At 63.9% G+C, this 327518-nt stretch carries 319 protein-coding genes, 1 tRNA gene and 2 pseudogenes; 172 read left to right on the forward strand and 150 right to left on the reverse strand.

All coding sequences use genetic code 11. The annotated features are described in order from the left end of the window. Positions 1-193: 193 nt before the first annotated feature. Positions 194-892, forward strand: coding sequence for a hypothetical protein (locus tag AKG11_RS12035; RefSeq protein ID WP_050744054.1), 699 nt, complete (start codon positions 194-196; stop codon positions 890-892). A 176-nt stretch (positions 893-1068) separates the two neighbouring features. On the opposite strand, the gene AKG11_RS12040 is transcribed toward AKG11_RS12035, so the two are convergent. Beyond that, positions 1069-2790: a GIY-YIG nuclease family protein gene (locus tag AKG11_RS12040; RefSeq protein ID WP_082342412.1), complete on the reverse strand. Its 1722-nt coding sequence runs from the start codon at positions 2788-2790 to the stop codon at positions 1069-1071. A gap of 460 nt (positions 2791-3250) precedes the next feature. Between AKG11_RS12040 and AKG11_RS12045 the strand changes: the two genes are divergently transcribed. From AKG11_RS12045 to AKG11_RS35120, 3 genes are all read left to right on the forward strand, one after another. Then, complete coding sequence (locus AKG11_RS12045; protein WP_050744056.1) at positions 3251-4660, forward strand: adenylate/guanylate cyclase domain-containing protein; 1410 nt, start codon at positions 3251-3253, stop codon at positions 4658-4660. 148 nt (positions 4661-4808) lie between these two features. After that, positions 4809-5453, forward strand: a complete 645-nt coding sequence (locus AKG11_RS12050; protein WP_050744057.1) for a thermonuclease family protein — start codon at positions 4809-4811, stop codon at positions 5451-5453. Between the two features lie 109 nt (positions 5454-5562). Beyond that, complete coding sequence (locus AKG11_RS35120) at positions 5563-5724, forward strand: hypothetical protein (RefSeq protein WP_023514549.1); 162 nt, start codon at positions 5563-5565, stop codon at positions 5722-5724. A gap of 63 nt (positions 5725-5787) precedes the next feature. Here AKG11_RS35120 and AKG11_RS12055 read toward each other — a convergent pair whose 3' ends face one another. Next, positions 5788-6627: a fumarylacetoacetate hydrolase family protein gene (locus AKG11_RS12055; protein WP_050744058.1), complete on the reverse strand. Its 840-nt coding sequence runs from the start codon at positions 6625-6627 to the stop codon at positions 5788-5790. A gap of 113 nt (positions 6628-6740) precedes the next feature. On the opposite strand from AKG11_RS12055, the gene AKG11_RS12060 reads away from it, so the two are divergent. Further along, positions 6741-7415, forward strand: coding sequence for a GntR family transcriptional regulator (locus AKG11_RS12060; RefSeq protein ID WP_050744059.1), 675 nt, complete (start codon positions 6741-6743; stop codon positions 7413-7415). A gap of 106 nt (positions 7416-7521) precedes the next feature. Here the strand turns inward: AKG11_RS12060 and AKG11_RS12065 are convergent, their stop codons facing one another. Then, complete coding sequence (locus AKG11_RS12065) at positions 7522-8946, reverse strand: efflux transporter outer membrane subunit (protein ID WP_023514546.1); 1425 nt, start codon at positions 8944-8946, stop codon at positions 7522-7524. 659 nt (positions 8947-9605) lie between these two features. On the opposite strand from AKG11_RS12065, the gene AKG11_RS12070 reads away from it, so the two are divergent. After that, positions 9606-9824 (forward strand): hypothetical protein, encoded by a 219-nt coding sequence (locus tag AKG11_RS12070; protein ID WP_024270827.1) that lies wholly within the window; start codon positions 9606-9608, stop codon positions 9822-9824. A 155-nt stretch (positions 9825-9979) separates the two neighbouring features. Continuing rightward, positions 9980-11536: a VOC family protein gene (locus tag AKG11_RS12075; protein WP_050744060.1), complete on the forward strand. Its 1557-nt coding sequence runs from the start codon at positions 9980-9982 to the stop codon at positions 11534-11536. Positions 11537-11604: 68 nt separating this feature from the next. On the opposite strand, the gene AKG11_RS12080 is transcribed toward AKG11_RS12075, so the two are convergent. Together AKG11_RS12080 and AKG11_RS12085 are read right to left on the reverse strand one after the other, a co-directional pair. Then, positions 11605-12162: an NADPH-dependent FMN reductase gene (locus AKG11_RS12080; protein WP_023512655.1), complete on the reverse strand. Its 558-nt coding sequence runs from the start codon at positions 12160-12162 to the stop codon at positions 11605-11607. Positions 12163-12236: 74 nt separating this feature from the next. Continuing rightward, a complete protein-coding gene (locus AKG11_RS12085; protein WP_023512654.1) occupies positions 12237-13190 on the reverse strand; it encodes a ring-cleaving dioxygenase in 954 nt (317 codons plus the stop codon). Between the two features lie 364 nt (positions 13191-13554). Between AKG11_RS12085 and AKG11_RS12090 the strand changes: the two genes are divergently transcribed. From AKG11_RS12090 to AKG11_RS12120, 7 genes are all read left to right on the forward strand, one after another. Beyond that, positions 13555-15876 carry a methyl-accepting chemotaxis protein gene (locus AKG11_RS12090; RefSeq protein WP_050744061.1) on the forward strand — a complete coding sequence of 774 codons (2322 nt, stop codon included), beginning with the start codon at positions 13555-13557 and terminating at the stop codon, positions 15874-15876. Positions 15877-16414: 538 nt separating this feature from the next. Further along, positions 16415-17500 carry an efflux RND transporter periplasmic adaptor subunit gene (locus AKG11_RS12095; protein WP_156334092.1) on the forward strand — a complete coding sequence of 362 codons (1086 nt, stop codon included), beginning with the start codon at positions 16415-16417 and terminating at the stop codon, positions 17498-17500. Further along, the gene (locus AKG11_RS12100; RefSeq protein WP_050744063.1) at positions 17497-18570 is read left to right on the forward strand and encodes an efflux RND transporter periplasmic adaptor subunit; all 1074 of its coding nucleotides are present in this window, start codon (positions 17497-17499) and stop codon (positions 18568-18570) included. Before AKG11_RS12095 ends, AKG11_RS12100 begins: the two co-directional genes overlap by 4 nt. Then, positions 18567-21650 (forward strand): efflux RND transporter permease subunit, encoded by a 3084-nt coding sequence (locus AKG11_RS12105; protein WP_050744064.1) that lies wholly within the window; start codon positions 18567-18569, stop codon positions 21648-21650. The genes AKG11_RS12100 and AKG11_RS12105 overlap by 4 nt, the downstream gene beginning before the upstream one ends. Before the next feature lie 465 nt (positions 21651-22115). Next, positions 22116-23333, forward strand: a complete 1218-nt coding sequence (locus AKG11_RS12110) for a polysaccharide biosynthesis/export family protein (protein ID WP_024270828.1) — start codon at positions 22116-22118, stop codon at positions 23331-23333. A 113-nt stretch (positions 23334-23446) separates the two neighbouring features. Beyond that, a complete protein-coding gene (locus tag AKG11_RS12115) occupies positions 23447-25474 on the forward strand; it encodes a capsular polysaccharide biosynthesis protein (RefSeq protein ID WP_197283976.1) in 2028 nt (675 codons plus the stop codon). A gap of 176 nt (positions 25475-25650) precedes the next feature. After that, positions 25651-27063, forward strand: coding sequence for a capsule biosynthesis protein (locus tag AKG11_RS12120; protein ID WP_050744066.1), 1413 nt, complete (start codon positions 25651-25653; stop codon positions 27061-27063). Positions 27064-27148: 85 nt separating this feature from the next. Here AKG11_RS12120 and AKG11_RS12125 read toward each other — a convergent pair whose 3' ends face one another. From AKG11_RS12125 to cysQ, 4 genes are all read right to left on the reverse strand, one after another. Then, on the reverse strand, positions 27149-27832 hold the full coding sequence (locus AKG11_RS12125; protein WP_024270830.1) for an ABC transporter ATP-binding protein: 684 nt from the start codon (positions 27830-27832) through the stop codon (positions 27149-27151). Next, positions 27832-28623, reverse strand: coding sequence for an ABC transporter permease (locus AKG11_RS12130; protein ID WP_023517035.1), 792 nt, complete (start codon positions 28621-28623; stop codon positions 27832-27834). The genes AKG11_RS12125 and AKG11_RS12130 overlap by 1 nt, the downstream gene beginning before the upstream one ends. A 24-nt stretch (positions 28624-28647) precedes the next feature. Continuing rightward, a complete protein-coding gene (locus AKG11_RS12135) occupies positions 28648-30057 on the reverse strand; it encodes a KpsE/RkpR family capsule polysaccharide export protein (protein ID WP_023512205.1) in 1410 nt (469 codons plus the stop codon). A gap of 192 nt (positions 30058-30249) precedes the next feature. Beyond that, positions 30250-31056 (reverse strand): 3'(2'),5'-bisphosphate nucleotidase CysQ, encoded by an 807-nt coding sequence (gene cysQ / locus AKG11_RS12140; protein ID WP_050744221.1) that lies wholly within the window; start codon positions 31054-31056, stop codon positions 30250-30252. Between the two features lie 203 nt (positions 31057-31259). Here cysQ and AKG11_RS12145 point away from each other — a divergent pair, with 203 nt between their 5' ends. The 22 genes from AKG11_RS12145 (at position 31260) to ureG (ending at position 52565) form a co-directional block, all read left to right on the forward strand. Continuing rightward, on the forward strand, positions 31260-32510 hold the full coding sequence (locus AKG11_RS12145) for a sarcosine oxidase subunit beta family protein (RefSeq protein ID WP_050744067.1): 1251 nt from the start codon (positions 31260-31262) through the stop codon (positions 32508-32510). 7 nt (positions 32511-32517) lie between these two features. Next, positions 32518-32793, forward strand: coding sequence for a sarcosine oxidase subunit delta (locus AKG11_RS12150; RefSeq protein ID WP_050744068.1), 276 nt, complete (start codon positions 32518-32520; stop codon positions 32791-32793). Then, a complete protein-coding gene (locus tag AKG11_RS12155) occupies positions 32790-35747 on the forward strand; it encodes a sarcosine oxidase subunit alpha family protein (RefSeq protein WP_050744069.1) in 2958 nt (985 codons plus the stop codon). Before AKG11_RS12150 ends, AKG11_RS12155 begins: the two co-directional genes overlap by 4 nt. A gap of 9 nt (positions 35748-35756) precedes the next feature. After that, entirely contained in the window at positions 35757-36311 is a 555-nt protein-coding gene (locus AKG11_RS12160) for a sarcosine oxidase subunit gamma (protein ID WP_050744070.1), read from the forward strand. 120 nt (positions 36312-36431) lie between these two features. Beyond that, positions 36432-38858 carry a GcvT family protein gene (locus AKG11_RS12165; RefSeq protein ID WP_050744071.1) on the forward strand — a complete coding sequence of 809 codons (2427 nt, stop codon included), beginning with the start codon at positions 36432-36434 and terminating at the stop codon, positions 38856-38858. A gap of 285 nt (positions 38859-39143) precedes the next feature. Next, complete coding sequence (locus AKG11_RS12170) at positions 39144-40046, forward strand: branched-chain amino acid ABC transporter permease (RefSeq protein ID WP_024270832.1); 903 nt, start codon at positions 39144-39146, stop codon at positions 40044-40046. A gap of 3 nt (positions 40047-40049) precedes the next feature. Beyond that, positions 40050-41438: a high-affinity branched-chain amino acid ABC transporter permease LivM gene (gene livM, locus AKG11_RS12175; RefSeq protein WP_050744072.1), complete on the forward strand. Its 1389-nt coding sequence runs from the start codon at positions 40050-40052 to the stop codon at positions 41436-41438. Beyond that, a complete protein-coding gene (locus AKG11_RS12180) occupies positions 41438-42325 on the forward strand; it encodes an ABC transporter ATP-binding protein (protein WP_024270834.1) in 888 nt (295 codons plus the stop codon). The genes livM and AKG11_RS12180 overlap by 1 nt, the downstream gene beginning before the upstream one ends. Then, a complete protein-coding gene (locus AKG11_RS12185; protein ID WP_024270835.1) occupies positions 42322-43047 on the forward strand; it encodes an ABC transporter ATP-binding protein in 726 nt (241 codons plus the stop codon). The genes AKG11_RS12180 and AKG11_RS12185 overlap by 4 nt, the downstream gene beginning before the upstream one ends. 106 nt (positions 43048-43153) lie before the next feature. Then, on the forward strand, positions 43154-43498 hold the full coding sequence (locus AKG11_RS12190; RefSeq protein WP_024270836.1) for a DUF6867 family protein: 345 nt from the start codon (positions 43154-43156) through the stop codon (positions 43496-43498). A gap of 111 nt (positions 43499-43609) precedes the next feature. Then, positions 43610-44728: a branched-chain amino acid ABC transporter substrate-binding protein gene (locus tag AKG11_RS12195; protein ID WP_023514116.1), complete on the forward strand. Its 1119-nt coding sequence runs from the start codon at positions 43610-43612 to the stop codon at positions 44726-44728. Positions 44729-44917: 189 nt separating this feature from the next. Further along, complete coding sequence (locus AKG11_RS12200) at positions 44918-45769, forward strand: urease accessory protein UreD (RefSeq protein ID WP_050744073.1); 852 nt, start codon at positions 44918-44920, stop codon at positions 45767-45769. Between the two features lie 98 nt (positions 45770-45867). After that, positions 45868-46170 (forward strand): urease subunit gamma, encoded by a 303-nt coding sequence (locus AKG11_RS12205; RefSeq protein WP_023514118.1) that lies wholly within the window; start codon positions 45868-45870, stop codon positions 46168-46170. Between the two features lie 4 nt (positions 46171-46174). Continuing rightward, complete coding sequence (locus AKG11_RS12210; RefSeq protein ID WP_050744074.1) at positions 46175-46429, forward strand: DUF1272 domain-containing protein; 255 nt, start codon at positions 46175-46177, stop codon at positions 46427-46429. A gap of 10 nt (positions 46430-46439) precedes the next feature. Next, positions 46440-46745 carry an urease subunit beta gene (locus tag AKG11_RS12215; RefSeq protein WP_023514120.1) on the forward strand — a complete coding sequence of 102 codons (306 nt, stop codon included), beginning with the start codon at positions 46440-46442 and terminating at the stop codon, positions 46743-46745. A gap of 1 nt (position 46746) precedes the next feature. Then, positions 46747-47181 carry a lysozyme inhibitor LprI family protein gene (locus AKG11_RS12220; RefSeq protein ID WP_023514121.1) on the forward strand — a complete coding sequence of 145 codons (435 nt, stop codon included), beginning with the start codon at positions 46747-46749 and terminating at the stop codon, positions 47179-47181. Between the two features lie 11 nt (positions 47182-47192). Further along, entirely contained in the window at positions 47193-47810 is a 618-nt protein-coding gene (locus AKG11_RS12225) for a hypothetical protein (RefSeq protein WP_050744075.1), read from the forward strand. A gap of 127 nt (positions 47811-47937) precedes the next feature. Next, positions 47938-49644: an urease subunit alpha gene (gene ureC / locus AKG11_RS12230; protein ID WP_050744076.1), complete on the forward strand. Its 1707-nt coding sequence runs from the start codon at positions 47938-47940 to the stop codon at positions 49642-49644. A gap of 139 nt (positions 49645-49783) precedes the next feature. Continuing rightward, positions 49784-50617: a GGDEF domain-containing protein gene (locus AKG11_RS12235; RefSeq protein ID WP_050744077.1), complete on the forward strand. Its 834-nt coding sequence runs from the start codon at positions 49784-49786 to the stop codon at positions 50615-50617. A gap of 107 nt (positions 50618-50724) precedes the next feature. Beyond that, positions 50725-51195 (forward strand): urease accessory protein UreE, encoded by a 471-nt coding sequence (gene ureE / locus AKG11_RS12240; protein WP_082342414.1) that lies wholly within the window; start codon positions 50725-50727, stop codon positions 51193-51195. Further along, positions 51188-51859, forward strand: coding sequence for an urease accessory protein UreF (locus AKG11_RS12245; RefSeq protein ID WP_050744078.1), 672 nt, complete (start codon positions 51188-51190; stop codon positions 51857-51859). Before ureE ends, AKG11_RS12245 begins: the two co-directional genes overlap by 8 nt. A gap of 94 nt (positions 51860-51953) precedes the next feature. Further along, a complete protein-coding gene (ureG, locus tag AKG11_RS12250; protein ID WP_050744079.1) occupies positions 51954-52565 on the forward strand; it encodes an urease accessory protein UreG in 612 nt (203 codons plus the stop codon). 21 nt (positions 52566-52586) lie between these two features. Here the strand turns inward: ureG and AKG11_RS12255 are convergent, their stop codons facing one another. From AKG11_RS12255 to AKG11_RS12290, 8 genes are all read right to left on the reverse strand, one after another. Continuing rightward, positions 52587-53270: a Crp/Fnr family transcriptional regulator gene (locus tag AKG11_RS12255; RefSeq protein ID WP_023512057.1), complete on the reverse strand. Its 684-nt coding sequence runs from the start codon at positions 53268-53270 to the stop codon at positions 52587-52589. Positions 53271-53419: 149 nt separating this feature from the next. Beyond that, complete coding sequence (locus AKG11_RS12260) at positions 53420-56731, reverse strand: efflux RND transporter permease subunit (protein WP_050744081.1); 3312 nt, start codon at positions 56729-56731, stop codon at positions 53420-53422. Between the two features lie 199 nt (positions 56732-56930). Continuing rightward, positions 56931-58136: an efflux RND transporter periplasmic adaptor subunit gene (locus AKG11_RS12265; RefSeq protein ID WP_082342415.1), complete on the reverse strand. Its 1206-nt coding sequence runs from the start codon at positions 58134-58136 to the stop codon at positions 56931-56933. A gap of 324 nt (positions 58137-58460) precedes the next feature. Next, on the reverse strand, positions 58461-59453 hold the full coding sequence (locus tag AKG11_RS12270) for an ABC transporter substrate-binding protein (protein WP_024270838.1): 993 nt from the start codon (positions 59451-59453) through the stop codon (positions 58461-58463). Between the two features lie 23 nt (positions 59454-59476). Beyond that, positions 59477-60346, reverse strand: coding sequence for an ABC transporter permease (locus AKG11_RS12275; protein ID WP_023514110.1), 870 nt, complete (start codon positions 60344-60346; stop codon positions 59477-59479). Continuing rightward, positions 60343-61227: an ABC transporter permease gene (locus tag AKG11_RS12280; protein ID WP_050744083.1), complete on the reverse strand. Its 885-nt coding sequence runs from the start codon at positions 61225-61227 to the stop codon at positions 60343-60345. The genes AKG11_RS12275 and AKG11_RS12280 overlap by 4 nt, the downstream gene beginning before the upstream one ends. Positions 61228-61230: 3 nt before the next feature. Next, the gene (locus AKG11_RS12285) at positions 61231-61566 is read right to left on the reverse strand and encodes a transporter (protein WP_023514108.1); all 336 of its coding nucleotides are present in this window, start codon (positions 61564-61566) and stop codon (positions 61231-61233) included. After that, complete coding sequence (locus AKG11_RS12290; RefSeq protein ID WP_050744223.1) at positions 61566-62369, reverse strand: ABC transporter ATP-binding protein; 804 nt, start codon at positions 62367-62369, stop codon at positions 61566-61568. The genes AKG11_RS12285 and AKG11_RS12290 overlap by 1 nt, the downstream gene beginning before the upstream one ends. Positions 62370-62488: 119 nt before the next feature. Here AKG11_RS12290 and AKG11_RS12295 point away from each other — a divergent pair, with 119 nt between their 5' ends. Beyond that, positions 62489-62902, forward strand: coding sequence for a cupin domain-containing protein (locus tag AKG11_RS12295; protein WP_050744224.1), 414 nt, complete (start codon positions 62489-62491; stop codon positions 62900-62902). A 92-nt stretch (positions 62903-62994) separates the two neighbouring features. Here the strand turns inward: AKG11_RS12295 and AKG11_RS12300 are convergent, their stop codons facing one another. The 3 genes from AKG11_RS12300 to AKG11_RS12310 all read right to left on the reverse strand — a co-directional run bounded on the left by AKG11_RS12300 (position 62995) and on the right by AKG11_RS12310 (position 66146). After that, complete coding sequence (locus tag AKG11_RS12300; RefSeq protein WP_050744084.1) at positions 62995-63369, reverse strand: hypothetical protein; 375 nt, start codon at positions 63367-63369, stop codon at positions 62995-62997. Beyond that, entirely contained in the window at positions 63366-64820 is a 1455-nt protein-coding gene (gene hydA, locus AKG11_RS12305) for a dihydropyrimidinase (protein ID WP_050744085.1), read from the reverse strand. Before hydA ends, AKG11_RS12300 begins: the two co-directional genes overlap by 4 nt. Positions 64821-64895: 75 nt before the next feature. Then, a complete protein-coding gene (locus AKG11_RS12310) occupies positions 64896-66146 on the reverse strand; it encodes a Zn-dependent hydrolase (protein ID WP_050744086.1) in 1251 nt (416 codons plus the stop codon). Between the two features lie 271 nt (positions 66147-66417). On the opposite strand from AKG11_RS12310, the gene AKG11_RS12315 reads away from it, so the two are divergent. Beyond that, positions 66418-67068, forward strand: coding sequence for a TetR family transcriptional regulator C-terminal domain-containing protein (locus tag AKG11_RS12315; RefSeq protein ID WP_023515508.1), 651 nt, complete (start codon positions 66418-66420; stop codon positions 67066-67068). Positions 67069-67086: 18 nt separating this feature from the next. Here the strand turns inward: AKG11_RS12315 and AKG11_RS12320 are convergent, their stop codons facing one another. Next, positions 67087-68016 carry a DMT family transporter gene (locus tag AKG11_RS12320; protein ID WP_245290105.1) on the reverse strand — a complete coding sequence of 310 codons (930 nt, stop codon included), beginning with the start codon at positions 68014-68016 and terminating at the stop codon, positions 67087-67089. 162 nt (positions 68017-68178) lie between these two features. Here AKG11_RS12320 and AKG11_RS12325 point away from each other — a divergent pair, with 162 nt between their 5' ends. Both AKG11_RS12325 and AKG11_RS12330 read left to right on the forward strand, forming a co-directional pair. Further along, entirely contained in the window at positions 68179-68817 is a 639-nt protein-coding gene (locus AKG11_RS12325) for an exopolysaccharide biosynthesis protein (RefSeq protein ID WP_023515510.1), read from the forward strand. A 133-nt stretch (positions 68818-68950) separates the two neighbouring features. Next, positions 68951-69253 (forward strand): pentapeptide repeat-containing protein, encoded by a 303-nt coding sequence (locus tag AKG11_RS12330; RefSeq protein ID WP_050744087.1) that lies wholly within the window; start codon positions 68951-68953, stop codon positions 69251-69253. A gap of 22 nt (positions 69254-69275) precedes the next feature. On the opposite strand, the gene preA is transcribed toward AKG11_RS12330, so the two are convergent. Then, entirely contained in the window at positions 69276-70589 is a 1314-nt protein-coding gene (gene preA / locus AKG11_RS12335; RefSeq protein ID WP_050744088.1) for an NAD-dependent dihydropyrimidine dehydrogenase subunit PreA, read from the reverse strand. Between the two features lie 12 nt (positions 70590-70601). Further along, the gene (locus tag AKG11_RS12340) at positions 70602-71963 is read right to left on the reverse strand and encodes an NAD(P)-dependent oxidoreductase (RefSeq protein WP_023515010.1); all 1362 of its coding nucleotides are present in this window, start codon (positions 71961-71963) and stop codon (positions 70602-70604) included. 246 nt (positions 71964-72209) lie between these two features. Between AKG11_RS12340 and AKG11_RS12345 the strand changes: the two genes are divergently transcribed. The 9 genes from AKG11_RS12345 to AKG11_RS12385 all read left to right on the forward strand — a co-directional run bounded on the left by AKG11_RS12345 (position 72210) and on the right by AKG11_RS12385 (position 82295). After that, entirely contained in the window at positions 72210-73163 is a 954-nt protein-coding gene (locus tag AKG11_RS12345; protein ID WP_023514930.1) for a sugar-binding transcriptional regulator, read from the forward strand. 160 nt (positions 73164-73323) lie between these two features. After that, a complete protein-coding gene (locus AKG11_RS12350) occupies positions 73324-74637 on the forward strand; it encodes an ABC transporter substrate-binding protein (protein ID WP_023512975.1) in 1314 nt (437 codons plus the stop codon). Positions 74638-74893: 256 nt separating this feature from the next. Then, a complete protein-coding gene (locus AKG11_RS12355) occupies positions 74894-75766 on the forward strand; it encodes a carbohydrate ABC transporter permease (protein WP_023512974.1) in 873 nt (290 codons plus the stop codon). 15 nt (positions 75767-75781) lie between these two features. Continuing rightward, positions 75782-76606, forward strand: coding sequence for a carbohydrate ABC transporter permease (locus tag AKG11_RS12360; protein WP_024270841.1), 825 nt, complete (start codon positions 75782-75784; stop codon positions 76604-76606). A gap of 26 nt (positions 76607-76632) precedes the next feature. Beyond that, positions 76633-77634 (forward strand): ABC transporter ATP-binding protein, encoded by a 1002-nt coding sequence (locus AKG11_RS12365; protein ID WP_050744089.1) that lies wholly within the window; start codon positions 76633-76635, stop codon positions 77632-77634. Then, positions 77631-78404 (forward strand): L-iditol 2-dehydrogenase, encoded by a 774-nt coding sequence (locus AKG11_RS12370; protein ID WP_050744090.1) that lies wholly within the window; start codon positions 77631-77633, stop codon positions 78402-78404. Before AKG11_RS12365 ends, AKG11_RS12370 begins: the two co-directional genes overlap by 4 nt. A 51-nt stretch (positions 78405-78455) precedes the next feature. Then, positions 78456-79940: a mannitol dehydrogenase family protein gene (locus AKG11_RS12375; protein WP_050744091.1), complete on the forward strand. Its 1485-nt coding sequence runs from the start codon at positions 78456-78458 to the stop codon at positions 79938-79940. 79 nt (positions 79941-80019) lie between these two features. Then, the gene (locus tag AKG11_RS12380; RefSeq protein WP_050744226.1) at positions 80020-80712 is read left to right on the forward strand and encodes an HAD family hydrolase; all 693 of its coding nucleotides are present in this window, start codon (positions 80020-80022) and stop codon (positions 80710-80712) included. Beyond that, a complete protein-coding gene (locus tag AKG11_RS12385) occupies positions 80712-82295 on the forward strand; it encodes an FGGY-family carbohydrate kinase (RefSeq protein ID WP_050744092.1) in 1584 nt (527 codons plus the stop codon). Before AKG11_RS12380 ends, AKG11_RS12385 begins: the two co-directional genes overlap by 1 nt. A 322-nt stretch (positions 82296-82617) precedes the next feature. On the opposite strand, the gene AKG11_RS12390 is transcribed toward AKG11_RS12385, so the two are convergent. Further along, positions 82618-83412 carry a response regulator gene (locus tag AKG11_RS12390; RefSeq protein ID WP_023516523.1) on the reverse strand — a complete coding sequence of 265 codons (795 nt, stop codon included), beginning with the start codon at positions 83410-83412 and terminating at the stop codon, positions 82618-82620. A gap of 152 nt (positions 83413-83564) precedes the next feature. Here AKG11_RS12390 and AKG11_RS12395 point away from each other — a divergent pair, with 152 nt between their 5' ends. The 3 genes from AKG11_RS12395 to AKG11_RS12405 all read left to right on the forward strand — a co-directional run bounded on the left by AKG11_RS12395 (position 83565) and on the right by AKG11_RS12405 (position 85942). After that, positions 83565-83750, forward strand: a complete 186-nt coding sequence (locus tag AKG11_RS12395; protein WP_371260075.1) for a NepR family anti-sigma factor — start codon at positions 83565-83567, stop codon at positions 83748-83750. 7 nt (positions 83751-83757) lie between these two features. Further along, complete coding sequence (locus AKG11_RS12400) at positions 83758-84312, forward strand: RNA polymerase sigma factor (RefSeq protein WP_024270843.1); 555 nt, start codon at positions 83758-83760, stop codon at positions 84310-84312. A gap of 124 nt (positions 84313-84436) precedes the next feature. Then, positions 84437-85942 carry a sensor histidine kinase gene (locus tag AKG11_RS12405; protein ID WP_050744093.1) on the forward strand — a complete coding sequence of 502 codons (1506 nt, stop codon included), beginning with the start codon at positions 84437-84439 and terminating at the stop codon, positions 85940-85942. A gap of 29 nt (positions 85943-85971) precedes the next feature. On the opposite strand, the gene AKG11_RS12410 is transcribed toward AKG11_RS12405, so the two are convergent. From AKG11_RS12410 to AKG11_RS12435, 6 genes are all read right to left on the reverse strand, one after another. Then, positions 85972-86403, reverse strand: coding sequence for a hypothetical protein (locus AKG11_RS12410; protein WP_024270844.1), 432 nt, complete (start codon positions 86401-86403; stop codon positions 85972-85974). A 61-nt stretch (positions 86404-86464) separates the two neighbouring features. Then, positions 86465-86863 carry a glycine zipper domain-containing protein gene (locus AKG11_RS12415; RefSeq protein WP_050744094.1) on the reverse strand — a complete coding sequence of 133 codons (399 nt, stop codon included), beginning with the start codon at positions 86861-86863 and terminating at the stop codon, positions 86465-86467. 126 nt (positions 86864-86989) lie between these two features. Next, on the reverse strand, positions 86990-87778 hold the full coding sequence (locus AKG11_RS12420; protein ID WP_050744095.1) for a heme ABC transporter ATP-binding protein: 789 nt from the start codon (positions 87776-87778) through the stop codon (positions 86990-86992). A gap of 6 nt (positions 87779-87784) precedes the next feature. Next, a complete protein-coding gene (locus AKG11_RS12425; protein WP_050744096.1) occupies positions 87785-88906 on the reverse strand; it encodes a FecCD family ABC transporter permease in 1122 nt (373 codons plus the stop codon). Continuing rightward, complete coding sequence (locus AKG11_RS12430; RefSeq protein ID WP_050744097.1) at positions 88893-89834, reverse strand: heme/hemin ABC transporter substrate-binding protein; 942 nt, start codon at positions 89832-89834, stop codon at positions 88893-88895. The genes AKG11_RS12425 and AKG11_RS12430 overlap by 14 nt, the downstream gene beginning before the upstream one ends. A 75-nt stretch (positions 89835-89909) precedes the next feature. Beyond that, complete coding sequence (locus AKG11_RS12435; protein ID WP_050744098.1) at positions 89910-90956, reverse strand: hemin-degrading factor; 1047 nt, start codon at positions 90954-90956, stop codon at positions 89910-89912. Between the two features lie 234 nt (positions 90957-91190). Between AKG11_RS12435 and AKG11_RS12440 the strand changes: the two genes are divergently transcribed. The 6 genes from AKG11_RS12440 to AKG11_RS12465 all read left to right on the forward strand — a co-directional run bounded on the left by AKG11_RS12440 (position 91191) and on the right by AKG11_RS12465 (position 94350). Next, on the forward strand, positions 91191-91622 hold the full coding sequence (locus AKG11_RS12440) for a hypothetical protein (protein ID WP_050744099.1): 432 nt from the start codon (positions 91191-91193) through the stop codon (positions 91620-91622). Between the two features lie 60 nt (positions 91623-91682). Beyond that, a complete protein-coding gene (locus AKG11_RS12445) occupies positions 91683-92579 on the forward strand; it encodes an energy transducer TonB family protein (RefSeq protein WP_157255813.1) in 897 nt (298 codons plus the stop codon). Between the two features lie 408 nt (positions 92580-92987). Further along, positions 92988-93383 carry a DUF2325 domain-containing protein gene (locus AKG11_RS12450; protein WP_050744227.1) on the forward strand — a complete coding sequence of 132 codons (396 nt, stop codon included), beginning with the start codon at positions 92988-92990 and terminating at the stop codon, positions 93381-93383. A 23-nt stretch (positions 93384-93406) separates the two neighbouring features. Next, complete coding sequence (locus tag AKG11_RS12455) at positions 93407-93649, forward strand: hypothetical protein (RefSeq protein WP_088016414.1); 243 nt, start codon at positions 93407-93409, stop codon at positions 93647-93649. Between the two features lie 15 nt (positions 93650-93664). Beyond that, positions 93665-93979: an antibiotic biosynthesis monooxygenase family protein gene (locus AKG11_RS12460; RefSeq protein ID WP_050744102.1), complete on the forward strand. Its 315-nt coding sequence runs from the start codon at positions 93665-93667 to the stop codon at positions 93977-93979. Then, positions 93976-94350, forward strand: coding sequence for a glyoxalase superfamily protein (locus AKG11_RS12465; protein WP_023515056.1), 375 nt, complete (start codon positions 93976-93978; stop codon positions 94348-94350). The genes AKG11_RS12460 and AKG11_RS12465 overlap by 4 nt, the downstream gene beginning before the upstream one ends. A 2-nt stretch (positions 94351-94352) precedes the next feature. On the opposite strand, the gene AKG11_RS12470 is transcribed toward AKG11_RS12465, so the two are convergent. Both AKG11_RS12470 and AKG11_RS12475 read right to left on the reverse strand, forming a co-directional pair. Next, positions 94353-94718 carry a DUF423 domain-containing protein gene (locus AKG11_RS12470; protein WP_023515057.1) on the reverse strand — a complete coding sequence of 122 codons (366 nt, stop codon included), beginning with the start codon at positions 94716-94718 and terminating at the stop codon, positions 94353-94355. Between the two features lie 4 nt (positions 94719-94722). Beyond that, positions 94723-95139: a group II truncated hemoglobin gene (locus AKG11_RS12475; RefSeq protein WP_023515058.1), complete on the reverse strand. Its 417-nt coding sequence runs from the start codon at positions 95137-95139 to the stop codon at positions 94723-94725. A 138-nt stretch (positions 95140-95277) separates the two neighbouring features. Between AKG11_RS12475 and AKG11_RS12480 the strand changes: the two genes are divergently transcribed. From AKG11_RS12480 to AKG11_RS12495, 4 genes are all read left to right on the forward strand, one after another. Next, positions 95278-95838: a TetR/AcrR family transcriptional regulator gene (locus tag AKG11_RS12480; protein WP_023515059.1), complete on the forward strand. Its 561-nt coding sequence runs from the start codon at positions 95278-95280 to the stop codon at positions 95836-95838. Between the two features lie 42 nt (positions 95839-95880). Further along, positions 95881-96222: a DMT family transporter gene (locus tag AKG11_RS12485; RefSeq protein ID WP_024270847.1), complete on the forward strand. Its 342-nt coding sequence runs from the start codon at positions 95881-95883 to the stop codon at positions 96220-96222. Positions 96223-96330: 108 nt separating this feature from the next. Continuing rightward, positions 96331-97116, forward strand: coding sequence for a ThuA domain-containing protein (locus AKG11_RS12490; protein ID WP_050744103.1), 786 nt, complete (start codon positions 96331-96333; stop codon positions 97114-97116). A 7-nt stretch (positions 97117-97123) separates the two neighbouring features. After that, the gene (locus AKG11_RS12495) at positions 97124-98167 is read left to right on the forward strand and encodes a Gfo/Idh/MocA family protein (protein ID WP_023517335.1); all 1044 of its coding nucleotides are present in this window, start codon (positions 97124-97126) and stop codon (positions 98165-98167) included. 2 nt (positions 98168-98169) lie between these two features. Here AKG11_RS12495 and AKG11_RS12500 read toward each other — a convergent pair whose 3' ends face one another. Next, positions 98170-99186: a LacI family DNA-binding transcriptional regulator gene (locus tag AKG11_RS12500; RefSeq protein ID WP_024270849.1), complete on the reverse strand. Its 1017-nt coding sequence runs from the start codon at positions 99184-99186 to the stop codon at positions 98170-98172. 439 nt (positions 99187-99625) lie between these two features. Between AKG11_RS12500 and AKG11_RS12505 the strand changes: the two genes are divergently transcribed. From AKG11_RS12505 to AKG11_RS12550, 9 genes are all read left to right on the forward strand, one after another. Continuing rightward, complete coding sequence (locus tag AKG11_RS12505; RefSeq protein WP_023515280.1) at positions 99626-100642, forward strand: hypothetical protein; 1017 nt, start codon at positions 99626-99628, stop codon at positions 100640-100642. A gap of 584 nt (positions 100643-101226) precedes the next feature. Continuing rightward, a complete protein-coding gene (locus AKG11_RS12515; RefSeq protein ID WP_050744105.1) occupies positions 101227-101580 on the forward strand; it encodes an ArsR/SmtB family transcription factor in 354 nt (117 codons plus the stop codon). Next, positions 101577-102017 (forward strand): arsenic resistance N-acetyltransferase ArsN2, encoded by a 441-nt coding sequence (gene arsN2 / locus AKG11_RS12520; RefSeq protein ID WP_050744106.1) that lies wholly within the window; start codon positions 101577-101579, stop codon positions 102015-102017. The genes AKG11_RS12515 and arsN2 overlap by 4 nt, the downstream gene beginning before the upstream one ends. A gap of 15 nt (positions 102018-102032) precedes the next feature. After that, a complete protein-coding gene (locus AKG11_RS12525) occupies positions 102033-102560 on the forward strand; it encodes an arsenate reductase ArsC (RefSeq protein WP_050744107.1) in 528 nt (175 codons plus the stop codon). Further along, positions 102560-103618, forward strand: a complete 1059-nt coding sequence (gene arsB / locus AKG11_RS12530) for an ACR3 family arsenite efflux transporter (RefSeq protein ID WP_050744108.1) — start codon at positions 102560-102562, stop codon at positions 103616-103618. Before AKG11_RS12525 ends, arsB begins: the two co-directional genes overlap by 1 nt. A 2-nt stretch (positions 103619-103620) precedes the next feature. Further along, complete coding sequence (gene arsC / locus AKG11_RS12535) at positions 103621-104043, forward strand: arsenate reductase (glutaredoxin) (protein WP_050744109.1); 423 nt, start codon at positions 103621-103623, stop codon at positions 104041-104043. Then, complete coding sequence (arsH, locus tag AKG11_RS12540; RefSeq protein WP_050744110.1) at positions 104000-104746, forward strand: arsenical resistance protein ArsH; 747 nt, start codon at positions 104000-104002, stop codon at positions 104744-104746. Before arsC ends, arsH begins: the two co-directional genes overlap by 44 nt. 283 nt (positions 104747-105029) lie before the next feature. Further along, positions 105030-105380 (forward strand): EamA family transporter, encoded by a 351-nt coding sequence (locus AKG11_RS12545; RefSeq protein ID WP_050744111.1) that lies wholly within the window; start codon positions 105030-105032, stop codon positions 105378-105380. A gap of 24 nt (positions 105381-105404) precedes the next feature. Beyond that, positions 105405-106058 carry an EamA family transporter gene (locus AKG11_RS12550; RefSeq protein ID WP_050744112.1) on the forward strand — a complete coding sequence of 218 codons (654 nt, stop codon included), beginning with the start codon at positions 105405-105407 and terminating at the stop codon, positions 106056-106058. 35 nt (positions 106059-106093) lie between these two features. Here the strand turns inward: AKG11_RS12550 and arsK are convergent, their stop codons facing one another. Together arsK and AKG11_RS12560 are read right to left on the reverse strand one after the other, a co-directional pair. Beyond that, positions 106094-107311, reverse strand: a complete 1218-nt coding sequence (gene arsK, locus AKG11_RS12555) for an arsenite efflux MFS transporter ArsK (protein ID WP_050744113.1) — start codon at positions 107309-107311, stop codon at positions 106094-106096. After that, on the reverse strand, positions 107304-107672 hold the full coding sequence (locus AKG11_RS12560) for an ArsR/SmtB family transcription factor (protein ID WP_050744114.1): 369 nt from the start codon (positions 107670-107672) through the stop codon (positions 107304-107306). Before AKG11_RS12560 ends, arsK begins: the two co-directional genes overlap by 8 nt. 43 nt (positions 107673-107715) lie before the next feature. On the opposite strand from AKG11_RS12560, the gene AKG11_RS12565 reads away from it, so the two are divergent. Further along, positions 107716-108234, forward strand: coding sequence for a DUF6428 family protein (locus AKG11_RS12565; protein WP_050744115.1), 519 nt, complete (start codon positions 107716-107718; stop codon positions 108232-108234). 715 nt (positions 108235-108949) lie between these two features. Here AKG11_RS12565 and AKG11_RS12570 read toward each other — a convergent pair. The 3 genes from AKG11_RS12570 to AKG11_RS12580 form a co-directional block, all read right to left on the reverse strand. Further along, the gene (locus AKG11_RS12570; protein WP_371260066.1) at positions 108950-109741 is read right to left on the reverse strand and encodes an IS110 family RNA-guided transposase; all 792 of its coding nucleotides are present in this window, start codon (positions 109739-109741) and stop codon (positions 108950-108952) included. 499 nt (positions 109742-110240) lie between these two features. Beyond that, a complete protein-coding gene (locus AKG11_RS12575) occupies positions 110241-110996 on the reverse strand; it encodes a DsbA family protein (RefSeq protein ID WP_130514192.1) in 756 nt (251 codons plus the stop codon). 87 nt (positions 110997-111083) lie between these two features. Then, a complete protein-coding gene (locus AKG11_RS12580) occupies positions 111084-111782 on the reverse strand; it encodes a DJ-1/PfpI family protein (RefSeq protein ID WP_050744117.1) in 699 nt (232 codons plus the stop codon). A 112-nt stretch (positions 111783-111894) separates the two neighbouring features. Here AKG11_RS12580 and AKG11_RS12585 point away from each other — a divergent pair, with 112 nt between their 5' ends. Continuing rightward, positions 111895-112812 (forward strand): LysR family transcriptional regulator, encoded by a 918-nt coding sequence (locus AKG11_RS12585; RefSeq protein WP_050744118.1) that lies wholly within the window; start codon positions 111895-111897, stop codon positions 112810-112812. Positions 112813-112852: 40 nt separating this feature from the next. On the opposite strand, the pseudogene AKG11_RS12590 reads toward AKG11_RS12585, so the two are convergent. The 5 genes and pseudogenes from AKG11_RS12590 to xylF form a co-directional block, all read right to left on the reverse strand. Then, positions 112853-113152, reverse strand: a pseudogene (locus AKG11_RS12590) (Fic/DOC family N-terminal domain-containing protein); the annotation flags it as partial. Between the two features lie 369 nt (positions 113153-113521). Beyond that, positions 113522-113598, reverse strand: a tRNA-Arg gene (locus tag AKG11_RS12595). Between the two features lie 166 nt (positions 113599-113764). Then, positions 113765-114550 carry an ATP-binding cassette domain-containing protein gene (locus AKG11_RS12600; protein WP_023515279.1) on the reverse strand — a complete coding sequence of 262 codons (786 nt, stop codon included), beginning with the start codon at positions 114548-114550 and terminating at the stop codon, positions 113765-113767. Positions 114551-114564: 14 nt separating this feature from the next. Next, positions 114565-115878, reverse strand: coding sequence for a sugar ABC transporter permease (locus AKG11_RS12605; RefSeq protein WP_050744120.1), 1314 nt, complete (start codon positions 115876-115878; stop codon positions 114565-114567). A 213-nt stretch (positions 115879-116091) separates the two neighbouring features. Further along, on the reverse strand, positions 116092-117132 hold the full coding sequence (gene xylF / locus AKG11_RS12610) for a D-xylose ABC transporter substrate-binding protein (protein ID WP_024270851.1): 1041 nt from the start codon (positions 117130-117132) through the stop codon (positions 116092-116094). A 243-nt stretch (positions 117133-117375) separates the two neighbouring features. On the opposite strand from xylF, the gene AKG11_RS12615 reads away from it, so the two are divergent. Next, a complete protein-coding gene (locus AKG11_RS12615) occupies positions 117376-118596 on the forward strand; it encodes an ROK family transcriptional regulator (protein ID WP_050744121.1) in 1221 nt (406 codons plus the stop codon). An 80-nt stretch (positions 118597-118676) separates the two neighbouring features. Here the strand turns inward: AKG11_RS12615 and iolG are convergent, their stop codons facing one another. From iolG to AKG11_RS12645, 6 genes are all read right to left on the reverse strand, one after another. Then, positions 118677-119669 carry an inositol 2-dehydrogenase gene (iolG, locus tag AKG11_RS12620; RefSeq protein WP_050744228.1) on the reverse strand — a complete coding sequence of 331 codons (993 nt, stop codon included), beginning with the start codon at positions 119667-119669 and terminating at the stop codon, positions 118677-118679. 95 nt (positions 119670-119764) lie between these two features. Beyond that, positions 119765-120784 (reverse strand): ABC transporter permease, encoded by a 1020-nt coding sequence (locus AKG11_RS12625; protein ID WP_023513838.1) that lies wholly within the window; start codon positions 120782-120784, stop codon positions 119765-119767. Positions 120785-120821: 37 nt separating this feature from the next. Next, positions 120822-122360, reverse strand: coding sequence for a sugar ABC transporter ATP-binding protein (locus AKG11_RS12630; protein ID WP_050744122.1), 1539 nt, complete (start codon positions 122358-122360; stop codon positions 120822-120824). Positions 122361-122463: 103 nt separating this feature from the next. Next, positions 122464-123393, reverse strand: coding sequence for a sugar ABC transporter substrate-binding protein (locus tag AKG11_RS12635; RefSeq protein WP_023511953.1), 930 nt, complete (start codon positions 123391-123393; stop codon positions 122464-122466). Positions 123394-123649: 256 nt separating this feature from the next. After that, a complete protein-coding gene (locus AKG11_RS12640) occupies positions 123650-124462 on the reverse strand; it encodes a TIM barrel protein (RefSeq protein ID WP_050744123.1) in 813 nt (270 codons plus the stop codon). A gap of 164 nt (positions 124463-124626) precedes the next feature. Beyond that, positions 124627-125658, reverse strand: a complete 1032-nt coding sequence (locus AKG11_RS12645; RefSeq protein WP_024270177.1) for a LacI family DNA-binding transcriptional regulator — start codon at positions 125656-125658, stop codon at positions 124627-124629. 162 nt (positions 125659-125820) lie between these two features. On the opposite strand from AKG11_RS12645, the gene AKG11_RS12650 reads away from it, so the two are divergent. The 5 genes from AKG11_RS12650 (at position 125821) to AKG11_RS12670 (ending at position 129622) form a co-directional block, all read left to right on the forward strand. Beyond that, complete coding sequence (locus AKG11_RS12650) at positions 125821-126906, forward strand: fatty acid desaturase family protein (RefSeq protein WP_050744124.1); 1086 nt, start codon at positions 125821-125823, stop codon at positions 126904-126906. Between the two features lie 25 nt (positions 126907-126931). Beyond that, the gene (locus AKG11_RS12655) at positions 126932-127246 is read left to right on the forward strand and encodes a MocE family 2Fe-2S type ferredoxin (RefSeq protein ID WP_024270176.1); all 315 of its coding nucleotides are present in this window, start codon (positions 126932-126934) and stop codon (positions 127244-127246) included. A gap of 52 nt (positions 127247-127298) precedes the next feature. Further along, on the forward strand, positions 127299-128522 hold the full coding sequence (locus AKG11_RS12660) for an NAD(P)/FAD-dependent oxidoreductase (protein WP_050744125.1): 1224 nt from the start codon (positions 127299-127301) through the stop codon (positions 128520-128522). Positions 128523-128541: 19 nt separating this feature from the next. Further along, on the forward strand, positions 128542-129336 hold the full coding sequence (locus AKG11_RS12665; RefSeq protein WP_050744126.1) for a 3-methyl-2-oxobutanoate hydroxymethyltransferase: 795 nt from the start codon (positions 128542-128544) through the stop codon (positions 129334-129336). A gap of 61 nt (positions 129337-129397) precedes the next feature. Continuing rightward, positions 129398-129622, forward strand: a complete 225-nt coding sequence (locus tag AKG11_RS12670; RefSeq protein WP_023513188.1) for a hypothetical protein — start codon at positions 129398-129400, stop codon at positions 129620-129622. Positions 129623-129734: 112 nt separating this feature from the next. On the opposite strand, the gene AKG11_RS12675 is transcribed toward AKG11_RS12670, so the two are convergent. Beyond that, positions 129735-130238, reverse strand: coding sequence for a hypothetical protein (locus tag AKG11_RS12675; RefSeq protein WP_050744127.1), 504 nt, complete (start codon positions 130236-130238; stop codon positions 129735-129737). A gap of 11 nt (positions 130239-130249) precedes the next feature. Beyond that, entirely contained in the window at positions 130250-131257 is a 1008-nt protein-coding gene (locus AKG11_RS12680) for a LysR family transcriptional regulator (RefSeq protein ID WP_050744128.1), read from the reverse strand. Between the two features lie 256 nt (positions 131258-131513). Between AKG11_RS12680 and chvE the strand changes: the two genes are divergently transcribed. From chvE to araD, 6 genes are all read left to right on the forward strand, one after another. Continuing rightward, positions 131514-132587 carry a multiple monosaccharide ABC transporter substrate-binding protein gene (gene chvE / locus AKG11_RS12685; protein WP_050744129.1) on the forward strand — a complete coding sequence of 358 codons (1074 nt, stop codon included), beginning with the start codon at positions 131514-131516 and terminating at the stop codon, positions 132585-132587. Positions 132588-132708: 121 nt separating this feature from the next. After that, positions 132709-134244, forward strand: coding sequence for a multiple monosaccharide ABC transporter ATP-binding protein (gene mmsA / locus AKG11_RS12690; RefSeq protein WP_050744130.1), 1536 nt, complete (start codon positions 132709-132711; stop codon positions 134242-134244). Next, complete coding sequence (mmsB, locus tag AKG11_RS12695) at positions 134244-135452, forward strand: multiple monosaccharide ABC transporter permease (protein ID WP_024270172.1); 1209 nt, start codon at positions 134244-134246, stop codon at positions 135450-135452. The genes mmsA and mmsB overlap by 1 nt, the downstream gene beginning before the upstream one ends. Before the next feature lie 127 nt (positions 135453-135579). Beyond that, positions 135580-136575 (forward strand): AraD1 family protein, encoded by a 996-nt coding sequence (gene araD1 / locus AKG11_RS12700; RefSeq protein ID WP_050744131.1) that lies wholly within the window; start codon positions 135580-135582, stop codon positions 136573-136575. Between the two features lie 48 nt (positions 136576-136623). After that, positions 136624-138057: an aldehyde dehydrogenase family protein gene (locus AKG11_RS12705; RefSeq protein ID WP_050744229.1), complete on the forward strand. Its 1434-nt coding sequence runs from the start codon at positions 136624-136626 to the stop codon at positions 138055-138057. A 54-nt stretch (positions 138058-138111) separates the two neighbouring features. Further along, positions 138112-139851, forward strand: coding sequence for an L-arabinonate dehydratase (gene araD, locus AKG11_RS12710; protein WP_050744132.1), 1740 nt, complete (start codon positions 138112-138114; stop codon positions 139849-139851). A 168-nt stretch (positions 139852-140019) separates the two neighbouring features. Here araD and AKG11_RS12715 read toward each other — a convergent pair whose 3' ends face one another. The 3 genes from AKG11_RS12715 to AKG11_RS12725 are packed head-to-tail and all read right to left on the reverse strand — an operon-like array spanning position 140020 to position 143224. Next, positions 140020-140841 carry a transglutaminase family protein gene (locus AKG11_RS12715; RefSeq protein ID WP_050744133.1) on the reverse strand — a complete coding sequence of 274 codons (822 nt, stop codon included), beginning with the start codon at positions 140839-140841 and terminating at the stop codon, positions 140020-140022. A gap of 12 nt (positions 140842-140853) precedes the next feature. Next, positions 140854-141795 carry an alpha-E domain-containing protein gene (locus AKG11_RS12720; protein WP_023513794.1) on the reverse strand — a complete coding sequence of 314 codons (942 nt, stop codon included), beginning with the start codon at positions 141793-141795 and terminating at the stop codon, positions 140854-140856. Positions 141796-141799: 4 nt separating this feature from the next. Next, positions 141800-143224 (reverse strand): circularly permuted type 2 ATP-grasp protein, encoded by a 1425-nt coding sequence (locus tag AKG11_RS12725; RefSeq protein WP_082342417.1) that lies wholly within the window; start codon positions 143222-143224, stop codon positions 141800-141802. 316 nt (positions 143225-143540) lie between these two features. Between AKG11_RS12725 and AKG11_RS12730 the strand changes: the two genes are divergently transcribed. Next, positions 143541-144425 (forward strand): DMT family transporter, encoded by an 885-nt coding sequence (locus AKG11_RS12730; protein ID WP_050744135.1) that lies wholly within the window; start codon positions 143541-143543, stop codon positions 144423-144425. 55 nt (positions 144426-144480) lie between these two features. Here AKG11_RS12730 and AKG11_RS12735 read toward each other — a convergent pair whose 3' ends face one another. Both AKG11_RS12735 and AKG11_RS12740 read right to left on the reverse strand, forming a co-directional pair. Beyond that, a complete protein-coding gene (locus AKG11_RS12735; protein ID WP_050744136.1) occupies positions 144481-145902 on the reverse strand; it encodes a DEAD/DEAH box helicase in 1422 nt (473 codons plus the stop codon). Positions 145903-146256: 354 nt separating this feature from the next. Then, positions 146257-147357, reverse strand: coding sequence for a DNA alkylation repair protein (locus AKG11_RS12740; protein WP_050744137.1), 1101 nt, complete (start codon positions 147355-147357; stop codon positions 146257-146259). Positions 147358-147569: 212 nt separating this feature from the next. On the opposite strand from AKG11_RS12740, the gene AKG11_RS12745 reads away from it, so the two are divergent. After that, positions 147570-148022: a host attachment protein gene (locus tag AKG11_RS12745; protein ID WP_023512043.1), complete on the forward strand. Its 453-nt coding sequence runs from the start codon at positions 147570-147572 to the stop codon at positions 148020-148022. An 18-nt stretch (positions 148023-148040) separates the two neighbouring features. Here AKG11_RS12745 and AKG11_RS12750 read toward each other — a convergent pair whose 3' ends face one another. Beyond that, positions 148041-149636, reverse strand: coding sequence for a trimethylamine methyltransferase family protein (locus AKG11_RS12750; RefSeq protein WP_037405753.1), 1596 nt, complete (start codon positions 149634-149636; stop codon positions 148041-148043). Between the two features lie 247 nt (positions 149637-149883). Here AKG11_RS12750 and AKG11_RS12755 point away from each other — a divergent pair, with 247 nt between their 5' ends. After that, positions 149884-153543, forward strand: coding sequence for a PAS-domain containing protein (locus tag AKG11_RS12755; RefSeq protein ID WP_156334093.1), 3660 nt, complete (start codon positions 149884-149886; stop codon positions 153541-153543). Between the two features lie 4 nt (positions 153544-153547). Here the strand turns inward: AKG11_RS12755 and mnmD are convergent, their stop codons facing one another. After that, positions 153548-154270 carry a tRNA (5-methylaminomethyl-2-thiouridine)(34)-methyltransferase MnmC2 gene (gene mnmD, locus AKG11_RS12760; protein ID WP_050744139.1) on the reverse strand — a complete coding sequence of 241 codons (723 nt, stop codon included), beginning with the start codon at positions 154268-154270 and terminating at the stop codon, positions 153548-153550. Between mnmD and AKG11_RS12765 the strand changes: the two genes are divergently transcribed. Continuing rightward, a complete protein-coding gene (locus AKG11_RS12765) occupies positions 154269-155447 on the forward strand; it encodes an NAD(P)/FAD-dependent oxidoreductase (protein ID WP_050744140.1) in 1179 nt (392 codons plus the stop codon). The genes mnmD and AKG11_RS12765 overlap by 2 nt on opposite strands. Before the next feature lie 7 nt (positions 155448-155454). Here AKG11_RS12765 and AKG11_RS12770 read toward each other — a convergent pair whose 3' ends face one another. Continuing rightward, a complete protein-coding gene (locus AKG11_RS12770; protein WP_050744141.1) occupies positions 155455-155829 on the reverse strand; it encodes a PRC-barrel domain-containing protein in 375 nt (124 codons plus the stop codon). 134 nt (positions 155830-155963) lie between these two features. Here AKG11_RS12770 and puuE point away from each other — a divergent pair, with 134 nt between their 5' ends. From puuE to uraH, 4 genes are read left to right on the forward strand one after another with little or no spacing between them, the layout of a single operon-like run. After that, entirely contained in the window at positions 155964-156896 is a 933-nt protein-coding gene (puuE, locus tag AKG11_RS12775; RefSeq protein ID WP_050744142.1) for an allantoinase PuuE, read from the forward strand. Further along, a complete protein-coding gene (gene uraD, locus AKG11_RS12780) occupies positions 156893-157390 on the forward strand; it encodes a 2-oxo-4-hydroxy-4-carboxy-5-ureidoimidazoline decarboxylase (RefSeq protein ID WP_050744143.1) in 498 nt (165 codons plus the stop codon). The genes puuE and uraD overlap by 4 nt, the downstream gene beginning before the upstream one ends. 51 nt (positions 157391-157441) lie before the next feature. Continuing rightward, complete coding sequence (locus tag AKG11_RS12785) at positions 157442-157936, forward strand: ureidoglycolate lyase (RefSeq protein ID WP_050744144.1); 495 nt, start codon at positions 157442-157444, stop codon at positions 157934-157936. 7 nt (positions 157937-157943) lie between these two features. Then, complete coding sequence (gene uraH, locus AKG11_RS12790; RefSeq protein WP_050744145.1) at positions 157944-158306, forward strand: hydroxyisourate hydrolase; 363 nt, start codon at positions 157944-157946, stop codon at positions 158304-158306. A 46-nt stretch (positions 158307-158352) separates the two neighbouring features. Here uraH and guaD read toward each other — a convergent pair whose 3' ends face one another. The 3 genes from guaD to AKG11_RS12805 form a co-directional block, all read right to left on the reverse strand. Next, positions 158353-159660: a guanine deaminase gene (guaD, locus tag AKG11_RS12795; RefSeq protein ID WP_050744146.1), complete on the reverse strand. Its 1308-nt coding sequence runs from the start codon at positions 159658-159660 to the stop codon at positions 158353-158355. Positions 159661-159665: 5 nt separating this feature from the next. Next, positions 159666-160898: a urate hydroxylase PuuD gene (locus AKG11_RS12800; RefSeq protein ID WP_050744147.1), complete on the reverse strand. Its 1233-nt coding sequence runs from the start codon at positions 160896-160898 to the stop codon at positions 159666-159668. A 122-nt stretch (positions 160899-161020) separates the two neighbouring features. Next, the gene (locus AKG11_RS12805) at positions 161021-161914 is read right to left on the reverse strand and encodes a LysR substrate-binding domain-containing protein (RefSeq protein ID WP_050744148.1); all 894 of its coding nucleotides are present in this window, start codon (positions 161912-161914) and stop codon (positions 161021-161023) included. A gap of 101 nt (positions 161915-162015) precedes the next feature. Between AKG11_RS12805 and AKG11_RS12810 the strand changes: the two genes are divergently transcribed. Then, entirely contained in the window at positions 162016-162195 is a 180-nt protein-coding gene (locus tag AKG11_RS12810) for a hypothetical protein (RefSeq protein WP_023513852.1), read from the forward strand. Here the strand turns inward: AKG11_RS12810 and xdhC are convergent. After that, positions 162192-163028, reverse strand: a complete 837-nt coding sequence (xdhC, locus tag AKG11_RS12815; RefSeq protein ID WP_050744149.1) for a xanthine dehydrogenase accessory protein XdhC — start codon at positions 163026-163028, stop codon at positions 162192-162194. The genes AKG11_RS12810 and xdhC overlap by 4 nt on opposite strands. A 133-nt stretch (positions 163029-163161) precedes the next feature. Next, positions 163162-163935: a 3-hydroxybutyrate dehydrogenase gene (locus AKG11_RS12820; protein ID WP_023513854.1), complete on the reverse strand. Its 774-nt coding sequence runs from the start codon at positions 163933-163935 to the stop codon at positions 163162-163164. A 196-nt stretch (positions 163936-164131) separates the two neighbouring features. Between AKG11_RS12820 and glpK the strand changes: the two genes are divergently transcribed. Together glpK and AKG11_RS12830 are read left to right on the forward strand one after the other, a co-directional pair. Further along, positions 164132-165625 carry a glycerol kinase GlpK gene (gene glpK / locus AKG11_RS12825; RefSeq protein WP_050744150.1) on the forward strand — a complete coding sequence of 498 codons (1494 nt, stop codon included), beginning with the start codon at positions 164132-164134 and terminating at the stop codon, positions 165623-165625. Positions 165626-165765: 140 nt separating this feature from the next. Beyond that, positions 165766-166107, forward strand: a complete 342-nt coding sequence (locus tag AKG11_RS12830; protein WP_245290103.1) for a YkgJ family cysteine cluster protein — start codon at positions 165766-165768, stop codon at positions 166105-166107. A 41-nt stretch (positions 166108-166148) separates the two neighbouring features. On the opposite strand, the gene AKG11_RS12835 is transcribed toward AKG11_RS12830, so the two are convergent. Then, positions 166149-166997 carry a hypothetical protein gene (locus AKG11_RS12835; RefSeq protein ID WP_156334094.1) on the reverse strand — a complete coding sequence of 283 codons (849 nt, stop codon included), beginning with the start codon at positions 166995-166997 and terminating at the stop codon, positions 166149-166151. Between the two features lie 194 nt (positions 166998-167191). Here AKG11_RS12835 and AKG11_RS12840 point away from each other — a divergent pair, with 194 nt between their 5' ends. The 6 genes from AKG11_RS12840 (at position 167192) to sbmA (ending at position 172946) form a co-directional block, all read left to right on the forward strand. After that, a complete protein-coding gene (locus AKG11_RS12840) occupies positions 167192-167566 on the forward strand; it encodes a YciI family protein (protein ID WP_024270168.1) in 375 nt (124 codons plus the stop codon). Then, the gene (locus AKG11_RS12845) at positions 167563-168819 is read left to right on the forward strand and encodes an RNA polymerase sigma factor (protein WP_050744152.1); all 1257 of its coding nucleotides are present in this window, start codon (positions 167563-167565) and stop codon (positions 168817-168819) included. The genes AKG11_RS12840 and AKG11_RS12845 overlap by 4 nt, the downstream gene beginning before the upstream one ends. Positions 168820-168898: 79 nt before the next feature. After that, positions 168899-169381, forward strand: coding sequence for an SRPBCC family protein (locus AKG11_RS12850; protein WP_050744153.1), 483 nt, complete (start codon positions 168899-168901; stop codon positions 169379-169381). Positions 169382-169512: 131 nt separating this feature from the next. Further along, positions 169513-170574 (forward strand): LLM class flavin-dependent oxidoreductase, encoded by a 1062-nt coding sequence (locus tag AKG11_RS12855; RefSeq protein ID WP_023512073.1) that lies wholly within the window; start codon positions 169513-169515, stop codon positions 170572-170574. A 45-nt stretch (positions 170575-170619) separates the two neighbouring features. After that, on the forward strand, positions 170620-171372 hold the full coding sequence (map, locus tag AKG11_RS12860; RefSeq protein ID WP_023512074.1) for a type I methionyl aminopeptidase: 753 nt from the start codon (positions 170620-170622) through the stop codon (positions 171370-171372). A gap of 308 nt (positions 171373-171680) precedes the next feature. Beyond that, positions 171681-172946 (forward strand): peptide antibiotic transporter SbmA, encoded by a 1266-nt coding sequence (gene sbmA, locus AKG11_RS12865; RefSeq protein ID WP_024270167.1) that lies wholly within the window; start codon positions 171681-171683, stop codon positions 172944-172946. Positions 172947-172955: 9 nt separating this feature from the next. Here the strand turns inward: sbmA and AKG11_RS12870 are convergent, their stop codons facing one another. Next, positions 172956-173969, reverse strand: a complete 1014-nt coding sequence (locus tag AKG11_RS12870) for a polysaccharide deacetylase family protein (RefSeq protein WP_050744154.1) — start codon at positions 173967-173969, stop codon at positions 172956-172958. 139 nt (positions 173970-174108) lie between these two features. Here AKG11_RS12870 and AKG11_RS12875 point away from each other — a divergent pair, with 139 nt between their 5' ends. The 3 genes from AKG11_RS12875 to der all read left to right on the forward strand — a co-directional run bounded on the left by AKG11_RS12875 (position 174109) and on the right by der (position 176991). Beyond that, entirely contained in the window at positions 174109-174693 is a 585-nt protein-coding gene (locus AKG11_RS12875) for an NnrU family protein (RefSeq protein WP_023515063.1), read from the forward strand. 101 nt (positions 174694-174794) lie between these two features. After that, a complete protein-coding gene (locus AKG11_RS12880; RefSeq protein WP_023515064.1) occupies positions 174795-175466 on the forward strand; it encodes a tetratricopeptide repeat protein in 672 nt (223 codons plus the stop codon). Positions 175467-175557: 91 nt separating this feature from the next. Beyond that, a complete protein-coding gene (gene der / locus AKG11_RS12885; protein ID WP_023515065.1) occupies positions 175558-176991 on the forward strand; it encodes a ribosome biogenesis GTPase Der in 1434 nt (477 codons plus the stop codon). Here der and AKG11_RS12890 read toward each other — a convergent pair. The 4 genes from AKG11_RS12890 to AKG11_RS12905 form a co-directional block, all read right to left on the reverse strand. Further along, positions 176942-177808, reverse strand: coding sequence for an AraC family transcriptional regulator (locus tag AKG11_RS12890; protein WP_050744155.1), 867 nt, complete (start codon positions 177806-177808; stop codon positions 176942-176944). The two genes, der and AKG11_RS12890, sit on opposite strands and share 50 nt — an antisense overlap. A 56-nt stretch (positions 177809-177864) precedes the next feature. Next, entirely contained in the window at positions 177865-178416 is a 552-nt protein-coding gene (locus AKG11_RS12895; protein ID WP_050744156.1) for a YbhB/YbcL family Raf kinase inhibitor-like protein, read from the reverse strand. Positions 178417-178514: 98 nt separating this feature from the next. Next, positions 178515-179429: a sugar kinase gene (locus tag AKG11_RS12900; RefSeq protein WP_050744157.1), complete on the reverse strand. Its 915-nt coding sequence runs from the start codon at positions 179427-179429 to the stop codon at positions 178515-178517. A gap of 83 nt (positions 179430-179512) precedes the next feature. Then, a complete protein-coding gene (locus AKG11_RS12905; RefSeq protein WP_050744158.1) occupies positions 179513-180517 on the reverse strand; it encodes an Ldh family oxidoreductase in 1005 nt (334 codons plus the stop codon). A gap of 148 nt (positions 180518-180665) precedes the next feature. Between AKG11_RS12905 and AKG11_RS12910 the strand changes: the two genes are divergently transcribed. Beyond that, positions 180666-182309 carry a beta-galactosidase BglA gene (locus tag AKG11_RS12910; protein WP_050744159.1) on the forward strand — a complete coding sequence of 548 codons (1644 nt, stop codon included), beginning with the start codon at positions 180666-180668 and terminating at the stop codon, positions 182307-182309. A gap of 79 nt (positions 182310-182388) precedes the next feature. On the opposite strand, the gene AKG11_RS35410 is transcribed toward AKG11_RS12910, so the two are convergent. From AKG11_RS35410 to AKG11_RS12925, 4 genes are all read right to left on the reverse strand, one after another. Further along, on the reverse strand, positions 182389-182637 hold the full coding sequence (locus AKG11_RS35410; RefSeq protein WP_371260071.1) for a DUF2442 domain-containing protein: 249 nt from the start codon (positions 182635-182637) through the stop codon (positions 182389-182391). After that, positions 182540-182857 (reverse strand): DUF4160 domain-containing protein, encoded by a 318-nt coding sequence (locus AKG11_RS35840; RefSeq protein WP_371260076.1) that lies wholly within the window; start codon positions 182855-182857, stop codon positions 182540-182542. The genes AKG11_RS35410 and AKG11_RS35840 overlap by 98 nt, the downstream gene beginning before the upstream one ends. Before the next feature lie 69 nt (positions 182858-182926). Beyond that, positions 182927-184621, reverse strand: a complete 1695-nt coding sequence (ade, locus tag AKG11_RS12920; RefSeq protein WP_050744160.1) for an adenine deaminase — start codon at positions 184619-184621, stop codon at positions 182927-182929. A 90-nt stretch (positions 184622-184711) separates the two neighbouring features. After that, positions 184712-185581 carry an aldose 1-epimerase family protein gene (locus tag AKG11_RS12925; RefSeq protein ID WP_050744161.1) on the reverse strand — a complete coding sequence of 290 codons (870 nt, stop codon included), beginning with the start codon at positions 185579-185581 and terminating at the stop codon, positions 184712-184714. 181 nt (positions 185582-185762) lie between these two features. Here AKG11_RS12925 and AKG11_RS12930 point away from each other — a divergent pair, with 181 nt between their 5' ends. The 3 genes from AKG11_RS12930 to AKG11_RS12940 are packed head-to-tail and all read left to right on the forward strand — an operon-like array spanning position 185763 to position 188324. After that, on the forward strand, positions 185763-186263 hold the full coding sequence (locus AKG11_RS12930; RefSeq protein WP_050744162.1) for a GNAT family N-acetyltransferase: 501 nt from the start codon (positions 185763-185765) through the stop codon (positions 186261-186263). Between the two features lie 31 nt (positions 186264-186294). Continuing rightward, entirely contained in the window at positions 186295-186705 is a 411-nt protein-coding gene (locus AKG11_RS12935) for a thiol-disulfide oxidoreductase DCC family protein (protein WP_037405741.1), read from the forward strand. Further along, positions 186702-188324: an SDR family oxidoreductase gene (locus AKG11_RS12940; RefSeq protein WP_050744163.1), complete on the forward strand. Its 1623-nt coding sequence runs from the start codon at positions 186702-186704 to the stop codon at positions 188322-188324. Before AKG11_RS12935 ends, AKG11_RS12940 begins: the two co-directional genes overlap by 4 nt. 57 nt (positions 188325-188381) lie before the next feature. Here AKG11_RS12940 and AKG11_RS12945 read toward each other — a convergent pair whose 3' ends face one another. The 6 genes from AKG11_RS12945 to AKG11_RS12970 all read right to left on the reverse strand — a co-directional run bounded on the left by AKG11_RS12945 (position 188382) and on the right by AKG11_RS12970 (position 194280). Beyond that, on the reverse strand, positions 188382-189707 hold the full coding sequence (locus AKG11_RS12945; RefSeq protein ID WP_023515353.1) for an omega-aminotransferase AptA: 1326 nt from the start codon (positions 189705-189707) through the stop codon (positions 188382-188384). A gap of 187 nt (positions 189708-189894) precedes the next feature. After that, the gene (locus tag AKG11_RS12950) at positions 189895-190233 is read right to left on the reverse strand and encodes an ArsR/SmtB family transcription factor (protein ID WP_024270165.1); all 339 of its coding nucleotides are present in this window, start codon (positions 190231-190233) and stop codon (positions 189895-189897) included. Between the two features lie 183 nt (positions 190234-190416). Then, on the reverse strand, positions 190417-191181 hold the full coding sequence (locus tag AKG11_RS12955; protein WP_050744164.1) for a HugZ family pyridoxamine 5'-phosphate oxidase: 765 nt from the start codon (positions 191179-191181) through the stop codon (positions 190417-190419). Between the two features lie 79 nt (positions 191182-191260). Further along, positions 191261-192301: a choline ABC transporter ATP-binding protein gene (gene choV / locus AKG11_RS12960; protein ID WP_023515624.1), complete on the reverse strand. Its 1041-nt coding sequence runs from the start codon at positions 192299-192301 to the stop codon at positions 191261-191263. After that, positions 192298-193170 carry a choline ABC transporter permease subunit gene (gene choW / locus AKG11_RS12965; RefSeq protein WP_023515623.1) on the reverse strand — a complete coding sequence of 291 codons (873 nt, stop codon included), beginning with the start codon at positions 193168-193170 and terminating at the stop codon, positions 192298-192300. The genes choV and choW overlap by 4 nt, the downstream gene beginning before the upstream one ends. Before the next feature lie 150 nt (positions 193171-193320). After that, positions 193321-194280 (reverse strand): choline ABC transporter substrate-binding protein, encoded by a 960-nt coding sequence (locus AKG11_RS12970; RefSeq protein ID WP_023515622.1) that lies wholly within the window; start codon positions 194278-194280, stop codon positions 193321-193323. A 229-nt stretch (positions 194281-194509) separates the two neighbouring features. On the opposite strand from AKG11_RS12970, the gene AKG11_RS12975 reads away from it, so the two are divergent. The 9 genes from AKG11_RS12975 (at position 194510) to AKG11_RS13015 (ending at position 205030) form a co-directional block, all read left to right on the forward strand. Next, positions 194510-195097, forward strand: coding sequence for a thymidine kinase (locus AKG11_RS12975; RefSeq protein ID WP_023515621.1), 588 nt, complete (start codon positions 194510-194512; stop codon positions 195095-195097). Between the two features lie 29 nt (positions 195098-195126). Continuing rightward, positions 195127-195504, forward strand: a complete 378-nt coding sequence (locus AKG11_RS12980) for a c-type cytochrome (RefSeq protein ID WP_050744165.1) — start codon at positions 195127-195129, stop codon at positions 195502-195504. Between the two features lie 173 nt (positions 195505-195677). Then, complete coding sequence (locus tag AKG11_RS12985) at positions 195678-196766, forward strand: hypothetical protein (RefSeq protein WP_050744166.1); 1089 nt, start codon at positions 195678-195680, stop codon at positions 196764-196766. Positions 196767-196956: 190 nt separating this feature from the next. After that, the gene (locus tag AKG11_RS12990) at positions 196957-198105 is read left to right on the forward strand and encodes a hypothetical protein (RefSeq protein ID WP_023516034.1); all 1149 of its coding nucleotides are present in this window, start codon (positions 196957-196959) and stop codon (positions 198103-198105) included. 111 nt (positions 198106-198216) lie between these two features. Next, entirely contained in the window at positions 198217-200127 is a 1911-nt protein-coding gene (locus tag AKG11_RS12995; protein ID WP_050744167.1) for an AAA family ATPase, read from the forward strand. Between the two features lie 152 nt (positions 200128-200279). Then, positions 200280-200684: an endonuclease domain-containing protein gene (locus AKG11_RS13000; RefSeq protein WP_023516032.1), complete on the forward strand. Its 405-nt coding sequence runs from the start codon at positions 200280-200282 to the stop codon at positions 200682-200684. Then, positions 200681-201982, forward strand: coding sequence for a DUF6638 family protein (locus AKG11_RS13005; RefSeq protein ID WP_024270163.1), 1302 nt, complete (start codon positions 200681-200683; stop codon positions 201980-201982). The genes AKG11_RS13000 and AKG11_RS13005 overlap by 4 nt, the downstream gene beginning before the upstream one ends. Further along, the gene (locus tag AKG11_RS13010) at positions 201975-203126 is read left to right on the forward strand and encodes a DUF2333 family protein (RefSeq protein WP_050744168.1); all 1152 of its coding nucleotides are present in this window, start codon (positions 201975-201977) and stop codon (positions 203124-203126) included. The genes AKG11_RS13005 and AKG11_RS13010 overlap by 8 nt, the downstream gene beginning before the upstream one ends. A gap of 224 nt (positions 203127-203350) precedes the next feature. Then, positions 203351-205030: a formate--tetrahydrofolate ligase gene (locus tag AKG11_RS13015; RefSeq protein WP_050744169.1), complete on the forward strand. Its 1680-nt coding sequence runs from the start codon at positions 203351-203353 to the stop codon at positions 205028-205030. Positions 205031-205176: 146 nt separating this feature from the next. On the opposite strand, the gene AKG11_RS13020 is transcribed toward AKG11_RS13015, so the two are convergent. The 3 genes from AKG11_RS13020 to AKG11_RS13030 all read right to left on the reverse strand — a co-directional run bounded on the left by AKG11_RS13020 (position 205177) and on the right by AKG11_RS13030 (position 206917). Further along, positions 205177-205683 carry a DUF1993 domain-containing protein gene (locus AKG11_RS13020; RefSeq protein ID WP_050744231.1) on the reverse strand — a complete coding sequence of 169 codons (507 nt, stop codon included), beginning with the start codon at positions 205681-205683 and terminating at the stop codon, positions 205177-205179. A 102-nt stretch (positions 205684-205785) separates the two neighbouring features. Continuing rightward, on the reverse strand, positions 205786-206514 hold the full coding sequence (locus AKG11_RS13025; protein WP_050744170.1) for an extensin-like domain-containing protein: 729 nt from the start codon (positions 206512-206514) through the stop codon (positions 205786-205788). 94 nt (positions 206515-206608) lie between these two features. After that, a complete protein-coding gene (locus tag AKG11_RS13030; protein ID WP_024270162.1) occupies positions 206609-206917 on the reverse strand; it encodes a hypothetical protein in 309 nt (102 codons plus the stop codon). A gap of 393 nt (positions 206918-207310) precedes the next feature. Here AKG11_RS13030 and AKG11_RS13035 point away from each other — a divergent pair, with 393 nt between their 5' ends. From AKG11_RS13035 to queF, 3 genes are all read left to right on the forward strand, one after another. Then, a complete protein-coding gene (locus tag AKG11_RS13035; protein ID WP_050744171.1) occupies positions 207311-209500 on the forward strand; it encodes an anthranilate synthase in 2190 nt (729 codons plus the stop codon). A 131-nt stretch (positions 209501-209631) separates the two neighbouring features. Then, entirely contained in the window at positions 209632-210552 is a 921-nt protein-coding gene (locus AKG11_RS13040; protein WP_371260072.1) for a cation diffusion facilitator family transporter, read from the forward strand. Beyond that, positions 210539-211003 carry a preQ(1) synthase gene (gene queF, locus AKG11_RS13045; protein ID WP_050744173.1) on the forward strand — a complete coding sequence of 155 codons (465 nt, stop codon included), beginning with the start codon at positions 210539-210541 and terminating at the stop codon, positions 211001-211003. The genes AKG11_RS13040 and queF overlap by 14 nt, the downstream gene beginning before the upstream one ends. 35 nt (positions 211004-211038) lie before the next feature. Here the strand turns inward: queF and AKG11_RS13050 are convergent, their stop codons facing one another. Further along, the gene (locus tag AKG11_RS13050) at positions 211039-211617 is read right to left on the reverse strand and encodes a HupE/UreJ family protein (RefSeq protein ID WP_050744174.1); all 579 of its coding nucleotides are present in this window, start codon (positions 211615-211617) and stop codon (positions 211039-211041) included. Positions 211618-211862: 245 nt separating this feature from the next. Between AKG11_RS13050 and AKG11_RS13055 the strand changes: the two genes are divergently transcribed. Further along, positions 211863-212441, forward strand: a complete 579-nt coding sequence (locus AKG11_RS13055; protein ID WP_024270161.1) for an ATP-dependent Clp protease proteolytic subunit — start codon at positions 211863-211865, stop codon at positions 212439-212441. Positions 212442-212904: 463 nt separating this feature from the next. Next, entirely contained in the window at positions 212905-214614 is a 1710-nt protein-coding gene (leuA, locus tag AKG11_RS13060) for a 2-isopropylmalate synthase (protein WP_024270160.1), read from the forward strand. Positions 214615-214708: 94 nt separating this feature from the next. Here the strand turns inward: leuA and AKG11_RS13065 are convergent, their stop codons facing one another. The 4 genes from AKG11_RS13065 to AKG11_RS13080 all read right to left on the reverse strand — a co-directional run bounded on the left by AKG11_RS13065 (position 214709) and on the right by AKG11_RS13080 (position 217947). After that, positions 214709-215566: an anti-sigma factor family protein gene (locus AKG11_RS13065; protein WP_023517262.1), complete on the reverse strand. Its 858-nt coding sequence runs from the start codon at positions 215564-215566 to the stop codon at positions 214709-214711. Then, positions 215566-216084 (reverse strand): RNA polymerase sigma factor, encoded by a 519-nt coding sequence (locus AKG11_RS13070; RefSeq protein WP_024270476.1) that lies wholly within the window; start codon positions 216082-216084, stop codon positions 215566-215568. Before AKG11_RS13070 ends, AKG11_RS13065 begins: the two co-directional genes overlap by 1 nt. Positions 216085-216280: 196 nt before the next feature. Continuing rightward, on the reverse strand, positions 216281-216913 hold the full coding sequence (locus AKG11_RS13075; RefSeq protein ID WP_024270475.1) for a tetratricopeptide repeat protein: 633 nt from the start codon (positions 216911-216913) through the stop codon (positions 216281-216283). 131 nt (positions 216914-217044) lie between these two features. Beyond that, positions 217045-217947 carry a metallophosphoesterase family protein gene (locus AKG11_RS13080; RefSeq protein WP_024270474.1) on the reverse strand — a complete coding sequence of 301 codons (903 nt, stop codon included), beginning with the start codon at positions 217945-217947 and terminating at the stop codon, positions 217045-217047. A 110-nt stretch (positions 217948-218057) separates the two neighbouring features. Here AKG11_RS13080 and AKG11_RS13085 point away from each other — a divergent pair, with 110 nt between their 5' ends. Next, positions 218058-218558, forward strand: a complete 501-nt coding sequence (locus AKG11_RS13085; RefSeq protein WP_050744175.1) for an NUDIX domain-containing protein — start codon at positions 218058-218060, stop codon at positions 218556-218558. A 2-nt stretch (positions 218559-218560) separates the two neighbouring features. On the opposite strand, the gene AKG11_RS13090 is transcribed toward AKG11_RS13085, so the two are convergent. Then, entirely contained in the window at positions 218561-219547 is a 987-nt protein-coding gene (locus AKG11_RS13090; protein ID WP_050744176.1) for a glutathione S-transferase family protein, read from the reverse strand. Between the two features lie 286 nt (positions 219548-219833). Between AKG11_RS13090 and AKG11_RS13095 the strand changes: the two genes are divergently transcribed. Continuing rightward, the gene (locus AKG11_RS13095) at positions 219834-220364 is read left to right on the forward strand and encodes a GNAT family N-acetyltransferase (protein ID WP_082342420.1); all 531 of its coding nucleotides are present in this window, start codon (positions 219834-219836) and stop codon (positions 220362-220364) included. Between the two features lie 164 nt (positions 220365-220528). Here AKG11_RS13095 and AKG11_RS13100 read toward each other — a convergent pair whose 3' ends face one another. From AKG11_RS13100 to AKG11_RS13120, 5 genes are all read right to left on the reverse strand, one after another. Then, on the reverse strand, positions 220529-221062 hold the full coding sequence (locus tag AKG11_RS13100; RefSeq protein WP_023514213.1) for a glyoxalase superfamily protein: 534 nt from the start codon (positions 221060-221062) through the stop codon (positions 220529-220531). A 186-nt stretch (positions 221063-221248) separates the two neighbouring features. After that, entirely contained in the window at positions 221249-223321 is a 2073-nt protein-coding gene (locus AKG11_RS13105; protein ID WP_050744177.1) for a hypothetical protein, read from the reverse strand. A gap of 1 nt (position 223322) precedes the next feature. Next, positions 223323-226130: a DUF4159 domain-containing protein gene (locus tag AKG11_RS13110; RefSeq protein WP_050744178.1), complete on the reverse strand. Its 2808-nt coding sequence runs from the start codon at positions 226128-226130 to the stop codon at positions 223323-223325. Next, a complete protein-coding gene (locus AKG11_RS13115) occupies positions 226127-227047 on the reverse strand; it encodes a DUF58 domain-containing protein (protein ID WP_050744179.1) in 921 nt (306 codons plus the stop codon). Before AKG11_RS13115 ends, AKG11_RS13110 begins: the two co-directional genes overlap by 4 nt. 13 nt (positions 227048-227060) lie before the next feature. Next, a complete protein-coding gene (locus AKG11_RS13120; protein ID WP_050744180.1) occupies positions 227061-228074 on the reverse strand; it encodes an AAA family ATPase in 1014 nt (337 codons plus the stop codon). Positions 228075-228267: 193 nt separating this feature from the next. Between AKG11_RS13120 and AKG11_RS13125 the strand changes: the two genes are divergently transcribed. Genes AKG11_RS13125 through AKG11_RS13135 form a run of 3 tightly spaced genes read left to right on the forward strand, consistent with a single transcriptional unit; the run spans position 228268 to position 230788 of the window. Further along, positions 228268-228885 carry a DUF1285 domain-containing protein gene (locus tag AKG11_RS13125; RefSeq protein WP_050744181.1) on the forward strand — a complete coding sequence of 206 codons (618 nt, stop codon included), beginning with the start codon at positions 228268-228270 and terminating at the stop codon, positions 228883-228885. After that, entirely contained in the window at positions 228882-229514 is a 633-nt protein-coding gene (locus AKG11_RS13130) for a CoA pyrophosphatase (protein WP_050744182.1), read from the forward strand. Before AKG11_RS13125 ends, AKG11_RS13130 begins: the two co-directional genes overlap by 4 nt. Continuing rightward, positions 229511-230788 carry a CCA tRNA nucleotidyltransferase gene (locus AKG11_RS13135; RefSeq protein WP_023516290.1) on the forward strand — a complete coding sequence of 426 codons (1278 nt, stop codon included), beginning with the start codon at positions 229511-229513 and terminating at the stop codon, positions 230786-230788. The genes AKG11_RS13130 and AKG11_RS13135 overlap by 4 nt, the downstream gene beginning before the upstream one ends. A 152-nt stretch (positions 230789-230940) precedes the next feature. Here the strand turns inward: AKG11_RS13135 and AKG11_RS13140 are convergent, their stop codons facing one another. The 3 genes from AKG11_RS13140 to hemF form a co-directional block, all read right to left on the reverse strand. Continuing rightward, the gene (locus AKG11_RS13140) at positions 230941-231132 is read right to left on the reverse strand and encodes a DUF1059 domain-containing protein (RefSeq protein ID WP_023516291.1); all 192 of its coding nucleotides are present in this window, start codon (positions 231130-231132) and stop codon (positions 230941-230943) included. A gap of 166 nt (positions 231133-231298) precedes the next feature. Continuing rightward, on the reverse strand, positions 231299-231547 hold the full coding sequence (locus tag AKG11_RS13145) for a hypothetical protein (protein WP_024271235.1): 249 nt from the start codon (positions 231545-231547) through the stop codon (positions 231299-231301). Between the two features lie 85 nt (positions 231548-231632). After that, on the reverse strand, positions 231633-232544 hold the full coding sequence (gene hemF / locus AKG11_RS13150) for an oxygen-dependent coproporphyrinogen oxidase (RefSeq protein WP_050744183.1): 912 nt from the start codon (positions 232542-232544) through the stop codon (positions 231633-231635). Between the two features lie 171 nt (positions 232545-232715). Between hemF and AKG11_RS13155 the strand changes: the two genes are divergently transcribed. Further along, on the forward strand, positions 232716-232973 hold the full coding sequence (locus tag AKG11_RS13155) for a hypothetical protein (RefSeq protein ID WP_050744184.1): 258 nt from the start codon (positions 232716-232718) through the stop codon (positions 232971-232973). 4 nt (positions 232974-232977) lie between these two features. Here AKG11_RS13155 and AKG11_RS13160 read toward each other — a convergent pair whose 3' ends face one another. Continuing rightward, the gene (locus AKG11_RS13160) at positions 232978-233370 is read right to left on the reverse strand and encodes a tautomerase family protein (protein WP_050744185.1); all 393 of its coding nucleotides are present in this window, start codon (positions 233368-233370) and stop codon (positions 232978-232980) included. Between the two features lie 95 nt (positions 233371-233465). On the opposite strand from AKG11_RS13160, the gene AKG11_RS13165 reads away from it, so the two are divergent. Beyond that, the gene (locus AKG11_RS13165; protein WP_050744186.1) at positions 233466-234338 is read left to right on the forward strand and encodes a LysR substrate-binding domain-containing protein; all 873 of its coding nucleotides are present in this window, start codon (positions 233466-233468) and stop codon (positions 234336-234338) included. Positions 234339-234450: 112 nt separating this feature from the next. Further along, positions 234451-235731: a hemolysin family protein gene (locus AKG11_RS13170; protein ID WP_023516297.1), complete on the forward strand. Its 1281-nt coding sequence runs from the start codon at positions 234451-234453 to the stop codon at positions 235729-235731. Positions 235732-235767: 36 nt separating this feature from the next. Here AKG11_RS13170 and soxR read toward each other — a convergent pair whose 3' ends face one another. Next, entirely contained in the window at positions 235768-236202 is a 435-nt protein-coding gene (gene soxR, locus AKG11_RS13175; protein ID WP_272789817.1) for a redox-sensitive transcriptional activator SoxR, read from the reverse strand. 98 nt (positions 236203-236300) lie between these two features. On the opposite strand from soxR, the gene AKG11_RS13180 reads away from it, so the two are divergent. Together AKG11_RS13180 and AKG11_RS13185 are read left to right on the forward strand one after the other, a co-directional pair. Next, entirely contained in the window at positions 236301-236873 is a 573-nt protein-coding gene (locus AKG11_RS13180; RefSeq protein WP_023516299.1) for an NADPH-dependent FMN reductase, read from the forward strand. Next, positions 236870-238078 carry an MFS transporter gene (locus AKG11_RS13185; RefSeq protein WP_082342421.1) on the forward strand — a complete coding sequence of 403 codons (1209 nt, stop codon included), beginning with the start codon at positions 236870-236872 and terminating at the stop codon, positions 238076-238078. Before AKG11_RS13180 ends, AKG11_RS13185 begins: the two co-directional genes overlap by 4 nt. A gap of 37 nt (positions 238079-238115) precedes the next feature. Here the strand turns inward: AKG11_RS13185 and AKG11_RS13190 are convergent, their stop codons facing one another. Then, complete coding sequence (locus tag AKG11_RS13190; protein WP_024271237.1) at positions 238116-238577, reverse strand: tRNA (cytidine(34)-2'-O)-methyltransferase; 462 nt, start codon at positions 238575-238577, stop codon at positions 238116-238118. Between the two features lie 450 nt (positions 238578-239027). On the opposite strand from AKG11_RS13190, the gene AKG11_RS13195 reads away from it, so the two are divergent. The 6 genes from AKG11_RS13195 to AKG11_RS13220 all read left to right on the forward strand — a co-directional run bounded on the left by AKG11_RS13195 (position 239028) and on the right by AKG11_RS13220 (position 246568). Beyond that, positions 239028-240881: an ABC transporter ATP-binding protein gene (locus AKG11_RS13195; RefSeq protein ID WP_024271238.1), complete on the forward strand. Its 1854-nt coding sequence runs from the start codon at positions 239028-239030 to the stop codon at positions 240879-240881. Positions 240882-241009: 128 nt separating this feature from the next. Beyond that, positions 241010-242878: an ABC transporter ATP-binding protein gene (locus AKG11_RS13200; protein WP_082342422.1), complete on the forward strand. Its 1869-nt coding sequence runs from the start codon at positions 241010-241012 to the stop codon at positions 242876-242878. A 263-nt stretch (positions 242879-243141) separates the two neighbouring features. Then, entirely contained in the window at positions 243142-243720 is a 579-nt protein-coding gene (gene petA, locus AKG11_RS13205) for a ubiquinol-cytochrome c reductase iron-sulfur subunit (protein WP_023515767.1), read from the forward strand. 14 nt (positions 243721-243734) lie between these two features. After that, positions 243735-245003, forward strand: a complete 1269-nt coding sequence (locus AKG11_RS13210) for a cytochrome b (RefSeq protein WP_024271239.1) — start codon at positions 243735-243737, stop codon at positions 245001-245003. A gap of 27 nt (positions 245004-245030) precedes the next feature. Beyond that, positions 245031-245918 carry a cytochrome c1 gene (locus tag AKG11_RS13215; protein ID WP_050744235.1) on the forward strand — a complete coding sequence of 296 codons (888 nt, stop codon included), beginning with the start codon at positions 245031-245033 and terminating at the stop codon, positions 245916-245918. Positions 245919-246025: 107 nt separating this feature from the next. Beyond that, the gene (locus AKG11_RS13220) at positions 246026-246568 is read left to right on the forward strand and encodes an adenine phosphoribosyltransferase (RefSeq protein ID WP_023513604.1); all 543 of its coding nucleotides are present in this window, start codon (positions 246026-246028) and stop codon (positions 246566-246568) included. Positions 246569-246750: 182 nt separating this feature from the next. On the opposite strand, the gene AKG11_RS13225 is transcribed toward AKG11_RS13220, so the two are convergent. From AKG11_RS13225 to ychF, 3 genes are all read right to left on the reverse strand, one after another. Then, positions 246751-247218 carry a MaoC family dehydratase gene (locus AKG11_RS13225; RefSeq protein ID WP_023513605.1) on the reverse strand — a complete coding sequence of 156 codons (468 nt, stop codon included), beginning with the start codon at positions 247216-247218 and terminating at the stop codon, positions 246751-246753. After that, complete coding sequence (locus tag AKG11_RS13230) at positions 247205-247675, reverse strand: MaoC family dehydratase (RefSeq protein ID WP_050744236.1); 471 nt, start codon at positions 247673-247675, stop codon at positions 247205-247207. Before AKG11_RS13230 ends, AKG11_RS13225 begins: the two co-directional genes overlap by 14 nt. 155 nt (positions 247676-247830) lie before the next feature. Further along, positions 247831-248934 carry a redox-regulated ATPase YchF gene (gene ychF / locus AKG11_RS13235; protein WP_023513607.1) on the reverse strand — a complete coding sequence of 368 codons (1104 nt, stop codon included), beginning with the start codon at positions 248932-248934 and terminating at the stop codon, positions 247831-247833. A 158-nt stretch (positions 248935-249092) separates the two neighbouring features. On the opposite strand from ychF, the gene clpS reads away from it, so the two are divergent. After that, positions 249093-249404 (forward strand): ATP-dependent Clp protease adapter ClpS, encoded by a 312-nt coding sequence (clpS, locus tag AKG11_RS13240; protein ID WP_050744188.1) that lies wholly within the window; start codon positions 249093-249095, stop codon positions 249402-249404. Here the strand turns inward: clpS and AKG11_RS13245 are convergent, their stop codons facing one another. The 5 genes from AKG11_RS13245 to AKG11_RS13265 form a co-directional block, all read right to left on the reverse strand. Continuing rightward, positions 249405-249863, reverse strand: a complete 459-nt coding sequence (locus AKG11_RS13245; RefSeq protein ID WP_050744189.1) for a GNAT family N-acetyltransferase — start codon at positions 249861-249863, stop codon at positions 249405-249407. Between the two features lies 1 nt (position 249864). After that, the gene (gene pth / locus AKG11_RS13250; protein WP_050744237.1) at positions 249865-250581 is read right to left on the reverse strand and encodes an aminoacyl-tRNA hydrolase; all 717 of its coding nucleotides are present in this window, start codon (positions 250579-250581) and stop codon (positions 249865-249867) included. A 71-nt stretch (positions 250582-250652) separates the two neighbouring features. Further along, positions 250653-251402: a substrate-binding periplasmic protein gene (locus tag AKG11_RS13255; RefSeq protein ID WP_050744190.1), complete on the reverse strand. Its 750-nt coding sequence runs from the start codon at positions 251400-251402 to the stop codon at positions 250653-250655. A gap of 21 nt (positions 251403-251423) precedes the next feature. Next, positions 251424-253817, reverse strand: a complete 2394-nt coding sequence (locus AKG11_RS13260) for an EAL domain-containing protein (RefSeq protein ID WP_371260073.1) — start codon at positions 253815-253817, stop codon at positions 251424-251426. Positions 253818-254046: 229 nt separating this feature from the next. Continuing rightward, positions 254047-254655, reverse strand: coding sequence for a 50S ribosomal protein L25/general stress protein Ctc (locus AKG11_RS13265; RefSeq protein ID WP_023513613.1), 609 nt, complete (start codon positions 254653-254655; stop codon positions 254047-254049). Positions 254656-254889: 234 nt separating this feature from the next. Between AKG11_RS13265 and AKG11_RS13270 the strand changes: the two genes are divergently transcribed. After that, complete coding sequence (locus AKG11_RS13270) at positions 254890-256344, forward strand: hypothetical protein (RefSeq protein WP_156334095.1); 1455 nt, start codon at positions 254890-254892, stop codon at positions 256342-256344. Between the two features lie 3 nt (positions 256345-256347). On the opposite strand, the gene AKG11_RS13275 is transcribed toward AKG11_RS13270, so the two are convergent. Beyond that, positions 256348-257538, reverse strand: a complete 1191-nt coding sequence (locus tag AKG11_RS13275) for a benzoate/H(+) symporter BenE family transporter (protein WP_050744192.1) — start codon at positions 257536-257538, stop codon at positions 256348-256350. A 241-nt stretch (positions 257539-257779) separates the two neighbouring features. Here AKG11_RS13275 and AKG11_RS13280 point away from each other — a divergent pair, with 241 nt between their 5' ends. The 3 genes from AKG11_RS13280 (at position 257780) to AKG11_RS13290 (ending at position 260904) form a co-directional block, all read left to right on the forward strand. Next, positions 257780-258739 carry a helix-turn-helix domain-containing protein gene (locus AKG11_RS13280; protein ID WP_050744193.1) on the forward strand — a complete coding sequence of 320 codons (960 nt, stop codon included), beginning with the start codon at positions 257780-257782 and terminating at the stop codon, positions 258737-258739. Positions 258740-258889: 150 nt separating this feature from the next. Then, entirely contained in the window at positions 258890-260398 is a 1509-nt protein-coding gene (gene adh / locus AKG11_RS13285) for an aldehyde dehydrogenase (RefSeq protein WP_023514574.1), read from the forward strand. Between the two features lie 131 nt (positions 260399-260529). Further along, positions 260530-260904, forward strand: coding sequence for a DUF779 domain-containing protein (locus AKG11_RS13290; protein ID WP_050744194.1), 375 nt, complete (start codon positions 260530-260532; stop codon positions 260902-260904). A gap of 167 nt (positions 260905-261071) precedes the next feature. Here AKG11_RS13290 and AKG11_RS13295 read toward each other — a convergent pair whose 3' ends face one another. The 7 genes from AKG11_RS13295 to lgt all read right to left on the reverse strand — a co-directional run bounded on the left by AKG11_RS13295 (position 261072) and on the right by lgt (position 267628). Then, on the reverse strand, positions 261072-261614 hold the full coding sequence (locus AKG11_RS13295; RefSeq protein ID WP_050744195.1) for a Kazal-type serine protease inhibitor domain-containing protein: 543 nt from the start codon (positions 261612-261614) through the stop codon (positions 261072-261074). A gap of 75 nt (positions 261615-261689) precedes the next feature. Continuing rightward, positions 261690-262622, reverse strand: a complete 933-nt coding sequence (locus tag AKG11_RS13300; RefSeq protein ID WP_023514571.1) for a ribose-phosphate pyrophosphokinase — start codon at positions 262620-262622, stop codon at positions 261690-261692. Positions 262623-262747: 125 nt separating this feature from the next. After that, positions 262748-263503, reverse strand: coding sequence for a hypothetical protein (locus tag AKG11_RS13305; RefSeq protein WP_037408730.1), 756 nt, complete (start codon positions 263501-263503; stop codon positions 262748-262750). Between the two features lie 119 nt (positions 263504-263622). After that, positions 263623-264774: a M24 family metallopeptidase gene (locus AKG11_RS13310; RefSeq protein ID WP_050744196.1), complete on the reverse strand. Its 1152-nt coding sequence runs from the start codon at positions 264772-264774 to the stop codon at positions 263623-263625. 35 nt (positions 264775-264809) lie between these two features. Further along, positions 264810-265601, reverse strand: coding sequence for a peptidoglycan editing factor PgeF (gene pgeF / locus AKG11_RS13315; protein ID WP_023513266.1), 792 nt, complete (start codon positions 265599-265601; stop codon positions 264810-264812). 101 nt (positions 265602-265702) lie between these two features. Next, on the reverse strand, positions 265703-266803 hold the full coding sequence (locus tag AKG11_RS13320) for a class I SAM-dependent methyltransferase (protein WP_050744197.1): 1101 nt from the start codon (positions 266801-266803) through the stop codon (positions 265703-265705). 12 nt (positions 266804-266815) lie between these two features. After that, on the reverse strand, positions 266816-267628 hold the full coding sequence (gene lgt / locus AKG11_RS13325; protein WP_050744239.1) for a prolipoprotein diacylglyceryl transferase: 813 nt from the start codon (positions 267626-267628) through the stop codon (positions 266816-266818). 240 nt (positions 267629-267868) lie between these two features. Here lgt and AKG11_RS13330 point away from each other — a divergent pair, with 240 nt between their 5' ends. From AKG11_RS13330 to AKG11_RS13345, 4 genes are all read left to right on the forward strand, one after another. Further along, positions 267869-268129 (forward strand): accessory factor UbiK family protein, encoded by a 261-nt coding sequence (locus AKG11_RS13330; protein WP_023513263.1) that lies wholly within the window; start codon positions 267869-267871, stop codon positions 268127-268129. 392 nt (positions 268130-268521) lie between these two features. Then, a complete protein-coding gene (locus AKG11_RS13335) occupies positions 268522-269022 on the forward strand; it encodes a type III secretion system chaperone family protein (RefSeq protein ID WP_024271243.1) in 501 nt (166 codons plus the stop codon). 2 nt (positions 269023-269024) lie between these two features. After that, positions 269025-269843 carry a pyrroline-5-carboxylate reductase gene (proC, locus tag AKG11_RS13340; RefSeq protein WP_050744198.1) on the forward strand — a complete coding sequence of 273 codons (819 nt, stop codon included), beginning with the start codon at positions 269025-269027 and terminating at the stop codon, positions 269841-269843. A 191-nt stretch (positions 269844-270034) separates the two neighbouring features. Then, positions 270035-270376 (forward strand): tRNA-binding protein, encoded by a 342-nt coding sequence (locus tag AKG11_RS13345; RefSeq protein ID WP_050744199.1) that lies wholly within the window; start codon positions 270035-270037, stop codon positions 270374-270376. A gap of 61 nt (positions 270377-270437) precedes the next feature. Here the strand turns inward: AKG11_RS13345 and AKG11_RS13350 are convergent, their stop codons facing one another. The 4 genes from AKG11_RS13350 to AKG11_RS13365 form a co-directional block, all read right to left on the reverse strand. Next, complete coding sequence (locus AKG11_RS13350) at positions 270438-271022, reverse strand: DUF1349 domain-containing protein (protein ID WP_050744200.1); 585 nt, start codon at positions 271020-271022, stop codon at positions 270438-270440. Between the two features lie 16 nt (positions 271023-271038). Further along, entirely contained in the window at positions 271039-272421 is a 1383-nt protein-coding gene (locus tag AKG11_RS13355; protein ID WP_023515646.1) for an ATP-binding protein, read from the reverse strand. A 133-nt stretch (positions 272422-272554) separates the two neighbouring features. Then, complete coding sequence (locus AKG11_RS13360; RefSeq protein WP_024271244.1) at positions 272555-273262, reverse strand: response regulator; 708 nt, start codon at positions 273260-273262, stop codon at positions 272555-272557. 32 nt (positions 273263-273294) lie between these two features. Then, on the reverse strand, positions 273295-273771 hold the full coding sequence (locus AKG11_RS13365; protein ID WP_088016405.1) for a MarR family winged helix-turn-helix transcriptional regulator: 477 nt from the start codon (positions 273769-273771) through the stop codon (positions 273295-273297). A gap of 270 nt (positions 273772-274041) precedes the next feature. Between AKG11_RS13365 and AKG11_RS13370 the strand changes: the two genes are divergently transcribed. Then, positions 274042-274929, forward strand: coding sequence for a branched-chain amino acid aminotransferase (locus tag AKG11_RS13370; RefSeq protein WP_023515614.1), 888 nt, complete (start codon positions 274042-274044; stop codon positions 274927-274929). A 122-nt stretch (positions 274930-275051) separates the two neighbouring features. On the opposite strand, the gene AKG11_RS13375 is transcribed toward AKG11_RS13370, so the two are convergent. Further along, positions 275052-275321, reverse strand: coding sequence for a hypothetical protein (locus tag AKG11_RS13375; RefSeq protein ID WP_023515615.1), 270 nt, complete (start codon positions 275319-275321; stop codon positions 275052-275054). A 246-nt stretch (positions 275322-275567) separates the two neighbouring features. Continuing rightward, positions 275568-276671 (reverse strand): 4-hydroxyphenylpyruvate dioxygenase, encoded by a 1104-nt coding sequence (gene hppD, locus AKG11_RS13380; RefSeq protein WP_024271245.1) that lies wholly within the window; start codon positions 276669-276671, stop codon positions 275568-275570. 129 nt (positions 276672-276800) lie between these two features. On the opposite strand from hppD, the gene AKG11_RS13385 reads away from it, so the two are divergent. From AKG11_RS13385 to AKG11_RS13390, 3 genes are all read left to right on the forward strand, one after another. Further along, positions 276801-277259: an Lrp/AsnC family transcriptional regulator gene (locus AKG11_RS13385; RefSeq protein WP_024271246.1), complete on the forward strand. Its 459-nt coding sequence runs from the start codon at positions 276801-276803 to the stop codon at positions 277257-277259. A 137-nt stretch (positions 277260-277396) separates the two neighbouring features. Continuing rightward, positions 277397-277561: a hypothetical protein gene (locus tag AKG11_RS34555; RefSeq protein ID WP_156334096.1), complete on the forward strand. Its 165-nt coding sequence runs from the start codon at positions 277397-277399 to the stop codon at positions 277559-277561. A 153-nt stretch (positions 277562-277714) separates the two neighbouring features. Further along, positions 277715-278356 carry an MBL fold metallo-hydrolase gene (locus tag AKG11_RS13390; protein WP_023515604.1) on the forward strand — a complete coding sequence of 214 codons (642 nt, stop codon included), beginning with the start codon at positions 277715-277717 and terminating at the stop codon, positions 278354-278356. Positions 278357-278414: 58 nt separating this feature from the next. Here the strand turns inward: AKG11_RS13390 and AKG11_RS13395 are convergent, their stop codons facing one another. The 5 genes from AKG11_RS13395 to AKG11_RS13415 form a co-directional block, all read right to left on the reverse strand. Then, positions 278415-278876 carry a BA14K family protein gene (locus tag AKG11_RS13395; protein ID WP_023515605.1) on the reverse strand — a complete coding sequence of 154 codons (462 nt, stop codon included), beginning with the start codon at positions 278874-278876 and terminating at the stop codon, positions 278415-278417. A 134-nt stretch (positions 278877-279010) separates the two neighbouring features. Next, complete coding sequence (locus AKG11_RS13400) at positions 279011-279226, reverse strand: cold-shock protein (protein ID WP_023515606.1); 216 nt, start codon at positions 279224-279226, stop codon at positions 279011-279013. A gap of 452 nt (positions 279227-279678) precedes the next feature. Continuing rightward, positions 279679-280848: a PQQ-dependent sugar dehydrogenase gene (locus AKG11_RS13405; protein ID WP_024271247.1), complete on the reverse strand. Its 1170-nt coding sequence runs from the start codon at positions 280846-280848 to the stop codon at positions 279679-279681. A 74-nt stretch (positions 280849-280922) separates the two neighbouring features. Beyond that, positions 280923-281123, reverse strand: a complete 201-nt coding sequence (locus AKG11_RS13410; protein WP_023517239.1) for a hypothetical protein — start codon at positions 281121-281123, stop codon at positions 280923-280925. 173 nt (positions 281124-281296) lie between these two features. Next, entirely contained in the window at positions 281297-282205 is a 909-nt protein-coding gene (locus AKG11_RS13415) for an EAL domain-containing protein (protein ID WP_037408721.1), read from the reverse strand. 324 nt (positions 282206-282529) lie between these two features. On the opposite strand from AKG11_RS13415, the gene AKG11_RS13420 reads away from it, so the two are divergent. Together AKG11_RS13420 and AKG11_RS13425 are read left to right on the forward strand one after the other, a co-directional pair. After that, the gene (locus tag AKG11_RS13420; protein ID WP_024271248.1) at positions 282530-283732 is read left to right on the forward strand and encodes a pyridoxal phosphate-dependent aminotransferase; all 1203 of its coding nucleotides are present in this window, start codon (positions 282530-282532) and stop codon (positions 283730-283732) included. Between the two features lie 119 nt (positions 283733-283851). Further along, positions 283852-284097: a hypothetical protein gene (locus AKG11_RS13425; protein WP_050744201.1), complete on the forward strand. Its 246-nt coding sequence runs from the start codon at positions 283852-283854 to the stop codon at positions 284095-284097. A 202-nt stretch (positions 284098-284299) separates the two neighbouring features. On the opposite strand, the gene AKG11_RS13430 is transcribed toward AKG11_RS13425, so the two are convergent. The 6 genes from AKG11_RS13430 to trxB all read right to left on the reverse strand — a co-directional run bounded on the left by AKG11_RS13430 (position 284300) and on the right by trxB (position 290957). Then, on the reverse strand, positions 284300-285421 hold the full coding sequence (locus AKG11_RS13430) for an alkene reductase (RefSeq protein WP_050744202.1): 1122 nt from the start codon (positions 285419-285421) through the stop codon (positions 284300-284302). Between the two features lie 37 nt (positions 285422-285458). Beyond that, positions 285459-285764 carry an ArsR/SmtB family transcription factor gene (locus tag AKG11_RS13435; protein ID WP_050744203.1) on the reverse strand — a complete coding sequence of 102 codons (306 nt, stop codon included), beginning with the start codon at positions 285762-285764 and terminating at the stop codon, positions 285459-285461. Between the two features lie 596 nt (positions 285765-286360). Then, entirely contained in the window at positions 286361-286822 is a 462-nt protein-coding gene (locus AKG11_RS13440; RefSeq protein ID WP_023513587.1) for a nucleoside deaminase, read from the reverse strand. Continuing rightward, positions 286819-288378, reverse strand: a complete 1560-nt coding sequence (locus AKG11_RS13445; RefSeq protein WP_371260074.1) for an NCS1 family nucleobase:cation symporter-1 — start codon at positions 288376-288378, stop codon at positions 286819-286821. Before AKG11_RS13445 ends, AKG11_RS13440 begins: the two co-directional genes overlap by 4 nt. Before the next feature lie 595 nt (positions 288379-288973). Continuing rightward, positions 288974-289870, reverse strand: a complete 897-nt coding sequence (locus AKG11_RS13450) for a LysR family transcriptional regulator VtlR (RefSeq protein ID WP_023515043.1) — start codon at positions 289868-289870, stop codon at positions 288974-288976. Between the two features lie 112 nt (positions 289871-289982). Beyond that, positions 289983-290957, reverse strand: a complete 975-nt coding sequence (gene trxB / locus AKG11_RS13455) for a thioredoxin-disulfide reductase (protein WP_023515044.1) — start codon at positions 290955-290957, stop codon at positions 289983-289985. 253 nt (positions 290958-291210) lie between these two features. Between trxB and AKG11_RS13460 the strand changes: the two genes are divergently transcribed. Further along, positions 291211-291678 carry an Lrp/AsnC family transcriptional regulator gene (locus AKG11_RS13460; RefSeq protein WP_023516337.1) on the forward strand — a complete coding sequence of 156 codons (468 nt, stop codon included), beginning with the start codon at positions 291211-291213 and terminating at the stop codon, positions 291676-291678. Here AKG11_RS13460 and AKG11_RS13465 read toward each other — a convergent pair. Further along, entirely contained in the window at positions 291650-292633 is a 984-nt protein-coding gene (locus AKG11_RS13465; RefSeq protein WP_050744204.1) for a mitochondrial fission ELM1 family protein, read from the reverse strand. The two genes, AKG11_RS13460 and AKG11_RS13465, sit on opposite strands and share 29 nt — an antisense overlap. Before the next feature lies 1 nt (position 292634). Continuing rightward, on the reverse strand, positions 292635-294869 hold the full coding sequence (locus tag AKG11_RS33715; RefSeq protein ID WP_082342423.1) for a glycosyltransferase: 2235 nt from the start codon (positions 294867-294869) through the stop codon (positions 292635-292637). 114 nt (positions 294870-294983) lie between these two features. Between AKG11_RS33715 and AKG11_RS13475 the strand changes: the two genes are divergently transcribed. Then, positions 294984-295715, forward strand: coding sequence for a hypothetical protein (locus AKG11_RS13475; protein WP_050744241.1), 732 nt, complete (start codon positions 294984-294986; stop codon positions 295713-295715). A gap of 37 nt (positions 295716-295752) precedes the next feature. Here the strand turns inward: AKG11_RS13475 and AKG11_RS13480 are convergent, their stop codons facing one another. The 6 genes from AKG11_RS13480 to AKG11_RS13505 form a co-directional block, all read right to left on the reverse strand. Further along, positions 295753-296688 (reverse strand): GDP-L-fucose synthase, encoded by a 936-nt coding sequence (locus AKG11_RS13480; protein ID WP_050744205.1) that lies wholly within the window; start codon positions 296686-296688, stop codon positions 295753-295755. After that, positions 296689-297759 carry a GDP-mannose 4,6-dehydratase gene (gmd, locus tag AKG11_RS13485; protein ID WP_050744206.1) on the reverse strand — a complete coding sequence of 357 codons (1071 nt, stop codon included), beginning with the start codon at positions 297757-297759 and terminating at the stop codon, positions 296689-296691. A gap of 87 nt (positions 297760-297846) precedes the next feature. Further along, positions 297847-298923: a glycosyltransferase family 10 domain-containing protein gene (locus AKG11_RS13490; RefSeq protein ID WP_245290101.1), complete on the reverse strand. Its 1077-nt coding sequence runs from the start codon at positions 298921-298923 to the stop codon at positions 297847-297849. A gap of 16 nt (positions 298924-298939) precedes the next feature. After that, a complete protein-coding gene (gene greA / locus AKG11_RS13495; protein WP_024271251.1) occupies positions 298940-299416 on the reverse strand; it encodes a transcription elongation factor GreA in 477 nt (158 codons plus the stop codon). 313 nt (positions 299417-299729) lie between these two features. Further along, entirely contained in the window at positions 299730-303212 is a 3483-nt protein-coding gene (gene carB, locus AKG11_RS13500) for a carbamoyl-phosphate synthase large subunit (protein WP_050744207.1), read from the reverse strand. 188 nt (positions 303213-303400) lie between these two features. Beyond that, the gene (locus tag AKG11_RS13505) at positions 303401-303976 is read right to left on the reverse strand and encodes a TetR/AcrR family transcriptional regulator (RefSeq protein WP_023515100.1); all 576 of its coding nucleotides are present in this window, start codon (positions 303974-303976) and stop codon (positions 303401-303403) included. Positions 303977-304060: 84 nt separating this feature from the next. Between AKG11_RS13505 and AKG11_RS13510 the strand changes: the two genes are divergently transcribed. Further along, positions 304061-305242 carry an FAD-dependent oxidoreductase gene (locus AKG11_RS13510; RefSeq protein ID WP_050744208.1) on the forward strand — a complete coding sequence of 394 codons (1182 nt, stop codon included), beginning with the start codon at positions 304061-304063 and terminating at the stop codon, positions 305240-305242. Positions 305243-305268: 26 nt separating this feature from the next. Here AKG11_RS13510 and blaOXA read toward each other — a convergent pair whose 3' ends face one another. Then, the gene (gene blaOXA, locus AKG11_RS13515; protein WP_050744209.1) at positions 305269-306075 is read right to left on the reverse strand and encodes a class D beta-lactamase; all 807 of its coding nucleotides are present in this window, start codon (positions 306073-306075) and stop codon (positions 305269-305271) included. 110 nt (positions 306076-306185) lie between these two features. Between blaOXA and AKG11_RS13520 the strand changes: the two genes are divergently transcribed. Next, positions 306186-307073 (forward strand): LysR family transcriptional regulator, encoded by an 888-nt coding sequence (locus tag AKG11_RS13520; RefSeq protein WP_050744210.1) that lies wholly within the window; start codon positions 306186-306188, stop codon positions 307071-307073. Here AKG11_RS13520 and AKG11_RS13525 read toward each other — a convergent pair. The 3 genes from AKG11_RS13525 to AKG11_RS13535 form a co-directional block, all read right to left on the reverse strand. Next, complete coding sequence (locus AKG11_RS13525) at positions 307070-308101, reverse strand: zinc-dependent alcohol dehydrogenase family protein (RefSeq protein WP_023515104.1); 1032 nt, start codon at positions 308099-308101, stop codon at positions 307070-307072. The two genes, AKG11_RS13520 and AKG11_RS13525, sit on opposite strands and share 4 nt — an antisense overlap. A 68-nt stretch (positions 308102-308169) precedes the next feature. Next, positions 308170-308829 carry a dihydrofolate reductase family protein gene (locus AKG11_RS13530; protein WP_023515105.1) on the reverse strand — a complete coding sequence of 220 codons (660 nt, stop codon included), beginning with the start codon at positions 308827-308829 and terminating at the stop codon, positions 308170-308172. 78 nt (positions 308830-308907) lie between these two features. Then, positions 308908-309705 (reverse strand): LytTR family DNA-binding domain-containing protein, encoded by a 798-nt coding sequence (locus AKG11_RS13535; protein WP_050744211.1) that lies wholly within the window; start codon positions 309703-309705, stop codon positions 308908-308910. 90 nt (positions 309706-309795) lie between these two features. Between AKG11_RS13535 and AKG11_RS13540 the strand changes: the two genes are divergently transcribed. Both AKG11_RS13540 and AKG11_RS13545 read left to right on the forward strand, forming a co-directional pair. Continuing rightward, complete coding sequence (locus AKG11_RS13540) at positions 309796-310317, forward strand: DUF2306 domain-containing protein (protein ID WP_050744212.1); 522 nt, start codon at positions 309796-309798, stop codon at positions 310315-310317. A 108-nt stretch (positions 310318-310425) separates the two neighbouring features. Further along, entirely contained in the window at positions 310426-311364 is a 939-nt protein-coding gene (locus tag AKG11_RS13545) for a KPN_02809 family neutral zinc metallopeptidase (protein ID WP_023515722.1), read from the forward strand. Here the strand turns inward: AKG11_RS13545 and AKG11_RS13550 are convergent. Both AKG11_RS13550 and AKG11_RS13555 read right to left on the reverse strand, forming a co-directional pair. Next, the gene (locus tag AKG11_RS13550; RefSeq protein ID WP_050744213.1) at positions 311348-311920 is read right to left on the reverse strand and encodes a phosphoethanolamine transferase domain-containing protein; all 573 of its coding nucleotides are present in this window, start codon (positions 311918-311920) and stop codon (positions 311348-311350) included. The two genes, AKG11_RS13545 and AKG11_RS13550, sit on opposite strands and share 17 nt — an antisense overlap. A gap of 178 nt (positions 311921-312098) precedes the next feature. After that, positions 312099-313097 carry an aldo/keto reductase gene (locus AKG11_RS13555; RefSeq protein ID WP_050744214.1) on the reverse strand — a complete coding sequence of 333 codons (999 nt, stop codon included), beginning with the start codon at positions 313095-313097 and terminating at the stop codon, positions 312099-312101. Positions 313098-313200: 103 nt separating this feature from the next. Here AKG11_RS13555 and AKG11_RS13560 point away from each other — a divergent pair, with 103 nt between their 5' ends. From AKG11_RS13560 to AKG11_RS13575, 4 genes are all read left to right on the forward strand, one after another. After that, a complete protein-coding gene (locus AKG11_RS13560) occupies positions 313201-314103 on the forward strand; it encodes a LysR family transcriptional regulator (protein WP_023515719.1) in 903 nt (300 codons plus the stop codon). A gap of 143 nt (positions 314104-314246) precedes the next feature. Next, positions 314247-315500 (forward strand): TCR/Tet family MFS transporter, encoded by a 1254-nt coding sequence (locus tag AKG11_RS13565; protein ID WP_050744215.1) that lies wholly within the window; start codon positions 314247-314249, stop codon positions 315498-315500. A 150-nt stretch (positions 315501-315650) separates the two neighbouring features. Further along, positions 315651-317039, forward strand: a complete 1389-nt coding sequence (locus AKG11_RS13570) for an MATE family efflux transporter (protein WP_050744216.1) — start codon at positions 315651-315653, stop codon at positions 317037-317039. Positions 317040-317049: 10 nt separating this feature from the next. Then, positions 317050-317442: a nuclear transport factor 2 family protein gene (locus AKG11_RS13575; protein WP_050744217.1), complete on the forward strand. Its 393-nt coding sequence runs from the start codon at positions 317050-317052 to the stop codon at positions 317440-317442. 57 nt (positions 317443-317499) lie between these two features. On the opposite strand, the gene carA is transcribed toward AKG11_RS13575, so the two are convergent. Then, positions 317500-318708: a glutamine-hydrolyzing carbamoyl-phosphate synthase small subunit gene (gene carA, locus AKG11_RS13580; RefSeq protein ID WP_023515715.1), complete on the reverse strand. Its 1209-nt coding sequence runs from the start codon at positions 318706-318708 to the stop codon at positions 317500-317502. Positions 318709-319032: 324 nt separating this feature from the next. On the opposite strand from carA, the gene AKG11_RS13585 reads away from it, so the two are divergent. From AKG11_RS13585 to dnaG, 3 genes are all read left to right on the forward strand, one after another. Then, positions 319033-319482, forward strand: coding sequence for a GatB/YqeY domain-containing protein (locus tag AKG11_RS13585; RefSeq protein WP_023515714.1), 450 nt, complete (start codon positions 319033-319035; stop codon positions 319480-319482). Between the two features lie 238 nt (positions 319483-319720). Next, positions 319721-320050 carry a hypothetical protein gene (locus AKG11_RS13590; protein WP_082342425.1) on the forward strand — a complete coding sequence of 110 codons (330 nt, stop codon included), beginning with the start codon at positions 319721-319723 and terminating at the stop codon, positions 320048-320050. Between the two features lie 85 nt (positions 320051-320135). Then, positions 320136-322103, forward strand: coding sequence for a DNA primase (gene dnaG / locus AKG11_RS13595; protein WP_037408726.1), 1968 nt, complete (start codon positions 320136-320138; stop codon positions 322101-322103). A 14-nt stretch (positions 322104-322117) separates the two neighbouring features. Here the strand turns inward: dnaG and AKG11_RS13600 are convergent, their stop codons facing one another. Further along, entirely contained in the window at positions 322118-322501 is a 384-nt protein-coding gene (locus tag AKG11_RS13600) for a VOC family protein (RefSeq protein ID WP_050744218.1), read from the reverse strand. Positions 322502-322646: 145 nt separating this feature from the next. On the opposite strand from AKG11_RS13600, the gene recQ reads away from it, so the two are divergent. Both recQ and AKG11_RS13610 read left to right on the forward strand, forming a co-directional pair. Then, positions 322647-324512 (forward strand): DNA helicase RecQ, encoded by a 1866-nt coding sequence (gene recQ / locus AKG11_RS13605; protein WP_050744244.1) that lies wholly within the window; start codon positions 322647-322649, stop codon positions 324510-324512. 75 nt (positions 324513-324587) lie between these two features. After that, positions 324588-325058, forward strand: coding sequence for a VOC family protein (locus AKG11_RS13610; RefSeq protein ID WP_023514173.1), 471 nt, complete (start codon positions 324588-324590; stop codon positions 325056-325058). A 24-nt stretch (positions 325059-325082) separates the two neighbouring features. Here AKG11_RS13610 and AKG11_RS13615 read toward each other — a convergent pair whose 3' ends face one another. Next, complete coding sequence (locus tag AKG11_RS13615; RefSeq protein WP_050744219.1) at positions 325083-325853, reverse strand: SDR family oxidoreductase; 771 nt, start codon at positions 325851-325853, stop codon at positions 325083-325085. Between the two features lie 136 nt (positions 325854-325989). On the opposite strand from AKG11_RS13615, the gene AKG11_RS13620 reads away from it, so the two are divergent. From AKG11_RS13620 to AKG11_RS34560, 3 genes and pseudogenes are all read left to right on the forward strand, one after another. Then, entirely contained in the window at positions 325990-326718 is a 729-nt protein-coding gene (locus tag AKG11_RS13620; RefSeq protein WP_050744220.1) for a class I SAM-dependent methyltransferase, read from the forward strand. A gap of 129 nt (positions 326719-326847) precedes the next feature. Next, entirely contained in the window at positions 326848-327303 is a 456-nt protein-coding gene (locus AKG11_RS13625) for a GFA family protein (protein ID WP_023516539.1), read from the forward strand. Positions 327304-327349: 46 nt separating this feature from the next. Next, positions 327350-327518 (forward strand): annotated as a pseudogene (locus AKG11_RS34560) (glycine C-acetyltransferase); the annotation flags it as partial.

The raw sequence follows: 327518 nt of genomic DNA on the forward strand, positions 1-327518 counted from the left end.
GGCGTAAGCAACCAAATCCTACGTCATTTCAACGGCTTGAACCACATCCGCCAACCCCTCATGAATTATTCGGGCTAGGAGAACTCTCGATGAGATATTCTCTCACGAACTTCACATCCTCAACGGCCATTGGGCCGATCAAGTCATTTGGTTGGAGGCGCTTCGATCCGATGCGAAGCCGACACAAGATGATATGTATCAGACGTTAGGCGCTTTCTATGCTTCCGAGGATCAATTTGTAAAGCGCATCGCGCTTGAAACTCTATCTAAGTTGCTGGATCCGTCCCACATAATTACTTTGATTGAAGAGGAGGTAATTGAGACTGCAAACAGGGCGCTTATTGGTCCGTCACTGAAAGTGTTCAAAGCGTTGTCAGTTAAACATCGTCCTGCAGTTATTAAGTCGGCAGTTAAAATGCTGACAGGTGATTTGGCCGCTGAGGGAGCGGCTTTCTTGGTTGAAATAGGAATTGATAAGAAAACCCTCCGTTATCTCATTGAGCTAATATCGAGGAATGCGTCGTCAATTGTACGAAGGCGTTTTGTTGCTGCGTTGGCGGATCAGGAGGGGCCTGTCACTGCGGCTTTGGCGCGCGAACCTCTTACAAGGGATATTTATGACTTTGGTACGCACTTTGATCGTCATGAAATCGCTGCACTAGCGAATTTCGCGACTGTGCGACGGCGGATCTTCACTCAAAGAATGGCCTCCCGCAGTCTGTCTCATTATCCAGAGCTAGAGGCCGACGCCGCTATACGCGACGCGTTTATCGGAATGGATAAGGAGCAGACTGAGAACGAAATAGAGCGGAGCTTGCTCGATTTCTCAACTAGATACTCTTTGGGGTGGTCGTTCGCCAACCATGGTTCGGTTCCGATGAGGGAGACGTAGCCGAAGTCGTCGCGTCGCAAGTATGTGGCGGTGGTACACATTGGTACACTTGAGGTGACAGAGTGCGCATGATTATAAGTAATACATTGAGACTGAACCCAGGTGCAGCGCCGATTAACCCGCCTTGGCGTTTGGCAGCACTAACAGCAATTGTTGCTGGAAATCTCGGCCAACTCTCATTCTAAAATCGACAGCCTTTTAATCTCGCTCTCGATGATTCTGTTAAGCGCTGAATAGGGCACCTTGAAGAACTCTCTTCGAATATTAAGGCGATACTGATCTAGAAGCGCATGAATATTTTTTTCAAGGCCGCGAGGATCGGAATGTTTCCAGTATTTTACAACAATAAAGGCGCTGGGCACCCCGGTAGCCCTCGATAATTCATCGGCTCGCTGATTGGCGGTGCCAGAAGTCCAGCCGACCTTATAAATCTCGTCTGCCATAAGCGCACACCGCAAAACGTAAACCACCCCGCTATCACCGTCTGGTGTATCCGAACGATGTTCCACCTCTGATGCTCGACGCAGGTGATCGCTAATTTCGACCTTCGCTGCTGCGATTGTCGACTTTATGTAGATCGTTCTCTCGTCGCCTACGTCGCTCCTCCAATCGGCTTGACGCTTGACCCAAGTCCTGCCTTTCACTCGCTCTCCAGATGGACCCTTTCCTTCGCTGGCGTTGTCTAATCGGCGCCAAAATCCGGTGGTATCCATTTTGTAGTGGGGAGGCGTAAATGCTCTAACCGCTGTTTCCAAGTCATCGACAATTTCAAGACTTGCTATGTTTTTGAATTGGACTCCGATACCTTTGCCCCCTTTCTTTTGTGTGCGAAATGATACTCCGGCAGCGTGGGCAGTCTTGCGGTCCAAGTTAAGCTTAAATGCGAAGTACGAGGGCAACTGAAGCATCGCCTCGCTCAAGCTCCATAGTACTGCTGCCGCTTCTACTTTTTTCTGAAGAATGGAGAGCGTCTTTGCCGTCTCATCGGTGCTGTCCAGATAGTCAAAAAGATTGGGATCGTCCGACACGACTTCAAAGGCGTTTTCCGTCTCGGTCATGTATGCGCGAGCAACATGCTTGCCTGTTGTAAGGTCCATCTCACTCGCAACTACTGTCCGTTGGGTACGGTTCGTACCCTCAAGAGGGATTGGAGGGCCTGAGCGGTTTCCAGTTCTCGCTCTGACTTCAGATAGGAATAATTGTTTCCAAGGCGGTACGTCCACAAGCTCTAAGGAGTGATCGCTCTCTACCAGGGTCGCCCACTCCTCCTCATTATAGATCGCGCCGCCCAAGATGTATGAATGAACGAACGAGCCATGCCGGATCATGGAGAAGCCCGACATCACGAACTCTCTTCCCTGAGCGATTAGAAACGTGAAATCGGTAACGTCGCCGCTACATGTGAAGTGAAGCGCCTGTCCTTCAGGGATCTCAATCAGCTTTGAGATCGTGAAGTCGTCACTACACGAGCTTGTCAAGTAGTCGAAGAAGTCGGTCACGCTGAAGAGGTGGTCAATCTCCTTGGCGGGCCGTGCATAGGGAGCGATGCTGCCTCTGATGAAATCGATCTCGCAGAACGGCTCAAAATAGTTGAAACTTAAGGGTTGGTTGTGCAGCCCGGAAGCTGCATACCGGTTTGTGTATTCTATTGCCATTTGCCTCAGTATCTGATCGATGGGGTATCCAGCCCCAGACTTTGCGATAGCCTGCATGTGCCGGTGGTACTCATTCGAAAGCCAGCGCCCCTCCTTTGCCAGTTTACGGCGTTCGGCACGGTTTAGCGATTGAAGTCGACGGTCTTGACCTTCGTCGTTCAAATAGAGGCGATGATCTTGCGCAGCCATTTGCGGGATCTGTCTGAGCTTGCTCAGGCGATCGCTCATTCCATCATTTGACATGCTGTCCCCTCAAAGAGAATGCCTAGCGCGCAAGATAGCTGGTGAGAGATCGTACTGAGATTTGCGTGAGGCTCTGATCGCAAAATTATAGCCCTGCCGACTATTAAGGAAACGGAATTGTTTGAGAAGTAGCCGGGCGTTTGGCTATACGGAACAGACCCATCGAAACGGCAAACGCCTGTCAGCGCTAATGCTTGATTATTGCCGCCAACGCCTCTAGCCATATCTAGGTTTATCAAACTGCTCGTTAATGCGCAGGCAAATAGGTGGTACACAGCGGTACTCTTGCTAGGGATATGATCCAATGGTATTCAATGGTTTATGAGAAATTCTAGCTTCTCCCTCCTCCGCTACCAGCCGGTTTTCCAGAAAAACTCCTTGTAGTCCGCATGGCGACAAACGCTATGGCCTTTGCTTTGCGACACCTGTCTCTCGTCACGATATGGGTGTAGAATGGGGCATGAGTGAAGCCCGGACTTTATTCGAGGTTCTGCGCCAGTCGGTGACGCCTGGGGTTGTCGATGCACTCGAACGGCTCGTTCGGGATGCGCCGGATCGCAAGCTTTGCCGTGTCAATGCACTCGCCTTTGCCTCAGCCGAGGGGCTTGGCGAGGAAGATGTGATTGCGGGTTTCATGCAGGCCACCCGGCTCGGTATCTTCGATCTTTTCTGGAATGTCCTGTGCCCGGGATGCGGCGGGGTACTCGATGCCGGTACGTCGCTGAAGAGCGTGCAGAGCACGGAATACACCTGTGCGCTCTGCGCCGCCGGCTACGAACCGACGCTCGACGAGATGGTCGAGGTGACGTTCACGATCAGTCCTCGCGTGCGCCATATCGCCGCCCACAATCCGCATGAACTGCCACCGGGGGAATATTTTCGGCAGGTCTATTGGGGCTCGGGGCTCGACCTGCCGGACGAGGGCTACGAAGAGAAGGTCGATGAATTCGTACTCGAGGCGTTGGAATTGCCGCCCGGCGAGAAGGCGGTCATCTCGCTGCAGCTGCCGGCGGAGTTCGTCATCGTCTTCGAGCCCGTGACGCATGCGGCGCAATTCCTCGACGTCCGCGGGGAGCCGACGCGGGAGCGGCGCAACCTGACCCTGGTCTTCGATCGCACACATCGCCACAACGAGACACTGGTGCTGCAACCGGGGCCCTTGCGCATCCAGATGGAGAACCATGTCGATGTGCGCGCACTGCCATCTGTCTGCGTCGCCAATGAGGCGCTGCATACCTTGCTCGGCCAGCGCCGTCCCTTCCTCACAGCCAAGCGCTTGCTGTCCAACCAGACGTTTCGCGACCTCTACCGCACCGATACGCTGGACATCGACCAGCGGTTGAAGATCACCAGTCTCACCTTTCTGTTCACCGACCTGCGCGGCTCGACGGAACTCTATGAGCGGGTCGGCGATCTCGCGGCCTTTGATCTCGTGAGGACGCATTTCAAGGTTCTCAGCGAGATCGTCGCTGCCGAGGCCGGTGCGGTCGTCAAGACCATCGGCGATGCCGTCATGGCGACCTTTCCGACGCCGGACCGGGCGGTGGCGGCGGCCATGCGCATCCGCGATGCCATGCGTGCCCTGAACGATGCGCGCGGCAGCGAGGACCTGCTTCTGAAGATCGGCATTCACGAGGGGCCATGCATTGCGGTCAATCTCAACGAGCGGCAGGACTATTTCGGCCAGACGGTCAACATCGCCTCGCGTGTCCAGCATCTTGCTACTTCGCTGGAAATCTTCGCCACCGGCTCGGTGCTGCGGGACGCCCGCGCCTCCAGCCTGCTGTCGGATCGCGGCGTGAGCCCTGTCGCACACAACGTCACCCTGCGGGGCATTGCCAGCGAGATCAGCATCTTTGCCATTCCCTGATGTCGGCGCCTTGTTGCCAGCCGTTATTCCCGACCCCCGCGTCCAATACGACCCGGTAAGCTCCCACGAGCCGAAAGGCGTTGGCCGGTGCAGTCTGGTAACCATATCTTCAAGAGATCGTCGCACTGTCTCGCGCAGGAGACAGGTGATGGCGAAGACGGCGGGCAGGCGGAAGAAACGGGCGGGAACCAAGCGGGCGGCACCGGCGCGGCGCGGCGGCGGCATGGCACATTGGTACTTGCTGGGCGCGGCGGTGGTCGGCGGCATTCTCTATATGGACAACCGCCTGCCGGGCCCCGAAACGCTGGCGACAGGGATCAAGACAGCCTCTGTCGAGCGCAAGCAAAAGGTGGTCGAGCGCGAGGCTGTGCTGGCGCGCCCGAAGCAGCGGCCGGTCGAAAAGGCCGTGGAGCAGGCCCTGCCGATGCCGGAGAAACTGCCGGCCTTTTCGGGCAAATGGTTCATCTGCACGACGCAGACGGATTACTGCGTGCTCGATGGTAACACGATCCTCTATGCCGGCCGCAAGGTGCGGCTCGCTGATGTCGATACGCCGGCGATCGCTGGCGCGCGCTGCGATGCGGAGCGCCTGCGTGGGGGGGATGCGAAGCTTCGCTTGCGCGAAATCCTCAACGAGGGGGACGTCACGCTGGTGGCGAAAGGCGGGACGTCCGGAAAGGCCGGCGCAGCGCCACATCTCGTGCTGCGGGGCGGCCAGTCGGTCGGCCAGCGGCTGGTCGGGGAGGGGCTGGCGAGGCCATGGACGGGCAGGCACCAATCCTGGTGCGGTTGACGGATTCGTCCTTGCGCAACCTGTACCTTTCCGGCACAAGCCAGACGCAAGCCTGCGTCCCTATGCTTTCCGTTAACCGGGATGGTGCCGGCTGGAAAGGGACAATGACATGTCTAACGACCTTGAGCGCTACAGCGATCCGGACAATGCAACGGTCGCGCTCTTCCTCCTCGAAAATGATGTCGACGAGCTGACGGACATTCTTGTGGCCGCGCTGGATGAAGCTTTCCGCATTCTCGGGGATGAGGCCTCGCCTGCAACGGTGCACTGATCGCTGACACGAAAGAGGGGCCCTTGAGGCCCCTCTCGCTTTTTTAGCCATGCGATGAAGGGCTTATCCCGCAGCGACGACCTGACGCTGCACGCCGAGGCCGGCAATGGAGACTTCCATGCGGTCGCCGGGCTTCAGGTAACGCGGCGGCTTCATGCCCATGCCGACGCCGGGCGGTGTGCCCGTGGTGATGACGTCGCCGGGTTCCAGCGCCATGAACTGCGAGATGTAGTGCACCAGGAAGGGCACCTTGAAGACCATGGTGCTCGAGGATCCGTTCTGGACGCGTTCGCCGTTGACGCTGAGCATCATGGCGAGGTCGGCCGTATCCACTTCGTCCGTCGTGACCAGCCAGGGGCCGATCGGGCCGAAGGTCGGGCAACCCTTGCCCTTGGTCCACTGGCCGCCGCGCTCGAGCTGGTAGGCGCGCTCGGAAATGTCGTTGCAGACGCAATAGCCGGCGACATAGTTGAGGGCATCGGCCTCCGAGACGTAGGAGGCGCGCTCGCCGATGACGACGGCAAGCTCGACTTCCCAGTCGGTCTTTTCCGAACCGCGCGGGATGAGGATGGTGTCGTCAGGACCGACGACGCAGGAGGGGGCCTTGTTGAAGAGCACCGGCTCGCTCGGCACGGCCATGCCGCTCTCGGCTGCATGGTCCGCATAGTTGAGGCCGACGGCGATGAAGTTGCCGACGCGGCCCACGCAGGCGCCGAAGCGGCTGCCTTCCGGCGCGAGTGGCAGGCTCTTCGGATCAAGGGCGGCAAGGCGCTTCAGGCCTTCGCGACCAAGCACGTCGCCGGCAATATCCGGCACCACGCCGGAAAGGTCGCGGATCTTGCCGTCCGCGTCGATCAGTCCGGGCTTTTCCGCGCCCGCCGCGCCAAAGCGCACCAGTTTCATGAGAACCTCCGTTGGATGTCACCGATTTCGGTTGCGCGCAACATTCCCTTGGTTTTACATGAAGTCAACGATTTTCGAAAATCCTAAAGCTTTTATAAATTCGGCGGGATGAGATGGAGCAGAAGAAGGCAGGCGGGCGCACCCTGGCGGGCGATGCCTACGAGGCGATCCGGCAGGCGATCCGCACGGGCGCGTTCAAGCCCGGCGACCGGTTGCGCTTTGCCGATCTCCAGGCGCTGTGCGACATGAGCGTGACGCCGGTGCGTGAGGCCCTGGCCCGGCTGACGGCGGAAGGGTTCACCGTGCTGGATGATCATCGCGGCTACAGCGTTGCGAGCCTCTCGCTGGCGGAGCTGCGCGACATCACGGCGACGCGGCAGCTTTGCGAGGGCGAGGCGCTCCGGCTTTCGGTGCTGCGGGGAGATGCCGACTGGGAGGGAAGGGTGATCGCGGCACACCATCTGATGGCACGCATCCCGCAGGCGCGCGAGGATATCCCCTCGGCGATGCGCGAGGACTGGGAGGCGCGCCATGCGGTCTTTCATGCCGCGCTCGTCTCGGCTTGCGGCTCCCCGAGCCTGCTGGAGATCTGCGACAAGCTGTTTTCACGCGCCGACCGGTATCGGCGGCTTTCCGTCAGTCTCGCCGGAGCCACGCGGGATGTGGCCGGGGAGCACCGGCGGCTGATGGAGCTTGCCCTTGCGCGGGACGCGGAAGGCGCCGCTGCGGCGCTGCGCGACCACTACGGCAGGACGGCCGCGGCACTAGAGGGCTTTTTCACGCCCTAACGTTGCTTCTGCGCTTTCCCGAAAAAAGAACGGGAGCGGCAAGCCTTCGCCTGCCGCTCCCGTTTTGTCCGGCACCGGGTATGCTACCCGGAAGCGCTGTTTCCGCTTATTTGCTGGCGACGGTTGCCGAGCCGATTTCCGCACCGCCGCCGATTGCCACGTTGAGGGCGACGAAGTCGCGGGCGAGCTGGCGGATCGCGGAAGCGAGCTGCAGGCGGGCCGTTGCGACGTTGCGCTCGGCGTCGAGCACGTCGAGGATGGTGCTTGCGCCGCCGCGATAGCTTTCGCGGGCAAGATTCAGCGTCTGTTCGTAGGAGTTCACGACCTTGCGCTGGGCTGCGACGGTCTGGCCGTCGCGAATCAGCGCGGCCTGCGCGTTCTCGACCTCTTCCACGGCGTTCAGCACGGTGGATTTCCAGGTCAGATACTGCTGCTCGGCTTCCGAGCGGGCAATCTTGACACGCGCCTTCAGCGAGCCGCCGTTGAAGATCGGCAGCGTCAGCGTCGGGCCGAAGGACCAGCTCGTCAGGTTGCCGGTGGCGGCGCTGGTGAAGTTGCGCGTCGCGCCGATCGAGCCGCCGAGCTCGATGCTCGGATAGAGGTCGGCTTCGGCCACGCCGATCTGCGCTGTTGCCGCCTCCAGGCGACGCTCGGCCGCGCGGATATCCGGACGGTTGCGGATGAGGTCTGCCGGAATGCCTGTGCGCGTCGCATACCGCGGCATCGGCTGTGCCGAGCCCTTGATCAGGCTGGACGTAATCGTGCTGGCCGGCAGACCGAGCAGGGTCGCGATGTGGTTTGCCGACTGGTGGAAGCCGGTCTCAAGCCCGGGAAGCTCGGCCAGCGTCTGGTTGACGAGGCCTTCTGCCTGCAGCACGTCGAGGCTGGAGGCGGCACCCGCTTCCTTGATCTCGTTGGTCAGCTTCAGTGTCTCGCGACGCGATTCCAGGTTCTTGCGGCTGAGTGCCAGCGCTTCCTGGTAGTAACGCGCATTGACGTAGCTCGACACGAGATCCGAGAGGTAGGCGAGGCGCGCAACGTTGACGTCGTCATAGGCGGCGTCGAGCGAGGCGTTCGCGGCTTCCTTCGAACGGCGGTACTGGCCGAAGAAATCGAGCAGCCAGGAGGCGCTCGCCCCGGCGGTCAATGATTTCGAGGAGGATGAATAGCCGCCCGAGGTGCGGCGCAGGTAGTCGCCGTCCTGGCCGCTTGCCGATGCTTCCGCCGAAGCGCCGATGCTGGGAAGCGCGCCGGCACCGGCCACGACGACATTCGCCTCTGCCGCCGTGATGCGCTCGAGGGCCTGCAGCACGCTGAGGTTTTCGGCCATGCCCTGGTGGACGAGATCGTTGAGGCGCTTGTCGCGGAAGGATTCCCACCACGGATTGAGCGTCACGCTCTCGCCGCTCGTCGCCTTGCTTTCGGAAAACTTGGCCGGAAGGGCGGTCTCGGGCTTCTGGTAGTCGGGGCCGACGACGCAGCCTGACAGGAGAAGCATGCTCAACGGAAAAAGCGTTCTGGTGAAATTCATGGGCCTACCCTGCCAGCGGTCGTGGCGTACTTATTAACAGAACAAAATCGCGATTCATTCTTTATTCATGTTTGGCGGCAAGATCGAGCCTCCCCCTAAAAAAAGAATGGTCCCATAGCGTTTTTTCCCCGCTTCCTTCAAGGGGTGTGTCCGCAGGGCAACGGGAAGCTTTGCCCCCGGTTTTCGGTTTTGCCCGCCAGGCGCAAGCGCATGGTTGTGCCTGCGCGATCTGGTTGCGTCACGGCTTTTCCCCGGAATGTTCGTCTTCGCGACATATTTTCCTGAAAAATGCTGCGGACGCGAAGATTATTTTGCGATTCGAATTGTCACACAAATTCCGCAGTAATTTATTCCAAATTTCTGCGGATTCCATTGACAAGGAAAGGAGGGGCGCTTATGTGTTGGAGCATCGCATGAAGACCGCATGCGTTTTATTCCGGTCACCTCTGACGCGTCCATTTTAGAGCGTCAGCGCCAGCAAGAGGGAGTGTGTCATGTACGATATCAACTGCATCCCCTCCGTGCGTGTGGCGTACTCCTGTCGTGAAACGATTACAGGGAAAGCGCATACGGCACTCCGCCGAATGTGATCTGACTTCCCTCCTCGATTTTAGCGCAAGATTTGAATGAGCTGTGTCTTCGGCGCGGCAGGAGTTGTTATGCAAAAGCAGGTTATCGAAATCGGTGGTGAGGCCGTCGGTGTTGTCGTTCCCGATGAGGATCGGCTGAAATTCGTGGCCGTCAAATATTCCGTTTGGGATCTGGATTCCCAGCGTTTCTCCTCGGCTGACGAGGTGCGCGCGGCAATCCGTCGTCTTCTCAACGATCCGTCCGCTTCTACGCGGGCGATGTCGCCGGCCCGTATCGCGGCCGCCTGAACCCAATCCAGATGATCCGGTGTCCCTGGCACCGGGATCCACCGGCCCCGCCCGCCAGCGGGGCCGGTTTCGTTTTGTGGACAGTGCATTCACCGGGCAGCGGCTGGCGCGGGATGCCGAATGCTGATTGTGTAGCCTTCGAAAGGAGGTGCCCCATGGTCAGCGGCATCCATCACATCACGGCGATTACCCGGAAGATCCAGGCGAACGTCGATTTCTACGTGGGCTTCCTCGGCCTGCGCCTCGTCAAGCGTACGGCGGGTTACGAGGACGCCGATCAGCTTCATCTCATCTATGGCGACGCGGCGGCCAGCCCCGGCTCGCTGGTCACCTTTCTTGCCTGGGAGGATGGCTCGCCCGGTCGCGTCGGTCTCGGCCAGCCTGCGGAGATCGCCCTCTCCATCAAGCCGGAGGCGATCGGCTTCTGGCTGACGCGCGCGCTGACGCAGAACATCGCGATGAGTGGCCCGGCGCAGGAGTTCGGCGAGCCGGTGCTGCGGCTGAAGGACCCGGACGGAATCATCGTCAAGCTCGTCGGTGAAGCGGGTGTGGACGGCCCGGCGCCGCATGTCACGAAGGACATTGCGGCCGCCGATGCCATCCAGCGCATCCGCGGCGCGACAATCTTTTCCGAGAAGCCGACCGAGACCGCGGCCTTCATTGCCGGTCATTTCGGGTATCGGGAGGTGGCGGTAGCGAATGGCATCACCCGTCTCGCCGGCGATGTGGCCGACGTACTCGACATCCGCGACGCGAGCGGCTTCTGGACGTCCGCGCCCGGCACCGGGACGATCGACCATGTCGCACTGCGCGCGCCGGACCGCGCCGCGATAGAGGCCGTCGCTGCTCGACTCGCCACCGAAGAGGCGGATGAGACCAACATGCACGACCGGAAGTACTTCTACTCGCTTTATGTGCGTGAACCCGGTGGTGCACTGCTCGAATACGCGACCGATGGTCCCGGCATGACAGTGGATGAACCGCTGGAGGCGCTCGGGGAGAAACTGTTCGTGCCGAAGCATTTTCGCGCTGACCCGGAGGATGTGCGGGCGCGGCTTCCACAGTTCTCCCTGCCGGGAGAGGAACGCATGACCGAGCGGGACCTGCCCTTCATCCACCGGGTGCATCGGCCGGAAAACCCTGATGGCACCGCTGTCGTGCTCCTTCACGGCACCGGCGGCAACGAGGCGAGCCTTCTGCCTTTCGGAACCAAGCTCGCGCCCAATGCCGTGCTGCTCAGTCCGCGCGGCCGCAGTGTCGACGAAGGCTATCCGCGGTTCTTCCGCCGGCTGACCGCCGTCACCTTCGATCAGAAGGACATTGCAGGGGAGGCGGAAGCCTTCGCGGCCTTCATGGAAGGGGCGAATGCGGCCTATGGGCTCGATCCGGAGAGAACGCTGTTCGTCGGCTATTCGAACGGTGCGAACATGATCGGCGCGATCATGCTGCTGCATCCCGGCATCATCCGCAACGCGGTGTTGTTGCGGGGCATGAACGTGCTGGAGACTGTGCCGGAAGCGGACCTTTCGGGGGTGAACGTGCTGATGATCACCGGTCAATCGGATCCTTACGGGGTCTATGCCGGTGACCTGGAGGCACATCTGAGGGCGGCTGGCGCATCGGTCGAGAACCGGATGCTTGCCGCAGGCCACGATATCGGCACGGCGGATATGGAGCTCGCCCGGGCCTACAGGGAACGCATACTCGGTTGACGCCGGGGCGAACGGAAAGGGGGCGCTTCCTGCGAAGCGCCCCCTTTTTTTGCCGTGGATCGGGTCCGTTACCGCGTGTATTCCGTCACGAAGGCAGAGAAGCCGGCGATGAAGTCGCCGAGTTTCTTTTCGGTCGCCTCGTCGGCGATGCGGCCGTCCTGAATGACGCTGCCGGCGCGCGAGACCAAAAGCTTGGCGCCGAACCAGGGCACGGTGCCGAGCGTGCGCATGACGGGAAGCCAAGCCTCCTGCGACAAAAGCGTTCCGAAATTGCCCGGTGAGGCGCCGGTGATGGCGAAGGGCTTGCCGCCGAAGACGCGGGCGATGTCGGTGGAGGGCCGGCTCATCCAGTCGATGGCGTTCTTGAAGACGCCCGGAATGCCGTTGTTGTATTCCGGCGTGAAGAGTACGACGCCATCGGCTGCCGCCACAAGCTCCTTCAGGCGCGTCACCGCTTCGGGAATGCCCGCTTCGGCCTCAAGGTCGCCGTCATAGAGGGGAATGCCATGGATCGAGCCTTCGGTGATGGCCACCCCTTCGGGCGCCATGGCGAGGGCAGCGCGCAGCAGCGCCGTGTTGTAGGAACCCTTGCGAAGGCTTCCCGAGATTGCCACCAGTTTCGTCATCCCGACTCTCCTTTCAAAACAAGGGCATAAAAAACCCCGGCGGACCGTTTGTCACGCCGGGGTTTTGTTGAAGCCTAGACGAGTGGCTTCAGCCGTGCCTCGATCTGCGCACGGCGCGGTTCAAGGAAGGGCGGCAGGGACAGGCTTTCGCCGAGCGTTTCAAGCGGCTCGTCCACGGCGAAGCCGGGACCGTCCGTGGCGATTTCGAACAGGATGCCGTTCGGCTCGCGGAAATAGAGCGAGCGGAAGTAGAAGCGCTCGACCTCGCCGCTGGAAGGCAGGCGGAAGCCGCGCAGGCGCTCCGTCCAGGCATGCAGCGCTTCCTCGTCCGGTGCGCGGAAGGCGACGTGGTGCACCGCGCCGGCGCCCTGGTGGGCGACCGGGAGATCCGGCTCCACGGCGACATGCAGCTCGGCTGCGGGGCCACCTTCGCCCATCGAGAAGACGTGCACGTCACCCGCACCGTCCGGATTGGGATAGGTCGCGGTCTCCTGCATGTTCATCACCTGGATCAGCACCGCTTCCGTGTTGCGGATATCCGGCACGCTCAGCGTGATCGGCCCAAGACCCTTGATCTGGTGTTCGGCCGGAACCGGACTCCGTTCCCAGGGGTTGGCGGGCGTGCCGGCATCGTCCACGACAAGGCGGAAGCGCTGTCCTTCGCCATCCTCGAAATCGAGGCTTGCGCGGCCGCCGACATCGCGGATCTCGCCGGCCTTGACCTTCAGCTCGCCGAAGCGGGCCTTCCACCATTCCAGCGTCGCAAGACTGGCGACGCGCAGGCCGGTGCGCGAGACGCTGTGTGTGCCGCGCCGCTCGTGGCCGACCGGCCAGTCGAAGAAGGTAAGATCCGTGCCGGGCGAGGCGAGACCGTCGGCGTAGAAGAGGTGGTAAGCGCTGGTATCGTCTTGGTTGACCGTCTTCTTGACGAGGCGCAGGCCGAGGACCTGCGTGTAGAAGCGCAGGTTCTCCGGCGCGTTCGCGGTGATTGCCGTCAGGTGGTGGATGCCCGTGAGCTGCAGGGTCATGACGAAGCTCCTTTCCCCGGATGTCCGGGATGGCTGTGCTGCCCCGCTTCGGGGCCTTGCGTTGAGGCGAATATCGCCCTTCGCAGGCACGGCCGGAAGATCGGGGCGGACGAACGGATCGTTCACTTTTCTTGAACGGCAAGGGCCTCCGCCGCGTCCACCGGCTATGGCTGGGACGCGTTTTCCACCCATTCTGTTCCACAACCGGTTGGTTCAAATTTTATCCATTCATAAACCAGCATGCGCTTACGCTGCCGGCCTGCGAAATGACTTCGTCCCTGTTTCGCCGCGTCTGCCGGCATGTTCCGCCATTCTTGTGATGACTGCCGCTGCGGATTTTCCCGCGCGGATGGGAGGAGACGTTATGCTGCCGAAGACTGCGACTGCCCGAAACATGTTCGCCATCGTGGCGGCTGGTGTTGCCACCACCGTTGCGACGGCGGGCGTTCTGCTCTTTCTGTCCTACCGCGCCGTGGAAGAGCGCTCCATTTCGGAAATGGTCAACGCGGCAGAGGCGAGCGCGGGCGAAGTGGAGACCTACTTCGCGCAGGTCAAGGCGCTGAGCTGGAACATGCGCTCGGCGCTCTACGCGATGAAGGCGACGAATGCCCCGAGCCGCGAGACGATGAACGGCATATTCGACCGTCTGATGGCCGACAATCCCTTCGCGCTCGGCGTCAGCACCGGCTGGGAGCCGGATGCCTTCGACGGCAAGGATGCGCAATACGTGAACCAGCCGGGACACGACGCCACGGGTCGCTACATTCCCTATTTCGTACGCAACGCGGGCAAGGTCGACATGGTCGCGCTCGTCGACTACGACAAGCCCGGCCCCGGCGACTACTATCAGGTGCCGAAGGCCACGGGCAAAGATCTCCTCACGGAGCCTTACAGCTATGTCATCGGCGACAAGAACGTGCTGATGACGTCCTTCATGGTGCCGCTCAGCTTCGACGGCGCCTTCAAGGGCGTTACTGGTGTCGATATCGCGCTTGACGCGCTGGCTGCCGACATGGCGCAGTTGAAGCCGCTCGGCGAAGGTTATGTCGCATTGCTCAGCCAGGGCGGCAGCATCGTGAGCTATCCGGATGCGGCGGTTCTCGGCAAGACGCTCGGCGATTCCGGTCTCGACACCGCGGCCTGGCAGGCGCTGATCGCCAATCCGGAAAAGGCCATGGAAATCACCGATGCCAACGGCCTCACCTCCATGGCGGTGGCCGTGCCGGTGCCGCTGGTGCCGGGCACGACCTGGTATACGGTGGTCGCGGTGCCGAAGTCGGTGCTCTTTGCCAATCTCTCCGCGCTTGCCGTCACCTCGATCATCGTGATTGCCATCGCGACCGGCCTGATGATCGCCATCGGCTGGTTGCTCGCCGCCCGCTTCCGCAAGCGTCTCGAAACCGTCATCGTCGCGACGAGCGAGATCGCGCATGGCCGCACGGATGTCGATCTCAGCGAATCCGAGCGTAAGGACGAGATCGGCGAAATGGCCCGCTCGCTTGCCGTGCTGCGGGATGCGACGCTTGCCAAGGTGCGGCTCGAGGGGGAAGCGGAGCAGAACCGTGCGCTTTCGGAAGACGAGCGCCGTCAGCGTGCCGAGGAGGCTGCCGAACGCGAGCGCCAGACGCGCATTGCCGTCGGTGCGCTTGCCGAAGGTCTCCACAAACTGGCCGACGGGGACATGACGCATCGCATCGAGCAAACCTTTGCCGGTTCGCTCGACCAGGTCCGCCACGACTTCAACGCCTCGGTCGAAAAGCTGCAATCGGCGCTGCGCTCGGTCGGCAGCAACGCCAATGCCATCCAGGCCGGCTCGGCGGAAATCCGCTCGGCCTCCGACGATCTCGCCAAGCGGACCGAGCAGCAGGCTGCCTCCGTTGAGGAGACGGCTGCCGCGCTCGAAGAGATCACCACCTCGCTCAAGGACGCCACGAAGCGGGCCGAAGATGCCGGACAGCTCGTCGAGCGGACCCGCCTCGGTGCCGAGAAATCGGGTGAGGTGGTGCAGCGCGCTGTCAGCGCGATGAGCGGCATCGAGAATTCTTCGCGGGAGATTTCCAACATCATCGGCGTCATCGACGAGATCGCCTTCCAGACGAACCTCCTGGCGCTCAATGCCGGTGTCGAGGCGGCGCGGGCCGGGGAGGCGGGCAAGGGCTTTGCGGTCGTCGCACAGGAAGTGCGCGAACTGGCGCAGCGCTCGGCCAATGCCGCCAAGGAAATCAAGGCGCTGATCACCAAATCGGGCGAGCAGGTGAATCTCGGCGTGGCGTTGGTCGGCGAGACGGGATCGGCCCTGACGGAGATCGTCGATCAGGTGCAGGAGATCGACCAGAACGTCGCGGCCATCGTGCGGTCGGCGCGGGAGCAATCGACCGGCCTCAACGAGATCAGCGCCGCGGTGAACTCCATCGACCAGGGCACGCAGAAGAACGCGGCCATGGTGGAGGAGCAGACGGCGGCAAGCCATTCGCTTGCAACCGAGGCAGCCGCGCTCAACAGCCTGATCGCGCAGTTCCGCCTCGGCACCGGCGCGGCCGCTCGCCCGGTGATCGCTTCAGCTGCCGAGCATCGCCCGGCCGCTTCCGGCGCGCGGGCGCTTGGCAACACCCTGGCCCGCGCCTTTGGCGGCGGTGGACAGGCGGCTGCGGCCAGCGCGGCGGCGCAGGATTGGGAAGAGTTCTGAGCCTTCCAACAGATCAATCTGAAAAGCGGCCCGTTCACCGGGCCGTTTTTTTGGACGAAAAAGGCGCACAACGTTTGTGCGCTGCACACAAATTGGCCATGTCGATACGGTCGTTCGACCGATGTTTTTATTATAAATCGCTTTAGTAATATGAAATCATTTTTGTATTTTGCGCGTCATCGATCTGGCACACTTTCTGCTTTCTTCCTTGCAGGTCCAGAGGGGGCCGAAAGAGAAGCGTCCAACGAATGACGCTCCGATAAAGCCGTCGCGCAGCCCAGTGGGAACCGGAAAGGTTTCGCGGCTGCCGGCGGCTTTCTTGTCTGCACACGATGGCGAAGCTGCCGTTAGTGCACTGAGAAATATGGCTTATTATATTCCTCTACCAAAGAATCTTCCCGGTTGGCTTTTTTGCCGGACTCCGCCACACTCGCCTGCGGCAAGACAGCGCCTGTAGAGGGTGCGGCTTGTCAGTCTGATCTTCGCGATATAATGAGGACCCATATTAAATGGGTATTCTGCAACGGTGGAGACGGCGATGACCTCAGCGGGTAATAGGGCGGGCAGGATGCTGCTGGCGGTGCTGGCGCTTTCCGTCGCCGTCTGGCCGGCATGGGCCGACAGCGCGGCGCGGCCGGTCCACACCGCCGCCGTGCATTTCGAGGAGCGCGAACAGACGATCAGCATTACCGGGGAAGTGGTCGCACGGGTGGAGACGGATCTCTCCTTCCGCGTCGGAGGCCGTATCACCGGTTGGTTCGTTGATGTCGGCGGTGCGGTCAAGGAGGGGCAGGTCCTGGCGCGGCTCGATCCCGAGGAGCAGCGGGCCGATGTCGAGGCGGCGGAAGCCGGCGTGCGCGCTGCGGAAGCACAGCTCAAGCTCGCCCGGGCCAATTTCGACCGCCAGAAATCCCTGCTGAGCGACGGCATCAGCACCCGCCGGGATTTCGACGATGCCGAAACGGCCCTGCGCACGGCCGAAAGCGCCCGTGAGGCGGCGATCGCCCAGCGTGACACGGCAAAGGAGGTGCTGTCCTACACCGAACTGCGTGCGCCCGCCGACGGCATCGTCACCGCGCGCCTGGCCGAAACTGGGCAGGTGGCGCAGGCGGCGCAGACCATGTTCACGATTGCCGATACCGGTCCGCGCGACGCCGTCTTCAATGTCTATGAATCGCTGTTCTTCGCCCGGCCGGCGGAAAATGGGGTGACCGTTACCCTGCTCAGCGATGACAGCGTGCGCACGACCGGCAATGTGCGCGAGGTCTCGCCGACAATCGACGCTGAGACCGGCACGGTGCGCGTCAAGATCGCCATGGACCGCACGCCGCCGGAAATGACCCTCGGCTCCTCGGTCGTCGGCGTCGGCGCCCTGGCGCCGCGCCGGGTGGCGGTGGTGCCGTGGCAGGCGTTGTCGGCTGGGCTTGATGGCAAGCCGGCGCTGTGGATCGTCGACAAGGCGAACAGTACGGTGGATCTGCGCCCGGTGGAGGTCCTGTCCTTCGAGACCGATGTCGCGCTGCTTTCGGGCGGCATCGAGGAGGGGGAAACCTACGTTGCCAATGGCACGAAGCTGCTCCGCCCCGGCCAGACCGTCACCGCGATCGAAGGAGCCGCCCGATGAGGAAACATGTACCTCTCGCAACGGTCGTCATCGCTGCCATGGCGCTTGCCGGCTGCAAGAAGGAAGAAGAGGCGGCCGCACCGCCGCGTCCGGTTCTCTCCATGGTGGTCGTGCCCACCGCATTGCCCGGAACGCGCTTTGCCGGCACGGTGCAGGCCAAGGTGCAGGCTGCGCTCGGTTCGCGCGTTTCCGGCCGCCTCGTCTCGCGCACCGTTCATGTCGGCGATCTCGTGAAGAAGGGCGACGAGCTCGCCGTCCTCGATGCGACGGCCTATGAACTTGCCGTGCGCTCGGCCCGTGCCGAGCTTTCCAGCGCCGAGGCGACGCTTTCAAGCGCGATCGCGACCGAGGAGCGCCAGAAGACGCTGCTCCAGTCGAATGCTGCGGCCAAGGCCGCCGTCGAAAGCGCCGAACAATCCCGCGAGGCGGCCGATGCAGGCCTGACGCGAGCGAAGACGGCGCTGGTCAAGGCGGAAGAGCAGCTTTCCTACACCCGGATCCTTGCCGAATTCGATGGCGTCGTCGTGGCGACCGGTGCCGAGGTTGGGCAGACCGTCTCGCCCGGCGAAGCGATCGTCACGATGGCGCGGCCCGACGAGCGCGATGCAGTGGTCGATATTCCCGAGACGGCGGAGGCCATCGCCCTCGGCAGCCGCTTCACCGTCTCCCTGCAGATCAACCCCGACGTCACGGTGAAAGGTGTGGTGCGCGAGGTCGCGCCGTCCGCCGATGTTGTTACGCGCACGCGGCGGGTGAAGATCGCGCTGGAAAACCCGCCGAATACCGTTCGCCTCGGTACAACCATCACCGCCGAGCTCGAAGGGCCGGATCTCACTGCCATCGTGATCCCTGAAACCGCCGTGTTTCGGAAGGACGGCAAGCCGAATGTCTGGCTGGTCGATGGCGAGAAGGGCGAGGTGCATCTGGTGCCGATCGAGACAGGCCCCGTTGCCGGGCGCACGCTTCAGGTCACAGGTGGACTGAAAGCCGGCGACCGGGTCGTCACGGCTGGGGTGAATAGCCTCGAAGAGGGACAGAAAATCAAGGTTGAAGACGAGGCAGGCCTATGAAGAAGTTCAACCTTTCGGACTGGGCGCTCGATCATGCATCGCTCGTCTGGTACTTCATGATCGTCTTCGCGCTGCTCGGCTTCTTCGCCTACCAGAATCTCGGCCGCGAGGAGGATCCTTCCTTCACCATCAAGACGATGACGATCAGCGCCGCCTGGCCCGGGGCCTCCGTGGAAGAGACGACGCTGCAGGTGACCGAGCGCATCGAGCGCAAGCTGGAGGAGCTGGAATCGCTCGATTTCACCCGCAGCATCACGACACCCGGCCAGACGCTGATCTTCGTCAACCTCAAGCCGACGACCCGTGCACGCGACGTTGCTCCCACCTGGGTGACCGTCCGCAACATGATCAGCGACATCAGGGGTGAATTCCCCTCCGGCGTCGTCGGCCCGGCCTTCAACGATCGCTTCGGCGATGTCTTCGGCAATATCTATGCCTTCACCGCCGATGGCCTCTCGCCGCGCCAGCTGCGCGACTATGTCGAGGATGCCCGCCGGCGCATCCTCACCGTACCCAATATCGGCAAGGTCGATCTCGTCGGGGCTGAGGACGAGGTGATCTATCTCGAATTTTCGACGCGCCAGCTTGCCGCCCTCGGCATTTCCACCCAGCAGGTGGTGTCCACGCTGCAGGCCCAGAATGCCGTGGCCCCCTCCGGCGTCGTGCAGGCCGGCGGCGAGCGCGTCAGCGTGCGCGTCGGCGGGCAGTTCGCCTCGGAGGCGAGCCTTCGCGACGTCAATCTGCGCGTCAACAACCGCTTCTTCCGCCTCAGCGACATCGCAACGATTACCCGCAGCTACGAGGACCCGCCATCGGCGCTCTTCCGCTTCAACGGCGAGCCGGCCATCGGCCTTGCCATCGGCATGAAGCAGGGCTCGAACCTGCTCGAATTCGGCGCGGCGGTGGAAAAGGAGATCGAGCTGCTTTCCCATGAACTGCCGGTCGGCGTCGACGTGCACCTCGTCTCCGACCAGCCGAAGGTGGTCGAGGAGGCGGTGTCGGGTTTTACGCGGGCACTGTTCGAGGCTGTCATCATCGTGCTCGCGGTCAGCTTCGTCAGCCTGGGTATCCGCGCGGGTCTCGTCGTGGCGCTGTCGATCCCGCTGACGCTCGCGATCACCTTCGTCTTCATGTATTACGACGGCATCTCGCTGCAGCGCATCTCGCTCGGCGCGCTCATCATCGCGCTCGGCCTGCTCGTCGATGATGCGATGATTGCCGTCGAGATGATGGTGGCGCGGCTGGAAATGGGGGATTCGCTCCGCAAGGCGGCGACCTATGTCTATACGTCCACCGCCTTTCCCATGCTCACCGGCACGCTGGTGACGGTGGCGGGTTTCATTCCGATCGGCCTCAACAACAGCGCGGCCGGCGAATTCACCTTCAGCCTCTTCGTCGTCATCGCCATCTCGCTCGTCGTCTCCTGGGTGGTCGCGGTCATCTTCGCGCCGCTGCTCGGCGTGACGATCCTGCCGAAGACGATGAAGAAGCACCACGAGCAGAAGGGCTGGTTCGCCCGCACCTTCGCGCGCCTGCTCGATACCTGCATGCACTGGAAATGGACGACCATCGTCGCGACCGTGCTGGTCTTCGGCGTTTCCGTCTTCGCCATGCGCTTCGTGCAGGAACAGTTCTTCCCGTCCTCCGACCGGCCGGAGCTCATCATCGACTGGTCGCTGCCGCAGAATGCCTCGATTGCCGAGACCAATGCGCAGATCGCCAAACTGGAAGAGGAGAAGCTCAAGGGCAACCCGGACATCGAGCGCTGGTCTTCCTATATCGGGCAGGGCGCGGTGCGCTTCCTTCTGTCCTTCGACGTTCAGCCACCGTCGCCGGCCTTCGGCCAGACGGTCATCGTCACCAAGGACCTGGAGGCGCGTGACCGGCTGAGGGCCGATCTCCAGGCCTATCTGCGCGAGACCTTCGTCGGCACGGACGCGCTGGTGAAGCTGCTCGACATCGGTCCGCCGGTTGGCCGGCCGATTCAGTACCGCGTCAGCGGCCCGGATATCCAGGAGGTGCGCAAGCAGGCGCTCGCCTTCGGCGAAGTCATCGGCAAGGACACCCGGCTCGGGGACATCGTCTACGACTGGAACGAGCCCGCCCGCGTGGTGAAGGTCGATGTTTTGCAGGACAAGGCACGCCAGCTCGGCGTCACCTCGCAGGACATCGCCTCCGCTCTGAATGGCGTCGTCGGCGGCACGGCCGTCACCCAGATCCGCGACGACGTCTACCTGATCGACGTCATCGGCCGGGCGCGGGCCGCCGAGCGCCAGTCTATCGAGACGCTGCGTCAGCTCCAGCTGCCCACGGCCAACGGCACCTCCGTGCCGCTCGCCGCGGTGGCGAACTTTCGCTACGAAATGGAGCAGCCCGTCGTCTGGCGTCGCTCCCGCCAGCCGACCATCACGGTCAAGGCAAGCATCACTGGCGGCGTGCAGCCGGCGACGATCGTCTCGCGGCTGGAAAAGGACGTTTCTGCCTTCCAGGCGAAGATGCCCTCCGGCTATGCGGTCGAGGTTGGCGGTACGGTGGAGGAAAGCGCTGACAGCCAGGCGCCTATCGTCGCGGTCGTGCCGCTCATGCTGTTTGCCATGGCGACGATCCTGATGCTCCAGCTCCAGAGCTTCTCGCGGCTCTTCCTCGTCTTCGCCGTGGCGCCGCTGGCGCTCATCGGGGTCGTCATCGCGCTGCTCGGCAGCGGGGCGCCGCTCGGCTTCGTCGCGATTCTCGGCGTGCTGGCGCTGATCGGCATCCTCATCCGCAACTCGGTCATCCTCGTCGTGCAGATCGAGGACCTAAGACGGGAGGGCATGCATGCCTGGAGGGCCGTGCGCGAGGCGACCGAGCATCGCATGCGGCCGATCATGCTGACGGCGGCCGCCGCCAGCCTCGCGCTTATCCCCATTTCGCGCGAGGTGTTCTGGGGGCCGATGGCCTATGCCATGATGGGCGGAATCGTCGTCGGCACGGTGCTGACGCTGCTCTTCCTGCCGGCGCTCTATATCGCCTGGTTCCGTATCCAGCCGGAAGAGGCGGAGGCGCCTGTGCCCGAACCCGAACCTGTCGAGGCGGTTTAAGGCAGCCCTGCCGGTCCTGCGCGGCGAACCCGTTCCGCGCAGGCGCGATAACCGCCACCCATATTTTTGCCCATCTCCCCCGTCACTGCTTTCTGCGCCCGGTCGCCCCCGGAAGGTCAGAGCCGGGCAAGGCATGTGCATAAACTGTGGGTTGGGAGGCGCGTTCGCTGTCGGGCGGGTGGAGGAAAAGTTGCGTTCTTTTTGTCGCACTCCTTCTGAAAAAGCTGGTGGAAAAAGTTGATTTTCAACGCCAAACGGCCCGCCGTCTTTTCAGACCGTAACGAATGTGCAAGGGATTTGCTCCATGGTGTCGGCGGGGGCCGCATGGGCTTGCGTGGTGGGACAAGGTTTGGTCATGGGACTTGACGAGACATTGGAACTGCATGTCTATGGCGCCCTGTCGTGGCAAGCGGCTGGCTCTTGCCCCGTGCCTTGTGAGGTACGGTCGAAGGGAAATGCTAAGTGATGATCGCAATTGAAGACGTGGGCACGCCGCGCAGGCTTTTGGGCGCATTTGCGCGGATTCTTGCGGCGGGTGCCCTGTTGACGCTGGCGGGCTGCGTGGTTCCGAGCGATGGCCCGTTGACCCACGAGGTCCTTTCGGCCGGCGCGGACGGCAAGTCCTACGAAATTCCCCAGACCAAGCTGATCTTCGACGTCGTGAATGTCGATCAGCGCGTTGCCAACAGTGTCAGCGCGGCCAAGCGGTACGGCCTGTCCAGCACCTTCGGCTTCGGCGGTGGCGGCGGCACGCCGGTCATCGGCGTCGGTGATCGCCTGGAAGTCACGATCTTCGAAGCGGGCCCGGACGGCCTGTTCTCCACAAATGATCGCAAGTCCACGACGATCCCCGTCATCGTGCAGCCGGATGGCCATGGCCAGATTCCCTATGTCGGTTCCGTGCGCTTTGCCGGCATGACGATCGATTCGGCGCGTGCCACGATCGTCGATGCGCTGAAGGCGAAGGCCGTCGAGCCTGACGTCATCGTTTCCATGGCCGGCAATGCCTCGCGCACCGTTTCCATTCAGGGCGACGTCAACAAGTCGGGCATCGTGCCGCTCGGCCTCAGCGGCCAGCATATCAGCGAAGTGATCGCCATGGCCGGCGGCGCTGCCAAGCCGCCCTATGATACCTATGTCAGCCTCAAGCGCGGCGGCAAGACGCGCAGCGTGCTGCTGCAGTCGGTCATCGACAATCCGAAGGACGACATCTACGTCAAGCCGGATGACCAGATCTACCTGACCTATGACCCGCAGACCTTCGCTGCACTCGGCCAGACGAAGAAGTCCGGCAAGATTCCGTTTGACGCGGCCAAGCTGAGCCTTGTCGAAGCTGCGGCGCTGGCCGGCGGCGGCAATGTCGCGACGGCCGACCCGAAGGGCTATTTCGTCTTCCGTTACGAGGACGAGAACGTTTACCGCACCGTTGTCGGTGATGATCGCTTCCGCGACCTCATCGCCCGCGGCATGGTGGCGGATTCGGAAGGGCGTTATCCGATCGTCTATCGCCTCGATCTCGGGGCAACGCAGAGCTATATCGTCGCGCAGAACTTCCCCGTTCGGAACAAGGACGTCGTCTATCTGGCGCGCCACGTTGCGACGGACCTTGCGAAGTTCCTGACGATCGTTTCCAGCGGTTCGAGCGCGGCCTACAATATCCAGCGCACGGCGGACCTGCTCTGACGGGTGGGATGCGGCCCGCTTGATGCGGTGATGCCTGTGCGGCGCTCCGGCATTGCCGGGGTCGCCGGCCTCGCGCGCTCCGCAGATTAGCCGGAATGGCTTTCGAGGACTGCATGGCCGGCAAGGCACGCAAAACCTATGCGCTTCTTTCCTTCGGCCTCTGGCAGCAGCGGGCAGATATCGCACGCCTGCTCGATGCGGAGATCGTTGCATGGCCCTTTGCCTTGCCCGGGCGGATCGACGGGTTCGTCGGCTGGGGACGCCGATCGTCCGGCCGGCGCGCGGTGCGGCTTGCGGCACGTGCCGGCAAAGAGGCCATCACCCTTGAGGACGGCTTCCTGCGCGGCTTTGCAGCGGGGCGCGGGGAGCCCAGCCATTCCTATGTGGTCGACCGGGAGGGCATCTATTTCGATGTGCTCCATCCGAGTGGCCTCGAACGGTTGCTGTCGCAGCCGGTGACCGATGCCGCTGCGCTGGCGCGTGCGAGCCGGCTGATGGCGCAGCTGCGCGCTGCGCGCCTGTCGAAATACAACAACAGTCCAGTGCTGACGCCGGCAGCTGCCGGTGTGCCGCAAGGGCGTCCCTTTGTCCTGCTCGTCGATCAGGTGGCCGGCGATGCCTCCATTGCCGGGGCAGGGGCGAGTGCCGCGAGTTTCCGCGCCATGCTGGAGCATGCGGCGGCCCATCACCCGGGAAAGACCCTGGTCGTGCGTACCCATCCGGCGGCAGGCGACCGCAGCCTCTTGCGGCAGGCGGCAAGTGCGCTGGGTGTCGAGATCGTCGTGCCCCCGCGCATGAACCCCTGGCCCCTGCTGGAGGAAGCCGACAGCGTCTACACGGTGTCAAGCCAGCTCGGTTTCGAGGCGTTGGTGGCGGAGCGGCCTGTCCATTGTTTCGGCACCACCTACTATTCCGGTCGCGGCCTCACGGTCGATCATGGCCAGCTGTCGCCCGTCCGTCCGTCCGCCTCGCTCGAACAGGTCTTCCACGCAGCCTACATCGACTATTCGCATTATCTCGACCTGCACACGCGCCAGCCCTGTGCCCCGGAGCGGGCGGTCGAGCAGGCGATCACGGTGCGCGACCAGCGCGCGCGCATCGGGCGCAAGGTCTTTACGGCCGGCTTCTCGCCCTGGAAGCGCAGGGCCATGGCGCCTTTCCTGAAGGGCATGGCGGGTGACCCGGTCCATGCCCGCTCGATCGACGCGGCGGTTGCCGCAGCGAAGGCGGCAGACGGTGTCGTCGCGCTGTGGGGAAGCGATGTGGCGCTGCCGGCCGATGTACCGGCAATGCGGCTTGAGGATGGCTTCATCCGGTCCCGCGGGCTGGGGGTGAATCTCACCATGCCATCCTCCATCGCGATCGACGGAGAGCATGTCTACTATGATGCACGGGGAGAAAGTCGGCTGGAGGCGCTGATCGCGCATGGTACGGTCGACGAGGACCTTCGACGGCGGGCGAGCGACCTCATAGGCCTGCTGGTGCAGCGCGGTGTCTCCAAATACAATCTTGGCACGGCGGCCGACCTGCCGGCGGTTGCCGAAGGGCGGGTGAAAATCCTTGTGCCGGGGCAGGTGGAGAAGGATGCGTCCATCCGTTACGGCTCGCCCGTGGTGCGCTCCAATGCCGACCTCGTGCGCGCGGTTCGGGCCCTGTTTCCCGATGCCTTCATCGTCTACAAGGCGCATCCGGATGTGGTTTCTGGCGTGCGTGATGGTGGCGCCGAGCCGCAGGAGGCCGATCTCATCGCTCGCAGCGGCGATATCCTGCAATGGATCGGCTGGGCGGACCGGGTCGAGACGATGACCTCGCTGGCCGGCTTCGAGGCGCTCCTGCGCGGCAAGGCGGTCGGCGTCCATGGGGCACCGTTCTATGCAGGCTGGGGCCTGACCGACGATCGCTTGCCCATTCCCCGCCGCTTGCGCCGTATCGATCTCGAGGCCCTGGTGGCTGCAAGCCTTGTCCGATACCCGCTTTATATCCATCCTCTCAGTGGTTTGCCGTGCCGTCCGGAGGATTTGGTTGAAGAAATTTCGGGTGCCGCCATGAAATCGCCCGGAGTCGGGCGGAAGCTCTTTTTGTGTGCGGCGCAACAGATCAACCGCGTGGGGGTGTTGCTTCGCGACTCGCGGTTGCGGTAAAAGACGGTCAGAAACGTGGGAACACATCCGAGTCGCCGTCTTGTACGCAGCAGTTGTCTGTATGCCGGGGGATCGGCGAGAAAATCGGGGAGCATGGCAGATGCGGTTGCTAAAACGGCGCCTTTGTGCGAATACCATTCCATCCAGCAGCATAATTTGAGTTGAGCCGACCTGTCATGAGCGTACAGCATGATACCGATTTGAAGGCGGGTCGCTCCGACGCAGATGGCGTCGCTGGAGCGCGTGGATCGCGGCTGATCAATCTGGCGTTGCGCCGAAAGCTCTCCAAGCGGTTCCCTTCCAAGAGCGCACCGCGCGTTCTCTTCCTGCAGGGGCCGGTCGGTCCCTTCTTCCGCAAGGCTCAGGCGCTGCTCAATGACAGCGGTTTCGATGCCTGGCGTGTCTGTTTCAACGCCGGAGACCGGTTGTTCGCCCGCGGTGGCAAGAGCCTGCATTTCTCCGGAACGGCCGATGTCTGGCGGGACTGGTTTACCGAGATCGTCGGCGAGCATGGTTTCGATCATGTCGTGCTGTTCGGCTGCGAGCGCGAGATCCACAAGATCGCCATCGAGCAATGCGCCACGCTCAACATTCCCGTGCTCAGCCTTGAGGAAGGCTATATCCGCCCCGGCTTCGTCACGATGGAGGTTGGCGGCAACAACTGGCGCTCGCCAATCGCGGGTCTTCTACCTTCCGACAAGGATGACGAAAAGCGTCGCGAACGCACGCGCGGGACAAACTTCCCGTCGTCTTTCGGTGCCATGGCAACCTATGCCTTCACCTATTTTTCGGTGCGCGGCGTCTTTTCGACACTGAGCGAACGCAAGCTTTTCCACAAGCACAAGCGGTCTCTCGCGCCCGAGGCATTCTACTGGATCAAGAACTACTACCGGAAGTTCCGCAATCTCGGCAGCAATTACCGCACGATGGAGCGGCTGCTTGAGCACCACGACAAGAAATATTACATCGTGCCGCTGCAGGTGCATGACGACAGCCAGCTCGGCGCGGCGGCAAGCGGCTGGAACAACCAGAAGCTCATCCTGAAGAGCATCGTCTCCTTTGCGCGAAACGCGCCACCGACGCACCAGCTGGTGTTCAAGATCCATCCGATGGAGCGGGGACACAGCCAGGACAAGCAGTTTATCCGCCAGGTCGGCGTGCTCAACAACGTCTCGGATCGTATCCACATCCTCGACAGCGGTTCGCTGGGCCTGATGACGCGGCATGCGGCGGGCATGGTGACGATCAACAGCACGTCCGGCCTCTCGGCGCTGCAGCACGGCATTCCACTTGCCGTTCTCGGCCAGGCCTTTTACCGGCATCCCGCGCTCGCCTTCTGCGTCAACAAGGGTATCGAGCTGGACAGTTTCTGGTCATCCGGCCACGTGGCGCCGGTGGCGCAGCGGCGCGACTACCTGAACTGGATCGCGCAGGAATGCCTGCACCCCGGTGACTACTATGCCTATGAGGGCATCGAGGTTGCGGTGAATTCGCTGCTCGAGAAGCTGCGGGCGGTTGATGCGGCAGGCCGGGTGGTGGAACTGCCCGAGGCGTCCAACGTCATGCCCCTGCTGGCCCAATCGCAGTAGGCGGTGGCCGGGGCCTCCGCCCCGAGGTTTTCAGGAAAGCCGAGCGTCCCCAACATGGTTGCGGGGCGCTTTTTTGTTTCGGAAATCAGGCCGAACGGCGCTGGCTGGCGGAAGTGCGAAGGATCTCTTCATGCACCTCGATCGCTTCCTCGATGTCGTTGTAGAAGGTGAGCTGGCCATTGTTCATCACGCCGCCGATGTCGCAGAACGAGCGCAGGAGGCCGGAGGAGTGGGAGACGAGAAGCAGGGTGGCGTTCTCGCGACGCTCGTCGAAGACGTCCTTGCATTTCTTCTTGAAGGTGGAGTCGCCGACGGCGATCACCTCGTCGATCAGGTAATATTCGAAGCCGATCGCCATGCAGATGCCGAAGGAAAGGCGTGCCTTCATGCCGGCGGAATAGGTCTTCACCGGCATATCGAGATAGGGGCCGAGCTCGGAAAAGTCGGCGACGAAATCCAGAACCTTGGTGCGGTTCTTGCCGTAGATATCGGCGATGAAGCGGGTGTTCTGTGCGCCCGTCAGCTTGCTGTGCACGCCGCCGCGAAAACCCAGCGGCCAGGAAATCTTGCCTTCGCGCAGGATGCGCCCCGAATCGGGCATGTCCGCGCCGGAGATCAGGCTCATCAGCGTCGACTTGCCGGCGCCGTTGCGGCCGAGGATGCCGACATTGGTGCCGGGGCGGAAGGCCGCCGTGAACCGGTCGAGGATGACCTTTTTGCCGCCGCCCGGGCGAGGGAAGGCCTTGCTGACATTGTCGAAGATGATCATCAGTCTATGATCTTTCGGCGGAACAGGCGCTCCAGCACGAGCGCGGATGTGAGCAGCGCGGTCGAAAGCCCGAGCAGGTAGGGCTTGCTCAGCAGCGCGTGGTAATCGAGATAGGTCGACGTGCGGAACCATTCGACGCAGTGCAGGAACGGGTTCCACCACAGCACGGCCTGGAAGCCCGGCGGCATTTCCGCGGGCATGAAGAAGACACCGGACATCAGCATCAGCGGCATGCTCAGCATGCTGAGGAAGGTGTCGTAGCGCGGTACGAGCGCGCTCATCGTTGCGTTAAACGCTGCGAAGGAGAAGGCGAAGTAGAGGATCGCTGCCATACCCTCGGCAAATTCGCCGGGATAGACGATGACGTCCCGGTCGAGCGAAATGGCGAGCCCGCCCATGAACACGGCGCAGATGATCATCCAGATCGTCGTTTCCAGCAGGAAGGTCGCCACCAGCGTATCGAGCGGCCTGACCAGCGGGTAGGTCAGCATCGGCTGGTTGCTCATGATGGCGCGTTCCGTCTTGCGCGAGATGCCGCGCGTCATGCGGAAGCCGAAGACACCGGCCAGGATGAACAACAACGCATTGTCGCCGAAGGGCACATGTGCCTTCAGCTGTGTGTGGATGAGGAGGAAGATGCCGACATAGGCGGCGGGCTCGGCCAGGATCCAGATGAAACCCAGCCGGCTTTCCCCGAAGCGCGTCACGGCGCTGCGAACGACCAGCGCAGCAATCACCCGCGCGTTTTCGCGCAGGGCATAGCTTAGGGGTTTTTCAGCGAGCAGAGCCATTCCGCCACTCTCTCCTCATCGCGATCAGATCGCATGATCCTTCACGGACCGGAAGGCGAAGTAACCGATCAGCCAGAGGCATGACGCCGCGGCGAGCATGATGAGCGTGTTGATAGCACCCAGCGGATAGAGGGCAATTTCCGGCTCGCGCGGCTGCACGTAGACGGCGAAGTAACGCTCCTGCTTCTGCGCTTCCTGCATGGCTGCTTCCAGTGCGGCAAGCGAGGTCGTATAAGCCTTGACGGCGAACTCCTGCTCGACGCTGAGCTCGGTGAAGCGGTCGATCATTTCGGGCAGGGCCCGGCCGGCATCCAGGCCGCTGCGTGTCGTCTTGTTGCTGCTGTCGTCGTTGGCGCCATCGCCGCTGATGCGCTTCTTCTGCTCGATCAGCTGCTCTTCCAGGGCGACGATCTGCCGCTCGATGACGCGGGCGGACGGCGCATCCTTGCTGACCGAATCGACCAGCGCCTTGTAGCGTGTGCGCAAAGAAGCGAGTTCCTGTTCGAGCGAACTGATGATCGTGGCTTCCATCGTCGCAACCGCTGTCGGATCGACGGCCTGTTCGGAAATGCGCAGGTCTGTGATCTGCCCACGGATGTTGCGCAGCCGCTCTTCCGAGCGTGCGACCTGCTGGTTGGCGACCTCGACGAACTGCCGGCGCGACTTTTCCGAAAGCGTGTTGACCAGGTTTTCCGAGACGGTGAGGACCGCGTCGGCCACCTTCTTCGCGTCCGACGGCGAGAAGGCGAAGACGCGCATCGTCACGTTGCCGGTCGTGGAATTGTAGCTGACATTGACCATGTCGCGCCAATAATCGCGGAACTCGTCGAGCGGACGGCTCTCGTTCTCGCGATAGAGGAAGTCGATGCTCGGACGGGAGTAAACGGTGCGGATGTCGACGCCGGTCTGCTCGCGGATGTCAGGCAGGATCTGCGAGGACTGGATGTAGTCGGCAACCACGTAGGAATCGCCCGACTGCGCGCTGTTTCCGACAAGCGCGGTCAGGCCGAGGGCGTTGAGCGAGGACGAGTTCGAGCCGCGCACCGAAAATTGGGTCTCGACCACGTATTGCGGGCTGGCGAGGAAGAGATAGTAGAGGCCCGTCAGGATCGTCGGCAGGACCGCGGCCAGCAGGAAGGAAATGATCGGCCAGGGAAGCTGTCGCTTCTGCTTGGGGATTGCGGGCAGGGTCAGGACGGAACTGACGAGGTCGGCGGGCTTGCGCGCGCGTATTTCCGCCCGCGATCCAAGATTCTCGTCGTCATCGATGGCCGGATTGACCGGACGCTTTGCTGCGCCCTGCTTGATCTTCACGACCTTCTGTTCTGTTGCGCGCTGGCGGGCCCGCTGCTTGGCGATTTCAAGCAGGCTGCTCGTGTTGTCGGCGACGTGGGTCGGGGTTTCCGCCACGAGGGGCGCTTTCTCATCTTTCACGTCGGCTCACTCTTTCCAACAGCAAACGGGGGCGTCGCCTAAATGCTTGTCGCCGCAACTTATTCGAAATTGCCTTTACAGACAATAAAAATGCCGCGGCGGCCCGGTGGTCGCCAACGCCGCCCGCAAGACGAACGGGAGCGGAAAATCCACCCCCTCCGGTCGGCGCGCATTCCTCTTCGAGCAATCTGGTTATTTTGTGGTCGCCGCCGGCCCGCCGCTCCAGTCGGCACTTGCGGCGATGAAGTCCGGATTGGCAAAATCCGCGTCGTTCGCCTGCTGGATCTTGCCGTAGAGCAGGGGTGCGCCGTCAAGCGTGCGGGTGTGCCCGCCGGCTGCACGCAGCACCGCGTCACCCGCGGCCGTGTCCCATTCCATGGTGCGGCCGAAGCGGGGATAGACGTCGGCGAGCCCCTCGGCGACGAGGCAGAATTTCAGCGAGGAACCGATCGCCGTGCAGGCGTCGATACCGTGGTCGTCGAGAAAGCGGGCCGTTTCGGGCGTGGCATGCGACCGGCTGGCGACCGCGGTCAGCGCGTTGCCGCATTTGCGGCAGCCGATGGACTGGCGCCTGGAAATCGTGCCCTCGCCATCGACTTCGAAGCGTTCCGCCCGCTCGCCGTCGGCGATAAAGCCGGTCGAGAGCGCGGGCGCATAGACGATGCCGGCGACCGGCGCCCGATCGCGGATGAGCGCGATGTTAACGGTGAATTCACTGCGCCCGGCAATGAACTCCTTGGTGCCGTCCAGCGGATCGACCAGGAAGAAGACGCCGCCCGAAACATCCGGCACGCGGCCAGCGGCCACAGCCTCTTCGGCGACGACGGGAATCTCCGGAAAATGCTGTGCGAGTGCGGCGAGAATCAGCCGTTCGGCCTCCTCGTCGGCCATGGTCACCGGCGACTGGTCCGCCTTGTACTGGACATCGGCCCCGGCCTTGTGGATGGCCATGATGGCGCTGCCTGCGGCCAGTGCCGCGCTTTCCAAGACTTGCCTCAATTCCATCCTGTCTGCCTGCATGGTTCCGGTCCGGCTTTCCTGCTGATGCCATAGCTGCGGGACGGCCTGAAAGCAAATGCGCCGTCTTTCCGGCCTCGATAACGGCATGTGGACAGTCCCGGATCCCGGATGCGACAAGATGACGCCGGCCTTGCCGTTTGTGCTGCATATGCGAATGTGGGGCGACTGATGCAGGATTTCGCATGCGCTACTCCGCCCTTTCGATCTTCAAACAAGCCTTTGCCGGCAACCTCGGCTGGAAGCCCGCCTGGCGGGAGCCACAACCCAAGCCCCACTACGACGTGATTATCGTCGGTGGCGGCGGGCATGGTCTTGCGACGGCTTATTATCTTGCCCGCGAGTTCGGCATCCGCAACATCGCCGTGGTGGAGAAGGGCTATCTCGGCTCCGGCAATGTCGGACGCAACACGACCATCGTGCGCTCCAACTATATGCTGCCCGGCAACGAGCCGTTCTATGAGTTCTCGCTGAAACTGTGGGAGGGGCTGGAGCGGGAGCTGAACTACAATGTCATGCTGTCGCAGCGCGGCATCATCAGCCTTTACCACAATGACGGCCAGCGCGATCATTATGTCCGGCGCGGCAACGCCATGATGATGGAGGGCGTGGCGGCCGAGCAGCTCGATCGCGAGACGCTGAAGAAGATGCTGCCCTTCCTCAACTTCGACCACGCCCGCTTTCCGATCATCGGCGGCCTTCTGCAGCGGCGCGCCGGCACGGCCCGGCACGATGCTGTCGCCTGGGGTTTTGCACGCGGCGCGGACCGGCTCGGCGTCGATCTCATCCAGAACTGCGAGGTGACCGGCATCCGCAGGGAAAACGGTATCGTCACCGGCGTCGAGACGACGAAGGGCTTCATCGGCTGCAACAGGCTGGCGCTCGCCGCCGCCGGCAACACCTCGCGCGTCGGTGAAATGGCCGGGCTGAAGCTGCCGATCGAGAGTCACGTCCTGCAGGCCTTCGTCACCGAGGGGCTGAAGCCCTGCATCGACCACGTCATCACCTATGGCGCAGGGCACTTCTACATCTCGCAGTCCGACAAGGGCGGCCTCGTCTTCGGCGCGGAGATCGACGGTTATTCCTCCTATGCCCAGCGCGGCAACCTTGCGACCGCCGAACATGTCATGGAGGAGGGGGTGACGATGATCCCCGGCCTATCCCGCGTGCGGGTGCTGCGTGCCTGGGGCGGCGTCATGGACATGTCGATGGATGGCTCGCCGATCATCGATCGCACGCCGATCGACAATCTCTATCTCAACTGCGGCTGGTGCTACGGCGGTTTCAAGGCGACGCCGGCCTCCGGCTTCTGCTTTGCGCATCTCATCGCCAAGGGGGAGAGCCACCACGTAGCGCGCGCGCTCAGGCTCGATCGTTTCGAGCGCGGTTTCCCCATCGACGAGGCGGGTGCGGGCACCCAGCCGAACCTGCATTGAGGATGCCATGGCGAGCCTGATTTCCTGTCCTCATTGCGGGGTACGCCCCAAGGAAGAGTTTTCGATCCGCGGTGATGCGACCCCTGCCCGCCCGGCGCCGATGGCTTCGGACGAGGCGTGGCACGATTATGTTCATGTCCGCACCAATCCACGCGGGCGTATCCGCGAACATTGGCAGCATGCCGCCGGCTGCCGGCGCTGGCTGGTGGTGGAACGGGACAACTTTACCCACGAGGTGTTTTCCGTGACGGATGCCGCCACGGCGCAGGGAGGCGCGCAATGACCGCCTATCGCCTTGCCTCCGGCGGCCTCATCGACCGCAGCAACACCATCGGCTTCACCTTCGACGGGTCGAGCCTTTCGGGCCATGCCGGTGATACGCTCGCCTCGGCGCTTTTGGCCAACGACCGGCTGCTTGTCGGCCGCAGCTTCAAGTACCATCGCCCGCGCGGCATCGTGACGGCCGGGCCGTCGGAGCCGAATGCGCTGGTCACCATCGGTACGGGCGCGCGGCGCGATCCGAACACGAAGGCAACGGTCGCCGAGCTCTATGACGGCCTTGCGGCCACCAGCCAGAATCGCTGGCCGAGCCTCGTCTTCGATATCGGCGCGGTGAACGACCGCCTGTCGCGCTTCCTGTCCGCCGGCTTCTACTACAAGACCTTCATGTGGCCGGCCGTCTTCTGGGAAAAGGTTTACGAACCTCTGATCCGCCGCGCCGCCGGCCTCGGCCGCACGGACCTTCCGCGTGATCCCGATGCCTACGAGAAGAGCTGGGCGCATTGCGACCTTCTCGTCGTCGGCTCTGGCCCGGCGGGGCTCGCCGCGGCGCTGGTCGCCGCCCGCTCGGGGCTGCGTGTGATCCTTGCCGAGCAGGATTTCGCCCTCGGCGGGGCGCTGCTTTCGGAAACGACCAGGCTTGACGGTGAGGCGTCGTTCGTCTTTGCCCGGCACGCGATCGACGAATTGCAGGGGCATCCCGGCGTTACGCTGTTGTCCAGGACCACGGTCTTCGGCTGGTATGACGACAATGTTTTCGGTGCCGTCGAGCGGGTGCAGAAGCACAGCGCGACGATCGACGCGGCAAGGCCGGTCGAGCGCCTGTGGCGCATCGTGGCGAAGCATGCGATCCTCGCCACCGGTGCGGAGGAGCGGCCGCTGGTCTTCGGCGGCAATGACCGGCCGGGCATAATGATGGCGAGCGCCGCCAGCACCTATGCCAACCGGTTCGGCGTCGCCGCCGGCCGGTCGGTGGCGATCTTCACCAACGGTTCGTCCGGCTACCGTACGGCTGCAGACCTTTCCGCGCAGGGTGTGCCGGTTGAGGTGCTCATCGACAGCCGCACGGAGGCTGCGGACCGAGCGCCCGATGGTGTGCGGGTCATGCGTGGCGGCAGCATCGTCGATACGAAGGGGAGCAAGCGTCTCCGCGCCGTGGTTGCTGATCGCGGCGGCTTCGAGGAATTGATCCCCTGCGACGCCCTGGCCATGTCCGGAGGCTGGAGCCCGGTCATCCACCTTGCCTGCCAGCGCGGCGGCAAGCCGGTCTGGTCGCAGGCCCTGCAGGCGTTCCTGGCGCCGGATGCGGGCGACAGCCTCGTCATGGCCGGTGCCGCGGCGGGACACTATCGGTTGTCCGAATGTTTCGAGGACGGTGCGCGCAAGGCGGCCGCCGTCGTGGAAATGTTTGGCCGGCCTGTTGCCGGCTTCGAGCGTCCCGTCGTCGGCGAGGAGATCGATCCATCCTTCACGGCGCTCTGGCATGTGCCGGGCGCCAAGTCGAAGGCCTTCGTCGATTTCCAGAACGACGTGCACGGCAAGGATCTCGGTCTTGCCCTTCGCGAAGGCTTCGGCCATGTCGAGCATGCCAAGCGCTACACGACGAGCGGCATGGCGACGGACCAGGGCAAGCTCGGCAACATCAACGCCATCGGCATCCTGGCCACGATGCGCGGCGTCAGTCCCGCCGAGGTGGGCACCACCACCTTCCGGCCGTTCTATACGCCTGTCTCCTTCGGCGCGCTCGCCGGTCCCGCGCGTGATGAACATGCGATGCCCGCCCGCCGCTCGCCGCTGCATGGCTGGGCGGCCCGGCACGGTGCCGTCTTCATCGATGCCGGCCTCTGGTATCGCTCTTCCTGGTTCCCGAAGGCTGGGGAAAAGACCTGGCGGGAAAGCGTCGATCGCGAGGTCCGGACCGTGCGCGAGCATGCCGGCCTCTGCGATGTCTCGACGCTCGGCAAGATCGAGGTCTTCGGCCCGGATGCCGCCGAGTTCCTGAACCGGCTTTATTGCAATCCCGTGCTCAAGCTTCCCGTCGGCAAGGCTCGCTACGGGCTGATGCTGCGCGAGGACGGTATGGTCTATGACGATGGCACGGTGAGCCGGCTGGCCGAAGAGCATTTCCTGGTGACGACCACCACGGCCATGGCCGCGGGCGTGCTTTCGCATATGGAGTTTGCCGCACAGGCCCTCTGGCCGGAGCTTCGCGTTCGCTTCCTGTCGGTCTCCGACCAATGGGCGCAGATGTCGATTGCCGGGCCGAAGGCGCGTACGATCCTGCAGGCCGCCGTCGAGGACGATCTTTCCGATGCAGCCTTCCCGTTCCTCGCCGCGCGTGAGGTGCGGCTGAAGGGCAATCTGAAGGCACGGCTCTTCCGCATCTCCTTTTCCGGCGAGCTTGCCTATGAGCTGGCGGTGCCGGCAAGCTATGGCGAAGCGGTGGCCGACGCGCTGATGCGGGTGGGCGCGCCGCACGGCCTCTGCGCCTATGGTGTCGAGGCGCTGAACGTGCTGCGCATCGAGAAGGGCCATGTCACCCATGCCGAGCTCGACGGTCGCGTGACGCCCGACGATGCGGGCCTCGGCCGCATGATGGGCACCGGCAAGCCGGATTTCATCGGCAAGCGGCTCTCCACCCGCTTCGGCCTGACCGCCGCCGACCGCGCCCAGCTCGTTGGCTTGAAGGCACTGGAGGCGGACAAGGACATGCGCGCCGGCGCGCATCTTCTCAAGGACGGTGCCAAGCCTTCGACGATCAACGACCAGGGCTGGGTCAGCTCCGTCTGCTTCTCACCGACGCTCGGCACGCATATTGCGCTTGCCTTCCTGAAATCAGGGCGCGAGCGCTACGGCGAGAAGATCGTCGTCTGGGACCAGCTGCGCGGTGTGGAGACATTTGCCGAAGTCTGCGATCCGGTCTTCGTCGATCCGGAAAACCGAAAGCTGACGGCGTGAGGTAAGACCATGGCTTACGAGTATCAGGCAGTACACGCGCTGGACGGCACGATCGGCGCCGTCCCCGGCGAGCGGACCAACCATCTTGCCGTGCACCGTGCCACGGCCATCGCCGTGGTGCTGGCGGCACGCGGCCACGGTGCCGAAGCGGCCGGCATCCTCGTCGCCGACGGTGCGTTCGAGGCCCGCTTCTGCGGCCCGGGCGAATGGCTGGTGCTGTCGGAGGTGCATGCGCCGGAAACGCTGGCTGCCGAACTGTCCGTCCGGCTCGGTGCCTTCGCCTTCGTGGTCGACCAGAGCCATGGCCGCGTGGCGCTTACCCTGTCCGGCCCCGATGCGGCACGCATCCTTGCGAACGGTATCGCTGTCGACCTTCATCCGGAGGCCTTCGCCGTCGGGCGCGCTGCGAACGTGCTGTGCAACCATCTCTCGGTCAATCTTGCCTGCACCGGTGCCGATCGTTTTGATCTCGTGGTGATGCGCAGCTTTGCCGAGGCACTGGTCGCCGATCTCAAGGTCATGGCGCGCAGTCACGATCTCTCCGTCGATTTCGCCACGCGCTGACAAAAACATCCGGAGCGACATGGCGCTTCGCACCCCGGGCTTGCCGGGCGTCGGGGGAACCCAATAGGCTGCATTCGCGCCGCATTGAATTCCCTTCAACCCGGAAAAACCGGAGTTTTCATGAAGAGCCATGCAAGGGTCGTCGTTATCGGGGGCGGCGTTGTCGGCTGCTCCGTCCTGTATCACCTCACGAAATTCGGTTGGACCGATGTCGTGCTCGTCGAGCGTTCGGAGCTGACCTCCGGCTCGACCTGGCACGCAGCCGGCGGCATGCACACGATCAACGGTGATCCGAACGTCGCAAAGCTGCAGAAGTACACGGTGGAGCTCTACAAGGAGATCCAGGACTATTCCGGCCAGGACATCGGCCTGCACATGACCTCGGGCATGATGCTGGCATCGACCAAGGATCGCTTCGACTGGATGAAGTCGATCCTCGCCAAGGGCCGCTACATGGGCCTCGATGCGCATCTCCTCACGCCGAAGGAGGCGCATGAGCTGATGCCGCTGCTTGATCCGGACCAGTTCGTCGGTGCGGTCTTCGATCCCGTCGAGGGCCATCTCGATCCCTATGGCACGACACACGCCTATGCGAAGTCCGCAAAGAAGAACGGCGCCGAGATCTATCTGCATACCAAGGTGGAAGATCTCGTGCAGCGCGAGGACGGCAGCTGGCGCGTCATCACGGACAAGGGTGAGATCGTTGCCGAGCATGTAGTCAATTGCGGCGGGCTCTGGGCGCGCGAGATCGGCCGCATGGTCGGCCTCGAACTGCCCGTGCTTGCCATGGAGCACATGTATCTCATCACCGAGGACATGCCCGAGGTCATCGAGTTCAACCGGACCACAGGCAAAGAGCTGATGCATTGCGTCGACTTCGACGGAGAGATCTATCTCCGCCAGGAGCGCAACGGCATGCTGATGGGCACCTATGAAAAGGCCTGCCGGCCTTGGTCGCCGCTCACCACGCCGTGGGATTTCGGCCACGAGCTGCTGGAAGAGGACATTGCGCGAATCACCCCGGAGCTGGAGGTCGGCTTCCGGCACTTCCCGGCCTTCAACAAGGCCGGCATCAAGAAGATCATCAACGGACCCTTTACCTTCTCGCCCGATGGCAATCCGCTCGTCGGGCCCGTGCGCGGCATGACGAACTTCTGGTCGGCCTGCGCCGTCATGGCCGGCTTCAGCCAGGGCGGAGGCGTAGGGCTGGCGCTCGCCAACTGGATGATCAACGGCGATCCCGGCTTCGACGTCTTTGCCATGGATGTCGCGCGCTACGGTGACTATGCCACGCTGGCCTATACCAATGCCAAGGTACGGGAAAACTATTCGCGCCGCTTCTCGATCCGCTATCCGAACGAGGAGCTGCTGGCCGGCCGGCCGCTGCAGACGACGCCGATCTATGACAGGCTCAAGGCGGCCGGTGCCGTCTTCGGGGCATCCTATGGCCTGGAGCAGCCGCTGTGGTTCGCGCCTGCCGGCGTGGAGGACCGGTTCTCCTGGCGCCGTTCGACGGATTTCGAGACCGTCGGCGCGGAAGCCCGTGCCGTGCGCGAGAGCGTCGGCCTGATGGAGACCTCGGGCTTTGCGAAATATGCGGTGAAGGGGAGGGCGGCGGCGGCCTGGCTCGACCGGCTGCTCGCCTGCCGCCTGCCGGAAACCGGGCGCATGACGCTTGCGCCCATGCTGAAGGATGACGGGAAGCTGATCGGCGACTTCACGCTTGCCAAGCTCGGCGAGGGGGATTTTCTGCTGATCGGTTCGGGGATCGCCGAAGACTACCATATGCGCTGGTTCGAGACGCACCTGCCGCGGGATGGCTCCGTCACGCTGGAGGCGCTGAACCTCTCGCTTGTCGGCCTTGCCATTGCCGGACCACGGGCGCGCGATGTGCTGGCAAAGCTGACGCATCGGGATGTTTCAAACGCGGCGTTTCCCTTCATGGCGGTGCGCCGGATGGATCTCGGCATGGCGCCGGCCATCGTCGGGCGCGTCAGCTATACCGGCGATCTCGGCTACGAGATCTGGATGAAGCCGCAATACCAGCGCTATCTCTACGATCTCATCCTCGAAGCCGGGGCCGAGTTTGGCATCCGCCTGTTCGGCCTAAGGGCGCTGAACGCCCTGCGCCTCGAAAAATCCTACGGCAGCTGGTCGCGCGAGTATCGCCCGCTCTACGGCCCGGCGGAGGCCGGGCTGGAGCGATTCGTGGCCACGGGCAAGGCGGCGGAGTTCATCGGCAAGGACGCGGTGCGGGCTGAGCGGGAAGCGGGCGGTGCGCTCCGCTTGCGTACCTTCGTCCTTGCGGCGAAGGATGCCGATGTGATCGGCGACGAGCCCATCTATCTGGATGGTGCGGTGCGCGGCTGGGTCACTTCGGGGGGCTATGCGCATGCTGCCGGCCTCTCGGTCGCGGTCGGCTATGTGCCGAAGGAGATCGCCGATGTCGAATCCGGCTGGTCGATCGAGCTTCTGGGCGAGATGCTGCCGGCGCGCCTGCAGCCCGAACCGCTGTTCGACCCATCCGGCGCACGTATGCGCGGCTGATTTGCTCTCGCTTACATGGCGTCGTGCCAGATCGGCACAGCGCCGTTTGCGACTTTCGTGCATCTTTTTGGGCAAAAGCGCCGCGCTTCGTGCCGAAATTTTGGTTTTCCTGGCGTCAAACGCGCCATTTAACCGTTCTTGCTAAAGAAATTGTCGATCCGGGCTTTTTGGGCTTCCCTTTTGTATTGAAAGCGGTATGGAATCCGGACTGTCAAACAAGCTCGGAAAAAGAGCAGACAAGAACAAGAGATGCGGCCCTCAGGAACCGCATCCGGGGGATAGCAAATGGAATACTTTGTCCAGCAGCTCGTCAACGGGCTGACGCTTGGATCTATTTATGGTTTGATAGCCATCGGCTACACCATGGTTTACGGCATCATCGGCATGATCAACTTCGCCCATGGCGATATCTTCATGCTTGGCGGATTTGCCGCTCTCATCGTCTTTCTCGTCCTCACCAGCGTGTTTGTCGGCCTTCCGGTCGTCATACTTTTGCTGGTCATGATCGCTGCGGCCATGCTGACGGCATCGCTGTGGAACTGGACGATCGAAAAGGTGGCCTACCGGCCGTTGCGCGGCTCGTTTCGCCTGGCGCCGCTGATCACCGCAATCGGCATGTCGATCGCGCTGTCGAACTTCATCCAGGTCACGCAGGGTCCGCGCAACAAGCCGATCCCGCCGATGGTGTCGTCGGTCTACAACGTCTTCGGCATCTCGATCTCGCTGAAGCAGCTGATCATCATGGTGCTGACGGTCATCCTGCTGGCGACCTTCTGGTACATCGTCAACAAGACCTCGCTCGGTCGTGCCCAGCGCGCGACGGAACAGGATCGCAAGATGGCGGCCCTGCTCGGCATCGATGTCGACCGGACGATTTCCGTGACCTTCATCATGGGCGCCTCGCTCGCTGCCGTCGCCGGTACCATGTACCTGATGTATTACGGCGTGACCGTCTTCACCGACGGCTTCATTCCGGGCGTCAAGGCCTTCACGGCTGCGGTTCTCGGCGGTATCGGCTCGCTTCCGGGTGCCGTGCTCGGCGGTCTGCTCATCGGCCTCATCGAGAGCCTGTGGTCCGCCTACTTCACCATCGACTACAAGGACGTCGCGACGTTCTCCATCCTCGCCATCGTCCTGATCTTCAAGCCGTCCGGTATTCTCGGACGACCGGAAGTCGAGAAGGTTTGATCCATGTCCAACATTTCGAACACTCATGAGCGCGCCGGCGGGAACCTGACGGCGCAGGCTCTGCGCGAGGGCTTTTTTGCCGGTCTCGTCGCACTCGGTCTCTTCGTCCTCTTCGTCGGTCTCGAGACCACGCAGAACATACGCAACGAGCTTGTGCTGAACCAGCGCTGGGGGCTGCTTGCGATCTTCGTGGTCGTCGCTGCCGTCGGTCGCTTCCTCTCCGTCGCCTATCTGCGTCCCTGGGCTGCCGCCCGCAAGGCGGCCGCTTCGGCCAAGCCGGCGGAAGGCGAGGAGAGCTTCTTCAAGCGCAACTTCAGCAAGATCGCCATCGTTGCGCTGCTCATCTATCCGCCGCTGATGGTCATGCTCTTCGGCGTGCAGGGCTCGCTGAAGTGGGTCGACAATTTCGGTATCCAGATCCTCATCTACGTGATGCTCGCCTGGGGCCTGAACATCGTCGTCGGTCTCGCCGGCCTGCTCGACCTCGGTTATGTCGCCTTCTATGCGGTCGGTGCCTATTCCTACGCGCTGCTGTCGCAGCAGTTCGGCTTCTCTTTCTGGATCCTGCTGCCGCTCGCCGGCATCCTTGCGGCCTTCTGGGGCATGATCCTCGGCTTCCCGGTGCTGCGCCTGAAGGGTGACTACCTTGCCATCGTGACGCTGGCCTTCGGGGAAATCATCCGTCTCGTGCTCATCAACTGGACGGAAGTGACCCGCGGTACCTTCGGCGTGTCGGGCATTCCCAAGGCTTCGGTCTTCGGTATCTGGTCGTTCGACGTCAGCGCGCCGAACAACTTCGCCAAGGCCTTCGGTCTGCCGATGTCCTCGGCCTATTATAAGATCTTCCTCTTCTATCTCATCCTGGCGCTGGCCCTGCTCACCGCCTACGTGACGATCCGCCTGCGCCGCATGCCGATCGGCAGAGCCTGGGAAGCGTTGCGTGAAGACGAGATCGCCTGCCGTTCGCTCGGCATCAACACGGTGACGACCAAGCTGACGGCTTTCTCCATCGGCGCGATGTTTGGCGGTTTTGCCGGCTCCTTCTTCGCTGTGCGCCAGGGCTTCGTGTCGCCGGAAAGCTTCGTCTTCCTCGAATCGGCGATCATCCTTGCCATCGTCGTTCTCGGCGGCATGGGCTCGCTCGTCGGTATCGCCATTGCCGCGGCGGTCATGGTCGGCGGTACAGAGCTCCTGCGCGAGATGACGTTCCTGAAGTCCATTTTCGGACCTGACTTCACGCCGGAACTCTACCGCATGCTGATCTTCGGCCTCGCCATGGTCGTCGTCATGGTCTGGAAGCCGCGCGGCTTCGTGGGAAGCCGTGAGCCGACCGCGTTCCTCAAGGAGCGCAAGGCGGTCTCCGGCAGCTTTACCAAGGAAGGGCACGGCTGATGGCGCCCGGAACGAATACTATGACGAAAGATCCCATCCTGAAAGTAGAGCATCTGTCGATGCGCTTCGGTGGTCTCATGGCCATCAACGACCTCTCCTTCGAGGCTTACCGCGGCGACATCACGGCGCTCATCGGCCCCAACGGTGCCGGCAAGACCACGGTGTTCAACTGCGTGACGGGCTTCTACAAGCCGACCATGGGCATGATCACCATGTGCCAGAAGGGCGGCAAGCAGTTCCTGCTGGAGCGCATGACCGACTTCGAGGTCAACCGCGATGCCAAGGTGGCGCGCACCTTCCAGAACATCCGGCTGTTTTCCGGCCTGACGGTTCTGGAGAACCTGCTCGTCGCCCAGCACAACATGCTGATGAAGGCCTCCGGCTATACGATCCTCGGCCTGCTCGGCATGCCCGCCTACAAGAAGGCTGCCGGCGAATCGATCGATGTCGCAAAGTACTGGCTGGAGAAGGCGAATCTCATTGAGCGTGCCGACGACCCGGCGGGCGATCTGCCCTACGGCGCGCAGCGGCGTCTGGAAATCGCCCGCGCCATGTGCACGGGGCCGGAGTTCCTGTGCCTCGACGAGCCGGCCGCAGGCCTCAACCCGCGCGAATCGCTGGCGCTCAACGAACTCCTGCGCTCGATCCGCAACGACAGCGGCACGTCGATCCTGCTCATCGAGCACGACATGTCCGTTGTCATGGAGATTTCCGACCATGTGGTCGTGCTCGAATATGGGCAGAAGATCTCCGACGGCACGCCGGACCATGTGAAGAACGATCCGAAGGTTATCGCGGCCTATCTCGGTGTCGAAGATGATGAGGTCGAAGAGGTGATCGAGCAAATCGAGGTGATCGAGGGCACGCAGGGAGGATCGCAGGAATGAGCGATACGCTTCTCAGCGTCAAAGGCGTGGAAACCTACTACGGCAATATCCGCGCACTCGCCGGCGTCGATGTCGAGGTCAAGAAGGGCGAGATCGTCTCGCTCATCGGTGCGAATGGCGCCGGCAAGTCGACCCTGATGATGACGATCTGCGGCAGCCCGCAGGCCCGCGCCGGCACCGTCACGTTCGACGGCGAGGACATCACCCGTCTGCCGACGCATCTGATCGCCCGTCGTCGTATCGCCCAGTCGCCGGAAGGGCGCCGCATCTTCCCGCGCATGACGGTCTATGAAAATCTTCAGATGGGCGCGAGCCTCGACAATCTGAAGTATTTCAACGAGGACGTGGAAAAGATCTTCACGCTCTTCCCGCGGCTCAAGGAGCGTCAGGCCCAGCGCGGCGGCACGCTTTCGGGCGGCGAGCAGCAGATGCTCTCCATCGGTCGTGCGCTGATGGCGCGTCCGAAGCTCCTGCTTCTCGACGAGCCGTCGCTCGGTCTTGCCCCGCTGATCGTCAAGGGCATCTTCGACGCGATCAAGAAGCTCAACCAGAATGAGGGCCTCACGGTGTTCCTCGTCGAGCAGAACGCCTTCGCCGCTCTCAAACTCTCCGACCGGGCCTATGTGATGGTCAACGGTCAGGTGACGATGAGCGGTTCGGGCAAGGAACTTCTGGCCAATCCGGAAGTGCGTGCCGCCTATCTCGAAGGCGGCCGGCACTGAGGGTGGTCCCGCGCAGGACCCGCATGGATCCTGCGCCGATCCTAGGATTTACGGCGGCTGGCGCATATCCTGCGGGACGCGCGGCCCTGTAAGGGGAGTATGTATTATGCAGGGAATTCTCTACGAAGAACCGTCGATCTGGCAGTTCCTGTTCATCACCGTCATCATGGGCGGCTGGACGGCCTGGCGTACCGGCAAGAGCGTCGCCGAGAACTGGCAGAGCTACGCCACGCTGGTGATTTATGTGCTTCTGCTCGGTGCGGCGATCCGCTTCGTTCACCATGCGCTGTTCCACGGCACCATGCTCACGGTGCAATACTATGTCGTGGACACGGTCGTGCTTTTGTTGTTTGCTACGCTGGGTTACCGCTACTATCGCACGCGGCAGATGACCAATAACTATTACTGGCTCTATGAAAAGGCATCGCCCTTTTCCTGGAAAGCGAAATAACCAGAGGGAAGCCCGCGGCCGGTTTTCGGTCGCGGCATAACGATATCGGCGCAATGATGCGGGTGTTGCGACCGGTTGAAACAAGCCCGCTTTAAATTTGGGAGTAACAATATGAAGAAGTCTCTCATGTCGGCTGTTGCTTTGGCTGCAATGGTCGCCTTCAGCGGCAGCGCCTGGGCCGACATCCTGATCGGCGTCGGCGGCCCGCTGACCGGTCCGAACGCCGCCTTCGGCGCGCAGCTGCAGAAGGGTGCCGAGCAGGCCGCTGCCGACCTCAATGCAGCCGGTGGCATCAATGGCGAGCAGGTCAAGATCGTGCTTGGCGACGACGTTTCCGACCCGAAGCAGGGCGTTTCGGTCGCCAACAAGTTCGTCGCTGATGGCGTGAAGTTCGTGGTTGGTCACTTCAACTCGGGCGTTTCCATCCCGGCTTCGGAAATCTATGCGGAAAACGGCGTCCTGCAGATCTCGCCGGCATCCACCAACCCGACCTACACCGAGCGTGGCCTGTGGAACACCTTCCGTACCTGCGGCCGTGACGACCAGCAGGGTGCTGTTGCCGGTTCCTTCGTTGCTGCCAACTTCAAGGACGCCAAGGTCGCCGTCCTGCACGACAAGACGCCGTATGGCCAGGGTCTTGCCGACGAGACCAAGAAGTCGATGAACGAAGCCGGCGTCACCGAAGCCATCTATGAAGGCGTCAATGTCGGCGACAAGGACTTCTCCGCACTCATCGCCAAGATGAAGGAAGCCGGCGTTTCGGTCGTCTATTGGGGCGGCCTGCACACCGAGTTCGGCCTCATCGAGCGCCAGTCCGCAGACCAGGGCCTGAAGGCCACCTTCATCTCGGGCGACGGCATCGTGTCGAACGAACTGGCTTCCATCGCCGGCGACGCCGTCGACGGCACGCTGATGACCTTTGCGCCCGATCCGCGCAAGAACCCGGCCGCCAAGGACCTCGTCGAGAAGTTCCGCGCTGCCGGCTTCGAGCCGGAAGCCTACACGCTCTATGCCTATGCTGCCGTTCAGGTCATCGCTGAAGGCGCCAAGGCTGCCGGCGGTACCGACGCGCAGGCCGTTGCCGAAGCCATCAAGTCCAAGGGTCCGTTCCAGACCGCGATCGGCGAACTCGGCTTCGACGAAAAGGGCGACATCACCCGTCCGGACTACGTCATGTACACCTGGAAGAAGGGTGAAGACGGCAAGTACACCTACATTCAGAACGAGTAGTCGTTCTGACGGAACGGGCGGCGCATTGCACGTCGCCCGGCCGCTTGAGCTTGAGCCCGGCCTTCGTGCCGGGCTTTTTTGTCGCCGGCAGGGTTCTGCGATGATGGTGGGACACGGTTGGGGCTTGCGTGTCGAGGCGTCCTGGTGAAACCTGCACCAAAGAGTGTCCCAACTCCGGTATCGAAACCCATGAACATTTATGCGGAACCGCCATCTGGTCTTGAAGGGGAGGTTCCTTCCCAGCGCCTTCAACGGGCACGCGGGCACGGGCGCCTGGCTGCGAAGGCTTCTGCCGCCGGCACGCGGCTCGACGTGCTCTTCCAGGAGGGCTGTGCCAAGATCCGTCTGCCCAAGACCTTCGACGGAACGATGGAAGCGGTGTTGATCAACACGGCAGGTGGGCTCACCGGCGGGGACCGTGTCCTCTGGGAGCTGGAGGCTCGCGCCGGAACGCGCCTGACGGCGACCACGCAGGCCTGTGAACGGGCCTACAAGGCACATGCGTCCACTGCGACGGTGGAGACCTGCATTGCTGTCGGTGCCGGTGCGCGAGTCGACTGGCTGCCGCAGGAGACCATTCTTTTTGATCAGGCGGCACTCGGCCGCCGGCTGGAGGTGGATCTTGCCGAAGACGCCACGTTCCTTGCGGTCGAGGCCATTCTGCTCGGTCGCAAGGCGATGGGCGAGCGTATTGAGGCCGGGCTTTTCCGGGACCGCTGGCGCATCCGCCGTGCCGGCCGGCTGATCCATGCGGAGGAAACCGCGCTGGCCGGCGGGATTGCCGCGCTGGCGGACCAAAGGGCGACATTGGCCGGTGCTCGTGCCTTTGCCACCGTGCTCTTTTGTGGCCCTGCAGCAGAGGCGCATCTGGAGCCGCTGCGCCGGCTGCTGGTGGACGGGGAGGGCGGTGCCAGCCATTGGCAGGACAAGCTCGTTCTGCGCCTCGTTGCGTCCGATGGGTTCGCGCTTCGCAAAAAGCTGATCCCGATCATTTCGCACCTGCGTGGCGGCGCGGGCGTACCGAAAGTGTGGACCCTCTGACCCCCTGCGGTTTCGAGCCGGGTTCCTGTTTTACGTATGTCGTGCGCGCAATTCCCCTGTTTAATATCGCACGACGTGAATCAAGCGATGGACCATCCATGAACCTGACTCCCCGCGAAAAGGACAAACTGCTGATCGCCATGGCCGCGATCGTGGCGCGCAAGCGGCTGGAACGCGGCGTGAAGCTCAACCATCCCGAGGCGATCGCGTTGATTACCGATTTCGTCGTCGAGGGTGCGCGTGACGGCCGGGCGGTTGCCGAGCTGATGGAAGCAGGTGCCCACGTGCTGGCGCGCAACCAGGTGATGGAGGGCATTCCCGAGATGATCCACGACATTCAAGTCGAGGCGACCTTCCCCGACGGCACGAAGCTCGTGACCGTGCACGAACCGATCAGGTGAGATCATGCTGGACCTTCGACCGAACTGCGAATGCTGCGACCGCGACCTGCCGCCGGAAAGCCCGGAGGCGATGATCTGCACGTTCGAATGCACTTTCTGCATCGATTGCGTGACGGGTGTTCTTGACGGTGCCTGCCCGAACTGCGGCGGCGAGTTCGTGCGCCGCCCGGTCCGGCCTGCGGCACTGCTCGCAAAATATCCGGCCTCCACCAAGCGGGTCCTGAAGGCCGAAGGCTGCGGGCCGGCAGCCGCGGCGTGAGGAGGGTGTCATGATCCCCGGTGAAATCATTGCCGCTTCCGGCGATCTCGAACTCAATGCCGGCCTGCCGGTCACCACGCTCGATGTTTCCAACACCGGCGACCGGCCGATCCAGGTCGGCAGCCACTACCATTTTTACGAAACCAATGCGGGTCTCGCCTTCGATCGGGAGAAGGCACGGGGCCTGCGTCTCGACATTCCAGCAGGCACGGCGGTGCGTTTCGAGCCGGGGCAGACCCGTACGGTTCATCTCATTCCTTTTGCCGGCAAGCGCGAAATCTACGGTTTCCGCCAGGGCGTGATGGGGAAGCTTTGACATGGTGATACGTTCCTGCCTCCTGCTCGCCACCGCGCTCCTTCTTCTCTCTGCCCCTATGGCCGCCGCGCAGGACGGTGAGCCGGAGGTTGATTGCCAAAACGCCCAGGCACAGATCGAGATGAACATCTGCGCCGGCCGCGATTATGAGGCCGCCGACGAAGAACTGAATGCCGCCTACAAGGTGACCATGGCCGCGGCGCGCAAGATGGACGAACAGGCCCGCGAGATGGGCGAGCATTATGTCGGCGCCGTTGACGCGCTGAAACGTGCCCAGCGTGCCTGGATCGGCTACCGGGACGGGCAGTGCGAGCTGGCCGGCTTCGAGGCGCGCGGCGGCTCCATGGAGCCGATGCTGGTTTCCGGTTGCCTCGCCGACCTGACGCGCAAACGCACGGCCGAACTGAAGGCCGTCTCCGAATTTTCCGGAAATTGAGGAGGCGGGCGGTGTCGCGCAGGATCGCCATTGTCGGAAACGGGCCCGTGCCCGACGGGCTTGCTGGGGCGATCGATGCCGCCGATCTCGTGATCCGCTTCAACGACTGCCGCTCCCTGGGGCGCGGGGGTGACAGGACCGATATCGTGGCGGTCTGCAACACCGGCCGCCCGGCCCTGGCGATGCTGGGCGGCGGCCATTGGAAGGCTAGTGCCGCCGTGCGGCAGGCGCGCGAATTCTGGTGCGTGCGGGCATCGCAGATGTTTGCCGCCATGCGCCCGGCCCTTGCCGTGAGCCATCCCGATCTTGACGATTTCTGCGACGACTACACGCTCGGCTTCGAGACATTCGCGCACGCCACCGGCCGGCGGATCGACGTGATCCCGTCTGCGGTGCATCATGCGCTCGATGCTGCGCTGGCGGTCTTCGACCCGCCACCCTATGTGGTGCCGAGTTCCGGGCTGATCGTCATCGCCCATGTGCTCGACACCGTCGCCAAGGCGGGCGATCGTGTTTCCATCGCCGGGTTCGGTCACGAGGGGTGGCAATGGCACCCCTTTGTCGCCGAGCGGCGCTGGGTGGATGCCCAGATTGCTGCCGGCCGTCTCGACCGGCTGGAGCGCCTCTGATGGGCGCCGATCTACCGGAGCGGCTCCCGATCTTTTGCCGCCTTGCGCGACGCCAAAGCGATGCCGCTCCGGTTGGCAAAGTTTCCGACCATCCGAACAAGACACCTGCCTCCCGGGGAAGTTGACCATGTCCTATCGAATGTCCCGTGCCGCCTATGCCAACATGTTCGGCCCAACCATCGGCGACAGGGTACGGCTGGCCGATACCGAGCTCTTCGCCGAGGTGGAAAGGGATTTCACCAGCTATGGCGACGAGGTGAAGTTCGGTGGCGGCAAGGTCATCCGCGACGGCATGGGCCAGAGCCAGGCAACGCGAGCCGAGGGGGCCGTCGACACGGTCATCACCAATGCGCTGGTCATCGACCACACCGGTATCTTCAAGGCCGATGTGGGCCTCAAGAACGGTCGCATCGCTGCGGTCGGCAAGGCGGGCAATCCTGATACGCAGCCTAGCGTCACCATCATTGTCGGCCCCTCGACCGAGGTGATTGCAGGTGAGGGCAAGATCCTCACGGCGGGCGGCATGGACGCCCATATCCACTACATCTGCCCGCAGCAGATCGAGGAAGCGCTGGCGAGCGGCATCACCATGATGCTTGGCGGCGGCAGCGGCCCGGCGCACGGTACGCTTGCCACCACCTGCACGGGCGCCTGGCATATCGAGCGCATGATCGAGAGCTTTGACGCCTTTCCGATGAACCTGGCGCTCGCCGGCAAGGGCAATGCCTCACTGCCGGCGGCGATCGAGGAAATGGTGAAGGCCGGGGCCTGCGCGCTGAAGCTGCACGAGGATTGGGGGACGACGCCGGCGGCGATCGACTGCTGCCTTTCCGTCGCTGATGACTACGACGTGCAGGTTATGATCCATACGGACACGCTGAACGAAAGTGGCTTCGTCGAGGACACGATGGCCGCCATCAAAGGCCGCACCATCCATGCCTTCCACACCGAGGGGGCGGGCGGCGGCCATGCGCCGGACATCATCAAGGTGTGTGGCCATGCCAATGTCATTCCGTCCTCGACCAATCCGACACGACCCTACACGGTCAACACGATCTCCGAACATCTCGATATGCTGATGGTCTGCCATCACCTGTCGTCGTCGATTCCGGAGGACATCGCCTTTGCCGAGAGCCGTATCCGCAAGGAGACGATCGCGGCCGAGGACATCCTGCACGATATCGGCGCCTTCTCGATCATCTCCTCTGACAGCCAGGCCATGGGCCGCGTCGGGGAGGTGGCGATCCGCACCTGGCAGACCGCCGACAAGATGAAGCGCCAGCGCGGCCGCCTTGCCGGCGAGGCGGGCGAGAACGACAACCTGCGCATCCGTCGCTACATCGCGAAATACACGATCAATCCGGCGATCGCCCATGGCCTCAGCCACGAGATCGGCTCCGTCGAGGTCGGCAAGCGGGCCGACCTCGTCTTGTGGAACCCGGCTTTCTTCGGTGTGAAGCCGGACATGGTGTTGATCGGCGGGGGGATCGCTATGGCGCCGATGGGCGATCCGAACGCTTCCATCCCGACGCCGCAGCCGGTGCACTACCGCCCGATGTTCGGTGCCTTCGGCAAGATGCGCACCAATTCCTCCGTCACCTTCGTCTCGCAGGCGGCGATCGATCTCGGCCTGCGCGAGCGGCTCGGCGTCGCCAAGCAGCTGCTGCCGGTGCGCAACACGCGGGCCATCTCCAAGGCCTCGATGGTGCTGAACGACCTGACGCCGCATATCGAGGTGGATCCGGAGACCTACGAGGTGCGGGCGGACGGCGAATTGCTGACCTGCGAGCCCGCGACCGTGCTGCCGATGGCGCAGCGCTATTTCCTTTTCTAGGCGGCTGCCGGCCATGCGGACCTTTCCGCATATCCCTTAACGGAAGTTTCAAAACGGGACAGTTAAACTTCTAGCGAAGGCATTAGCTGAATCTGAAAGAAAGTGCCGTAGGGTCTCCTTGTTCATTATGGAGAGATGTATGCGTGGCAGGCTGGCCCTTTGGCTGAGGGCCCAGTGGGAGGCGGGTGTCTTCCAGACGCGGGCCGATATTTCGATGTTCGTGCTGAACACCGTCCTGGTGACCATCACGCTTGCCACTGCGGGCTATCTGATGGCTACGGCAATCCTCGCGAACTTCGGCCTGCTCCCCAACCCCTTTGCCGCCGCCCTCGGTTTCGATACTCCCACGACGGTGCTGGTCGCGGCAAGCGTTTCGGCCCTGATCGCCTGGCTTCTGGGCATGGCAGTGCATGAAATGGCGCTGTCACGCGCCGAATTGGAACGGCTCAGCCGGCTGGATTCACTGTCAGGCCTCCTGAACCGGCGGGCCTTCATCGCTGATATGGCGGAGAAGAAGGTTAACGGCTTTTTCGTGCTGTTCGATGTCGATCGGTTCAAGCTTGTCAACGACACGCATGGGCAAGCGGTGGGCGATGCGGTCATCGTTGCCGTTGCAGAGGAGCTGGAGCGGGTCTTTGCCGCTCCCCATCTCGTCGGGCGTGTCGGCGGCGAGGAGTTCGCCGTCTTCATCGAGAACGACGACCGCGGGGATTGCAGCCTGCTGGTGGAGGAAGCCCGTCGTTCCGTTGCTGCGCGCCGTGTCGCGGGTGCCAAGGGTCCGGTCACCGTCACCCTGTCGGCCGGCATCGCGGATCGAGCTCAAGGCCGGTCGTTCGAAGCGATCTTCGAGGCGGCGGACAGGGCGCTCTATCTTGCCAAGTCGCTCGGCCGCGACCGGACGATCCATGAGGACGAGGGTGAGGGACTGCTGGAGCCGAGCCGCCGCGTTGCCGCTGGCGGGCGCCGGCGCTGATGACGACCTACGCCAAATGACGTAGGTCGGCGCTTCGGCGGTTTCCTCGACAGGGCAAACGTGCTCTTGTCGGGGGGACTTGATCCATCGAGACCCGAGGTCGCCTCTTGCCCCATCGCTCCACGGAAATCCTGCCGTACGGAACCGGCGGATCCCGCACGCCCATCGACGCCGTCATTCTCGCCCATGATCAGCGCCATGTGCGTCGCAAGCTCCTGCACATGCGCAGCGACGATGTCGTGATGCTCGATCTCCGCGAACCCGTACAGCTTGCCCATGGCGATCTCCTGCTCACGGAAGCGGGCGAGGTGATCGAGGTGATCGCCGCTGCGGAGGAGCTCTACGAGGTGGTGCCGAAGGATCGCCTGCATCTTGTCGAGCTTGCCTGGCACCTCGGCAACCGTCACCTGCCGGCGCAGATTGAGGACATGCGTATCCTCATCCTGCGCGACCATGTGATCCGGGATATGCTGAAGGGGCTCGGTGCTGCGGTGCGGGATGTCGTGGAGCCCTTCCATCCGCTGCGCGGCGCCTATCACGGCGCGGGGCACGGCCGCCACCATCACAGCCATGGCTGACACGGCGTCGCCTGCGGCTCTGCTGCGCCTGATGACCTGGCTCTCGCCGGCCTTTCCAGTCGGTGCCTTCTCCTATTCCGGCGGTTTGGAGCAGGTGGTGAGCGATGGCGATGTGAGCGATGCGGAAACGCTCCGTACCTGGCTCGTGAGCATCCTTGCGCACGGCAATCTCTGGAACGATGCCGTGCTTTTCGCCGAGGCGCATCGGGCCTTCGGCGATGCCGGGCAGCTGACGGAGGTTGCCGAACTCGCGGCGGCATTGTCGGGCTCAGCGGAGCGGTATCGTGAGACGACGCTGCAGGGCGAGGCCTTTCTCGCCGCTGCGGCGAGCTGGCCGCATCCGGTGTTGGCGACGCTCGGTGCCGTCGCCGCCTATCCGGTGGCCGTCGGTGCCGTTTCGGGCGGGCATGGCGTTGCGGCCGAGGCGGCGCTTGTCGCCTATCTGCACGCGGTCGCCTCGAACCTTACCTCGGTCGCCATCCGCTGTGGCGTTATCGGCCAGCGGGGTGGCGTGGCGCTACTAGCGGAGCTGGAGGGGACGATCCTCACGCTTGCGGCGGCGGCAGCCCGTTCGACGCTCGATGATCTCGGTTCGGCGGCCATCCGGGCGGATATCGCCAGTCTGCGGCACGAGACGCTGGCGACACGGCTGTTTCGCTCATGACGGCGCGTGCGGCGATGCGCGGCACGGCGCGGAGTTTCAACGAAGGGGTTGCGGCGCTCCCGGCCGGCTATCCCGGATCTACCGGAGGTTTCCCATGACATCGAAGAATGGCCCCCTGCGCGTCGGTATCGGCGGCCCGGTCGGCTCGGGCAAGACGGCGCTCACCGAAAAGCTCTGCAAGGCGATGCGCGAGCACTTTTCCGTCGCGGTCGTTACCAACGACATCTATACGAAGGAGGATGCCGAGGCGCTGGTGCGCATGCAGGCGCTGTCGTCCGACCGCATCGTCGGCGTCGAGACGGGCGGCTGCCCGCACACGGCGATCCGCGAGGATGCTTCGATCAACCTCCAGGCCATTGCCGATCTCAACCGGCGGTTCCCCGATCTCGATGTGGTCTTTATCGAATCGGGCGGAGACAATCTGGCCGCCACCTTCTCGCCGGATCTCGCGGACCTGACGATCTATGTCATTTCGGTCTGCCAGGGAGAGGAGATCCCGCGCAAGGGCGGGCCGGGTATCACGCGTTCGGACCTGCTGGTCATCAACAAGAAGGATCTTGCCCCCCATGTCGGGGCAGATCTGGACGTCATGCAGCGCGACGCCGAGCGCATGCGCGCCGCCCGACCCTTCGTCTTCTCCGATATGAAGCGGGGAGAGGGGGTCGGCCGTATCGTTGATTTCCTGCGCGTTGAGGGCGGTCTCTGATCCCGCCCCGACAAACGTCTCTCAGATCCGTCGAAGGGCTTCGGGGTCGCTTACATGGACGAGCCGGCCGCGCACATTGACGCCGTGGCTGCGCAGCATCGAGAAGGCGCGCGACAGTGCCTCGGGTGCAAGGCCTAGCCTGCCGGCGAGCAGGCTCTTCTGGTAGGGCAGGCGGAAACTTGTCGCCTTGTCGTCTGCCGGGCACTGGGCGAGCAGGTAGCGCGCCACGCGCTGCGGTGCGGTGTGCAGCCGGTCGTCGGCAAGGCTGGCAAAGGCCCGTGACAGTTGGCCGGACAAGGCGTTGGCGAGCGCCATCGCCAGATCCGGCCGCCGCCCTGCAATGTCGCGCACGCGCTTCAGGTCGAAACGCGCGATGAGGGAAGGCTCGGCGGCCTGGGCAGTAGCACCGTAGCGGCTTCCGTCGAGCACGACGCTTGCGCCGATGAGGTCGCCGGGACCGTAGAGTTCGACATCCGCTTCCCGGCCGTCCGGGTCGAGCTTGTAGACGCGCACATAGCCGGAGAGAACGGAATGCAGCATGTCCGCCGGCTCACCCTCGCGAAACAGCATCTGGCGTGCCGGCAGGTTGCCGATCGCCGCTATCTCCATCATCGCCGCCACGCTCTCCACGCCAAGGGCGGACAAGAGGCCGGAATTCAGCAGGGTTTCCCGTTCCCGGGCACCGGGTTTCATCAGCCTGTTCATCGATCTCACTCCATGCTCCCGCAGGCATCATCGGTCTTCGATGGGAGAACGATAGTCGAGGAAGAGGAAGTCTTATTTGATTTCGATCAATGAATACGAAAACGGCCGGTTCGACGTCTGCCGAACCGGCCGTTTGTTTGGCTTTGCCGTTATTCCGCGGCGAGTGGCGAGTGATGCACCACGCTGAAGGGCTTCCGCCCGCCATTTCTCTTCTCGAGCGTCTCGATACGCTTTTCGAGGTCGGCGACGTCGCGGCTGGTCTGGTCCGCCAGGCGGGTCAGCGCCTCCGGCTCCATGGCCAGCAGCTCATCGTCCTTCTTGCCGACAAAGCGGCCAAAAATCCAGCCGAGCAGGCGGGACAGATCGTCCATGATGAGGAAGAAGGACGGAACGACGACGAGCGAGAGCACGGTCGACACGATGATGCCGCCGATAACGGCGATCGCCATGGGCGAACGGAAGGAGCCGCCTTCGCCGACACCAAGCGCCGAGGGCAGCATGCCGGCCGACATGGCGATCGAAGTCATGACGATGGGGCGGGCGCGCTTGCGACCGGCCTCGATCATGGCTTCCACCCGCTCCATGCCGTGATGCATCATCTCGATGGCGAAATCGACGAGCAGGATGGCGTTCTTCGTCACGATGCCCATCAGCATGAGGATGCCGATGAGGACGGGCATGGAAAGCGCGTTCTGCGTCAAGATGAGGCCGGCGGCCACGCCGCCGATGGCAAGCGGCAGCGACAGGAGGATCGTGAAGGGTTGGATGACGTCCTTGAAGAGCAGGATCAGCACCATCAGCACGAGCAGCAGGCCGAGCAACATCGCATTGGCGAAGGACTGCTGCATTTCCCCCTGGATCTCGGCGTCGCCGCTCTCGGCGAATTGCACGGTGGGCGGCATGTCGATGCTGTTCGCGATCTCCTTGAAGCGGGCGGTGGCCGTGTCCAGCGCAACGCCGGGCTTGAGGTCGGATCCGATGGAGACGACGCGGTTGCGGTTGTGCCGCTTCACCGAGCTCGGACCTTCCGAATATTCGATGTCGGCGACGCTCGACAGCGGTACCATCTGGCCGCTCGCCGTCTGGATCTTCAGGTCGCGGATGGCCGAGAGGTCGGCGCGGAAATCGCGGTCGACCTGCACGCGGATGGGGATCAGGCGATCGTCCAGCGAGACCTTGCTGAGCTGGGAATCGATGTCGCCGATGGTGGCGACGCGGACGATTTCCGAGATCTGCGCCGTCGTGATGCCGAGGCGGGCCATCTGGTCGTCGCGCGGACGGATCTGCAGTTCCGGCCGCGGCAGCGAGCCTTCGGAGCTGATATTGGCCAGGACCGGATCGGCGCGCAGTTTCGATTCCAGCACGGCGACGGTGTTGTTGAGGTCCGCCTCGTTGTTGGAGAGAAGGTTGAAGGCAAGGTCGCGTTCGCCGCGATCGTTGAGCTTGATGATGCGCACGTCCGGAATGTCGCGCAGGCCCGCGAAGATCTCCCGCTCGATATCCCATTGCGGACGCAGGCGGCCCTTCGCCTCCACCTTCGGCAGATAAGGTCCGATGACCGGAATCCCGCCGAGCACGTCGTTCACCAGCTTGTGGGTGAGTGAGTGCTCGAGCTTGTCGAGGATGACGGTTACCGAGGCGCGGCGCAGCTCGAGATCGCCCTTCGGCGAGGAACCGCCGAGCACGAAGACGCTTTCCACACCATCGATGTCCTTGACCTTCTCATAGATCTGCGTCGTCGTACGATCGGTATCGTCGAGCATCGCATCCGGCGGCAGTTCGACAGAGAGAACGACGCGGGAAGCGTCTTCCGGCGGCAGGAAGCTGCCGGGAACGGTGAAGAGCAGCATGACGGAGGCGATAAGGAAGGCGACGGCGGCAAGGAGCGTCGCATAGCGGGCATACCACTTGCGCGTCGTCGTGCTGACGACCCAAGTGTAGAAGCGCATGAAGACGCCTTCCTTCTCCTCGCCATGGCCGTCGGCATCGCCGGAGCGCATGAGATAGGCCGCCATGACGGGCGTTATGAGGCGCGCCACCGCAAGGGAGAAGAACACGGCCACCGCGACCGTCAGACCGAACTGGATGAAGTACTGGCCCGGAATGCCCGGCATGAAGGAGACCGGCACGAAGACTGCGATGATGGTGAAGGTCGTCGCGATGACGGCAAGGCCGATTTCGTCGGCGGCCTCGATCGCGGCCCGGTAGGGTGTCTTGCCCATGCGGATATGCCGGGCGATGTTCTCGATCTCCACGATCGCGTCGTCAACGAGGATGCCGGTCGCCAGCGTCAGCGCCAGGAAGGAGACGAGGTTCAGCGAGAAGCCGAGCATGTCCATGACGAAGAAGGTGGGGATCGCCGAAAGCGGTAGCGCCACGGCGGAGATCAGCGTCGCCCGCCAGTTGCGCAGGAAGAGCAGCACGACGGCGACGGCAAGCAGTGCGCCTTCCAGAAGCGTGTGCAGCGCCGCTTCATAATTGCCATAGGTGAAGTAGACGGCATCATCGACGAGGTCGATCGAGACGTCGGGATATTGCTTGCGCACCGTGTCGAGCGAGGTGGCGACGGATTCGGCGACCGTCACTTCGCTGGCGCCTTTCGAGCGGAACACGGCGAAGGTGACGACGGGATTGCCGTTGAAGCGCGAGAAGGAGCGCGGCTCCTCATAGGTGTCGGTGACCGTGCCGAGTTCGGAAAGCCGCACGAAACGGCCGTTCGGCAGCGCGATCATCGTGCCGTTGAGCTTTTCGACGGAGCGGGCGTCGCCGAGCGTACGGATCGCCTGCTCGGCGCCGGCGACCTGGCCGCGGCCCGAGCCGACATCGGCGTTCATGCTGCGGATCTGCCGGTTGACGTCGGCGGCCGAGATGCCGAAGGAATCGAGCTTGCCTGGATTGAGGTCGATGCGCACCTCGCGGTCGGCGCCGCCGAAGCGATCGATCTTGCCGATGCCCGGCCGGCCCTGCAGGGCACGCTTGACCTTGTCGTCGACGAACCAGGACAGCTCCTCGAGCGTCATATTGGGCGAGGAGACGGCAAAGCTCTGGATCGCCTGGCCTTCCACGTCGATCTTCGTGACGACGGGCTCTTCCACGGAGGCCGGCAGGTCGCTGCGGATACGGTCGATCGCGTCCTTGACGTCCTGAAGCGCCTGGTTGGTCGGCTTTTCGATCTCGAAGAGCACGGATGTGACGGAGCTGCCGTCGGTGACAGTCGACATGATGTCGTCGACGCCTTCGATGCCGGCGACCGCGTCCTCGATCTCCTTGGTGACCTGAACCTCCAGCTCGGCGGGGGCCGCGCCGCTCTGCTCGACGGTGATGGCGATCAGGGGAACGTCGATATTGGGAAAACGGGTGATCGGCAGGGCATAGAAGGATTGGATGCCGACATACATCAGCAGGAAAAACCCGAGCAGCGGCGCAATCGGATTGCGAATGGACCAAGCTGAAAAATTCATGTCCCCAAAGTCCTTGGTAAGAGACCAGACGTTTGCGTATGATTCCGTGCAGGTCCGGACGCAGAACAATGGTGCGCCGTTGCCGGACCTCGTCCAGGCATCCGGCCTCATTCCGGATCACCCGCCATGCAACCGGGCGCCCCAGCCCGGCATTCTCCGCCCTGGGCGGTAGTAGCCCCGCTGCGGCGGGGTCATTGCTTCACTTGGTGGCCGATGCCTGCTCGGCGTGGACCGGATTGACCCGGTCGCCGTCACGAACATAGGCGCCGGCCTTGGCGACGACCTCGTCGCCGGCCGTAAGGCCGCTGACGATCTCGATTCCCTGGCCATCCTGGATGCCGGTTTCGACCGGCACCAGCTTGACCACACCGTTCTCGACCTTGCGGGCGACCGTCTTGCCGCCTGCTGTGGTGATGGCGGAAAGCGGCAGCACGATGCCCTGCTTTTCCTCCACGATGATTTCCGCGCTTGCGAACATGCCGGCACGGGCCTTGCCCGGCTCGTCGAAGCGGATGAAGACGCGGCCGAGGCGGCTTGCCGGGTCGAGTGTCGGTTCGACGAGGCGGATCGTGCCGGTAAGCGTCGCGGCGCCGCCCGCGAGCGTGACGGTCGCTTTCTGGCCCGGCGCGAGCTTGAGGACGCCGTCCTCTGAAACGTCGGCCTTCAGCTCGATCTCGCCGTCGCGGATGACGGTGAAGAGCGGTGCGGCAGCGCCGCTGGCGATGGCGCCGATCTTGGCCGTTCGTGCCGAGACGATACCGGCGACCGGCGATTTCACCGCGGTGCGGGCAAGCCTCAGGTCGATATCGTCGATCTGCGACTGGGCGACCTTGATGTCCGCCTCGGAAACGGCGATCGCCTGCTTTGCGGAATTGACGCGGGCGAGCGCTGCATCCGCAGCGGCAACGGCCTGGTCGGCGGCTGCCTGTGACTGCGAGCCGGACTTGACGAGCCGCTGGGCCCGGTCGCGAACGCGCACGGCTTCGTCGGCATTGGCCTTGGCTTCGACGAGCTGGGCGTGGATCTGCGCGAGGGCGGCGTTGGCCTTGGCGAGCGACGCCTCGGTCTGGCTCTTCTCCAGCACCAGCGCATCGTCGTTCAGGGTGGCGAGCGTCCCGTCGGCCTCGACCCGATCGCCGACATCGGCGGCAAGGGTGCGGATGGAGAGGCCATCGACGAGCGGCGTGACATAGACATCCTCGACCGCCTGGACCGAGCCGGTGGCGAGCACGCGGTCGGTGAGGGGGCGCGTTTCGGCGGCGGTGACGACGATTGCCGGAAGGTTTTGCGCCTGCTGTTTGCCGGCTTCACCCTCGGCCGGATCGGCGGCGAAGGCGAAAAGCGGCGTTGCCGTCAAGAATGTCGCGACGGAAAAAGAGAGTACTTTCCTGCGTCCAGAAGCCATAGGCCGAACTTTCCCAAAAGCATGACTTTATGATCTCGGTCCGGACGTTGTTCTTGAGGTTCTTGCCGGACCCTATTCCCTAAAAATATGGCGGACACAGAGCGGCTCCCCAGCTCCTCCACACTCCGCTGTGCGGTCTATGTAATCGGCGCACCTTGTCCTTACAAGGGGTAACGAAATGGTGCCTCATTATTTTATGCGTTTGGCATTTCAATGGCAATCGCGGCGCGCTGTCGCAGGTGCTCCATATGTTTTTCTTGGTGCCAAAAACGAAACGTGCGGGGCTTGTGGCCCCGCACGTCGCGCATCCGGCAGAAAAATCGTTTACTTCAGCGCTTCGTCGGTCACTTCGTGCGTCCAGGCGCCTTCCGGTTCCTTGGAGATGACCGGGTCGGAGCCGCCGGCAAGCAGCGAGGCGACGGTGCGCTTGTAGTCCGCCTCGTCGAGCGCACCGTTGGAGCCGGCCGTCAGCTTGGCCACTTCGCCCATCATGCGCTTCTGGTGTGCCTCGGTCTGTGCGCCGGTCGAGTCGTTTTCAAGCACGATCTCGGCGGCTTCGTCCGGATGCTCCTCGGCATATTTCCAGCCCTTCATGGAGGCGCGCACGAACTTGACCATCTTTTCCTTGAAGGCCGGGTCCTTGAGCTTATCCTCCAGAACGTAGAGGCCGTCTTCCAGCGTTGCCACGCCCTGATCCTCATATTTGAAGGTGATGAGGTCCTCCGGCTTGATGCCGGCATCGAGCACCTGGCCATACTCGTTGTAGGTCATGGTGGAGATGCAGGCAGCCTGCTTTTGGATCAGCGGATCGACGTTGAAGCCCTGCTTCAGCACGGTAACGCCATCCGGCCCGCCGTCGGTCGGAATCTTCAGGTGGCTCATCCAGGAGAGGAACGGATATTCGTTGCCGAAGAACCAGACGCCGAGCGTCTTGCCCTTGAAGTTCTCCGGGCCGGTGACGCCGGATTCCTTCAGACAGGTGAGCATCATGCCCGAGGACTTGAAGGGCTGGGCGATGTTGACGAGTGCCACGCCCTTTTCGCGCGTGGCGAGAGCAGACGGCATCCAGTCGACGATGACATCCGCGCCGCCGCCGGCGATCACCTGGGCAGGCGCGATATCCGGGCCGCCCGGCTTGATCTCGACATCAAGGCCTTCCTCTTCGTAGAACCCCTTGTCTTTCGCGACGTAGTAGCCGCCGAACTGGGCCTGCGTCACCCACTTCAGCTGAAGGGTCACCTTGTCGGCGGCCTCGGACTGGAACGCGGCAAGCGAGAAGGCGCTTGCCAGCAGGAGCGATGCGATCTTCGTTTTCATGTCAGTTCCCTCTTTTCTTTATTTTACGCCTGTCCACCGCGGACAGACGGATGCCAGAACGTGACGGTCCGCTCGATAAGCGCGACGATCCCGTAGAAGACGGAGCCAGCCACCGCGGCGACCGCGATTTCGGCCCAGACCATGTCGACATTCATGCGGCCCACTTCCGTGGAGATCCGGAAGCCCATGCCGACGATGGGCGTTCCGAAGAATTCGGCGACGATCGCGCCGATCAGCGCGAGCGTCGAATTGATCTTGAGCGCATTGAAGATGAAAGGCCAGGCGGCGGGAAGGCGCAGCTTGACGAGGGTCTGGAACCAGTCGGCGGCATAGGTGCGCATCAGGTCCCGCTCCATGTGGCTCGTCGCGGCAAGGCCCGAGACGGTGTTCACCAGCATGGGGAAGAAGGTCATGATGACGACGACGGCGACCTTTGACTGCCAGTCGAAGCCGAACCACATGACCATGATGGGCGCGACGCCGATCACGGGCAGCGCCGAGACGAAGTTGCCGAGCGGCAGGAGCCCTTTCTGAAGGAAAGGCGAGCGGTCGATGAGGATCGCCACGAGGAAGCCGAGGCCACAGCCGAGTGCATAGCCGACAAGCACGGATTTGAGAAACGTCTGGCGGAAATCCGCCCACAGGGTCGGAACGGAACTGATGAGCCGCGCCCAGATCATGCTCGGCGGCGGCAACAGGACGGAGGGGACGTTGAAACCCCTGACGATGCCTTCCCACAGGACGAGGATGGTGATGCCGAAGACCAGCGGCACGGCGAGGCGCGCGGCCCGGTCCGTGGCCGGGCTCGTGAACTTCTGGCGCACGAGCCATTCGTTGAAGGCCCAGGCGGCAAGCCAGAAGACGATGGCGGCGATGAGGACGCTATAGTTCATGCCCGCGCCCCCATGCGCCTGAGGACAAGGCCATGGGCAAAGCCCACGACGATGACCAGCAGCGCCGCCACCGCCGCGGCCATGAACAGCGCCGCCCATATCTGTACCGTCTGGCCGTAATAAGAGCCGGCAAGCAAGCGCGCGCCGAGGCCGGCGACGGCGCCGGTCGGCAGTTCACCGACGATGGCGCCGACGAGCGAGATGGCGATCGCCACCTTCAGCGAGGTGAAGAGATAGGGCATCGAGGCGGGCCAGCGCAGCTTCCAGAAGGTTTGTGCGGAAGAGGCATTGTAGGTGTGCATCAGGTCGAGCTGGATCTGCTCGGGGCTGCGCAGGCCCTTCACCATACCGACGACGATGGGGAAGAAGGAAAGATAGGTCGAGATCAGCGCCTTCGGCATCAGGCCGGAAATGCCGACTGCGTTCAGGACAACGATGATCATCGGCGCGATGGCGAGAATGGGGATCGTCTGGCTGGCGATGACCCAGGGCATCAGCGAACGGTCCATCGCCCGGTTGTGCACGATGGCGATGGCAAGCAGGATGCCGAGCACGGCCCCCATGGCAAAGCCGAGCAGTGTCGCCGAAAGCGTTATCCAGGAATGATAGACGAGGCTTCGCTTGGAGGTGACGGCCTTGTTGACGGTCGTATCCCAGAGTTCGGCGAAGACCTGGTGCGGTGCCGGCAGCACGGGCCGCTCCTGCATCATGGTCTTGGGCAACAGCTCCATGAAACCGATGGTGGTTCCCGCCCGCGCCGCCGTATCCCGCTCGAAGGGGGCGTTCAACACGACGACGAAGACATACCAGAGCACAACGAGTGCCAGCACGACGGTGCTTATCGGCAGCAGGCGGTCGCGCAGGAAACCGGGTTCCGCCATGGCTCAGCTCCTTGCCGGGGAGGGCAGCAGCATCAGCCCCATGGCCAGAATACCGAGGCCGACGCCGGCGAGCTGCGTGCTGCTGAGCCGTTCGCCGAAGAACAGGAAGGCAATGACATTGATCAGCAGCAACTGGGTAATGGCGGAGAGCGAAATGGCAATGCCGAGCCCGCCTTCGCGCATCAGTTTCAGCATCATCAGGTTGCCGACGATGTAGAGCGCCAGGGAGAACAGCAGGTAGAGGATGTTCGTGGTGCCGATATAGGCGCGCGAAGCGGTCGCTGCGGTGATGAAGACGGCGGTCGCGCCGAACAGCCAGAGCACGAAGGAGAGCTTCATCAGGCATGCTCCTCGTAGCTGTGGCCGGCGCGCAACCCCTCGCGCACCCGGTGGGCGATTTCGAGGAATACCGGCGTTTCGCGGATGCCGAGCGGGCGCTCCTTCGGCAGGGGCGATTCGATCACGTCGGTGACGCGGCCGGGGCGGGGACTCATCACGACGATCTTCGTCGAGAGGTAGACGGCCTCGGGGATCGAGTGGGTGACGAAGCAGATCGTCTTTTCGGTGGCGGCCCACAGTTTCAGGAGCTGCTCGTTGAGGTGGTCGCGCACGATCTCGTCGAGCGCACCGAACGGTTCGTCCATCAGGAGAAGGTCGGCATCGAAGGCGAGCGCGCGGGCGATCGAGGCACGCTGCTGCATGCCGCCGGAGAGCTGCCAGGGATACTTCTTGCCGAAGCCCGACAGGTTGACGAGATCGAGCGTGCGCTCGATGCGGGCCTTCTGGTCGGCCCTGGAGTAGCCCATGATCTCCAGCGGCAGGGCGATGTTCTTCTCGATCGTGCGCCAGGGATAGAGCGCGGCGGCCTGGAAGACGTAGCCATAGGCGCGGCGCCCGCGGGCTTCTTCCGGCGTCATGCCGTTGACGGTGATCTTGCCTGACGTCGGCTTCTCGAGATCTGCGATGACGCGCAGGAAGGTCGTCTTGCCGCAGCCGGAAGGGCCGATGAAGGAGACGAAATCGCCCTTCTCGACGGCAAGGTTTACCCCGGTCAGCGCCGTCACGGGGCCGTCGGCGGTCTGGAAGGTCAGGCCGAGGTCCTTTGCTGAGACGACGGTGCTGGAAGGCGTGGCATGGGACATGACGGTCATCTTTCGGCGCGGGTTGCGGCAGACTGCATGTCCATTCTCAGCATTGCAATCGGCATTGTCTGCGGTATCACTTTGAGCACGGAATTCTCACGCTGGAGCCGGGGGAGATGATGGCGGTGGACGCGAAGGCCGAATGCCGGGTGGTGCGCCCGGGCGGCACGTATGACGGAAAACAGGGGTTCAGCTATTTCGAAGGGATTGCCCGGGAGACGGTCGGCGCCTCCGGCATCTGCATGCACCTCCTGACGATTCCGCCGGGCGGCAGGGCTAAGGCGCACAAACACGAGAGCCATGAGACGGCGATCTACATGCTCTCCGGCGAGGCGCACACCTGGTACGGCGAGCGGCTGGAGAACCATGTCGTCGTCAGGGCGGGCGAGATGTTCTACATCCCCGCCGGCGTGCCGCATCTGCCGGCAAACCTTTCCGACCAGCCGGCTTCGGCGGTCATCGCTCGGACAGATCCCCACGAGCAGGAGAGCGTGGTGCTCCTGCCGCATCTCGAGGCGCTGGTTGCGATTTAAAGGGCGGGGGATCAGGCCACGGGGCCGATCTCCCTCCTTGAGGGGGAGATGTCCGGCAGGACAGAGGGGGGTATATCGCCGCGGCCCAATCCTCACGTCTTGCACCGCATCAGCGGCCCCCAGCGCGTGCCGTCCGGAAAGCTCACGGTGTAGCCGCCGCTCTCGGGTGTCAGCGTCAGTTCGTGCGGCGTGGTCTCCTCGTATCCCTCCTCGTGGCACTCGGCGGCGATCTTCGTCGCGCCGTCAACCTGTTTCCCGTCGCCCTTGAATTCGCAAAAGGAGGCCGCGGTGGTGACGCCTTCCTTGTTCAGCAGGAAGAAGAAATCGGCACCGGAGGATTCTCCCGTCTCGGCATAGTGGCAGCCTTCCTGGTTGCCATAGCTGCCATCGACAAGATCGGCTGCCGCCCCCGCCGAACCGGTGAGTGCGATGCCGAGAAGAAGGGTGAGGCGGCCGCTGCGGATCATACGCCGCTCGCCGGAATGCCGCTGCGCTCGACCTTGCGTGGCGCGGTGATCTCCTTCCAGGTCGACAGCGCCTTGTTGACGGCGGCAAAGGGCTCGCGCTTGACGAACTGGCCGTGGCCCTCGCGCGTCTTGACGGTCGATTCCTCGATGGCGACCACGCCGCGCGTCAGGGTGAAGCGTGGCAGGCCGACGACATCCTTGCCTTCGAAGACGTTGTAGTCGATCGAGGACTGCTGGTTCTTCGACGAGATGGTCTTCGACCGCTTCGGATCCCAGACGACGATATCCGCGTCCGCACCGACGAGGATGGCGCCCTTGCGCGGATAGACGTTGAGGATCTTCGCGATGTTGGTGGAGGTGACGGCGACGAACTCGTTCATGGTGAGCCGGCCGGTGTTGACGCCATGCGTCCAGAGCATCGGCATGCGGTCCTCCAGCCCCCCGGTGCCGTTCGGGATCTTGCGGAAATCGCCGAAACCGGTGCGCTTCTGTTCGCTGGTAAAGGCACAGTGGTCGGTCGCCACCACCTGCAAGGAGCCGCTCGCAAGGCCGGCCCAGAGCGAATCCTGGTGCTGCTTGTTGCGGAAGGGCGGGCTCATGACGCGGCGTGCGGCGTGGTCCCAGTCCTTGTTGAAATATTCCGTTTCGTCGAGCGTCAGGTGCTGGATCAGCGGCTCGCCGTAGACGCGCATGCCGTTCTGCCGGGCGCGACGGATGGCTTCATGTGCCTGTTCGCAGGAGGTGTGCACCACATAGAGCGGCGCACCCGCCATATCGGCGATGATGATGGCGCGGTTCGTCGCCTCGCCCTCGACGGACGGCGGGCGCGAATAGGCGTGGCCTTCCGGCCCGTTGTTGCCCTCGTCCATCAGTTTCGCCTGCATCGCCGCGACGACATCGCCGTTCTCCGCGTGCACGAGCGGCAGGGCGCCGAGCGCGGCGCAGCGCTGGAACGAGGCGAACATCTCGTCGTCGTTCACCATAAGCGCGCCCTTGTAGGCCATGAAGTGCTTGAAGGTGTTGATGCCCTTCTCCTCGACCACGGCCTTCATCTCGTCAAAGACCTGTTCGCTCCACCAGGTCACCGACATATGGAAGGAATAGTCGCAATTGGCGCGGGTCGACTTGTTGTCCCAGCGCTTCAGCGCATCGAGCAGCGACTGGCCGGGATCAGGCAGGCAGAAATCGACCACCATGGTCGTACCGCCGGCAAGCCCGGCGCGCGTGCCGCTCTCGAAATCATCGGCCGAATAGGTGCCCATGAAGGGCATTTCGAGATGCACATGCGGATCGATGCCGCCCGGCATGACATAACAGCCCGCCGCATCCAGCACCTCGTCGCCGGAAAGATCAGGGCCGATCTCGACGATCTTCCCGCCCTCGATCTTGACGTCCGCCTTGAAGGTGAGGTCGGCGGTGACAATGGTTCCGCCCTTGATGACTGTGCTCATGTTGGTCCGCTCCCTGTCTCGATTTTTGGTGGCGCACAAAGCGCGAGACCGCCCGACAGACCGGGCGGCAAAAGATCACTCGGCGATGCCGGCAGTCTCGATCACCGCATGGAGCAGCACGTCGGCGCCTGCGGCGGCCCATTCCTTGGAAATGTCCTCCGCCTCGTTGTGCGAGAGGCCGCCGACGCAGGGACACATGATCATCGTGGCCGGCGCGACTTTTGCCGCCCAGCAGGCGTCATGGCCGGCGCCGGAGATGATGTTCATGTGGCTGTAGCCGAGGTCTTCGGCGGCCTTGCGTACGGTGGCGACGAGGGTTGGATCGAAGGTGACGGGGTCGAAATGGCCAACCGCCTCGACGGAGTAGCCGACGCCCAGCGCTGCGCAGATTTTCGGCGCCTCTGCCTCGATGCGGGCGCGCATGCCGTCGAGTTTCTTCTGGTCCGGCGAGCGGATGTCGACGGTGAAGACAACCTTGCCGGGCAGCACGTTGCGCGAATTGGGCGAGAAGAACACCTGGCCGACGCCGCCGACGGCGCCCGGCTGGTTCTCCATGGCGACGGTCTGCACCATTTCGAGGATGCGGGCCATGGCGAGGCCGGCATTGACGCGCATCGTCATCGGCGTCGAGCCGGTATGCGCCTCGCGGCCGGTCAGCGTGAATTCCAGCCACCACAGGCCCTGACAGTGGGTGACGACGCCGATGTCCTTGCCTTCCGCCTCCAGGATCGGGCCTTGCTCGATGTGATATTCGAAATAGGCGTGCATCTTGCGCGCGCCGACCGTTTCGTCGCCGATCCAGCCGATGCGCTGCAACTCCTCGCCGAAAACCTTGCCCTCGGGGTCCTTGCGACCATAGGCATAGTCCTGCGTATGCACGCCGGCAAAAACGCCTGACGCCAGCATGGCTGGTGCAAAGCGGGCGCCTTCCTCGTTCGTCCAGTTGGTGACGACGATCGGGTGTTTCGTGCGGATGCCGAGGTCGTTCAGCGAGCGTACGACCTCAAGGCCCGCCAGCACGCCGAGCACGCCGTCATATTTGCCGCCGGTCGGCTGCGTATCGAGATGCGAGCCGACATAGATCGGCAGCGCGTCGGGATCGGTGCCCGGGCGCGTCATGAACATGTTGCCCATCGTATCGACACCCATGGTGAGGCCCGCGCCGTCGCACCAGGCCTGGAACAGGCGGCGGCCTTCGGCGTCGGCGTCGGTCAGTGTCTGGCGATTGTTGCCACCGGCAATGCCGGGGCCGATCTTCGCCATGTCCATGAGGGAATCCCACAGGCGGTCCGCGTTGACACGCATGTTCTCGCCGGGTGCGGCCATGTCTATGCTCCCATATCGTCGGGCTTTTGCAGCCCTATTCTCGTTCCCACCGGCTGGCGGCGCCGTTGTTGTTTTGCGCCTTCCGATCAGCAGTTGCCTTTGTGTGATAACTGACTGATAATTTGACCGGTTGGTAAACATTACAGCTTCCGTTGCGGCACTCAAGCCGAAAAACCAAAAACTTGGGCTGCGCCGAAGAAAATGGCGGCTGGTTAAACTGGTGAATTTGGCGGCACTTTTCCGGTTCGACGGGCAAGGCCGAGGGGGCACGATGGCATTACCAAGGGCGGCGAGGACACAGCGGCGCACGCGCATCCAGGAGGCGAAGGAGGAGCAGATCCTCGAGGCGGCGCTGGAGGTTTTCTCGCTGCACGGCTTTCGCGGTGCCACCGTCGACCAGATCGCCGAGGTGGCCGGCATGTCGAAGCCGAACCTGCTCTATTATTTCCGTACCAAGGAGGCGATGCACCGGGCGCTGATCAACCGGGTGCTCGATACCTGGCTCGATCCGCTGCGCGAATTCGATGCGGAAGGCAATCCGGTGTCGGAAATCCGCAGCTACATCAGGCGCAAACTGGAGATGGCGCGCGATTTTCCGCGCGAAAGCCGGTTGTTCGCCAATGAAATCCTGCAGGGCGCGCCGAACATCGAGGACGAACTGAAGGGGCCGCTGAAGTCGCTCGTCGACGAGAAGGCGGAAGTCATCCGCACCTGGGCGAAGGCGGGCAAGATCGCCAAATGCGACCCGTATCACCTGATCTTCTCGATCTGGTCGACCACCCAGCACTATGCCGACTTCGACGTGCAGGTGCGCGCGGTGCTCGGGCAGGACCAGGCCGGCGAGGGCCGGTTCGAGGATGCGGCGCGCTTCCTCGAACAACTCTTCATCGGCGGTCTCAATGTCAGCGAAGAGCCGGTCTGACGCCTTTTCCGAGCCGGATCAGTCCGGCAGAAGCGCCATCAGCGCCAGGCCGCAGGCGGTGACGAGGGCGCCGGCCAGGACCGGCAGGCTCGCCCAGCCGTGACCCAGAATGCCTTCGAGCAGGATGATGAAGCTCGGCGTCAGATAGCCGTAGCCCAGCAGCTTGGAGGCCGGCAGGCGCATCGAGGCATATTGCAGGAGCAGGAACGTGCCGGCCGTGGTGACGACGGCCAGATAGGTGACGGCAGCGTAGACAGCGACGGGCAGGGCGGAGAAATCCGTTGCGATCAAGCTTCGGATACCCGGCGGGACCAACCAGAGCGTTGCGCCCACCGTTACCCAGAAGCCGAAGCCGACGGCCGATTCGCCCCGGTCGAAGCGGCGGATCAGTGGCACGTAGAGCGCATGGCAGACGACGCCGACGAAGAAGATCATCTCGCCGGTGCCGACATCGAAGGCGAGGATGGCATCGATATTGCCCCGGAAAATCACCCACACGGCGCCGGCCGCGGCGATGAGGAGACCGGCGAGTACGCCGGGCCGCGTCCTCTGGCCGAGCACCGGCAAAGCGAAGCCGGCACTCAGGAGCGGCATCAGCGTGAAAACCGCGCCGGTGGCGACGGGGCTGGTGAACTCCAGCGCCATGAACATGGTGAGCATGTAGATGGCGATCAGCCCGCCGAGCAGCAGGAAGCGCCAGGCCTGCTTCGGCAGCGTCAGCGGAACCCTGAAGGCGCCGAAGGCGAGCGCCGCCATGACGACGACGGTCAGGATGTAGCGCCAGAGCATCAGCGGCTCGGCCTCCATGTAGCGCGCCGCTAGGCCCCCGAAGGAGAAGGAGCCGGCGATCAGCACCGCAAAGAGCAGCATGGCGAGATGCCCCTTCAGCTTTTCGCGGCCTTTTGCATGGATGGAGAGGCCCGCCGGGGCCGGCATACGCTTCGTCAAGAAAATCACCCTATTGTCTGCGGTGCGGCATGCTCATAGAGCAAATCCGGCATGTGTGCGTAGCTGTTTTGCATCCGCAACAGCGAAAAGTCGGGGCGCGCCACTCCCACAGGAAAGCCGCAATCGCCGCCCATACGCCGGCGGCACGCGAGAGGACATTGCATGACGACGGCCATCGGCTTCAAGGACACGGACCGCAAGACGAGCGAACTGCTCGAGGACATCATCCACTCGATCAAGGGCGAGCACATCACGCTGCGCGATCTGCTCGCGATGATGGGCGAAAGTGGCCTGCTCCTGCTCTGCGCCTTTCTGTCGCTGCCCTTTCTGTTCCCGGTCTCGATCCCTGGCGTTTCCACTGTCTTTGGTGCCGGTATCGTCCTGATCAGCGCGGCGATCACGCTCAACCGGTTGCCCTGGCTGCCGCAAAAGGTCGCCGACCGGCGGCTGGAAAGCGGCAAGCTGCGGCCGGTGCTGGAGCGTGGCGTGAAATTCCTGCGCAAGTTCGACCGCTTCTTCAAGCCGCGCATGACGGGGCTGACGTCAGGTGCCGTGATGAACCGCGTCAACGGCCTGGTGCTGATGGGGGCGGGGGTTCTTCTCATGGCGCCGCTCGGGCTCATTCCCTTCTCCAACACGCTGCCGGGCGTCGCCATCCTGCTGCTGGCCGCAGGTATTTCGCAGCGCGACGGGCTGGTGGTGCTGGCCGGCTATGGCATGGTGGTGATGACGATCGTCTATTTTGCCGGGCTGGCGCTGCTGGCCTACAGCGCCGGGCAGAGCTTCAATTTCTTTGGGTGAGAGTGGCTTCGCATTTGATCCGAAGCCTCGCTGCAACGGGCGTGTCGCATAGCCCCGGCTTGAGTTTGCGCGCGTGACGTTTACGGTAGACTCCCAAGTCGACGATCACTAGGTTCTATCAAGGAAGCGGGGAATGAAGCTTCATCGCGTGACGCATGTCCTGGATGTCAACGATACCAATCTCTCGGGTTCGGTTTTCGATGACGCGAACTTGTCAGGTGTCACCTTCAACCAGATCAACTTCTCCGGCGCTCGCTTCAATGACAGCAACATGTCCGGGTGGCGTGTCAACGACGTGAACCTGTCGGGGTCCCAATTCCAAAACGTCAATCTTTCTGGGGTCGAGTTCACGAATTGCAGGCTCGCCGGTGCCACTCTGAACGGCATACCCCTTGATGATCTCGTTGCCCTCTACGAGGCGTCGCGGAAAGCCTGAACTTCCCGCGACGGGGCTTTTTCTACTCCGCAGCCTGCCTGGCCATCGGGTTGTTCGGATGCGTCGTCCAGTTGGCGTAGTTCGGATCCACCGTTTTTCCGGTGCGCTGGTCGAGCACGCCGGGTTCCAGTTCCACCATGGTGATGCAGTTCTCCACCGGGCAGACGTTGACGCAGAGATTGCAGCCGACGCACTCGTCCTCCATCACCTCGAAATGCCTGACGCCATCGACGAACTGGGTGATCGCCTGGTGCGAGGTGTCCTCGCAGGCGATGTGGCAGCGTCCGCACTTGATGCAGGCATCCTGGTCGATATGGGCCTTTGCGATGTAATTGAGGTTGAGGTATTGCCAGTCCGTGACGTTGGGCACCGCGCGGGCGATGACGTCGTCGAGGCTGCGGTGGCCCTTGGCGTCCATCCAGCTTGAAAGCCCGGTGATCATCTCCTGCACGATCTTGAAGCCGTAGGTCATCGCGGCTGTGCAGACCTGCACGTTGCCGGCGCCGAGCGCCAGGAACTCGGCCGCATCGCGCCAGGTGGTGATGCCGCCGATGCCTGAAATCGGCAGGCCGTAGGTTTCCGGATCGCGGGCGATCTCGGCCACCATGTTGAGCGCGATGGGTTTCACCGCCGGGCCGCAATAGCCGCCATGGGTGCCCTTGCCGCCGACAGTCGGGTTGGGCGCGAAGCTGTCGAGGTCGACGGACACGATCGAGTTGATCGTGTTGATCAGCGACACCGCATCGGTGCCGCCGGCCTTGGCCGCGCGCGCCGGCTTGCGGATATCGGTGATGTTGGGCGTCAGTTTGGTGATGACGGGCATGCGGGTGTACTGCTTGCACCAGCGCACCACCATTTCGATATATTCCGGCACCTGGCCGACCGCCGCGCCCATGCCGCGCTCGGACATGCCGTGCGGACAGCCGAAGTTAAGCTCGATACCGTCGGCGCCGGTCTCTTCCACCAGCGGCAGGATCGCCTTCCAGCTCTCCTCTTCGCAGGGCACCATGATCGAGGCGATCAGCGCCCGGTCCGGCCAGTTCATCTTCACCTGCTTCATCTCGCGCAGGTTCGTGTAGAGGTCGCGGTCGGTGATCAACTCGATATTGTTGAGGCCGAGCAGGCGGCGGTCGGCGCCCCAGATCGCGCCGTAGCGCGGGCCGTTAACGTTGACGACCGGCGGGCCTTCTTCGCCGAGCGTCTTCCAGACCACGCCGCCCCAGCCGGCCTTGAAGGCGCGCTCGACATTGTAGGCCTTGTCGGTCGGCGGCGCGGAGGCGAGCCAGAAGGGGTTGGGCGACTTGATGCCGACGAAGGTGTTGCGAAGATCAGCCATGTCTCATCTCCCTCAAGCGACGGCAACGGAAGGCTGCACACCGGCGGCCAGCATGCGGTTGATCGAATCGGCCGCATCGCGGCCCTGTGCGACGGATGTGACCGTCAGGTCTTCACCGGCCTTCACGCAGTCTCCCCCCGCCCAGACATTGGCGACGGACGTACGGCCTTCCGCATCGATGGCGATGCGGTTGCCGGCCATGGCGAGCGAACCGAGGCCGGCGGCCTCGAACGTCTGGCCGATGGCCTTGAAGATCTGGTCGGCGGCGAGCGCGCCGATTTCGCCGGTGCCTTCGAGCTTGCCGTCGCGCATCTCGGTATATTCCACCTCGATGCCGGCGACATGGCCGTCTCTTGCGATGACGCGTTTCGGCTGGAGCCAGTGGCGGATCATCACGCCCTTGGAGGCGGCAAGGTCCTGCTCGAATTCCGAGGCGTTCATCTGCTCCTTGCCGCGGCGGTAGCAGATCGTCACCTCCTCGGCGCCGAGGAGCTTTGCCTGCACGGCGGCGTCGATCGCCGTCATGCCGCCACCGATGACGACGACGCGCCGGCCAACGGGGATCGTCGCCTTGTCCGTCGCCTGGCGCAGTTCCGCGATGAAATCGACCGCATCGACGACGCCGGGCAGGTTTTCGCCCTCCGCGCCGAGCGCGTTGACACCGGAAAGGCCCATGCCGAGGAAGACGGCGTCGAAATTGCCGGTGAGATCGGCAAGTGTGAAGTCGCGGCCGAGTTTCAGGCCGTTCTTCACCTCGATGCCGCCGATCGCCAGCACATAGTCGACTTCGCGCTGGGCGAAATCGTCGACCGCCTTGTAGGTGGCGATGCCGTATTCGTTGAGGCCGCCGGCCTTTTCGCGTGCTTCGAAGATCACGACGTCATGGCCATCCATGGCGAGGCGGTGGGCGCAGGCAAGTCCCGCCGGGCCGGCCCCGACGACCGCCACAGCCTTGCCGGTGCGGGCGGCGCGTTCGTAAAAGTGTTTGTTCTCCGTCATCGCCACGTCGGTCGCGTAGCGCTGCAGGCGGCCGATTTCCACCGGGCGGTGCTCGGCGGTGTTGCGCACGCAGGCCTGTTCGCAGAGCGTCTCGGTGGGACAGACGCGGGCGCACATACCGCCCAGAATGTTCTGGTCGAAAATGGTGTTCGCCGAACCGATCGGGTTGCCCGTCGAGATCTGGCGGATGAACAGCGGAATGTCGATGGAGGTGGGACAGGCCGTCATGCACGGCGCGTCGTGACAGAAGTAACAGCGGTCGGCGGCGACCAGGGCCTCGTGATCGTCGAGGCGTGGATGCAGGTCGGAAAAGTTCGTGTCGTATTCGGCAGGCGCAAGACGCCCCCGATGGATCCCAGATTGCGTCGTTCCCATAGTTATCTCCCATTCGCGTGGGCTTTTTGAATGAGAGAACGGTAACTCAGGTTTATTTTTTTATCAAACGGTAAAATTTCAAAAGAAATGCTGGTTTTTCAGTGCTTGCAGCGGAAATAAACATGAGAAATCCGGTTATGTTTTTGTGTTGCATTGCGGGATGCTGTTCCAGCTGCGCCGTCACATGGCGTTTGACAGGCCGCCGGAAAAGATGCAGCAAATCCTTTGGAACATCTGGGGAAAACCATGGCGAAGCGGACGGAAACAGCCGGGCGGCTGGACGATGCGGCAAGGGCCGGTTGGCTCTACTATGTCGCGGGCCGCACGCAGGACGAAATCGCTTCCGCCATGGGCATCTCCCGTCAGTCGGCGCAGCGGCTTGTCTCGCTCGCCGTCGCCGAGCGGCTGATCAAGGTGCGGCTCGATCACCCGATCGCTGAATGTCTGGAACTCGGCGAGGAGCTGCGGAAGAAATTCGGGCTCGTGCATGTCGATATCGTTCCGAGCGATCCGGGCTCGACCTCGACGACGATCGGCATTGCGGAAGCCGGTGCGGCGGAAATCGAGCGCTGGCTGAAGAAGGCCGAGCCGATCGTGCTCGCCGTCGGCACGGGGCGCACGCTGAAGGCGGCGATCGACCAGCTTCCGGCGATGGAATGTCCGCAGCACCGCATCATGTCGCTGACCGGCAATATCGGGCCGGATGGTTCGGCGGCATACTACAACGTCATCTTCTCGATGGCCGACGCGGTGAAGGCGCGGCACTATCCGATGCCGTTGCCGGTTCTCGTCTCCTCCACGGAGGAGCGTGACCTCCTGCACAAGCAGAGCCTCGTGCAATCGACCCTCCAGCTCGGCCGACAGGCCGACGTCGCCTTCGTCGGGATCGGCGAGCTCGGCGCGGATGCACCGCTCTGCCTCGACGGCTTCCTCGACCCGGAGGAAATGGCGCGGCTGATGGAGGAGGGGGCCGCCGGCGAGATCTGCGGCTGGATGTTCGACCGCGACGGCAAACTGCTCGACGGCAGCATCAACGAACGCGTTGCCTCCGTGCCGCTGCCGCCGCGCGAGACGACCACCGTCATCGGCCTTGCCAAGGGCAAGCGCAAATATACGGCGCTTCTCGCGGCGCTGCGCGGGCGCATGATCAACGGCGTCATCACCGACGAGTCGACCGCCCGCCACCTGCTTTCGGCCTGATCGAGAGCCGTCTCCCACGCAGAAATTTCCCATGAGATTCAACGGGCGCTGCCCCGCCTTGTGCGGTGCAGCAACGATTGGTCGTTGACTTGTTGCGGCAATATGCGAGTAATTGCCCATGAGCAAAGCAAATGCTCAAAACCCTTCTGGGAGGAAGATGATGAATTTGAGAACCCTTCTGCTGGGCGTCAGCTCGGCCGCTCTCCTGTGCGGTTTCGCCAATGCCGAAACCCTGACCATCGCCACCGTCAACAATGGCGACATGATCCGCATGCAGGGGCTGACGGAAGATTTCACCACCAAGAACCCCGACATTGAACTGAACTGGGTTACGCTCGAAGAGAACGTGCTGCGCGAACGCGTCACGACCGACATCGCGACCAAGGGTGGCCAGTACGACATCATGACGATCGGCACCTATGAAGTGCCGATCTGGACCAAGCAGGGCTGGCTGGTGCCGCTCGACAATCTCGGTGCCGACTACGACGCCGACGACCTGCTTCCGGCCATCCGCTCGGGTCTGACGGGCGAGGACGGCAAGCTCTACGCCGCGCCGTTCTATGGCGAGAGCTCCTTCGTCATGTACCGCAAGGACCTGATGGAGAAGGCCGGGCTGACCATGCCCGACGCGCCGACCTGGGAGTTCATCGGTGAAGCCGCCCGCAAGATGACCGACCGCAATGCCGGCATCAACGGCATCTGCCTGCGCGGCAAGGCCGGCTGGGGCGAGAACATGGCGTTCCTGACCGCCACGTCCAACGCCTTCGGCGCCCGCTGGTTCGATGAAAACTGGAAGCCCCAGTTCGACCAGCCGGAATGGAAGAACACGCTCGACATGTACGTCAAGCTGATGGCCGATGCCGGCCCGCAGGGCGCATCGTCGAACGGCTTCAACGAGAACCTGGCGCTGTTCCAGCAGGGCAATTGCGGCATGTGGATCGACGCCACGGTTGCCGCCTCCTTCGTCTCTAACCCCAAGGAATCGACGGTCGCCGACAAGGTCGGTTATGCGCTCGCTCCTGATACGGGTCTCGGCAAGCGCGGCAACTGGCTCTGGGCCTGGAACCTCGCCATCCCGGCCGGCTCGCAGAAGACCGCGGCGGCGGAAAAGTTCATCGCCTGGGCGACCAGCAAGGACTACACCAAGCTCGTCGCCGAAAAGGAAGGCTGGGCGAACGTTCCTCCGGGCACGCGCTCCTCGCTCTATGCAAATGCCGAGTATGAGAAGGCCGCGCCCTTCGCCAAGATGACGCTCGACTCGATCAATGCTGCCGACCCGAAGAACCCGGCCGTCAAGCCGGTGCCCTATGTCGGCGTGCAGTTCGTCGCCATCCCGGAATTCCAGGGTCTCGGCACGACGGTCGGCCAGCTCTTCTCGGCCGCGCTCGCCGGCCAGATGTCGGTTGACGACGCGCTCGCCCAGGCCCAGCAGGTCACCACCCGCGAAATGACCCGCGCCGGCTACATCAAGTAATACCTCCTCCCCAAGGACAGGCTGCCCGGACGTGCTCCGGGCAGCCGATAGACGGGGTGTTGTTTCCGGCGCTTGCCCCTCACTTGCCTGCCGGCATCCACTCCCCGCAAGTGGGGAGAGGAACGATGGGCGCTCCTTTCTGCCCCTTCTCCGTGTTTGCGGGGAGAAGGTCCGGGTAGGGGGATGAGGGGCGGCTCCGCCCTGGAATGATGTCGTGACTGCACAGGCCGGCCGGACCGGCTCTCGGGAGGAAATCATGGCGACGGAGAACACGCGCGGGCTGGCGCGTCTGATGTTGGCGCCCTCTGTGGGGCTGCTTTTGGTCTGGATGATCGTGCCGCTGGCGATGACGCTGTGGTTCTCGTTCCAGAACTACAACCTCCTGAACCCGGCCAATGTCAGCTGGGCGGGGCTGTTCAACTATCAGTACTTCTACACCGACCCGGCCTTCTTCCAGTCGATCTGGAATACGCTCGTGATCGTCGTCGGCGTGCTCTTCATCACCGTCATCGGCGGCATTGCCATCGCGCTTCTGCTCGACCAGCCGATGTGGGGGCAGGGCATCGTGCGCATCATGATCATCTCGCCCTTCTTCGTCATGCCGCCGGTGGCAGCGCTCGTGTGGAAGAACATGATCATGCATCCGGGCTACGGGGTGCTGGCGGATATCAACCGCGCCGTCGGCCTGCAGCCTGTCGACTGGTTCGCGCAATATCCGCTGTTCTCGATCATCATCATTGTCGCCTGGCAGTGGCTGCCCTTTGCGACCCTCATCCTGCTCACCGCGCTGCAATCGCTCGACGGCGAGCAGAAGGAGGCGGCGGAAATGGACGGCGCGGGTTTCGTGTCGCGCTTCGTCTACCTGACGCTGCCGCATCTCGCCCGCTCGATCACCGTCGTCATCCTGATCCAGACGATCTTCCTGCTCGGCGTCTACGCGGAAATCCTCGTCACCACCAATGGCGGTCCGGGTTATGCCTCGACCAACCTGCCGTTCCTGATCTACCGCACCGCGCTCCTCGGCTACGACGTCGGCGGCGCCTCGGCCGGTGGCATCATCGCCGTCATCCTCGCCAACATCGTCGCCTTCTTCCTGATGCGCGCCGTCGGCAAGAACCTGGACAAGTGAGAGAGGGACAAGACCATGGCTAGAGCCGTCTCAACAAGAAGAACCGTCGTCTTCACCATCGCCGCCTGGATCATCGCGCTGATCATCTTCTTCCCGATCCTCTATACGATCATCACTTCCTTCAAGTCCGAGACCGAGGCAATCCAGGGCTTCAACCTTCTGCCTTCGGGCACGGTCGAGAGCTATGCGGCCGTGCAGGCGCAGAGCAACTATTTCAAGTTCTTCCTGAACTCGGTCATTTTGTCGCTCGGCTCGACGCTCCTGGCGCTGTTGATCGCCGTACCGGCCGCCTGGTCGATGGCTTTCTCGCCGACGGCGAAGACCAAGGACATCCTGATGTGGATGCTCTCGACCAAGATGATGCCTGCCGTTGCCGTGCTGGTCCCGATCTACCTGATCTTCCGCGACACGGGCCTGCTCGACAGCCGTATCGGCCTCACCGTGATGCTGACGATGATCAACCTGCCGATCGTCATCTGGATGCTCTACACCTATTTCCGGGAAATCCCCGGCGAGATCCTGGAGGCCGCGCGCATGGATGGGGCCTCGCTCTGGGGCGAGATCGTCTACGTGCTCACCCCGATGGCGGTGCCGGGCATAGCTTCGACCATGCTGCTCAACATCATCCTCGCCTGGAACGAAGCCTTTTGGACGATCCGGCTGACGACGACGAACGCCGCGCCGCTGACCGCCTTCATCGCTTCGTTCTCGAGCCCGCAGGGTCTTTTCTGGGCCAAGCTCTCGGCGGCCTCGACGCTCGCCATCGCCCCGATCCTGATCATGGGCTGGTTCAGCCAGAAACAGCTTGTCCGCGGCCTCACCTTCGGCGCCGTGAAGTAACGAACAGACCTCGGGGAGGGACCATCATGGGCAAGATCATCCTGAAGAAAGTCAACAAGTCCTTCGGCACGACGCAGGTCATCCCGGGCATCGACCTTGCCATCGAAGACGGCGAGTTCGTCGTCTTCGTCGGCCCGTCGGGCTGCGGCAAGTCCACGCTGCTGCGCCTCATCGCGGGCCTTGAGGATACCACCAGCGGCACCATCGAGATCGACGGCAAGGACGTGACGTCGGCGGCGCCGGCCAAGCGCGGGCTTGCCATGGTGTTCCAGTCCTATGCGCTCTATCCGCATATGACGGTGCGCAACAACATCGCCTTCCCCTTGAAGATGGCGAAGACCGATCCTGCCATCATCGACAAGAAGGTGACGGAAGCCGCACGCGTGCTCAACCTCACCAACTACCTGGAGCGGCGGCCCGGGCAACTGTCCGGCGGTCAGCGCCAGCGCGTGGCCATCGGCCGGGCGATCGTGCGCGAGCCGTCGGCCTTTCTCTTTGACGAGCCGCTGTCGAACCTCGATGCGGCGCTGCGCGGCACGATGCGGCTCGAAATCAGCGAACTGCATCATCAGCTGAAGACGACGATGATCTATGTCACGCACGACCAGGTGGAAGCCATGACCATGGCCGACAAGATCGTCGTGCTGAACGCCGGCAATATCGAGCAGGTCGGCTCGCCGCTCGATCTCTACAACAAGCCCGACAATCTCTTCGTTGCCGGCTTCATCGGTTCGCCGCGCATGAACTTCGTCAAGGGCGAGGCAGCCAAGCCGTACAATGCGCCCACCGTCGGCATCCGCCCCGAGCATATCCGCCTCTCCAAGGAGAGCGGGACGTGGAAAGGCGTGGTCGGCGTTGCCGAACATCTCGGCTCGGACACGTTCCTGCATGTCAATACCGACGGCATCGGCATGATGACCGTGCGCGCCGGCGGTGACTTCCCCGTCACCCACGGCGACAGCGTCTTCCTCACGCCCGACACAACGCGCCTCCATCGCTTTGACGACGCCGGGAAGGCGATCCGATGAAACGGCTGGAGGGCAAAAGCGCGCTGATCACGGGATCGGCGCGCGGCATCGGCCGCAGTTTCGCGGAAGCCTATGTGCGGGAGGGTGCGCGCGTCGCCATCGCCGACATCGCTATCGAGCGGGCGCGGGCGACGGCCAACGAAATCGGACCGGCGGCCTATGCCGTGGAGATGGACGTGACGCGGCAGGCTTCCATCGACGCCGCCATCGCTACCTGCGTGAAGGAGGCCGGCGGCCTCGACATCCTCGTCAACAATGCCGCGCTGTTCGATCTGGCGCCGATCGTCGAGATCACGCGTGAAAGCTACGAAAAGCTGTTCTCGATCAATGTCGCCGGCACGCTCTTCACCCTTCAGGCGACGGCAAAGCAGATGATCGCGCAGGGGCGCGGCGGCAAGATCATCAATATGGCAAGTCAGGCCGGGCGGCGCGGCGAAGCGCTGGTCGGTGTCTATTGCGCCACCAAGGCGGCGGTGATCAGCCTCACCCAGTCTGCGGGGCTGAACCTCATCAAACACGGCATCAACGTCAATGCCATCGCGCCCGGTGTGGTCGATGGCGAGCACTGGGACGGTGTCGATGCGCTCTTCGCCAAATACGAGAACCGGCCGCGCGGCGAGAAGAAGCGCCTGGTCGGTGCGGAAGTGCCCTTCGGCCGTATGGGCACCGCCGAGGATCTGACGGGCATGGCGGTCTTCCTGGCCTCCCAGGAGAGCAACTACATCGTCGCGCAAACCTACAATGTCGACGGCGGCAACTGGATGAGCTGAGGCCCGCACCGCGCGGACCTTGCCAGCAGACGAGACCGGAAGGAACGGACCATGACCACGAAACTGTCGCTCGCCACCCTCAACGAGGTTGCCAGGACGGCTGCCGTTCCGGCCTATGAGCGCTCGGCCCTCAAGGCGGGCATCGTGCATTTCGGCGTCGGCAATTTCCACCGGGCGCACCAGGCGATCTATCTCGACGACCTGTTCAACCTCGGCCATGACCATGACTGGGCGATCATCGGGGCCGGTGTGCTGCCGTCCGACGCCGCCATGCGCGAAAAACTCGCAGGGCAGGATTTTTTGACGACGGTCGTCGAGCAGGACAACAACCGTTCCGGCGCGCGTGTCACCGGCGCCATGATCGGCTATCTCGCGCCCGGCAATGCTGCGGCGACCATCGCACAGCTTGCCAATCCCGCCATCCGCATCGTCTCGCTGACCATCACCGAGGGCGGCTATTTCATCAATCCGGCCTCCGGCGTCTTCGATCCCGGCCATCCGGCGATCGCCGCCGACGCCGCCAACCCCGCTGATCCCAAAACCGTGTTCGGGCTCATCCTCGCCGGCCTCAAGGCGCGCAAGGATGCCGGCCTCGCGCCTTACACCGTCATGTCCTGCGACAACATTCCCGGCAACGGCGAAGTCACGCACGCCGCCATTTCCGGCCTCGCGCGCCTCTCCGATCCCGCGCTTGCCGACTGGATCGACACCAACGTCGCCTTCCCGAATGGCATGGTCGACCGCATCACGCCGGCGACGGGGCCACGCGAGATCGGTATCGTCGCCGACGAGTACGATATCGATGATGCCTGGCCGGTCTTCTGCGAAGAGTTCAAGCAATGGGTGCTGGAGGATCACTTCCCGGAGGGGCGCCCGGCGCTGGAGAAGGCCGGCGTGCAGTTCGTGCCTGATGTCGCGCCTTACGAGCACATGAAGATCCGCATCCTTAACGGCGGCCATGCGGCGATCGCCTATCCGGCCGCGCTGCTCGACATCCATTTCGTCCATGAGGCGATGGAGGATGCCGACATCCGCGCCTTTCTCGCCAAGCTGGAGCGGGAGGAAATCATCCCCGTCATCCCGCCCGTGCCGGATACCGACCTCAACGACTACTATGCGCTGATCGAGCGGCGCTTCTCCAATCCGAAGATCGCCGATACGATCCCGCGCCTTGCGCAGGACGGCTCCAACCGCCAGCCGAAATTCATCCTGCCGTCCACTGCCGACCGGCTGGCGCGCGGCGAGGACGTCATCGGTCTGTCGCTCGTTTCGGCGCTCTGGTGCCACTACCTTGCCGGTAAGACGGACAGCGGCAAGGACATCGCTTTCAACGACCCCAATATCGACCGCATCCGTGCCGCGGCGACGTCGGCCAAGAACGATCCGAACGCCTTCCTCGCCCTGAAGGATATCTTTGGCACGGTCGCTGTGTCCGACCGCTTCACCCGGCGGTTTGCCAATGCGCTTGCGTCCCTCCAGCGGAAGGGGACACGCGCAACGCTGAAGGACTATCTGGGCGACAGGCTCGTGAATTGAGGAAATCCTTACAAATCCGGGGCTTTCCAACGAGGGGAGCAGACAGTACCACGGGGGCCTGACAATGGAACGGGACGTCATGGCCGCCAAACAGACAGAACTGGTGATCTTCGATTGCGATGGTGTGCTCGTCGACAGCGAGCCGATCTCGCTTGCGGTTCTCGTCGAGGCCCTGGCGACGGCGGGTGTGGCCATGAGCGCGGAGGAGGCGCATGAGCGGTTTCTCGGCCGCAGCCTGAAAAGCATGTCGGAAATCCTGCATGCCGACTATGGGCTCGCAATCGACGCCGCCTTCCTGGAAGCGATGCGCAAGGTGCTCTATGAGCGCTTTCGTGCCGAGTTGCAGCCCATCAACGGTATTGCCGAAACGGTGGACCGGCTCGGCATCGCCCATTGCGTGGCTTCTTCCAGCCAGCTCGAACGCATCCGCCTGTCGCTTTCCGTCACGGGCCTCATCGACCGGTTCGAGCCGAACATCTTCAGTGCGAGCATGGTCGCGCGCGGCAAGCCGGCGCCCGATCTTTTCCTCCATGCCAGCGCCGTCATGGGTGTCGCGCCCGGGCATTGCGTGGTCGTGGAGGACAGCCCGGCCGGCATCACGGCGGCGAAATCCGCGGGCATGCGGGTGGTCGCCTTCACCGGTGGCTCTCATGCGCGCTCGCCGCGCCATCGCGAGGCGCTGCTCAGCCTCAACCCCGATGCCCTGTTTGACGACATGCGGGAATTGTTACAGTTTGTCCGCAAGGAAGAGGACGGCGGGAAAGAGCATTGATGCGCGATCTGATCGTTGCGGTGGACATCGGCACGGGCAGTGCCCGGGCCGGTGTATTCGACCGGAACGGCGCTCTGCTGGGACGCTCCGAGCACCCGATCGCCCTGCGCCGACCCAGCGTGAACCACGCCGAGCACGATTCGGAGAACATCTGGCAGGCGGCCTGTGTGGCCGTCAGGGCGGCGCGTGCGCTTGCGGGCGTCGCGGCGGACCGTATCGCCGCGCTCGGTATCGATGCGACCTGCTCGCTCGTGGTCCGGGACACGGAAGGACGACCGCTGGCGGTCTCCGGCGGCGCGGAGGCGCGCTGGGACACGATCGCCTGGTTCGATCACCGTGCCCTGGAGGAGGCCGACCTCTGCACGGCGACGGATCATCCGGTCCTCGCTCATTCCGGCCGGGTCATGTCGCCGGAAATGGAAATGCCCAAGCTGATGTGGCTGAAGCGCCACCATCCGGAACAGTGGGCGAAGACGGGTCATGTCTTCGACCTCGCCGATTTCATGACCTGGCGGGCGACGGGGACGAATGCCCGGTCGCGCTGCACGATGACGGCGAAATGGAACTACCTTTCCCATGAGAAACAGCCTTGGAATGCCGGCTTCCTGACGGCGATCGGCCTTGAGGATCTGCGTGAACGCGGTGCGCTGCCGCAGGAGACGCTGGCAGTCGGCACGGCTGTCGGCCCTCTTGCGCCGGAAGCGGCCACGGAGCTCGGCCTCGACACAGGCTGTGTCGCTGCGACCGGCCTCATCGATGCCTATGCCGGCGCGCTCGGCGTGCTCGGGCCTTTCGCGGGCACGCCGGAGATGCTGGAGCGGCAACTTGCCCTGATCGGCGGGACCTCGAGCTGTGTCGTCGCCTTTTCCCGCGACAAGCGGTTCGGTTTCGGGATGTGGGGTCCCTACTACGAGGTGGTGCTGCCGGGGTGGTGGCTGGTCGAGGGCGGCCAGTCGGCGACGGGCGCGCTGCTCGACCATATCGTGCGCGCGCACAGCGCCGGCGGCGAACCTTCGGCGGCGAACCATGCCCGCATCGCCGCGCGCATCCGCGAGATGCAGGCGGAGGAGGGCGAGGCTTTTGCCGCGCGGCTGCATGTGCTGCCGGATTTCCACGGCAATCGCTCGCCGCTGGCCGATCCTCACGCACTCGGCGTGATCAGCGGCCTCTCGCTGGATGCCTCCTTCGACGGGCTCTGCCGCCTCTATTGGCGGACCTCCGTCGCCATTGCGCTTGGCATTCGCCATATCCTCGAAAAGCTTGGCGCGGGCGGTTATCCGCTCGACACGCTGCATGTCGCCGGCGGCCATGTCCGCAACGCGCTGCTGATGGAGCTCTACCGGGACGTCACTGGTTGCCGCGTCGTCGTGCCGGAGACCAGCGATGCGGTGCTGCTCGGGACGGCGATGATGGCGGCGGTTGCCGGCGGGCTGCACGCGGATCTGGCGGCTGCAGGCCGTGAGATGTACCCGGGAAGCCGGGTTTTCCTTCCCGACCCCGCCCGCAAGGCCGCCTACGACCGGGACTACCGTCGCTTCCTCGCGCTTTACCGGCACCGGGCCGAGCTGGAAGCAATCGACTGACGGTTGAAAAAAATCTTCAGGGGGCTGGAACCAAATCCTGTGTCGGGGGTTTCTCTGGCGTCACTGGTCAGCGCATGTCCCCCAAATGCGAGGCCCTCGACCGGTGATCGACCACGATACCGTGTCCCCCTCCGGTCCGTGGATACTCAAGCAGCCAGTGTCTCCCAGACGCTGGCTGTTTTCCTTTGTGGCATTGCCGGAACATCGCGAGTGGCAGTGTATAGCCTCCTGCCACTCGGATTGCGGACAAAATAAAGACGGCGGTGGGCGTGCCTCCCACCGCCGCCAGCCGCGCCGCCGCTGCGGCCGTCCGGGAGCGAGATCAGGCCGCGGCGCGCGCTTGCGGGGTGAAGAGAAGGGCCTGGTTGATGAGCACCTTCACCTGTTCCGGATTGAACGGTTTGGACACGAGGAAGGCCGGCTCGGGACGCTCACCGGTAAGCAGCCGCTCCGGATAGGCGGTGATGAAGATCACGGGGATGTCCGTGCGGGCGAGAATGGAATTCACCGCATCGATGCCCGAGCTTCCATCGGCGAGCCGCACGTCGGCAAGGACGAGGCCGGGCCGGCTGTCGCTCCAGAGCATTTCGGCCTCGGCCTGCGTGCGGGCGATCCCGGTGACGCGATGGCCCATGCCGTTGACCATATGCGCAAGGTCGAGCGCGATCAGCGGCTCGTCCTCGATGATCATGATGCCCGTTTCGGCCTGCGCAGCGATCTCCGCGAAGGCGGCGTCCAGAAGGGTGCGGATGCTGCTGGTCTCGGCATCGAGGATGTCGGCCGTCTTCTCGACGGTAAATCCTTCGACCGTCGCCAGCAGCAGTGCCTGCCGGCCGAGCGGGGGAACGCCGGAAAGGTCGAACGGGGCCTCTGCGCCGGGCGAAATGGCGCCGGCGCCACGGCTCACGGATACGGGGAGGGAGGAGATGATACGGCTGAGCAGGCCGAAAAGCCTGGCTTTGTCGTCCTCGCCTTCGGGCATCACGGAGGGATCGATGAGGATGGTCTCAAGGGTCGCTGCCACATAGGCATCGCCCGAGGGCTGCGTTCCGGTGAGGGCGCGCGCGTAACGGCGGAGCGCGGGAAGGTGCGGCCCGATGCGGTCGGAAATCGGCATGATGGTCCCCTGTTCTCAAATTGCTGCAATCGCAGTTGACGGTTTGAACGCGGAAGCCAAATTAAGGTTCCGGCGAAGGGAACTTTTTTTGATGCCGGGCATTTCCACGCCGAATTCGTCACAAGGCGCAGATGAAAGATGAGAGTGGCACTGTGAAAAGCGTGGACAAGAAAAGAAGCGGGCAACGATCACCCGCGAGCGAAGACCCCAATGCGCAGATTGCGATGAAGCTTCGCGCCTTCTACCATCAGGTACAGGACGAGGCGCTTCCCCAAAGATTCCTGGATCTTCTCGAGAAACTGGATGCCGTGGAAAGCCGCATCCAACGGGCCGAGTGAGGGTAGGATGGATCAGGAACAGACGACGTTCAAGCGGGAACTGCTGGCCGTTCTTCCGAGCCTGCGCGCTTTCGCTATCTCGCTGATCGGCCGGCACGACCAGGCCGACGATCTCGTGCAGGACACGATTATGAAGGCCTGGGCCAAGCAGGAGCAGTTCGAGATGGGCACGAACATGAAGGCCTGGCTCTTCACGATCCTGCGCAACGAACTCTACAGTAAGATGCGCAAGCGCGGCCGCGAGGTGCAGGATTCCGACGGTCTCTTCACGGAGAACATGGCGCAGCACCCCTCGCAATACGGTTCGCTCGACATGCAGGACTTCAAGAAGGCGCTGGAAAAGCTGCCGGACGAGCAGCGCGAGGCGATCATCCTTGTCGGCGCCTCGGGCTTTTCCTATGAAGAGGCGGCCGAAATCTGCGGCTGCGCGCTCGGCACCATCAAGAGCCGCGTCAACCGCGCCCGCCAGCGCCTGCAGGAACTCTTGCAGGTCAGTGGCGAAAGCGACTATGGCCCGGATGCGGTTTCTGCGCCGATTACGTCGCGCGCCTTTGCATCGTAGGGAAAAGCAACATGCGCCGCCCGCGCGCTGCGGGCGGCGGATAATTTAGGGGGAGCGGGGCGAAGAGCGTCGTCAGGCGAAAGCCAAGGGTGAAACCGGGCGCGGAATCGCATACCAGAGGCGTATGAAGGACAATGTTCTGACAGTATCGTCCGATATTGCAGCGGTTCTGGATGCGCCAGACCGTCTGGCGGCGCTTGACGCCGCGATGCCGGTGTTTCTCGGTCCAGATCCTGATTTCGACGATATTGCGGGCCTTGCGGCTGGACTCTTCTCCGCGCCGATTGCCCTTGTGACCATTCTCGGCCGCACGGATCAATGGTTTCTTGCTCGGCAGGGGACGCCGGAAATCCGGGCGCCGTCGGCAGATTCCTTCTGCGCACGGATGATCGCCGAAAGCGGCGGTGAGCCGTTGATCATTCCTGATGCCTGCAAGGATGAGCGTTTTGCCGGCCTGCCAAGCGTCACCGCACAACCGCACCTTCGCTTCTATGCCGGGGCGCCGATCATGGTGGACGGTCAGCCGATCGGCACGGTCTGCGTCTTCGACGTCAAACCGCATGCGCGCACCGTGCCGGACCTTGTTCCGCGGCTGCGACAGCTTGCTTCGCTCGCCGCCTCGCTCATCAAGCTGAAGGACGAGGCCCGGCGGCGCATGCTGGCTGCCGAGGTACTTTCCCGCGACGAGAAGCGCCATGCCCTGGCGCTTGATGCCGCCAATGTCGCAAGCTGGTTGTGGGACCTGTCGACGGGCATGGTTTCCGGCAACGAGACCTTCTATCGCATGCTCGGCGTCAAGCCGGCCAAGCCCATGCGGGCGCGCAAGTTCTTCACTTCGGTCCATCCGGCGGACCGCAAGGTCACCATCGGGCGCCTGCGGGATGCGCTCGCCTCCGGCAAGGAATATGACGGCCTCTTCCGGGCGGCGAAATCCGGCCGCTGGTTGCTCGGGCGCGGGCGCGTGCACGAATGGGATGCGGAAGGGCGGCCGACGGTCTTCCTCGGTATCAATGTCGATGTCACCGACGGGCAACTCGCCTCCGAGCGCACGCGGCTCCTCCTGCGCGAGCTCAATCACCGCGTCAAGAACACGCTGGCCATGCTGCAGTCGCTTGCCCGGCAGACCCTTCGCCAGACGAGCGATCCAGTCGAGTTCATGGACGCGTTCGCCGGCCGCCTGCAATCGCTGTCCGAGGCGCATGGCCTGCTCAGCGATCACGAATGGGGTGTGATCCACCTGAAGATGCTGCTGCAGAAGCAGATCATGCCCTATGCGATCGACTTCGACAGCCAGATCGAGATCCACAAGGACGAGGTGGAGCTGGGGCCGGACCAGGCGGTCGGCCTCGGTCTCGTGCTGCACGAGCTTGCCACCAATGCCCGCAAATACGGAGCGCTGTCGGTGCGTTCGGGCAAGGTGGTGATCACCGCCCGCGTGGTGAAGGAAGACGATCAAAACGTGCTCAACATGACCTGGCACGAGGTCGGCGGGCCGCCGGTCAACCCGGACGGCCGGCGCGGTTTCGGCTCGGTGTTGATCGAGCGCAGTCTCGACAAGATCCTCGGCAGCAGCGTGCATGTCGAATATCTGCCCAAGGGCGTGACGGCGGTCATTCGCATGCCGCTCTGAGCGGCGTGCCGTCGGCGGACATCGGAAAATCAGTCGTCGTCGCGACGGGATTTCGGCGCGAGCAGGAAGCCGAGGGCGAGCGCGACAGCGGTTGCCGCGAACGGCTTTTTCACCGCGGCGGTGGCGGCTGCGGCCATCAGGTCACGGCGTGCGGCCAGTTGCCGGCGGCGGATGCGGCGCCGTTCCCGCTCTCGCCTGTTGCGCATGGCGACAACGGCCAGCACGATGAGAGCAAGCAGCAGGAACCCCCCGGCAAGGCCGAAGAGCGCCGGCACGGTGCCGTAGTGCTGCGACAGCAGCACGGCGGTCGCAATGATGCCGAGACCGTAGGCCGTGACCAGCAGAAGCCCGATCACGGCGCCGGCGATCGCATTGCGCTTGGCGACGTCCATCGTCTCGTCCACCCGGTCGCTGACGCGGGTCACGAGATTTTGCAGGAGAATGGCTCCCAGTGAAAGCATGCCTTTGACGCTCCGCATAGGAGGGACGCCGGTTGGCGTCCCGGATCGTGCGAGGAAGGGATTAGCGCCGCAGGAGGGCGGCGATCAGGAAGCCGGCGGCGGCGGCGACGCCGAGGGTCGCAAGCGGATGGTCCTTCACGGCCTTGCGGGCGCGGCGGCCGGAATCGCGGTAGCGCTCCTGGAAATCGGCAAGAATGTCCTCGCCTGCCGCAATCATGTCACGGATATCGCCTTCGGCGCGATCCTTCAGGTCATGCGCAGCTTCGCTTGCCTGCACCTTTGCTGCACGGGCCTTCTTGCGAATGCCACTCGCGCCGCTGGAGGCATCGTCCGCAAGCAGCTTGGCGAGGGAGGCGATCTCCGCGCGCAGGTCCGCGATTTGTTCTTCGACGGCCTGGGCTTCGTCGTGAATCCCGTTGCGAAGGCTCTTGCTGCGCGATGAAAACAGTCCGTTGGCCATGCCGTTTCTCCTTTTTCGGTCGCCCGCAAACCTGCGGGCCGAACAGCGCTCCACCTTCCTGGCAGAACGGTTTTTCCGGTCAGACAACGGGTATGGGGGCAAAAGGTTCCGTAAGGTGCTGGAAAATCAGGCCGAAGCGGTGTGCGGCAGCACGAAGGGAACGCCGGTTGCAGGCACACCATTGATGCGCATGCGGCAGCCGAATACCGCCTCCATCGCATCGTCGGTCATCACATCGGCAGGTGGACCGGCGCGCTCGATGCGGCCGCTCCGCATCATCACCATGTGGTCGGCGAACATGGCGGTGAGGTTGAGGTCGTGCATGACGGCGATCACGCCACCGCCGCTTTCACAGTAGCGGCGCGCCAGCGTCATGATGGTCAGCTGGTGGCGGATGTCGAGTGCGGAGACCGGCTCGTCCAGCATCAGGAAGCATGGTTCGCCGTCGAGCACCGGTTCCCAGATCTGCGAGAGCACGCGGGCAAGCTGCACGCGCTGTTGCTCGCCGCCGGAAAGCTCCTGGTAGAAACGGCCGGCAAAGCCCGCGAGGTCGACGGCGGCGAGCGCTTCCGCGGTGATTGCATCGATGCGCTCGGCGTGGCGGTTCGGGCCGACGGTGAGGCCGAGGCGGACGATCTCACGCACGGTGAAGGGGAAGGCGATGGTGGCGGCCTGCGGCAGCACGGCGCGCTTGACGGCAAGCTGCCAGGGTTCAAGTGCGGCAAGCGCATGGCCGTTGATGGTGATCTCGCCCTTGCTGGGCAGTTCGCCTGCGACCGCTTTCATCATGGTCGTCTTGCCGGAGCCGTTCGGGCCCACGATGGCGGTTAGCTGGCCGGCCTTGGCCTCCAGCGACACGCCGTGCACGATGGTCTTGCCGGAAAGGCTGACCGAGAGGTTTCTCGCGGTGATCATAGTCTCTTACCAGCCGTTGCGCGTGCGGTCGCGCAGCAGCACCCAGAGGAAGAACGGGGCGCCGGCGAGCGCCGTGATGATGCCGATGGGCAACTCCGCGGGCGCCACAATGGTACGGGCCAGCATGTCGGCGCCGAGCATCAGCACGCCGCCGAAGAGCGCCGAGGCCGGCAGCAGGTAGCGGTGGTCCGGGCCGATGACGATGCGCAGGAGGTGCGGCACGACGATGCCGACGAAGCCGATGCCGCCGCTGACGGCGACCGAGGCGCCGACTGCGCCGGCGACGGAAACGACAGCGATGTATTTCAGCCGCTGTACCTTTACGCCCATGTGGAAGGCTGCAGCCTCGCCGAGGGTGATCGCGTTGAGGCCGCGTGACAGGAAGGGAACGACGACAAGCGCGAGCAGGATGATCGGCCCGGCGGCGAAGAGCTTTGCCCAGGTCATGCCGGAGAGCGAGCCGAGGCTCCAGAAGGTGATGTCGCGCAGCTGCTTGTCGTCGGCCATGTAGATGAGGATGCCGGTGATGGCAGCGGCGAGCGCGGAAATCGCGATGCCGGCGAGCAGCATGGTGGCAACGGAGGTCTGCCCCCCGCGCGTGGCGATACGATAGAGCAACAGCGTCGTCAGGAGGCCGCCGATGAAGGCGGCGAGCGGCAGGGCGAAGGCGGCGAGCGCGATCATCACGCCTGCCGGGAGGCTTGCACCCAGCACGATCATCAGCACCGCGCCGAGGGCGGAGCCGGAGGAAATGCCGACGAGGGCGGGATCGGCGAGCGGATTGCGGAAGAGGCCCTGCATGACCGCACCGGACATGGCGAGCGCTGCGCCGATCAGAAAACCGAGCAGGGCGCGCGGCATGCGGATGTCGAAGACGATGATGCGATCGCGCATGCTGAGCGCGGTGTCCTCCGCGCCGCTGAAAAGCGCGCCGATGACATTGAGGGCGGAGGCGTCCGAGGCACCGGTCGCGATCGACAGGGAGAGTGCGACGGCCGAGATGGCGACGAGGGCAGCGAGCGTCAGGCGTGCGATCGCCGTCCGGTCGCCCGCCGCCCGGGACTGGGCGGAGCGCATCAAGAAGGAACCGCGTGCGCCATCGCCGCGCACGGCATCATTGAGAGACATTGCCGTAGAGTTCTTTGTTCAGGTCGCGGATGGCCGAGGCAGTGCGCGGGCCGAAGCCGAGCAGGTGCAGGCTGTTCATGCGCAGGATCGCCTTGCTGGCGGCAGCGGGTGTCACCGAGATCGCCGGATGGGCGAGGATTTCCGCGTCGCTGCTGCCGGCGCCGGGGCGGCTCATGACCATGATGACGTCCGGCTTGGCCTTGATGATCGCCTCGTCGGTGAGTGGCTTGTAGCCTGCGAAAGCCCCCTCCGTCGCGTTGACCGCGCCGGCAAGCCCGATAATGCCGTCGGCTGCGGTGTGGCCGCCGGCCGCCATGACCTTTCCGTTCTGGAAGGAGAGGATGAACAGCACGCGCTTGCGCTCGCTTTCCGGCCGCTTGGCGGCGTCGGCAATGGCCGCATCGAGATCGGCCGCGACCGTCGTCTCCAGCTCCTTTGCCTTGTCCGGCACGCCGAGGAACGTGCCGACGACATCGATCTTCTTGAGGATGGCGGCGCGATCAAAACCTTCCGGTACGGTCTCGAAGGGGATGCCGGCGCTTTTGAGAACCGCGAGCGCATCGGGCGGGCCGCTGCCCTCGACAGCGAGGATCGCGGTCGGGTTCACGGCGATCACGCCCTCTGGCGACAGCTGGCGCATATAGCCGACATCGGGAAGCTTCAGCGCCTCCTCGGGGAAGGTGCTGGTCGAATCGCGGGCGACCAGACGGCCGCCTTCGCCGAGCGCATAGACGATCTCCGTCACAGCGCCGCCGATCGCCACCAGCTTCGAGCTGTCGACCTGCTGCATCTCCTGTGCGACGGCCTTGCGGATGAAGCCGCCCTGGCCCGTGGCCGCAAGCGGCAGGAGCAGCGGGGCGGAGAGGGCGAAGACGGTGAGGGCCACTTCCCACGGGCGGGCGCGGCGGAAATCGAAGCTCTTGCTCATGATCGTGGTCCTTCGCAGGTAACCGGCGCGCTGCCTAAATGTGAAAACGCGCTATTCGTCTTTCGGTACGGCGGTTCAGGCCGCAACGCTGTCGGGGCGCGGCAGGCTGTCGAGGATCTCGCGCCAGTCGGTGCGCTCCGTCATGCCTTCCTTCCGCTTGCCGAAGAACTGGATGATCATCTCGCCGCTGCCGTCATAGGCTTCCAGCGAGGTGACATGGCCGTCGACGGTCGGCTTGCGCACCACCCAGCATTCGGCGATGTGGTCCATGCGCAGGTGCATGTGGAAGGTCGGGTCCATCACGTTGAGCCAGGGCCCCATCGGCTGGATGTTCTTCACTGGGCCGGTATGGATCTGGATTGTGCCGTGGTTGCCGACGAAGCACATGATGTCGCTCTCGCGCTCGGCGGCGGCCCGCATCAGGTGGCCGACGGCGTCGGCCGCAACCTGGTGGGCGAAGTCCTCGCCGACGCTGCGCACGGCGTCCTGGCGGCCGATCTTCAGCTTGCGCAGCAAACCGAAGAACTGGTGGGTGTCGGTCATCGCCGCCCAGTTTTCGCGCAGTGCAGCGACATCGACGGGACCGGTTTCCTCGACCTTTTCCGATACGACCTCGACGAAGTCCTGCGGCTGGTCGTCCAGGCGGAAGTCGGCGACGATGGCCTCGTAGGCTTCGAGATTGGACGCGGGGCGCAGGTGCACCTTGTGCACGGCAATACCTGCCTTGTCGAAGAACTGCAGGCTGCGGCGAACCTGCTCCCCATCCGTCTTGGTCACGGCGAAACCGTGCGCCCAGGTGCCGGGGAAGATCCGCAGGTCGATGTTCTCGCCGAGCACGATCGAGGCGTGCTTGCCGGTATTGATTTTCTCGAAGACGCCGATCTTCTCGTGGACCACGCTCTCGTTGCGGGTCAGCGCCATGACCTCGCCGAGGGCTTCCGAGCGCTCGAGGAAGCGATTGGCATCGCCGTCGATGCGCACCGCCGTCAAGCCCACCTCGGCCGCGACGAGCGCGGCTTCCGAAATGCCGAGCTGTGCGGCAATGTCGCGCTCGCGCATCTTCGGGTTCTCTGCGCGAAAGGCGCGGATTTCGGCGGGGGTCGGGCGGGTCGTGTTGCTCATGGGCGCGGCCTTGATCGAATTTCCTGTCGTCCAGTCCCGTCCCGGTAAATTTTGTTGGCGGAACAGGGGTTTGACGCGGATTTTGCGTTTACTATCTTGACTTCATTACTCATATTTATCTATGCACGCAATACCGGTGCGATAAAGTCATGTTAATTCTGGCGTTCACCGGATAGACTGACCGCGGCCGTCGCTCTCGGCCGACGGAAAACCGACAGCGAGACAGGTGAGCCCATGACCGTACGCACCCTTCTTCTTTCCGCGATGCTTTCTGCTGCCACCATCACCGGTGCCGCTGCCCAGGAGGCCGCAGCGCCCAAGGGGCTGGATGTGGAGCTGAATGCGCTTGCCGGCTCGCAGAAGGGCTGCGTCTTCACCTTCGTTGCGGCCAATGGTTTTGAGCAGAACGTCTCCAAGGTCTCTTTCGAATTTGTCATCTTCAACGACAAGGGAACGGTCGAGCGCCTGGCGCTGCTCGATTTCCGCGACCTGCCGGCGGGCAAGTCCAAGGTGCGCCAGTTCGACGTGCCGGGCATCAAGTGCGAGACGGTGAAGAACCTTCTGATCAACGACGCGCCGGTCTGCGAAGGCGAGGGCCTCGCCAAGGGCCGCTGCATGGACGGCATCGTGACGCGCAGCAAGGCGGCGGCAGGCCTGGAAGGCTGAGTATCGGGTGCGCGGCACATGAGGCGCCGCGATGCATGAAACGCAATGACGGGTGATATCATGTCTGGAAGCAAGTGGCTCTGGCTCGGCGCGGGCACCCTTTCCCTGCTGGCACATGCCACCGCAGCCGCCATTCTCACCATGGCGCCGGCGCCGGAAGAAGAGCAGGCGCTGGTTGCCGGCGGCGTCGTCGCCGAGGTGGCGATGCTTGGAAACGGTGCTTTCGAGGCCGTGGAGTCCGGCAATCCCGAAGACACGATCACGCCCGAAACCATCCAGCCTGACGTTACCGAACCGGTGCCGCAGGAAGTGGCGGAAATCCAGCCGACCGAAATCGAGCCCGAAGTGACCGAGGTGATGACACCGGCGGATCCGATCGTCTCCGAGCCGGTCGAGGAGCTCGTCGTGCCTTCCGCAGAGGTGGAGATCGCCGCGGTTCCGGTTCCCGAGATCAAGCCGGAGATCCGGCCGGAAGAAGAGATCAAGCCGGTTCCCGAGGTGAAGAAGGAAGAGCCGGTCAAGAAGGTCGAGCGCAAGAAGCCGAAGGAAAAGCCCGTCCGGAAGGCGGGCGAGAAGGGCAAGGCCAAGCAGAACGCGACGCGCGGCGAGGTCGATGGCTCGGCGGATGTGAAGACGGCGGCGGTGGGCGGCCAGAAGAAGGGCAATTCCTCGACCGCCGGCAACGCGGCCGTCACCAACTACCCGGGCAAGGTGCGCAACAAGATCAACCGCGCGAAGCGACGGGTTTCGGGCGGGGATCGCGGTAGCGTGGTGGTGAGCTTTACCATCAGCGCCAGCGGTGCGGCGAGCGGCATTCGCATCGCGCGCAGTTCCGGGGTTGCCGCGCTCGACAAGGCAGCCGTCGATTCGGTGCAGCGGGCGGCGCCCTTTGCGAAGATTCCGGAGGGCGCCGGCAAATCGTCCTGGGCCTTCAACGTGCCGATCGTCTTCAACTGAGACGTGTTTTCCCGCCGTGCTTCCGCCGGCGGGAATTTTTTGCGCGAAAATATGACTTTGCTAGTCATGTTTATACTTTACTCTGAAACTCAAGTTTTGTAGGTTGCCCCCCGAACTGAGGCTCCGCCCATGCGGAGTGCCAAAGGGGAAGCGTGCATGAACTACGTGACTGCAGGCCGCGCGGAAGCGGTCTTGAAATCGATGATCGCTGAACGCGACCGGCGCATTGCGGATTTGGAGCGCCAGCTCGCCGCACTCAGGAAGCAGATCGCAGCCCCGCTGGAGACGGTCGCGGCAGCAGCGGCGCCGGCAGTTGCCCCGCGGGTCGAGGTAAGGGCGCCGCAGGCGCCCCGCAGCGTGGAAGTCACCAAGGTCAAGCGCCGGACGGGCGAAGCGGAGAGGAAGGCGATGCGCGAGAAGCACAGGCAGCAGCAGCAGGCCCGCCAGCAGACGGAAACGGCGGACAAGGCGGATGGCAAGGCAGGCCTCGAGGGCCGCAGCTTCCTCTATGTCGGCGGCCGGGACTGCCAGGTGGCGCATCTGCGTCAGATCGCCAGCTCCTACGGCGCCAATCTCATTCACCATGACGGCGGCCTGCGCGAGGCGGTTTCCCGCATCGACAACGTCCTGCCCTCGGTCGACTGCGTCTTCTGCCCCATCGACTGTATCAGCCATGATGCCTGCATCCGCGTGAAGACGGGCTGCAAGAAGTGGGAGAAGGCCTTCGTGCCGCTGCGCAACGGCAGCAAATCCTCCTTCGAGCGCGCCCTGCAGAGCATGAGCCAGGGAGACACCACCCAGTGAATTACGAAAGACCCGATGCCTTCATGATGATCGGACTGCACAAGCTGGCTGCCCAGAACGGCGACGGCCTCGTGCCGGAACTCTATGCCCTTCTGACGCGCCGTGCCGACATGCTGGAAAGTGAGAATGTCACGGAGTTCCCGCTGGCGAGCGCCCGTCCACCGGCGCGCGCTGCAAGCTTCGAGGGCACGCAAGCTCTTGAAGCGCGCAACGACAATGTCGTAGCCTTCCCGCAGCCGCGTCGCCTGCGGCGGGATTCGCTCTGACAGGATAGGTCTTCGATGTTCTTCGCCATGAACCGTTTCCGGATCGCCATCGGCCACGAAGAGGCCTTCGAGGCGATCTGGAAAGGACGTGATTCCAGCCTCAGCGAGATGCCGGGCTTCCAGTCCTTTCATCTGCTCAGGGGCGACACAAATGCCGAGGAGGGCTTCACCCTCTTCGCCTCTCATTCGATCTGGGCGAGCAAGGACGATTTCATCACCTGGACCAAGTCGGAGAACTTCCGGCAGGCGCACAAGAATGCCGCGGCCGACAAGGGCATCTATCTCGGCCCGCCGAAATTCGAGGGCTTCAGCGTCGTCGAGGGTGCATGAGCGTGTACGACGATCCTGATCGTATAGAAGTGTTGCCGGTCCTGCCGTCGCTCGACATCGGCGAGACGCAGGATTTCTACGCCACGCAGCTCGGCTTCAGCGAGGTCGTCTACCGGGCGGATGATTATCTGATCCTCCGTCGCTGCCAGGGCATGGAGCTGCATTTCCGGCTCACCGACGACCGGACGCTCTGCGAGCGTACCTCCGTGTATCTGCGCGGCGGCGGCATCGGCGACCTCCACCGCGAGTTCAGCGACAGGGCTGTGCCGACGCTGTCACCGATGGAGGTGCGGCCGTGGAACATGGAGGAGTTCTATATCCATGATCCGCACGGCAATCTCTTGCGTTTCGCTCGTATTCCGCAGCGCTGATCTCAGCCTTCCCGGCGCGGCAGGAAAGCCCCGAGCGCCACGGCCAGCCAGCCAGCCATCATGGTGATGCCGCCCATCGGGGCCGACATCGGAAAGAGCCCGTGTCCGGCGAAGTGGCGCAGGACGAGGTCGCCGGCAAAGAGTGCGGTGCCGAGCGCAAGCAGCAGGAAGGCGAGCGCCGCCGTACGCAGGCTCGGCCAGGCTGCATAAAGCGCCACCAGCGCCGGCGCATGGGCAAGGCACATGGCGGAGGCGCCGGCCATCAGGCGCGGATCGCTGCCGTGCGATGCCGCGGCGGCAGTGACGACGCCCGTCACCCCCATCAGGCCGGCAACGAGGAGGCTTGCGGAGCGGAGCGAAAACGACATCGGGTTATTCCTGGTTCTGCATATGGTGGGCGAGCCGCGTGACGGGCTCCAGGACAATGGCGCGCAGGCCCTCGCTCGGTACGGTCTCCTCCAGTGCGCGGATGAAGCAGAGCAGCCATTCGTCACGCTCGGCCGGGCCGATCGGGGCGACGAAATGGCGACGCCGCAGCATGGGGTGGCCGCGTTTTTCCGTGTAGAGCGGTGGCCCGCCGAGCCAGCCTGTCAGGTATTCGTAGAGCTTTTCCTCGCTGCCGGAGAGATCCGGCGGGTGGATCGCGCGGCAGCGCGCGGCTTCCGGCAATGTATCCATCAGCACATAGAAGCGGTGCGTCAGCGTCCTGACGGCGGCATCGCCGCCGATCGCCTCGTAAAGCGTGATCGTCTCGCTTTGGCCGTTCCCGTTGTCGGTCGTGTCCGTCATGGGCTCTTTCCCGTTTCCCCGGTCTTAGCGCCCGCATCGGCGTCAGGCAATGCCGGCCATTTGCCTGCGACGAAGCGCGCCGCCATGTCGGAGTTTTGGTCGAATTGACAAGAAACCGTCCAGACGGTATGTTCATTTATGAGCAAAGCCCACCACCGCAAGAAACATCCCGAAGCCGTCCGCCAGCAATTGCTGGAGGTCGCGGCAAAGCTGTCGCTGGAGAAAGGCCCTGCGAGCGTGACGCTCGACGCGGTCTCGCAGGCGGCGGGTGTCAGCAAGGGCGGCCTCCTGCATCATTTCCCGAACAAGCTGTCGCTGCTCGACGGGCTGTTTGCCGACCTTACGGAGAAATTCGACCGGGCGCTCGCCGACAGGATGCGTGACGACCCGGAGCCGAAGGGGCGCTTTACCCGGGCCTATATCTCGGTCTTCTTCCTGCCGGAAGGGATTGCCGACGGCGAAAAGTGGAAGGTGCTGACCGTCGCCCTCATTTCCGAGCCGCATCTGCGCGAGCGCTGGCGACAATGGGTGGAGCGGTACCTTGCGGAGAATGTCGGCACGGATTCCGCGCTCGACGCCATGCTGGTGCGCTACGCCGTCGATGGGCTTTGGCTTGCCGATCTTCTCGGCTCGCCGACCATGGATGCGCAAACCCGTGCCGCCATGCTGGACCGGTTGCTGGCGCTGACGCGTGCCTGATCCCTGATGATGATTTGCGCCAGAAGGCGCCAGAGAAACACCATGAACCTCACCGTCGTCTACGCCGTCCTCGTCGTCGCCATCGTCTTCGAAGTGCTGGGCACATCGGCCATGCAGGCCGCGCAGCACTTTACCCGGCTCGTGCCGACCGCCATGATGGTGGTCTGTTATGCCATTGCCTTCTTCTTCCTCTCCTGGAGCCTGCGCTACGTACCCGTTGGCATCGCTTATGCCATCTGGAGCGGGCTCGGCATCGTGCTGATCTCGGCCGTCGGCTATTTCGTCTTCGGCCAGAAACTTGATCTTGCGGCCCTTGTCGGCCTCGGCCTCATCATTGCCGGCGTGCTCGTGCTGAACCTTTTCTCCAAATCGACATTCCACTGAAAAACGACCGGAATCCTGGAGGCCCCCGCTTGCCAAGAATCGGGTCTGCCTCTATCGATTCCGACAAATTGAAAGCGGTTTCAATTTTCGGCCTCAGAGGAACGCTACATGGCAATACGCACCATCGTATGGGGTGAGAACATCCACGAGCAGACGAACGAGATCGTGCGCTCGATCTATCCGGACGGCATGCACACCACCATCGCCGAGGCGTTGAACCGGGATCCGGCGATCAGCGCCACCACCGCGACCCTGCAGGAGGCTGATCACGGCCTCACCGAAGCGCGGCTTGCCGAGACGGACGTGCTCGTCTGGTGGGGTCACAAGGACCATGGCGCCGTCAGCGACGAGGTCGTCGAGCGCGTGGCAAGGCGTGTCTGGGAGGGTATGGGGCTGCTGGTTCTCCATTCCGGCCATTTCTCGAAGATCTTCAAGCGGCTGATGGGGACGCCCTGCGCCTTGAAATGGCGCGAGGCCGGTGAGCGTGAGCGGCTGTGGGTGATCAACCCGCGCCATCCGATCGCCGAGGGGCTCGGCGAGAACTTCGTGCTGGAGCACGAGGAGATGTATGGCGAGCAGTTTTCCGTGCCGGAGCCGCTGGAAACGGTGTTCATCTCTTGGTTCGCGGGCGGCGAGGTTTTTCGCTCCGGCATGACCTGGCGCCGCGGCGCCGGCAACATCTTCTATTTCCGCCCGGGCCACGAGACCTACCCCACCTATCACGACGCCATCGTGCAGAAGGTGCTCGCCAATGGCGTGAAGTGGGCTTTCAACCCGCAGGGCACCTATGGCGCGATCCACGACGCGCCGAACGTGCCGGTCGAAGCGGCCCTGGAGCCGATTGTCGAGCGCGGCCCGAAACTGCATGAAGCCGGCGAAGCCGGATATCGCTGAGGACACCATGCGCCTGCTTGTTCTTGGAACCGGCGGCATGGCCAACACCCATGCCCAGCACTTTGCCGCGATCGACGGCGTCGACCTTGTCGGCGCCGTCGATGTGGACCCTTCGCGCGCCAAGGCCTTTGCCGATACGCACGGCATTCCCAACGTCTTCACCTCGCTGGAGGACGCCATCGCCTGGAATGGCTTCGACGCCGCCACCAACGTGACGCCCGACCGCGCTCACCACCCGACCACCCTGGCGCTGCTTGCCGCGGGCAAGCATGTGATGTGCGAAAAGCCGCTTGCAGAAAACTACGTCAAGGCGGACGAGATGGCGCGGGCCGCCGAGGCGTCTGGCCTCGTTACCATGGTGAACCTCACCTATCGCAACGTGGCGCCGCTACAGAAGGCGCGGGCAATGGTGCTGGCCGGCGAACTCGGTCACGTGCGCCATGTCGAGGCCTCCTATCTGCAGAGCTGGCTCGTCTCCAAGGCCTGGGGCAACTGGGCGACGGAAAGCCAGTGGCTCTGGCGGCTTTCCACCCGGCATGGCTCGAACGGCGTGCTCGGCGACGTCGGCATCCATATCCTCGATTTTGCCAGCTATGGCGCGGCGAGCGAGGTGGAGCATGTCTTTGCGCGGCTGCGGGCCTTCGACAAGGCGCCGGACAACCGCATCGGCGAGTATGACCTCGACGCCAACGACAGTTTCACCATGACCGTGGACTTTTCCAACGGCGCGCTCGGCGTCATCCACGCAAGCCGCTGGGCGACCGGCCATCTCAACGAACTGCGCCTGCGCATGCATGGCGACCGCGGCGCGGTCGAGGTCATCCACACGACCGAGGGGTCTCGCCTGCGCGGTTGTCTCGGCGAGGATGTCGAGCAGGCGGTCTGGCGCGAGCTCGATGCCGGCACGGTGCCGACCAACTACGAGCGTTTTGCTGCTGCGGTGACGAGGGGAGAGCCCGTCGAGCCCGGCTTCCGCCATGCCGCGGAGCTGCAGAAGGTTCTCGATCTCGCGATCGAGACCGAAAAGGAGCGCTGTGAGCTGAAGGTCTGAGTTCAGACGGGCGCAGGACCTGTGGAGCCGCGAATGCGGAAATCGACGGGCCAGACCTCCTGCAGCGCCTCCGGCGGCTCGCCCTGCAGCCGCCGCAGGACCATGTCGCCGATCCGTTCGCCCGCTGCGCGGATCGGTGATTGCGTCGTGGTGACCGAAGGAACGAGATTGTCGGGGCTGAGATAGGGGAAGACGTCGTCATGCGCGATGAGCGAGACGTCTTCTCCCACGGCAAGCCCCGCGATGCGGATGGCCCGCATGGCGCCGAGCGCCGACATCATGGAGCCGGCAATGACCGCGGTCGGCGGGGCAGGAAGAGCGAGGAAGGCCTGCATCAGCCGGAAACCGGTTTCGTCCGTGAACGCGCCCCGGCCGATGAGGGCGGGATCGGCGGCCAGCCCGCGGGCTTTGAGCATCGTGTGGTAGCCACTATCGCGGTCCGCGGCAAAGGTGCTGACCGTGTCGCCATTGATGAGCGCGATGCGCCGATGGCCGAGGTCGGCAAGATAGCCCGTCGCCATCTCGATCGCCCCGAAATTGTCGATGTCGAGAAAGGCGAAGGGCCTGTCCGCCGTGCTGCGCCCATGCACGATGAAGGGCAGGTCCAGCGCCTGGAGGAGCGCGATACGGGCGTCCGTGCGGCCCGGCGTGTGCACGACCACCGCATCCACCCGCTTGCTGGCGGCGAGCCTTCGGTAGGCGGCCGCCTCGTCCGCTTCCGTTTCGACGGTCGCGACCAGAATGTCGATGCCGTCCTCCTGCAGCCGCGTGGAGAGCCCGCCCATGAATTCGCTGGAATGCGGCCCGAAGCGCCCGCCGCCCTGGAAGACGATGCCGATCGCACCGGCCCGGCCGGTCGCTAGCCGCTGGGCGCTGATGTTCGGCCGATAGCCGAGCCTCTCCGCCGCATCCAGCACGCGCCGGCGTGTTTCGGGCCGCACTTCCGGATAGCCGCTCATCGCCCGGCTGACGGTGGTCTGTGAAAGGCCGATGCGGGCTGCAAATTCCTTGAGGTTCATCCTGCGTCCCTGGCGCGGCCGGTCTGGTGCGGCCCTTTATGAACCGTCCGATCCGGGGCGGCAAGCCGGTGGCGCGCGCGGTGGGGCAGGGGGCAATCTTCGGAAGGCGAGCGGTACCGGAGACCGTCTGTTCTGGTTGCAATATCCGACTTGAAATCCACAAATAACACGCTAAGGTAAGAATATTAACGATAAGGTTGTGCCGGGATCGCATATCGCGCCCGTTGATTCGATGTTTCCGACGTGGTGGCCGGCAACGGGCCGTCTCCGCTGCGTTTCCTCCCAGGTGGGTACGGCCTGGACCATATCTGGTGATGATTTCCGGGGGAATGTCATGCAGGCGGACTTGCCGGCTGCGGCGGGTTCGTCTGCGCGATTGGATCTGCAGCCTCAAAATCTTGGTGCACAGGCGCGCGGCTGGCTGTGGCGGACGCGGCGCATGCGGCCCAGGGGGCGAGTGGATGGGCCGCTCGTCTATTCCAAAAGGGAGGCCGGCCGCAGGGCCTGTTATCTGCGTGTCCTGGAGCGCCTGTTCGGCGCGCGCCGGGCCAGCTTGCGCGAGGTGATTTTTTCCCGTGCGCCCATCCTGTTCCTGATGGTGGAGGAGGCTTTCCTGCTCTATGTCGCGGTCGGCCTCCTGCGTGCGCTCCTTGGGCGGCGGACGGCTGGACTGCTGCTGCGGCCGATGCCGCTTTCGGCCTCCGCCCGTTGCTCCTGCCGCTGGAAACGGAGCATCCTCGGCTGGCTGAAGCGCTTTCGCTCCATTCACACTTTGACCATCCTTCCCTTCAGCGTGTTCCCGGCCTTTTCCACGATCGCGAAGGGCTGGATCTACGATTTCCAGCTTTGGGACCTGACGGATGAAGAGCGGGAGGCGGTGGAGCTGCTGCGCAGCGAGCGACAACCGGGCGAGCGCCTGGTCCTGACGGCGATCGGCACGCAGAACCGCCGCAAGGGGTTCGACCTCTTCACCGACAGCTATGTGCGCAGCACCGCCCTCCGGGAGCGTTTCCAGTTCATTTCCTGCGGCAGGATCGAACCTAGGATCGACGCCTATGCAGCGGTCTTCCGCGAGGCGGGCGGGGTTTGCGTGAACCGCAGTGTTACGGATGCCGAACTGCTCGGGGCCTATGCGGCGAGCGATGCGGTCTGGTGCTTCTACCCGCCCTTCGGCGATCACGCCTCGGGGGTTCTCGGTCGGGCGGCGCAGCTCGGCATCCCGGCTGTCGTGCGCTATGGTTCGGTCGCGCATCGCCTTTGCATTGTCGAAAACATCCCGCATGTGGCGGCAACGCCGGATGGCATTGCCGAGCAGCTGGCCGGCCCGCTCCCCCCAAGGGACGAAGCCCGCGGCCGCATCGCCGCCAGCCGTTTCGCCGGGCAGAGCGAGGCAACGCTCCGCACGGCCCTCGGCCTTGCGGGCCCGGCCGCATCTGACCGTGCCCCGCCGCCGTGACTCTCTAGCGAAAGGCTTTTTCCGTTGCGGATCGCCGAGGGGTGTTGCGGGCTATTGTTGTTCCACTTGCTCGATCAAGGCGCGGCAGGGCGAGACAGGCTGCGCGGCCGGACGATCCTGATAGACAAGCTGGATGGCCTCATCGCAGGCTATCTGAAAGATCGACTACAACAACTGGAGTGCCTCGTAACCATTCTCGACCGTCGCCAAAAAAGCACAATTCGGTCAGCAATTTAGAGAAAAGAAATGGCGCGCCGCGCTGGGCGATGATGAGAACTATGTCTACGCTATAGCCCTCCTTTAAGCCCGTTCACACCAACTCCTCGTGCCACTAAATCAGCTTTACGCCACAAGGGAGCACCGCAGCCTGGAAGGATGTAAGTTCCAGGCGAGCACGCCATAAACGAGGTCCGAATTGGGGCCGGTTTCGACAGTCTGGTCGTGCGGTGAAATCGTAAGAAACGGCCACCCCTCCGCTCTGACATTCATTGGGCGGTGTATTATTAGCTTTCCTTGCTATCGCCTACGGGGCCTTAATCGCCGCCTTCAATTGACAGTCCAATAATATCCGCTATTCTGGATGTATGGATAACAACTCAGCTATAGCGGTACTCGGCGCCTTGGCCCAGACCACGCGACTGGAGACTTTCCGGCTTCTGGTGCGACACGAGCCTGACGGCATTCCGGCCGGCGAGCTGGCCCGCCTCATCGATGTGCCGCAGAACACCATGTCTGCGCATCTTGCGACACTGTCGCGGGCAGGCCTGGTCACGAGCGAGCGGCAGAGCCGGTCGATCATTTACCGCGCCGATCTCAACGGCTTGCGTGAACTGACGCTGTTCCTCCTGAAGGACTGCTGCGGTGGATCGACGGAGCTTTGCGCCCCGCTGATCGCCGAGCTGACGCCGTGCTGCGGCACGGAGGCGAAGGTGTCATGAGCACCATCAGGCTGGAGCAGATCACAGGCAGCGATGCTGACCTCAAGATGGCGTTGACGGACGCCCGTCTACCCACCGACGACATTGAGGATGGCGGCCGCACCTTCTTTAAGGCGCTGTCAGCGGATGGCCGGATCGTTGGCTTCTCCGGCGTTGAGCGCTGCGATGGTGATTACCTCCTCCGCTCGGTCGTCGTGCATCCGGATCGGCGCGGAACCGGCCTAGGGAAAGCCGTCGTCGAGGCGACGGTTGCCAGTCTCGACCCTGGCAGCGGCGTCTTCCTCGCAACGACGAGCGCGGCGCCGTTCTTCGCGCGCCTCGGATTTTCTGAAGTCCGGCGGGACAGCGTCCCTGCTGCGGTGCTGGCGACCCGCCAGCTTTCCTCCATTTGCCCATCATCGGCGACTATCATGAGGCTCACCAGGCCGCCGACCTAACCATGGACCACGACCATGACCGACAAGACCTACAACGTGCTGTTCCTCTGCACGGGCAATTCCGCTCGTTCTATTCTCGCCGAATCCATCCTCAACAACGAGGGTGGCGGACGGTTCAAAGCCTTCTCCGCCGGCAGCCAGCCGAAGGGCGAAGTCAACCCGCACGCCCTGACGGAACTCGAAGCGCTCGGCTATCCATCGATGGGCTTTTCGTCGAAAAGCTGGGACGTCTTCGCTGAGCTAGGCGCGCCGCAAATGGACTTCATCTTCACGGTCTGCGACAGCGCCGCCGGCGAACCCTGCCCGGTCTGGATCGGCCATCCGATGACAGCCCATTGGGGCGTCGAGGATCCGGCCTCCGTCGTCGGCTCCGACGTGGAGATCCAACGTGCCTTCGCCCAGGCCGCCCGCTTCCTCAAGAACGGGATCATGGCCTTCATCAATCTCCCGCTTGCCTCGATCGATCGCATGGCGCTGGAGACCAGGCTGCGGCAGATCGGTGCGATGGAGGGCACGACCAGCCCCGCAGGAAAGTTCGCCTGATGTCCACATTCGAACGCTATCTCACCATCTGGGTCTTCCTCTGCATCATCGTCGGCGTGGCCCTTGGCCATCTCATGCCCGGTCTCTTCCAGGTCGTCGGCGCAGCCGAGATCGCCAAGGTGAACATCCCCGTCGCGATTCTGATCTGGCTGATGATCGTCCCGATGCTGCTGAAGATCGATTTCCGGTCGCTGGCGCAGGTCGGCACTTACTGGCGCGGCATCGGCGTGACCCTGTTCATCAACTGGGCGATCAAGCCGTTCTCGATGGCGCTGCTCGGCTGGCTGTTCATCGGCTGGCTGTTCCGCCCCTATCTGCCCACCGATCAGATCGACTCCTACATCGCCGGCCTGATCATCCTAGCCGCTGCACCCTGCACGGCCATGGTCTTCGTCTGGAGCAACCTGACACGCGGCGAACCGCTGTTCACCTTGTCGCAGGTCGCGCTGAATGACGCGATCATGGTCGTCGCCTTCGCGCCGATCGTCGGCCTACTGCTCGGCCTTTCCGCCATTACCGTGCCGTGGGACACGCTTGTCCTGTCGGTTGCCCTCTACATCGTCGTGCCCGTCATCATCGCGCAGGTCATCCGCCGCCGGCTTACGGCTGATGGAACAACGCGGGCGCTGGATGGAATGCTCGCGAAGCTGCAACCCATCTCGCTGGTGGCGCTTCTGGCAACGCTCGTCCTGCTCTTCGCCTTCCAGGGCGAACAGATCATCGCCCAGCCCGCCGTCATCGGCTTGCTCGCCATCCCGATCCTGATTCAGGTCTATTTCAACTCCGGCCTCGCCTATCTCTTGAACCGGATAACCGGCGAACAGCATTGCGTTGCCGGTCCGTCGGCTCTGATCGGGGCCAGCAACTTCTTCGAGCTCGCGGTCGCGGCCGCCATCAGCCTGTTCGGCTTCCAGTCCGGCGCAGCACTCGCCACCGTCGTCGGCGTGCTGATCGAGGCTCCGGTGATGTTGTCGGTCGTGTGGATCGTGAACCGCTCGAAGGATTGGTACGAGGCTGCCCCCGCCGTTTCCCGAACCACCGTCACCGAAAGGCACTGACCATGGATGCCATTATCTACCATAACCCGTCCTGCGGAACATCCCGCAACACGCTGGAGCTGATCCGCGCGGCCGGGATCGAACCGATCGTTGTCGAATATCTCCAGGAGCCGCCGGCGCGGGAGCAGCTTGCGACGATGATTGCAGATGCCGGCCTGACGGTTCGCGAAGCCATCCGCGAGAAGGGCACTCCCTACGCCGAACTTGGCCTCGACAACCCCGACCTGACCGACGACCAGTTGCTCGACGCAATGATCGCGACGCCGATCCTGATCAACCGCCCCTTCGTCGTGACACCGCTCGGCACCCGTCTCGCTCGCCCGTCCGAGATCGCCCTCGACATCCTGCCCGATACTTTCAAGGGGCCGTTCTTCAAGGAGGATGGGGAACAGATCCTCGACCAGGAAGGAAAGCGCATTGCCTGACACATTCCCCCCATTGCAGGGCGACCACCTGTATTCGATCGATCTCGATGCCCTTCGCCCGGCCTTCTCGACGCATAAGCCACGCATCCTGATCCTCTATGGCTCGCTGCGCGAGATCTCGTATAGCCGTCTGCTTGCCTTCGAAGCCCGCCGGTTGCTCGAACGGCTTGGATGCGAGGTCCGGATCTTCGACCCGAAGGGCCTGCCGCTCCCGGATGAAGCGCCAGTGACCCACCCGAAGGTGCAAGAGCTGCGCGAGCTTTCGCATTGGTCGGAGGGGCAGGTCTGGGTGAGCCCGGAACGCCATGGCGCGATGACCGGCATCATGAAGTCCCAGATCGACTGGATTCCACTCTCGGTCGGGTCGGTTCGGCCGACACAGGGCAAGACGCTCGCCGTCATGGAGGTCTCGGGCGGTAGCCAGTCCTTCAATGCCGTGAACCAGATGCGCATCCTCGGTCGCTGGATGCGGATGATCACCATCCCCAACCAGTCCTCTGTCGCCAAGGCCTATCAGGAATTCGACGCCGATGGTCGGATGAAGCCCTCGTCCTACTACGACCGGGTAGCGGACGTCTGCGAGGAGCTTGTGAAGTTCACTATCCTCACGCGCGACGCGTCCGCCTATCTCACCGACCGTTACAGCGAGCGGAAGGAACAGGTGGCCGAGCTTGAGAAGCGTGTATCGTTGAGGTCGATTTAGCATGGCCTCCAGCCGTCTGGTCGCCAACGACAGTGATGGTGCGCTTTCCGGGATAAGGGAAACGTCAACGCAGCCATCGCCGTGTGGTGTTCGCTCGCAGGGCAGCGTGATATAAGAGGAATCCGGGTCGACTAAATTCGACCCGCTGGTATGCCACAGCAACGGGTATCCAAGGTAATATGAGCAAACGTCCCCAAAGACTGCCTTCGTACGATCGGTGTGACGACGACGCCTAGCTCTCGGCGTCCCGCAACCTTCGTCTGAACCTTCTTTGGAGATAGTCATGTCCTCGCTTTCGCCTCGCGTGGCGATTGTAGGGGCGTGTTTGTGCTGGGCTCTTGGTACGATCCTCAGCAAGACACTCCTCTCGTCGTTTCCACCTGTCACAATTCTTGTTTTTCAGCTCGTGCCGAGCGTCATCGCACTTTGGCTGGCGGTTGCTTTCACCAAGCCGGATATTCCAGCCGTCCGCTTGTTGTTGCCTATCGGCTTGCTCGGCCTTCTCAATCCCGGATGGGCCTACACATTCAGCATGTTCGGCCTCTCCCAGACCAGCGCGAGTGTCACGGCCTTGCTCTGGGCCTTCGAGCCCATTCTCATCCTCGGCCTTGCCTGGATGTTTCTCAAGGAATGAATTGATCGCCAACTCGTCGGCCTCGTGGCTCTCGCGACAAGCGGGATTTTGCTGGTCAGCGGCGTCTGGATTGGCGAGCCGTCTTCAACCGTGAAGCTGGGGACAGCTCTGATTCTCGCGGGCGTTCTGTGCTGTGCGATCTACACGGCCCTGGCGCGCAATATCATCGCCGATCCGCTCTTCACGGTCGCCATCCAGCAAACCGTGGCTCTCGGCTGGATGCTCGCGATCTGGCCGCTTGAACTGTCCCGGGTCGATCTATCGAGCGCAGCCACCGTATCGGTCCAGGACATCGCGACGATCATTCTCTCGGGGCTGCTCTACTATGCGCTTGCCTATTGGCTCTATCTGTACGCGCTCCGGTCTATGCGGGCGAGCGTTGCTGGTAGCTTCTTCAACCTCATTCCAGTGTTCGGGGTCATCGGGTCGTTCCTCTTCCTGGGCGAGCGTCTCACCACCCTGCAATGGTTGGGAGCCGCGCTGATCATCGGCGTGGCGATGGCGGTTCTGCGGCGGGACGCGGACGAACTTCCTATCGAGTCAGTCCAAAGCATGGGTACCTCGCAACGATCCCAACCACTGTCGATGCTCGACGAACACCAACTTGATGATATCGGACTGACTCGGAAACAAGCATCTGAGGTCGACAAGAGGAGGATTGCTCGACAAAAGCCGTGAAGCGCCCAGGCATCGACGATACCCGTTGGTTGCGGTCAATTTGACGGGCTCGGCGAGGCGACGAGGCTCCGCTTCGTCGCCATCGCCACCGCGACAAACGCCGCAACGCCGATCGAGCCGAGCGCGGCGCTCAAGACGAGCGACGTGCCTATGCCGAACTGCTCCATCGTCGCCGCGAAGGCAAACGGCGCAGCCGCGCCGGCGGCTAGTCGTGATGCGGCCATCTTGCCGGTGAGCGCACCGTATCCGTCCGAGCCGAACAGGTAGAGCGGTAAGCTGCCCTGGGCGATGCTGTTGATACCCGATCCGAGGCCGAGGCAAATCGAGAAGGCAACCGCACCGGGGAGCCAGTTGCCGGATAGCGCCAGAATGACAACGCTCAGCACCATGAAGGCTGCGGAGAGAACCGCAAGGCCCGGCGGTGCGAGGCGTGTGCCGAAGATCATGTTGATCAGGCGGCTGAGAACCTGCGCCGGGCCGAACAGCGAGCCGATGACGACGGCGGCGCTTCCGAATCCAAGCGCACCGAGCATCGGGACCATATGGGCGAGCATGGCTCCAAGCGTGAAGCCGAGCAGCGCGAATGCTGCCGAGACGGCAAGGACAGCGCCGCGGCGGCGCTCGCGAGGAATGGCCCCGATGACAGGTTCGCGTATGGGTCTTTGCCCGCCGGTCGCGGCCACCTTTCCCTTCCGCATGATCCAGACGTGGAACGGCATGCAAACGAGGAGATTCAGCCCGGCATAGACAAGGTAGATTTCCCGCCAGGACAGATAGCCGAGCAGTGCCGTGGCAATCGGCCAAAAAATCGTGGAGGCAAATCCCGCAATCAGCGTGAGATAGGTGATGCTCCGCGATGCAGACCGGGGATCGGCTTCCACCAGCGCCGCGAAGGCCGCCTGGTACTGGACCATGCCGGACGATATCTCCAACAGGACGATGGCCAGTGCAAAGATCGCCACAGATGGCGACCAGGCGCACAGGATCAAGGTCAGTGCGGACAACGCCGAGCCGATCGCCATTACCGATGCCGCGCCAATGCGATCCATCTGCCGGCCGATATACGGTGCTGACAGGCCGCCAACGAACAGCGAGGCCGAGAAGACGGCAAAGACCTGCGGGACCGTGATGCCGAGATCCGCGGCCATGCCGGGCGCCAGAATGCTGAAGCTGTAATAGAGGGTGCCGTAGCCGATGATCTGGGTCAGGCCGAGCGCGGCGACGAAGCCGACAGGAACATTCGCGTTACGCAACGGCGTCGTCCTCGTTCAGGGCAGCGCCCGTCTTGCAGCAGCCATCGGACCGCTCGACACCCTCGCGGATGATGGGATGACCGGCACAGCAGTCCTCCATCAGGAATTTCACGAGATCGGCCAGCGCATCGTAGCTGGCGCTATAGACGATCGAGCGGGATTGGCGCTGCTGCGTGACAAGGCCCGACCGTTCCAGTTCTTTCAGATGGAAGGACACATTCGACGGCGACACGCCCATGCGCTCGGCGATCAGGCCGGCGGCAAGTCCGTCCGCGCCAGCGACGACCAGCGTTCGGACAACGGCGAGACGGGTTTCCTGCGACAGGGCCGCGAATGACGTGAGGGCTTGACGCTCATCCATATTTCAATAATCCTTGAATTATTGAATGATAGGAGTAGCGCACATGAACGCGATCGACAAGGCCGTTTCGTCCGACATTACGCTTGGCCAGCTTCTTGATGAGCTGGCGGCCGCGCCAGAGGCGCCGCTGGTGTTTCTCTACGAAGAGCAGCCGGTGAAGGCGGGCTATCACGTCACCGAGGTCAAGGCGGGCGCCTTCTCGGCACTCGACTGCGGCGCCAATCCGGAAGCCTGGTCAGAGATCTTCGTCCAACTCTGGGATATCGACGAGGACGGCAAGAGCCACATGCCGGCGGGCAGGTTCTCCGCGATTATTCGCAAGGTTTCGGACCACGTTCGGCTTGACCCGGCCGCCAAACTCACCTTCGAGGTCAGCGACGGGAGCCGGCCGATGGCCCTCTATTGTGCATCCTCCCCGCGTCTGGTCGGAGGTCGGTTCGAGGTGGTGCTCGCCGCCCGGCCGTCGAGCTGCAAACCGCGCGATCGATGGTTGGCGGAGCAGGCGACCGCAGTGAGTTCTTGTTGTGCGCCAGCAAACAGCAACTCTAAGTATTGCGCCTGAGAACATCAAGAAGGCCCGAGTAGAGGCGGCCTGGAAAGCTTTCCGACTGCTCCGCACCCTAGGATCGCCATTTTTTCCAACCCAAATCGAATAGCTGCTTTGGGTAGGCTTGACGAATGAGCCGATGGCCGAACTGGAGGCGCATTGCGGCCATGCAAATCTAATTACGACACGTTTCTATCGGGATCGCGATCGACCGCAGACGATACGAACTTCTTGCCGCCGAATACCGCCGTTTGAGCGCTTTTCTGCCTAGGTGACCTCAGTGCCATACGCAAAGGCGGATGTTTGGCGACCATAGCGTATTGTAGAGGGCAATCGGCGGAATTTGGCGCACCGCACCGGGTGAAGAAGATAACTTTATCTACTCCATAGCCCTCTCATGATGGGCACGTCTGGATGAGCGCATGGCTATTGTGACACCGGCACAAAGTCCGATGCAAGGTGGGGAGTAAACGACCTGGCGGGTGTGCTGTGCGCGTCTGTTTGTGGCGACGATTGATCAAACTCTCATCGGCGGATTGACTACCGTACGACCCTTTTCCATCGTGGACCTTCCTCCGGCTCTAAATCGGGCGTCGTAAGACACTGCCCCAGGGCTATATCGAGGATTGTCAACGTCAATCAGGGCGCGCAGCACGCCAGCCAGGTCGGAATTTCAACGATCCGATCTTCTCCTTTCCGTTCGTCCGTGAGTGGCTAACCACAGCGAGCGTCAGGCCAGCCTTGAGGCCGGCACGGGCGTATGGCAGGCAATGTCCCAGATGAAGCCCGCCAACTCGCGCGCGACCGCCACCACGATCTTTGCCGCGTGCTTGCCGGTTCCGGCCAGACGGCGGAACTTCGCGCACAAGCGGGTCTGTGCCTCCCAGGCGACGGCCCGGACGTGATTGGGCAGTCCGGCATTGCTTTCCCGCAGCACTCGCCCCTCCCGTGCGGGATAGCGGTATTGCCACGCGGATTCGATCAGCACGTCGCGGGCGGCGACGTTGCCGGTACGGGTGAGTTCGCCGCGTCTGGTCCGCGTTTCGCTCGAATGCTCGGCCGGCACTAGGCCCAGCCAGGCCATCAGCTTTTTCGGGCTGTCGAACCGATGCAGATCGCCGATCTCCGCGACGCGTGTGACGGCCGCGATGAACTTGATGCCGCGCAGCGCCTGGAGCGCGGTCACAACCGGGGCCAGTGGCCAATCCAGGGCCGCCTCCTCAAGAATCTGCTCCAGCCGCGCGCAGCGCTCCTCCAGTTCGTGGATGCGGCGCTTGTGTTCCTCATAGGCGAACTGCTCGTGGGCAAAAGCAAAGCGCTGGTCCGAGAGCCAGCGCCAGTGCATTCGGCCCCATATGGCCTTTCCCGGATACAAGCGGTCGTGCCGCAGCAGGAAGCTCTTCAGCGTGTTCTTCGCCGAAACCAGATCCTGCTTTGCCTGCCGGCGTGCCCGCACCACATCGCGGATCGCCTCATGCGCCTTGTCCGGCACCCAGACGGCGGTGAGTTCACCGGCGCGCAACAGCCGGTCCGGCGTCTGCGCATCGCGGCGTTCGGTTTTACACGATCATTCGGCCGACGCGGCATCGAGGATGGCGAGATCACGACGCAGTCGATCCCGAGGCTTTTCAGAAAACGATAGATCACGAACCCGCATGGGCCGGCCTCATCGCAGACTTTCAGCGGCGCGCCGTCCTTGCCGATGCTCGCTAGCGCTTTGTCTAGCAAGGTGCAGTCATTGGCCACGGTTCCGAAGAACCGCACCTCCCGGTCGCCACCGTCATCGGCGACGGCAATCGATATCGTGTCCCGGTGGACATCGAGGCCGATGTATTTCGTCAAGATCGCCATAGTCTCTTCCTTCCGTTGCACATTTTCCAATGCGCAACATCCAGAAACCCCAGCACGCAGGGCAAGTGACCATCATAGGGTCTCTAAAACAGCATTCCAGAGGCGATGGCCCGGCAATCTGGCCTCGGTGCGATGGCCGAGGCCGTATCTGTGGTGGTCAAGGTGGAAGGCTATGCACTCCGCGTTTCGCCCGATAGGCCAAACGTCCGGGTGGTGGTGTCAACTTTGTCGATCAAGTCTTCCGCCCCAATGAAGCCGGTCGCGATCGGAACAAGGTGATCAGCGGTCTTAAGGAGCATGGTTGGGAAGCCCCGCACGCCCCAGTCGCGGCTCTTCGCGAAGTCGCCCCTCGTCCATTCACGCGCTTCATCGCTGGCAAATAGTTCGCTGAAGCGGGAAAAATCGATCTCCGCGGCCTCCACGATGTCCTCGTAAAAGCCGAGTCGGGTCGGATCGGCTCCATCGACGTAGAACTTGTGCTGGATCGCGGCGAACACATCGTAGAGTTGGCGCGAATGAGCCGAGGAGCCCAGCATGTGCCGTACCGTCACAACGGCGCGACATGCCGGCTCGGTATCGTAAGTGAAGTGATCGAGATCGAGAATGCCGAAGGAAAAGGGTTGTCCGCTCGCCGCACCGATTTCTGTCCAGTGATGGCGCAGAAAGGCCTTAAATCTGGCATCCCATGCATCGCCGCCGCCGGGCCGCAGACCGCCCAGCACGATGGAAAAGCCCAGGCCGCGTTGCTTGCAATGGTCCTGGATGCGCCGAAGCGCCGGCGCGATGCCCCAGCACCAGGAACACATCGGATCACCGACATAGACGAGCGCGCTCTCGGTCTTGGCCGTGTCGTCGACGCTGGTCGCATCGTCCAAGGCCGGCGCGGCGCAAATTCCGGTTCCGGTGTCGCATGATATCTTGGCCATTGTGCCTCGCTGTTGCTTGAAGGGTCGCTGGTAGGAATGCAACGGGTTCGCTGCCGCCGTGCGGCGGCAGCGATCATCAGCTGACGGTCAGTCAGGCAGGAAGACCATTTCGAAGCTGTCTTGCGCCGACTTCGCTAGGTCTGGATGAAGCCCCATGACGGGGCCGTCAGCTTGCAGCAGGATATCGCCATGCAGCGCAAGCGAGTCCCAATTCGCAGCAAGTCCCTTGGCGACGTCCTGGTCGAAGAGCTGTGCGACCAGCGCGATGGTGCTCGGATGAACGGTGCCGGCGCCGCCGGAGGTGAAGATCTTGTTCTCGGTATCCGTATGCCAGGCGAGGCGAGGCGAAAGCAGACGCGCGCCGAGCTTCGGCAACCGCCGTGCGAGCGCGACCGGACCGGTTATCGTCTTGCCGTCCAGGATGCCGGAGCGGAAGAGGACGCCGACGCCCGAGCAATTGGCCGCCACCCAGCGGCCCTCGGCGTGATGCTGGCGGATCAGCTCCAGGATGGCGGGATTCTTCGATGCCTGTCCGCCGCCGATGCCGCCCGGCACGTAGAGCACGTCGAACCGGTCGGCGGGTGTGAGCACGCGGTCGGTCTTGATTTCCGTGCCCATATGCGTCGCCACTGGACCAGGCGCGAAACCGCCCATCGTCACCTCGAGCTGGCGACCCTGATGCCCGAAGCTCCAGGCCAATGATCGTACGAGTTCCCAGGCCGCCAGCAGGTCCTGTTCGCTGACCTGCGGGAAAGTGAGGAAATGGATGGATTTGATCTCTGTCATGATGGTTCGCTCCAATGGCAGCGGGGCATCGTTGCGCCCGCTAATGGAGAAAATCTAAGCGTTCAGTATTTGCTTTCAATATTACCAAAAATGGATATATCTGTTCCGAATTATGAACACCCTGCCTTATTCACTGGATGACCTCTATTGGTTCGCTTTGATTGCCGGCGCTGGCAGCCTGTCGCGTGCCTCGCGTGAATACGACGTGGCGAAATCGACGCTCTCGCGCCGCTTGGCGCGGCTGGAGGAGGCGATGGGGATAACCCTCACCCAGCGCAACGCGGCGGTCTCGGGTCTCACCGATGCTGGCAGGAAGCTGTTCGAAGAGGCGCAGCCGCTGATCCGGCATCTGGAAACGTTTTCGAGCGAGTTGATCGGCCGTGAAGGCGAACCGGCGGGCGTGGTCCGGCTGTCCGCTTCGGGCGCATTCGGACATCTCGTCGTGCTGCCGATCGTGCTGGATTTCATGTGCCGATATCCGCGCGTGGATGTCGAAATGGAAATGACGGACCGGCGCGTCGACCTGGTGGCGAATGCGATCGATATCGCGGTACGGATAGGCGTGTTGGCGGATTCCGATCTTTCGGCACGCAAAGTTGCGACCGCGCGGCGTGTCCTGTGCGCCAGTGCGGGCTATGCGAAGACATGCGGGCTACCGACGCAGCCCGACGATCTGGAGAATCACGACTTTCTGACCCAGTCGCGCAACGCGGCGACGCTGGAATTGCGGTCAGGCAGCCGGACGAGAACAATCACCATCCGCCGGCGGTTGCTTCTCGCTCCCTCGGACGAATTGCTGGTGCCGGTGCAGGCAGGGCTTGGAATTGCCCATCTTGCCGAGATTCAGTGTGCACGCCATCTCGCCAGCGGCGAACTTGTCCGTGTGCTGCCGGATTGGGACATCCCCGCGTTCGACATCTATCTGGTCAGCCCCAATCGGCGCTATCGCCCGCGGGCGGTTCGTCTTCTCATGGAAGAACTCGCCGATCGCATACCGATCGTCAGCGGAGAGCTCGTTCCGCAGGAATGAATGTTGGCGGGCCGAAGGCGAAGTGAACCGCCCCGGGTTTGTCGGTTTCGAAGTGGAGCAGGTCCGAGAGGGTTGATTGGGTGCCCTCAATCTGGCACGAGAGCACGGCTTCCTTCCCCACATAAATTTAGAGGAACAGCTCTTGGCGCGGCAGCAGCATGGTGATGCCGTCCAGACGCCCCAAGGCCCGATCGGCTAGGCTCAGCCTTTCCAGCAGGGCCAGCACGTCGATCGACGGTTCAGGTGGGAATGGAGGTGGCACGAAGGCGCGCACGATTTCGCCCGCCATAGGGGCCTCGACGAAGCGGTCTAGCCGAAGGTTAGAAGCTGATTCGGACATGGCCAATTATGAGAGCGCAGTGTTACTTGAACAATTGGCTCTTGGTTCAAATAGCGGTTGAGCTAAGTTAAGCGCCTTCAAATAGCGGAGCGATACCATCATGGGCGGTAGCTGCGTCAGCCGAATGGCTTCTTCGGGCTTAGCGGACGATTGCTCAACTACCGATATGCAGGCACATAGCCGTCATACAAAGCTGCAAACGCGAGGCCTTCGTAGGACGAATGTCCTAGTTGGCCGGGGATGATTCGAACTTCGCTACCGCCAAACGCCGCTGCTTCTACGCTTTTCTGCACATAGGCTGCCCATTGCCCGATGCAAAGGAGTACGTTGCGCGGCTGTAGCGTAGTATAGAGGGCAATCGGCGGAATTTGGCGCACCCGACAGGATTCGAACCTGTGACCTTTGGAATCGGAATCCAACACTCTATCCAGCTGAGCTACGGGTGCCTGCCTTGGCGATGACTCGCCTGTCCGATGAGAGGGTTCTTAGCCTAGCTGGGGGCGGGCTTCAATCGGGAAAATGCAGAAAGGGCAATCTGTTCCGCAGATCGCGCGCTCCGGCATGGTCTGGGTGGAAGGCCGCCGGGTGGCCGGCGGCTTCCGATGGGGGCGGTCAGGTGGTCTGCATGGCGCCGGGGCCGGGGATGGCCTTTTCCGGGACCTTGCCGAGGATGATCATGCCGAGCACCTCGTCCTTGGTGACATCCTCGGTGCGCGCATGGCCGACGACCTGGCCGTTCTTCATCACCGAGACACGATCCGCGAGGTCGAAGACGTCGTGGATGTCGTGGCTGATCAGGAAGATGCCGATGCCTTCCTTCTTCAGCTGCTTGATCAGTTCGCCGACCTGGGCCGTCTCCTGGGGCCCGAGCGCTGCGGTGGGCTCGTCCATGATCAGGATGCGGGCGTTGAACAGGATAGCGCGGGCGATCGCCACCGACTGGCGCTGGCCGCCGGAAAGGGCCTTCACCGGTTCCTTGAAGCGCTGGAAGTTGGGGTTGAGGCGGCCCATCACTTCGCGGGTCTTCGCCTCCATCGCAACGTCGTCGAGGGTGCCCCAGGGGGTCCTCAGTTCGCGGCCGAGATAGAGGTTGGCGGCGGCGTCGACATTGTCGGCGACGGCGAGCGTCTGGTAGATCGTCTCGATACCGTATTTCTTGGCGTCGCGCGGGTTGTTGATGTCGGCGGGCTCGCCGTTGATCAGGATCTCGCCCGCGTCGCGCCTGTAGGCGCCGGAGAGGATCTTGATCAGCGTCGACTTGCCGGCACCGTTGTGGCCGAGCAGGGCGACGACCTCGCCGGGAAAGAGATCGACCGAGGCGTTGTCGACGGCATGGATGCCGCCGAAGGAGATGGAGATGTTCTTCAGCTCCACGAGGGGCGTACTTGTGTCCGTCATTGGATGGGCTCCTCTTACTTGGCGCGGGCGCGGTAGACCGTGTCGAGCCAGACGGCGACGACAAGAACCATGCCGACCACGATGCGCTGGAACGGGGTGTCGATGCCGACCAGCACCATGCCCGACTGCAGCGATTGCATGACGAGGGCGCCGAGCATGGCGCCTGCGATTGTGCCCATGCCGCCGGCAAGCGAGGTGCCGCCGATAACGGCTGCGGCGATGGTGTAGAGTTCGTCGAGCTCGCCCTGCGCGTTGGTTGCGGCATTGAGGCGGGCGGTGGAGATGGCGGCGGCGATGGCGCAGAGCATGCCCATCAGTGCGAAGATCTTCACCGTTACCCAGCGCGTCTTGATGCCGGCAAGCTCGGCGGCTTCCTGGTTGCCGCCGATCGCGAAGACGTAGCGGCCGAAGCGCAGGCGCGTCGAGATGAAGGTCATGACGATGCCGACGAGGATGGCGATCAGCACCGGTACGGCGATGCCGTGCGGGATGAACAGGCCGCCTTCCGGCCAGGCGATGCCGTTGGCGTCGGCATATTTGCGAGCGATGGCGACCGGCCAGGGATAGCTGTTGACGACAGCGACGGCGCCGAGCACCAGGGCGCAGCCGACGGCGGTGAGGAAGTACTCGGCCCACATCGGGCGCTGCGGGAAACCGAAGCGCTGGCGCTGCTTGCGGGAATTGATGATAGTGGCGACGATGGCGATGCAGGCGAGGATGCCGACGATCCAGCTGGCGGTGGCGCCGATCGAGCCTTCCGTACCGCCGCCCATCAGGCGGAAGGTCGCGTCCATTGGGGCGACGGTGCGGCCGCTCGTCACGAACCAGGTGGCACCGCGCCAGACGAGCAAGCCGCCGAGCGTGACGATGAAGGAGGGCACGTTGAGGAAGGCGATGATGGCGCCGTGCAGCGCGCCGATGCCCGCGCCGAGCAGGAGGCCGGCGAGGAGGGTGATGATCCAGGTGGCGGGATGGTTGAAGCCGAGCAGTTGCGGCAGCAGTTCCGCCTGCAGCACGCCCATGATCATGCCGACGAATCCGAGGATCGAACCGACGGAGAGGTCGATGTTGCGCGTGACGATGACGAGCACCATGCCGGTCGCCATCACGGCGACGGAGGCGGTCTGGACCGAAAGGTTCCACAGGTTGCGCGGCGTCAGGAACAGGCCGCCGGACAGGATGTTGAAGCCGATCCAGATGATCAGCATGGCGCCGACCATGCCGAGCAGGCGCGTGTCGATCTCGGTCGCGCGGAAGAAGCGCTTGACCGGGTTCTCGCCCGCCGATCGCGCGCGATTGGCATGCGTGGTATTCGTGATGTCGGCCATGGCTTTGCCGTCCCCCCACTTTTGTTGAACGTGTCGTTCGGGCGTGGTCCGAGGTTCCGGCGGCACGGACGGAAACCCGTTTCCCACCTCCCTCATTCCGCTTCGAGGATTTTCGCCGCCTCATCCTCTGCCCGCTGTCCATCTTGCGCAAGCGCCGCAACGGAAGCCGCTGCGGCGCCTGGGATGGTCAGGTCAGTACCGGATCATTGCCTGTCAGTTGCAGGCTGCGACCGAGCCGGCGGCGACGCCCTGGCACGCGGTTTCCTTCGGGATCCAGCCGGCGTCGATGACGACGTTCAGGTTGTCCTTGGTGATCGGCAGCGGGGCGAGGAAGACCGACTTCATTTCGACGCCCTTCGGGCCGCCGTTGAAGGTGGTGACGCCTTCGATCTCGTCCATGGTCTTGCCGCTGGCGAGCGAGGCAGCGATTTCCGCCGCGCGCTTGCCGAGTTCACGCGAGTCCTTCCAGACGGAAACGGTCTGTGTGCCGAGCGCGACGCGGTTCAGCGCAGCGTGGTCGGCATCCTGGCCGGAGACCGGGACGGAGCCGGCAAGGCCCTGGGCGGCCAGTGCCGCGATCGCACCGCCGGCCGTGCCGTCGTTCGAGGCGACGACCGCGTCGACCTTGTTGTCGTTCGCCGTCAGGAACTGCTCCATGTTCTTCTGGGCATTTTCCGGCTTCCAGCCATCGGTATAGGCTTCGCCGACGGTCTTGATCTTGCCGGCGTCGATCGCTTCCTTCAGCACTTCCTGCTGGCCAGCGAAGAGGAAGTCGGCGTTCGGGTCGGACGAGGAGCCCTTGATGAAGACGTAGTTGCCTTCCGGCTTCACCTTGAACACTTCGCGGGCCTGCATGCGGCCGACTTCCTTGTTGTCGAAGGTGATGTAGAAGGCGGCCGGGTTTTCGATCAGGCGGTCGTAGCCGACGACCGGGATGCCTTCCGCGGCAGCCTTTTCGATGGCCGGGCCGATCGCTTCAGAGTCCTGGGCGAGAACGATGATGGCGTTGGCGCCCTGGGCGATCAGCGATTCGACGTCCGTCAGCTGCTTTGCGGCGGACGACTGGGCGTCAGCTGAAATGTATTTGTCGCCGGAGGCTTCGAGCGCTGCCTTGATGGCGGCTTCGTCGGTTTTCCAGCGCTCTTCCTGGAAGTTCGACCAGGAAACGCCGACCACGAGGTCCTTGGCGTGCGCTACGGAATGCAGGGAAACGATGATGGCAGCCCCTGCCATCAGCTTCAGAACGAACTTCATAATATCCTCCCAAGTGAACACCGACCGCCTGGGCGAACCTCCCGCCCAATCAACGACCGGCCACGATCTACTGTCTCGATACCCCTCCCGATGGCCTCGGGACTTTTTTCTCGACAGTCGAGAAAATAAATGTCAGAAGTTTCGAAGGCTGTCAACACGGCTTGAAAGGCCTTGAACGACGGCGTGACAGATGCTTTGGGAGGGGCATGTGTTGCATCCTGTGAAAGCGAGCGGAAACCGACGATGCTGACCAAGTCGAGCACGGAGCTTGTGCGTCAGCAGAACAGTGCCTTGGTGCTCGCCTCGCTGCGCCGGCATGGTCCGCTTGCCCATACCGATATTTCCCATCATACGGGCCTCGCTTCGGCGACCGTATCGGTGATCACGGCGGAGCTGGAAAAGGCCGAGGTGCTGGAACGGCGCGAACAGCTGGCGTCGGCCTCGCGCGGGCGGCCGCGCGTCATCTTCGGCCAGCGGCGCGATGCCGGCTACCTTGCGACCGTGCGCATCTCTTCCGACATGGTGCAATATTCACTCGCCGACTATGGCGGCACACTGCTCGACCGGTTCGAGGAGCCACGCAACCATGCCGATACCGCGACGCGGCCCTTTACCGAAGCCTTCGTGGCCGCGCTCGACAAGCTGGCGGACCGGTCCCGGATCGACCGTGGACAGGTGCTGGTCGTGTCGATCAGCAGCAAGGGCCTCGTCGATCCCCAGACGGCACGGCTCGTCTGGTCGCCGGTCTTCGGCGCGCAGCAGGTGGATTTTGCGGCGCTGTTGCAGCCGCCCTGGCGGGCGAAGATCCTCCTCAGCAACGAGACGCTGCTCGTCGCTCATGCCATGGCGCTGCGCATGGAGAAGGCAGGCGCGCGGGATCTGCAGGCGGTTGCCGCGCTCTCGCTCGGCCACAGCATCGGCCTCGGCATCGCGCGGTTCGACCGGTCGGGGGAACTCTCGGTGACGGCGCCGAATTTCGGGCACATGCTGAACTCGTCGGATGGAAAACTGTGTCGCTGCGGTGCGCAGGGCTGCATCGAGGCGTCCGCGGGCTTCTACGGCATCCTGCGCACCGCCTTCGAAGTGCCGCCGGATACGATCCCGGCGAAATTCGTGCCGCTGGCCGAGATGGACAAGATCGCGCTGCGCGCCCGGCAGGGCCACCGCATGTCGGAATATGCCTTCCGCCAGGCGGGCCTTGCGCTGGGGCAGGGGCTTTCGCGTGTCGTCAGCCTCTACGAGAACATGCCGATCGCCATCACCGGTCCCGGCACCCGCTATTTCGATCTCCTCCAGCGGGGGCTCGAAGAGGGGCTTGCACAATCGCAGCAGGTCCGTCTTTTCGGCGCCCCGCCGATCTCCGTCGTGCCGGAGGAGGCCACGCTGGTGCTGGAAGGCCATCTCGACCGCGCGCTGGCGGAGATGGACCATGATGTCATCGTGGCGCGGACGGTTGGAGACTGACGGAGAAGGGTGGGGCGGAGGCCCAACAAAAAGACCGGGCGAAAAATCGCCCGGCCAGTTGCCTTGGGAGGCGGTGCCCGTCAGGCGACGGAGATCTGGCGCTTTTCCTCGACCGACTTCACGGCTGCATCGGCCAGTGCGAGGGCTGCGAGGCCATCGGCGCCGGAGGGCGAGATGGTCGCGCCCTTCTCGATGGCGGCGATGAAGCTCGCGATCTCGTTGGCATAGGCTTCGGTGTAGCGGGTCATGAAGAAATCGTGCAGCGGCGGGCGGGTGTAGCCGTCGCCGTTGGCGATCTCGATGGAGACCGGACGCTGGTTTTCGGCTGACACCATGCCCTTCGAGCCGTGCACCTCGATGCGCTGGTCATAGCCGTAGGTGGCGCGGCGCGAGTTGGAGATGACGGCCTGCTTACCGGATTTCGTCTGCAGGATGACCGAAACGCTGTCGTAGTCGCCGGCCTTGCCGATGTCGGGATCGACCAGCACGGCGGCGGTGGCCGAGACCGAGACGACCTCTTCGCCGAGCAGGAAGCGGGCCATGTCGAAGTCGTGGATCGTCATGTCGCGGAAGATACCGCCGGAGCGCTTGATGTAGTCGACCGGCGGGGCGCCGGGGTCGCGCGAGGTGATGGTGACCATCTCGACATCGCCGATGCGGCCGTCATCGATCGCCTTGCGCACGGCCATGAAATGGGGGTCGAAGCGGCGGTTGAAACCGACCATCAACTTGCCCTTGGTCTCGTCGACCACCTTCATGCAGGCCTTGACGCGCTCGACGTCGAGATCGATCGGCTTCTCGCAGAAGATGGCTTTCCCCGCGCGTGAAAAACGCTCGATGAGGTCGGCATGGGTGTCGGTCGGGGTGCAGATCACGACGGCGTCGATATCCTTGGCGGCCTCGATCGCCTCGATGGTGCGGACTTCGCAGCCATACTGCTTGGCGATCGCGTCGGCGGCGGCGGGGAAGGCATCGGCAACGGCGACGAGCACGGCATCCGGATTGCCGGTTACGGCCTTGGCGTGGACCTTGCCGATGCGGCCTGCGCCGAGAAGACCAAATCTCACAGTCATCTTCATTCTCTCTGGTGTACCGGCCTTGCCGGCGGGAGGGGCGGGGCGATGCGCTCGCCCCGCAACGGCGCCGCGGAAAACCCGCGGAATAGGAACTATGTCTTGCGCTTCTTCTGCCGGTAGACGTCGACGACGACAGCGGCGACGATGATCACGCCCTTGACGATCTCCTGGTAGAAAGCATCGACGCGCAGGAAGGTAAAGCCCGAAGTCATGACGCCGAGGATGACGGTGCCGATGACCGTGCCGGTGATGCGCCCCACGCCGCCGGCAAGAGAGGTGCCGCCGATGACGGTCGCGGCGATGGCGTCGAGTTCGTACATCACGCCCATGCCGGCCTGGGCTGTCTGGGCACGTGCCGCGGTGACGACGCCGGCAAGGCCTGCGAGTGCGCCGGCGATGGCATAGACCTTCACCAGGTGGGATTCGACGTTGATGCCGGAGACGCGGGCGGCCTGCACATTCGCGCCGATCGCATAGGTGAACTTGCCGTAGCGGGTATAGCGCAGCGCGATGTGGAAGATGACCGCGACGACGAGGAAGATCACGACGGGCCAGATGCCGGTGCCGATGAAGTTGAACTGTTCGGTGAGGCCCGAAACCGGCTGGCCCTTGGTGTACCACTTGGAGATGCCGCGGGCGGACACCATCATGCCGAGCGTGGCGATGAAGGGCGGGATTTTCGTCTTGGCGATGAGTTGGCCGTTGATGAAGCCGGCGAGCAGGCCGACGCCGATGCCGAGCGCGACCGGCACGATGACCGGCAGGTCGGTCAGCGAGGGATAGAGCGCGCGCGGCCAGGTCGAGGCCTGTGCCAGCGAGGCGGTGAACATCGCCGTCATCCCGACCACCGAGCCGGAGGAGAGATCGATGCCCCCCGTGATGATGACCTGTGTGACGCCAACGGCGATGATGCCGATGACGGAGACCTGCAGGATGATGATCGTCAGGCGCTGCGGGTTCATCAGGAAGCTCTGACCGACGAAGATCCAGCCGAGGATTTCGTAGACCAGCGCGATGCCGATGAGGACGAGAAAGATGTTGAGTTCCGGCGGGAGCCGGCGGGCAGATTTCTGCGCGGAGCCTTGAGCCTGCGCGGCGGAATTCGTGCTCATGATTACCTCCCTTGCGGCGCCACGGCCGCCGTAAAATTTACTGGGCAGCCAGTTCCATGACCTTGACCTGCGTCGCTTCCGCCCGGTCGAGAATGCCGGTGACCCGCCCCTCGTGCATGACCATGACGCGGTCGCTCATGCCGAGGACCTCGGGCATTTCCGACGAGATCATGATGACGGCGACGCCGTCGCGGGCGAGCTCCGTCACGAAGCGGTGGATTTCCGCCTTGGCGCCGACATCGATGCCGCGCGTCGGCTCGTCGAGGATCAAGATGCGCGGATTGGTGAGCAGCCAGCGGCCGATCAGCACCTTCTGCTGGTTGCCGCCCGAGAGGTTCTCGATGCGCTCGGACAGGTTCGGCGTCTTGACGCGCAGCTTCCGGCTCATCTCCTCGCAGACCTTGGTCAGTTCGCCCTCGGCGACAAAACCGTTCTTGACGAACTTGTCCTGAAGCACGGCGATCTGCATGTTTTCGAGGATATCGAGGATCAGCAGACAGCCGGTGTCCTTGCGGTCTTCTGTCAGGAACGCCATGCGGTGCTTGATCGCCGTGTTCGGGCTGTCGATGTTCACCTGCTTGCCGTTGATCGAGATCGTGCCCGAGGTCGCCGGCGTCACCCCGAAGATCGTTTCGGCGACGTTCGAGCGGCCCGAGCCGACGAGGCCGGCAAGGCCGAGGATTTCACCGGCGCGCACATCGAAGGAGACGTCGTGGAACACGCCCTTGAGGGTGAGGTTCTTGACCGAGAGGACAATGTCGCCGATCGGCACCTCCTCCTTCGGGAACATCTGGGTGATCTCGCGGCCAACCATCATGCGGATGATGTCGTCGCGCGTCACGTCCGAGGAGGCGTGCGTGCCGATGTACTTGCCGTCGCGGAACACCGAGAACTCGTCGGCGATCTCGAACAGCTCGTTCATCTTGTGGGTGATGTAGACGATGCCGATGCCTTGCGAGCGGAGGTCCCGGATGATGGTGAAGAGGTGCTCTACCTCGCGCTCGGTCAGTGCCGAGGTCGGCTCGTCCATGATGAGCACGTCGCTCTCATAGGACACGGCTTTTGCGATCTCGACCATCTGGCGGTTGGCGACGGAGAGGTCGCGCACCTGCACTTCCGGGTCCATCGCGATGTTGAGGCGCTTGAAGAGGGCGGCGGTCTTGCGGTTCATCTCGCCGTGGTCGACGAAGCCGAAGCGGTTCTTCGGCTCGCGGCGGATCCAGATGTTCTCCGCCACCGTCATGAACGGCATCAGGTTGAGCTCCTGGTGGATCATGGCGATGCCGTTTTCCAGCGCATCGAGCGGCGATTGCAGGCGGATCTTCTGGCCCTTGAGCAGTACTTCACCCTGGTCGGGCGTATAGATGCCGGCAAGGATCTTCATCAGTGTGGATTTGCCGGCGCCGTTCTCGCCCATCAGGGCGTGCACGGTGCCGCGCTTCAGCTTGAACTCAACATCGTCGAGCGCAACGACGCCCGGAAATTCCTTGCGGACACCTTCCGCAGACAGGAGATATTCAGCATTCGGAATGGCGCCGCTTGCACGAACCGCGGCCATGGTGGTCGGACTGACCATCGTCCCCTCCCTCCCGGAGCAACCAGAAACGGGTCGGACGCGCGCACGCTTGCGTGCGCGCGTCCAGAGCAGTCTGAAGGTTTTCAGCGACCGGCGGAGCCGGTTAGTTCTTCGCCTGGTAGTCGGCGATGTTGGCCGGGGTCACGAGCTGGAAGGGAATGTAGACCTTGGTTTCCACCTTCTCGCCCTTTGCCAGTTTCAGCGCGGCATCGACCGAACCCTTGCCCTGGCCGGCGGCATCCTGGAACACCGTCACGTCGAGGTCGCCGGCCGCCATGGCGGCGAGGGCGTCCTGCGTGGCGTCGACACCGGCGACGACGACGCTGTCCATCGAACGGCCGGCGGCCTTCAGCGCCTGGATGGCACCGATTGCCATTTCGTCATTGTTGGAGATGACCGCGTCGAACTCGAGACCGGCGGAGAGCCAGTTGGTCATGAGGTCCGACCCTTGCGTGCGCGACCAGTTGGCGGTCTGCTCCTCGACGATTTCGAGGCCCTTGCACTCGTCGGTGGCGATGACGTCCTTGACGTCCTGGGTGCGCATGCGCGCGGCCTGGTTGGACAGTTCGCCCATCATGACGACGACCTTGCCCTTGCCGTTGAGCAGGCGGCAGACTTCCTTGGTTTCCAGCGTGCCGGATTCCTTTTCGTCGGAGGCGACGAAAGCCTGCTTTTCCGGCAGTTCGTTGACGTTGACCGGCTCGCGGTTGACGTAGACGAGCGGAATGCCAGCCTCTGCGGCGGCCTTGGACATGGCGGCGGTCGCGTCGGTATCGACGGGGTTCACGATGATGGCGCTGACGCCTGACGCGATGAAGTTCTGGATCTGGCTCTGCTGCTTTGCAACGTCGTTCTGGGCGTCTTCGATCTGAAGATCAACGCCGTCGAGCGTCTTGGCATAATCGGACATGCCGTTGCGCAGAACGGTCAGGAAGTTGTCGTCGAACTGCGCCATGGTCACGCCGATCGTTTCGGCATGGGCGGCGGTGGACATCATTGCGGCAAGCGCCGTGCTCAGAATGAATTTTTTCATGTCGTTCTCCTCCTCAACGTGGCGTCCGGCAGCGCCACCCGATTGTCCGGACAGCTGGCCCTTGCGGGGCAGCCGGCCCCTTGCTCCTCCCGGGAGGCAAAAGGCCAAAACAGAATAAACAAACCGCGAATTCCGTATTGCGGAATGTTTATTCCATTTTCTGTCCGGGACGTCAAGCCCGTTCCATTTTCAGGATCGGGAATCCTGCAGACCCTGGGGAAAAGGGCCGGTGGATAGGTCGCCGGCACCACCTGGTCTAGATGTTTTCGCGCAGGAAGCCGACGCTCTGTGCCACGGCCGCCCTGGGGTCGGGGACACCGTGCACGTCCGGGGAGAAGGGCTCGAAGGAGAGCGGTCCGGTATAACCGGCAGCGAGCAAGGCTTTGATCTGTCTTATGTTTCCAAGCCGGTCTTGCGGGCCGACGAGGACGCGATGACCATCGCGCATGGCCGGGACCGTGATGTCGGCGTCCTCGACGCCGGAAATGTGGACGAGGCCGGTGAGCTCCGCGAAGAGGTCCGGTTCGCCGGCGAGATGATGATGGAACGTGTCGTGCACGAGACGGAATATCTGTTCCCCGCCGATGGCCCTGATCGCTTCGACCGCCTCGCGCTTGGAGCGCAGCGAGCAGATTTCGAAGCCGAGCGGCTCGACGAGGCCGATGATTCCGGCCGCAGCCAGCATCGGTTTCAGGGCGATGAGCGCTTCGGCGAGGTTGGCCTGCCGTTCGCCGTCGGCCTGCCCGGTGCCGTCGTTCTTCGGCACGAGCACGAGCGCGCGGGCACCTGCCGCTGCCGCGTAGTCGATCAGCTCCTTGGCCTCGGCGGCGCGGGCGTGTGTCCATTCGTTGAAGCGCTGGAGTGCGTTGATCGAGATGATCGTGACGCCGTGACGCTCGGCGAGCGCTTTCACCTCGGCCGGCGCGGTGCCGTCCAGGATGGCGTTGCCATTGAGGTCGTTGCGGATCTCGACCTTCGTCATGCCGAGCGAGACGGCGAGGGCGAAGAAGGCGTCGAGTTTCAGCGCGGGCGCTGTCATGTGGTTGAGAGCGAAGTCAAGGGGCGGCATGGAATGGGGGTCCTCCGGTCTTCGAGGCTGCCGACAGGGCCGCCTCGTATGCACGCATGAGGATCGGGAAGCGCTTGGCGGGCGTCAAAGCCGAAGGTGCCGGCCACGCCCTCATCGCTGACAGAATTCATCGAGAAGATGATGGAAAACCATCAATTCCTCTGTCAGATATTCTCCGGAAGGAAAATGTCGAAGGGCAGGAAGGTCTGCCCGGGTACGGCGGCATCGCCCTTTTCGATGGCCGTTACCATCAGCGAGACGAGCTCGCGGCAGAGGGTGGGCAACGGCGTGCTGATCGCCATGGTGACGACGTCGTCCGCAAGGCCGGCCTTCGATTCGGGCGTCAGCTCGTTGACGATGAGCTGGATCTTTCCGCCCAAACCCTCTTCACGGATGGCGGAAATCGCGCCTTCCATGCCGCCGCCGGCAACATAGAGGCCGACGAGATCCGGGTGCTGGGCGAGCAGGTTGGCGGTCGCCTCGTGGGTGATCTCGCTGGTGTCGAGATTGACGAGCGTGTCCAGCACCTCGAAGCCCTCGCCCTTCTCACGGAAGAAGGAGCGGAAGCCCATCTCGCGCAGTTCGTGGCCATGGAAGCGATGGCTGCCGACGAAGATCGCCACTTTGCCGGGCCGACGGGCGCCGCGGGCGATCATCCAGGCCGCGGTGCGGCCAACCTTCATGTTGTTGAGGCCGATATAGCCCTGGCGCACGTCCATGGCGAAGTCGGAGAGCAGGCAGAAGAGGGGAATGCCCCGGTTCTTCAGGTCCTCCACCATTGTGGTCGTCGCCGGATAATCAGGGGCGACGACGGCAAGCGCCTGGTTGCGGGCCGATAGCTGCCGCAGCATCTCGGTCATCGCCGCCGGTGTCTGCGCATTGATAAAATCGATCTGCGGCACGATGCGCGCCGTGGTGCAGGCATTGCAGGCGATTTCGATCTCGCGTGCGAAATTCTGGTAGAAGGCCTGGCCCGGGCGCTGGAAGCTGAAGCCCAGCCTGTATTGTGGCAGGTCCTCGAAAACCCGCTGCCGGATCAGCCCGATCGCGTGATAGCCGATCGTATTTGCAGCATCGTAGACGCGCCGTGCCGTTTCCTCGCGCACCTTGTGGCGCCCGTTTAGCACGCGGTCGACCGTTGCCACGCTGACGCCGGCGGCTTTCGCCAGATCCGTAATGGTGGGCCGCGATGCCATGTCCCCTCCCTGAAATCTTTCCATCATAACTGGATGATGTTGAATGATGTGTTTTGACGCATTCTATCATGGCAGGATTGAGGGATGCAGGCAAGGACGGTATCGTTTGTGCATCAGGCAAGGCGGGGCGTGCAGGTGACGCCGCAAGGGAGGATACGAGGGATGAAGCCGACGAAGCGGGACTACAGCCTTCTTGGCCGTGACGCCGAGGCCGCCGTGGCCAACGGCCTGGCCGCTGCCGAGTGGTATCACACCGAGATCGCCCGCAAGGAGATGAAGGCGCTGATGCAACGCGGCGACGGGCCGGCGATCCGCGATACCGCCATCTGGCTCGGCACCATGCTGGTCACCGGCGCTGCCGGTATCTGGCTGTGGGGCAGCTGGTGGGCGGTGCCGTTCTTCCTCGTCTATGGCGTACTCTATGGATCGGCCTCCGACAGCCGCTGGCACGAATGCGGCCACGGCACGGCCTTCAAGACGATGTGGATGAACGACGCCGTCTACCAGATCGCCTGTTTCATGATCATGCGCAATCCGGTGACCTGGCGCTGGAGTCACACGCGCCACCACACGGATACGGTCATCGTCGGCCGCGATCCCGAGATCGCCGTGATGCGCCCGCCGGATCTCGCGCGCCTCGTGCTCAATTTCTTCGGCCTGCTCGATGCGTGGCATGCCGTCATCGACATGCTGCGCAACGCGGCGGGCGTGATGAGCGCGGCGGAAAAGAGCTTTATTCCCGCCTCCGAGCAGCCGAAGGCGATCCGTATCGCCCGTATCTGGCTTGCCATCTATGCCGCGACCATCGCGCTCTGTTTCGCGCTCGGCTCCATCCTGCCGGCGATGCTGATCGGCCTGCCGCGGCTTTATGGCGCCTGGCACCATGTGCTGACAGGTCTCCTGCAGCATGGCGGCCTTGCCGACAACGTCATCGACCACCGGCTGAACAGCCGAACGGTCTACATGAATCCGGTCAGCCGCTTCATCTACTGGAACATGAACTACCATGTGGAGCACCACATGTTCCCGATGGTGCCTTACCATGCGCTGCCGCGGCTGCACGCCATGATCAAGCACGACTTGCCGGCGCCGAACCCGTCCATGTGGCACGGCTATCGGGAAATGATCCCCGCCTTCCTGCGCCAGCTTCGCAACGAGGACTATTTCCTCAAGCGTGATCTGCCCGCGACGGCGCGGCCCTACAAGGAAGAATTCCACAGCGAGGCGGCCGTCGCGGCCGCCGAATAATCAGCACGCCACCGGAGGAGAGACCATGAGCGACACCTGGGTAGAAGTCTGCGCAGCGGACGAGATCGACGAGGAGGACGTCGTCCGCTTCGACCATGCGGGCCGCACCTTCGCGATCTATCGCAGCCCGGAAGACACCTATCACGCGACGGACGGGCTATGCACCCACGAGAAGATCCACCTTGCCGACGGGCTGGTGATGGATCACATCATCGAATGTCCCAAGCACAACGGCCGCTTCGATTACAAGACCGGCGAGGCAAAGGGCGCCCCGGTCTGTGTCGACCTCAAGACCTATCCGGTCAAGGTCGAGGGCGGTACGGTCTTCATCGGGCTCTAGCTTTCTTTGTTTTCGCGGTTCCGGCCGCCGGAACTGCCGGGAGGATCTCGTCATGGCGGATTTCGTCATCGTCGGCGCCGGCGAATGCGGCGCGCGCGCAGCCTTTGCGCTGAGGGGAAAGGGTTTTGATGGCACGATCACCCTGATCGGGAATGAGGACCATCTGCCCTATGAGCGTCCGCCCCTCTCCAAGGAGGCGCTGGTCGCCGGCGACGGCCCGAAGCTTATCGCGGACGCGGAGCGCTATGCCGCCGCCGGTATCGCGGTGCTTCGCGGCCGTCCGGTCATCGAGATCGACCGGACCGCCCGGCGGGTACTGCTCGGCGACGGTACGGCGGTCCCCTATGACAAATTGCTGCTGGCGACCGGTGCGCGCCCGCGCAGCCTGCCGGGCACGGTTTGCGGCGGGCGCATCGCCGCCCTTCGCAGCCATGACGATGCCGCCCGCATCCGCGCCTATCTGGTGGAGGGAAGCCATATCGCCATTCTCGGCGGCGGCTTCATCGGCCTGGAGCTGGCGGCGAGCGCCCGCAAGCTCGGCGCGAGCGTGACCCTCATCGAGGGCCTGCCGCGCATTCTCAGCCGCGGCGTGCCGGCGGAGATCGCCGCGATCGTCGCAAGCCGCCATGCGGAAGAAGGCGTCGAGGTGCTGTGCGCTGCGAAGGTTGCCGGCATCGAAGAGCGGCCGGGCGAGGTTCGCCTCACGCTGGAAGACGGCCGCGTCGTTGCGGCCAGCCTGCTGGTCGTCGGCATCGGCGCGGTGCCGAACACGGAACTGGCGGAGATGGCGGGGCTTGCCGTGGACAATGGCATCGCTGTCGACGGCCTGCTGCGCACCTCCGATCCGGATATCCTTGCAGCCGGCGACTGCACCTCCTATCCGCTGCCGCTCTACGGCGACCGGCGCGTCCGGCTCGAATCCTGGCGCAATGCGCAGGAGCAGGGTCAGCTTGCGGCGGCCAACATGCTCGGCGGCGGCGAGGCGCATAGCGCCGTGCCGTGGTTCTGGTCGGACCAGTACGACATGACGCTGCAGATCGCCGGGCTGGCCGACGACGCGGCGATGACCGTGCGGCGCGACCTCGGCGAGGGGGCCTTCATCCTCTTCCATCTGGATGCCGCGGGCCGGCTGATCGCGGCAAGCGGCATCGGCAAGGGCAATGCGGTCGCCCGGGACATCCGCCTTGCGGAAATGCTGATCGCCGCCCGCCGCCATCCCGATCCTGTCGCGCTTGCCGCGCCGGAAACCAAACTGAAGACGTTGCTTGCCGCCTGAAGGGCGGTCCGGAGGACAGATGAAGATCAGAAGACCAACCGTTGCCGACCTCAAGGCGATGAAGGGCAAGCGGCAGCTCACCATGCTGCGCGTCGTGACACTGGAGGAGGCGGAGGCCGCCGAGAAGGCGGGTGTCGATCTCGTTTCCGTGCCGCCAGCGTTGCTGGGCCCGGCCTTCCGGGAGGCGGCGCCGACTGTCTTTGCCTTTCCGGGGCTGGAATACGGCGATCTCGTCACGGCGGACGACTATCTGCGCAGCGCCTTCCAGGCGATGAAGGCGGGGGGCGATGCGGTCTATTGCGCCGCCGGGCTTTCCACCGTCCGGCGCCTGCGGGAGGAGGGCATCCCGGTCTGCGGCCATGTCGGGCTCATTCCCTCCAAGGCCACCTGGACGGGCGGCTTCCGCGCCGTCGGCAAGACGGCCGAGAGCGCGCTGGAGATCTTCCGGCAGGTGAAGGCACTGGAGGAGGCAGGCGCCTTCGCGGCGGAGATCGAGGTGGTGCCGGGCGAGATCGCCACGGCGATCAGCGCGAGGACAGGGCTCGTCATGCTCTCAATGGGGGCGGGCACGGGCTGCGATGCGCAATACCTCTTCGCCGAGGATGTGCTCGGCCAGAATCGCGGGCACTATCCGCGCCATGCGAAGGTCTACCGCAACTTCGCTGCCGAATATGACCGGCTGCAGCTGGAGCGCATCGCGGCCTTCCGCGAATATGCCGACGACGTGCGCTCGGGCGCTTATCCGGAAAAGGGCCATCTCGTCGATATCGCGCCAGCCGAGCTTGCAGCGTTCCTCGATCGGCTTGATGCCTGAAAGCCGGTTCCCTCGCACGGGAAAACCGCCTATGTAGGCGCTGAAGCGTGAGGAGACGTTCATGAAGTTCATCGATCCCGACCATCCGTTCTACCGTCCGCTCTGGCGGCGGCTGCTTTTGGTTGGGATCTGTGCTGCCTGGACGGCGGTGGAATTCTACAATGGCGAGCAGACCTGGGGCACCATCTTCCTCGTCGTCTCGGCCTATGCCTTCGCGCAGCTCATCCTCTTCTTCAAGCCGTCCGATCCGGCCGCAAAACCGCCGGAGCAGGAGCCGAAGGGCTAACGCAATTCCAGCAAGAGTGCGAAGCGGTTTTGCGTTCGGAATTGCGTTGAAACCGGAATTGGAGCGTTTTCGCGATTTGTAGAAAAGCGGAAATGCTCGGAGGCGCATCGTCTCAGCGCGCCAGGCCGAGGCTTTTTTCGACATTGATCCGCCGGATGGTCTCGTCGATCAGCATGTTGGCGATCTTCATGCGCAAGGTCGCATTGGCGCGCAGCTCTTCCGGCGCGCGGTCGGGGTGGTTTTCCCGGGCAAAGGCACGCCGGCGGGCGAGCAGTTCGTCCACGCTTTCCTTGCCGTTGAGACAAAGGTCGCTCGCCACCTCCTCCGGCGCGATGCGCAGGAGATGCGGTGGGGGTGGCGGGGGCTCGGCAGCAGCCGGTTGTTCCGGCTCCACAGGGGCAGGTTCCTCGTAGAGATCGAGATAGGCGGCTGCAGCCTGCGAGCCGGACATGAAGGCGCCGCCCGTGCCGAGGCCGGCGAAGCCGGAGGGCAATCCGCGCACTTCGGCCGGCCCCCCATTATCGTGCCCTTCATCGGCCGCCTCTTCCTCAGCCGCGTGGCGTGCCTCGGTCTTCAGCCGCTCCAGCACGGATTCGAATACGGTCATGCCGAACATGAAGGACCTCCTCAATCCGGCGAAAGCATCCGGCTGCGTTGCAGGATCAGATCATAGAGCAGTTTGGCGCTCGGCGGCAGCGCCCTGCCTTTGACCGAGATAAGGCTGTACGGCTTGATGTCGATCTCGAAATCGGTGTTGAGGATGCTGATTTCACCCGCCTGCGCGCCGACATCGGCGATGAAGACGGCCATGTCGCGGGCGACGGGGGCGATGGCGTTCGAGCCGCAGACGATGGCGGTCGTCAGCAGAATGGACGAAGTGTTGACCACGGTGGAGGGCAGCGGCACGCCGGCAGCGAGGAACAGTTCCTCGATGCGCCGGCGAAGCAGTGTGCCGGCCGGCTGGAAGACCCAGTCGTAGTGCGGCAGGTCGGCAAGGCTGGCGGCGGGTTTTTCGAGCAGCGGATGGCCCTTGCGCACGATGAGGCAGGCCTTTTCGATGCCGATCTCGGTGACGTTGAAGAGCCGCGGATTGAGATCGTCGGGCACGCGGGCGATGATGAAGTCCTGCCGTGCCGCCAGAAGCTCCCGGGCGAGCACGTTGCTCGTCTCCACGCGCACATTCACCTCGATGCCGGGATAGGCGGCGCTGACCTGCTGGATCGCCGGGACGGCGAGGCTGATCGCCGGCGCCGTCACCGAGCCGAGGAAGACCGAGCCGCCGGTGCCGGATTTCAGGGCGGAAAGCTCGCGGTCGACTTCGCGCAGTTCGAGAAGGATGGTGCGCGCGCGCCGCGCAAAGGCTCGGCCGAAGGCGGTGAGCGCCACGCCCCGCGAGACACGCTCGCACAGCTGCGCCTTGAGGATGGTCTCCATTTCCGTCAGCATGCGGGAGGCGGCGGGCTGGGATATGTTCAACGCATCGGCAGCGGCGCTGACCTGCTTGTGCTCCTCGATGGCGACGATCATGCGCAGGTGACTGAGCTTCAGGCCGCTGCGCAGAAGGCCGACGTCCTTGAGATCCCCACCGCCCTCGCCGGGGAAGAGCTGTTCGTCGATATCATCGTCTAAACGCATGGTTATCTCGATCGGCAAAAATAGTATATATCTGCCTCCATATACCAGTTTTGATATCGAAATAGAAGTTCATTGCATTTGACAGTTATGGCAATTCGGTAGACGTTGCGCCAATGTGCGCTGGGGTCCTTGGGAGTGGGGACCGGCGGGCTCCATGCCTTCCAGTCCAGGCCGTCGTCTGAATGCGACCCCGCCCGTGCACAGAACAATGCCTGGCCGCAATTTCGGCCAGTGCGCACCAGGGAGAGACCTTTCAATGAAAATGATCACTTCGCTCCTCGCCGCCGCCGCCATCAGCGTCGCGTCGTTCGTGGCGCCGGCCTTCGCCCAGGACAAGGGCATGGTCGGCATCTCCATGCCCACCAAGACCTCGACCCGCTGGATTTCCGACGGCGAGACGATGGAAAAGCTCTTCAAGGACGCCGGCTACACGCCGGACCTGCAGTTTGCTGACGACGATATTCCAAACCAGCTCGCCCAGATCGAGAACATGGTGACGAAGGGTGCCAAGGTCCTCGTCATCGGTGCCATCGACGGCACGACGCTTTCCGACATCCTGCAGAAGGCCGCCGACGCTGGCGTGAAGGTTATCGCCTATGACCGCCTCATCCGCGATTCCGGCAATGTCGACTACTACGCCACCTTCGACAACTTCCAGGTCGGCGTTCTCCAGGCCACCAGCCTTGTTGATGGCCTGAAGGCGAAGTTCCCGGACACCAAGCCATGGAACGTCGAACTGTTCGGCGGTTCGCCTGACGACAACAACGCCTTCTTCTTCTACGATGGTGCGATGTCCGTCATCCAGCCGCTGGTCGACAAGGGTGACATCGTCATCAAGTCGGGCCAGACCGGCATGGAAACGGTCGGCACGCTGCGCTGGGACGGCGCGGTCGCGCAGGCCCGCATGGAAAACCTGCTGTCCTCGACCTACACCGATGGCCGCGTCGATGGCGTCCTGTCGCCCTATGACGGTCTCTCCATTGGCATCCTGTCGGCCCTGAAGGGCGTCGGCTACGGCTCGGGCGACCAGCCGATGGCTGTCGTCACCGGCCAGGACGCGGAGCTGCCGTCCGTCAAGTCGATCCTCGCCGACGAGCAGTATTCGACGGTCTTCAAGGACACGCGCGAGCTTGCCAAGGTCACCGTCGGCATGGTCAACGCGATCCTGGAAGGCAAGGAGCCGGAAGTGAACGACACCAAGACCTACGACAATGGCGTCAAGGTCGTCCCGTCCTACCTCTTGAAGCCCGTTGCCGTCGACAAGTCCAATGCGGAAAAGATCCTCGTGACGGACTCGGCCTACTACACGGCCGACCAGCTGAAGAACTGATCGTTTCTTCCTTCTCCGGGGTTCGCGCTGCGACGCGCGAACCCTCTTTTCTCCGGATCGCAGAGCGAATAGGCTCGGCTTCCCCATCGATGGGTGATGGCCGGCCGCTGGAAACTGGTACATGAGCAAGACCCTTCTCGAAATGCGCGGCATCACGAAGACGTTTCCGGGTGTGAAGGCCCTGGACAACGTCAACCTGAAGGTCCGCGAAGGCGAGATCCACGCCCTTGTCGGCGAGAACGGCGCCGGCAAATCCACCCTCATGAAAGTGTTGAGCGGCGTCTATCCGGCCGGCTCCTACGAGGGCGAAATCCATTTCGACGGCGAAGTCCGCCGTTTCTCCACGATCTCGGACAGCGAGCATCTGGGCATCATCATCATCCACCAGGAGCTGGCGCTGGTGCCGCTGCTGTCGATCGCCGAAAATATTTTTCTGGGCAACGAAGTCGCGACGAACGGCATCATCGACTGGAAGCTCGCCTTCCGGCGCACGCAGGAACTTCTGAACAAGGTCGGCCTCACGGAGCCGCCGGGCACGCTGATCACCGATATCGGCGTCGGCAAGCAGCAGCTCGTCGAGATCGCCAAGGCGCTCTCCAAGAAGGTGCGCCTGCTCATCCTCGACGAGCCGACCGCCTCGCTCAATGAAAAGGATTCCGATGCGCTTTTGAAGCTGCTGATGGAGTTCCGCACGCAGGGCATGACCTCGATCATCATCTCGCACAAGCTGAACGAGATCAAAAAGGTCGCCGACCAGATCACCATCCTGCGCGACGGCGGCACGGTCGAGACGCTGGACTGTCATCACGAGGACATTTCAGAAGACCGCATCATCAAGGGCATGGTCGGCCGCGAGATGGAAGACCGCTACCCGCCGCGCGAGCCAAAGATCGGCGAGACGCTGCTGGAGGTGAAGAACTGGAACGTCTTCCACCAGCACCACCGCGACCGGCAGTTCCTGCACGACATCGGTTTCACCGTGCGCGCCGGCGAGGTCGTCGGCATTGCGGGCCTGATGGGGGCGGGGCGCACCGAGACGGCGATGAGCCTCTTCGGCAAGAGCTGGGGCCACAAGATTACCGGCGACGTCTTCATGCGCGGCAAGCCGGTGGATGTGAGCACGATCCCCAAGGCGATCGAGGCCGGCCTTGCCTATGTGACCGAGGACCGCAAGCAGCTTGGTCTCGTGCTGATCGACAACATCATGCACAACACGACGCTCGCCAATCTCAACGGCGTTTCCAAGGCGACGATCATCGACAATCACCAGGAAGCCAAGGTCGCCTCCGGCTATCGTCAGAAGCTGCGCATCCGCTCGCACTCGATCTACCAGGAAGCGGTCAATCTTTCGGGCGGCAACCAGCAGAAGGTGGTGCTGTCGAAATGGCTCTTCACCAATCCCGAGGTTCTGATCCTCGATGAACCCACGCGTGGCATCGATGTCGGCGCGAAGTTCGAAATCTACACCATCATCAACCAGCTTGCCGCCGAGGGCAAAGGCATCCTGATGATCTCTTCGGAGATGCCGGAGCTGCTCGGCACCTGCGATCGCATCTATGTCATGAACGAAGGACGCATCGTGGCCGAGCTTTCAAGGGCGGAAGCAAGCCAGGAATCCATCATGCGCGCCATCATGCGCTCCGGGGAGAAACACTAATGTCCACCGATACCGCGACCAAGACGACCCAGCCCTCGGTGGGAGACTACCTGCGCAAGAACATCCGCGAGTACGGCCTGCTCGTCGCGCTCGTCGTCATCATGATCTTCTTCCAGGTCATCACCAACGGCGTGCTCTTCCGCCCGGTCAACATCACCAACCTCGTGCTGCAGAACTCGTTCATCGTCATCATGGCGCTGGGCATGCTCCTGATCATCGTGGCGGGGCATATCGATCTCTCGGTCGGCTCGATCGTCGCCTTCATCGGCGCGATCTCGGCGATCATGCTGGTGAAATGGGGGATGCCGGCGATCATCGTCGTGCCGCTCTGCATCTTCGTCGGCGCGCTGATGGGCGCAGCGCAGGGCTATTGGGTCGCCTACCAGAAAATCCCGTCCTTCATCGTCACGCTCGCCGGCATGCTCGTCTTCCGCGGCATGACCTATGTCGTGCTCGGCGGCCGCCCGGTTGGCCCGTTCCCGAAGGACTTCCAGATCCTTTCCACGGGCTTCGTGCCGGACTTCCTGTCGCTCACGGATCCCGCGACCAGCCTCATCAAGAACTATTTCGCCCTTCTCGTCGTCATCCTGCTCGTCGGCTATGCCATCTATGCCGGGCTTCGCGAGCGCCGCATGAACGCGCTGCACGAGACGGAGAACGAGCCCTTCGCCTTCTTCGCCGTGCAGATGGCGATCATCAGCGCCGTGGCGATCTTCCTTGGCTTCCAGCTCTCGACCTATCGCGGCCTGCCGAACGTTCTTGTCGTCATGGGCCTGCTCATCGCGCTCTACACATTCGTCACGACCCGCACGACGATCGGCCGGCGCATCTACGCCATGGGCGGCAACGAGAAGGCGGCGAAACTCTCGGGTATCAACACCGAGCGGCTGACCTTCTACACCTTCGTCAACATGGGCGCGCTTGCGGCGCTCGCCGGCATGATCATCGCGGCCCGCCTCAACTCGGCGACGCCGAAGGCCGGGGTCGGCTTCGAGCTCGACGTCATCGCGGCCTGCTTCATCGGCGGTGCATCCGCGTCGGGTGGCGTCGGCAAGATCACCGGCGCGGTTATCGGCGCCTTCATCATGGGCGTCATGAACAACGGCATGTCGATCATGGGCATCGGCATCGACTACCAGCAGCTCATCAAGGGGCTGGTGCTGCTCGCGGCCGTGTTCTTCGACGTCTACAACAAGAACAAGGGCTGACCGGGGACTGGTCCGCCCATGGGTTGCCAACGTGTTTGACCGGCTGCGGATGCAGCCAGTGCGGTGACGTCTGTCCGCCGCAGGTGCGAAGCTTTGACTTGGTCCAGGCTTCAGGAAGGAAACGAAAATGCTGATGTCACAGGTAGCGAATGCCGACGGTTCGATCACGGTGGTCGTGCGCGAGGAAGGCGGCGAGGGCCGTGCGGTGAAGGGTGCGGGCAGCGTCTACGCGCTGGCCATGGAAGCCGCCAACAGCAGGCAGTCTCTGAAAGCCGTCATCGACGAAAAGGGGTTCGGCGAGACCGTCGACCTGGAGGCGGCCTATGCCGCGGGCCGGCTGCTGTCGCCGATCACCCATCCGGACGCCGCCCATCTCCATCTGACCGGCACGGGTCTCACCCATCTCGGCTCGGCCGCCACGCGCGATTCCATGCACAAGAAGACGACGGAGGCGGCCGAGGAAACCTTGACCGATTCCATGAAGATGTTCCGCATGGGTCTCGAAAATGGCAAGCCGAAGCCGGGCGAGAAGGGTGTGCAGCCCGAATGGTTCTACAAGGGCAACGGCACGCAGGCCGTGGCGCCCGGCAGCCCGCTCACCTCCCCAGCCTTCGCGCTCGATGGCGGCGAGGAGCCGGAGATGGCCGGCATCTATGTGATCGCCGCCGATGGTTCGCCCTTCCGTCTCGGGTTTGCCGTTGCGAACGAGTTCTCCGACCATGTGACGGAGCGCATCAACTATCTCTACCTTGCCCATTCGAAGCTCCGCCAGGCGAGTTTCGGTCCGGAAATCCGCATCGGCGCCGCGCCGGATGATATCCGCGGCTTCTCGCGTATCGTGCGCAATGGCGCGGTGCTGTGGGAAAAGCCCTTCGTCTCCGGCGAGGCGAACATGTCCCATACCTTCGCCAATCTCGAATACCACCATTTCAAATACGGCCTGTTCCGCGCGCCGGGCGACATCCACGTCCACATGTTCGGCACGGCGACGCTCTCCTTCGGTGACGGCATCCGCACCGAGACTGGGGATGTGTTCGAGATCGGGGCGGATGGTTTCGGCTTGCCGCTGCGCAATCCGCTGGCCATTGCCCGGGAAGAACGGATCGAAATCCGCCAATTGTAAGGGATGTGCCGCCTTCGCGCGGCGCGGGACAGACAGGAGGCCTTGCCCATGACCATCCACCAGAACCTGATTGCCGGCGAGTGGGTCGGCTCGGATGCGATCAAGAACATCAACCCGTCGAATACCGGCGACGTGGTGGGGGAGTATGCCCGCGCCTCCGTCGAGGATACCAGGGCAGCGATCGCGGCGGCGAAGGCCGCTTTTCCGGGCTGGTCGCGTTCGGGCATCCTTGAGCGTCACGCGATCCTGCGGAAAACCGCCGACGAGATTCTGGCCCGCAAGGACGAACTCGGCCGGCTGCTGTCGCGCGAGGAGGGCAAGACGCTGGCCGAAGGCATCGGCGAGACGGTGCGCGCCGGCCAGATCTTTGATTTCTTCGCCGGGGAATGCCTGCGGCTTGCCGGGGAGACGCTGCCGTCCGTGCGTCCGAACATCGGCGTCGAGATTACCCGCGAGCCGGTTGGCGTCGTCGGCATCATCACGCCCTGGAATTTCCCGATCGCCATCCCCGCCTGGAAGATCGCCCCGGCGCTTGCCTATGGCAACACCGTCGTCTTCAAGCCGGCCGAACTGGTGCCCGGCTGTTCCTGGGCGATCGTTGACATTCTCGTGCGCGCCGGCCTGCCGAAGGGTGTCCTGAACCTCGTCATGGGCAAGGGCTCCGTCGTCGGGCAGACCATGCTCGACAGCCCCGATGTCAACGCCGTCACCTTCACCGGCTCCACCGGCACCGGAAAACGCGTGGCGCTCGCCTCCGTCGAGCATAACCGCAAGTATCAGCTCGAAATGGGCGGCAAGAACCCCTTCGTCGTTCTCGACGATGCGGACCTTTCTGTCGCCGTGGAAGCTGCCGTCAACTCGGCCTTCTTCTCGACCGGCCAGCGCTGCACCGCCTCCTCGCGCGTCATCGTCACCGAGGGCATCCACGACAAGTTCGTCGCGGCCGTTGGTGAGCGTTTGAAAGGTGTGGTCGTCGACGATGCACTGAAGGCCGGCACGCATATCGGCCCGGTCGTCGATGAAAGCCAGTTGAAGCAGGACACCGATTATATCGAGATCGGCCGGAAGGAAGGCGCAAAACTCGCTTTCGGCGGCGAGCTTCTGAAGCGGGACACGCCCGGCTTCTATCTTTCGCCTGCGCTCTTCACCGAGGCGACGAACGACATGCGCATCTCGCGGGAAGAGATCTTCGGCCCCGTCGCCGCCGTCATCCGCGTCAAGGATTACGAGGAGGCGCTGGCTGTCGCCAACGACACGCCCTTCGGTCTCTCCTCCGGCATCGCCACGACCAGCCTCAAACATGCGACGCATTTCAAGCGCAATGCGGAGGCCGGCATGGTCATGGTCAACCTGCCGACAGCGGGCGTCGACTTCCATGTGCCCTTCGGCGGGCGCAAGGGCTCGTCGCATGGCCCGCGTGAGCAGGGCAGATACGCCAGCGAATTCTACACAACCGTCAAGACCGCCTACACCCTGGCGTGAGACAAAGGCCGCTCGGCGACCCCATGCCGAGCGGTCCCTTCAAGGACTGAGGACATGAAAAAGAAAGCTGAGTGGCCGCGCAGGCTGAGATCGCAGGAGTGGTACGGCGGCACCAGCCGCGACGTGATCTACCACCGAGGCTGGATGAAGAACCAGGGCTATCCGCACGACCTGTTCGACGGTCGCCCGGTCATCGGCATCCTCAACACCTGGTCGGACATGACGCCGTGCAACGGGCACCTGCGGGAGCTCGCCGAGAAGGTAAAGGCCGGTGTCTGGGAGGCGGGCGGCTTCCCGCTCGAAGTGCCCGTGTTCTCGGCCTCGGAAAACACCTTCCGCCCGACCGCGATGATGTACCGCAATCTTGCCGCGCTCGCGGTGGAGGAGGCGATCCGCGGCCAGCCGATGGATGGCTGTGTGCTGATGGTCGGCTGCGACAAGACCACGCCGTCCCTGCTGATGGGGGCGGCTTCGGTCGACCTGCCGGCGATCGTCGTCACCGGTGGTCCCATGCTGAACGGCTACTTCCGCGGTGAGCGGGTCGGCTCGGGCACGCATCTTTGGAAGTTCTCCGAAATGGTGAAGGCCGGCGAGATGACGCAGGCCGAGTTCCTCGAGGCCGAGGCGTCGATGAGCCGTTCGTCGGGCACTTGCAACACGATGGGCACTGCCTCAACGATGGCCTCGATGGCCGAGGCGCTGGGCATGGCGCTGTCAGGCAATGCCGCGATCCCGGCCGTCGATTCCCGCCGCAAGGTCATGGCGCAGCTCACCGGCCGGCGCATCGTGCAGATGGTCAAGGACGACCTGAAGCCATCAGAGGTCATGACGAAGGAAGCCTTCGAAAACGCCATCCGCACCAATGCGGCCATCGGCGGCTCGACCAATGCGGTGATCCACCTGCTCGCCGTCGCCGGCCGGGTCGGCGTCGATCTGACGCTGGACGATTGGGACCGCTGTGGCCGCGACGTGCCGACCGTCGTCAACCTGATGCCGTCGGGCAAATACCTGATGGAGGAGTTCTTCTATGCCGGCGGCCTGCCGGTGGTGCTGAAGCGTCTCGGCGAGGCCGGCCTCTTGCACAAGGATGCGCTGACGGTCTCCGGCGAGACGATGTGGGATGAGGTCAAGGACGTCGTCAACTGGAATGACGATGTGATCCTGCCGGCCGAGAAGGCGCTGACCCAGTCGGGCGGCATCGTCGTGCTGCGTGGCAATCTTGCGCCGAAGGGGGCGGTGTTGAAACCCTCGGCCGCCTCGCCGCATCTCCTGACGCACCGGGGCAGGGCCGTCGTCTTCGAGGATATCGACGACTACAAGGCCAAGATCAACGACGACGCTCTCGACATCGACGAGACCTGCGTCATGGTCATGAAGAACTGTGGGCCGAAAGGGTATCCGGGCATGGCCGAGGTGGGCAATATGGGCCTCCCGCCGAAAGTTTTGAAGAAGGGCATCACGGACATGGTGCGCATCTCCGATGCGCGCATGTCCGGCACGGCCTACGGCACCGTCGTGCTGCACACCTCGCCGGAAGCGGCCGTCGGCGGGCCGCTGGCGGTCGTCAGGAACGGCGACATGATCGAGCTCGACGTGCCGAACCGCCGTCTGCATCTCGACATTCCCGAAGAGGAATTGGCCCGTCGGCTCGCGGAATGGAAGCCGCACCACGACCTGCCCACGTCCGGTTACGCCTGGCTGCACCAGCAGCACGTCCAGGGCGCCGATACCGGCGCCGATCTCGATTTCCTCAAGGGTTGTCGGGGCAGTGCGGTCGGCAAGGACAGCCACTGAACTTTTCGGGCGCGCTCTTCGGATCGCGCCCGTCTTTTTCCGTCTGCTTGATGCGGCATCGCGTTGAAGCAGTTGCACAGGCCCTTAAAGCGATTTCGACGTAAGGGCCTGTGAATCGATTCAGAGGCTTACGGCGCGCCTTGCGCATGCTGATTCAGGTCCGGCTGGTCAGCTCTGGCTTTGCGACTGGCTCTGGCCGGCCGGCTCCACCGTGATGGCGACACTCATCGTCTCGGCCGAGTGCCCGAGCACCATGCCGGAAACAGGGGCGGCGTCCTTGTAGTCGAGGCCGGTCGATAGGCGCACATAGCGCGCATCCGGGCAAATCTTGTTGGCCGCATCGAAGCCGACCCAGCCGAGACCCTGCAGATGCACCTCCGCCCAGGCGTGGCTCGCCGTCTGTTCGGGCGTTTCCATCAGCAGGTAGCCTGAGACATAGCGGGCCGGCAGCCCGAGATGGCGCGCGGCAGAAAGGAAGACATGGGCGTGGTCCTGGCAGACCCCCTGCTTCTTCTCCAGTGCCTGCTCTGCCGTCGTGTCGGGGGCGGTTTCTCCCGGCTTGTAGGCGACGGTCTCGTGGATGGCGGCCATCAGCGCGTGCATGCATGCCAGTTCATTGTCGCCGCTCGCGGATTTGGCAAGGTCGCGTATCAGCTTGCCGGGCTTGGTGAGCGGCGTTTCGCGCAGGTAAAGCCAGAGCGGCACGAAGCCTTGGTGCGGGCCGAAGACACCGGCCCGGTCTTCCGTCTCCACCTCGCCCTCGGCGACGATACGGATCGCCACCTGCTCGGCATTGGTGCTGACGAGATCGACATGATTGCCGAAATGATCGGTGTAGCCGGCCTCCAGCCGCGCGCCATGCACGGTGGTCTTCCAGTCGCGCACGATCTGGCCGGGCTGGGTTTTCGGTGTCAGGCGGAGGCGTTGCAGCGAATACTGCACCGGGTCGTCGTAGTGATATTCTGTCGTGTGGCTGATCTTCAGTCGCATGGCTCGCCCCCGCTAGCGATAGAAGCGGTAGCCGTCGGAGATCTCTTCCCCGAGGCGGTTGTTGTGTACGATGAACTCCTCGATGAACTCATGGAGCCCCTGTTCCATGATGTCGTCGATGGTGCGGCTGCGCAGCAGCATCAGCGTGGCGGAAGCCGTCTCGTGCGCCGCGTGGTTGTCGCCGTAAAGCTTTGCCAGATAGCCGAGATTGCTGACGATCTTGTCGTAGCTATAGGCGAGCGAGCGCGGCATGCGGTCGTTGAGGATCAGGAAGTCGGAGATGTTGGTGGAGGAATAGTCGCCGTCATAGACCCAGCTGTAGGAGCGGTGCGCCGAGACCGAGCGCAGGATCGATTCCCATTGCATGTTGTCGAGCGAGGAGCCGACCTTGGCGATCGCCGGCAGCAGCACGTAATATTTCACGTCGAGGATGCGGGCCGTGTTGTCCGCCCGTTCGATGAAGGTGCCGATACGCGAGAAATTGTAGATGTCGTCGCGCAGCATGGTGCCGTGGAACGCGCCACGAATGAGGGCGGTGCAACGCTTGATCGTCCCGATCACCTCCGGCATGTCGGCGGGCTTCACGCGTTTGGAGAGCGCCAGCTTCAGCTCGATCCAGCACTCGTTGGTCGCTTCCCAGGTCTCCCGCGTCAGCGCCGTGCGCACCATGCGGGCATTGTTGCGCGCCGATTCGATGCAGGACATCACACTCGACGGGTTGGCGTGGTCGCGCAGGAGATAGTCGATGGCGTCCGCGCTCGTCAGCTTGGTGTGCACGGTGTCGAAGTCTTCGCGCACGCCGGCGCTTTGCAAGACGCCGTCCCAGTCCTCGTCGGAGGAACCGGAGCGCGTCAGCGCCATGCGCAGGCCCGCATCGACGAGGCGGGCGATGTTCTCGCCGCGCTCGATATAGCGGAACATCCAGTAGAGGCCGTTTGCAGTTCTTCCCAGCATCGGCTCAGTCCTCCAGAACCCAGGTGTCCTTCGTGCCGCCGCCCTGGCTGGAGTTGACCACCAGCGAGCCTTCCTTCAGCGCCACGCGGGTGAGCCCGCCGGGAATGATCTGCACCTTGTCGGAAACGAGCACATAGGGCCTGAGATCGACGTGCCGGGGCGCGATGCCCTTGTTGACGAGGATCGGGACGGTGGAGAGCGACAGCGTCGGTTGGGCGATGTAGTTCGCCGGCCGGGCTTTGAGCTTTTCGGCGAAGGCCGCGCATTCCTTCTTCGAGGCGGTCGGGCCGACCAGCATGCCGTAGCCGCCCGAACCGTGCACTTCCTTGACGACCAGTTCGCTGAGGTGTTCCAGCACGTATTTCAGGCTGTCCTCTTCCGAGCAGCGCCAGGTCGGCACGTTTTCGAGCAGCGCCTTGCGGCCGGTATAGAACTCGACGATCTCCGGCATGTAGGAATAGATCGCCTTGTCGTCGGAAATGCCGGTGCCGGGCGCATTGGCGATGGTGATGTTGCCGGCCTTGTAGACATCCATGATGCCGGGAATGCCGAGCGCCGAATCCGGCCGGAAGGTCATCGGGTCGAGGAAGTCGTCGTCGACGCGGCGGTAGAGCACGTCGATCGCCTCGTAGCCGCGGGTCGTGCGCATCTTCACCTTGCCGTCGACGACGCGCAGGTCCGAGCCCTCGACCAGCTCCACGCCCATCATGTCGGCGAGGAAGGAATGTTCGTAATAGGCGGAATTGAAGATGCCCGGCGTGAGCACGGCGACGCGCGGTTTTCCCGAACAGCCGGGCGGGGCCAGCGAGGCAAGGCTTTGGCGCAGCGTCTTGGGATAGTCCTCGACCGGCCGCACCTTGTTGAGGTGGAACAGTTCCGGGAACATCTGCATCATGGTTTCCCGGTTTTCCAGCATATAGCTGACGCCGGAGGGTGTGCGGGCATTGTCTTCCAGCACGTAGAACTGGTCTTCGCCCGTACGTACGATGTCGGTGCCGACGATGTGCGTATAGACGCCGCCCGGCGGCTTGAAGCCGATCATCTGCGGCAGGAAGGCGACGTTGCGCTCGATCAGCTCGCGGGGAATGCGGCCCGCCTTGATGATTTCCTGCTTGTGGTAGATGTCATCAAGGAAGGCGTTGAGGGCGATGACCCGCTGTTCGATGCCCTGGGCGAGCCTGCGCCACTCTCGGCCGGAAATGATACGGGGGATGATGTCGAAGGGGATGAGCTTTTCGGAGCTGTCTTCGTGTCCGTAGACCGCGAAGGTGATGCCGGTCTTTCGAAAGAGGTTCTCGGCGTCTCTTGATTTGGCGATCAGGCGAGCCCGATCCTGTCCTTCGTACCAGTCATGGTAGTTTTCGTATGGCTGCCGCGGGCCTTGGTCCGCATTCATCATTTCATCAAATGCCAAAGGCGTGTTCCCCATTTTTCGCCATTTGAGTACAACATCAGGGGCAATGCAAGAACCATGCTCAATTAGCAGGAAAGAATTCTCACACCGCTTTGGGAACAGCCAAACCGGCCGGAAGGACGGTTTTCCCGATGCGTGGTCTATGCGCGTGTTTACCCCGGGCTGGTTTGCGGGGAGCGGGCGGGACGGATCTGCCGAAAACATGGGCAGATGCTGAAAAAGCGATTTTGCCCGCTCTTTCGCTGAACCTAATCATCAAGGAAATTCCTTTGACCGTCGTGGAAGCGGCGCCTATCGCTCGCGCACTGATTGTTTCCCTGCCGAAAGTCCCATGTCCCTCGATCGCCTGGCTCCTGCCATTTTCGTCCTGCTCTGGTCCACCGGCTGGGTCGTCGCGAAATACGCGACCTTCGTTTCCGAGCCGCTGACCTTTCTCGGCATCCGCTACCTGACCGCGGCGCTGCTCTTTGCCGGTTTCTGCGTCGTGACCGGCGCTGTCTGGCCGCGTGACCGGCGCACTGTCGTGCACGCCGTCGTCTCCGGCGCTTTCCTGCACGGCCTTTATCTCGGGGCGGTCTGGTGGGCGATCGGCGAGGGCGTTCCGGCGGCGCTTTCCTCCATCATAGCGGCGCTGCAGCCGTTGATGACGGCGCTGGCCGCACCGTTCTTTATCGGTGAGCGGTTGAGCCCGGCACAGAAGGCCGGCCTCTGTCTCGGCTTCCTCGGGGTGCTGTTGGCCGTACTGCCGAAATTCTTCGGCCAAGGGGCGGCAGAAATCCCGGCCTTCGCCATCGTCGTCAACATGCTCGGCATGGCAGCCGTCACCTACGGCACGATCTACCAGAAGCAATATCTGCCGACGGGGGACATCAGGGCGATCGCGACCCTGCAATACATCGGCGCGCTGATCGTCACCGTGCCCCTCGCGCTCAGTCTGGAAAACCTGCATGTCGATTTCGGCTGGGCTTTCTTCGCGTTGCTCGCCTGGTCGGTTCTCGGCATCTCCATGGGGGCGATCCTGCTGCTGCTCTACCTGCTGCGCCGTGGACAGGTGTCCCGTGCGGCCTCCCTCATCTACCTCGTGCCGCCGATCGCGGCCCTCCAGGCTGCTGCCATCTTCGGCGAGGAACTGACGATCCCGATGATCCTGGGCACGCTGATCGTCGTTGTCGGCGTCTACCTCACCAACCGCAAGGACCCTGTGCCGGCGGAATGAACAAACGAAAACGGCGGGCCGAAGCCCGCCGTTTCCTCATTCTATAAAGATACGCTTATGCCTGTTCGCGGCGCTGGCCTTCCGAACGGCGCGGCTTGCCGTTCTGGTTCGGGCGGCCCTGGCCGTTGCCGCCGCCGTGGTTGCGGTTCTGGCGCTCGCCCTGCTTCTGCGGCGGGCGGTTGCCATGCGCGCGCTTGCCGGCCGCCGGTGCGCTGCCATCGGCCTGCCCACCTTCGCCGAACGGCTTGCGCGCTGGGCGCTGGCCTGCGCGACCCTGGCTGGCGCGATGGCCGCTGCCCGAGCGGGGCTTGCGCGACTTGCCGCCGGGGCCTGCGGTGATGACGGCAGGCGCTTCACCGCTTGCGACGGTGATCTGGATGCCCATCAGCTTTTCGATATCGCGCAGCAGGTGCGCTTCGTCCGGCGTGCAGAAGGCGATGGCGATGCCGTCGCGGCCGTTGCGGGCCGTGCGGCCGATCCGGTGCACATAGGCGTCCGGCACTTCCGGCAGGTCGTAGTTGTAGACATGGGTGACGCCCGGAATGTCGATACCGCGGGCGGCGACGTCGGTGGCGACGAGAACGCGAATTTCGCCGTCACGGAAGGCCTTGAGGGCGCGCTCGCGCTGGCCCTGGCTCTTGTTGCCGTGGATGGAGGCGGCCTTGAAGCCGATATGGTCGAGGTGCTTCATCAGCTTCTCGGCGCCATGCTTGGTGCGCGAGAAGACGAGCGACAGGCCGTCCGGATTGTCTGACAGCGTCTTGCGCAGGATCTGCGCCTTCTGGTCCTTGCCGGGAACGTGGTGGACATACTGCTCCACCTTGTCAGCAGCCTTGCCGGGGGGCGTGACTTCGACCTTCTTCGGGTTGACGAGGTACTCGCCGGCAAGTTCGCCGATCAGCTTCGGCATGGTGGCCGAGAAGAGCAGCGTCTGGCGGTTCTTCGGCACCATCTTGGAGATCTTGCGCAGGTCGTGGATGAAGCCGAGGTCCAGCATCTGGTCGGCTTCGTCGAGCACGAGGTAGCGGGCCTGGGTCAGCGTCACGGACTTGCGGTTGACGAGATCGAGCAGGCGGCCGGGGGTGGCGACGAGGATGTCGGTGCCGCGCGAGAGCATTTCCGACTGCTTGTTGATCGATGCGCCACCGACGACGGTGACGACGCGCAGCGGCGTCTTCTTGACGAAGTCGCGCAGGTTGTCGGCGATCTGGTTCACCAGCTCGCGGGTCGGGGCGAGGATGAGGGCGCGGATGTTGCGCGGATCAGGGCGGCGGGCGTCGGCGAGAAGCTTTTCGATCATCGGCAGGCCGAAGGCGGCCGTCTTGCCGGTGCCGGTCTGGGCAAGGCCGATCAGGTCGCTGCCTTCGAGGACGAGCGGGATAGCCTTTTCCTGGATCGGCGTTGCTTTTTCAAAGCCGAGGGCGGAGAGCGTTGCGACGATGGTCTTCGAGAGGCCGAGGTCGTGGAAAGTGGTCAAGTCAAATACCTTTCGGGGCGCCAGGCGACTTTCCCGACCGCAGTTCCGGACGCGGGATCGCGTCCCGCTTTCGCTCGAACTGCCTCGGACCGGAACCGCACCATGCGCTTCCGGTTTCGTCTGGCGTCAAGAACCCCGCGTGAATTGGGAACTTGTGGGTTGGTTTGCAATCGTCTGCGCAGTCATCCGCAAATGGGAGGCGGATCGTTCTCTTGCGCTTGTCCTTCTTAGCGTCCCGTTGCAGGGACATCTCAGGCTCGCTCACGCGGCGGCCGAAGGGCGACGCTGCGGCTCATGTCGTTGTTTTGCGGTGAAAAGTCAAGTCCTAGTTTTCGCAGATGCGAAGGGGAGGCTTCACGTCATGCGCAGGTCGAAGTCAGCCGACGCACAGATCGAGCCATTGATCAGGATCTCGATGCGGTGCGCTCCAGGATAGTAGCGCCGCGTGGTGATCGCCCGGATGGCGTGTTCCTTGTCGATCGTCTGGCTGCTGCCGGCCGGCAGATCGAGCTGCTTCCACTTGAAGACCTTCGGCGCCAGCGTGCCGTTTGCCTTCACATGGTGGATCGCATAGTCGATCATCAGCCGTTGCGGCGCCACATCCCCGTTCGTCACGACGATGGAGAAGCCGAGCTTGTCGCCAAAGACGACGTTCGGCGTTGTGAGCGTGAGGGCCGCGCCGATGCCCCTGGCTGCCGCAAAGCCGAAATTGGCGAGCGCCTTAGCATCGCCCTTCTTCAGCAGCGTACGCGAAGCATGGCGCAGCAATTGCCGGCGCTCGGCGGAGGCGCCCTCGATATGCCGCTCGACGAAACCGGTGACGAGGGCGGGATGATCCTTGGCGATGTCGTTGAGGCTGTTGGCGACGGAGCGGCGCACATAGTCTTCGGGATCGTCGAGGAGGGCGACGAGGATCGGCAGGATCGGTGCCGGGTCCCTGACGAGCGCCGGCAGGCGCATCGCCCAGGGCAGCCGCGGCCGGGTGCCCTCACTGGCAAGCCGGCGGACGTGATGATTGGTATCGGCCGTCCAGTGCGCGATTTCCGTAAGCGCGCGGTCCTGCTCGGCATGGACGAAGCGGCGGATGCCGAATTCCGCTGTGAAATGCGGTGTCAGCGCCTTGAGGAGGGAAAGCGACAGGTCGAAATGCGAGAGGCCCTGTTGCGAGACGAACTGGTTGACCGGCAGAAGGGCCCAACCGGAAACCCCCGGCCCATCCGCCTGGGGCAGTGCCCTTCGGAGGATCTCCGCGGCGGCGGCATAGTCGGCGGGCAGCGTCTCTACCAGCGCGTCCTTGATCCGTTCGGCACGCTGCATCAGCTCCAGTGCATCCATGCCGTCGCTTGCAAGCTGCGTGAAGCGTGCCGCATCGAAATCCGGTGCGACGCGGGAAATGTGATCCGCCATCTCCTTCACCAGTCCGGGATGCAGCAGGTTCTTGAGCGGTTCGGCCACGGGTCTCTCCTGTCCTTTCGGGTACCCTAGCGAGCCATCACCGGGTGGGGATAGGGGCGGGCGCGGCTTTCCAACAGCTTCGTGACCCGCGCGATCAGGAACATGTGCCTCCTCCTTGCGTTGGATCAACGCGCATCCTGCCACAATCCTGTCGGATGCTGCGCGGGGCGGATTCGTCCGCCTGTCCATGAATCTCGCTACGGGAGTGAAATATGACCGCTACGACTTGGATTCTCGCCGCTGATGGCAATCAGGCTCGCCTGCTCAAGGGGGTGAACCTGTTGAAGGATGGCCAGCAGAGCCCGGAGCAGGAGGTTTTTCGCTGGGAGCCGAAGAAGGCGCAGGACATCATGGCCGACAAGCCCGGCCGCAGCCACTCCTCCGTCGGTCCCGGCCGTTCCGCAATGGAATATTCGAGCGATCCGGTGCGGGAGGAACAGCAGAAGTTCACCGCCGAAGTCGCCGGCCGCATCGATGACTATGCCGCGGAAGGCGCCTTCGACCGGCTTGTCGTCTGCGCCGCGCCGCAGACACTCGGGGACCTGCGCAACAAGCTCTCCGACAAGACGCGCACCTTGACCATGGCCGAAATCGACAAGAACTTTTCCAACCTGCCGACGGAGAAGCTGATCTCCTCCGTGCGGTCCATCATGTTCAACGCCTGATTCTGTGCGAAAAGCGTCTTAGAAATCGGTGGGAACGCCGCCCTCTTCCTTGCGCCTGGCGACGAACGCTTCCAGTTCGTCCTCGATCGCCGGGTCGAGCGGCGGCTTCTCGTAGGCGTTGAGCTTTTCCTTGAAGACCCGGTTGGCATGGTCGTAGGTGGTCGGCCGGCCGGCTTCCGTCCAGGTCTCGAAGTTGCGCCAGTCCGAGAGGATCGGCGAATAGAATGCCGTCTCGTAACGGGCGAGCGTATGGGGTGTGCCGAAGAAGTGGCCGCCCGGCCCGACGTCGCGCACGGCCTCCAGGCCGAGGGCATCGGGGCTGACATCGAGTGGTGCCAGATATTCCGCCACCATCTGCAGCATGTCGACATCGAGGATGAACTTTTCGAAGGAGGCCGTCAGGCCGCCCTCGCTCCAGCCGGCCGAATGCATGATGAAATTGCCGCCGCCCTGTGTGAGCGCCCAGAGGGAGAAGGCGGATTCGTAGGCGGCCTGCGCATCCAGCGTGTTCGAGGCGTTGGTGTTCGAGGTGCGATAGGGGATGTTGTATTTGCGTGCGAGCTGCCCGCCCGCAACCACCGCCTTCATGTATTCCGGCGTGCCAAAGGCCGGCGCGCCCGTTTTCATGTCCACGTTGGAGGTGAAGCCGCCATACATGACCGGCGCGCCGCGCCGCACCATCTGCGTGAAGGCGATGCCGGCCAGCGCCTCGGCATTCTGCTGTACGACTGCGCCTGATATCGTCACCGGTGCCATGGCGCCGGCGAGGGTGAAGGGCGTCACCACCACGACCTGCCCCCGCGCCGACATCTCGATGATGCCCTGCAGCATCGGTCCGTCGAGGCGCAGCGGCGAAGATGTGTTGATGATGGTGAAGAGCGAGGGCTCGCGCTCCATCTGCTCCATCGAGATGCCGCGGCCGATGCGGGCGATCTCGATGCCATCGAGATTGCGCTGCCGGCCGAGCGAATAGACGTGGAAGACCTTGTCGGTCAGCGTCACCAGATCCGACAAGCAGTCGAGATGGCGAACGGAGGCGTGGATGTCGACCGGCTCGACGGGATAGCCGCCCGTTGTATGGATGATGTCGTAGGACTGGGCGAGCTTCACCAGCTTGCGGAAATCCTCCTGATTGCCGGCGCGCCGGCCGCCGTCGCGGTCGGCGACGAAGGGGGCAGAAGCGATCTGCGCGAAGACGAGATTGTTGCCGCCGATCTCCACATTGCGCAGGGGGTTGCGCGCATGCATCGTGAAGGCCGGCGGGACGGAAGACATCATGTCCAGGATGAGGCCGCGGTCGAAGCGCACGCGGTCCGTACCGGGCGTCACGTCCGCGCCGGCCGCCTTCATGCGCTCGCGGGCCTCCGGCAGGATGATGTCCATGCCGATCTCTTCTAGGATGGCGAGCGAGGCCTGATGGACGGCCTCCAGCGCATCCTCGGAAAGCACCGCGGAGGGGGCCGTCGTGTTGACGAGATTGAGATATTTCGATGTGGTCTGCGGCCGGCGGGTGCGCTCTGCACTGCGCCCGCCGCTGCGGCGCCGGCGCTCGACGGGCGCCTCGGATGCCTCCGGTTGTTCGAGGTGATTTTCGAGTTTGATCACGTCGCCCATGTGCAGCGCAGCCCCGGTCTGGTTTGCCTCTTGCCCTTGTTGCATATCTTGCGCGCGCGTGCCTCCGCCATTTGCGACAGCGAAATGCCCTGGTTGATAAGCAATAGCGGCGAAGTGCATTTTCGGAACACGCCTGCCCGGATGCATGACTTCCGGCAACGAACGGTTAACCATCCGTTCAAGGATTGATGATACTCCCCGAGGGGTATGAATCTCTCCCTCCGTGCCGCTTTGGGGAGCAACTGGCGTGGCTGAATCTCAAGACGAATTGCTGGTGGCGGCCTGTGCGCGCGTTCGCGAACACCTGCACCCGGCATACGTCAAAAGCAGCGAATTGCGTTATCTGGCGGTGAACGAGGCCTATGCCCGCCTGTTCGGCCATAGCGCTGCGGAGATGATAGGCCTGACCAGCGAGGAAATCGGCGAGACGCCGGGGCATGGCGACCGGGACGATCCGGAGCGCCGCTGCCTGATCTTCGGAAATCCCGAGCGGGCCCGCTATCTGCATCCGTTCGGCGGAGGCAGTTTCGATATCGCCATGAAACGCGAGCGGATCTCTGCGACCCTCTCGGTGCTTGTCGGCCTCTTTACGCCGTCGGTCGAAGCGCTGGCCGCCACAGTCGGTGTGGTCGCCAATGCGAATTGTGCCGGAGGGGTGTCGGTGGATGACCTGGCCCCGGATCGGGGCGAGACCGCCACCGATCATGTGGAGCACGCGCTCGACGCGCTCGGCGCCGGGGTCGCCGTCTTCGGTGCCGACAACCGGCTGCGTTATGCCAACCGCAGCATGCGGGAATTCTACCATGTGCTCGTTGGTGAATTTGCCGATGGACCCGTCAGTCTTGTCGCGCTCACGCGTGCGCTGCACGACATCGAGGTGGGACGCACATCGGAGGCGGAGTGCGAGCGCTGGGTGGCGGCGCGGCTCGCCAGCTATGATCTGCCACTGCATGAATGTGTCGTCCGCCTCGCTGGTGGCTGGACGCGCCTCGTCACCCAGCGTCGGCCCGATGGCACGCTCGTTGCGCTGCGCATCGACGTGACGGCGCTGAAGGAAAGCGAAGGACGTCTCAAGCAGCATTCGCAGGAGATCAGTCTCTATCGGGCGCTGCTCGACGAGCTACCGGTCGCAAGCTTCATGCGCGACGAAAACCAGCGCATGATCTTCGCCAACCGCGCCTATGTCGCCTTGACGGGCCGGCAGCCGGAAGAACTGCTCGGCCTCACCACGCTCGATATGTATCCGGAGCAGGGTGAGGAATTCCACGCGCAGAACCAGAAGGTGCTCGATACCGGCGAACTGCTTGAGACCGAGATCGAATACATCCGGCCGGACGGCTCGGTGCTGCCGACGATCTCGCGGCTCTACCGGGTCACCACGCTCGACGAGAAGAGCTATCTCATCGGCTCGATCACCGACACCACGGTGCTGAAGAAGCGTGAAAGCCAGCTCATCGAGGCCCAGCGGCAGGCGGAAGCCGACAGGGCGGACATCGAGAGTATCGTCGAATCGCTGCCGGTCGGCATCGTCGTCGTCGACGAGACCGGCAATATCGAACTGGTGAACGGTGCCTTCGAGGAGTTGTGGGGCGGCGCGTTGCCGCCGGTGAAGGGGCGCCCGCTGGATGATCTCCTGCGCTTCCAGCAGATACAGGGCGGCATCAGCGGGGAGGACGGCCCGCATGCCGAGGGGTATGCGGCCTGCATTTCAGGCATCCGCGCCGGCGAGACGCCGGTGCGCGAGGTCGCCTATGCCAATGGCCGGACGGTGATCGAGGCCGGCTGCGCAATTTCCGGCGGCCGCTGCCTTCTGACCTATATCGACATTACGGAGCGGCGCGAGCGCGAGCGCGAGGTACTGGAAACCCGCAGTGCCCTTGAAGAGGTCGGCAGCCTCGTCAAGGATGCGGTCTCCTCGATGAGCCAGGGCCTCCTCATCATTGAAGATGGTGTGGTGGTTCTCTCCAACGAGGCGCTGTCGAAGATGATCGCCATGCCGAGCGAACTCCTGCAGCCGGGTGCGCTCGTCAAGGATGTGCTGCAAAGCAACATTGATCGCAACATTGCCGGCTTCCTCGGCGAAGAACCGGTCGATGCCAGCCAGTTCGGGACGATCCTCTTCACCGGCAAGCCTGCTTCGCTGACGATCTTCAGCGGCTACCAGCGCTGGCTGCGTCTCGACGTGACCCCGACCAGCCGCGGCCGCGACGTCATGGTCTTTTCGGACATCACGGATCTCAAGAGCCGCGAAGACGAACTGCGCCGCCTCGTCACGCGCGCCGAGATGGCCGACAAGGCGAAGTCGGAATTCCTTGCCAATATGAGCCATGAAATCCGCACGCCGATGAACGGCGTGCTCGGCATGGCGGAACTGCTTGCGAAATCGAACCTCGACACGCGGCAGAAGACCTTCATCGATATCATGGTGAAGTCCGGCAATGCGCTTCTCACCATCATCAATGACATCCTCGATTTCTCGAAGATCGATGCCGGCCAGATGACGCTGCGCGCCGTCAGCTTCAACCCGGTGGAGGCGATCGAGGACGTGGCGACGCTGCTGTCGACGAAGGCAGCGGAGAAGGATATCGAGCTCGTCGTGCGCGGCGCGGCCAGCATGCCGGCGGTGGTGATGGGGGACGCCGGCCGCTTCCGCCAGATCGTCACCAACCTCGTCGGCAATGCCGTCAAGTTCACCGACCGCGGCCACGTTCTCATCGACCTCTCCTCGCAGATGGGGGACGACGGCAAGGTGGAGATCATCATCCGTGTCGAGGATACGGGGGCAGGCATTCCGGCCGAGAAGATGGAATCGATCTTCGAGAAGTTCTCGCAGGTCGATGCGTCTTCGACCCGTCGCCATGAGGGCACCGGCCTCGGTCTTGCGATTACCGACGGACTGACGCGCCTCTTCGGCGGCACGCTGACGGCGACCAGCGAGGTCGGCAACGGGTCGGCCTTTACGGTGCGCCTGCCGATGACGCTTGCTGTTGCCGCCCTGCCGGCCCGCATCGTGCCGGCCAAGGCGCCCGGTGCGCGCATTCTTGTCGTCGATGGGCACGATCTCTCCCGCAAGGCTTCGCACGACATGCTGCTCGATTGGGGTTTCGACGCGACCGCCGTCGGCTCCGAGACGGAAGCGCTTGCCGTTCTTGCGGCTGCTGGCGACATGGGCGTGTCGGTCGATGCGATCCTGCTCGACTACCACCCCGACCGTGCGCCCGATTTCGTGCAAACGCTGCGGGAAGGCGCCCCGACCGCCGGCACCGCAGTGATCGTGCTCACCTCGATGAACCTTTCGGCCGAGGACAAGTTGCTCTCCTCGCCGGATATCCAGGCCCATCTCATGAAGCCCGTGCGGGCCGATCTGCTGCGGGAGACGGTATCCGAGGTGCTGCGGGCGACACGGGGAATGAAGGCGCCGACGCAAGGCGTGACCGAAGGCAAGGTCCTGCCGCTACGCCCGCTTGCGGCCTCTCCCGAGGTCACGGCTGCTGATGATGAAGTCATCGATGTCCTCGTGGCCGAGGACAACGAGGTCAACCAGATCCTCTTCACCCAGATGCTGATGGCCTGCGGCCTGCGCTTCCGGCTGGTGGAGAACGGGCAGGAGGCGGTGGATGTTTTCCGCGCGTCGCACCCCGGCATGATCCTGATGGACATCTCCATGCCTGTCATGGACGGGTTGCAGGCAAGCCGTGCGATCCGTGCGATCGAAAGCGGCTCCGGCCGCCGCGTGCCGATCGTCGCCGTCACCGCCCATGTGCTCGATGGCGACCGCGAGGAATGCCTTGCGGCGGGTATGGACGATTATCTGACGAAGCCGATCAGCATCGAGAAGCTGGAAGAAAAGCTCGACCGCTGGCTGAAGCGCAGCGGCAGGGAAGCCGTGACGGGCACGCTGTCCTGACGGCTCAGGTTGCCGGCCTTTCCCCACACAGCATTTCACGCTTTCCGGCGAAACCCGGGCGGCGCTCCACGACGAAGCCGGCGGCGGCAAGGTTGCGCCGTACGAAACCGGCCGCCGCATAGGTGCCGAAGCGTCCGCCCGGAACGGTCAGGCGGAAAACTGCGGCCATCAGCTCGGCCGACCACATGTCGGGATTGCGTGCAGGCGCGAAGCCGTCGAGAAACCAGGCGTCAAACGGCGTCGTCTCGCTCTCGAGGCTTTCGATGGCCGCGCCGCAGACTACGGTGAGGCGGACGCCGGGGGCAAGGTCGATCTCGACACGTCCGTCCGGCGCTTCCGGCCATTTCTCGGCAAGGATTTTACGTTCGTCTTCGATTTCCGGCCAATGCGCGAGCGCCCGGGCGATGTCCGCGCGCGCCATCGGAAACCGCTCGAAGGAGGTGAAGTGGAGGCTTGCGCCTTCCGGCGCGGTCCCGCGCCATTGCCGCCAGGTCTCGCAGAGGTTGAGGCCGGTGCCGAAGCCGAGTTCGGCGATGCGGAACGGTTCGGCCCGCTGCCAGCGGTCCGGCAGGCCATTGCCGGCAAGGAAGACGTGGCCACATTCCAGCCGGCCGTCGCTGCGGCAATAAAAGTGGTCGTCAAAGGCCAGGGAATAGGGCATATCGCCGTCGTGCCAGTCGAGGGCGGCTTCGGTCTGCGGCGCGTTTTCAGGATTGTGGTCAGCCATGTCGAATGCCGATAATCGCGGGAAGGCCGCCGGTCAACCGGCCGTGGACCTCATCGTCGTCGGCGGCGGGGTGATGGGCCTGTGGACCGCGCTTTTTGCCGCCCGGCAGGGCCTCTCGGTGCACCTTGCCGAGCGCCGGACGATCGGGGCCGGTGCGAGCGGCGGCGTGCTCGGCGCGCTGATGCCGCACCTGCCGGATCGCTGGAACGCCAAGAAGGCCTTCCAGTTTGCCGCTCTGGTCTCGCTCGAAGCGGAGATCGCGGCGCTGGAAGCCGAGACCGGGCTTTCCGCCGGTTACCGCCGCTCGGGCCGCCTCATTCCCCTTCCGAAGCCGCACAATCGTGCCATTGCAATCGGCCATGCGCAGGACGCATTGTCCGCCTGGGCTATGCCTGATCGAACCTTCGCCTTCGAGGTGCTGGATGCCCCCCTCGTCGCCGGATGGCCGGCCGAGGTCGCGATGGTCTCGGGGCTCGTTCATGATCATCTTGCTGGTCGCCTGGCGCCGCGTGCACTGCTCGCCGTGTTACGGGCTGCTCTTGCGCGCCTGCCGAAGGTGACGATCTGTGAAGGCGCTGGACTTCAGGCACTGGATCCTGCCACCGGCGTCGCCTGTTTCGAGGACGGAACCAGCCTTGCCTTCGGCCATTGCGTGCTGGCAGCTGGCGTCGAGACCTTTGCCTTGCTTGCCCCTCTTGCTCTTCTGTTGGCAAGGCCGATGGGGAGCGCTGTGAAGGGACAGGCGGCGTTGCTTCGGGCTTCTGTCGATCCGGCGCTGCCGGTGATCTTTGCTGACGGGCTCTATATCGTGCCGCATGAAGATGGTCTGGTTGCGATCGGCAGCACCAGCGAGAACAGCTTCTCCGATCCTTCAGGCACCGACGGCCTTCTGGACGCGCTGATCGCCAAGGCGCGGCAGACGGCTCCGGTTCTGGCAGAGGCGCCGGTCGTGGAGCGCTGGGCAGGGCTGCGGCCAAAGGCGATCGGCCGGGAGCCGATGGTGGGGCGGCATCCCGATCATCCGAATGTCAGCCTGATGACCGGGGGCTTCAAGGTGAGCTTCGGCCTGGCGCATGAATTGGCGCGCACTGTGGTGGATGAAATTGAGGGCGGCACGCTTCGCGTACCGCCCTCCTTCACCGTCGCGGCCCACTTCGAGGAAGCCGGACGGACGTGAACGCACCTTACATCCAGTAAGGCGGCACGCCGTAGTAGTCGTGGATTACCTTGCCGTTGCGGCGGTTCCAGTCGTATTCAGCATCGCTTTCATAATGCGGCGCGCGCTCGACCTGGTCCTTCGTCACATCGACGCGGTAGCCGCCGAGGCCTTCGTCATAGTTCAGCTTCGCCCAGGGCAAGGGATAGTGGTCCTGGCCGAGGCCGAGGAAACCGCCGAAGCTGAGTACCGCGTAGGAGACGTGACCGCTGCGCTTGTCGAGAATCAGGCGCTCTACCGAGCCGATATGCTTGCCGTCGGCCCCGTAGACACTCGTTCCCTCCACCTTGTCGCTGGCGATCAGATTCTGGGTTTCGCGAATGTTTGCATCCTGCATGGCCATAGGTGTTTCTCCTTGCTTGTGATGGACAGGAAACGGGCCAAGGCGGTAATGGTTCCTTATGAGGGTATGCATCGGATTCAATTCGGCTTCGGGCCGGCCGCTGCACCGGTGCCGTCCATTGTCGAGGTGATCGAATGACTGAGAAGACCTATCCGCGCGACCTGATCGGCTACGGCCGCACGCCTCCCAAGGTTCGCTGGCCGGGTGATGCCAACATCGCCGTGCAATTCGTCATCAATTACGAGGAGGGTGGCGAAAGCTGCCTGCTGGACGGCGACCCGGCATCGGAGAACCTGCTCTCGGAAATCGTCGGCGCGCAGCCCTGGCCGGGGCAGCGTAACCTCAACATGGAATCGATCTACGAATATGGCTCGCGCGCCGGCTTCTGGCGCCTGCATCGCCTGTTCACCAGCCGCAACGTCACGACCACCGTCTATGGGGTGACGCTTGCCATGGCACGCAATCCGGAAGCCGTCGCCGCCATGAAGGAAGCCGGCTGGGAAATCGCCAGCCACGGCTATCGCTGGCTGGAATACAAGGACTTTTCCGAAGAGAAGGAACGCGAGCACATTCGCGAGGCCGTGCGCCTGCACAAGGAGCTGACCGGCTCCCACCCGCTCGGCATGTACCAGGGCAAGCCCTCCGACAACACGCTGCGTCTCGTCATGGAGGAGGGCGGTTTCGTCTATTCCTCCGATTCCTACGCCGACGACCTGCCGTATTTCGTGCCGGGTCTCGATGGCGAACCCTTCCTGATCATCCCCTATACGCTCGAAACCAATGACATGCGCTTTGCGACGCCGCAGGGCTTCAATGCCGGCGACCAGTTCTTCAACTACCTGAAGGACGCCTTTGACGTGCTCTACCAGGAAGGTGCGGAAGGCAGCCCGAAGATGCTGAACATCGGCCTTCATTGCCGGCTGGTCGGCCGTCCGGGCCGTGCCGCGGCGCTTGCCCGCTTCGTCGACTACGTGCTCGGCCACGAGAAGGTCTGGATCCCGCGCCGCATCGACATTGCGCGCCACTGGATCGAGAATCACCACCCGTCGAAGGCGAAGGGCGCATGATCGACCGCGCAGATTTCCTCGCCCGCTTCGGTGGGATCTTCGAGCACTCGCCTTTCATCGCCGAGCGTGCGCTGGATGTCGGCACCGTTGCCCTGCCGCTGACGGCAGAGGGCGTGCATGCCGCGCTGGCGGCGGCATTCCGCAGGGCGAGCGAGGCCGAGCAGCTCGGCGTGCTGCGCGCCCATCCGGATCTTGCGGGCAAGCTGGCGATTGCGGGCGAGTTGACGGAGGACAGCCGCAACGAGCAGGCCGGTGCCGGCCTCGACCGGCTTTCCCCGGCCGAACACGCCCGCTTCACCGAACTTAACACCGCCTATATGGAAAAGTTCGGCTTCCCCTTCATCATCGCGGTGAAAGGGCTTACCAAGGACGACATCCTTGCCGCCTTCGAAGCCCGTATCGGCAATGCGACGGCGGTGGAATTCGAAACCGCGAAGAAACAGGTGGAGCGCATCGCGCTTCTCAGACTGACCGCTGCCCTCCCTGGAGAATGAACATGCCCGACCACCAAAGACCGCCCTTCCTCTCTCCGGGAGGGCTGTCTCATGGCTGAGAAACTGACGATCCGGCCGTTGACCCAGGAAGCCTTCGCCCCCTTCGGCACGGTGATCGAGGCTGATCCCGCCACGATGCGCCATATCAACGGCGGCAACACGGAGCGCTACCATGCGCTTGCCGAGGCCGAGGTCGTCGGCGAAGATGCGAAGGTCATCATCAACCTTTTCCGCGGCAGCCCGCGGAGCTTCCCCTACGCCGTCGACATGATGGAGCGCCACCCTTTCGGCAGCCAGAGCTTCTCGCCGATCGACAACCGGCCCTGGCTGGTGGTGGTGGCGGAGGACGAGGGTGGCAAGCCGGGCCGGCCGCAGGTCTTCCGCGCCGGCGGGCGGCAGGGCATCAACTATCGCCGCAACGTCTGGCATCACCCGCTGATGACCCTGGATGCGGTGAGCGATTTCCTCGTCGTCGATCGCCTCGGCGGCGGCGTCAATCTGGAAGAGTTCTTCTTCGACGAGCCCTTCATCATCGAGCACCCTTGAGGGAACCATGAGCAAGCCCGGCCGCCTCACGACCCATGTCCTCGACACCGCACTCGGCAGGCCCGCCGCGGGTCTCGCGATCGATCTGTTCTGGATAGAGAACGGCGAGCACCAGCACATCGTGCGTGCGGTGACGAACGGCGACGGCCGCGTCGATGCCCCGCTGGTCGAGGGCGTCGGCTTCATGGCTGGCACCTACGAGCTGGTGTTCCACGCCGGTGACTATCTGCGCGCGACGGGGGCGGATGTCAGCGAACCCGCCTTCCTTGACCGCATCCCGCTCCGCTTCGGCGTCGCCGATCCGTCGAGCCACTACCACGTCCCGCTGCTGCTCTCGGCCTACAGCTACTCGACCTATCGCGGCAGCTAGAGCAATTTTCGGCCGAAGCGGGATCGCTTCGGCGTCGGACAATGCGTTAGAGCGTTGCCTTCATGGGTTTGCCGGCCACGTAGGTCTCGCGCACTGCCCGGTCGTCGCCGAGCGTCTGGAGCAGGAAGAGTTCGTCCGTCAGCGAGCGCACCACTTCCATCTTCAGTGCCATGGCGGGCGTCGCGGCGGCGTCCAGCACCACGAAGTCGGCATCCGTGCCGGCGTCCAGCGTGCCGATGCGGTCTTGCAGCGACAGCGCCTCGGCATTGCCGAGCGTCATATGGTAGAAGCTCTCGAACGGGTTCAGCCGCTCGCCGAGCAATTGCTGGATCTTGTAGGCTTCGTCCATCGTCTTCAGCATGGAATAGCTCGTGCCGCCGCCGACATCCGTCGCGACGCCGATGCGTACCGGCTTTTCCCGGCGCGACAGCGCCTTGAGGGGAAAGAGGCCGGAGCCGAGGAAGAGGTTGGAGGTGGGGCAGTGCACCGCGACGGCGCCCGCCTCGCTCATCGCGTCCGCCTCGCGTTCGGAGAGATGGATGCAGTGGCCGAACAGGCTTTTCGGGCCGAGCAGACCGTATTTCGCATAGACATCCGTATAGTCGATCGCGTCCGGATAGAGTTCGCTGGTGAAGCGGATCTCGTCGTGGTTTTCGGAAAGGTGCGTCTGGATATGGAGGTCCGGGAACTCGCCGGCCAGAGCCGCCGCCATCTCCATCTGTGCCGGCGTCGAGGTGATCGCGAAGCGCGGGGTGATGGCGACATGGTTGCGGCCCTTGCCGTGCCATTCGGCGATCATGGCGCGCGTCTCGTCATAGCCCATTTCGGGTGTGTCGAGCAGGCCCTGCGGCGCGTTGCGGTCCATCATCACCTTGCCGCCCACCATGCGCATGCCGCGCTTCAGTGCCTCGGCGAAATAGGCGTCGGCCGAGGTCTTGTGCACGGAGCAGTAGGCGACCGCGGTCGTCGTGCCGTGGCGGATCATCTCGTCGTAGAAGTGGCGGGCGATGCGGGCGGCGTGCGTGCTTTCGACAAAACGGCACTCTTCCGGGAAGGTATAGGTGTTCAGCCATTCCAGCAGGTTCGCGGCATAGGAGCCGATCACCTGCATCTGCGGGAAATGCAGGTGCGTGTCGATGAGGCCCGGCAGGATGAGGTGCGGGCGATGATCGATCTCCTCCACGTCGGCGGGCGTGCTGGCGCGCAGGTCCGCGTAGGGGCCGACGGCGGTGATCTTCCCGTCCTCCACCAGCAGGCCGCCGTCTTCCTCGTAACGATAGCTTGCGGCATCGTCGATCGCGACCGGGCGGCGGTGGAAGGAGAGCAGGCGCCCGCGGATGAGGGTTTTCGTCATGGCGGTCAGCTTCCTTCTGCTGCGGTTTCGAACCAGGCGGCGATGAGGGCCCGCTCTTCCGCCGTCATGCCGGTGACGTTGCCCGGCGGCATGGCATGGCTGCGCCCCGCCTGCAGATAGATCTCGCGGGCGTGGAGGGCAATCGCCGTTTCGCTTTCGAGCACGACATCTTTCGGCGCCGCGCGCAGACCTTCCCAGACGGGTTCGGCGGCATGGCACATCGAACAGCGGGTGGAGACGAGATCGCGCACTGCCGGGAAATGCCCGTTCGATGCGAAACGCTCTACGGAGGAGGGCAGGCCGGCCTCGGCGCTTTCGCCGGTAAGCACCTTCGGCACGGTGGAAAGCCACATGATGAGGAGGAACAGGAGCGCGGTGACGAGCCAGGTCCAGGTGGGTTTGCCCTTGCGGGCATGGGTCGTGTTGAACCAATGCCGGATCGTCACACCCATCAGGAAGACCAGCGCGGCGATGATCCAGTTGAAGGCCGTCGCGAAGGCGAGGGGATAGTGGTTCGGCAGCATGAAGAAGATGACGGGCAGCGTCAGGTAGTTGTTGTGCGTGGAGCGCTGCTTGGCGATGACGCCGTATTTCGGATCAGGCGTGCGTCCGGCGATGAGGTCGGCGACGACGACGCGCTGGTTCGGCATGATGATGAAGAACACGTTGGCCGACATGATCGTCGCCGTGAAGGCACCGAGATGGAGGAAGGCGGCTCGGCCGGTGAAGACCTGCGTGTAACCCCAGGCCATGGCGACGAGGATGCCGTAGAGAACGAGCATCAGACCCCAGGTGTTCCTGCCGAGCGGGGACTTGCAGAGAAGGTCGTAGAGGATCCAGCCGAGCGCCAGCGAGGCGAGCGAGATGAGGATGGCGACCGGCGTCGAGACGTCGAGCACCGAGCGATCGATGAGGAAGAGGTCGGCGCCGCCGTAGTAGACCAGACAGAGCAACGCGAAACCGGAAAGCCAGGTCGCGTAGCTTTCCCATTTGAACCAGGTGAGGTGCTCGGGCATCTGGGCCGGTGCGACCAGATATTTCTGGATGTGATAGAAGCCGCCGCCGTGCACCTGCCATTCCTCGCCATAGGCGCCGGCCGGCAGATGCGGCCGCTTCACGAGGCCGAGATCGAGCGCGATGAAGTAGAAGGACGAACCGATCCAGGCGATGGCGGTGATGACATGCAGCCAGCGGACCGCGAAGGTCAGCCATTCCCAGGCGATGGCGTATTCATACATCGGTGCGCTCCCTCATCGTCGTTTTGCAAGGTGCACATTGCGCAAGAATCGCGGGCGAGGAAAGGGGGCGGCCTACCGGCGGTTTCCATGCCCGTCCCGAGCCGGGTTCCAGGGGGTAGTGCTCACACCGCCGCCGGCATCGTCGCCAGGATCCAGTCGCGGAAGGCGCGAATCTTCAGGATGTTGCGGCGGTTTTCCGGATAGGCGAGCCAATAGTCGCGGCCGTCGTTGCAGGTCAGCGTGAAGGGTTGATAGAGCTGGCCGGCGGCGACCTCCGCCCGGAAGTGGCCGGGATTGAGGATTGCGACGCCCTGGCCGGCCATCGCCACCTGCGCGTCGATCGTCTGCACGCCGAGCTCGTTCGGGGGGAACCGTTCGAGGCCCGGGTTGTCGATGCCAGCCGCGGAAAACCAGGTGCGCCACCAGATGTCCAGCGGGCTGATGATCGGTAGCTTCAGAAGGTCGGCCGGCTCATTTACGCCGCCGATCGTTTCGGCCAGTGCCGGGCTCAGCATGGGGGCGAAGTCCATGCGCATGACGCGGTGGCAGGTGAGGCCCGGCCAGTCGCCCTTGCCCCAGCGGATCGAGACATCCGCCTCTTCCCGGGCAAAGTCGATCAGGTCCTGTGACGTGGAAAGCCGGACGGCGATGGTCGGATGCTTGAGCTGGAAGTCGCCGAGCGTGCGGCTCAGCCATTGCGTGGCGAAGGTGGGCGTCGAGTGGATGTGCAGCTTCTGCTCGGCCGCGCCGCGCAGGTCCGCCACCGCTTCGGCGAGTTTCGTCAGCCCCTCGGCTACCTTCGGCGCCAGTCGCTCGCCGGCCTCGCTCAGGATGACCTGCCTTGGCTGGCGCAGGAACAGCGTCTCGCCGAGCGTCTCCTCCAGGAGCTTGATCTGGTAGCTGACCGCGGTCTGCGTCATGCCCAGTTCGTCGCCGGCGCGGGTGAAGCTGGCATGCCGGGCGGCCGCCTCGAAGACGCGGAGCGCATTGAGCGGGAAGTTGCGCGACATCTTCAAGGCTGAGTTCTCTTTATGGGTGCAGACGAAGCTTCGATTGGAATTCCATCATTTTTGCGCGCATCCTGCAAGCAATGGATTGGAATTTACGAGGTTTTACCATGGCATGCATCGTCAACGAGGCCCCGGTGGCACATCTGCCGTTTCGCAAGGAAGGCCTTTGGCATAAGCTCTCCCGTGTCTTTCATTGGCGGCAGCGCAGACGCCGCCCCCGCCTCGATCCGTGCGAGCTTTCCGACTACATGAAGCGCGATCTCGGTTTTCTCGACGGTCGTGGCTAGTCCGCCGTGGGTGCGCTGTCTCTGTGCCGCCATGCGGCAAAGGCAAGCAGCACTTCCGAAGTGGTCATGGCGGCGATGACCTCCGGGCGCTTGTCGTCCACTGCCGTGCCGCCGATCGGCAGAACCAGCCGGTCGGCCGCGCCGCGGTCGATGCCCTGTCGTTCCAGATGGTGCAGGAAGGAGGTGCGCTTCGACTTCGATCCGACCATGCCGACATAGGCAAGGTCGGTGCGGGCAAGCGCTTCCTGCCCGATTAGGAAATCCAGCGCATGGTCATGGGTGACGATGACGATGGCCGAACCCGGCGGAATATCGGCGACAAGCGCTTCCGGCAGGGCGGCGAGGCGATGGTGCACCTCGGAGGTGAGCTGGTCGAGCTCGCTCTGGCGTGCCTCCACGACGAAGACGTTGAGCGGCAGCATGGTCAGTGCATCCGACAGTGCCCGGCCGACGTGACCGGCACCGAAGATCCAGACCTGCGGCTTCCGCCGCTCCTCTTCCGCAAGGCGCGCGTCGAGGGTCCGGCGGGCCGCCTCGTCGGCGATGGTGAAGGCGAGTTCGACACGCCCGCCGCAACACTGGCCGATCTCGGGCCCGAGCGGGATATCGAGTCTAGCCTCACCGCCGGCACCCGCCAGCATCTTGCGGGCATTCTCGATCGCGTCATATTCAAGCTGGCCACCGCCGACTGTGCCGTGAATTTCGGTCGGCGCCACCAGCATGAACGTGCCTTCGTCGCGTGGGGTCGACCCGATCGCCGCCGTGATCTCGACGATGACGATGCGGTGCTCCCGGGCGAGAAAGCCCTCCAGACTGTCCTGCAGAAAGTTCATGTCATCCTTCTTCGACGGCCCTTGGCCGTCCGATGGCCGATGCACGCGTTTCGGGCGTGTGTGGCCTCTGGCGGAGCAAGGCGCTCCGCCGCCGGGGATATGCGGGCATAGCGGGTGCCCAGCATGTCCGTTTCTATTGGGCGGTCCAGCCGCCATCCACTGATATATGGGTGCCGTTGATCGATTTTGCCGCATCGGAGGCGAGGAAGAGCGCGATGGCCGCGACTTCGTCGACCCCGACGAATTCCTTGGTCGGCTGGAACTTCAACATGACATCGGACTTCACCTGGGCTTCGCTGATGCCGCGGGCCTTGGCCGTGTCGGGGATCTGCTTTTCGACGAGCGGTGTCAGCACATAGCCGGGGCAGATGGCGTTGACGGTGATGCGGTTCTCGGCGACTTCCAGCGCGACGGTCTTCGTCAGGCCCATGATGCCGTGTTTGGCCGCCACATAGGCGGATTTGAAGGGCGAGGCGACGAGGCCGTGCGCCGAGGCGACATTGATGACGCGGCCCCAGCCCTTGCGCTTCATGTGCGGAATGGCGGCGCGGATCGTGTGGAAGGAGCTGGAAAGGTTGATCGCGATGATCTGGTCCCATTTCTCCACCGGAAAATCCTCGATCTTCTCGACGTGCTGGATGCCGGCATTGTTGACGAGGACATCGACGCCGTCGAACTCTTCCACGGCCGTCTGGATGAGGTCGGAGATCTCGTGCGGCTTCGTCATGTCGGCGGGGTGGTAGAGCACGCGCCCCTTGCCGAGGTCGTCGAGCTTTGCGCGGGTTGCCTCGATCTCGTCCTTTGCGCCGAAACCGTTGATGACGACATTGGCGCCGCTTTCGGCGAAGGCGGTGGCAATGGCAAGGCCGATGCCGCTGGTGGAGCCCGTTACGACGACGCTTTTCATGCTTGCTGTCTCCCGATCATGCTGCGTTGCGGTAGCCTACGCCTAAAACTCGCGCGATGACAATTGCGTTTTCCGCGCGGTACAGTCCCGCTGAAAGCAGAACATGACTTGCGTTTTGTTTTCCTTTGACATTCGTTTTAGTATCGTATTGAAGATTCCGAAGGGTCTGGGAGCGACCCGCAGCTGGGAGGAAATGATGGGCGGATATGTTCTCGCGATCGATCAGGGCACGACATCGAGCCGGGCGATCGTCTTCGACGGTAGCCAGAAGGTCGTCGGTTCCGGCCAGAAGGAATTCACGCAGCACTTTCCGCAATCCGGCTGGGTCGAGCATGATCCGGAGGAAATCTGGGACAGCGTCGTCTGGTCCGTCAAGGCCGCGTTGAAGAAGGCGGGCCTTGCCGCTTCCGATATTTCCGCCATCGGCATCACCAACCAGCGCGAGACTGTCGTCGTGTGGGAGCGCGAGAGCGGCAAGCCGATCCACAACGCCATCGTCTGGCAGGACCGCCGCACCGCCTCCTATTGCGAGAAACTGAAGAAGCAGGATCTCGAAAAGACCTTCACCCGGAAGACGGGCCTGCTGCTCGACCCCTATTTTTCCGGCACGAAGCTTTCCTGGATGCTCTCCAACGTGAAGGGCGCGCGGGCGCGGGGCGCCAAGGGCGATCTCTGCTTCGGCACGATCGACACGTTCCTGATCTGGCGGCTGACCGGCGGCAAGTCCCATGTCACCGACGCCACCAATGCCAGCCGTACGCTGATGTACAACATCGGCACGAACGCCTGGGACGAGGAGTTGCTCGACATCCTGCGCGTGCCCAAGGCCATGCTGCCCGACGTGCTGGACTGCGCCGCCGATTTCGGCGTGACGGAGAAGAGCCTGTTCGGCGCGGAAATCCCGATCCTCGGCGTTGCCGGCGATCAGCAGGCGGCCACCATCGGCCAGGCCTGCTTCGAGCCGGGCATGATGAAGTCGACCTATGGTACCGGATGCTTCGCGCTGCTCAACACCGGCACGGACATGGTGCGCTCGAAAAACCGCCTGCTCACCACCATCGCCTACCGGCTCGACGGCGAAACGACCTATGCGCTGGAAGGCTCGATCTTCATCGCCGGTGCGGCCGTGCAATGGCTGCGCGACGGGCTGAAGGTCATCAAGGCCGCGTCCGACACCGGTGAGCTTGCCGCCAAGGCCGATCCGACGCAGAACGTCTATCTCGTGCCCGCCTTTACCGGCCTCGGCGCGCCGCACTGGGATCCGGATGCCCGCGCTGCCATCTACGGCATGACGCGCAACACGGGGCCGGCGGAATTCGCCCGCGCCGCGCTCGAGGCCGTCTGCTACCAGACGCGCGACCTGCTCGACGCCATGCACAAGGACTGGAAGGCGAACGGCAAGGAAACGGTGCTGCGCGTCGATGGCGGCATGGTCGCATCCGACTGGACCATGCAGCGCCTCGCCGACATCCTCGATGCTCCCGTCGATCGCCCGACCATCCTGGAGACCACGGCCCTCGGCGCCGCGTGGCTCGCCGGCCAGCGCGCGGGCGTGTGGCCGGACCGCAAGGGGTTCGCCAAGTCCTGGGCGCGGGATACGCGTTTCGAGCCTCAAATGGACGAGAAGACCCGTGCGGTGAAGATCAAGGGCTGGAAGGATGCGGTTCGGCGAACGCTGAGCGACAGGTAGGCATTCCTGCCGAAGCTGGCATGCTCTCGATACGGGCGGCCTTTCGGTGCGGCGCCTCCAGATGCTATGGCCATGGCATGCAACTATCCTCTCCCACCGTCGAAGGCCGATCCTGCGGTTCGTGCACGCTCTGTTGTCGTTTGCCCGAGATCGACCTGTTCGACAAACCGGCCAACGCCTGGTGCACGCATTGCGTCGAAGGGGCGGGCTGTTCCATCTATGCCGACCGCCCCTCGGTCTGCCGGGACTTTCTCTGTCTCTGGATGGTCGACGAAACGCTTGGGGACGAGTGGGAGCCAGCCCGCGCGCGCATGATGATCTATCGGCAGGGGCCGCAGATGACGGTCCTCGTCGATGTGGATCACCCGGACATCTGGCGAAGCGAACCCTACCACACGCAATTGCGTCAATGGGCGCGTGAGGCCGAGCGCTCGGGCGGCTATGTCATCGTCTTCTGGCGCGACGACGTGTTCAAGATCTGATCGGCAGCCGCGTCCGGTTGTTCGCCCTTGGTGACGGCGCGCTATGGCCTTTGGGTCCGGCGCCCGAAGACGTTGGTTTTCCCGGGTGTGGGGGCGGCCTGGCGGATTGGAGGCGGTGACGGCTCCTGCCTGCATGCCGTCGGCCCGGGCAGGCGATAATGCGTGTGCGGCACGAAGAGAAGATCGTGCTCCGCGACGATCGCGACCATGCCGTGCGGCAGCGCGAGCGTCGGCAGGTGGTCGTGCATGAAACGATGAAACTCGACGGCGATCAGCGCGTTGAAAACCACCTCAGCATAGGCCACCGGGTCACTCGTCGCCGTTCTCCCGCCCGAGGCCGTGACGCCAGTCGAAAATCCATAGTGGTAGTGATCGCCGCGCGGGATGGCTGCCGCCAGCGCCAGCACATCGTGCATGCCGTCGATCGGAGCGGATTCGAGCGTGTCGAAGGCGCCCTGCCAGGCGCTGCCGACGGCATTGCATTCGCTTGTGATCTCGGCATCGGACTTCGCCAGGAAATCGTAGACCCCGCGATTGTAGAGGCTGATCTCGATGCCCTGGTGGAAACGCTTCGCCGCGTCGACGGCGCGTTCATGCGCCGAGAGATCGAAACCGAGACCGCTGAAGGTTTCGGGCATTCCCGGCTGGTGGCCGGCATGGCGGAAGGCGGCATGCGTCGCCCGCTGGATCTCGCCGGCCTCGTCGCCGATGCGAAGGGTGAAGACGGGGTCGAAATTCCGGGCGGGCAGGTCCTTCAGGAGTACGGTCAGCTGGTCCTTGCCGTTTGCAAAGGCACGGCGATCCACGATCTCTCTGGTGAGGGAGAAAATCCCGGATTTCCAAGCGCGGAACTCATCGATGAGCCTTGCGCGTTCGTTCTCCGCCACCATGGAAAGGGTCTCCGTTTCGACCTCTCCTAGCATTTGTGAATTAAGATATTCCCGGCCCGATTGCGCAAATTTGACGGAACCGGCGCGCGAGACCGGCATTGCCGGTCCGTTTCTTGCCGATGGTCAAAAATATTCCGGTGCGCCCTGTCGGCGGAGCAGCTACTCCTACGTCTATCAACCAATGGGAGATCACCATGCTGTATGCCGTTCTTTGTTACGATGCCGAAAGTGAAGTCAACGCCTGGTCGAAGGAACTCGACGCGCAGGTCATGGCCGATCTCGGTGCGGTCAACCAGCGGTATGCCGAGGCCGGCAAGCTCGGTCCCGTCGCGCGGCTGATGCCGACGACGGCGGCCGTCACCGTGCGCAAGGGCGCGACGGACGATATCGTCATGGACGGCCCCTTTGCCGAAACCAAGGAGCAGTTCCTCGGCTTCTTCGTGCTCGACGTGGAGACGCTGGAGGAGGCAATCACCTTCGCCCGCGAGCTTTCCGCGGTCAATCCGGCGAACGGCACCTATGAGGTCCGGCCGTTGCAGTATTTCAATCCGGGAGTACCCATCACATGACAGAGCTTGCCTGGATCGATCTGGCGCTGACCTCGGCACGGCCGCAGGCCATGGGAGCGCTGTTGCGCTATTTCCGTGACCTCGACATGGCGGAGGAGGCCTATCAGGAGGCGTGTCTTCGCGCGCTGAAGACCTGGCCCGACAAGGGCCCGCCGCGCGATCCGGCTGCCTGGCTCATCTTCGTCGGCCGCAACAGCGGTATCGATCAGGTGCGCAAGCGTGCCAAACACCAGCCGCTGCCGCCCGAGGAGGTGCTGTCCGATCTGGAGGATACGGAAAGCGATCTCGCGGACCGGCTGGACGGTGCGCATTACCGCGACGACATTCTCCGCCTGCTCTTCGTCTGCTGCCACAAGGACCTGCCGGCGACGCAGCAGATCGCGCTGGCGCTGCGCATCGTCTCGGGCCTGTCCGTCCGGCAGATCGCCCGTGCGTTCCTCGTCTCGGAGGCGGCGATGGAGCAGCGCATCACCCGCGCGAAGGCAAAGGTGGGGGCCGCCGGTATTCCCTTCGAGACGCCGGATGCGGTGGCGCGGGCCGAGCGGCTCGGCCTTGTCGCCGCGATGATCTATCTCGTCTTCAACGAGGGCTATTCGGCCGGCGCGCCGGACAAGGCGGACACGCCCTTCTGCGCCGAGGCGATCCGGCTGGCACGCCTGCTCCTGAAGCTCTTTCCCACCGAACCGGAGATCATGGGCCTGACGGCGCTGCTCCTGCTCCAGCACTCGCGGCTTGCGGCCCGTTTCGACGGGGACGGGCAGATCGTCCTGCTGGAGGACCAGGACCGCGCGCTGTGGGACCGGGGCCTGATCGACGAGGCGCTGGTGCTGATCGACAAGGCGATCCGCCACCGGGCACCTGGCGCCTTCCAGATCCAGGCGGCGATCGCCGCGTTGCATGCCCGTGCGAAGACGGCCGGTGAGACGGACTGGCTCGAGATCGACCTGCTCTATCAGACGCTGGAGCGCCTGCAGCCTTCGCCGGTGGTGCGGCTCAACCGCGCCGTCGCCGTTTCCAAGCGGGAAGGGCCGGAGGCGGCGCTGGCGCTGATCGAGCCGCTTGCCGAAAAACTGAACGGCTACTTCTATTTCCACGGCCTGCGTGGCGGTCTTCTGAAGCAGCTCGGCCGTTATGGCGAAGCGCATGAGGCCTTCGACCGCGCCATCGCGCTCGCCACCTCCTCGGCCGAGGCCGCCCATATCCGCCAGCATCTCGACAGCATGCAGCGCGAGAGGGCCGCGGCCGAAAAATAATCCGCTTTCGATGTCGGATCGGTCGCCTGACGGGCGTCCTTGAGACGAACCAGAGAACACACCCAACGAGGAGACAGACATGACCGACGTCGAGATCAAGCCCGCCAACAACCGCGAACTGGTGCTCACCCGCGTTTTGAACGCCACGCCCGCGCAGCTCTTCAAGGCCTGGACGACGCCGGAGCTGATGAAGGAGTGGTTCGCGCCAAAACCCTACGAGACGCCGGTCATCGAGATCGAGCCGCGCGACGGCGGCAAGTTCCGCACGGTGATGACCGGCCCGGACGGCTTCCATATGGACAGCACCGGCATCTTCCTGAAGGTGGAGAAGGACAGGCGCATCATTACGACCGATGCCTTCGGCCCCGACTGGAAGCCCACCGAAAAGGCCTTTTTCAGCGCCGAGATCCTGTTCGAAGACGCCGGCGACGGCAAGACCCGCTACACCGCGATCGCCCGTCACTGGTCCGTCGAGGATTGCGAGATGCACGAGAAGATGGGTTTCCACGAGGGTTGGGGCCAGGTGGCGACGCAGCTGGAGGCAGTGGCCGCGCGGCTTTGACAGATGTGCGGGGACGGGCGCGCTGCATCCGTCCTCTTCATCTTCGTGAACACACTGTTTCCCGAACGGCCCTTTCAAGCCGCTTGCGCCGGCCATATCTCTGGGCAAATCCCTCTTGCCTGGAACATCCCATGGAACTTGGCCTCTATACATTTGCCGACGTCGATCCGAATGCTGCCGACAAGGGGCGGGAAGGGGAGCGGCGGCTGAAGCATCTCCTGGAAGAGATCGAGCTTGCCGACCAGGTCGGGCTCGACGTCTTCGGGCTCGGCGAACACCACCGGGCGGACTACGCCGCCTCCGCGCCGGCCGTCGTTCTGGCCGCCGCGGCCGCGCGGACCAAGAGCATCCGGCTGACGAGCGCGGTGACGGTGCTCTCCTCGGATGATCCGGTGCGCGTCTTCCAGCAGTTCTCGACGGTCGACCTCATCTCCGGCGGTAGGGCGGAGATCATGGCGGGACGGGGCTCCTTCGTCGAATCATTCCCGCTCTTCGGCTATGCGCTCGATGATTATGACCGGCTCTTCGAGGAGAAGCTGGACCTGCTTTTGGCGCTCAACGAGAGCGAAACGGTGTCGTGGAACGGGACGATGCGTCCGCCCTTGCCGGGGCTCGGCGTCTATCCGCGCCCCGTGCATGGCCGCATGCCGGTCTGGATCGCCGTCGGCGGCACGCCGCAATCGGTGGCCCGGGCGGGGGCCTATGGGTTGCCACTGGCGCTTGCCATTATCGGCGGTACGCCGTCACGCTATGCACCGCTCTTCGATCTTTACCGCGAGGCTGCCCGCCGCGCGGGTCAGGATGCGGGCAAGCTGAAGACCAGCATCAACGTGCACGGCTTCATCGCCGACACCACAGCCGCTGCGGCCGACACCTTCTACGGTCCGCAGGCCGAGGTGATGAACCGCATCGGCCGCGAGCGCGGCTGGGGGCCGACAAGCCGGGCGCAATTCGACCAGTCGACCGGGCCGGCCGGCCATCTCTTCCTCGGCGATCCCGAGACGGTGGCGAAGAAGATCGCCGATCACCACCGGATCTTCCGCAACGACCGGTTCCTGCTGCAGATGGCGATCGGCCCGATGCCGCATGACGCGGTGCTGCGCGGCATCGAGCTCTACGGCACGAAGGTCGCCCCGCTGGTGCGCGAGATGCTGGCGGATGCAGCAAAGGACGCCGTGGCCGCTTCTGCCTGACAGCGGCGCGCGGGCGTGATAAGAGGCCCGCGAAAGAGAGATGCGATGACCCTGGAAAACGACGAAGACCTCAACGGCCTGAAGGCCATCGGCCGGATCTGCGCCAATGTGCTGCAGCACATGTCGACGGCCATCCGGCCGGGCATGACGACGGCCGAACTCGATCTGATCGGCCGGCGCATGCTGGAGGCGGCGGGCGCGCGTTCGGCGCCGGAAAGCTGCTATGCCTTTCCGGGCGCGACCTGCATCAGCGTCAATGAAGAGGTGGCGCACGGTATTCCGGGCGACCGGGTGATCCGCGACGGCGATCTCGTCAACATCGACGTTTCCGCCGCGCTCGACGGCTATTTCGCCGATACCGGCGCGTCCTTTACCGTGGGACGGTCGACGCCGGCGGTCGAGCGCCTCTGCCGTGACGGCAAGCGGGCGCTCTGGGTCGGGCTGAAGTCGGTGAAGGCCGGCCGGCCGCTCGCCGAGGTCGGCAATGCCATCGGCGAATTCGCCCGCAAGAACCGTTACACGCTGATCGCCAATCTCGCCAGCCACGGTGTCGGCCGCTCGCTGCACGAGGAGCCGACGGAAATCGCCACCTGGCCGGACCCGCAGGAAAAGCGCCGCATGACGGAAGGTCTCGTCTTCACCGTCGAGCCGTTCCTCTCGCTGGGCGCCAACTGGGCGGAGGGCGGCAGCAACGACGAATGGACGCTCTACAGCGAGCCGAGCGCACCGACGGTGCAGTTCGAACACACCGTCGTTGCCACCCGCAACGGGCCGCTCGTGGTGACGCTGCCGGGTTGATCCGAGGGATCAACGGCCGGCTTTTGCCGGCCTTGTCGCTGCAACAGGCGGCCTTGGCCGCGTGCATCCCACCGGCACACTGCCGACCGGGTGCGTGCAGGAACTGGCTGGCAGCAAGGGACATTTTCCTTGCCGGCAAGTCGGCCGCGTCGGCGGAATACCGTCTTCGGCACCACCGTTCCCGGTGGAGCGCCTTCCATTAAATCTCGGTAATCCGGGCGCTTGGCGATTGTTGCGATGCGTAAACTCCTCTAGGTTCTGCGCGAACCGGCGGCACTGCCGCCCCATGCAAACGAGAGTTTCGCACCTTGTTCCATTCCTTCTTCCCGCAGCCGAAGCTGTTCTTTTCCTCCCTTGTCGTCTGGACGCTGCTTTCGATTGCGGTCTGGTACACGGTCGGTGCCGATTTCGGTGCCTTGATCGGCCTTCCGCCTCTGCCGGCCGGTACGGAGCCTCCGGTGGGCCTCGGCTACTTCGTGACGACGGACAATATCTGGTTCTATCTCTATTTCATGATCTGCACCGGCCTCTTCGGCCTGTTCTGGCAGATCCGGGCGAAGGATCATCCCTGGACCAACTGGTCGATCTGGGGTTCGGCCTTCATCATCTTCTCGACCTATTTCAGCGTGCAGGTCTCGCTCGCCATCAATAACTGGCGCCGCCCCTTCGGCGATACGCTGATGGGCGCTTTCCAGCCGAACAGCACCGTCACGGTCGCGAATTTCTTCGACCTGATGCTGATCTTCTGCCAGATCGCCTTCATCAGCGTCTTCGTCTACGTCATCACGCGCTTCTTCGTCAGCCACTACGTCTTCCGCTGGCGCACGGCGATGAACAATTACTACATGTCGCTCTGGACGCGCGTACGCCACATCGAAGGCGCCTCGCAGCGTGTGCAGGAAGACACGATGCGCTTCGCGTCAATCACGGAAGGCCTCGGTGTCAGCCTGATTGACGCCGTCATGACGCTGGTCGCGTTCCTGCCGGTGCTCTTTGCGCTTTCCGTCCATATCGGGCCGATGCCGTTCATCGGCGAAATCCCGCATGCCCTGTTCTGGGCCGCGATCCTCTGGTCGGCCTTCGGCACCTTCCTGCTTGCCTTTGTCGGCATCAAGTTGCCGGGCCTCGAATTCCGCAACCAGCGTGTCGAGGCGGCCTATCGTAAGGAGCTGGTCTACGGCGAGGACGACGAAGCGCGGGCCCAGCCGCCCACCGTGCGGGAACTGTTCGACAATGTCCGGACGAACTATTTCCGGCTCTATTTCCACTATCTCTATTTCAACGTCGCCCGCATGTTCTACATTCAGGCGGATAATCTCTTCGTCTATTTCATCCTTGTGCCCACCATCGTTGGCGGCAAGATCACCTATGGTATCCTGCAACAGATCCTGACGGCCTTCGGCCAGGTCTCCAGCTCGTTCCAGTATCTTGTGAATTCGTGGTCGACGATCATCGAGTTGCAGTCGATCCACAAGCGCCTCCGCGCCTTCGAAGCGGCGATTGAGGGGCAGGAGTTGCCGAGCATTGACCGGCAGTTCATTGACGTCGGCGGCAATGAGGAGCTGGCGAAGTAAGGTCGACGATCAGAGGGCGGCTCCGGCCGCCTTCTTCTCGTTTGCGAGAATGTCCATCGCCTCAACATAGCTGACGCAAGCGACGTCCTGTTTGCCGCAGGTCTCCGTCAGGAAACGGTCGAGCGCGCGCCAGTAGGCGCCGGCATTCATCTCCACGAAATGGAAGCCGAGCTGGAGGGGGATGCGCCCGCCGTCATATTGCTTCGTGAAGGCGTCGCGGTAGGCCTGAAGCGTGCTTTCCTCGAAGGCGGCGCTCTTTTCCGGCGCTTCCTTGCCCTTGGAGTGGCGGACATAGAGATTGTAGTCCATGGCGATGACCGGGCGCCGTGCCGCGCCTTCCGGCACGAGGGGCAGGGCGAAACGAGCGACCGTGCCGCTAGCGACCGGCATGGCAGGCCCCTTCGAGACGAGGCTGGCATCGTAGGTGAAGCCATGTGCCTCCAGCGCCTTGACCAGTCCGCTGCCGGCCGAAAGATAGGGCGCGCGAAAGCCCTTGATGTCCTCCGTGACGAAACGCTGCCAGTCCGCCGGCTCCCGTTCGCCGACACCGGCATTCTGCCAGGCGTTCTTCAGCGTCTCGTGGAAGAAGGTGAATTCGCTCTTCCAGTCCTCCGTGCTCCACTTGCCGCCGTCGAAATGGCCGCAGGCGTGGCTGCCGATATCGTGGCCCTCGAGCTTTGCCAGCCAGATCTCGCCGAGGCGCAGGATCGTCTCCTCCCGGTCCTGGGAGAAGCCGACATTGGAGCGCCCGCGCTTTTCATGCGGCGCCTGGTAGGTCGCGCGCTCGTCCTTCGGGAACAGGAAGGTGCAGGAGAGGAAGTAGGTGAAATGCGCGCCGGTGCGTTTCGCCATGGCGCGGCTCTTCTCCCACAGGAGATTGTCGTGTGCCCCGTCGAAGGAGACGATGACGAGCTGCTTGGGCTTTGCGGTCTCGACTGCGTCGTCCTTGGCAAGGGCCGGGCCGGCGGCGAGCGCGGCGGCGAGGGGAAGGAGGACAATTCGGGACGAGACTGAGGACGACATGGCTACCCGCGACAATTTGCAAAGGGGTTTTCATGGTTTGCGAATGCGGCAATCCTTTGATCGGGCTGGAATTGTCGCCTTGCGGAAGCTATTCCAGAAGAAACGGCCGCGGGCCGCGCTTTCTTCAAGGGGCATTTTCATGACGTTGCTCATCGCCGGTCTTGTTCTTTTCATCGCCACCCATCTTCTGCGGCCCTTTGCGCCGGGCCTGCGCAATGCCGGCATCGCCGTCCTCGGCAAGCCGGGCTGGATGGCCCTGCATGGCATCGTCTCGCTGCTCAGCCTCGTGCTCATCGCCTATGGCTTCGTCGACGCGCGCGAGAACGGCGGCGAGATGCTTTATTTCCCGCCGACCTTCCTGTCGCATATCGCGCTGACGCTGATGCTGATCGCCTCGATCTGTCTCGTCGCCGGCTTGCTGCCGGCGGGGCATATCCGCACGAAGCTGAAGTTCCCGCTGCTCATCGCCATCAAGACCTGGGCGCTGGCGCATCTTCTGGCGAACGGCGAAAGCTATTCGGTACTGCTCTTCGTGACGATCCTCGCCTGGGCAGTCATCCTGCGCATCACGCTGAAGAAGCGCATCGCCGCCGGGGAGACGAAGCTGCCGGTTTTCGTCTCGGCGAAATATGACCTGATCTCCATCGTCGTCGGCCTCGCGCTCTATGTCGCGATTGTCTTCAAGCTTCACGAATGGGTGATCGGCGTTCCACCCCTGCCGTGATCATCGCCTGATCCCCGGCTTTTCGCGCCTGCCCCCTTACAACGCCGTCAAAATGGGGTAGAAGGCGCTAACTTTAAGCGTGAATTCGAGCCGGGCAGAACATGGCAAATCAGGACGACAGCTTTATCCGTGAGGTGAACGAGGAACTGCGCTCCGACCAGATGCGTCTGGTGTGGAAGCGTTTCGGTCGCATCCTCATCGGCGCCGCCGTCCTCGTGGTCCTCGGCACGATCGGCAAGGTGAGCTACGATTACTGGCGCGACAGCGAGGCTTCTGCCGCCGGCGACAGCTTCCTGGCTGCCCTGACGCTCGCCCGCGACGGCAAGAACGAAGAGGCGCTCGCCGCGCTGACCGCGCTGGAGAAGGACGGCTTCGGCTCCTATCCGGTACTGGCACGCATGCGCTCCGCCTCGCTGCTGGCGACGACGGACGCGCAGGGTGCCGTCAATGCCTTCACCGCAATCGCCAAGGACAGCTCCGTACCGCAGGCGCTGCGCGATGCCGCGCGCCTTCGTGCCGCCTACCTTCTCGTCGATAGCGGCACCTATGATCAGGTTTCCGCCGAAGCCGAGCAGCTTGCGACGCCCCAGAGCGCGCTGCGCCACTCCGCACGCGAGGTTCTCGGCCTGTCCGCCTTCAAGCACGAGGACTATGCGCGGGCCAAGGAATGGTTCGACGCAATCATCGCCGACAGCGAAAGCCCGCGCAATGTCGCCAACCGGGCGCAGATGCTGCTTGACCTGATCGCCGCAAGCGGCAAGCTGTCCTCCTGATCTCGTATCGTTTTTATGCAGTTCCGGATGAAAGACCGCTTCGCCCTTTTACCGGAATTGCTTTAGCCGGCCACCGAAACGGAACACATCCATGAGCTTCACCGTCGCCATTGTCGGACGCCCCAATGTCGGCAAGTCCACCCTGTTCAACAGGCTCGTGGGCAAGAAGCTCGCGCTTGTCGACGACACGCCCGGCGTCACGCGGGACCGCCGCCCGGGCGATGCGCGCCTCATCGACCTGAAATTCCGCATTATCGACACCGCCGGCCTCGAGGAGGCTGCGCCCGAGACGCTGCAGGGCCGCATGCGTGCCCAGACGGAGGCGGCGATCGACGAGGCCGACCTCTCGCTCTTCGTCGTCGATGCCAAGACGGGCCTGACCCCCGTCGATACGGCGCTTGCCGACATGCTGCGCCGCAAGGGCAAGCCCGTCGTGCTCGTCGCCAACAAGTCGGAAGCGCGTGGCTCCGACGGGGGCTTCTACGATTCCTATACGCTCGGCCTCGGCGAACCGACGGCGATTTCCGCCGAGCACGGTCAGGGCATGCTCGACCTGCGCGATGCCATCGTCGCGGCGATTGGCGAGGAGCGCGCCTATCCCGAAGACGACGAGGCCGTCACCGATGTTGACGTGCGTGCGGAAGCTGCCGCCGAAGGCGCAGAGCAGGACGAGGATTTCGAACCGGAATATGACGAGACGAAGCCGCTGCGCGTCGCCATCGTCGGCCGCCCGAATGCCGGCAAGTCCACGCTGATCAACCGCTTCCTCGGCGAGGACCGGCTGCTGACCGGTCCGGAGGCCGGCATCACGCGCGATTCGATTTCCGTCGAATGGGACTGGAAGGGCCGGACGATCAAGATGTTCGACACGGCCGGCATGCGGCGCAAGGCGAAGGTGCAGGAAAAGCTGGAGAAGCTTTCCGTCGCCGATGGCCTGCGCGCCATCCGCTTTGCCGAGACCGTCGTCATCGTCTTCGATGCGACCATTCCCTTCGAGAAGCAGGATCTTCAGATCGTCGACCTCGTGCTGCGCGAGGGCCGCGCCGCCGTGCTTGCCTTCAACAAGTGGGACCTGATCGACGACCCGCAGGCCGTTCTTGCGGAGCTGCGTGAGAAGACCGACCGCCTCTTGCCGCAGGCACGCGGCATCCGCGCCGTGCCGGTGTCCGGCCAGACCGGCCGCGGCCTCGACAAGCTGATGCAGGCCGTCATCGACACGGACCGCACCTGGAACCGCCGCATCTCCACCGCCAAGCTCAATCGCTGGCTGGATGCGCAACAGACGCAGCATCCGCCGCCGGCCGTTTCCGGCCGCCGCCTGAAGCTGAAATACATGACGCAGGTGAAGGCTCGCCCGCCGGGCTTCATGATCTCCTGCACGCGTCCCGACGCGCTGCCGGAATCCTATATCCGCTACCTGACGAACGGCCTGCGCAACGACTTCAATCTGCCGGGCGTGCCGATCCGCATCCATTTCAGGGCGACGGACAATCCGTTCGCGTCAAAGGCGAAGAAGAAGCGCTGACGTCCGGATCTGGCCTGATGTGCCCGCGGATTGCGCTCGGTGCGAAGCCGAAGCGCGCGCGAAACCGCGCCGCAAAGCGGGATTGCGATTCATAGCCGACTGCGTCCGCGATGTGCAGGACCGAGAGTTCCGTCGATTGCAGGAGCTGCATGGCGATCGACATGCGCACGTCGATCAGGAGCGTCTGGAACGACCATTTTTCTGCTGCAAGCCTGCGCCGCAGCGTTGCCTCGCTGACGCCGGTGGACGTGCAGATGCGGGCACTCGTCCAGTCGCCCTGCGGATCGCTGGAGATGAGGTCGCGCACGCGATCGCTGAAGAGAGCCGGCCTTGGCATCGCAAATCGCGCCCCTGAAAGATCGAGCCAGAGCAGGAGTTCATCGATACGGTGGCGGACGATCTCGGCGGGGGTGCTGTCGGGGTCCCCGATTGCCCGTGCGCAATCGGCAAAGGCGCCGTGAAAGCCCGTGTGCGGGCTCAGGATAGGAAAGGCGCGCGGGAAGGGTAGGCCTTTGCCGGGCTTTCCGGCAAAGGCCGCGACGGTGTCGGGCTCGAAGGCGATCCAGCGGGCCTCGTAGGTGCGCTCGCCATCGGCGGCATTCACCACGTCGAAGGTCTCGCCCTGCGCAAGCGCAATGCAGCCGCCTGCCGGCACCACCCATTCCTCCTCGCCGCTGCGCAGGATTTTTGTCCCGTGCTCGACGAGGATGAGGAGTGGGCGATTGATCAGGATATTGGCGTATCGCAGCCGGTTGTACTGCACGATGCGGGCCGAGGCGCCGATATCGGGGCGTATGGCGATCTTCATCTGGTCCATCCAGTCTCGTGCCCGAGCCTATCGCGCCTCGGCGGGCCAGGACAAGACGCCTGTCGTCAGCGTTTGCCCTTCGCCGAGAGGGTGGCGGTGGCGAGTGCGTTCATGGTGCTGACGAAACCGACCATGGCGGGCGTGGCATTGTCCGGCACGGGCAGCTTGTCGATGCCAAGTGCCTTCACCGTGATCGTATAGTCGTGTTCCGGCCCTTGCGGCGGGCAGGCGCCAAGAAAGCCCGGTGTGCCCATGTCCGTTGGTGTCATGCGCGCGCCTGCGGGCAGTGCGACCTTTCCGCTTCCCGCACCGGTGGCAAGCGACGTGGCGCCGGCAGGCAGGTCCACCACGACCCAGTGCCACCAGCCCGAGCCGGTCGGTGCATCCTTGTCGTAGATCGTCACGACAAAGCTGCGGGTACCCTCCGGTGCGTTCGACCACTGGATGTCCGGCGAGAGATTTTCGCCGGTACAGCCCATGATGTCGGCGAACTGGGGCGGCTGGACGGTTCCGGAGGCGAAGGCCTTGCTGGTAACGGTAAAATCGGCCGCTTGTGCTGCCGGTGAGCAAAGGGAAAGCGTGGCGGCAAGCGCCGCGACGAAGCGTGGTGTCGTCATGGATCGATCCTGTCCTTGATGAGAGACAGGAAAAGACTAGGGCGGATTTGTGCCCGTGTCGGCGCCCGACCGATCGATTTTGGCACCGATCCGATCAATCAGCCGTTCGGCAGCTTGTCCCTTGCCACCAGGGCACCGTGATGCTGGATGACGGCGGCTGCGACATCCGCGGCGAAGCGGGCGGCCTCTTCCGGCGATGCACCCGTCGCCAGGCGGGCGAGGAAGGCGCCGTTGAAGCTGTCGCCGGCACTGGTCGTATCGACGATCTTTTCCACCCGGGCGGAGGGGGCATGGCTGCGCTTTTCGCCGAAGACAAGGGTTGCGCCCTCTGCGCCTTCCTTCACGACCAGCCCGGCGACGCCGAGCGCCCGGTAGCGTGCGATGGTTTCCTCGAGGCCGGCGTCGCCGAAATGCGTCGTCTCGTCGTCGAGGCTCGGCATGACCAGCGTAGCGGCGCGCGCGCCCGCGGTGATCGTCGCACGCATGCGCTCGGCATCGTCCCAAAGACGCGGGCGGATGTTCGGGTCGAAGGCGACGCGTTTTCCCGCGGCCTTGGCACGCCTGAGTTCGGCGAGCAGCGTTTCGACATCTTCCTCCGGCAGGATCGCCAGCGTGATGCCGGAAAACACGACGATGTCCGAGGCGTCGACGGCGGCTCGCAACCGGTCGCCGTCGCGCGCCAGAAGCTTTGCTGCCGAGACGGAGCGCCAGTAGGAGAAGCTGCGTTCGCCGTCCTTCAGGTGGATCATGTAAAGGCCGGGCGAGCGACCCTCGATGCGAGCCATATGCTGCGTGCCGATGTGGTGTCCATCCATGAAGGCCAGCATTTCGTCGGAGATCATGTCGGTGCCGACGGCCGAGAAATAATCGACGCTCCAGTCGGCCGGCAGGTACTGGCGGGCATAGTAGGCGGTGTTGAACGTGTCGCCGGCAAAGCTCTTGCGCATGAGGCCACCTTCGGCCTGCATCAGTTCCACCATGCATTCGCCGATCGTCAGCAGGCGTGCCGCCATATCCGAAAGTCCTCCCGACCCGCGTATTTCCGTATGAAGCGGCGTTGCTTCTGTCCTGGAAAATACGGTCACTACAAAACGCTCTAGTTGCGCCGGAAAGAGGAAATACTGTCAAAGAGTTGGCGGGGCAAGACGATACCGCCGCTTTCCGCCTGCCGTTGCCGCTCCACGCGGTCGAGGCCGGGGATGTGCACGCCATAGATGCTGGAAAGCCGTTCCACCTGGTCGGCGAAGCGGGTGGAAAAACCGTCGGCGAGAAGCTGCGGGGCGAGCGCGAGGATGAAGAGGCCGGCGCCGGGGGAAGCCTCGCCCGCCTGGAAGTCCGGGGCATCCAGCGACCAGTTTGCGCCGGTGAGGCCGGCGGCGAGCACCTCCACCATGAGGGCGACATTGGCGCCGCGCGTTCCGCCGAAGGCGAGCAGGGCCCCCTTCATTGCGGCGAAGGGATCGGTGGTCGGCTCCCCCTCCTGGTCGAGCGCCCACCCCGCGGGAATGGTTTCGCCCCGGGCGGCCGCCTCACGGATCTTCACATAGGCGGTGGCGCTGGAAGCCTGGTCGACCAGCAGGAAGCGCCCGTCGGCGAGTGGGGCGGCGAAGGCCAGCGGGTTGGTGCAAAAGACGGGCAGGCGGCTGCCTGCGCCGGCCAGCAACGCCGGCCCGTTGGTTGCCGCGATCGCGACAAGACCTTCCCGGGCAAGCTGCGCGGCATACCAGCCGAGTTCACCGGTGGTGTAACTGTTCTGGACGGTGAAGACGGCGACGCCGAACGCCTTCGCCTTCGTTACCAGTTCCTCATGGGCGATCGAAAAGCCATGCTGGGCCACGCCGCCCATCGCGTCGCATTTCACGATGGCGGGAACCGGGGAGGTGAGGAGCGGTTCCGCCCGTCCGGTAATCCGTCCATCGACAAGGCCGCGCAGGTAATCGGTCAGATGTGCAAAGCCGATCGCGCTCTTGCCCGCCATTTCGGCATCCACGGTGGCATCGGCAAGGGCCGTGGCTGCGGTCTCCACCATGCCGACGCGTATCAGCGCCGTTCGGGCAAGGTCGCGTGCGTCCTGCGGGGAAAGGGTGACGGCATCGGTCATGGGGTCAACCTTCTCTCTGGAATTTGCCGGCATCATCCCGATCGACCCGGCTTGCGTCAACCTTCGAAAAATCGGGGGCTGCCGTTTACGGCCCGCGGGGGCCGCGTTACATCTTGCCGAAGGCAACTGGTAACCGGAGCGAAAAGGCATGGCGAAGCCCCGTAGGACGGTCGACGATTGGTGGCGCGGCGCGGTGATCTATCAGGTCTATCCCCGTTCCTTCCAGGATACGACCGGCGACGGCATGGGAGATCTCCGGGGCATCACGAAACGGCTCGGGCACATCGCCTCGCTCGGCGTTGATGCGATCTGGCTCTCGCCCTTCTTCAAGTCGCCGATGGCGGACATGGGCTATGACGTCTCCGACTATTGCGACGTCGACCCGATGTTCGGCACGCTCGCCGATTTCGACGCGATGCTGGCGGAGGCCCATCGCCTCGGCCTCAAGGTCATTATCGACCAGGTGATCTCGCACACATCGGACCAGCATCCCTGGTTCGTCGAAAGCCGCTCCAGCCGGGGCAATCCAAAGGCGGACTGGTATGTCTGGGCCGACCCCAAGCCGGACGGCACGGCGCCCAACAACTGGCTGTCGATCTTCGGCGGGCCGGGCTGGGAATGGGACGGCGTGCGCAAGCAATACTACATGCACAACTTCCTGACCTCGCAGCCCGATCTCAACTTCCACAATCCGGATGTGCAGGACGCGCTTTTGAAGACCGTGCGCTTCTGGCTTGATCGCGGCGTGGACGGCTTCCGCCTCGACACGGTGAATTTCTACTTCCACGACAGGAAGTTGCGCGACAACCCGCCGCACGAGCCCGACCCGGATGCGACCGGCCTCGATGCGCCTGATGTCAATCCCTATGGAATGCAGACCCATCGCTATGACAAGACGCAGCCGGAGAACGTCGATTTCCTGAAGCGTTTTCGCGCGCTGCTCGACGAATACGAAGGCCGTGCGACGGTGGGCGAGGTGGGCGATGGTGCGCGCTCGCTGAAGACCGTCGCCGATTACACGAGCGGTGGCGACAAGCTGCACATGTGCTACACGTTCGATCTTCTCGGGCCCGATTTCACCGCCGATCACGTCCGCAAATGCGTCCAGGGCTTTCAGCGCGCGGTAACGGATGGCTGGGTCTGCTGGGCTTTTTCCAATCACGACGTCAACCGCCATGTCAGCCGCTTCATCCGGGCGCCGGAAGAGCGCGAACGCGTCGCCAAGCTCGCCATTACCCTGCTGTCGACCTTGCGTGGTTCGATCTGCCTCTACCAGGGCGAGGAACTCGGCCTCACCGAAGCCGACCTCGCCTTCGAGGACCTGCGTGATCCCTATGGCATCCGCTTCTGGCCAGCCTTCAAGGGCCGCGACGGATGCCGTACGCCGATGCCCTGGCAACATGGCGAGGCCCATGCCGGCTTCAGCGCCGGAAAACCCTGGCTGCCGGTGCCGGAGGACCATGCGCGGCTTGCCGTCGACCTGCAGGAGAAGACCGCCGGTTCGGTGCTCAACCACTACCGCGCCACACTCGCCTTCCGCAGGGAGCACGAGGTTCTGCACGACGGCGACATGGCCTTCCTGCACTCCAACCACGACATCCTCGCGTTCACCCGCGAGAAGGGCGGCGAGAAACTGCTCTTCGTCTTCAACCTGACGCATGAAAAGGCCGAATTCGTGCCGGCCAAGTCGCTGAAGCTTGGCGCACCGCTTTCGGTGCCGGGCTTCGGTGCAAAGCTGAAGGACGGGGCGATCGAGCTGGACGGGCTCGATATGGCATGTGTGCGGCTGTGAAGATCGGGCGGCCGGGCGTTTCAGTGTCTGGTCGCCGCGGCCGGCAAGGAGCCCGGCAATCGAGATGTCTTCGTCCAGGCTATCCCAGTGAATGCCGCCCGCGCTGAGTTCGTAACCTTAGACGTGCGGCTTTGTTTGCAGCGAGAAGGCGAGGCAACCAGGCAAGGGGAGTACCAAGCGTCCGGCCATCATCCAGCGATACCAACATCGTATCATCGTTGAGGTGAATCTCAGTTGCTGAAATATTCACGCCACGTCGTCTCGATAAGCTGTCTGTTGTCGATGACAAGGCGCAGGATGGAAGAAAGCTCCTCGCTGTTGAAGCCATGGCTTTCCGCGACGCCGATCGACGGCTCCAACCACTCTTTCGCAGTGGCGCCGCCGCCCCTGACATGTATGTGCAAGGGGTCCCTCGGATCGCTTCGTTCGAACAGAAGAAGAACTTGAGGTCCTTCTAAGTAAATACGGTCGGCATTCCGGCCTTCCGGATCGGTTTTGCCGCAGAATTTACCGAGTTCCGCGCAGTCGTCTTCAGCGCAATCCGTTATTCGGCTGGCCTTGTCGCAACGGCCGCTTTTGGGCGAAGGAGTGTCTCCCGGAAAGTCGAGAGCTGCAGTTCAATCCATCAGCATGAACCGGTCCACATCCACCATTCCACGGTCCGAAATCTTGAGATGCGGGATCACGGGCAGCGGCAGGAAGGCGAGCTGGAGGAAGGGCTCCTCCAGTGTGGCGCCCAGCGCGAAGGCGGCCTGGCGCAGGTGGTGCAGCGTGTCGCGGACGGTTTCGTAGGGTTCCAGGCTCATCAGGCCGGCGACGGGCAGTGCGATCTCGCCCGTTACCTTGCCGTCCTCCACGACCACGAAGCCGCCCTTGATGTCGCCGAGACGGTTGGCGGCGAGCGCCATGTCGTCCTCGTCGACGCCGACGACGCAGATATTGTGGCTGTCGTGGCCGACCGTCGACGCGATGGCGCCCTTCTTCAGCCCGAAGCCCTGTACGAAGCCATTGGCGTGGTTGCCGTTCTTGCCGTGGCGCTCGATGACGGCGACCTTGATGATGTCCTGCGCGAGATCGACGGTCGTCTGGTTGCCCCTGGCGGGCAACCGATAGCGGCGATGTTCGGTGATGATCTTGCCCGGCAGGACGCCGATCACGGGCGTCTCGCCGTCGGTGACGGGTACGGCGAAATGGGCGGCGTTGACCGGGCGGGCCTTGACGCTGTCGAGCCCGACCGGCGCGACGGGCCGGCGTGTCGCAAAGAGCGTATCGTCCACCCTGCGGCCGGCGGAAAGGACCATCTCGGCCTTGCAGTTCTCAAGCGTGTCGATGACGACGAGGTCGGCGCGCCAGCCGGGCGCGACGAGGCCGCGGTCACGCAGCCCGAAGGCTTTGGCTGCCGAGATCGAGGCAGCGCGGTAGACGGCGAGCGGCGTGCGCCCATGGCCGATGGCGGTGCGGATCATGTAGTCGAGATGGCCTTGTTCGGCGATGTCGAGCGGATTGCGGTCGTCCGTGCACAGTGCGATGAAAGGTGAGAGACGCTCGGTGATGACGGGCAGCAGCGCCAGAAGGTCCTTGGAGACCGAGCCCTCGCGCACGAGGATATGCATGCCCTTGCGGATTTTCTCCAGCGCCTCCTCGGCGGTCGTGCACTCGTGCTCCGTGCGGATGCCGGCGGCAAGATAGCCGTTGAGATCCTTGCCGGAGAGCAGCGGCGCATGTCCGTCGATATGACCGCCCTGGAAGGCCTCCAGCTTGGCGAGACAGACGGGATCCTTGTGGATGACGCCGGGGAAATTCATAAACTCTGCAAGGCCGATGACCTTCGGATGGTCGCGGAAGGGCAGCAGGCGTTCGATCGGAAGGTCGGCGCCCGATGTCTCCAGATGCGTCGCCGGCACGCAGCTCGATAGCTGCACGCGGATGTCCATGATTGTTTCCAGCGCGCTGTCGAGGAAGAACTCGATGCCTTCCGTGCCGAGCACGTTGGCGATCTCGTGCGGGTCGCAGATCACGGTCGTCACGCCATAGGGCAGCACGCAACGGTCGAATTCGTGCGGGGTGACGAGCGAGGATTCGATGTGCAGATGCGTGTCGATGAAACCGGGCACGACGATGCGGCCTGAAATGTCGATTTCCTCGCGGCCTTCATAATCGCCGCAGGTGCCGACGATGCGGTCGCCCGAAATGGCGATATCGGAGGCGACGAGGTCGCCCGTCACGAGATCGAAGAACCGCCCGCCCTTCAGCACGATATCGGCGGGCTCCCGGCCGGTCCCCTGATCGATGAAGCGTTCCAAGTCGGTCATGGCGAAGTCTCCCGATTCCATTGCGGGAAGACTCTAGCGGGGTAGCGGCAAGAAAAAAGGGCCGTTGCTTCGAATTGTGCGTGTGTCGGCTCAGACCGGGAAGGTGACGGTGAAGGCGAAGCGCGCCTGCGCGCCCGCTGCAAGCATTGTCGTAGAGGGCCTGTCTTTCAGTTCGCGCGATCCGCCATATTCCGCCGCCGTGCCATGCCAGGGCTCGACGCAGAGGAACGGTGCGCCGGGCTTGGTCCACAGCGCGAGGTTCGGCAGGTTCTCGAAGCGGAAGGCCAGTGCGGGGCCGCCTTCGGCCTGGAAGGTCAGGCTGCTGCCCGCGTCTTCGGGGAAAACCAGGGCGTCGTCGATGAAGAGATCAGGGGAGAGCACGAGCCGGCCCGCTGAGAAGGGCGAGGCGGTGCGGCCTTGCGACAGCAGGCCTTTTTCCAGTGGCTGGCGCTGCGGCTCTCCGCCATTGTCGAGTGTGACGACATGCGGCTTTCCCGCTGCGCCGGGCAGGGGCCAGATGAAGGCGGGATGAAAGCCGAAGCCGAAGGGCATGGCGGACGCGCCGCGGTTCTCGACCTCTGCGGCCACGGTAAGGGTCGGGCCGTCGAGGCTGTGCTCGACGGTGAGCAGGAAATCGAACGGATAGACGGCGCGGGTTTCGTCAGAAGCCTCCAGGCTGTAGCGGCAGAGCGTATCGCTTGCCGTGGTCAGCGAAAACTCCCGGCGCCTTGCAAAACCGTGCTGCGCCATCGCATGGGGCTTGCCGTCAATGAGGATCGTGTCGTCGGGTGCCTTGCCGACGATCGGGAAGAGCACGGGCGAGCGGCCCGTCCAGAAGGCGGCGTCGCCGTTCCACAGCCATTCCGCCCCGTCTCGGGTCGTCATCGACTGCATTTCTGCGCCGAGCGAAGACACATCGACCGACAGATGGTCGTTCTCTATGCGGGTCATGGTCGGCATCGGCTCGTCCTCTCGGTTTCCGGCGCGCACAATAGCCCCAAAAGCGGCCGGACTTGCAAGGCCTATCCGGCCATGGCTAAAGCATGCCGGGAAAAGGGTGCGCTGGCTCTGTGACCGGCATCGGGCCCCTGGACGATCGCAATGTGGTTTGGGTGCGCCTGCGCCAGCGAGGAGGAAACAGATGCAGCCGGCATGGACCACGAGGGTACCGGGATCTTCTGAAATCGGGGCGCTGGCGCAGCTCTGGTTCGAGGGGTGGCAGGATGCACATGCGGCGGCGCTTCCGGCCACGCTGGCCCGCCTGCGCACGCAGCAGAGCTTTGCCGACCGCCTGCCAGCCATGCTTGCGGATACGCGCGTCATCGGGGAGCCCGGCGCCGTGCTCGGCTTCTGCACCATCCGGCATGACGAACTCGACCAGCTCTTCGTGGCGCCGGCGGGGCGCGGCAGAGGGGTTGCTGCGGCGCTTGTGGCGGATGCCGAACGGCGCCTTGCCGCCCATGGTATGACGACCGCCTGGCTCGCCTGCGCGATCGGCAACCACCGTGCCGCGCGGTTTTACGAGAAATGCGGCTGGCACCTTGCCGCGACCGTCGTCCATCGGCTGGGCACGACCGAAGGACCTTTTGACCTGGAGGTCTGGCGCTATGAAAAGCAGCTTTCTGCAGCGGTTGCGGATTGATGGCGCGTCGCCGCCATCCTATGTTGAACGTATGACCCGGAACGACGCGGCAGGACCGATCATCGTCTTCGATGCGGAGTGCATTCTCTGCTCGGCCAATGCGCAGTTCGTGCTGCGGCATGATCGTGCCCGGCGGTTCCGCCTTGCCTCCATGCAGAATGCGGTCGGTGCGGCGCTCTATCGTCACTTCGGCATCGATCCCGCCAATCCCGAATCGATGATCATCGTGGACGGCGACCGGTTGCTGAAGGACAGCGATGCGGTGCTGGCGATCTATGCCGGGCTCGGCTGGCCCTGGAAGGCTCTGTCCTTGCTGCGGTTCATCCCGCGCGCCCTGCGGGACCCGGTCTACCGCTGGCTGGCGCGCAACCGTTACAGGCTGTTCGGGCGGCGGGATGCCTGCTGGATACCCGCGCCGGAGGATGCGGACCGGGTGTTGTGAGGCGCGTCATCGTTCTCGGCGGTTATGGCGGCTTCGGCGCCCGGCTCTCGCGGCGGCTGGCGGCGGATGGTTGGGAAGTGCTGATCGCCGGCCGTGACGGCGGGGCTGCCGCGCGTCTCGCCGCGGATTTGCCGAATGCCGTGGGGCTGGTGGCCGATCGCAATGGCGATCTCGGTTCCCTCCTCGAAGACCATCATCCGCTTTTGCTGATCGATGCGGCAGGCCCTTTTCAGGGCAGCGGCGACCACGTTGCGGAGGCGTGCATCGCGCGGGGCGTGCACTATGTCGATCTTGCCGATGCGCGGGATTTCGTCTGCGGCATCGGCCGGCTGGATGCCGCGGCGCGGGCGGCGGGCGTCGTGGTGATCTCCGGCGGTTCCAGCGTGCCGGCGCTTTCGGGAGCGCTCATCGCAGGGCTTGCGTCAGATATGCACCGGGTGTGTTCGGTCGAAATGTCGATCAGCGCTTCGAACCGGGCGACGGCCGGTGCGTCCGTGGCGGCGGCAATCCTCAGCTATGTCGGAAAGCCGGTGCGTCTCTGGCGCGGCGGACGCTGGCGACAGGAGACGGGCTGGCACCGGCTGCACCGGCAGGACTACGTGGTTCCCGGCCGTCCATCCATCCGGCGGCGGGTGGCGCTTGCGGACGTGCCGGACCACGATATCGTCCCGGCATCGCTCCCCGGCCGGCCGGCGGGCATTTTTCGTGCGGGCCCTGAATTCTCCTTTCAGCTCCTGACGCTCTGGCTCCTGAGCTGGCCGGTAAAATGGGGATGGCTGCGCTCGCTTTCGCCCCTCTCCCGCTGGCTGCTGCCGCTGCAGAAGCTGAGCGCCCGCTTCGGCACAGACCGCTCGGCGATGGCGGTGGAGGTGAAAGGGATCGTGGGTGATGTGCCGACGAAGCGCCGCTGCACGCTGATTGCGGAAAACGGCGACGGCCCCGAAATCCCGACCATCGCGGCCCATGTTCTGGCCAATGCCATTGCGGCAGGGTGCCTTGCGCCTGGTGCACGGCCGGCGGCCGGCACGGTGCGTCTTGAAGACTTCGCTCCGCATTTCGAAAGGCTTGCGGTCCACCGGGCGATCGACAGCCGGTCTTATGTGCCGCTCTACCGCCGTGTCATCGGCCCGGCCTATGATGCAATGCCACAGCCGGTGCGGGAGATGCATGACGTGATCGGCGATGCCGGTGCCGCCGGCCGGGCGCGCGTGCGCCGGGGTCGTTCCTTGTTGGCGCGGCTTGTCTGCAACGTCATGCGCTTTCCGCCTGAGGGCGAGCACGAACTGCATGTCTCCTTCGAGGAGCGGGACGGCGTCGAGCGCTGGACCCGGGATTTTGCCGGCCGTGCCTTTTCAAGCGAACTCAGCGAGAAGGGGACGCGGCTCGTCGAGCGGTTCGGGCCGATGCGGTTTGCGTTCGACCTGCCGGTGGATGCCGCCGGCCTCACCATGGTGATGCGCGGATGGTCCGTCTTCGGCCTTCCGATGCCGCTGGCTCTGGCGCCGCGCAGCGTGGCGCGCGAATGGGCTGACGGGGAGGATTTCTGCTTCGACGTGCCGATCGCGCTGTCGGGCATCGGCGAAGTCGTGCACTATTCCGGCCGGCTGCGACGGCTGTGATCAAAACGGAAATGGCGGCCGGAGCCGCCATCCCATCCTGCCCATCGGTTTCCCGGATCAGATGTTGTTCTGCAATACCTCGCGCAGCTTGCCGAACAGCTCGTCGATCTCCCGCTTCTCGATGATGAGGGGCGGGGAGAGTGCGATGATGTCGCCCGTCGTGCGGATGAGCAGGCCTTTTTCGTACGCCTTGAGGAAGGCGTTGAAGGCCCGTTTGGTGGGCTCGCCCGGAATGGAGGCGAGCTCGATGGCGCCGATCAGGCCGACATTCCTGATGTCGATGACATTAGGGCAGTCCTTCAGCGAGTGCAGGCCGTCCTCCCAATAGGAGGCGAGTTCGGCGGCACGGGTCAGCAGGCCTTCTTCCTTGTAGGTGTCGAGCGTGCCGAGCGCGGCGGCGCAGGCGATCGGGTTGCCGGAATAGGTATAGCCGTGGAAGAACTCGATCATGTGCTCCGGGCCGTTCATGAAGGCATCATGGATCTCGGAGGTCACGAAGACGGCGCCCATCGGGATCACGCCGTTGGTGAGGCCCTTGGCGGTGGTGATGATGTCCGGCTTCACGTCGAAATACTGCGCAGCAAAGGGTGCACCGAGGCGGCCGAAACCGGTGATGACCTCGTCGAAGATCAGCAGGATGCCGTGCTGCGTGCAGATCTCGCGCAGCTTCTGGAGATAGCCCTTCGGCGGGATGAGCACGCCGGTCGAGCCGGCAACCGGCTCGACGATGACGGCGGCGATGGTGGAAGCGTCATGCAAGGTGATGATGCGCTGCAGTTCGCTGGCGATGTCGCCGCCATGTTCCGGCTCGCCGCGCGAGAACGCGTTCTTGTCGGGGAAATGGGTGTGTGGCATGTGGTCGACGCCCGTCAGCAGGCTGCCGAACATCTTGCGGTTGGAGACGATGCCGCCGACGGAGATGCCGCCGAAATTGACGCCGTGATAACCGCGTTCGCGGCCGATCAGGCGGGAGCGCGCACCGTCGCCCTTGGCGCGATGATAGGCGAGCGCCACCTTCAGCGCGGTCTCGACCGATTCGGAGCCGGAATTGGTGTAGAGGACGTGGTCCATGCCCTCGGGCGCGATGTCGACGAGGCGGTTGGCAAGCTCGAAGGCCTTCGGATGGCCGAGCTGGAAGGCGGGCGCATAGTCGAGTTCGCCGGCCTGTTCGCGGATCGCCTCGGTGATCTTCGGGCGACAGTGGCCGGCATTGACGCACCACAGGCCGGCCGTGCCGTCCAGCACCTGGCGGCCATCATGGGTGGTGTAATACATGTCCTTGGCGCCGACGAAGAGGCGCGGTTCCTTCTTGAACTGCCGGTTTGCCGTGAACGGCATCCAGAAGGCACGCAGATCGTTGGGGGTGTTGAGGCGGTTGGACATGCGGTCTCTCCGTGATCCTTGAAATGCTCGGCCTTTGAAAGCGGGGGCCGTCCCGACGGGCGGTGCGGATGGGTTTTTTACCCGGTGGTCAAATTATCAAGGCGCTTCCGGGCGTCAAGCGGGTGATTCCAAGCAAAACGCCCCGGCTTTCGGCCGGGGCGTTGCAAGCGGGGTCCGTCTGGGTCCGTCAGGCGATGCGGAGCTTCTTTTCCGTCACGCCGTTGCCATTGACCCTGTAGATGCGGTCAAGCGCGTCGAGAATCGTGAGAACGGCGTCCGACTTGCTCGAATAGTAGATCGTCTGGGCATCGCGACGGGTCGTCACGAGGTTCTGTGCGCGCAGCTTCGACAGATGCTGCGACAGCGCCGACTGGCTGAGGCCGACCTGGTTTGCGAGGGTACCCACGGCGATTTCGCCCTCGACCAGGACCTTCAGGATGAGCAGGCGTTTCGGGTTTGCCATGGCAGACAGAAAGTCGGATGCAACCTCGGCCTGCGCATGTTCTGCGTCTGAAATCTTGTCCATCTGAAACTCCTTTGGGCGTTTCCGCTTCAAATTATGTGATTTTATTTGAATCCGCTTGTTAGCATATAAACAAAATACCCCTCAGCAAGAGCCAGAAATGGGGGTATCCTGCACGCATAGCGATAAACGCTTTTCCGGCCGGAACACGGTGCGCCAAGCGAATTTCACGCAAATACAGGCAGTTCAGCCCGCTGCCCTTGCTTCGTGAAGCAAACGCGCAAGCTCGCTGCGAAGTTCCGTCGCGTGATCAAGTTCCCGTGAGAATTCCAGGCGCTTCAGTTTGTCGCCGCTTGCAAGGTCGATCCCGGCGGCGTCGAGCCCCACAATGACCCAGTCGCCGTCCTTTTCCCCGCAAAAATGGCTGGCGTAGATGCCGGCCGCTTCGGCATGGTCGCTGTTCATGTGTTCCACGGCGCCGGTCTCCATGTCTGCAAGCGCGCCGCGGGCGGGAGAGCGAATCAGAAGGTCGTCCGCCGTCAGCACGAAGGCCTTGCCGAAGCCGCCGTTGAGATGGGCGCGCAGCGGCACGAGGCGGAAGAAGGCGAAATCGGGGAAATCGACATAGAGTTTCGCCTTGGGATGGCGACGGATGAAGCGTTCGCGCAGCGCCGCATGGGCGGCGCTGTCTTGGGCGACCTCCTCCGCCATGCAGAGAACCGTCAGACGGGGATGGGCGAGGGGATCGCCCTTGCCGGGCTCGCCCGCCAGGAGCGAGGCGCGGGGGTCGCGCCGGAGCGCCTGGGTGTGGACGGAAAGGGCCGAGACGAGGATGACGGGCGTGCCGTCGGTGTCGGTGCCTGTGAGCGTGCGGCTGGCGAAGGGCGCGCCGCTTTCCGGCTCGTTCACGGCGAGTGCGCAACTGCGGGCGGAGCGCAGGAGCGTGCGGGCAAGGCGGCGGGCGTCGTCGTCCGTCTCGCGCAGAACGCTCGGCTTGTCCTTCTCGGTCATGATCTCGCTCCCGTCCTTCCATGAAAAAAGCAGCGCCCGCGGGGGGCGCTGCTCTATCTAGTCCTTTCACGAAGGCCTGTCAGCCGCGCCGGCGGTGCCGCGTCAATCCGTTCACGATGTCCTGCGCGTTGATCGTGCCGACGACCGTGCCGTTGTCGACGACGCCGACATTGCCGGGCGTGCGGGCCATGGCATCGAGGATATCGACAAGCGGGGTCTGCGGCGTGGCGGTTGCCGTCACGCCGGCATCGCTGGAGGCGCCCTGCTGCATCACGTCGCCGGCCGTCAGCATGTTGATCGGGTTCATGTTCTGCACGAAGTCCGCGACATACTGGTTCGCCGGGTTCTTGACGATGTCCTGCGGTGTGCCGCACTGGATGATGCGCCCGCCTTCCATGATGGCAATGCGGTTGCCGATGCGGAAGGCCTCGTCGAGGTCGTGGCTGACGAAGAGGATGGTTTTCTTCAGCCGGCGCTGGAACTCCAGCAATTCGTCCTGAAGGCGCGTGCGGATCAGCGGGTCGAGTGCGGAGAAGGGCTCGTCCATGAGCAGGATCGGCGCGCCGGTGGCGAAGGCGCGGGCCAGTCCGACGCGCTGCTGCATGCCGCCCGACAGCTCGTTGACCTTGCGGCCCGCCCATTTGGCGAGGTTGACGAGTTCAAGCTGCTCGGCGACGCGCGCCTTGCGCTCCCGATCCGGCACGCCGGCAAGCTCGAGGCCGAAGCCGACATTGTCCGCGACCGTGCGCCAGGGCAAGAGCGCGAACTGCTGGAACACCATCGAGACGGTGTGCATGCGGAAATCGCGCAGCGCCTTCGGGGTTGCGGTGTAGGGGTTCACCGCGCCATTACCGGCCTTCACCTGCACATCGCCGCGCACCACGGGCGCAAGCCCGTTGACGGCGCGCAGCAGCGTCGACTTGCCGGAGCCGGAAAGGCCCATCAGCACCAGGATCTCGCCCTCGGTGATCGACAGCGTGGCATCCGCCACGCCGAGCACCAGGCCGGTCTCCGCGCCGATCTCGTCGCGGGTCTTGCCCGCATCGACCATGGCGAGCGCCTTCTGCGGGCTATCGCCGAAGATGATGGAAACGTTCTTGAAGACGACGGAATCGGTCATTTGGCGTCTCCATCATCGGCGGCGCGGAAGAGACGGTCGAGGATGATCGCAAGGATCACGATGCACAGGCCCGCCTCGAAGCCCATGGAGATGTTCACGGTGTTGAGTGCGCGCACCACGGGAACGCCGAGCCCCTTGGCGCCGACGAGCGCGGCGATGACCACCATCGACAGCGACAGCATGATGGTCTGGGTAAGACCGGCCATGATCTGCGGCGTGGCATAAGGCAGCTCCACCTTGCGCAGCACCTGGCCCGGCGTTGCGCCGAAGGCCTGGGCGGCCTCCACCAGTGAGGGCGGCGTCGAGATGATGCCGAGGCGGGTGAGGCGGATCGGCGCCGGGATCGCGAAGATCACGGTGGCGATGAGGCCCGGCACCATGCCGAGGCCGAAGAGGATCAGCGCCGGGATGAGGTAGACGAAGGTCGGGATCGTCTGCATGAGGTCGAGGATCGGCCGGAGGATCGAATAGAACCACGGCCGCCGCGCCGCCGCGATGCCGAGCGGCACGCCGACCACCATGCTGACGCCGGTTGCCGCCAGAACGAGCGCCAGCGTCTCCGTCGTCTCCTTCCAGTAGCCCTGGTTCACGATGAGAAGCAGACCAAGGAAGGTGAAGGCGGCGACGCCGATCGAACGGCGGAACCACCAGCTGAGACCTGTCACGAGTGCGATGAGGAACAGCGCATAACCGAACTTGCCGCCGGCGCTGGAGAACGGCCCCTGCAACAGGAAGAGCACCGCATCGATGCCGGCTTGCAGGAAGACTTTCAGGAAGTCGAACAGTCCCTTGCCATTCGTCGTCAGCCAGCTGACGGCATCCTTGGCGATCGGGCCGATCGGAATTTTTGAGACGGTGAGCCAATCCACGGCAGTAAGCCTTCGTCTTGAGGTTGACGATGCGCAGCCGGAACGCCTGCGCAATCCGCAACGCAAAACCGCTCGCGCGCCTTTACGGGAATCGCAGTATCCGGAGGCAAGAAGGGCGGGAAAGTTTCCTTCCCGCCCTATTCTGGTCCGTTAGAGACCGAGTGCCGTTTTTGCGGCCGGCAGAGCCTCGCCGCTGCCGTCCTTGGTCGTCACGCCGGCAAGCCACGGCTCGATGGCGGCCGGGTTGGCCTTCAGCCACTCGGTGGCGGCCGTTTCCGGATCCTGTCCGTCGTTCAGGATCTTGCCCATGATCTGGTTTTCCATTTCCAGCGAGAACTTGAGGTTCTGCAGGAATTTGCCGACATTCGGGCATTCGGCGACGTAGCCCTTGCGCACGTTGGTGTAGACCGTCGCGCCGCCGAAGTTCGGGCCGAAGATGTCGTCGCCGCCGGTGAGGTAGGTCAGCTTGAAGTTGGCGTTCATCGGGTGCGGTTCCCAGCCGAGGAAGACGACCGGTGTGCCTTCCTGCTCGGCGCGGGCGACTTCCGCCAGCATGCCCTGTTCGGAGGATTCGACGACTTCGAAGCCGGTCAGCTCGAACTTGTTGGCCGAGACCATGTCGATGATCAGGCGGTTGCCGTCATTGCCCGGCTCGATGCCGTAGATCTTCGAGCCCAGCGCATCCTTCTGCTTGGCGATGTCGGCGAAATCCTTGATGCCGAGTTCGGCGCCCTTGGCGTTGGTCGCGAGCGTGTACTTCGCGCCCTCCAGGTTCTCGCGCACGGTCTCGACCGTGCCGTTCTCGCGGAACGGCTTGATGTCGGCTTCCTGGGTCGGCATCCAGTTGCCGAGGAAGACGTCGATGTCCTTGTTGCTGAGCGAGGTATAGGTGACGGGAACGGAAAGGACCGTTACTTCCGTCTCGTAGCCGAGACCCTTCAGGATGACGCTTGCGGTTGCGGTCGTGGCGGTGACGTCCGTCCAGCCCACGTCCGAGAAACGAACCTTGCCACAGCTTTCGGCTTCGGCGGCCGAGACATTGGCGGCGCCAAGCGCGAGGACGGAGACCGCTGCGGCAAGAAGGGTCTTGAATGGTGATGCAGACTTCATTTTATTGCTCCCCTTATAACTGGTGGTTTAGCCAATCATCAAAACGACATGCTTTCAAGCACCTTGGCGTAGCTGGAAGCCCCTGAAAGGTCCAATAAATTTCGGGCCTGTTCGCAATTTTGCACATGGATGTCGCAGAAGGCGGGCCGCGCGGTTTTCTGTGGTTTTCCGGCCTTTTCGACTGGAAAATCGTGCCCTGCCGGGTCATGAGGCAAGGACGGAGAAAATCATGGCCAAGCTCTATTTCAGTTACGCGACGATGAACGCGGGCAAGTCGACGCTGCTCCTGCAGGCGTCCTACAACTACCGCGAACGCGGCATGCGCACGGCGATCCTGATCGCCTCCTTCGACGACCGCGCCGGCCAGGGGCGGATCTCCTCGCGCATCGGCCTGACCTCGGAAGCCATCGCCTTCGACCATGCCGACGACCTCTACAAACATGTCGAGGACCTGAACGGCGATGGCGGGGGCGAGATCGCCTGCGTCTTCGTCGACGAGGCGCAGTTCCTCTCCGAAGAGCAGGTCTGGCAGCTTGCCCGCGTCGCCGACCGGCTGCACATACCCGTCATGGCCTATGGTCTGCGCACCGATTTCCAGGGCAAGCTTTTCCCCGGTTCGCAGGCGCTGCTCGCCATCGCCGACGAGTTGCGCGAGGTGCGCACCATCTGCCATTGCGGACGCAAGGCGACGATGGTCGTCCGGCTCGGCGCCGACGGCAAGGTGGCCCGGGAAGGCGCACAGGTGGAAATCGGCGGCAATGACAAGTACGTTTCCTATTGCCGCCGCCACTGGGACGACATCATGAACGCCGATTGACGGCGAAAGGGGCGGTGAGGGGATAAACGATGAAGCATCTTTCTGCCCTGACGGCCGCCTTCCTCTGTCTTGCCGCCCCCGCGTCTGCGGAGGGCGATGCGGTTGCGGGGAAGATGGTCTTCAAGAAATGTGCGCCCTGCCATTCCGTCGAACCGGTCAACCGCGTCGGGCCAACGCTCGCCGGTATCGTCGGGCGGCCGGTCGCCTCCGTTGCGGACTATGAATATTCTGCAAGGATGCGAGCCTTCGCCGAGGGCGGCAGGGTGTGGAACGAGGCCTTGATCGCCGAATATCTGCTGTCGCCTAAGGCGATGGTGCCGGGCACCCGCATGACCTTCGCAGGCCTCAAGAAGATCGAGGACATTGCCAATCTCATCGCCTATCTGAAGGCACCGGCAGGCTACTAGGCGCGTGCCGAAATTTTTCGGCACCGGTCTTGCGGGCCGTCTGCGCTGTCCCACATGTTGTTCGGTAAAAGCGGCGGGCAGGTTCCTATCTGCCTGAATTCGTATAGTGTTGCCGCGATGGAATAAATCGGGCGGCGCAGACGTCTGCCGTGGAGAGTTTCAAGGGGACAAGCATGGCCACACTTCAGAACTTCGATGCGGAAATCGAGAAGACCCGCAGCGTCGTCAACCAGATGCGCAGCAAGATGGAGCAGTCGAGTGCCGTGCTTGACCAGTTCGCTAAGGCGGATACCAAGCTCGGCGACGTCAATTTCGATATCGAGAACGCCCGCATTTCCGATGTCATCAACCAGCAGAAGGTGATGGAGGGCAATATCGCCGATCTCATCATCGGGCTGGAGGATGCGACGAACATCTTCGGCACCGAATTCGAGAGCATGAAGAGCTATACGGGCTACGAAAAGTTCATCGGCATCTTCTCCAAGCAGAAGATGCAGCGCATGCGCACCGACCGTGTCCGCAACATGTCGCTCGCCGGCAACCTGCAGGAACTGCTCTCCAAGTCCGACACGATCGTCGGCATCCTCAAGGAGCAGAAGTCGATCCTCGACCAGCGCTACAAGACCTCTGAGGCGAGCCTCGTGCAGGTGATCGAGCGGCGCAAGGGAACGATGGTGAACCTTGAGGCGACCCAGAAGCGCATCGAGGAGCTGAACCCGATGCTGATGGACCTCGAAAACCGTATTGCCGCCTCGACCGACCAGAAGAGCCGCACGGACCTCGAGGGCGAACGCTCGGCGCTCGCGACCGAGTACAACATGATGCAGGCGAAGGAGCAGGAGCTGCTCGCCGAAAGCCAGACGCTGGAGCGCTACACCTCGATGTTCCAGACCTTCGTCGATTCGCTCAACAACCAGATCGCCGCGCAGAACACGCTGATCAACAAGCTGACCATCGATACCGAGCAGCGCATCGTGCTCTATAAGGCGCTGGAAGATTCGTTGAAGACGGCCGCCCAGCAGGATGTGGCGCACAAGATCAACACGCTCGGTTCGCAGGTCGATACCGCAGCGGAAGAGACCATGGCCGGCATCGGCTCGGCCGCCCAGCGCCATATCGGCGACCTTCTCGAAATGCACGAGAAGAACATGCTGTCGACCCAGGACATCCAGCGCCGCAAGAAGCTCGCCGACGATGCTTTCGCGCGGCGCTTCCAGGCCGTGATGGACAAGCACAACACCGCCAATTACGTGAAGCAGTGATGGTTGCAGGCATGCCATTGCCCCTCACCCTAACCCTCTCCCCGCAAGCGGGGAGAGGGAACTTGCCCCATGAACGGCTGTTGGCTGGGGAAAGGCGTGCGGCATATCTCCTTCGCCCCGTTTACGGGGAGAAGGTGGCCGGCAGGCCGGATGAGGGGCGACTGCGGACCGCCCGCGAGGATGCTGCGCCATGAACGCTTCTGCCGACAGCGCCGTCGCGCAATATTTCTCCACCATCCGCGCCGCCCTTGGCGGGCTGGAAATCTTCCTTGCCGACCGCAACTCGCCACTCTACCGCAACTCCGTGGTGGGCGAGATCGTCGTGCCCTATCTTGCCAGGCTGAAGGCCTCCTTCGCCTGCTGGGAAAACCGCATCGGCTTCGTCCAGCAGTTTCGCGTGTCGCGCGCCGAGAGCGGCTTTCCGGTGTTTCAGAATGTGCTGGAGTTGGAAAACGACCGGCAGAGCGCGGAAAAACGGCTTGCTGCGATCCCGAACGCCGACCAGCTGCGCGGCGAGATGGCGGATTTCATCCTGCGCCAGAAGGCCTTTCCGAGCGACCTCCAGGCACGCATGGCCGAACGGCTCTATCTGGAGCAGATCGGCAAGGGCGACATCTTCTCGCCCTTCGTGCTGCCGGAAACGATCCGCGTGGCGGTCAATCCAAAGACCATGCGACCCTACTATGTCGTGTGCTGGGGCGCTTTCGACGGCACGGCGACATTGCCGATGGTCTATATGGCGACCATCGAGGATTCGGGCGAAAACGTTATCAACATGCTGGTGACGAAAGACGGCAAGCTCAATCCTGATGTGGACATTCCGCTGCCGGTCGGCGGCCTGCTCAATCCCGAGCTTGCCAGCCGCTTCGACGATTTTGCGCTGAAGAACAGTGCTTACTCGCTGACGCCGGCGACCATCGCCACCAATCTCGACAAGGATTTCCCGACGCTGCACCCCAAGCAGTTGCGCCGCATCGTGCTCGGGCCGTTCTATTCGGCCGGAATCACCGAGAACAACGAACGGGTCAACGAGATCCTTTCCAAGGTGAGGAAGCCGGAAAATGCCTGGCTTTTGACCTGGACGGTGCAGGAGGTCTTTTCCAAGGCCGAGCGGCCGGCGCAAAAGGGGTTCTGGAGTTCCACTCCGGCGCAGGAGGAGTTCCACATCGAGACCAACGATCTCGAGGCCGCCCGCATGGGTGTCAGCGCCTACGAGAAACACGCGCTGGTGCCGCACGATGCCTATCAGGCGCTCTATGCCGCCGGCGAGACCGCCGGCATTTTCGGCGCTTACAAGGTGCACGTGATCTCGGGCAACCAGGTGATCAGCGAAGGCTAGGCTCTCCTCTCGCCTCGCCGGCCTTGTTGAACACCGGCTGCAAACGGCTCCGCGGAGCCTAAAATCTCTCGGTGGCTCTTCGTCGCCGAATTTTCGGAAGGACTGAGACCGATGAGCCTCAATGCCGGACTGACGACGATCCACGAAGACGATATCGCCAAGCACCAGGCGACGGCGCAGAGCCTTGTCACAAAGCTCGTCATCCTCGAAAGCGAAGACGGCAAGAGCGGCACGGCGCTCGCCGGCACCGGCCGGCGTTTCGTCTCCACCGTCTCGACCGCCGGCACAAGACGCACGCGTGAGGTGGAACTCGCAAAAACCATCCAGTCCGTGCACGCGGCCGATCCGCTTTTGACGCCGCAGCAGCATGCCGTGCTCTTCCGCTCCCGGCGCGGGCTGCAAGTGGCCCTGGCGGTGGCGGACGCCTTTTCCCGCCAGACCAATCTGGAGGGCCTGCAGGCGCGCAACCTCGCTTCGCCGCTGGCGGGCGACGAGGCCAACCAGTTCAAGGCGCTGCTCTCTGCCTCCGCCTATATCGCCGCCTTCACCTTCGCCGCGTATCTCGGCGCGACGCTGCCGGGCGAGGGGGAGCCGGTTGAGGACGGCGGCGAGCCGGATTATCTCTTCGATACGCCGCAGGATGCCTTGAAAAGCATGGTCGCCGGTCTTGACGGCACGCTTGCCGGAGCGCCTGACGATGCGGCGCTCATCAGCCGTGCCCGCGCCTTTTCGCGCGTTGCCATCGAGGGGCTGATCGGGCGTCGCGCGCGCTTCACCGGCCTTGCCGGCTTCGAGAATGCCCATATCCGCATCGAGCAGGACGATTTCACGCTTTCCGGTTTCGACGTTGCGCCCGGACAGAAGCGCAAGCCGCTCACGATGACCTTCAAGAAACCGGAGGAGATCATCGGCAACCACATCGCCAAATACCAGGCGATGAAGCTTGCCAAGATGCTGGTCGCCTATGATTTCGAGCGCCAGCTCAACCCTTTCGTCGAACTCGGCGGCTTCCTCTTCACTTTCATTGGCGACGGCATGCCGGGCACCGGCAAGACGATCCTCATCCAGATGCTCGCCGGCCTCGTCAACGGCTACTGCCAGACCGCCGGCTATGCCTTCCACTACGAGAATTTCGGCGTCGACCAGATCTCGTCCTACCAGGGAAAATCCGGCCAGAACTGCAAGGAATTCGTCAACAACGTCATTAATCCCAAGGCGATCGGGTTCGGCACGATCGATGATGTCGACCAGGTGGCTGCGAAACGGTCCGACGACCGCGCCTCCGCCGGCCAGCACGAAGTCACCGCCGTTTTGATGGAGAGCTTTGCCGGCGCCTCGACCGTGGTGCGCGGCAACTGCACCTTCGGCATGTTCTCCAACTATCCGGAAAATGTCGATGACGCGCTCCGCCAGCGCGCCGGCGCGCGGTGGCTTGTCGACGGGCCGCAGACCGAGGACGACTATATCGACATCTTTGCCATGCTGGTCGGCAAGAACCATGCGATCCCGCTCGGCGGGCACACGCTTTTCGAGGGGCAGGAGATCAAGCGCGCCGTCTCCACCTCCTATGGGCAGCATGCCAAACCGCAGGAAGACGGCCTGCTTGCCGTCTGGGAGATGCACGAGAAGGAGCACGGCGCGATCAAGACGCTCGCCGATATCGGCGCCTATCTGCACCGCATCAAGATTGCCGAACCGCGTTTTACCGGCCGCGCCATCAAGAACATCACCGATGCCATCAAGATGCGCGCCATGGACGTGGAGCTGCCGGACGACTGGTTCGCGACGGCCGGCGCTTTCATGCACAAGGGCTACGACGAGAAGAAGGCGATGATCGAGGAGCTGCGCGGGCCGATCACCATGGAGATGGTGCTCCAGGAGATCAACCGCTACGCCGACAGCGAATTCCGCTACACCGACAAATCCGACCACGCTGCCGTTTCGGACATCATCCGCCGCGAACGCCAGCGTGAAAAGGCGATCCACGAGATCGAGACGATGAAGGCGGAGGGGCGGTGGTGATCGCGGGAGTGCCCCTCATCCGGCCTGCCGGCCACCTTCTCCCCGCAAGCGGGGAGAAGGGATTTGCGGTAATGGGTTCCCCCGATCAACAGCCTTTTACGGAGTATGTTCCCTCTCCCCGCTTGCGGGGAGAGGGTTAGGGTGAGGGGCAAATGCGCGGCGCAAACGAGCGAAAGACCGTCAAGGCCCGCCGACTGCGCCAAGTCGACAATGATGCAGAGGCATTGCTTTGGTCCGACTTGCGTGGCCGTCGTCTGAACGGTCTCAAGTTTGTGCGGCAATTCGCGATCGGGCCATACTATGCTGACTTTGCGTGCCGGGAGAAAATGCTGGTGGTCGAGGTTGACGGGAGCCAGCATGTCGGTAGTGAGTATGACCAGAAACGAAATGAATTCATGCGCATAAATGGCTGGTCAGTTGCCCGCTTCTGGAACGTTGATGTAATAGGAGAGCGCGAGGCTGTGTTGGAAACGATTTTGGCAGCGTGTGAAGGGCGTCTTTCCGAGCGCGTATCGGCAGCGGACTTTACATATCTGCCTGCAGCGGAGCGCCCATGAAACGCCTCCTCGAAGCCGAATTGATCTATGGCCGGCTGCTGCCGGTCGATGAGCCGCATCTCGTCGAGCGCTACAACAAGGCGCTCGACGGGTTCGGCATCAAGCGCACCGCTCTGACCAGCTTCCGCATCGACATGACCGGGTTTTCGCCTGAAATCGCCGACGAACTCGGTGATCGGGACTACCTCGATCCGAACCGCGTCAACCGCCGCTTCGTCATCATGACGCCGGAGCAGGTGAACCTGCCGGTGGTGCATACGAGCTTTTCCAACACCGCCGCCCTGATGCACGAGTTCTTCTCGGCCAATGCGCGGGCGATCAACGCCATCACCATCCGCGATGCGCTCTATGGCGAGATCGAGGATTCCGTTTCCGTCGTCAACGACATCGACGACCTGCTGTCGATCAACGAGGTGCGCTTCAAGGTGCTCTCTGCCGAGGACATGCTGGGCAAGGCGGCGGAGCTGCGCGGGCTGGTCGATCGGCTGAAGACCGTACCGAATGCCTGGTCGGATGACACCATGCTCAACCGCATGGTGGAGCTTGCCAAGCAGACCGGCGACATCCGCCAGAACGCGCTGGTGCCGGACCAGCTCGTCTTCCGCCACGAAGCCTATTGGGCGAACCATTTCGGCGGCGTTTATGTCTTCCTCGATGACAAGACGACGACCGTCATCTGCGATCCCTCCGTGCCCGGCTTCCGCCGCTCGCGGCCCTGGCAGGTGAGCTATATCGCGCTCGACGATCACAAGCGCATCTTCGACTTCCTGGCTTCCACCAAACGGCTGGAGCTGCCGCGCGCCTCGTGGGTGGAGCCGTCCGGCCTTTTCCAGCATCGTGCGGAGATGACGGTCGTCGGCCTCGTCAACCGGGGCGATCCGACCGCCGATCTCGAAAAGGCCGACCGCATCTGGCTGCAGACCTGGATGCACCGCAACGCCGAGCTCGTGGCGCGCGACGGGACCTACCCCTTCCTGCAGGAGGCGATCCGTACCGTCGCGTCGACGGGCGAGATCAAGATCAACGAGGTATCGCCGGAGCGGCGCTTCATGCTGGTGCGCGCCGCACCGGCGCACCCGGACCAGTGGCTGGTCAACCGCCTGATTTCGCAGATGGTTCCCTACGACTTCGTCTCCCGCTTCGTCTTCGACAAGCAGGGATTCTACGCCGCCTACGAACAATACAGCGAAAAGTTCCGCGCCTATGTTGTGACGACGTTGACGCGGACCTATCTGCAGGACAAGGCTGCCTTCCGCAGGAAACTATTCGGTATCAAAGAGGACGACGCCCATGCTTGACCCGATCGTCGCGTTTTTCCAACGCATCTTCGCGGCCATCGGTCGGGGCATCGGCCTCGTGATCGCCTGGATCCTCTGGCCGTTCATGACGGTGACGAACTGGTATCGGGCACGCGGCTGGATCATCAAGGGGCCGATCGGCATCGGCCTTCTCGTGCTCATCGGCTTCTACGGCTATTTCATCTGGCAGACCCAGATGTGGAGCGGCTTCAACCCCGACTACGTCAACAGCTACAACCTTGCCCAGCGCAAGCAGGATGCCGGTACGGCCGCCTCGGGCGCCCAGGCGACAACGCCGGCAACGGGCGAGGTTGCCGAGCCGGAGCCGAAGACCTGCGTGCGCTCGGCGATCGTCGATGTCACGGCCGATCTCATCGACTACAATGTCGACCAGAATGCCTGGATCTCCTCCATGCTGCTCTACAAGCTTGGGCTCTTCGGCCTCGACTGGGACAAGACGCCCTGGTTCGACAACAAGGCCTCGTTCCAGCGCGGCATCAACCAGGCGGTCCGCCGCACGGCGGTGGAGCTCGTCGATTCGCTCGGCCGCGTGCGCGGCACCTCGGGCATCAATGCCGATCTCCAGCGCGCCCGCGGCAATATCCAGTTCGATGAGGAAACCTGGTATTTCGGCTCGGATTCGCTGCTGCCGAAGACCCCGACGCCGAACTACTATCGCACGGCCATGGCGGACCTGCGCAAGTTCAACGCCTCGCTCGAAGCCTGTGACGCGATCTTCGACGGCCGCTCGGACAACCTGATCGAATTCCTCGACCGCATCGCCAACGATATCGGCTCGACTTCGGCCATCATTCGCGAGCGGTCGGAGTTCCACAATGGCGGCTGGTTCGATACGCGTGCCGACGACCGTTTCTGGTTCGCCTATGGCCAGCTCTACGGTTACTACGGCATCCTCGCCGCTGCCGGTGCGGATTTCGACGCCGTCATCAAGGCACGCGGCATCGAGCCGCTCTGGGTGGAGAGCATCAAGCAGCTGCGGTCCGCGCTGAACATCCAGCCGGCAATCATTTCGAACGGCCGCGAAGACGGGTGGATCATGCCGACGCATCTAGCCACGATGGGCTTCTACATTCTGCGCGTGCGCTCAAATCTCGTCGAAATGCGCGATGTGCTGGCGCGATAAATAAGACAGAGCTTTTAAAGTGGCGCGCGTCGGATAACGCGCGCCGCTTTCGTTTCAGGCGCAAATTTATCTCCGTGTGTCGCTTCTGGTCTAGCGGGCGGCAAAACCCGGTGTGGCATCACCACGGGCTTCACGGTGAAATGGCGCGCCAGACAAGGAAGGAAGCGCCGCCTTCGGGGGAGGAGCCCGGTTGCGGTAGCAGTGCCGAAAGGGAGCGACACCGCATGGCCGACGTGAAATCCGATATCGAAATAGCCCGCGCCGCAAAGAAGAGGCCGATCCTGGAGATCGGCGAAAAGCTCGGCATTCCCGCCGAGCATCTGTTGCCCTATGGCCATGACAAGGCGAAGATCAGCGCCGAGCTCATTGCCGGGCAGAAGGGCAAGAAGAACGGCAAGCTGATCCTCGTCACCGCGATCAATCCCACGCCGGCCGGCGAGGGCAAGACGACGACGACGGTCGGCCTCGGCGACGGCCTCAACCGTATCGGCAAAAAGGCGATCACCTGTATCCGCGAGGCCTCACTCGGGCCGTGCTTCGGTGTGAAGGGCGGAGCGGCTGGCGGCGGTTACGCGCAGGTCGTGCCGATGGAGGATATGAACCTTCACTTCACCGGTGACTTCCACGCCATCACCTCGGCACACAACCTGCTTTCCGCGCTCATTGACAACCACATCTACTGGGGCAACGAGCAGAACATCGACATCCGCCGCATCGCCTGGCGGCGTGTCATGGACATGAACGACCGGGCGCTGCGCCACATCGTCGCCTCGCTCGGCGGGGTCGCCAACGGTTATCCGCGCGAGACGGGTTTCGACATCACGGTTGCCTCGGAGGTCATGGCGATCCTCTGCCTTGCGACGGACCTGAAGGATCTCGAAAAACGTCTGGGCAGCATCATCGTCGGCTATCGCCGAGACAAGTCGCCGGTCTTTGCCCGGGATATCAAGGCGGACGGCGCGATGACGGTGCTGCTGAAGGATGCCATGCAGCCGAACCTCGTGCAGACGCTGGAGAACAATCCGGCCTTCGTGCATGGCGGCCCCTTCGCCAACATCGCGCACGGCTGCAATTCGGTTGTCGCAACCACGACGGCGCTGAAACTCGCCGACTATGTGGTGACGGAAGCCGGTTTCGGCGCCGATCTCGGGGCGGAAAAATTCTTCGACATCAAGTGCCGCAAGGCCGGGCTGAAGCCGGACGCGGCGGTGATCGTCGCCACCGTGCGCGCCATGAAGATGAACGGGGGCGTGAAGAAGGACGATCTTGGCCGGGAAAACATCGATGCGGTGAAAAAGGGCTGCGCGAATCTCGGCCGTCATGTGCAGAACGTCAAGAAGTTCGGCGTGCCCGTTGTCGTCGCCATCAACCATTTCATCTCGGACACGGATGCGGAAATCCAGGCGGTGAAGGACTATGTCGCGACGCTCGGCGCGGAGGCGATCCTCTGCCGGCACTGGGCGCTCGGCTCGGCCGGCATCGAGAACCTTGCGCGCAAGGTGGTGGAGCTGGCCGAATCCGGATTGTCGCAGTTCTCGCCGCTCTATCCCGACGAGATGCCGCTGTTCCAGAAGATCGAGACCATCGCCAAGGACATCTACCATGCCGGCGAGGTGATCGCGGACAAGTCGGTGCGCGACCAGTTGCGTATCTGGGAGGAGCAGGGCTACGGCAACCTGCCGGTCTGCATGGCCAAGACGCAATATTCCTTCTCGACCGACCCGAACCTGCGTGGCGCGCCCTCGGGCCATACGGTGCCGGTGCGCGAAGTACGCCTTTCGGCCGGTGCCGGTTTCGTCGTCGTCATCACCGGCGAGATCATGACCATGCCGGGCCTGCCGAAGGTGCCGTCGTCGGAAAAGATCTTCCTCAACGAGGAAGGTTTTATCGAGGGGCTGTTCTGAGGCGGGCGTGTTGGCGCTCTCGCAGACCTCTGTTCCGTCATGGTCGGGCTTGACCCGATCATGACGGAACACCCGCTGCATGGATCCTCGGGTCAAGCCCGAGGATGACGGAGGGGAGAACCGGATATCTGAAGGTCCAGAAGGTCTTACGCCCGCCCAAGATAGTCCAGCTTGCCCACTGCGACGCCATTGTGGCGCAGGATCGCGTAGGCGGTCGTCAGATGGAAGTAGAAGTTCGGCAGGGCGAAGGTGAGGAGATAGTCCCTGCCGGAGGAGCTCAGCTCTCCGCCGCGTGTCTTTACCACGACGGTGCGGTCCTCTGCGCCTTCGAAGGCGGCTTCCGGCACGCTTGCGAGATAGGCCGTGGTCTTCTCGATGCGGGCGCGCAGATCAGCCATTGTGGTTTCGTCATCGGCAAAGCTCGGTGCCGCCGTGCCGGTCAGGCGCGCGGCGGCGCCCTTTGCGGTGTCGCTCATGCGCTGGATCTGGCCGGCAAGTGAAAGCATGTCCGGTGCTAGGCGGGCATTGACCAGAATTTCCGGTTTGATCTTCTTGTCTTCAGCGAAGGCCACGGCCTTGTCGAGCAGCTTGGCGAGCACGGTAAAGCCACGCTGGAAGGCCGGGATGGAGAGATCGTAGGGGGTGATGGACATGGCGGGAACCTTGTTGGGCAGAAAGGACGAAAGGCCGGAAGGCCCCGCCTGAAATAGGGCTGCCATCCGGGCTTTTCAGGAGCCGGCTGAAATATAATCCTCCTACCAGCAATAGCGGTAGCCGCCGCGCCGGTCCTTCACGTCGAGATGCAGGTGGTTCTGGTGCGCCGCGTCGCTGCCGGGGTCGAGCACCGTGGTGAAGTAGAGGCAGGCTGCCTCCGTGATGGTGCGCTGGAACGCGCCTTCGAGGGTCGGCTCCTTGTCCGCCGGGCGGATCGTGACGGTCTTGCCGCTTTTCAGCGTAAAGCCGGCAATGTCCACGGCGTTGCCGAAGGCGTGTTCGGAGATCTTGCCGTCCTCGGCGTTGTTGCGGTTGCGGCAGACATAAGCCGAGGCCTGGGAGAGCATGGTGACGGTTTCGCCGGGCATGGCGGCTTCGAGGGACGGTTTCACCGATCCTTCCATCCAGCGGGCGAGCTGTAGCGCAGTCTCGCAGCGGATCGTCGCTGCGGGCTCGACCTTGATGCCGCCCGGCAGGGTCTCGAGCAGGACGGGCCTGTCGATGCCGCAGGTCTTGCCGTCGTTGACGGCGGGCGCCGCCTTGAAACCGGCCCCGACGGTCTTCAGTGCCGCCAGGCAGGCGGCTTCCTCTGTGTCGTCCTCCCGCGGGCGCTCCTTTGCCTTCTCCGTATCGTCTTCCGCCTTGCGCTCGGCTTCTGCCGAACCCTTTCCGGAGCCTTCTTCGGATTTCTGTTCCGGTCTTGCTATGGGCAGGGGGCCGTCCTTCGGCAGGTCGGCGGCGCCGGCCAGAATGAGGAGGGCGGCGAGCATGGCTGGTCGGTGGAGCGTGACGATGGTTCCGTCTCCCGGCTGACAAGATCAGCGGGGAAACGCCGGAAACCGGATTTGGTTGCCGGCGGAGCGGTCAGATGCCCGCGCCGTTTGTGATTTCCATCAGCGGACGGGACTGGGCGGTATAGTCGCCGATGATCGTGCGCACCCGCTGAATGAGGTGAACGCTGTCGCCGCCGTCATTGTCTTCGATGAGGTCGAGGAAAAGGCCGACCAGGGTGTGGGCCTCGTCGGCATTGCGCGGTTCGTACCGGTAGAGGGTGTCGAAGGCACGGGCGATCCTGCCGTCCAGCCTTGTGAACTCCGGTGTTTCATAGTCCGCGATCGTTTCCGCGAGCAGGATCTGCATTTCGCGGAACTGTTCCACCATGATGGAGACCATGGGTTCTTGCCTTGATGTCGATGGTTTATCGTGCGCCATTAGCATATGCTCACGGAAGGGGCAAACCTCCAGGCATGGCGAATTCTCGCCATATTGACGGATTGTTTCGCCGCCCTGGTCCGATGCGCAGCAAGTGCGATGCCGGGTGATGCGAGGGCGCAACATCCGGAATACCGTGTCGCGCGGGCTGCAATCGGCCTTGCGTGCGCCTGCACTTCACGCTAACACTCCGCTCATGGAAAAGATGATCAACATCGCTGGTTGGTGGTGGGCTCGCTGAGGCGGCCTTGACCAGTCATGCGTGATTGAGACGACAAGCCGCCCGGAACCTTCGAGGCGGCTTTTTCTTTTTGGGCCGCCGTCACGGGACCGGGCCTGAAACGGAGTTGGGGAATGGCCACGAAAATTCTGGAAGATGGTGCCGAAGCCTACGAGACGAGGGGCGGGGTCACCGTCACACGTCGTCGCCGCGCCGCCGACTATGCTCATGCGATTTCCGCCTATGTCGACAAGCTCGACGAACGGCGCGGCGCGGTTTTCTCGTCGAACTACGAATATCCCGGTCGCTATACCCGCTGGGACACCGCCGTCGTCGATCCGCCGCTCGGCATCTCCTCCTTCGGCCGTGCGGTCTGGATCGAGGCCTACAACGCCCGCGGTGCCATACTGCTCGCCTTCATCGCCGACCGTCTGGCGGAGGTGCCGGAACTGGCGCTCGGCGCCCGTACGGAAAACCGTCTCGATCTCGAGGTGAAGCTGCCCGACCGGGTCTTCACCGAGGAAGAGCGTTCCAAGATGCCGACGGTCTTCACCGTGCTGCGCGCCGTCACCGATCTCTTCCATTCGGACCAGGACGCGAGCCTCGGCCTTTACGGCGCCTTCGGCTACGATCTCGCCTTCCAGTTCGATGCAATCGACCTGAAGCTCAAGCGGCCGGACGACCAGCGCGACATGGTGCTCTTCCTGCCCGACGAGATCCTCGTCGTCGACCACTACGCCGCCAAGGCCTGGATCGACCGCTATGATTTTTCCAAGGACGGCACTTCGACGGAAGGCAAGGGCGAGGCGATCGCACCCGAGCCATTCCAGACCGTTGACGTGATCCCGCCGCATGGTGATCATCGCCCCGGCGAATATGCTGAGCTCGTCGTCAAGGCGAAGGAAAGTTTTCGGCGCGGCGACCTCTTCGAAGTGGTTCCGGGCCAGAAATTCTTCGAGCGCTGCGAAAGCAAGCCGTCGGAAATTTCCCGCCGGCTCAAGGCGATCAACCCGTCGCCCTATTCCTTCTTCATCAATCTCGGCAACCAGGAATATCTCGTCGGCGCCTCGCCGGAAATGTTCGTGCGCGTGTCCGGCCGCCGCATCGAGACCTGCCCGATCTCGGGCACGATCAAGCGCGGCGACGATCCGATTGCCGATTCGGAACAGATCCTGAAACTGCTCAATTCCAAAAAGGACGAATCCGAACTGACCATGTGCTCGGACGTCGACCGCAACGACAAGAGCCGCGTCTGCGAGCCGGGTTCGGTCAAGGTCATCGGCCGTCGGCAGATCGAGATGTATTCGCGCCTCATCCACACGGTCGACCATATCGAGGGGCGCCTGCGCGACGACATGGATGCCTTCGACGGCTTCCTCTCGCATGCCTGGGCCGTCACGGTCACGGGAGCGCCGAAACTCTGGGCGATGCGCTTCATCGAGGCGCATGAGAAGAGCCCGCGGGCGTGGTATGGTGGGGCGATCGGTATGGTCGGCTTCAACGGTGACATGAACACGGGCCTGACGCTGCGCACCATCCGCATCAAGGATGGCATCGCGGAGGTGCGTGCCGGTGCCACGCTGCTCTACGATTCCAACCCCGAGGAAGAAGAAGCCGAAACCGAACTGAAGGCCTCCGCCATGATCTCCGCCATCCGCGACGCCAGGTCCGGCAATTCCGCAAAAGTCCAGCGTGACGTTGCGGCCGTCGGCGCTGGGGTCAATATCCTGCTCGTCGACCACGAGGACAGTTTCGTCCACACGCTCGCCAACTACTTCCGCCAGACGGGTGCGACGGTGACGACCGTGCGCACGCCGGTTCCCGAGGAGGTGTTCGATCGCATCAAGCCCGATCTCGTCGTGCTTTCGCCTGGACCGGGCACGCCGAAGGATTTCGACTGCAAGGCGACGATCAAGAAGGCGCGGGCGCGCAACCTGCCGATCTTCGGGGTCTGCCTCGGCCTGCAGGCGCTTGCCGAGGCCTATGGCGGTGAACTGCGCCAGCTCGCCATCCCCATGCACGGCAAGCCGTCGCGCATCCGCGTGCTGGAGCCGGGCGTTGTCTTCTCCGGTCTCGGCCGCGAGGTGACGGTCGGCCGCTACCATTCGATCTTCGCCGATCCGGCCACGCTGCCGCGTGATTTCATCATCACGGCGGAAAGCGAGGACGGCACGATCATGGGTATCGAGCATGTCAGCGAGCCGGTGGCGGCGGTGCAGTTCCACCCGGAATCGATCATGACGCTCGGCCAGGATGCCGGTATGCGCATGATCGAGAACGTGGTGGCGCACCTTTCGAAAAAAGCGAAGGTAAAAGCCGCCTGAGGCTTTGACAAAACGGCCGAACTGGCCGATATCGACCCCAAGAGAAAACCGCGTGCACGACCCCGTGCGCGCGGTTTTGCGTTGATGGACCAGGCTTTTTGCAACTCGGTTGCATGCGCATGGAGAGTGGCATGGAAAATTCTGACAGGGTCAAGCGGCTGGCGCTCTGGGGCATCCCGCTTTCGCTTTTCGTCATGGGGCTGAAGCTCGTCGCCTGGTGGGTGACGGGGTCCGTGGCGCTCCTGTCGGACGGGCTGGAATCGAGCGTCAATGTGGTGGCGGCCATCGTCGCTTTCGCCGCGATCACCTATGCGGCGAAACCGGCGGACAAGACGCATCCCTTCGGCCACCACAAGGCGGAGTATCTGTCGGCGGTCCTGGAGGGCGTGCTGATCGTCGTGGCGGCGTTGCTGATCGTTGCCGAGGCGTTGCCGGCGGTGCTTGCACCCACACAGATGGAGGCGCCGGCGCTGGGCCTTGCCATCAACTTCCTTGCGGGCGTCATCAATGTGATCTGGGCCTACACGCTCATCCGTGCAGGGAAACGCTATCGCTCGCCGGCCCTGTCGGCGGACGGACAGCACATCCTCTCCGACGTCGTGACTTCGATCGGGGTGCTCGTTGGCCTCGTTCTCGCCATCGCCACCGGCTATGCGGTGCTGGATCCGCTGCTGGCCGTGCTTGTGGCGCTGAACATCCTTTACCAGGGCTGGAAGGTCATCGCCCATTCGGTCGATGGCCTGATGGACCATGCGGTGGAGCCGGAGGAAGCGGAGGCCATCCAGGCGGCGATTGCCGCGCACGGCGCGGGCTCGCTCGGCGTGCATGACCTGAAGACGCGCAGGGCAGGGGCGGCGACCTTCGTCGATTTTCACCTCGTCGTGCCGGCGCGGATGCCCGTCGGCGAGGCGCACGACATCTGCGACCGGCTGGAGGATGCCATCCGCGCCGTGCAGCCGGGCGCGCAGATCGCCATCCATGTCGAGCCGGAGACGGAAAAGGCGCATGGGATCAGAGTGAAGATCGAAGAGGTTCACAATGAGCAAGACTGACGTATTGGGACTGTCGCAGCTCGGCCAGCCGGTTGATCTGCCGTCCAACCCGGACACCGCCGTTCTGGAAAAGGTGCCGAGCAGCCACGCCGGCACGGATTTTGTGGTGCGTTTCACCGCGCCGGAATTCACCTCGCTCTGCCCGATGACCGGCCAGCCGGATTTCGCGCATATCGTCATCGACTACATACCGGATGGCTGGCTGGTCGAATCGAAGTCGCTGAAGCTCTATTTGCATTCCTTCCGCAACCATGGTGCCTTCCACGAGGACTGCACCATCGACATCGCCAAGCGCCTCGTCGGCCTGCTGGAGCCGAAATGGCTGCGTATCGGCGCCTACTGGTATCCGCGCGGCGGCATTCCGATCGATGTGTTCTGGCAGACGGGCGACGCGCCGAAGGGTGTGTGGATCCCGGATCAGGGCGTCCAGCCCTATCGCGGCCGGGGGTGAAGGGGGCAGCGGTTTGTCCCGCCGCCCGTCAGGCATCAGCCGAAGGCGAGAACCAGGCCGGTGAGCGCCGTAATGGCCCCGAGGATGCGGGCCGCGATGGCGCCACCCGAAAGGCGCGCGATGCCGAGGCCGAAACCGATGCCGGCAATGTGGAGCAGCGCGGTCGCGACGACGAAGCCGACGCCGAATTCGAAGGCGCCGGCGCTGCCGAGCTCGCCGCCATGGGCATGGCCGTGGAAGAGCGCGAAGGTGGCGACGATCGCGGCCGAGGCCGCCGTGTCGAGTTTCACCGCCATGGCCACGAGCAGGCCGAGGGCGACGACCGAGGCAAGGATCGCCGGCTCGACGAAGGGCAGATCGATACCTGCCAGTGCAAGGCCGAAGCCGACCGCCATCGTTGTAACGAAGGCCGCCGGCACGCCCCAGAGCGCCTTGCCGCCGATCTGTGCCGCCCAGAGGCCGACGGCGACCATGACGAGGATATGGTCGAGGCCGAAGAGCGGATGCGAGAAGCCAGCCATGAAGGAGCCGTGCTCTTCCGGATTGAGATGAGCGAAGGCCGGTACGGCCGTGACGGCGAGCGCGGCCAGCGCCAGCGGGATGCGTCTGATCATGGTGTCCCCTGTTCCGCCGGTCTGGGGAATGACCGGCGCCTGTGTCGGTAAGGCAAGGATCGTAGGAGCAGTGCCGGCGCCGGGTCCATACGCAAAGTGCGCACCTTGCCGGGCGTATTTACCCTGTTTTCCGGTGGTGCGGTGAGGCTCTATCGCCACCTATTGGTTTTGTTGCATTGTCTTGGCCAGTGAGTCGCATTATCTGACAGCGACAGGACTATTGACGAGCAATCCGGAGACTTTGGATGAGCGACGAAGACGACAAGAAGACGGAACTGCCCCTGGGCAAGGAAACGGAGGCGAACCTTTTCAAGTCGCGTTCGATCTTCATCTATGGGCCGATCAACCAGGAACTGGCGCAGAAGGTCTGCTCGCAGCTCGTGGCGCTTGCCGCCGCCAGCGACGAAGACATCCGCATCTATGTGAATTCGCCGGGCGGTCACGTCGAATCGGGCGATTCGATCCATGACATGATCAAGTTCATCAAGCCGAAGGTCTGGATGATCGGCACGGGCTGGGTCGCTTCCGCCGGTGCACTGATCTATGTCGCCGCACCGAAGGAACAGCGCCTTTGCCTGCCGAACACCCGCTTCCTCCTGCACCAACCGTCGGGCGGCACCCGCGGCATGGCGTCTGACATCGAGATCCAGGCGCGCGAGATCATCAAGATGAACGAGCGCCTCAACAAGATCTTCGCCGAAGCGACCGGCCAGCCGATCGAGAAGATCGCCAAGGACACGGACCGCGACTACTGGCTCTCGGCCGAAGAAGCCAAGGGTTATGGCCTCGTCTCGCGCATCGTGACGTCGCAGGCGGATATCTGATCCGCCCTTGCCCCTCATCCCCCTGCCGGGACCTTCTCCCCGCAAGCGGGGAGAAGGGGCAGAACGGAGAGCCCATCGCTCTTCTCCCCGCTTGCGGGGAGAGGATGCCGGCAGGCAGGTGAGGGGCGTTTCGGCAAAAATCCTGCGCCCCGCTTGCCCTTTCGTCTCTCCCCCGCTATAAGCCGCCTCATGTTGAAGACCAGCGCACAGATCATCGAACGGGTTTCTCGCGGCAGCGCAGCTGTCCGTGAGCGTTCGCGCGGCTTCTCCTCGCTTCTTCTTCTCGGCCTTACGCGCGGTTGCCGGGTTCGCTGAGGAGCGCCCGGCGGCCGAAAAGCCCGTCCGGCAATAGCTCCTCGTTTCACCCCCAATGCATGAATTCCGCTGCATTCGCCGTCGCCAAGCCCGTGTGCTTGCGCTAAGACGTTCTCGCGAATGCCGGGACGACGAAGAGACGAAGACGATGATTTTGAAGACCCATTCCCCCAAGCAGGGCATGCCCGAGGCCGTAACCAAGTATCAGGCCTACCCGACGATCAACATTGCGGACCGCACCTGGCCCGGCAAGACCATTACCGAGGCACCGATCTGGTGTTCGGTGGACCTGCGCGACGGGAACCAGTCGCTGGTCAACCCGATGGGCCACGACCGCAAGGCCCGCATGTTCCAGCTGCTGCTGGATATGGGTTTCAAGGAAATCGAGATCGGTTTCCCCTCCGCTTCGCAGACCGATTTCGACTTCGCCCGCTGGTGTGTCGAAGAGGGCAACGTGCCGCAGGACGTCTCCCTCCAGGTGCTGGTGCAGTGCCGCCCGGAGCTGATCACCCGCACCTTTGAAGCCCTGGAAGGCGCCCACAAGCCGATCATCCATTTCTACAATTCGACGAGTGAATTGCAGCGCCGCGTCGTGTTCGCCAAGGACGTTCCCGGCATCAAGCAGATCGCCACCGATGCCGCCAAGATGATCACCGACATGGCCGCCAAGGCCGGCGGCGGCTACCGTTTCGAATATTCCCCGGAGAGTTTTACCGGCACCGAGCTGGAAGTGGCGCTGGAGATCTGCAACGCGGTCGTGGAGATCGTCAAGCCGACGGCGGACAACAAGCTGATCCTCAACCTGCCGTCCACGGTCGAGATGGCGACGCCGAACATCTATGCCGACCAGATCGAATGGATGTGCCGCAACATCGACAACCGCGAGAACGTCATCATCTCGCTGCACCCGCACAACGACCGCGGCACCGGCATCGCCGCGACCGAACTGGCGCTGATGGCCGGCGCCGACCGCGTCGAAGGCACGCTGTTCGGCAATGGCGAGCGCACGGGCAATGTCGACGTCGTCACGCTGGCCTTGAACATGTACACGCAGGGCGTCGATCCCAAGCTCGACTGCTCCGACATCGAGCGCATCAAGGCCGTCTACGAATATTCCAACGAGATGGCCATTCCCGAGCGCCATCCCTATGTCGGCGAACTGGTCTATACGGCCTTCTCTGGCTCGCACCAGGACGCCATCAACAAGGGCATGAAGGCCATCAAGAAGGCCAACAAGCCGATCTGGGAAGTGCCCTATCTGCCGATCGACCCGCAGGACGTCGGCCGCTCCTACGAGGCGATCATCCGCATCAACTCGCAGTCCGGCAAGGGTGGCATCGCCTACATCCTGCAGGAAGACTACGGCATCAACCTGCCGCGCAACCTGCAGGTGGAGTTCCGCGAGGAGATTCAGCGCATTACCGACGAAGAGGGCGTGGAGTTGCCGTCGAAGCGCATCCACGAGAGCTTCATGCAGCGCTATGTCACGCAGCCGGGCACGCGCCTGCGCTTCGTCGATCACCACACCTATCCCGATGATGCCGGCCAGAAGGGCACGCGCATCGTTGCCGCCGAGATCACCGATGGCGGCGAGACGAAGCGCATCGAAGGCAAGGGCACCGGCCCGATCGACGGGTTCATCAATGCCCTCTCGATCTATCTGGGCATCCCGATGTCGGTGGCCGACTATTCCGAGCACTCGCTCCAGCACGGCTCGAACGCGGCGGCCATCGCCTATGTCGAGGTCGAGCATCCCGGCGGCAAGCTGTTCGGCGTCGGCATCAACACGAACATCGTGACGGCCTCGCTCGAAGCCATCGTCTCGGCCGCCAACCGCGTGCTCGCCGTTCGCGGCTAAGCGTTGGCAATTCTGGAACGGAAAAAGCCCGACAGCGACGCTGTCGGGCTTTTTCGATGCCGGAAAACCGTGGGTGCACCCGCTGCGGGAATGCTCAGATCGTCGAGGAAACCGCTTCGGCGATGCGCTCCAGCGCCGGATCGGCCGAGGGGCCGACCACGACATAGGACGCGCTGCCTTTCTGCCAGGAGACGAGGCCGATATCGTTGCGCATGCTTTCGGTGAGGGCTGTGACGGTTTCGACCGGGTCGCTCTGGACGAAACAGATGGCGAAGACCTCGTTCTGGGCATTGCGATAGAGCAGCTGTGCGGCCGGCTTGCCGCCGGCGACCAGCAGGCGCGCGCCTTCGAAGGTCAGGTTCTGGTCGGAAAGGTCAGGCAGCTTGAAGGGCACGCCCGTGCTGGCGGACAGCCATTCGACGATATGTTCCTTGTCGCTCGCCGGCACCTCCACGAGATGGCGTGTCTGGCGGGCGTAGATGCGGTGATAGTCGGCGATATCGTCCAGCCAGGTGCGGGCGGGGGCGAACTGGGTAGAGGCAAGCTCAGACGTACCGTCCTGCCGTTCGCCGACGAGATAACCGGCAGCGCCGCCGGCGAGGAACAGCACGAGCGAGGCGGCAAGCGCCTTTGGCCAGACGGCGGACGGGCGGCGCGGCGCGGCCACGGCGACGGGGATGGCGGCAAAGCCCGCCTTCGGCGGCTCTTCGTCCTTTTTGCCCGCCTCCTTGATGTTGCGCACCAGATCGAGCGGAATGGGCTCCTGCAGCAGCTTGTCGAAGGCGCGCGCGCCGAAATCGCTGCCGAGCTTCAACTTCTCGAAGACAATGCGCGCGTCGTCGTCCTCGGCGAGGATCGCGTTGATCTCGTCCATTTCCGCTTCCGGCAGCTGGCCATCGAGATAGGCCGACAAGCGTACTTCGAGCGGAAGACCCTGTGTGCTCTCCACCATCAGGCCCTCCTTTCCATCTGTTCCGAGATCATGGCCGCAAGCCGGATGCGGGCCGCCGAAAGCCGGCTCATCACGGTGCCGATCGGTATGCCCAGAATATCCGCCGCCTCCCGATAGCTGTGACCTTCGACATTGACGAGGAGAAAGACACTCGAGAGACCTTCCGGCATGGTCATGATCAACTTGTGCAACTGCTTGGCATAGACCGCCTTGTCGGCTGACGCTTCGATATGCAGGCTATCCTGCTCGGCGACATCTACCGTGCCGGACCCTGTGCGGACCTTTCGCTTGCGGATCTCGTCCACCCAGAGATTGCGCGTCATGGCATAAACCCAGCTTTCCAGCCGGCCTTCCCCGTTCCATAGATGGCTCCGCGTGATGGCCCGCTCGCATGCCTCCTGCACGAGGTCGTCGGCATCGCTGCCGTTGCGCGTCAGCGTCATCGCAAAACGGCGCAACTTCGGCAGCAAATTGACCAATTCTCGCCGGAACTCATTCGATTCTGCCGTCGGACGCATTGCTTTTCCAAGGAAACGTTCGGGATCAAAACTCTATTCGCTGCCGGGCGGGCAGCGACCGTCTGATATGAAACATTCTTCCTAGGGTCTGCAAGCATGAACGGCAACCCGGAGCGCAGTTTCCCGCGTTCCCTCAACGATTGATCCCTTGTCGGCCGGCGCCGTGCCGTTTCCGGACGGCGCCGCCGGCATTCTGTCAGTAAGTGGTGCGCTCGCCGCCGAGCGACTGGAGCAGCGCGCGATAGGCCCAGGTGTTCTCGCCGCCGCGATCGCGGATTTCGACGAGCTGGACACGGGCGCCTTCGATATCGCCCTGCTCGATCAGCGCCTGGCCCATATAGGAGCGGGCGAGGATATAGTTCTCGTCCTTCTGCAGCGCCCGCTTGTAATAGGCCATGCCTCGCGCCATGTCGCCGAGCTTGCGGGTGTTGTAGCCCATGTAGTTGAGGATGCGCGGATCCTCCTGGTCGTAGGCGGCGCGCAGCGCCCGAAGCGCATTCTCATGCTGGCCGGCATAGGCGAATTCGCGTGCGGCCTCATAGAGCTTATCGTCGATCTTGCGTTCGGTCTTCTTCTGCTCCTCCGTCTTCGCCTTGTCCTCGGGCGTCGTGCCCTCGGCGGGCGTGCCTTCGGCCGGCTTCAGGTCCTCGGGCGCGACGCATTCCTTCTTTTCCTCGTTCCAGATCTTGCCGTCCGTGCAGGTCGTCGTCGTTTCGGTCGCGACCGGCGGGGTGGTGGTATCGGAATCGGCTGCGCGCGCGGCCGACAGCGCCGTCAGCGAAACGGCGGCGCAGAATGAAAGCAGCATGGTGTGGCGGAGCATGGTCATGGGTTCCCTCTCGTTCTTGTCGTCTGCCCGGCGCTGGCCGTTCGAGCGGCCGGCTCTTTCGGTGCTCTTGCGGGCCGACCGTTCTGAGAGGATATGACGGGGGAATAGAGGGTTTTATTCGGCCGGGGATGCTAGAAACGCGTGGTTTCCGCCAGTGCCAGCGCAAGGCCGTCCGTCGTCAGCGCGTAGCGCTCGCGCATGACGTTCCAGTTCCCGGGGGCGCCGGAAATGGAGAACAGGTTGTAGCCCGCCGGCGGCTTGTGGCCGCCCGGCCCCTGCGAGGCCGAGGCAATGCCGACGACTGGAATCTGCTTCGTCTGCCCGGGCAGCCAATGCACCGTATTGAGGTGGGTGTGGCCGTGCAGCACGAGGTCGGCGCCACCCGTCGAGACCGTGGCGGCGAAGCGGCGGATGCCGATCATGCGCTTGTGGAGCGAGGTTGCGCCGCGGATCGGCGGGTGGTGGATCAGCACGACACGGAAGAGGCCGTGCTTCTCTGCCGCTCGCAGGAGATTGACGGTTTCGCGCGCCTGCCGCCTGCCGAAATAGCCCGAGGCGGCGAAGGGCGGCGTTGCGACCGCCGTCGAGCAGCCGATGATCGCCACCTGGCCGCGAACCCGCATGTAGGGAAAGACGTGAAAGTCCTCGTCCCATTCGGCCGGTGCGTTGTCGCCACGCATGTAGGGATACCAGGCCCTGGTCGATTTTTCGTAGGCGCCCCGCACATAGGCGTCGTGGTTGCCCGGCACGACCGAGACGTTCTCCGGCGTGCCGGCCTCCGCCAGCCAGCTTTTGACGGCGGCGATCTCGAGCGAGGAGGCAAGGTTCACGAGGTCGCCGGTGATCGCGAGATGATCCGGGTCGCGCCGCTCGAGATCGTCCAGAACGATGTCCAGCGTGTTGGCGAAGAGGTGCCGGCGCCGGTTGCGGTGCCAGTTGACGAAGCCGGTGATGCGCTTGGAAAAAAGCTCCAGGAAGGTGAGGGCAGGGAGCGGCCCGAGATGGACGTCCGATATATGGGCAAGTCTGAACATATCCTTCCTTAGTGCATAAGATGCGCAAGGGGAACGCAAGGCGTGGATATTCCTCGGTCTTTGGCGCGGTGAGACTTGATTTGGCCAAAAGCTTCCGGCGAAGTGCCGCCATGGACCAGGACAAGCCCGCCGCCGCACCACCGACCCGCAGCCGCCTCAGGCGGCTTGCGACGCGTGTGCTGCACGGCTACTTCGCGCTTTCCCGCGGCATGACGATGGGCGTGCGCGCCGCCTGCTTCGACGAGGCCGGCCGGCTCTTCCTGGTGCGTCACAGCTATGTGCCCGGCTGGCACCTGCCGGGCGGCGGCATCGAGCGCGGCGAGACGGCGCTGGAGGCGCTGGCCAAGGAGATGCGCGAGGAGGGCAATCTCGTTGCGGGTGCGGCGCCCCGGCTCGTGCACGTCTATTTCAACCGGCAGACCAGCAAGCGCGACCACGTTCTCCTCTACTGCTGCGAAGGCGTCACCCAGTCCACACCGCGCCTGAAGGACCGGGAGATCGTCGAGGCCGGCTTCTTCGGGCTCGACGCCCTGCCGGCCGCAACGACCGCCGCCACCCGGCGGCGACTGGAGGAGCTTGCCGGCCGGGCGCCGTTTGCTGATGTGTGGTAGGTTCAGGCCGCCTTCAGCCGCTCGCGGCCATGGGGCAGGGTCAGGTCGAGTTCGGGGCCGACGGGCACGATCCCCGTCGGGTTGATCGTCGTGTGGCTGCGGTAGTAGTGCTCCTTGATGTGGCGCATGTTCACCGTTCCGGCGATACCCGGCACCTGGTAGAGTTCGCGCAGATAGCCGGAAAGATTGGGGTAATCGGCGATGCGGCGGATGTTGCACTTGAAGTGGCCGACATAGACCGGATCGAAGCGCACCAGCGTGGTGAAGAGCCGCCAATCGGCCTCCGTCAACCGGTCGCCGGTGAGGTAGCGTTTCGTGGAAAGCCGGTCATCGAGACGGTCCAGCATCTCGAAGAGCTTTTGCACGGCGCCTTCGTAGGCGTCCTGTGCCGTCGCGAAACCGGCCTTGTAGACGCCGTTGTTGACGGTGTCGTAGATCGCCTCGTTGAGCACGTCGATCTCCGCACGCAGCGGCTCGGGATAGTAGTCCTCGCGCGAACCGGTGATACCGTCGAAAGCCGCGTTGAACATGCGGATGATCTCAGCCGATTCGTTCGAGACCAGGCGGTTCTGTTTCTTGTCCCAGAGAACCGGCACGGTGACGCGGCCGGAATAGTGCGGATCGGCCTTCTGGTAGATTTCGTAGAGTGCGGTGGCACCGAACAGCGGATCGAGCGTGCCGCCGTTCTCGCCCTTGAACTCCCAGCCTCGGGTCAGCATCAGCGGATCGACGACGGAGACCGTGATGAGTTCTTCCAGCTTCTTCAGCTTGCGGAAGATCAGCGTGCGGTGCGCCCAGGGACAGGCATAGGAGACATAGAGATGGTAGCGTCCGGCCTCCGCGGCAAAGCCGCCTTCGCCGGTCGGTCCCGGCGCGCCGTCCGGCGTGATCCAGTTGCGGAACTGCGAGGCGGCGCGCTTGAAATGGCCCTTTGTCGATTCCGTATCATACCAGACGTCGTGCCAGACGCCGTCCACGAGCATGCCCATGATATTCTCCTTCTGCCGCCTTTCGTGGCCAAAACGTGCAGCCATAGTGCGCATATGGACGAAGCGTGGATAGGGGCATTTTGATGAACAGTGCGTTTTGCTCTTTGACAGACGCGAAATTTCTGCTATCGGCGCAAGTCAGTACCGGCGCTCAAGCCGGCAAGGAAGACGAACCCCGCATGTTCTACACCGGAACCCCACGACGACGCTGATGCTCCTGCTGCGCCCCCTGGCGGCGGCGGCGCGATCACCCGCATCCCTCGTTTCGTATCCGGTTCCCTGATCCATGAACATGCTCAAGCACGACCTCGTCTACCTCACGGAAGATGTCTCCCACGACGCGGCCATCGAACACATCAACGAAGAGGCCTTCGGCCCCGGCCGGCATGTGCGTGCGGCTGCGCGCATCCGCGAGCAGGGGCCGCACGACCTGTCGCTCTCCTTCGTCTGTACCGATGACGGCGAGACGATTGCCTCCGTGCGCATGACGCCGGTGCTGGCGGGCGGCGTGAAGGCACACCTGCTCGGCCCGCTCGCCGTGCGGCCGTCGCACAAGAACAAGGGCATCGGCCGGGAACTGCTGCGGATCGCCTGCGCGGCGGCCAAGCGCAAGGGTTCGGAAGCGGTGGTCCTCGTCGGCGATCCGCCCTACTACGGCCCGCTCGGTTTCGAAAAGGTCGCGTGGAATGCGCTCGCCTTCCCCGGTCCGGTCGATCCGGCCCGGGTGCTCGTCATGCCCTTTGCCGAGGATACGCATGCGCGGCTGAAGGGGGTCATCTGCTGGCGGTGTAATGAGGGGGCCAACCCCGGGGTTTAAGGCGCCCCTCATCCGCCTGCTGGCACCTTCTCCCCGCGAGCGGGGAGAAGGTGGAATTGGCAATGCCTTCCATCCATCGGACCGTCCTGCCGGGAAAACGGTGCGGCATCTTCCTTCTCCCCGCATGCGGGGAGAAGGGGTCGGCAGCCGGCTGAGGGGTAATCTCAGTCCTTCAACTCCATGAAGCGGATGTGGTTGTTGAACGGATCCGTCACCGTCACCTCCAGCCGCGAGCCCTCATCCTCCAGCCCCGGCTTCATGTAGCGGTAGTCCTTGCCGATCAGCTCCTTCTGGAAGGCGCGGATGCCTGTCATGTAGACGACCATGTTGCCGCCCGGCGTTGCGTCGCCCGCGTGCTCGGAAAGATGCAGCCTGAGGCCGCCGCGCGAGACCTGGGTATAGAGCGGAAAATTCTCGCCGTAGCGGTGTTCCCAATCGATGGAGAAGCCGAGGAAGCCGAGATAGAATTCGTGCGCCTTCGCCACATCGAAGATGCGGACGATCGGCACCGCCTGCTCGAACGCGATACCGGCCGGCGGCTTGGCCTCGATTTTCGCCGACAGGATATTCCACGTCTCGACGCCGAACTGGCGGGCGACGATTTCGAGGGCCTGGCTGTGGGGAATGTCGATATCCCGGGCGGCGAGGGTGTCCCGCAGGGTTTTCGCCATGGTTTTTGCGTCGCGAAAGTCGCGCATGTCCGTTCCTCATATCAGGCGAAGTCTTCGTCAGTGCCCGCATTGCCGACGCCTTCGCCACGATGAACGGTGGAGAAAGGTTTTGGGGGGAGGCGTTCGCCATGCCGTTGGAAAGGCGCGGGTCTGCCGGCCGCCTCCGGCCGTGCCGCGACACTAGCCGAACGTTTGGCGTGGCGCCAGAGGCGATTACCGCCCTTCGCGATACCACATGGCCGAGAAGGCGAGCAGCAGCAGGCCGACGCCGGCAAAACCGGCAAAGAGCGGCAGCGAGTTGATGCCCTTCAGCACTGTCTCGTCCGTCATGCGCAGCGACAGGCGGTTCTCGTCGATGGTGCGGACCTGACCCGACACCGGCAGCAGCGGCGGCAGGGACACGGCCTCGCCCTCCGCATCGACCAGCCGGCGCACCGTCCCCCTCGTGGCCTCGGCGAGCGGCTTCAGGCTCTCGGTGGTCGAGATCGTCGCCTTGAATTCCGGCGCGTCGACAGCACCGACATGGACGAGGGCGGAAAGGTTGTCGTTGGTGATCTCGTAGAGGCCGGTTTCCGCGGTCGGCACTTCGGCGCGGTAGAGGCCGGGTTCGGCCTCGGTGAGTACCACCTGCTGCGTTGCGCCGGAGGGCAGTTTCAGCGTCGCCTCGCCTGGCGCGTCGCCGATCGTCTGGCGGTTGATCTGGAGCGTGCGGCCGAAGTTGCGGGCGGTCAGCGCCTCCTCCTCCAGCGCCGGCTCCTGCATCAGCCAGTGCGCCGTGCGACGGTAGAGCGAGACATGCGGGCCGCCCCCTTCGAAACCGCGCGCCCAGAGCCAGCCCTGGTCGGAAAGCAGCATGGCGACGCGGCCCTTGCCGGCGCGGTTCAGCACCAAGAGCGGCTTGCCGTCATTGGCCTCCATCACGACATTACCGTCCGGGCGCTGCACGTCGACGGTGCGGAACCAGCGGCCCCAGCGCGGGGGCTCCTCGCCCGCGCCCTCAAGGCCGCGGGTGACGGGGTGCTTTTTGCCCTGGTCCGAAAGACGCGGATAGAAGGGCGCCTCGTTCATCGCGCCGGTCGGGTTCGCCGGCAGCACGACCGAGAGCGGGGTGCCTGCGATGGAATCGTTGCCCGCATGTTCCGGCCCGGCGGCGATCAGCAGTGCGCCGCCGTTTTCCACGTACTGGGCGATGTTGTCGTAGTAGAGGATCGGCAGCACGCCGCGGTGCTGGTAGCGGTCGAAAATGATGAGATCGAACTCGTTGATCTTGTCGACGAAGAGTTCGCGGGTCGGGAAGGCGATCAGCGACAGTTCGTTGATCGGCGTGCCGTCCTGCTTTTCCGGCGGACGCAGGATGGTGAAGTGCACGAGGTCGATGGCCGTGTCGGACTTCAGGAGGTTGCGCCAGGCGCGCTCGCCGGCATGCGGTTCGCCGGAGACCAGCAGCACGCGCAGGTTCTCGCGGATGCCCTCGATGACATGGACGGCGCGGTTGTTCGCCGTGGTGATCTCGCCCGCGACCGGCTCGACTTCGAACTCCAGGATATTGTTGCCGCCGCGCGGGACGGTAAAGCCGAGCGGGTGTTCCGTGCCCGGCTGGGCGATTTCCGAGGCGATCTCGTTGCCGTTGAGGCGCACGGTCACGCGGGCGGTGCCGCCGGGGCCTGCGCCGTCGTCCACCACGCGGAATTTCAGCTCCTGCGGCTCGCCGACGATGCCGAAGCGCGGCGCGCTGACGATCTCGATGCGGCGGTCGAATTCATCCGGCCGGCCGGTGACGAGGGCGTGTACCGGCGCTTCGAAACTGGAGAAGGCCGATGCCTCCGGAATGTCGTGCACCTGGCCGTCGGTGATGAGGATCGCGCCGCCGACACGCGAGCGCGGCACATCGGCGATCGCGGCATTGAGCGCGTCGAAGAGGCGGGTGGAGGGCGTGTCCGACGTGCCGTCGTCGCCGGCCTCCACGATGCGCGGCTCGATGCGGGGATAGCGCGAAAACCGTTCCTTGAGGCCTTCGAGCGCGGCGTTGGTCTGCGCGGTGCGCTGTTCGTTGTCCTGGCTCTGGCTGCGGTCGACGATGACGGGCACGACCGTCGACAGCGCCTCGCGATCCTCCTGCAAAAACACCGGGTTGGCGAGGGCGAAGACGAGAAGAGCGAGCGCCAGCGCGCGGATGAAGGCGCCGCGCAGGCCACGCCAGAAGCCGAGGGCGGCAAGCGCGATGCCGACGAGGGCGATTGCGCCGATGGCGAGCCAAGGCAGGAAGGGCGAGAACTGGAGGGTCATGTCATTGTCCCAGCCGTTCGAGGAGGGCGGGAACGTGCACCTGGTCCGCCTTGTAGTTGCCGGTCAGCATGTACATCATGATGTTGACGCCGGCGCGGAAGGCGTGGTCGCGCTGGACTTCATCCGGCGGCACGGTCGGCAGCAGCGCCATGCCGTTGGCATCGACCGCCCAGGCGCCGGCGAAATCGTTGCCGGTGATCATGATCGGCGAGACGCCGTCGCCTGCGCGGGCCGGGCGGCTCGGGTCCTCTGCGCGGTCAAGCTCGGCCTCGATCCAGAGCGGGCTGCCGGCATAGCGGCCGGGGAAGTTCGCGAGCAGGTAGAACGCCTTGGTCAAAACGTGATCTGCCGGTACGGGTTCGAGCGGGGGAATGTCGAGATTGGCGAGGATCGCCTGAAGGCGCTCGGTGTTCGGGCTCGTCGAATTGCCGTCGAGCGAGACATATTGATCGCGCGTGTCGAACAGCACCGTGCCGCCGTTGCGCATATAGGCGTCGATGCGGCTGATCGCGGCGCTGGAGGGCATTTCCGCCGTGGCGCTCACCGGCCAATAGATGATCGGGTAGAGCGACAGCTCGTCCCTGGAAATATCGACGCCGACAGGTTCGCCGGGCTCCAGCGTGGTGCGGTAGGTGAGGAATTCCGTGAGGCCGGCAAGGCCGCGTTCGGAGATGCGGTCCACTTCGCCCTCGCCGGTGACGACATAGGCGATATGCGTCGTGTCGAGCCGCGACATGATCGTCTCGTCGCCGGGCTTGTTGTCGGCCGCGCGGCTTTCCGACGGCGCGACGATCAGCGCGCCGGCGACGAGTGCCAGAAGCACGGCGGCGGTCGCGCCGCGTTTCGGCACGCTGCGGGTGGCGGCGGCGAAGGCGCCGCCCATGAAGAGCACGATGACGCAATCGGCCAGCAGCAGGAGAGCGGCGAGGGTGAAGAGATGCGGCTTCAGCGACCAGGTCTCCCTGCCGGCAAGCGGCTCGCGCGTGACGCCCGCGCCGTCAGCGATGGCGAGCGGGCGGATCTCGTGGCCGGGCGGGAAGAGGTTGTGGGCGACATAGCCGTCCTCCGTGCCGTAGAGGCCGGGCGGGTTGTCGAAGCTCGCGATCGCCTTCGTGGAATTGCCTGTTGCGAGCGGTTTTGCTTCCCCGGTCGCGGCGGCGAGCGTGCCGTTCGCAGTCATCAGCCGGTAGGGCGGCAGGCCCTGCGTCTCTGCGTCGCCGGTCGAAACGCCGCCGCCGCGCGAAAGCTGCACGGTGCGGCGGAGCATTTCGACGAAATCGCCTGACAGCGGCAGGTTGGACCAGCCGGTTTCCGCGCTGATGTGGAAAAGCACGATGCGGCCGGAGCCGAGCGGGCCGGTCGTCACCAGCGGCGTGCCGTCGGCAAGGTTCGCCCAGGTGCGTTCGGCAAGGTCCGGCGTCGGTTCGGCGAGCACCTGGCGCTTGATCAGGATGCCTTCCGGTGCGCGCATGCCGAAGAACGGGCTGTTTTGCGGATAGGCGGAGAGCGGTTGCGGCTCGGACCACGACAGCGCGCCGCCCAGTGCCCGTTCGCCCTTGCGCAGCATGACCGGCACCAGAGGATCGTCCGCGGGGGCGGCGGCGAGGCGCGGGCCGGCGAAGCGGATGAGCATGCCGCCGGCCTCGATCCAGCGCTGCACCGCGGCCTGTACATCCTCCGGCAGGCGGCCGATATCGGCCATGATCAGCACGGAGGGGTTCTGCTCGAGAAGCTCGGGAATGGCGACGGAGAGGTCGGCGACGCTCGGCTCGACCAGGTCGGCATAGGGCGCGAGCGCGCGGTTGATATAGTGCAGCGGCGAAAGCAGCGGCTGGCTGGCATCCACCACCTCGCCGGAGAGGAAGGCGACGCGGCGGCGGCGGAAACCGTCGTCGAGAAGATAGGTGCCGCCGGCGTTTGCCAGCCCGTCGATGGCGATGCGGGCAAAATCGTTGCGCAGTTCGAAGGGGGCGGTAATCGTGCCCATCGTCGTCGTGCTGCCCGCGGCGAAGTCGGCGGTTCCGGTCGCGATCGGCCGGCCGCGTGAGTCATGCGCCGTCAGCGGCAGGCTGCGCGCTGCGTCGCCATCGAGGCGGCTGAGGGTCACCGAGAGCGCATCCGAACCGTTGTTCGCCGCCGTGATGGCAACGGCCGGCGATCCGTCCCCGGCGATCAGGCGGAAGTCGGCGGGCGAGAGAGCTTGCAGCGCGGAGACCGTCTCGTCGGTCTCGCCGCCCGCCATGCCGTCGCTGATGAAGGCGATGGTGCCCGGCGCGGTGCCGTCGAGCGCGGTGCGGAGCGACGCGACGGCAACGGCGCGGTCGGCCGGCAGCGGACGGACCTCCGCCGCGGCAAGGCGGGTGCGCGCGGTCGCGGCATCGACAGGCACGGCGTCGTGCTGTCGGTCGGCGGTCAGCACCAGCGAGATCGGCACGTCGCGGCTTTCGGCGTCGTCGATCAGCGTCGATGCCGTGTCGATGCGCTGTTGCCAGTCGGTGGCGGTGGCCCAGCTATTGTCGACGACGAGGGCGAGGGGGCCGCTCGACGCGAGCGTATTGGTGCGCGGGTTGAAGACCGGGTCGGCGATCGCAAATATGATCGCGGCGGCCATGAGCATGCGCAGCAGCGTCAACCACCAGGGGCTTTGCGCCGGCGTCTCCTCGCGCTTCATGATCGAGGCGAGGATGGCGAAGGGCGGAAAGACTTCCGTCAGCGGCTTCGGCGGGGTCAGGCGCAGCAGCCACCAGATGACCGGCAGCAGCACCAGCGTCGTCAGCACGGCGGGGAATGCGAAGGCGAAGGCGCTCATCGGCCGCGGCCCTCCGTCTTCATGGCCGGCATGCCGGAGAGATACATGTGCACGGCGACCAGCGCCTCCGACGCGAGCCGGTCGGTGCGGTGGGGCACGAAACTCCAGCCGAGATGGCGCAGATTGTCCGCCAGCGTGTCGCGGCGCGCGCCATAGGCACGGGCGTAGTCTTCCTTCAGCGTCTCGGCGCGGCCGGCGGTAAGTTTTTGGCCGCTTTCGGGATCGGTGAATTCGGTGCGGCCGACATAGGGGAAGGTTTCTTCCGCGGGGTCGGCGATCTCCACCACATGGCCTCTAAGGCCCCGGCGCGCAAGCGGGCCGAGGCGCTCCATGACGTCCTCGACGGGATCCAGGAAATCGCCGATCAGCACGATATCGCTGTTGCCGCGGATCATGCCCGTGTCCGGCAGGCCGCTGACGGAGGCATTGTGCATCAGGGCGGTGGCGAGCCGTTCGGCGGCGTTGCGCGCGGCGATCGGCTCCATCACGCCGGGGCAGCCGATGCGCTCGCCGGAGCGCGCGAGGATTTCGGCGAGCGCCAGCATGAGGACGAGCGCGCGACTTTCCTTCGAGACGCTGCCGAAGGTGGACTTGTACATCATCGAGGGCGAAAGATCGGCCCAGATCCAGACGGTGTGGGCGGCCTCCCATTCGCGGTCGCGCACATAGGTGTGGTCGTCGCGGGCCGAGCGCCGCCAGTCGATGCGGGCAAGGCTCTCGCCGTCGACATAGGGGCGGAACTGCCAGAAATTCTCGCCGATGCCGCGCTTGCGGCGGCCATGCCAGCCGGCGATCACGGTGTTGGCGAGGCGCTGGGCTTCCACCATGCAATCGGGGATGAGGGCCGCGCGCGCCTGCGCCCGCGAAAGCACCTCGCGGGTCGGTGTTGGCTCGACGATCTGGCCGACGGACGCCATGCGCTCTCCTCGCTCAGCCGCCGGCCTGCCGGACGAGGCCCGCGATGACGTCCCGCACCGACATGCCTTCCGCGCGGGCGCCGAAGGTCAGTGCCATGCGGTGCTGGAGGATCGGTTCGGCGAGCGCCAGGACGTCGTCGACGGAGGGCGCAAGGCGGCCTTCGTAGAGCGCGCGAGCGCGGGCGCAGAGCATCATCGCCTGGCCGGCGCGCGGGCCCGGGCCCCAGGCGACGTGCTTGTCGGTCGAAGTGAGGCCGTTGCCCGGGCGGGCGGAGCGCACCAGCGAAAGGATCGCGTCGAGCACCTTCTCGCTCACCGGCATCTGGCGGATGAGGGTCTGGATCTCGATGAGGCGATCGGCGGCGATGGCGGCGCTCGTCTGCGCCTCGTGCACGCCGGTCGTTTCGAGCAGGATCTGCCGTTCGGCGGCGAGCTCCGGATAGTGCACGTCGACCTGCAAGAGGAAGCGGTCGAGCTGGGCTTCGGGCAGCGGATAGGTGCCTTCCTGCTCCAGCGGGTTCTGCGTCGCGAGCACATGGAAGGGTTTTGGCAGGTCGTTCGCCCGGCCGGCGACCGTCACATGGTATTCCTGCATCGCCTGGAGCAGGGCGGACTGGGTGCGCGGCGAGGCACGGTTGATCTCGTCGGCCATCAGGAGCTGGGTGAAGATCGGGCCGGGCACGAAGCGGAAGGAGCGCTTGCCGTTCTCGTCCTGATCCATCACTTCTGAGCCGAGGATATCGGAGGGCATCAGGTCGGGCGTGAACTGGATGCGGCTGGAGGAGAGGCCGAGCACGGTGCCGAGCGTTGCGACCAGCTTGGTCTTGGCAAGGCCCGGTACGCCGACGAGCAGGGCGTGGCCGCCTGACAGTACGGCGAGCATGGTCTGTTCGACCACGCTTTCCTGACCGAAGATGACCTTGCCGACCTCCTGCTTGATGGCGGCGATGTCGGAGAGCGCCCGTTCCGCGGCGGCGATCACCGTTTTTTCGTCCAGGCCAGCCTCGGGGGAATTCTGAACGCCCATGGTCGTCTCCGCTACCGATCTCAAATTTTGAGGCGAATCGTGGTCTTGCCGCGTTCGCTTCATACATAGAAAGCTTATTAGCTCACCCGTGGCTGACAAGCGGCCACGAAATGACTATCTCGTGAGTGTATCCACCCTTTCCTCTGGGGAGGAAGGGCCTCTCGCGGAGATAGGGTTCAACCGGGACGGAACAATGGCAACGGGCGAAATTCGCGAAAGCGGCGATGCGGCGGGACTGGCCGCGCTGATTTCCCGCGCGGGCGCTGAAACCGGCGGACGCGGCCTGCCGCCGGTCGAGCGCTGGAACCCGCCGTTCTGCGGCGATATCGATATGGAGATCCGCGCCGACGGTACCTGGTTCTATCTGGGAACGCCGATCGGCCGCGCGCCGCTGGTGCGGCTTTTCTCGACCGTGCTGCGCAAGGACGAGGATGGTAAGGTCTATCTGGTGACGCCGGTCGAGAAGGTCGGCATCCGCGTCGTGGATGCGCCGTTCCTGGCGGTCGAAATGAATGCGTCGGGCGAGGGCGAGGGGCAAAAACTCACCTTCCGCACCAATGTCGGCGATGTCGTCGAGGCCGGGCGGGAGCACCCGCTGCGTTTCGTCATCGAGGGCGAAAACAGCGAGCTGAAGCCCTATCTCCTCGTGCGCGGGCGGCTGGAGGCGCTGGTCTCGCGGGCGATGATGTACGAGCTTGTCGGCCTTGGCGAGACGATCGAGATTGACAGTGTAAAAATGTTCGCCGTGCGTTCGGGTGGCACGGTCTTCCCGGTCATGCCGGCAGCCGAGCTGGATGCACTGTCGCTATGAGTTTTCCCCCTTTTAGCGCTGCGGAATTTCGTCGCCGGGCGATGGAGCAGATGCTGACGCTCGGCGAGGAGAGCTGGCGCGAGCATGGTGACAGCCTGCTCAATCCCGGCGTCATCCCCCATATCGAAGGCATGAAGCTGCGCGATGCCGCGGTGCTGATCCCCGTCGTCGACGATGGCGAGGAGGCGCGCGTCATCTTCACGCAGCGCACCGCGACGATGCGCAAACATTCCGGTCAGGTCGCCTTTCCCGGCGGCGCGGTCGATGACGAGGACGCCGATGTCGAGACGGCGGCGATGCGCGAGGCGGAGGAGGAGATCAGCCTCGACCGCCGTTTCGTCGAGCCGGTCGGTCGGCTGCCGCAATACAAGGCATTGTCGGGTTTCTCCATCACGCCGGTTTTGGCGGTGGTGCAGCCGGGGTTCGAACTCACGCCCAATCCGGCGGAAGTCGAGACGGTTTTCGACGTACCGCTCTCCTTCCTGATGGACCCGCGCAACCACGAACGGGGCAGCGGCGTCTGGCTCGGCGGCGAGCGGCATTATTATCGCATGCCGTATGAGGGGCATAATATCTGGGGCATCACCGCCGGCATCGTGCGGGTGATCTATGAAAGGCTTTATGCATGACGTCTGTTTCGGGCGAGGCGTGGTTTGCCGATCCGGCGCTCGTTCGCGTGCTGGCGCTCTTGAACAGCGACGGCGGGGAGGCGCGCGTCGCCGGCGGGGCCGTGCGCAACAGCCTGATGGGCCTGCCGGTCGCCGATGTCGATATCGCGACGACGCTGCGGCCCGAGGTGGTTGTCGAGCGAGCGAAGGAAGCCGGCATCAAGGCGGTGCCGACGGGCATCGAGCATGGCACGGTGACGCTCGTCATCGAGGGCAAACCCTTCGAGGTGACGACGTTGCGCCGCGACATTTCCACCGACGGCCGCCATGCCGAAGTCGCCTTCGGCACGGACTGGCGGGCGGACGCCGAACGGCGCGACCTGACGATCAACGCGCTCTATGCCGATGCCGGCGGTGCAGTCATCGATCTCGTGGGCGGCCTGCCGGATATCGAGAGCCGCACCGTGCGTTTCATCGGCGATGCGGGAACGCGCATTGCGGAGGATCACCTGCGCATCCTGCGCTTTTTCCGCTTCTTTGCGCTCTACGGCAGCGGCCGGCCCGATGCGGACGGGCTGAAGGCCTGCGCACGGGCGAAGGGCAGCCTTGGAAAACTTTCAGCCGAGCGCGTCTGGTCCGAGACGAAGAAATTGCTCGTAGCGCCCGATCCCGGCCGCGCGCTGCTGTGGATGCGGCAGGCGGGCGTGCTCACCGAAATCCTGCCTGAGACGGAAAAGTGGGGCATCGATGCGATCCCCGGCCTGATCCATGCCGAAAAGGCGTTCGGCTGGAAGCCCGACCCGATGCTGCGCCTTGCCGCCATGGTGCCGGCGGATCGCGACCGGCTGAAAGCACTCGCCGAGCGCCTGCGCCTTTCCAAGGCGGAGGCGTCCGTTCTCGACCATTGGGCGGCCGCGCCGGAAATCGCGCCGAAACTTGCCGAGACGGCATTCGAGCGGCTGCTTTATCGCAGCGGTGTGCAGGGGCTGACGATGCGGCTGAAGCTGGCACTGGCGTCCGCCCGGGCGCGGGGCCTTGGTGACCCGGAGGCGCTCGCCTTTGCCGGCCTTTGCCAGCGGCTTCTTGCCCGGGCCGAGAAATGGCACCGGCCGACCTTCCCGCTGAACGGCGCGGACGTGCTTGCCGCAGGTATTCCCGCCGGCCCGAAGGTCGGTGCGGTTCTGGGGGCGATCGAAGAGGCATGGGTGGCGGGCAACTTCCATGACGGCCGCGCAAAGCTGCTTGCCCGTCTGGCGGCGATGGCAAAGGAGGAGGGGGAACCTTCCACGCCCTGAGCGCATCACGATCCTTCAGGTTTGCGTCTGACGTCAGGCTTTTGATTTTCCGGGTGCTACCGCAAACGGCTCATTTCGCGCCATGGGCTATTTGACCTTCTCCCCGGCGGGGAGAAGGTGAGCAGGCGGTGTGAATTTATCGGAAATGCCTGTCAGGCGGCGTCGGCCGCCTTCTCGTCGACGATGCGTTCCTTGATGTGATCGACCATGCTTTCCCGGATGATCGCCTCGCCATGGGCGGTGCGCATATGCTCGACCGCACGGCGGACGACTTCGGCGTCGTCATTGGCCCGCGTATGCCAGTCGCATCCGGGGACGAGTGAACCGCATTCAAAAAGTCTCATGACCTATCTCCTGTCGTTTCAGCGGAACCAGTGTAGCAGATGAGGCCCGATCAGCCAAATTGCAGCCGGGCCTGCGGCATCAGGAAGCCGTCCCATCAAACGGCAAAAGCCGCCCGAGGTTCCGCCCCGGGCGCGATTTCGTTGCTGCATTTCCAGCCGGCTGTTGTCAGGCCGCGTCGTCCTTCGCCCAGGCGTCGAAGCAGCAGGACGACTGGAATTGCGCCGGGGTGGTGTGGTGATCGACGAGATGATGCACCACGCCGCTGGCAAGCCGCAGCCGGGCTTCTTCGACGAAATAGGCGTGCGGCAGGTCCAGCCCGCTCTCGGCACGTATGGTTTCGGCGAAACGATCGAGAAATTCGGGAGATTTCGGGTCGGAACCCGTCTGCATTGCCTCTTGTGCTGCAATCTTCATGACTGCTTCCTCCATGGACTCATGCAGCAGGCATTATACCACGGAAGGCGTAGGTCTGTAATCACAAGGCAGGGAGGGCCGGCCTTCAGGGCCAGCGCACCACCGGGGGAAGCGAGGAGAGGATCGACTCGACATTGCCGCCCGTCTTGAGGCCGAAGATCGTGCCGCGGTCGTAGAGCAGGTTGAACTCGACATAGCGGCCGCGCCGCACGAGCTGTTCGTCGCGGTCTTCTTCCGTCCAGCCCTTGTTGAAGTTCGACCGCACGATCTTCGGATAGACCATGGCGAAGGCGCGCCCGACATCCTGGGTGAAGGCAAAATCGGCATCCCAGCCGCCAAGCTCTTCCAACGAATGCAGCCAGTCGTAAAAAATGCCGCCGGTGCCGCGCGGTTCATTGCGGTGCTTCAGGAAGAAGTAGTCGTCGCACCAGGCTTTGAATTTCTGGTGATCGGCGACGGGATGGCGGTTGCAGGTGATCTCCATCGCCTTGTGGAAGAGCGTGGTGTCCGGATCGTCCATCATGCGGCGGCGGTCGAGCACCGGCGTCAGGTCCGCACCCCCGCCGAACCAGCGGCTGGTGGTGACGACCATACGCGTGTTCATGTGCACGGCGGGTACGTTGGGGTTCACCGGATGGGCGATGAGCGAGATGCCGGAGGCCCAGAAACGCGGGTCCTCGCTCGCGCCGGGAATCTGGCCGCGAAACTCGGGCGAGAATTCGCCATAGACGGTCGAGGTGTGCACGCCGACCTTCTCGAAGACGCGGCCTTCCATCATCGACATGCGTCCGCCGCCACCTGCGCCGCCCTCGCGCAGCCAGTCCTTGGCGACGAAGCGGCCGGGCTGCATGTCGGAGAGCGGCCCTTGCAGGTCGTCCTCAAGCGCCTCGAAGCTGGCGCAGATTGCGTCGCGCAGCTGCCCGAACCAGGCCTGCGCGGCGGTCTTCTTCTCTTCGATGTCCTCGGGCAGGCCTTTCGGCAGGTCTGGTCGTTCCATGGTGCTTCCCGCTGGCGGGCAGCCCGCCGAATCGTATTTTCGCCACAGTCCAAAACTTTGCGCCATTTGGCAACCGCGGGCGGGGCATCGGCTGGGGACGACGGGACTCGCAAAACGCGCGGGGGCGGCTTATCTTTCCTCCGTTGAATGTGCTGCCAGGAGGAAATCTGCATGGCGCGTGTTCCCGGTCCGCCCCCGCTTGAAGGGCTCCGGCGCCGTATCGAGCGTCGCCGTCGCGAAAAACCCGCCCGCGAAGGCCATTTCGTCCGCGAGACCTTCTGCCTCGACCGGCAGGCGGCGCGGGAGAAGGCGCGTGAATGGTTCGACCTCTGGCCGAAGGCCGCCTACTGGACCGAGGTCGAAAGCTGGCGCGCCATGGAGGGCGACCGCATCGAATTCACGATGCGCCGCCTGCCGAGCGCCGATTGACGGTTCACGCCGCAAGGGCGACGTGCCGGCTTTCCTGTGTCCGGCCACCGTAACCCCAGCTGTCCATCGCGATATCGCGGATGACCACATAGGTCACGGGATCGAGGTGTGCGCCCAGCGTCTCCGCAAGCAGGGCATAGGCGGCGGCGATGAAGCGGGCCTTTTCCTCTGCCGTGTTGGTGCCCTCGCTGATCAGGATCTCGAAATGGCCGGCCACCTTCTGCCGTCGCGCGCCGATAGTCCAGTTGGCGATCGGCGTTCCCTCGACGAGGACGGCGGTCGCTTCGGCGCGCTTGCCGAGCAGCGTGACGGCAAGGCGGGTCGCCTCGTCCTGAAGGTGCAGGCGCTCGCCGTCCGTCAGGTTCTTGCCGGCGAGGCGGATGTGGAGGAAGGGCATGGTCGTCTCCTGTCTCGTGTTGACGGAAGGAGCCTATTGCGCGACTATTGTTTTTAAAATTGAGAAGCATTGCCGGTATGGTTTTGGAAAACTGAATGGTCTCTCCGCGCAACTTCGACATGGACGTGCTGCGCACCTTTGTCACGGGCGTGCGCCTCGGCAGCTTTGCGAAAGCCGCGGAGGCGCTGGGGCGGACGCCGCCGGCCGTCAGCCTGCAACTGAAGAAACTCTCTGAACTCAGCGGTCAGACGCTTTTCGTCAAGCAGGGCCGGGGCCTTGTGCTCACCGATGCCGGCGAAGCCTTGCACGACTATGCGGTGCGCATTCTCGACCTGAACGACGAGGCGATGATGATGCTGGGCTCCAGCCGGGCGCTCGACGGCTGGCTGCGGCTCGGCATCCCGCAGGACTTTGCGGAGACCTCGCTGCCGCCGGTGCTCGGCCGCTTTTCGCGGGCGCACCCGAAGCTGCGCGTCGAAGCGCGGGTCGATCGCGGGGCCAAGCTGGTGGCGGCGGTCGAGCGTGGCGATCTCGACATGGCCGTCACCTGGGGCGGCCAGAAGAGCGCCCATTGCCGGCACATCGCCACCCACCCGGTCGTCTGGATCGCGGCCGTCGACCATGACATCTCCGCCGGCGCGCCGGTGCCGCTCATTGCGTTCGATCCACCCTGTACGTTCCGGGCGGCGGCCGTCGAGGCGCTTTCTGCGACCGGACGGGAATGGCGCCAGGTCTTTTCCAGCCCCGGGCTTGCGGGGCTCTGGGCGGCGGTGACGGCCGGGCTCGGCGTGACAATCCGCACGACCACGGGCATGCCGTCGCATCTGCGTGTGCTCGACCCGCAACAGGCGGGGCTACCGGTGCTCGGCAGTATCGACCTGATGCTGCACACGGCCGAAGCACAGCCGCCCGCGCCGGTCGGACGGCTGCGTGACATCCTCCTCGAAATGCTCGTGATCCCCACCTGACACGACCGTGATCGGCAAGTTCGATTGACGGCGACCCGCCGCGCCCCTATCTTGCGGCCATCGTCATCAACAGAAAGGCGCCGTTGCGGTTCAGAAGCACGGCTCACAGTCCTTGTTCGAACTCGCGATTGCTGTCTTCCTTATCCTCTTCAATGGGGTCTTTGCCCTTTCCGAACTTTCCATCGTTTCTGCCCGAAAGCCGCGCCTGAAGACCATGGCTGCGCAGGGCTCGCGTGGTGCTGCGGCCGCGCTGAAGCTGGCGGACCACCCCGGAAAATTCCTCTCCACCGTCCAGATCGGCATCACCCTCATCGGCATTCTCGCCGGTGCCTTCTCGGGTGCCGCGCTCGGCGGACGCCTGCGTGACATCCTCTATGCCGAGGGCGTGCCGGACTGGCTGGCCGATCCGCTCGGCTACGGTATCGTCATCTTCATTATCACCTATCTGTCGGTGGTGGTCGGAGAACTGGTGCCTAAGCAGATCGCGTTGAAGAACCCGGAGCGTTTTGCTGCGCTCGTCGCGCCCGCCATGTCGCTGCTCTCGAAGATCGGTGCCCCGGCGGTCTGGATCCTCGATGCCTCGACGCGGTTGATCTTCCGTCTGCTTGGCCAGCATCAGGTCGCCGAAAGCATCGTTACCGACGAGGAAATCAAGACCATCGTCGCCGAGGCGGAAGCTGCCGGTGTCATCGAGGGCGGCGAAAAGCTGATGATCGCCGGCGTCATGCGCTTCTCCGACCGTGAGGCGCGCGGTCTCATGACCCCGCGCAACGATGTCGACTGGATCGATCTCGGCGACACGGTGGAGGAGATCCACAAGACCCTGACCGACAGCCCGCATTCCCGCCTGCCGGTCGCCGATGGCGGGCCGGAGACGATCGTCGGCATCGTGCAGAAGCGTGAGTTGCTTTCGGCCCTGTTGAACGGCCAGCCGCTGGACATCCGCAGCTTCGTGCGCCCCGCGCCGATCGTGCCCGATACGATGGATGCCATGCGTGTGCTCGAAACGCTGCGCAATTCCGAAGTGCCGATCCTGCTCATCCATGACGAATACGGCCACTTCGAAGGCATCATCACGCCTGCCGACGTGCTGGAGGCGATTGCCGGCGTGTTCCGCGCCGATATCGAGGAAGGCGACGACGATTATGCGGTGCAGCGCGAGGATGGCTCCTGGCTGATTTCTGGCTCCATGCCGATCGACGAGATGGCCGACCGTCTCGGCCTGCAGCTGCCGGCCCGCCGCAGCTACCAGACCGCGGCCGGCCTCGTCATCGAATCGCTGCAGAAGCTGCCGAAGACCGGCGAGATCACGGAAACCCAGGGCTGGCGCTTCGAGGTCGTCGATATGGATGGTCGCCGCGTCGACAAGCTGCTCGCCACGCGGCTGGATTAATCCGACACCACAAATGCGGTTGCGTCCCGCTGAGGATCAGGGCTCGAGCAGTCTCGGGCCCGGGCCTTCGGCCGCCAGTTCGTCCAGCGGGTTGCGCAACGGGCATTCCTGCAATGACAGGCAACCACAGCCGATGCAGCCGTCCAGCTGGTTGCGCAGCTTGGTGAGGCGGGCGATGCGCTCGTCGAGTTGGCCACGCCAGTTTTCCGAAAGCCTGCGCCAGTCGAGACCCGTCAATGGCCGGTCGTGCGGCAGCACCGACAGGGCCTCAGCAATCTCCGAAAGCGGAATGCCGGTGCGCTGCGCCACCTTGATCACCGCCACGCGGCGCAGGATGCCGCGTGGATAGCGCCGCTGGTTGCCACGGTTGCGCTGGCTGTGGATCAGCCCCTTCGCCTCATAAAAATGCAGGGTGGACACTGCGATCCCGCTGCGCTCGGCGACCTCGCCGACGCTGAGTTCCCGGGGCATTCCGCTCTTCGGACATTTTTCCGTCATCGCTGTTGACCTCAACTTAAGTTGAGGTTTTATACCAGCGGCTCCTAACTTTTCCAAGACGGAGCCGACGCATGACTGAAAGACTGACCATCGCCCTCATCTATGGCAGCGGCCGCGAAGGGCGCTTTGCCGATACGATCGCGGGATGGCTGGAGCCTGAACTCTCCGCGCTTGGCTATCACGACATCATCCGTATCGATCCGGTGGAGCTGACCTTCACGCCGGGCGGTCTCGACGAGGCATCGGCCCAGCTGGTCGAAAGCCGTATCTCGCGGGCGGACGCTTTCCTGATCGTCACGCCGGAATACAACCACGCCTACCCGGCCGCGCTGAAGGCGATCATCGACAGCTGCTTCCGCCCCTGGCATGCCAAGCCGATCGCCTTCGTCTCTTATGGCGGCGTCTCCGGCGGCCTGCGCGCCGTCGAGCAGCTTCGGCTGGTCTTTGCCGAGCTGCATGCGGTGGCGATCCGCGAGACGGTAAGCCTTGCCCATGCCTGGACGCAGTTCGACCCGGTCGGCAATCCCTTCCGCCCCGGCCAGCTCAACGGCCAGCTCGCCGTGCTGATGAAACGCCTGATCTGGTGGGCCAACGCGCTGAAGGCGGCACGCATCGCAACCCGCTACGACGAGGTGGCCGCATGAAGCCAGAACACTATGCGGCAGCGGAGGTCGCGCGGTCTCCCGCCGAGACCCGGCGCAATGCGACGCTGCTCTTCATCAGCACGCTCACCATCATGTCCGGCGCGACGATTTCCGCGTCGCTGCCGGGCATCGCGGCGCGGTTTGCCGATGTGGAGAATGTCGCGCTGCTCAGCAGGCTGGTGCTGACGTTGCCGGCCGTGTTCATCGCGCTCTTCTCTCCGGCGGCCGGCTTCCTGGTGGATCGTTTCGGCCGCAAGCCGCTGCTCGTCGCCTCGCTTGCGCTGTTTGCCGGTGCCGGTGCCTCCGGGCTTTTCCTCGATACGCTGCCGGGGCTCCTCGCCGGGCGCGCCGTGCTGGGTATCGCCGTCGGCGGCATCATGACGGCGACGACGGCGCTGGTCGGCGATTTCTTTCAGGGGGCGGCGCGCGATCGCTATATGGGCCTGCAACAGGCCTTTGTCGGTGTCGGTGGCACGATTTTCCTGACGGGCGGCGGGTTCCTTGCGGAGGTCCACTGGCGCGGGCCGTTTCTGATCTACACGGTGGCGATCCCGCTGGTGCCGGCGGCGCTTGCCTTCCTGCCGGAGCCGCGACGTGCACGGCCGGCGGGTGCCGCGGCGGGGGAGGGCCGGCTCGACGGGCGGGCGGTAGCGCTGCTCGCCCTTTTGTTCCTGGCAGCGGCCGTCAACATGATCGCCTTCTACATGGTCCCGACCCAGCTACCCTTCTACCTCGAATCGCTCGGCTTTGCCGCACCGAGCCTTGCCGGTGCGGCGATCGGCGCGGGGCAGCTCGTCGGCGTGGTGAGCGCGCTCGCCTTCGCGCCCCTCCGGCGCCAGCTCGGCATCATGGGCGTCTTCGGCCTCGGCTTCGTTTCGGCCGGTCTTTCCTTCCTCCTGCTCTCGACGGCGGAAAGTTATGTCAGCGTGCTCGTCGCCATGGCCGTCTCCGGTGTCTGCATGGGCACGATCATGCCGAACTTCGCGGCCGCGGCGATGCTGCTTGCCCCTCCGGCCCGCCGCGGCCGCGTCTCCGGTCTCCTGGTTTCCAGCATCTTTGCCGGCCAGTTCCTGTCACCCATCGTCTCGCAGCCGCTGATTGCCGCATCGGGTTACGCTGGCGCCTATGCCCTTGTCGGTGCCGTCGTGCTGGTCTTCGGCATCGTGGCCTTCGCCCTGCGCTGGGTGTGGCCGGGCGATGGCTAAGGCGTTTTGGCGACCCCTGGAAAGGGGATACGTTCGGTCAGGCGAAGCCCGTCTGGCGCAGCGCCTCGCCGCAGATCATTGCGGCCGAGAGCGCGACATTGATGGAGCGTTGCCCCTCGACCATGGGAATGAGCACGCGTCCATCCGCCCTGTCGTGGACGTGATCGGGAACGCCGGCGCTTTCGCGGCCGAACAGCAGGATGTCCGTCGGCTGGTAGGCGAAGTCCGTATAGCGCCCGGCGGCCTTGGTGGAGGCGAGCACCAGGCGGCGGCCGCTCTCTGCCCGCCACGCCTCGTATCGCTCCCAGTTGACATGTCGTGTCAGCGTCACGGCGGCAAGATAGTCCATGCCCGCACGCTTGAGGCTGCGGTCGGAAATATCGAAGCCGGCCGGCTCGATGAGGTCGACCGAAAGGCCAAGGCAGGCGGCGAACCGCAGGATCGTGCCGGTATTGCCGGCAATGTCGGGCTGGTAAAGGGCGATGCGGAGTGTAGACATGCGGTTTCGCCTACAGCAATTCCGGCCGGGGTGCGAAGCGGTTTGTCTTCAAAATTGCGAAAAGACAAGAAGGGTGCGCCATCCCGCCTCGCGGCGAAAAGCGGCAGAGGGGGCGCCCGGATGTGGCGACACGGCAACAGAATTGGCCGGAAAGACGAAATTGCGACAAAGTGGCTGGCAAATTGCGGCGTTTCGGGTTAACCAGAGCCATCTTCAACGCGAGAAAAGGGAGGACCACTATGGATACCATGTATCGACCACGCCTCCCGGCTGGAATCACGCCTCTTCTCGCGTAGGCGTTTCGCCACCAAGATTCCCTTCGTTTCTTCTTTTTACTTCGTCGTGTGACGCTTTTCGTCGCCCCACGGCAATCCTACCGGAACCCCGTTCCTGACCGCGCTCATTTTGCGCCGTCCGCGCCGGTTCCGTCTTTCTATTACGGAGAAAGCCATGTTCGGCTGGTTCGAAAGACGTTTGAATCCCTATCCTTCCGAGGCGCCCTCGCTGCCTCCGAAGGGCCTTTTCGCCTTCCTTTGGCACTATACGCGCCCGGCTGCGCCGTGGCTTGCGCTGCTCGGCTTCTGCTCCATGGTGCTCGGCATTGCGGAAGTCGTGCTGTTCCAGTTCCTCGGCAGTATCGTCGACTGGCTTTCGGCCGGTGACAAGACGACGTTCCTTGCCCGCGAGGGCGACACGCTGGTCTGGATGGCGGTCCTGCTGCTCGTCGTCATCCCGGGGTTTGGCGCGCTGCACACCATGACCATGCACCAGGCGCTCGCGGGCAATTTCCCGATGATCGCCCGCTGGCAGATGCATCGCTACCTGATCCGCCAGAGCATGACCTTCTTCTCCAACGAGTTCGCCGGCCGCGTGTCGACGAAGGTGATGCAGACGGCGCTTGCGGTGCGTGAAGCCGTCATGAAGATCATCGACGTCTTCATCTACGTGGTGAGCTACTTCATCTCGATGATCGCGATCATCGCCGCGGCGGACCTGCGTCTGGTCGTGCCGCTGCTCGTGTGGTTCGTCGCCTATGTCAGTATCCTGCGCTATTTCGTGCCGAAGCTGATGGTGATCTCGCGCGAGCAGGCCGACGCGCGTTCGATGATGACGGGCCGGATCGTCGACAGCTACACCAACATCGCGACGGTCAAGCTGTTCTCGCATGCCGGGCGGGAGGAGAGCTATGCCCGTGAAGGCATGGACGAGTTCCTGCAGACCGTTCACAAGCAGATGCGGCTGATCACCCTGTTCAATATCCTGATCGACATCAACAATGTCGTCACGATGTTCTTCACGGCGGGCATCGGCATCTACTTCTGGATGACGGGCGATGTCTCCGTCGGCGCGGTGGCAGTCGCCATCGGCCTCGTCATGCGCATCAACGGCATGTCGCAGTGGGTGATGTGGGAAGTGACCGCGCTCTTCGAGAACATCGGCACGGTCTATGATGGCATGGGCATGATGACGCGTCCGCACGACATCAAGGATGCGCCGCAGGCGCCCGCCTTGCCTGCCGCCAAGGGCGCGATCAACTTCGACCATGTCCGCTTCCACTACGGCAAGAACAAGGGTGTGATCGAGGATCTGTCGCTGTCGATCGGGGCGGGGGAGAAGGTCGGCCTTGTCGGCCGCTCCGGCGCAGGCAAGACGACGCTGATGAACGTGCTGCTGCGGTTCTACGACCTCGAATCCGGCAGGATCACCATCGATGGCAAGGATGTCGCCACGGTGACGCAGGACAGCCTGCGTTCGCAGATCGGCGTGGTCACCCAGGACACCTCCCTGCTGCACCGCTCGATCCGTGACAACATCGCCTACGGCAAGCCGGACGCTGACGACGCCGAGATCATCGAGGCAGCCAAGCGCGCCAATGCCTGGGACTTCATCGAAGGCCTCACCGACCAGCAGGGGCGCACGGGCCTCGATGCCCAGGTCGGCGAGCGCGGTGTCAAGCTCTCCGGCGGCCAGCGCCAGCGTATCGCGATCGCCCGCGTCTTCCTGAAGGACGCGCCGATCCTGGTGCTGGACGAGGCAACCTCGGCGCTCGATTCGGAAGTCGAGGCGGCGATCCAGGAAAACCTCTTCGCTCTCATGCAGGGCAAGACGGTGATCGCGATCGCCCATCGCCTGTCGACGCTGACGGAGATGGACCGCCTCATCGTGCTCGACAAGGGCCGTCTCCACGAGACCGGCACCCATGCCGAACTCGTCGCCATGGGCGGCATCTATGCCGACCTCTGGACCCGCCAGTCCGGCGGCTTCATCGCCGACGACGCCGAGGCGGAAGCGGCGGCGGAATAGTCGGGCAGAAGGCACCCCTTTCCAGCAGAAGGGGTGCCTTCCTCAAGCGAGCAATCTTCGCGCGCGATGCCCTTCCACCTTTCCAATCTTTAATTTGTCGCCCGTCAAAAACCGCCTATATCGATGGCATGATCTTCCGCCCGCTCTTCTCCTGGTTCGAGAACTGGATTCAGCCCTTCGCGCGGCGGGATGATCTTCGTCCGCCGCAGGGGCTTCTCGCCTTCATCTGGTTCTATGTTGGCCAGGCCAGGGCGCCGTTTGCGGCGATGCTGGTGCTCGGCGGCGTGACCGCGGGCATCGAGGCGGCGACCTTCTGGTTCGTCGGGCGGCTGGTCGATATCCTGGCGACGGTGAAGCCGGGAGACGGGTGGGGCGGGCTTATGGCCGCGCATGGGCCGGAGCTTCTGCTGATGCTCGGCCTCATCGGCCTCGTTCGCTTCGTGATCACCTTTCTCACCGCGCTCGTCGACCAGCAGGTCATCACGCCCGGCTTTTACAATCTCGTGCGCTGGCAGTCCTATGTGCATGTCGCGCGACAGTCGCTGTCCTTCTTCCAGAACGATTTTTCCGGGCGCATCGTCACGAAGGTCTGGTCGGCGGGGCAGGCGACCGGCGACGTCATCACCTCCTTCATGGAAAGTGTCTGGTTCGTGACGATCTACACGGCCTCGACGCTGGTGCTGCTCGGCGGGCTCGACTGGCGGCTTGCCGCCGTGCTCGGCGTGTGGCTCGTGGTGTTTTCCGTGCTGGCACGCTATTTCGTGCCGCGCATCCGCGAGCATTCGCGCCAGACCGCCGAGGCCGCGTCGATGCTGAGCGGCCGTATGGTGGATGCCTACTCCAACATCCAGACGCTCAAATTGTTCGGCCGCGACGAGGCGAACGACCGCTACATGCGCAGCGGTTTCGATACTTTCCAGACGACGACGCTCGATTTCACGTGCTTCCTGACGGGCGTGCGTGCCTCGATGGCCTTCGTCTCCGGCCTGATGATCGTCGCCATGGCCGTGCTCTCCATCCATCTTTGGCTTGGCGGCGTTGCCAGTTCCGGGGCCGTCGCCTTTACCATGGCGCTGGTGCTGCGGCTGAATTTCCTGCTCAATCGCCTGATGACGCAGCTCAACAGCATCATGCGCAATATCGGCACGATCCAGAACTCGGCCGATCTCATCTCCCAGCCGATCGGCCTTGTCGACAAGTCGGATGCGATGGAAATGAAAGTCGCGCACCCGGACATCCGCTTCGAGGCCATCCGCTTCCACTATGGCCGCAAGTCCGGCGTCATCGACGACCTGACGCTGTCGATCCGGCCCGGCGAGAAGGTCGGCATCGTCGGCCGGTCCGGTGCCGGCAAGTCGACGCTGGTCAATCTTCTGTTGCGCTTCTACGATCTTGAGGGCGGGCGCATTCTCGTCGGTGGGCAGGATATCGCCACCGTCACGCAGGAGAGCCTGCGCGCCAATATCGGCATGGTCAGCCAGGATACCGCGCTCTTGCACCGCTCCATCCGCGACAACATCCTCTTCGGCAATCCCGACGCCAGCGAGGACGAGATGATCGAGGCGGCGCGAAAGGCCGAGGCGCATGATTTCATCCTCACGCTGGAAGACCAGCGTGGGCGCAAGGGGTACGATGCCCATGTCGGCGAGCGCGGCGTCAAGCTTTCAGGTGGTCAGCGCCAGCGCATCGCCATTGCCCGCGTCATGCTGAAGGATGCACCGATCCTCGTGCTCGACGAGGCGACCTCGGCGCTCGATAGCGAAGTCGAGGCGGCGATCCAGTCGAACCTCGAGCGGCTGATGCGCGGCAAGACGGTGCTCGCCATCGCGCACCGCCTCTCCACCATCGCCGCGCTCGACCGGCTGATCGTCATGGATCGCGGCCATATCGTGGAGGAGGGGACCCATGCGGAACTCGTCGCGCGCGGTGGTCTCTATGCGGATCTCTGGTCGCGCCAGTCGGGCGGTTTTCTCGGCCATGAGGAAGCGGCGCAATAAAGCCGCGGGGCGTCGTCCTTCGCATGCTTTTTGAGCCGGGAAGCGCTGGAGGTTCAAGGCGATGCCTGCGCCTTGTCAAGATGCTCCGTTTTTCCCGCGACAATGTGCCCACCTCCCCTTGCCAAGGCTGGACATAATTTGCGATCAAGCATAGAACGCGCCGGATTGACGGGGAATCTATGGCCGTATTGTGTCCGGATTTGACCGGTTTCCAAGGGGCGTGGCGGGTTTCCGCAGACTTTGCGTGAGAGGATGGTTTAGCCGTGAGCGAACACGAGACATCAAGCGAATCCCTGGGCGAGCCCACTCGCCGCGATTTCCTTTACCTGACCACCGGGATGGCTGGCGTCGTGGGCGGCGTCGCGGTTGCCTGGCCGTTTATCGACCAGATGCGTCCGGATGCGTCGACGCTGGCGCTTGGCGCCATCGATGTCGATGTCTCCAGCGTGACCCCTGGCATGTCCTTGACCGTCAAATGGCGCGGCAAGCCGGTCTTCATCCGCAACCGCACGGACAAGGAAGTCGAAGAGGCCAAGGCCGTTCAGCTTTCCGACCTCAAGGACGCTGTTGCCCGTAACGCCAACATTGCTGCCGACGCCCAGGCGACGGACCTCGACCGCTCGGCGGGCGTGGGCAAGGAAAACTGGATCATCATGGTTGGTGTCTGTACCCACCTCGGCTGTATTCCGCTCGGCCAGGCCGGCGATTTCGGCGGCTGGTTCTGTCCCTGCCATGGTTCTCACTACGATACCGCTGGTCGTATTCGTAAGGGTCCGGCCCCTGAGAACCTTGCTGTGCCGACCTTCTCGTTCGTATCCGACACAGTCATCAAGATCGGTTGAGGGGACACCTGATAATGAGTGCTGAACATTCCACCTACCAGCCGACGACTGGCATCGAAAAATGGGTCGATTCGCGCCTGCCTCTGCCGCGCATGATCCATGACAGCTTCGTGTCCTACCCGGTTCCGCGCAACCTGAACTATGCCTACACCTTCGGCGCCATGCTGTCGGTGATGCTCATCGTGCAGATCCTGACCGGTATCGTGCTGGCCATGCACTATGCCGCCGAAACCTCCGTCGCGTTCAACTCTGTCGAGAAGATCATGCGCGACGTGAACCACGGCTGGCTGCTGCGCTACATGCACGCCAACGGCGCGTCCTTCTTCTTCATCGCGGTCTATCTCCACATCGCCCGCGGCCTCTACTACGGCTCCTACAAGGCGCCGCGCGAAATCCTCTGGATCCTCGGCGTGGTCATCTATCTCCTGATGATGGCGACCGGCTTCATGGGCTACGTTCTGCCCTGGGGCCAGATGTCCTTCTGGGGCGCGACCGTTATCACCGGCTTCTTCTCGGCCTTCCCGTGGGTCGGCGAGTGGATCCAGCAGTTCCTGCTCGGCGGCTTCGCGGTCGACAACCCGACGCTGAACCGCTTCTTCGCGCTGCACTACCTGCTGCCGTTCATGATCGCCGGCGTCGTCGTCCTGCACGTCTGGGCGCTGCACGTCACCGGCCAGACGAACCCGACCGGCGTCGAAGTGAAGTCCAAGACCGACACGGTCGCCTTCACGCCCTATGCGACGCTGAAGGACGCCCTTGGCGTTTCGGTCTTCCTGATCGTCTTCGCCTGGTTCATCTTCTACATGCCGAACTATCTCGGCCACCCGGACAACTATATCCCGGCTGACCCGCTGAAGACCCCGCCCCACATCGTTCCGGAATGGTACTACCTGCCGTTCTACGCGATGCTGCGCGCCATCACCTTCAACATCGGCCCGATCGACTCCAAGCTTGGCGGCGTCCTCGTGATGTTCGGCGCGATCATCGTGCTGTTCTTCCTGCCCTGGCTGGATACGTCCAAGGTCCGTTCGGCTGTCTACCGCCCGTGGTACAAGCTGTTCTTCTGGATCTTCGTGGCGAATGCCATCCTGCTCGGTTGGCTTGGCGCCATGCCGGCGGAAGGCATCTACGTCATCCTCTCGCAGCTCGGTACGCTCTACTACTTTGGCTTCTTCCTCGTCCTCATGCCGATCCTCGGCCTGATCGAGACCCCGAAGCGCATTCCGAATTCGATCACGGAAGCGGTTCTGGAAAAGAAGAACGCCAAGGCGGCCAAGGCCTGATAGCGAGCGACGAAAGGAACCATGACAATGAAAAAGCTTGTTGCAGGCATTCTGTCGCTCGCACTCGTCGCCGGTCTCGGCGTCTCCTTCGCCACGGCGGAAGAGGCGGCGCCCGCCGGTGGTGCCGAAGCGGAACACGCCGCCAGTGCCACACCCCACTACCCGATCCACAAGCCCAAGCAGCAGGAATGGTCCTTCGCCGGCCCATTCGGCAAGTATGACAAGGGCCAGCTCCAGCGCGGCCTGAAGGTCTATACCGAAGTCTGTTCTGCCTGCCATTCGATGAGCCTCGTCTCCTTCCGCACGCTGGAAGGCCTCGGCTACTCGGAAGCCCAGGTGAAGGCTTTTGCAGCGAACTACGAAGTGCAGGACGGCCCGAACAGCGACGGTGAGATGTTCACCCGCAAGGCTGTGCCGGCCGACTACTTCCCGTCGCCCTACGCCAACCACGAGGCGGCTGCCGCTTCGAACAACGGCGCCGCTCCGCCGGACTTCTCGCTGATCGCGAAGGCACGCGGCATCACCCGCGGCTTCCCGCAGTTCGTCTTCGACATCTTCACCCAGTATCAGGAAGGTGGCCCGGACTACATTTACTCGCTGCTGACGGGGTACGATGAAGAGAAGCCGGCGCATATCGAAGTCGGCGAAGGCACGCACTACAACCCGTACTTCGCAAACGCTGCGGCGCTCGCCATGGCAAAGCCGATCTCCGACGACCAGGTCACCTATGACGACGGTTCGCCGCAGACGGTCGACCAGTATGCGCATGACGTCTCCGCCTTCCTGATGTGGGCCGCAGAGCCGCACCTGGAAGAGCGCAAGCGTACCGGCTTCATGGTCATGGTCTTCCTGGTGATCTTCACCGGTCTGATCTACCTGACGAAGAAGTCGGTCTACGCGAACAAGGAAAGCTGAGCGGCTCCGTCGCTCTGTCGAAAGGCGGCCCTCGGGCCGCCTTTTTTGTTGTGAGGGGCTGCGGCACCTGCAATAACCGGAGAAAGCCCTCCGCAGTCGGAATTCCCATGTCTACACTCGAAAACGAACTCGTCGCCGCGATCCGCAACATCCCGGACTATCCCAAGCCCGGCGTGATGTTCCGCGACATCACCACGCTCCTCGGCAATCCGCGCGCCTTCCGCCGTGCGGTGGATGAGCTGGTGCACCCCTATGCGGGCATCGGCGTCGCCAAGGTCGCCGGCATCGAGGCGCGCGGTTTCATCCTCGGTGGCGCGATGGCGCACCAGCTGTCGACGGGCTTCGTGCCGATCCGCAAGAAGGGCAAGCTGCCGCACGAGACCGTGCGCATTGCCTACAGCCTGGAATATGGCGTGGACGAGATGGAGATGCACAAGGACGCCATCAAGCCGGGGGAGAAGGTCATCCTCATCGACGACCTGATCGCGACCGGCGGCACGGCGGAGGCTGCGGTGAAGCTGCTGCGCCAGATCGGCGCGGATATCGTCGCGGCCTGTTTCGTCATCGACCTGCCGGAACTCGGCGGGCGCAAGAAGCTCGAAGCGCTCGGCGTGGAAGTGCGCACACTCGTGGCGTTCGACGGGCATTGAAGGCAGCTGCCGGCTGTCTGAGGTGGCGGTGTCGTTCCTCATCCGGCCGCCGCCACCTTCTCCCCGCAAGCCGGGCGAAGGGATAGGCCGTGCCGGTTTCTCAACTGACGATGTTTGCGGCGCACATCTTCTCTCCCCGCTGCGGGGAGAGGGTCAGGGTGAGGGCAAAGCGAACGGGCGGTTCAGACGAATTCCAGAACCGTGCTCTCGAAGCGAATGACCGGTTCGCCGTTCTGGTTCCTTCCCGCGCACAGGATCGTATTGATCAGCCGGCCCGGCCGTGAGGCGAGTTCGCGCGAGGCGGTCAGGGTCACCGAATAGGTGATCGTGTCACCGGCAAAGACCGGCTTCAGCCAGCGCAGGTTCGTGAAGCCGGGGGAGGGGCCGAGGTTTGGGGGCGTGATGCCTTCGCGGGCGAGGCGTTTGCATTCGCCCGCCCAGAACGGCACGAAGCATTTCATCCAGCCGGCGGAGGAATGCCAGCCGGAAGCGCAGAGGCCACCGAAAAGCGCCTGCTTGGCCAGCTCCGCGTCGAGATGGAAGGGTTGCGGGTCGAAATCCCCTGCGAAGCGGATGATGTCTTCCGCCGTGAAGGTGAGGTTGCCGATTTCGACGGCCTCGCCGAAGGCATAGAGCTCAGCCATGCGCATGGTTGGCTTCCTTTTCGGCAAGGCGCATCATGTTGATGTATTCGCAAAGGGCGACCGTTTCGCCGCGCTGGTTCGTCACCGTGGCGCGCATGCGCACGATGCCGATTTCGGGACGCGAGCGTGAGGTGCGGGCATCGAGCACTTCGCAGTGGCCGCCGAGCGTATCGCCTGCCAGCACCGGGCGCTTCCATTCCATCAGGTCGACGCCGGGCGAGCCTTCCGAGGTGGAGCCGTCGATATAGGCTTCGAAGAGCATGCGCATCATCACGGCGCTGGTGTGCCAGCCGGAGGCGGCAAGGCCGCCGAGAATGCTTGCGCGACCGGCGGCCTCGTCCATGTGCATCGGCTGGGGATCGAATTCCGTCGCGAAGGCGACGATCTCGGTTGCCGTGAGCGTGCGCTTCGTGAAGTCGAAGCGCCGACCCGGCGTGAAGTCTTCAAAGGTGTAGTTGGCCACGTCGCGATCCGTTCTGTTGCGGGGGGACAATGGCGAGGGTGTCCGGCTTTTGCAAGCGCCGGCGGAATTGGCGGGACGCCATGTCCTTCAAGCGCAAAGAAAAACCGCCGCCCCAGCCGGGGACGGCGGTCTCGAATGGAGGCTGTCGGGTCGTCTTACGTGTTGAAGCGGAAGTGGATGACGTCGCCGTCCTGCACCACGTATTCCTTGCCTTCGTCGCGGCCCTTGCCGGCCTCCTTCGCGCCGACTTCGCCCTTGTAGGCGATGTAGTCGTCATAGGAGATGGTGAAGGCACGGATGAAGCCGCGTTCGAAATCCGTATGGATGACGCCGGCCGCCTGCGGGGCCTTGGTGCCGCGCACGATGGTCCAGGCGCGGGTTTCCTTGGGGCCGACGGTAAAATAGGTGATAAGGTCGAGCAGGTGGTAGCCGGCGCGGATCAGCCGGTCGAGACCCGCTTCCTCAAGGCCGAGCGCCGAGAGGAATTCGGCGGCTTCCTCTTCCGGAAGCTGGGCGACCTCGGATTCGATCGCTGCCGAGATGATGACGCATTCGGCGCCCTGTTCCTTCGCCATGGCGGCGACGGCTTCGGTGTGCGTGTTGCCGGTCGAGGCATCGGCCTCGGCGACGTTGCAGACATAGAGAACCGGGTGGGAGGTGAGGAGGTTGAGGCCCTTCAGAACCTCGATTTCCTCGGGCGCCAGCGTCTTCAGGAGCAGGCGGGCCGGCTTGCCCTCGTTGAGCAGCTTCACCACGGCTTCCATGATCGGCAGCTGCGCGAGGGACTCCTTGTCCTTGCCGGTGGCGCGCTTGCGGGTCTGTTCTACGCGGCGTTCCAGGCTTTCGAGGTCGGCGAGCATCAGCTCGGTCTCGATCGTGTCGGCATCGCCGACCGGGTTGATGCGGCCCTCGACGTGGGTGATGTCGTCATCCTCGAAGCAGCGCAGCACATGCACGACGGCATCGACTTCGCGGATGTTGGCGAGAAACTTGTTGCCGAGGCCTTCACCCTTCGAGGCGCCGCGCACGAGGCCGGCGATGTCGACGAAGGAGATGCGGGTGGGGATGATTTCCTTGGAACCGGCGATGGTGGCGAGCGCCTTCATGCGCGGATCGGGAACAGCCACTTCGCCGGTGTTCGGCTCGATGGTGCAGAAGGGGTAGTTTGCCGCCTGGGCGGCCGCCGTCTTGGTCAGCGCGTTGAAGAGGGTCGACTTGCCGACATTCGGCAGACCGACGATACCGCATTTGAAACCCATGGAAGTGGTCCATTCGTCTTAAGAAAATCGTTGCCCTCGCTATGGGGGATGGCGGGGGCAGGGTCAAGGCCTTCGGCCATGCAGGGCCTTGAAGTCGCCTCTCCTGCGGGGCACAATGGGGCTCACACCGCTCGGAGCCGGAATACGAGGAGCTTCCCATGAGCAATGGTGACACGACCCTCACCCCGAAAACCGTGACGGAGCCGAAGCTGGAGCGGCCGAAGCTCTACAAGATCATTCTCGTCAACGACGACTACACGCCGCGCGAATTCGTGACGCTGGTGCTGAAGGCCGTCTTCCGCATGGCGGAGGAGACGAGCTATCGCGTCATGATGACCGCACACAAGATGGGCACGGCGGTGGTGGTCGTCTGCGCCCGCGACATTGCCGAGACCAAGGCGAAGGAAGCGACGGACCTTGCCAAGGAGGCAGGCTTCCCGCTGCTCTTCCAGACCGAGCCGGAGGAGTAGTCAGTCCGGTGTGGGACGGCGGATCTGGAAGCCGGTCTTGTCCTGCCGGAAGCCGCAGCTCGTGTAGAAGGCATGGGCTTCGCTGTCGCCCCGGCCCGTCAGCAGCATGACCTTGTAGCAGCCGGCCGCCCAGGCCGTATCGATCGCATGCCGGATGACGGCACGGCCGAGGCCCCGCCGGCGGGCGGTGTGGTGGGTGACGACGTTCTCGATCAGCGCATAGGGGGCGCCGCCCCGGGTGAGGTTCGGCACGATGACGAGCGTGCAGGAGGCGAGCGGCTTTTGCCTGTCCGCGGCGACGAAGATCGTCATGACGGGCTGGGCGAGGATTGCGGCGAAGCGATCATGCGCCGTTGCCGCATCCAGCGGCGGATCGGCAGGATTGAGTTCGGCATAGAGCGCGAGCAGCCCCGGAAGATCGCCCGGTTCTGCGGGGCGCAGGTCCACGTCCGCAGCCATCCTAGTCGCCCTTGTTGCCGAGCAGTTTCTTCAGCATCTCCGCCATCGGCCCGGTCGTCGGCAGGATCTTCGGCTGGGCGTGGTTGCGCGCCTGGCGGATATGGGATTGGCCGGCCGGTTTCTGTGCGGGCGTCTTTTCCGCTTCCGGCTTGCTGCCGGTGGCGAGCGCCAGCTTGTTCATCAGCTGCGAATCCTCTCCCCGCACCAGCATGTCGGCATTGAGGGCGAGCTCGTCGAGCAGCGGGTCGAGCCAGCTATGGTCGACCTTGGCGAAATCGCCGAGCACATGGTTGGTGACGAGTTCCTTGGCGCCCGGATGACCGATGCCGAGGCGCAGGCGCCGATAGTCCTTGCCGCAATGGGCGTCGATCGACTTGATGCCGTTGTGCCCGCCATGGCCGCCGCCGACCTTGATGCGCGCCTTGCCCGGCGCAAGATCCAGTTCGTCGTAGATCGCGACGATGTCCTTCGGCGCCAGCTTGTAGAAGCGCATGGCCTCACCGACGGATTCGCCCGACAGGTTCATGAAGGTCTGCGGCTTGACGAGCAGCACCTTCTCGCCGGCAAGCTCGCCTTCGGAGATTTCTGCCTTGAACTTCTTCGACCAGGGCGAAAAGGGGCTCTTGCGGTGGATCGCGTCCAGCGCCATGAAACCGATATTGTGGCGGTTGCCCGCATATTTTGCGCCCGGATTGCCGAGCCCCGCGATGATCTGCATGGAATGGTCCGCAAAATGGATCTGTCCGGCCTTCACCACCGCGAAAGCGACCGGAAGTCAACCGTCCGCATTCATTTCTTCGCGCCACCATCGGCCGTGCGCGGATTCGGCGGCAGGCCGTAGGCTGTGTAGATGCGGTCCTGCTCACCGCTGACGATGAGCTGGTCGAGCGCCGCCTGCAGCCGCTTGATAAGCGCGGGTGGGGTCTGCTTGTGGCAGGCGAGGCCATAAATCTGGCCGGCCATCAGCATGGCCTTTTCAACCGGCTGGCCCTGGTTGATAAGGTTCTCATAGGTCTTGATCGAGGTCGGCATCAGGTCGATGCGGCCGGAGAGCAGCTTGCGCACCGAAATGTCGATGTCCGCTGCAAGGTCGATCTTTTTAAAACCGAGGCCCTCCAGCGCTTCGACGGCAAAATCGCCACGCTGCGAGCCGACATTCATGGCAAGCGCGTCCTGCAGGTTTGCCGGCCCCTTGCTGCCATCCTTGCGCTTCAGCAGCACCATTTCGTCTTTCAGCAGCGGATTGACCCAGGCGAAGCGATCGGCGCGCTCCCGGTTGTAGCCAGTCGTGAAGACGCAGTTCATCGGCTGGCTTTCGGCCATCGCGAAGGCACGAGCCCAGGGCATGATCTCGATCGTGTAGTCGACGCCGGCGGCCTTTGCCATTGCCTCGACCTGCTCGACCGCGATGCCGGTGATCTTGCCGTCCTTGGAATAGTTGAAGGGTGCGTATTCCTCCGTCACGAAATGCAGCGTTTCGGCGAGCGGCGCTGAAAAGTGGGCGAGCGACAGGCAAAGCGTCAAAAGCAGCGTCTTCATCGTCTCGTCCTCAGTCTTTCATCAGGAGGCAGCGGCGCGGCGCTCCGGCCTTTCCGTCATCGTGAATTCGTCCAGTTTCTCCAGGAGCGCGTCAAGCGGAAGAGGACGGCTCAGGAGATAGCCTTGGCCGAACTCGATCTGCATGGACTGGAGGATATCCCACTGTTCCGTCGTCTCGATGCCCTCCGCCACGACCGCACAACCCATCTGGTGCGAGATCGTGCGGATACCCTCGATCAGCATGCGGCTCTTGCGGCGCACGTCCGGCTGGTCGGAAGAGAGCGAGCGGGTGAAGGACTGGTCGACCTTGACGATATCGACGGGAAAACGGTTGAGATAGGACAGCGAGGAATAGCCGGTGCCGAAATCGTCGAGTGCGATGCGGCAACCGAGATCGGAAAGTGCGTCGAGCACCTCGCGCACGATGGGATTGTCGAGCATCAGTACGGCCTCGGTGATTTCCACCACGATGCGCGACGGTGTGACGCCGTGTTCCAGGAGCAGGGCGGCAAGGCGGGCGGGCAAAGCGGGCTCGAACTGCAGGGGCGAGAAGTTCACGGCAAGATAGCTGTCGGCAAGCCCATCGAGCTTTGAAATGACGGCGAGGCTGGCGATCGACTTCGAGAGGATGGTGTCCCCGATGCGGCTGATCGAACCGTTCTCCTCCGCAATGCCGATGATCTCGGCCGGCGGCAGCAGGCCGCGCTCGGGGTGGCTGAGACGCATCAGGGCCTCGAAACCGGCGACGCGTCCGTCAGCGAGCGAAACGATCGGCTGGAGATGGGCGACGAACCAGTCGTCGCGCAGGCCCTGGTCGATGAACTGCTCGGTTTCCAGCCGCTTGCGGGCGATGTCCACCATATTGTTGTCGAAGAGCTGCACGCCGTTCTTGCCGCTGCGCTTGCGCGCATACATCGCCATGTCCGACTTCTGCAGCAGGCAGGCCGCCGTCGAGGCGTGGTCTGGATAGACGGCGACGCCGATGCTGGCGCTGACTTGCAGGTCCGCGCCGTTGATGGTGAGGGGCGTGCGCAGGCTCGCAACCAACCGTTCGCTGACATCCATGGCGAGCTGCCGCGCGTTCGGGGCGGCGAGCAGGATGGCGAATTCGTCGCCGCCGAGCCGGGCGATGCGGTCGCCCGCACGCAGCTGCCGGCGCAGGCGTGTCGCCACCTGGCAAAGCACGTCGTCGCCGGCGGCATGGCCGAGGTTGTCGTTGATCCACTTGAAGCGGTCGAGATCGACGAAGAGGCAGGCGAGCTGCTGGCCGAGCCTGTCGGCGGTGCCGATCAGCTCATCGAGCACCGATTCGAAGCCCTGCCGGTTGAGCAGGCCCGTCAGGTGGTCGGTGATCGCCTGGTGATGGTTGCGGTTCTCCGCCTCCTTGAGGTCGGTGACGTCGGTCATCACGGAGAGCGACAGCGCCTGGCGGTGGCTGCTGGCAGCGGCGCCGGTTTCCAGGATCAACACGTCGATCATGCTGCCATCGGCGCAGCGGAAGCGGACGGTCGCCTCGCAGATGCCGCCATTGGCGTTGTTCTCGTCATGGCGCCTGCGATAGGTCTCGCGCCAGTCCTCGGCAACGAAGTCGGTGAACTCCTGGCCGATCACCGCGGCGCGGCGATAGCCGGTCGCGGTCAGCCAGTAGTCGCTGACCGCGGTGATGCGGTTCTCCGCGTCGATGGAGAAGAGCATGGCCGGCGTGAGATTGTAGATGTCGGTGGCGCGGGCATGAGCGAGCTTCAGCTCCTTCTCCTCGCGCTCCAGCTGGCTCTGCATCTCGTTGAAATTGTGGGCGAGGGCGCCCATCTCGTCGCTCGATGTCCAGTCGACATGATGGCGCGAGCCGAGCCGGCGTGTCGCCTCGATGGCGGCCGTCAGCCGCATCAGCGGGCGGATGACGGTGATGCGGTTGCCGATGATGGCGGCGGTAAAGAGTGTCGCCACGGCAAAGAAGAAGATGGCGAAGATGCTCATCTCGTCCGTCGAGAATCGCGAGAGCAGGCCCTCCTTGCGGATCCAGATTTCCGCCGTACCGACCTTCTTGATGCCGTCGTTCGCCTTGTAGAGGATGTCGGTCTTGACGATCGAGCGGGCGTCGTCCGGGTCGGGACGCGTCGCGGGCTTGCTGATGTCGATGACATCCGAGGTGTCACGCACATGGACGAAGGAGATGTCGGCATCTGCCTGCAACGCGCTGACGATCTGGTCGATGCTGTCCTTGTCGAAATCCCACAATGGCTTGCCGAGTGCCTGGACGTTGGCCTCAAGCAGCACTTCTGTGTTCTCCAGGCGCTCCCGCGCGACGCGGTCGGAGGAAAGGATCAGGAAAAGTGCGAAGAGCGGGGCGACGAAGATGAACAGGGCGCCGATGACGATGGCAATGAAGCGGCTTTCCACCGAATGCATTTTCATGCCGGTTGCCCCCATGCCATGATGCCAAGCCCGCCCATAACGCCCCTCTTTGGCTTTCGCCATCTGTGAGGCTTAGATTTTCATCAAAGTCTTAAATGTTGCTGAAATCGCCGTCCGGAAAAGTGCTGAAAATTCAGGCCTCACGCCACGGTAGTGGCGGAAAGCGGGCAAAGAAAAGCCCCGCATCCGTCGGGATGCGGGGCTTTCGAAGCCGTCAGAACGGAACCGATTACTCGGATGCTTCCGTTGCTTCTTCTTCCTTCACGCCGGCAGCCGGGACAGCGATCGTGGCGATCGTGAAGTCGCGGTCGGCGATGACCGGGCTCGTGCCCTTCGGCAGCTTGACATGCGAGATGTGGATGCCGTCGCCGACCTTCAGGCCGGCCAGGTCAGCCGTGATGAATTCCGGAATGTCGCCGGCCAGAGCATGCAGTTCGACAGCGTGGCGAACGATGTTCAGGACGCCGCCGGCCTTGATGCCCGGGGACTTCTCTTCGTTGACGAAGTGAACCGGAACTTCGACGACGACGTGGGTGTTGCCCGAAACGCGCAGGAAGTCGACATGCATCGTGAAGTCGCGGACCGGATCAAGCTGGTAGTCCTTCGGCAGTACCTTGATCTTCTCGCCGTTGACGTCGATCGTCGCAACCGTCGTCTTGAAACCGCCGGCGTGGATACGCTGCGTGACGTCCTTGGTCGACAGGGCGATGGAGAGCGGGGCCTGCTTGTCGCCGTAAATGACTGCGGGAATAAGGCCGTTGCGGCGAAGTTCACGGGAGGACCCCTTACCAACCCGTTCGCGCGTCTCGGCCTTGAGCTCGTAAGTGTCGTGGCTCATGGCTTTACCTTTCGTGTGTTACTGGAGAGCCCTTCGCAGGCAGGGATCGCCCTGCCGCCGCAAAAAGCTTGAGGATTTCGTGAAAGCCTCATCCACGTTGCCTCCAAGGGTGTCTACGCGGACGGGGGCTCGATAAACGAGAACGCCCGGAAATGCAAGGCCCGCAGCTGGATTGACACGATGCGGTCATGATTGGATGTTCGCTTGCAAATCAGTTCGGCGAAGGAAACCACGATGAGAAGACAGATCCTGATGGCCTCGGCCGCATTCGCGCTTGTATCCGCAAGCCCGGTCCTTGCCCAGGAGGTTTCGCCAGCCGAGGCCGAAAGTATCCAGCAGAAGCTCACGCGCTACCTGCCGCAGGATATGATCGAGGCGGGTCTCGTCAGCGTCAAGGCGGCGACCTCGTTCTACGAGCTGCGCTTCAATCCGGCCGTGCTGCTCGAGAAGCACAAGTCCGGCGCGGTGACGGTCGAAGGGTTGAAGCCGATGACGGCCTATCTGAGGCCCATGCCGGAAGGCACCTATCGTATCGAGGCGAACGACAATCTCGACATCAAGGGGTCTGTCGACGTCGCGCCCGGCAAGAATTCCTTCTCCTACATCATTGCCTCGATGACACTCGAAGGCATCTACGATCCTGATATCCTCTACTTTACCTCCGCCGACTGGAAGGCCGAGAAGATCGCCTTCACCAGCACCTCGCCGCAGGAGAGCATCACGGCAAGCTTCGGCGAGACGGTGATGCGTCTTGCCGCGGAGAAGAAGGGCGAGGGCATTCTCGACATTTCCAGCACGGGCGTGATGAAGGCCTTTGCCGAGACGATCACCGGCGGTGCGAACGGCCGGGTGGATATCAGCGCCGACACGGTCGACATCGATGTCAGCATGGATGGTGCGCGCAACAAGGTGGTGCAGGACCTCGTCTTCTTCGTGCTCGACAACATGCACAAGGACAAGCTGGAGGCGGCGGATGCGGCGCGGCTGAAGGAGATGCTGCGCTCCGCCCTGCCGGTCTTCGACAACCTCACCGAAACGATCAAGGCCTCCAATGTGAGCGTCGGTACGGAGCAGGGTACGTTCGGCGCCGAGAGCATCAGCTATGTCATCGACATGAACGGCATTGCCCATTCCACCCGTGTCGGCTTCGGTTTCGGCGTGGAGAAGCCCAAGCCGCCGGCCGGCATCCTGCCGGCGGCCTTTGCGGAGGCGCTGCCGGAGCGCGCGACCTTCAAGGCGGCGGTGACCAATCTCGATCTTGCCGGCGCGGTCAACTATCTCATCGACCATGCCGATTTCACCAAGCCCGAGCCGTTGACGGAGGCGCAGAACCAGGAGATCGGCCGCATCATCCTGCCGGACGGCGCGATGACCATGGAATTCGAGGACATTTCCGCCGTCTCGCCGATCTACGACGTGCATCTCGCCGGCAAGATGCTGGTCTATCCCGAGCAGCAGGATCGCCATAGCGCGGAGGTGACGGTGACCATGCGCAACTTCGACAAGACGATCGCCTATCTCCAGAAGAACGCCGCCACGGTGCCGGAATTCGGTCAGGCCGCCTTCGGCCTCCTGATGATGAAGGGCCTCGCCCGCGATGCCGGCGGCGGCGCGCAGGCCTGGGACCTGACGGTCGACAAGGACGGCAAGGTGCTGGTCAACGGCCAGCCGCTGCCCTTCCAGCAGTAAGGGTCAGGACCTGGCGCGGCGTCTTGCCGTGAGGCGGGCGAGCGCCAGCATCAGCCCTCCGGCGATCAGACCCCAGAAGGCGCCGGAAATGCCGGCGAAGGAAACACCCGAGGCGGTGACGAGGAAGGTCACCGCCGCAGCCTCGCGGCCCTCCGGCTCCTTGAAGGCGTTGAGCGCCGAGCCGGCAAAGGCGCTGATCAGCGCGAGCCCGGCGACGGCCTGGATGAGGATCGGCGGGGCGAGGCTGACAAAGGCCGTGACGGCGCCTGCGGCGAGCCCGAAGATCACGTAGAAGACGCCGGCATTGATCGCCGCCCAGTAACGCTTGGCCGGGTCGGGATGCGCGTCGCTTCCGGCGCACATGGCGGCGGTGATGGCGGCTAGGTTGACCGCATGGCCGCCGAAGGGCGCCGACAGCAGCGAGAAGAGACCGGTGACGGCAAAAAGCGGGCCGGGACTGGGCTCGTAGTGGTTGACCTTCAGAACGGCGATGCCCGGAATATTCTGCGAGGCCATGGTGACAATGAAGAGTGGCAGTGCGATGCCGACGAGCCCGGCGACGGTGAAGACGGGTGCGACGATCTCCGGCCGCGGCAGTAGCGAGTCGGCGAGGCCTGAAAGGGCGCCTTCGGGAATGTCGATGCCGAAGGCAAGCACGGCGACGAAGGCGGCAAGCGCCGCCGGTACGGCGTAAAGCCTGTTGATGCTGCCGACGACCACCCAGGCAAGGACGATCGGCAGGCCGAGCAGCGGATCGAAGGCGATGGCCTTCACCGGAGCGAAGCAGAGGCCGATGAGGACGCCCGACAGCATGGCATTGGCGAGGGTCGCCGGGATTGCAGCGACCATGCGGCCAAGCGGCTTCCACAGGCCCGCGATGACGATCAGCACCGCGCAGACGAGGAACCCGCCGACGGCCGTCGCAAAGCCGCCCTCCACGGCGCCGGAACTTGCCAGCAGCGCGGCGCCCGGTGTCGACCAGGCAATAGAGACGGGGAGCCGCGTTGTGGCGCTGAGCACGATCGCGCAGACGCCCATCGACACGGACAGCGCCATCAGGCCGGAAGCCGCCTGCGCCTCCGTGGCGCCGACGCCGGTCAGCCCGTGCAGCACGACGGCGAAGGAACTCGCAAAACCGACGAAGGCGGTGAGCAGGCCCATGAACAGGGCTTGGGCGGAAAAATCACGAAACATGGCAAGGATCGATGCTGGACAGGAATGTGCACTGGTAACAGGCGCCGGGCGGCTTGGAAACAGGGTTTCGGCAAGGGCAGGACCCGGCAGGACGGACAGGAGGCCATTGCCTCGACGGAGCCCTGTTCGCCCCAGTCTTGTACCTTTGTCCTGCTGGACCGGCAGGCGCAAACATGGCTATAGTCGTTGAGCGTTGTATTCTGGCGCGACGATCGGTCGAAGCTTTCGGGGAGGAGAGCGGATGCCCATGCGTTTCGATCACGCAGATCATGTGCAGAGCGTTGCGGCCCACACCTCGGCCGCGGCCAGTTCGCCGGTGGCTGCTTCCTGGCGCCGCTGCCTCACGCTGCACGGGCTTTCCCCCGAAGAGGCACGTCACCCCTGGCGCCTGACCGAGCCGGAATTCCGGCAGGCGCGGGCGCGCTCCAGCGTGCTGATCGAGGAGGCGCGCGGCGAGATCGACCGGCTCTTCGCCACGGTCGGCAAGGCCGGCTGCTGCCTGCTCCTGACGGATGAGAACGGCATTGCACTCGAACGGCGCGGGGCGGCGGGCGACGACCGCGATTTTCGCGGTGTCGGGCTCTGGTCCGGCACGGTGTGGAGCGAGGCGAGCGTCGGCACCAACGGCATCGGCACCGCGTTGGCCGACGAGCGGCCCGTGCTCATCCTGCGCGACCAGCATTTCCTCTCGCAGAACACCGGCCTTTCCTGCACCACTGCGCCGATCCGCGATCATACGGGACGCATCGCTGCCGCCATCGACATTTCCACCTGCCGTGACGATGCGGGCGAGATGACCATGTCGATCCTCTCGCAGGCGATCCGCGATGCCGCCGCGCGCATCGAGGCGGGGCTTTTCCGCCGCGCCTTCTCCGCCGCGCGCATCCTGCTTGTGCCCGTCGAGGGGCGTAGCGCGCCGGCGCTGCTCGCCGTTGATCGTGACGACCTGGTGCTGGGTGCAACCCGCGCTGCGCGCCAGGTGCTCGGTCTTGATGACCGGCGCATTGCCACGGGCGTCGCCGCCTCCGACCTCCTGCAGGAGGATAGGGCGGAGGACGGGCGCGACCTCGACGATGCGGAACGCGCGGCGCTGCGCCGCGTGCTGACGCGCGCCGGGGGCAATGTCAGCCAGGCGGCCGACCTGCTCGGCATCAGCCGCGCGACGCTGTACCGCAAGATGAAGAAGCTCTCGATCAACTGATGTTGCAATGCAGCACAGGCTGTCGCGCCGGCCTGTCTCAATTCTGAAACAGTCGCCGCCGCCATCGTCCTGCCCCCTCTACCGCGATCGGCCGAAGCGCAGCACCATCCTCTCCGACGGCCCGTCCGGGCCCTACATGGGAGGAATGACATGCTGCACCAGAAGATCGTCGAAAACCCGTACAAGGCAAAGTACGGCAACTTCATCGGCGGTGAGTGGAAGGAGCCGGTCGCCGGCCGCTACTTCGACAACATCACGCCGGTCACCGGCGGCAAGCTGTGCGAGATCGCCCGTTCTGACGCTGCCGATATCGAGCTCGCCCTCGACGCAGCCCATGCCGCCAAGGACAAATGGGGCCGCACCTCGACCACCGAGCGCTCCAACATCCTGATGAAGATCGCCCAGCGCATGGAGGACAATCTCGACCTTCTCGCCCGTGCGGAAACCTGGGACAACGGCAAGCCGCTGCGCGAGACGCTGGCCGCCGACATCCCGCTCGCCATCGACCACTTCCGCTATTTTGCATCCTGCGTTCGTGCGCAGGAGGGCGGCATCAGCGAGGTCGACCACAATACGATCGCCTATCACTTCCACGAGCCGCTCGGTGTCGTCGGCCAGATCATCCCCTGGAACTTCCCGATCCTGATGGCTGCCTGGAAGCTGGCGCCTGCTCTCGCCGCCGGCAACTGCGTGGTGCTGAAGCCGGCCGAACAGACGCCGTCCTCGATCCTCGTCTGGGCCGAGCTGATCGGCGATCTCTTGCCTGCCGGCGTGCTCAACATCGTCAACGGCTTCGGCCTGGAAGCCGGCAAGCCGCTCGCCTCCAATCCGCGCATCGCCAAGATCGCCTTCACCGGCGAGACGACGACCGGTCGCCTGATCATGCAATATGCCAGCCAGAACCTCATTCCGGTCACGCTGGAGCTTGGCGGCAAGTCGCCGAACATCTTCTTCGAAGACGTCATGCGCGAGGATGACGACTATCTCGACAAGGCGCTCGAGGGCTTTGCGATGTTCGCGCTGAACCAGGGCGAGGTCTGCACCTGCCCGAGCCGCGCGCTGGTGCATGAGAAGATCTACGACCGCTTCATGGAGAAGGCCGTCAAGCGTGTCGAGAAGATCGTGCAGGGCAACCCGCTCGATACCGCGACGATGATCGGCGCGCAGGCGTCGTCCGAGCAGCTTGAAAAGATTCTCTCCTATATCGACATCGGCCGGCAGGAGGGTGCGGAACTGTTGACGGGCGGTGCGCGCAACGATCTCGGCGGTGATCTCTCGGGCGGTTATTATGTCAAGCCGACCGTCTTCCGCGGTCACAACAAGATGCGCATCTTCCAGGAGGAGATCTTCGGGCCGGTGGTCTCGGTCACGACCTTCAAGGACGATGCGGAAGCGCTCGCCATCGCCAACGACACGCTCTACGGCCTCGGTGCCGGCGTGTGGAGCCGCGAAGCGAACCGTTGCTACCATTTCGGCCGCGACATCCAGGCCGGCCGTGTCTGGACCAACTGCTACCACGCCTATCCGGCCCATGCGGCCTTCGGCGGGTACAAGCAGTCGGGCATCGGCCGCGAGAACCACAAGATGATGCTCGACCACTACCAGCAGACCAAGAACATGCTGGTCAGCTACTCTCCCAAGGCGCTCGGTTTCTTCTGAGCGACCGCTCTCCTTCTCCACCCCCCGGAGAAGGCGTGCAACGGGCGTGGGAGCCCTGTCCGCCGTCGCTCCCCGCTCCATCCCTCTCCCCGTAGCCGGGGAGAGGGAAAACCGTTTGGAGGAGCGCTGCCATGACCGAAGTTACGACCGAGCCGCGTGTGATGGCGACAGACGCCGCGCTGTCGCTCATCCGGGAGATCCAGGCCGATCATCCCGAGATCCTGTTCCACCAGTCCGGCGGCTGCTGCGACGGCTCCTCACCGATGTGCTATCCGGCGGACGACTACATTGTCGGCGACCGGGATGTGAAGCTCGGCGAGATCGGCGGTGTGCCGGTCTATATCAGCGAGAGCCAGTTCGATGTGTGGAAGCACACGCAGCTGATCATCGACGTGGTGCCGGGTCGGGGCGGTATGTTCTCGCTCGACAATGGCCGGGAAAAACGGTTTCTCACCCGCTCGCGCCTCTTTGGCGGCGGCGAGGCCTGTCCACTGCCGGGGCGCTGACCAGGTTCGAGGCAATCGCCCCGACTTTTATGAAAATCCGCCCGCGCTCGACTTCATCCTCGGGCTGGACCCGAGGATCCATATTTTTCAATGGGCTTAGGTGGCCGGGTCAAACCCGGCCATGATGACGGAGGCGTTGAGCGTGCAGCCTACCGATCGGGATGGGCTCAGCCAATCGGGCACTGGCCGCGCCGATAGACCGTGAAGCCGGCCGCCTCCGCCGAGCAGGCATTGCCGAACTCCTTGAAATCCGGGCCGCGGCGCCCGCAGACCGGATTGTAGTCCATCGTGCAGGCGCGCTGGTCACGCGGGCGTTCACGGTCGCCCCGGTCGTTGCGGTCACGCTCCCGGCGGTCCCGATCGTTGCGATTGCGGTCCCTGTCACGGTCGCGGCCGTCATTGTTCCAGCCGTCGCGATCCTCGTCCTGCCAGCCGGTCTGGTCGCGATCCGGGCGGCGGAACTGGCATTCACCGCGGCCGATGATGCCGTAGCCGCTGGAGCGCGCTTCGCAGGCATTGGCGAAGGTCTGGCGGTCGCGGCCGCGCTCGCCGCAGACCGGCGCATATTCGCGGGTGCAGAATTGCGGCGGGCGGGGATTGTAGCCGCCGGGGCCTTCATCGACCTCGACCGAGCAGGCCGCCAGAGTGCCGGCGGCGAGAAGGAGGACGGCAGGCCCCGCGAGCCGGGATAGAAATGGTAGTGAGATCATGGTTTTCCCCTGACGAATCTGAGGGGAACTTAGCGCAGAAATGCCAGGGCCGATATCGGCCCTGGCAAAAATCCGTCAGTCGAAGAGGCTCGATACCGATTCCTCGGCGCTGGTGCGGTTGATCGCTTCGCCGAGCAGGTTGGCCGTCGAGATGACGCGGATGTTGTGCGCCGACTGGACGGCCGTTGTCGGCTGGATCGAGTCGGTGATGACAAGCTCCTTGAGCTTGGACGAGGTGACGCGCGCGACGGCGCCGCCCGACAGAACGCCATGCGTGATATAGGCGGTGACACTGGTCGCGCCGTTCTTCAGCAGCGCCTCGGCCGCGTTGCAGAGCGTGCCGCCCGAGTCGACGATATCGTCGATCAGCAGGCAGTCCTTGCCCGAAACGTCGCCGATGACGTTCATCACCTCGGATTCACCCGGACGGTCACGGCGCTTGTCGACGATGGCGAGCAGACAGTCGAGGCGCTTGGCGAGCGCCCGGGCGCGCACCACGCCGCCGACGTCAGGCGAGACGACCATGACGTTTTCGAGGTTGTAGTTTTCCTTCACGTCGCGCGCCAGGATCGGCACGGCGTAGAGGTTGTCCGTGGGAATGTCGAAGAAACCCTGGATCTGGCCGGCATGCAGGTCCAGCGTCAGTACGCGGTCGGCACCGGCCTCGGTGATGAGGTTGGCGACAAGCTTTGCCGAGATCGGCGTACGCGGGCCGGGTTTGCGGTCCTGGCGGGCGTAGCCGAAATAGGGGATCACGGCCGTGATGCGGCGTGCCGAGGAACGGCGCATCGCATCGATCATGATGAGCATTTCCATCAGGTGATCGTTGGTCGGGAACGAGGTCGACTGCACGACGAAAACGTCCTCGCCGCGCACGTTCTCCTGGATTTCAACGAAGATTTCCTGGTCTGCGAAGCGTCTGACCGTGGCCCGGCCGAGCGGAACATTCAGATAATTGCAGATCGCTTCGGCCAGGAGCCGGTTCGAATTGCCCGCGAAAACCTTCATCTATGGTCCGCCTGTGGATTATGCTGATGGGGGGGCTTTAAGCGGCAAAATCCGTGAATGCAAGGGCTTTGCGATATCCGAAAAGCGTTTCTTCGCATTTCGCTGTGATTAACCCTGCGACGTGCTTAACCGCGTGTGGCGCCGCGCCAGTCGAGATACTGGCGGATCGTCTTCTGGGCGATGCCCTCCATCGTGCGCGCCGGCACGGCGGCCCAGGGATCGGAGGCTGTGCCCGAGACGCTTTCCTGGCCCTGGATGCGATGCAGCCGTGCGCCGCTGCCGTCGAGCACGTCCCAGACATAGACGACGGTGGTCTTGCCGTTGTCGTTCATGGCGGAGAAGTAGCCCTTCAGGATGTATTTGCTCGAACTGTCGGAGGCGCTGCGGATCGTCAGCCCGTTGGAACGGGCTTCCGCGCCGAGCCGCTTGGAGAGCGGTGTCACGGCCTCGACCGGGGCGCCGATGATCGGCAGGAAGCGCACGGTCTCGCCTGCTTCCGCGGCCGGCGGGACGGTGGCGACCTCTTCCGCGCCGGTCGACGTTTCGGCCGCGAGCGAGCGCTGGGCGGTGGTGCGGGCAAGCTCCGCGTCCTGCTGGCCCCCCGCATTGCGGGCAAGCGCGTCGGCCTGGCCCTGCAGCGTGCCGGCGGTGTCCGCGCCCGTCGTGGTGCCGGATGACGGGGTGAAGGCCGTCTCCTGGGTCGTGCGCGTGACGGGTGTCGTCTGTGCGCTCATCTGGTCGAGGTCGTTCTGAGTGACGGGCGGCGAATTGAAGGTGCCGCCGCCGACATCGACCTGCGGCGTCAGCGCGTCCGTGCTGTTGCAGCCGGCAAGGGTGGCAATGAGGCCGATCAGTGCCAGCCGCTTCATCAGCTCTTGCATCATTGTCGTCCGTGTCCTGCGGAAGGCTTTTCGCCTCCTCCGTTCCCCGCAACGATTTATGGGTGCGGCCTCAAGGCCTGTCAATCGCGGGATCGTGCGGGGTCTGCGGGTGGATCCCCTCAGACCTCGATGAAGTCGAGCCCGTAGCGCGAAAGCGCCTTCGGCGTGTCTGTCGTCGTCAGGTAGGTCTGGCCGAGCGTCATGGCCGTGCCGCTGTCGGAATCGAGCACGATCGTGTGCACGAAAAGCGCCATGTTCGGCTGGATCTCCTGGGGGTTTCCGACCAGGAACATCTGCTGCTCCATCCAGGATGGGGCAAAGCGCGCGCCGACGGAATAGCCGCAGGTGTTGAGCCTGTGGCGGGCAAGGCCGCGCTCGTCGATGATGCGGGCGAAGGTCTCGAAGACGGTGCCGAAGGTATTGCCGGGGCGCAGCACCATTTCCATCGCCTGCATGGCCTCGCGGCAGGCGCTGTAGAGTTCGCGGTGGCGGTTGGACGGCTCGCCGATGATGGCCGTGCGCATCATCGGCGCATGGTAGCGCGCGCTGACGCCTGACCATTCCAGCGTGAGCTGGTCCTCCGCATCGAGCTTGCGCCGGCCGGACTTGGAGCGGCAGAGCAGGGCGTCGGCGCCCGAGCCGATGACGAATTCGTTGGCGGCATAGTCGCCGCCGGCGGCCAGCACCGCATTCTGCAGCGCCGCGAGGATCGCCGCCTCGTCGCCGCCGGGCGCGATGAGCGGCAGGGCAGCGGCCAGCGCATCGTCGGACAGCGCGGCAGCACGCTCGACATAGGCGATCTCGGCCGGGCTCTTGATGAGGCGCAGCCGGCTGACGAGGCTAGAGGCGTCGATGATCTGGCCGAAACTCTGGAGCTGGTTGTCGAGAAGGCGGGCGTTGCGGCCGGTAAGGCCATGCGTGTCATATTCGACGCCGATGCGGCAACCGAGCAGGTCGAGGTCGGAGAGCAGGTTCTTCAGGTCCATCGTCGGATCGGCCGTGATGCGGTCGATCCAGATCTCGATCTTCTCGATGTTGGAGGTGTGGCGGGCCTGGCGCAGGTCTGCCGAACGGGTCAGCAGCACCATCTCGCCGGTCGCCTTCACGACGAGCGTCTGGAAGAAGCAGTAGCCGAAGGTGTCGTAGCCGGTCAGCCAATACATGCTCTCCTGCGCGAAGAGCAGCATGGCGTCGATCTTCTCCTCCCGCATGCGGGCGGTGAGGCGCTGGAGCCGGTTGGCGTATTCCTCGCTGTCGAAGTGAAGTGCCATGGCGGTGTCTCCCTCGTCCTGTGTCGTTGGGGGCCTCAGCCCCTTAGCATGATCGCCGATATCTGGCGGCCGTAGTCGGGTTCCTGGCGGTGCGTGGTGCGCCGGTAGGAGAAGAAGCGCTCTTCGTCCGGATAGGTGCAGATGTCGAGATTTTCCGCCGTCACCCCGGCGTCGGTCAATCGCTGCGTGGTCAGACCCGGCAGGTCGAACATGGCGTGGCCGGGTTTTTCCGAGGGCGTGAAATAGCGCGCATATGCCGTGTCGACGCCGAGGAAGCGTTCCACGAATTCCGGCCCGACCTCGTAGCTCTTCCGGCTGATCGAGGGGCCGAGACTGGCGACGATGGCCTGCCTGCGGGCGCCGAGCCTTTCCATCGCCGCGATGGTGCTTTCGAGCACGCCGTAGAGGGCGCCCTTCCAGCCGGCATGGGCCGCTCCGACGACGCGCGCCTCGGGGTCGCAAAAGAGGATCGGCCCGCAATCGGCGGCAAGCACGCCCAGCACCATGCCGGGTGTCGCGCTGACCAGCGCATCGGCCTGCGGCCGTGCGCCGTCATAATCGCCATCGACCACGACGACATCGGGTGAATGGACCTGATGCACGGTGGCGAGCCGGTCTGGCGTGGCGGAGAACCAGCGGGCGACACGGGCGCGATTCTCGTCGACCTTTTCACGCTGGTCCTTCGAGCCGAGGCCGACATTGAGGCCGCGGTAGATGCCGTCGGAAACCCCGCCGGCGCGGGTGAAGAAGCCGTGCTGCGCGGCCTTTCCGGCGCGCTCCGTCAGGAGCGGGCTTTCGATCGGGGAGGGGAGCGCGTCGTCCTTCATGGTCTCTCGGCTGGGCTTGGGGCGGCCCGTCGGGCCAAGGTTTCGGCCGGGGCATGCGGGGTGCAAATCGGGCCGGATGTTGTCCGGCCTGACGGCCTGTGTCAATCCGGCTGGCGGAAGGGAAAGAGGGCAAGTGGCGTGCTGCCAACGGCCAACACCTTGAAAAGATCCCCCATTTTCCCAGCACCTGCGCCGGCGAGCCGGTCGACATCGGCAAGAATCGATTGCTGCGTCGCTGCGTCGCGGTTTCGGCCGAGGGCAGAGGCCCGCTCACCGATGCCAAGGCCGACGAGGAAGTCGCCCTGGTGCAGCATGCCGTGCACATGAAGGCCCACGCTTGCCGCCGTGCCGGCGAGACGCTCGAAATCCACATGGCTCGTCAGATCCGCCTCGCCGGGATGGGCGAGCGGCGGGTCGAAGTCGTGTTTCAGCACCGCCTGCAGCGTATCGCCGAAGCCGGTGACGAAATGGCCGTAGTCGATGATGAGCGCGGTGCCGCCGAAACGGGCTATGCGCTCGCCGATCGTCGCCAAGACGGCCTCGCGGGCCGGGGCGATCTCGAAGATCGTGCCGTTTGGCACCGCCTTGTGGTTTTCCGGCAGAAGTGCGGGATCGAGGCCGGCGACGCCGGCGGCAAAGGTCAGGGCGTCGTCCGCATCGAGGCCGACAAGCCGCTCGCGAAAACCGGACGACGTCTTGATGAACTGGCGGATCGGGATGGCATCGAAGAGCTCGTTGGCGGCAAGCAGCACGAAACCGTCGGGCAGTTCCTCGAAACTGTCATGCCAGGTTACGCGCGCGGCATGGGTGCCGAGCGTTTCGTGCTGGACGGTGCGCAGCTTCGGGCTTGTCTCGATCAGGTGGATCGTCGCGCTCTCATAGAGCTGCGGGGCGATCCTTGCGATCACGCGCAGCATGTCCGCCATCATCGTGCCCCGGCCGGGGCCGATCTCGGCAATGCGCACGTCCGCCGGTCCGCCGTGTTTCTGCCAGGCATGTACCAGGAAGATGCCGAGCATCTCGCCGAAGAGCTGGCTGACCTCCGGCGCGGTGACGAAGTCGCCGGCGATGCCGAAGGGGTCGCGAGTGCGGTAGTAGCCGTGCTCCGGATCGGCAAGGCACAGGGCGAAATAGTCGGTGACGCTGATCGGGCCGTTGGTTCGGATCAGCGCCTTGATCTTGCGGGCGAGGGGCGTCGGCATCGGCGCGTTCGCTCAAGCACTGGCCGCAGTGGCCGGCCGGGCGCGGACGATCGCCCAGAGGCCGAGTGCGAGCATCGGCAGCGAGAGCAGCATGCCCATGGTGAGCCAGCCGCCGAGAAGATAGCCGAGCTGCGGGTCCGGCTCGCGGAAGAACTCGACCGTGATGCGCGAGAGGGCATAGCCCGCCACGAAGAGGCCGGTCACGAGGCCGGGGCGCTTCAGCGCGGCGAAACGATAGATGGCAAGGGCGAGCACGATGACCAGCACGATGCCTTCGAGCCCCGCTTCGTAGAGCTGGCTCGGGTGGCGGGCGAAGGGGCCTGCCTCGGGGAAGATCACGGCCCAGGGCGCGTCGGAGAGGCGGCCCCAGAGTTCGCCGTTAACGAAGTTGGCGATGCGGCCGAAGAACAGGCCGATCGGCACGACGGCGGCGACGATATCGAAGAGGCTCCAGACCGGGATGGCGTTGCGCCGGGCGAAGAGGATCATGGCGAGCGTGGTGCCGGCAAGGCCGCCGTGGAAGGACATGCCGCCGTTCCACACTTGCAGGGCGCGCAGCGGATCGGCCGCGACGTTCGGGAAATCGTAGAAAAGAATATAGCCGACGCGACCGCCGAGAATGATGCCGACGGCGGCCCAGACGAGGAAGTCGTCGAGCTGGGTGCGGCTTATCGGCGCCTCGCCCGCCCACAGGCGTGGTGTCTCGATCAGCCGGCGCGCATAGACCCAGCCCAGGAGAATGCCCACGACATAGGCGATGCCGTACCAGTGCACGGCGACCGGGCCGATGGAGAAGGCGATCGGATCGATCTCGGGATAGGGCATGATGGCGAGGAGTTGGGCAAGGTTCGTCAAGATGAGGCTCTTTTGCGTTTTCGGGCGGAAGATGGAGGCGCCTTGGGGCAGGGTCAAGGCGATAAATCGTGATCGGAGGCGGTGCGGCGGCGTGAAGCGGCGGCGATCCACCGGAATCCGCTTGCAAGCAGCGGCATCAGACCCTACCTCAGGGCAACACGCGGGCGCTGGCGCCCGGAGCGACCATCGACACCTCAGGGAGGTCAGACCATGACGACATCAGGCGCAAACCGTATTCTCGACGACTTCGCCAAGTTGATGACCGACGCCGCCGGTGCCGCCCAGGGCGTGCGCAAGGAGGCCGAGACGGTGTTCCGCGCCCAGGCCGAGCGCTTCATCAACGGCATGGACCTCGTCAAGCGCGAGGAATTCGAGGTGGTGCGTGAAATGGCGATCAAGGCGCGGGATGAAAACGACGCGCTTTTGAAGCGCATCGAGGCGCTGGAAGCCCGCCTCAACGCAGGCAGCTGAGCCGTTCCGGCACAGGTTTTTACCGACAGGACTCGGTTGGCGTGATTCACCCCGCGCCAACCGTTTTTTTTTAATAAAATTTTTACCCCTGTGGACACTTGCGAAAAGCCCTTTTCGAAGAGTCTCTTAAGCCTCCGACCTGAATCTTTTTCACAGCCTCTGTCCACAACCGGGCGGAGAAAATGGCGGGCCAGGGGCTGGCGTCGTGACTCCGCCGTTATACACTGATTTTAAATGATGATTCGAAACAGGCAGCGCAAGCTTCGGGCAGGGTAAGTCGTCCAGATTGCGCAGGGTGCCGAGCAATCATTCAGTGTTGTATCCGGAGTACGGTTTGCCGCGTCGTGTGTGTGAGCACGATGTCGCATGCCTTCCGGCCTTGAAGGTGATGCATGAGCCTTATGGAATTGGATATCGGGCGTCAGTCCAACCCGGTCGACATGATCGAGTTCGTCGCAGCCAACAATGACTGGACGTTCGAGCGGTCCGGCGAAGACGAGATCGCGATGACGGTCGAAGGCAAGTGGACGGATTACCACGTCTCCTTCTCCTGGATGGAAGAGTTCGAGGCGCTGCACCTTGCCTGCGCCTTCGACATCAAGGTTCCCGAAAGTCGCGTCAACGAGGTGCATTGCCTGCTCTCGCACGTGAACGGCCAGGTGCTGATGGGCCATTTCGACCTGTGGCGCCGCGAGGACGTGGTGATCTTCCGTCAGTCGCTGTTGCTTGCCGGCGGGGCGGAGCCCACCAACAAGCAGGTCGAGGTGCTGCTGTCGAGCGCGCTCGAAGCCTGCGAGGCTTATTTCCAGGCCTTCCAGTTTGTTGTCTGGTCCGGCATGGACGCCCAGTCCGCCGTCGATGCCGTCCTGTTCGAGACGGTCGGGGAAGCTTGAGGATGGCAGTTGCAGGTTCGGGGCCTATCGTTCTCATCGGTGCCGGTAATATGGGCGGCGCGATGCTGGCGGGTTGGCTGAAGAGCGGCATTTCCGGTTCTTCGGTCATCGTCATCGATCCCGGCCCGCAACCGGCCATGGCGAAGCTGATTGCCGACAATGGCGTGCGCCACGAAACCTCGGCACCCGAGGGTGTCAAGGCCGGCGTGCTTTTCGTTGCGGTCAAGCCGCAGGTGATGGACCAGGTGCTGCCGCCCCTGAAGGGTCTCGTCGGTCCGGAAACGGTGATCGTTTCGGTTGCCGCCGGCAAGACCATCGCCAATCTTGAAAACCATCTCGGCGCTGCCGCCACCGTGCGCGCCATGCCGAACACGCCGGCCATGATCGGTCGCGGCGTGACGGGTGCCTATGCCAATGCCCGTGTCTCTGCGGGCCAGCGCGATTTCGTTCACGCCCTTCTCAAGGTGAGCGGCCCGGTGGAATGGGTCGCATCCGAGGGGGATATCGACGCCGTCACGGCCGTCTCCGGCAGCGGACCGGCCTATGTCTTTTATCTCGTCGAGTGCATGGCGGAGGCAGGACGCAAAGCGGGTCTGCCGGCGGACCTCGCCATGCGGCTCGCACGGGAAACTGTCGCGGGGGCTGGTGAACTGCTTCATCAGTCCCCCGACGACGCCGCCCGCCTGCGCCAGAACGTTACCTCGCCCGGCGGCACCACCGCTGCGGCGCTCGCCGTTCTCATGGCCGAAGATGGCATGCAGCCGCTCTTCGACAAGGCGATCGCCGCCGCGCGCACGCGGGCCGAGGAATTGGCGGGCTGATTTTTCGGGCGCCCGTTTTCGAGTTTTCCCCTCAGCCGACCCTTTTCCCTGCAAGCGGGGAGAGGGGACGTGGCCCACGAACCAGTCATTGTTTGAGGAAAACGGGGCGGCATCTCCCCTTCGCCCCCTGCTTGCGGGGAAAAGGTAACCGGCAGGCCGGGTGAGGGGCCGGAACAGACCAAGGATTTTCCATGACCGACACCATTACCTATGCCGATTTCGAACGGGTCGACATTCGCGCCGGCACCATCATCGAAGCGCTGCCGTTCCCGGAAGCACGCAAGCCCGCCTACAAGCTGACGATCGATTTCGGCCCCGAGATCGGCGTCAAGAAGTCGTCGGCGCAGATCACCGTGCACTACACGCTGGAAGATCTCGTCGGCCGTCAGGTGCTCGCCGTCGTCAACTTCCCACCGCGCCAGATCGGCCCGGTGCGCTCGGAAGTGCTGACGCTCGGCTTCGAGGACGAGGCGGGCGCCATCGTGCTTGCCGGCGTCGAGCGGCCGGTGCCGAACGGTAAGAAGATGTGCTGATTCACGGTCTTCGGAGACCGGGCGTAGGACAACCGGTGACGCTGAACAGAAAGCCTCCGGCCTAGTGGATATCCCGCGACAGGGGCGGCCCCAGCCGAAACTCCGAGAACTCCGCCTCGAAACCCCCACGCTGGGGCGAGCAGGCCATCAGGCCGACCAAAAGGTCCGGAAGCTCCGGCGGAAAATAGGCGAGGCGTGCCATGCGCCATTCGGACATGGCATCCGTCCGGTACTGGACGAAGAGCGCATCGCCGTTGCGTGTCACACGCACGGATATCGCCTCGAAATCGTGGTCGATGCGGAAGGCGGACCAGTCGGAATAGCCGCGCGTCACCACCACGCTGAAGTGTTTCGCACCGTCGGTGAATTCGATGCCGCATTTCATCCAGGTCGTTTCGTCGTGACGGACCATCAGGCCGGCCTGGTCGTAGAGCGTTTCATAGCGGCCGGAAAAGGTCGTCTCCAGCGTGAAGTCGCCAGCCCAGGGGCGGTGCAGGAAATGGCCGCTGTCCGGCTGGAAGCCGTAATAGGTGCGCTGCCAGAAATCGCTTCTAAGGCCGGTGCGGACATGGAGGCGGCCGTCGCGGATCGCGCTTTCCGCCGGTGGGTTGAGCCAGGTCAGGCCGTCGAAGGAAGATGTGCGCATCGGTTCCGCCTGACCACTATGCGGGAATACGGATCGTTGCGCGCAGGCCGCCCATCGGGCTATCCGACAGGGTGACGTTGCCGCCGTGGCTGCGGGCGATGTCGCGGGCGATGGCAAGGCCGAGACCGGTGCCCGACGCGTCGAGATTGCGCGCCTCGTCAAGCCGGAAGAAAGGCTTGAAGACGTCGTCACGCGAGCGTTCGGGAATGCCCGGGCCGTCGTCGTCGACGGTGATGGTCAGCCATTTGGAGCGGTGCCGCGCCTCGACATGCACCGTCTTGGCGTAGCGCATGGAGTTGGAGACGAGGTTGCCCACGAGGCGGCTGAAGGCGTTCGGGCGCACCATGACCTCGTCCTCGCCGTCGATCTCGCTGGAGAAGGTGCGCTCGTGCAGCTCCGCCTCCATGGCGAACTTGTCGAAGAGGGTGGAAAGCCGCAGCTCGCCGACGTCTTCCTCGACATCGCCACGCGCGAAGGAAAGGTATCCTTCGAGCATGGTCTGCATGTCCGCGACGTCCTTGTTGAGGCCCTGCAGGTCGGGATTGTCGCCGGCGAGCGCCAGTTGCAGCTTGAAGCGCGTGAGGATCGTGCGCAGGTCGTGGCTGACACCGGTCAGCATGGCCGTTCGCTGTTCCATCTGCCGTTCGATGCGCTCGCGCATGAGGATGAAGGCAAGGCCGGCACGGCGTACCTCGTCCGCCCCGCGTGGGGCGAAGTCCTCTGGCATCTTCTGGCCCTTGCCGAAACTCTCCGCCGCCTGCGCCAGCGCCAGGATCGGCCGGATCTGACCGCGCAGGAAGAGGATGGAGATGGTGATCAGCACCAGCGAGGTGCCGACCATCCAGAGCAGGAAGATATGCGTGTTCGAGGCATAGGCCTGATTGCGCCGCGCATAGACGCGCAGGATCTTGTTGTCGAGCAGGATGCGGATTTCGACGAGATTGCTTTCGCCGACCGTGTCGATCCAGAACGGGCGGCGGATCTGCCGCACGATCTCCTCGCTCAGGATCTCGTCGAGGATATTGAAGAACGGCTTGGTGCGCGGGGCGGGCAGTTCCGTGCCCGGCTCGATGGCGATGTTGAGCTCCAGCCGCTCGCGCGCGATACGCGTGATCTCGGAGTAGTTGGAATCCTGCGGGTAGGTGTCGATGAGATCGATGATGGCGGCGATGTCACGGGTGACGGCAGTGGAGAGGCGCTGCGTGACGAGCTGCCAGTGGCGCTCCATGAAGACGAAGGCGACGACCGACTGGAGGAGCACCATGGGGATGATGATGATCAGCAGCGAGCGGGCATAAAGGCCCGTCGGCATCTGGCGGCGCAGCCAGCGGGCAAGGCGCTTCCAGCCGGCGGCCGGTGCGCGCTCGATATCCCGCTTGAAGGTCTCGAAGGTGGTCATCGGACCGGATTTTCCAAGATGGGGTGGCTGCGATTGTGTGAGTCGCGCCAAGAGCTTGCCGCAAGATGTTCATGCGGATGCGTACGAAAAACCGCGTTAAACCTTTGCTTGAATTGCAGTGTGCGGCGCACGATCAGCCTTGCTCCACGCTCAGTCGGTAACCGATGCCGCGCACGGTCTGCAGCCACACCGGGTTGGACGGATCGTCCTCGATCTTACGCCTCAAGCGATTGATCTGCACGTCGATTGTGCGTTCACCCACTTCTGTTTCTTCGCCGATCAGTTCGTGGCGTGGAATGGTTTCGCCCGCGCGCAGCGAGAAGAGCAGCATGATCTCCTGTTCGCGATCCGTAAGCCGGATGGCGTCGCTGCCGCGTTTGAGTTCCTTGCGCACGATGGAGAAGGTGTAGGGACCGAACATGACCTGCTCGATCTTCGGCGTCGCCGGCGCGGCGTTGCGTTTCAGGATGTTGTTGATGCGCAGCACCAGCTCGCGCGGCTCGAAGGGTTTCGAAAGATAGTCGTCGGCGCCGGCCTCCAGGCCCTCGATGCGGGCCTTCGATTCGGCAAGCGCCGTCAGCATGAGGATCGGCACCGGGCGGATTTCCCGCAGGCTCTTCGTCAGCGACAGGCCGCTTTCACCGGGCATCATCACGTCCATGATGATGAGGTCGAAATCGAGGCCGCGCAGCTTGCGCCGCGCCTCGTCGGCATCTGCAGCGACGGTGACACGAAAGCCCTCGCCCATCAGGTAGCGATTGAGGAGATCGCGGATGCGCGTGTCGTCGTCGACGACGAGGAGATGGGACGCGTCGTCGGAGGGCGTGCCGGCAGCGGTCATCGTCTGTCCTCCCTTTTCTGCTTGTCAGCCGTTCATTCGCTCTTGGCGTTCTGCATGCCGGTGAGGAACTGGATCACCACCCGGCGCTCGTCCGCACTCATCGCCTCAAATGCACGGGCGATGCGGCGGGATTGCGGCTCGGCGAGCGCCAGCGCCAGTTCCCGTCCTGTCCGCGTCGGATAAAGCTTCCGCTGGCGGCGGTCTTCGGGGCCGGCCACCTGCTGGATATAGCCGGAATCGATGAGCTGCTTCAAGACGCGCGCCAGGCTCTGCTTGGTGATCTTCAGCGTATCGAGCAGGTCGGCGACCGTCATGCCCGGCTCGCGGTTGACGAAGTGCACGACCCGGTGATGGGCACGGCCGAAGCCGCTCTTTTCCAGGATCGCGTCGGGATCGGAAATGAAGTCGCGATAGGCGAAGAAGAAGCCTTCGATGATCTCGAAATCGATGCGATCGTCGCCTGTCATGGCGTCGTGGTGTAGCTCGCTCACGCCGTTCTTGTCCGGCATCTGTCGCGCCACGTTGTCATTTCCTTTCATGCCTTGCCGTCCCCGCGTAATTTATAGCAAAATATGTCAGCTTTGTTGACATATTTTGCCGCCCTTGTTAGGGTCCCGCCTATATTGCGGTTCCCGGACGCCGAAGAAATCCGGTGTTTTTCCGATCCCCAATCCGGATTACGCTCATGATCAGGTAATCCGGGCCTGTTTCTGGTTAGACCGTTACAGGCAAAACAATCAACTTGAAAGAATGGCGCGGATGCGCCGGAGGATGAGACGATGGCAGTTCCTTTCGATCAGCTGGATGGGCAAATCTGGTTCAACGGCGAGTTCGTCGACTGGAAGGACGCGAAAATCCACGTGCTGACCCACGGCCTGCACTATGCCAGCGCCGTGTTCGAAGGCGAGCGCGCCTATGGCGGGCGCATCTTCAAGCTCACCGAGCACAACCAGCGCCTGCATACGTCCGCCGAAATCCTCGGCTTCAAGATTCCCTATTCCGTGGAAGAGCTGGATGCGGCGACGATCGAGCTCCTGAGGCGCCAGGGCTTTTCCGAAGCCTATGCGCGGCCGATCGCCTGGCGCGGTTCGGAGATGATGGGCGTTTCGGCGCAGAACAACCGCATCAACGTTGCCATCGCCATCTGGCAGTGGGGCAGCTACTTCAATCCGGCCGAAAAGCTGAAGGGCATCCGCCTCGACATCGCCGAGTACCGCCGCCCCGACCCGAAGACCGCGCCCTCGAAATCGAAGGCCGCCGGCCTCTACATGATCTGCACGATCTCCAAGCACGCCGCCGAAGCCAAGGGCTATGCGGATGCGATGATGCTCGACTATCGCGGCCAGGTGGCGGAAGCCACGGGTGCAAATATCTTCTTCGTCAAGGACGGCGTCATCCACACTCCGGTGCCGGATTGCTTCCTCGACGGCATCACGCGTCGCACGGTCATCGAGCTTGCCAAGCGCCGCGGCTACCAGGTCATCGAGCGGGCGATCCTGCCGGAAGAGCTGTCGGACTTTTCCGAATGCTTCCTGACGGGCTCTGCGGCGGAAGTGACGCCGGTCTCGGAAATCGGCCCCTACCGCTTCACGCCGGGCACGATTTGCGAAACGCTGATGAACGACTACATGAAGGAAGTGTATCCCGTCGCCGCTGCGGCGGAGTAAGCGGCACGCTCGTACCGCTCCGCCATGAGCCATCCCCGGGTTAAACGCGAGGATGACGATGGTGGCTTCGGGTAAATCGGGATGAAGAACCGGGCGGCCCTTTCGGGCCGCCTTTCTTCGTTTCAGGCTGGCTTCTTGCCGAGCACCGCACCGACGATCGCCGTCAGCACGCCGCCGCCGACAAGGCCGCCGATGCCGTTGGCAACGAGGCCCGAGAGGCCGGCTTCACCGCCCAGCATCTGCAGGAGAAAGCCGCCACCGACACCGCCGATGGCGCCGACGATGGTGCGGACGATCGCGCTCACGGCCGCCTGTTTCAGGGCGGCGCCGGCCACGTTGCCGCCAACGGCCCCGGCGATGAGCTGCGTGATGATGGGCATCAATGCTTCCATGACTTCCCCTCCGAAAGGTCCGCCCGGAATAGAGAGTGATCCGAGCCGGACACTTGCCTCGCTACCGGGGCGCGGCCTGGAGCCCGCGCGCCCGTTGCCGAAAGACTCGACACCTGCAACGTGCGGATAAAATTGGGATAAGTCAATTTGTCCGTGTGCGTCCTGCACCGGAGTTTTGAAACGTAAAGAGGCGGCCGCTGGGCGGCCGCCTCTTCCTTCCCCGCAGTGGCTTGGTTGCCGCGGTTGTTATTCTGCTGCGATGACGCCCCGGCGGATCTGATCTTCCTCGATCGATTCGAAGAGCGCCCGGAAATTGCCCTCGCCAAAGCCTTCGTCGCCTTTGCGCTGGATGAATTCGAAGAAGATCGGGCCGATCACGGTCTTCGAGAAGATCTGGAGCAGGATCTTCGTCATGCCGCCATCGACGACGCCTTCGCCGTCGATCAGGATGCCGTGCGTCTTCATACGCTCGACCGGCTCTTCATGGCCCACGACGCGCACATAGGAGCGGTCGTAATAATTGTCCGGCGGACCGGGCATGAACTTCACGCCATTGTCGGCGAGCCTGTCGGTGGCGTCGTAGATTCCGTCCGTACCGACGGCGATGTGCTGGATGCCTTCGCCCTTGTACTTCTTCAGGTACTCGACGATCTGGCTCGTCTCATCCTTCGATTCGTTCAGGGGAATGCGGATCTTGCCGCAGGGCGAGGTGATGGCGCGCGACACGAGGCCGGTAATGCGGCCGTCAATGTCGAAGAAATGGATCTGCTTGAAGCCGAACAACTCGCGATAGAAGTCCCACCACTTGTCCATGTTGCCGCGATAGACATTGTGGGTGAGGTGATCGAGATAGTAGAAGCCGACGCCCTGCGGTTTGGGGTCGCGTTCGCCGGTCCAGTCGAATTCCGCGTCATAGGCCGAGCCCTTGGCGCCGTATTTTTCGACGAAATAGAGCAGTGAGCCGCCGATTCCGACGATGGCGGGCACGTCGAGTGCCTTGTCGTTCCCTTCGTAGGGCGTCGCGCCCTTGGAGACGGCATGGGCGAAGGCGTGTTTCGCATCGACCACGCGCCAGGCCATGGAGGCGGCGCAGGGCCCGTGCAAGCCGGCGAATGTCATGGCATGCGAGCCGGGCTCGGCATTGATCACATAGTTGATGTCGCCCTGGCGCCAGACGGAGATCGCCTTCGTGCGGTGGGTCGCGACCTTGCTGTATCCCATGCGGGCAAACAGCTCTTCCAGCTTTTCCGGTTCGGGATGGGCGAATTCGACGAACTCGAACCCGTCGGTCCCGGCCGGGTTATCGGCGGTGATCAGCGCCGGCGGCGCGTCATGCGGGAAAGGGCCCATCCGTCGTCCTCCTCGATGGTTGTGACGGGAAGTATGACGCGTACTCCATGCAATGTGTGTGCATAGTGCTTGCGTTTTGATAGTTCTCCGCGATATTCGTGCGTAAAATACAGGTTTGGAGGGCAATCCGTGCAACTGGACGAATTCGACCGTAAACTGCTCGCGCATCTGCAGCAGGACGCGCGCCTGACCAACAACGAACTGTCCGAGCGCATCCATCTTTCCCCCTCGCAATGTTCCCGCCGGCGTATCCGGCTGGAAGAGGAGGGCATCATCCGCGCCTATCGGGCGGAGCTCGACCGGGAAAAGCTCGATCTCGGTATCGTCATCGTCGTTACGGTGACGCTTTCGACGCACAATCGCGACAATGCCGTACGGTTCGCACGGCTGATTTCCAATCTGCCGGAGGTGTTGGAGGCTTTCTCGCTGACGGGGGAGATGGACTACATCATCAAGGTCGTCGTGCCGAACCTCAAGGCGCTGTCGGCCTTCGTCAACGATGTGCTGCTGCCGCACGAATCCGTTTCGCATGTGAAGACGGCCATCGTGCTCGATACGCTGAAGGAGACGATGGCCCTGCCGCTCTGAGCGCTGTTGCGGACGGGCAACAGCCGTTCGCCTTGCCCTGTTCCCGCAGGAACAGGTTCGACTCTGCCGCCGTTGTAGAAACCGATCACAACGGATGAGACAGAGCCGAACGCGGCCGACAGCCAGGAAACAGGACCATGCAGACGAACACCCAGAAGCAGGAAAACCCGGTTGCGAGCCGCCTTCGCCCGGTCGTTTATCTCTATGCCGCCGTCAACATCGCCGTCGTGGCGCTGCTCTTCTCCACCGTCTCGCCGACGCTGGCCACCGGCCCGGCACAGGAGATCGCCAGCCTGCGCTGAGCCGGCATAGGGTTCTTGGCGCCTGTTGCCCGATCCGGGAGTCTCTTGAAGGGCTTACGCGAAAAACCTGATGTCTTGCAGCGTCCTTTGCGTGCGGCGCGGTAATGGCTATATCAGGCGCAACGCGGCACTTTGAGCGAGGACCCCATGGGCATGCTTCAGGCGGGCATCATTCCCGTCACCCCCTTCCAGCAGAACTGCACCATTCTCTTCGACAGCGAGACGAAGGAGGGCGTCGTCGTCGATCCCGGCGGCGATGTCGAGGTGATCCTCAAGACTCTCGAGGAGAACGGGATCACGGTGAAGGCGATCTGGCTGACGCATGGCCATATCGATCATGCCGGCGGCGCCAAGGAGCTGAAGGAGGCGCTCGGCATCGACATTATCGGCCCGCACAAGGACGACCTGTCGCTGTTGCAGCGGCTGGAAGCGCAGGCCTCGATGTTCGGCGTGCCGATGAAGGTGAGCAATGTGCTGCCCGACCGCTGGCTAGAGGACGGCGATACGGTATCCTTCGGTGACCACACCTTCGAAGTCTACCACACGCCCGGCCATGCGCCGGGGCACGTCATCTATTTCCACCGCGGTCAGGGCTTCGCCCATCTCGGCGACGTGCTCTTCCAGGGATCGATCGGCCGAACGGACCTGCCGGGCGGCAACCATCAGCAGCTCTTGGATTCCATCCGCGACAAGGTATTCCCGCTTGGCGACGAGGTCGGATTCCTTTGCGGGCATGGGCCGGGCGGCAAGATCGGCGAAGAGCGGCGCACGAACCCGTTCCTGCGCGGCCTGTAAACGCAAAAGAGGCGAGCGCCGCCTGGCGCCCGCCTCTCGATGTCGGCCCGGTCCGGTTTCAGCCGGCGGTGCAGAAGTGTTCACGGCCATCATAGCCGACGAAGGTGCCGCTGTTCGGGTTGAACGAGCGATAGCGCCGTGCGCAGTAGTCGTACCAGGACTGGGTCCAGGGCTCGTAGCTCGGCACGACGACCGGCTGGCGGTAGATCACGCGCGGCTCGGGTTCCGGATAGTAGTCCGGCTCCACATAGACGCGGCGCTCTTCGTAGCGCGGCTGGTTGGCGATGGCGCCACCGATGATGAGGCCGGTGGCAAGACCCAGCGCGCCGCCAACGACGGCATCGCGGCCATTGTCGCGGTCGCGGTTGTGGCGACGCGGCTTGCGGTATTCGTAGGTATCGCCTTCGCGCCAGTAGCCATCGCGGTTGCGGTCACGCGCTTCAACGACGCCGGCCGTTGCGGTGAGGGTCGTCGCGGCGACGGCTGCGGACAACACAAGGGTCTTGAGGAACTTGTTCATGACGTCTTTCCCTAGGCTCCGGCCCAACGCCGGCTGATGGCGAGGAAACTAGAGGAAAGAGGCTGAACCGTGGCTGAACAAAAAAACCCGGCATCTCTGCCGGGCTTCAACTGAAAATCCTGAAAGGCGCCGGTTCAGCCGGCGATCTGCAGGTTGACCGCCTTCGGGCCTTTGCCGCGGCGATCGGGTTCCGTGTCGAAGCTTACCTTCTGGTTTTCGGAAAGGCCGTTCAGGCCGGAAGCCTGCACAGCGGAAATGTGTACGAAGATATCCGCGCCACCGTTGTCGGGCTTGATAAAGCCAAAGCCCTTCTCGGTGTTGAAGAATTTTACGATGCCAGTCTCGGCCATACGTCAGGTCCTTTTCTCTCTGCCCGTATATTGGCGGCGGGCAGCACATCAGTTTTGCCCCGAGGGGCGTTAGGCAGGCAGTTCTCGAGGTTGAGGAAAGGGTCCTGTTTTCACCGCAGCCAGCCAGCCAGCTAGTCTCGTGGACTGTCCAGATCTTGGCTGCCCGGAATTATTTCGCGTCTCCGGCGCGCTTTTATTCAAGGTCTTCCCGTGTTCGCAAATTGCCCGAACGGCGCAAGAGTGATGCGTTTGCGTTAAATTGGCAAGCAAAAGTTTTAGCGCGTGTTTGACGCGCCTCACTTTGGTCAAATTCCGGGCGATTGCCGAAAAAACCCGCAGGTTTTACGGGGCTTTGCAGTCTTCGTGCGATCTATATTGCGCTGCCGAAGGAAGGGGCTGTAGACGGAAGACAATCATACTTTGTTGTGCGGCGGCATGTCGGCCGGGTGGTATCAATCCGTCGTGGTCGAGCGGGAAACGCGCAGCAGCGCGCCGTTCGGATCGTCCGTCAAGAGCAGCAACGCACCGTCTGGTGCAACGATGACATCGCGGATACGGCCGAATTCGCCGTCGAACATCCGCTCCTCCGAAACGACGGCGCCGCTTTCGTCGCGCTCCAGTCGGCTGACGAGCTGATATTTGAGAGCGGCGACGATCAGGTTGCCCTCCCATTCCGGGAACATGGCGCCGTGATAGACGGCGATGGCGCCGGGTGCGATGGACGGGTCCCAATAATAGAGTGGCTGTTCATAGCCTTTCGCCGCCGAGCCGAGGTCGAATTCCGCGCCGGAATAATGGCGGCCGAAGGAGACGAGGGGCCAGCCGTAGTTGTGGCCGGGCTGCGGCACATTGATCTCGTCGCCGCCGCGTGCGCCGTGCTCGACGGTCAGCAGCGTGCCGTCCTTCGGGTCGATGACGAGGCCCTGCGGATTGCGGTGCCCCTTCGACCAGATCTCCGCCAGCCCCTCGGCGCTGCCGAGGAAGGGATTGTCGGCATGCGGGCTGCCGTCCGGGTTGATGTGCAGGATGGCGCCGGCATGGTCGCGCGGATCCTGCGCGCGCGGGCCTTCGCCCCGGTCGCCGATGCCGAAGAACAGGCTGCCGTCCTTGGCGATGGCGATGCGCGAGCCGAAATGCTGGCCGCGCGAGGTGAGGCGGTTCATCAGGAAGATGCGGGTCGTGTCCTCCAGCGCCGTGTCGTCCGCGGCAAGCCTTGCCTTGGCCACGGCCGTGCCGGAACCGCCGTCTCCGCGGGCACTGTAGGTCAGGTACAGTATGCGGCTGGTCGCAAAATCGGGGGCGAGTGCGATGTCGAGCAGGCCGCCCTGGCCGGTGGTGGAGACTTCGGGCACGCCGCGAAGGGGCGCGGAGACCTTGCCGCCGCGGATCAGGCGGAGCGTGCCGCCTTTTTCGGAAACGAGATAGGCGCCATCGGGCAGGACCTCGACGGACCACGGCTGGTTCAGCCCCGTCGCCAGCGTCTCGACGAGCAGGGCGGCTTTCTTGCTGGGGATTTCGCGGGTTTCGGCGGATGCGGGAGAGACCAGAAGCGTCGCGGTCAGGAGGAGCATCGCGGCGGCGCCCGCCAATATGCCTTTCAAGGGCCGAATATCCTGTCGCATCGCCGTCTCCTGTCTTCTGCCGTTAACTGGCCCAGAGGCGAGCGGCTTTCAAGAGCGGCGCCGGGGCGGGCGGCTCACTTTTGCGTGGGCTCGATGTGAGACGTCGTCTTTTCGATGCCGGAGGTCTTGATCGTGTCGAGCGCGACGGCGGGTGGCGACATCAGGCTGACGACCATGGCGACGCAGGCGGCGAGCGCCGTCATGGCGATCATGAACATGGCGCGGGATTCGCGTGCCTTCGGCTTCCTGCCGACCTTGTCTTCATCCAGAAACATCGTTTTCCCCTCCTGTCCTTCGCTTGCCTTGGCACCGAAAAAGCTCGCCGAAATCGGCGCGAGAACGACCGAATTGCGGCAAGGCCCGACATTTATTGTGGCGAAAAGAAGGCGGGGTAAAAAAGCTGGATTTCCAGTGCGTTCGACCGAATAGACGGCGCGCCTGCGCCGTCTTACATGCCTCTGCGGCCGAACTGGCGGACCGGTCGCGCGGCTCGGTTTTCCAAGGGCGCGAAACCTGTTGCCGCAAGCGTTGCGGCAGGTGACTGTGCCGGCTCGTCGTCGCCTTCCGGGAAGGTGATGTTGAAGCTCGTGGGAGCCGTCTCCGGCCGGGCAAGCAGGTAGCCCTGCATCAGCGGCCCGCCCATGTCGCGGCACAGCGCGATCATCTCCGGTTCCTCGATGCCGCCGACAATGGCGCGAATACCTTTCGCTGCGAACTGGCCGACGACGACGCGCAACAAAGCGAGCCCGGCGGAGTTTTCCACGAAGCTGCGCAGCCAGGCGGTATCGAAGGTCACGAATTGCGGCTTCAGTCGTTCCAGGCGCTCAAGGTCGTGGTCCTCGCCGGTGTAGTTGTCGATGGCGATGGCAAAGCCGCTGTCATGCAGGCGTGCGGCGAAGGAAACCAGCGTGTCGAGATCGTCCCGCGGGTGCTCGCGGATCTCGCAGGCGATGCGCGCCGGCGGCAGGCCTGCCTCGTGCGCGGCAAGGCGCAGCCATTCCACTTCCTGGCGGATGGCCTGAGGCGTGGTGTAGAGCCCGGCCTGGAAATTGATGATGAGCGCGGCCTCGCGCCGGCCGAGCGCACCGGTATTGAGGATGTGCAGGCTGCGGCAAAGGCCGTCCACCGCCATGCGTTCGTCTTCCGGAACGCGTTCGAAGAATTCTGCCGGGGAGCAGGGCATGTCGCCCGCGCTGGCGCGGATCAATCCCTTGAATGCGGCGATCTGCGGTCGGCCGTCCGCGCGCTCGGAAAAGATCGGTTGAAGGGCGGATTGCAGGAAGAAGGGGCCGTAGGCTGCGCCGAAGGCGCCGCCCGGCTGCCGGACGAGATTGGAGAAGATGCTTCTTTCGCTCATGCAGCGCACCATCCGCTGGAACGTCCCGACGGCGCGATTATAGAGAGCACCCGTTAATGCCGGTTTAATCCTTCGCGTAAAAATCTTCGATGTTGCAGCTTGCCTCAACCAATTGGTGTGGCTCGTTTTTGCAAGGGCGGCGATCCATTCCGTTCGCTGATGGGGCTCATGAATTTTTTCGGTATAGCCTGCATTTCCCGCTTTTTTCGTCCTTCGCGCTTGCAAGACCCGCCCACATTCGACATAGACCTAACCGCTATGGAGCCCGGCGCTCCGGGTCCATGGCGTCAAGCCGTCTTTGAACCCGATGAGGACATCTCCATCATGGCCTTTCTTGCCGACGCCCTTTCCCGTGTGAAGCCTTCCGCCACCATCGCCGTTTCCCAGAAAGCGCGTGAACTGAAAGCGAAAGGCCGTGACGTCATCGGGCTTGGTGCTGGCGAACCGGATTTCGACACGCCTGACAATATCAAGAAAGCCGCCATCGACGCGATCAACCGCGGCGAGACGAAGTACACGCCCGTTGCCGGTATCCCGGAACTGCGCGAAGCGATCGTCAAGAAATTCAAGCGTGAGAACGGCCTCGACTACACCGCCGCGCAGACGATCGTCGGCACGGGCGGAAAGCAGATTCTTTTCAACGCCTTCATGGCGACGATGAATCCGGGCGATGAAGTCGTTATCCCGACACCTTACTGGGTGTCCTATCCGGAAATGGTGTCGCTGTGCGGCGGCACGCCGGTCTTCGTCGCGACGACGCAGGAAAACAAGTTCAAGCTGAAGGCGGAAGACCTGGAGAAGGCGATCACGCCGAAGACCAAGTGGTTCATCTTCAACTCCCCGTCCAACCCGTCGGGCGCCGCCTACAGCCATGACGAGCTGAAGGCGCTGACGGACGTCCTGATGCGCCACCCGCATGTCTGGGTGCTGACGGACGACATGTACGAGCACCTGACCTATGGCGACTTCAAGTTCGCGACCCCGGTCGAGGTCGAGCCCGGTCTCTACGATCGTACGCTGACGATGAACGGCGTTTCCAAGGCCTATGCGATGACCGGCTGGCGTATCGGCTATGCGGCCGGCCCGCTCGCCCTCATCAAGGCGATGGACATGATCCAGGGCCAGCAGACCTCGGGCGCCTGCTCGGTCGCCCAGTGGGCCGCCGTCGAGGCGCTGAACGGCACGCAGGACTTCATTCCGGAAAACAAGAAGATCTTCGAAGGTCGCCGCGACCTCGTTGTTTCCATGCTCAATCAGGCCAAGGGCATCGAGTGCCCGTCGCCGGAAGGCGCTTTCTATGTCTATCCGTCCTGCAAGGGGCTGATCGGCAAGACCGCGCCGTCGGGCAAGGTCATCGAGACGGACGAGGACTTCGTCTCGGAACTGCTGGAATCGGAAGGCGTCGCCGTCGTGCATGGCTCGGCCTTCGGCCTCGGCCCGAATTTCCGCATCTCCTATGCGACGTCCGAGGCCCAGCTTGAGGAAGCCTGCAAGCGCATCCAGCGCTTCTGCGCAGCCTGCAAGTAACAGGCTCTTTGCAATGTGATGCAAAACCCGCCGGCAACGGCGGGTTTTTTGTTGCCGCCCCCATGAAATTTCCACTCTCGGTGCCGATATTGGGGAAAAGCGAATCCCGGAGCAGGACCATGAACATGAAGTCATTCGCCGTTGCCGCCCTGGCAGCCCTTGCCGTTGCTGCGCCCGCCATGGCCGCGGACGGTTACAAGAATGGCGACGAGCGTGCGCCGCGCGGCAGCATCGTCGTCAGCGAGCGGGCGCAATACATGTCGTTCTACGATTATTTCTTCAACAATCCGGGCAAGTCCCGCACCCTGCGCTATGATCCCGGCGAGTACTACAAGGGCCTGACCCGCGAATACGACCGGCCGTAACGGGCCTTTCTCTGTTCGGGGGGCTGCAGCCGGAGGAGCGAGCCAACAGCCCGTGCCGTGAACCGGATTGTTCCGGGAATGTCCTTGCGCCCATCGCATGCAAAAGAAAACGCCCGCGGGGAGGAGACCGCGGGCGTTTCTGTCCTCCCTCGGGGAGGAGGCATCGGAGCGCTGGATTGCGCAACGCTTCGATGCAAGGGTGTCACGCGACGTTGTCGAGGGACGGATAGTCCGTGTAGCCCTTGGCGCCGCCGCCGTAGAAGGTGCCCTGATCCGGGGCATTCAGCGCGGTCTTGTCTTTCAGCCGCTCGACGAGGTCCGGGTTGGCGATGAACAGCTTGCCGAAGGCGACGAGGTCGGCCTTGCCGCTTTCGACGGCATCGATGGCGAGTTCGCGGTTGTAGCCGTTGTTGACCATCCACGCCGCCTTGCCGCCGGCGGCCTTGTAGGCGGCGCGCAGTGCCGCGTAATCGAAGGGCGTGTCGCCCTGCTGGTGGTCACGCGAGCCGCCCGTCGCGCCTTCGATGATATGGATGTAGGCCAGATCATACTTGGCGAGACCTTCGACCACATAGGTGAAGAGCGGCTGCGGGTCAGGGTCGAATGCGTCGTTGGCGGGGGTCACCGGCGAGATGCGGATCGCGGTACGACCGGCGCCGATCTCCTTGGTGATGGTGTCGACGACCTCGAAAAGCAGGCGCGCGCGGTTTTCGATCGAGCCGCCATACTCGTCCGTGCGTGCGTTGCTGCCCGAGCGCAGGAACTGGTCGATCAGGTACCCGTTGGCGGCGTGGATCTCGACGCCGTCAAAGCCCGCATCGATCGCGGCACGGGCGGCGCGGCGGTAGTCCTCGATGATGCCGGGAAGCTCGGCCTTCTCCAGCGCGCGGGGCTCTGAGGTTTCGGCGAAACTCCCGCTGCCGTCGGCATTGATGAGGTAGGTCTTCGACTTGGCACGGATCGCCGAAGGGGCAACCGGCTTGCCGCCGTTCGGCTGGAGCGTGTCATGGGAGATGCGGCCGACATGCCACATCTGCACGACGATCTTGCCGCCTGCCTTGTGCACGCCGTCGGTGACCTGCTTCCAGCCGTCCAGCGCCTCGGCCTTGTAGAGGCCCGGCACGTCGGCGTAGCCCTGGCCCTGGTGGCTGATGGCGGTCGCTTCGGTGATCAGCAGGCCGGCGCTGGCGCGCTGCTCGTAATAGGCGGCGTTCAGCGTGTTCGGCACGGCGCCCGGCGAACGGTTGCGCGTCAGCGGCGCCATGACGATACGGTTGGCAAGCTGGATGTCACCGATCTTGAGAGGGTCGAAGAGCGAAGTCATGGGTAGTCCTTCTTCTGGCTTGGGGGAGGGCAGATGCTCAAAGCGAGCCGTTGATGTGGTGGAGAAAGGCCGCGATCTTGTCTTCGTCGCGTTTGAAGAACACCCATTGGCCGATCTTGCGTGTCGTCACGAGGCCGGCGCGCTGCAGGGTGGCAAGATGGGCGGAGACGGTGGACTGCGACAGGTCGCAGCGCCTTTCGATCTGGCCGGCGCAGACGCCAAACTCCAGCGGATGCTCCTGGCCGGAAAAATGGGTCTGCGGCTCCTTCAGCCAGGCAAGGATCTCCAGCCGCTTGGGATGCGCGAGAGCCTTGAGGATTTCGTCGGTGTCGAGCGGGGTCATATCTATCGTGGTCCAGCGATGTACATATCGGTTATATTCGATATTGGGTTCGCGAATGTTCGATACAAGAGGCCACGGCAAAAAAAGAGGGCCGCAAGCGAAGCTTGGGCCCTGCAGGTGTGAAGGTATAAAACCTCCAGAGGGGAACAGCCAACGCGCGGCACTGGGAGGAGAAAGACCGCAAGTGCGTTGGCTAACCTGAATATGGGGGAGGGACCGGGGTTCTTCAAGAGAAGCACATCCCAAGTTTTTCACAAGGGTTGGAAATCTGTTTCGTCTGCCCGAAGGCAAGAGAGAAGGCTGCAAGGTCAGGTGCAAAGCGCAGCGCTTTGCGAGCAATAAAAGCCCAAAACGAAACAGATGTTTCCCGGGCGCCGCGGCACGGAATGCCGACGGCGCAGCACGCCTTGCTTGAATATGTGGTGATCGCTTGGCGGGACAGGACGGCAGGCGTGCCGAAATACCGCAAGGTGCCGCGCTGTGCTTGCGGGGCGCCAGCCAAAGGCGCGGGTGATTTCTCATTCCTGGTGCCGAAGCGCGCCTGGAGAAAGCTGTCACCCGGCGCCGGGATATCCGGCGCCGGGTGATGGGAAGCCTCAGCCTGCGCTGAACCGGTTCCAGCGATCCGGATGCCGGGCCTTGAAGTCCGAGACGAGATCGATGCAGCCGGGCTCGTTCAGCACGGTGAGTTCGACGTCCTGTGTTGCAAGCCAGTCGCAGGCGCCCGGATAGTGGTGTGCTTCACCAACCACGATCCGGGAGACGCCGGCCACGATCGCCGCTCCGGCGCACATCGGGCAGGGCGCCTCGGTGGCAACGAGCGTCGCATTGTCCAGCGGGCCGTCATGGCCGGCGAGAAAGCTCTCCAGGCAGACCATTTCCGCGTGGGCCAGGAACCTGCGGTCCTGGATCTGTCGGTTGTGGCCCCTTGCAACGATCTGTCCGCCGACGACCAGGACCGAACCGAAGGGCATACCGCCGGAAGCGACGCCGTCGCGCGCCTCCGCAAGGGCCGCCTCCATCCACAGTCGATGGGTGGAATGGGGATCGTCGCTCACGCCGTCCGCTCCTTCCGGCCGGAGAAGGCATAGTGGAGAATGCCGCCGGCAAAGGCACCGAAGAACCAGGAGTAGGCGGCCACGCTCGCGAAGAGGGCGAGCTGGGAGATCGAGAGGGCGAAGATGCCGGCGAGCACCAGGGCAAGGATGGCATTCGGATTGAAGCCGTTCCGGTACCAGTACTTGCCGCGTGGATCTTCCGTATAGAGGCTGTCCAGATCGATCGATTGTTTGCGGATGATGAAATAGTCGCAGATGATGATGCCGAAGATCGGGCCGATAAACGCACCGAGCGTGCCGAGCGTGTACTGCACCATGACCGCGTTGGCGTAGAGCTTCCACGGCATGACCATGACGGAGATGAGCGAGGCGAGAACGCCTGCACGCCGGAAGGTCAGGTATTTCGGTGCAAGATTCGTCAGGTCCATGGCGGCCGAGACGAAGTTCGCCACGATGTTTGTCGCGATGGTTGCGGTCATGAAGGTGAGGGCGCCGAGCACGATCGCGGTGACGCTGTCGAGCCGGGCGACCAGGTGAACGGGGTCGGTGATGAGCTCGCCGAAAACCTTCAGTGCGCCTGATGTCGTGACGACGGTGACGAGGGCGAAGAGGGCAAAATTGATCGGCAGGCCGAGGAAGTTGGCGCGGTTCATCGCCTCGCGCGATTTCATGAAGCGCGAGAAATCGGCAAAGTTCAGCGTGGTGCCGGCAAACCAGGCAACCGTCAGGGCGACGGCGGTCAGCCAGGCCGAGAGAGCATCCCCACCGCTCAGGCTCTCCGAGCCGAGATTGAAGTCGATATGTTCCAGTCCTCCTGCCTTCCAGACGACCCAGCCGGCCATGGCGAACATCACGAGGTAGATCGCGGGGCCGGCCCAGTCCGTGAACTTACGGATGGCTTCCCAGCCGTAGTAGAAGACGGCGAGCTGCGAGAACCACATGACGAGGAAGCAGATCCATCCCAGCGTGGTCATTCCGAGAATGGAATCGTTGTTGAGCACGGCGGCACCGGGGGCCAGCCGCAGCGTGACCACGACCAGTGCGGTCGAGGCAACCCAGGTCTGGATGCCGTACCAGCATGTCGCTGTCGATGCCTTGATCATGCTCGGTATGTTGGCGCCGAAGACGCCGAATGCGGGGCGGCAGAATGCTGCAAAGGCGATGCCGTATTTCTGGCCGGCGCGGCCGGCGAGGTTGGTAAAGACGTAGATCAGCAAGATGCCGGTGATGAGCGCCGCGAAAACCTGAAAGCCACCAAGGCCGAGGGTGAAGAGGCTTGCTGCAAATACATACCCTGCCACACTATGGACGTTCGACATCCACATTGCGGATAGATTGTATACGCCCCATGTCTGCTCCTTTATCGGGGCGATGTCTTCATTGAATAGGTTATCGCTGACCGGCAGGGGCGAAGACCCCAAGCGCTGTGTTGAAGATGATGGTGTAGAATCCACGATTGTCTCCTCCGGACTCATTTTACCCTCCGGAATTCTGATTAATCCGGTTGGGATTTGTCGTATATTCGCCAAAGTCTGCCATTTAATCTGGAAATACATGAGGATATTCCAGGAATATACGGAAAAAAACCATTGGCGGCGCCAGCTCCTTTGGCGCCGCTTCCATGTCTAGCATTGCTTTCATTGCGGGTGATGGAAAGTTTTCCAACGAAAAGGGAAAACATGATTGCAATAATCGCACACAATCAGAATCAAGATTGCATGCTATTTTTAAGCGCGCAGCCAGCGCAATTACCGGCGCCGGTAGGGGCAGCGAGATTTTGTAATCGTCGGAATGTCGGGAGGGCTCAGGGGCCCTTTGACGGCTTGGGCGGGCCTGCTCTGCTCGATACGATTGCTTCGAGCCGTCGGGTCACTGGCGTCTGTGCATGGAGACGCGTGCGGTCCTGCCCGGAACAGCGGGCTGTCTCTTGTCGGAAGGCAAAAAAAGAGGGCCGCAAGATCGACTTGGGCCCTTTATAGTTTTGAAGGTAATAAAACCTCCAGAGGGGAACAGCTGGTGCGGTGGCACTGGGAGGAAAAAGCCACCAAAGTGCATCAGCTGCGTGCGATATGATGGTTTTGTGGGCATACATCAATCATTTAATGTGCATGCCAGCCATGCAGGTGGCGCAGGCCTTGCAAATCCGTTCGCTCAGAAGTTCCAGTTGCGTGCCTTCGCGACGATGAAATCCCTGAAAACCTTGAGCTTTGCGGAGTTCTTCATCTCGCTCGGATAGCAGAAGTAAGTGTCGAAGGACGGGATGTCGGCGCTGACCGGCAACTGGATGAGGCCCGGATCGCGCCCGACAATATAGTCCGGCAGCATCGCGACCCCGATGCCGAGCAGGCAGGCGCGCTTGATCGAGGTCTGGCTGTTGATCTGCAGGATGGACGGGCGGGGATTGTCGGAATCGCGGCCGGCGATCTCCAGCCAGTTGACGTCGAGCAGGTAGCTGGGCGCGGGCTCGCCGAAGGTGATGATCTTGTGGTTGTCGAGATCGTCGATCGACTGCGGTTCGCCATAGCGGTTGATGTAGGAGGGGGCGGCGTAAATGTGCATGTGCACGGTGAAGAGCCGGCGCCGGATGAGGTCGGACTGCTGCGGTTCGCGAAGGCGGATGGCGCAGTCGGCATGGCGCATGTTCACGTCCAGCTCCTCATTGTCGAGGATGAGCTGCACCTGCATGTCGGGATAAAGCGCGAGGAATTCCTGCACCTTGTCGGTCAGCCATCCCTGGCCGAGGCCGACCGTGGTGGTGATGCGCAGCTTGCCGCTTGGCTTTTCCGTGTTTTCCGTCAGCTGTACGCGCACGCTTTCGAGCTTCATCAGCACGTCGTGCGCGGTGCGATAGAGGATCTCGCCCTGCTCGGTGAGGATAAGGCCGCGGGCGTGGCGGTGGAAGAGCTTGATGCCGACATCCTGCTCCAGCGCGCTCACCTGACGGCTGATGGCCGATTGAGAAAGGTGCAGCTTGTCTGCGGCGTGCGTAAACGAGCCGGCCTCGGCCGCGGCGTGGAAAATCCGCAGCTTGTCCCAATCGAGTGGCATTCTATCCCCCATATGTCTTTGTGGCGGGGAGCGCGTGCTTCCCGCCCGGTCGCTGATTCAACTGTTCCCACGCGGGCGGTCGGGCTATCCCGCCGCCCTTTGTTGGCGGCTTCTACTCGGCCGCAATTGCGACAGGCATATGACCTGCAAGGTATTTTTCGGTTTCGAGGGCTGCCATGCAACCCATGCCGGCAGCCGTAACTGCCTGGCGATAGATGTCGTCGGTGACGTCGCCTGCGGCAAAAACGCCCGGCACGTCCGTCGCCGTGGAATCGGACGCCGTCCACAGATAGCCGTTCGGCTTCTGGCGCAGCTTGCCCTTGAAGAGCTCGACCGCCGGCGCGTGGCCGATCGCCACGAACACGCCGTCCGTCACCATGTCGCGCGTTTCGCCGGTCTTGACGTTGCGCAGCTTCACGCCGTTGACGGAAGCGGGCATCGGCGGCTTCGGATCGGCACCGAGATATTCGACGACCTCGTGGTCCCAGACGATCTTGACATTCTCCTTGGCGAACAGCCGCTCCTGGAGAATCTTTTCCGCGCGGAAACTGTCGCGGCGGTGCACGACCGTCACGGTCTTGGCGAGGTTGGAGAGATAGAGCGCTTCCTCCACGGCCGAATTGCCGCCGCCGACCACGATGACGTCCTTGTTGCGATAGAAGAACCCGTCGCAGGTGGCGCAGGCCGAGACGCCGAAACCCATGAACTTGTGTTCGGTATCGATGCCAAGCCACTTGGCCTTGGCGCCCGTCGCGATGATCAGCGCGTCGGCGGTCCATTCGGTGCCGCTGTCGGTGGAGATGCGGAAGGGGCGCACGTCGAGATCGACGTTCGTGACGAGGTCGTTGACGATCTCGGCGCCGACATGCTGGGCCTGCTTGAGCATCTGCTCCATCATCCACGGGCCCTGTACCGGATCGGCATAACCCGGATAGTTTTCCACATCCGTGGTGATCATCAGCTGGCCACCCTGTTCCATGCCGGCGATCAGCACCGGCTCCAGCATGGCGCGGGCGGTATAGATGGCGGCGGTGTAGCCGGCGGGGCCGGAGCCGATGATCAGTACCTTGACGTGGCGGGTGGACATGGTCGTTCCTTCCGGGGTTTTAACCCCAATGGGCCATTCCCCGCGCGAATGGCGCGCTCGGGTCCGGCCGGCGTGTCGTTGTTCGATCTTCATTTATGAAGGGAGCGCCATGAGTTTCAAGAGCATGCGGGGCTTTGCCAACAGACAAGCGAAGGCGCGTGACATATTTGTGCCGTTTGCGGTAACAATGTTGCGCTGATACGGCGATTCGGATCACTTCCGGTCGCCTCCCTGAAAGGTTTCAATAATTCCCATGTTTCGTGCAGAACTCGACGCCATCGACATCCGTATCCTGAAGGAGCTTCAGGCCGATGGCCGGATGACCAATGTGGAGCTTGCCGCCCGTGCCGGCATCTCCGCGCCGCCCTGTCTACGCCGCGTGCGCAAGCTGGAGGAGGCGGGCATCATCGAGGGTTACACCGCGATGTTGAATGCTCCGGCGCTCGGTTATGATCTTGTCGCCTTCTGCATGGTCGGGCTCAAGCACCAGTCGGAGGCGAATCTCAAGGCCTTTGCGGCCGCCACCGGCGAATGGCCGATGGTACGCCAGGCCTGGATGGTCTCCGGCGACAGCGATTTCCTTCTGCACTGCGTTGCCGAAAACCTCACGCGCTTCCAGGACTTCGTCATCGAGGAACTGACCGCCAATGCGCAGGTCGATACCGTGCGCACCATGCTGACGATCCGCCAGGTCAAGAAGGTCGGGTTGGTCGAGCTTTAGACAGTCTCCACTGTTTCAGGATCTCCTCCGCCAGCCCCGATGTCGAATTGACCGGGTTGCCACGGCCGTGGGCGGGCGCCTCCGGAAACCGGCCGATGACGGTTTCCTGCGACAGGGCGGCGATCAGGCTGGCGATCTTCGGATGGCCGCCGGACGGGTAGAAGAGCTGTACGGGCACGCCGAGCGCGGCTGCTTCCCCGATCATGTTGGTCGAATCGGCCGTGACGACGATCTCGTCGGCCCAGGCGAGGTAGGCGAGCAGCGGGTTTTTCCCCGTTCCATCCCAGAGATGCACGCCGGGGCGATTGCCGAGTCCCGCCAAGGCCTTGGCGAGCGGGGCTGGCGTGCGACGCGAAGTGGTTATCATCAGTCCACAGCCGTCTTCCAATTTTGCATGAAGGCCACCAAGGAAGCGGTTGATATCGGCATCGGTGAAACGATGATGTCGGCCGTCGCCGCCGACGAGCACCGCGATCCGTGGCACGGGCAGGGGGGCGAGGATGTCTGCAAAGGCGGCATGCGCCTCTGCCAGTCGCTCCGGCAGAAGCCTGTTGGGGGCGGTGGTGACGACAAGGACATTGCTGCCGCGCGGCGCGTCGTGCTGCTGCACGATGAGCAGGTCCGCGCCGTGCGACCGGGTCCGGGGATCCTTGAAGAGCACGCAGAAGGTCGAAGGAGAAAGCGCCTTCAGCCGGCGCAGATAGGGTACCGCCCGCCGGCCCGTGGCAAGGCAGATATCCGGAAAGGGCGGAGCGAGCGGCGAGCCGGCCTTGGCCGGTGCATCCTTCGGGTCGATCGGTCCCCAGGGCATCAGCCAGGTATAGGCACGCCGCGGTGCCACCCGCCGCAGGAGAGGTTCCGTCTCCATGGCCTCAGCGAGACCGATCAGCGGCTGTTCGTCGCCGGCCTTGCCGTCCGTCAGGACCCAGACGACGGGAGGGGCGCTCTTCGCCATGTCAGCGCCGCGGCTCCACCGCCATCAGCCGCTCATAGGCGGAATATTCCTTTTCGAGCATCTGCCGGGTGGTGAAGTTGGCAAGCACATGTGCCCGGCCGTTCGCACCCATGGTTTTCAGGCGATCCGGATCGGCAAGCGCGTCGCCCAGCGCGGCGGCAAGCGCTGCGACGTCGCCGGGCGGCACCAGCCAGCCGGTCCTGCCGGGCAGAACCGTCTCCCGGCTGCCGCCGTGATCGGTCGCGATGACGGGCGTGCCCATCGCCTGCGCTTCGATCGCGGCACGGCCGAAGGCTTCCGGGTCGGTCGAAGCCGAGACCGCGAGATCTGCGGCGGCGAGGACGGCGGGGATATCCCGTCGGCTGCCGGTGAAGGTGACGCGGCCGTCAAGGCCGAGGCGTGCCATGTCGCGCTGAAGCTCTGCAACGAGCGCCTCCGAGCCGCCGCCGACGAAGGCGAGGCGAAGGTCGGGACGGTCGAGGCGTGCGGCGGCCTCCAGTAGAACGGCATGGCCCTTCCACCGCGTCACGCGGCCGACCATCACCACCAGCGGGCCATGCTCCGTGGCGCCGAGTTCACGGCGCAGGGTGCTGCGTGTTTCGGCCGGAATGCGTACGGGATCGAAGAGATCGGGCTCGACGCCGCGCGGGGCGACGATCACGCGCTCCAGCGGGAAGCCGTAGACGGCGACGATGTGGTCGCGGATGAACTGCGAATTTGCGATGACCAGCGGCGCGCGCAACATGGCGCTGTTGTAGAAACGCTTGAGGGCGTTGCCGTGGCTGTAGACACCGTGGAAGGTCGTCAGGAAACGCACCGGCCGTCGTGCCAGGCGGCAGGCGAGGAGACCGACCCAGGCCGGTACGCGGCTGCGGGCATGGATGATGTCGATGCCCTCGGCATCGACCAGCCGCGCGACGGCCCGTGCGGCGGAAACGGCGGAAAAGAGTGATTTCTTTCCGACCGGCAGCGTGACGTGCCGGGCGCCTGCGGCTTCTGCCGCGGCGACGAGCGGGCCGCCCGCGCTGGCGATCCAGTTCGGCAGGCCGAGTTCGCCGAGATGGCCGGCCATCTCCACGGCGCTGCGTTCCACGCCACCGTCGCCGAGCGCGGGAAGGAGTTGGAGGATGCGCGGTCCGGCGGTCGCCGTGCCCTGCTGCGGAGGCGTCAGGAAGTCCCCGATCTTGTGCTGCCAGGTCTGCTCACGGGCGTGCCGACGGGCGCTTTCGCCGAGCCGGAGCCGGAGGTCGCGGTCACCGAGGAGCCTGTCCAGCGTTGCCGTCACGGATGCCGTATCGGCGCCGTCGCACAGAAGGCCTGTCTTGCCGTCGAGCACGGCATCCGCCGCGCCACCCTCGCGGCCGGCAAGGCCGGGGGCGCCGTACCAGGCGGCTTCCAGATAGACGAGGCCGAATCCCTCGACGGAATTGCCCTCGCGGCGCGCCGGCATGGCGAAGACGTCGGCGAGTTCCAGAAGAGCCGCCTTTTCCGTATCCGATACGCGGCCGTGGAAGATGACGGCGCCGGCGATGCCAGCGTCCCTGGCGAGGGCTTCGAGCCGGGCGCGGTCCGCGCCGTCGCCGGCGACGTGCAGGGTCAGGCCGGGATAGGCCGGGTGCAGCGCCGCGACGGCCTCGATGAGCCGGTCCACGCCCTTGCGCGGCTCCAGCCGGCAGAGCGTCACGACCTGCAGTCCGTCGCCATGGGCTGTCCGTAGTGCCGCCAGCCGGTCGGGATCGGCCGGAGCCTGTGCCGGCACGGTGGGGGTGACGGTGCGCAGCCGGCCAGCCGCCACATAGGGCGCGGCAAGGCCGGCGGTGAAGCTGGAATTGGCGATGACGTCCTTCGCCTTGGCCATCGCCGCCTGGATGCGCTGCGCCTTGCGCGGGGTGGGGGCGGCAGGAAATTCCATGCCATGGGCGAGCACGGTGACCGGAACGGTGTCCACACCCAGGTTTTCCACGCTTTTCCAGGTATCGGCGATAATTCGGTCATAGGCGCCGGCGCGCACGAGGCGCGCAGCCTCCCGCGCCTTGCGCCAGCGCCGCAGCGGTTTCCATCCGGAGAATCGGGCCAGTCCGTAGGGACGTTCCTTGTCGGAAGCATCGGGCTTGCCGTCGGCCAGCACGGTGACGGCATGGCCGCCCTCCTGCAAGGCAAGCGCCATCGAGCCCATCATGTTCTCGATCCCGCCGACGACAGGGGGAAAGCATTGCGTGAGGATGAGAATGTTCATGGGGTGCTGGGGCTCGAAAATGCGGCGCGGTCGCGGAACTCCTATCACCGCCGACCGATATGGTCTATGGAGGCGCCGGCGCGCAATCGGCGCGTTCCAGTGGAGATGATGCGGATGCAGACGATCGTATGCATGAAATGGGGCACGCGCTATCCGGCGGATTACGTCAACCGCCTGTGGTCCATGATCAAGCGCAATACGGTTCGTCCGACGCGGCTCGTCTGCTTCACGGAAGATGCCGGAGGCATCGATCCCGCGGTCTCCGTCTTCCCGCTGCCGCCGATCACCATTCCCGAGCGCGTCGCCTGGAAGCCGTGGCGCAAGATCTCGCTGTGGCAGGCGCCGCTGGCCGACCTTGAGGGCGACGTGCTGTTCGTCGATCTCGACGTGGTCATCACCGGGCCGCTCGACGATTTCTTCGATTATGCGCCCGGCAAATTCTGCATTGCGGAAAACTGGACGCAGCTCGGCCAGGGCATCGGCAACACTTCGGTCTACCGCTGGACGGTCGGCACCAACACGCATGTGTATGACGACTTCATCCGCGACCCCGACGCCAAGGTCAACAAGCACACGATTTCGCAGCGCTACGTTTCCGCCGCCGCCGAAAACATGACCTACTGGCCGGCCGAGTGGTGCGTCAGTTTCAAACACACGCTCTTGCCGCGCTGGCCGCTGAACTTCTTCAAGGACGTGCCGCTTCCCTCAGGCACGCGCATCGTTGCCTTCACCGGCAAGCCCGATCCCGACGAGGCCGTAATCGGGCAATGGCCGGTCTCGGCCTGGTGGAAGAAGGCCTACAAGCATGTCCGGCCGACGCGCTGGATCGACGAGAACTGGCGCTGAGACGCACGACGTTCCCGATTTCTGATGCCGTGCCTTTCTATTGCTTGAGGGTATCGAGGTACCAGCGGTAGGCGCGGGCAATTCCGTCGCGAAGTTCCGTGGCGGGCTTCCAACCCATCGCCGCCAGCTTGGCGTTCGACATCAGCTTGCGCGGCGTCCCATCCGGTTTGGAGGGATCGGTCTCGATCCGCCCCTTGAAGCCGACGACCTCGGCGACGAGCCGCATGAGGTCGAGAATGGCGATGTCCTCGCCAGAACCGACATTGACGTGTTCGTAGTCCTCGTAATTCTTGAGCAGGAAGATCAGCGCATCGGCGCAGTCCTCGCTGAACAGGAACTCGCGGCGCGGCGATCCGGTGCCCCAGATCGTCACATGGTCCAGGCCGGCCAGTTTCGCCTCATGCGCCTTGCGAATCAGCGCCGGCAGCACATGGCTGGTCTTGAGGTCGAAATTGTCGTTCGGGCCGTAGAGATTGGTGGGCATGGCCGAGATGAAGCGGGCGCCGTGCTGCTTCATATAGGCCTGGCAGAGCTTGATGCCGGCGATCTTGGCGATGGCATACCATTCGTTGGTCGGCTCCAGCGCGCCGGTCAAAAGTGCGCTCTCGGTGATCGGCTGGTCGGCGAATTTCGGATAGATGCAGCTTGAGCCGAGGAAGAGCAGCTTCTCGACCCCGGCCTCGTGCGCCGACTTGATGACGTTCATCTCCATCGCGAGATTGCGCTGGAGGAACTCCACGGGCTCGCGGTCATTGGCAAGGATGCCGCCGACCTTCGCCGCCGCCATCACCACGGCCTGCGGCCGCTCCGTCGCGAAGAAGCGCTCGACGTCCGCCTGCCGCTCGAGGTCCACCGTGTCGCGCGGCGCGGTCAGCACCGTGCAGTTCTCCGCCGCCAGCCGCTTGGCGACGGCGCTGCCGACCATGCCGCGATGTCCGGCGACGAAGACGCGTTTTCCTGCAAGGTCGTACATTCAGAGACGGCCCTTTTCCGCATAGTTTCTCTGCATGAGCTTCAGGTCTTCCCGCACCATTTCGCGGGCAAGCTCGTGCGCGCCCGTTTCATGACGCCAGCCGAGCACCCGCTCGGCCTTCGAGGGATCGCCGAGCAGGAGATCGACTTCCGTCGGGCGGAAGTAGCGCGGGTCGATGGAGACGAGCTGCTTGCCCGTCGCCGCATCATAACCCTTCTCATCGACGCCCACGCCCTCCCAGCGGATGGCGATGCCGGCTTCGGCGAAGGACCATTCGGCAAACTGGCGCACGGTGGTCGTCTCGCCCGTCGCCAGCACATAATCGTCGGCCTTCGCCTGCTGCAGCATCAACCACATGCCGCGCACATATTCCTTCGCATGCCCCCAGTCGCGCTTGGCGTCGAGATTGCCGAGGAAGAGCTGGTCCTGCTGGCCGAGCGTGATGGCGGCGACGGCGCGGGTGATCTTGCGTGTCACGAAGGTCTCGCCGCGCAGTGGGCTTTCATGGTTGAAAAGGATACCGTTCGAGGCATGCATGCCGTAGGCTTCGCGATAGTTGACGACGATCCAGTAGGCATAGAGCTTTGCCGCGGCATAGGGTGAGCGGGGATAGAAGGGTGTCGTCTCGCTCTGGGGAACCTCCTGCACCTTGCCGTAGAGTTCCGACGTGGACGCCTGGTAGAAGCGCGTCTTCTTCTCGAGGCCGAGGATGCGGATCGCTTCCAGCATGCGCAGCGTGCCGATGGCGTCGGCATTGGCGGTATATTCCGGCGTCTCGAAGCTCACCTGCACATGGCTCTGGGCGGCAAGGTTGTAGATCTCGTCCGGCTGGGTCTGCTGGACGATGCGCACGAGATTCGTCGCGTCCGTCATGTCGCCGTAGTGCAGGAAAAGCTGCGGGTCCGGCTCGTGCGGATCCTCGTAGATGTGCTCGATGCGGCCCGTGTTGAACGAGGAGGACCGCCGCTTGATGCCATGCACGATGTAGCCCTTGTCGAGCAGCAGCTGCGCCAGATAGGCGCCGTCCTGGCCCGTCACACCCGTTATCAAAGCCACCGGTTTCTTGGACACGTCTGTTCTCCAGGATGAATGCGGGTTTTGAAGCAATTCCGGCAAAAGCGTCTAGCGGTTATGCGTCCGGAAATGCTGGAAGATACTCTAGCGTGCCAGCAGCCCGGCAATGCGATTTTTCAAGTGCAGCGCCTCGCGGAAGACGAAATCGCCGGCCGTCAGCAACGGATGACCCTGCCGGGCGGCCCGCTGGCTTTTCAGTACGGCCTTGCCTTCGCCCTTCGGACGGGTGCCGTTCTTCTCCACCACATCGGCGATCAATGCGACGAGGTTGTGGTCTTCCAGCACACGCCGCCGCGCTTCGCGGATGGCGGGCAGCCGCTTTTCATATTCGTTGTTGTCGATCGCCTCGCGCATGATGCGCCAGGCCTCGTCCGGCTTGCGGATGTCGATGGCGATGAAGCTCTCGGCCGGAAAATAGTCGGCGGCGTTCGGTGCACCGAAATAGAAAGGCAGCGACAGGCCCAGAAAGGGGTCGGCCAGCTTTTCCGTGAAATGGTGCGGGGCGAGGTGGTTCTCGATGGCGATGTGGTACTTGTAGGGATCGATCGATTCCGCCTTGTCGTCGACCGGCCTATGGCCACGGCCGAAGACGTCGAGATCGGGCATGCGGGCGGCCATGGCCTGCGTGAAATCATAACGCAGCCGGTGCAGCGTATGACCCTGCCGCTTGGTCGAGCAGACCGTGCCGATGACCTTGGTCTTTTCCGGAAAATGGCCGGCAATCTCGTCGGCGGTCACCAGATGACGGCTGCCTTCGCCATAGAACCAGCGCAGGCCCGCCTGGCTCCAGATGCGGCCGGGATGGCGGAGCGCAAAGGGTTCCTGGCTCGTTACCACATGGCCGAACTGCCGCGTGAAAGCGCGGCCGTAGATCTTGATGCCCGACGGCTCGGTGGTGAAGAGGATGGTGTTTTCGGGTGCGCAGGCGAGATCTTCCACCCGCATCGAGCGACGCTCGTTGCCGGCCGACGGCAGGTTCTCGTAGACCGCCAGCCAGTCGTAGTTGCGCGCCTCGGGATCGAAGGTGAAGACGAGGCCGCGCGATGCGGAGAAACCGGACGGCACCTGCCGGGCGAGGGGACTTATGCCATGGGTCCGGTTAACCCGATCCATGACCTTGACCACCGTCGGGCCGGTGCCGTTCTTGCCTGTGGAAAGCATGGGGCTCCCTTGTCCATCACCCCCAGGTGACGGCGAGGATCTCGTAGGCCTTGGAGCCACCCGGCGCGTTCACCTCGATCGAATCGCCGACTTCCTTGCCGATCAGCGCACGGGCGATTGGCGAGGAGATGGAGATGCGGCCCTGCTTCACGTCGGCTTCCTGGTCGCCGACGATCTGGTAGACCTTCTCTTCCTCGGTGTCCTCGTCGACAAGCTTCACCTTGGCGCCGAACTTGATCTTGGATCCGGACATCTTGGAGAGGTCGATCACCTCGGCGCGCGCGACGAAGTCTTCGAGCTCCGTGATGCGGCCTTCATTGTGGCTCTGGGCTTCCTTGGCAGCGTGGTACTCGGCATTTTCCGACAGGTCGCCATGGGCGCGTGCCTCGGCAATCGCCTCGATGATTCGCGGACGCTCTTCCTGCTGACGCCAGCGCAGTTCTTCCTGCAGCTTGACGAAACCGCCCTGAGTCATCGGTACCTTTTCAACCATTTTATCTTGTCCTTCAGCCCGCGCCGCCCAAGCTATCGCCTGCGCGAACGCAAAAAGAAAACGGTCTCCAGAGAAGATTCTCCGGAACCGTCGAAAGCAATTGAACGACCCTTATAACAGATTGAGTCGTCCGAAAGCCAGTTTTTTCGCCGCAGGCCGGCCTCCGCCCACAATTGGTCGAGCAAACATCCGTTGCAGGTGTGTCGTCGATCTCTCGGATGACGTGTGGCCCCGAGGTAGGGAGGACAGGCGGAAAACAAAAGCCGGGCGACGGGCGCCCGGCTTCTGCGATCCTGTGGAGAAAGGGTCTTTCTCAGAAATAGGCCTGAAGCGGCCGTACTTCCAGCTGGCCCTGCTTCAGGGCCTTGATCGCCTTGGCGGCGGCGTCGGCGCCGGCCATGGTGGTGTAGTAGGGCACCTTCTGCATCAGCGCGGCGCGGCGCAGCGACTTCGAATCCGAGATCGCCTTGTTGCTGTCCGTCGTGTTGATGACGAGCTGGACCTGGCGGTTGCGGATGGCGTCTTCGACATGCGGACGGCCTTCCTGCACCTTGTTGACCTTGACCGCCTCGATGCCGTTTTCGCGGAGGAAGCGGGCGGTGCCCGAGGTCGCCATCACCTTGAAGCCGATCTCCGTCAGAAGGCGCACGGTGCCGAGCACGCGCTCCTTGTCGCCGTCCCGCACCGATACGAAGACCGTGCCTTCACGCGGCAGGTCGACGCCGGCGCCGAGCTGGGATTTGGCGAAGGCCAGCGCGAAATCCGTGTCGAGGCCGATGACCTCGCCGGTCGAGCGCATTTCCGGGCCGAGCAGCGTGTCGACGCCCGGGAAGCGGGCGAAGGGGAAGACGGCTTCCTTGACGGCGATGTGCTTCAGGTTGCGCGGATCCGGCTTCTCGCCATAGGCGGCGATGGCGGCGTCGAGCGTTTCGCCGGCCATGACGCGGGCAGCGATCTTGGCGATCGGTGCGCCGATGGTCTTGGCGACGAAGGGCACGGTGCGCGAGGCACGCGGGTTCACTTCGAGAACGTAGATCGTGCCGTCCTTGATGGCGTACTGCACGTTCATCAGACCGCCGACATTCAGCGCCTTGGCCAGCGCCTTCGTCTGGCGCTCCAGCTCGTCGACGATCTCGTTGGAGAGCGTGTGCACCGGCAGCGAGCAGGCCGAGTCGCCCGAATGGATGCCGGCTTCCTCGATATGCTCCATGATGCCGGAGACGAAGACGTCCTTGCCGTCGCAGAGCGCGTCCACATCCACTTCCACCGCGTTCGACAGGTAGCTGTCGAAGAGCAGCGGATTCTTGCCGAGCAGCGTGTTGATCTGGCCGGTCTTGTCGTTCGGATAGCGCTGCTTGATGTCCTCAGGCACCAGTTCCGGAACCGTGTCGAGCAGGTAGGTCTGCAGCATCGATTCCGAATGGATGATCTGCATGGCGCGGCCGCCGAGCACGTAGGACGGGCGTACGACCAGCGGGAAGCCGATTTCGCCGGCGATCAGGCGCGCCTGTTCGACGGAATAGGCGATGCCGTTGTTCGGCTGGGCAAGGTCCAGCTTCTGAAGGAGCTTCTGGAAGCGGTCGCGGTCTTCGGCAAGGTCGATCATGTCAGGCGCGGTGCCGAGGATCGGGATGCCGTTCTTTTCCAGGGCCTCGGCAAGTTTCAGCGGCGTCTGGCCGCCGAACTGCACGATGACGCCGACGACTTCGCCGTTGGTCTGCTCGGCCTTCAGGATCTCGATGACGTCTTCGGCCGTCAGCGGCTCGAAATAGAGGCGATCTGATGTGTCGTAGTCGGTCGAGACGGTTTCCGGGTTGCAGTTGACCATGATCGCTTCATAGCCGGCATCCTTCAGCGCGAAGGCGGCGTGGCAGCAGCAATAGTCGAACTCGATGCCCTGGCCGATGCGGTTCGGGCCGCCGCCGAGGATGACCACCTTCTTGCGATCCGAAATGCCGGCTTCCGAGCGCGTCGCGCCTGCGAACGGCGTCTCGTAGGTCGAGTACATGTAGGCGGTGGGCGAGGCGAATTCGGCGGCGCAGGTGTCGATGCGCTTGAAGACCGGGCGCACATTGAGGCCGTTGCGCAGTTCCGCGACTTCCTTCGGGCGCTTGCCGGAGAGCGTGGCGAGGCGCGCGTCGGAGAAGCCCATGGCTTTGAGCATGCGCAGGTTTTCGGCGTCCTCAGGCAGGCCGTGCTCGCGGATGCGGGTCTCCATGTCGACGATGGCCTTGAACTGTTCGAGGAACCACGGGTCGATCTTCGAGCCTTCGTGCACCTCTTCCAGCGTCAGACCGAGACGCAGCGCCTGGGCCACCATGCGCAGGCGGTCCGGCGTCGGCGTGGAGATGGCTGCGCGGATGGCGTTCTTGTCGTTGCCGTCGCCAAGGCCGGGGATCTCGATCTCGTCGAGGCCGGTGAGGCCGGTTTCGAGGCCGCGCAGCGCCTTCTGCAGCGATTCGGCGAAGGTGCGGCCGATCGCCATGACTTCACCGACCGACTTCATCGCGGTCGTCAGCGTCGGCTCGGCGCCGGGGAATTTCTCGAAGGCGAAACGCGGGATCTTCGTCACCACGTAATCGATCGACGGCTCGAACGAGGCCGGGGTCGCGCCGCCGGTAATGTCGTTCTCCAGTTCGTCCAGCGTGTAGCCGATGGCGAGCTTTGCGGCGATTTTCGCGATCGGGAAGCCGGTCGCCTTCGATGCCAGGGCGGAAGAGCGCGAGACGCGCGGGTTCATCTCGATGACGACGAGGCGGCCATTGGCCGGGTTGACGGCGAACTGCACGTTCGAGCCGCCGGTCTCCACCCCGATCTCGCGCAGCACCGCGATCGAGGCGTTGCGCATGATCTGGTATTCCTTGTCCGTCAGGGTCAAGGCCGGAGCGACAGTGATCGAGTCACCGGTGTGCACGCCCATCGGGTCGATGTTCTCGATGGAGCAGATGATGATGCAATTGTCCGCCTTGTCGCGGACGACCTCCATCTCATATTCCTTCCAGCCGAGAACGGACTCTTCGATCAGCACTTCCGTCGTCGGCGAGGCGTCGAGGCCGGAATTGACGATCTCGAAGAATTCCGAGCGGTTGTAGGCGATGCCGCCGCCGGTGCCGCCGAGCGTGAAGGACGGGCGGATGATGGCGGGCAGGCCGATGACGTCGAGCGCCTGCGCGCCGATCGCCATGGCGTGGCTCATGTAGCGCTGCTTGCGGTCGGTCTCGCCAAGGTTCCACTGGTTTTCCAGCTCGTCCAGCGCCTTGTCGAGGGCGTCGCCGGAAAGCTCGGCTTTCAGCTTGGCGCGCTCGGCCTCATGAACCTTGCGGTCCTGATCCTTGATCTCGGTGGCGTTGGCGAGCAGCGAGCGCGGGGTTTCGAGGCCGATGCGGGCCATGGCTTCGCGGAAGAGGGCCCGGTCCTCGGCCATGTCGATGGCGGCGGGCTTGGCGCCGATCATCTCCACATTATAGCGGTCGAGCACGCCCATGCGCTTGAGCGAGAGGGCGGTGTTGAGCGCCGTCTGGCCGCCCATCGTCGGCAGAAGCGCGTCCGGACGCTCCTTGGCGATGATCTTGGCGACGACCTCGGGGGGGATCGGCTCGACATAGGTGGCGTCGGCAAGACCTGGGTCGGTCATGATCGTCGCCGGATTGGAGTTGACGAGGATGACGCGGTAGCCTTCCTCCTTCAGCGCCTTGCAGGCCTGGGTGCCGGAATAGTCGAATTCGCAGGCCTGACCGATGACGATCGGCCCCGCGCCGATGATGAGGATCGATTTCAAATCTTGGCGCTTGGGCATCTCTTTATCCGTTCTCTTCGCTTCGGCCGCGTGCGCGAAAAACCGGCATGGCGATGGGTTCACCGGGCCGGGCGCGCAAAAATGGTCTTTCAAGGCTAGAAGCGGCTTATAGGCAAATGCGCGGGCGAGCGGAACCCCGAAAATGGAGCAATCGACAGGAAATATGCTGGCCCGCCGCACGGGCAGCCTCAGGCGCGCGCGCCGTCGATATAGGCCTGGATCGAGCGGCCAACCTCCGCGACCAGCCGCGTGTGCGGCAGCGCCACGACGGGGGGGAGCTTCAGCACGTAGCGGGTGAAGGCGAGGCCGAGGATCTGGGTTGCCACCAGACCGGCGACGGCGGGCGTGTCCGGTCCGGCCAGCCGTGCGATGGCGGGGGCGACCTGGGTTGCGAAAATCTCGTGCAGCCGCGCGGCGGCCAGCTCGTTCGATGCGGCCGAGCGCAGAGCGATCGGCAGGGCGGTGGTGCCTCCGTCGCCTTCCCATACGGTGAGGAAGTGTCGGACCAGCGCCTCGCCTACCGCGTTGCGGGGAAGGGCGGAGAGATCGGGCAGCCGGAGATCGAGATCGGCCGCGCGCGCAAACAGGGCGTCTTTTCCGCCGAAGTAGCGGATCACCATGGCCGGGTCGATCGCGGCGGCGGCGGCGATGTCGCGTACGGTCGTGCCGTCGTAGCCCTTTTGCGCGAAGAGCAGGCGCGCGGCCTCCAGAATGGCCTCGCGCGTACGGTCGGACTTCGTTTTCTTCACGGGAGAATCGGTCATGGTGTGAAAATGCCAACGCATGTTGACAAATTCAAGCGCCCGACATAAAAGTCAACGTATGTTGATTTCTATGGAGCGTGAACCATGGTGCCGCAGGAAACCGATGTGCTGATTGTCGGGGCAGGGCCGACCGGCCTTGCGCTGGCCGCTACCCTGCAACAGGCAGGCCTGCGGCCTGTCATCATCGACCGTCTTGCCGCCGGTCAGAATACCTCGCGTGCCGCTGTCATCCATGCCCACACGCTGGAGGTTCTGGAGCGGCTCGGTGTCACGGACGCGCTGGAGCGCCGTGGCTTGCAGCTCACCCGCTTCGCCCTGCGCGACCACGACAAGGCGCTGCTGGAACTCGACTTCTCCACGTTGCCGTCGCGCTACGCCCAGATCCTGATGATCCCGCAGGACGAGACCGAGGCGATCCTTGCCGACCGGCTGGCGAGCCTCGGCGGCACCGTTCTGCGTGGCATTACGGCGACGAGTATCGAGCGCGATGCGACCGGGGCGGTGGCTCACGTCGATACGCCAGAGGGGCCGCGGACCATCCGCGCCCGCTATGTCGTCGGCGGCGACGGTATGCACAGCGTCGTGCGCGAAGCTGCGGGCATCGCCTTCGACGGCGAGAGCTACGCCGGTTCCTTCGTGCTTGCCGATGTCCATATGGACTGGCCTCTCAGTGCGGAGGTGACGCTGTTCTTCTCGCCGGAGGGCATGGGCGTGGTCGTGCCGCTGCCGGGACACCGTTATCGCATCGTGGCGCCTGTCGGGGACGCGCCCGAAGCGCCGGATGCGGCTTTCGTGCAGGCGCTGCTCGATGCCCGCGGCCCGCGCAAGGTTCCGGGCCGCGTGCGGGATGTTCTGTGGAGTTCGCGCTTCCGCGTGCACCACCGCGTCGCCGCGCGGTACCGGTCCGGCCCGTTCTTCGTCATGGGCGATGCCGCCCATGTGCACAGCCCGGCCGGCGGGCAGGGCATGAACACGGGGCTTGTCGATGCCGTCGTGCTCGGCCGCCTGCTTGCCGACGTCCTTCTCGGCAAGGCGCCGGAAGCGACGCTCGACCTTTATGAAGAAAAGCGCCGCCCGGCCGCGGTGGAGGTCCTGGAGCTTGCCGGCCGATTGACGCGGATCGCGACCGTGCGCAGCCTCGCCGGCCGTATTCTGCGTAATCTTGTGCTGCGCGTCGTGGGTGCCTCGCCGGTGTTCCGCCGCAAGCTGGTGCTCAACCTCTCCGGCCTCGCCCGCAAGGGGCTCGGGATGGTTCCCCCACGCTGAGTTGCGTGCTGTCTCTACCTGCCCATTCAGTCCGTCGCAAGAAGTTCCGGCAACTCCTTGAGGACGCTGTCCCGCGCACGCAGGCTCGTGCGTGGTTCCAGCTTCTTTTCGTCCTGTATCAGCCGGGCGAAGACGACGGTGCGGTCGTCGCGGCGGGCCCAGCCGACATACCAGCCCCACGGCCGGGCATAGTCGAGATTGCCGTCGGCCTTGCGGGGATAGGCCATGCCCGTCTTGCCCTGCGCGCCCCAGCCGTCCGCAAGGTCGCGCCGCTCCAGGACTTCCATCGCCCGGTCCATGGCATCGGCGGAGACCGGCAGTTCATGGTTCACCAGTTTCTTCAGGAACGCCACCTGCTCGCGCGGCGAGATCTTCAGCGAGGAGGCGATCCAGGCGCGTTCCAGCCCGTTGTCCTTGCCCGGGTCGCCCGTCATGTCGGCATTGCCGTAGCCGAAGGCATCGGCATAGTCGCGCAGTTGCTCGTGGCCGAGGAACTCGGTTATGCGCTGCGAAAACCAGACGATGGAAAATTCCATCCAGCGCTTGGGCGTCGCCGGCTGGCGCCAGGCATCGCCGCCCCAGTCCGGATAACCCTTCATGAAGGGCAGGACCGGCTCGTTCGCATCTTCCAGGAAGCCGGAATCGTAGCCCATCACGGCGAGCGGTATCTTGAAGGTGGAGGCGGGTGTCACGCGGCTCTCGCAGTCCCCTTTTTCCAGGATGACCTCATCATTCACCGCATCGGCGACGATTGTACAAATAATGCGGGCCTCGGCCGGCGCGCCGAAGCCTGCGGCCAGCAGGATACCGGCCGCGAAAAGACGCATGTTCATCACGTTTTCCTCGAATTTTGAAGGGCTTGTGCATTCTGGATAGCAATGTCTTGATGGGCTTGCAAAAGATCAATACTGGTCTCAGCCATTAGGAAAACTGGGGCTTCGCCATGGTTCGGCCATATCTGCCGTTGAACGCCTTCCGCGCCTTCGAGGCTTCTGCCCGCCATCTCTCGTTCACACGGGCCGCGATCGAGCTGAATGTCACGCAGGCCGCCGTCAGCCACCAGGTCAAGAACCTGGAGGAGCAGCTGAACGTCGTGCTCTTCAAGCGCCTTCCGCGCGGGCTGATGATCACGGCGGAGGGGGAGAGCCTGCTGCCGGTGCTGCGTGACAGTTTCGACCGAATGGCCGATGCGGTGGAGCGGTTTCGCGGCGGCCATGTGCGCGAAATCCTGACGGTCGGGGCCGTCGGCACCTTCGCTGTCGGCTGGCTCCTGCCGCGCCTTGCGGCGTTCCGCGAGCGCCATCCCTTCGTGGAGGTGCGGCTGTCCACCAACAACAACCGGGTCGACCTTGCCGCCGAAGGGCTCGACTTCGCCATCCGCTTCGGTACCGGCGCCTGGCACGGCACGGATGCGGTGCGCCTCTTCGATGCGCCGCTCTCTGTGCTTGCCATTCCGGCCGTCGCCCGCGCTCTCAGGGAGCCTGCCGATCTTCTCGGTCTGACGCTGCTGCGCTCCTACCGCCGCGACGAGTGGACCCGCTGGTTCGAGGCTGCCGGCCTGCCGCGTACGCCGCCGCCGCAGAATGCGATCGTCTTCGACACGTCGCTTGCCATGATGGAGGCCGTACTGCAGGGGGCCGGCGTCGGTCTTGCCCCGCCGCTGATGTTCTCACGCCTTCTGGCGGCCGGCGCCGTCGTCCAGCCGTTCGAGACCAGCCTTGCGCTCGGCAGCTACTGGCTCACCCGACTGCAATCGCGCAGCCTCAGCCCCGCCATGGCCGCCTTTTCCGCCTGGCTGGCCGCGACGGTGGCCGAGGAGGGGCTGAGCTAGGCTTGCAGGCCCGGCATGACCAGCACCTTCACCTCGCCCGGCCGCGGCGGGTTGGCGATGGCGTCCGGCAGCTCATCGAGGCCGATGCGGCGGGAGACGAGGCAGTCGACCTTTATCGTGCCGGAGGCGATCAGGGCCGCGGCGCGGCCATGGGTGAAGGGATTGAGGAAGGAGGTGAGGATCCTGACCTCGCGGAACAGCAGGTCGAAGGGCTCGAATTCCACCTTTTCGCCCTGCGGCAGCACGCCGAGGATGACGACCGTGCCGCCGTTGCGGGCAAGCTTCGGCGCTTCGGCGATGGTCTCGGCCACGCCCGCGCATTCGATGACGACGTCTGCGCCGCCGGGCAGCAGGCCGTCCTTGCCGGCTATGCCCTCGATGGTGTTTCCCGCAGCCGGGTCGAAGGTTTGGGCGGCGCCGATCTCCCCGGCGAGTTTCCGGCGCACGGCCTGGCGGGTGACGAGGACGACCGTGGTTGCTCCGGCGAGGCGGGCGAGCTGTACGGCCAGCATGCCGATCACCCCGCCGCCCAGAACCACGACGGTGCTGCCGGGCTTGATGTCGGCCATGTCGGTGCCATGCAGGCAGCAGGCGAGTGGCTCGCAGAACGCGCCGTGTTCCGGCGGCAGCGAGAGCGGCAGTTGATAGGCCTGCTTTTGCGGCACCAGCACATAGTCGGCAAAGCCGCCGTCGCGGTGGATGCCGATCGCCTGCAGGGACTCGCACAGATTGACGCGGCCGCGCCGGCATTGTGAACAGCGGCCGCAATGGATGTTCGGGTCGCCGGTGATGCGCATGCCGGGGCGGAAACCGATGACGTCCTTGCCGGTGACTTCGACGATGCCGGAGAATTCATGGCCGAGCGTCACCGGCGGCCGGCAGGGGAACTCGCCGTGGAAGAGGTGGCGATCCGTGCCGCAGATGCCGGCGGCCTCGATGCGGACGAGAAGATCGTCCGGGCCGGGCACCGGCTTTTCCACCATGCGCACGAAGAACCCGCCGATCGCTTCCAGCCGCGCCGCTTTCATCCCGTCCTCCCGCTTTCCTCAAGGAGATAGGACCTGCAACGGCGCGGCCGGTCAAGGCCGCTCCGTCTTCACGTCAGGTTGCGGCGGCGCTCCAGCTCGGCATCCGTCGGCGTGTCGAACTCGAAGGAGCCTGTCGTCACCTCGCCGGCGCGGGCATATTTGCTGATGACGATGCCGTTCTCGCTACTGCGCGAACTCACGAGCGTCAGGGTCCGGGGGAAGGAGGCGTCGCCAAACAGCCGCTTGCCCTTGCCGAGAATGACCGGGAAGGTGAAGACGTTGATCTCGTCGACGAGATCGTTCTCGAACAAGGCCTTGAGAAAGCCGGTCGATCCCTGCGTCAGGAGGTCCGGCCCGTCCTCGCTCTTCAACGCCTTGACGGCGGCAAGCGCGTCCGGGCCAAGCACATGGCTGTTCTGCCAGGTGGCCTTGAAGGCCGGATTTCGGGTGGCGACATACTTGTTGATGCGGTCGAACAGCGGGCCGATCGGATCATCGGCGCCGGCATAGGGCCAGTGTGCGGCAAAGATATCGTAGGTCTTGCGGCCGAGCAGCAGGTCGAAGGGTTTTGCGAAGAGTTCGCCGATCGTCGCGCCCGCCGTTTCGTCGAAGAACGGGGCGACCCAGCCGCCGAACCGGAAGCCGCCGATCGGGTCCTCCTCCGGCCCGCCCGGCGCCTGCATGACGCCGTCGAGGCTGACGAAGGCGCTGACAACAATCTTTCTCATGGATCTTCTCCCGATGGTTTGATGGGCCGATATCTAGAGACGCAGGAAAGAACGGCGATCCGACAGGCGTGCAAAAATTCAGCCCCAGCGGGCACGCACCGCTTCGGCGCAGCTGCGGCTGACCGGGATTTCCTGCCCATCCCTCAGAAGGATCGCCAGCCGGCCCTCCGTCCGCAGCAGCCTGTCGACATGGGCATCGGCCACGAAATGCGAGCGATGTACCTTGAGGCCCGGCGTGTCGCCGCATTCCGCTAGCGCGTCAGAAAAGCGCAGCAGGATCAGCTCGCGGCCGCGACTTGTCGTGACCTGCGTATAGTGGTCGGCGACGGTCATGTGCAGGATGGGCCCGCGGCTCTCCGGCTTCAGCCGGCGCATGAGGGGAATTTCGGTCCGGTCCTCCGGAGCTGTCGCCGGTGGGGACGCGGCGGCCAACGCCTCGGTCTGCTTGCTGCTCATCGTCATGAAGGTGAGCGCGCAGAACAGCGCCGAGAGGAGAAGCCCCGTTGCGATGCTTTCGGCGATCCTTTCCGGGGTCAGCGTGCCGCCGAAGGTCATCAGGCTGATCGCCTCCGTGGCCAGTCCGACAGGCGCGCTGGCCACCACCGTGCCGAGCGCCATGCGGGGCAGGAGGCCTGGCACCTTCCGCCGGAAAAGCGTGTTGACGGCGACGATGGCGACCACCGCAATGCCCCAGGCGACAGCGTGCAGCACGAGCCAGAAGCCGAGCCTCGGCACGGTCGCCAGCCGCTCGCCCGTGCCATAGGGGCCGGTCACCCAGAAGATCAGCACGACGGCGCCAAAGGTCGCCCAGAAGCGCCGGGCGCTGAGGAAGACCTGCAGTTCACGAAGCGCGGATTGCAGGAGAGGGCGTTCCACGAAGTTTACCGTCCGTTCGGGCCAAAGCGTTTGAGGCGGCCCGATCAATGGCGGAAGACGGCGGCGAATTCAACCATTCCGGAGCCCGCTATGACTCTCGAGCCGCTTCTTGCAGCCCCGCCTGCCGTGCAGTTTCATGTCGCCACCGTCCTGCCTGCTGCGGTGCTGGGCGCCGTCCTGCTCGCCCGCCCGAAGGGCACAGCCTTGCATCGCTGTCTCGGCAAGGTCTGGCTGCTCCTGATGGTGCTGACGAGTTTTTCGACCTTCTTCATCCACGACCTGAAGACGGTCGGCGATTTCAGCCCGATCCACCTGCTCTCCGTCTATGTCATCGTCGGCAGCGTCCCTGCGATCCGTGCCGCCCGCCGCCGGGATATCCGCGCGCATCGCGGCCATGTCGCCGGCATGTATTTCGGCGGCATCGTCGTCGCCGGGCTGTTCACCCTCGCGCCCGACCGGGTGATGGGCGCGATGATCTTCGACGGCGCCTCCGGCTTCATGAGCGTGCTCGCGGCTGCGGTCGTCAGCGCGCTCCTCGTTGCGGCGGGGGCTCTTGCGGCGCGCCAGGCCGGCTGGGTGGAGCGTTTCGAGGCGGTTTTCCGTCGGCGCTGAGGCCTGCTTTTCGTTTTGCATGGTGGCGCGGCAGGCCCTATAAGTCGTTGCTGAGGAACGAATTCATGCGATGAGCGTTCGTCGGCAATCAATTCGGGGAAATGCGCCATGGAATGGAAAGGTCGTCGCCAGTCGGGCAATATCGAGGACCAGCGCGGAGCCGGTCCTTCGGCGGGAGGGAGCAATCCGTTCGGCCGCGGCAATGGCGGTTTTCGCATTCCGATGGGTGGCGGGCGCCGTGCCGGCGGGGGCATGAGCATCGGCACCATCATCTTCCTCGTCGTCATCTATTTCGTCTTCAAGGCGATGGGCATCGACCTGTTGCAGGTGATGGGCCAGGGCGGCGGGCAGGTCAGCATGCCGGGCTTCGAGCAGACGGAAAGCGCCAGCCGTCGCGCCTCGCCGCAGGAAGAGGAAACCAAGGCCTTCATGGCGACGGTTCTCGCCGAGACGGAAGACACCTGGAACGGCATCTTCCAGGCGGCCGGCGAGCGGTATGAGGAGCCGAAGATGGTGCTCTTCTCGGGCTCCGTGCAGTCGGCCTGCGGCTTCGCCTCGGCGGCTTCCGGCCCGTTCTACTGCCCGGGCGACCGCAAGGTCTATCTCGACATGAGCTTCTTCGACGAGCTCGCCGGCAAGTTCGATGCGTCCGGTGACTTCGCGCAGGCCTATGTCGTCGCCCATGAAGTCGGCCATCACGTGCAGAATCTCACCGGCGTACTGCCGCGCTTCAACCAGCAGCGCCAGCGCATGAGCGAGGTGGAGGCCAACCAGATGTCGATCCGCGTCGAGCTTCAGGCGGACTGCTATGCCGGCATCTGGGGCAAGTATACCGAGCAGAAGGGCCTGCTGGAGCGGGGCGACCTGGAAGAGGCGCTGAACGCCGCCACGCAGATCGGCGACGACACGCTGCAGAAGCGCATGCAGGGCTATGTCGTGCCGGAAAGCTTCAACCATGGTACGTCCGAGCAGCGCCGCCGCTGGTTCAAGCGCGGCTTCGACACCGGCCGGGTCGATGCCTGCGACACGTTCAAGGGCGATGTATGACGGAAGCGCCGGCAGCATTGCCGCTGTCGGCGACCTTCAGGTCTTCTTCGACGATCAGGGTATATTTGGTCGTGTGCGTCAGGGCGACGGCGAGCGCGACCGCAAGCATCGGCACGGCGATCGCCAGATTGCCGCGCAGCTGCCAGAAGAACGGCCGGTGTACCACCTTCACCCAGACGAGAAGGGCAGCCGGAAGCATACCGAAGACCAGCATGTGAACGGCAAGCTGCAGTGGCTGGAAGGACGCTTCTGCGCGGAAGACGCCGTCCTCGTCCATGAGCCAGGCAGCGGCTGCCGCGACGAGAAGCAGCGCCACGAAGAGCGGCTTCATCACCTGTTTCCAGGACGCGGCGACACAGGTCGCGATGAAAAGGCAGAAGACCCCGCCCGTCACCAGCGCGAGCGTGCCGGGGCGGGCGCCGAGCAGCGCCCAGCTCTCCGTCCAGAAATCGCGGCTGGTGACGAGGAAGAGGTAGAGGCTGGTCACCAGGCTGACCGTCAGGCTGCCGAAAGCGGGTCTGGGGAAGCGAAAGCCTGCGGTTGGGCGACGTGACATTGCCGGTCCTCGGAAACGGATACGCAAGGGCCCATCTTGCCGCCCTTCGTTACCGGCGAATGACAATCGTGCCTCTTTGCGATCACTTCTCCCACGGCCAAGCTGACAGGTCGCTGACGGCTCAGGCCGCCGCGGCGGGAGACGGGCCGCGCCGTGCGGTGCGGTCCGCCCTGCGGCCTCAGGTCCGCTTCTCGCTGTCCATATGCGCCAGCATGGCGACCGGATAGCGCTCGCCCGCGGCGGCGTCCCTCGGCAGCGCGGCTTCGATTGCGGCAAGGTCGGCTGCACTGAGCACGATCTTCTGCGCGCCAAGCGCCTCGGCGAGGCGATCGCGCCGGCGGGCACCGACGAGGGGGACGATATCGACGCCCTGTGCGGCGACCCAGGCAATGGCGAGCTGGGCGACGGTTGCCCCCTTTTCGTCCGCGACGCGGCGCAGGGCTTCGACGAGCGCCAGGTTCGTGTCGACATTGCCGTCCTGGAAGCGTGGGCTGAAGGCGCGGAAATCACCGCCATTCGCCGCACCCTTCCGCCAATGGCCGCTGATCAGGCCGCGCGACAGCACGCCATAGGCGGTCACGGGAATGCCCAGCGCCCGGCAGGTCGGCAGGATGTCGTCCTCGATGCCGCGCGAGATCAGCGAATACTCGATCTGCAGATCCACGATCGGATGCACCGCCGCGGCGCGGCGGATCGTTTCGGATCCCACCTCGGACAGCCCGATATGGCGGATGTAGCCGGCCTTCACGAGGTCGGCGAGCGCCCCCATCGTCTCCTCGATCGGCACCGCCGGATCGAGGCGGGACGGGCGGTAGATGTCGATATGGTCGGTGCCGAGCCGTTGCAGGGAATAGGCGAGGAAGTTGCGGATCGCCGCGGGGCGGGAATCATAGCCGCTCCAGACACCATCCGGCCCGCGCAGCGCGCCGAACTTCACGCTGAGCACCACATTCTCGCGGCGGCGGTCTTTCAGCGCCTCTGATATCAGCATCTCGTTGTGGCCCATGCCGTAGAAGTCGCCGGTGTCGAGAAGGGTGATGCCGGCGTCGAGCGCGGCATGGATGGTGGCGATGCTTTCCGCCCGGTCGGCCGGGCCATACATGCCCGACATTCCCATGCAGCCGAGGCCGATGGTGGAAACGACGGGGCCGGCCTTGCCGAGATTGATGGTCTTCATGGCGCTTCTCCTGTGCGTGCCTTTCGATCGACGCTCTTTTACCGCGATGGGCCTTGTGCGATAATCTGACCTACTCTGAACAAGTCGTGCGGTTTTCCGAACAATGAGCCAGATCCCGCTTGCCGATCTCGATGCCTTCGTCGCCATCGCCCGGGTGAAGAGCTTTCGCGCGGCCGCCAAGTTGCGCGGTGTTTCCGCCTCGGCGCTCTCGGAGGCGATGCGGCGGCTGGAGGGGCGGCTTGATCTTCGCCTCTTCAATCGGACGACACGCAGCGTGACGCTGACGGATGCGGGTGCGCGCCTCCTGGAGCGGCTCGCGCCGGCGCTGGCCGAGGTCGAGGCGGCGATTGACGGGGTGAACAGCCTGCGCGACCGGCCGGTCGGCCGCCTCCGGTTGAACGTGCCCGGCATCGTCGCCCGCTTCGTCCTGCCGCCGATCGCCACGCCCTTTCTCAAGGCCTATCCCGGCATCACATTGGAGGTTGCCTCCAACGACGCGCTGGTGGATGTGCTGGCGGAAGGTTTCGATGCCGGCATTCGCTATGAAGAGGCGCTGCACCAGGACATGATCGCGGTGCCGATCGGCCCGCGCCGCCAGCGTTTCGTCGTGGCCGCCGCGCCGTCCTACATCGAGGTGCACGGGGTGCCGGAACATCCGCGCGACCTGATGCAGCATCGCTGCATCCTGCACCGCTTCGCCAGCGGTCGCGTGCTGCACTGGGCCTTCGAGCGGGGCGAGGAGAAGATCTCGCTGATGCCGCCGGCCTGCCTGATCTCCGAATCGAACGAGGTGGAGCAGCACGCCGCCCTCGCCGGCCTCGGCATCGTCTGCACCTTCGAGGAGTTCCTGGCGCCGGCCCTTTCCTCCGGCGCTTTGCAGGTCGTCATGCCCGACTGGATCCAGACCTTCTCCGGCCCCTTCCTCTACTATCCGAGCCGTACCCTGATGCCCGCGCCGCTGCGCGCCTTCGTTGATTTCGTGAAGGCGCATCCCCCGCCGCAATAAGGCCTTTCATCAGCGGATCGCGACCAATTCATCAAAAAGTTTGCGATGTTCACGGATTGTTTCGCGGCAAAAAGTGAAATAGAAGTCGTTGCCTGACATTTTTGCCTGCATCGGCAGGCCGCTATCCTTCCTGGGGTGAAACCATGATCGATGCCAGGTCCACCCGGCGCGGGCTCTTTCTCGTCTTCATGATCATGTTTCTCGACGTGATCGGCATCGCCATCATCATGCCGGTACTGCCGACATACCTGCGCGAGTTGACGGGCGACGATATCAGCCAGGCGGCGATTGACGGCGGCTGGCTGCTGCTGGTCTATGCCGGCATGCAGTTCCTCTTCGCGCCGTTCATCGGCAATCTCTCCGATCGCTTCGGCCGGCGGCCGGTGCTGCTCGCCTGCATTCTCACCTTCGCCATCGACAACCTCATCTGTGCGCTGGCGACCAGCTACTGGATGCTGTTCGTCGGTCGCGTGCTGGCGGGCATCAGCGGCGCCAGCTTCGGCACGGCCGCCGCCTATATCGCTGATGTCTCGACGGACGAGACGCGGGCGAAGAATTTCGGGCTGATGGGCATCGCCTTCGGTACCGGCTTTGCGCTCGGGCCGGTCATCGGCGGGCTTCTCGGCGAGTTCGGCCCGCGCATCCCGTTCTACGGGGCGGCGGTGCTCGCCTTCCTAAACTTCGCCGCGGCCTACTTCCTCCTGCCGGAAAGCCTGGAGACGGGCCATCGCCGCCGGTTCGAGCTCGTCCGCGCCAACCCGCTCGGCGCCCTCCTGCAGATGCGCAACTATCCGGGCGTGCTGTGGATCGGTCTGGTCTTCTTCTGCTACTGGCTGGCGCACGCCGTCTATCCCTCCGTCTGGTCCTTCGTTTCGGCGCTGCGCTACGGTTGGAGCGAGGGGCAGATCGGCCTGTCGCTCGGCATTTTCGGGGTCGGCGGCGCCATCGTCATGGCGTTCGTGCTGCCGCGCGTGGTGCCGAGGATCGGCGAGTTCCGCACGGCGGTCATCGGCCTTTCCTTCGCCGTGCTCGGCCTGTCCGGCTATGCCGCCTCGTACCAGGGCTGGATGGTCTATGCGGTCATCCTTCTGACGGCGCTTGAAGGCCTCGCCGATCCGCCGCTGCGCTCGATAGCTTCCGCCCGCGTGCCGCCCTCCGCCCAGGGCGAATTGCAGGGCGCGCTGACCAGCGTTTCCAGCATTACCACGATCATCGGCCCGTTGATCTTCACCCAGGTGTTCAGCCACTTCACCGGACCGACGGCGCCGGTGGCCTTCGCCGGGGCACCATTTGCGCTTGCGGCGCTGATGCTCTTCGTTGGCCTTGTGATCTTCGTGGTGAAGTTGCGCGGCGCGGGAACCGGCCCGAGCGGAAGTCTGGCGACGGAAGGCGCCTGAAGCGCTTTCAAACGTGACATTTTGACGAAATTTCCGCGTGCAGGCATCGCGCGGCACCGCATTCCGGCATTTTTGATGAAAGCATCAAATCAATTCGATTGATCGCGGCTGGAAGTTGTGATCCGAAGCGATGCGAAAGTGAGAACTATCATGCACATGGCACCGCATCGCGAGAACAACGGCTGGGGCGCGCATTTTCGCGCGACTTTCGCCCTCGGCGTACCGTTGATCGGCGCGCAGCTCGCCCAGCTCGGCATTCACACGACGGACGTGGTCATTCTCGGCCGCCTCGGCGCTGCGCATCTCGCAGCCATCGTGCTGGCGAGCTCCCTTTTCTTCACCATCTTCATCCTCGGCTCCGGTTTTGCCAATGCCGTCATGCCGATGGTGGCGCAGGCCTATGGCCGTGGCGATCCGGTCTCCGTGCGGCGCGCCGTGCGCATGGGCATGTGGGTGGTGCTGCTCTATTCCTTGCTGATGATCCCGCTCTTCTACAATGCGGAGAACCTCCTGCTGCTCGCCGGCCAGAAGCCGGACGTGGCGGCGCTGGCCGGCAGCTATCTGAAGATCGCCCAGTGGGGCATGGCGCCGGGGCTGCTCTTCATGACGCTGCGCGGTCTCGTCAGTGCGCATGGCCGGGCCGGCATCGTGCTCTATGTCACGATCATCATCCTGTCGGTCAACGCGTTCTTCGCCTATGCGCTGGTGCTTGGCCATTTCGGTTTTCCGGCCATGGGCATCGAGGGGGCGGCCATCGTCTCGTTCGGCGTCAACCTCTTGAGCTTCGTGCTGCTGACGGCCTATATCCAGTCGCGTGCCGACATGCGCCGCTACGAGCTCTTCGTGCGGTTCTGGCGGCCGGACTGGCTGGCCTTCCGCGAGGTCGTCCATCTCGGCCTGCCGATCGGCCTTACCATGCTGGCAGAGGTCAGCCTCTTCAGCGGCGCCTCGCTGCTGATGGGCAATATCGGCACGCTGGAACTGGCGGCGCACGGTATCGCCCTGCAGCTCGCTTCCATTGCCTTCATGGTGCCGCTCGGCCTTGCCCAGGCCGGCACGGTGCGCGTCGGCGTGGCGCATGGCCAGGGCGATCACCTCGGCGTGGTGCGTGCCTCCTGGGCGGTGCTGGCGGTCGCGGCGGTCATCGCCGTTGGCGGCGGCGTGCTCTTCGCGCTCATCCCCACCACGCTCGCCTCGATCTTCCTCAACAAGGCGGGCAAGGATTCGGTGGCTGTGCTGGCGATTGCCGGCCCCTTCGTGGTGATCGCCGGCGTCTTCCAGCTCGTCGACGGCCTGCAGGCGATCGCCGCTGGCCTGCTGCGCGGGTTGAAGGACACGCGCATCCCGATGATCCTCGCGCTGATCTCCTACTGGCCGATAGGCTTCCTCGCCGCATGGTTCTTCGCCTTTCCGGCCGGCTTCGGCGGCATCGGGGTCTGGTTCGGGTTCCTTTGCGGTCTCTCGGCGGCCTCCATCCTGCTCAACTGGCGTTTCTACCGCCTGGTGACGCGGGGCGTGCCGGCGGCCCGGCCGATTTGAGAGGCCGGCAATGACCGGCCCCGCCGCCAGCATTGAGGAGATCCGCATGCTGGAGGAGGCGCTGCATCGCCCGGAGGTCCGCGGTTCACGTCCGGCCGTCGAGGCGCTTTTGGCGGAAGGCTTCGTCGAATTCGGCAGTTCCGGTACCATCTACCATCGGGCGGAGATGCTCGACCTCCTGTCGGAGGAGGCGGACGAGCCCAGCGACGGAACGCTGGAGGCCAGCGACTATGCCCTGACGGCGATTGCCGAAGGCGCCGTGCTGCTCACCTATCGCACCTGCCGCCGGGCGGCGGACGGATCGGAGCGCCACGTCCTGCGCGCCTCGATCTGGAAGCTTGTGGGGGAGCGCTGGCAGATGGCCTTCCACCAGGGAACTGTGGTGCCGGTCTCGTTGTCCTGAGCGCCAAAACGAAAAAAGCCCCGGACATCGTCCGGGGCTTTGATCTGTCGGAATGGTTCAGGCCCGTTCCGGGATGGCCGCCTCGCCCTTCTTCTCGCGCACCAGATTGATGAAGCGACGGAAGAGGTAGTGGCTGTCCTGCGGGCCGGGGGAGGCTTCCGGATGGTGCTGCACGGAGAAGACCGGCTTGCCGACGAGGCGCAGGCCGCAGTTCGTGCCGTCGAACAGCGAGATGTGGGTTTCTTCCACGCCGTCCGGCAGGGAGGAGGAGGCGACTGCGAAGCCGTGGTTCATCGAGACGATTTCGACCTTGCCCGTCGTGTGGTCCTTGACCGGATGGTTCGCGCCATGATGACCCTGGTGCATCTTCTCGGTCGTGGCGCCGACGGCAAGGCCCAGCATCTGGTGGCCGAGGCAGATGCCGAAGATCGGAATGCCGCTGTCGATCAGCGTCTTGATGACCGGCACGGCATATTCGCCGGTTGCCGCCGGGTCGCCCGGGCCGTTGGAGAGGAAGATGCCGTCCGGCTTCAGCGCCAGCACGTCGTCGGCGCTCGAGGTCGCCGGCATGACGGTGACCTTGCAGCCGAGGCCGGTGAAGAGACGCAGGATGTTGCGCTTGACGCCGTAGTCGAGCGCGACGATGTGGTACTTCACGTCGCTCTCGGCGAGATCCTCGTAGCCTTCGTTCCATACCCAGGGCTTCTCGCTCCAGCGCGAGGACTGGCCGGAGGAGGCGACCTTGGCGAGGTCGAGACCGACAAGACCGCTCCAGGCCTTCGCTTCGGCCTTCAGCGTCTCGATGTCGAAGACACCGTTCGGGTCGTGGGCGATGACGGCGTTCGGTGCACCGTTCTCGCGGATCCAGGCGGTCAGCGCGCGCGTGTCGATGCCGGAAAGGCCGATGATGCCGCGGGCCTTCAGCCAGCCGTCGAGGTGCTTTGCGGCGCGGTAGTTGGACGGGTCCGTGATGTCGGCCTTGAAGATCGTGCCGACGGCGCCGTGGCGCGCGGCGGGGGTCAGGTCCTCGATGTCCTCGTCGTTGGCACCGATATTGCCGATATGCGGGAAGGTGAAGGTGACGATCTGGCCGAGATAGGACGGGTCGGTGAGGATTTCCTGGTAGCCGGTCAGCGCCGTGTTGAAGCAGACTTCGGCGGTTACCTTGCCGGTGGCGCCGATGCCCTTGCCTTCGATGACGGTGCCGTCGGCAAGAACGAGCAGGGCGGTCGGCTTTTCAGTGGTCCATGCGGGGGTCGAGGTCATGAGTATCCCGTTTCCGGCGCCTGGCCCCGGGCTTGAAAGCCGATGGACCGGGCACCATTTAAGATCGCAGGCAAAGGCGCGCGGAAGCCCGCGTTGGTTCGCCCTGATTGCCGATTTTCGTGCAGGTGCCGGAAAATAGACAAAGCGGATGACGGGGTCAACCGTTGCCTGTGGATTGCGTGGAATTATAAAGCGTTGAAATTCAATTGCTTGCGCAATCCGTTTGCCGGCAGGCCCTCTGCCGGTCTATGAGCATGCACAATCGAACGATGATTGAAGCCCAAGCCGCGCATCCGGCGCCGGCGGCTTCCAATGGAGAAAATGATGCGCGATACGATCGCAAACGCCCTCAAGGATGCACTCAAGGCCAAGGATGCCTGCCGTGTCTCCACGCTGCGCCTGATCCAGGCCAAGCTGAAGGACTGCGACATCGCCAACCGCGGTGTCGGCAAGGGGCCGGTCGAGAACGACGAACTGCTGCAGATCCTCGCCAAGATGATCAAGCAGCGCGAGGAATCGGCCAAGATCTTTTCCGAGAACGGCCGCCCGGAGCTTGCCGCGCAGGAACGCGAGGAAATCAAGGTCATCGAGAGCTTCCTGCCCGAGCAGATCTCCGAGGACAAGATGAAGGACATCATCGCCGCCGCCATCGCCGAAATCGGCGCGCAGGGCCTGCGCGACATGGGCAAGGTGATGGCCGTGCTCAAGGAGCGTTATCCCGGCCAGATGGATTTCGCCAAGGCCTCCGGCGTGGTGAAGGACCTTCTGAAATAGGCCGGTGACGAATTTTTCGGCCGCCCTTTTTGTTGGGGAACTATCCCGGACCGCACGTATTCCGTGCAATCTCCGGAAGCCAAAGGTGCCGAATCCTGCTATGATGGCCGCTAGGAGCCCGACGATGCGGCGATGAGCGTCCATCGGCTCGCCCCGGCGAAGTGCATGCGATGCCGCCGGATATGTTTTTGCGTTGATGCCCGGTGGCCGTCTCAAGGAGGCCAAGCCGATGCGCGTGATGTTCCTTCTTTCCCTTGCGCCGCTCCTTCTTGCGGGACCGGCTTCCGCCCATGACGCGGCGAGCGGCTGGCAATACGAGGCCTTCTGCTGCAACGGCAACAGCGAGACCGGCGACTGCCAGATGATCCCCGCGCGGTCCGTGCGCGTCATAGCGGGCGGCTACCGCGTGATGCTGGCGCCGGGCGACCATCGCCTTGCCACCCGTGCTCACATCTTCCTTCTGCCGCAGGATACGACGCGTCGCTCGCAGGACGGCGAGTACCATCTCTGTCTCTACCCGACCGAGGACACGCCGCGCTGCTTCTACGCGCCGGACATGGGGTTCTGACGGTGCCTGTGAATTGCTGTGGGCAGGCGACTATCGCTGGCGGTGAGCGCCGCGCATGGTTATATGGACCCCGACCGAGGGACCCATGCGCTTTTCCAATGCCTTCCTAGACGAGATCCGCGACCGCGTCTCCATTTCGGAGGTGATCGGCAAACGCGTGACCTGGGATCGCCGCAAGACCAATGTGTCGCGCGGCGACTATTGGGCCTGCTGCCCGTTCCACGGCGAAAAGTCGCCAAGCTTTCACTGCGAGGACCGCAAGGGCCGATACCATTGTTTCGGCTGCGGCGTCTCCGGCGACCACTTCCGCTTTCTCACCGATCTCGACGGCCTGTCCTTCCCGGAAGCCGTGCAGCAGGTCGCCGACATGGCGGGCGTCGCCATGCCGCAGCCGGACCGCGAGGCCGAGCAGCGCGAGAAGGAACGCATGGGCCTTGTCGAGGTCATGGACATGGCTGCGCGCTTCTTCGAGGACCAGCTTCAGACGCCGGCCGGTGCGAAGGCGCGCGCCTACCTGCGCGACCGCGGACTGACGGGCCGCACCATCGAGACCTTCCGGCTCGGCTACGCGCCGGAAAGCCGCAACGCATTGAAGGGCTTCCTTGCCGGCAAAGGCGTTCCGAAGGAGGCGATCGAGGCCTGCGGCCTCGTCGTGTACGGGCCCGATATCCCGGTTTCCTACGACCGTTTCCGGGACCGCATCATGTTCCCGATCCTTTCGGTGCGCGACAAGGTCATCGCTTTCGGTGGACGCGCCATGTCGCCGGATGCGCCGGCGAAATATCTGAACTCCAACGAGACCGAGCTCTTCCACAAGGGCAATGTGCTCTACAACCACGCGCGGGCCCGCAAGGCCGCTCAGGGTGCGGATGGTGCGGGCACGATCATCGCCGTCGAAGGCTATATGGATGTGATCGCCCTCCACCAGGCCGGCATCGAGAATGCCGTCGCGCCGCTCGGCACCGCGCTCACCGAGAACCAGCTTGAACTCCTCTGGAAGATGACGCCGGAGCCGGTGCTCTGCTTCGACGGCGACGGCGCGGGCATTCGCGCGGCAAACCGGGCGGCCGATCTCGCGCTGCCCTATATCAAACCGGAACGCACGGTGCGCTTTGCGCTGCTGCCCGACGGCAAGGACCCTGACGACCTCGTACGCCACGAGGGTCGTGCGCCCTTCGACAAGGTGATGGCCGGCGCCCGGCCGCTTGCCGAGATGATCTGGAGCCGCGAGGTGCAGGGCGCGAATTTCGAGACGCCGGAAAGCCGGGCGGCGCTGGAGGCGCGCCTGCGCCAGATCACCGGCGCGATCGCCGACGAGGACGTGCGCCGCCACTACCAGCAGAACATGCGCGACCGGCTGAACGCTTTCTTCCGCCCGGCGCCGCGGCAGGGAGGCGGCGGCTTTTCCGGCAACCGGCAGACGAGGGGCGGCGGGCGCGGCGCTGTGCAGGGCACACCTGTTTCCTCCGGCATTTCCGACCGGCTGGCGCGCTCGGCGCTGGTGCGCGGTGCACAGGAGCTGCCGGCGCTGCGCGAAAGCGTGCTGGCGCTCACCGTCGCCAACCATCCCGGCTTGCTCTTCAGCGACTACGACGAAATCGCCATCATCGAATATGAGAACCGCGACCTGCAGCGGCTCTGGTCGGCGCTGCTCGGCATTGCCGGTTCCGTCGGCACCAGGCTGGAGCGCGACCGGCTGATCGAGGAGCTGGAAGCGGCCGGCTTCGACGCGTTGCTGCGCGGGCTCGACCAGCAGATCCGCAATTCCCGCCTGTGGACCGCGACGGCGGAGGCCGCGCCCGAAGATGCCCGCGAAGGCTACCTTCAGGCGCTCGCCCTGCACAAGCGCACCCGCGCCCTGCTCTGGCAGCGCCGCGAACTGGAGCGTGAGCTTGCCGTGGCGACCGAGGAGGGCGACGGAGAACGCGTCCCCCAGATCCTGCGCGCGCTGCAGGAGGTGCAGATGGAAACCATGCGCCTGGAGAACCAGGAAGCCATCATCGAGGGTTTCGGCGTGCTTTCCGGCCGTGTGAAGGGGCCGGCGGGCAAATAGACCGCCGATCCTTCCTATTCGTCGAAGACGATGGAGAGCTTGTTGCCGACGGGGTCGCGCACATAGGCGGAGTACCAGTGCGGGCCGTAGTGCGGGCGCGGGCCGGGGGCGCCTTCGTCTGTTCCGCCATGGGCGAGGGCGGCCGCATGGAACGCCTCGACCTCCTCGTGGGAGGCGGCGGGAAAGCCGACCATGGTGCCGTTGCCGACGCTTGCCGCCGCGCCGTCGAAGGGCGTGCACAGCCAGAGCGTGAAGCCATCAGGGCCGCCACCTTTTGTGTAGCCGCGCAATCCCGGATAGTCCGCCCGGACGGCCCAGCCGATCGTCGCGAGGACGGCGTCGTAAAACGGCGTGGTTGCTGCGGCATTCGGCGTGCCGAGGGTTGTGTAGGCATCCATTCTGCGTCTCCCGTGTCGATTTGTTTGCAACCTTATCTTGAAATAAGAACAAATCAAGAACATTATTGAGCGGTGGACGTTGGCTGCGGGCGGTTGCCCAACCGTGCCGGCTTGGTCAGAATGGAGGGGAACGAAAGTGCACATGATGATTGACGCCCACCCCTCCGCCTCCCTTGCCGCCCTGTTCGATGCGCCGCCGGACGATCCGCTGGACGTGCTCAAACGCGTCTACGGCTACGATGCCTTTCGCGGCAAGCAGCAGGCCGTCGTCGAGCATGTGGTGGGCGGCGGCGATGCCGTCGTCCTGTTCCCGACCGGTGCCGGCAAGTCGCTCTGCTTCCAGATCCCGGCGCTCTGCCGCGAGGGCGTCGGCATCGTCATCTCGCCGCTGATCGCGCTGATGCGCGACCAGGTGGAGGCGCTGAAGCAGCTTGGCGTCCGGGCCGCCGCGCTCAATTCTTCGCTGACGCGCGACGAATTCTTCGCCGTGCGCGATGCCATGCGCGCGGGCGCGCTCGATCTTCTCTACGTGACGCCCGAGCGGATCGTCACGGAAGGCTTTGCCGAGCTCGTCGCCGATGCGCGCATCGCGCTCTTTGCCATCGACGAGGCGCATTGCGTCTCGCAATGGGGCCATGATTTCCGGCCGGAATACCGGGCGCTCGGCGTTCTCGGCGAGCGGTATCCCGGCGTGCCGCGCATTGCGCTGACGGCGACAGCGGACCCGCACACCCGTGGTGATATCATCGAGCGCCTCGGCCTTCAGGATGCGGCGGTCTTCACCACCAGCTTCGACCGGCCGAACATTTCCTACGAAATTGCCGAGCGCGACCAGGCGCGCCAGCAATTGCTGCGCTTCCTGTCACGCCATCAGGGCGAGAGCGGCATCGTTTACTGCCTGTCGCGCGCCAAGGTGGAGGACACGGCCGACTGGTTGAACGCGCAAGGCGTTCGCGCGCTGCCCTACCATGCCGGCTTCGAGCGCGCGGTGCGCGACGCCAATCAGGATGCCTTCCTGAAGGAAGAAAACCTCTGCCTGGTCGCGACGGTCGCCTTCGGCATGGGCATCGACAAGCCGGATGTGCGCTATGTCGCCCATCTCGACCTGCCGGGCTCGGTGGAGGCCTATTATCAGGAGACGGGTCGCGCGGGCCGCGACGGCCTGCCCTCCGAGGTCTGGATGGCCTACGGCATGGCCGACGTCGTGCAGCGCCGCAAGATGATCGACGAGGGCGGGGCGGCCGACGAGATCAAACGCATCGAGCGCGCCAAGCTGATGGCGCTGCTTGCCATCTGCGAGACGGCCAGTTGCCGGCGCAAGGCCATCCTGGCGCATTTCGGCGAGGCATATTCCGGCCATTGCGGCAATTGCGATACCTGCCGCAACCCGGTCGAGACCTGGGACGGCACGGAAGCGGCGATCAAGGCGCTCGCTGCGGTCTACCGCACCGGCGAACGCTTCGGCGCCGCCCATGTCATCGACGTCCTGCTGGGCTCTGTCAACGAGAAGACCGAGCGCTTCGGGCATACGGAGATGCCGGTCTTCGGTGCGGGCAAGGACATTGCCGGGCGTGTCTGGCAGTCGATCTTCCGGCAGCTTCTGGCCGCAGGCCTCATCAGCGTCGATCATGCTGCCTTCGGCGCGCTGAAGCTGGAGCCCGAGGCGCGTGCGGTCTTCCGCCACGAGCGGCAGGTGCTGTTGCGCAAGGATCGTCCGCAGGCGGGAGGACGCAAGGGCAAGGCCGGCGGCTCGCCCGCCGCCCGCGAGCGCTCCAACCTTGCCGGCTCCGATCGCGAGCTCTTCGAGCTGCTGCGCGCCGAGCGGTTGTCCATCGCCAAGGACCTCGACGTGCCGCCCTATGTCGTCTTCCCGGACACGACGCTGATCGCGCTTGCCAAGGAACGACCGCGTGACCGGGAGGAGCTGCTCGACATCCCCGGCATCGGCGTTTCCAAGCGCGACCGCTTCGGCGATGCCTTCCTCGCCGTGATCGATGACTTCAGCGGCTGACTTTTTTTGAAGTCGATGTCGGAACGTTCCGGTCTCCTTCGTCCTTGAGCGTGTTCAAACAAGGAGGACTGTCCGATGAAGGTTACCCAGCATCTCTGGTTCGCGGCGGACATGGAGGCCGCCATCGGCTTCTACACGTCGCTTGTTCCCGGTTCCTCGGTCCATTGGGTGTCGTCGCTTCCGGCCGAAACGCCGAGCGGCCCGCCGGGCAGCGTGAAGATCGCGAGCTTCACGCTCGGCGACCAGCGCTACATGGCGATCGAGGCCGGCCCGCTCGATCCGTTCAACCACAGCTTTTCCATCATGGTCGAATGCGAGACGCAGGGCGATCTCGACCGGCTGTGGGATGCGCTGCGCGAGGGTGGTTCGGTCGAACAGTGCGGCTGGTTGCGGGATCGCTGGGGCCTTTCCTGGCAGATCGCGCCGACGCGGCTCGGCGAATTGATGAGCGACCCGGACCAGGCGAAGGTCAAGCGTGTCACCGAGGCGATGCTCCAGATGGTGAAGCTCGACATCGCGCCGCTGGAGGCCGCGGCGGCGGGGTAGGCGGGATGCGGCGGAGGCCCGCCGTCACATCCGGACGGTCATGCCGCCGTCGACCACCAGCACATGGCCGTTGACGAAGGAGGCCGCGTCGCTGGCGAGGAACAGGGCGGCGCCGGTGATTTCGTCGGCGCGGGCCCAGCGCTGCACGGGGATGCGCTGGCGAACGAAGGGCATCAAGCCCTCGTCGGCGGCGAGCGCCGCGTTGGTTTCCGTCGCGAACCAGCCGGGCGCGATGGCATTGCTGGTGATGCCGTGCGGGGCGTATTCGACGGCCATGCTGCGCATGAGGCCGGTGAGGCCGTGTTTGGCCGCAGGGTAGATGCCGTCGTTCGGCATGGCCACGTGGCCGCCGATCGAGGTGATGGCGATCAGCCGTCCGTGGCCGTTGCGCTTCATCAGCGCGGCGGCATCGCGCGAGAGGCTCGCGGCGGCGGACAGGTCGGTGCGGATCAGCTCGTCGATCGCCGCATCGTCCATCTCGGCGAGCGGCCGGCGGTCGCGGGCGCCGACATTGTTGACGAGCACGTCGAGGCGGCCATGGCTCTCTTCGATCTCGGCGAGCGTGGCGCGCTGGGCGGCCCGGTCGGCGATGTCGAAGGCGGCGGCTGTGGCGCTTCCGCCGGCAGCGGTGATCCTTTCGACGGCCGCGTCGAGCGTCGCGGCCGTGCGGCCCGTCACGATCACATGGGCGCCGGCCTCGGCGAGCGCCCTGGCGATCTCGAAGCCCAGCCCGCGGCCGCCGCCGGTAACCAGCGCCACGCGGCCCTGCTGGGAGAATCTTTCCAGTATCGTCATGGCGCAAATCCTTTCGCGCCGTCACCGGACAGGGCAGGCGCTGTCCTGTCAACCCCGCTGCCGTCCGGGTCGCGGGAATGCACGACTTTGTCCTTTTGCAAAACGGCGCTATCTCCGGCGCGAAAGGATTTCAGCCATGGCCCAGAACATCTACGACCAGCCCGCCTTCTTCGAGGGGTATTCCGGTCTCCCCCGATCGGTGCACGGCCTTGCGGGCGCAGCGGAATGGGATTCGGTCCGCGCCCTGTTGCCGGATCTTGCGGGCCGGCGCATCGTCGATCTCGGCTGTGGTTTCGGCTGGTTCGCGCGCCATGCGGCAGAAGCGGGTGCGGAAAGCGTGCTCGGCCTCGATCTTTCGCAGAACATGATCGCCCGCGCCCGGGCGGAAACCGTATCTCCGGCCGTCCGCTACGAGATCGCCGACCTCGACCGGCTGGAACTGCCCGCCGGCGCTTTCGATTTCGCCTACAGTTCGCTTGCCTTCCACTATATCGCGGATTTCGACCGGATGCTGCGCACGCTCCATGCCGCGCTGCGACCGGGCTCGCCCTTCGTCTTCACCATCGAACACCCGCTCTACATGGCGCCGTCCCGGCCGGATTGGGCGCAGATCGACGGCCGGACGGTGTGGCCGGTCGATGGCTATCTCGTCGAAGGCCCGCGCACGACGGACTGGCTCGCCAAGGGTGTCGTCAAGCACCACCGCACGCTCGGTACGACCCTCAACGCGTTGATCGCGACCGGTTTTGCCATTCGCCATGTCGAGGAGTGGCGGCCGAGCGAAGCGCAGCTTGCGGCGCATCCGGAATGGCAGGTGGAACTCAACCGGCCGATGTTCCTGCTGATCGCCTGCGACCGGCGCTGAAACAGCGAAAAGAACGACCGGAACCCTTTACGTCGCCTCCCGCTGCGCTAGAACTATCGCAGTGGAGCAATTCGCCGGCACTACGATCAAAACGACAAGCCGGCGTTTACCGGAACGGGAGCCGTGCCCATGAAAAGACTGAACCTGCCGCTCGACGGCGCCTGCCGCTGCGGGCGCGTGAAAATCCGCATCAGCGCGCCGCCGATGCTGACCATGGCCTGCCATTGCACCGGCTGCCAGCGCATGTCGGGCAGCGCCTATTCGCTGAGTGCGGCGATCCCGACGGAGGGGTTTGCTGTCATTGCGGGCGCGCCCGTCGTCGCGGGGGCGAATGCCGAGGCCGGCCATCATTTCTGCCCGGATTGCATGACCTGGATGTTCACCCGGCCCGCCGGCTTCGACTTCTTCGTCAATGTGCGTCCGACCCTGCTGGACGAGACCGGCTGGTACAGCCCGTTCATCGAGACCTATACGAGCGAAAAGCTTGCCTGGGCGCAGACGCCCGCCGAGCACAGCTATGAAAAATATCCGCCGATGGAGGATTACGAAAAACTGATCGGCGCCTATGCGGCAAGCGCGGCCTGAGCCGTCGCCGTTAAAGCCTTTCCGTCATTTCCGTGGGTGCCTATCCATGACCTCCGCCTTCATCGCCCATCTGCAGTCCGAGCTCGGCGCTCTCAAAACCGCGGGCCTTTACAAGGCCGAGCGGGTGATCACCTCCAAGCAGGCCGGCGAGATCGCCGTTGCCTCGGGCGAGCGCGTGCTGAACTTCTGCGCCAACAACTATCTCGGCCTTGCCG

Source organism: Shinella sp. SUS2, assembly GCF_001262505.1.
Lineage (GTDB): Bacteria > Pseudomonadota > Alphaproteobacteria > Rhizobiales > Rhizobiaceae > Shinella.

Excerpts from the sequence above, each read along its gene's own strand:
- AKG11_RS13155 (WP_050744184.1), top strand. The coding sequence starts at position 232,716 with ATGGCGCGTGTTCCCGGTCCGCCCCCGCTTGAAGGGCTCCGGCGCCGT.
- AKG11_RS12265 (WP_082342415.1), bottom strand. The coding sequence starts at position 58,136 with ATGGCTTCTGGACGCAGGAAAGTACTCTCTTTTTCCGTCGCGACATTC.
- AKG11_RS12665 (WP_050744126.1), top strand. The coding sequence starts at position 128,542 with ATGAAGATCAGAAGACCAACCGTTGCCGACCTCAAGGCGATGAAGGGC.
- AKG11_RS13475 (WP_050744241.1), top strand. The coding sequence starts at position 294,984 with ATGCAGACGATCGTATGCATGAAATGGGGCACGCGCTATCCGGCGGAT.
- AKG11_RS13195 (WP_024271238.1), top strand. The coding sequence starts at position 239,028 with ATGTTCGGCTGGTTCGAAAGACGTTTGAATCCCTATCCTTCCGAGGCG.
- AKG11_RS13310 (WP_050744196.1), bottom strand. The coding sequence starts at position 264,774 with ATGGCACTTCACTTCGACAGCGAGGAATACGCCAACCGGCTCCAGCGC.
- AKG11_RS12235 (WP_050744077.1), top strand. The coding sequence starts at position 49,784 with ATGCGTGGCAGGCTGGCCCTTTGGCTGAGGGCCCAGTGGGAGGCGGGT.
- AKG11_RS13445 (WP_371260074.1), bottom strand. The coding sequence starts at position 288,378 with ATGTATTTCCAGATTAAATGGCAGACTTTGGCGAATATACGACAAATC.
- AKG11_RS12470 (WP_023515057.1), bottom strand. The coding sequence starts at position 94,718 with ATGTCGTTTTCGCTCCGCTCCGCAAGCCTCCTCGTTGCCGGCCTGATG.
- AKG11_RS12820 (WP_023513854.1), bottom strand. The coding sequence starts at position 163,935 with ATGAAAAGCGTCGTCGTAACGGGCTCCACCAGCGGCATCGGCCTTGCC.
- puuE (WP_050744142.1), top strand. The coding sequence starts at position 155,964 with ATGACTGAGAAGACCTATCCGCGCGACCTGATCGGCTACGGCCGCACG.
- AKG11_RS12750 (WP_037405753.1), bottom strand. The coding sequence starts at position 149,636 with ATGGGCGACGTGATCAAACTCGAAAATCACCTCGAACAACCGGAGGCA.
- AKG11_RS12070 (WP_024270827.1), top strand. The coding sequence starts at position 9,606 with ATGCAAAAGCAGGTTATCGAAATCGGTGGTGAGGCCGTCGGTGTTGTC.
- AKG11_RS13040 (WP_371260072.1), top strand. The coding sequence starts at position 209,632 with ATGGAAAATTCTGACAGGGTCAAGCGGCTGGCGCTCTGGGGCATCCCG.
- AKG11_RS12900 (WP_050744157.1), bottom strand. The coding sequence starts at position 179,429 with ATGGCGGCACGCCTGCTGACGATCGGCGAATGCATGGTGGAACTGATG.
- AKG11_RS12890 (WP_050744155.1), bottom strand. The coding sequence starts at position 177,808 with ATGGACCAGATGAAGATCGCCATACGCCCCGATATCGGCGCCTCGGCC.
- AKG11_RS12200 (WP_050744073.1), top strand. The coding sequence starts at position 44,918 with ATGAACATTTATGCGGAACCGCCATCTGGTCTTGAAGGGGAGGTTCCT.
- AKG11_RS13200 (WP_082342422.1), top strand. The coding sequence starts at position 241,010 with ATGATCTTCCGCCCGCTCTTCTCCTGGTTCGAGAACTGGATTCAGCCC.
- AKG11_RS12515 (WP_050744105.1), top strand. The coding sequence starts at position 101,227 with ATGGATAACAACTCAGCTATAGCGGTACTCGGCGCCTTGGCCCAGACC.
- AKG11_RS12080 (WP_023512655.1), bottom strand. The coding sequence starts at position 12,162 with ATGACGAAACTGGTGGCAATCTCGGGAAGCCTTCGCAAGGGTTCCTAC.
- hydA (WP_050744085.1), bottom strand. The coding sequence starts at position 64,820 with ATGAGCACAGTCATCAAGGGCGGAACCATTGTCACCGCCGACCTCACC.
- AKG11_RS12990 (WP_023516034.1), top strand. The coding sequence starts at position 196,957 with ATGAACGCTTCTGCCGACAGCGCCGTCGCGCAATATTTCTCCACCATC.
- AKG11_RS13420 (WP_024271248.1), top strand. The coding sequence starts at position 282,530 with ATGGCCTTTCTTGCCGACGCCCTTTCCCGTGTGAAGCCTTCCGCCACC.
- AKG11_RS13245 (WP_050744189.1), bottom strand. The coding sequence starts at position 249,863 with ATGGCTGCGGACGTGGACCTGCGCCCCGCAGAACCGGGCGATCTTCCG.
- AKG11_RS13365 (WP_088016405.1), bottom strand. The coding sequence starts at position 273,771 with ATGCCGGACAAGAACGGCGTGAGCGAGCTACACCACGACGCCATGACA.
- AKG11_RS13065 (WP_023517262.1), bottom strand. The coding sequence starts at position 215,566 with ATGGTGGAGAGCACACAGGGTCTTCCGCTCGAAGTACGCTTGTCGGCC.
- AKG11_RS13520 (WP_050744210.1), top strand. The coding sequence starts at position 306,186 with ATGGTTCGGCCATATCTGCCGTTGAACGCCTTCCGCGCCTTCGAGGCT.
- AKG11_RS12210 (WP_050744074.1), top strand. The coding sequence starts at position 46,175 with ATGCTGGACCTTCGACCGAACTGCGAATGCTGCGACCGCGACCTGCCG.
- mmsB (WP_024270172.1), top strand. The coding sequence starts at position 134,244 with ATGTCCACCGATACCGCGACCAAGACGACCCAGCCCTCGGTGGGAGAC.
- AKG11_RS12050 (WP_050744057.1), top strand. The coding sequence starts at position 4,809 with ATGGCGAAGACGGCGGGCAGGCGGAAGAAACGGGCGGGAACCAAGCGG.
- AKG11_RS12215 (WP_023514120.1), top strand. The coding sequence starts at position 46,440 with ATGATCCCCGGTGAAATCATTGCCGCTTCCGGCGATCTCGAACTCAAT.
- AKG11_RS13095 (WP_082342420.1), top strand. The coding sequence starts at position 219,834 with ATGAACATGCTCAAGCACGACCTCGTCTACCTCACGGAAGATGTCTCC.
- AKG11_RS12300 (WP_050744084.1), bottom strand. The coding sequence starts at position 63,369 with ATGATCCGCAGCGGCCGCCTCACCCTTCTTCTCGGCATCGCACTCACC.
- AKG11_RS12280 (WP_050744083.1), bottom strand. The coding sequence starts at position 61,227 with ATGGCGGAACCCGGTTTCCTGCGCGACCGCCTGCTGCCGATAAGCACC.
- AKG11_RS12675 (WP_050744127.1), bottom strand. The coding sequence starts at position 130,238 with ATGTTCGGCATGACCGTATTCGAATCCGTGCTGGAGCGGCTGAAGACC.
- AKG11_RS12065 (WP_023514546.1), bottom strand. The coding sequence starts at position 8,946 with ATGAATTTCACCAGAACGCTTTTTCCGTTGAGCATGCTTCTCCTGTCA.
- araD1 (WP_050744131.1), top strand. The coding sequence starts at position 135,580 with ATGCTGATGTCACAGGTAGCGAATGCCGACGGTTCGATCACGGTGGTC.
- AKG11_RS12870 (WP_050744154.1), bottom strand. The coding sequence starts at position 173,969 with ATGTCGTCCTCAGTCTCGTCCCGAATTGTCCTCCTTCCCCTCGCCGCC.
- AKG11_RS13265 (WP_023513613.1), bottom strand. The coding sequence starts at position 254,655 with ATGAGCCACGACACTTACGAGCTCAAGGCCGAGACGCGCGAACGGGTT.
- AKG11_RS12410 (WP_024270844.1), bottom strand. The coding sequence starts at position 86,403 with ATGCTTTCACTGGGAGCCATTCTCCTGCAAAATCTCGTGACCCGCGTC.
- AKG11_RS13560 (WP_023515719.1), top strand. The coding sequence starts at position 313,201 with ATGAGCCAGATCCCGCTTGCCGATCTCGATGCCTTCGTCGCCATCGCC.
- AKG11_RS34555 (WP_156334096.1), top strand. The coding sequence starts at position 277,397 with ATGCAGACGAACACCCAGAAGCAGGAAAACCCGGTTGCGAGCCGCCTT.
- pth (WP_050744237.1), bottom strand. The coding sequence starts at position 250,581 with ATGCAGATCATCGCGGGGCTCGGCAATCCGGGCGCAAAATATGCGGGC.
- AKG11_RS13125 (WP_050744181.1), top strand. The coding sequence starts at position 228,268 with ATGGCAACGGGCGAAATTCGCGAAAGCGGCGATGCGGCGGGACTGGCC.
- AKG11_RS12730 (WP_050744135.1), top strand. The coding sequence starts at position 143,541 with ATGTCCCTCGATCGCCTGGCTCCTGCCATTTTCGTCCTGCTCTGGTCC.
- ureC (WP_050744076.1), top strand. The coding sequence starts at position 47,938 with ATGTCCTATCGAATGTCCCGTGCCGCCTATGCCAACATGTTCGGCCCA.
- AKG11_RS12495 (WP_023517335.1), top strand. The coding sequence starts at position 97,124 with ATGCGCCTGCTTGTTCTTGGAACCGGCGGCATGGCCAACACCCATGCC.
- AKG11_RS13400 (WP_023515606.1), bottom strand. The coding sequence starts at position 279,226 with ATGGCCGAGACTGGCATCGTAAAATTCTTCAACACCGAGAAGGGCTTT.
- AKG11_RS12460 (WP_050744102.1), top strand. The coding sequence starts at position 93,665 with ATGTTCTTCGCCATGAACCGTTTCCGGATCGCCATCGGCCACGAAGAG.
- AKG11_RS12125 (WP_024270830.1), bottom strand. The coding sequence starts at position 27,832 with ATGATCATCTTCGACAATGTCAGCAAGGCCTTCCCTCGCCCGGGCGGC.
- map (WP_023512074.1), top strand. The coding sequence starts at position 170,620 with ATGACCCTGGAAAACGACGAAGACCTCAACGGCCTGAAGGCCATCGGC.
- AKG11_RS12630 (WP_050744122.1), bottom strand. The coding sequence starts at position 122,360 with ATGGTCAGTCCGACCACCATGGCCGCGGTTCGTGCAAGCGGCGCCATT.
- AKG11_RS13220 (WP_023513604.1), top strand. The coding sequence starts at position 246,026 with ATGTCTACACTCGAAAACGAACTCGTCGCCGCGATCCGCAACATCCCG.
- AKG11_RS12165 (WP_050744071.1), top strand. The coding sequence starts at position 36,432 with ATGAAGAGCCATGCAAGGGTCGTCGTTATCGGGGGCGGCGTTGTCGGC.
- AKG11_RS12390 (WP_023516523.1), bottom strand. The coding sequence starts at position 83,412 with ATGCCGATTTCCGACCGCATCGGGCCGCACCTTCCCGCGCTCCGCCGT.
- AKG11_RS12060 (WP_050744059.1), top strand. The coding sequence starts at position 6,741 with ATGGAGCAGAAGAAGGCAGGCGGGCGCACCCTGGCGGGCGATGCCTAC.
- AKG11_RS12170 (WP_024270832.1), top strand. The coding sequence starts at position 39,144 with ATGGAATACTTTGTCCAGCAGCTCGTCAACGGGCTGACGCTTGGATCT.
- AKG11_RS13110 (WP_050744178.1), bottom strand. The coding sequence starts at position 226,130 with ATGAGCGCCTTCGCCTTCGCATTCCCCGCCGTGCTGACGACGCTGGTG.
- AKG11_RS13105 (WP_050744177.1), bottom strand. The coding sequence starts at position 223,321 with ATGACCCTCCAGTTCTCGCCCTTCCTGCCTTGGCTCGCCATCGGCGCA.
- AKG11_RS13130 (WP_050744182.1), top strand. The coding sequence starts at position 228,882 with ATGAGTTTTCCCCCTTTTAGCGCTGCGGAATTTCGTCGCCGGGCGATG.
- uraD (WP_050744143.1), top strand. The coding sequence starts at position 156,893 with ATGATCGACCGCGCAGATTTCCTCGCCCGCTTCGGTGGGATCTTCGAG.
- AKG11_RS12145 (WP_050744067.1), top strand. The coding sequence starts at position 31,260 with ATGCGCTACTCCGCCCTTTCGATCTTCAAACAAGCCTTTGCCGGCAAC.
- AKG11_RS12275 (WP_023514110.1), bottom strand. The coding sequence starts at position 60,346 with ATGAACTATAGCGTCCTCATCGCCGCCATCGTCTTCTGGCTTGCCGCC.
- AKG11_RS12285 (WP_023514108.1), bottom strand. The coding sequence starts at position 61,566 with ATGAAGCTCTCCTTCGTGCTCTGGCTGTTCGGCGCGACCGCCGTCTTC.
- AKG11_RS13120 (WP_050744180.1), bottom strand. The coding sequence starts at position 228,074 with ATGGGCGTTCAGAATTCCCCCGAGGCTGGCCTGGACGAAAAAACGGTG.
- AKG11_RS13610 (WP_023514173.1), top strand. The coding sequence starts at position 324,588 with ATGAAGGTTACCCAGCATCTCTGGTTCGCGGCGGACATGGAGGCCGCC.
- AKG11_RS12350 (WP_023512975.1), top strand. The coding sequence starts at position 73,324 with ATGAATTTGAGAACCCTTCTGCTGGGCGTCAGCTCGGCCGCTCTCCTG.
- adh (WP_023514574.1), top strand. The coding sequence starts at position 258,890 with ATGCTGCACCAGAAGATCGTCGAAAACCCGTACAAGGCAAAGTACGGC.
- AKG11_RS12290 (WP_050744223.1), bottom strand. The coding sequence starts at position 62,369 with ATGTCCCATGCCACGCCTTCCAGCACCGTCGTCTCAGCAAAGGACCTC.
- AKG11_RS12615 (WP_050744121.1), top strand. The coding sequence starts at position 117,376 with ATGCTGACCAAGTCGAGCACGGAGCTTGTGCGTCAGCAGAACAGTGCC.
- glpK (WP_050744150.1), top strand. The coding sequence starts at position 164,132 with ATGGGCGGATATGTTCTCGCGATCGATCAGGGCACGACATCGAGCCGG.
- AKG11_RS12800 (WP_050744147.1), bottom strand. The coding sequence starts at position 160,898 with ATGTATGAATACGCCATCGCCTGGGAATGGCTGACCTTCGCGGTCCGC.
- AKG11_RS13450 (WP_023515043.1), bottom strand. The coding sequence starts at position 289,870 with ATGCCACTCGATTGGGACAAGCTGCGGATTTTCCACGCCGCGGCCGAG.
- AKG11_RS13320 (WP_050744197.1), bottom strand. The coding sequence starts at position 266,803 with ATGCCGACGCCCCTCGCCCGCAAGATCAAGGCGCTGATCCGAACCAAC.
- AKG11_RS13390 (WP_023515604.1), top strand. The coding sequence starts at position 277,715 with ATGCTTCAGGCGGGCATCATTCCCGTCACCCCCTTCCAGCAGAACTGC.
- AKG11_RS13550 (WP_050744213.1), bottom strand. The coding sequence starts at position 311,920 with ATGTCACGTCGCCCAACCGCAGGCTTTCGCTTCCCCAGACCCGCTTTC.
- AKG11_RS12745 (WP_023512043.1), top strand. The coding sequence starts at position 147,570 with ATGACCGCTACGACTTGGATTCTCGCCGCTGATGGCAATCAGGCTCGC.
- AKG11_RS12190 (WP_024270836.1), top strand. The coding sequence starts at position 43,154 with ATGCAGGGAATTCTCTACGAAGAACCGTCGATCTGGCAGTTCCTGTTC.
- AKG11_RS13530 (WP_023515105.1), bottom strand. The coding sequence starts at position 308,829 with ATGAGAAAGATTGTTGTCAGCGCCTTCGTCAGCCTCGACGGCGTCATG.
- AKG11_RS12895 (WP_050744156.1), bottom strand. The coding sequence starts at position 178,416 with ATGACGACACCACGCTTCGTCGCGGCGCTTGCCGCCACGCTTTCCCTT.
- AKG11_RS35120 (WP_023514549.1), top strand. The coding sequence starts at position 5,563 with ATGTCTAACGACCTTGAGCGCTACAGCGATCCGGACAATGCAACGGTC.
- AKG11_RS13115 (WP_050744179.1), bottom strand. The coding sequence starts at position 227,047 with ATGGCGTCCGTCGGCCAGATCGTCGAGCCAACACCGACCCGCGAGGTG.
- AKG11_RS12380 (WP_050744226.1), top strand. The coding sequence starts at position 80,020 with ATGGCCGCCAAACAGACAGAACTGGTGATCTTCGATTGCGATGGTGTG.
- AKG11_RS13145 (WP_024271235.1), bottom strand. The coding sequence starts at position 231,547 with ATGAAGATTGCAGCACAAGAGGCAATGCAGACGGGTTCCGACCCGAAA.
- AKG11_RS12045 (WP_050744056.1), top strand. The coding sequence starts at position 3,251 with ATGAGTGAAGCCCGGACTTTATTCGAGGTTCTGCGCCAGTCGGTGACG.
- AKG11_RS13355 (WP_023515646.1), bottom strand. The coding sequence starts at position 272,421 with ATGACCACCTTCGAGACCTTCAAGCGGGATATCGAGCGCGCACCGGCC.
- carA (WP_023515715.1), bottom strand. The coding sequence starts at position 318,708 with ATGACCTCGACCCCCGCATGGACCACTGAAAAGCCGACCGCCCTGCTC.
- AKG11_RS12835 (WP_156334094.1), bottom strand. The coding sequence starts at position 166,997 with ATGGTGGCGGAGAACGAACGCGCAAGGCTCATCGATGAGTTCCGCGCT.
- AKG11_RS13540 (WP_050744212.1), top strand. The coding sequence starts at position 309,796 with ATGACTCTCGAGCCGCTTCTTGCAGCCCCGCCTGCCGTGCAGTTTCAT.
- AKG11_RS12180 (WP_024270834.1), top strand. The coding sequence starts at position 41,438 with ATGGCGCCCGGAACGAATACTATGACGAAAGATCCCATCCTGAAAGTA.
- blaOXA (WP_050744209.1), bottom strand. The coding sequence starts at position 306,075 with ATGAACATGCGTCTTTTCGCGGCCGGTATCCTGCTGGCCGCAGGCTTC.
- AKG11_RS13585 (WP_023515714.1), top strand. The coding sequence starts at position 319,033 with ATGCGCGATACGATCGCAAACGCCCTCAAGGATGCACTCAAGGCCAAG.
- carB (WP_050744207.1), bottom strand. The coding sequence starts at position 303,212 with ATGCCCAAGCGCCAAGATTTGAAATCGATCCTCATCATCGGCGCGGGG.
- AKG11_RS13490 (WP_245290101.1), bottom strand. The coding sequence starts at position 298,923 with ATGCTTTCCACAGGCAAGAACGGCACCGGCCCGACGGTGGTCAAGGTC.
- AKG11_RS13215 (WP_050744235.1), top strand. The coding sequence starts at position 245,031 with ATGAAAAAGCTTGTTGCAGGCATTCTGTCGCTCGCACTCGTCGCCGGT.
- chvE (WP_050744129.1), top strand. The coding sequence starts at position 131,514 with ATGAAAATGATCACTTCGCTCCTCGCCGCCGCCGCCATCAGCGTCGCG.
- AKG11_RS13135 (WP_023516290.1), top strand. The coding sequence starts at position 229,511 with ATGACGTCTGTTTCGGGCGAGGCGTGGTTTGCCGATCCGGCGCTCGTT.
- AKG11_RS12085 (WP_023512654.1), bottom strand. The coding sequence starts at position 13,190 with ATGACCCTGCAGCTCACGGGCATCCACCACCTGACGGCAATCACCGCG.
- ade (WP_050744160.1), bottom strand. The coding sequence starts at position 184,621 with ATGACCGACTTGGAACGCTTCATCGATCAGGGGACCGGCCGGGAGCCC.
- AKG11_RS13275 (WP_050744192.1), bottom strand. The coding sequence starts at position 257,538 with ATGTTTCGTGATTTTTCCGCCCAAGCCCTGTTCATGGGCCTGCTCACC.
- AKG11_RS35410 (WP_371260071.1), bottom strand. The coding sequence starts at position 182,637 with ATGGCTTCAACAGCGAGGAGCTTTCTTCCATCCTGCGCCTTGTCATCG.
- AKG11_RS12500 (WP_024270849.1), bottom strand. The coding sequence starts at position 99,186 with ATGAACCTCAAGGAATTTGCAGCCCGCATCGGCCTTTCACAGACCACC.
- AKG11_RS13140 (WP_023516291.1), bottom strand. The coding sequence starts at position 231,132 with ATGAGACTTTTTGAATGCGGTTCACTCGTCCCCGGATGCGACTGGCAT.
- AKG11_RS12925 (WP_050744161.1), bottom strand. The coding sequence starts at position 185,581 with ATGCCGACCATGACCCGCATAGAGAACGACCATCTGTCGGTCGATGTG.
- AKG11_RS12980 (WP_050744165.1), top strand. The coding sequence starts at position 195,127 with ATGAAGCATCTTTCTGCCCTGACGGCCGCCTTCCTCTGTCTTGCCGCC.
- AKG11_RS13505 (WP_023515100.1), bottom strand. The coding sequence starts at position 303,976 with ATGACCGATTCTCCCGTGAAGAAAACGAAGTCCGACCGTACGCGCGAG.
- AKG11_RS13190 (WP_024271237.1), bottom strand. The coding sequence starts at position 238,577 with ATGTCTACACTCCGCATCGCCCTTTACCAGCCCGACATTGCCGGCAAT.
- xdhC (WP_050744149.1), bottom strand. The coding sequence starts at position 163,028 with ATGAACTTTCTGCAGGACAGTCTGGAGGGCTTTCTCGCCCGGGAGCAC.
- AKG11_RS13100 (WP_023514213.1), bottom strand. The coding sequence starts at position 221,062 with ATGCGCGACTTTCGCGACGCAAAAACCATGGCGAAAACCCTGCGGGAC.
- ychF (WP_023513607.1), bottom strand. The coding sequence starts at position 248,934 with ATGGGTTTCAAATGCGGTATCGTCGGTCTGCCGAATGTCGGCAAGTCG.
- AKG11_RS13005 (WP_024270163.1), top strand. The coding sequence starts at position 200,681 with ATGAAACGCCTCCTCGAAGCCGAATTGATCTATGGCCGGCTGCTGCCG.
- AKG11_RS13575 (WP_050744217.1), top strand. The coding sequence starts at position 317,050 with ATGACCGGCCCCGCCGCCAGCATTGAGGAGATCCGCATGCTGGAGGAG.
- AKG11_RS12120 (WP_050744066.1), top strand. The coding sequence starts at position 25,651 with ATGAGCGTACAGCATGATACCGATTTGAAGGCGGGTCGCTCCGACGCA.
- AKG11_RS12385 (WP_050744092.1), top strand. The coding sequence starts at position 80,712 with ATGCGCGATCTGATCGTTGCGGTGGACATCGGCACGGGCAGTGCCCGG.
- AKG11_RS12370 (WP_050744090.1), top strand. The coding sequence starts at position 77,631 with ATGAAACGGCTGGAGGGCAAAAGCGCGCTGATCACGGGATCGGCGCGC.
- AKG11_RS13525 (WP_023515104.1), bottom strand. The coding sequence starts at position 308,101 with ATGAAAGCGGCGCGGCTGGAAGCGATCGGCGGGTTCTTCGTGCGCATG.
- iolG (WP_050744228.1), bottom strand. The coding sequence starts at position 119,669 with ATGACTGTGAGATTTGGTCTTCTCGGCGCAGGCCGCATCGGCAAGGTC.
- AKG11_RS12935 (WP_037405741.1), top strand. The coding sequence starts at position 186,295 with ATGACCCGGAACGACGCGGCAGGACCGATCATCGTCTTCGATGCGGAG.
- AKG11_RS12910 (WP_050744159.1), top strand. The coding sequence starts at position 180,666 with ATGGCGAAGCCCCGTAGGACGGTCGACGATTGGTGGCGCGGCGCGGTG.
- AKG11_RS12905 (WP_050744158.1), bottom strand. The coding sequence starts at position 180,517 with ATGACCGATGCCGTCACCCTTTCCCCGCAGGACGCACGCGACCTTGCC.
- AKG11_RS33715 (WP_082342423.1), bottom strand. The coding sequence starts at position 294,869 with ATGAACATTCTCATCCTCACGCAATGCTTTCCCCCTGTCGTCGGCGGG.
- AKG11_RS12840 (WP_024270168.1), top strand. The coding sequence starts at position 167,192 with ATGCTGTATGCCGTTCTTTGTTACGATGCCGAAAGTGAAGTCAACGCC.
- AKG11_RS12295 (WP_050744224.1), top strand. The coding sequence starts at position 62,489 with ATGGCGGTGGACGCGAAGGCCGAATGCCGGGTGGTGCGCCCGGGCGGC.
- AKG11_RS13415 (WP_037408721.1), bottom strand. The coding sequence starts at position 282,205 with ATGAGCGAAAGAAGCATCTTCTCCAATCTCGTCCGGCAGCCGGGCGGC.
- AKG11_RS13015 (WP_050744169.1), top strand. The coding sequence starts at position 203,351 with ATGGCCGACGTGAAATCCGATATCGAAATAGCCCGCGCCGCAAAGAAG.
- AKG11_RS12355 (WP_023512974.1), top strand. The coding sequence starts at position 74,894 with ATGGCGACGGAGAACACGCGCGGGCTGGCGCGTCTGATGTTGGCGCCC.
- AKG11_RS12270 (WP_024270838.1), bottom strand. The coding sequence starts at position 59,453 with ATGAAAACGAAGATCGCATCGCTCCTGCTGGCAAGCGCCTTCTCGCTT.
- AKG11_RS12970 (WP_023515622.1), bottom strand. The coding sequence starts at position 194,280 with ATGAAGTCTGCATCACCATTCAAGACCCTTCTTGCCGCAGCGGTCTCC.
- greA (WP_024271251.1), bottom strand. The coding sequence starts at position 299,416 with ATGGTTGAAAAGGTACCGATGACTCAGGGCGGTTTCGTCAAGCTGCAG.
- AKG11_RS12100 (WP_050744063.1), top strand. The coding sequence starts at position 17,497 with ATGAGGAAACATGTACCTCTCGCAACGGTCGTCATCGCTGCCATGGCG.
- AKG11_RS13180 (WP_023516299.1), top strand. The coding sequence starts at position 236,301 with ATGACTGAAAGACTGACCATCGCCCTCATCTATGGCAGCGGCCGCGAA.
- hppD (WP_024271245.1), bottom strand. The coding sequence starts at position 276,671 with ATGGGCCCTTTCCCGCATGACGCGCCGCCGGCGCTGATCACCGCCGAT.
- AKG11_RS12945 (WP_023515353.1), bottom strand. The coding sequence starts at position 189,707 with ATGTCCAACCGCCTCAACACCCCCAACGATCTGCGTGCCTTCTGGATG.
- AKG11_RS12090 (WP_050744061.1), top strand. The coding sequence starts at position 13,555 with ATGCTGCCGAAGACTGCGACTGCCCGAAACATGTTCGCCATCGTGGCG.
- dnaG (WP_037408726.1), top strand. The coding sequence starts at position 320,136 with ATGCGCTTTTCCAATGCCTTCCTAGACGAGATCCGCGACCGCGTCTCC.
- AKG11_RS12880 (WP_023515064.1), top strand. The coding sequence starts at position 174,795 with ATGGCAAATCAGGACGACAGCTTTATCCGTGAGGTGAACGAGGAACTG.
- AKG11_RS12055 (WP_050744058.1), bottom strand. The coding sequence starts at position 6,627 with ATGAAACTGGTGCGCTTTGGCGCGGCGGGCGCGGAAAAGCCCGGACTG.
- AKG11_RS12450 (WP_050744227.1), top strand. The coding sequence starts at position 92,988 with ATGCGCGAGAAGCACAGGCAGCAGCAGCAGGCCCGCCAGCAGACGGAA.
- trxB (WP_023515044.1), bottom strand. The coding sequence starts at position 290,957 with ATGTCCACCCGCCACGTCAAGGTACTGATCATCGGCTCCGGCCCCGCC.
- AKG11_RS12260 (WP_050744081.1), bottom strand. The coding sequence starts at position 56,731 with ATGAATTTTTCAGCTTGGTCCATTCGCAATCCGATTGCGCCGCTGCTC.
- pgeF (WP_023513266.1), bottom strand. The coding sequence starts at position 265,601 with ATGAAGGACGACGCGCTCCCCTCCCCGATCGAAAGCCCGCTCCTGACG.
- AKG11_RS12150 (WP_050744068.1), top strand. The coding sequence starts at position 32,518 with ATGGCGAGCCTGATTTCCTGTCCTCATTGCGGGGTACGCCCCAAGGAA.
- AKG11_RS12490 (WP_050744103.1), top strand. The coding sequence starts at position 96,331 with ATGGCAATACGCACCATCGTATGGGGTGAGAACATCCACGAGCAGACG.
- AKG11_RS13260 (WP_371260073.1), bottom strand. The coding sequence starts at position 253,817 with ATGAAAATGCATTCGGTGGAAAGCCGCTTCATTGCCATCGTCATCGGC.
- AKG11_RS12205 (WP_023514118.1), top strand. The coding sequence starts at position 45,868 with ATGAACCTGACTCCCCGCGAAAAGGACAAACTGCTGATCGCCATGGCC.
- AKG11_RS13025 (WP_050744170.1), bottom strand. The coding sequence starts at position 206,514 with ATGCTCGCCGCCCTCCTCATTCTGGCCGGCGCCGCCGACCTGCCGAAG.
- AKG11_RS13280 (WP_050744193.1), top strand. The coding sequence starts at position 257,780 with ATGCCCATGCGTTTCGATCACGCAGATCATGTGCAGAGCGTTGCGGCC.
- AKG11_RS13565 (WP_050744215.1), top strand. The coding sequence starts at position 314,247 with ATGATCGATGCCAGGTCCACCCGGCGCGGGCTCTTTCTCGTCTTCATG.
- AKG11_RS12415 (WP_050744094.1), bottom strand. The coding sequence starts at position 86,863 with ATGGCCAACGGACTGTTTTCATCGCGCAGCAAGAGCCTTCGCAACGGG.
- uraH (WP_050744145.1), top strand. The coding sequence starts at position 157,944 with ATGAGCAAGCCCGGCCGCCTCACGACCCATGTCCTCGACACCGCACTC.
- AKG11_RS13295 (WP_050744195.1), bottom strand. The coding sequence starts at position 261,614 with ATGATCTCACTACCATTTCTATCCCGGCTCGCGGGGCCTGCCGTCCTC.
- AKG11_RS12850 (WP_050744153.1), top strand. The coding sequence starts at position 168,899 with ATGACCGACGTCGAGATCAAGCCCGCCAACAACCGCGAACTGGTGCTC.
- AKG11_RS13625 (WP_023516539.1), top strand. The coding sequence starts at position 326,848 with ATGAAAAGACTGAACCTGCCGCTCGACGGCGCCTGCCGCTGCGGGCGC.
- arsN2 (WP_050744106.1), top strand. The coding sequence starts at position 101,577 with ATGAGCACCATCAGGCTGGAGCAGATCACAGGCAGCGATGCTGACCTC.
- AKG11_RS12245 (WP_050744078.1), top strand. The coding sequence starts at position 51,188 with ATGGCTGACACGGCGTCGCCTGCGGCTCTGCTGCGCCTGATGACCTGG.
- preA (WP_050744088.1), bottom strand. The coding sequence starts at position 70,589 with ATGGCTGATCTTCGCAACACCTTCGTCGGCATCAAGTCGCCCAACCCC.
- AKG11_RS12585 (WP_050744118.1), top strand. The coding sequence starts at position 111,895 with ATGAACACCCTGCCTTATTCACTGGATGACCTCTATTGGTTCGCTTTG.
- AKG11_RS13615 (WP_050744219.1), bottom strand. The coding sequence starts at position 325,853 with ATGACGATACTGGAAAGATTCTCCCAGCAGGGCCGCGTGGCGCTGGTT.
- AKG11_RS12115 (WP_197283976.1), top strand. The coding sequence starts at position 23,447 with ATGGCCGGCAAGGCACGCAAAACCTATGCGCTTCTTTCCTTCGGCCTC.
- AKG11_RS13090 (WP_050744176.1), bottom strand. The coding sequence starts at position 219,547 with ATGGGCATGCTCGTGGACGGCGTCTGGCACGACGTCTGGTATGATACG.
- AKG11_RS12575 (WP_130514192.1), bottom strand. The coding sequence starts at position 110,996 with ATGGCCAAGATATCATGCGACACCGGAACCGGAATTTGCGCCGCGCCG.
- AKG11_RS13425 (WP_050744201.1), top strand. The coding sequence starts at position 283,852 with ATGAACATGAAGTCATTCGCCGTTGCCGCCCTGGCAGCCCTTGCCGTT.
- recQ (WP_050744244.1), top strand. The coding sequence starts at position 322,647 with ATGATTGACGCCCACCCCTCCGCCTCCCTTGCCGCCCTGTTCGATGCG.
- AKG11_RS12420 (WP_050744095.1), bottom strand. The coding sequence starts at position 87,778 with ATGATCACCGCGAGAAACCTCTCGGTCAGCCTTTCCGGCAAGACCATC.
- AKG11_RS13035 (WP_050744171.1), top strand. The coding sequence starts at position 207,311 with ATGGCCACGAAAATTCTGGAAGATGGTGCCGAAGCCTACGAGACGAGG.
- AKG11_RS13070 (WP_024270476.1), bottom strand. The coding sequence starts at position 216,084 with ATGCGTCCGACGGCAGAATCGAATGAGTTCCGGCGAGAATTGGTCAAT.
- AKG11_RS12405 (WP_050744093.1), top strand. The coding sequence starts at position 84,437 with ATGAAGGACAATGTTCTGACAGTATCGTCCGATATTGCAGCGGTTCTG.
- AKG11_RS12440 (WP_050744099.1), top strand. The coding sequence starts at position 91,191 with ATGACCGTACGCACCCTTCTTCTTTCCGCGATGCTTTCTGCTGCCACC.
- hemF (WP_050744183.1), bottom strand. The coding sequence starts at position 232,544 with ATGGAACGACCAGACCTGCCGAAAGGCCTGCCCGAGGACATCGAAGAG.
- AKG11_RS12785 (WP_050744144.1), top strand. The coding sequence starts at position 157,442 with ATGGCTGAGAAACTGACGATCCGGCCGTTGACCCAGGAAGCCTTCGCC.
- guaD (WP_050744146.1), bottom strand. The coding sequence starts at position 159,660 with ATGACGAAAACCCTCATCCGCGGGCGCCTGCTCTCCTTCCACCGCCGC.
- AKG11_RS12950 (WP_024270165.1), bottom strand. The coding sequence starts at position 190,233 with ATGGACAAGATTTCAGACGCAGAACATGCGCAGGCCGAGGTTGCATCC.
- AKG11_RS13395 (WP_023515605.1), bottom strand. The coding sequence starts at position 278,876 with ATGAACAAGTTCCTCAAGACCCTTGTGTTGTCCGCAGCCGTCGCCGCG.
- AKG11_RS13375 (WP_023515615.1), bottom strand. The coding sequence starts at position 275,321 with ATGGAAGCATTGATGCCCATCATCACGCAGCTCATCGCCGGGGCCGTT.
- AKG11_RS12930 (WP_050744162.1), top strand. The coding sequence starts at position 185,763 with ATGCAGCCGGCATGGACCACGAGGGTACCGGGATCTTCTGAAATCGGG.
- AKG11_RS12465 (WP_023515056.1), top strand. The coding sequence starts at position 93,976 with ATGAGCGTGTACGACGATCCTGATCGTATAGAAGTGTTGCCGGTCCTG.
- AKG11_RS12345 (WP_023514930.1), top strand. The coding sequence starts at position 72,210 with ATGGCGAAGCGGACGGAAACAGCCGGGCGGCTGGACGATGCGGCAAGG.
- AKG11_RS13270 (WP_156334095.1), top strand. The coding sequence starts at position 254,890 with ATGAGAAGACAGATCCTGATGGCCTCGGCCGCATTCGCGCTTGTATCC.
- leuA (WP_024270160.1), top strand. The coding sequence starts at position 212,905 with ATGATTTTGAAGACCCATTCCCCCAAGCAGGGCATGCCCGAGGCCGTA.
- AKG11_RS12360 (WP_024270841.1), top strand. The coding sequence starts at position 75,782 with ATGGCTAGAGCCGTCTCAACAAGAAGAACCGTCGTCTTCACCATCGCC.
- AKG11_RS13330 (WP_023513263.1), top strand. The coding sequence starts at position 267,869 with ATGACGACATCAGGCGCAAACCGTATTCTCGACGACTTCGCCAAGTTG.
- AKG11_RS12455 (WP_088016414.1), top strand. The coding sequence starts at position 93,407 with ATGATGATCGGACTGCACAAGCTGGCTGCCCAGAACGGCGACGGCCTC.
- AKG11_RS13600 (WP_050744218.1), bottom strand. The coding sequence starts at position 322,501 with ATGGATGCCTACACAACCCTCGGCACGCCGAATGCCGCAGCAACCACG.
- AKG11_RS13435 (WP_050744203.1), bottom strand. The coding sequence starts at position 285,764 with ATGACCCCGCTCGACACCGACGAAATCCTCAAGGCTCTCGCGCATCCC.
- AKG11_RS13030 (WP_024270162.1), bottom strand. The coding sequence starts at position 206,917 with ATGGTCTCCATCATGGTGGAACAGTTCCGCGAAATGCAGATCCTGCTC.
- AKG11_RS12545 (WP_050744111.1), top strand. The coding sequence starts at position 105,030 with ATGTCCTCGCTTTCGCCTCGCGTGGCGATTGTAGGGGCGTGTTTGTGC.
- AKG11_RS13055 (WP_024270161.1), top strand. The coding sequence starts at position 211,863 with ATGAGCGACGAAGACGACAAGAAGACGGAACTGCCCCTGGGCAAGGAA.
- AKG11_RS13000 (WP_023516032.1), top strand. The coding sequence starts at position 200,280 with ATGCGCGGCGCAAACGAGCGAAAGACCGTCAAGGCCCGCCGACTGCGC.
- AKG11_RS12310 (WP_050744086.1), bottom strand. The coding sequence starts at position 66,146 with ATGGCCGCACCCGGCGAGAACATGCGTGTCAACGCGGACCGCCTGTGG.
- AKG11_RS12315 (WP_023515508.1), top strand. The coding sequence starts at position 66,418 with ATGGCATTACCAAGGGCGGCGAGGACACAGCGGCGCACGCGCATCCAG.
- AKG11_RS13465 (WP_050744204.1), bottom strand. The coding sequence starts at position 292,633 with ATGGCGAAGAGCGCCCCTCCCGTCGTCTGGGTCCTGACGGACGGCAAG.
- AKG11_RS12565 (WP_050744115.1), top strand. The coding sequence starts at position 107,716 with ATGAACGCGATCGACAAGGCCGTTTCGTCCGACATTACGCTTGGCCAG.
- AKG11_RS13345 (WP_050744199.1), top strand. The coding sequence starts at position 270,035 with ATGACCGACACCATTACCTATGCCGATTTCGAACGGGTCGACATTCGC.
- AKG11_RS12655 (WP_024270176.1), top strand. The coding sequence starts at position 126,932 with ATGAGCGACACCTGGGTAGAAGTCTGCGCAGCGGACGAGATCGACGAG.
- AKG11_RS12110 (WP_024270828.1), top strand. The coding sequence starts at position 22,116 with ATGATCGCAATTGAAGACGTGGGCACGCCGCGCAGGCTTTTGGGCGCA.
- araD (WP_050744132.1), top strand. The coding sequence starts at position 138,112 with ATGAAAAAGAAAGCTGAGTGGCCGCGCAGGCTGAGATCGCAGGAGTGG.
- AKG11_RS13225 (WP_023513605.1), bottom strand. The coding sequence starts at position 247,218 with ATGCGCATGGCTGAGCTCTATGCCTTCGGCGAGGCCGTCGAAATCGGC.
- AKG11_RS12670 (WP_023513188.1), top strand. The coding sequence starts at position 129,398 with ATGAAGTTCATCGATCCCGACCATCCGTTCTACCGTCCGCTCTGGCGG.
- AKG11_RS12195 (WP_023514116.1), top strand. The coding sequence starts at position 43,610 with ATGAAGAAGTCTCTCATGTCGGCTGTTGCTTTGGCTGCAATGGTCGCC.
- AKG11_RS12625 (WP_023513838.1), bottom strand. The coding sequence starts at position 120,784 with ATGAGCACGAATTCCGCCGCGCAGGCTCAAGGCTCCGCGCAGAAATCT.
- xylF (WP_024270851.1), bottom strand. The coding sequence starts at position 117,132 with ATGAAGTTCGTTCTGAAGCTGATGGCAGGGGCTGCCATCATCGTTTCC.
- AKG11_RS12985 (WP_050744166.1), top strand. The coding sequence starts at position 195,678 with ATGGCCACACTTCAGAACTTCGATGCGGAAATCGAGAAGACCCGCAGC.
- AKG11_RS12185 (WP_024270835.1), top strand. The coding sequence starts at position 42,322 with ATGAGCGATACGCTTCTCAGCGTCAAAGGCGTGGAAACCTACTACGGC.
- AKG11_RS13160 (WP_050744185.1), bottom strand. The coding sequence starts at position 233,370 with ATGCCCTTCCTCCACATCCGCCTCGCCGGCAAGAACCTGACGGACGGC.
- clpS (WP_050744188.1), top strand. The coding sequence starts at position 249,093 with ATGAGCAATGGTGACACGACCCTCACCCCGAAAACCGTGACGGAGCCG.
- arsH (WP_050744110.1), top strand. The coding sequence starts at position 104,000 with ATGGGGAACAGATCCTCGACCAGGAAGGAAAGCGCATTGCCTGACACA.
- AKG11_RS13290 (WP_050744194.1), top strand. The coding sequence starts at position 260,530 with ATGACCGAAGTTACGACCGAGCCGCGTGTGATGGCGACAGACGCCGCG.
- AKG11_RS12105 (WP_050744064.1), top strand. The coding sequence starts at position 18,567 with ATGAAGAAGTTCAACCTTTCGGACTGGGCGCTCGATCATGCATCGCTC.
- AKG11_RS13305 (WP_037408730.1), bottom strand. The coding sequence starts at position 263,503 with ATGCAAGAGCTGATGAAGCGGCTGGCACTGATCGGCCTCATTGCCACC.
- AKG11_RS12640 (WP_050744123.1), bottom strand. The coding sequence starts at position 124,462 with ATGCCGCCCCTTGACTTCGCTCTCAACCACATGACAGCGCCCGCGCTG.
- AKG11_RS12425 (WP_050744096.1), bottom strand. The coding sequence starts at position 88,906 with ATGTCTCTCAATGATGCCGTGCGCGGCGATGGCGCACGCGGTTCCTTC.
- AKG11_RS13075 (WP_024270475.1), bottom strand. The coding sequence starts at position 216,913 with ATGACCATGCTCCGCCACACCATGCTGCTTTCATTCTGCGCCGCCGTT.
- livM (WP_050744072.1), top strand. The coding sequence starts at position 40,050 with ATGTCCAACATTTCGAACACTCATGAGCGCGCCGGCGGGAACCTGACG.
- AKG11_RS12720 (WP_023513794.1), bottom strand. The coding sequence starts at position 141,795 with ATGCTGGGAAGAACTGCAAACGGCCTCTACTGGATGTTCCGCTATATC.
- AKG11_RS13620 (WP_050744220.1), top strand. The coding sequence starts at position 325,990 with ATGGCCCAGAACATCTACGACCAGCCCGCCTTCTTCGAGGGGTATTCC.
- AKG11_RS12400 (WP_024270843.1), top strand. The coding sequence starts at position 83,758 with ATGGATCAGGAACAGACGACGTTCAAGCGGGAACTGCTGGCCGTTCTT.
- AKG11_RS13405 (WP_024271247.1), bottom strand. The coding sequence starts at position 280,848 with ATGCGACAGGATATTCGGCCCTTGAAAGGCATATTGGCGGGCGCCGCC.
- AKG11_RS12220 (WP_023514121.1), top strand. The coding sequence starts at position 46,747 with ATGGTGATACGTTCCTGCCTCCTGCTCGCCACCGCGCTCCTTCTTCTC.
- lgt (WP_050744239.1), bottom strand. The coding sequence starts at position 267,628 with ATGCCCTATCCCGAGATCGATCCGATCGCCTTCTCCATCGGCCCGGTC.
- AKG11_RS12605 (WP_050744120.1), bottom strand. The coding sequence starts at position 115,878 with ATGGCCGACATCACGAATACCACGCATGCCAATCGCGCGCGATCGGCG.
- AKG11_RS12330 (WP_050744087.1), top strand. The coding sequence starts at position 68,951 with ATGAAGCTTCATCGCGTGACGCATGTCCTGGATGTCAACGATACCAAT.
- mnmD (WP_050744139.1), bottom strand. The coding sequence starts at position 154,270 with ATGGCTGACCACAATCCTGAAAACGCGCCGCAGACCGAAGCCGCCCTC.
- AKG11_RS12875 (WP_023515063.1), top strand. The coding sequence starts at position 174,109 with ATGACGTTGCTCATCGCCGGTCTTGTTCTTTTCATCGCCACCCATCTT.
- AKG11_RS12660 (WP_050744125.1), top strand. The coding sequence starts at position 127,299 with ATGGCGGATTTCGTCATCGTCGGCGCCGGCGAATGCGGCGCGCGCGCA.
- AKG11_RS12725 (WP_082342417.1), bottom strand. The coding sequence starts at position 143,224 with ATGGGGAACACGCCTTTGGCATTTGATGAAATGATGAATGCGGACCAA.
- AKG11_RS13335 (WP_024271243.1), top strand. The coding sequence starts at position 268,522 with ATGAGCCTTATGGAATTGGATATCGGGCGTCAGTCCAACCCGGTCGAC.
- AKG11_RS12095 (WP_156334092.1), top strand. The coding sequence starts at position 16,415 with ATGACCTCAGCGGGTAATAGGGCGGGCAGGATGCTGCTGGCGGTGCTG.
- AKG11_RS13050 (WP_050744174.1), bottom strand. The coding sequence starts at position 211,617 with ATGATCAGACGCATCCCGCTGGCGCTGGCCGCGCTCGCCGTCACGGCC.
- AKG11_RS13590 (WP_082342425.1), top strand. The coding sequence starts at position 319,721 with ATGTTCCTTCTTTCCCTTGCGCCGCTCCTTCTTGCGGGACCGGCTTCC.
- AKG11_RS12995 (WP_050744167.1), top strand. The coding sequence starts at position 198,217 with ATGAGCCTCAATGCCGGACTGACGACGATCCACGAAGACGATATCGCC.
- AKG11_RS12635 (WP_023511953.1), bottom strand. The coding sequence starts at position 123,393 with ATGAAAAAATTCATTCTGAGCACGGCGCTTGCCGCAATGATGTCCACC.
- queF (WP_050744173.1), top strand. The coding sequence starts at position 210,539 with ATGAGCAAGACTGACGTATTGGGACTGTCGCAGCTCGGCCAGCCGGTT.
- AKG11_RS12160 (WP_050744070.1), top strand. The coding sequence starts at position 35,757 with ATGGCTTACGAGTATCAGGCAGTACACGCGCTGGACGGCACGATCGGC.
- AKG11_RS12130 (WP_023517035.1), bottom strand. The coding sequence starts at position 28,623 with ATGGCTCTGCTCGCTGAAAAACCCCTAAGCTATGCCCTGCGCGAAAAC.
- AKG11_RS12715 (WP_050744133.1), bottom strand. The coding sequence starts at position 140,841 with ATGCGACTGAAGATCAGCCACACGACAGAATATCACTACGACGACCCG.
- AKG11_RS12955 (WP_050744164.1), bottom strand. The coding sequence starts at position 191,181 with ATGACCGAGAAGGACAAGCCGAGCGTTCTGCGCGAGACGGACGACGAC.
- AKG11_RS12560 (WP_050744114.1), bottom strand. The coding sequence starts at position 107,672 with ATGGATGAGCGTCAAGCCCTCACGTCATTCGCGGCCCTGTCGCAGGAA.
- AKG11_RS13255 (WP_050744190.1), bottom strand. The coding sequence starts at position 251,402 with ATGAAGACGCTGCTTTTGACGCTTTGCCTGTCGCTCGCCCACTTTTCA.
- AKG11_RS12375 (WP_050744091.1), top strand. The coding sequence starts at position 78,456 with ATGACCACGAAACTGTCGCTCGCCACCCTCAACGAGGTTGCCAGGACG.
- AKG11_RS12600 (WP_023515279.1), bottom strand. The coding sequence starts at position 114,550 with ATGACGGACACAAGTACGCCCCTCGTGGAGCTGAAGAACATCTCCATC.
- AKG11_RS12340 (WP_023515010.1), bottom strand. The coding sequence starts at position 71,963 with ATGGGAACGACGCAATCTGGGATCCATCGGGGGCGTCTTGCGCCTGCC.
- AKG11_RS13370 (WP_023515614.1), top strand. The coding sequence starts at position 274,042 with ATGGCAGTTCCTTTCGATCAGCTGGATGGGCAAATCTGGTTCAACGGC.
- AKG11_RS13300 (WP_023514571.1), bottom strand. The coding sequence starts at position 262,622 with ATGAAGGTTTTCGCGGGCAATTCGAACCGGCTCCTGGCCGAAGCGATC.
- choV (WP_023515624.1), bottom strand. The coding sequence starts at position 192,301 with ATGACCGATTCCGTCGTCTTCAAGAACGTTTCCATCATCTTCGGCGAT.
- AKG11_RS13360 (WP_024271244.1), bottom strand. The coding sequence starts at position 273,262 with ATGACCGCTGCCGGCACGCCCTCCGACGACGCGTCCCATCTCCTCGTC.
- AKG11_RS12580 (WP_050744117.1), bottom strand. The coding sequence starts at position 111,782 with ATGACAGAGATCAAATCCATCCATTTCCTCACTTTCCCGCAGGTCAGC.
- AKG11_RS13430 (WP_050744202.1), bottom strand. The coding sequence starts at position 285,421 with ATGACTTCGCTCTTCGACCCTCTCAAGATCGGTGACATCCAGCTTGCC.
- AKG11_RS12475 (WP_023515058.1), bottom strand. The coding sequence starts at position 95,139 with ATGACGGACACGACCGACAACGGGAACGGCCAAAGCGAGACGATCACG.
- AKG11_RS12505 (WP_023515280.1), top strand. The coding sequence starts at position 99,626 with ATGCGGCCCAGGGGGCGAGTGGATGGGCCGCTCGTCTATTCCAAAAGG.
- AKG11_RS12255 (WP_023512057.1), bottom strand. The coding sequence starts at position 53,270 with ATGAACAGGCTGATGAAACCCGGTGCCCGGGAACGGGAAACCCTGCTG.
- AKG11_RS13085 (WP_050744175.1), top strand. The coding sequence starts at position 218,058 with ATGGACCAGGACAAGCCCGCCGCCGCACCACCGACCCGCAGCCGCCTC.
- AKG11_RS12435 (WP_050744098.1), bottom strand. The coding sequence starts at position 90,956 with ATGAGCAACACGACCCGCCCGACCCCCGCCGAAATCCGCGCCTTTCGC.
- AKG11_RS12525 (WP_050744107.1), top strand. The coding sequence starts at position 102,033 with ATGACCGACAAGACCTACAACGTGCTGTTCCTCTGCACGGGCAATTCC.
- AKG11_RS13210 (WP_024271239.1), top strand. The coding sequence starts at position 243,735 with ATGAGTGCTGAACATTCCACCTACCAGCCGACGACTGGCATCGAAAAA.
- AKG11_RS12075 (WP_050744060.1), top strand. The coding sequence starts at position 9,980 with ATGGTCAGCGGCATCCATCACATCACGGCGATTACCCGGAAGATCCAG.
- AKG11_RS12040 (WP_082342412.1), bottom strand. The coding sequence starts at position 2,790 with ATGTCAAATGATGGAATGAGCGATCGCCTGAGCAAGCTCAGACAGATC.
- AKG11_RS13570 (WP_050744216.1), top strand. The coding sequence starts at position 315,651 with ATGCACATGGCACCGCATCGCGAGAACAACGGCTGGGGCGCGCATTTT.
- AKG11_RS12770 (WP_050744141.1), bottom strand. The coding sequence starts at position 155,829 with ATGGCCATGCAGGATGCAAACATTCGCGAAACCCAGAATCTGATCGCC.
- AKG11_RS12845 (WP_050744152.1), top strand. The coding sequence starts at position 167,563 with ATGACAGAGCTTGCCTGGATCGATCTGGCGCTGACCTCGGCACGGCCG.
- AKG11_RS12765 (WP_050744140.1), top strand. The coding sequence starts at position 154,269 with ATGTCGAATGCCGATAATCGCGGGAAGGCCGCCGGTCAACCGGCCGTG.
- AKG11_RS12650 (WP_050744124.1), top strand. The coding sequence starts at position 125,821 with ATGAAGCCGACGAAGCGGGACTACAGCCTTCTTGGCCGTGACGCCGAG.
- AKG11_RS12680 (WP_050744128.1), bottom strand. The coding sequence starts at position 131,257 with ATGCGTTTAGACGATGATATCGACGAACAGCTCTTCCCCGGCGAGGGC.
- mmsA (WP_050744130.1), top strand. The coding sequence starts at position 132,709 with ATGAGCAAGACCCTTCTCGAAATGCGCGGCATCACGAAGACGTTTCCG.
- AKG11_RS12855 (WP_023512073.1), top strand. The coding sequence starts at position 169,513 with ATGGAACTTGGCCTCTATACATTTGCCGACGTCGATCCGAATGCTGCC.
- AKG11_RS12035 (WP_050744054.1), top strand. The coding sequence starts at position 194 with ATGTATCAGACGTTAGGCGCTTTCTATGCTTCCGAGGATCAATTTGTA.
- AKG11_RS12975 (WP_023515621.1), top strand. The coding sequence starts at position 194,510 with ATGGCCAAGCTCTATTTCAGTTACGCGACGATGAACGCGGGCAAGTCG.
- der (WP_023515065.1), top strand. The coding sequence starts at position 175,558 with ATGAGCTTCACCGTCGCCATTGTCGGACGCCCCAATGTCGGCAAGTCC.
- AKG11_RS13350 (WP_050744200.1), bottom strand. The coding sequence starts at position 271,022 with ATGCGCACATCTTCCTTCGACGGCCTGACCTGGCTCAACCCACCGGCG.
- AKG11_RS12810 (WP_023513852.1), top strand. The coding sequence starts at position 162,016 with ATGGCATGCATCGTCAACGAGGCCCCGGTGGCACATCTGCCGTTTCGC.
- proC (WP_050744198.1), top strand. The coding sequence starts at position 269,025 with ATGGCAGTTGCAGGTTCGGGGCCTATCGTTCTCATCGGTGCCGGTAAT.
- AKG11_RS13010 (WP_050744168.1), top strand. The coding sequence starts at position 201,975 with ATGCTTGACCCGATCGTCGCGTTTTTCCAACGCATCTTCGCGGCCATC.
- AKG11_RS12645 (WP_024270177.1), bottom strand. The coding sequence starts at position 125,658 with ATGGCATCGCGGCCCACCATTACGGATCTGGCGAAAGCCGCCGGCGTC.
- AKG11_RS13555 (WP_050744214.1), bottom strand. The coding sequence starts at position 313,097 with ATGAAGACCATCAATCTCGGCAAGGCCGGCCCCGTCGTTTCCACCATC.
- AKG11_RS12445 (WP_157255813.1), top strand. The coding sequence starts at position 91,683 with ATGTCTGGAAGCAAGTGGCTCTGGCTCGGCGCGGGCACCCTTTCCCTG.
- AKG11_RS13545 (WP_023515722.1), top strand. The coding sequence starts at position 310,426 with ATGGAATGGAAAGGTCGTCGCCAGTCGGGCAATATCGAGGACCAGCGC.
- AKG11_RS12485 (WP_024270847.1), top strand. The coding sequence starts at position 95,881 with ATGAACCTCACCGTCGTCTACGCCGTCCTCGTCGTCGCCATCGTCTTC.
- AKG11_RS13165 (WP_050744186.1), top strand. The coding sequence starts at position 233,466 with ATGGTCTCTCCGCGCAACTTCGACATGGACGTGCTGCGCACCTTTGTC.
- AKG11_RS12705 (WP_050744229.1), top strand. The coding sequence starts at position 136,624 with ATGACCATCCACCAGAACCTGATTGCCGGCGAGTGGGTCGGCTCGGAT.
- arsB (WP_050744108.1), top strand. The coding sequence starts at position 102,560 with ATGTCCACATTCGAACGCTATCTCACCATCTGGGTCTTCCTCTGCATC.
- AKG11_RS13480 (WP_050744205.1), bottom strand. The coding sequence starts at position 296,688 with ATGTACGACCTTGCAGGAAAACGCGTCTTCGTCGCCGGACATCGCGGC.
- AKG11_RS12365 (WP_050744089.1), top strand. The coding sequence starts at position 76,633 with ATGGGCAAGATCATCCTGAAGAAAGTCAACAAGTCCTTCGGCACGACG.
- AKG11_RS12480 (WP_023515059.1), top strand. The coding sequence starts at position 95,278 with ATGAGCAAAGCCCACCACCGCAAGAAACATCCCGAAGCCGTCCGCCAG.
- AKG11_RS13185 (WP_082342421.1), top strand. The coding sequence starts at position 236,870 with ATGAAGCCAGAACACTATGCGGCAGCGGAGGTCGCGCGGTCTCCCGCC.
- AKG11_RS13510 (WP_050744208.1), top strand. The coding sequence starts at position 304,061 with ATGGTGCCGCAGGAAACCGATGTGCTGATTGTCGGGGCAGGGCCGACC.
- soxR (WP_272789817.1), bottom strand. The coding sequence starts at position 236,202 with ATGCCCCGGGAACTCAGCGTCGGCGAGGTCGCCGAGCGCAGCGGGATC.
- AKG11_RS13080 (WP_024270474.1), bottom strand. The coding sequence starts at position 217,947 with ATGTTCAGACTTGCCCATATATCGGACGTCCATCTCGGGCCGCTCCCT.
- AKG11_RS13410 (WP_023517239.1), bottom strand. The coding sequence starts at position 281,123 with ATGTTTCTGGATGAAGACAAGGTCGGCAGGAAGCCGAAGGCACGCGAA.
- AKG11_RS12430 (WP_050744097.1), bottom strand. The coding sequence starts at position 89,834 with ATGAGCAAGAGCTTCGATTTCCGCCGCGCCCGCCCGTGGGAAGTGGCC.
- arsC (WP_050744109.1), top strand. The coding sequence starts at position 103,621 with ATGGATGCCATTATCTACCATAACCCGTCCTGCGGAACATCCCGCAAC.
- AKG11_RS12155 (WP_050744069.1), top strand. The coding sequence starts at position 32,790 with ATGACCGCCTATCGCCTTGCCTCCGGCGGCCTCATCGACCGCAGCAAC.
- ureG (WP_050744079.1), top strand. The coding sequence starts at position 51,954 with ATGACATCGAAGAATGGCCCCCTGCGCGTCGGTATCGGCGGCCCGGTC.
- AKG11_RS12325 (WP_023515510.1), top strand. The coding sequence starts at position 68,179 with ATGACGACGGCCATCGGCTTCAAGGACACGGACCGCAAGACGAGCGAA.
- AKG11_RS13460 (WP_023516337.1), top strand. The coding sequence starts at position 291,211 with ATGTTTCGTGCAGAACTCGACGCCATCGACATCCGTATCCTGAAGGAG.
- AKG11_RS13020 (WP_050744231.1), bottom strand. The coding sequence starts at position 205,683 with ATGTCCATCACCCCCTACGATCTCTCCATCCCGGCCTTCCAGCGTGGC.